General features: G+C 69.4%; 428 protein-coding genes, 7 tRNA genes, 2 pseudogenes and 1 riboswitch (2 of these 438 cut by a window edge). Of the genes and pseudogenes, 220 read left to right on the plus strand and 217 right to left on the minus strand.

Features of this window, described 5'->3' with window-relative positions; translation table 11 throughout:
- Both HMF7854_RS02310 and HMF7854_RS02315 read right to left on the minus strand, forming a co-directional pair.
- On the minus strand, nt 1-444 hold the 5' portion of the coding sequence (locus HMF7854_RS02310) for an SDR family oxidoreductase (RefSeq protein WP_126717627.1). The gene continues 219 nt to the left of window position 1, outside the view; 444 of the gene's 663 nt are visible here — the first part of the coding sequence; it begins with the start codon at nt 442-444; the stop codon falls past the left edge of the window.
- Nucleotides 445-476: 32 nt separating this feature from the next.
- On the minus strand, nt 477-1,412 hold the full coding sequence (locus tag HMF7854_RS02315) for a ribose-phosphate pyrophosphokinase (RefSeq protein WP_126717628.1): 936 nt from the start codon (nt 1,410-1,412) through the stop codon (nt 477-479).
- A 102-nt stretch (nt 1,413-1,514) separates the two neighbouring features.
- Between HMF7854_RS02315 and HMF7854_RS02320 the strand changes: the two genes are divergently transcribed.
- The 5 genes from HMF7854_RS02320 (at nt 1,515) to ribD (ending at nt 6,613) form a co-directional block, all read left to right on the plus strand.
- Nucleotides 1,515-3,173, plus strand: coding sequence for an NAD+ synthase (locus HMF7854_RS02320; RefSeq protein WP_126717629.1), 1,659 nt, complete (start codon nt 1,515-1,517; stop codon nt 3,171-3,173).
- A 1-nt stretch (nt 3,174) separates the two neighbouring features.
- Nucleotides 3,175-4,491 carry a glutamate--tRNA ligase gene (locus HMF7854_RS02325; RefSeq protein ID WP_126717630.1) on the plus strand — a complete coding sequence of 439 codons (1,317 nt, stop codon included), beginning with the start codon at nt 3,175-3,177 and terminating at the stop codon, nt 4,489-4,491.
- Nucleotides 4,492-4,574: 83 nt separating this feature from the next.
- A complete protein-coding gene (locus tag HMF7854_RS02330) occupies nt 4,575-5,258 on the plus strand; it encodes an energy transducer TonB (RefSeq protein ID WP_126717631.1) in 684 nt (227 codons plus the stop codon).
- A gap of 57 nt (nt 5,259-5,315) precedes the next feature.
- A complete protein-coding gene (locus HMF7854_RS02335) occupies nt 5,316-5,636 on the plus strand; it encodes a hypothetical protein (protein WP_126717632.1) in 321 nt (106 codons plus the stop codon).
- Between the two features lie 17 nt (nt 5,637-5,653).
- On the plus strand, nt 5,654-6,613 hold the full coding sequence (gene ribD, locus HMF7854_RS02340; RefSeq protein ID WP_126720016.1) for a bifunctional diaminohydroxyphosphoribosylaminopyrimidine deaminase/5-amino-6-(5-phosphoribosylamino)uracil reductase RibD: 960 nt from the start codon (nt 5,654-5,656) through the stop codon (nt 6,611-6,613).
- On the opposite strand, the gene HMF7854_RS02345 is transcribed toward ribD, so the two are convergent.
- From HMF7854_RS02345 to hemC, 4 genes are read right to left on the minus strand one after another with little or no spacing between them, the layout of a single operon-like run.
- Nucleotides 6,583-7,227, minus strand: a complete 645-nt coding sequence (locus tag HMF7854_RS02345; protein ID WP_126717633.1) for a prolyl hydroxylase family protein — start codon at nt 7,225-7,227, stop codon at nt 6,583-6,585. The two genes, ribD and HMF7854_RS02345, sit on opposite strands and share 31 nt — an antisense overlap.
- Before the next feature lie 5 nt (nt 7,228-7,232).
- Nucleotides 7,233-8,033, minus strand: coding sequence for a hypothetical protein (locus tag HMF7854_RS02350; RefSeq protein ID WP_126717634.1), 801 nt, complete (start codon nt 8,031-8,033; stop codon nt 7,233-7,235).
- A 2-nt stretch (nt 8,034-8,035) separates the two neighbouring features.
- Complete coding sequence (locus HMF7854_RS02355) at nt 8,036-8,698, minus strand: uroporphyrinogen-III synthase (protein ID WP_239016801.1); 663 nt, start codon at nt 8,696-8,698, stop codon at nt 8,036-8,038.
- Nucleotides 8,695-9,603, minus strand: coding sequence for a hydroxymethylbilane synthase (hemC, locus tag HMF7854_RS02360; RefSeq protein WP_126717635.1), 909 nt, complete (start codon nt 9,601-9,603; stop codon nt 8,695-8,697). Before hemC ends, HMF7854_RS02355 begins: the two co-directional genes overlap by 4 nt.
- Nucleotides 9,604-9,653: 50 nt before the next feature.
- Between hemC and tsaD the strand changes: the two genes are divergently transcribed.
- Nucleotides 9,654-10,685 (plus strand): tRNA (adenosine(37)-N6)-threonylcarbamoyltransferase complex transferase subunit TsaD, encoded by a 1,032-nt coding sequence (tsaD, locus tag HMF7854_RS02365; protein ID WP_126717636.1) that lies wholly within the window; start codon nt 9,654-9,656, stop codon nt 10,683-10,685.
- Nucleotides 10,682-11,671, plus strand: coding sequence for an NAD(P)H-dependent glycerol-3-phosphate dehydrogenase (locus HMF7854_RS02370; protein ID WP_126717637.1), 990 nt, complete (start codon nt 10,682-10,684; stop codon nt 11,669-11,671). The genes tsaD and HMF7854_RS02370 overlap by 4 nt, the downstream gene beginning before the upstream one ends.
- A gap of 65 nt (nt 11,672-11,736) precedes the next feature.
- Here HMF7854_RS02370 and HMF7854_RS02375 read toward each other — a convergent pair whose 3' ends face one another.
- A complete protein-coding gene (locus HMF7854_RS02375; RefSeq protein WP_126717638.1) occupies nt 11,737-11,901 on the minus strand; it encodes a DUF1674 domain-containing protein in 165 nt (54 codons plus the stop codon).
- A gap of 17 nt (nt 11,902-11,918) precedes the next feature.
- On the opposite strand from HMF7854_RS02375, the gene HMF7854_RS02380 reads away from it, so the two are divergent.
- From HMF7854_RS02380 to purH, 4 genes are read left to right on the plus strand one after another with little or no spacing between them, the layout of a single operon-like run.
- On the plus strand, nt 11,919-13,175 hold the full coding sequence (locus tag HMF7854_RS02380) for an RsmB/NOP family class I SAM-dependent RNA methyltransferase (protein WP_239016802.1): 1,257 nt from the start codon (nt 11,919-11,921) through the stop codon (nt 13,173-13,175).
- 15 nt (nt 13,176-13,190) lie between these two features.
- A complete protein-coding gene (gene rpe / locus HMF7854_RS02385) occupies nt 13,191-13,853 on the plus strand; it encodes a ribulose-phosphate 3-epimerase (protein ID WP_126717639.1) in 663 nt (220 codons plus the stop codon).
- A complete protein-coding gene (locus HMF7854_RS02390; protein ID WP_126717640.1) occupies nt 13,850-15,499 on the plus strand; it encodes a heparinase II/III family protein in 1,650 nt (549 codons plus the stop codon). Before rpe ends, HMF7854_RS02390 begins: the two co-directional genes overlap by 4 nt.
- Nucleotides 15,500-15,516: 17 nt before the next feature.
- Complete coding sequence (gene purH, locus HMF7854_RS02395; RefSeq protein WP_126717641.1) at nt 15,517-17,109, plus strand: bifunctional phosphoribosylaminoimidazolecarboxamide formyltransferase/IMP cyclohydrolase; 1,593 nt, start codon at nt 15,517-15,519, stop codon at nt 17,107-17,109.
- A 129-nt stretch (nt 17,110-17,238) separates the two neighbouring features.
- Here purH and HMF7854_RS02400 read toward each other — a convergent pair whose 3' ends face one another.
- Nucleotides 17,239-18,744, minus strand: coding sequence for a lipopolysaccharide biosynthesis protein (locus tag HMF7854_RS02400; RefSeq protein ID WP_126720019.1), 1,506 nt, complete (start codon nt 18,742-18,744; stop codon nt 17,239-17,241).
- Between the two features lie 50 nt (nt 18,745-18,794).
- The gene (polA, locus tag HMF7854_RS02405; RefSeq protein ID WP_239016803.1) at nt 18,795-21,626 is read right to left on the minus strand and encodes a DNA polymerase I; all 2,832 of its coding nucleotides are present in this window, start codon (nt 21,624-21,626) and stop codon (nt 18,795-18,797) included.
- Here polA and HMF7854_RS15645 point away from each other — a divergent pair.
- The gene (locus HMF7854_RS15645; protein WP_185829127.1) at nt 21,625-21,765 is read left to right on the plus strand and encodes a hypothetical protein; all 141 of its coding nucleotides are present in this window, start codon (nt 21,625-21,627) and stop codon (nt 21,763-21,765) included. The genes polA and HMF7854_RS15645 overlap by 2 nt on opposite strands.
- Before the next feature lie 42 nt (nt 21,766-21,807).
- Here the strand turns inward: HMF7854_RS15645 and HMF7854_RS02410 are convergent, their stop codons facing one another.
- Nucleotides 21,808-23,598, minus strand: a complete 1,791-nt coding sequence (locus HMF7854_RS02410; protein WP_126717642.1) for a hypothetical protein — start codon at nt 23,596-23,598, stop codon at nt 21,808-21,810.
- A gap of 94 nt (nt 23,599-23,692) precedes the next feature.
- Between HMF7854_RS02410 and HMF7854_RS02415 the strand changes: the two genes are divergently transcribed.
- Together HMF7854_RS02415 and HMF7854_RS02420 are read left to right on the plus strand one after the other, a co-directional pair.
- Nucleotides 23,693-23,872 carry a hypothetical protein gene (locus tag HMF7854_RS02415; RefSeq protein WP_126717643.1) on the plus strand — a complete coding sequence of 60 codons (180 nt, stop codon included), beginning with the start codon at nt 23,693-23,695 and terminating at the stop codon, nt 23,870-23,872.
- A gap of 92 nt (nt 23,873-23,964) precedes the next feature.
- Nucleotides 23,965-24,633, plus strand: coding sequence for a TMEM175 family protein (locus HMF7854_RS02420; RefSeq protein WP_126717644.1), 669 nt, complete (start codon nt 23,965-23,967; stop codon nt 24,631-24,633).
- Nucleotides 24,634-24,642: 9 nt separating this feature from the next.
- On the opposite strand, the gene nadB is transcribed toward HMF7854_RS02420, so the two are convergent.
- Nucleotides 24,643-26,223: an L-aspartate oxidase gene (gene nadB, locus HMF7854_RS02425; protein WP_126717645.1), complete on the minus strand. Its 1,581-nt coding sequence runs from the start codon at nt 26,221-26,223 to the stop codon at nt 24,643-24,645.
- Entirely contained in the window at nt 26,220-27,161 is a 942-nt protein-coding gene (locus tag HMF7854_RS02430; RefSeq protein ID WP_126717646.1) for an ABC transporter ATP-binding protein, read from the minus strand. The genes nadB and HMF7854_RS02430 overlap by 4 nt, the downstream gene beginning before the upstream one ends.
- Nucleotides 27,162-27,275: 114 nt before the next feature.
- On the opposite strand from HMF7854_RS02430, the gene HMF7854_RS02435 reads away from it, so the two are divergent.
- From HMF7854_RS02435 to HMF7854_RS02455, 5 genes are read left to right on the plus strand one after another with little or no spacing between them, the layout of a single operon-like run.
- Complete coding sequence (locus HMF7854_RS02435; RefSeq protein WP_126717647.1) at nt 27,276-27,791, plus strand: DUF4402 domain-containing protein; 516 nt, start codon at nt 27,276-27,278, stop codon at nt 27,789-27,791.
- Between the two features lie 45 nt (nt 27,792-27,836).
- Nucleotides 27,837-28,040: a zinc-finger domain-containing protein gene (locus HMF7854_RS02440; RefSeq protein WP_126717648.1), complete on the plus strand. Its 204-nt coding sequence runs from the start codon at nt 27,837-27,839 to the stop codon at nt 28,038-28,040.
- A complete protein-coding gene (gene tldD / locus HMF7854_RS02445; RefSeq protein ID WP_239016804.1) occupies nt 28,037-29,458 on the plus strand; it encodes a metalloprotease TldD in 1,422 nt (473 codons plus the stop codon). The genes HMF7854_RS02440 and tldD overlap by 4 nt, the downstream gene beginning before the upstream one ends.
- Complete coding sequence (locus HMF7854_RS02450) at nt 29,455-30,012, plus strand: DUF924 family protein (protein ID WP_185829128.1); 558 nt, start codon at nt 29,455-29,457, stop codon at nt 30,010-30,012. The genes tldD and HMF7854_RS02450 overlap by 4 nt, the downstream gene beginning before the upstream one ends.
- Nucleotides 30,012-30,233, plus strand: a complete 222-nt coding sequence (locus HMF7854_RS02455; RefSeq protein WP_126717650.1) for a putative signal transducing protein — start codon at nt 30,012-30,014, stop codon at nt 30,231-30,233. Before HMF7854_RS02450 ends, HMF7854_RS02455 begins: the two co-directional genes overlap by 1 nt.
- On the opposite strand, the gene HMF7854_RS02460 is transcribed toward HMF7854_RS02455, so the two are convergent.
- The 3 genes from HMF7854_RS02460 to recQ all read right to left on the minus strand — a co-directional run bounded on the left by HMF7854_RS02460 (nt 30,202) and on the right by recQ (nt 34,623).
- On the minus strand, nt 30,202-30,609 hold the full coding sequence (locus HMF7854_RS02460; RefSeq protein WP_126717651.1) for a TIGR01244 family sulfur transferase: 408 nt from the start codon (nt 30,607-30,609) through the stop codon (nt 30,202-30,204). The two genes, HMF7854_RS02455 and HMF7854_RS02460, sit on opposite strands and share 32 nt — an antisense overlap.
- A 6-nt stretch (nt 30,610-30,615) precedes the next feature.
- A complete protein-coding gene (locus HMF7854_RS02465; RefSeq protein WP_126717652.1) occupies nt 30,616-32,769 on the minus strand; it encodes a M3 family metallopeptidase in 2,154 nt (717 codons plus the stop codon).
- A gap of 90 nt (nt 32,770-32,859) precedes the next feature.
- Nucleotides 32,860-34,623, minus strand: a complete 1,764-nt coding sequence (gene recQ / locus HMF7854_RS02470) for a DNA helicase RecQ (protein WP_126717653.1) — start codon at nt 34,621-34,623, stop codon at nt 32,860-32,862.
- A 63-nt stretch (nt 34,624-34,686) separates the two neighbouring features.
- Between recQ and HMF7854_RS02475 the strand changes: the two genes are divergently transcribed.
- Both HMF7854_RS02475 and HMF7854_RS02480 read left to right on the plus strand, forming a co-directional pair.
- Nucleotides 34,687-36,135, plus strand: a complete 1,449-nt coding sequence (locus HMF7854_RS02475) for a helicase HerA domain-containing protein (protein ID WP_126717654.1) — start codon at nt 34,687-34,689, stop codon at nt 36,133-36,135.
- 151 nt (nt 36,136-36,286) lie between these two features.
- Nucleotides 36,287-37,069: a glycoside hydrolase family 75 protein gene (locus HMF7854_RS02480; protein WP_126717655.1), complete on the plus strand. Its 783-nt coding sequence runs from the start codon at nt 36,287-36,289 to the stop codon at nt 37,067-37,069.
- A 4-nt stretch (nt 37,070-37,073) separates the two neighbouring features.
- Here the strand turns inward: HMF7854_RS02480 and HMF7854_RS02485 are convergent, their stop codons facing one another.
- Nucleotides 37,074-38,885 carry an ABCB family ABC transporter ATP-binding protein/permease gene (locus HMF7854_RS02485; protein WP_126717656.1) on the minus strand — a complete coding sequence of 604 codons (1,812 nt, stop codon included), beginning with the start codon at nt 38,883-38,885 and terminating at the stop codon, nt 37,074-37,076.
- Between the two features lie 109 nt (nt 38,886-38,994).
- Here HMF7854_RS02485 and HMF7854_RS02490 point away from each other — a divergent pair, with 109 nt between their 5' ends.
- The 8 genes from HMF7854_RS02490 (at nt 38,995) to HMF7854_RS15650 (ending at nt 43,183) form a co-directional block, all read left to right on the plus strand.
- Nucleotides 38,995-39,252 carry a hypothetical protein gene (locus HMF7854_RS02490; RefSeq protein WP_126717657.1) on the plus strand — a complete coding sequence of 86 codons (258 nt, stop codon included), beginning with the start codon at nt 38,995-38,997 and terminating at the stop codon, nt 39,250-39,252.
- 11 nt (nt 39,253-39,263) lie between these two features.
- Nucleotides 39,264-40,127, plus strand: coding sequence for an SDR family oxidoreductase (locus HMF7854_RS02495; protein WP_126717658.1), 864 nt, complete (start codon nt 39,264-39,266; stop codon nt 40,125-40,127).
- 312 nt (nt 40,128-40,439) lie between these two features.
- Nucleotides 40,440-40,622: a PspC domain-containing protein gene (locus HMF7854_RS02500; RefSeq protein WP_126717659.1), complete on the plus strand. Its 183-nt coding sequence runs from the start codon at nt 40,440-40,442 to the stop codon at nt 40,620-40,622.
- Entirely contained in the window at nt 40,619-41,044 is a 426-nt protein-coding gene (locus HMF7854_RS02505) for a DUF1810 domain-containing protein (RefSeq protein ID WP_126717660.1), read from the plus strand. Before HMF7854_RS02500 ends, HMF7854_RS02505 begins: the two co-directional genes overlap by 4 nt.
- 113 nt (nt 41,045-41,157) lie before the next feature.
- Nucleotides 41,158-41,463 carry a hypothetical protein gene (locus tag HMF7854_RS02510; protein ID WP_239016805.1) on the plus strand — a complete coding sequence of 102 codons (306 nt, stop codon included), beginning with the start codon at nt 41,158-41,160 and terminating at the stop codon, nt 41,461-41,463.
- 237 nt (nt 41,464-41,700) lie between these two features.
- Nucleotides 41,701-42,372, plus strand: a complete 672-nt coding sequence (locus HMF7854_RS02515; protein ID WP_185829129.1) for a transglutaminase-like cysteine peptidase — start codon at nt 41,701-41,703, stop codon at nt 42,370-42,372.
- A 76-nt stretch (nt 42,373-42,448) separates the two neighbouring features.
- Nucleotides 42,449-42,973 carry a peroxiredoxin gene (locus tag HMF7854_RS02520; protein ID WP_126717662.1) on the plus strand — a complete coding sequence of 175 codons (525 nt, stop codon included), beginning with the start codon at nt 42,449-42,451 and terminating at the stop codon, nt 42,971-42,973.
- A 54-nt stretch (nt 42,974-43,027) separates the two neighbouring features.
- Entirely contained in the window at nt 43,028-43,183 is a 156-nt protein-coding gene (locus HMF7854_RS15650; RefSeq protein WP_185829130.1) for a hypothetical protein, read from the plus strand.
- A gap of 12 nt (nt 43,184-43,195) precedes the next feature.
- Here HMF7854_RS15650 and HMF7854_RS02525 read toward each other — a convergent pair whose 3' ends face one another.
- Entirely contained in the window at nt 43,196-43,831 is a 636-nt protein-coding gene (locus HMF7854_RS02525; protein WP_126717663.1) for a YbhB/YbcL family Raf kinase inhibitor-like protein, read from the minus strand.
- A 14-nt stretch (nt 43,832-43,845) separates the two neighbouring features.
- Complete coding sequence (locus HMF7854_RS02530) at nt 43,846-45,222, minus strand: NAD-dependent succinate-semialdehyde dehydrogenase (protein ID WP_126717664.1); 1,377 nt, start codon at nt 45,220-45,222, stop codon at nt 43,846-43,848.
- 278 nt (nt 45,223-45,500) lie between these two features.
- Between HMF7854_RS02530 and HMF7854_RS15655 the strand changes: the two genes are divergently transcribed.
- On the plus strand, nt 45,501-46,547 hold the full coding sequence (locus HMF7854_RS15655; RefSeq protein ID WP_185829131.1) for a hypothetical protein: 1,047 nt from the start codon (nt 45,501-45,503) through the stop codon (nt 46,545-46,547).
- Nucleotides 46,548-46,623: 76 nt separating this feature from the next.
- On the opposite strand, the gene HMF7854_RS15660 is transcribed toward HMF7854_RS15655, so the two are convergent.
- Complete coding sequence (locus HMF7854_RS15660; protein ID WP_185829132.1) at nt 46,624-47,064, minus strand: DUF3833 family protein; 441 nt, start codon at nt 47,062-47,064, stop codon at nt 46,624-46,626.
- Between the two features lie 199 nt (nt 47,065-47,263).
- On the opposite strand from HMF7854_RS15660, the gene HMF7854_RS15665 reads away from it, so the two are divergent.
- The 4 genes from HMF7854_RS15665 to HMF7854_RS02555 all read left to right on the plus strand — a co-directional run bounded on the left by HMF7854_RS15665 (nt 47,264) and on the right by HMF7854_RS02555 (nt 48,567).
- On the plus strand, nt 47,264-47,560 hold the full coding sequence (locus HMF7854_RS15665) for a hypothetical protein (protein WP_185829133.1): 297 nt from the start codon (nt 47,264-47,266) through the stop codon (nt 47,558-47,560).
- A gap of 52 nt (nt 47,561-47,612) precedes the next feature.
- A complete protein-coding gene (locus tag HMF7854_RS02545) occupies nt 47,613-47,948 on the plus strand; it encodes an Mpo1-like protein (protein ID WP_126717666.1) in 336 nt (111 codons plus the stop codon).
- 89 nt (nt 47,949-48,037) lie between these two features.
- The gene (locus tag HMF7854_RS02550) at nt 48,038-48,319 is read left to right on the plus strand and encodes a DUF427 domain-containing protein (RefSeq protein ID WP_126717667.1); all 282 of its coding nucleotides are present in this window, start codon (nt 48,038-48,040) and stop codon (nt 48,317-48,319) included.
- Complete coding sequence (locus tag HMF7854_RS02555) at nt 48,316-48,567, plus strand: DUF3253 domain-containing protein (RefSeq protein ID WP_338056326.1); 252 nt, start codon at nt 48,316-48,318, stop codon at nt 48,565-48,567. Before HMF7854_RS02550 ends, HMF7854_RS02555 begins: the two co-directional genes overlap by 4 nt.
- A 135-nt stretch (nt 48,568-48,702) precedes the next feature.
- Here HMF7854_RS02555 and thiC read toward each other — a convergent pair whose 3' ends face one another.
- From thiC to HMF7854_RS16155, 3 genes are all read right to left on the minus strand, one after another.
- Nucleotides 48,703-50,634: a phosphomethylpyrimidine synthase ThiC gene (gene thiC / locus HMF7854_RS02560; protein ID WP_126717668.1), complete on the minus strand. Its 1,932-nt coding sequence runs from the start codon at nt 50,632-50,634 to the stop codon at nt 48,703-48,705.
- 24 nt (nt 50,635-50,658) lie between these two features.
- A riboswitch (TPP riboswitch) is annotated at nt 50,659-50,796 on the minus strand.
- Between the two features lie 109 nt (nt 50,797-50,905).
- Entirely contained in the window at nt 50,906-51,397 is a 492-nt protein-coding gene (locus HMF7854_RS02565) for an EF-hand domain-containing protein (RefSeq protein WP_126717669.1), read from the minus strand.
- A 121-nt stretch (nt 51,398-51,518) separates the two neighbouring features.
- The gene (locus tag HMF7854_RS16155) at nt 51,519-52,373 is read right to left on the minus strand and encodes a cold-shock protein (protein WP_126717670.1); all 855 of its coding nucleotides are present in this window, start codon (nt 52,371-52,373) and stop codon (nt 51,519-51,521) included.
- A gap of 212 nt (nt 52,374-52,585) precedes the next feature.
- Between HMF7854_RS16155 and HMF7854_RS02575 the strand changes: the two genes are divergently transcribed.
- The 5 genes from HMF7854_RS02575 to rpoN are packed head-to-tail and all read left to right on the plus strand — an operon-like array spanning nt 52,586 to nt 56,743.
- Complete coding sequence (locus HMF7854_RS02575) at nt 52,586-53,206, plus strand: ribonuclease D (RefSeq protein ID WP_126717671.1); 621 nt, start codon at nt 52,586-52,588, stop codon at nt 53,204-53,206.
- A complete protein-coding gene (gene lptC / locus HMF7854_RS02580; protein ID WP_126717672.1) occupies nt 53,199-53,924 on the plus strand; it encodes an LPS export ABC transporter periplasmic protein LptC in 726 nt (241 codons plus the stop codon). The genes HMF7854_RS02575 and lptC overlap by 8 nt, the downstream gene beginning before the upstream one ends.
- A 5-nt stretch (nt 53,925-53,929) precedes the next feature.
- Nucleotides 53,930-54,487 carry an LptA/OstA family protein gene (locus HMF7854_RS02585; RefSeq protein ID WP_126717673.1) on the plus strand — a complete coding sequence of 186 codons (558 nt, stop codon included), beginning with the start codon at nt 53,930-53,932 and terminating at the stop codon, nt 54,485-54,487.
- Nucleotides 54,488-54,500: 13 nt separating this feature from the next.
- Nucleotides 54,501-55,277, plus strand: a complete 777-nt coding sequence (lptB, locus tag HMF7854_RS02590; protein WP_126717674.1) for an LPS export ABC transporter ATP-binding protein — start codon at nt 54,501-54,503, stop codon at nt 55,275-55,277.
- Nucleotides 55,278-55,291: 14 nt separating this feature from the next.
- On the plus strand, nt 55,292-56,743 hold the full coding sequence (gene rpoN, locus HMF7854_RS02595) for an RNA polymerase factor sigma-54 (protein ID WP_126717675.1): 1,452 nt from the start codon (nt 55,292-55,294) through the stop codon (nt 56,741-56,743).
- Nucleotides 56,744-56,762: 19 nt separating this feature from the next.
- Here the strand turns inward: rpoN and HMF7854_RS02600 are convergent, their stop codons facing one another.
- Genes HMF7854_RS02600 through HMF7854_RS02625 form a run of 6 tightly spaced genes read right to left on the minus strand, consistent with a single transcriptional unit; the run spans nt 56,763 to nt 60,691 of the window.
- Nucleotides 56,763-57,893 carry a GNAT family N-acetyltransferase gene (locus HMF7854_RS02600; RefSeq protein ID WP_126717676.1) on the minus strand — a complete coding sequence of 377 codons (1,131 nt, stop codon included), beginning with the start codon at nt 57,891-57,893 and terminating at the stop codon, nt 56,763-56,765.
- A complete protein-coding gene (locus tag HMF7854_RS02605; RefSeq protein ID WP_126717677.1) occupies nt 57,880-58,596 on the minus strand; it encodes a glycerophosphodiester phosphodiesterase family protein in 717 nt (238 codons plus the stop codon). The genes HMF7854_RS02600 and HMF7854_RS02605 overlap by 14 nt, the downstream gene beginning before the upstream one ends.
- Entirely contained in the window at nt 58,562-59,023 is a 462-nt protein-coding gene (locus HMF7854_RS02610) for a RidA family protein (protein WP_126717678.1), read from the minus strand. Before HMF7854_RS02610 ends, HMF7854_RS02605 begins: the two co-directional genes overlap by 35 nt.
- 50 nt (nt 59,024-59,073) lie before the next feature.
- Nucleotides 59,074-59,817: an SDR family NAD(P)-dependent oxidoreductase gene (locus tag HMF7854_RS02615; protein ID WP_126717679.1), complete on the minus strand. Its 744-nt coding sequence runs from the start codon at nt 59,815-59,817 to the stop codon at nt 59,074-59,076.
- Complete coding sequence (locus HMF7854_RS02620) at nt 59,814-60,431, minus strand: HAD family hydrolase (RefSeq protein WP_126717680.1); 618 nt, start codon at nt 60,429-60,431, stop codon at nt 59,814-59,816. Before HMF7854_RS02620 ends, HMF7854_RS02615 begins: the two co-directional genes overlap by 4 nt.
- On the minus strand, nt 60,428-60,691 hold the full coding sequence (locus HMF7854_RS02625; RefSeq protein WP_126717681.1) for a DUF3572 family protein: 264 nt from the start codon (nt 60,689-60,691) through the stop codon (nt 60,428-60,430). Before HMF7854_RS02625 ends, HMF7854_RS02620 begins: the two co-directional genes overlap by 4 nt.
- Before the next feature lie 56 nt (nt 60,692-60,747).
- Between HMF7854_RS02625 and HMF7854_RS02630 the strand changes: the two genes are divergently transcribed.
- Nucleotides 60,748-61,128 carry a response regulator gene (locus HMF7854_RS02630; RefSeq protein ID WP_126720024.1) on the plus strand — a complete coding sequence of 127 codons (381 nt, stop codon included), beginning with the start codon at nt 60,748-60,750 and terminating at the stop codon, nt 61,126-61,128.
- Nucleotides 61,129-61,228: 100 nt separating this feature from the next.
- Here HMF7854_RS02630 and rpmG read toward each other — a convergent pair whose 3' ends face one another.
- On the minus strand, nt 61,229-61,396 hold the full coding sequence (gene rpmG / locus HMF7854_RS02635; RefSeq protein ID WP_114227569.1) for a 50S ribosomal protein L33: 168 nt from the start codon (nt 61,394-61,396) through the stop codon (nt 61,229-61,231).
- A gap of 183 nt (nt 61,397-61,579) precedes the next feature.
- Here rpmG and HMF7854_RS02640 point away from each other — a divergent pair, with 183 nt between their 5' ends.
- The 12 genes from HMF7854_RS02640 (at nt 61,580) to HMF7854_RS02695 (ending at nt 76,243) form a co-directional block, all read left to right on the plus strand.
- Complete coding sequence (locus HMF7854_RS02640; RefSeq protein ID WP_126717682.1) at nt 61,580-61,885, plus strand: hypothetical protein; 306 nt, start codon at nt 61,580-61,582, stop codon at nt 61,883-61,885.
- Between the two features lie 43 nt (nt 61,886-61,928).
- A complete protein-coding gene (locus HMF7854_RS02645) occupies nt 61,929-63,524 on the plus strand; it encodes a cisplatin damage response ATP-dependent DNA ligase (protein WP_126717683.1) in 1,596 nt (531 codons plus the stop codon).
- A gap of 100 nt (nt 63,525-63,624) precedes the next feature.
- Nucleotides 63,625-64,911, plus strand: coding sequence for a metal-dependent hydrolase family protein (locus tag HMF7854_RS02650; protein ID WP_239017020.1), 1,287 nt, complete (start codon nt 63,625-63,627; stop codon nt 64,909-64,911).
- 8 nt (nt 64,912-64,919) lie between these two features.
- The gene (locus HMF7854_RS02655) at nt 64,920-66,488 is read left to right on the plus strand and encodes a S10 family peptidase (protein ID WP_126717685.1); all 1,569 of its coding nucleotides are present in this window, start codon (nt 64,920-64,922) and stop codon (nt 66,486-66,488) included.
- 33 nt (nt 66,489-66,521) lie between these two features.
- On the plus strand, nt 66,522-67,424 hold the full coding sequence (locus tag HMF7854_RS02660; RefSeq protein WP_126717686.1) for an isoaspartyl peptidase/L-asparaginase family protein: 903 nt from the start codon (nt 66,522-66,524) through the stop codon (nt 67,422-67,424).
- Between the two features lie 64 nt (nt 67,425-67,488).
- Nucleotides 67,489-68,382 carry an SPFH domain-containing protein gene (locus tag HMF7854_RS02665; protein ID WP_126717687.1) on the plus strand — a complete coding sequence of 298 codons (894 nt, stop codon included), beginning with the start codon at nt 67,489-67,491 and terminating at the stop codon, nt 68,380-68,382.
- Nucleotide 68,383: 1 nt separating this feature from the next.
- Complete coding sequence (locus tag HMF7854_RS02670; RefSeq protein ID WP_126717688.1) at nt 68,384-68,590, plus strand: type II toxin-antitoxin system antitoxin; 207 nt, start codon at nt 68,384-68,386, stop codon at nt 68,588-68,590.
- Entirely contained in the window at nt 68,583-68,831 is a 249-nt protein-coding gene (locus HMF7854_RS02675) for a hypothetical protein (protein ID WP_126717689.1), read from the plus strand. Before HMF7854_RS02670 ends, HMF7854_RS02675 begins: the two co-directional genes overlap by 8 nt.
- A gap of 49 nt (nt 68,832-68,880) precedes the next feature.
- Nucleotides 68,881-70,425 carry a tryptophan halogenase family protein gene (locus HMF7854_RS02680; protein WP_126717690.1) on the plus strand — a complete coding sequence of 515 codons (1,545 nt, stop codon included), beginning with the start codon at nt 68,881-68,883 and terminating at the stop codon, nt 70,423-70,425.
- A 190-nt stretch (nt 70,426-70,615) separates the two neighbouring features.
- Nucleotides 70,616-73,669, plus strand: coding sequence for a TonB-dependent receptor (locus HMF7854_RS02685; protein ID WP_126717691.1), 3,054 nt, complete (start codon nt 70,616-70,618; stop codon nt 73,667-73,669).
- Nucleotides 73,670-73,732: 63 nt separating this feature from the next.
- Nucleotides 73,733-74,416: a DUF6445 family protein gene (locus HMF7854_RS02690; RefSeq protein WP_126717692.1), complete on the plus strand. Its 684-nt coding sequence runs from the start codon at nt 73,733-73,735 to the stop codon at nt 74,414-74,416.
- Nucleotides 74,417-74,428: 12 nt separating this feature from the next.
- A complete protein-coding gene (locus HMF7854_RS02695) occupies nt 74,429-76,243 on the plus strand; it encodes a family 43 glycosylhydrolase (RefSeq protein ID WP_126717693.1) in 1,815 nt (604 codons plus the stop codon).
- Here HMF7854_RS02695 and HMF7854_RS02700 read toward each other — a convergent pair.
- Nucleotides 76,240-77,655, minus strand: coding sequence for a glucoamylase family protein (locus HMF7854_RS02700; RefSeq protein WP_126717694.1), 1,416 nt, complete (start codon nt 77,653-77,655; stop codon nt 76,240-76,242). The genes HMF7854_RS02695 and HMF7854_RS02700 overlap by 4 nt on opposite strands.
- The gene (locus HMF7854_RS02705; protein ID WP_126717695.1) at nt 77,652-78,635 is read right to left on the minus strand and encodes a LacI family DNA-binding transcriptional regulator; all 984 of its coding nucleotides are present in this window, start codon (nt 78,633-78,635) and stop codon (nt 77,652-77,654) included. The genes HMF7854_RS02700 and HMF7854_RS02705 overlap by 4 nt, the downstream gene beginning before the upstream one ends.
- Before the next feature lie 158 nt (nt 78,636-78,793).
- Here HMF7854_RS02705 and bglX point away from each other — a divergent pair, with 158 nt between their 5' ends.
- Nucleotides 78,794-81,082: a beta-glucosidase BglX gene (gene bglX, locus HMF7854_RS02710; RefSeq protein ID WP_126717696.1), complete on the plus strand. Its 2,289-nt coding sequence runs from the start codon at nt 78,794-78,796 to the stop codon at nt 81,080-81,082.
- Here the strand turns inward: bglX and HMF7854_RS02715 are convergent.
- The 4 genes from HMF7854_RS02715 to HMF7854_RS02730 form a co-directional block, all read right to left on the minus strand.
- Complete coding sequence (locus tag HMF7854_RS02715; protein WP_126717697.1) at nt 81,079-83,457, minus strand: glycoside hydrolase family 31 protein; 2,379 nt, start codon at nt 83,455-83,457, stop codon at nt 81,079-81,081. The genes bglX and HMF7854_RS02715 overlap by 4 nt on opposite strands.
- Before the next feature lie 21 nt (nt 83,458-83,478).
- Nucleotides 83,479-85,035: an MFS transporter gene (locus tag HMF7854_RS02720; protein WP_239016806.1), complete on the minus strand. Its 1,557-nt coding sequence runs from the start codon at nt 85,033-85,035 to the stop codon at nt 83,479-83,481.
- Nucleotides 85,036-85,044: 9 nt separating this feature from the next.
- Nucleotides 85,045-86,547, minus strand: a complete 1,503-nt coding sequence (locus HMF7854_RS02725) for an MFS transporter (RefSeq protein WP_185829134.1) — start codon at nt 86,545-86,547, stop codon at nt 85,045-85,047.
- 91 nt (nt 86,548-86,638) lie between these two features.
- Nucleotides 86,639-87,664: a LacI family DNA-binding transcriptional regulator gene (locus HMF7854_RS02730; protein ID WP_126717698.1), complete on the minus strand. Its 1,026-nt coding sequence runs from the start codon at nt 87,662-87,664 to the stop codon at nt 86,639-86,641.
- A 147-nt stretch (nt 87,665-87,811) separates the two neighbouring features.
- Here HMF7854_RS02730 and HMF7854_RS02735 point away from each other — a divergent pair, with 147 nt between their 5' ends.
- The 5 genes from HMF7854_RS02735 (at nt 87,812) to HMF7854_RS02755 (ending at nt 97,242) form a co-directional block, all read left to right on the plus strand.
- Entirely contained in the window at nt 87,812-90,685 is a 2,874-nt protein-coding gene (locus HMF7854_RS02735; protein ID WP_239016807.1) for a TonB-dependent receptor, read from the plus strand.
- 94 nt (nt 90,686-90,779) lie between these two features.
- The gene (locus HMF7854_RS02740; RefSeq protein ID WP_275401998.1) at nt 90,780-92,294 is read left to right on the plus strand and encodes a tryptophan halogenase family protein; all 1,515 of its coding nucleotides are present in this window, start codon (nt 90,780-90,782) and stop codon (nt 92,292-92,294) included.
- On the plus strand, nt 92,291-94,084 hold the full coding sequence (locus HMF7854_RS02745) for an alpha-amylase family glycosyl hydrolase (RefSeq protein ID WP_126717699.1): 1,794 nt from the start codon (nt 92,291-92,293) through the stop codon (nt 94,082-94,084). Before HMF7854_RS02740 ends, HMF7854_RS02745 begins: the two co-directional genes overlap by 4 nt.
- Complete coding sequence (locus tag HMF7854_RS02750) at nt 94,071-95,693, plus strand: alpha-amylase family glycosyl hydrolase (protein WP_126717700.1); 1,623 nt, start codon at nt 94,071-94,073, stop codon at nt 95,691-95,693. Before HMF7854_RS02745 ends, HMF7854_RS02750 begins: the two co-directional genes overlap by 14 nt.
- A gap of 19 nt (nt 95,694-95,712) precedes the next feature.
- Entirely contained in the window at nt 95,713-97,242 is a 1,530-nt protein-coding gene (locus HMF7854_RS02755) for a tryptophan halogenase family protein (RefSeq protein WP_275401999.1), read from the plus strand.
- On the opposite strand, the gene HMF7854_RS02760 is transcribed toward HMF7854_RS02755, so the two are convergent.
- From HMF7854_RS02760 to thiL, 12 genes are all read right to left on the minus strand, one after another.
- Nucleotides 97,239-98,657: an efflux transporter outer membrane subunit gene (locus HMF7854_RS02760; RefSeq protein WP_239016808.1), complete on the minus strand. Its 1,419-nt coding sequence runs from the start codon at nt 98,655-98,657 to the stop codon at nt 97,239-97,241. The genes HMF7854_RS02755 and HMF7854_RS02760 overlap by 4 nt on opposite strands.
- Nucleotides 98,654-101,866, minus strand: a complete 3,213-nt coding sequence (locus HMF7854_RS02765) for an efflux RND transporter permease subunit (protein WP_126717701.1) — start codon at nt 101,864-101,866, stop codon at nt 98,654-98,656. Before HMF7854_RS02765 ends, HMF7854_RS02760 begins: the two co-directional genes overlap by 4 nt.
- Nucleotides 101,863-103,095 (minus strand): efflux RND transporter periplasmic adaptor subunit, encoded by a 1,233-nt coding sequence (locus HMF7854_RS02770; RefSeq protein ID WP_126717702.1) that lies wholly within the window; start codon nt 103,093-103,095, stop codon nt 101,863-101,865. The genes HMF7854_RS02765 and HMF7854_RS02770 overlap by 4 nt, the downstream gene beginning before the upstream one ends.
- Before the next feature lie 200 nt (nt 103,096-103,295).
- Nucleotides 103,296-103,371 (minus strand) — tRNA-Phe (locus tag HMF7854_RS02775).
- A gap of 41 nt (nt 103,372-103,412) precedes the next feature.
- Nucleotides 103,413-103,601, minus strand: a complete 189-nt coding sequence (locus HMF7854_RS02780) for a DNA gyrase inhibitor YacG (RefSeq protein WP_126717703.1) — start codon at nt 103,599-103,601, stop codon at nt 103,413-103,415.
- A gap of 32 nt (nt 103,602-103,633) precedes the next feature.
- A complete protein-coding gene (locus HMF7854_RS02785) occupies nt 103,634-104,020 on the minus strand; it encodes a PAS domain-containing protein (protein ID WP_126717704.1) in 387 nt (128 codons plus the stop codon).
- Nucleotides 103,998-106,211, minus strand: a complete 2,214-nt coding sequence (locus HMF7854_RS02790; RefSeq protein ID WP_126717705.1) for a response regulator — start codon at nt 106,209-106,211, stop codon at nt 103,998-104,000. Before HMF7854_RS02790 ends, HMF7854_RS02785 begins: the two co-directional genes overlap by 23 nt.
- A gap of 76 nt (nt 106,212-106,287) precedes the next feature.
- The gene (locus HMF7854_RS02795; RefSeq protein WP_126717706.1) at nt 106,288-107,226 is read right to left on the minus strand and encodes a ribonuclease E/G; all 939 of its coding nucleotides are present in this window, start codon (nt 107,224-107,226) and stop codon (nt 106,288-106,290) included.
- Complete coding sequence (locus tag HMF7854_RS02800) at nt 107,219-107,791, minus strand: Maf family protein (protein WP_126717707.1); 573 nt, start codon at nt 107,789-107,791, stop codon at nt 107,219-107,221. Before HMF7854_RS02800 ends, HMF7854_RS02795 begins: the two co-directional genes overlap by 8 nt.
- Nucleotides 107,791-108,039 carry a translation initiation factor IF-1 gene (infA, locus tag HMF7854_RS02805; RefSeq protein WP_126717708.1) on the minus strand — a complete coding sequence of 83 codons (249 nt, stop codon included), beginning with the start codon at nt 108,037-108,039 and terminating at the stop codon, nt 107,791-107,793. Before infA ends, HMF7854_RS02800 begins: the two co-directional genes overlap by 1 nt.
- Nucleotides 108,040-108,248: 209 nt before the next feature.
- The gene (locus HMF7854_RS02810) at nt 108,249-110,384 is read right to left on the minus strand and encodes a sodium-translocating pyrophosphatase (protein WP_126717709.1); all 2,136 of its coding nucleotides are present in this window, start codon (nt 110,382-110,384) and stop codon (nt 108,249-108,251) included.
- Nucleotides 110,385-110,575: 191 nt separating this feature from the next.
- Nucleotides 110,576-111,511, minus strand: a complete 936-nt coding sequence (gene thiL, locus HMF7854_RS02815; protein ID WP_126717710.1) for a thiamine-phosphate kinase — start codon at nt 111,509-111,511, stop codon at nt 110,576-110,578.
- A 51-nt stretch (nt 111,512-111,562) separates the two neighbouring features.
- On the opposite strand from thiL, the gene HMF7854_RS02820 reads away from it, so the two are divergent.
- A complete protein-coding gene (locus tag HMF7854_RS02820) occupies nt 111,563-112,531 on the plus strand; it encodes an alpha/beta hydrolase (protein ID WP_126717711.1) in 969 nt (322 codons plus the stop codon).
- 21 nt (nt 112,532-112,552) lie between these two features.
- On the opposite strand, the gene nusB is transcribed toward HMF7854_RS02820, so the two are convergent.
- Genes nusB through HMF7854_RS02845 form a run of 5 tightly spaced genes read right to left on the minus strand, consistent with a single transcriptional unit; the run spans nt 112,553 to nt 115,814 of the window.
- Complete coding sequence (nusB, locus tag HMF7854_RS02825) at nt 112,553-113,005, minus strand: transcription antitermination factor NusB (protein WP_126717712.1); 453 nt, start codon at nt 113,003-113,005, stop codon at nt 112,553-112,555.
- Nucleotides 113,002-113,913 (minus strand): alpha/beta fold hydrolase, encoded by a 912-nt coding sequence (locus HMF7854_RS02830; protein WP_126717713.1) that lies wholly within the window; start codon nt 113,911-113,913, stop codon nt 113,002-113,004. The genes nusB and HMF7854_RS02830 overlap by 4 nt, the downstream gene beginning before the upstream one ends.
- Nucleotides 113,910-114,611: a glutathione S-transferase gene (locus HMF7854_RS02835; RefSeq protein WP_126717714.1), complete on the minus strand. Its 702-nt coding sequence runs from the start codon at nt 114,609-114,611 to the stop codon at nt 113,910-113,912. The genes HMF7854_RS02830 and HMF7854_RS02835 overlap by 4 nt, the downstream gene beginning before the upstream one ends.
- A 19-nt stretch (nt 114,612-114,630) precedes the next feature.
- Nucleotides 114,631-115,533 (minus strand): pirin family protein, encoded by a 903-nt coding sequence (locus tag HMF7854_RS02840; protein ID WP_126717715.1) that lies wholly within the window; start codon nt 115,531-115,533, stop codon nt 114,631-114,633.
- The gene (locus HMF7854_RS02845; protein WP_126720031.1) at nt 115,530-115,814 is read right to left on the minus strand and encodes a BolA family protein; all 285 of its coding nucleotides are present in this window, start codon (nt 115,812-115,814) and stop codon (nt 115,530-115,532) included. Before HMF7854_RS02845 ends, HMF7854_RS02840 begins: the two co-directional genes overlap by 4 nt.
- 36 nt (nt 115,815-115,850) lie before the next feature.
- On the opposite strand from HMF7854_RS02845, the gene HMF7854_RS02850 reads away from it, so the two are divergent.
- Nucleotides 115,851-116,363: a hypothetical protein gene (locus tag HMF7854_RS02850; RefSeq protein ID WP_126717716.1), complete on the plus strand. Its 513-nt coding sequence runs from the start codon at nt 115,851-115,853 to the stop codon at nt 116,361-116,363.
- Nucleotides 116,360-116,932: a J domain-containing protein gene (locus HMF7854_RS02855; RefSeq protein ID WP_239016809.1), complete on the plus strand. Its 573-nt coding sequence runs from the start codon at nt 116,360-116,362 to the stop codon at nt 116,930-116,932. The genes HMF7854_RS02850 and HMF7854_RS02855 overlap by 4 nt, the downstream gene beginning before the upstream one ends.
- Here the strand turns inward: HMF7854_RS02855 and HMF7854_RS02860 are convergent.
- From HMF7854_RS02860 to HMF7854_RS02890, 7 genes are read right to left on the minus strand one after another with little or no spacing between them, the layout of a single operon-like run.
- Complete coding sequence (locus tag HMF7854_RS02860) at nt 116,929-117,573, minus strand: glutathione S-transferase family protein (protein ID WP_126717718.1); 645 nt, start codon at nt 117,571-117,573, stop codon at nt 116,929-116,931. The two genes, HMF7854_RS02855 and HMF7854_RS02860, sit on opposite strands and share 4 nt — an antisense overlap.
- Entirely contained in the window at nt 117,570-118,292 is a 723-nt protein-coding gene (locus HMF7854_RS02865) for a dihydrofolate reductase family protein (RefSeq protein WP_126717719.1), read from the minus strand. The genes HMF7854_RS02860 and HMF7854_RS02865 overlap by 4 nt, the downstream gene beginning before the upstream one ends.
- A complete protein-coding gene (locus HMF7854_RS02870; protein ID WP_126717720.1) occupies nt 118,285-118,788 on the minus strand; it encodes a VOC family protein in 504 nt (167 codons plus the stop codon). The genes HMF7854_RS02865 and HMF7854_RS02870 overlap by 8 nt, the downstream gene beginning before the upstream one ends.
- A gap of 10 nt (nt 118,789-118,798) precedes the next feature.
- Nucleotides 118,799-119,584: a VOC family protein gene (locus HMF7854_RS02875; protein WP_126717721.1), complete on the minus strand. Its 786-nt coding sequence runs from the start codon at nt 119,582-119,584 to the stop codon at nt 118,799-118,801.
- On the minus strand, nt 119,577-119,939 hold the full coding sequence (locus tag HMF7854_RS02880) for a DUF1428 domain-containing protein (RefSeq protein WP_126717722.1): 363 nt from the start codon (nt 119,937-119,939) through the stop codon (nt 119,577-119,579). The genes HMF7854_RS02875 and HMF7854_RS02880 overlap by 8 nt, the downstream gene beginning before the upstream one ends.
- Nucleotides 119,936-120,604: a glutathione S-transferase family protein gene (locus tag HMF7854_RS02885; RefSeq protein WP_126717723.1), complete on the minus strand. Its 669-nt coding sequence runs from the start codon at nt 120,602-120,604 to the stop codon at nt 119,936-119,938. The genes HMF7854_RS02880 and HMF7854_RS02885 overlap by 4 nt, the downstream gene beginning before the upstream one ends.
- Nucleotides 120,605-120,607: 3 nt before the next feature.
- Nucleotides 120,608-121,045: a VOC family protein gene (locus HMF7854_RS02890; protein ID WP_126717724.1), complete on the minus strand. Its 438-nt coding sequence runs from the start codon at nt 121,043-121,045 to the stop codon at nt 120,608-120,610.
- A 62-nt stretch (nt 121,046-121,107) separates the two neighbouring features.
- Here HMF7854_RS02890 and HMF7854_RS02895 point away from each other — a divergent pair, with 62 nt between their 5' ends.
- A complete protein-coding gene (locus HMF7854_RS02895) occupies nt 121,108-121,785 on the plus strand; it encodes a winged helix-turn-helix transcriptional regulator (protein ID WP_126717725.1) in 678 nt (225 codons plus the stop codon).
- Between the two features lie 9 nt (nt 121,786-121,794).
- Nucleotides 121,795-122,799: a cobaltochelatase subunit CobS gene (cobS, locus tag HMF7854_RS02900; RefSeq protein WP_126717726.1), complete on the plus strand. Its 1,005-nt coding sequence runs from the start codon at nt 121,795-121,797 to the stop codon at nt 122,797-122,799.
- A 54-nt stretch (nt 122,800-122,853) separates the two neighbouring features.
- Here cobS and HMF7854_RS02905 read toward each other — a convergent pair whose 3' ends face one another.
- The gene (locus HMF7854_RS02905) at nt 122,854-124,458 is read right to left on the minus strand and encodes a M10 family metallopeptidase C-terminal domain-containing protein (RefSeq protein WP_126717727.1); all 1,605 of its coding nucleotides are present in this window, start codon (nt 124,456-124,458) and stop codon (nt 122,854-122,856) included.
- A 216-nt stretch (nt 124,459-124,674) separates the two neighbouring features.
- Here HMF7854_RS02905 and cobT point away from each other — a divergent pair, with 216 nt between their 5' ends.
- A complete protein-coding gene (gene cobT, locus HMF7854_RS02910; protein WP_126720032.1) occupies nt 124,675-126,492 on the plus strand; it encodes a cobaltochelatase subunit CobT in 1,818 nt (605 codons plus the stop codon).
- 172 nt (nt 126,493-126,664) lie between these two features.
- Nucleotides 126,665-127,606, plus strand: coding sequence for an esterase-like activity of phytase family protein (locus HMF7854_RS02915; RefSeq protein ID WP_126717728.1), 942 nt, complete (start codon nt 126,665-126,667; stop codon nt 127,604-127,606).
- 18 nt (nt 127,607-127,624) lie between these two features.
- Here the strand turns inward: HMF7854_RS02915 and rpmB are convergent, their stop codons facing one another.
- A complete protein-coding gene (gene rpmB, locus HMF7854_RS02920) occupies nt 127,625-127,909 on the minus strand; it encodes a 50S ribosomal protein L28 (RefSeq protein ID WP_126717729.1) in 285 nt (94 codons plus the stop codon).
- Nucleotides 127,910-128,061: 152 nt separating this feature from the next.
- Between rpmB and HMF7854_RS02925 the strand changes: the two genes are divergently transcribed.
- The 3 genes from HMF7854_RS02925 to HMF7854_RS02935 all read left to right on the plus strand — a co-directional run bounded on the left by HMF7854_RS02925 (nt 128,062) and on the right by HMF7854_RS02935 (nt 130,241).
- A complete protein-coding gene (locus tag HMF7854_RS02925; protein ID WP_126717730.1) occupies nt 128,062-128,367 on the plus strand; it encodes a hypothetical protein in 306 nt (101 codons plus the stop codon).
- 61 nt (nt 128,368-128,428) lie between these two features.
- Nucleotides 128,429-128,857, plus strand: a complete 429-nt coding sequence (locus tag HMF7854_RS02930; RefSeq protein WP_239016810.1) for a nucleoside deaminase — start codon at nt 128,429-128,431, stop codon at nt 128,855-128,857.
- 46 nt (nt 128,858-128,903) lie between these two features.
- Nucleotides 128,904-130,241, plus strand: a complete 1,338-nt coding sequence (locus HMF7854_RS02935) for a hemolysin family protein (protein WP_126717732.1) — start codon at nt 128,904-128,906, stop codon at nt 130,239-130,241.
- Between the two features lie 33 nt (nt 130,242-130,274).
- On the opposite strand, the gene HMF7854_RS02940 is transcribed toward HMF7854_RS02935, so the two are convergent.
- The 3 genes from HMF7854_RS02940 to purD form a co-directional block, all read right to left on the minus strand.
- Nucleotides 130,275-130,811 carry a hypothetical protein gene (locus HMF7854_RS02940; RefSeq protein ID WP_126717733.1) on the minus strand — a complete coding sequence of 179 codons (537 nt, stop codon included), beginning with the start codon at nt 130,809-130,811 and terminating at the stop codon, nt 130,275-130,277.
- 99 nt (nt 130,812-130,910) lie between these two features.
- Nucleotides 130,911-131,243 carry a hypothetical protein gene (locus HMF7854_RS02945; protein ID WP_126717734.1) on the minus strand — a complete coding sequence of 111 codons (333 nt, stop codon included), beginning with the start codon at nt 131,241-131,243 and terminating at the stop codon, nt 130,911-130,913.
- Nucleotides 131,240-132,502, minus strand: coding sequence for a phosphoribosylamine--glycine ligase (gene purD, locus HMF7854_RS02950; RefSeq protein ID WP_126717735.1), 1,263 nt, complete (start codon nt 132,500-132,502; stop codon nt 131,240-131,242). Before purD ends, HMF7854_RS02945 begins: the two co-directional genes overlap by 4 nt.
- Here purD and xseA point away from each other — a divergent pair.
- Nucleotides 132,501-133,907 carry an exodeoxyribonuclease VII large subunit gene (gene xseA / locus HMF7854_RS02955; protein ID WP_126717736.1) on the plus strand — a complete coding sequence of 469 codons (1,407 nt, stop codon included), beginning with the start codon at nt 132,501-132,503 and terminating at the stop codon, nt 133,905-133,907. The genes purD and xseA overlap by 2 nt on opposite strands.
- Before the next feature lie 4 nt (nt 133,908-133,911).
- Entirely contained in the window at nt 133,912-134,112 is a 201-nt protein-coding gene (locus HMF7854_RS02960) for a DUF2093 domain-containing protein (protein ID WP_126717737.1), read from the plus strand.
- Between the two features lie 10 nt (nt 134,113-134,122).
- Here the strand turns inward: HMF7854_RS02960 and HMF7854_RS02965 are convergent, their stop codons facing one another.
- Nucleotides 134,123-134,467, minus strand: a complete 345-nt coding sequence (locus HMF7854_RS02965) for a hypothetical protein (RefSeq protein ID WP_126717738.1) — start codon at nt 134,465-134,467, stop codon at nt 134,123-134,125.
- A 405-nt stretch (nt 134,468-134,872) separates the two neighbouring features.
- Here HMF7854_RS02965 and HMF7854_RS02970 point away from each other — a divergent pair, with 405 nt between their 5' ends.
- The 3 genes from HMF7854_RS02970 (at nt 134,873) to HMF7854_RS02980 (ending at nt 139,519) form a co-directional block, all read left to right on the plus strand.
- Nucleotides 134,873-137,956, plus strand: a complete 3,084-nt coding sequence (locus HMF7854_RS02970; protein ID WP_126717739.1) for a TonB-dependent receptor domain-containing protein — start codon at nt 134,873-134,875, stop codon at nt 137,954-137,956.
- A gap of 86 nt (nt 137,957-138,042) precedes the next feature.
- On the plus strand, nt 138,043-139,194 hold the full coding sequence (locus tag HMF7854_RS02975; RefSeq protein ID WP_126717740.1) for an aspartyl/asparaginyl beta-hydroxylase domain-containing protein: 1,152 nt from the start codon (nt 138,043-138,045) through the stop codon (nt 139,192-139,194).
- 58 nt (nt 139,195-139,252) lie between these two features.
- A complete protein-coding gene (locus tag HMF7854_RS02980) occupies nt 139,253-139,519 on the plus strand; it encodes a hypothetical protein (RefSeq protein ID WP_126717741.1) in 267 nt (88 codons plus the stop codon).
- Nucleotides 139,520-139,531: 12 nt separating this feature from the next.
- Here HMF7854_RS02980 and clpB read toward each other — a convergent pair whose 3' ends face one another.
- Entirely contained in the window at nt 139,532-142,138 is a 2,607-nt protein-coding gene (gene clpB / locus HMF7854_RS02985; protein WP_126717742.1) for an ATP-dependent chaperone ClpB, read from the minus strand.
- Between the two features lie 63 nt (nt 142,139-142,201).
- Nucleotides 142,202-142,969, minus strand: a complete 768-nt coding sequence (locus HMF7854_RS02990) for a D-Ala-D-Ala carboxypeptidase family metallohydrolase (protein ID WP_185829135.1) — start codon at nt 142,967-142,969, stop codon at nt 142,202-142,204.
- 63 nt (nt 142,970-143,032) lie between these two features.
- Between HMF7854_RS02990 and HMF7854_RS02995 the strand changes: the two genes are divergently transcribed.
- The 3 genes from HMF7854_RS02995 to HMF7854_RS03005 all read left to right on the plus strand — a co-directional run bounded on the left by HMF7854_RS02995 (nt 143,033) and on the right by HMF7854_RS03005 (nt 144,897).
- On the plus strand, nt 143,033-143,347 hold the full coding sequence (locus HMF7854_RS02995) for a polyhydroxyalkanoic acid system family protein (protein WP_126717744.1): 315 nt from the start codon (nt 143,033-143,035) through the stop codon (nt 143,345-143,347).
- Nucleotides 143,348-143,404: 57 nt separating this feature from the next.
- Nucleotides 143,405-144,718 carry an FAD-dependent oxidoreductase gene (locus HMF7854_RS03000; protein ID WP_126717745.1) on the plus strand — a complete coding sequence of 438 codons (1,314 nt, stop codon included), beginning with the start codon at nt 143,405-143,407 and terminating at the stop codon, nt 144,716-144,718.
- Between the two features lie 102 nt (nt 144,719-144,820).
- Nucleotides 144,821-144,897: transfer RNA gene (locus tag HMF7854_RS03005), tRNA-Pro, on the plus strand.
- Between the two features lie 33 nt (nt 144,898-144,930).
- Here the strand turns inward: HMF7854_RS03005 and HMF7854_RS03010 are convergent.
- Nucleotides 144,931-146,421, minus strand: coding sequence for an FGGY family carbohydrate kinase (locus HMF7854_RS03010; protein ID WP_126717746.1), 1,491 nt, complete (start codon nt 146,419-146,421; stop codon nt 144,931-144,933).
- A 43-nt stretch (nt 146,422-146,464) separates the two neighbouring features.
- Nucleotides 146,465-147,025, minus strand: coding sequence for an NADPH-dependent FMN reductase (locus tag HMF7854_RS03015; protein WP_126717747.1), 561 nt, complete (start codon nt 147,023-147,025; stop codon nt 146,465-146,467).
- A gap of 246 nt (nt 147,026-147,271) precedes the next feature.
- On the opposite strand from HMF7854_RS03015, the gene HMF7854_RS03020 reads away from it, so the two are divergent.
- The 3 genes from HMF7854_RS03020 (at nt 147,272) to HMF7854_RS03030 (ending at nt 149,414) form a co-directional block, all read left to right on the plus strand.
- A complete protein-coding gene (locus HMF7854_RS03020; protein ID WP_126717748.1) occupies nt 147,272-148,177 on the plus strand; it encodes an aldo/keto reductase in 906 nt (301 codons plus the stop codon).
- A 181-nt stretch (nt 148,178-148,358) separates the two neighbouring features.
- Complete coding sequence (locus HMF7854_RS03025) at nt 148,359-148,796, plus strand: glycine zipper 2TM domain-containing protein (protein WP_126717749.1); 438 nt, start codon at nt 148,359-148,361, stop codon at nt 148,794-148,796.
- Between the two features lie 135 nt (nt 148,797-148,931).
- Nucleotides 148,932-149,414 carry a hypothetical protein gene (locus HMF7854_RS03030; RefSeq protein WP_126717750.1) on the plus strand — a complete coding sequence of 161 codons (483 nt, stop codon included), beginning with the start codon at nt 148,932-148,934 and terminating at the stop codon, nt 149,412-149,414.
- Here HMF7854_RS03030 and HMF7854_RS03035 read toward each other — a convergent pair.
- From HMF7854_RS03035 to HMF7854_RS03055, 5 genes are all read right to left on the minus strand, one after another.
- Nucleotides 149,411-150,196: a class II aldolase/adducin family protein gene (locus tag HMF7854_RS03035; protein ID WP_126720033.1), complete on the minus strand. Its 786-nt coding sequence runs from the start codon at nt 150,194-150,196 to the stop codon at nt 149,411-149,413. The two genes, HMF7854_RS03030 and HMF7854_RS03035, sit on opposite strands and share 4 nt — an antisense overlap.
- Before the next feature lie 26 nt (nt 150,197-150,222).
- Nucleotides 150,223-150,879, minus strand: coding sequence for a maleylacetoacetate isomerase (gene maiA / locus HMF7854_RS03040; protein WP_126717751.1), 657 nt, complete (start codon nt 150,877-150,879; stop codon nt 150,223-150,225).
- Nucleotides 150,880-151,153: 274 nt separating this feature from the next.
- The gene (locus HMF7854_RS03045) at nt 151,154-151,552 is read right to left on the minus strand and encodes an acyl-CoA thioesterase (RefSeq protein ID WP_126717752.1); all 399 of its coding nucleotides are present in this window, start codon (nt 151,550-151,552) and stop codon (nt 151,154-151,156) included.
- Entirely contained in the window at nt 151,549-152,943 is a 1,395-nt protein-coding gene (locus HMF7854_RS03050; protein WP_126717753.1) for a hypothetical protein, read from the minus strand. Before HMF7854_RS03050 ends, HMF7854_RS03045 begins: the two co-directional genes overlap by 4 nt.
- Before the next feature lie 10 nt (nt 152,944-152,953).
- On the minus strand, nt 152,954-155,017 hold the full coding sequence (locus HMF7854_RS03055) for a S9 family peptidase (protein WP_126717754.1): 2,064 nt from the start codon (nt 155,015-155,017) through the stop codon (nt 152,954-152,956).
- Between the two features lie 64 nt (nt 155,018-155,081).
- On the opposite strand from HMF7854_RS03055, the gene HMF7854_RS03060 reads away from it, so the two are divergent.
- Nucleotides 155,082-156,836: a cation:proton antiporter domain-containing protein gene (locus HMF7854_RS03060; RefSeq protein ID WP_126720034.1), complete on the plus strand. Its 1,755-nt coding sequence runs from the start codon at nt 155,082-155,084 to the stop codon at nt 156,834-156,836.
- 46 nt (nt 156,837-156,882) lie between these two features.
- On the opposite strand, the gene HMF7854_RS03065 is transcribed toward HMF7854_RS03060, so the two are convergent.
- From HMF7854_RS03065 to HMF7854_RS03075, 3 genes are all read right to left on the minus strand, one after another.
- Entirely contained in the window at nt 156,883-157,299 is a 417-nt protein-coding gene (locus tag HMF7854_RS03065) for a UrcA family protein (protein WP_185829136.1), read from the minus strand.
- Between the two features lie 79 nt (nt 157,300-157,378).
- Nucleotides 157,379-157,765 (minus strand): UrcA family protein, encoded by a 387-nt coding sequence (locus HMF7854_RS03070; RefSeq protein WP_185829137.1) that lies wholly within the window; start codon nt 157,763-157,765, stop codon nt 157,379-157,381.
- A 37-nt stretch (nt 157,766-157,802) separates the two neighbouring features.
- A complete protein-coding gene (locus tag HMF7854_RS03075) occupies nt 157,803-158,519 on the minus strand; it encodes a LytTR family DNA-binding domain-containing protein (RefSeq protein ID WP_126717757.1) in 717 nt (238 codons plus the stop codon).
- Between the two features lie 205 nt (nt 158,520-158,724).
- Between HMF7854_RS03075 and HMF7854_RS03080 the strand changes: the two genes are divergently transcribed.
- A complete protein-coding gene (locus tag HMF7854_RS03080; protein WP_126717758.1) occupies nt 158,725-158,976 on the plus strand; it encodes a hypothetical protein in 252 nt (83 codons plus the stop codon).
- A 52-nt stretch (nt 158,977-159,028) separates the two neighbouring features.
- On the opposite strand, the gene HMF7854_RS03085 is transcribed toward HMF7854_RS03080, so the two are convergent.
- Together HMF7854_RS03085 and HMF7854_RS03090 are read right to left on the minus strand one after the other, a co-directional pair.
- A complete protein-coding gene (locus HMF7854_RS03085; RefSeq protein WP_239016812.1) occupies nt 159,029-159,349 on the minus strand; it encodes a winged helix-turn-helix domain-containing protein in 321 nt (106 codons plus the stop codon).
- The gene (locus HMF7854_RS03090; RefSeq protein WP_126717759.1) at nt 159,333-159,776 is read right to left on the minus strand and encodes a hypothetical protein; all 444 of its coding nucleotides are present in this window, start codon (nt 159,774-159,776) and stop codon (nt 159,333-159,335) included. Before HMF7854_RS03090 ends, HMF7854_RS03085 begins: the two co-directional genes overlap by 17 nt.
- A gap of 155 nt (nt 159,777-159,931) precedes the next feature.
- On the opposite strand from HMF7854_RS03090, the gene HMF7854_RS03095 reads away from it, so the two are divergent.
- Complete coding sequence (locus HMF7854_RS03095) at nt 159,932-161,725, plus strand: aminopeptidase P family protein (RefSeq protein WP_126717760.1); 1,794 nt, start codon at nt 159,932-159,934, stop codon at nt 161,723-161,725.
- Between the two features lie 104 nt (nt 161,726-161,829).
- On the plus strand, nt 161,830-163,968 hold the full coding sequence (locus HMF7854_RS03100) for a TonB-dependent receptor (RefSeq protein WP_126717761.1): 2,139 nt from the start codon (nt 161,830-161,832) through the stop codon (nt 163,966-163,968).
- Here HMF7854_RS03100 and HMF7854_RS03105 read toward each other — a convergent pair.
- Nucleotides 163,965-165,434 carry a UdgX family uracil-DNA binding protein gene (locus HMF7854_RS03105; protein WP_126717762.1) on the minus strand — a complete coding sequence of 490 codons (1,470 nt, stop codon included), beginning with the start codon at nt 165,432-165,434 and terminating at the stop codon, nt 163,965-163,967. The genes HMF7854_RS03100 and HMF7854_RS03105 overlap by 4 nt on opposite strands.
- Before the next feature lie 61 nt (nt 165,435-165,495).
- On the opposite strand from HMF7854_RS03105, the gene HMF7854_RS03110 reads away from it, so the two are divergent.
- Nucleotides 165,496-166,962, plus strand: a complete 1,467-nt coding sequence (locus HMF7854_RS03110; RefSeq protein ID WP_126717763.1) for a glycoside hydrolase 5 family protein — start codon at nt 165,496-165,498, stop codon at nt 166,960-166,962.
- On the opposite strand, the gene HMF7854_RS03115 is transcribed toward HMF7854_RS03110, so the two are convergent.
- Complete coding sequence (locus HMF7854_RS03115; RefSeq protein WP_126717764.1) at nt 166,959-168,203, minus strand: putative DNA modification/repair radical SAM protein; 1,245 nt, start codon at nt 168,201-168,203, stop codon at nt 166,959-166,961. The genes HMF7854_RS03110 and HMF7854_RS03115 overlap by 4 nt on opposite strands.
- A 96-nt stretch (nt 168,204-168,299) precedes the next feature.
- Between HMF7854_RS03115 and HMF7854_RS03120 the strand changes: the two genes are divergently transcribed.
- The gene (locus tag HMF7854_RS03120) at nt 168,300-170,213 is read left to right on the plus strand and encodes a CocE/NonD family hydrolase (RefSeq protein ID WP_126717765.1); all 1,914 of its coding nucleotides are present in this window, start codon (nt 168,300-168,302) and stop codon (nt 170,211-170,213) included.
- 4 nt (nt 170,214-170,217) lie between these two features.
- Here HMF7854_RS03120 and HMF7854_RS03125 read toward each other — a convergent pair whose 3' ends face one another.
- The 11 genes from HMF7854_RS03125 to HMF7854_RS03175 are packed head-to-tail and all read right to left on the minus strand — an operon-like array spanning nt 170,218 to nt 179,070.
- Nucleotides 170,218-171,051, minus strand: coding sequence for a DUF1206 domain-containing protein (locus HMF7854_RS03125; RefSeq protein WP_185829138.1), 834 nt, complete (start codon nt 171,049-171,051; stop codon nt 170,218-170,220).
- A gap of 41 nt (nt 171,052-171,092) precedes the next feature.
- Nucleotides 171,093-172,490: a peptide MFS transporter gene (locus HMF7854_RS03130; RefSeq protein WP_126717767.1), complete on the minus strand. Its 1,398-nt coding sequence runs from the start codon at nt 172,488-172,490 to the stop codon at nt 171,093-171,095.
- Nucleotides 172,491-172,534: 44 nt separating this feature from the next.
- A complete protein-coding gene (locus tag HMF7854_RS03135) occupies nt 172,535-172,969 on the minus strand; it encodes a hypothetical protein (RefSeq protein ID WP_126717768.1) in 435 nt (144 codons plus the stop codon).
- A gap of 50 nt (nt 172,970-173,019) precedes the next feature.
- On the minus strand, nt 173,020-173,577 hold the full coding sequence (locus HMF7854_RS03140) for a demethoxyubiquinone hydroxylase family protein (protein ID WP_126717769.1): 558 nt from the start codon (nt 173,575-173,577) through the stop codon (nt 173,020-173,022).
- On the minus strand, nt 173,547-174,056 hold the full coding sequence (locus HMF7854_RS03145) for a disulfide bond formation protein B (protein ID WP_126717770.1): 510 nt from the start codon (nt 174,054-174,056) through the stop codon (nt 173,547-173,549). The genes HMF7854_RS03140 and HMF7854_RS03145 overlap by 31 nt, the downstream gene beginning before the upstream one ends.
- A 9-nt stretch (nt 174,057-174,065) precedes the next feature.
- Complete coding sequence (locus tag HMF7854_RS03150) at nt 174,066-175,400, minus strand: S41 family peptidase (protein WP_126717771.1); 1,335 nt, start codon at nt 175,398-175,400, stop codon at nt 174,066-174,068.
- Between the two features lie 36 nt (nt 175,401-175,436).
- A complete protein-coding gene (locus HMF7854_RS03155) occupies nt 175,437-176,603 on the minus strand; it encodes a murein hydrolase activator EnvC family protein (RefSeq protein ID WP_126717772.1) in 1,167 nt (388 codons plus the stop codon).
- 4 nt (nt 176,604-176,607) lie between these two features.
- The gene (locus HMF7854_RS03160) at nt 176,608-177,030 is read right to left on the minus strand and encodes a 23S rRNA (pseudouridine(1915)-N(3))-methyltransferase RlmH (RefSeq protein ID WP_126717773.1); all 423 of its coding nucleotides are present in this window, start codon (nt 177,028-177,030) and stop codon (nt 176,608-176,610) included.
- The gene (locus HMF7854_RS03165) at nt 177,031-178,017 is read right to left on the minus strand and encodes a serine hydrolase (RefSeq protein ID WP_126717774.1); all 987 of its coding nucleotides are present in this window, start codon (nt 178,015-178,017) and stop codon (nt 177,031-177,033) included. It abuts the gene before it with no gap.
- Nucleotides 178,018-178,022: 5 nt separating this feature from the next.
- Nucleotides 178,023-178,430, minus strand: a complete 408-nt coding sequence (gene rsfS, locus HMF7854_RS03170) for a ribosome silencing factor (protein WP_239016813.1) — start codon at nt 178,428-178,430, stop codon at nt 178,023-178,025.
- A complete protein-coding gene (locus tag HMF7854_RS03175) occupies nt 178,411-179,070 on the minus strand; it encodes a nicotinate-nucleotide adenylyltransferase (protein ID WP_126717776.1) in 660 nt (219 codons plus the stop codon). The genes rsfS and HMF7854_RS03175 overlap by 20 nt, the downstream gene beginning before the upstream one ends.
- A gap of 63 nt (nt 179,071-179,133) precedes the next feature.
- Here HMF7854_RS03175 and HMF7854_RS03180 point away from each other — a divergent pair, with 63 nt between their 5' ends.
- Nucleotides 179,134-180,165, plus strand: a complete 1,032-nt coding sequence (locus tag HMF7854_RS03180) for a DUF3667 domain-containing protein (RefSeq protein ID WP_239016814.1) — start codon at nt 179,134-179,136, stop codon at nt 180,163-180,165.
- On the opposite strand, the gene pepN is transcribed toward HMF7854_RS03180, so the two are convergent.
- Nucleotides 180,162-182,750: an aminopeptidase N gene (gene pepN / locus HMF7854_RS03185; protein ID WP_126717777.1), complete on the minus strand. Its 2,589-nt coding sequence runs from the start codon at nt 182,748-182,750 to the stop codon at nt 180,162-180,164. The genes HMF7854_RS03180 and pepN overlap by 4 nt on opposite strands.
- Before the next feature lie 94 nt (nt 182,751-182,844).
- Here pepN and HMF7854_RS03190 point away from each other — a divergent pair, with 94 nt between their 5' ends.
- Nucleotides 182,845-184,104, plus strand: coding sequence for a M48 family metallopeptidase (locus HMF7854_RS03190; RefSeq protein WP_126717778.1), 1,260 nt, complete (start codon nt 182,845-182,847; stop codon nt 184,102-184,104).
- Here HMF7854_RS03190 and HMF7854_RS03195 read toward each other — a convergent pair.
- From HMF7854_RS03195 to HMF7854_RS03210, 4 genes are all read right to left on the minus strand, one after another.
- Nucleotides 184,101-185,030 carry a DMT family transporter gene (locus HMF7854_RS03195; protein ID WP_126717779.1) on the minus strand — a complete coding sequence of 310 codons (930 nt, stop codon included), beginning with the start codon at nt 185,028-185,030 and terminating at the stop codon, nt 184,101-184,103. The two genes, HMF7854_RS03190 and HMF7854_RS03195, sit on opposite strands and share 4 nt — an antisense overlap.
- Complete coding sequence (locus tag HMF7854_RS03200) at nt 185,027-186,028, minus strand: threonine aldolase family protein (protein ID WP_126717780.1); 1,002 nt, start codon at nt 186,026-186,028, stop codon at nt 185,027-185,029. Before HMF7854_RS03200 ends, HMF7854_RS03195 begins: the two co-directional genes overlap by 4 nt.
- A 45-nt stretch (nt 186,029-186,073) precedes the next feature.
- Nucleotides 186,074-186,238 carry a Flp family type IVb pilin gene (locus HMF7854_RS03205; protein ID WP_126717781.1) on the minus strand — a complete coding sequence of 55 codons (165 nt, stop codon included), beginning with the start codon at nt 186,236-186,238 and terminating at the stop codon, nt 186,074-186,076.
- 84 nt (nt 186,239-186,322) lie between these two features.
- Nucleotides 186,323-186,397 (minus strand) — tRNA-Thr (locus HMF7854_RS03210).
- A gap of 64 nt (nt 186,398-186,461) precedes the next feature.
- On the opposite strand from HMF7854_RS03210, the gene HMF7854_RS16160 reads away from it, so the two are divergent.
- Nucleotides 186,462-186,584: a hypothetical protein gene (locus HMF7854_RS16160; RefSeq protein ID WP_275402000.1), complete on the plus strand. Its 123-nt coding sequence runs from the start codon at nt 186,462-186,464 to the stop codon at nt 186,582-186,584.
- 3 nt (nt 186,585-186,587) lie between these two features.
- Here HMF7854_RS16160 and smc read toward each other — a convergent pair whose 3' ends face one another.
- The 3 genes from smc to HMF7854_RS03225 are packed head-to-tail and all read right to left on the minus strand — an operon-like array spanning nt 186,588 to nt 191,328.
- Nucleotides 186,588-190,004 carry a chromosome segregation protein SMC gene (smc, locus tag HMF7854_RS03215; RefSeq protein WP_126717782.1) on the minus strand — a complete coding sequence of 1,139 codons (3,417 nt, stop codon included), beginning with the start codon at nt 190,002-190,004 and terminating at the stop codon, nt 186,588-186,590.
- A gap of 23 nt (nt 190,005-190,027) precedes the next feature.
- The gene (locus tag HMF7854_RS03220; protein ID WP_126717783.1) at nt 190,028-190,768 is read right to left on the minus strand and encodes a thioredoxin domain-containing protein; all 741 of its coding nucleotides are present in this window, start codon (nt 190,766-190,768) and stop codon (nt 190,028-190,030) included.
- A complete protein-coding gene (locus HMF7854_RS03225; RefSeq protein ID WP_126717784.1) occupies nt 190,765-191,328 on the minus strand; it encodes a DUF721 domain-containing protein in 564 nt (187 codons plus the stop codon). The genes HMF7854_RS03220 and HMF7854_RS03225 overlap by 4 nt, the downstream gene beginning before the upstream one ends.
- A 28-nt stretch (nt 191,329-191,356) precedes the next feature.
- Between HMF7854_RS03225 and HMF7854_RS03230 the strand changes: the two genes are divergently transcribed.
- From HMF7854_RS03230 to HMF7854_RS03240, 3 genes are all read left to right on the plus strand, one after another.
- Entirely contained in the window at nt 191,357-192,361 is a 1,005-nt protein-coding gene (locus tag HMF7854_RS03230) for an A/G-specific adenine glycosylase (RefSeq protein WP_126717785.1), read from the plus strand.
- The gene (gene nudC, locus HMF7854_RS03235) at nt 192,351-193,205 is read left to right on the plus strand and encodes an NAD(+) diphosphatase (RefSeq protein WP_126717786.1); all 855 of its coding nucleotides are present in this window, start codon (nt 192,351-192,353) and stop codon (nt 193,203-193,205) included. Before HMF7854_RS03230 ends, nudC begins: the two co-directional genes overlap by 11 nt.
- Before the next feature lie 63 nt (nt 193,206-193,268).
- On the plus strand, nt 193,269-194,018 hold the full coding sequence (locus HMF7854_RS03240) for a c-type cytochrome (RefSeq protein ID WP_126717787.1): 750 nt from the start codon (nt 193,269-193,271) through the stop codon (nt 194,016-194,018).
- 40 nt (nt 194,019-194,058) lie between these two features.
- Here HMF7854_RS03240 and HMF7854_RS03245 read toward each other — a convergent pair whose 3' ends face one another.
- From HMF7854_RS03245 to sdhC, 6 genes are all read right to left on the minus strand, one after another.
- Nucleotides 194,059-194,946, minus strand: a complete 888-nt coding sequence (locus tag HMF7854_RS03245) for an LOG family protein (protein ID WP_126717788.1) — start codon at nt 194,944-194,946, stop codon at nt 194,059-194,061.
- Between the two features lie 40 nt (nt 194,947-194,986).
- Nucleotides 194,987-195,898: a prephenate/arogenate dehydrogenase family protein gene (locus tag HMF7854_RS03250; protein ID WP_126717789.1), complete on the minus strand. Its 912-nt coding sequence runs from the start codon at nt 195,896-195,898 to the stop codon at nt 194,987-194,989.
- A gap of 53 nt (nt 195,899-195,951) precedes the next feature.
- Complete coding sequence (creD, locus tag HMF7854_RS03255) at nt 195,952-197,295, minus strand: cell envelope integrity protein CreD (RefSeq protein ID WP_126717790.1); 1,344 nt, start codon at nt 197,293-197,295, stop codon at nt 195,952-195,954.
- An 87-nt stretch (nt 197,296-197,382) separates the two neighbouring features.
- A complete protein-coding gene (gene sdhA / locus HMF7854_RS03260; RefSeq protein WP_126717791.1) occupies nt 197,383-199,182 on the minus strand; it encodes a succinate dehydrogenase flavoprotein subunit in 1,800 nt (599 codons plus the stop codon).
- Nucleotides 199,179-199,616: a succinate dehydrogenase, hydrophobic membrane anchor protein gene (gene sdhD, locus HMF7854_RS03265; protein ID WP_126717792.1), complete on the minus strand. Its 438-nt coding sequence runs from the start codon at nt 199,614-199,616 to the stop codon at nt 199,179-199,181. The genes sdhA and sdhD overlap by 4 nt, the downstream gene beginning before the upstream one ends.
- Complete coding sequence (gene sdhC / locus HMF7854_RS03270) at nt 199,613-200,011, minus strand: succinate dehydrogenase, cytochrome b556 subunit (protein WP_126717793.1); 399 nt, start codon at nt 200,009-200,011, stop codon at nt 199,613-199,615. Before sdhC ends, sdhD begins: the two co-directional genes overlap by 4 nt.
- 162 nt (nt 200,012-200,173) lie before the next feature.
- On the opposite strand from sdhC, the gene HMF7854_RS03275 reads away from it, so the two are divergent.
- The 5 genes from HMF7854_RS03275 to HMF7854_RS03295 are packed head-to-tail and all read left to right on the plus strand — an operon-like array spanning nt 200,174 to nt 205,096.
- A complete protein-coding gene (locus tag HMF7854_RS03275; protein ID WP_126717794.1) occupies nt 200,174-201,517 on the plus strand; it encodes a methyl-accepting chemotaxis protein in 1,344 nt (447 codons plus the stop codon).
- Nucleotides 201,518-201,557: 40 nt separating this feature from the next.
- Nucleotides 201,558-202,262, plus strand: a complete 705-nt coding sequence (locus tag HMF7854_RS03280) for an SDR family NAD(P)-dependent oxidoreductase (protein ID WP_126717795.1) — start codon at nt 201,558-201,560, stop codon at nt 202,260-202,262.
- Nucleotides 202,252-203,163: a subclass B3 metallo-beta-lactamase gene (bla, locus tag HMF7854_RS03285; protein WP_126717796.1), complete on the plus strand. Its 912-nt coding sequence runs from the start codon at nt 202,252-202,254 to the stop codon at nt 203,161-203,163. Before HMF7854_RS03280 ends, bla begins: the two co-directional genes overlap by 11 nt.
- Nucleotides 203,160-204,065, plus strand: a complete 906-nt coding sequence (locus HMF7854_RS03290; RefSeq protein ID WP_126717797.1) for a 50S ribosomal protein L11 methyltransferase — start codon at nt 203,160-203,162, stop codon at nt 204,063-204,065. The genes bla and HMF7854_RS03290 overlap by 4 nt, the downstream gene beginning before the upstream one ends.
- A complete protein-coding gene (locus HMF7854_RS03295) occupies nt 204,017-205,096 on the plus strand; it encodes a hypothetical protein (protein WP_126717798.1) in 1,080 nt (359 codons plus the stop codon). Before HMF7854_RS03290 ends, HMF7854_RS03295 begins: the two co-directional genes overlap by 49 nt.
- A 6-nt stretch (nt 205,097-205,102) precedes the next feature.
- Here the strand turns inward: HMF7854_RS03295 and ligA are convergent, their stop codons facing one another.
- From ligA to HMF7854_RS03340, 9 genes are all read right to left on the minus strand, one after another.
- Nucleotides 205,103-207,097, minus strand: coding sequence for an NAD-dependent DNA ligase LigA (ligA, locus tag HMF7854_RS03300; RefSeq protein ID WP_221766463.1), 1,995 nt, complete (start codon nt 207,095-207,097; stop codon nt 205,103-205,105).
- 40 nt (nt 207,098-207,137) lie between these two features.
- Nucleotides 207,138-207,857 (minus strand): dienelactone hydrolase family protein, encoded by a 720-nt coding sequence (locus HMF7854_RS15915; RefSeq protein ID WP_126717800.1) that lies wholly within the window; start codon nt 207,855-207,857, stop codon nt 207,138-207,140.
- Nucleotides 207,854-208,369 (minus strand): DUF1697 domain-containing protein, encoded by a 516-nt coding sequence (locus HMF7854_RS03310; RefSeq protein ID WP_126717801.1) that lies wholly within the window; start codon nt 208,367-208,369, stop codon nt 207,854-207,856. The genes HMF7854_RS15915 and HMF7854_RS03310 overlap by 4 nt, the downstream gene beginning before the upstream one ends.
- A complete protein-coding gene (recN, locus tag HMF7854_RS03315) occupies nt 208,366-210,018 on the minus strand; it encodes a DNA repair protein RecN (protein ID WP_126717802.1) in 1,653 nt (550 codons plus the stop codon). The genes HMF7854_RS03310 and recN overlap by 4 nt, the downstream gene beginning before the upstream one ends.
- Before the next feature lie 22 nt (nt 210,019-210,040).
- Nucleotides 210,041-210,838, minus strand: coding sequence for an outer membrane protein assembly factor BamD (locus tag HMF7854_RS03320; protein ID WP_126720037.1), 798 nt, complete (start codon nt 210,836-210,838; stop codon nt 210,041-210,043).
- Between the two features lie 95 nt (nt 210,839-210,933).
- Nucleotides 210,934-211,893, minus strand: coding sequence for a protein translocase subunit SecF (gene secF, locus HMF7854_RS03325; protein ID WP_126717803.1), 960 nt, complete (start codon nt 211,891-211,893; stop codon nt 210,934-210,936).
- A gap of 12 nt (nt 211,894-211,905) precedes the next feature.
- Nucleotides 211,906-213,495 (minus strand): protein translocase subunit SecD, encoded by a 1,590-nt coding sequence (gene secD / locus HMF7854_RS03330; protein ID WP_126717804.1) that lies wholly within the window; start codon nt 213,493-213,495, stop codon nt 211,906-211,908.
- Nucleotides 213,495-213,839 carry a preprotein translocase subunit YajC gene (gene yajC / locus HMF7854_RS03335; RefSeq protein WP_126717805.1) on the minus strand — a complete coding sequence of 115 codons (345 nt, stop codon included), beginning with the start codon at nt 213,837-213,839 and terminating at the stop codon, nt 213,495-213,497. Before yajC ends, secD begins: the two co-directional genes overlap by 1 nt.
- Before the next feature lie 33 nt (nt 213,840-213,872).
- A tRNA-Pro gene (locus HMF7854_RS03340) sits at nt 213,873-213,949 on the minus strand.
- A 100-nt stretch (nt 213,950-214,049) separates the two neighbouring features.
- Between HMF7854_RS03340 and HMF7854_RS03345 the strand changes: the two genes are divergently transcribed.
- Together HMF7854_RS03345 and HMF7854_RS03350 are read left to right on the plus strand one after the other, a co-directional pair.
- Nucleotides 214,050-214,715: a TIGR02117 family protein gene (locus HMF7854_RS03345; protein WP_239016815.1), complete on the plus strand. Its 666-nt coding sequence runs from the start codon at nt 214,050-214,052 to the stop codon at nt 214,713-214,715.
- A gap of 38 nt (nt 214,716-214,753) precedes the next feature.
- Nucleotides 214,754-216,163, plus strand: a complete 1,410-nt coding sequence (locus tag HMF7854_RS03350; RefSeq protein ID WP_126717807.1) for a peptide MFS transporter — start codon at nt 214,754-214,756, stop codon at nt 216,161-216,163.
- A 27-nt stretch (nt 216,164-216,190) separates the two neighbouring features.
- Here the strand turns inward: HMF7854_RS03350 and HMF7854_RS03355 are convergent, their stop codons facing one another.
- The 7 genes from HMF7854_RS03355 to HMF7854_RS03385 form a co-directional block, all read right to left on the minus strand.
- Nucleotides 216,191-216,892, minus strand: a complete 702-nt coding sequence (locus HMF7854_RS03355; protein WP_126717808.1) for a hypothetical protein — start codon at nt 216,890-216,892, stop codon at nt 216,191-216,193.
- A gap of 96 nt (nt 216,893-216,988) precedes the next feature.
- Complete coding sequence (hslU, locus tag HMF7854_RS03360; protein WP_126717809.1) at nt 216,989-218,284, minus strand: ATP-dependent protease ATPase subunit HslU; 1,296 nt, start codon at nt 218,282-218,284, stop codon at nt 216,989-216,991.
- Nucleotides 218,285-218,304: 20 nt separating this feature from the next.
- Entirely contained in the window at nt 218,305-218,838 is a 534-nt protein-coding gene (gene hslV / locus HMF7854_RS03365; RefSeq protein ID WP_126717810.1) for an ATP-dependent protease subunit HslV, read from the minus strand.
- A gap of 57 nt (nt 218,839-218,895) precedes the next feature.
- Entirely contained in the window at nt 218,896-219,834 is a 939-nt protein-coding gene (locus tag HMF7854_RS03370) for an alpha/beta hydrolase (RefSeq protein WP_126717811.1), read from the minus strand.
- A 61-nt stretch (nt 219,835-219,895) separates the two neighbouring features.
- Nucleotides 219,896-220,780 carry an alpha/beta hydrolase gene (locus tag HMF7854_RS03375; protein WP_126717812.1) on the minus strand — a complete coding sequence of 295 codons (885 nt, stop codon included), beginning with the start codon at nt 220,778-220,780 and terminating at the stop codon, nt 219,896-219,898.
- A 185-nt stretch (nt 220,781-220,965) separates the two neighbouring features.
- Entirely contained in the window at nt 220,966-221,379 is a 414-nt protein-coding gene (locus HMF7854_RS03380; RefSeq protein ID WP_126717813.1) for a holin family protein, read from the minus strand.
- Between the two features lie 81 nt (nt 221,380-221,460).
- Nucleotides 221,461-222,021, minus strand: coding sequence for a glycoside hydrolase family 108 protein (locus tag HMF7854_RS03385; protein ID WP_126717814.1), 561 nt, complete (start codon nt 222,019-222,021; stop codon nt 221,461-221,463).
- 120 nt (nt 222,022-222,141) lie between these two features.
- On the opposite strand from HMF7854_RS03385, the gene HMF7854_RS03390 reads away from it, so the two are divergent.
- The 3 genes from HMF7854_RS03390 to HMF7854_RS03400 all read left to right on the plus strand — a co-directional run bounded on the left by HMF7854_RS03390 (nt 222,142) and on the right by HMF7854_RS03400 (nt 225,981).
- Complete coding sequence (locus HMF7854_RS03390; protein ID WP_126717815.1) at nt 222,142-223,443, plus strand: M20/M25/M40 family metallo-hydrolase; 1,302 nt, start codon at nt 222,142-222,144, stop codon at nt 223,441-223,443.
- Nucleotides 223,444-223,606: 163 nt separating this feature from the next.
- The gene (locus HMF7854_RS03395) at nt 223,607-225,418 is read left to right on the plus strand and encodes an autotransporter domain-containing protein (RefSeq protein ID WP_185829139.1); all 1,812 of its coding nucleotides are present in this window, start codon (nt 223,607-223,609) and stop codon (nt 225,416-225,418) included.
- 101 nt (nt 225,419-225,519) lie between these two features.
- Nucleotides 225,520-225,981 carry a hypothetical protein gene (locus HMF7854_RS03400; protein ID WP_239016816.1) on the plus strand — a complete coding sequence of 154 codons (462 nt, stop codon included), beginning with the start codon at nt 225,520-225,522 and terminating at the stop codon, nt 225,979-225,981.
- 114 nt (nt 225,982-226,095) lie between these two features.
- On the opposite strand, the gene uvrB is transcribed toward HMF7854_RS03400, so the two are convergent.
- A complete protein-coding gene (gene uvrB, locus HMF7854_RS03405; protein ID WP_126717817.1) occupies nt 226,096-228,300 on the minus strand; it encodes an excinuclease ABC subunit UvrB in 2,205 nt (734 codons plus the stop codon).
- 54 nt (nt 228,301-228,354) lie between these two features.
- Nucleotides 228,355-228,564: a PF20097 family protein gene (locus HMF7854_RS03410; RefSeq protein ID WP_126717818.1), complete on the minus strand. Its 210-nt coding sequence runs from the start codon at nt 228,562-228,564 to the stop codon at nt 228,355-228,357.
- A gap of 102 nt (nt 228,565-228,666) precedes the next feature.
- Between HMF7854_RS03410 and HMF7854_RS03415 the strand changes: the two genes are divergently transcribed.
- The 5 genes from HMF7854_RS03415 to ppk2 all read left to right on the plus strand — a co-directional run bounded on the left by HMF7854_RS03415 (nt 228,667) and on the right by ppk2 (nt 232,979).
- Complete coding sequence (locus tag HMF7854_RS03415) at nt 228,667-228,945, plus strand: HNH endonuclease (protein WP_126717819.1); 279 nt, start codon at nt 228,667-228,669, stop codon at nt 228,943-228,945.
- Nucleotides 228,946-229,096: 151 nt separating this feature from the next.
- A complete protein-coding gene (locus tag HMF7854_RS03420; RefSeq protein ID WP_239016817.1) occupies nt 229,097-230,740 on the plus strand; it encodes an N-acyl-D-amino-acid deacylase family protein in 1,644 nt (547 codons plus the stop codon).
- Nucleotides 230,741-230,753: 13 nt separating this feature from the next.
- Nucleotides 230,754-231,269 carry a DUF3617 domain-containing protein gene (locus tag HMF7854_RS03425; RefSeq protein WP_126717820.1) on the plus strand — a complete coding sequence of 172 codons (516 nt, stop codon included), beginning with the start codon at nt 230,754-230,756 and terminating at the stop codon, nt 231,267-231,269.
- A gap of 28 nt (nt 231,270-231,297) precedes the next feature.
- A complete protein-coding gene (locus HMF7854_RS03430; protein ID WP_221766405.1) occupies nt 231,298-232,203 on the plus strand; it encodes a diacylglycerol/lipid kinase family protein in 906 nt (301 codons plus the stop codon).
- Nucleotides 232,200-232,979: a polyphosphate kinase 2 gene (gene ppk2, locus HMF7854_RS03435; protein ID WP_126717821.1), complete on the plus strand. Its 780-nt coding sequence runs from the start codon at nt 232,200-232,202 to the stop codon at nt 232,977-232,979. The genes HMF7854_RS03430 and ppk2 overlap by 4 nt, the downstream gene beginning before the upstream one ends.
- Nucleotides 232,980-233,013: 34 nt before the next feature.
- Here the strand turns inward: ppk2 and HMF7854_RS03440 are convergent, their stop codons facing one another.
- Complete coding sequence (locus HMF7854_RS03440; protein WP_126717822.1) at nt 233,014-233,256, minus strand: excalibur calcium-binding domain-containing protein; 243 nt, start codon at nt 233,254-233,256, stop codon at nt 233,014-233,016.
- A 130-nt stretch (nt 233,257-233,386) separates the two neighbouring features.
- Here HMF7854_RS03440 and HMF7854_RS03445 point away from each other — a divergent pair, with 130 nt between their 5' ends.
- Nucleotides 233,387-233,647 (plus strand): hypothetical protein, encoded by a 261-nt coding sequence (locus HMF7854_RS03445; protein WP_126717823.1) that lies wholly within the window; start codon nt 233,387-233,389, stop codon nt 233,645-233,647.
- Between the two features lie 26 nt (nt 233,648-233,673).
- On the opposite strand, the gene HMF7854_RS03450 is transcribed toward HMF7854_RS03445, so the two are convergent.
- From HMF7854_RS03450 to HMF7854_RS03460, 3 genes are all read right to left on the minus strand, one after another.
- Nucleotides 233,674-234,249 carry a DUF1993 domain-containing protein gene (locus tag HMF7854_RS03450; protein ID WP_126717824.1) on the minus strand — a complete coding sequence of 192 codons (576 nt, stop codon included), beginning with the start codon at nt 234,247-234,249 and terminating at the stop codon, nt 233,674-233,676.
- Between the two features lie 92 nt (nt 234,250-234,341).
- The gene (locus tag HMF7854_RS03455; protein ID WP_126717825.1) at nt 234,342-235,481 is read right to left on the minus strand and encodes a hypothetical protein; all 1,140 of its coding nucleotides are present in this window, start codon (nt 235,479-235,481) and stop codon (nt 234,342-234,344) included.
- Nucleotides 235,482-235,586: 105 nt separating this feature from the next.
- Nucleotides 235,587-236,081 (minus strand): hypothetical protein, encoded by a 495-nt coding sequence (locus tag HMF7854_RS03460; RefSeq protein ID WP_126717826.1) that lies wholly within the window; start codon nt 236,079-236,081, stop codon nt 235,587-235,589.
- A gap of 120 nt (nt 236,082-236,201) precedes the next feature.
- Between HMF7854_RS03460 and HMF7854_RS03465 the strand changes: the two genes are divergently transcribed.
- On the plus strand, nt 236,202-236,648 hold the full coding sequence (locus HMF7854_RS03465; protein WP_126717827.1) for a GFA family protein: 447 nt from the start codon (nt 236,202-236,204) through the stop codon (nt 236,646-236,648).
- Here HMF7854_RS03465 and HMF7854_RS03470 read toward each other — a convergent pair.
- From HMF7854_RS03470 to HMF7854_RS03500, 6 genes are all read right to left on the minus strand, one after another.
- A complete protein-coding gene (locus HMF7854_RS03470) occupies nt 236,640-237,947 on the minus strand; it encodes an RNA-directed DNA polymerase (protein ID WP_126717828.1) in 1,308 nt (435 codons plus the stop codon). The genes HMF7854_RS03465 and HMF7854_RS03470 overlap by 9 nt on opposite strands.
- Nucleotides 237,948-238,458: 511 nt before the next feature.
- Nucleotides 238,459-239,532 (minus strand): ribonucleotide-diphosphate reductase subunit beta, encoded by a 1,074-nt coding sequence (locus HMF7854_RS03480; protein WP_126717830.1) that lies wholly within the window; start codon nt 239,530-239,532, stop codon nt 238,459-238,461.
- 3 nt (nt 239,533-239,535) lie between these two features.
- Nucleotides 239,536-239,892, minus strand: coding sequence for a hypothetical protein (locus tag HMF7854_RS03485; RefSeq protein WP_126717831.1), 357 nt, complete (start codon nt 239,890-239,892; stop codon nt 239,536-239,538).
- Nucleotides 239,889-240,119 carry a hypothetical protein gene (locus HMF7854_RS03490; protein WP_126717832.1) on the minus strand — a complete coding sequence of 77 codons (231 nt, stop codon included), beginning with the start codon at nt 240,117-240,119 and terminating at the stop codon, nt 239,889-239,891. The genes HMF7854_RS03485 and HMF7854_RS03490 overlap by 4 nt, the downstream gene beginning before the upstream one ends.
- A gap of 3 nt (nt 240,120-240,122) precedes the next feature.
- A complete protein-coding gene (locus HMF7854_RS03495) occupies nt 240,123-240,431 on the minus strand; it encodes a hypothetical protein (protein ID WP_126717833.1) in 309 nt (102 codons plus the stop codon).
- Nucleotides 240,428-240,907, minus strand: a complete 480-nt coding sequence (locus HMF7854_RS03500; protein WP_338056345.1) for a PepSY domain-containing protein — start codon at nt 240,905-240,907, stop codon at nt 240,428-240,430. The genes HMF7854_RS03495 and HMF7854_RS03500 overlap by 4 nt, the downstream gene beginning before the upstream one ends.
- A gap of 613 nt (nt 240,908-241,520) precedes the next feature.
- Here HMF7854_RS03500 and HMF7854_RS03505 point away from each other — a divergent pair.
- Nucleotides 241,521-243,095 carry a hypothetical protein gene (locus HMF7854_RS03505; RefSeq protein ID WP_126717835.1) on the plus strand — a complete coding sequence of 525 codons (1,575 nt, stop codon included), beginning with the start codon at nt 241,521-241,523 and terminating at the stop codon, nt 243,093-243,095.
- A 64-nt stretch (nt 243,096-243,159) separates the two neighbouring features.
- Nucleotides 243,160-243,459, plus strand: a complete 300-nt coding sequence (locus tag HMF7854_RS03510; RefSeq protein WP_126717836.1) for a hypothetical protein — start codon at nt 243,160-243,162, stop codon at nt 243,457-243,459.
- A gap of 4 nt (nt 243,460-243,463) precedes the next feature.
- Here HMF7854_RS03510 and HMF7854_RS03515 read toward each other — a convergent pair whose 3' ends face one another.
- The 3 genes from HMF7854_RS03515 to HMF7854_RS03525 all read right to left on the minus strand — a co-directional run bounded on the left by HMF7854_RS03515 (nt 243,464) and on the right by HMF7854_RS03525 (nt 248,472).
- The gene (locus HMF7854_RS03515) at nt 243,464-243,724 is read right to left on the minus strand and encodes a hypothetical protein (RefSeq protein WP_126717837.1); all 261 of its coding nucleotides are present in this window, start codon (nt 243,722-243,724) and stop codon (nt 243,464-243,466) included.
- A 403-nt stretch (nt 243,725-244,127) separates the two neighbouring features.
- A complete protein-coding gene (locus HMF7854_RS03520) occupies nt 244,128-246,431 on the minus strand; it encodes a putative bifunctional diguanylate cyclase/phosphodiesterase (protein ID WP_126717838.1) in 2,304 nt (767 codons plus the stop codon).
- Between the two features lie 130 nt (nt 246,432-246,561).
- Nucleotides 246,562-248,472, minus strand: a complete 1,911-nt coding sequence (locus tag HMF7854_RS03525) for a M1 family metallopeptidase (RefSeq protein ID WP_126717839.1) — start codon at nt 248,470-248,472, stop codon at nt 246,562-246,564.
- A gap of 215 nt (nt 248,473-248,687) precedes the next feature.
- Between HMF7854_RS03525 and HMF7854_RS03530 the strand changes: the two genes are divergently transcribed.
- The 4 genes from HMF7854_RS03530 to HMF7854_RS03545 all read left to right on the plus strand — a co-directional run bounded on the left by HMF7854_RS03530 (nt 248,688) and on the right by HMF7854_RS03545 (nt 253,364).
- A complete protein-coding gene (locus HMF7854_RS03530) occupies nt 248,688-249,860 on the plus strand; it encodes a sensor histidine kinase (RefSeq protein ID WP_126717840.1) in 1,173 nt (390 codons plus the stop codon).
- Between the two features lie 19 nt (nt 249,861-249,879).
- On the plus strand, nt 249,880-250,683 hold the full coding sequence (locus tag HMF7854_RS03535) for a LytR/AlgR family response regulator transcription factor (RefSeq protein ID WP_126717841.1): 804 nt from the start codon (nt 249,880-249,882) through the stop codon (nt 250,681-250,683).
- A gap of 61 nt (nt 250,684-250,744) precedes the next feature.
- On the plus strand, nt 250,745-252,625 hold the full coding sequence (locus HMF7854_RS03540) for a methyl-accepting chemotaxis protein (protein ID WP_126717842.1): 1,881 nt from the start codon (nt 250,745-250,747) through the stop codon (nt 252,623-252,625).
- Nucleotides 252,626-252,647: 22 nt separating this feature from the next.
- The gene (locus HMF7854_RS03545) at nt 252,648-253,364 is read left to right on the plus strand and encodes a TorF family putative porin (protein ID WP_126717843.1); all 717 of its coding nucleotides are present in this window, start codon (nt 252,648-252,650) and stop codon (nt 253,362-253,364) included.
- Here the strand turns inward: HMF7854_RS03545 and HMF7854_RS03550 are convergent.
- Together HMF7854_RS03550 and HMF7854_RS03555 are read right to left on the minus strand one after the other, a co-directional pair.
- Complete coding sequence (locus HMF7854_RS03550; protein WP_126717844.1) at nt 253,361-254,224, minus strand: aldose 1-epimerase; 864 nt, start codon at nt 254,222-254,224, stop codon at nt 253,361-253,363. The two genes, HMF7854_RS03545 and HMF7854_RS03550, sit on opposite strands and share 4 nt — an antisense overlap.
- Before the next feature lie 13 nt (nt 254,225-254,237).
- The gene (locus HMF7854_RS03555; protein ID WP_126717845.1) at nt 254,238-254,429 is read right to left on the minus strand and encodes a hypothetical protein; all 192 of its coding nucleotides are present in this window, start codon (nt 254,427-254,429) and stop codon (nt 254,238-254,240) included.
- Between the two features lie 171 nt (nt 254,430-254,600).
- Between HMF7854_RS03555 and HMF7854_RS03560 the strand changes: the two genes are divergently transcribed.
- The 3 genes and pseudogenes from HMF7854_RS03560 to HMF7854_RS03570 all read left to right on the plus strand — a co-directional run bounded on the left by HMF7854_RS03560 (nt 254,601) and on the right by HMF7854_RS03570 (nt 256,524).
- A complete protein-coding gene (locus HMF7854_RS03560) occupies nt 254,601-255,362 on the plus strand; it encodes a Crp/Fnr family transcriptional regulator (protein ID WP_185829140.1) in 762 nt (253 codons plus the stop codon).
- Between the two features lie 105 nt (nt 255,363-255,467).
- Nucleotides 255,468-256,049, plus strand: a pseudogene (locus HMF7854_RS16235) (PAS domain-containing protein); the annotation flags it as partial.
- Between the two features lie 46 nt (nt 256,050-256,095).
- Nucleotides 256,096-256,524 carry a sensor histidine kinase family protein gene (locus tag HMF7854_RS03570; RefSeq protein ID WP_126717846.1) on the plus strand — a complete coding sequence of 143 codons (429 nt, stop codon included), beginning with the start codon at nt 256,096-256,098 and terminating at the stop codon, nt 256,522-256,524.
- On the opposite strand, the gene HMF7854_RS03575 is transcribed toward HMF7854_RS03570, so the two are convergent.
- The gene (locus tag HMF7854_RS03575; protein WP_126717847.1) at nt 256,457-257,683 is read right to left on the minus strand and encodes an ABC transporter permease; all 1,227 of its coding nucleotides are present in this window, start codon (nt 257,681-257,683) and stop codon (nt 256,457-256,459) included. The two genes, HMF7854_RS03570 and HMF7854_RS03575, sit on opposite strands and share 68 nt — an antisense overlap.
- On the minus strand, nt 257,680-258,633 hold the full coding sequence (locus tag HMF7854_RS03580) for an ABC transporter ATP-binding protein (protein ID WP_126720042.1): 954 nt from the start codon (nt 258,631-258,633) through the stop codon (nt 257,680-257,682). Before HMF7854_RS03580 ends, HMF7854_RS03575 begins: the two co-directional genes overlap by 4 nt.
- A 62-nt stretch (nt 258,634-258,695) precedes the next feature.
- Here HMF7854_RS03580 and queG point away from each other — a divergent pair, with 62 nt between their 5' ends.
- Nucleotides 258,696-259,733, plus strand: coding sequence for a tRNA epoxyqueuosine(34) reductase QueG (gene queG, locus HMF7854_RS03585; protein ID WP_420822357.1), 1,038 nt, complete (start codon nt 258,696-258,698; stop codon nt 259,731-259,733).
- Here queG and HMF7854_RS03590 read toward each other — a convergent pair.
- The gene (locus HMF7854_RS03590; RefSeq protein ID WP_126717848.1) at nt 259,730-260,077 is read right to left on the minus strand and encodes a hypothetical protein; all 348 of its coding nucleotides are present in this window, start codon (nt 260,075-260,077) and stop codon (nt 259,730-259,732) included. The genes queG and HMF7854_RS03590 overlap by 4 nt on opposite strands.
- A 110-nt stretch (nt 260,078-260,187) precedes the next feature.
- On the opposite strand from HMF7854_RS03590, the gene HMF7854_RS03595 reads away from it, so the two are divergent.
- The gene (locus HMF7854_RS03595) at nt 260,188-261,180 is read left to right on the plus strand and encodes an adenosine kinase (protein ID WP_126717849.1); all 993 of its coding nucleotides are present in this window, start codon (nt 260,188-260,190) and stop codon (nt 261,178-261,180) included.
- A gap of 71 nt (nt 261,181-261,251) precedes the next feature.
- The gene (locus HMF7854_RS03600) at nt 261,252-263,999 is read left to right on the plus strand and encodes a PAS domain S-box protein (RefSeq protein WP_126717850.1); all 2,748 of its coding nucleotides are present in this window, start codon (nt 261,252-261,254) and stop codon (nt 263,997-263,999) included.
- Nucleotides 264,000-264,009: 10 nt separating this feature from the next.
- Here HMF7854_RS03600 and HMF7854_RS03605 read toward each other — a convergent pair whose 3' ends face one another.
- Together HMF7854_RS03605 and HMF7854_RS03610 are read right to left on the minus strand one after the other, a co-directional pair.
- Nucleotides 264,010-265,602 carry an amino acid permease gene (locus tag HMF7854_RS03605; RefSeq protein ID WP_126717851.1) on the minus strand — a complete coding sequence of 531 codons (1,593 nt, stop codon included), beginning with the start codon at nt 265,600-265,602 and terminating at the stop codon, nt 264,010-264,012.
- 71 nt (nt 265,603-265,673) lie between these two features.
- Nucleotides 265,674-266,051, minus strand: coding sequence for an HIT domain-containing protein (locus tag HMF7854_RS03610; RefSeq protein ID WP_126717852.1), 378 nt, complete (start codon nt 266,049-266,051; stop codon nt 265,674-265,676).
- 53 nt (nt 266,052-266,104) lie between these two features.
- Between HMF7854_RS03610 and HMF7854_RS03615 the strand changes: the two genes are divergently transcribed.
- The 5 genes from HMF7854_RS03615 (at nt 266,105) to HMF7854_RS03635 (ending at nt 269,608) form a co-directional block, all read left to right on the plus strand.
- A complete protein-coding gene (locus HMF7854_RS03615) occupies nt 266,105-266,587 on the plus strand; it encodes an SspB family protein (RefSeq protein WP_126717853.1) in 483 nt (160 codons plus the stop codon).
- Nucleotides 266,588-266,708: 121 nt separating this feature from the next.
- Nucleotides 266,709-268,103, plus strand: a complete 1,395-nt coding sequence (gene fumC, locus HMF7854_RS03620) for a class II fumarate hydratase (protein WP_126717854.1) — start codon at nt 266,709-266,711, stop codon at nt 268,101-268,103.
- Nucleotides 268,093-268,638, plus strand: a complete 546-nt coding sequence (locus HMF7854_RS03625; protein WP_126717855.1) for a DUF305 domain-containing protein — start codon at nt 268,093-268,095, stop codon at nt 268,636-268,638. The genes fumC and HMF7854_RS03625 overlap by 11 nt, the downstream gene beginning before the upstream one ends.
- A 132-nt stretch (nt 268,639-268,770) precedes the next feature.
- Nucleotides 268,771-269,130 (plus strand): ArsR/SmtB family transcription factor, encoded by a 360-nt coding sequence (locus HMF7854_RS03630; protein ID WP_126720044.1) that lies wholly within the window; start codon nt 268,771-268,773, stop codon nt 269,128-269,130.
- Complete coding sequence (locus HMF7854_RS03635) at nt 269,111-269,608, plus strand: SRPBCC family protein (RefSeq protein ID WP_126717856.1); 498 nt, start codon at nt 269,111-269,113, stop codon at nt 269,606-269,608. Before HMF7854_RS03630 ends, HMF7854_RS03635 begins: the two co-directional genes overlap by 20 nt.
- Nucleotides 269,609-269,753: 145 nt before the next feature.
- On the opposite strand, the gene HMF7854_RS03640 is transcribed toward HMF7854_RS03635, so the two are convergent.
- The 3 genes from HMF7854_RS03640 to HMF7854_RS03650 all read right to left on the minus strand — a co-directional run bounded on the left by HMF7854_RS03640 (nt 269,754) and on the right by HMF7854_RS03650 (nt 271,338).
- Nucleotides 269,754-270,116, minus strand: coding sequence for a helix-turn-helix domain-containing protein (locus tag HMF7854_RS03640; protein WP_126717857.1), 363 nt, complete (start codon nt 270,114-270,116; stop codon nt 269,754-269,756).
- Nucleotides 270,117-270,217: 101 nt separating this feature from the next.
- Nucleotides 270,218-270,727: an acyloxyacyl hydrolase gene (locus HMF7854_RS03645; RefSeq protein ID WP_126717858.1), complete on the minus strand. Its 510-nt coding sequence runs from the start codon at nt 270,725-270,727 to the stop codon at nt 270,218-270,220.
- Between the two features lie 32 nt (nt 270,728-270,759).
- Entirely contained in the window at nt 270,760-271,338 is a 579-nt protein-coding gene (locus HMF7854_RS03650; RefSeq protein ID WP_126717859.1) for a DUF2585 family protein, read from the minus strand.
- 86 nt (nt 271,339-271,424) lie between these two features.
- Between HMF7854_RS03650 and HMF7854_RS03655 the strand changes: the two genes are divergently transcribed.
- From HMF7854_RS03655 to HMF7854_RS03665, 3 genes are all read left to right on the plus strand, one after another.
- Nucleotides 271,425-272,408, plus strand: coding sequence for a magnesium transporter CorA family protein (locus HMF7854_RS03655; RefSeq protein WP_126717860.1), 984 nt, complete (start codon nt 271,425-271,427; stop codon nt 272,406-272,408).
- Between the two features lie 99 nt (nt 272,409-272,507).
- Complete coding sequence (gene acnA / locus HMF7854_RS03660; RefSeq protein WP_126717861.1) at nt 272,508-275,186, plus strand: aconitate hydratase AcnA; 2,679 nt, start codon at nt 272,508-272,510, stop codon at nt 275,184-275,186.
- A 276-nt stretch (nt 275,187-275,462) separates the two neighbouring features.
- Nucleotides 275,463-275,720 (plus strand): CBU_0592 family membrane protein, encoded by a 258-nt coding sequence (locus tag HMF7854_RS03665; protein ID WP_126717862.1) that lies wholly within the window; start codon nt 275,463-275,465, stop codon nt 275,718-275,720.
- On the opposite strand, the gene ygfZ is transcribed toward HMF7854_RS03665, so the two are convergent.
- A complete protein-coding gene (ygfZ, locus tag HMF7854_RS03670) occupies nt 275,683-276,399 on the minus strand; it encodes a CAF17-like 4Fe-4S cluster assembly/insertion protein YgfZ (RefSeq protein WP_126717863.1) in 717 nt (238 codons plus the stop codon). The genes HMF7854_RS03665 and ygfZ overlap by 38 nt on opposite strands.
- A 22-nt stretch (nt 276,400-276,421) precedes the next feature.
- Between ygfZ and pyrC the strand changes: the two genes are divergently transcribed.
- Complete coding sequence (gene pyrC / locus HMF7854_RS03675; protein WP_239016818.1) at nt 276,422-277,459, plus strand: dihydroorotase; 1,038 nt, start codon at nt 276,422-276,424, stop codon at nt 277,457-277,459.
- 3 nt (nt 277,460-277,462) lie between these two features.
- Here the strand turns inward: pyrC and HMF7854_RS03680 are convergent, their stop codons facing one another.
- Nucleotides 277,463-278,221: a Crp/Fnr family transcriptional regulator gene (locus HMF7854_RS03680; RefSeq protein ID WP_126717864.1), complete on the minus strand. Its 759-nt coding sequence runs from the start codon at nt 278,219-278,221 to the stop codon at nt 277,463-277,465.
- A gap of 447 nt (nt 278,222-278,668) precedes the next feature.
- Here HMF7854_RS03680 and HMF7854_RS03685 point away from each other — a divergent pair, with 447 nt between their 5' ends.
- Complete coding sequence (locus HMF7854_RS03685; protein WP_185829141.1) at nt 278,669-279,304, plus strand: type II secretion system protein GspD; 636 nt, start codon at nt 278,669-278,671, stop codon at nt 279,302-279,304.
- A gap of 41 nt (nt 279,305-279,345) precedes the next feature.
- Nucleotides 279,346-280,056, plus strand: a complete 711-nt coding sequence (locus HMF7854_RS03690; protein ID WP_126717866.1) for an energy transducer TonB — start codon at nt 279,346-279,348, stop codon at nt 280,054-280,056.
- A 16-nt stretch (nt 280,057-280,072) separates the two neighbouring features.
- Here HMF7854_RS03690 and HMF7854_RS03695 read toward each other — a convergent pair whose 3' ends face one another.
- The 6 genes from HMF7854_RS03695 to HMF7854_RS03720 all read right to left on the minus strand — a co-directional run bounded on the left by HMF7854_RS03695 (nt 280,073) and on the right by HMF7854_RS03720 (nt 288,652).
- Nucleotides 280,073-281,431 (minus strand): L,D-transpeptidase family protein, encoded by a 1,359-nt coding sequence (locus HMF7854_RS03695; RefSeq protein WP_126717867.1) that lies wholly within the window; start codon nt 281,429-281,431, stop codon nt 280,073-280,075.
- A 19-nt stretch (nt 281,432-281,450) separates the two neighbouring features.
- Nucleotides 281,451-282,041, minus strand: coding sequence for a glycine zipper domain-containing protein (locus HMF7854_RS03700; protein WP_126717868.1), 591 nt, complete (start codon nt 282,039-282,041; stop codon nt 281,451-281,453).
- A gap of 277 nt (nt 282,042-282,318) precedes the next feature.
- The gene (locus tag HMF7854_RS03705; protein ID WP_126717869.1) at nt 282,319-283,233 is read right to left on the minus strand and encodes a glycosyltransferase family 2 protein; all 915 of its coding nucleotides are present in this window, start codon (nt 283,231-283,233) and stop codon (nt 282,319-282,321) included.
- Nucleotides 283,234-283,927: 694 nt separating this feature from the next.
- Nucleotides 283,928-284,020, minus strand: a tRNA-Ser gene (locus HMF7854_RS03710).
- 348 nt (nt 284,021-284,368) lie between these two features.
- Nucleotides 284,369-286,957, minus strand: coding sequence for a TonB-dependent receptor (locus HMF7854_RS03715; RefSeq protein WP_126717870.1), 2,589 nt, complete (start codon nt 286,955-286,957; stop codon nt 284,369-284,371).
- 102 nt (nt 286,958-287,059) lie between these two features.
- A complete protein-coding gene (locus HMF7854_RS03720; RefSeq protein ID WP_185829142.1) occupies nt 287,060-288,652 on the minus strand; it encodes a tetratricopeptide repeat-containing sulfotransferase family protein in 1,593 nt (530 codons plus the stop codon).
- Nucleotides 288,653-289,232: 580 nt separating this feature from the next.
- On the opposite strand from HMF7854_RS03720, the gene HMF7854_RS03725 reads away from it, so the two are divergent.
- The 5 genes from HMF7854_RS03725 (at nt 289,233) to HMF7854_RS03745 (ending at nt 305,816) form a co-directional block, all read left to right on the plus strand.
- Entirely contained in the window at nt 289,233-299,771 is a 10,539-nt protein-coding gene (locus HMF7854_RS03725; RefSeq protein ID WP_126717871.1) for a DUF5801 repeats-in-toxin domain-containing protein, read from the plus strand.
- A 63-nt stretch (nt 299,772-299,834) separates the two neighbouring features.
- Nucleotides 299,835-301,250, plus strand: coding sequence for a TolC family protein (locus HMF7854_RS03730; protein WP_126717872.1), 1,416 nt, complete (start codon nt 299,835-299,837; stop codon nt 301,248-301,250).
- Nucleotides 301,251-301,286: 36 nt separating this feature from the next.
- Nucleotides 301,287-303,449: a type I secretion system permease/ATPase gene (locus HMF7854_RS03735; protein WP_126720047.1), complete on the plus strand. Its 2,163-nt coding sequence runs from the start codon at nt 301,287-301,289 to the stop codon at nt 303,447-303,449.
- Complete coding sequence (locus HMF7854_RS03740) at nt 303,446-304,522, plus strand: cell wall hydrolase (protein WP_239016819.1); 1,077 nt, start codon at nt 303,446-303,448, stop codon at nt 304,520-304,522. The genes HMF7854_RS03735 and HMF7854_RS03740 overlap by 4 nt, the downstream gene beginning before the upstream one ends.
- 10 nt (nt 304,523-304,532) lie before the next feature.
- The gene (locus tag HMF7854_RS03745; protein WP_126717873.1) at nt 304,533-305,816 is read left to right on the plus strand and encodes an HlyD family type I secretion periplasmic adaptor subunit; all 1,284 of its coding nucleotides are present in this window, start codon (nt 304,533-304,535) and stop codon (nt 305,814-305,816) included.
- 144 nt (nt 305,817-305,960) lie between these two features.
- Here the strand turns inward: HMF7854_RS03745 and HMF7854_RS03750 are convergent, their stop codons facing one another.
- Both HMF7854_RS03750 and HMF7854_RS03755 read right to left on the minus strand, forming a co-directional pair.
- The gene (locus tag HMF7854_RS03750) at nt 305,961-306,878 is read right to left on the minus strand and encodes a transglutaminase-like cysteine peptidase (RefSeq protein ID WP_221766406.1); all 918 of its coding nucleotides are present in this window, start codon (nt 306,876-306,878) and stop codon (nt 305,961-305,963) included.
- Between the two features lie 74 nt (nt 306,879-306,952).
- Entirely contained in the window at nt 306,953-307,795 is an 843-nt protein-coding gene (locus HMF7854_RS03755) for an alpha/beta fold hydrolase (RefSeq protein ID WP_126717874.1), read from the minus strand.
- On the opposite strand from HMF7854_RS03755, the gene HMF7854_RS03760 reads away from it, so the two are divergent.
- The 5 genes from HMF7854_RS03760 (at nt 307,785) to HMF7854_RS03780 (ending at nt 311,794) form a co-directional block, all read left to right on the plus strand.
- Entirely contained in the window at nt 307,785-308,318 is a 534-nt protein-coding gene (locus HMF7854_RS03760; protein WP_126717875.1) for a (2Fe-2S)-binding protein, read from the plus strand. The genes HMF7854_RS03755 and HMF7854_RS03760 overlap by 11 nt on opposite strands.
- 33 nt (nt 308,319-308,351) lie before the next feature.
- Nucleotides 308,352-309,332 (plus strand): RcnB family protein, encoded by a 981-nt coding sequence (locus HMF7854_RS03765; RefSeq protein ID WP_239016820.1) that lies wholly within the window; start codon nt 308,352-308,354, stop codon nt 309,330-309,332.
- 94 nt (nt 309,333-309,426) lie between these two features.
- Nucleotides 309,427-311,247, plus strand: coding sequence for a DUF885 domain-containing protein (locus tag HMF7854_RS03770; protein WP_126717876.1), 1,821 nt, complete (start codon nt 309,427-309,429; stop codon nt 311,245-311,247).
- Nucleotides 311,248-311,321: 74 nt separating this feature from the next.
- Entirely contained in the window at nt 311,322-311,555 is a 234-nt protein-coding gene (locus HMF7854_RS03775) for a KTSC domain-containing protein (protein WP_126717877.1), read from the plus strand.
- 29 nt (nt 311,556-311,584) lie between these two features.
- On the plus strand, nt 311,585-311,794 hold the full coding sequence (locus HMF7854_RS03780) for a hypothetical protein (RefSeq protein ID WP_126717878.1): 210 nt from the start codon (nt 311,585-311,587) through the stop codon (nt 311,792-311,794).
- Here HMF7854_RS03780 and HMF7854_RS03785 read toward each other — a convergent pair.
- Both HMF7854_RS03785 and HMF7854_RS03790 read right to left on the minus strand, forming a co-directional pair.
- Nucleotides 311,791-312,051, minus strand: coding sequence for a DUF2171 domain-containing protein (locus HMF7854_RS03785; protein WP_126717879.1), 261 nt, complete (start codon nt 312,049-312,051; stop codon nt 311,791-311,793). The two genes, HMF7854_RS03780 and HMF7854_RS03785, sit on opposite strands and share 4 nt — an antisense overlap.
- Nucleotides 312,052-312,092: 41 nt before the next feature.
- Nucleotides 312,093-312,749, minus strand: coding sequence for a hypothetical protein (locus HMF7854_RS03790; RefSeq protein ID WP_126717880.1), 657 nt, complete (start codon nt 312,747-312,749; stop codon nt 312,093-312,095).
- A gap of 93 nt (nt 312,750-312,842) precedes the next feature.
- Between HMF7854_RS03790 and HMF7854_RS03795 the strand changes: the two genes are divergently transcribed.
- From HMF7854_RS03795 to HMF7854_RS03805, 3 genes are all read left to right on the plus strand, one after another.
- On the plus strand, nt 312,843-313,049 hold the full coding sequence (locus HMF7854_RS03795) for a hypothetical protein (protein WP_126717881.1): 207 nt from the start codon (nt 312,843-312,845) through the stop codon (nt 313,047-313,049).
- Nucleotides 313,050-313,144: 95 nt separating this feature from the next.
- The gene (gene hmgA / locus HMF7854_RS03800; protein WP_126717882.1) at nt 313,145-314,437 is read left to right on the plus strand and encodes a homogentisate 1,2-dioxygenase; all 1,293 of its coding nucleotides are present in this window, start codon (nt 313,145-313,147) and stop codon (nt 314,435-314,437) included.
- Nucleotide 314,438: 1 nt separating this feature from the next.
- Nucleotides 314,439-315,446 carry a fumarylacetoacetate hydrolase family protein gene (locus HMF7854_RS03805; RefSeq protein ID WP_126717883.1) on the plus strand — a complete coding sequence of 336 codons (1,008 nt, stop codon included), beginning with the start codon at nt 314,439-314,441 and terminating at the stop codon, nt 315,444-315,446.
- Here HMF7854_RS03805 and HMF7854_RS03810 read toward each other — a convergent pair.
- On the minus strand, nt 315,443-316,357 hold the full coding sequence (locus tag HMF7854_RS03810) for a 2-dehydropantoate 2-reductase (RefSeq protein WP_126717884.1): 915 nt from the start codon (nt 316,355-316,357) through the stop codon (nt 315,443-315,445). The genes HMF7854_RS03805 and HMF7854_RS03810 overlap by 4 nt on opposite strands.
- A 10-nt stretch (nt 316,358-316,367) precedes the next feature.
- A complete protein-coding gene (locus HMF7854_RS03815; RefSeq protein WP_126717885.1) occupies nt 316,368-317,114 on the minus strand; it encodes a polysaccharide deacetylase family protein in 747 nt (248 codons plus the stop codon).
- Nucleotides 317,115-317,210: 96 nt separating this feature from the next.
- Between HMF7854_RS03815 and HMF7854_RS03820 the strand changes: the two genes are divergently transcribed.
- Together HMF7854_RS03820 and HMF7854_RS03825 are read left to right on the plus strand one after the other, a co-directional pair.
- A complete protein-coding gene (locus tag HMF7854_RS03820) occupies nt 317,211-318,395 on the plus strand; it encodes a glycosyltransferase (RefSeq protein ID WP_126717886.1) in 1,185 nt (394 codons plus the stop codon).
- A 78-nt stretch (nt 318,396-318,473) separates the two neighbouring features.
- Complete coding sequence (locus HMF7854_RS03825) at nt 318,474-319,148, plus strand: DUF4136 domain-containing protein (protein WP_126717887.1); 675 nt, start codon at nt 318,474-318,476, stop codon at nt 319,146-319,148.
- Nucleotides 319,149-319,154: 6 nt separating this feature from the next.
- Here HMF7854_RS03825 and moaA read toward each other — a convergent pair whose 3' ends face one another.
- On the minus strand, nt 319,155-320,147 hold the full coding sequence (gene moaA, locus HMF7854_RS03830; RefSeq protein ID WP_126717888.1) for a GTP 3',8-cyclase MoaA: 993 nt from the start codon (nt 320,145-320,147) through the stop codon (nt 319,155-319,157).
- A gap of 167 nt (nt 320,148-320,314) precedes the next feature.
- On the opposite strand from moaA, the gene HMF7854_RS03835 reads away from it, so the two are divergent.
- The 5 genes from HMF7854_RS03835 (at nt 320,315) to HMF7854_RS03855 (ending at nt 327,036) form a co-directional block, all read left to right on the plus strand.
- Nucleotides 320,315-320,554 (plus strand): GCG_CRPN prefix-to-repeats domain-containing protein, encoded by a 240-nt coding sequence (locus HMF7854_RS03835; protein WP_126717889.1) that lies wholly within the window; start codon nt 320,315-320,317, stop codon nt 320,552-320,554.
- Between the two features lie 178 nt (nt 320,555-320,732).
- A complete protein-coding gene (locus HMF7854_RS03840; RefSeq protein WP_126717890.1) occupies nt 320,733-323,837 on the plus strand; it encodes a DEAD/DEAH box helicase in 3,105 nt (1,034 codons plus the stop codon).
- 55 nt (nt 323,838-323,892) lie between these two features.
- The gene (locus tag HMF7854_RS03845) at nt 323,893-324,798 is read left to right on the plus strand and encodes an ATP-grasp fold amidoligase family protein (RefSeq protein ID WP_126717891.1); all 906 of its coding nucleotides are present in this window, start codon (nt 323,893-323,895) and stop codon (nt 324,796-324,798) included.
- A 137-nt stretch (nt 324,799-324,935) separates the two neighbouring features.
- Entirely contained in the window at nt 324,936-325,943 is a 1,008-nt protein-coding gene (locus HMF7854_RS03850; protein WP_126717892.1) for a GAF domain-containing protein, read from the plus strand.
- Nucleotides 325,846-327,036, plus strand: a complete 1,191-nt coding sequence (locus tag HMF7854_RS03855; protein ID WP_126717893.1) for a hypothetical protein — start codon at nt 325,846-325,848, stop codon at nt 327,034-327,036. Before HMF7854_RS03850 ends, HMF7854_RS03855 begins: the two co-directional genes overlap by 98 nt.
- Before the next feature lie 158 nt (nt 327,037-327,194).
- Here the strand turns inward: HMF7854_RS03855 and nagE are convergent, their stop codons facing one another.
- From nagE to HMF7854_RS03875, 4 genes are read right to left on the minus strand one after another with little or no spacing between them, the layout of a single operon-like run.
- Entirely contained in the window at nt 327,195-328,931 is a 1,737-nt protein-coding gene (gene nagE, locus HMF7854_RS03860) for an N-acetylglucosamine-specific PTS transporter subunit IIBC (protein ID WP_126717894.1), read from the minus strand.
- The gene (ptsP, locus tag HMF7854_RS03865; protein WP_126717895.1) at nt 328,928-331,366 is read right to left on the minus strand and encodes a phosphoenolpyruvate--protein phosphotransferase; all 2,439 of its coding nucleotides are present in this window, start codon (nt 331,364-331,366) and stop codon (nt 328,928-328,930) included. The genes nagE and ptsP (HMF7854_RS03865) overlap by 4 nt, the downstream gene beginning before the upstream one ends.
- Entirely contained in the window at nt 331,363-333,582 is a 2,220-nt protein-coding gene (locus HMF7854_RS03870; RefSeq protein ID WP_239016821.1) for a beta-N-acetylhexosaminidase, read from the minus strand. The genes ptsP (HMF7854_RS03865) and HMF7854_RS03870 overlap by 4 nt, the downstream gene beginning before the upstream one ends.
- 54 nt (nt 333,583-333,636) lie before the next feature.
- Nucleotides 333,637-336,333 (minus strand): TonB-dependent receptor, encoded by a 2,697-nt coding sequence (locus HMF7854_RS03875; RefSeq protein ID WP_126717896.1) that lies wholly within the window; start codon nt 336,331-336,333, stop codon nt 333,637-333,639.
- A gap of 188 nt (nt 336,334-336,521) precedes the next feature.
- Here HMF7854_RS03875 and HMF7854_RS03880 point away from each other — a divergent pair, with 188 nt between their 5' ends.
- From HMF7854_RS03880 to nagA, 3 genes are read left to right on the plus strand one after another with little or no spacing between them, the layout of a single operon-like run.
- Nucleotides 336,522-337,262, plus strand: a complete 741-nt coding sequence (locus HMF7854_RS03880) for a GntR family transcriptional regulator (protein WP_126717897.1) — start codon at nt 336,522-336,524, stop codon at nt 337,260-337,262.
- Nucleotides 337,263-337,266: 4 nt separating this feature from the next.
- Nucleotides 337,267-338,298 carry an SIS domain-containing protein gene (locus HMF7854_RS03885; RefSeq protein WP_239016822.1) on the plus strand — a complete coding sequence of 344 codons (1,032 nt, stop codon included), beginning with the start codon at nt 337,267-337,269 and terminating at the stop codon, nt 338,296-338,298.
- Nucleotides 338,298-339,458, plus strand: a complete 1,161-nt coding sequence (gene nagA, locus HMF7854_RS03890; RefSeq protein ID WP_126717898.1) for an N-acetylglucosamine-6-phosphate deacetylase — start codon at nt 338,298-338,300, stop codon at nt 339,456-339,458. Before HMF7854_RS03885 ends, nagA begins: the two co-directional genes overlap by 1 nt.
- Before the next feature lie 67 nt (nt 339,459-339,525).
- Here nagA and HMF7854_RS03895 read toward each other — a convergent pair whose 3' ends face one another.
- The 4 genes from HMF7854_RS03895 to HMF7854_RS15920 all read right to left on the minus strand — a co-directional run bounded on the left by HMF7854_RS03895 (nt 339,526) and on the right by HMF7854_RS15920 (nt 344,777).
- A complete protein-coding gene (locus HMF7854_RS03895) occupies nt 339,526-342,180 on the minus strand; it encodes a M1 family metallopeptidase (protein WP_185829143.1) in 2,655 nt (884 codons plus the stop codon).
- Between the two features lie 218 nt (nt 342,181-342,398).
- Nucleotides 342,399-343,424, minus strand: coding sequence for a nucleotidyltransferase family protein (locus HMF7854_RS03900; RefSeq protein WP_126717900.1), 1,026 nt, complete (start codon nt 343,422-343,424; stop codon nt 342,399-342,401).
- Nucleotides 343,421-344,518 (minus strand): hypothetical protein, encoded by a 1,098-nt coding sequence (locus tag HMF7854_RS03905; RefSeq protein ID WP_126717901.1) that lies wholly within the window; start codon nt 344,516-344,518, stop codon nt 343,421-343,423. The genes HMF7854_RS03900 and HMF7854_RS03905 overlap by 4 nt, the downstream gene beginning before the upstream one ends.
- Before the next feature lie 19 nt (nt 344,519-344,537).
- Nucleotides 344,538-344,777 (minus strand): hypothetical protein, encoded by a 240-nt coding sequence (locus tag HMF7854_RS15920; protein WP_126717902.1) that lies wholly within the window; start codon nt 344,775-344,777, stop codon nt 344,538-344,540.
- A 277-nt stretch (nt 344,778-345,054) separates the two neighbouring features.
- On the opposite strand from HMF7854_RS15920, the gene HMF7854_RS03915 reads away from it, so the two are divergent.
- Nucleotides 345,055-345,732, plus strand: coding sequence for a hypothetical protein (locus HMF7854_RS03915; RefSeq protein WP_126717903.1), 678 nt, complete (start codon nt 345,055-345,057; stop codon nt 345,730-345,732).
- 93 nt (nt 345,733-345,825) lie between these two features.
- Complete coding sequence (locus HMF7854_RS03920) at nt 345,826-346,671, plus strand: hypothetical protein (protein ID WP_239016824.1); 846 nt, start codon at nt 345,826-345,828, stop codon at nt 346,669-346,671.
- An 89-nt stretch (nt 346,672-346,760) separates the two neighbouring features.
- On the opposite strand, the gene HMF7854_RS03925 is transcribed toward HMF7854_RS03920, so the two are convergent.
- Nucleotides 346,761-346,836 (minus strand) — tRNA-Thr (locus tag HMF7854_RS03925).
- A gap of 132 nt (nt 346,837-346,968) precedes the next feature.
- On the opposite strand from HMF7854_RS03925, the gene HMF7854_RS03930 reads away from it, so the two are divergent.
- The 3 genes from HMF7854_RS03930 (at nt 346,969) to HMF7854_RS03940 (ending at nt 353,830) form a co-directional block, all read left to right on the plus strand.
- The gene (locus tag HMF7854_RS03930) at nt 346,969-348,189 is read left to right on the plus strand and encodes a PAS domain-containing protein (protein WP_126717904.1); all 1,221 of its coding nucleotides are present in this window, start codon (nt 346,969-346,971) and stop codon (nt 348,187-348,189) included.
- Nucleotides 348,190-348,302: 113 nt separating this feature from the next.
- Nucleotides 348,303-352,949: an NAD-glutamate dehydrogenase gene (locus tag HMF7854_RS03935; protein WP_126717905.1), complete on the plus strand. Its 4,647-nt coding sequence runs from the start codon at nt 348,303-348,305 to the stop codon at nt 352,947-352,949.
- A gap of 8 nt (nt 352,950-352,957) precedes the next feature.
- The gene (locus HMF7854_RS03940; RefSeq protein WP_126717906.1) at nt 352,958-353,830 is read left to right on the plus strand and encodes an ATP-grasp domain-containing protein; all 873 of its coding nucleotides are present in this window, start codon (nt 352,958-352,960) and stop codon (nt 353,828-353,830) included.
- On the opposite strand, the gene HMF7854_RS03945 is transcribed toward HMF7854_RS03940, so the two are convergent.
- The 5 genes from HMF7854_RS03945 to HMF7854_RS03965 are packed head-to-tail and all read right to left on the minus strand — an operon-like array spanning nt 353,792 to nt 359,613.
- On the minus strand, nt 353,792-354,031 hold the full coding sequence (locus tag HMF7854_RS03945) for a ribbon-helix-helix domain-containing protein (RefSeq protein WP_239016826.1): 240 nt from the start codon (nt 354,029-354,031) through the stop codon (nt 353,792-353,794). The two genes, HMF7854_RS03940 and HMF7854_RS03945, sit on opposite strands and share 39 nt — an antisense overlap.
- Nucleotides 354,032-354,033: 2 nt before the next feature.
- Nucleotides 354,034-354,756, minus strand: a complete 723-nt coding sequence (phbB, locus tag HMF7854_RS03950; RefSeq protein ID WP_126717907.1) for an acetoacetyl-CoA reductase — start codon at nt 354,754-354,756, stop codon at nt 354,034-354,036.
- 31 nt (nt 354,757-354,787) lie between these two features.
- Entirely contained in the window at nt 354,788-355,795 is a 1,008-nt protein-coding gene (gene hemH / locus HMF7854_RS03955) for a ferrochelatase (RefSeq protein ID WP_126717908.1), read from the minus strand.
- Nucleotides 355,796-355,801: 6 nt separating this feature from the next.
- Nucleotides 355,802-357,949, minus strand: a complete 2,148-nt coding sequence (locus HMF7854_RS03960) for a molybdopterin cofactor-binding domain-containing protein (protein WP_239016827.1) — start codon at nt 357,947-357,949, stop codon at nt 355,802-355,804.
- A complete protein-coding gene (locus HMF7854_RS03965) occupies nt 357,946-359,613 on the minus strand; it encodes a class I adenylate-forming enzyme family protein (RefSeq protein WP_126717909.1) in 1,668 nt (555 codons plus the stop codon). Before HMF7854_RS03965 ends, HMF7854_RS03960 begins: the two co-directional genes overlap by 4 nt.
- Before the next feature lie 72 nt (nt 359,614-359,685).
- Here HMF7854_RS03965 and lgt point away from each other — a divergent pair, with 72 nt between their 5' ends.
- The 4 genes from lgt to pgeF are packed head-to-tail and all read left to right on the plus strand — an operon-like array spanning nt 359,686 to nt 362,814.
- The gene (gene lgt, locus HMF7854_RS03970; protein WP_420822372.1) at nt 359,686-360,561 is read left to right on the plus strand and encodes a prolipoprotein diacylglyceryl transferase; all 876 of its coding nucleotides are present in this window, start codon (nt 359,686-359,688) and stop codon (nt 360,559-360,561) included.
- Nucleotides 360,456-361,538 carry a class I SAM-dependent methyltransferase gene (locus HMF7854_RS03975; RefSeq protein ID WP_338056327.1) on the plus strand — a complete coding sequence of 361 codons (1,083 nt, stop codon included), beginning with the start codon at nt 360,456-360,458 and terminating at the stop codon, nt 361,536-361,538. Before lgt ends, HMF7854_RS03975 begins: the two co-directional genes overlap by 106 nt.
- Nucleotides 361,538-362,053: a GNAT family N-acetyltransferase gene (locus HMF7854_RS03980; protein WP_126717911.1), complete on the plus strand. Its 516-nt coding sequence runs from the start codon at nt 361,538-361,540 to the stop codon at nt 362,051-362,053. Before HMF7854_RS03975 ends, HMF7854_RS03980 begins: the two co-directional genes overlap by 1 nt.
- Entirely contained in the window at nt 362,050-362,814 is a 765-nt protein-coding gene (gene pgeF, locus HMF7854_RS03985; RefSeq protein WP_126717912.1) for a peptidoglycan editing factor PgeF, read from the plus strand. Before HMF7854_RS03980 ends, pgeF begins: the two co-directional genes overlap by 4 nt.
- Nucleotides 362,815-362,826: 12 nt before the next feature.
- Here the strand turns inward: pgeF and HMF7854_RS03990 are convergent, their stop codons facing one another.
- Nucleotides 362,827-363,903, minus strand: a complete 1,077-nt coding sequence (locus HMF7854_RS03990) for an AI-2E family transporter (RefSeq protein ID WP_126717913.1) — start codon at nt 363,901-363,903, stop codon at nt 362,827-362,829.
- Between the two features lie 225 nt (nt 363,904-364,128).
- Between HMF7854_RS03990 and HMF7854_RS03995 the strand changes: the two genes are divergently transcribed.
- Both HMF7854_RS03995 and HMF7854_RS04000 read left to right on the plus strand, forming a co-directional pair.
- Nucleotides 364,129-365,382, plus strand: a complete 1,254-nt coding sequence (locus HMF7854_RS03995; RefSeq protein WP_185829145.1) for an MFS transporter — start codon at nt 364,129-364,131, stop codon at nt 365,380-365,382.
- A gap of 10 nt (nt 365,383-365,392) precedes the next feature.
- Nucleotides 365,393-366,700, plus strand: a complete 1,308-nt coding sequence (locus HMF7854_RS04000; RefSeq protein ID WP_126717914.1) for a cystathionine gamma-synthase family protein — start codon at nt 365,393-365,395, stop codon at nt 366,698-366,700.
- Here the strand turns inward: HMF7854_RS04000 and HMF7854_RS04005 are convergent.
- Genes HMF7854_RS04005 through HMF7854_RS04015 form a run of 3 tightly spaced genes read right to left on the minus strand, consistent with a single transcriptional unit; the run spans nt 366,697 to nt 368,842 of the window.
- A complete protein-coding gene (locus HMF7854_RS04005; RefSeq protein ID WP_126717915.1) occupies nt 366,697-367,365 on the minus strand; it encodes an HAD family hydrolase in 669 nt (222 codons plus the stop codon). The genes HMF7854_RS04000 and HMF7854_RS04005 overlap by 4 nt on opposite strands.
- On the minus strand, nt 367,362-368,126 hold the full coding sequence (locus HMF7854_RS04010) for an NTP transferase domain-containing protein (RefSeq protein WP_126717916.1): 765 nt from the start codon (nt 368,124-368,126) through the stop codon (nt 367,362-367,364). Before HMF7854_RS04010 ends, HMF7854_RS04005 begins: the two co-directional genes overlap by 4 nt.
- Nucleotides 368,123-368,842, minus strand: coding sequence for a hypothetical protein (locus HMF7854_RS04015; RefSeq protein ID WP_126717917.1), 720 nt, complete (start codon nt 368,840-368,842; stop codon nt 368,123-368,125). The genes HMF7854_RS04010 and HMF7854_RS04015 overlap by 4 nt, the downstream gene beginning before the upstream one ends.
- A 137-nt stretch (nt 368,843-368,979) precedes the next feature.
- Here HMF7854_RS04015 and HMF7854_RS04020 point away from each other — a divergent pair, with 137 nt between their 5' ends.
- From HMF7854_RS04020 to HMF7854_RS04035, 4 genes are read left to right on the plus strand one after another with little or no spacing between them, the layout of a single operon-like run.
- Nucleotides 368,980-370,071 carry an ABC transporter permease gene (locus HMF7854_RS04020; protein WP_126717918.1) on the plus strand — a complete coding sequence of 364 codons (1,092 nt, stop codon included), beginning with the start codon at nt 368,980-368,982 and terminating at the stop codon, nt 370,069-370,071.
- Complete coding sequence (locus HMF7854_RS04025; RefSeq protein WP_239016828.1) at nt 370,071-370,862, plus strand: ABC transporter ATP-binding protein; 792 nt, start codon at nt 370,071-370,073, stop codon at nt 370,860-370,862. The genes HMF7854_RS04020 and HMF7854_RS04025 overlap by 1 nt, the downstream gene beginning before the upstream one ends.
- Before the next feature lie 17 nt (nt 370,863-370,879).
- Entirely contained in the window at nt 370,880-371,830 is a 951-nt protein-coding gene (locus tag HMF7854_RS04030; RefSeq protein ID WP_126717920.1) for an MlaD family protein, read from the plus strand.
- Entirely contained in the window at nt 371,827-372,432 is a 606-nt protein-coding gene (locus tag HMF7854_RS04035) for an ABC-type transport auxiliary lipoprotein family protein (protein WP_126717921.1), read from the plus strand. The genes HMF7854_RS04030 and HMF7854_RS04035 overlap by 4 nt, the downstream gene beginning before the upstream one ends.
- Here HMF7854_RS04035 and HMF7854_RS04040 read toward each other — a convergent pair whose 3' ends face one another.
- The 4 genes from HMF7854_RS04040 to HMF7854_RS04055 form a co-directional block, all read right to left on the minus strand.
- Nucleotides 372,433-372,810, minus strand: a complete 378-nt coding sequence (locus HMF7854_RS04040; protein ID WP_126717922.1) for a hypothetical protein — start codon at nt 372,808-372,810, stop codon at nt 372,433-372,435. It abuts the gene before it with no gap.
- Between the two features lie 54 nt (nt 372,811-372,864).
- Nucleotides 372,865-373,227, minus strand: coding sequence for a hypothetical protein (locus HMF7854_RS04045; RefSeq protein WP_126717923.1), 363 nt, complete (start codon nt 373,225-373,227; stop codon nt 372,865-372,867).
- 94 nt (nt 373,228-373,321) lie between these two features.
- A complete protein-coding gene (ftsH, locus tag HMF7854_RS04050; RefSeq protein ID WP_126717924.1) occupies nt 373,322-375,268 on the minus strand; it encodes an ATP-dependent zinc metalloprotease FtsH in 1,947 nt (648 codons plus the stop codon).
- Between the two features lie 135 nt (nt 375,269-375,403).
- Nucleotides 375,404-375,805, minus strand: a complete 402-nt coding sequence (locus HMF7854_RS04055; RefSeq protein WP_126717925.1) for a DUF3597 family protein — start codon at nt 375,803-375,805, stop codon at nt 375,404-375,406.
- 153 nt (nt 375,806-375,958) lie between these two features.
- On the opposite strand from HMF7854_RS04055, the gene HMF7854_RS04060 reads away from it, so the two are divergent.
- From HMF7854_RS04060 to HMF7854_RS04090, 7 genes are all read left to right on the plus strand, one after another.
- On the plus strand, nt 375,959-376,321 hold the full coding sequence (locus HMF7854_RS04060) for a hypothetical protein (protein WP_126717926.1): 363 nt from the start codon (nt 375,959-375,961) through the stop codon (nt 376,319-376,321).
- A gap of 71 nt (nt 376,322-376,392) precedes the next feature.
- A complete protein-coding gene (locus HMF7854_RS04065) occupies nt 376,393-376,707 on the plus strand; it encodes a hypothetical protein (RefSeq protein ID WP_126717927.1) in 315 nt (104 codons plus the stop codon).
- Nucleotides 376,708-376,792: 85 nt separating this feature from the next.
- Nucleotides 376,793-377,773 (plus strand): complex I NDUFA9 subunit family protein, encoded by a 981-nt coding sequence (locus HMF7854_RS04070; RefSeq protein WP_239016829.1) that lies wholly within the window; start codon nt 376,793-376,795, stop codon nt 377,771-377,773.
- A 12-nt stretch (nt 377,774-377,785) separates the two neighbouring features.
- The gene (locus HMF7854_RS04075; RefSeq protein WP_126717928.1) at nt 377,786-378,586 is read left to right on the plus strand and encodes an undecaprenyl-diphosphate phosphatase; all 801 of its coding nucleotides are present in this window, start codon (nt 377,786-377,788) and stop codon (nt 378,584-378,586) included.
- 72 nt (nt 378,587-378,658) lie between these two features.
- Nucleotides 378,659-379,141: a hypothetical protein gene (locus HMF7854_RS04080; RefSeq protein WP_126717929.1), complete on the plus strand. Its 483-nt coding sequence runs from the start codon at nt 378,659-378,661 to the stop codon at nt 379,139-379,141.
- Nucleotides 379,142-379,189: 48 nt separating this feature from the next.
- Nucleotides 379,190-379,861: a glutathione S-transferase family protein gene (locus HMF7854_RS04085; RefSeq protein WP_126717930.1), complete on the plus strand. Its 672-nt coding sequence runs from the start codon at nt 379,190-379,192 to the stop codon at nt 379,859-379,861.
- A gap of 204 nt (nt 379,862-380,065) precedes the next feature.
- On the plus strand, nt 380,066-380,644 hold the full coding sequence (locus tag HMF7854_RS04090) for a hypothetical protein (RefSeq protein WP_126717931.1): 579 nt from the start codon (nt 380,066-380,068) through the stop codon (nt 380,642-380,644).
- Nucleotides 380,645-380,693: 49 nt separating this feature from the next.
- On the opposite strand, the gene ubiG is transcribed toward HMF7854_RS04090, so the two are convergent.
- On the minus strand, nt 380,694-381,419 hold the full coding sequence (gene ubiG, locus HMF7854_RS04095) for a bifunctional 2-polyprenyl-6-hydroxyphenol methylase/3-demethylubiquinol 3-O-methyltransferase UbiG (protein ID WP_126717932.1): 726 nt from the start codon (nt 381,417-381,419) through the stop codon (nt 380,694-380,696).
- Nucleotides 381,420-381,466: 47 nt separating this feature from the next.
- Here ubiG and HMF7854_RS04100 point away from each other — a divergent pair, with 47 nt between their 5' ends.
- Nucleotides 381,467-382,729, plus strand: a complete 1,263-nt coding sequence (locus HMF7854_RS04100) for an aspartate kinase (RefSeq protein WP_126720059.1) — start codon at nt 381,467-381,469, stop codon at nt 382,727-382,729.
- The gene (locus HMF7854_RS04105; RefSeq protein WP_126717933.1) at nt 382,726-383,784 is read left to right on the plus strand and encodes an NAD(P)H-dependent flavin oxidoreductase; all 1,059 of its coding nucleotides are present in this window, start codon (nt 382,726-382,728) and stop codon (nt 383,782-383,784) included. Before HMF7854_RS04100 ends, HMF7854_RS04105 begins: the two co-directional genes overlap by 4 nt.
- On the opposite strand, the gene HMF7854_RS04110 is transcribed toward HMF7854_RS04105, so the two are convergent.
- On the minus strand, nt 383,781-385,037 hold the full coding sequence (locus tag HMF7854_RS04110) for a glycoside hydrolase family 1 protein (protein WP_126717934.1): 1,257 nt from the start codon (nt 385,035-385,037) through the stop codon (nt 383,781-383,783). The two genes, HMF7854_RS04105 and HMF7854_RS04110, sit on opposite strands and share 4 nt — an antisense overlap.
- A 34-nt stretch (nt 385,038-385,071) precedes the next feature.
- Nucleotides 385,072-385,926: a serine hydrolase gene (locus HMF7854_RS04115; protein ID WP_126717935.1), complete on the minus strand. Its 855-nt coding sequence runs from the start codon at nt 385,924-385,926 to the stop codon at nt 385,072-385,074.
- Between the two features lie 229 nt (nt 385,927-386,155).
- Between HMF7854_RS04115 and ptsP (HMF7854_RS04120) the strand changes: the two genes are divergently transcribed.
- The 6 genes from ptsP (HMF7854_RS04120) to HMF7854_RS04145 all read left to right on the plus strand — a co-directional run bounded on the left by ptsP (HMF7854_RS04120) (nt 386,156) and on the right by HMF7854_RS04145 (nt 392,013).
- Nucleotides 386,156-388,423 (plus strand): phosphoenolpyruvate--protein phosphotransferase, encoded by a 2,268-nt coding sequence (gene ptsP, locus HMF7854_RS04120; protein ID WP_126717936.1) that lies wholly within the window; start codon nt 386,156-386,158, stop codon nt 388,421-388,423.
- Between the two features lie 73 nt (nt 388,424-388,496).
- The gene (locus tag HMF7854_RS04125) at nt 388,497-389,324 is read left to right on the plus strand and encodes a helix-turn-helix domain-containing protein (protein WP_126717937.1); all 828 of its coding nucleotides are present in this window, start codon (nt 388,497-388,499) and stop codon (nt 389,322-389,324) included.
- Nucleotides 389,325-389,404: 80 nt separating this feature from the next.
- Entirely contained in the window at nt 389,405-390,376 is a 972-nt protein-coding gene (locus tag HMF7854_RS04130; protein ID WP_185829146.1) for a tetratricopeptide repeat protein, read from the plus strand.
- Complete coding sequence (gene tilS, locus HMF7854_RS04135) at nt 390,373-391,389, plus strand: tRNA lysidine(34) synthetase TilS (protein ID WP_239016830.1); 1,017 nt, start codon at nt 390,373-390,375, stop codon at nt 391,387-391,389. The genes HMF7854_RS04130 and tilS overlap by 4 nt, the downstream gene beginning before the upstream one ends.
- A 51-nt stretch (nt 391,390-391,440) precedes the next feature.
- A tRNA-Leu gene (locus tag HMF7854_RS04140) sits at nt 391,441-391,527 on the plus strand.
- Between the two features lie 153 nt (nt 391,528-391,680).
- Nucleotides 391,681-392,013 (plus strand): hypothetical protein, encoded by a 333-nt coding sequence (locus HMF7854_RS04145; RefSeq protein WP_126717939.1) that lies wholly within the window; start codon nt 391,681-391,683, stop codon nt 392,011-392,013.
- An 81-nt stretch (nt 392,014-392,094) separates the two neighbouring features.
- Here HMF7854_RS04145 and HMF7854_RS16240 read toward each other — a convergent pair.
- From HMF7854_RS16240 to HMF7854_RS04180, 6 genes and pseudogenes are all read right to left on the minus strand, one after another.
- A pseudogene (locus tag HMF7854_RS16240) lies at nt 392,095-393,117 on the minus strand (recombinase family protein); the annotation flags it as partial.
- Complete coding sequence (locus tag HMF7854_RS04160) at nt 393,114-393,494, minus strand: hypothetical protein (RefSeq protein WP_126717940.1); 381 nt, start codon at nt 393,492-393,494, stop codon at nt 393,114-393,116. The pseudogene HMF7854_RS16240 and the gene HMF7854_RS04160, both read right to left, overlap by 4 nt.
- Nucleotides 393,495-393,872 (minus strand): recombinase family protein, encoded by a 378-nt coding sequence (locus HMF7854_RS04165; RefSeq protein ID WP_126717941.1) that lies wholly within the window; start codon nt 393,870-393,872, stop codon nt 393,495-393,497.
- Nucleotides 393,873-394,160: 288 nt separating this feature from the next.
- Nucleotides 394,161-394,598 (minus strand): hypothetical protein, encoded by a 438-nt coding sequence (locus tag HMF7854_RS04170; RefSeq protein ID WP_126717942.1) that lies wholly within the window; start codon nt 394,596-394,598, stop codon nt 394,161-394,163.
- Between the two features lie 76 nt (nt 394,599-394,674).
- Nucleotides 394,675-395,400 carry a ribonuclease H-like domain-containing protein gene (locus HMF7854_RS04175; RefSeq protein WP_126717943.1) on the minus strand — a complete coding sequence of 242 codons (726 nt, stop codon included), beginning with the start codon at nt 395,398-395,400 and terminating at the stop codon, nt 394,675-394,677.
- A gap of 84 nt (nt 395,401-395,484) precedes the next feature.
- Nucleotides 395,485-396,030, minus strand: coding sequence for a hypothetical protein (locus HMF7854_RS04180; protein ID WP_126717944.1), 546 nt, complete (start codon nt 396,028-396,030; stop codon nt 395,485-395,487).
- 411 nt (nt 396,031-396,441) lie between these two features.
- Here HMF7854_RS04180 and HMF7854_RS04185 point away from each other — a divergent pair, with 411 nt between their 5' ends.
- Nucleotides 396,442-397,512 (plus strand): YeiH family protein, encoded by a 1,071-nt coding sequence (locus HMF7854_RS04185; RefSeq protein ID WP_126717945.1) that lies wholly within the window; start codon nt 396,442-396,444, stop codon nt 397,510-397,512.
- On the opposite strand, the gene HMF7854_RS04190 is transcribed toward HMF7854_RS04185, so the two are convergent.
- Nucleotides 397,509-398,930 carry a YncE family protein gene (locus HMF7854_RS04190; RefSeq protein WP_239016832.1) on the minus strand — a complete coding sequence of 474 codons (1,422 nt, stop codon included), beginning with the start codon at nt 398,928-398,930 and terminating at the stop codon, nt 397,509-397,511. The two genes, HMF7854_RS04185 and HMF7854_RS04190, sit on opposite strands and share 4 nt — an antisense overlap.
- A 52-nt stretch (nt 398,931-398,982) precedes the next feature.
- On the minus strand, nt 398,983-399,303 hold the full coding sequence (copM, locus tag HMF7854_RS04195) for a CopM family metallochaperone (RefSeq protein WP_126717947.1): 321 nt from the start codon (nt 399,301-399,303) through the stop codon (nt 398,983-398,985).
- A gap of 202 nt (nt 399,304-399,505) precedes the next feature.
- Here copM and HMF7854_RS04200 point away from each other — a divergent pair, with 202 nt between their 5' ends.
- Entirely contained in the window at nt 399,506-399,715 is a 210-nt protein-coding gene (locus HMF7854_RS04200) for a hypothetical protein (protein ID WP_126717948.1), read from the plus strand.
- 84 nt (nt 399,716-399,799) lie between these two features.
- Here HMF7854_RS04200 and HMF7854_RS04205 read toward each other — a convergent pair whose 3' ends face one another.
- From HMF7854_RS04205 to HMF7854_RS04235, 5 genes are all read right to left on the minus strand, one after another.
- Complete coding sequence (locus HMF7854_RS04205; protein ID WP_126717949.1) at nt 399,800-400,231, minus strand: hypothetical protein; 432 nt, start codon at nt 400,229-400,231, stop codon at nt 399,800-399,802.
- A gap of 197 nt (nt 400,232-400,428) precedes the next feature.
- Entirely contained in the window at nt 400,429-401,910 is a 1,482-nt protein-coding gene (locus HMF7854_RS15995; RefSeq protein WP_239016833.1) for a hypothetical protein, read from the minus strand.
- Between the two features lie 74 nt (nt 401,911-401,984).
- Entirely contained in the window at nt 401,985-402,233 is a 249-nt protein-coding gene (locus HMF7854_RS04225; RefSeq protein WP_126717953.1) for a hypothetical protein, read from the minus strand.
- Nucleotides 402,234-402,236: 3 nt separating this feature from the next.
- Nucleotides 402,237-402,875, minus strand: coding sequence for a hypothetical protein (locus HMF7854_RS04230; RefSeq protein ID WP_126717954.1), 639 nt, complete (start codon nt 402,873-402,875; stop codon nt 402,237-402,239).
- Between the two features lie 179 nt (nt 402,876-403,054).
- Nucleotides 403,055-405,046, minus strand: a complete 1,992-nt coding sequence (locus HMF7854_RS04235; protein WP_126717955.1) for a MobA/MobL family protein — start codon at nt 405,044-405,046, stop codon at nt 403,055-403,057.
- A gap of 341 nt (nt 405,047-405,387) precedes the next feature.
- On the opposite strand from HMF7854_RS04235, the gene HMF7854_RS04240 reads away from it, so the two are divergent.
- Nucleotides 405,388-407,184 carry a hypothetical protein gene (locus tag HMF7854_RS04240; RefSeq protein ID WP_126717956.1) on the plus strand — a complete coding sequence of 599 codons (1,797 nt, stop codon included), beginning with the start codon at nt 405,388-405,390 and terminating at the stop codon, nt 407,182-407,184.
- Here the strand turns inward: HMF7854_RS04240 and HMF7854_RS15670 are convergent.
- The gene (locus tag HMF7854_RS15670; RefSeq protein WP_185829147.1) at nt 407,181-407,327 is read right to left on the minus strand and encodes a hypothetical protein; all 147 of its coding nucleotides are present in this window, start codon (nt 407,325-407,327) and stop codon (nt 407,181-407,183) included. The two genes, HMF7854_RS04240 and HMF7854_RS15670, sit on opposite strands and share 4 nt — an antisense overlap.
- Nucleotides 407,328-407,536: 209 nt before the next feature.
- On the opposite strand from HMF7854_RS15670, the gene HMF7854_RS04245 reads away from it, so the two are divergent.
- From HMF7854_RS04245 to HMF7854_RS04260, 4 genes are read left to right on the plus strand one after another with little or no spacing between them, the layout of a single operon-like run.
- Nucleotides 407,537-408,298: a hypothetical protein gene (locus HMF7854_RS04245; protein ID WP_126717957.1), complete on the plus strand. Its 762-nt coding sequence runs from the start codon at nt 407,537-407,539 to the stop codon at nt 408,296-408,298.
- A complete protein-coding gene (locus HMF7854_RS04250; RefSeq protein ID WP_126717958.1) occupies nt 408,288-409,337 on the plus strand; it encodes a hypothetical protein in 1,050 nt (349 codons plus the stop codon). The genes HMF7854_RS04245 and HMF7854_RS04250 overlap by 11 nt, the downstream gene beginning before the upstream one ends.
- On the plus strand, nt 409,334-410,734 hold the full coding sequence (locus HMF7854_RS04255; RefSeq protein ID WP_126717959.1) for a hypothetical protein: 1,401 nt from the start codon (nt 409,334-409,336) through the stop codon (nt 410,732-410,734). Before HMF7854_RS04250 ends, HMF7854_RS04255 begins: the two co-directional genes overlap by 4 nt.
- On the plus strand, nt 410,731-412,071 hold the full coding sequence (locus tag HMF7854_RS04260; RefSeq protein WP_185829148.1) for an AAA family ATPase: 1,341 nt from the start codon (nt 410,731-410,733) through the stop codon (nt 412,069-412,071). Before HMF7854_RS04255 ends, HMF7854_RS04260 begins: the two co-directional genes overlap by 4 nt.
- An 11-nt stretch (nt 412,072-412,082) precedes the next feature.
- On the opposite strand, the gene HMF7854_RS16245 is transcribed toward HMF7854_RS04260, so the two are convergent.
- The 16 genes from HMF7854_RS16245 to HMF7854_RS04340 all read right to left on the minus strand — a co-directional run bounded on the left by HMF7854_RS16245 (nt 412,083) and on the right by HMF7854_RS04340 (nt 421,304).
- Nucleotides 412,083-412,568, minus strand: a complete 486-nt coding sequence (locus HMF7854_RS16245) for a very short patch repair endonuclease (protein WP_420822358.1) — start codon at nt 412,566-412,568, stop codon at nt 412,083-412,085.
- Nucleotides 412,543-413,709 (minus strand): DNA cytosine methyltransferase, encoded by a 1,167-nt coding sequence (locus tag HMF7854_RS04270; RefSeq protein WP_126717962.1) that lies wholly within the window; start codon nt 413,707-413,709, stop codon nt 412,543-412,545. The genes HMF7854_RS16245 and HMF7854_RS04270 overlap by 26 nt, the downstream gene beginning before the upstream one ends.
- Before the next feature lie 101 nt (nt 413,710-413,810).
- Nucleotides 413,811-414,089: an ArsR/SmtB family transcription factor gene (locus HMF7854_RS04275; protein WP_185829149.1), complete on the minus strand. Its 279-nt coding sequence runs from the start codon at nt 414,087-414,089 to the stop codon at nt 413,811-413,813.
- Between the two features lie 134 nt (nt 414,090-414,223).
- The gene (locus HMF7854_RS04280; protein WP_239016834.1) at nt 414,224-415,870 is read right to left on the minus strand and encodes a recombinase family protein; all 1,647 of its coding nucleotides are present in this window, start codon (nt 415,868-415,870) and stop codon (nt 414,224-414,226) included.
- Between the two features lie 368 nt (nt 415,871-416,238).
- Complete coding sequence (locus HMF7854_RS04285) at nt 416,239-417,426, minus strand: hypothetical protein (protein WP_126717965.1); 1,188 nt, start codon at nt 417,424-417,426, stop codon at nt 416,239-416,241.
- Nucleotides 417,423-417,938, minus strand: coding sequence for a hypothetical protein (locus tag HMF7854_RS04290; protein WP_126717966.1), 516 nt, complete (start codon nt 417,936-417,938; stop codon nt 417,423-417,425). The genes HMF7854_RS04285 and HMF7854_RS04290 overlap by 4 nt, the downstream gene beginning before the upstream one ends.
- Nucleotides 417,935-418,153, minus strand: a complete 219-nt coding sequence (locus HMF7854_RS04295; RefSeq protein WP_126717967.1) for a hypothetical protein — start codon at nt 418,151-418,153, stop codon at nt 417,935-417,937. The genes HMF7854_RS04290 and HMF7854_RS04295 overlap by 4 nt, the downstream gene beginning before the upstream one ends.
- Nucleotides 418,150-418,446, minus strand: a complete 297-nt coding sequence (locus tag HMF7854_RS04300; RefSeq protein WP_126717968.1) for a hypothetical protein — start codon at nt 418,444-418,446, stop codon at nt 418,150-418,152. Before HMF7854_RS04300 ends, HMF7854_RS04295 begins: the two co-directional genes overlap by 4 nt.
- Complete coding sequence (locus tag HMF7854_RS04305) at nt 418,443-418,862, minus strand: helix-turn-helix domain-containing protein (RefSeq protein WP_126717969.1); 420 nt, start codon at nt 418,860-418,862, stop codon at nt 418,443-418,445. The genes HMF7854_RS04300 and HMF7854_RS04305 overlap by 4 nt, the downstream gene beginning before the upstream one ends.
- Complete coding sequence (locus HMF7854_RS04310; RefSeq protein ID WP_126717970.1) at nt 418,862-419,104, minus strand: DUF2312 domain-containing protein; 243 nt, start codon at nt 419,102-419,104, stop codon at nt 418,862-418,864. Before HMF7854_RS04310 ends, HMF7854_RS04305 begins: the two co-directional genes overlap by 1 nt.
- On the minus strand, nt 419,097-419,300 hold the full coding sequence (locus tag HMF7854_RS04315; protein WP_126717971.1) for a hypothetical protein: 204 nt from the start codon (nt 419,298-419,300) through the stop codon (nt 419,097-419,099). The genes HMF7854_RS04310 and HMF7854_RS04315 overlap by 8 nt, the downstream gene beginning before the upstream one ends.
- A gap of 25 nt (nt 419,301-419,325) precedes the next feature.
- On the minus strand, nt 419,326-419,610 hold the full coding sequence (locus HMF7854_RS04320; RefSeq protein WP_126717972.1) for a hypothetical protein: 285 nt from the start codon (nt 419,608-419,610) through the stop codon (nt 419,326-419,328).
- Nucleotides 419,607-420,005, minus strand: a complete 399-nt coding sequence (locus HMF7854_RS04325) for a hypothetical protein (protein WP_126717973.1) — start codon at nt 420,003-420,005, stop codon at nt 419,607-419,609. Before HMF7854_RS04325 ends, HMF7854_RS04320 begins: the two co-directional genes overlap by 4 nt.
- Before the next feature lie 92 nt (nt 420,006-420,097).
- On the minus strand, nt 420,098-420,319 hold the full coding sequence (locus HMF7854_RS04330; RefSeq protein ID WP_126717974.1) for a hypothetical protein: 222 nt from the start codon (nt 420,317-420,319) through the stop codon (nt 420,098-420,100).
- A 128-nt stretch (nt 420,320-420,447) separates the two neighbouring features.
- Nucleotides 420,448-420,981: a hypothetical protein gene (locus tag HMF7854_RS15675; RefSeq protein WP_185829150.1), complete on the minus strand. Its 534-nt coding sequence runs from the start codon at nt 420,979-420,981 to the stop codon at nt 420,448-420,450.
- Nucleotides 420,978-421,304, minus strand: a complete 327-nt coding sequence (locus tag HMF7854_RS04340; protein WP_126717975.1) for a transcriptional regulator — start codon at nt 421,302-421,304, stop codon at nt 420,978-420,980. Before HMF7854_RS04340 ends, HMF7854_RS15675 begins: the two co-directional genes overlap by 4 nt.
- 81 nt (nt 421,305-421,385) lie before the next feature.
- On the opposite strand from HMF7854_RS04340, the gene HMF7854_RS04345 reads away from it, so the two are divergent.
- The 29 genes from HMF7854_RS04345 to HMF7854_RS04485 all read left to right on the plus strand — a co-directional run.
- A complete protein-coding gene (locus HMF7854_RS04345; RefSeq protein ID WP_126717976.1) occupies nt 421,386-422,051 on the plus strand; it encodes an XRE family transcriptional regulator in 666 nt (221 codons plus the stop codon).
- Nucleotides 422,052-422,082: 31 nt separating this feature from the next.
- On the plus strand, nt 422,083-422,598 hold the full coding sequence (locus HMF7854_RS04350) for a 3'-5' exonuclease (protein ID WP_185829151.1): 516 nt from the start codon (nt 422,083-422,085) through the stop codon (nt 422,596-422,598).
- A 73-nt stretch (nt 422,599-422,671) separates the two neighbouring features.
- Nucleotides 422,672-423,196: a LexA family protein gene (locus HMF7854_RS04355; protein WP_185829152.1), complete on the plus strand. Its 525-nt coding sequence runs from the start codon at nt 422,672-422,674 to the stop codon at nt 423,194-423,196.
- Nucleotides 423,197-423,254: 58 nt separating this feature from the next.
- Nucleotides 423,255-423,809, plus strand: a complete 555-nt coding sequence (locus tag HMF7854_RS04360) for a hypothetical protein (RefSeq protein ID WP_126717979.1) — start codon at nt 423,255-423,257, stop codon at nt 423,807-423,809.
- Between the two features lie 261 nt (nt 423,810-424,070).
- Nucleotides 424,071-424,262 (plus strand): hypothetical protein, encoded by a 192-nt coding sequence (locus HMF7854_RS04365; protein WP_126717980.1) that lies wholly within the window; start codon nt 424,071-424,073, stop codon nt 424,260-424,262.
- 133 nt (nt 424,263-424,395) lie between these two features.
- On the plus strand, nt 424,396-425,064 hold the full coding sequence (locus HMF7854_RS04370) for a DUF3164 family protein (RefSeq protein ID WP_126717981.1): 669 nt from the start codon (nt 424,396-424,398) through the stop codon (nt 425,062-425,064).
- 108 nt (nt 425,065-425,172) lie between these two features.
- Nucleotides 425,173-425,391: an HNH endonuclease gene (locus HMF7854_RS04375; protein ID WP_126717982.1), complete on the plus strand. Its 219-nt coding sequence runs from the start codon at nt 425,173-425,175 to the stop codon at nt 425,389-425,391.
- 476 nt (nt 425,392-425,867) lie between these two features.
- Nucleotides 425,868-426,221, plus strand: coding sequence for a P27 family phage terminase small subunit (locus HMF7854_RS04380; protein WP_126717983.1), 354 nt, complete (start codon nt 425,868-425,870; stop codon nt 426,219-426,221).
- 276 nt (nt 426,222-426,497) lie between these two features.
- Nucleotides 426,498-428,258 (plus strand): terminase large subunit, encoded by a 1,761-nt coding sequence (locus HMF7854_RS04385; RefSeq protein WP_221766409.1) that lies wholly within the window; start codon nt 426,498-426,500, stop codon nt 428,256-428,258.
- Complete coding sequence (locus HMF7854_RS04390; protein WP_126717984.1) at nt 428,255-429,532, plus strand: phage portal protein; 1,278 nt, start codon at nt 428,255-428,257, stop codon at nt 429,530-429,532. Before HMF7854_RS04385 ends, HMF7854_RS04390 begins: the two co-directional genes overlap by 4 nt.
- Nucleotides 429,507-430,127 carry an HK97 family phage prohead protease gene (locus HMF7854_RS04395; RefSeq protein ID WP_126717985.1) on the plus strand — a complete coding sequence of 207 codons (621 nt, stop codon included), beginning with the start codon at nt 429,507-429,509 and terminating at the stop codon, nt 430,125-430,127. Before HMF7854_RS04390 ends, HMF7854_RS04395 begins: the two co-directional genes overlap by 26 nt.
- 70 nt (nt 430,128-430,197) lie before the next feature.
- Nucleotides 430,198-431,490, plus strand: coding sequence for a phage major capsid protein (locus HMF7854_RS04400; protein ID WP_126717986.1), 1,293 nt, complete (start codon nt 430,198-430,200; stop codon nt 431,488-431,490).
- A gap of 83 nt (nt 431,491-431,573) precedes the next feature.
- Nucleotides 431,574-432,119 (plus strand): hypothetical protein, encoded by a 546-nt coding sequence (locus HMF7854_RS04405; RefSeq protein ID WP_148104689.1) that lies wholly within the window; start codon nt 431,574-431,576, stop codon nt 432,117-432,119.
- A gap of 3 nt (nt 432,120-432,122) precedes the next feature.
- The gene (locus HMF7854_RS04410) at nt 432,123-432,530 is read left to right on the plus strand and encodes a hypothetical protein (protein WP_126717988.1); all 408 of its coding nucleotides are present in this window, start codon (nt 432,123-432,125) and stop codon (nt 432,528-432,530) included.
- Between the two features lie 15 nt (nt 432,531-432,545).
- Nucleotides 432,546-433,166, plus strand: a complete 621-nt coding sequence (locus HMF7854_RS04415; RefSeq protein WP_126717989.1) for a hypothetical protein — start codon at nt 432,546-432,548, stop codon at nt 433,164-433,166.
- Nucleotides 433,166-434,362: a hypothetical protein gene (locus tag HMF7854_RS04420; RefSeq protein ID WP_126717990.1), complete on the plus strand. Its 1,197-nt coding sequence runs from the start codon at nt 433,166-433,168 to the stop codon at nt 434,360-434,362. Before HMF7854_RS04415 ends, HMF7854_RS04420 begins: the two co-directional genes overlap by 1 nt.
- Complete coding sequence (locus HMF7854_RS04425) at nt 434,353-434,898, plus strand: head-tail connector protein (protein WP_126717991.1); 546 nt, start codon at nt 434,353-434,355, stop codon at nt 434,896-434,898. Before HMF7854_RS04420 ends, HMF7854_RS04425 begins: the two co-directional genes overlap by 10 nt.
- Before the next feature lie 6 nt (nt 434,899-434,904).
- Nucleotides 434,905-435,294 carry a phage head completion protein gene (locus HMF7854_RS04430; RefSeq protein WP_239016835.1) on the plus strand — a complete coding sequence of 130 codons (390 nt, stop codon included), beginning with the start codon at nt 434,905-434,907 and terminating at the stop codon, nt 435,292-435,294.
- Nucleotides 435,294-435,815: an HK97 gp10 family phage protein gene (locus tag HMF7854_RS04435; protein WP_239016836.1), complete on the plus strand. Its 522-nt coding sequence runs from the start codon at nt 435,294-435,296 to the stop codon at nt 435,813-435,815. Before HMF7854_RS04430 ends, HMF7854_RS04435 begins: the two co-directional genes overlap by 1 nt.
- The gene (locus tag HMF7854_RS04440; RefSeq protein ID WP_126717994.1) at nt 435,812-436,213 is read left to right on the plus strand and encodes a hypothetical protein; all 402 of its coding nucleotides are present in this window, start codon (nt 435,812-435,814) and stop codon (nt 436,211-436,213) included. The genes HMF7854_RS04435 and HMF7854_RS04440 overlap by 4 nt, the downstream gene beginning before the upstream one ends.
- An 11-nt stretch (nt 436,214-436,224) precedes the next feature.
- Nucleotides 436,225-436,437, plus strand: coding sequence for a hypothetical protein (locus HMF7854_RS04445; protein WP_126717995.1), 213 nt, complete (start codon nt 436,225-436,227; stop codon nt 436,435-436,437).
- Between the two features lie 26 nt (nt 436,438-436,463).
- The gene (locus tag HMF7854_RS04450; RefSeq protein WP_126717996.1) at nt 436,464-436,913 is read left to right on the plus strand and encodes a hypothetical protein; all 450 of its coding nucleotides are present in this window, start codon (nt 436,464-436,466) and stop codon (nt 436,911-436,913) included.
- A gap of 108 nt (nt 436,914-437,021) precedes the next feature.
- Entirely contained in the window at nt 437,022-437,429 is a 408-nt protein-coding gene (locus HMF7854_RS04455) for a hypothetical protein (RefSeq protein WP_126717997.1), read from the plus strand.
- A gap of 17 nt (nt 437,430-437,446) precedes the next feature.
- Nucleotides 437,447-437,857 carry a phage tail assembly chaperone gene (locus HMF7854_RS04460; protein WP_239016837.1) on the plus strand — a complete coding sequence of 137 codons (411 nt, stop codon included), beginning with the start codon at nt 437,447-437,449 and terminating at the stop codon, nt 437,855-437,857.
- A 48-nt stretch (nt 437,858-437,905) separates the two neighbouring features.
- Nucleotides 437,906-442,969, plus strand: coding sequence for a hypothetical protein (locus tag HMF7854_RS04465; RefSeq protein WP_126717999.1), 5,064 nt, complete (start codon nt 437,906-437,908; stop codon nt 442,967-442,969).
- Nucleotides 442,966-445,782, plus strand: a complete 2,817-nt coding sequence (locus HMF7854_RS04470; protein WP_126718000.1) for a hypothetical protein — start codon at nt 442,966-442,968, stop codon at nt 445,780-445,782. Before HMF7854_RS04465 ends, HMF7854_RS04470 begins: the two co-directional genes overlap by 4 nt.
- Entirely contained in the window at nt 445,779-446,282 is a 504-nt protein-coding gene (locus tag HMF7854_RS04475; protein ID WP_126718001.1) for a DUF4376 domain-containing protein, read from the plus strand. The genes HMF7854_RS04470 and HMF7854_RS04475 overlap by 4 nt, the downstream gene beginning before the upstream one ends.
- Nucleotides 446,279-446,683, plus strand: coding sequence for a DUF1353 domain-containing protein (locus HMF7854_RS04480; protein ID WP_126718002.1), 405 nt, complete (start codon nt 446,279-446,281; stop codon nt 446,681-446,683). The genes HMF7854_RS04475 and HMF7854_RS04480 overlap by 4 nt, the downstream gene beginning before the upstream one ends.
- 95 nt (nt 446,684-446,778) lie before the next feature.
- Nucleotides 446,779-447,337: the 5' end (the start) of an SGNH/GDSL hydrolase family protein gene (locus HMF7854_RS04485; protein ID WP_126718003.1), read on the plus strand. The gene runs 956 nt beyond the window's last position; the window shows 559 of its 1,515 coding nt (coding positions 1-559); it begins with the start codon at nt 446,779-446,781; the stop codon falls past the right edge of the window.

Here is a 447,337-nt window from a genome sequence, read left to right on the forward strand (position 1 = left end):
CGCGGTCTTTGACGAGCGATAGGCGAGGTAGCCGCCCGAGCTGTTGTCGGCGATCGACCCCATGCGGGTGCTGATCGCGATGAGCTTGCCGCGCGCCTCCGCGACCCGCGGCAGGACGGCGCGGGCAAGCAGATAGGGGGCGATGGTGTTGACGGTGAAGGTCCGGCCCCACTCGGCCGCGGCGTTCGCGTCGTCGACCGCGCCGGGTCCGTAGGTGCCGGCATTGGCCACCAGCAGGTCGAGCGGGCCGTCGAGCCGATCGCCGACCCGGGCGACCTGGTCGAGGTCGTTTAGATCGAGTTGCTCGACCCGGACGCCGAGCTGGCTCAGCTCCGGGCTCTCCTCGCGGGCGGTGACGATGACGGTCCAGCCGTCGGCGGCATATTGGCGCGCGAACTCGAGCCCGAGCCCGCGGTTCGCGCCTGTAATGAGGACAATAGGCATGCCGCATCAACGCGGGCGGCGCGACGGGTTCCCTAGTCGAACAGGCTCGACACGCTGCTTTCGTCGGCGATGCGGCGGATCGCCTCGGCGATCAGGGGAGCGATGGTCAGGCGGCGGACCTTGCAGTCCTTGGGGTCGGGTTCGCCGCTCCAGATCGAATCGGTGACGACCAGCTCGCTCAGCTCCGACCTGGCGACCCGGCTCACCGCCGCGCCGGACAGTACGCCGTGGGTCGAGTAGGCGACCACCTCGATCGCCCCCTGCTGCTTGAGCGCGGCGGCGGCGTTGCACAGCGTTCCGGCGGAATCGACGATGTCGTCGATCAGGATGCAGAAGCGATCCGTCACGTCGCCGATGATGTTCATGACCTCGGACTCGCCGGCCCGCTCGCGCCGCTTGTCGACGATCGCCAGCGGGGCGTTGCTGAGCCGCTTGGCGAGCCCGCGGGCGCGGACCACGCCGCCGACGTCGGGCGAGACGACGGTGATCGGCTGGGTGGCGAAGCGGGCCTGGATGTCCGCCGCCATCACCGGCGCGCCCCACAGATTGTCGGTCGGGATATCGAAGAAGCCCTGGATCTGCCCGGCGTGGAGGTCGACCGAGAGGACCCGGTCGGCGCCCGCGGTGGTGATGAGGTTGGCCACAAGCTTGGCGCTGATCGGGGTGCGCGGGCCGGGCTTGCGGTCCTGCCGGGCATAGCCGAAATAGGGGAGGACGGCGGTGATCCGCTTGGCCGAGGCGCGCTTCAGCGCGTCGATGCAGATCAGCAGCTCCATCAGATTGTCGTTGGCCGGGTAGCTCGACGACTGGATCACGAACACGTCCTCGCCGCGGACATTCTCGAGGATTTCGACGAAGATCTCCTCGTCGGCGAAGCGGCGGACGCTGGCCTGGGTCAGCGGCAGTTCGAGATAGTCGCTGATCGCCTTGGCGAGCGGCAGGTTGGAATTGCCGGCGAGCAGTTTCATGCGGTCCCCCGAGGTACGATCCTCGCCTTCCTCTAGCGGGCGCCGGGCCCGCGCGGAAGGCGGCTTTGCCCGCCCTAGCGACTCTCGCTACAGGCTCGGCCGATGACCGACCGGCTGACCATCGCCCTCGCCCAGATGAACCAGCGCGTCGGCGACCTCGCCGGCAACGCCGAGGCAATCCTCGAGGTGCGCCGCCGTGCCGGCGACGTCGACCTGGTGGTGGTGCCCGAGCTCCAGCTGACCGGCTATCCGCCCGAGGACCTGGTGCTCAAGCCGAGCTTCGTCCGGCGCACGATGGAGGAGGCGGCGCGGCTGGTCGCGCTGACCGCCGACGGCGGCCCCGCGCTGGCGTTCGGAACGATTGTCGAACAGGACGGCCGGCGCTTCAACGCGCTCGTCGTCGCCGAGGGCGGGCGCGAGCTGTTCGTCACGCTCAAGCGCGAGCTCCCCAACTACGGCACGTTCGACGAGAAGCGCATCTTCGACAGCGGCCCGCTGCCCGAGCTGTTCGCCTTCCGCGGCGCGAAGATCGGCTTCCCGATCTGTGAGGACATCTGGCTCGAGGATGTCTGCGAGCATCTCGCCGCGGCCGGCGCCGACTTCTTCCTCGTCCCCAACGGCAGCCCCTACGAGCTCGACAAGGACGAGCGCCGGCAGACGCTGGTGCGGAGCCGGGTCGCCACCACCGGATGTCCGATCGCCTATCTCAACCGGGTCGGCGGGCAGGACGAACTGGTGTTCGACGGCAGCAGCTTCGTGGTCGCGGCCGACGGCGAGCTGGTCGTCCAGATGCCCGACTGGGACGAGGCGCTGCTCGTCACCGAATGGGTGCGCGGCGCCGATGGCTGGTCCTGCGTGACCCGTGCCTCGCACGCGCTCGACGACCATCCGGCCGACATCTACCAGGCGATGATCGTCGGGCTGCGCGACTATGTCGGCCGCAACCGCTTCCCGGGCGTGGTGCTCGGCCTCTCGGGCGGGATCGACAGCGCGCTGTCGGCGGCGATCGCGGTGGACGCGCTCGGCCCGGACAAGGTGTGGGGGGTGATGCTTCCGTCGGGCTACACGAGCGGCGAGAGCGTGGCGGACGCCAGGGGTAGCGCCGACCTGTTGGGGATCCGCCATGACGTCATCTCGATCCGCCCCGGGGTCGAGGCGCTCGCCACCATGCTGGAGGATGCGTTCGCGGGCGAGCAGCCCGGGCTCGCCGAGGAGAATATCCAGTCGCGGCTGCGGATGGTGACGCTGATGGCGCTCAGCAACAAGTTCGGACACATGCTGCTCACCACCGGCAACAAGAGCGAGATGAGCGTCGGCTACGCCACGCTCTACGGCGACATGGCGGGCGGCTACAATGTGCTGAAGGACGCTTACAAGACGACGGTCTTCACGCTTTCGCGCTGGCGCAACGCGAATCGCCCGGAGGGCGCGCTCGGCCCGGCCGGGCCGGTGATGCCCGAGCGGGTGATCACCAAGCCGCCCTCGGCCGAGCTTCGCCCCGACCAGAAGGACGAGGACAGCTTGCCGCCCTACGAGCTGCTCGACGCCATCCTCGTCGGGCTGGTCGACGAGGAGCTGTCGGTCGCCGAGGTGTGCGGGCGGACCGGGGCCGAGCGCCCGCTCGTCGCCGAGATCGAGCGGCTGGTCCTGCTTGCCGAGTACAAGCGTCGCCAGGCCCCGCCGGGGGTCAAGATCGGCGGCCGCAACTTCGGGCGCGACCGCCGCTATCCGATCACCAACGGCTTCCGGACGGGCAACTGAGATGAGCATCGTCACCCGCTTCGCGCCCTCGCCGACCGGCCGGCTGCATGTCGGCAACATCCGGACCGCGCTTCACAACTTCCTGTTCGCCCGGCGCCACGGCGGCCGCTTCCTGCTGCGAATCGACGATACGGATGCGGAGCGTTCGACCGTCGGATTCGACCAGGCGATCCGCGACGATCTGACGTGGCTGGGGCTCGGTTGGGACAGGCTGGAGCGGCAGTCGGCGCGCACCGGCCGCTACGAGGAGGGGTTCGAGCGGCTGCGTGCGGCCGGGCGGGTCTATGCCTGCTACGAGACGCCGCAGGAGCTCGACCTCCGCCGCAAGATCCTGCTCGGGCGCGGGCTGCCGCCGGTCTACGAGCGGCCGGAGGGCGAGAATGCGCCGGTCGATGGACGCCGGCCGCACTGGCGCTTCCGTCTCGACCACCAGGCGCCGATCGGCTGGAGCGACCTCATCCGCGGCGAGCAGAGGTTCGATCCGTCGCTGCTGAGCGATCCCGTGGTCCGCCGCGAGGACGGCAGCTGGCTCTACCTCCTGCCGAGCGTGATCGACGACATCGACATGGGCGTGACGCATATCGTCCGCGGCGAGGATCATGTCTCGAACAGCGCGGTGCAAATCCAGATGTTCGCCGCGCTCGGCGCCGGCGTTCCCGCCTTCGCGCACGAGGCGTTGCTGGTCGCGGCCGAGGGGAAGCTGTCCAAGCGGCTCGGCGCGACCGGGGTCGACGCGCTTCGGGAAGCGGGGATCGAGCCGATGGCCCTGCTCTCGCTGCTGGCCCGGATCGGCACCTCGCAGCCGGTCGAGCCGATCGGCCGGCTCGAGACGCTCGCCGACGATTTCGACTTCGCCCATTTCGGCCGCGCCCCCGCGCACTTCGACCTGCACGAGGTGGAGCTGCTCAACAGCCGGCTGCTGCACCAGCTCGACTTCGCGGCGGTGAAGGCGCGGCTGCCGCAAGGGGTTGCCGAGGCGGACTGGGCGCTGCTGCGCGGCAATATCGCGCATCTGAGCGAGTTCGCCGACTGGCTGCCGGTGCTCGATGGCGAGATCGGACCGCCGGTGCTGGCCGCCGAGGACCGGGCCTTCCTCCGCGACGCCGCCGCGGCCGCCGACGCGCTCGACTGGGCGGCTGGCCCGTGGGCAGCGCTGACCCAGGCCCTGAAGGCGAGCAGCGGGCGCAAGGGCAAGCCGCTGTTCCTCCCGCTCCGACTCGCGCTGACCGGGCGCGAGAGTGGGCCGGAGATGGCGCCCCTCGTCGAACGGATCGGCCGCGAGCGCAGTCTCGATCGCCTCCGCGCCGCCTCAAGCTGACCACCGCCTTCCGGTCAAAGAGTCCCCTCTTGCGCTGCCTATGTGATGATGTAACATCCACTCACCAGTGAGAGGAGGTTGCCATGCTCGACTATGCTTCCGCCCGTCGTCCCGCTCACCAGCGCCACCCGGTGGCGCTCGGCCTGATCATCGCCGGACACGCCGCCGCGCTGTTCGCCGTGATCACCGCCAAGATGGAGGTCGGAACGCCCTGGCACCCGGTCATCACCCGGATCACCGAAGTCCCGCTGCCGCCCGACTCGCCGCCGTTGCCGCCGCCGCCCAAGGCCGACCCGCGCCCCACCCCCCATCCGCAGTCGATCAGCAGCATCGATCGGCCGGTCGAGAAGGTCGTCCTCCCCCTTCCTGGCGGCCCGGTCACCGTGCCCGGGCCGACCGCCGGTCCCGATCCCTTTCCGATCGGCCCGGTCGTCCAGCCCCCGCCGCCGCTCCCCCCGCCGTTGCCCAAGACCGATCCGGTTCGCCGCGACGCCGTGCTCGCCACCAGTGCCGACGAGCTCCGCCCGCCATATCCGGAAGCGATGCGCCGGCTCGAGAAGGAAGCCACGCTCCAGCTCCGGCTCAGCATTGACGAGCGCGGGCGGGTGACGGCGGTCGAGCCGATCGGCCCGGCCGAGCCCGCCTTCCTCGACAGCGCGCGACGGCAGATCCTGTCGCACTGGCGCTACCGGCCGGCCACCGAGGATGGGCGACCGGTCGCGACCAGCCTGGTGATCCGCCTCCGCTTCCAGCTCGACGAGGGCTGAGCCCGGTTCCGCGGCGGGGGCTGGCACCCGGCCCGCTCCCGCCCTATCTCTTTCCGCATGGGTTTCTTTCCCCGTCCCGCTTCGCCCCGCGACGCCATCGCCGACCTGCTGACCGTCATGCGCCGACGCAGCCGGACCCAGTGGCTCGGCGTTGCCTTCGCCCTGCTGGCGACCGCGATCGTGCTCATCCTCTTCTACGTCGACCCGCAGGTGAACACCGCGCCGCCGCGCACCATCACCTTCGTCGACAGCTGGCCCGCCAACCGCACCGACGCGCAGATCGAGGCCGACCAGAAGAAGGACCAGGCGGCGCGCGAGAAGGCGGCCAAGGCCAAGCAGGCCGAGTTCCAGAAGATCCAGAAGTCGTTCGGCATGTGAGCGACGACGGGGGGCATATGGCGGAGGCGGTGGCGCTCGGCGCCGCCATGCGCGGGCGGACCGCTCCCAATCCCAACGTCGGCTGCGTGATCGTCCGCGACGGGGTGGTCGCCGGCCGCGGCGCCACCCAGCCGGGTGGCCGGCCCCACGCCGAGGCGGTCGCGCTGGCCGAGGCCGGCGAGCGGGCGCGCGGGGCCACCCTTCACACCAGCCTCGAGCCCTGCGCGCACCGCAGTCACCGCGGCCCGACCTGCGCCGCGTTGATCGCGGGAGCGGGCGTGGCGCGGGTGGTCGCGGCGATCGAGGACCCGGACCCGCGGACCCGCGGCGAGGGCTTCGCCATGCTCCGCGCCGCGGGGGTGGAAGTCAGCGTCGGCGCGGGCGCCGAGGCGGCCCGGCGGAGCATGGAGGGCTTCCTAACCCGGCTCGCGCTGGGCCGCCCCTATGTCACGCTCAAGCTTGCGCTCTCGATCGACGGCAAGATCGCGCTTCCCTCCGGCGAGTCCAAGTGGATCACCGGCGGCGACGCGCGCGCGCACGTTCATCTCGCCCGTGCCCAGGCGGACATGATCCTGGTCGGGCGCGGCACCTTGCTCGCCGACCAGCCGCGCCTCGATGTCCGCCTCCCGGGGCTGGAGGACCGCTCGCCGCGCCGAGCGCTGCTCACCCGCGGCGAACCGGTCGCGGGGTGGGAAATCCTCCGCTCGCCAGAAGACATCTTCCGCCTCCATAACGTCAACGACCTGCTGGTCGAGGGCGGGTCGGGCGCCGCCACCGCCTTCCTCTCCGCCGACCTCGTCGACCGGATCCTCATCTACCGGGCGCCGATCATCATCGGCGAAGGGCGCTCGGCGCTCGGCTATATCGGGCTGGAGGCGATCGCCGACGCGCACGGGCGCTGGCGCTCGGCCGACGGGCGCTCGCTCGGGGTCGACCGGCTCGAGGTCTACGAACGGGTGCGCGAGCCGGCCGCATAGCCGATCTCGCGATACCATTTGGTCAGCACATATTTGACCCCGCGCCGCACCTTCATGCCTTGGTGCAGGGTCGCCGGGTTGGGGCTGCCGTCGGGAAGCAAATTATTCCAGGCGAGCAGCTTGCCCGCCTCCGGCTGGACCGTCTTGCCGATCGCCTTGAACCGCGTCGCGCCGCCGTCCTCGACGAGGTTGAGGTAGATCATCGCGGTCCAGCTGCGCTGTCCGGCCTCGGCGCAGTGGAGGAAATAGTCGGCGCGGCCCGGCTCGAACGTGTCGGTGTGCGGCTTGAACTCCTGCCCGGGGGCGTAGCGCTGCCCCTGCAGCGGCTCGCCGAGCGGTTCGCCCAGCCCGAGCAGCGCGTCGATCCGCCGCTCCACCGCCGCGACAGCGGGGTCGCCGCCGTCGAGATCACCGGTTTCGCTGGTCCGGAACTGCGTCTGGCCGAGATCGTCGGCGATGGTCGAGGGGCGGCGCACCCGGTCGATCCGCTCGATCATCGCCGCGCAGCTTGCCGGGTCGAGGAAGTCGCGGACGACGAACAGGTCGAGTGCGGCGTTCGGCACCCGCTGCACCCCCGGCGTGGACCGCAGCCGCTGGCCCGGGCCGTCGACCATGCGGACTAGCGGGCCGAGCCCGACAGCAGGGCCGCGCTCTCGATCTCGTCGAGCGCGCGGTGCACCCCGACATAGCGTCGCGCCCGCATCACCCAGCCGCCGGCGCCGTTCGCGCCGGGCAGGCGCATCGTCTCGGCCAGCGCCTGGTCCACCTGGCCCGAGGCGAGGCGGGCCTGCGCGCGGTCGAAGGTGGCGGCCGGCCGCGGGCTCGGCACGTCGGAGCGGCGGATCGAGACAAGCGAGCCGAGCTCGCGCCGGGTCGCCGTCCACCAGCTCTCGTTGGGGCCGCTGGTCCGCAGCGCCGGCCCGAGCGCCTCATATTCGTCCTCCAGCTGGTCGAGCCGGACGGGGTCGCGAGCCCCGGTGATCACGGTCGAGACCGCGTTTGGATGGGCGTTGCCGAAGCGGTCGACGAGCAGGCCCTCGAGATAGCCCAGCGGCACGCCCCGATCGACCGCGCGGCGCGCGGCAAAGGCGACCAGCAGCGCGTCGGCCCGGCCGGCCGAGCCTTCGGCCCGCTGGGTCGCGTTCTCGACCCGGGCGAGCCGTTCCTCGAGCATGGCGATCCGGGCCTCCGCCTCGGCGTCCGCGGCTGCCAGCGTGCCTGCAGCCGGGGCCGGCTGGGCCAGCGCGGCGACCGTTCGCGCCGGGCTGCCGGCGTCGGTGCCGGCGCGAAAGCCGAAGAATTGCGCGGCCTGGTCGTTGTGGGCGAGGCCGTAGACCGCGGCGGCGGCGCCGCCGGCCATCAGTAGCAGGACCAGCAGCAGCCAGCCCAGCAGTCCAAGACCTCTCTGTTGACCGCTCATGCTCATCCCGCGCCGCCGTCATGGCACAGCCGCGCCGCCAGCGGAAGCAGGACGGAATCGGCGGGCTCGGCGGCGGCTGCGACCCGCCTCCAGCCCGGGCCAGCGGCCGCGGCGGCGGCCGGGCTGATCGCCGCCACGCCGATCCGCCCGCGATCGAGCTGCTGCGCGTCCGCCAGCTCGGCCAGCCGCGCCCCGGCGCGGAGCGAATGGACCAGCGCGACCTGCCCTTCCAAGACCGCGAGCGGCGGGGCGGGAAGCATCGCCGAGCGATAGATGGGGATGGCGGTGACCGGCTGGCGCGCGGCGACCGCGATGCGGTCCTCGCCGCAGGGGTGGAGCAGGCGGAGGTGCGGGGGCAGATCCGAGAGCAGGGCCTGAACCCCGCCGGTGCCGCGGCTCGCCACCGCATAGCCCGCCGCCTCGGCCGCACGCGCAGTCGCCGCGCCCACCGCATGGACGGGCAGCTCGCGGCACCGCCCGTCCAGCATCCGGGCGGCATTGGCGCTGGTGAGGAGGAGCGCATCGAAGCCGCCCGCCGGCAGCACCGCCGCGAGCGGCTGGATCTCGAACAGGGGAACGGCGATGGCCTCAAGACCCATGCCCCGCGCCCGCGCCATCGTCCGGCTCGCGCCGGGCTCGGGGCGGAGCACGACCAGCCCGGTCACGCCGAGAACAGCATCCGCACCGCCGGCGGCGCGCGGTCGAGCAGCGCGCGGCCGAGCGCGGCGGAGGCGGCCACGTCGTCGGCCGCGAAGACGGTCTCGCCGCGCACCTGCTCGCCGCCGTCGCTGCTCAGCAGCTCGGCCTCCAGCCGGATTTCCTCGCCGCGGAGCGTCGCCAGCGCCGCGACGGGCGAGTGGCAGGTGCCGCCGACCGCCCGGGCGAAGGCGCGCTCGGCGGAGACGCAGGCGTGGGTCGCCGCGTGATTGATCGCCAGGAGCAGTGCGCGGACCTCTGCGTCGTCGGCGCGGCACTCGATCCCGACCGCGGCCTGGCTCGGGGCGGGCAGCATCTCCTCGATCCCGATCGGCGCACCGACCCCCGCCAGCCCGAGCCGGTCCAGCCCGGCGGCGGCGAGCAGGGTCGCGTCGAACTCGCCGATCTCGAGCCGGGCCATGCGGGTGCCGACGTTGCCGCGGATCGTCTCGACCCGCAGGTCGGGGCGCAGCCGGAGCAGCTGGGCCATCCGCCGCGGCGAGCTGGTCCCCACCTTGGCCCCTTCGTCCAGGCTCTCGATCGCGGGGGCGCCGAGCAGCCGGTCGCGGACATCGGCGCGGGGCAGCATCGCCGCGACGCACAGCGCGGGCGGCCGCTCGCTCTCGACGTCCTTCATCGAGTGGACGGACACGTCGGTCTCGCCGGCGAGCAGGGCGAGGTCGAGCTCCTTGGTCCACAGCGCCTTGCCGCCGACCTCGGCGAGCGGGCGATCCTGGATCCGGTCGCCGCTGGTCCGGACGGTGACGATCTCGACCGTGCAGCCGTGCGCGGTCCGCAGCGCGTCGGCGACCATGCCGGCCTGCGCCAGCGCGAGCGGCGAACCGCGGGTTCCGATCCTCAGGCGGCGATCCATCGGCCGCCCCCTAGCCGAGAGCGGCCGGGTGAGGCAAAGGCGGGGCGCGAATGACCCTCGTCCTCGGCCTCGAATCCTCCTGCGACGACAGCGCGGTGGCGCTCGTCACCGGCGACCGGCAGATCCTCGCCCAGGCGGTGGTCGGGCAAAACAGCGCGCACCAGCCGTTCGGCGGGGTGGTTCCGGAGATCGCCGCGCGGGCCCATGTGGCGGTGCTCCCCGGGCTGATCCGCCAGGTGCTGGACGAGGCGAGAGTCCGGATCGCCGCGGTGGACGCGGTCGCCGCCACCGCCGGACCGGGGCTGATCGGCGGCGTCATGGTGGCACTGCTGGCGGGCAAGGGGCTGGCGCTGTCCGCCGGCAAGCCGCTGGTCGCGGTCAACCATCTCGAAGGGCATGCCCTGTCGCCGCGGCTGGCCGACCCGGGGCTCGAGTTCCCCTATCTCCTGCTGCTGGCGAGCGGCGGCCACTGCCAACTGCTCGAGGTGCGCGGCGTCGACGACTATCGCCGGCTCGCCACCACCATCGACGATGCCGCGGGCGAGGCGTTCGACAAGGCCGCCAAGCTGCTCGGCCTGCCTTACCCCGGCGGCCCGGCGATCGAGGCGCTGGCGCGGGAAGGCGATCCGGCCGCGGTCCCGCTGCCGCGCCCGCTGCTCGGCTCGCGGGAGCCGCACTTCTCCTTCGCCGGCCTCAAGAGCGCGGTGCAGCGCGCGGTGGCGAGTGGCGCCCATCGGCCCGCCGACATCGCGTCGAGCTTCCAGCAGGCGGTGATCGACTGCCTCGTCGACCGCACCGCGCGGGCGCTCGCGGCCAGCGACGCCCCGACGCTCGTCGTCGCCGGCGGGGTGGCCGCCAACCAGGCGATCCGCGGCGCGCTCGCCGGGCTGGCGGAGCGCGAGGGTCGCGCCTTCTCGGTCCCGCCGGGCTGGCTGTGTACCGACAATGCCGCCATGATCGCCTGGGCCGGGGCGGAGCGGCTCGCGGCCGGGCGAACCGACCCGCTCGACACGCCGCCGCGGGCGCGCTGGCCGCTCGATCCGGTGGCGGAGACGGTGCGCGGGGCGGGGGTCAAGGCATGAGCATCGAACGGATCGGGGTTGTTGGCGGCGGTGCATGGGGCACGGCGCTGGCGCAGGTCGCCGCGGCGGGCGGGCGCGAGACGCTGCTGTGGGCGCGCGAGCCCGCGGTGGTCGAGAGCATCAACGCCGAGCGGCTCAACCGCCTGTTCCTCCCCGCGGTGCCGCTGTCGAGCGCGGTGCGCGCCACCGGTGAGCTCGCCGCGCTTGCCGACTGCGACGCCGTGCTGGTGGTGACCCCGGCGCAGCACATGCGCGCCGTGCTCGCGGCGCTGCCCGACACCACGGCGCCGCTCATCCTCTGCTCGAAGGGAATCGAGGAGGCGAGCGGACGGCTGCTCCACGACGTCGCGCACGAGGTCCGGCCGCAGGCGCCCGTCGCCGTCCTCTCCGGCCCGACCTTTGCGCACGAGGTGGCCGCCGGCCTCCCCACCGCGGTGACGCTGGCGGTCGCCGACCCGGCGCTCGGCGCGACGCTGCGCGACCGGCTCGCCGTGCCCGCTTTCCGGATCTATCTCAGCGACGACGTCGCCGGGGCGGAGATCGGCGGGGCGGTAAAGAATGTGCTGGCGATCGCCTGCGGCGTGGTCGAGGGGCGCGGCCTCGGCCAGAACGCGCGCGCCGCACTGATCGGGCGCGGCTTCGCGGAGATGACCCGCTTCGGCCTGGCGCTGGGGGCGCGGCCGGAGACGTTGACCGGCCTGTCCGGGCTCGGCGACCTCGTCCTGACCTGCTCCTCGACCAGCTCGCGCAACTACAGCCTGGGGGTCGGGCTCGGGCAAGGGCGGCCGGCCGCCGAGCTGATGGCCGACCGGCGCACGGTCGCCGAGGGCGCCTTCACCGCGCCGGTGCTGAAGCGGCTGGCGGAGGCGCACGGGATCGACATGCCGATCGTCGCCGCGGTCGAAGCGCTGCTGGCGGGCAGCGCCTCGGTCGACCAGGTCCTCGAAGCCCTGCTCAGCCGGCCGCCGCGATCGGAACACGCGTGACCGGCCGGCTTCGAACCGGTTCCGGTCGCGCCGGCTGGCAGCCGGGCCCTGGCCCGACCGCCCGGTCAGAAGTCGATCGCGATGCCCTTCTTTTCCCAGTCGCCGTAGCGGGTGGGATCGGGACGGCCTTCCTCCCCGGCGGGCGGCGGCGGGTCGACCGGCTCCGGCTCGGGGACGGGCGGGGACGGGCTCAGGTGAGCCGGCGGGTCGAGATGGCTCGGGCGCTTCATGCCGGGGAAGATGGGCGTTGAGGGAGCCGAAGCCAAGCACCGAAGGACTGGCGGAGCGCCGCGCCGCGCTGCGCATCCTCGACCGCGTGCTGCGAACCGGCCAGCCGATGGACAATGCGGCGCAGGGGATCGCTCCCGCCGACTTGCCGCTGGCGCTGGCGATCGCCGGCGAGACGCTGCGCCGGGTGCCCCAGCTGGATGCGCTGATCGACGGCGCCACCCGCCTGCCGCTCGCCGACGACGCCAAGGCCCGCATGGTGCTGCGGCTCGCGCTGGCGCAGAAGCTGGCGCTCAATGTCCCCGATCATGCGATCGTCGCGACTGCGCTGCCGCTGGTGGAGGGCGGGCCCCGCCGGCTGGTCCATGGCGTACTCGGAACGCTGCTCCGGCGCGGAGTCGGCGCCCGCGACGACACGCCGCTGCCGCCCGCGGTGGAGGAACGCTGGGGCGAGGCGTGGGGCACCGGCATGGTCGCCGCGGCGCGCCGCTCGATCCTCCGCCGGCCGCCGCTCGACCTCAGCTTCAAGGACGAGGACGCCGCGACAAGCTTCGCCGCCGCCAGCGGGGGCACGAGCCTCGCCCCCCGCCATGTCCGCCTCTCCTCCGCCACCCCGGTCACCGAGTTGCCCGGCTTCGCGGCGGGCGACTGGTGGGTGCAGGACCTCGCTTCCTCGCTCCCGGCACGGCTGGTCCCGACCGGGGCACAGACGGTGCTCGACGCCTGCGCAGCGCCGGGCGGCAAGACGCTCCAGCTCGCTGCCGCCGGTCACCGGGTCACCGCGCTCGACCGGAGCGGAAGTCGTCTGGCACGACTGCGCGAGAATTTCGGGCGGACCGGCCTCGCCGCCGAGATCGTCGCGGCCGACCTCCTCGACTGGGAAGCGCCGGAACCCTTCGACGCCGTCCTGCTCGACGCGCCCTGCTCGGCCACCGGTACCTTCCGCCGCCACCCCGAGGTGCTGCACCGGGTTCGTCCGTCCTACATCGAGGAAGCCGCCGCCCTGCAGCGCCGGCTGCTCGACCGCTCGGCGGGCCTGGTCCGGCCCGGCGGAACGCTCGTCTACGCGGTCTGCTCGCTCGAGCCGCAGGAGGGCGAAGCGGTGATCGCCGCCTTCCTCGCGGACCGCCCCGACTACCGCCTGACGCCGTCGCCGGTCGCGCTGCCGGTGCCTGTCGACGAGGGTGGCCGGATCCGCGTCCTGCCCGGCTTGCTCGAGGATGAGGGCGGGATCGACGGCTTCTTCACGGCACGCCTTGTCCGGGCCGCCGCTTAGCGTCTAATCGGGCCCATGGCCGGCCCCATCATCTCCCCCTCGATCCTGTCCGCCGACTTCGCCAGGCTCGGCGAGGAGGTACGGGCGATCGACGCGGCGGGCGCCGACTGGATCCATGTCGACGTGATGGACGGGCATTTCGTCCCCAATTTGACGATCGGCCCGGCGGTGGTGAAGGCGCTTCGCCCGCACTCGGCCAAGCCGTTCGACGTCCACCTGATGATCTCGCCGGTGGATCCCTTCCTCGACGCTTTCGCCGAGGCCGGCGCCGACATCATCACCGTCCACTCCGAGGCCGGGCCGCACCTCCACCGCACGATCCAGCGGATCAAGGCCCTGGGCAAGAAGGCGGGGGTCAGCCTCAATCCGGCGACCCCGGCCAAGCTGCTCGACTATGTGCTGGAGGAGGTCGACCTCGTCCTGGTGATGAGCGTCAACCCGGGCTTCGGCGGGCAGAAGTTCATCGCCTCGCAGCTCCGCAAGATCGAGGCGATCCGCAAGTCGATCGACAAGCTCGGCAAGGACATCGTGCTGGAGGTCGACGGCGGAGTGGACGCGGCCAACGCGTCGCAGGTGATCGCCGCCGGCGCGACCGCGCTGGTCGCCGGGACGGCCGCCTTCCGCGGCGGCGCGGCGGCCTATGCCGACAACATCATGGCCTTGCGGGGCCAGGGGTGAGCGAGGGCGCGGCCGACCACGCCGTCGTCCGCAAGCTGGCGCTCGGCTCGCCGCTGCAGCGGCTGTTCGGCCGCGGCCGCCATCCGCTCCGTCTCCTCGGCGTTCCGCGCGACCATGTCGGCGGCGACAAGGCGCGGGGCGAGGCGCTGCTCGCGGGCAAGTTCATCCGCGGCAGCGACGTGATCGATCTCGAGGAGCTCGACTTCGCCCGGGTCGGCCTGCGCGGCGCCCTTGCGGAGGAGCTGCAGAGCTTCTCCTGGCTGCGCGATCTCTCCGCCGCGGCCGCGCGCGAGCGGGGCGCCCGGTTTGCGGAGGGGATCGCCGGGCGCTGGCTGATCGCGCACGGGACCAAGATTGACGAGGCCTGGCGGCCCGACCTGTGGGGCATGCGGGTGCTCTACTGGACCGCCTACGCCCCCTACATCCTCTCCAGCAACGACAGCGGCTACCGCTCGGCGCTGCTCAACACGCTGGCGCGGGGGGCGCGGCACCTCGACGCCAACGCCGACAAGGCCGATCCCGGCCTGCCGCGGATCACCGCCTGGGCCGGGCTGGTCGCGGCCGGGTTGCTGCTCCAAGGCGGGCTGGCGCGGGTGGCTCGGGGCGAGGCGGGACTGGTCCGTGCGCTCGCTTCGGCGCAGAGCGAGGACGGCGGCCTGCTCAGCCGCTCGCCGACCGAGCAGCTCCAGCTGGTGGATCGGCTCGGCCTGCTGCGCGCCGCCTATTTCGCCGCCAAGCAGGCGCTTCCCGACACGCTGGAGAGCGCCGCCGCCGCGGCCCTGTCGGCGCTTCACGGGGTCATCATGGGCGATGGCGCGCTGTCCTCCTGGCAGGGCGGTAACCCGGGCAAGCCGGAGCGGATCAGCGGGCTGATCGAGGGCTGCGGGCTGCGCGCGCGGCCGCTCCGCAATGCCAAGGGCTGGGGCTATCAGCGGCTGTCGGCGCTTGGGACCGTGCTGGTGATGGATGCCGCGCCGCCGCCACCGCCGAAGATGGCGCGTGCCGGCTCCGCTTCGACCCTCGCCTTCGAGCTCAGCGACGGCCGGCAGCGGCTGGTCATCAACTGCGGCGGACCGGGCGACCAGCCGACGCTTCTCGCCCCCGAACTGGTGGCCGCACTGCGCACCACCGCCGCCCACAGCACGCTGACCCTCGCCGACAGCAATTCGACCGCCATCCTTCCCGACAACAGCCTCGGCAAGGGCGTCGAGGAGGTGCCGGTTTCCCGCAGCGACGACGACGACTGCAGCCGGATCGAGGCGAGCCACGACGGCTATGTCCGCGGCTATGGCCTTGGCCACGCCCGCGCGCTGTCGCTCGGCAACGACGGCAAGGAGCTGCGCGGGCTCGACCGGCTCCAGCCCAAGGGCCGCAAGAAGATCAAGGAGGCGGTGCCGCTGGCGGTCCGCTTCCACCTCGCCCCGGATGTCGAGGCGACCCCGACTGCCGACGGGATGGGCGCGATCCTCCGGTCCCCGCACGCCCCCGCCTGGAATTTCCGCTGCCGCGGCGCCCAGCTCGGGATCGAGGAGAGCGTGATGATCGACGGCGCCGGCCAGCTGGTCGGCACCACCCAGCTGGTGATCGTCGGCGAGACCAGCAGCCTCGGCTGCGAGGTCGGCTGGCAGTTCCGGCGTTCAAGCTGAAGCCAAGGAGCCTTTTCGTGACCGATCTCGTGCCCGTCCGCCGGGCCCTTATTTCCCTGTCCGACAAGGGCGGGCTCGCCGAGCTCGCCGCCGGCCTCGCGCGCCACGGGGTGGACATCGTCTCGACCGGCGGGACGGCGACCCAGCTGCGGCAGGGCGGAGCGGCGGTCCGCGACATTGCCGACCTGACCGGCTTTCCCGAGATGATGGACGGGCGGGTCAAGACGCTCCACCCCAAGGTCCATGGCGGGCTGCTCGGGGTGCGCGACAATCCCGAGCATGCAGCGGCGATGGCCGAGCACGACATCGCCCCGATCGATCTCGTCATCGTCAACCTCTACCCGTTCGAGGCGACCGTCGCGCGCGGGGCGAGCCGCGACGAGGTGATCGAGAACATCGATATCGGCGGCCCGTCGATGGTCCGCTCGGCGGCCAAGAACCACGCCCATGTCGCGATCGTCACCGATCCGGCCGACTATGCCGAGCTGCTCGCCGAGCTGGACCGGAACGACGGCATGACGTCGCTCGCCTTCCGCCGCCGGCTGGCCGCCAAGGCCTATGCGCTGACCGCCGCCTACGACAGCGCGATCGCCGGCTGGTTCGCGCGCGCCGACCAGGGCGAGGCGTTCCCGCAGACTCGGACCATGGCGAGCCGGCTGGTCATGCCGCTCCGCTACGGCGAGAACCCGCACCAGAAGGCGGCGCTGTACCGCTCGCTCGGACCGGCGGTGGCCGGTGTCGCCCAGGCCGAGCAGGTGCAGGGCAAGGAGCTCAGCTACAACAATCTCAATGACGCCAATGCCGCGCTGGAGCTGGTCGCCGAGTTCCGCGACGGGCTGCCGACAGTGGTGATCGTCAAGCATGCCAATCCGTGCGGCGTGGCGAGCGGCGCGACGCTGCTGGAGGCGTGGCAGGCGGCGCTCGCCTGCGACAGCGTCTCGGCGTTCGGCGGGATCGTCGCCTGCAATCGCCCGCTCGACGGGCCGACCGCCGAAGCGATCGCCCAGATCTTCACCGAGGTGGTAGTGGCTCCGGGCGCGGACGAGGCGGCGAAGGCGGCGTTCAGCCGCAAGAAGAACCTCCGGCTGCTGCTGACCGACGGGCTGCCTGACCCGACGCGCGGCGGCCAGACGGTGACGGTGATCGCCGGCGGGGTACTGATCCAGGACCGCGACAATGGGCGGCTGACCGATGCCATGTTGAAGGTAGTGACCCGGCGCGAGCCGAGCGAGCAGGAGCTGAAGGACTGCCTGTTCGCCTGGACCGTCGCCAAGCACGTCAAGTCGAACGCGATCGTCTACGCCAGGGACGGCAGCACCGCCGGGGTCGGGGCGGGGCAGATGAACCGCCGCGATTCGGCGCGGATCGCCGCGGCCAAGGCGCGCGAGGCGGCCGAGACCAACGGGTGGGCCGAGCCGCGCACCGTCGGCTCCGCGGTTGCGTCCGACGCCTTCTTCCCCTTCGCGGACGGGCTGCTGGCGACGGTCGAGGCAGGGGCGACGGCGGTGATCCAGCCCGGCGGCTCGATCCGCGACGACGAGGTGATCGCGGCGGCGGATGCGGCGGGACTGGCGATGGTCTTCACCGGGATGCGGCATTTCCGGCACTGATCCTCGTCCCCGCCCCTTCAGGGGCGGGGATGGAGCGACGCAGTCGCGGGAGGGGCGGGGGCGAAGCCCTGACTTCTCCACCGAAGACTCCCCCACCCCCGGCCCCTCCCTGAAGGGGAGGGGAGCCCGCTAGATCACGTCGTCGGCGATCTGCGCCTTGGCCTGGTTCTCCTGCAGTTCCTCGATGTCGCGCTTGCGCATCCGGAACAGCTCGCGGTCCTCGGGGCCGAAGCCCTTGGTCCACAGCACCGCGCCGAACGCCGCGAGGATCAGCGGGATGGCGATGAACAGCTGCAGCCACTCGTTTAGGAAAAGGCGGAGCGGTATGCCCACCGCGAGACCGGCGGCGGTCGCCCAGATGATGTCCCAGCGCCACCCCGACACGCGGTCGCCGAGCACCCGGTAGAGCAGCCGCGACTTGGCCACCGAGGCGAAGGCCAGCGCGAGGCACAGCCCGATCGCCGGCCCGGTCGCCTGGTAGGGCTCGGGCCGTCCGAGCTTGCGCATCAGGATGATGAGCCCCGCGCCGAGTGCCGCTTCGAGCGCCAGCATGACCAGGCTGATCAGCATGTTGCGGTGCCGCTCGACATAGATGAGTGCGGCCTCGGACACGACCGCGGTCGCCGCGATCACCTCGGCGGCGAGGAGGAAGCCGAGCGTCGCGGTGCCGCCGGTGAAGCCCGAGCCGACCAGCCCCATCACCGCCCGGCCGGGAATGGCGAGCGACAGCGCAATCCCGGCCTGCGCGGCGATGATCCAGTAGCTGACCTGGCGGACCTGCTTGGCGACCGCCTTGAGGTCGCCCTCCGCGATGTTGCGGGCGATGACCGGGCCAAGCACCGGCTCGAAGCTGGTCTTGAGCTTGGCCGGCAGGGTCGCGACCTGCTGGGCGACATAGTAGATGCCGACGAACGCCGGGCTCATGAACAGACCGAGCACCGCCAGGTCGACGCGCCGGCTGGCCCACTCGACGGCGTCCGCGGCAGCAAGCGGGGAGTTGCGCCGCGCGGTCGCCCAGGCGCCGGCAAGATCGGGCTTCCAGCCGCGCGGCAGCCCGTAGCTCTTCACCAGCGGGATGAGCGCGGCGATCAGCGCCGCGACCATCGAGAAGACATAGGCGATGATCAGCCCGTCACGGGTCGAGACATAGGCCCAGATGAAGGCGACGATGCTGATCGTCCACGGCTCGACGATCGAACGGGCGCGGACGGTGGCGCCGACGTCGTTGCGATAGGCGAGCGCGGCCAGCGCAATGTCGGTCCAGCTGATCGCCAGCACCGTCACCGGCAGCAGCCAGTCGAGCCCGTAGACCGGGCTGTTGGGGAACATCGCCTGCGGGAACAGCCCGAGCACCACCATGCAGACGACCGAGCCGAGCGCCGCCACCAGCAGCGAATCGGCGACCACGCAGGCATGGTCCTTCTCGCTGTTGGCGAGCAGCTGCGCGAGCCCGCGGCGGAGGCCCAGCGCGGACAGCTGTGCAGCGAACTCGACCGTCAGCACCGCATAGGCGAAGCGGCCTAGCGCCTCGGCGCCGTAGATCCGCCCGGCGATGAACAGGAACGGCAGGCGGGCGGCGAGGCGGAGGATGAAGCCGAAGGCGTTGAGCCGGCCGCCGCGGGCCAGCGCGGCCATGTCGGCGTCGGGAGCCTTGGCCTCGGCCGCGGCCGGGCGTGGAGAATCGCTCAATGCGCGGCGCCCCAGTGCGCGCCCCAGCCGACTTCGACATCGAGCGGCACGTCGAGCGTCACGGCGGGCTCGGCGGCGGTCGCCATGACCTGCCGGACCACGGCCGCCGCTTCCTCCTCGCGGCCCTGCGGAACCTCGAGGACGAGTTCGTCGTGGACCTGCAGCAGCATCCTGACGTCGGCGAGGCCGGCGGCGGCGAGCGCCCCGTCCATCCGCGCCATCGCCCGCTTGATGATGTCGGCGCTGGTGCCCTGGATCGGCGCGTTGATCGCCGCCCGCTCGGCCCCGGCGCGGTGGCTCGGGTTCGACGCGCGGATGTTGGCGAAGTGGGTCTTGCGCCCGAACAGGGTGCGGGTGAAGCCATGCTCGCGGACGAAGGCGAGCGTCTCGCCGATGTAGGTCTGGATACCCGGGAACCGCTCGAAATAGCGGTCGATGATGAACTTGCCCTCTTCCTTGCTGATCCCGAGCCGGCCGGCGAGCCCCCAGCTCGAAATGCCGTAGAGGATCGCGAAATTGACCGTCTTGGCCTTGTTGCGGGCGTCGCGGTCGGCCGTCCCGAACAGCTCCTCGGCGGTCATCGAGTGGATGTCCGCGCCGTTCGCGAAGGCGTCCTTGAGCTGCGGCACGTCGGCCATGTGCGCGGCGAGCCGGAGCTCGATCTGGCTGTAGTCCGCGCTCATCAGGACATGGCCGGGCTCGGCGACGAAGGCGTCGCGGATCTTGCGCCCGAGCTCGGTGCGGATCGGGATGTTCTGGAGGTTGGGGTCGTTGGACGACAGCCGCCCGGTCTGCGCGCCAGACAGCGAGAAGCTGGTGTGGACGCGCCCGGTCTCCGGGTTGATCTGCGCCTGCAACGCCTCGGTGTAGGTGTTCCTGAGCTTGGTCAGCTGGCGCCAGTCGAGCACCAGCCGGGCACAGCTGACGCCCTCCGCGGCGAGCCGCTCGAGCTCGTTGACGTCGGTCGAATAGGCGCCGCTCTTGCCCTTGCGGCCGCCCTTCAGGCCCAGCCGCTCGTAGAGCACCTGGCCCAGCTGCTGCGGCGAGCCGATGGTGAAGGGGCCGCAGGCCGCCTCGTAGACCTGCTCCTCGAGCGCGGCGATCTCGGTCGAGAAGGTGGCCGAGAGGTCGGCGAGATAGTCGCGGTCGACCTTGACGCCGCGCCGCTCCATCCGCGCGATGGTCGGGACGAGCGGCCGGTCGACCAGCTCGTAGACCCGGGTCACCCGCTCCGCCGCCAGCCGCGGCTTTAGGCGCTGCCATAGGCGGAACGTCACGTCGGCGTCCTCGCCGGCGTATTCGGTGGCGCGGTCCAGCGGCACCTGGTCGAAGGTGCACTGGTTGCGACCGCTGCCGCAGACCTCCTTGAAGCTCAGGCACTGATGCTCGAAGTGGAGCTTGGCGAGCTCGTCCAGCCCGTGCGGGTTGCGTCCGGCGTCGAGGTCGAAGCTCATCACCAGCGTGTCGTCGAGCGGCGCCACCTCGACCCCGGCCTTGGCGAACATCGTCCAGTCGAACTTGAAGTTGTGCCCGACCTTGAGCACCGCCGGATCCTCGAGGAGCGGCTTCAGACGCTCCATCACCAGCGCCATCGGCAGCTGCTGCGGCGCCTCGCTCAGCAGGTCGCCGCCGCCATGGCCGACGGGAATGTAGCAGGCCTGGCCCGGGGCGGTCGCGAGGCTCACCCCGACCAGCTTCGCCACCACGCAGTCGATGCAGTCGGTCTCGGTGTCGAGCGCGACCACGCCGTTCGCGCGGGCCTCGGCGATCCAGCGGTCGAGCGTCGCTTCGTCGGTCACCGTCTCGTAGCGCGAGCGATCAAACGTGGTCGGCTCGGGCGGCGGCGGGGCGCTCGCCACCACCGGGTTCAGAACCACTGCTCCGCTGCGCTGGGCGCCGCCGTTGGCGCCGTTCCCGACCATCCGGTTCAACAGCGTCTTGAAGCCCTGGTCCTCGAGAAAGGCACGCAGCGGATCGGGCGGGATGCCGTCGAGCACCAGCTCGTCGAGCGGCTGCGGCAGCGGATGGTCGCAAACCAGCCGGACCAGCTCGCGGCTCAGCCGGGCGTTGCCGGCATGGTCGATCAGCGACTGCTTGAGCTTGGGCTTCTTGATCTCCTCGGTCGAGGCGAGGACCGTCTCAAGGTCGCCGTACTGCTGGACGAGCTGGGTCGCGGTCTTGGGGCCGATCCCCGGCACGCCGGGGACATTGTCGACGCTGTCGCCCATCAGCGCCAGCACGTCGCCGACCTTCTCGGGCGGGACGCCGAACTTGTCGTGGACCTCGGCGATGCCGATCCGGCGGTCGTTCATCGTGTCGAGCATGTCGACCACGCCGTCCTCGATCAGCTGCATCAGGTCCTTGTCGGAACTGACGATGGTGACCTTCCATCCCGCCTTCTTCGCCGCGGTGACGTAGCAGGCGATGATGTCGTCCGCCTCCAGCCCATTCTCCTCGATGCACGGCAGCGAGAAGGCGCGGGTGGCGGTGCGGATCAGCGGAAATTGCGGGACGAGATCCTCGGGCGGCGGCGGCCGGTGCGCCTTGTACTGGTCGTACAGCTGGTTGCGGAAGGTCGACTCCGACGCATCGAGGATCACCGCCATGTGGGTCGGTCCCTCGGCCTTGGCCAGCCCGTCGGCCAGCTTCCACAGCATGGCGGTGTAACCGTAGACGGCGCCGGCCGGCTGGCCATGGCGGTTCGTCAGCGGCGGCAGCCGGTGGTAGGCGCGGAAGATGTAGCTCGACCCGTCGACGAGGTAGAGGTGGGGCTGGGCGTCAGGCATGAAGCGGCCGATGTAGCGATCCTTCGCCGCGCTTGCCAGCATGGAGGGATTCAGGGGGCTGGCGCACGCGTGCCCGGCCTTGATCGCCGGCCTCGGGCCCGCGGCGGTTCGGCTGCTGGTCCCTCCCGCGCTGAGCCTGTTCCGGGACAGAGTGGTCGCCAGCCGCTGGGCGCCGGTCTGACGGAAGCCGCACACTTGCCATGACCGGGCTCCGTCATTCGGATCAGCGACCGGCGGGTCGAGTGTCGATCAGGTACCATTTTGACGGCGGGAAGGCGCTCGATCGATAGACGACCCGCCACGCTCCCGACCGCACCTTCCCGACGATCAGCGCGTCGAGCCGGCGGTGCGGCAGGGGTCGACCCTGGTTGAAGATCCGCTCGTGCAGTTCCAGCACCGCGAGCTGCCGCTGGTAGAAGATGTACGGTGGCGGCGCGGAGATCAGTCCCTGCTCGATTTCGCGGATCTGGGTGGCCGTGGAGGTGTCGAAAAAGGTCTGGACGACGCCGTGCCACAGCGGGATCCGGCAGTAATAATTGGCGAAGGAATAGGGCAGCGAGAGCATCGCTTGCCCGGGCCGAACGGTCCGGCAGACTGGCTCGACCAGCTCCAGCACCGGCCGAGGCAAGTAATGCGGCCCATTCCGCGCATCGTTCGCCAGGACTTCGCTGGAGAGCAGGGGTGGGAGTTGGTAGGTTAGCCAGCTGAAGGGGTTGTCGACGCGGTAGCTTAACCCGCTCGCCGCCATCAGCGCCAGCAGCGCCGACCAGCCGGCCCCATAGGCGGGATCGGCCGGCCGCAGCGCCAGGGTCGCCGGAACCAGCGCCACCGCGAGAGGAAAGTAGAGCCCGTGGAAATCGCCGCCGGTGCTGAGCCCGCCGGTCAGGAACAGCAGCACGGCGTAGGACAGCAGCAGCAGCGCGGCGCCGGTAGGCCAGGACGGGCGGGGCCGCAGCGTCGCCGCCGCGAGCCCGGCCAGGAACCCCGCGAGGCACAGGAGAAATCCGCCGGCGAGCAGCGGGACGAACGGGTCGGGCGGATAGGCGATCAGCAGCACGAACCAGAACAGCCCGGCGACGAGCACCGCGACCTGCGCCGCGCGGCGCGAGCCCGCCCGGCGCACCGCCGCCCGCAGCAAGCCGCCGAGCAGGACACAGGCGAGCCCGCCGAGAAGCAGTGGCTTGAGCCGGTGCGGCAGGAGGAAGCGGGCGGCGCTGTCGAGCAGCCGCGGCGGAGTCAGCAGAAGCGAGCCGCCGCCCTTGGCCGAGGAAGCCTGGCGGATGGTCAGGTCGAACCAGGTCGCCGGGGTCTCGTCGACCAGCAGCAGGCACAGCAGAAGCACCCCGGCGAACCCGGCGAGTCCCAGCAGGACGGAGCGCAGCAGCCGCGTCGACCATCCCTGCCGAACCACCAGGATCACCGCGACCGCGCCGCCGACCGCCAGCCCCTCGTTGATCCGGGTGAGCAGCGCCAGCGCGGTAAGCGCCCCCTGCGCCAGCGCGAATCCGCGCTCGCCGATCTCGTCATGGAGGAAGCGCAGGGACAGCAGCAGCGACGCCAGCACCAGCGTCTCGGCCAGCGCATGATAGTCGTCGAAGCGCGACGCTTCGAAGTGGATGGCAGTGAAGAAGAGCGCGAGGGTGAGGATCGCCGCCTGCAGCGGGGAGCGGCTGACCCGGCGCGCGATCGCGGCGATCAGCCAGACTTCCGCCAGCAAAACGGCGACGAACGGCAGCTTCTGCCCGTACAGCCCCGCCGGAAGCCAGTTCGCCGCCGCCTCGGCGACCAGCGGGAACAGGGGCTGCTGGTGGAGCTCGAGGTCGGAGTAGATCCGCCGCCCCGCGGCCATCTGCTCGCCATAGAGCATCCAGGTGCCGTCTCCGGGACCCACCACGAGCAGCAGGCAGAGCAGGCCGAAGGCGACGCAGAGCAGCGGCGCGAGCCAGGCGAGCGTCGCCCACAGCCGCGACAAACCGCCTGTCCCGGTCGCCGCCGGCGCTTGTTCGACCCCCATGACGCCAACCTGTCCGACTTTCCGCGCCGGTGCAAACGCGCGCCGGCCGACGCTTTGCGCTTGCTCTCGCCGCGTAAAGGCCGTCAGTGGCGCCATGGCTGAGAAGTTCGAACGTCACAAACAGGCCTGGACGCCCGAGGAGCTGGACAAGCTCAGGCGGCTGGCGGCCAAGGGCATGGGGCTGAAGGCGATCGCCAAGGCGCTGACCCGAAGCGAGGAGTCGACCCAGGCGCGGGCCAAGCAGGACGGGATCAAGATCGCCAAGCTGCGCTGATCCCGGCGCCCCTGCGCCGCGCCGGCCGGACCGCCGGTCGCAACCAACGACCACCGGAGGCGCTTACCCCTTCAGGTGACGGCAGAGGGACCATGCTGGACGGCAGCGGCAGCGAACGAAAGACGGACCGGGCGGAGGCGTTCAGCGACGCGGTGTTGGCGATCGCCATCACCCTCCCCGTGCTCGACCTCCACCTGCCCGAGCCGTCCCGCGGCACGCTGAAGGACCAGTTCCTCGAGCTCGGCCCGCAGTTCCTGGCCTACGCGATGAGCTTCGTCGTGATCGGCGTCTACTGGGCCTATTCGCACTTCAGCGGCAAGCTGTGGCGCAAGACCGATCATTTCTTCAATCTGCTGACCCTGCTGTTCCTCGGCACGGTCAGCATCACGCCCTTCCCGGCGCGGCCGTTCATCGACCATCTCGGCGACCCGGCGAACGCGGCGACCGGGGCGATCGTCTACGCCTGGGTGCTGACCTTTCCCGCGCTGGTCTGGCTGGTCCGCTGGTTCTACGGCTCGACCCGCGGCCTGCTCGACCCCCGTCTCGACCACGGTTTCGTCCGGCGGACGAGCATCAAATACGGCCTGACCACGCTGTGCTGCCTGACCGGCGCGATCGTCGCCACCGTCGCCGAGTGGCGGGTCGGGATCGCGCTCGTCGCCGCCGCCACGCTCGTCTACCTGCTCCCGCCGATGGCCCCGACCTACAAGCCGGGCGAGGAGCCGGGCAGCGATATCGAGGAAGCGGACGAGCCGAACTGAGCGCCGCCGCTAGGGTACCAGCACCGTGTCGACGGCTTCGGGAAGCGTGCGGGGGTAGTCGAGAACGTAGTGGAGGCCGCGGCTCTCGTGGCGGCTGAGGGCCGAGCGGATGATGAGGTCGGCGACCTCGACCAGGTTGCGCAGCTCGATCAGGTCGGGCGTCACGCGGAAATGGGCGTAATAGTCGCGCACTTCCTGCCGCAGCATGTCGATGCGGTGCTTGGCCCGCTCGAGCCGCTTGGTGGTGCGGACGATCCCGACGAAGTTCCACATGAAGCGGCGGATCTCGCCCCAGCACTGCTGGATGACGACCTCCTCGTCGCTGTTGGTGACCCGGCTTTCGTCCCACTCGCGGATCGCCGGCACCGCCGGAAGCGAATCCCAGTGCGCGTCGATGTGCTGCGCGGCCGCCTCGCCGAAGACGAGGCACTCGAGCAGCGAGTTGGAGGCGAGCCGGTTGGCCCCGTGAAGCCCCGACTGGGTCACCTCGCCCGCGGCGTAGAGCCCGGGCGCGTCGGTGCAGCCGTGCGGGTCCACCAGCACCCCGCCGCAGGTATAGTGCTGGGCCGGGACGACGGGGATCGGCTGGCGGGTGATGTCGATGCCCAGCCCCATCAGCTTGTCGTAGATGTTGGGGAAGTGGCCGCGGACGAAGTCGGGCTCGCGGTGGCTGATGTCGAGGTGGACATAGTCGAGCCCGAGCCGCTTGATCTCGTGGTCGATGGCGCGGGCGACCACGTCGCGCGGGGCGAGCTCGGCCCGCTCGTCGAAGCGCGGCATGAAGCGCTCGCCGGTGGTCGGGAGCTTGAGCTGGCCGCCTTCGCCGCGGACCGCCTCGGTGATCAGGAAGTTCTTGACTGCAAGATTGTAGAGGCAGGTCGGATGGAACTGCATCATCTCCATGTTGGAGACCCGGCAGCCCGCCCGCCACGCCATGGCGATGCCGTCGCCGGTCGCCCCGCGCGGAGCGGTCGAATAGAGATAGGCGCGCCCCGCTCCGCCGCTGGCGAGGATCGTCGCGCGGGCGGTCAGCGTCTCCACCCGGCGGGTCTTGCGGTTGTAGGCGTAGAGGCCGTGCACCGCGCCGCTGGTCGAGAAGCTCGTCGCATGGCGCCCGGTGACGAGGTCGATCGCGACCATGTCGGGAACCAGCGTGATGTTCGGGTGGGCGACCGCCGCCTTTTCGAGCGCCTGCTGGACGGCATGGCCGGTGGCGTCGGCGACATGGACGATCCGGCGGTGGCTGTGCCCGCCCTCGCGGGTCAGGTGGAGCGCGCCGGCCTCCTCGGCGAAGGGAACGCCGAGCTCGATCAGCCGCTGGATCGCGGCCGGCGCCTCGCCGACCACCTGCTCGACCACGCCCAAGTTGTTGAGCCCGGCGCCGGCGATCATCGTGTCGCGGACGTGCGCCTCGAAACTGTCGCCTTCCTCGAGCACCGCGGCGATCCCGCCCTGCGCCCAGCCAGTCGCGCCCTCGCCGAGCGCGCCCTTGGCAATCACTCCGACGCGCCGGTTGGGGGCGAGGTTCAGGGCGGCGGTGAGGCCAGCCGCGCCGCTGCCGACGATGAGGACGTCGAAGTCGAGGCTCACGCCGCCTCGCCCCGCGTGAGCTCGAGGAACACGTCCTCGAGGTCGGGATCGCGGGTCGAGACGTCGACGATCTGCAGCCCGGCGCCGGTCAGCGCGGCGAGCACCTCGCCGGCGTTGACCCGGTCCTTGGCGTAGGTGATCGCCACCTGTCGCTCGCCGAGCAGCTCGATCTTGTCGAAGCAGCGGTTCTCGGGGACCTGCGTGAGATCGCGGTCGACCGTCACCACCACATTCTTGGACTGGGCGCGGCCGACCAGCTCGCGAGTCGGCTCGTTGGCGACGACCCGGCCGTGGTTGATGATGGCGATCCGGTCGCAGAGCTGCTCGGCTTCCTCGAGGTAGTGGGTGGTGAGGACAACCGTCACCCCCTCCTGGTTGAGCCGCTTCACATAGTCCCACAGCTGCTGGCGGAGCTCGATGTCGACCCCGGCGGTGGGCTCGTCGAGGACGAGGATCGGCGGGGAATGGACCATCGCCTTGGCCACCAGCAGCCGGCGTTTCATGCCGCCCGACAGGGTCCGGGCGTAGGCGTTGGCCTTGTCGGTGAGGTGCATCGCGGCAAGCAGCGCGTCGCTCTGCCGCTCGGCCTTGGGGACGCCGTAGAGCCCGGCCTGGATCTCCAGCGCCTCGCGCGGGGTGAAGAAGGGGTCAAAGAGGATTTCCTGCGGGACGATGCCGATCGACAGCTTGGCGTTGCGCGGGTGCTGGTCGATGTCGAAGCCCCAGATCGAGACCTTGCCCTCGGTCTTCATGACCAGCCCGGCCATGATGTTGATCATCGTCGACTTGCCCGCGCCGTTGGGGCCGAGCAGCCCGAAGATGCGTCCGCGCGGGATCTCCAGGTTGATGTCGTCGAGCGCGCGCTTCACCGGCGCGCCCTTGCTCGTGTAGGTCTTGCCGAGGCCCTCGATGCGGATGGCGGCGCTGTCGCTGGTCATGGGGCAAGCGCATAGCGAGCGCCGCCAGCGCGCGCAAAGGCGGAAGGCTTACCGCGGTGTTAACCCTGATCGGTAGGGTGGATTTGAGCTTAACCAGCTTAAGCAAAGCGCCGCATGCGTCTCTCCCTGCCTTTTGCGTTCGTCGCCGCCTCGCTGCTGTCCGCCGCGAGCCCCGCGACGGCGGCCCGGGTCGCCGCCAACCCGCCGGCGACCGCCAACGCGCTGCTGATCAAGCCGCTCACCTTCTTCAAGCTCGACGACATGGACTTCGCCATGCTCGCCGCGCCGGCGGCGGGGACCGCGGTCATCGACCCCAACAGCAACACGATGACGACGACCGGCGGGGTGGTCGCGGTCAGCGGGACTCCGCACGCGGCGCAGTTCCAGGGCGCGACCGTCTCCAGCTCGGTGGTCAACATCAAGGTTCCGGTCGGCTCGGTCACCCTCACCCGCCAGGGCGGGACCGAGACGATGACGGTCAGCAACTTCACCGTCGAGGGCACCAGCAAGCGCGTGCTGGCGGCGCGGCAGGTCTTCACCTTCCGGGTGGGGGGCACGCTCAACGTCGCCGCCAACCAGGTCGAGGGGCTCTACAGCGGGACGTTCGACGTCACCGTCCAATATCCCTGACGCGGCCGCGTTGAAGCGCGGGGCCCGAACCGCTACTTGAGCGGGATGGATATCCCGCCGCCCGAAACCATCATCGTCCGCACCAACGTCGTCGCCTGCGACGGCGCGGGGGAGATCAGCCCCGCGCTCGGCCACCCGCGGGTCTATCTCCGCATCGACGAGAAGGGTTTCGTCGAATGCGGCTATTGCGACCGCCGCTACGTGCTGGCGGGCGGGCCCGCCGACTCCGGCTCGGCCGAAGCCGCGTGAGCGCCGCCGACCCGCGCGGCTTCCTCTACCGCACGCTCGATCCCGCCGAGGCGCAGCGGCTCGCCGCCCGCCACCTCGAGCGGCACGACGACGGCGAGCTCTACCTCCAGTACCGCGTCAGCGAGGCCTTCGGGTTCGACGACGGCCGGCTGAAGACCGCCGACTACAACAGCGGCTCGGGGTTCGGGCTGCGCGGCGTGTCGGGCGAGACCACCGCCTTCTCCCACGCCAGCGAGATCAGCGCTGCGGCGATCGAGCGGGCGGCGGCAACGCTCCAGCTGCTCGACCCCGCCAAGGGCGCGGCCGCGCCGCCGCCGCCGCGGACCAACCAGGCGATGTACGGCGCCGCCGACCCGCTCTCGGCCATCCCGTTCGCCGACAAGGTTGCGCTGTGCCAGCAGATCGACGCCGCGGCCCGCGCCCGCGACCCGCGCGTGGCGCAGGTCAGCGTGACGCTCACCGGCAGCTGGAGCGTGGTCGAGATCGTCCGCGCCGACGGCTTCGTCGCCACCGACGTCCGCCCGCTGGTGCGGCTCAGCGTCTCGATCGTCGCCAAGCAGGGCGACCGGCGCGAGACCGGCTTCCACGGGCTCGGCGGGCGCTACCTCTACGACCAGCTGTTCGAGCCGGTGACCTGGAACCGGGCGATCGACGTCGCGCTGGCGCAGGCGCTGGTAAACCTCGAGAGCGTCGCCGCGCCGGCGGGCGAGATGACGGTCGTCTGCGGTCCCGGCTGGCCCGGGGTCCTGCTCCACGAGGCGGTCGGGCACGGGCTGGAGGGCGACTTCAACCGCAAGAAGACCAGCGCCTTCTCCGGCCGGCTCGGCGAGCGGGTCGCCGCGCCCGGCGTGACGGTGATCGACGAAGGCGCGATCCACGACCGCCGCGGCTCGCTGACCATCGACGACGAGGGCACGCCGACCGGGCGCACCGTGCTGATCGAGGACGGGATCCTCAAGGGCTATCTGCAGGACCGGCTGAATGCCCGGCTGATGGGCATGGCACCGACCGGGAACGGCCGCCGCGAGAGCTTCGCGCATGCGCCGATGCCGCGGATGACCAACACCTTCATGCTCGGCGGGAGCGACGATCCCGAGGAACTGGTCGCGCGCGTGCCGAACGGCATCTACGCCAAGAGCTTCGGCGGCGGCCAGGTCGACATCACCAGCGGCAAGTTCGTCTTCTCCTGCACCGAGGCCTACCGGATCCGCGGCGGCAAGCTCGCCGAGCCGGTCAAGGGCGCGACCCTGATCGGCGACGGACCGAGCGTGCTGACCCGGGTCAAGGGCATCGGCAACGACCTCGCGCTCGACGAGGGGGTCGGCATCTGCGGCAAGGGCGGCCAGTCGGTTCCCGCCGGGGTCGGCCAGCCGACCCTGCTGGTCGAGGGGCTGACGGTCGGCGGGACCGCCGCTTGATCCTTCCCGAGGGCGTTCCGCCGGACTGGGCGGAGCAGCTCCTGACCTTCTGGTTCGGCCTCTCGGACGAGCAGCACTGGAGCGGCGATCCCGAGCTCGACGCCGAGATCAGGGCGCGGTTCGAGGGTTGGTGGACGGCGCTTCGCCAGCAGCCGGCGGAGGAGTTCCTGGCCACGCCCGACCAGGCACTCGCCGGCGCGATCCTGTTCGACCAGCTGCCGCGCAACATGTTCCGCGGCCACGCCGAGCAGTTCTCGACCGACCTGCTGGCGCGGGCGATCGCCGCCGGCGCGGTCGACCACGGGCTGGACGAGCGGCTCGCGCCCGAGCGGCGGACCTTCCTCTACATGCCGTTCGAGCATAGCGAGAAGCGCGACGACCAGCGCCGTTCGCTGCTGCTGTTCGCCCGGCTCGGCGAACCGCGGCAGCTCGACTATGCCCGGCGCCACCGCGACATTGTCGAGCGGTTCGGCCGCTTCCCCCATCGCAATGTGATGCTTGGCCGCGTGCCGACCGAGGAGGAGCGGGCGGCGGGCAGCCCTGAGCCATTCTGATGGCACTGGTCGAGCTCGCCCGCTTTCCCTCGCAGATCGAGGCGGACCTCGCCCGGCTCGCGCTCGAGTCGGCGATGATCGACGTGGTGCTGTTCGACGAGGGAATGGCGGGGTTCTACGGGCCGGCGGGGCTGATCCCGGTGCGGCTGATGGTGCTGGACGAGGATCTCGACCTCGCCCGCTCCGTGCTCAGAGAAGGTGGCTTACCGGGGCCAGGCTGAAGCCGGCGCCCTCGGCGCAGCGCTCCAGCTCGTCGCGCGCCACCCCGTCTTCCGAGCGGGCGACCGCCCAGGCGAGGGTCGAGCGGTTGCCCGAGCGGCAGAAGGCGAGCAGCTTGCCCTCGCCCGCCGAATGGATCGCCTCGCGCATCTGCTCGACATCGGTCGGGCCCATGCCGCGGGCGATCGGAACGTGGCGATATTCCAGGCCCGCCGCCCGCGCCGCCTCCTCGAGGTCGGCGCTGAGCGGCTGGCCCGGGTCTTCGTTGTCCGGCCGGTTGTTGACGATCAGGGTCACTCCGAGTCGCTGGGCCTCGGCCATGTCGGCGGGCGCGATCTGCCCGCTGACCATCGTCTTCTCGTCGAGCTGCCGGAACATGACTCCTTATCGCGCGGCTGTGGTCGGTCCCGCAAGCCCCCGGAACTCGAGCATCGGCTGGAGGCTCGGGTCATGCCCGGCGAAGTCGCGGTACATGGTGACGAGGTCCATCGTGTTGCCGCGGCTCAGCACCATATCGCGGAAGCGCTGGCCGTTGGCGCGGGTCAGGCCGCCGTGCGCCTGGAACCAGGCGAAGGCGTCATGGTCGAGCATCTCGGTCCACGCATAGGCGTAGTAGCCGGCCGAATAGCCGTTGCTCCAGATGTGGAGGAAATAGGGCGAGCGGTAGCGCGGCGGGACGAGGTCGGTCGCGAAGCCGCTCCTGGCCAGCGCGTCGGCCTCGAACCGGTCGGCGTTCTGCAGCGGCGCGCTCGCCGGCAGCGAGTGCCAGGCCAGGTCCATCCGCGCCGCGGTCACCGCCTCGCCAAGCGCATAGCCCTGGTTGAAGGTGCGCGACTTCTTGATCTTGTCGATGAGGTCTTGCGGGAGCGCCTGCCCGGTCTGGTAGTGGACCGCATAGTGCGGCAGCACCTTGGGATCGAGCGCCCAGTTCTCGTTGAACTGCGAGGGGAACTCGACGAAGTCGCGGGCGACGTTGGTGCCCGACAGGGTCGGATAGGTCTGCGCCGCGAACAGGCCGTGCAGCGCATGGCCGAACTCGTGGAACATGGTCGTCACGTCGTCGAAGCTGATCAGCGCGGGCTTGCCCGGCGCCGGCTTGGTGAAGTTGGCGACATTGTAGATGACCGGCCGGGTCCCGCGCAGGTCGCTCTGCTGGACGAGGTTGGACATCCACGCCCCGCCCGACTTGTTATCGCGCTTCCAATAATCGAAGTACATGAGCCCGAGCGGCTTCCCGCTCTCCTCGAACACCTCGTAGACCATCATGTCCGGGTTCCAGGTCGGGATGTCGGTCCGCGCCTTGAAGGTCAGCCCGTAGAGCTGGTTGGCGGCGTAGAAGACGCCGTCGGTCAGCACCTTGTGGATCTCGAAATAGGGCTTCAGCGCCGAATCATCGAGCGCGTAGCGCTGCGCCCGGACCTTCTCGGCATAATAGTCCCAGTCCCACGGCTGGGCGGTAAAGTTGCCGCCCTCGGCCTTGATCATGGCGTCGAGGTCGGCGTGCTCGGCGCGTTCCTTGGCGGCGGTCGCCGGGGCGAGCCCCTCGACGAAGCCGATCGCCTTCTCGGGCGTCTTCGCCATCTGGTCGGTGAGCTTGTAGGCGGCCCAGCTCGGGAAGCCGAGCAGCGCCGCCTTCTGCGCGCGGAGCTGGGCGATCTGCGCGATCATCGCGCGGGTGTCGTTGGCATCGCCGTGCGATGCGCGGTCGATCGACGCCTTGTAGATCGCTTCGCGGGTCGCGCGATTGGTCAGCGAGGAGAGCAGCGGCTGCTGCGTCGTGTTCTGCAGCGGGATGACATAGCCCTGCATCCCGCGCGCCTTGGCCGCCTCGGCCGCGGCGGCGAGCTGGTCGTCGCCGAGCCCGGCCAGCGCGGCGCGGTCGGTGGTATGGTAGGCGCCCGCCTTGGCGGCGGCGAGCAGGGTCTGGGTATATTTGCTCTCGAGCGTGCCGAGGCGGAGGTTGAGCGCCTTCAGCTGCGCCTGCTTGGCGGGCGACAGCTTGGCGCCGGCCTGGATGAACTGGTCGTACTGGACCTGCAGCAGCCGCGCCTGCTCGGGGTTGAGCCCGAGGCTCGCCCGCCTGGCGTAGAGCGTCTGCACGCGCTGGAACAGCTTGGGGTTGAGATAGATGAAGTCGCGGTGCGCGGCGAGCAGCGGCGCGGTGTGGGTGTCGACCGCCTGCAGCGCGTCGTCGGTGTTGGCGCCCGACACGGCGGAGAAGGCGAGCTGGGTCCGCTCGAGCAGCGCGCCCGACCGCTCCATCGCCACCAGCGTGTTGGCAAAGGTCGGCGGTGCGGGGTTGTTGGCGATGGCGAGCACCTCGCGGCGCTGCTCGGCGATGCCCGCGCGGATCGCCGGCTCATAGTCGCCGTCCCTGATCTGGTCGAAGCGCGGCGCCTCGTAGGGAAGGCTGCTCGTCTTTGCGAAGGGATTGCTTGCGGGCAGGCCGGCCGAGCTGCCGGCGAGGGCGGGGACGACGGCTTGAGCGGGGGCGGCCAGCGCCACCAGCGCGGCACCGAGCAACAGGGTACGGGTCATGAACACTCCGACGATGACGAACGGTCGGACCTCTCCAACGCCCGCGCGGCTTACGCAAGCCTGAATGTTTTCCCGTGCGCGGACAGGGGCTTAGCCGGCCTCGGCAACGGTCTCCAGAATCGCCCGGCCGTAGCGGTCGAGCTTGGCCGCGCCTACGCCGCTGATCTGTCCGAGCGCGGCGAGGCTGGCCGGCCGGGCCGCCGCGATCTCGCGCAGCACGCTGTCGTGGAAGATCACATAGGGGGGTACCCCGGCCTCCGTCGCCAGGGCGCGACGCTTCTGCCGGAGCGCCTCGAACAGCGGGTCGCCGACGGGATTGGCCTCGCTCGAGCCGCGGCGGCGGCGCTGGCGCGGCGGCGGGACGGCGATCCGCACATCCTTCTCGCCCTTGAGGATCGCCTTGGCGCCCGGCCCGAAGCTCAGGCCGCCGTAAGCGTCCGCGCGCAGCGCATCGGCGGCGATCAGGTGGCGCGACACCGGCTTGAGCAGCGCCAGCTCGTCGGGCGAGCAGATGCCGAACACGCTCAGCCGGTCGTGCCCGAACCCGCGCACCTTCTCGTTGTCGTCGCCGCCGAGCACCGCGGTCAGATGGCCGACCCCGAACCGCATCTCGGTCCGGAACGCCGCCGACAGCAGCTTGCGCGCGACTTCGGTCACGTCGATCGTCTGCGGCGGCTCGAGGCAGTTGTCGCAGTTGCCGCACGTCTCGGGCGGAGTTTCGCCGAAGTGGCGGAGGAGGACGGCGCGGCGGCAGCCGGCGGTCTCGACCAGCGCCGCCAGTGCGTTCAGCCGCTCGCGCTCGCCGGCCTGGCGCTCGGCCGGGACCTCGGTCTCGATCCGCCGCCGGGCGTTGGCGAAGTCGCTCGCCGACCAGAACAGCACCGCCTCGGCTGGGTCGCCGTCGCGCCCGGCGCGGCCGGTCTCCTGATAATAGCTCTCGATCGACTTGGGGATGCCGGCATGCGCGACCAGCCGGACGTCGGGCTTGTCGATGCCCATCCCGAACGCGACCGTCGCCGCCATCACCATCTCTTCCGAGGCGACGAAATCGGCCTGGTTGCGCTGCCGGACCTGCGGCTCGAGCCCGGCGTGATAGGCGCGCGCCGGGCGGCCCGACCCGGCGATCCCTTCCGCGATCCGCTCCGCCTTGTCGCGGCTCGGCGCGTAGACGATCCCCGGCCCGGGCACGGTCGCCAGCAGGCCCTTGAGCTGCGCCCCAACCTGGTCGCGCGGGCGGATCGAGTAGCGGATGTTGGGCCGGTCGAAGCCGGCGACGATCAGCCCCTCGGCCGGGATCCCGAGCTGATCGAGGATATCCTCGCGAGTCCGCTGGTCGGCGGTCGCGGTCAGCGCCAGGCGGGGCACGTCGCGAAAACGGTCCAAGAGGCCGCGAAGCTGGCGATAGTCGGGGCGGAAGTCGTGCCCCCATTCGCTGACGCAATGCGCCTCGTCGATCGCGATCAGCGCCAGCCGCGCGCCGCTGACCAGCCGCTGGAAGCCGGGCGTGTTGGCCCGCTCCGGCGCGACGTAGAGGAGGTCGAGTTCGCCCGCGCGGAACCGCCGCTCGACCTCGGCGCGATCGCTGTCGGCGCTGGTCAGCGAGGCGGCGCGGATCCCCAGCGCCTCGGCCGAGCGGATCTGGTCGTGCATCAGCGCGATGAGCGGCGAGACGACCAGCGCCGTGCCTGCGCGGGCGAGCGCCGGAAGCTGGTAGCAGAGCGACTTGCCCGCGCCGGTCGGCATGACGGCGAGGGTGTGCTCGCCCGCCAGCACGCGCCCGACCACCTCGGCCTGAACGCCGCGAAAGTCGTTGAAGCCGAAGACGTTGCGGAGGATCTGATGCGGGTCGGTCACTAAGACGGCTCTTTGTGGTCATGGGCCTTGCGGTGCAAGGCCGCGAACGCCAAACCGAGCCCGATGACCGTACGCGTGGACATGGGAGCGGGTCCAGGGGGGCAGGCCGTCTCGATCGACCTTGAGGAACTGCTGGCGACCCGCCTGCTGGTGCAGGGCAATTCGGGGTCCGGCAAGTCGCACCTGCTGCGCCGGCTGCTCGAGAAGAGCGCCGGGCAGGTGCAGCAGATCGTGATCGATCCGGAGGGCGACTTCGTCACGCTGGCCGACCGCTACGGCCATGTCGCCGTCGAGGCGGCGGACCATGGCGTCGGCGAGATCCAGCGGCTCGCCGCGCGGGTCCGCGAGCATCGCGCCAGCCTGGTCCTCAGCCTCGAGGGGCTGGAGGCCGAAGGGCAGATGCGCTGCGCCGCGGCATTCCTGGCCGCGCTGTTCGACGCCCCGCGCGACCATTGGTACCCGGCGCTGGTGGTGGTCGACGAGGCGCAGCTGTTTGCGCCGTCGGGCGGCGGCGAGGTGGCCGAGGACGTCCGCCGCGCCTCGCTCGGCGCCATGACCAACCTCATGTGCCGCGGCCGCAAGCGCGGGCTGGCCGGGATCGTCGCCACCCAGCGGCTTGCCAAGCTCGCCAAGAATGTCGCGGCGGAGGCGTCCAACTTCCTCATGGGGCGGACCTTCCTCGACATCGACATGGCCCGCGCCGCCGACCTGCTCGGCATGGAGCGGCGCCAGGCCGAGGCGATCCGCGACCTGCCGCGCGGCACCTTCCTCGCGCTTGGGCCGGCCATCTCGCGCCGCCCGCTCGAAGTCGCGATCGGCCCGGTCGAGACGCTCGCGCGGTCGGTCAGCCCCAAGCTGCTGCCGCTTCCCAGCGCGCCGGCCGAGGACCTCCAGGGGCTGCTGTTCGCCGGCGGCGACGAGCCACCCCCCGCGCCCGAGCCGGTCCGCGCGCCGCCGGCGCCGCTGCCCTCGGAGCAGCTGCTCGCCGCCATGGCGTCACGCGCCGCCGCGCCTGCCTCGGCCATGCCGGCGCGCTCGGACGAGGAAAGCGCGGCGATCGTCGCCGAGGTTCTGCGCGCCATCGTCGCCGACGCCGACAGCGCGGGCCGCTCGGCGTCCGTCCTCTACCAGGACTTCACCATCCGCTGCCGGATGGGCGGGCTCGGCCAGCCGCCGCTCGACCTGCCCGGCTTCACCCGCCGCCTGTCGATGGCCCGCGCCGGCCTCTATTCGGTCGACGACGCGGACTGGGACGGCGCGCTCGAGACCGCGCGCCTCCTTCCCGACGACATGCTCGGCCCCTTCCTGCTGCTGGCGAAGGCCGCGCGCGAAGGCGCCCCGACCCCGAGCGACGAGGCGATCGCCCAGAGCTACGGCACTGCCAGCCTCGGCCGCGCCCGTCGCCTGTTGCAGTATATCGAAAGCCGCGAGCTGATCGTCAGCCGCGTCGACCTCGCCGGCAAGCGCAGCATCGCCATTCCGCGCCTGGGGTGGAGCACGGCGGCGGCGTAGGCAGTCTTCCTGATGAAGGGTCGGGGAGCGCTTTGCCGGCCGCAGCCAACCCTGACGGGAAGCTGACCTCGACCGGCGGAATTTGGCCGGACGCGAGGCCGATCCGCCGGTGTGGCGTTGACCGGTTTTCATCGGCAACTGGATGGGTGACATGACGAGGCTTGCGGCCCTGCTCGCGATCGTGCTTGCTGGCGCGACCCCTGCGGCATTCCAGGCGCCGGAACGACCGTGGCCGCGCGGGGTGGCCTTGCCGGCGGGCGAGCCGGTCAGCGAGGATTACCGCCACCAGTTCGACCTGTGCGACCAGGGCGGCACCTTCCTCGGCGCCGAGTCCCGCTACACCCGCGGCTGCCGGGGCGATCCCAACCGGGTGACCGCTCTGCGGCGGCTGCCGGGCGGCGCGGTCGGCTATGTCTCCAAGTTGGCGGTCGACCTCGACGGCTCGGCCTTCGCCTGCGGCCCCAACCATGGGCGGATGGACCAGTGCGGGACGACGCTGATGCTGCGCGACCCCGCCGGGCGCGAGGTGCCGGTCGATGCCGACGCGGTGCCCTATGCGGTCATCCCCGATTTCGGGCCGGGCGAGGCGGACGGCCAGTTCTCACGGCTGACCGGAGTCCATGTCGGCGACTTCGGCGTGGTAATTGCCCGCGGCCGGACCGTGCCGGTGATCGTCGCCGACACCGGGCCGGCCGCCAAGCTGGGCGAGGGCTCGCTGGCGCTCCACCGCGCGCTCGGCAACGAGCAGTGCGTGACCAAGGATTCGAAAGGCGTCTGCAGCCGCGTCGACAACGAGGGCGACGGGATCGACGCCGACGTCACCACGATCCTGTTCCCTGGGAGCGCGAGGTCCGACCTGACGCCCGGCTCGATCGCCGCGGTGACCCGCCGGGAGGGGCTGCGGCTCTGGTCGCAGCTCGCCCGCAAGGGCTGAACGCCTATTCCGCGGCCTGCTCCAGCTCGCGCTCGGCCGCCTGTCGCACCCACAGCTCGGCATAGAGGCCGCCGCGCCGGAGCAGCTCGGCGTGGGTGCCGCGTTCGGCGACCCGGCCGCCGTCGAGCACCACGATCTGGTCCGCGCCGACGATGGTCGAGAGCCGATGCGCGATGGTGATGGTGGTGCGGCTGGTCGCGATCCGGTCGAGCGTGTCCTGGATCGCCTCCTCGGTCCGGCTGTCGAGCGCGCTCGTTGCCTCGTCGAGGATCAGCACCGGCGGGTTCTTGAGGAGGGTGCGGGCGATCGCCACCCGCTGCTTCTCGCCGCCCGAGAGCTTGAGCCCGCGCTCGCCGACCATCGCCTCGTAGCGGTCGGGCAGGGCGGCGATGAAGACGTCGATCGCCGCGCCCTCGGCAGCGCGCTCGACCTCGGCCTGGCCGGCGCCCTCGCGGCCGTAGCCGATGTTGTAGCCGATCGTATCGTTGAACAGCACCGTATCCTGCGGGACGATCCCGATCGCGGCGCGCAGGCTGTTCTGCTGGACCGCGGCGATGTCCTGCCCGTCGATGGTGATGCGCCCCGACTGCGGGTCGTAGAAGCGGTAGAGCAGCCGTGCGAGGGTCGACTTGCCCGCGCCGGACGGGCCGACCACGGCGCAGCTGGTGCCCGCCGGAACGTCGATCGTCACGCCCTTGAGGATCTGCCGCTCGGGCTCGTAGCCGAACACCACGTCGTCGAAGCGGACATGGCCGCGCGACACCGCCAGCGTCGGCGCGCCGGGCACGTCGACCACCTCGGCCGGCGTGTCGAGCAGGTCGAACATCGCCTCCATGTCGATCAGCCCCTGGCGGATCGAGCGGTAGACCCAGCCGAGCATGTCGAGCGGGCGGAAGAGCTGCAGCAGCAGGCTGTTGACCAGCACCACGTCGCCCGCGGTGAAGCGGCCGCGGCTCCAGCCCCACACGGTCAGCCCCATCGCCCCGGCCATCATCGCGTTGGTGATGAGGCTCTGCCCGATGTTCAGCCAGGCGAGGCTGACCTCGTTGCGGACCGAGGCGCGGGTGAAGCTGCCGATCGCCTCGTCGTAGCGCCGGGCCTCGCGCTCCTCGGCCCCAAAATATTTCACCGTCTCGTAGTTGAGCAGGCTGTCGACGGCGCGGCCGATCGCCTTGTTGTCGACGTCGTTCATGTCGCGCTGGAGCTTGCTCCGCCATTCCGACACGCGGCGGGTGAAGACGATGTAGACGGCGACCGTGACCAGCGTCGCCGCGACCAGCCCGAAGCCGAACTTGACGTAGAAGATGACGCTGGTGGCAACGAGCTCGATGATCGTCGGGGCGATGTTGAAGAGGAGGAAGTAGAGCATCATGTCGATGCTCTTGGTCCCGCGCTCGACGATCTTGGTCAGGCTGCCGGTGCGCCGCTCGAGGTGGAAGCGGAGCGACAGCGAGTGGACGTGGCGGAATACCCGCGCGCTGAGCAGCCGAGCGGCGTTCTGCCCGACCTTCTCGAAGGTGGCGTTGCGCAGATTGTCGCTGAGCACCCCGCCGAAGCGGGCGAGCGTGTAGGCGGCGACCAGCCCGAACACGATCCCGACCGCCGCGTGCGGCCCGCTCATCCGGTCGATGATGCCCTTGTAGGCGAAGGGCATGGCGAACAGCACGCCGCGCCCGGCGAGGACCAGGACCAACGCCACCGCGACCCGGATCTTGAGCTCGGTCGCGCCGCGCGGCCACAGCATTGGCAGGAAGCGCCACAGCACCCTGAACCCGCCGTTCTTCCCCGAGACCGTCTCACCCGCCGCTGCTGCCATCGCCGCAAGGTAGGAAGTGCGCGACAAGCCCGCAATCGCCTGATGCGAAACGATTGGAACCGCCCGTTAATTTGCCGGTTATCAAGGCAAGTTCTTCGGGGAGGTCAGTATGGGTCCCGCCGCTTTCGTCATTGCCATTCTCGGCTGCTCCGACGGCCAGTCTGCCTGCCAGCAGGTCAGCACGCTCCCCACCCAGTACGAGAGCCAGGCGAGCTGCCTCGCCGCGACGCAGGACGCACTGTCCAACTCGACCGACCTCGACTTCCCGACGATCGTCGCGGAATGCCGTCGCTCCGGCCAGCCGCTGAGCCCGGCGGCGGAACACAAGGCACCCAAGGCGCGTCCCCTCGTCATCGCCAGCCGCTGAGGACGGGAAGCATGAGCCAGGAAGCCGAAACGATCATTCCGCGCATCCAGGAAGGGAGCGAGCCCGGGATCGAGGCCCAGCTCGACCCCAAGCCGCAGTGGGAGCCGCGCTTCGCCGGGTCCGGCCGGCTGCAGAACAAGGTGGCGATCGTCACCGGCGCCGACAGCGGGATCGGCCGGGCGGTCGCCTCCCTGTTCGCGCGCGAAGGCGCCGATGTCGTAATCGTCTACCTCAACGAGCATGAGGACGCGGACAAGACCCGCGACATCGTCACCGCCGAGGGCCGGCGGGCGATCACCATCGCCGGGGATCTCGGCGACAAGCAGTTCTGCGAGCGCGTGGTTCAGCAGACGATCGACGCGTTCGGCAAGCTCGACGTGCTGGTCAACAACGCCGGCGAGCAGCACCCCGACAAGAACCTCGAGGACATCGACGAGCAGCAGCTCAAGCGGACCTTCCAGACCAACATCTTCTCGATGTTCTTCCTGACCCAGGCCGCGCTGCCGCACCTCAAGGAGGGGGCGGCGATCGTCAACTGCACCTCCGAGACGATGTATGCGGGCGCACCGATGCTGCTCGACTACAGCTCGACCAAGGGCGCGATCACGGCCTTCACCCGCAGTCTTGCGCTGAACCTGGTCGAGAAGAAGATCCGCGTGAACGCGGTGGCGCCCGGCCCCATTTGGACTCCGCTCAACCCGGCCGGCGGGAGCCCGCCGGAGAAGGTCGCCAAGTTCGGGCAGAACACGCCGATGAAGCGGCCGGGCCAGCCGAACGAGGTCGCGCCCGCCTTCCTGTTCCTGGCCTGCGAGGATTCCAGCTACATGACCGCCCAGGTGCTCCACCCCGACGGGGGCAACACCACGTCGAGCTGAGCAAGGGCTTGGGATTTTTCACTAAGGAGTGGCGGGTCTTCCCGCCACTTTTTGCATCTGGCGCTCGGAAAAGCTGAGAACACTCGCTTTTTTCCAATTGGCACGTTCCCTGCAAAGTAGGGTCGTGGCCCGGATGGTCCGGCGCCACGGACAGGGAGAAGTCAAAATGTTCGTCACCGCCGCCAATGGTCGTCAGCTCGCCGTCAGCCTAGCCGGCGCCTTCATCACCGCCATGCTGTTCGTCAGCGCCGCGGTCGGCCCGCTGCCGCTCGTCGCCTGACCGGCCCCGACCCTTCAGAGAAAGCCAAGAACATGAACGGTAAGTTCCTCCTCAACCGCCGCGACGCCAAGATCATGGGCGTCGGCGCCGGGATCGCCGACTGGATGGGCGTCGACGCGCTCTTCGTCCGCCTCGGCCTGGTCGTCGCGGCGCTGGTCTTCCCGGTGACGATCCTCCTCTACATCCTGACCGGCTGGCTGGCGTCGGACCGGTGACGGATGACCCGCACCGGCTCGAGCGGTTCGTCGAGGCGCAGCGCGAAATCTACCCGCGCGCCCTCGACGAACTCGCCGCCGGCGCCAAGCGCAGCCACTGGATGTGGTTCATCTTTCCGCAGCTCGCCGGCCTGGGCCGAAGCCCGACCGCGCAGGCCTATGCGGTCGCCTCGCTCGACGAGGCCCGCGCCTATCTCGGCCACCCGCTGCTCGGGCCGCGACTCTACGAGTGCGTCGAAGCCCTGCTCGCCCTGCCCCGCGACCGCGAGATCGAGCGGGTGCTCGGGCCCATCGACGCGACCAAGCTCCGCTCCAGCCTGACCTTGTTCGAGGCGGCCGACGGCGGCGCTCCGCTGCGGCGCGCACTCGACCGCTTCTTCGCCGGAGAGCGCGATCCGCTCACCCTCGTTCGTCTCAAATAAGCAACAATTCATGGAACCGAGCCGCGGGCTTGTGCGATGATACGCCCACGGAACAGTTGTGGCGCGATTCGCGCGCCGCGGGCTGCCGACCAACGAGGGGAAGGGATTCCACTATGAAGTACACCGCCAAGCTCGCTGTCGCTGCCGGCCTCATCGCTCTCGCCGCTTGCAACAAGAGCCCGCAGGAGCAGAAGGCCGACAACATCGAGGCGAACACCGAGAACGTCGCCGACAACATCGAGGCGAATGCGTCAAACGCCGCTTCGAACCTCAACGACAATGCGCAGAACGCCGCCGACGTCGTCCGCAACCAGGGCGAGATGAAGGCTGATGCGGTCCGCAACGGCGCCGACATGGACGGCAACAGCGCGACCAGCACGACTCACACGACGACGACGACCACCACCAACAAGATGTAACCAAGGGTCCGCCGCTCCATCAGCACGCACGGCGGATCTCGACGGAAGGGCGCTCGCGCGATCGTCGCGAGCGCCCTTTTCTTTGCCTGAAAGAGGGTTGCTGACGCAGATCAAGTCGCTCGCTCGGCTCGGCGTGTGAACGGTTCGCTTGGGCGATGATCGTTACGTTGCCGTTAATACCCGGCTTCTCCGCGCCCTGAGAACATGTCCTTCTCCGCCCGGACGAGGGGAGGGGAGATGGCAGGATCGCTGTGGCAGGCGGCCGCGCTGCTGGCGCTGGCCGGCAACGCGATACCGGCGAGCGCGGCTGAGTCTCCGTCCGAGGAGGCGCCACTCGTCGTTCGCGGGACCCCGGCGGCGCGCGCGCCCGAGGTGTTCGGGACGGTCGGCCTGCCGGTCCGCGCCGAGCGCTACGCCGAGCTGTGGAACCATGTTCTCGCGGGGCGGATCGACGCGCCCGCCTTGCAGCATTTCGTCGCCCCAGCCCGCCGGCTCGAACCGGCGGCCCAGCTCGCCTTCGTGCAGCGGGCAGCGGGGCAGCTGCGCTGGCGGTCCGACGCGACGGTGTGGGGCCAGCACGAATATTGGGCGACCGCGGCGGAGACCCTGCAGGCCGGCTATGCCGACGACGATTGCCTCGCCGTGCTGAAGATGCAGGCGCTGCAGGCGCTGGGCTGGTCGCCCCGCAACCTCTACCTGACGATCGGCCACGACCAGGTGGCGGGAGCGACCACGGTATTGCTGGTCCGCACCGGCGAGGGTTTCCAGCTCCTCGACGACCGGTCCGAGCGTCCGCTGCCGGCCGCCGAGCGGAGCGGGTTCGTGCCCCAGCTGAGCTTCAGCAGCGCCGGTCACTGGCTGCACGGCCGGCTCGCCCGCACCGGCGGCGCGACGCTCGCCGCGCGTTGACGCGCTCGCCCGTTACGGCGCTGGCCAGCCCGCTTCTTCGCACCTAGAGAAGGGAGGTTCGAGGAGGAGACGGGTAATGCGCAACTGGCTGGTAGCTCTGGCGATGATCGGAACCGCGACCGCGGCGGAAGCGGCCCTGCCGGTCGGGGCCAAGGCGCCCGACTTCGTGACCACGGGGGCGCTCGGCGGCAAACCCTTCCGCCTCCACCTCGCCGACCAGCTCCGCAAGGGACCGGTCGTCCTCTACTTCTACCCCAAGGCCTTCACGTCCGGCTGCACCATGGAAGCGCACGCCTTTTCGGAAGCGAGCGACGACTTCCGCAAGGCCGGCGCGACGGTGCTGGGCATGAGCGCCGACGACGCCGAGACGCTCAAGCGCTTCTCGGTCGAGCATTGCCGCGGCAAGTTCCCGGTGGCGACCGCGAGCTCGGCGACCATCCGCGATTATGACGTCAAGCTGCCGGTCGTCAGCATGACCAACCGCACCACCTATGTGATCGCGCCCGACGGGCGGGTGGCGATGTCATATTCCGCGCTCGACTGGAAAGAGCATGTCAGCCGCGCCCTCGCGGCGGTGAAGGCGCTCCAGAAGAAGGGCTGATCCGCGGCCCGAACCGGCGTATGGTGCTCCCCTCACCCGAGAAGGAGCCTCGTCATGGACAGGGCCAAGGAGACGGACCGCCACTACTCGCCCGAGCAGGTGCGCGGCGGCAGTGAGGAAAATGTCGTCCGCTGGGTGCTGGCGATCAGCTTCGTCCTCATCGTCCTCGCGATGTCGGCGGTGTGGATCGTCGGCGCGGTGACCCGCTGACCCGCTGACGGATCAGGCCAGCGCGCCGCCCGGCACGTCGTCGGCGGCGCCGAGCGGACCGATGTCGGCCGGCTCGCCGCGCGAATAGATGCCGGTCAGCAGCCCCGCCGCGAGGATCGGGCGCTCGCGCAGCGCGTCGACGACGTCGCCGCGGTCGGGCGTCGGCTCGAGCGGGGCCCCGGCGCCGAGCGCGAGCAGCTGGAAGACATAATGGTGGGCGCCATGGCCGTTGGGCGGATCGGGCGGCAGCCAGCCTTCGCGCCGGAAGCTGTTGCGACCGGTGTCGCCGCCCGCGTCGCCGTCGCCGTCGGGGGCGATCCCGCCCTCGGCGATCCCGCCTGCCTCGGGCGGCAGCCCGGCGACGATCGCATGCACCAGCGGCCGGGCGGCGGGTGCGTCCGGGTCCTCGACGATCAGCAGCAGCGTCTCCGTTCCGGCGGGCGGCGGGCCCCAGCTGAGCGGCGGCGACACGCCCTCGCCGTCGGCGGTGAAGCGGTCGGGGATCCGCCCGCCGTCCGCGAAGGCGGTGCTGCTCAGCGACAGGGTCGCCGCGTCCGACGGGACCAGCCGGGCGATCGTCAGCTTGTCGGCGCCGGCGCGAAGCCCGGACAGGGCCGAGCCGAGCCAATGCGGCAGATGTTCGAGCATCAGATGGTCTCCTTCTAGTCGGTGCCGGGCGCGCTCTGGCTCGCCCGCAGCACCGTCTTGACGTTCATGAACTCGCGCGCGCCCCACGGGCCGAGCTCGCGGCCGTGGCCGCTGTGCTTGATTCCGCCGAACGGCGCCTCGGGGATCGAGGAGAACAGCTGATTGACCGCCAGCATTCCGCTCTCGACGTCGGCGACGAAGCGCGCCTGCTCGCCGGCATCATTGGTGAAGACGGCGCCGCCCAGGCCATAGGGTGTGGCGTTGGCGATCTCGATCGCCTCGTCGATGTCGTGCGCCCGGAACAGCATGGCGACCGGCCCGAAGATCTCCTCCTGCATGAGGTGGCTGTCGACCGGCACGTCGGTCAGCACCCCCGCGCTCATCCAGGCTCCCGGCCGGTCCAGCCTGGTTCCGCCGGTCAAAGTCGCGCCGGACGACTTCGCCTCGTCGAGCTGGTCGAGCACCGTGTTGCGCTGCTCCTCGCTCGACAGCGGACCCATGACGATCGAATCCTCGGTGGGGTCGCCGATCGGCAGCTCGAGCATTGCCTTGGTGAAGCGCTCGGCGAAGTCATCGTAGATATCGGCGTGGACGATCATCCGCTTGCCGCAGACGCAGCTCTGGCCCGCGTTCTGCACCCGCGCCGTGACGGCGGTCGCCACCGCCTTGTCGAGGTGGGCCGAGGGCATGACGATGAACGGGTCGGACCCGCCCAGCTCGAGCACGACCTTCTTGAGCGCCTTGCCGGCCTCGATCGCAACCGACCGCCCAGCCGCCTCGCTGCCTGTCAGGGTCACCGCCGCGATCCGGTCGTCGGCGATCAGCCCGGCGACCGAGCCGCTGCGGATGGCGAGGTTCTGGAACAGGCCGGCGGGGGCGCCGGCGGCGGTGACCGCTTCCTCCAGCAGCCCGGCGCAGCCCTGGACGATGCTAGCGTGCTTGAGCAGGCCGACGTTGCCGGCGAGGATCGTCACTGACAGGAAGCGGACCGCCTGCCAGTAGGGGAAGTTCCAGGGCATCACGGCCAGGATCGGACCCAAGGGGCGATAGTGAAGCTCGCCCGACCCGCCGGGAAGCGGCTGCGGCGCGATCCACTTCGCGCCTTCCTGCGCCGCGTGGCGGAACCCCGCCGCGCACTTCTCGACCTCGGCACGGGCGCCGGCGAGCGTCTTTCCCATCTCGTCCGTCGCCATCCGCGCCAGCCGCTCGCGATCGGAGTCGAACCGTTCGGCGATCCGCTCGAGCAGGGCGGTCCGCTCCTCGACGGCGCTGTTCCGCCATTGCCGGTAGCAGGCAGCCGCGCGGGCGACCTTCGTCTCGACCTCGGCGGCGGTCAGTTCGGGATAGGTGGCGATTTCGGCCCCGGTCGCGGGGTTGGTCGAGCGGAACATGATGTCTCCGGGAAGCACGGGGCATGGGGCGAACGCGAGGGCCGCCGGGACCGTTCCGCATGAGCGATCGTTAAACTGCGATTGAGCTAAGTCGTTGTTTTTGGCCGGGGAGTGCAGTCCGTCCGGGTAACGGCTCGGCCCATCCTTAACTGGCGAACCGGCCTGCGCCCCCGCGCGTAAGTGACGTCATGATGCACCGTCATCCCCGCCTGAACCCCGGGCTGACCGCGATCGCCGCGGTCTTGGCCCTCTCTTCCACCCCCGTGGCCGCGCAGGCCGTGGATCCCAGTCCGGCACCCCCTGCCAGCGAGGCCGCGCCCGTTCGCCTGTCGCCGCCGCCGCCGACCAGCGGATCCTCGACTCCGGCCGCCAGCGATCCGCTCGCGCCGGCGGCGGACAGCAGCCCGGCCGAGCCGGCGGACAGCTCCACCGCCGCGACGACCAGCGAGGCCGCTCCCGCCGCGACGACTCACCGCAGCACCCGTGCGACCCGGACCACGCGGACCGTGACCCGCACGGCGGCGACGGCTCCGGCGCCTGCGAGCCGCTCGGCGCGGACCGCGGCCGAGACCGGCACGGCCGCGCCGTCGGCGCCCGCCGAGGCGAGTGCGCCCGCGCAACCGCCGCTGGCCGCCGCGCCGCCCGCGCCCGAGCCGGCCGCGGTGTCCGAGACGCCCGCCGCTCCGCCCGCTCAGTCGACCAGCGGCGGCACGGATGCGGGAACGGCGGCCGAGGTCGCCGGGGCCGGGCTGCTCGCCGCGCTGCTGATCGGCGGCGGGGCGCTGGCCCTGCGTCGCCGCCGCCGCCGCGCCGAGGATCTCGCCTATGCCGACGAGGAGCCGGTCGCGGCGGAGCCGGTGTGGCAGGAGCCGGTCGCCGAGCCGCGGCTCGCCCGGTCCGAGCCGCAGATCGAGGAGCGTCCGGCAATGGCCTGGTCGCGCCAGCCTGCCGAAGCTGCGGCAGCACAAGCCCTGCCCGAGAGCGCCGGTGCCGATCATGACAGCCTGCCCGAGGGTTTCGACCTGTCGCGCTTCGGGCCGCACGTGCAGCGGGCTTATCGTGGGCCGACGCCGGACAATCCCTCGCTGTCGCTCAAGAACCGGCTGCGCAAGGCCGCGGCGATGGACAAGCGGGCGCGGGACAATGGCGAACTCGACCGTTCGCGCGAGGTCGCGCAGGCCCCGACGGCCCCGGCTGATCGGCCCGCCGTTCCGCTCGGCCGACCGGCGTCCACCCCGGCGGCGCGAGCACCGCAGTCTTCGATGCTGGCCGGCGGCTTCGGCAGCTACCAGGGCTGGCAGATGAAGCCGTCGACCCAGCACTAGGGGCTTGTCGGGGGTGGGGCGGGATCCGGTGGGTCCCGCCCCTGACCATCTGTGGAGAGAAGCGAAGCCGGCCGCGCTAGAGCTTGCGCACGACCCCGTCGGAAGTGGCGACGGTCAAACCGAAGCGCTTGACCTTGACCGTGTTGGTGGCGGACCGCCCGCCCGGCAGCGGGGTCATCAGCTGCTCGGCGCTGAGATTGCCCTGCATCGTGAAGCGGAACCGGTAGCGGTCGCCGACCTTGTCGATGTCCACCGGCCCGACCGCCTCCGACATCGCCGCGCTGTAGCGGTCCACGCCGATCTGGCGGACCCGCCAGCGGCGCTCCTGCACCGGCTTGCCCTCGTCCTCGACCCGCTGAATGAGGGTCAGGCTTCCGTCGGGCTCGATCCGCCCCACGCCGATGCTGTGCGTGCGATACGGTTTGTGGAACATGACCTTGACCATGCCCTGGGTCTCGGTCCGGCCCTCGAAGAAGCGTAGCGGATCGAGCTGCGGCTGGACGGTGGCGGACGACAACGGGGCCGCGAAAAGCGCGAGCGGGACAGCAAGAAAGGCGTGACGCAAGACGGGCATATGCCGGTCTTTAACGAGGGGATGTGGGCTTTGTTGCGGGAAATGCACTCGCCCCGCGCCCACGCGCCCCGGAGTGATGCGGGCGAGCCACAGCCGATCGTCCCGGCTTGTCGAATCGTTCCTGTTCTGTTCTTCATTGCGGATGGGCGCCAACACTCGGCTCGACAGCCTGTCCGACCTCGTCCGCCGCAAGGCGAACCTGAGGGTCGAATGCCATACCTGCGACAAGGTCAGCGTCATCGACGCGGCCCGCTTCAACCGCTTCTGTCTGGTGCGGCAGTGGAGCACGCAGCTCGGGCAGCTCGGGACCCGGCTCCGCTGCGCGCGTTGCGGCGCCCGCCCGGGTCGGCTCGGCGCGACGCCGGAGAAGCCGGAGCCGGACCTGTTTCCCCAAGGCGAGCGGGCGTGGAAGGCGCTCTACCGGCGGATGCGGGGATAGCGGCGCCGCCAAGCCGCTTGCCAGCGCCCGCCGGCGGGGGCAGCCTGGCGGGATGACCGGACGCATCCGCAGCTTCGCCGACTTCTGGCCCTTCTACCTGCGCGAGCATGCCTCGCCGCGGACCCGGGCGCTCCATTATGCCGGGACCAGCCTGGTGGTGGCGATCACCCTCGCGGCGCTGGCGACGGGACGCACGGGGCTGCTGATCGCGCTGCCGGTCGCGGGCTACGGCTTCGCCTGGGCGGCGCACTTCCTGGTCGAGAAGAACCGCCCGGCGACCTTCACCCACCCGCTCTGGTCGCTCGCCGCGGATTTCCGGATGTGGGGACTGTGGCTGACGCGCCGGCTCGGGCCCGAGCTGGAGCGCGCGGGGGTGACGCGCCGCTAGCGTTCCGCCTCGCCGCCCTGCCGCTGACCGGGAACGATGCCCCGCCGGGCCGGTTGCCAACAGCGGCACTGGAGCGAAGGAGGTGGCGCATGGCCGAGGCATGGTGGAACGACACGCTGATCGCCAAGAGCGATGATATCGTGACCGTCGAGGGGAATGCCTATTTCCCGATCGAGGCGGTGACCCCCGGAGTCCTCACCGACAGCGCGACCACGAGCGTCTGCCCGTGGAAGGGGACGGCCTATTACTACACGCTGGCCGCGGGCGGCGCCGAGAACAAGGACGCCGTCTGGTACTACCCCGAACCGAAGGACGCGGCGAAGCAGATCGAGGGCCGGGTGGCGTTCTGGAAGGGGGTGGAGGTGCGGTGAGTGACGCCGCGGTCAGGGCGGTGATGGCCCTGCTCGCCGATCGGGCGGCGGACGCCACCATCTGTCCCAGCGAAGCCGCGCGGGCGCTTGCCACCGCGCGTGGCGAGGCGGACTGGCGACCGCACATGGCCGAGGTGCATGACGCGGTCGACCGGCTGGTCGCAGACGCCCGGGTGCGGCTGAGCTGGAAGGGCACAGCGATGGCAACGCGAAACGGTCCGTACCGCATCGGTCGGCAAGGGCGATGAGCGACAGCCATGCCGTCATGCCATGGGCTACACCCGGCTCAATTCACCCGGGCCGCGAGGGCTCGGTGTTGTTCGCGGCTTCCCTCTCAGCGGCGCCGGACCCGCGAACCGGGCGCCGAACGCGGTCGGAGATGCTCAGTCGTGCTCCCGGCCGCCCGCGCCGATGTAGAGTTCGTTGCCGCCGTCGCGGTAGCGCTGGCTCATCTCGGCCATGCCGGCGTCGGCGTCTTCCGGCGTGGGGGCGGGGGTGTCGGCCCCTTCACCACTCGGCGGCGCCGAGCGGTCCACCTCCCCTGAAGCAAGTTCAGGGGAGGAGTTGAGGAGGCCGTCCTGCTGCTTGGCGGCGAAGTCGCGGACTTCCTGGGTGATCTTCATCGAGCAGAACTTGGGGCCGCACATCGAGCAGAAGTGGGCGGTCTTGGCGCCCTCCGCCGGCAGGGTCTGGTCGTGGTACTGCTCGGCGGTGTCGGGGTCGAGCGACAGGTTGAACTGGTCGCGCCAGCGGAACTCGAAGCGGGCGCGGCTCAGCGCGTCGTCGCGCAGCTTGGCGGCCGGGTGGCCCTTGGCGAGGTCCCCGGCATGGGCGGCGAGCTTGTAGGTGACGACGCCGACCTTGACGTCGTCGCGGTCGGGTAGCCCGAGATGCTCCTTGGGGGTGACGTAGCAGAGCATCGCGGTGCCGAACCAGCCGATCATCGCCGCGCCGATCCCGCTGGTGATATGGTCGTAGCCTGGCGCGATGTCGGTGGTGAGCGGCCCCAAAGTGTAGAAGGGCGCCTCGCCGCAGCTCTCCAGCTGCTTGTCCATATTCTCCTTGATCTTGTGCATCGGCACATGGCCGGGGCCCTCGATCATCACCTGACAGTCGTGCTCCCACGCCTTCTTGGTCAGTTCGCCCAGCGTGTAGAGCTCGGCGAACTGCGCCTCGTCGTTGGCGTCGGCGATCGAACCGGGACGGAGGCCGTCGCCGAGGCTGAAGGCGATGTCGTAGGCCTTCATGATCTCGCAGATCTCGTCGAACCGCTCGTAGAGGAAGCTCTCGCGGTGATGGGCGAGGCACCACTTGGCCATGATCGAGCCGCCGCGGCTGACGATCCCGGTGACTCGCCTAGCGGTGAGCGGGACGTAGGGGAGGCGGACCCCGGCGTGGATGGTGAAATAGTCGACGCCCTGCTCGGCCTGCTCGATCAGCGTGTCGCGGAAGATGTCCCACGACAAGTCCTCGGCGATGCCGCCGACCTTTTCCAGCGCCTGGTAGATGGGAACGGTGCCGATCGGCACAGGCGAGTTGCGGAGGATCCACTCGCGGGTGTCGTGGATGTTGCGGCCGGTGGAGAGGTCCATCACCGTGTCGGCGCCCCAGCGGATCGCCCACACCATCTTGTCGACCTCGGACGCGACGTCGCTGGCGACCGCGCTGTTGCCGATATTGGCGTTGATCTTGATGAGGAAGTTGCGGCCGATCGCCATCGGCTCGGATTCGGGATGGTTGATGTTGTTGGGGATGATCGCGCGGCCGCGGGCGATCTCGTCGCGGACGAACTCCGGCGTCACGAAATCGGGGATGGCGGCGCCGAAGCTCTCGCCGTCGCGACGGGTGCCGAGCGCGGCTTCGCGGCCGAGATTCTCCCGGTGCGCGACATATTCCATCTCGGGCGTGATGATGCCGCGGCGGGCATAGTGCATCTGGGTGACATTATGGCCGGGCCGGGCGCGAAGGACGCGCTTGCGGACGTTGGGGAAGGGCTGGACCCCGCCCGAGCGGTCGGGGCCGAGCTGGCCATTGTCCTCGGGGCGGACCTCGCGCTGGGTGACGTCCTCGACGTCGCCACGCTCGCGGATCCAGCGGGCGCGGAGCTCCGGGAGGCCGGCCATGATGTCGATGCGGGCCTCGGGATCGGTGTAGGGGCCGCTGGTGTCGTAGAGGGTGACCGGCGGCTCCCCGCAAGACGGCTCGAGATCGACCTGCCGCATCGCGACTCGCCGGGGACCGAGATGGACCTTGCGGCTGCCGCGGATCGGGCCGGTGGTCACCTTGAGCTCGGTGCGGGCGGGGATGTCGGCCATTTCGTCTCTCCTCACAGGGGAGAAAGCGGGCCACCGCTCCCTCCCTACGCCCGCGTGAACGGGATCAGGTTCAGCGGGTCGGACGGGGCCAGCCGTCCCTCTCAGCTCATTGTTTCCCGCCGTGGTCCTGCGCGGCGGGGGCGAGCTCCCCGGGGAAGCTTCGCCTTAGGCGCTTGCGCGGGGCGGCGAAAGGCCGGAACCGGCGGCGCGCACGAAAAAGGGGAGCGGCGGTGCCGCTCCCCTCGAGAACATCGGGCCAGTCGGGAACCGCCTAGCGGCCGCCCTGCTCCGCCTGCGCCGCGGCCTGCGCCTCGGCCGGCGAGATCACGCCGTCCTTGTTGGTGTCGGCGGCGTCGAACTGCCGGAGCTGGGGAGCGCGGAACTCCTCGCGGCTGATCTTGCCGTCCTTGTTGGTGTCGAGCTGCGAGATGGCGGTCGTCGCCGGCGGCACCGGGGGCAGGTTGATCGGGTTGCCGGCGTTGAACTCGGCGCGGCTGATCTGCCCGTCCTTGTTGGTGTCGAACTGGTTGAACACCTCGGTCCGGCGCTGCTCGAGCGCGGTGCGCAGCTGCGCGGCCTGGCGGGTCTGCCCGGCGGTGATCTCGGCAGCGGTGATCTGCCCGTCCTTGTTGGTGTCGAACTCGGCGAAATTCTCGTCCAGCCGGCTCGTGTAGGCGGCGCGGGTGATCGGCTGCTGTGCCGGCTGCGCACCCTGCGCGGCGGCGGCCTGGAGGGCGAACAGCAGGGGAAGGGTCAGGGTCACGTCGGTAAATCTCCTCGCACGACTGGGTGCGGCGGGATTGCTGAACAATCCCGACTGACACGAACATGAACGACGGTCCGGCCCGCCATGCGGGAAGGCCGAACCGCCGATAATTCGCGGGTTAGAGCGACTGCAGGTTAACCGCGGCGGTCTTGCCGCGACGGTCGACCTCGAGCTCGAAGCTCAACCGGTCACCCTCGTTGAGGCTCGACATGCCGGCGCGCTCGACCGCCGAGATGTGGACGAAGGCGTCGGGCTGCCCGTCGTCGCGCTGGATGAAGCCGAAGCCCTTCATGGCGTTGAAGAACTTGACCGTGCCCTGCGCCTTCTCGCCGGTCAGCTGGCGCTGCGGGCCACGCTCGCCGCCCGGTCCGCCGGCGCCGGGGGCACCGCCCCCGCTGCGCTCGACCGGCATCGGCTCGCCGTCGATCTTGAGGTTGGTCGCCGAGATCCGGCCGCCACGGTCGACGAGCGTGAACTCGAGCGGCTGCCCGTCCGCGAGGTCGCTGAGGCCCGCCTGCTCGACCGCGGAGATGTGGACGAACACGTCCTCACCGCCATCGTCGCGCACGATAAAGCCAAACCCCTTCTGCGGGTTGAAGAACTTGACGACGCCCTTGCCCTCGCCGACAACCTGGGGGGGCATTCCGCCGCCACCGCCACCGCCGAAGCGGCCGCCACCGCCGCCGCCGCCGCCGAAGCGACCACCGCCGCCACCGCCGCCGCCGAAGCGATCACCGCCACCGCCGAAACGGCCACCGCCGCCACCGCCGCCGAACCGGTCGCCACCGCCGCCGAAGCCGCCGCCGCCACCACCGCCGAAGCGATCACCACCGCCACCAAAGCCGCCGCCGCCGAAGCGATCACCACCGCCAAAGCCGCCGCTACTGCTGAACGCATCATCACCGCCGAAACCATCGCGCTTGTCGCGGCCGCGCCCGCCGCGCTCACCCTTGCGCCCTCGATCGAAACCCATCTGTACTTCCCTGGCCCCAATAATCTTAAACCAACGCGCTGGGCTCTTCGGCGCAACCGGTCGCCGGCGGGTCTCAAGACACACCGATTTGTTTACTTACAGCAAAAAAGCAGCTGGCTCCAGCGATTCTCTGGAAAATTGGCCTGCCGGGCTGGCAAGCGCCCGTTCACCCGCACTAGAGGAGGGCTCGTCCAGCAGAAAAAGGAACCGGAATGGCCGTATATTTCCACGAGGAAGACCTGCCGAGGCAGGATCTTTTCGCGGACGGTCCGATCGCCATCGACACCGAGGCGATGGGGCTGTTTCCCGGCCGCGACCGGCTGTGCCTGGTCCAGCTTTCCGACGGCCGGGGCGACGAGCACCTCGTCCGCTTCAATCCCGGCAGCGACTATGCCGCGCCGAACCTCAAGGCCCTGCTCGCCGATTCGAGCCGGCTGAAAATCTATCATTTCGCGCGCTTCGACATCGCCATCATGAAGCACTATCTGGGCGTGATGGCGGCGCCGCTGTTCTGCACCCGAACGGCATCCCGACTCGTTCGCACCTACACGGATCGGCACGGACTGAAGGAACTGGTGAAGGAGATGCTGGGTCAGGACATCTCGAAGCAGCAGCAGTCGAGCGACTGGGGCGGCCCCGACATCAGCGAGGCCCAGCGCGACTATGCGGCGAGCGACGTCCGCTTCCTCCATCAGCTGATGGCCGAGTTCGAGGTCCGCCTGGCGCGCGAGCAGCGCACCCAGCTGGCGCAGGCCTGCTTCGACTTCCTGCCCGCCCGGGCCGAGCTCGACCTCGCCGGGTGGGACGAGCAGGACATCTTCGCGCATGTCTGAACAGGCCGACCGGACGCGCGCCGTCAAGCGGGGCTGGGCCGAGCCCGGCAGCCGCCACGACGCGCTCGTCCGGCTGCTCAAGGTCGGGCTGCCGAGCATCGTCGGCGTGCTGCTCGCCGTGCTCGTGCTGGCGCCGCTCGGCAAGCGCGGCGACGTCAGCTTCATCCTCGACAAGAAGCAGGCCGAGCGGGCGCCCGAGCGGATGCGGGTCGAATCGGCCCAGTACACCGGCGCCGACAACAAGGGGCAGCCGTTCAACATCAACGCCAGCCGGGCGCTGCAGCGCTCGTCCAACGTGCCCGTCGTCGACGTCAACGGCATCTTCGCGCGGATGGGGCTGGAGCGTGGCCCGGTCGAGATCCGCGCCGGCAACGGCCGCTACAACCTCGACCGGCAGCAGCTGGCGCTGGTCGGGCCGGTCAAGGTGGCCGGGAACGAGGGCGAGCTGCTCAACACCAGCAACGTGCTGGTCGATTTCAACACCCGGACGCTCAGCAACACGACTCCGGTCAGCGGCCAGATGCCGGTCGGCAGCTTCAGCGGCACGACGCTCCACGGCGATCTCGACCGCAAGCAGGTCAATGTCGGCGGCGGGGTGAACGGTCAGGTCAAGCTCGGCACCTTCAGCGCCAACCAGATGAAGGCCGACCTCGACAATCGCACGGTGACGCTCGAAGGGGGCGCTCGCTTGAAAATCACACAGCGCGCGGTCAGATGAGGGCCATGGGGAAATCGATCGTCTGGACGGCGGCGCTCGCACTGGCGGCCGCCGGGCTTGCCACCGGGAACGCCGCGCTCGGCCAGAGCGCCGGGAGCGGCTCGGCGCTCAAGGGCCACAACAGCAATGCGCCGGTCGACGTCAGCGCCGATCGCATCGAGGTGCAGGACCGCGCCGACCGCGCGCTGCTGGTCGGCAACGTCCATGTGAAGCAGGAGGAGCTGACCCTCGACGCACCGCGGATCACCGTCGCCTACGCCTCGGGCGGGCAGGGGGTGACAGGCGGCAACGTCAAGATCCAGCGGCTCGACGCGGCGGGCGGGGTGACGATGCGCTCGCCGACCGAGACCGCCCGGGGCGACTTCGGCGTGTACGATCTCAACCGCAAGCTGATCACCCTGGTCGGCGGCGTGCAGCTGCTTCGGCAGGGCAACCGGGTCGACGGGCAGCGGCTGGTCGTCGATCTCAACTCCGGCCGAGCGGTGATCGACGGCGGCGGCCCGGTCGGCGGCGGAGGCCGGGTCACCGGCCATTTCACCGTCCCCCAACGCACCGCGCAGTAGGCGAGCAGCAGGCGTGAACGAGACCTTCGCCATCGAACGGCCCGCCGCCGACGGGCAGATCGCGCCCGTTCGCGGGCTGGAGGTCCGCTCGATCGCCAAGGCCTACGACGACCGCGCGGTGCTGCATGACGTCAGCCTGTCGGTGTCGCGCGGCGAGGTCGTCGGCCTGCTCGGCCCCAACGGCGCGGGCAAGACGACCTGCTTCTACTCGGTGATGGGGCTGGTGAAGCCGGATGCCGGGCGGATCCTGCTCGACCAGCGCGACATCACCGGTCTGCCGATGTACCGGCGGGCGATCCTGGGGCTCGGCTACCTGCCGCAGGAAACCAGCATCTTCCGCGGCATGACGGTCGAGCAGAACATCGTCTCGGTGCTCGAGGTGGCGGAGCCCAACCGGCGCGCCCGGGCGGAGCGGCTCGAACAGCTGCTCGACGAGTTCGGCCTGACCCGCCTCCGCAACTCGCCGGCGATGGCGCTGTCGGGCGGCGAGCGGCGGCGCTGCGAGATCGCCCGGAGCCTCGCCGCCAATCCCTCGATCATGCTGCTCGACGAGCCGTTCGCAGGCATCGATCCGATCTCGATCGCCGACATCCGCGACCTGGTGAAGGACCTCAAGAGCCGCGACATCGGGGTCCTGATCACCGACCACAATGTCCGCGAGACGCTCGACATCGTCGACCGCGCCTGCATCATCTATGATGGCCAGGTGCTCTTCCAGGGCACCCCCGAGGCGCTGGTCGCGGACCAGGACGTCCGCCGCCTCTACCTCGGCGAGAGCTTCGCGCTCTAGCGCCGGGGGGAAGCATGGGACTGGGGCCCCGGATCGACATCAGGACCAGCCAGCAGCTGGTCATGACCCCGCAGCTGCAGCAGGCGATCAAGCTGCTCCAGCTGACCAACCTGGAAATCGAGGCGTTCGTCGCCGAGGAGCTCGCCAAGAACCCGCTGCTCGAGATGCGGCCGGGCGAGGGCGGCGGCGAAGGCGTGGTGGTCACGCCGGACCGCGAGACCGGCGACGAGGCGGCCGAGCCGCGCGGCGCGGACGAGCTGGCCGGCGGGGGCGAGGAGGCGCTCGACTCCGACTGGCGCGAGTCCGCGCTCGACAATGACGGGTGGAGCGATGTCGGCGGCGGCGGCGAGCCCGACGAGGCGTTCGACTTCGACCGGCTGGCGAGCTGCGAGACGGGCCTGTGCGAGCATCTGATGGGCCAGCTCCACGGCGCCAGCGGGCCGCCGGCGGAAGCCGCCACCGCGATCATTCGCGAGCTGGAGGAAACGGGTTACCTCACCGTGCCGCTGGCCGAGCTGGCGCCGGCCGCCGGGCTCGACCTCAGGACGATGGAGCAGGGACTGGCTCTGGTCCAGTCGCTCGACCCGGCCGGGGTCGGCGCCCGCAGCCTCGCCGAGTGCCTCGCGCTGCAGGCCCGGGCGGCCGACCGGCACGACCCGGCGATGGCGCGGCTGATCGACAATCTCGACCTGCTCGCGCGCGGGCAGACCGCGGCGCTCAAACGGATTTGCGGGGTCGACGACGAGGACCTGGCCGACATGATCCGCGAGCTGCGGGCCTATGATCCCAAGCCGGGCTGCCGGTTTGCTAGCCAGCCGGTCGAGCAGCGCGAGCCCGATGTCATCATCCGCGCCGCCAAGGACGGCTGGACGATCGAGCTCAACAGCGCGACCCTGCCGCGGGTGCTGGTCAACCGCCGCTACCATGCCGAGCTGAAGCGAGGGCCGCAGTCGAAGGAAGGCCGCGCCTGGCTCAGCGACTGCCTGGCCGAGGCGAACTGGCTGGTGCGCGCGCTCGACCAACGGGCGCGGACCATCGTCCGGGTCGCCAGCGAGATCGTCAGGCAGCAGGACGGCTTCTTCCGCAACGGGGTCAGCGCGATGAAGCCGCTGACCCTGCGCACGGTCGCTGAGGCGATCGAAATGCACGAATCGACCGTCAGCCGGGTCGCCGCGGGCAAGACCCTGCTGTGCGAGCGCGGCGTGTTCGAGCTGCGCTACTTTTTCTCGAGCGGGGTGGCGAGTGAGGGCGGCGAGGGGGCCAGCGCGGAGGCGGTCAAGGCCGCCATCGGCAAGCTGATCGCGGCCGAGGCGGAGATCCTCAGCGACGACACGCTGGTCGACCTGCTGAAGAAGCAGGGCTTCGACCTCGCCCGCCGGACCGTCGCCAAGTACCGCGAGGCGATGGGCATCGGCAGCTCGATCCAGCGGCGCCGCGCACGGGCGATCGCCGGCAAGGCCGCCTGACCGCCTTCCCGGACGAGGCTCAACCCTGCTTGAATGGTAGTTCGGCGCGGAGCAGCGCGATTTCGTGCTCGATCGCAACCCGTTCGCTGACGAGGAAGCGCTCGACGGCCTGGCGGAAGCCCTTGTTGGGGATGAAGTGGGCGGAGCGGGTGATCACCGGCTCGTAGCCGCGTGCCAGCTTGTGCTCGCCCTGGGCGCCGGCCTGCACCGACGACAGGCCCTGCGCGATGGCCCACTCGATCGCCTGATAGTAGCAGAGTTCGAAGTGAAGGAAAGGCACCTCCTCGGTGCAGCCCCAGTAACGGCCGTAGAGCGTGTCGGCACCGACCAGGTTGAGCGCGCCCGCGATCGGCCGCCCGTCGCGCAGCGCCAGGAACAGCAGCAGCTGGTCGCCCATCGTCGCGCCGATCCGGTCGAAGAAGGCGCGGGTGAGATAGGGCCGGCCCCACTTCCGGCTGCCGGTGTCCTGGTAGAAGGTCCAGAAGGCGTCCCAGTGCGCCGCTTCGATGTCCGGTCCGCGCAGCTGGAGGAAGCTCAGCCCCTCGCGCGCCTGCGCCCGTTCCTTGCGCAGCGTCTTGCGCTTGCGGCTGGCAAGCGCGTCGAGGAACGCGTCGAAACTGCCGTAGCCGCGATTGAACCAGTGATACTGGAGGCCGGTGCGGATCAGCCAGCGGCGTGCCTCGAACTCGGCCACCTCGTCGTCGGCGATGAAGGTCGCATGGGCGGAGCTCAGCCCGTTCTGCGTGGTCACCGCCTCCGCCGCGGCGAGCAGCGCCTGCGGCTGGCTGCCGAGCAGCCGGCGTCCGGGAACGGGGGTGAAGGGCACCGCGATCTGGAGCTTGGGATAATAATCGCCCCCCGCCCGCTGCCAGGCGTCCGCCCAGCCATGGTCGAACACATATTCGCCCTGGCTGTGGCTCTTGAGGTAGGCCGGCGCGGCGGCGACGCCTGCGCCTTCCTCCTCGACGATCAGCGGCAGCGGGGTCCAGCCGGTGAACTCGCCGACGCTCTCGCTCGCTTCCAGCGCGGAAAGGAAGGCGTGGGAGAGGAAGGGGTCGTCGGCGCCGGCGAGCGCAGTCCACTCGGCGGCAGGGATTTCCTCGACGCCGCCCGCGATCCGGGCGACGACCTCACGCTCACGGTCTGCCATCGCCTTCCCAGATGGGGGCGTCGGCGTGAACCGCAACTTGCTGGCGCTGTTTCCGGGTCCGCACGGTCCAGCTGTAGACCGGCATCCGGCGCCGGGCGCGGGCGACCCAGCCCTGCTCGATCGCGGCGACGTCGACCGCGAGGAAGTCGGGCGACGCGAGCGCCAGCGCCAGTCGGCGGCGCCAGCCCGGGAGCTCGGCCGCGACGACCAGCCCGGTGCGCGCGCGCGGCAGGTTGATCCGCGCCAGCCGAACCAGCCGCGGGTCGAAGCTCATCACTCCGAACGGCCCCTTGTAGCGGCCGAGCAGCGGCTTCAGCGCCAGCATCCAGCGCATCAGGTCCTGTTCGACCTTGACCTCGAGCAGCAGCGGGACGCGCCCGGCGACCTGCTGGAGGAGGTCGAGGAGGGTCGGGATGGGCTGGCCGCCGACGCGCAGGTGGTCGAGCTCGGCGGCGTTCCGCTCGCCGATCACCAGCGCGCTTCCGCACAGGCGGACAGCGTCGCGGTCGTGGAAGACGAGCACCTGGCCGTCGCGGGTCAGGCGGAGGTCGCACTCGATCCCGCAGCGCCGCTCGAGGGCGGCGCCGAAGGCCCGAAAGCTGTTCTCGGGCGCATCGGGCCCGTGCAGCCCGCGATGCGCGAAGCCGCCGGGCCCGGGCGCCAGCGGGTCAGGCGCGGACGGCGACGACCGCGTCCACTTCAACCGCGACCCCGAGCGGGAGCACGGAGACGCCGACGGCCGAGCGGGCGTGCTTGCCGGCGTCGCCGAACACGTCCTGCATCAGCTCCGAGGCGCCGTTGGCGACCTTGGGCTGGTCGGTGAAATGGCCGGCGGAGTTCACGAACACGCCGAGCTTGACGATCCGCTCGACCCGGTCGAGCGAGCCGAGCGCCGCCTTCATCTGGGCGATCAGCATGATCCCGCAGCGGCGGGCGGCGGCCTGGCCGGCTTCGAGGTCGACATCCTCGCCGAGGCGGCCGGTGATCAGGCTGCCGTCCTCGGCGAAGCTGATCTGGCCGGAGATGTGGAGCAGCCCGTTGGCCTCGACCGCCGGCACATAGGCGGCGACGGGAGCGGCGGGCTGGGGGAGGGCGATGCCGAGCTCGGCGAGGCGGGAGTCGATGGTCATGGCGCGCCCTTAATCGCACCGTCGGCGGTTTGCCAGCGCGCGGGGGAGGCCTAGTCCCGGTGGATCGCGAAGCCGGCCCAGCTCTGGTTCACCGGCATGATCTCGAGCGCGTTGATGTTGAGGTGGGGCGGCAGGTTGGCGAGCCACCAGAACTGCTCGGCGAGGTCCTCGGCGGTGATCGGGTTGCTGCCCTGATAGAGCGCGTCGCTGGCGGCCTGGTCGCCGCCGTTGCGGACGAGGGTGAACTCGGTCTCGACCATCCCCGGCTCGATCGAGGTGACCCGAACGCCGCTCCCGGCGAGGTCGCAGCGAAGGTCGAACCCGAACTGGCGGACGAACGCCTTGGTCCCGCCATAGACCGCGCCGCCGCGATAGGCCGAGGTCGCCGCCACCGAGGAAAGGTTGATGATCAGCCCGCGGCTGGCCTTGAGCTTGGGCAGCGCGGCCTGGGTCAGCGCGACGAGACCGGTGATGTTGGTGGCGATCGCCGCCTCGAGCCGCGACCAGTCCTGGTCGCCGAGCGGGTCGGCGCTGGGGGCAAAGCCGGCGTTGTTGAGGAGCAGGTCGATTCCGCCCCACTCGCCGTCCAGCTCGGCGAGCTTGAGGACCGCTCCGACGTCCTGCATGTCCACTTCGAGCGGCAGGAAGGCGTCGCCGAACTCCTCCTGCAGCGCGCGCAGCCGGTCGCCGCGGCGGCCGGTGCCGATCACCTTCCAGCCGCCGGCGACGAAGCGCCGCGCGCTCGCCTCGCCGATGCCGGCCGTCGTCCCGGTGATGAGGGCGGTCTTGGTCATGCGGCGTCCTTCAGGCGTTCGAGAATCCAGGGGGTGGCGGTCGCCCAGTCGTCGATGCGGGCGTGAGCGTGCTCCGCCTTGGGAACAATGGCGGCGATCTTGGGCTCGGCGATCATGTGCAGCCGCTGCGTCTCGGGGCTGTGCTCGGCGACGCTGGCGTGATGCATGGCGAGGTCGTCGACGAACACGCTCCGCCCCGCGCCGTGGCGCTCGACGAGCCGGCGCAGCGGTGCGCCCTTGCCGCCCTGGTTGCAGACCACCTCGTGGTGGATGCCGTGCGCGGCGAGCTGGTCGACGCGCCAGCCATGGGCATGGTCGCCGAGGTTGGTGAGGACGATAATGTCGGCCACCTCGCCGATCCGGCCGAGCGCCTCGACCGCGCCCGGGACGAGCGTCTGGCGGTGCATCTCGCTCTGGAAAAACTGGTTGAGCAGCGGCCAGACCTCCTCGGCCTTGAGCGGCTCGCCGCCGGCGCGGCTCAGCGCCCGGCCCCAGTCGAGATTGTCGAGGTCGAAGCGGACCTGGTGTTCCTCGTCCAGCCAGCCGGCGAAGTGGGTGACCATGTGGAGCAGGACTTCGTCGCAGTCGGTGACGAACAGGGGGCGGGAACTCATGCGTCGAGAAGCCTCCGCGCGGCCACCAGTTCCTCGGGTCGCCGCCCGATCTCCGCGGCGACCGCAAGAAGGTCGGGCTCGTGCGATTCGAGGAAGGCGAGCGTGGCCGAGAGCAGGGCCGGGTCGGCGGCCCGCTCGCGCAGCTCGTCGGCGGTCAGCCCGGTGAGATCGAGCAGGCGCCGGGCCCGCGAATCCTGTCCCAAAGTGGCAACCAGCGCCTGGAGGGCAACCGTTAGGGGGTCGAGGTCGTTTGTGCTCACTGGCGCCCTCCTATAATGTGATGGGGCAAAATCGGGAGCGTCGATTTTTGGCTCGGATCTTGGTCGTCGAGGACAATGCGCTGAACATCAAGCTGTTCTGCGACCTGCTCGCGGCGCATGGGCATGAGCCGCGGGCGGTGACCGACAGCCGCGAGGCGCTGGCGACCGCGCGCGAGTTCCGCCCGGACCTCATCATCACCGACATCCAGCTGCCGCACATCAGCGGGCTGGAGCTCATTCAGCTGTTCAACTCGGAAGAGGTGCTGAAGGACGTTCCGGTGATGGCGGTGACCGCCTACGCGGCGGCGGGCGACGACGAGCGGATCCGCGCCGCGGGGGCGACGTCCTACGTCTCCAAGCCGATCTCGGTGGCGCGGTTCGTCGAGGAAGTGGAAGCGCTGCTCAACAAGCCGGCGCTGGAGACGAACGGGGCGTAAGGCCACTACCCGTCATGCCGAACTCGGTTCAGCCACGGACGGCCGTCGGCAAAGAAGCCGCGAGGGCGATCCCCGGGGCGGGATCGCCTCGCCAGCGAGATTACTTGATCTTCGCTTCCTTGAAGTCGACGTGCTTGCGCGCGACCGGGTCGTACTTGCGGAAGCTCATCTTCTCGGTCTGGTTGCGCGGGTTCTTCTTGGTCACGTAGAAGAAGCCCGTGTCGGCGGTGCTGACGAGCTTGATCTTGACGGTTGCCGGCTTGGCCATCGCGAAAAGTCCTGAAGTGCAAACGAAAAGAGCGGCGCAATCGGCCGCTCGGGTCAGGGGCGCGCTTAGGCGGAGGCGGGCGATTCTGTCAAGCTCGGCGCCGTCATCGAACCGACGGCGCTTCGCAACGCGGCCTTAACCCTTATGGGCGACCCTGGCGGGGTCAGCAAGAGGTGAACGCCGATGGACGAGTCGCTCAAGGATGTCCGCCGCCAGCTCGGCAGCCGCCTCGCCGACCTGCGGGCCCGCGCCGAGCGGCTGAGCCCGCTCGACGTCCACCAGCGGATGGACGCGATCCGCGACATGGCCGCGCATCACGGGATGGCGGCGATGGAAGGCCTCGCCAACTTCTCCGCGCAGCACGCGCTGCTCCCCGGGCACCGGGTGGCGACGCTCGCCTGCCTCGAACATGCGCAGGAAGCGCTGGAGAGCCACAGCCCCGCCGACACCCAGGCGATCCTCGCCGCGCTGGCCGTCCGGCTGCACTGAACCGCCTGCGCAACGGACCATGGCTCTCGCGCATTGAGCGGGGATGCGCGACTTCTCGCAGCTTCTCGACGCCCTTACCTACACCCGCTCGCGCAATGCCAAGCTCAAGCTGGTCGGCGACTATCTCAAGCGCACCCCCGACCCCGACCGCGGGATCGCGCTCGCCGCGCTAACCGGCACGCTCGACATCAAGGCGGTAAAGCCGGCGCAGATCCGCGCACTGGCGGAGGAGCGGATCGACCCCGTCCTGCTGAGGATGAGCCGCGACTATGTCGGCGACTCGGCCGAGACGGTCAGCCTGCTGTGGCCGGTGCCGGAGGGCGAGCCCGAGCTCGACGACGGCACGGTGACCATCGCCGAGGCGGTCGGCCGGCTGATAAACGCGAGCCGGATGGATGCGCCGAAGGAGGTGGCGCGGATGCTCGACCATCTGGACGCGTCGGGCCGTTATGCGCTGCTCAAGCTGGCAACCGGCGAGCTTCGCGTCGGCCTCTCGGCGCGGCTCGCCAAGCAGGCGCTGGCCGACGCCTTCGGGCTCGACGTCGAGGGCGTGGAGGAAGTGTGGCACGCCATGGCGCCGCCCTTCACCGAGCTGTTCGACTGGGCCGAGGGACGCGGACCCCAGCCCACCGCCGAGGACGTGCCCGTCTTCCGCCCCTTCATGCTCGCCCACCCGCTGGAGGAGGGCAGCGTCGACCTCGCCGACTATGCCGCCGAGTGGAAATGGGACGGGATCCGGGTCCAGCTGGTCCACGCCGGCGAGCAGACCCGCCTCTACAGCCGGACCGGGGACGACATCACCGGCAGCTTTCCCGAGGTCGCGGAGAGTTTTCGAACCGTGGGCGTGCTCGACGGCGAGCTGCTGGTTCGCGGGACCGGGCAGGGAGCCGACGAGCATGGCGGCGCGGCGGCGAGCTTCAACGCGCTGCAGCAGCGGCTCGGGCGCAAGAACGTCAGCGCCAAGGTGCAGAGCGACTATCCGGTGTTCGTCCGGCTCTACGACATCCTGTTCGACGGCAAGGAGGACCTGCGCGCGCTCGGCTGGGCGGAGCGGCGAACCCGCCTCGAGGCGTTCATGCCGCGGCTCGACTCCGACCGGTTCGACCTGTCGCAGCTGATCGAGGCTGACAGTTTCGAGGCGCTCGGCGAGATCCGCTCGGCGGCGCGCGACGCGAGCATCGAGGGCATGATGCTCAAGCGCCGCGACAGCGCCTATGTCGGCGGCCGGCGCGCCGGGCTGTGGTACAAGTGGAAGCGCGATCCGCTGACCGCCGACTGCGTGGTGATGTACGCCCAGCGCGGGTCGGGGAAGCGGTCGAGCTTCTATTCCGACTACACGTTCGGCTGCTGGACGGAGGGCGGCGAGCTGCTGCCGGTGGGCAAGGCCTATATGGGGTTCACCGACGAGGAGCTGAAATGGCTCGACCGCTGGGTCCGCAACCACACGGTCCAGCGCTTCGGCCCGGTTCGCGAGGTGGACAAGAGCCTGGTGTTCGAGGTCGCGTTCGACTCGATCCATGCCTCGCGGCGCCACAAGTCGGGCCTGGCGATGCGCTTTCCCCGGATCAGCCGGATCCGCACCGACAAGCCGGCCGACGAGGCGGACCGCATCGCCACCCTCGAGGCGATGGCGACCTGAACCCACCAACGACCCTGTCCGTTCGACGAACGGCATCTTGCCCGGGCCCCGCCGGGCGCTAGGCTCCGCCGCGTTCGTTGGGGAGAACCTCTTGCACAAGATGCTGCTTGCCGCCGCGGCCCTGCTCGCCGCCGGAACCGCCCACGCCGAAACCTACGCGATCCAGGCCGGCCGGGTCGTGGTCGATGCGGCAAAGCCCGCGCTGGGACCATCGACGATCCTCGTCGAGAACGGGCGCATCGCGCGGATCCTGCCGGGCGCCGCCGCGCCGGCGGGGGCGATCGTCGTCGACGAGCGGAGCCGAACGGTGATGCCAGGGATGACCGACGTCCATGTCCACCTGACGGGCGACAGCGGGCAGCCCTGGTACACCTCGCTGACCCAGAAATATTCCGCCGCCTACGGCGTCACCCGCGGGCTGGTCCACGCCAAGGAAATGGCGCGGGCCGGATTCACCACCGTCCGCGACCTCGGCGGCGACACCAGCGCGGTGATCGCGGTGCGCGATGCCGTGCGCGACGGCGCCTTCCCGGGCCCGCGCGTGTTCGTCTCGGGCGCGCCGCTGTCGATCATCGGCGGCCATGCCGACCCGGCGACCGGCCTCCCGCCAGAGATCGCCAACGTCATCGAGGAGCATGGCGACAACTACACGGTCTGCACTGGCGTGCTGCAGTGCCAGACCGCGGTCCGCAAGCTCGCCGCGGCCGGGGTGGACGTCATCAAGTTCATGGCGACCGGCGGCGTGCTCGATCCCGGCGCGATGGGGCTCGAGCAGCATTTCACGGACGAGGAGATGAAGGCGATCTGCGACATGTCGCACGCCATGCATCTCAAGTGCGCCGCGCATGCGCACGGGCCAGTCGGCATCCGCGCCGCGATCCGGGCGGGAGTCGACTCGATCGAGCACGGCACCTTCATCGACGATGAAGGGATCGCCGAGATGAAGAAGCACGGCACCTATTATTCGGCGACCCTGATGGCCTTCACCGGGGTCCAGACCGGGCTGGAGAAGCATCTCTTCACCCCGGCGATCGAGGCCAAGGGGCGCTCGACGCTCGGGGTCTGGGGGCACGGCCTCAACAAGGCCTATCGCGCCGGCGTCCACATCGCGCTCGGCACCGACAGCGCGGTGGCGCCGCACAGCCTTGCCGCGCGCGAGGTCGGGCTGATGGTCTCCAAGGGCGGCATGACCCCGCGCGACGCGCTGATCGCCGCGACCAAGGGCGGCCCCGACCTGCTCGGGGTCGGGCAGGAGACCGGCACGCTTGATCCCGGCAAGTCGGCCGACCTCATCGCCGTCGACGGCGACCCCTTGAGCGACCCCGCCGCGGTGACCCGCGTCGGCTATGTGATGGTGATGGGCAAGCCCATCCCGATGAAGGACTGACCCCACCCATGAACTCTCTCCGTATCGCTTCCCTGCTGCTCCTTCTTGGTTCCAGCGCGGCTCTCGCGCAGTCCGCCTCCAACGCCGGCGACGCGCCGCCCCCGGGGACGCACCAGGATGCCGCGAACAAGGAGAAGGGCCGGGGCGAGGGCGACAGCGACGAGAATGCCAAGGCGAGCGCGGTCGAGACCGAGCAGCCGGTCAAGCGCTCGATCACCCTCCGCGGCGGGCGGCTCGCCTACACGGTCACCACGGGCACGCTGACGATCCGCAACGACGACGGCGAGGCGACCGCCTCGATGTTCTACACGGCTTACACCATGCCGTCGCGCGACGGGCGGCCGCGGCCGGTGACCTTTCTCTTCAACGGCGGCCCCGGCAGCTCGACCATGTGGCTGCACATGGGCTCGGTCGGCCCGATGAAGGTCGATGCCTCGATTCCTGAGACGATCGCGGGGCCGCCGTTCCGCGTCTCGCCCAATCCGGACACGCTGCTCGACCGCAGCGACCTTGTCTTCCTCGACGCCGTCACCACCGGGCTCTCCCGCCCGGTCGGCAAGGCCAAGCCGGAGGACTTCTTTGGGGTCGACAAGGATCTCGACGCGTTCAGCCGCGGCATCCAGCGCTACCTGACCAAGTACGGCCGCTGGAACAGCCCCAAGTTCATCATCGGCGAGAGCTATGGCACGCTGCGCGCGGCCGGCCTCTCCTCGCGGCTGGCGGACAAGGGCGTCCAGCTCAATGGGATCGTGCTGGTCTCGACGGTCCTCAACTTCGCCGATTTCGCGGGCGACCAGCAGTACATCAACTTCATGCCGACCTATGCCGCGGACGCCTGGTACCATGGCAAGGTGGCACACGAGGGCGACCTCGACGGCTTCGCGGCCCGCGCCCGCGCCTTCGCGATGGGCCCCTATGCCGCCGCCCTGCAGAAGGGCGGGGCGATCAGCGATGCCGAGAAGCAGTCGGTCGCGCAGCAGATGGCGGCGCTGACCGGCCTCTCGGCCGACTATGTCCTGCGCACCAACCTCAGGGTCGATCCCGAGCGGTTCCGCCGCGAGCTGCTGCGCGACCGGCGTCAGATCATCGGCCGGATCGACAGCCGCTACCTCGGCACCGAGGCCGAGCAGGTCGGCTCCGACCCGACCTACGATCCGCAGTCGAGCGCGATCACCGGCGGCTTCTCGGGCGCGATCAACGACTATTTGTTCCGCGATCTCGGGTTCAAGACGCCGCTCAGCTATCGGATCAACAATTATGCCGGGATCGGCGGCAAGTGGGAGTTCACCCACCGTTCCTCGCAGGGCGAGCAATCGGTGGCCGACACCAGCGTCGACCTCGCCGACACGATGCGCCAGAATCCGCGGATGAAGCTGCTGTCGGTCAACGGCTATTACGACCTGGCGACGCCCTTCTACGGCGCGGACTACGAGATCGGGCACATGGCGCTCGAGCCGCGCATCGCCGCCAACGTCCGCTACGTCTACTATCCGTCCGGGCACATGGTCTACATCGACCCGGTCTCCGCGCGTCGCCTCAAGGCGGACCTGGCGAGCTTCTACGACAGCGCGATGTAGCCTTGGCAGCGGCCGCGCTGCTAGGGCGCGGCCATGACGAACTGGCAGTTGGTAATTCACGGCGGATGCGGCGCCATGCGCCTCTCCGCCCAGGAGGAGGCCGCCGGCCTCGCCGGGCTCAACGACGCGCTCGATGCGGGCGAGCGGATCCTTGCAGCGGGGGGCCGCGCGCTCGATGCGGTGGAGGTTGCCGCCAGGGCACTCGAGGACGACCCCGCCTTCAACGCCGGCCGCGGGGCGGTGCTGACCGCAACGGGCGAGATCGAGCTGGACGCCGCGATCATGGACGGGGCCACCCGCGCCGCCGGCGCGGTCGCCGGGGTCAAGAAGGTGCGCTGCCCCGTCGCGCTGGCGCGGGCCGTCATGGAGAAGAGCCCGCACGTCCTGCTGAGCTACGAGGGCGCCGAGGCGTTCGCCCGTGAGCAGGGCGTCGAATTCGTTGCGCCGGGCTTCTTCGAGACGGCGGAGCGCCGCGCCCAGCTGGAGCGGGTGCTGGCGAGCGGGGGCGCGTTCGACGCCGACGTCAAGTTCGGGACGATCGGGGCGGTCGCGGTCGACATGCATGGCCATGTCGCCGCCGCCACGTCGACCGGGGGGCTCACCGCCAAGCGCTGGGGGCGGATCGGCGACTCCCCGCTGATCGGCTCCGGCACCTATGCCGACGACCGCGCGGCGGCGGTGAGCGCGACGGGATCGGGGGAGTTCTTCATCCGCGCCGCCGCCGCGCACGAGCTCACCGCGCGCATCCGGCTCGGCGGGGAAGGGTTGCAGCAGGCGCTCGACGCCGTGCTTGCCGACATTGAAGCGCTTGGCGGCAAGGGCGGGCTGATCGCGGTCGCGCCCGACGGCACCGCGGCATGGGGCTTCACCACCGCCGGCATGTATCGCGGGCGCTGCTCCGCGGAAGGGCGCGCGGTGGCCGTCCACGGCGACTAGAGACCGGTCTTGAACTTTCCCTGATCCCGATATAAATATGATATCAGATAATGGGAGCAGTGGAATGGACAGGGGCACATTCAACGCAACGCAGGAGCGGTCGGCAGTCACGTCGAGCGGCTATCTCATGCTGCTGGTGTTGCTGGTCGCGGTGGCGCTCGACGCCTTCGGCATTATCCGGCTGGCGAACGATCATCAGGGATTGATCGAGGGGATTGCGGTGGGCGGCGGCACCCTGCTCTTCCTGCTGGTCGTGCCCGGCTTCTACATGCTCCAGCCCAACCAGGCGGCGGCGATCACCCTGTTTGGCGAGTACAAGGGCACCGACCGGACGACCGGGCTGCGCTGGACCTGGCCGTGGATGGGCAAGCGCAAGGTCTCGCTCCGGGCGAACAACGTCATTTCCGAGCGGATCAAGGTCAACGACCTGCGCGGCAACCCGATCGAGATGGCGGCGCAGCTGGTATGGCGGGTGACCGACACCGCGCAGGCGCTGTTCGACGTCGACGATTACCGGGCCTTCGTGATGGTCCAGGTCGAGGCCGCGGTGCGGACGATCGGCTCGCGCTACCCCTATGACGATTTCGAGCATCTCGAGGTCACCCTGCGGGGCAATCACGACCAGGTCGGCGCCGAGCTCCGGACCGAGCTGATCGCGCGCCTGTCGGTCGCCGGGATCACGGTCGACGAATGCGGCTTCACCCACCTCGCCTATGCGCAGGAGATCGCCGGCGCCATGCTCCGCCGGCAGCAGGCGCAGGCGGTGGTGGCCGCCCGCCAGACGCTCGTCGAGGGCGCGGTCGGGATGGTCGAGATGGCGCTCAACGCGCTGTCGGCCAAGCAGGTGGTCGAGCTGGACGACGAACGGCGCGCCGCGATGGTCTCGAACCTGATGGTCGTGCTGTGCAGCGAGCGTGACACCCAGCCGGTGGTCAACACGGGCTCCCTGTACCAGTAAGATGGCGGAGCAGCGGAAGGCCTATGCGCTTCGGCTCGATCCGGCCCTGTGGGCCGCGGTCGAGCGCTGCGCGACGGCCAGCCTGCGCTCCGCCAATGCCGAGATCGAATGCCTGCTTCGCGAGGCGCTCGAACGGCGCGGCGTCAAGCTCGCGCCGCCCCAGGCCCGCAAGCGCGGCCGCCCGCCCAAGGAGACGAACGATGAGTGACGGTCCCGAGTGGTTTGCCCCGAAGCGCTTTGGCTATGGCGCCGGACTGCCGATCGCCTGGCAGGGGTGGGTGCTGTTTCTCGGCTACCTGGCGGTCGTGACGCTCGCCGGGTTCCTCCTGGCGCCGCAGAGCCTGACCGCCTACCTCGTGCTGGTGCTGACCCTGACCGCCATGTTCATGTGGGTGACGGCGAAGACGACGCGCGGCGGCTGGCGCTGGCGCTCGGGCGGCGAGGACTGATCCACAGCGCGGTTCCGTCGGCCGCGGCTCCGCGCTAAGCCTCGGCGCCATGCAACCCGTCCGCACCGTAACCATCGTCGGCGGCGGCACCGCTGGCTGGATGACCGCTGCCGCGCTGTCGCAATGGCTGACCAAGGTCGAGATCCGGCTCATCGAGTCCGAGGAGATCGGGACGATCGGCGTCGGCGAGGCGACCATCCCGCACATCCGCAATTTTCTCCCGCTGGCCGGGATCGATCCGCTGGCGATGATCGCGCGGACTAAGGCCAGCTTCAAGCTCGGCATCCAGTTCGTGGGCTGGGGCGCCGAGGGCGAGTCCTACGTCCACGGGTTCGGCAAGATCGGTCGCGACATGCTGTGGCTGCACACGCACCAGCTCTGGCTCGCCGCGCGCGAACGCGGCCTGCCGCTCCGGTCCTTCGACCATTATGCGCTGAACTGCGCGGCGGCCCTGCGGAACCGCTTCTGCTTTCCCGACGCGCGCAACCCGCAGTCGCCGCTGGCCGATCTCGACTATGCCTATCACTTCGACGCGTCGCTGTTCGCCCGCTTCCTGCGCAAGGAAAGCGAGCAGCGCGGCGTACGGCGGATCGAGGGGCGGATCGTCGCGGTCGACGTGAACGGGGAGTGGGGCGAGGTCGAGCGGGTCCGGCTGGCGGACGGGCGCGAGCTCGACGGGGACCTATGGGTCGACTGCTCGGGCATGCGCGCGCTGCTGATCGGCGAGGCGCTCGGGGTCGGCTACGAGGACTGGAGCCACTGGCTGCCGTGCGACCGGGCGCAGGCGGTCCCGTGCGAGAGCGTGTCGCCCTTGACGCCCTACACGAGGGCGACGGCGCGCGCGGCCGGCTGGCAGTGGCGCATTCCGCTCCAGCACCGGATCGGCAACGGGATCGTCTATTCGTCCGCGCTGATGAGCGACGAGCAGGCTGCCGAAACGCTGCTCGGCAGCCTCGACGGCGCCCCGCTGGGCGACCCTCGGCCGGTCCGCTTCGCGCCCGGCCGGCGGCTGGAGGCGTGGCGGCGGAACGTGGTCGCGATCGGCCTCTCGTCCGGCTTCCTCGAGCCGCTCGAGTCGACCAGCATCCACCTCATCCAGACCGGCATCCAGCGCCTGCTGGCGATGTTCCCGGCCAACGGCATGGCCGAGCCCGACATCGCCGAGTTCAATCGCCAGGCGCGGTTCGAGATGGAGGACGTGCGCGACTTCATCATCGCCCATTATGCGGTCACCCGGCGGACCGGGGAGCCGTTCTGGGATCATGTCCGGACCATGGCGGTGCCCGACAGCCTGGCCGAGCGCCTCGCGCTGTTCGCCTCTTCCGGCCGCTTCTTCAAGCACGGCGCGGCGGAGCTCTTCGCCGAGGAAAGCTGGGTGCAGGTGCTGCTCGGGCAGGGGTTCGCGGCGAGGGCCGATCCGGTCACCCGATTCGTCGACGACCGCGCGCTGGGCGGGTTCCTCGGCGAGGTCGAAGAGGTGATCGCGGACGTGGCCGGCCGAATGCCCGACCATGGGGCGTTTGTCGCGGGGTTGCCCGAGCGGTCGCCCCGGTCCTCGGCCCCGGCGGTCAGCTTCGGCCCCGTCGTGCGCTGAGGGGCGCGCGCCTCAGCGGACACTGTGTTCGTGAGAACACAGCGAGCCGTCAGAACGTGTCCCCGGAGTTGACTCTAACTCCGCTTCGGGTTCTTTGAAGTCGCAAACAACGGCACAGGCTCACATGTAACCGGTTACACCGGTCAGCGTGCAAGCGAACTGTAACCGGTTACAGGAGAGGGCAGGGAACATGAGCAGAATCCATCGCAAGGGTCGTTTGTCGGCCGGCATCTCTGCCGTCACGCTGGCAACCAGCCTCGTCCTCGCCACGCCGGCATTCGCCCAGTCGGAAGTGTCGAACATCCAGGGCCATGTCGAAGGCGCCCGGGTTGGTGCGACGGTGGTCGCGACCGACACCAACACCGGTCAGCGCTCGACGGGCACGATCGACGCCTCGGGCAACTACTCCATCTTCGGGCTGCGCCCGTCGACCTACAGCGTCGCCGTCGAAGGCCAGCCGGCGCAGCAGACGACGCTGCTGGTCGGCCAGACCGCCACGCTCGACTTCGTGCCGGCGACCTCGACCGCGGCGATTCCGGGGCAGGGCGGCTCGATCGTCGTCCGCGGCCGCCGCATCGCCCAGCCGGTGCAGGCGCAGACGGTCGCCACCAACGTGACCTCGGCGCAGATCGAGAACCTGCCGCAGAACCAGCGCAACTTCCTGAGCTTCGCCGCACTCGCGCCGGGCGTGAACGTGCCCCCGGGCGGCACCGCGCAGATCCAGGCGGGTGCGACCAGCGCCTCCAACGTCAACGTCCTGCTCGACGGGCTGAGCTTCAAGAACCCGATCAATCACGGCGGCGTGTTCGGCCAGAACTTCGGCCTCGGAAATCCCTTCCCGCAGCTCGCCGTCCAGGAATATCAGGTCCAGACGCAGAACTTCGGCGCCGAGACCGGCCAGGCCGGCTCGGCCGTGGTGACCGCGATCACCAAGACCGGCGGTAACAAGTTCCACGGCTCGGCCTTCATCGACTGGCAGCCCAAGAGCTTCATCGGCCAGCCCTATTTCGACAAGAAGGCCGGCGTCAAAAAACCCAACTACGACCGCAAGCAGTTCGGCGGCGAGCTGGGCGGCCCGATCATCCCGGGCAAGCTGACCTTCTACGTCGCGGGCGAGGGCACGATCGAGAAGCTTCCGGCGACCTTCGGCACCCTGCCGGTCAACAATAACCTGCCGACGTCGATCACCTCGCAGATCCTGACCTCGCGCAACTTCGACTTCAAGCAGGGCCTCTATTTCGGCAAGCTGACCTTCTTCGCGACCGACGCCGACACGATCAACCTGTCGGCGTTCGTCCGGCGCGAGAACAACCTCAGCGACATCGACGCGAACGCCTCGGCGAGCCACGGCCGAACGATCCTCACCCACCAGAACCGCTACCAGCTGCAGTGGCGGCACACCGCGGGCAACTTCACCAACCTGCTCAATGCTTCCTACGACAAGGGCACGCAGCAGACCCCGAGCGTCGGCACCGGACCGGAATATGTCGTCTCGAATGCGTTCGCCAACGCCGCGACCTGCAACGGCCTCTTCACCGGCGCAAACCTGACCTCCTGTCAGACCACGGCCGGCGGCGCGCCGTTCGACGCGCTGGCGCAGCTCGGCGCCCACTTCTTCACGCAGGGCGATTCCGAGAAGATCTGGACGGTTCGCGACGACGCGACCTGGCGGCACGGCGCGCACACGATCCGCGCCGGCGCCCAGCTCGCGCTGCTCGACCTGTCGCGCTCGGTCAGCGACCATTTCAACGGCAGCTACTATTTCTACAATCCCGGCCCGAACGGCACGCTCGACCAGTCGAGCCCCTATGGCGCCCGGATCAACATCGCGCCGACGCCCGACGTCAGCGCGAAGGACACGCAGATCGGCGTCTATCTGCAGGACGAGTGGAAACCCGACCAGCACTGGACCGTCAACGCGGGCCTGCGCTGGGACTTCGAGAGCAACGCCAACAACAACAAATATGTGACCCCGGCGGCGATTGCCGCTGCGCTCCGCGCCTACCCGGGCTGGGCCGCGCGCGGCATCAATCCCGAGGACTATATCTCGACCGGTGACAACCGAAAGCCGCAGTATAACGAGTTCCAGCCGCGCCTGGGCGTGAGCTACGACGTCAAGGGCGACCGCGACCTGGTCCTGTTCGGCGGTGCCGGCCGTTACTACGACCGCAGCCTCTTCATCGAGGGCGTGATCGAGACCCTGACCAACAGCAACAACGTGGTCACCTACAACTTCAACGGCGCCTGCGCCGGGGCCGCCAAGCCGGCCTATTGCACCGATCCGAACGCCCTTCGCACCTTCCTCCAGGGACAGGGCACCGGCGGCAGCGTGTTCGTCCTGAACAACAAGACGAAGATGCCCTACTCGGATCAGTTCGACGTCGGCTTGCGCAAGCGGTTCGGCGAGATCACCACCTCGCTGACCTTCAGCCACATCCGCTCGCACAACATCTTCCAATACGTCCGTTCGAACTTCTATTCGAACGGCTGGTACACCCGGAATTTGATCCGCGACGCGAACGGCAATGTCACCGGCTGCACCGACGGCGGCGACACCTGGATCATCGACCTGACCCCGGGCACCAACTATGCGGCCTGCCCCGCCACCAACGGGCAGCTGACCGGCTACTCGGGCAAGCTCGACCGTGGCTCCAACCGCGGCAAGGCCAGCTACAACGCCCTCTATCTCACCGCCGAGAAGCCGTTCACCGATCGCTCGACCTGGGGCTTCACCACCGCGCTGACGATCCAGCGCGCCCGCACCAACGTCGCGCAGGAGCTGAACAGCGACGAATTCTACAACGGCCCGGCGGTTGACGTGTACGGGACGGACTATGTCAACGGCGTCGAGAAGTGGCGACTGGTGACCGCCGGCAACTATCGCGCGCCGTGGGGCATCGTCCTGTCGGGCCAGCTGACCCTCTCGTCGGGCCCGTCCTTCGGCAACATCATCTTCGGCAACGCGCCCGACGGGGCCTGCTGCTACGCGAACATGGGCGGCGTCTTCTTCCCCCACAAGACGTTCGGCTACAAGCGCCTCGACCTGCGGGTCGGCAAGGTGTTCAAGCTGCCGTGGGGTCATGAGCTCGAGGCCAATTTCCAGGCGTTCAACGTCTTCAACTGGCTCAACCGCACCTACTCGTCGTGGGGCGCCGGCTCCGGAGCGAACCCGCCGCTGGTCGAGAACGGCCAGGTCGGAAACGATGCTCGCAGTTTCCAGGCCGGTCTGCGATATCGCTTCTGACCTGCATGGAGCGGGGAGGAAGGAACGCCCCCTCCAGTTCCTTCCTTCCCGCATGGAAATGTCGTGACCCCTCGTCTGCTTCGGATCGGTGCCAGCGCCACACCTGTCGTCGTGATCGACGACTTCACCGGCGACGCCGAAGCGGTCGCCCGACTGGCGGAGGGATTGGCACCGTTCCCGGCGGCGACGAGCAGCTACTACCCGGGGGTTCGCCGGGTGCTCGAGGAGTCCGACGGCGCAGCGTTCGACTATGCGCTTCGCTGCTGCCGGGACGCGGCGCAGTTCATCGCCGGGGCGTTCGGAGTCGACCGCTTCAACCTCGCCCAGGCGAGCTTCTCGATGGTCAGCACCCAGCCGGCGCAGCTCAATCCCTGGCAGCGGGCGCCGCACTTCGACAGCCCCGACCCGCTCCACCTCGCCATGCTCCACTACCTGCGGGTTCCGGTCGAGAGCGGGACCGCCTTCTACCGGCAGCGGGAGACGGGCATAGAGCGGGTGGACCAGGGAAATGAAGCCACCTTCGTCCGCGCCGCGACCGCCGCCGCTGCCCGCCAGAGCGCGGACGCGGGATACATCTACGGCTCGGACCCGGATTATGAGCTGCTCGAATCGGTGGACGCGGTGCCGGATCGCCTGCTGATCTATCAGGGCGGGCTGCTGCACAGCGGGGTCATCCCCGCCGGCATGCCGCTCAGCGCCGATCCGAAGGTCGGCCGGCTGACCGCCAACTTCTTCCTCCAGGGCTGACGGGCGGCACGGATGCGCTGGTCCCGGCTCGCCCTGATCACGCTCGTGGCCACCGCCCCGCTCGGCGCCGCGCAGCGGACGACCATCAACCCGGTCGACCTCGACTACCGCTACAATTTCGAGCAGATCAACGACGGCGCGAGCTATCGAACGGGCGCCGACCCGGCGATCGTCAACCATCGCGGCACCTATTATCTCTTCCAGACGCTGGCGGACGGCTACTGGCGCTCGACCGACCTCCGGCAGTGGCGCTTCGTCACACCGAGCCGGTGGCCGATGCACTCGATCGTCGCCCCGGCGCTGTGGTCCGACGGCGAGAAGATCGTCATCCAGCCCTCGATGATGGAGCCGGGCTCGGTGCTGATGTCGAGCGATCCCGACCATGGCCGGATCGACTTTCTCGCGCGCGAGATGCCGCCGCTGCCGGGCTCGGTGAACAAGGATCCCAAGGACATGAAGCCCGGCGAAGTGCCGCCCGGCCCGTGGGACCCGGCGCTGTTCAAGGACGACGACGGCCAGTGGTACCTCTACTGGGGTTCGTCCAACATCTTCCCGATGTACGGCCAGAAGATCGGCTTCGCGGACGGGCGGATGAGCTACCAGACTCGCGCCGAGCCGATGCTGTCGCTGCACCCGGACGTCCATGGCTGGGAGCGGTTCGGCCAGGACCATTGCGCCTGCTGGAGCCCCGGCCGGCCCAGCCCTTCCTACATGGAGGGCGCATGGATGACCAAGGTCGGTGGCACCTACTATCTCCAGTACGGGGCGCCCGGGACCGAGTTCAACGCCTATGCCAACGGCGTCTACACCGCGTCCTCGCCGCTTGGGCCCTTCACCTATGCGCCCTACAACCCGGTGGCCTACCGGCCGGGCGGCTATGCGGAAGGGGCGGGGCACGGCTCGACCTTCCGCGACAACCACGGCAACTGGTGGAACTCGGGGACGAGCTGGATCGGCTACAACTGGGGGATGGAGCGACGGGTCGTCATCCACCCGGTGCGCTTCTACCCCGACGGCCAGATGAGCGCCTCGACCCGCTTCGGCGACTGGCCGCGGCTGGTCCCGGCGGGCAAGGTCGACGACCCCGACCGGCTGTTCCCCGGCTGGATGCTGCTCTCCTACCGCAAGCGGGTGACCGCCTCGTCGACGCTGGCCGGGTTCGGCACGGCGGCGGTCAGCGACGAGGACCCGCGCAGCTTCTGGGTCGCGGCGCGCAATCGCCCGGGCGAGACGCTGACGATGGACCTCGGCCAGGTCGCCACGCTCCGCGCGGTCCAGGTGAACTTCGCCGACTACAAGTCCGGGCGCTTCGCCGATGCGCCGGACATCTACACCGAGTTCCGGCTCGACAGCTCGCCCGACGGGCGGCGCTGGACCCCGCTGGCGCGGACCGAGGCGCCGCGCCGCGACCGGCCGAACGCCTATTTTGAGCTGCCGCGGCCGGTTCGGGCACGGTTCGTCCGCTACGTGCACGGCCATGTCGGGGGGAAGAACCTGGCGATCGCCGAGCTGCGCCTGTTCGGAGCCGCGCCGGGCCGGGCGCCGTCGGCACCGTCAAATGTTGCGGCCGAGCGCCATGCCGACGACCGCGACGCGACCATCCGCTGGCCGCGGGTGGCGGGGGCAACCGGCTACAACATCCGCTTCGGCATCCGCCCGGACCGGCTGACCCTGACCCACCAGCTGTGGGCGGACGAGCTGGGCGCCGGCGCGAGCCTCGCCAAGGAGCTGCGTTCGCTCAACCACGGCGTGCCCTACTACGCGGCGGTCGAGGCGTTCAACGAGACCGGCGTCGGGCCGCTCAGCGCGGTGGTGCCGGTCCGCTAGCCGAGCCACCCGCCGCGGAAGCCCGCGCGCTGCAGCCCGAGCCGGATCGCCGGCACCTTGCGCATCGTCCGCCACACGAACTCGCTCCGGTGGTTCGCCGCCTGCAGCAGGATCGGCCCCTGGTCGATTCCCAGCCAGTCGGTGGCGATCCAGCCCCGGCGCGGGTCGACGCTGCCGGTCTCGACCTTGGCAGCGGTGTCGGTGAAGCTCGGGTTGAAGCTGTCGCGGTAGCCGTAGCGGCCGTACAGCCCCGGCCGCTTCAGCATGGCGGCAGCGCAGGGAATCACGATCTCGGGGGCGAAGGGCAGCGACCCCAGCGCGGCGGTCGGCGCGATGGTGCCGTCGTCGCGGCCGTCGGGCATCGACACCGGTCCGCGCGCGGAATAGCCGTAGAAGGTGGCGGGGTGGCCGCGGTAGGGCAGGGTGACGCTCGCCGGGCCGTCGCAGGCGGTGAGTCCCCAGGTGTCGCGCGAATAGCCGGCCCAGCCCATCGGGTTGGCGATGCACCAGGCGCGGTTGGCGTAGGTGGCGCGCCGGCTGTTCTCGAAATAGTCGAACCCCGCCTCGCGCATCACCCCGTCGCGGATCCCGCGGAAGTCGATCCAGACATGGCTGTACTGGTGGCCGAACAGGGGCGCGAAGGCGATATGGCGGGTCGGCCCGCTGCCGCGCCAGTCCTTGTCATAGGGAGCGGTCCACGACGACCAGAGGTCGCTCGGCCCGGCATGGACCGGGGCGCCGAGCGCGAGGATGTTGACCATCATCCCCTCGTTGTAACCGGTCCAGTCGCGATCGATCAGGCCCTGCTCCGGATGCCAGCCCATCGACAGCGCGCGGCGGCCGTCGCTGCGGAAGAAGTTCCAGTCGGCGCGGGCGTAGATGGCCGCGGCGAGGCGCCTGATCTCGCGCTCGGCGGGATGGTCGCCGTCCCACCAGGCCCCGGCGAACAGGACCCCCAGGAACAGGAGGGTGGAATCGACGCTCGACAGTTCGTTGGTCCGGAACCGAAGCCCGGTCTCCATGTCGAGGAAGTGGTAGAAGAAGCCGGCGTGGCCGCTGGTGCCGCTCGGCTGCGGTCCCTGCGGCGCCGACCAGAAGAAGCGCAGCGTGGTGAGCGTAAGGTCGCGCGCCTCGGAGCGGTGAACCCAGCCGCGCTCGACGCCGAGCGGGTAGGCAGTGAGCGCGAAGCCGACCGCGGCGATGCTCGAGAAGCTCGGGGTAGGCCAGCGGTCGGGGACGAGGCCGTTGCGGCGGTTCGCCCGTTCCCAGAAGAAGTCGAAGGTCCGCTTCTCGACATCCGCATAGAAGCCGGGAAGCGAATGGCCCGTCGGGGCAGCAAGCGCCGGCAGACTTTGGCCCGCGAGCAGCAGCGGCGAGGACGCGAGCAGGGTTCGACGGTCGAGCGTGATCATGAGGGTTCTTCCGTAGTGCGGCGGACCACCAGCTCCGGCTGGTGCAACTGTTCCTCGCTCGGCCGCTCTCCGCCGAGCTCCGCGAGCAGGCGAACGATGGCTTCGGCGCCGAGATCGGCGATGCGCACCCGAACGGTGGTGAGATCGAGGTGGCGCGCCAGCGGAACGTCGTCGAACCCGGTCACCGCCACCGTTCGGGGCACCTCCACCCCGGCCTGGCGCAGCGCGGTCAGCGCGCCGATGGCCATCATGTCGTTGGCCGCGATCACCGCGTCGAAGCGGGTCCCGTCCGCCACCAGCTGGCGGATCGCGGCATGGCCGCCGCTCTCCTCGAAGTTGCCCGGCATGAAGATCGGCCGCAGGCCGGCGGCGTCCAGCGCGTCGGTGATCGCGTCGGCCCGCTCCTGCGCGTCCAGGTTGCCCGCGGGGCCACGCAGGTGGACGAAGTGCCGCTTCCCCTGCGCGAGCAGGTGGGCGACGACCGCGCGCATTCCGGCCGCATTGTCGAGGCGGATGCTGGTCCGGCCGACGCTGCTGCGGGTATTGATGAGGACGGCCGGCAGGTTGGCGGGCAGCGCGCCGCGCAGCTCTTCCGGCGCGATGTGGGGCGCCATCAGCAGCAGTCCGTCGACCCGCCCGCGCATCGCCCGGAGCGCGGTGGTCGCCTGCCGGCCGCCGCCATGCATGGGCGAGAGCAGCAGCAGATAGTCGTTGGCGCTCGCCTCGCGGTCCATGCCGCGCACGATCTCGGAGAAGAATTCACCATGGAGATCGGGGAGGACGACCCCGATCGCGTGGGTCCGGCCATGGCTGAGGCTGCGGGCGCCCGCGTGGGGGATGTAGCCGAGTTCGCTGACGGCGCGCGCGATGCGCTCCTTCGTCTCGGCGCTGACGTTGGCCGCTCCGCTCAGCGCGCGCGATACCGACGCGACCGACACCTCCGCCTTCCTTGCCACGTCCCGGATGGTTGCCTCGGCCATACGCTCCTTCGCTCACGCGTCCTCGCTTGCAGTCTTAGCCGATATTATCGGATTGCCAGCCTAGGCCGTTCGGTCCATGTAACCGGTTACAAGGATCGTCAAGCGCTCCACGATGGTTCAGGAGCGGTGCGACCGTCTGTATCGAGGAAGGGGAGTACATGCTGGAGACGCGCATTTCGCGCCGTGCCGCGCTGATGGGCGCCGGAACCATTGCCGCCTGGATGGCAAGCCCGGCCCGAGCGCTGCTGCAGGCCGCGGCGCGGCTCAGCGTTCCCGCCTCGGTCGACCGGCTGCTCGCCCAGATGACGATCGAGGAGAAGGCGGGACAGCTCAGCCTGATGGCCTCGGCCTGGGGCGGCGGGGCGGCGGCGCAGCTCAACCCTCCGGGCGCCAACAGCGACTTTCCCCGCCAGGTCGAGGAAGCCCGCCGGGGTCAGCTCACCGGCGTGTTCAACGGCAACGGCGCGCGCATGGCGCGGATCATGCAGACCGCGGCCGTCCGCGAGTCCCGGCTCAAGATCCCGCTGATCTTCGCCGCCGACGTCATTCACGGCCATCGCACCATCTTCCCGGTGCCGGTCGCCGAGGTCGCCAGCTTCGAGCCCGAGCTCGCGCGGCGGACGGCCGAGGCCGCCGCGTTCGAGGCGGCGGGGTCGGGGATCGACTGGACCTTCGCGCCGATGGTCGATGTCGCGCGCGACCAGCGCTGGGGCCGCGGGATGGAGGGCGGCGGCGAGGACCCGATGCTCGGCAGCCTGTTCGCGGCCGCCCGCGTCCGCGGCTTTCAGGGGCCCGACCTCCGCTCGAGCGAGCATCTGCTCGCCTGCTTCAAGCATTTCGCCGCCTACGGCGCGGCCGAGGCGGGGCTCGACTACAGCACGGTCGACATGAGCGAGCATGTCCTGCGCGAGGTCTATCTGCCGCCCTACAAGGCGGCGGTCGACGCCGGCGCGCTGAGCGGCATGGCCTCGTTCAACGAGATCAGCGGCGTGCCCTCGACCGGCAATCGCTGGCTCCAGACCGACCTGCTGCGCGGCGAGTGGGGCTTCACCGGCTTCATGGTCTCCGACTACACCGGGGACGAGGAGATGATCGCCCACGGCTACGCCAGGGACGGGCGCGACGCGGCGCGGATCGCCATCCTCGCGGGCGTCGACATGAGCATGCAGTCCGGGCTCTACCGCCAGCATCTGCCCGATCTCGTCCGCACCGGCGAGGTGCCGCAGGCGGTGGTCGACCAGTCGGTCCGCCGGGTGCTGGCGATGAAGGCCATGCTGGGCCTGTTCGACGACCCCTTCCGCCGCATCGACGAGAAGCGCGAAGCGGCGCGCTCGCTGCTTCCCAGGAACCGGGCGCTCGCGCGCGAAGCCGGACGCAAGTCGATCGTCCTCCTCAAGAATGAGGGCGAGCTGCTGCCGCTGCCGAAATCGGGCAAGCGGATCGCGCTGATCGGGCCGTTCGCCAGCGGGCAGCACGACCTGGTCGGGCCCTGGGTCGTCTATGGCGACGATGCCAAGGCGGTGGACCTCGCCACCGGCGTCCGCGCCCAGCTGCGCGACCCGGCGAGCCTCGTCGTGGTCGAAGGCTCGAAGGCGGAGCAGGCAATCCCCGGCGGCATCGAGCAGGCGGTCGCGGCCGCGCGCGCCGCGGACGTCGTGCTGCTGGCGATCGGCGAGGCGCAGAACATGTCGGGCGAGGCGCAGTCGCGCGCGCTGATCACCGTGCCCGAACCGCAGCAGCGGCTGGCCGAGGCGGTCGCCGCGACCGGAAAGCCGGTGATCGTCGTCCTCAAGAACGGCCGCGCGCTCGCGCTAGAGGGCGCGGTGGCCGACGCTCCCGCCATCCTCGTCACCTGGTTCCTCGGCACCGAGACGGGGCATTCCATCGCCGACGTCTTGTTCGGCGCCTACTCGCCCGCCGGCCGGCTCCCGCTGAGTTTCCCCCGCTCGCCGGGACAGGAGCCCTATTATTACGCGCACAAAGCGACCGGGCGGCCCAACCCGCCGGGCCCGCTCGCCGAGTACAAGGCGCACTACCGCGGCATTCCCAACAGCGCGCTCTATCCCTTTGGGCACGGCCTGACCTATGGGCGGATCGACTATTCGGGGCTGGCGCTCGGCGCTCCGGCGATGGGGATGGGCGGCAGCATCGAGGTCGCCGCCCGGGTCACCAACCGCGGCAGCCGCGCCGCCGAGGAGGTGGTTCAGCTCTACATCCACGACCGGGTGGCGAGCGTGACCCGGCCGGTTCGCGAGCTCAAGGCGTTCCGCAAGCTGGCGCTCGCCCCGGGCCAGTCGGAACTGGTCCGCTTCACCCTGCGCGCCGCCGACCTCGCCTTCGTCGGTCTCGATAACAAGCTGCGGGTCGAGCCCGGCACCTTCGACGTGTGGATCGCCCCGTCGGCCGAGGCCGACGGAGTGATGGGCAGCTTCGAACTGACCGCCTAGCGGCGGGCGATCTCGACCCGGCTCGCCCGGGCCGAGGCCGGCAGCGAGAAACGGAGCGTCTGCGCCGCGGCGTCGACGCTTGCCGTCCGCCCGCGCACGCTGGCGCCGCCGGTCCAGCCGTGCACGGCCACGTCGACCGCGGTCCACCACGGCCGATAGCCGCCGCTGCGCTTGCCGAGGTCGAGCGTCAGCCCGGCCGGGGTCACGGCGCAGCGGAAGCTCTGGCGCAGGCTGGCGCCGTTGGTGGTGAGCCCGTCGTCCAAGTAGAGCTCGCCGCGGCAATCCTCGCCCGGGTAGACGTCGAGCTGGAGCGCGCCGCTCGGCCGCTCCATGGTGCTCTGCACCAGCGGCTGGCGCGGCACGATGGCGCCGGCGCGGACATAGACCGGCAGCCGCTCGAGATCGGGCACGAAGGTCAGCTTGTTCCCGGTCACCGGCAGGCCGCTCCAATAGTCGAACCAGCGCCCCTGCGGCAGGCAGACGTCGAACAGCTGCGGCGACTCCGGGTGCGCCGGGCCCGCGACCAGCAGGTCGCGCCCGACGGTGAAGCTCATCTGCGTGTCGCAGCTCGTCTTCAGCATGTCGGGATAGTCGTAGAACAGTGGCCGCATGATCGGATCGCCGGTGCGGGCGTTCTCCTCGGCGACCGTGTAGAAGTAGGGCATCAGCCGGTAACGCTCCTCGACGAAGCGCTTGCGGATGGCGAGGTGTCGAGGACCGTCGAGCCACGGCTCGACACGCGGCGTGTTGACCGCGCTGTGGTCACGGAAGATCGGCATGAAGGTGGCGAACTCGAACCAGCGGGTGAGCAGGTCCGGGCTGGGGCCGCCGGCGAAGCCGCCCACGTCCGCGCCGCTGTAGCCGAAGCCCGACAGGCCGAGGCTGATCTGCTGCTGCACCGCGAGCCGCAGATGATCCCAGGTCGAGCTGTTGTCGCCGGTCCAGGTCACCGCGTAGCGCTGCCCGCCGGCGTAGCTGGCGCGGGTCATCACGAACGGCCGCTCGTTCGGACGGAGCTTCTTCAGCCCGTCGAACGTCCCGCGGGTGTTCTGCATCCCGAACACGTTGTGGATCTCGGTGTGGAGCGCATCGCGGGGCGCGAAATCGTCGCTCTCGATCCGGTGGACATTGTCGAGCGGCATGGTCTTGGTCGGCGTCTCGAACACCGCCGGCTCGTTCATGTCGTTCCAGAACCCGGCGAAGCCGTAGCCGGCGAACTGGCGGTAGAGCGTCCCCCACCAGTCGCGGCTCGCCTTGCGGGTGAAGTCGGGGAAAACCGACGGGCCGGGCCAGACCGGCGCGACATAGGTTTTGCCGGTGGCGTCGTGGACGAAGTTGTTGCCCGCCGCGCCGCTGTCGTAGGGCGCATAGCCCTGGTTCGGCAGGTGGGCGATGTGGAGGTCGGTGATCGCGACCAGGCGGATGCCGTCGCGGTTCATGTCGGCGTTCAGCTTCGCCATGTCCGGGAAGGTCGTGCGATTGACCGTGAACGGCCGGTTGCGATCCTGGTAGTCGATGTCGAGCCAGATGAGGTCGAGCGGAAAGCGCTCCTGCTTGAAACGGGCGGCGATCTGCCGGACCTCGGCGTCGCTCATGTAGCTGTAGCGGCTCTGCTGGTAGCCGAGCGACCAGAGCGGCGCGAGCGGCGCCTTGCCGGTGAGGTCGGTGTAGCGGCGGACGACGTCGCGCACGGTCGGGCCGGCGATGAGATAATAGTCGGCCGGCCCGTCGGGGGCGCTGATCTCGATCTCGTTCTCGCGCTTGTGGCCGAAGTCGAACGCGGTCCGGAACGTGTTGTCGAGGAACAGGCCATAGGCGCCGCCGGTGCCCCCGTCGGCGATGTAGAAGGGGATCGACTTGTAGATGGGATCCTGGCCCGGGGAGAAGCCGAAAGCGTCGGTGTTCCAGTTGACGAAGGTGCCGCCGCGGCGGTCGAGCGAGCCGGTCTTGTCGCCCATGCCCCAGATATGCTCGCCGATCGGCATCGCCTTGCGCAGGGTGAAGCTGGCCCCGTCGAAGCGCGCGCCCTGGCCGAGATCCTGGCTGATCAGCCGTCCCTGCCGGTCGAACAGCGTGAGGCCGAGCGTCTGCGGGTCGATGCGGACGGTGACCGTGCCGGTGGAGAAGCCGTCGGCGGTGGGGGTGACCGCGACCTTGCGTGCGCGGACGTCGGCCGGGACTGCCCAGCTCGCGTCCTCGCTCCACCGCCCGTCGCGGGCGAAGCGGACTCGGAGGATCTCGTCGCTGAGCGCGGTGACCCGCACCCGCGCCGGGCCCTGGTCGGCCTCGGCTCCGTTGGGGAGGGCGCGAATGGCCGCGCTGGCGCTCGAGGCGAGCAGCAGCAGCGTGGTTCCGAGGATCAGGCCAGTTTTCATCTACACACTCCGAGCGAAAGGTCAGGCCGCGGCAAGGCCGGGCGAATCATGCAGCTCGCGCCCCCGGGTCTCGCGCCCGAAGCGCGCGAGCAGGAGGACGGCGAACAGGGTTGGCAGCGTCACCGCCAGCGAGACGAGCCCCAGCGCGGGCACCAGCGCGAGGATGGCGAGCAGCTGCGCGAACAGGCCGCCGGCCTTGCTGCAGGCCGCGACGACCCCGGTCGTGCGCCCGCGGATCGCGAGCGGAAAGCTTTCCGCCGTGTAGGGGAGGAGCATCGCGATCAGCGCGTTGGTGCCGACGATCAGCAGCGCGACCGGCAGCACGGGGCTGCGCCGCGGGTCGGCCTCCAACCAGAACAGTCCCGCGAGCCCGAGCAGGGTCACCCCGAGCGAGGCCGCGACCGACCATTTGGCGCTCCAGCGGCTGTAGAAGAAGGCGGCGGCGAAGATGGTCGGAAAGGCGATCAGCGCGCTTTCGGCGAGCAGTCGGCTGGTGAGGGCGACGCTCGCCCCGCGGCGGACCAGCTCGGCCGGGAGCCACAGCAGCAGCCCGAAGTTGATGAGCCCGTAGCAGATCGCCGCAAGGCTGAGCGCGAGGAGCTTGCCGGTGAAGGCGCCGCCCCGCAGCGGCTGCAGCCGCTCGGGCTGGTCGGACGGCGGGCGGGGCACGGCGCGGCGGACGGCGGCGCCGAACCGCGCCATCACGGCACGCGCCTCGTCCTGGCGGCCGTGCGCGAGCAGGAAGCGGGCGCTTTCCGGGATCAGCGCGCCGAGGCTGACCAGCAGCAGCCCGGTCGGCAGGTTGAGCAGCCACAGGATGCGCCAGCCGAACAGCGGCTGGAGCAGGGCGGAGAGGCCGCTCGCCGCGAGATAGCCGCCGACCGAGCCGAGGCCGCCGACCAGCACCAGGCTCCAGCCCCGGTGCCGGCTCGGCATCATCTCGGCGAGCAGGGCATAGGTGACGGGAAGCATGCCGCCGGCCGCGGCGCCCATCATGAAGCACATGCCGGCGTTCCAGGCGAAGGAGGGCATGGCGCCGCAGATGGAGGTCCCGACGAACATCACCGCGGAGAGGAGGATCGTCGCCTTGCGCCCGTAGCGGTCGGCGATGGCGCCCCACAGGATCGAGCCGACGACGGTTCCGGTCAGCGCGAAGAAGGGAACGATGGAGGCGGTCGGGCCGCCGATCCCATATTCCTTCTTCATGCCGGGGATGGTGAAGCCGAGGCTGGCCGGCTTCATGACGTCGATGACGAGCGCGATGACCAGCACCGCCATCAGCGCCCAGTGCGCGCGGCTCAGCGGCGCCTCGTCGGGAGGCACGACCGCGATGTCGCTGTCCTCGCCCGTCGGCGCGCTGGGGAGCAGCCCGTAGGCGGCGACCGCCACTCCGCCGACGATCAGCGCCATCCCGGCGAGCATCGGCGTGTCCATCGCCATTCCGGCGAGCTGCCAGTGGCTGGCGCGGCCCATCAGGAACATCGGCAGGTGAAGGAGGACCCCGACGACGACCCCTAGGACGCCCCCGACAAACACCCCCCGCCCGCGCCGGCCTTCGAAGCTGAGCTTGCCGGTCACTGGCGCCGCTCAGTCAACATGTTCGCGAACGGCGAGGGTGGCCAGCGCGGCGCCAGCCATCACCAGTGCGGCGAAGGCCATGGTGTAGATCGGCTGCCCGGGGAAGAAGGCCTTCATGATCGAGCCCATGACCGTCGCTACCAGCAGCTGCGGAATGACGACGAAGATGTTGAACAACCCCATGTAGATGCCGAGCTTGGCCTGCGGCAGGTTGGAGGCGAGAATCGCGTAGGGCATGGCGAGGATCGACGCCCAGGCGATGCCAATCCCAACCTCGCTCAGCACCAGCCACTGCGGGTCGCGGATCAGGAAGAAGCTGGCGTAGCCGGCCGCGCCGAGCAGCAGGCAGATCATGTGCGTACGCGCCTTGCCGAGCTGCCGGGCGAGCAGCGGGAGGATGGTCAGCGCGGCGATCGCGGCGACGCCATTGTACACGGCGAACAGCACGCCCACCCAGTTTCCGCCTTCCTGGTAGGCGGCGCTCGCGGCGTCGGTGGTGCCGTAGAAGCGCTGCGCCACCACTGGCGTGGTGTTGATCCACATGATGAACAGCGCCGACCAGCTGAAGAACTGGACTAGCGCCAGTCGCTTCATGATCGGCGGCATTCCGGAGAAGTCGCCGACGATATGGCCCAGCATAGAGCTTTGTCCGCGCTTGGCCGAGCCGATCGCCACGATGCTCGCAAGGCCGTAGGCGACGAGCAGGCCGCCGAGCAGATAGACTTCCTTCTCGAGGCCCGTCTCCGCCACCGCCAGAATGATCAGGGCGCCGGCAGCGATCCAGGCAAGCGGGACACCGAGGCCGCGAGCCGCAAGCAGGTTCGTCCCCGCGGGAGCCTCGTGGACGCCTACCTCGCCGAACTGCTGCTGCTCCTCCGGCGAATATTCGCGGGTGGTCAGCACGGTCCAGAGCACCGCGACGAAGAGCGCGGCGCCGCCGACCCAAAAGCTGAAGCGGACCGTGTCCGGAATGCCGCCCGGACCGGCGATGTTGCTGATGCCCAGATGATCGAGGAGCCAGGGGAAGATCGAGCCGACCACCGCCCCTGCGCCGATGAAGGCGGTCTGCACCGCGTAGCCTGCGGTATGCTGGTCCTTGCGCAGCATGTCGCCGACGAAGGCCCGGAACGGCTCCATCGATATGTTGAGGCTGGCGTCGAGCGTCCACAACAGGATCGCCGCCATCAGCAGTGCCGACGACAGCGGCATCAGCAGCAACGACAGGCTCGCGAGCAGCGCGCCTGCCAGGAAGTATGGACGCCGCCGACCCAGCCGGCCAAGCCAGGTCCGGTCGGACAGATAGCCAACGATCGGCTGCACGAGCAGCCCGGTCAACGGGGCGGCGATCCATAGCACCGGCAGATCGTCAACGCTTGACCCGAGCGACTGGAAGATCCGGCTCATGTTCGCGTTCTGCAGCGCGAAGCCGATCTGAATCCCGAAAAAGCCGAAGCTGATGTTCCACAGCCCGGCAAGTGACTGGCGCGGCTTTTCGCTCGATCGTTCCAGCATTTGATCCTCTCTCTCCCGGCCGACGCTGGCAGAGCGGGCGGTCCGCAGCAATCACGCAGCAGCGAACGACGCCGCATGCATACGTATGAGGTCAGGCGACCACGCTGGACCCGCGCACCTTCAGGCTAACCGGAAGCAGCCGCGTCGCCGCGCTGCCCTGCTCGACCGCCTCGATCAACGCCTCGACCAGCGCCTCGCCAGCCTTGCGCGCATCCTGTGCGACCGTGGTCAGCGACGGATGCGACAGTTTGGCTGCGGCGACATCGTCGAAGCCGACCACTGCTACGTCGTCCGGGACCTTGCGACCAAGCTCCTGCAGCGCCTGCATCGCGCCGATCGCGGCGAAGTCGCTGGTCGCGAAGATGGCGTCGAACTCGGCATCGTTGCGAAGCAGCTTGCGCACCGCGGCTGCGCCGGCTTCCTCGGTCGGGAGCGCATCGGCAGCGAGCTCGGGATCCGGCTCCAGTCCAAGCGCCCGGAGCGCCCGCGCATAGCCGTTGTATCGATCCAGAAACTCGGGCGCGGCGAGGCTGGCCGTGCCGATGAAGGCAATCCTCCGCCGGCCCTCGTCCAGAAGGTGGCGCGTCGCGTCATAGCCGCCCTGGTCATTGTTCGACCCAATTGTCACGCCGAGCTCGCCCTGGCGCGGGCTGCCCCAGCGAACGAAATGGGTGCCCTGCTCGACCAATCGCTCGAGCCGCGGCTTGTACTCGAGATAGTCGCCATAGCCGAGCAGGATGATCCCGTCGGCCTTGCGGCTGTCCTCATAGTCGACGTGCCAGTCGCCGGAGAGCTGCTGGAAGCTGATCAGTAGGTCGTAACCGCGCGTCGCGCAGCGTCGGACCATCGATCCCAGCATCGACAGGTAAAAAGGGTTGATCAGCGTGTCGTCCGGAGTCGGGTCTTCGAAGAAGAGCAGCGCGAGCGTGCGGCTATGCTGCCGGCGCAGTCCGGAGGCGTTCTTGTCCACCGTGTAGTTGAGCTGGCGGGCCGCTTCGAACACGCGCGCGCGAGTTTCGGCGCTGACCGATGGATTCCCCGACAGCGCGCGCGAGACGGTGGGTTGCGACACGCCCGCAAGCGCCGCGATGTCGAACGACGTTGGCTTCCTCCCCATGCGCGCAGCATAGGCAGGCTGAATACGTATGTATAGCGACCGGCCCGGTTCCCCAGCCGAAAAGCCTTGATAATCATGCACGTGAGAAGCGCGGGTTCGCCGTGCCAATGGCTCGTGGCCGATGCGGCCAGGGAGAGGGGATCAAGAATGCTGACGAACAAGACGCGTATCGGCCTGGCGCTGGCCGTGAGCCCGATGGCGCTGATGGCGGCGACTCCGGCAGTGGCGCAGAGCACCACCGCGCCCGCCACGCCGCAGCCGACCGGGCCGCAGACCGGCGAGACTCCGGACCAGACTCCGTCGCCGAGTGCGGCGCCCAAGGGTGCCGACAACACCGCCGAGAACAGCCCGGCGGACAATGCGATCGTCGTCACCGGCATCCGCGCGTCGCTCGCCGCGTCCGAGCGGATCAAGAAGAACAATCCGGTCATCGTCGAGGCGATCTCGGCCGAGGACATCGGCAAGCTTCCCGACGTGTCGATCGCCGACTCGCTGGCTCGCCTGCCCGGCGTGACCGCGCAGCGTCTCGAGGGCCGCGACCAGCGTCTCTCCATCCGCGGCCTCGGTCCGGACTTCGGCGTGACCCTCCTCAACGGTCGCGAGCAGGTCACCGTCGGCGACAACCGCGGCGTCGAATACGACCAGTATCCGTCGGAGTTCTTCCGCAACGTCGTCGTCTACAAGTCGGCCAACGCTTCGGTCGTGCCGTCGGGCATTGCCGGCACGGTCGATCTCCGCACCCTTCGGCCGCTCAATGAGAAGCCGACCCTGGCCGTGCAGCTGCGCGGGCAGATGAACAGCCATAAGAGCCTCAACCCGGAGGTGAAGCGGACCGGCTATCGCGCGTCGGGCACTTATGTCGACCGCTTCGCGCACGACACGATCGGCGTTGCGATCGGCGTCTCGACCATGACCCAGCCGACGCAGAACGAGCGCTACAACGCTTGGGGCTTCCCGAACTCGACCGCGACCGGCGGCAACCTGCTGCTCGGCGGTGCCAAGCCCTATGTCGAGTCGAGCAAGCTGCAGCGGACCGGCGTGGTCGGCACGCTCGAGTTCAAGCCGAGCGATCGCTGGCACACCACGCTCGACGTGCTCTACTCCAAGTTCAAGGAGACCCAGTACCTGCGCGGGATCGAGTTCCCGATCGCGCCGGACTGGGGTTCGAACGCCACCATCACCAACTACACTGCGTCGAACGGCCTGGTGACCGATGCGACGGTGAGTGGTGTGGTTGGGGTGGTCCGCAACGACTATAATCGCCGCAACGCCAATAATTTCTCTATCGGCTTCAACAACGTCGTGTCGCTGACCGACCGCGTCCGCTTCACCCTCGACGAGAGCTGGAGCCGCGCCAAGCGCACCGACTTCCTGCTCGAGAACTATACCGGCACCGGCTACAACCAGAGCGGCGCCAAGGACACGATCCACATCAGCCAGAACAGCGACGGCACGTTCGACATCGTCCCGACGCTCAACTACGGCAACGCGTCCAACCTCGTCATCACCGACCCGCGCGGCTGGGGCTACAACGGCACCGAGGCGGTGGTCCAGGCGGGCTTCCTCAACCGGCCGTCGTTCAAGGACGACCTGAAGTCGATCCGCGCCAGCCTCGACGGCGATCTCGACGGCTTCTTCAACAAGTGGGAAGTCGGCGCGGTCTACTCGCGGCGTTCGAAGACGTCGTCCTATTCGTCGGCGTTCCTCTGCCCGAAGGACGGCAACCCGAGCTGCACCGTGTCGAGCGGCACCGCGCTGTCCGCCCCGATCCCGCAGGACGCAATCGTCGGGACCGTTCCGCTCGCCTACCTTGGCGTGCCGAGCATGATCGCGCTCAACCCGCTCTACCTCTACAACAACGTCTATGACGCGGCGCCGGACAACCGGCCCGACAGCCTGGCGCGCGACTACAACGTCACCGAGAAGGTGCTGACCGGCTACGCGCAGATCAACATCGACTCGCGTCTCGGCGCGATCCCGGTGACCGGCGCGATCGGCGCCCAGGTCGTCCATTCCGACCAGGGCTCGAGCGGCTTCACCTCGAGCTTCTCGGCCGGCCCGCCGCCGGTCGTCACCGTCGCGACCATCGACGGCGGCTCGAAGTATACCGACTTCCTGCCGAGCGCGGCGCTGGCCTTCCAGGTCGTTCCATCGGGCTTCCTGAAGCTCGGCGTCAGCAAGACGATGATCCGGCCGCGGCTCGACCAGGAGCGGGTGACCTCGGTGGTGAGCTTCAACGCTGCCAACATCGGTCGCTACGACCCGTCGCTGTTCCCCGTGTTCAGCGCCTACGGCGGCAACGCTCAGCTGAAGCCCTACAAGTCGCTCAACTTCGACGGCTCGGCGGAATATTATTTCCGCAAGGGCGGCTATGTCTCGCTGAGCGCCTACTACAAGCGGCTGACCAACTACGTCGATCCTAACCGCAGCTTCGCGTTCGACTTCGCGCCCTATGCGGCGCTGCTGGATCCGGCGACCCGCGCGCTGGTCCAGGGCAAGACGGTCGGGCTCGTTTCCGGACCGGCGAACGACGGCAAGGGCCACATCCTCGGCCAGGAGCTGACGGTCTCGCTGCCCTTCTCGAACTTCGTCCCGGCGCTCGACGGCTTCGGCTTCTTCGGCTCGATCGCGCATGTCTCGAGCAAGGTGCGCTATGCCAGCCAGCCGACGCCGATCGATATCCCGGGTCTGTCGAAGTATGTCGGCACCGCCGAGGGCTATTTCGAGAAGCACGGGTTCCAGGCGCGGGTGAGCTATCGCTATCGCAGCAAGTTCATCGGCGAGGTTGCCGGCCTTTCCGCGACGCCGACCTTCCGTACCGCCAAGCCCGAGGGCATCCTCGATGCGCAGGTCGGCTACGAGTTCCAGGGCGGCTTCATGCACGGGCTGTCGATCACGGCGCAGGCCAAGAACCTGACCAACCGACCGTTCGTCACTTACGAGAACGACGATACGCGCCGGGTCATCGACTATCAGAAGTATGGCCGGGACTATTATCTGACCCTCGCCTACAAGTTCTGATGCGTAGCGGCGGTCGCCCTCGCGGGCGGCCGCCGTCCAGCTTCGGACGGCTCATGCCCGGCCATCCACCTCGGCCGTCGGCAGGAGATTGGACGTGAACCCCAACCCGACCCAGACCAGGATCGCGATAATCGGCGGCGGGACCGCCGGCTGGATGTCGGCGGCATTGCTGTCGAACTTCGTCGCGGGCGGGGACTTCCGGATCGAGCTGGTCGAGAGCGAGGCCATCGGGACGGTTGGCGTCGGCGAAGCCACGATTCCGCAGATCAACCTCTACAACCAGGCGCTCGGGATCGACGAGGACGAGTTCCTCGCGGCGACCCAGGGCAGCTACAAGCTGGGCATCGAGTTCGTCGACTGGAGCCGGCGCGGCCACCGCTACATGCACGCGTTCGGCGAGGTCGGGCGCGACATCGGAGTCGTTCCCTTCCACCATTATTGGCATCGCGCTCGCGAGCTCGGGCTGGCCGGCGAGCTTGCCGCCTATTCGCTCAACGAGACGGCGGCGCGGGCGGGGCGGATGCAGCGCGGGCCGCTCAAGACCACCAACGTCGTCCCGCCGATGCCCTACGCCTTCCACTTCGACGCGTCGCTGTACGCGGCCTACCTGCGCCGTCTCGCGGAGCAGCGCGGCGTCGTTCGCCGCGAGGGACGGATCGTCTCGGTCGAGCGCGACGGCGAGAGCGGCGACGTCACCGAGGTCCGGCTCGAGAGCGGAGAGGCGATCGCCGCCGATCTCTTCCTCGACTGCTCGGGCTTCCGCGGACTGCTGATCGAGGAAACACTGTCGACCGGCTTTCATGACTGGTCGAACTGGCTGCCGTGCGACCGCGCCCTCGCGGTTCCCTGCGCAGCGGCGGCGGAGCTGACGCCCTACACCCGCTCGACCGCGCTCGAAGCGGGCTGGCAGTGGCGCATCCCGCTCCAGCACCGGACCGGCAACGGGCATGTCTACTGTTCCGGCTTCACCAGCGACGAGGCGGCGGCCGAGCTCCTGCTCGCGGGACTGGACGGGGAGGCGCTCGCCGAGCCGCGGCCGCTGCGCTTCACCGCCGGGATGCGGCGCAAGGCTTGGAACCACAATGTCATCGCGGTCGGTCTCGCTTCGGGCTTTCTCGAGCCGCTCGAGTCCACCTCGATCCACCTCGTCCAGTCGGCCTTGTCGCGGCTGGTGAAGATGCTTCCGCGCGGCAAGGGGGACGCGGCGGTCGCGGCAGAGTTCAACCGCCAGGCCGCGGAGGAATATGAGTCCATCCGCGACTTCATCATCCTCCACTACAAGGCCACCGAGCGCGACGACAGCGCCTTCTGGCGGCACTGCGCGGCGATGCCGATCCCCGACAGCCTTGCCGAGCGGATCTCGCTGTTCCGCGAGGCCGGCCACATCTTCCGCCGCGGCGAGGAGCTGTTCACGGTGGTCGGCTGGCTCCAGGTCCTCGTCGGGCAGGGCGTCCTTCCCGCGTCGCACCATCCGCTCGCCGACCATGTCGAGCCGGCCGACCTCGAATCCTACATGCAAACCTTCGAGGCGCTGATGCGGCGGGAGGCGGCGCAGATGCCGCGTCACGCCGACTTCATCGCCCGCCATGGAGCCGCTCAAGCCGCATGATGTCCCTGCTCGCCTTTGCCGCGGCCAGTCTCGCTTCGCCGCCGGCGCCCGACTATCGCGCCCGTCTGCCGCAGGACGAGGTCATCTACTTCCTCCTGCCCGACCGGTTCGAGAACGGCGACCCGCGCAACGATCGGGGCGGCTACAAGGGCGGGCGGCTACAGACCGGGTTCGATCCGGCGGCGCGCGGGTTCTATCATGGCGGCGACCTCAAAGGCCTGACCCGCCGGCTCGACTATATCCAGGGGTTGGGCGTCACCGCGATCTGGGTCGGGCCGATCTTCGTCAACAAGCCGGTGCAGGGTCCTCCGGGGCAGGAGAGCGCAGGCTATCACGGCTACTGGATCACCGACTTCACGCGGGTGGATCCGCATCTCGGCACCAACGAGGACTTCGCCCGCCTGGTCGAGGCGGCGCACGCGCGCGGGATGAAGGTCTACATGGACATCATCGCCAACCACACCGCCGACGTGATCAAGTATCGCGAATGCGAAGCGGCGCGGAGCTGCCCGTTCCGCTCGGTCGCCGACTACCCCTACCAGCGCCGCGGCGGCATCGCGGGAGCGCCGATCAACCCGGGGTTCGCCGGCGAACAGGAGCTGAGCGCGGCCAACTTCGGGCGGCTCACCAAACCTAGCTACGCCTATGACGTGTTCGTCCCCAAGGGCGAGGAGCACGTCAAGAAGCCGGACTGGCTGAACGACCCGCTTTTCTACCACAACCGCGGCGATTCGACCTTCGAGGGCGAGAGCGTCACCACCGGCGATTTCAGCGGGCTCGACGACCTGTTCACCGAGAACCCGCGGGTGGTCGCCGGCATGATCGACATCTACGGCAACTGGATCGACCGGTTCGGGATCGACGGTTTCCGGGTCGATACCGCGCAGCATGTGAACCCGCAGTTCTGGGCCGCCTTCGTGCCGGCGATGACCGAACGCGCGAGGGTGCGGGGCATCCCCAACTTCACGGTGTTCGGGGAAGCCTTCACCCAGGAGATGGACCCGGCGCACACCGCCGTCCACACGCGGGTCGACCGCTTCCCCGCCATGCTCGACTTCCCGTTCGCCGTGGCGGTGATCGACACGGTGGCGCGCAACAAGGGGACCAGCGAGCTCGCCCGCCTGTTCCGCGCCGACCCCATCTACGACGGCGGGGCGAAGGGAGCGCAGCAGCTGCCGACCTTCCTCGGCAACCACGACGCGGGCCGCTTCGCCATGTTCGTCCGCCAGGCCAACCCGCAGGCGAGCGACGCCGAGCAGCTGGCGCGCGTCGAGCTGGGCTATGCGATGCTGCTGACCCTGCGCGGCGTGCCGACCATTTACTCGGGCGACGAGCAGGGCTTCGCCGGCACCGGCGGCGACCAGTCGGCGCGCCAGGACATGTTCGCGAGCAAGGTGGCGGAGTACAACAGCGACAGGCTGGTCGGGACGACCGCGACCACCGCTCGCGCCAACTTCGACACCCGCCACCCGCTGTACCGCGCGATCGCGGCGCTGGCGAAGATCCGCAGCGCCAGTCAGGCGCTGCGGCGCGGACTGCAGACGATCCGCTTCGCCGCCGACAAGCCGGGGTTGTTCGCGGTATCGCGGTTCGATCCCGACGACGGCCGCGAGACGCTGCTGCTGTTCAACACCTCGGGCCAGCCGCTCACCCAGAACGTGACCGTGGAGACCCGCTCCGCCGCGTTCTCCGCCGCGGTCGGCCCCTGTCCCGCCCGCGCGCAAGCCCCGGGCAGCGTTCGCGTCACCCTGCCGGCGTTCGGTTATGCGGTCTGCCATGCAGCACGCTGACGTCGCGCGCTCGCGGCTCGCCGCCACGGCGCCGGAGCCCTGGTGGAAGGGCGCCGCCATCTACCAGATCTATCCGCGCAGCTTTGCCGACAGCAACGGCGACGGCATCGGCGACCTGCCGGGGATCACGGCGCATCTCGGCCATGTCGCCAGCCTCGGCGTGGACGCGATCTGGATCTCGCCCTTCTTCACCTCGCCCCAGAAGGATTTCGGCTACGACGTCGCCGACTATCGCAGCGTCGACCCGATCTTCGGCAGCAACGGCGACTTCGACCGGCTGATCGCCCGCGCGCACGCGCTGGGATTGAAGGTCATGGTCGACCTCGTCTTCTCGCATACGTCCGACGAGCATGGCTGGTTCAAGGAGAGCCGGGCGAGCCGCGACGGCGACAAGGCCGACTGGTACGTCTGGGCGGACGCAAAGGACGACGGCTCGCCTCCGACCAACTGGCAATCGGTGTTCGGCGGTCCGAGCTGGACGTGGGACGCGCGGCGCGGCCAATATTATCTGCACAATTTCCTGCGCGAGCAGCCGCAGCTGAACGGGCACAACCCGGAGGTGCAGAACGCGCTGCTCGACGTCGTTCGCTACTGGCTGGAGAAGGGCGTCGACGGCTTCCGCTTCGACGCGATCAACTTCGCGATGCACGACCCCGAGCTGCGCGACAATCCGCCGGCCGCGCCGGGGGGCAAGCGGACCAGGCCGTTCGATTTCCAGGAGCAGATTTACAACCAGTCGCATCCCGACATCGTCCGCTTCATCGAGCGGCTTCGCTCGCTGATCGACGCCTATGACGGCCGCTTCGCCATGGCGGAGGTCGGCGGCAAGCGGGCGATCGAGGAGATGCACCAGTTCACGCGCGGGGGCACGCGGCTGAACAGCGCCTACGGCTTCGACTTCCTCTATGCCGAGCAGCTAACCCCGGCGCTGGTCGCGGCCTCGGCGGCGGCTTGGCCGGACGCTCCCGAGACCGGCTGGCCAAGCTGGGCCTTCGAGAACCACGATGCCCCGCGCGCCGTCTCGCGGTGGGTCGCGGCGGATCAGCGCGACAGGTTCGCGCGAACCAAGATGCTGCTGCTGGCGTCGCTCCGGGGCTCGATCATCATCTACCAGGGCGAGGAACTGGGGCTGACGCAGGTCGATGTTCCGTTCGAACAGCTGCAGGATCCGGAAGCGATCGCCAACTGGCCGCAGACGCTGAGCCGCGACGGCGCGCGCACGCCGATGCCGTGGAGTGCCGACGCTCCCCACGGCGGCTTCACCGAAGGTCGGCCCTGGCTTCCGCTCGGTCCCGATCACCGCGATCTCGCGGTCGACCGGCAGGAGAAGGCGCCGGGCTCGATGCTCGCGGCGACCCGGAGGGCGCTTGCGCTGCGGCGGCGCCATGCCGCGCTGCGCACTGGCACGCTGACCATCCTTGAAGCCGGCGAGCAGCTGCTGCGTTTCGAGCGCGAGGAAGGCGACCAGCGGCTCCGCTGCACCTTCAACCTCAGCGATCGGGACGCCCCACGCAGAACCGCGTCGGGAACCGTGATCGCCAGCGCCGGGGAAGTCGGGACCGACCGGCTTGGCGCCTATTCGGCGGTGATCGAGGACGTGTCCCGGTGAGCAGGGGCGTGCCGCTCAGGTGAGCGGGGGCGCGCCGCCCAGCATCTGCATCCTCGGCGGGGGAACCGCGGGATGGATGGCGGCCTGCCTGCTCCAGCAGCGCTGGGGCAGCCGGGGCACCCGGATCACGTTAATCGAGAGCAGCGCCATTCCCATCATCGGGGTTGGCGAAGGCTCGACTCCCCAGCTGAAGGCCTTCTTCGATGCACTGGGAATCGCCGAGCGCGAGTGGATGCCGCGCTGCCATGCCACCTACAAGACGGGCATCCAATTCCGCGGCTGGTCCGACCGGCCCGGCTTCGACCAGTATTTCCACCCGTTCCCGACCGCGCTGGATGTCCACACCGCGGGCGACTTCTTCCATCATTGCCGGCTTCGGCGGCTCGGCGTCGATGTTCCGGCGCACCCGGACCTGTTCTTCCTCCCGGCCCGCCTCGCCGCCGCCGCGAAGGCGCCGCTCCCGGCCGCCGATTTCCCGTTCGACACGAGCTACGGCTACCATTTCGACGCCGCCTTGATGGGCAGTTTCCTGCGGGAGGTGGCGACCTCGCGCGGGGTCGTCCATGCCGATGCTCGAATCGTCGAGACCGTTCTGGCGCCCGATGGCGATGTGGAAGCGCTGCTGGGGGACGATGGGCGCCGGTTCGAGGCCGACCTGTTCGTCGACGCCAGCGGCTTTCGCGCACTGATCCTCGAAGGCGCCCTTGGCGAGCCGCACCGGAGCTTCGCGGAGAACCTGTTCAACGACCGCGCGGTGGTCGCTCCGACACCACTTCCCGCGGAGGGTCCGGGGGTATGCACCCGCAGCACGGCCCTGTCGGCGGGCTGGGCCTGGCACATTCCGCTCACGAGCCGCATCGGCAACGGTTACGTCTATTCGTCGCGCCACTGTTCCGACGAAGCGGCGGCGAGCGAGTTCCGGAGCCATGTCGGGCTGGCTGCCGACGCGGAGGTCCGCCATCTCGAGATGAAGGTCGGCCGGCTGGAGCGCAGCTGGGTCCGCAACGCGCTGGCGGTGGGGCTGGCGCAGGGCTTCGTCGAACCGCTCGAGGCGACCGCGCTGCACGTTGTTCTTGCGACAGTTGAGGATTTCATCGCCGCGTTCGAGCAGGAGGGAGCCACTGACCGGACACGGGCCGACTTCAATCGCGGCTGCGCGTCCCGCATCGAGGGTATCCGCGACTATATCGTCGCCCACTACCGGGCCGCGCCCCGCGGCGACACCCGCTACTGGCAGGAGGCGACCGGCCATGACCAGCTGTCGGACAGCCTGAAAGCGCTCTTCACCTGCTGGTTCACCGGCCGGGACATGGTCGAGGAAATCGACCGGCAGGGCATTGCTGCTTACTATCCGGCGATCAGCTGGCACTGCCTGTTCGGCGGCTATGGCAATTTCCCGTCCGTGCTGAGCCCGGTCCCGGACAACGTCCGGGCCGCCGACATGGCCAGGGTCGAGCATTTCCTGACCGCGTGCGCGGGTCACTATCCCGCTCACTCCGCGGCGCTGGAAAGGCTCGATCGAGCCGAGCGGGTTGGTTCGCCTGGCTAGCGGCCCGGTTCGATCGGGATGAGCTCAAGCGAGCTGTCGGCGCCGAGCGCACGGTAGAGGTCGACCGTGTTGGTGGCGGCGGCCAGCTGGACGGCCACTTGCGACCGCTGTGCCGTGTAGTAGCTGCGCTGTGCGTCGAGCACGTTGAGGAACGGGTCGATGCCGCCGCGGTAGCGCGCCTGGACCAGCCGCAACGTCTCGGCGCTTGCTCCCACATTGGCGCGGCTGGCGCGCTGCCGCTCGCCGATCGTGCCCTGCGTGGCGAGCGCGTCGGCCACCTCGCGGAAGGCGGACTGGATCGCCTGCTCGTAGCTGGAGAGGAGGGCCTGGCGTTGCGCCTCCGTCTGCCGCACCCGGGCGCGCGTCGCCCCCGCGTTGAAGATGGGATAGGTGATCCCTGCCCCCGCGGAGGCGCTGAACGCGCTGCCGCTGAACAGGCCGGTGAGCGCAGTGCTGGCGAGCCCCAGCAGGCCGGTGAGCGAAATGTCGGGGAACAGCGCGGCCCGCGCGGCGCCGATCTGAGCGTTGGCGGCGCGCAGATTATACTCCGCCTGGAGCACGTCGGGCCGGCGCAGCAGGACGCGGCTGTCGAGCCCGGCGGGGAGCGGGACCAGGGTCCGGTTGGCATCGGCGATCGAGTTCTGCAGCAGCCGCACATCGATCGGCGCGCCGACCAGAAGCTGCAGCAGATTGATGTCCTGCGCACGGTTGGTCCGCTGCAGCGCGGCGTCGGCGCGGGCGGTTTCGAGCACCTGCTGGGCCTGGAGCAGGTCGGTCCGCGGCGCGATCCCGCCGCGCAGCCGCAGGTTGGTAATGCGGACGCTATCCTGCGCGATGGCGACGGTTTGCTCGGAAATGGCGAGCAGCGTCGAGTCCGCGGCATATTCGGCCCACGCCTGAGCGATTTGCCCGACCAGCGCGAGGCGCGTGGCGCGAGCGGCGGCGGCCGTCGCGAACAGCCGGTCCTGATCGGATCGGGTCAGCGAGCGAAGCCGTCCGAACAGGTCGAGGTCGTAGGAGACGCCGACGTTGGCGCCGAAGCTGCTCTGGAAGCCGCCGCCGCTCGCCCGCGAACCGCCATTGAAGCTCTCGCGCGCGGACCCGCTGGACGTCACCTCCGGCAACTGGTTGGCGCGGGTGATCCGCACCTGCGCCCGCGCCGCTTCCACGTTGTACAGTGCCGTGCGCAGGTCGCGGCTGTTGCGAAGTCCCTGCGCGATCAGGGTTTGCAAACCCGGATCGACGAACAGCTGCGCATAGGTGACGGCCGGAAGCGTGGCCTCGCTCGAACGCAGATAGGGGTCGCCGACCGGCCAGCTGGCCGGGACCGGCAGCGCCGGCTGGTTCAGCGTCGGCTCGAGGGTCGCGCAGCCGGCGGCGGCCAGCATGACGAACGGCGCCAGCCTCCTCATCATGCCGTGGCCTCCTGCGCCGGCGGTCGGCGACGAAAATGCTCGCGGACATATTTCAGCCCGTCGCGAACGCCGCGGCGGACCACCACGAAGAAGAGCGGGATGTAGAAGATTGCGAGCAGGGTCGCGGTCAGCATGCCGCCGATCACCGAGGTACCGATCGCGATCCGGCTGTTGGCGCCCGCGCCCGTCGACAGGGCGAGCGGCATCACGCCGAAGATGAAGGCGAAGCTGGTCATCAGGATCGGGCGGAGCCGAATCCGTGCCGCCTCCCGCGCGGCATCGATGACGCGCTTGCCCTGCTTCTCCGCCTGCTCGGCAAACTCGATCATGAGGATGGCGTTCTTGGCCGCCAGGCCCATCGTCGTGAGCAGACCGATCTGCAGATAGACGTCGTTCTGCAGCCCGCGCAGAGTCACTGCGAAGACCGCGCCGACCAGCCCAAGCGGGATCACCAGCAGCACCGCGACCGGGATGGTCCAGCTCTCGTAGAGCGCGGCGAGGCAGAGAAAGACGACGAGCAGCGACAGGCCGTAGAGCAGCGGCGCCTGACCCGAGGAGAGCCGTTCCTGGTAGGAGACGCCGGCCCAGGCGATCGAGGTGCCGGGAAGCGCGCCGGCGAGCTTGGCGATCTCGTCCATCGCCTCGCCCGAGCTCACGCCCGGCGCGGGCTGGCCCTGGAATTCGAAGGCACTGACCCCCTCGAAGCGGGAAATGCTGCTCGGCGCAACGCTCCAGCCGGTGCGGGCGAAGGCGGAGAAGGGTGCCATCTGCCCGTCCGAGCCGCGGACGTACCATTGGCCGAGCGCGGCCGGATCGGAGCGGTAGGGAGCGTCGCCCTGCACATAGACACGCTTGACCCGCCCCTGGTCGACGAAGTCGTTGACGTAGCGACCACCCCACGCGGTCGAGAGGGTCGTGTTGACGTCCCCCTGGTTGAGCCCGAGCGAGGTCAGCCGGTTCTCGTTGACGTCGATCTTGAGCGTCGCGACGTCGGGAAGGTCGCTGAGGCGGACCCCCGTCAGCTTGGGATTGGCATTGGCCTGGGCGAGCAGCTGGTCGCGCAGGGCGACGAATCGGTCGCGCGGCATGCCGCTGCTGTTCTGCAGCTCCATGGTGAAGCCGTTCGACTGGCCCAAGCCGCGGACCGCGGCGGGAACCGTGGCGAACACCTGTGCATCGCGGATGCCGCGGAAGGCGCTCGACATGCGCTGGACGATCGCGTCGGCGGTATTGTCCTTGCCGGGGCGATTGTCCCAGTTGACGAAGTTGAGGAAGCCCTGCCCGGTGTTCTGACCGACGGCTCCACCGCCACCACCGCCGCCGGCGACGAGGAAGGTGGTCTGGACATTCTTCGCTTCATGCTTGCGGAGATAGTCGGAAATCTGGTCGCGCACCGCGAGCGTGCGGTCAAGGGTCGCGCCCGGCGGGAGCCGGAACTGGATCTGCGCCGCACCCTGGTCCTCCGTCGGCAGGAAGCCGGTGGGCAGCCGGAAGAAGAGCAGCGCGAGAATCGCGCACAGGACAGCGTAGATGATCAGGAACAGCCACTTGCGGTCGATCACCCGGACCACGCCATTCTCGTAGCGATCGATGGTGCGGTCGAAGGTCCGGTTGAACCAGTTCTGGCCGCGATGGACGAAGCGGCCGATCGCCGGCGCACGGCGGTCAAGCCAGCCGTAGCTCGGCTGCTCGCCTTTCGGTGTCGGCGCCTTGAGCAGCGTCGCGGTCAGCGCCGGGCTGAGCACCAGCGCCACCAGCACCGAGAGGATCATCGCCGAGATGATCGTCAGCGAGAACTGCTTGTAGATGACGCCGGTGGAGCCGCCGAAGAAGGCCATTGGCAGGAATACGGCCGACAGCACGAGCGCGATGGCGACGAGTGCGACGGTGATCTCCTGCATCGACTGGAGCGTGGCATCGCGCGCCGACATCCCGGGATTTTCTTCCATCAGCCGCTCGACATTCTCGACCACCACGATCGCGTCGTCGACCAGGAGGCCGATGGCGAGCACCAGCCCGAACAGGGTCAGCGTGTTGATGGTGAAGCCGGCCAGGTAGAAGATGGCGAAGGTCCCGAGCAGGACGACCGGGACGGCGATCGCCGGGACCAGCGTGGCGCGCCAGCTCTGGAGGAAGACGAACATGACGATCACGACGAGGACAATCGCCTCGATCAGCGTCTTCACGACCTCGCGGACCGACAGCTTGATGAAATCGGTGGTGTCGTTGGCGTAGGCGTATCTCAACCCTTCGGGGAAACCGCCCGACAGCCGCTGGACCTCGGCCTTGACCAGTTCCGCGGTCTTCAGCGCGTCGGCGCCCGGCGCGAGCGACAGCGCCATGCCCGAGCCCGGGTGGCCGTTGATCTTGATGATGGTGCTGTAGTTTTCCGAGCCAAGCTCGACCCGGCCCACGTCGCCGAGGCGGACCACGCCGCCATTGTTGTCCGCCTTGACGACGATCGCCTTGAACTGCTCGGGCGTCTGCAGACGCGACTGGGCGGTGACGGTCGCGTCGAGCATCTGCCCGCGCGGGGACGGCGTGCCGCCCACCTCGCCCGCCGCGACCTCGGTGTTCTGCGCGGTGATGGCGTTGATCACGTCGCTCGGCATCAGCGAGAAGGCGGCGAGGCGGGACGGGTTCAGCCAGATCCGCATCGCGTGCGGCGCGCCGAACACGTTGACGTCGCCAACCCCGGTCACTCGCGACAGCGGATCCTGGATGTTGGACGCGAGATAGTCGGACACGTCCATGTTGGTGCGCTGGTCGGTCTCGTCATACACGCCGACGAGCAGGAGGAAGTCGGGGTTCGACTTGGTGACCGTGACGCCCTGCTGCTGGACCTGCGTGGGCAGCCGGGTGATCGCCTGCTGGACCTTGTTCTGGACCTGAACCTGCGCGATGTCCGCGTTGGTGCCCTTGCTGAAGGTCGCGGTGATGCTGACCGACCCGCGCGAGCTCGACTGCGAGCTGAAGTAGAGCAGCCCGTCGATTCCCGTGAGCTGCTGCTCGATGATCTGGGTGACGCTGCTTTCAAGCGCGCTCGCCGAGGCGCCGGGATAGGTCGCGCGGATGTTGATCGTGGTCGGTGCGATGTCCGGATATTGTTCGATCGGAAGGCCGCGGATCGCGCCGATGCCCGCGAGCATGACGATGATGGCGAGCACCCAGGCGAGGATCGGGCGATCGATGAAGATGCGCGAGATCAACCCGCCGACCCTCCGCCACCGCCCTGTCCGGCGCCACCGCCACCGCCAGCGCCCCCGCCGCGGCCTCCCTTGCCACCCGCGCCCGGCGCGCGCGGGATCAGCCGTTCGGGCGTGCTGGCCGGCACGGCACGAACCGCCATCCCGTTCTTGAGCCCGTTGGTGCCCTGCGTGATGACCTTGTCGCCTTTGTTCAGGCCACCCTTGACCACCCAGTAGCTCTGGTAGGTGCGGGTCGCGTCGACGACCCTGCGGACGGCCTTGCCGCCCGGCCCCACGACGAACACGGCCGCCTTGCCACCGAGATCGCGGACGATGGCCTGCTGCGGGACAAGGAAGACATTGTTGTCGATGGCCTGGGTGAAGATCGCCGAGGCGAACATGCCGGGCATCAGCAGACCCTTGGGATTGGGGAAGCGCGCGCGGAGCGTGACCGTCCCGGTCGTCTGGTCGACGGTGACCTCGTTGAACTGGACCGTGCCGGTATAGCCATAGTCGCTGCCGTCATCGAGCTTGAGCCGCACCTGGGTGCTGCCCGGCGAGACGCCGCCGACCATCAGCTCACGGCGCAGCGTCAGCATGTCCGCGCTGGACTGCTGGATGTCGACGTAGATGGGGTCGGTGTTCTGGATCACCGCGAGCGGGCTGGCCTGGCTGGCGGTGACGAGCGCGCCGACCGTGAACAGGGAGCGGCCGATATGGCCGCTGATCGGCGCCGGGATGCTGGTGTAGCGGAGGTTGATGCGCGCCGTGCGCAGCGCCGCGGCATTCTGCGAGACCTGCGCCTGCGCCTGGCGGGCCTGCGCAGCGGCGTCGGTATAGTCCTGCTGCGAGATGGCCTGCATCTGCGCCAGCGGGCGATAGCGCGCGGCGCGGGTCTGTGCCGCCGAGGCGGTCGCCTGCGCGGCCGAGAGGTTGGCGGAGGCTTGGTCGGCCGCCGCCTCATAGATGCTGGGATCGATCTGGTAAAGCGGCTGGCCGGCGCGGACGTAGCCGCCCTCGGTGAACAGCCGCTTGCGGACGATTCCGTTGACCTGCGGCCGGACTTCGCTGGTCTGGAAGGCGCTGGTGCGTCCGTCGAGCTGGGTCAGCAGGGGGACGCTGGTCGGGCTGACGACCACGAAGCCCACCTGGGTCGGGCCACGCTGGCGGCTGCTGGATTCCTTCGACGCGCCGGAACAGCCGGCGGCAACGCCAGCGAGCAGGAAGATGGTGAGGGTGCGACTCAGCATGGTGCGCGACTTAGGGGAGCCGGAAGGAGGCAGACAGATGAGACGCTCCACCACTGGTCGAAAGGTTGACGCTGTTCGTCCGCATTCAAAACTGGCGGTCGAGCACGCCAAACGCGGCCTGCTTCACCCGCGTTCCGACCAAAGCGGCGGTTTCGTCAGGCGGATGTAATCTGAGAGACCGGGCCAGCCGGGCTAAGCTGTGGTGCCCAGGGACGGGGTCGAACCGCCGACACTGCGATTTTCAGTCGCATGCTCTACCAACTGAGCTACCTGGGCCCACCGTCGCGCAAGCCTGGGCCGCGCCGGGAAGCGCTCCCCTAATCGTGCTCAGGGCCGCTGTCCAGCCCGGGATCAGCCGGCGGGCCCGGAATCCGGTATCCCTCGCCAAGCCATTGCAAGAGGTCGCGGTCCTTGCACCCGCGGCTGCAGAACGGCGCATGCGCGGGTTCGGCGGGCTGTCCGCACAGCGGGCAGGGCTTGGACTGGGTGGAGGGCGAACGGCTCATCGGCCGCTAGATGGTCGGGCAGGGCGGCGAACTCAATGCTCGCGCTGCATGAACAGCCAGTATCCGCCCGCCGCGGCCGGCTGGACCCGGACCCGCAACTCGCGGTCGCGGTCCGAGAAATCGCCGACGAAGCCGAACTCGATGTCGAGATCGCCGCGCTTCCGGGCGGCCTCGATGCGGCCGACGAAGCGGTCGTTGTTCATGCAGGGTGCGACGTCGAGGAAGAAGCGGCGGCCGAGCGCGGGACGCGAGCCGTAGCCGGAGAGTTTCGCCTCGCTCCGGCTGAACAGCTGGACGACGCCCTCGTCGTCGAGGCGGATGACCCCGAACGGCAGTTCGTCGATCACGTCGGTGCCGAGCTGCTCGACCTTTTTCGCCAGATCCGGATCGTCGAAATCAGGGGGAATCGTTGTCGACATGGCGGGCGCCCTCCGATGGCTCGGTGAACAGAATCACGCCGACAAGATGCGATACCCGAATGCTGTCCGCCGCGAAGGGGAGGACCAGGCGGTCGATGCGGATTGATTCGCCGCCCATGCGGAAGCGCGCCCAGTCATATTCCGGGGCGAGCGTGGCCTGGCAGCGGCGGTAAGCGCCGCTCATCGAGCCGAACAGATCCTCATCGCCGATCGCGAGCGGCAATCCGTCCAGCGGACGGCCGAGCCGGCGCTCCAGTGCTTCGCCGAGCCGGTCGACGCGCACCTTCGCCTCGGGCGTGCCCGGTTCGACCGTGCAGAACATCATCTCGTCCAGCGCCAGCCCGTCGACATCAAAGTCGTCGAGGGACGGAAGACGACGCGTCCCGCGGATTGCCGCCCAGCGCTCATAGGCGAGCCGCAGCCGGTCGTCGCGCAGATGGCGGACCAGTCGCGGCGGCTCGAGCGGGCCACCCGACAACCGCTTCGCCGACCCCGCCGGCAGCCGGCCGAGCGCCTCGAGCACGTGGAGCGAGAGCTCCTCCGGGGTGAACGGCTTGACCAGCATCAGCCCGGCGGCCGGGTCCAATGCCTCGGCCAGCGCGCTGGCGAACAATACCGGCAGGTCCTCGCGATCATGGCGGAGATGGCGCGCGAGATCCGGGCCTTCCATTCCGGGCATCGCGATGTCGGTCAGCAGCAGGTCGATCGGATTGAGCGCGGCGTAGGCGAGCGCTGCCGGCCCGTTGCGCGCCTCCCGGACCTGATAACCCTGGTCGCGCAGCAGCTCCGCCGTGATCGCGCGCACCTGATCGTCATCGTCGACCAGGAGGATGGTGGCATTGCCCTGCAGCTCCGAGGGGACCGCGACGCGCGTAACGTCGGTCAGCTCGACCGCGCTGGGCGGCAGCAGGATCGACACGGTTGTCCCCTGCGCGAGCGTGCTTCGCATCTCCACCAGGCCGCCTGCCGTGGCGGCAAAGCTGTGGACCTGCGCCAGGCCGAGCCCAGTGCCCGCGCTCCCCTTGGTGGTGAAGAAGGGCTCGCGGGCCCGCTCCAGCACATGCTCGCTCATCCCGATGCCGCTGTCGGTTACACTGATCCGGACCCGGCCGTCGCGATCATTGGCAGCACGGATCGCGAGCACGCCGGGCGTCGGCATGGCGTCGCGGGCGTTGATCGCCAGGTTGAGCAGGGCGACGTCGAGCTGATGCGGGTCGGCGAGCACCGGCTGGCAGTCCTCGGCGACCATCAGCGAACAGCGATGGCGGCGGCCGATCGCGTGGCAGAGCATCGTTTCCAGCGGGGGGAGGACGTCCTGCAGGCGCAGCACCCGCGGTCGGACCGGCTCGTGCCGGGCGAAGGACAGCATCTGCCGGACGATCGCGCCGGCACGGTCGCCCGCGCGGTGGCCCTGCTCGATGACGAAGCGTAGCTGCTCGTCGCCGACCCGCTTGCCGAGAATGGCGAAGGCACCCTGCACGGCCGCAAGGACATTGTTGATGTCGTGGGCGACCCCGCTCACGACCTGGCCGAGCGCCTCCATCTTCTGCGCCTGGAGCAGCAGGTCCTGCGCGGCCTCGCGGCTTGCGGTCTCCTCGGTGAGCTCCTGGGCGATCAACTGGAGGGAACGGGTGCGCTGCTCCGACTCCGCCTCGCGGCTGGCGCGCGAGCGGCGCAGCTCCAGTTCGGTCATCACCTGGCGGGCAAGCAGTTCCAGAAGCCGCGCCTGGCGCGGGAGAAGCCCGGTCGGGCGCGGTTCCCGGTCGGCGACGCAGAGCGTGCCGAGCGCATAGCCGTCATCCGTCTCGAGGCACACGCAGGCGTAGAAGCGAAGGCCGTGACCGGTCACCAGCGGGTGCCGGGAGAAGCGCTCGTCACCGTTGAGGTCGGGGACGGCGAAGGATCCTGCCGCCTGAACCGCGTGGGCGCAGATGGAGGGGGCGAACGGCCAATGGTCGCGGCCGAGACCGACTTCGGCCTTGATCCACTCGCGCCCGTCGCCGACCAGATTAAAGGCCGCAATCGGGGTGTCGCAGAAGTCGGCGGCGAGTTCGACGATGCGGTCGAACACCGGTTCGCGAGGCGTGTCGACGAGGAAGTAGCGCTCCAGCGCCGAAAGCCGGGCCTGCTTGTCCCGGCCCGGCGCTTCCGTACGCTCATACCGATGGGAAACCGTTGCGGTCTCGCTCATCGCCTCTTGTCCCTCGCCGAAGCAGATAGCGCCGCTTTGAGCTAAGTTCCAGCCGATAACGTCAGTGTAACGAGGCCTAGGCCAGTTCCGCCCGGCCGATCTTGAGCTCGGGCGCGGCGACCAGCTGCACGGCTCCGCCGCGCTGCCGGGCGAGGAGCGCCAGGAGGTCGGGTCGGGTCTCCAGCCAGTGCACGATGCCCGGATAGGCGCGGATGGTGAGGACGCCCGAGCCCTGCACCGCTCGACGGAGCAGCGCCCGTGCCTCGAATCCGGAGCGGTCGGCGGCATGCTCGAGGAGCGAGGCACGGCGACGCGGGCGGACCAGCTGGAGGAAGCCGAAGCCGTTCACCGCGGTTCGCTCGAACGGCTTCGGCAGCGCGTCGTCGAGGGCGGCGGCGACCAGCTGGCGTTCGGCCTTGCCCGTCACCGTCGGAAAATCGATCCCGATCGAGCCGCCGATCCCGAGCCGGCGAATGGCCCTGGCTGCGGCGGTCGCGGCTTCCTTGGCCAGCGAGAGCGGAGGCAGCGTTCCGTCGACGTCGATCAGGGTCATCGCCGGCGTGAGATGGAGGCGCAGCTCCCCGCCGGGAAAGCGGACGATCCCGCTCCGCGCCTCCTCCAGCAGATCCGACCAGCCGAGTCCTTCGAGTTCGTCGGTCGGCGCGGGAAACACGAGGGTGCGTGCGGGCGACGGCGGCTCTTCGGTCGGTCCGCCGGCGTCAGCAAGGGCTGCGAGCGGGCGCTTCCAGGCTTCCGGTCCGGGGATGGTCTCCCGGGTCACCTCGATCGTGCAGGCCGCGCCTTCGCTGAGCACCCCGGCGCCGCGCGGCAGGAGATATTCGGCGGCACCGGCTTGGGCGAGCGCGGGAACGCCGCACCTCCGCAAGCGGGCTGGGAGGAGCGTTCCGGCGCGCACCACGCCGGGAAGGTCGATCCGCGCCTCGATGATGGTACCGCGTTCGACGAGCACGGCCCGGTCCTCGCCCAGGCCATGCTCGACCAGCCACTCAGGCAAGGGAGTGTCCCGCGGCCTTGAGCAGGTGGCGCGTCTCGGCGAGCGGCAGGCCGACGACGTTGGAATAGCTACCGCTCATGTGGCGGACATAGACCTCGCCATAGCCCTGCAGCGCGTAGCCACCGGCCTTGCCGCGCCACTCGCCATGCCCGGCATAATGGTCGATCTCCTCGGCGGACAGGCGCTTCATGGTGATGATCGTCTCGACGACGCGGGTCCGCAGCGTCTGGCCTGAAGCGGCCAGCGCGACCCCGGTCATGACCCGATGGCGGCGTCCGGAGAGGAGCGCCATGCAGGCGCGCAGGGTCTCTTCGTCCTCGACCTTGGGCAGGATCCGCCGGCCGACGGCGACCACTGTGTCGGCAGCCAGTACCAGCGCCTCGGGCTCGCGAGCGGCGACGACCGCCGCCTTCTCGGCGGCGAGGCGCAGCGCATGGTCTCGTGGGAGCTCGCCGGCAGGCACGCTCTCGTCGATGTCGGCGGGAAGGACGGCGTCGGGAACGACGCCGATCCGGGCCAGCAGATCGAGCCGGCGCGGGCTGGCCGACGCGAGGACCAGCCGCATCAGCCTTGCGGGCCGGGGCCCCCGCGACCGGGCATGAAGCGATAGGTGATCCGGCCCTTGGTCAGGTCGTAGGGCGTGAGTTCGACCAGTACCTCGTCCCCGGTGAGAACGCGAATGCGGTTCTTGCGCATCTTGCCGGCGGTGTGGCCGAGGATTTCATGACCATTCTCGAGCTCGACGCGGAACATGGCGTTGGGCAGCAGTTCGACCACCCGGCCGCGCATCTCGAGAAGTTCTTCCTTGGCCATGAAATTCCTTTGCGTGAGAAAAGCCGCGCTCCCTTAGCGACACGGGACCGTTATGGAAAGCGTCGTGCGCTGGATGCGCGAAGAGAGCCGCGCACAGGCGGCTCGTCGTGCTGTGTATCTGGGATGTGCGATCCGGCGGTACAAGGGCAAAGAAAGGCCCCGCCGCGGACGTGCCGGGCGGGGCCAGACTGGTCCGGATCTGAAGAGGATCAGCCGGTGACGATCGAGCCCCCACCCGCCAGCGCCGCGAGCAGCAGCAGCGCGACGATGTTGGTGATCTTGATCATCGGGTTGACGGCGGGGCCGGCGGTGTCCTTGTAAGGGTCGCCGACGGTGTCGCCGGTGACCGCCGCCTTGTGCGCCTCCGAGCCCTTGCCGCCGAAGTTGCCGTCCTCGATGTACTTCTTGGCATTGTCCCAGGCGCCGCCGCCCGAGGTCATCGAAATGGCGACGAACAGGCCCGAGACGATCACCCCGAGCAGCAGCGCGCCGAGCGCGGCGAGGCCGTTGTCGCGGCCGCCGACCAGTCCGATCACGAAGTAGACGACGATCGGCGCCAGCACCGGCAGCAGCGAGGGGATGATCATTTCCTTGATCGCGGCGCGGGTGACGAGGTCGACCGTGCGGGCGTAATCGGGCCGCGACGACCCGTCCATGATCCCGGGATTGTCGCGGAACTGGCCGCGGACCTCCTCGACGACGGCGCCGCCGGCCCGGCCCACCGCGGTCATCCCCATCGCCCCGAACAGATAGGGCAGCAGGGCGCCGAGCAGCAGCCCGACGATGACGTACGGATTGGACAGGCTGAACAAAGTGTCGAGGTTGGCCGACACGCCGATCTGCGCCCCGAACTCGCGCAGGTCGGCGGTGTAGGCGCCGAACAGGACGAGCGCGGCGAGCCCGGCCGAACCGATCGCATAGCCCTTGGTGACCGCCTTGGTGGTGTTGCCGACGGCGTCGAGGGCGTCGGTGCGGTGGCGCACCTCTTCCTCCAGCCCCGCCATCTCGGCGATGCCGCCGGCATTGTCGGTGACCGGGCCATAGGCGTCGAGCGCGACCACCATGCCGGCGAGCGCGAGCATCGCCGAGGCGGCGTAGGCGACTCCGAGGAAGCCGGCGAGCTGGAAGGAGACGATCAGCCCGACGACGATCACGATGGTCGGGAGCGCGGTGGATTCGAGGCTGATCGCGAGCCCCTGGATGACGTTGGTGCCGTGGCCGGTCTGGCTGGCGGCGGCGATCGACTTGACCGGACGGAAGTTGGTCCCGGTGTAATATTCGGTGATCCAGACGATGAGCGCGGTAACGGCGAGGCCGACCATGCTCGCCCAGACGAGGTTCATGACCGGGAAGCTGGTTCCGGCCGCGGTGCTGACGGTCTGGCCGAGGTTGCCGTCGAAGGCGTACCAGGCGGCCCCGAAGATGGCGACCGCGCCGAGCAGCGTGGTCGTCCAGAAGCCCTTGTAGAGGGCGCCCATGATCGATTCCTTGGCGCCGAGCTTGACCATGTAGGTGCCGATGATCGAGGTGATGATGCAGACGCCGCCGATCAGTAGCGGCAGCGTCATTACCGGCAGCAGCAGCGGCGAGCCCTTCAGCGCCAGTGCGACCGAAACCATGGTGATGCCGACGGTGACGACATAGGTTTCGAACAGGTCCGCGGCCATGCCGGCGCAGTCGCCGACATTGTCGCCGACGTTGTCCGCGATCACGGCCGGGTTGCGGGGGTCGTCTTCGGGAATTCCGGCCTCGACCTTGCCGACGAGGTCGGCGCCGACGTCCGCGGCCTTGGTGAAGATGCCCCCGCCGAGCCGCGCGAAGATGGAGACGAGGCTGGCGCCGAGCGCCAGCGCGGTCAGCGCGGTGACGACCGGACGCGCGTCGGGCGCATAGCCGAGCGGGACGACCAGCACGTAGAAGAGGACGGCGATGGCGAGCAGCGCCAGCCCGGCGACGAGCATGCCGGTGACGGCGCCCGAGCGGAAGGCGACGGTGAGACCCTTCTGGAGGCCGCTGCGCGCCGCTTCCGCGGTGCGGACGTTGGCGCGGACGGAGATGTTCATGCCGATGAAGCCGGCGGCGCCCGACAGCACCGCGCCGGTGACGAAGGCGATGGCAGAGAGGCCGCCGAGGAACAGGAAGACGAGCGCGGCGACGATCACGCCGACGATCAGGATGGTGGTATATTGGCGACGGAGATAGGCCGCGGCGCCTTCCTGGATCGCGGTCGCGACCTCGATCATGCGCGCGTTGCCGGCGGGTGCACGCAGCACCTGCTGGCTGGTGACGATGCCATAGAGCACGGCGATGACGCCGCACACGATGGCGATGAGTACGAGATTCATCGGTGAACAACCCCCTCCCAGACGGTGGAGCCGTTCATCCGCGACCGGTGAACGGCCTTACGAAACGGGGGGAGCCTAGCGGCGAAACGGCCGCTGTCCAGCGCCTTGGGTGAAGGTTGGATTAATGGACGGCAAGCGCCGTCAGCATGCCGCACACCAGACCGGCGGCGGCGAAGGCGAACTGGCGAAGGCTAAGCGAAATGCTCATGACCGAGACGCTCCGGCAGGGGCACCGGCTCGCCGTCGTCGGTCAGGTGAATGCCCATCCCGTCGGTCAGCGATCCGACTGCGGCCATTCTCGTCCCTTCGGGTAAACAAAGCGTTGCGTTCGGGTCCACGCCGGCGGGGAGCGCGCAGAGCAGCGCATAATCGTCGCCCCCGGTCGCCGCGAACAGCCGGGCGTCGAGGCCGGCCCCGCGCTCCGCGACGAAGCTGGTGCTGAGCGGGAGCGTGTCGAGCGCGATGTCGGCGCCGCAGCCGCTGGCATCGGCGAGGCGCGCGGCGTCGAGCAGCAGGCCGTCGGACACGTCCATCATCGCGTTGGCCACCCCCGCCAGCGCCCGGCCGGCGGCGAGCTGCGGGATCGGGCGGCGGTAGACGTCGACGAGCGGTCCTTCCGCCTTGGTGTCGCGGCGCAGGCAGTCGAGCCCCGCGGCGCTGTCGCCGAGCACGCCGGCGACCCACAGCCGATCGCCCGGCCGCCCCCCGCCGCGCGAGGGGGTGCGCGCGCCCGCCCGGCCGAGCACCGTCAGCCCGAGCACGCGCGGCGCCCCGTCGGGAAGCGCGATCGTGTCGCCGCCGAGCAGCGGCAGGCCGTAGCTCTCGCAGGCGGCGTGGAAGCCGCGCAGGAACCGTTCCTCCCATTCGCTGTCGCCGCGCAGGGTCAGCGACAGGAGCGCGCCGGCCGGGGCCGCGCCCTTGGCGGCGAGATCGGACAGGTTCACCGCGGCGAGCTTCCAGCCGACGCTGTCGGGCGGATCGTCGGGCAGGTAGTGGACCCCCTCGGCGATCGTGTCGTGGCTCAGCACCAGCCCGTCGAGCAGCGCGGCGTCGTCGAGCAGCCCGCGTGCCGCCGGGTCGGTCGCCAGCGGGCGAAGCGCCGCGAGGATCTGCTGTTCGCCGCTCATGCGGCGGGTAAGGGGCTGCGGATGGTCACCGAGGCCTTATAGACCCAAGCCATGACCCGCTTGAAAGCCCTGTTCGCCCTGCTCCTCTCGATCGTCGCCGGTCCGGCGCTGGCGACGACGGACGACCCCTCCGCGATGGTACCGGCGGTGAGCGAGGGGCGGGTGGTGACCTGGCCGTCGCTCGACGGGGGCGCAGCGGGCCGGATGACGGTCTGGGTCTGGCTCCCGCCCGGCTACGACGCCCGCCGGGGCGCGCGCTACCCGGTGCTCTACATGCACGACGGCCAGAACCTGTTCGACCGCCGGCTGACCAAGTTCGACCAGGTCTGGGGGCTCGACCAGGCGATCCCGCGGATGGTCCGGCAGGGGGACCTCCGCGCCTGGATCGTAGTCGGGGTGCAGAGCCCGCGCTCGCGCTACGACAGCCTGTTCCCGGCCAAGCTGTTTCCCCTGCTCTCGCCGGGGTTCCGCAAGCGGGTGAGCGAGCTCGACAGTGGTGATCCCAAGGGGCCGCTCGCCGGCGACGACTATCTCCGCTTCCTGGTCGGCCAGGTGAAGCGGCGGGTCGACCGCGAGTTCCGGACCTTGCCCGGGCGCGAGGACACGGCGGTGATGGGCTCGTCAATGGGCGGGCTGATGAGCTTCTATGCGTTGGCGGAATATCCGGAGGTGTTCGGCCAGGCCGCCTGCCTGTCGATGCACGTCGCGCTCGCCAGCCCGACCGAGAAGGGGGTGGACCATGCTTCGGCGGCGGTCGAGGTGGCCGACGTGTTCCGGCGCTACCTGCGGCAGAGCCGGATGCGGCCGGGCATCAACCGGCTCTACATCGACCATGGCAGCAAGACGCTCGACGGGAGCTACGGGCCCTATACCGACCGGCTCGTACCGGTGCTGGAGGCGGCCGGATGGCGCGCCCCGAACTTCATGTTCCGCACCTTCAGCGGAGCCGAGCACAACGAGACGGCGTGGCGCGAGCGGGTCGACATCCCACTCGCCTTCCTCGATCGCCGCGATCCTTAGAGCCGCCGCGGTCGCGCGCGGTCAGTCGCCGCGGACCGTCTTGGCGATGCTGTCGAGAAGGCCGTTCACGAACGCCGCTTCCTTCTTGTCGTAGAAGGCGTGGGCGACGTCGAGATATTCGCTGATGACGGTGCCGACCGGAACGTCGCGGCGGGCCATCAGCTCGTAGGCGCCGGCGCGCAGGATGGCGCGCATCGGGCGGTCGAGCCGCTCGAGCTTCCAGCCTTCGGCGAGGCGACCCGCGATGGCGCCGTCGATCTCCTCGCGGCGGGCGAGCGCGCCGCGGACGATGTCGTCGAAGAAGTCGACCTCGGCGTCGTGATACTCGGCGCCCTCGATCGTCGCGCCGAGCCGGTGGTGGTGGAATTCGTGGAGGAGCTGGGGCGTGGCGGTGCCCTCCATCTCCTGCTGGTAGAGCGCCTGCACCGCGGCGAGGCGCGCCGCCGAGCGGGTCTTGGATCGAGTCATGGTCATGGCGCGCCGCCTAGCCCCGCATCATGGCCAAGGAAAGGCGCGAGGACCGCGGCGACCCGCACGCCCGCCTCCCATGGGGCGAAGTGGCCGACACCGTCGAGGCGGGCGATGGCGAGCTCGTCGACCAGCGTGTCGAGGCCGTCGAGCTGGACCGGGAGCAGCGCCTTGTCGCGCATCCCCCAGACGACCAGCACCGGGACGTGGATCCGCGGGAAGGCGCGGAGGAGGAAATCGGGGAGGGGCACGGTGAGCCCGGGCGGCGGGACCATCACCGCGCTTGCCCGGTACCAGTTGAGCATGGCGGTGAGCCCGCCCGGCTGGGACCATTCGGCGATGTACTGCGCGCGTTCGGCGGCGGGGATGATGGCGAGGTCGACATGGCCGGCGAAGCTCTTGTCGAAGAAAGTATCGAACCCCATCCGCTCGACCGCCTGCTCGAACCCGGGGGTGCGGAAGGCGGTGATGTATTGCGAGGCGGCGCGCTGCGCCTCGTCCTCGACGAGGCTCTTCTGGAAGACGACCGGGTGCGGCGCGTTGACGACGGCGAGGCGGGTGAGCCGCGGGTCGCCCTTGATCGCCGCCGCCCAGGCGATCGCCCCGCCCCAGTCGTGCCCGACCAGCGCGAAGCGGTCGATCGAGAGCGCGTCGGCGAGCGCGAAGATGTCGGCGACCAAGGTCTCGGCCTTGTAGGCCTCGACCTCCTGCGGGCGGTCGGACCCGGCGAAGCCGCGCTGGTCGGGCATGACGAGCCGGAAGCGGTCGCGCAGCAGCGGCGCGACGACCCGCCAGGTGCGGTGGCTCTCGGGGAAGCCGTGGAGGAGGATGACCGGCGGCGCGTCGGCCGGGCCGTCGAGCGCGACGTTGAGGGTCACGCCGGTGGACAGGGGCAGGCGGCGGAACTCGGTCATTCGGCGTCGAGCTCGGGATAGTGGCGGAAGATGCCGTTCTCGTTGAAGGGGAGGCGGCGGTCGCTGTGGAGATAGTCCTGCAGCTCGGGCAGGGCGGCGACCCGGTCGCGCAGCGCGACGACGCCGGGCACGTCCTTCTCGACCGCGCCCATGCGGCGGGGGAAAGCGTAGCGGAGGCCCTCGACCAGCTGGAACAGCGAGAGATCGGCGAAGCTCCACTTCGACCCCGCGAACCACTCGCGGCCGGCGAGGGAGCGCTCGAAATAGCCGAGGAACTTGGGGATGCGGTCGCGCCGGAAGCCCTCCGCCGCGCGCGCCGCCTCCGCCTTCTGCTTCTCGTAGGTCTCCATCAGCGCGACGGGATGGTGGATGTTGTGCACCTCCGCCACGGCGTCGGCGATCGTCAGCTGGAGCTGGATCAGCCACAGGTCGGTCGGCAGGTCGCCGGCGCCGAGCCCGTGGCGGTCGCCGAGCCAGGCACAGATGTGCGGCGCCTGCGCGATGCAGAAGTCGCCGTCGACGAGGTAGGGCGGAGCGAAGGGCTCGCGCTCGCCACGGCTCGCCAGGTCCTTCATCAGCGCTTCGGCACCCTCCTCGCGGGCGCGATCGCGGTAGGGGATGCCGCCCGCCTCGAGCACCAGCCGGACGAACTCGCCGCGGCCGGGGATGGTCGGCCAGTACCACAGGTCATAGGTCATCGGCGGCGCCTTTCGTCGGTCAGGGATAGCTGACGGTCAACGGCACTTCGGGCAGCGGTATCCATTCGTCGTCGTCGGACGGCGGCAGCGCGAACTCGCCGGCGCGCCATGCCCGCTTCGCCTCGTTCAGCCGCTCGCGGCGGGAGGAGACGAAGTTCCACCAGACGATCCGCTCCCCGTCCATCGGCGCGCCGCCGCACAGCATCAGCCGCGCGCCGCCGAGCGAGCGGAGCACCGGCCGGGTGCCGGGGGCGAGCAGCGCCAGCTCCATGACGCCGAGCTCGAAGCCGTCGACATTGGCGTCGCCGCTCATGAGGTAGACCGCGCGCTCGTCGGCCTCGCGGTCCAGCTCGAGCGAGGCGCCCGGGGCAAGGTCGATCGCGGCGTAGAGGGTCGCCGAATGCTGGGTGACAGGCGAGCGGGCGCCATGGGCCTCGCCCATGATCAGGCGGAGCGACACGCCCTCGCCCTCGAGGTGGGGGAGGTCGCCGGCGGCGACATGCTCGAAGGCCGGGGCGAGCTCCTCCTTGTCCTGCGGCAGCGCGAGCCAGGTCTGGATCCCGTCGAGCGCGGGTCCGGCGGCGCGCTGGTCGGCGGGCGACCGCTCGCTGTGGGTGATCCCGCGACCGGCCGTCATCAGGTTGACGGCGCCGGGCTCGATCCGCTGCAGCGTGCCGAGGCTGTCACGATGGTCGATCGCGCCGTCGAACAGGTAGGTGACCGTCGCCAGGTTGATGTGCGGGTGCGGCCGGACGTCGATCCCCTCGCCGGCCCCGAGCCGCGCCGGACCCATCTGGTCGAAGAAGATGAAGGGCCCGACCATCGTCCGCTCCCGGTGCGGGAGCGTCCGGTGAACCTTGAAGCCGCCGAGGTCATGCGTGACGGGCTTTAGCACCTGCAGGAGAGGATTGTCGTTGATCATTCGCCCGGCGCCTTCGCCTGGATTGCCAGCGCGTGAACGCGTTCGTGCATCAATTCGGCCAGGGCTCGATAGACGAGGCGCTGGCGTTCGACGCGGTTCTTGCCGGCGAAGGCGAGGCTTTCGATGGCGAGGGTGAAGTGGGATTCGCCGCGCGAATCGTGGCCGGCGTGGCCGCGATGGAGCTCGCTGTCGTCGCGCAGCGACAGGATGGTGGGGGCGAGCGCCGCTTCGAGGCGGCGACGTATCTCGGTGGCGACCGGGCCGGTGGATTCGCTGTCCATGCCGCCCATATAGGCCGGCTGGCACGACGAGGAAGAATGGACATCAGGATCACCAAGGGCGAGCGGAGCGATCGGCTGGACGCGGTGCGGCCGGACGGCTCGCGCCTGTCGTTCGAGTTCCCGAAGAAAGGCCCGGTGCCGCACGACGCGGTGCACCTGCTGGTCGAGCGCGCGTTCGGGTTCGGACAGGGCTTCTGGGGGCTGGTGGCGGCGGGCCGCTCGCCCGGCGCAGTCGGAGAGATGGCCAAGGCCGGCGGGCATGCCAGCGCCAAGCGGGCGGCGGAGCCCGACCCGGCGATCGTCCCGGTGGTGCAGGCCGAGCGGATCGTCGAGGCGTTCGAGGCGGACCTGTGGTCGGGGAGCAGCGGCGACGTTGCCGGAATCGCCGCCATGGCGCGCAGCGGCTGCGAGGCCTCGCTGGTCCCGGTGCCGCTGCTCCCGCTCGACACGCTCGAGCAGGTCCGGCGCGAGCTGGCCGGGTTCCAGCAGGCATGGGCGGCGTTGCCGACCGGGGAAGGAGTCGACCTCCGCTGGGAGACGCCGGCGTGAAGCGGCCGCATTTCCACGGCCGGGTCGAGGGCGCCGCGGAGCGCTGCGCGGTGCCGGGATGCGAGGAGCCGGGCGAGTTCAAGGCGCCCCTCACCGCGTCCAGCTTCAATGGCCCCGGGCAATGGCGCTGGCTCTGCCTCGCGCATGTCCGCGAGCATAACCAGACCTACAATTACTTCGCCGGGATGAGCCCGGAGGAGATCCAGGAAGCGCAGTCGCCGACCGCCGGCTGGGACCGGTCGACCCGCGTCTTCGCCTATGGGCCCGGCGGCGATCCCGGGCCGGCGTGGGGCGACTTCAAGGACCCGCTCGACGCCATTTCGGCGCGGTTCCGGCCGGCCGGTCCGCCGCCGCGCCGCTCGCGCTTCAGCGGCGAGGAGATGCATGCGCTGGACGTGCTCGGCCTCGACGAGGAGAGCGATCTGCACGCGGTGCGCAAGCGCTACTCGGAGCTGGTCCGGCGCTACCATCCGGATCGCAACGGCGGCGACCGGCGGCATGAGAAGCAGCTGCGCGAAGTGATCGACGCCTGGCAGCGGCTGCGCCAGGCGCGGGCGTTCGCGGCCTAGTCGCGGTCGGGCGCGCCGAGCGGGAAATAGGAACGGTAGGGGCGGGCCTGCTCGACCGCCCGCGCGACCGCGGGATGGGCGAGCAGCCGCCGGCGGTAGCCGAGCAGCCGCGGGCGCCGGTCGCCGATCGGCTCGACCCAGTCGGCGTAGAAGAGCGCCGGGGCAGCGGCACAGTCGGCCATCGTGAAGGTCTCGCCGACTGCCCAGCCATCTGAGGGCAGCTCGCCTTCCAGCCAGTCATAGGCCGCGCGCAATCTGGCGAGCGCCTGCTCGACGCCGTAGGGGTCGCGCCGATCTTCCGGCCGCAGCGCATTGCCGACCGGCACCGTCGCCCGGTCCATCACCCGCTGGTCGAACACCCGGTCGAGGAACCGGACTCGGAGGCCGGCGTCGCCGTCCGGGATCCATCGGTTGGGACCCGGATGGCGGCGCTGAAGATGCTCGATGATGATCGAGCTTTCGGCGACGACCTGGCCCTCGTCGACGAGGAGCGGGAACTGACCGAACGGCGCCAGGGCGGCGAACTCGGGGCCATGCTGCTCGACCGAGCGAAACTCGAAGTCGGTGCCGTCCGCCCACAGGGGGATCAAAGCCTTCCAGGTGTAGCTGCTGAACGGGTGGCCGTAGAGGACGAGGCTCACCAGCGGTCCTCCGCCATCCGCTGCTGGCGCGCGACCTCGCGATTGCTGGTGGTCTCGGGGCCGGCCCAGCCCTGTTCGACCGCGCCCCCGGGCTCGTAGGTGGCGATCACCGCGCCGGAACGGGTCACCTGATGATCGACGAGCTTGAGCGCCTCGGCGGGGGTGCCGTCTCCGAACAGGCGCTTGCCCCGGCCGAGGACGACGGGGAAGGTCATCACGGTCAGCCGGTCGAGCAGCCCGGCCTCGAGCAGCGGCGGGTAGAGGGTCGAGCTGCCCTGGATGAGGAGGTCGGGACCCTCGCCAGCGCGCACGGCGCGGAGCTCGTCGAGGCTGGCGAGACGGTGGCTGTTGGACCAGCCGAGGTCGGGCGAGCCGCGGGTCAGGACATATTTGTCGGCGCGGGTGAAATCCTCGCCCATCTGGATCGCGGCGAGCTCGCCATCGTCCTTCCCCATGCGGTCGAACACCTCGCCGAATCCGCTGGTCTCGCCGCCGACATAGGGCCAGTAGGCGGCGAAGATCTCGTAGGTGCGGCGGCCGAGCAGGAGGGCATAGTCGCGGTCGAAGAAGTGGCCGATCGCCTGCCCGACCTCCTCGTCGAAGAACTGCGCGAGCCAGCCGCCATGGGCGAAGCCGCCGGTCGGGTCCTCGGTCGGGCCGCCGGGGGCCTGCATGACCCCGTCGAGCGACAGGAAGACGCTGGCGAGGATGTTACGCATCGGCGGGCTGCTCGCCGCGCGCGGCGGCTTCGATCGTGGCGACGTCGATCTTCCGCATCCGGTTCATGGCGTCGAACACCCGCCGGGCGACCGCCGGGTCGGGATTGGCATTGCCCTCGAGCAGGACGCGCGGGGTGATCTGCCAGGAGAAGCCCCAGCGGTCCTTGCACCAGCCGCATTCGCTCTCCGCGCCGCCGTTGCCGACGATGGCGTCCCAGTAGCGATCGGTTTCGGCCTGGTCCTCGGTGACCACCATCATGCTGACCGCCTCGTTGGGCTTGAAATAGGGGCCGCCGTTCAGCCCGGCGAAGGCGCGGCCGAAGACGGTGAACTCGACGAGCAGCTCGTCGCCCTTTGCGCCGGAGGGATAGTCGCCGGGCGCGGCCATGGCCGAGCCGACCCTGCTGTCGGGGAAGGTGCGGGCGTAGAACTCCGCCGCCTTCCGCGCCTCGCCCTTGTCGAACCACAGGACGGTGACGAGCTTGCTGTCGGTCATCCGCTTGCTCCTACTTGCCGCCGACGAGCGCGAACTCGGCGCCCTGCGGGTCGCGTCCGAGCAGGATCCAGCTGCCGCCGGGGACCTCGTGCGGACCCATCGTCGGTGTGCCGCCCTGCGCTTCGACCGCCGCCTTGGCGCGCTCGATGCTGTCGACGCCGATGTAGTAGCGCCACGCCGGCGGCTGCCCGCCCATGGTGCCGCAGGTGGCGCCGAAGCGCAGGTCGTGATGGTCGAGGAAATGGTAGCCGCCGAGCTCGCCCATCGGCATCGTGTCGTGGTTCACCCAGCCGAGCAGCGGACCGTAGAAGTCGAGCGCCGCCTGAGGATCCGAGGTCGAAAGCTCGTTCCAGTTCACCCGGCCCTTGGCGTCGACCGAGAAGACGTCGCTGGTCGCGTCGGGATCGCCGCCGGGCGGGGTCGGCTTCATCACGTACAGGACGGCGCCCTGCGGGTCGGCGATCAACGCCATTCGGCCGATCCCCTCGACCGACCAGGGCGGCATGATCGTGTGCGCGCCCCTGGCGGTCGCCGCCTCGACGAACTTGTCCACGTCGTCGACCCCGACATAGCCGAGCCAGGTCGGCTTCGCGCCTTGGTCCTGCATCGCCTGATCGAGCTTGAGGATGCCGCCGGCGTTGCCGCCGTCGCCGCGCCGGATCATCCGGTAGTCGAGCTCGCCGGCCGGCTTCGGCTCGATGTCCCAACCAACGACCGCGTCGTAGAAGGTCTTCGCGCCCTCGGGATCGGGGCTCATCAGCTCATACCAGATGAAGCTTCCGTGCGGGTTACCCATTGCTCTTCTCCAGCACTACCAGGGGTGTGAAGCCCCCGAAGATCATCCGCTTGCCGTCGAACGGCACCGCGATCGCCATCAGCTCGGGGCTCTCCATCATCTTGGCGAACGCCTTGTCGCGGGTCGCCTTGTCGGGCCACTCGATCCACGAGAAGCAGACCGTCTCGCCCTCCTGGCGGTCGACCGAGCGATAGAAGTCCGTCTGCTTGCCCTCGGGTACGTCCTCGGCCCAGCATTCGACGATGCGCAGCGCGCCCTCGTCGATCAGCAGCTGATCGGCCTTCCGGGCATGGTCGATGAAGGCCTGCTTGTCGCTGGTCTTCACCGGGATCACGAAACCGTCGACATAGCTCATGCGGCTACCTCCTGGTCGTTGTACAAGGCGAGCTGGTCGGCCAGCGCGCGCTGAAAGGCGGGGCGCTCGCTGCCCCGGGCGCGGTAGGAGTCGAGCGCGGGATAGTCGGCCAGCAGCCCGCCCTCGCCGCCGAGGATGCGCAGCACGGTCACCATCAGCAGGTCGCCGACGGTGAAGCGCTCGCCCTCCAGCCACATGGAGTCGCCGAGCCAGTCGGAGAGACGCTGGAGCTTGCCGCGAAGGAACTGCTCAGCGCCGGGCTTGCGCAGCCTCGCCCATTCCTCGCCGGGGTAGAAGGTGTCGAGCGTCGCGAAGTTCATCAACGCGGGTTCGACGCTGTTCAGGGCGGCGTAGCACCACTGGATCGCGCGCGCCCGGGCGGTGGGATCGCGGGGCAGGAGGCGCTCGTCCTTCTCGCCGAGATACTGGACGATGGCGCCGCTCTCGAACAGCTGCACTTCGCCCTCGCGCAGGCAGGGCACCTGGCAGAAGGGCTGGTCGCGCTCATAGCCTTGCGGCGGCGGCCCGATCAGCCTGAGGCTGTAGTCGAGCCCCAGTTCCTCGAGCGCCCAGCGGACCCGAAGGTCGCGGACCTGCCCGCGGGCGAAGGGAGGAACCCATCCGAAGGTGGTGAGCTCGATGGGAGCATCCGGTGAGATCGGCATGGCTCAGGCGGCCTCGGTCTGGTGAGCGCCCTTGGCGGCGAAATCCGGGTCCATCCACATCGGCTCCCACTGGTGCCCGTCGGGATCCTCGAACAATCGCCCGTACATCGGCGCGCCTTCCCGCTGGCCCTGCGTCGCCGGATCGACCGTGCCGCCCGTCCGACCCGCGGCCTCGGTGATGCGGTCGACCTCATCCGGGCTGTCGCAGGAGATGCACAGCAGCATCTGGCTGGTGGTGCGCGGCTCGGCGATCGGGCGGCTGGTGAAATTGGAGTAGAAGCCGTGGCTCAGGAGCATGACGGAAATGGTGTCGCTCAGCACCATCATGGCCGCCTGATCGTTGCTGAACTTGGGCTCCTTCCGGAGCCCCAGCGCCTCGTAGAAGCGGACCGATCGCTCAAGGTCCGTCACCGGCAGGTTCACGAAAATCATCCGGGGCATTTTTGTCTCCCACTCGACTCGACGCCCTTGAAGCATGGCTGCGGCAGTTATACTTTGCAACCGTGAAGTCAGAAAAACTAACCAAGAGGATCTACGACGACGCCTGTGGGACCGCCCATGGGCTGGAGCTGATCGGAGAACGCTGGTCGCTGCTGATCCTGCGCGAGCTGCTGCTGGGGCCCCGCCGCTTCACCGGGCTGAAGCGCGACCTGCCGGGGATCAGCGCCAACGTGCTGACCCAGCGGCTCGCGGAGCTGGAGGGCAAGGGGCTGGTTCGTCGCTCGAAATTGCCGCCGCCCGCATCGATCCAGGTCTATGCGGCGACCGAGTGGGGGCTGGAGGCGGAGCCGGTGATCGCCGAACTGGGCCGATGGGCGGCGCGAAGCCCGCGCCACGATCCCACTTTGCCGCTGTCCCCCGTGGCGATCATGATCAGCTTCCGCGCGATGATGGACCGCGGCGAGGCGGCCGCGCTTGCCGGCACGATCGGGTTCCGCTTCGGCGACACCGCCTACGTCGGGCGGCTCGACAGGGGTGCCTTCCCGGTGCGCCGCGACGATCCGGCCGGGGCGGACGCCGTTGTCACGGCGAGCCCGGAACAGCTCGCCGCGGCGGCCTATGGCGGGGCTCCGCTGCCGGACGGAGCGGTCGAGGGAGACAAGGCGCTGGTCGAGCGTTTCCTGTCGCTCTTCTCGCTTCCTCCCAAAGCCGTGGTTGAGGCGGAAAGCGCTTCTCCCTAAGGCGAATTCATGACCGACCTTCCCAACGCCAGTCCCGAAAGCCGCGCCGAAACCCTGCTCGCCAGCCCCGACAAGCTGGTGAAGGTCAGGGATGCGTTCGGCATCGACAGCGACATGGAAGTGCCGGCTTTCTCCGAGGCCGACGAGCGGGTGCCGGACCTCGATCCCGCCTATGTGTTCGATCCCGACACGACGATGGCGATCTGCGCCGGCTTTGCTCGCAACCGCCGGGTGATGGTCCAGGGCTATCACGGCACCGGCAAGTCGACCCATATCGAGCAGGTCGCGGCCCGGCTGAACTGGCCGTGCATCCGGATCAATCTCGACGCCCACATCAGCCGCATCGACCTCGTCGGGCGCGACGCGATCGTACTGCGCGACGGTCAGCAGGTGACCGAGTTCCGCGAGGGGCTGCTGCCGTGGGCGCTGCAGCACCCGGTCGCGCTGGTGTTCGACGAATATGACGCCGGCCGGCCGGATGTGATGTTCGTCATCCAGCGCGTGCTGGAGGTCGAGGGCAAGCTGACCCTGCTCGACCAGAACCGGGTGATCCGGCCCAATCCCTTCTTCCGGCTGTTCGCGACGACCAACACGATCGGGTTGGGCGACACGACCGGGCTCTACCATGGCACCCAGGCGATCAACCAGGGCCAGATGGACCGCTGGAACATCGTCACCACGCTGAACTACCTGCCCGCGCAGGTCGAAGCGCAGATCGTGCTCGCCAAGTCGGGCGAGTATGACAAGGCGGACGGGCGACAGACGGTCGAGAAGATGATCAAGGTCGCCGACCTGTCGCGCCAGGCCTTCATCAACGGCGACATTTCGACCGTGATGAGCCCGCGGACGGTGATCAGCTGGGCGCAGAACGCGCTGATCTTCGGGGACGTCGGATTCGCCTTCCGGGTCAGCTTCCTCAACAAGTGCGACGAGGCGGAGCGGCCGCTGATCGCCGAGATGTACCAGAGGGTGTTCGCAAGCGACCTGCCCGAGAGCATCGCCGCCCGCGCCTGACACGAAAAATCCCGCCGGCGCCCGGGGCCGGCGGGATCCTTCTTCAGCGGCTCGTCAGATGTGCAGCACGAGTTGGTCGGGCTGCAGCGACGGCGCGCCCTGAAGCACGACCGCGAAGTCGGCGACGGAGTCGCCGTTAAGGTCGGCCGACAGCGTGCCGTTGATGTAGTTGACCTCGCCGGCATGCCCGGTGAAGCCCGACGAGGCGATGTAGTGCAGGTTGTTGCCGAGGCCGCTGAGGTCGATCCGGTCGTCCTGCGTCAGGTCGGTGATGAGATCGCCGATCTCCGCCTTGTCGAACAGGAAGGTGTCGTGACCGGCGCCGCCCGTTAGCGTGTCCTTGCCCAGTCCGCCGACCAGCAGGTCGTCCCCGCCGAAGCCGCGGAGGACGTCATCGCCCGCCATGCCGTAAAGCCGGTTGGCATCGTCGTTGCCGAAGATGAGATCGCGCGCGGAGCCGCCGATCGCGTCCTCGATGTGGGTGCCGTACGCAATCGCGAAGTTCTGGTACTCGGTCGTCTTGATCCCCGTGACGCCGGTGTCGGCCGCGATGCTGTTGGCGTTGGCGTTCATGAAGGAAGCGCCGGTGGCATTGACCTGGGCCTGGCTGACCGGCGCGAAGGTCTCGCCCGACAGGGTGGTGAGTTCGGCCCGGGTGGCGTTGATCGCCGCCAAGGTCGGGATGGCCCCGCCGATCGAGCTGAACGAGCCCGGATGCAGGTCGATGAACTGCGAGACGGTGAAGCCCGACAGGTCGATCGTGTCATGCCCGGCCGCGTCGTAGACGGCGAGATACGGGAAGGGGTTGTGGGTAAAGTCGAATACGTCGTTGCCCGCGTTGGCGTGGAACCCGTAGATGGTGTCGCCCGCGCGGGTGGTCGGATCCGCGCCGTATTTCGACTGGATCGTCAGGATGTCGTGGACCAGCGGCGTCTGCGGATAATCGTTGAGGAACGACGACCAATTGATCGTCCGGGCCCCGGTGTTGTTCGACCCCCAGTAGGACATGATCGTGTACTGCATGCTGTCCTGCGCGTACTCGGCGTAGTTGGCATAGGTCAGGTCCAGGTTCGGATCGTAATTGTAGGCACCAGGGTGCGAGAGGCCGAGCGTGTGTCCGAGCTCGTGGACCAGCGTGGTGGTGCCGTAGCCGCCGTAGCTGAACCATTTGTTCGTCCAGTTGCCGGCCGCCGCATTGTTGGGGTCGGCGGTGAACACGTCGCTCTGAAACTTCCAGCCCTGGTGACCCGGATAATAGGCATAGGCCTGAGCCGGATCGAGCGAGTTGGCGAAGACGATGTCGGCGCCGAGGCCGTTCACCTCCTTGAAGCTCTGCGGGATCAGATCGTCCCACAGCTGCACCGAGGCGCGCGCCGCATCCTGCTGCGCGGACGAGTAGGACGACAGACCGAAGCCGGCGGTGAAGCCGAAGTTCTTGTTGTTGTACATGCCGACGAGATGATCGAGCGTCAGGAAGGTGTAGGTGATCACCCCGTTGGACGCCTTGAGCTCCGGCCCGGCATCGATGTGATCGATGACCTGGTTGAGCGTCGCCACCGGCTTGCCGCGGTACGTGGCGCCGGGGAACTGGTCGAGATTGAAGTCATGGGTCGATGTCAGACTGTCATCGATCCCCATCATCGGACGCTTGGGCAACATCGCGCAAATCCTCCCTCAGGATTATTGGTCAGTAGGTCCTTCGGTAATGGTCCGCCGAGCCGAACCGGAAGGGTGGCGGTACCGGAAGGATCCCACACCCCTCCGAGACACAGGAACAAGGCTGCAACCGCCGGCGGCATTTGTCAAAAGATGGTTATGGCGAGAAGTTAGCAGGGACCTTTGCGCGGCGTCGGCGTTCTCCGTAAGAGCCTGATGATGAGCAAGCCGGAGCCTCTCGACGCCTTCCGCCGGGTGCTGACCGGCGCCGCCCGCGCGATCGCGCGGGATGCCGAGGTCGAGGTGGTGTTCGCCTCCGAGACTGCGCCCGCGTCGGGGAAGACGGCGCGAGTCGCGTCACCCGGGCCGGGGCTGCAGCCGCGGCTGGTAGCGGAGGCGCGCGGTGCGGCGGACGCGACGGCGCTCCGCCTTCGGCATCACGACGCGGCGGTGCACCGCCGAGGCGCGCCCGCCGACCCCGAGGCCCGGGCGGTGTTCGATGCGCTCGAAACGGCGCGGGTCGAAGCGCTCGGGGCACGGTCGATGGGCGGGGTTCGCGCCAATCTCGCGCAGCTCGCCGAGGCGCGGGTGCGCGGCGACGCGATCACGCGGGCCCGAAGCGCGGAGGAAGTGCCGCTGGCGACCGCGATCGGGCTCATCGCGCGCGAGCGGCTGACCGGCGACTCGGCACCCGAGGCGGCCAGCGCCGGTCTGGCGCACGTCCGGCCATGGATCGAGGAGCGCGCCGGCACCGACCTGGACGCGCTGGCGCTGACGCTCGACGACCAGTCGGCCTTCGCCCAGCTCTCGCGCCAGCTGTTGCAGGACCTCGAACTGGTCGACGCCGACGAGCCGGCCGAGGAGACGCCCGAGCAGGGCGGCGAGGAAGACCAGCAGGACGAGGGGCAGGACGAGCAGGCGCAGGACGAGAGCGACGACAGCGCGTCCTCGGCGCAGCCCGAGATCCGCGGCGAGCCCGAGCGCGGCGAGAGCGAGGAGCAGCTCGACTATGAGGCGGAGGAGCTCGACGGCGACGACAGCGAGATGGGCGAGGACGGCGACGAGAGCGCCGCCCCACGCTCCAATCGCCGCTCGCACGAGCCCGAGCTGACCGGCGACTATCGCGCCTGGACGACCCGCTTCGACGAGGTGGTCGAGGCCGAGGACCTGTGCGACGAGGACGAGCTGGCGCGCCTCCGGACCTATCTCGACCAGCAGATGGCGAGCTTGCAGGGCGTGGTGACGCGGCTCGCCAATCGGCTGCAGCGGCGGCTGATGGCCAAGCAGGCGCGCAGCTGGGACTTCGACCAGGAGGAAGGGCTGCTCGACGCCGCGCGGCTGGCCCGGGTGGTGGTCTCCCCGGGGCACTCGCTGAGCTACAAGGTCGAGCGCGACACCGAGTTCCGCGACACGGTCGTCACCCTGCTGATCGACAATTCCGGATCGATGCGCGGGCGCCCGATCTCGATCGCGGCGATCAGCGCCGACATCCTCGCCCGGACGCTCGAGCGTTGCGGGGTGGCGACCGAGATCCTCGGCTTCACCACCCGGGCGTGGAAGGGCGGGCAGAGCCGCGAGGCATGGCTGAGCGAGGGCCGGCCGCCCAATCCAGGGCGCCTCAATGACCTTCGCCATATCGTCTACAAGCGTGCCGACGAGCCCTATCGCCATGCCCGGCGCAATCTCGGGCTGATGATGCGCGAGGGGCTGCTCAAGGAAAATATCGATGGCGAGGCGCTGCTGTGGGCGGCGCAGCGGCTGCTCGCCCGTTCGGAAGACCGGCGCATCCTGATGATCATCTCGGACGGCGCGCCGGTCGACGATTCGACGGCGAGCGCCAACGGCGGCTCCTACCTCGAGAAGCATCTGCGCGAGGTGATCGGCTGGATCGAGAACCGCACCCCGATCGAGCTCAGCGCGATCGGCATCGGCCACGACGTGACGCGCTACTACAATCGTGCGGTCACGATCATGGACGCCGAGGCGCTAGGGGGAACCCTGATCGGGCAGCTCGCCGGGCTGTTCGAAGCGCAGTGAGGCCGAACCGGCGGCCCAGAAAACAGTGGGCCCGGCACTGTTACCGGTGCCGGGCCCCCCTCGTTACGCGACGCGAGGGTTTCTGAGTGGACGGGCGACAGGGGAAAGCCCGTCCGACAAACCGGGTATGACCGATTCGTCATTGACCCCACCTGAACGCAAGTCGCGGAATTTGTTAAGGAAATTCTTTGCTACCGTCGCTGGCGCGGCCGTTCTCGGCTTCTACTGGCTGGCGGTCGCCGACCCGGTCGCGGATCCGCGCGGCCCCGATCATGCCGCGGCGGTGCGGTTCCGCGCGGTCCATCTGACCGCCGACCGCGGGAACGAGGTGGCGCTGCTCGGCGCCTGGTCGGTGAAGGTGGACGATCGGCGCTGGGGCGGCGAATCGGCGCTCGTGCTCGACGGCGGACGCCTGCTGGCGCAGTCGGACTTCGGGGTCCTCACCAGCCTTCCCCGGCCGGGTCAGACGGGCCCGGCCGTCGTCCACTCGCTGGATCTGGTCGACGGCGATCCGGCGGCCAAGCGCGACCGCGACAGCGAGGCGCTGGTCCGCGACCCGGACGGCCGTGGCTGGTGGGTCGGGTTCGAGAACCGCCACGCGGTCGCGTTCTACGACCGGAATTGGACGCAGCGCTGGCGGTTGCGACTGCTGAAAACCGGGTGGTCCAAGAACCGCGGGATCGAGGCGCTGCTCGCCGAGCCCGGACGGCTGACCGCGATCAGCGAGGACGCGACCGAAGTGCTGACGATCGTGGGCTCGAAGGTGACGCGCGCGCGGTTGCAAGGCAGCGGCGGCTATCTGATCTCGGATTCGACCCGGCTGCCCGATGGCCGAATCGTGGTGATCCTCCGGCGCCTGACCCCACGGGGCTTCGACAATGCGCTGGGCTGGCTGGTCCCGGACGGGGCGGGGTGGCGAGTGCGGCGGTTTGCCGTGCTGCCGGGAGGCCCGTTCGACAATTATGAGGGAATCGCAGCAGAGCCGCTGCCGCAGGGGGCGGCGCGGCTCTGGCTGATCAGCGACAATGACGCCTTCCGCTGGCGGCGGACGCTGCTGATCGCGCTCCGGCTCGCGCCGGCACCGGAAGTCCGGCCGCGGCCAACCCGCCGGTGAACTGCCCCGGCGGCTCGCTTAAGCGGCGGTCTTCTTGACGATCTCGCGCTTCAGGCGGCGCACGCGTAGCGACAGCTTCTCGTCGCTGGTCTTAAGCAGCCAATTGTCGAGGCCGCCGACATGCTCGACCGAACGCAGGCCGTGGGTCGAAACGCGCAGCTTGACGCCTTCGCCCAGCGTGTCGCTGATCAGCGTGACGTTCTGCAGGTTGGGCAGGAAGGTCCGCTTGGTCTTGTTGTTGGCGTGGGAAACATTGTTACCCACCTGCCGGCCCTTGCCGGTCAGCTCGCAAACGCGCGGCATCGCTTCAATCCTGGTTTCGGTTGAGGGCGCATGCGCCCGGAAAGCGCCGGCCCCTAGCCGGGCCCGCTCCGAAGGTCAACCGGGGAGCCGTGCAACCGGCCCGAAAACGGCGCGTTGGCTTGGGAAACGAGAACCATAGAGGAGCAGCGTTCGTGCGCGCCATCCTGTTTATCCTGATCCTGGCCATCCTGATCCTGATCGGCCTGTTCGCGACGGGGCTTCTGCACCTCCAGCAGACCCGCCCCGCCCAGCTTCCGTCGGTCAGTTCGAACGGCACGTCGGTGACAACCCGCGGCGGTCAGACCCCGGCGTTCGACGTCGAGACCGGCAAGGTGGTGATCGGCAGCAAGCCGGCGACGGTGAAGGTGCCGGCCCTAACGGTCGAGCGTGGCGGCCAGCCGGCCGGCAACGGCGCGACCACGTCGACGACCACCACCACGACCACCAACGCGCAGTGATTCGCCACGGCGGCCGCCTTGTTCTAGGCGGCTCGCCATGGCTTTTCCGCTTCCTGGACCGATGCGCCGCGCGCTCGCGCTGGCGGACGAGGCAGCGGATTGCGGCGAAGTGCCGGTCGGCGCGGTGATCACCCGCGGCGGCGAGATGATCGCGGAAGCCCGAAACGCCATGCGCGAGGGCAGCGACCCGACCGCCCATGCGGAGATCGTCGCGCTTCGCCGAGCCGCAGCGACGCTGGGCACGTCGCGGCTCGACGACTGCACATTGTGGGTGACGCTCGAGCCCTGTGCGATGTGCGCGGCGGCGATCGGGCTGGCGCGGGTCGAGGCGCTTCGCTTCGCCGCCGAGGACCCCAAGGGCGGCGCCGTGCTGCACGGGCCACGGCTCTACGCGCAGCCGACCTGCCATCATCGGCCCGACGTGCTGTCGGGCATCGGCGAGGAGGAAGCGGCCGCGCAGCTGCGCGCCTTCTTCGCCGCGCGCCGCTGAACTTGCGGCAAGGCACAAGACAGGCCAAAGAGCATCGATCACGCCCATGAGCGCGCACCTCCTCCCATTTCCCTGGCTCGACCTCGCGCTGATCGTCGCGCTCGTCGCGCTTAACGGCGTGCTGTCGATGAGCGAGTTGGCGATCGTCTCCGCGCGCGAGGCGCGGCTGAAGGCGATGGCCAACAATGGGAGCACCGGCGCCGCCTGCGCGATCACGCTTGCGTCCGATCCCGGTCGGTTCCTCTCGACCGTGCAGACCGGGATCACGCTGATCGGGATTCTCGCCGGCGCCTATTCCGGCTCGACGCTCGGCGAGCCGGTGTCGCAGCGGCTCCAGCTGCTCGGGATCGACACCGAGCTGGCGCACAAGCTGGGGTTCGGGCTGGTGATCGTGGTCACCACCTACCTCAGTCTCGTCGTCGGCGAGCTGGTGCCCAAGCAGTTCGCGCTGCGCAGCCCAGAGCCGATCGCGGCGGTGATGGCCCGCCCCATGCTGTGGCTGTCGAAGATCACCGCGCCGTTCGTCTGGGTGCTCGACCGGACCAGCGGGCTGGTGTTCCGGCTGCTCGGGCTCAACCGCGAATCGCAGAACCAGGTCACCGCCGAGGAGCTTCACCTGGTGGTCGCCGAAGCGCAGAGCGCGGGCGTGCTCGAGGAAAGCGAGCGGGCGATCATCTCCGGCATCGTCCGGCTGGCCGACCGCCCGGTGCGGGAGGTCATGACCCCGCGCACCGACGTCGACTGGGTGGACGTCGATGCTTCCGCCGATGACGTCCGCGCGGCGATCGCCGACACGCCGCACAGCCGGTTGCCGGTGGCCGAAGGCTCGGTCGACAAGATCGTCGGGGTAGTCCAGCTGCGCGACCTGCTGCTCGCCGAGTTCGAAGGGCGCGAGATCAACCTGCGGGCGCTGGCGCGCTCGGCGCCGGTCATTCCCGACCTGATGGACGCCATGGATGCGCTCGCTGTGCTGCGCCAGGCCGAGGTGCCGCTGGCCCTGGTCCATGACGAGTATGGCCATCTCGACGGGATCGTCACGCCGGGGTCGATCCTGGCGGCGCTCGCGGGCGCCTTCGCCAGCGACGTCGAGGACGAGGACCCGCCGCTCGTCGAGCGCGAGGACGGCAGCTATCTCGTTTCCGGCGCCGCCAACGCCGACCTGCTCCGCGACCGGCTCGGTATCCGCATGGACGAGGACCGCGACTTCACCACCGTTGCCGGCTTCGCCCTGTCGGTCCTGAAGCGCATCCCCGAGACGGGCGAGCGCTTCGCCCACGACGGGTGGAGCTTCGAGATCGTCGACATGGATGGGCGCAAGATCGACAAGCTGATCGCGGCGCCGGTGCGTCGCCGCGCGGTGGAGCAGGAACCGGCGGAAGCCTAGGCCGGGTCGCGGCGCCGGCCAAGGACTGCCGCCTTAAAGTTTGCCGAAGCGGGCCTCGAAGCCGTCCTGGTCGCCGCGCGAGAGATAGTCGGCCTGCTGCGGAATCTGGTCGCGGGTGAGCCGGCCGCGGAACGCGCCCAGCTCGGCATCGAGGTTTTCCAGCTGGTCCGGCGTCAGCGCGGCGATCTGCGCGAAGCGGGTCAGACCCTTGTCATTGAGCATGGCGGCGAGCTTGGGGCCGACACCCTTCATCCGCTGCAGATCGTCTGGCGGGCCGTCGGCGTTGGGCAGGTTGTCGTGGACCCGCGCGCCGACGAAGTCGCCGGCGATGTCGCTCGTCGCCGCCGCCATCTCGTCGGCGATGCCACGGCCTTCGTGAGCGGTCCGGGTCATGGTCGGTGCCGCGGGTGGCGGCGTCTCGCGGGCGACCTGCTGCATGTGCGGGCGCGTCGGCGCGCTGTCGGTCAGCTCAACCTTCTGGCGGGGCCGGAAGGCGATCATTCCCACGATCACGCCGATCGCGACGCAGATCAGGATGATCGGCCAGTAGGTCGACAGCAGTTCGCTCATTCTTCGGTTCCTCGATAATCGTACGTGCGGCGGTGATAGGCAGCGAGCCAGGCGATGAACAGGCCGGCGCCGTAGCCGACCAGCCCGAGCCCGCAGGCTTCAACGAACAGCGGCATCGGTGCGACCCTCCTCGACGGGAACAGAGCGGGGATCCCAGCTCGTGGCGGCGACGCCGGGGATCAGGTTCATGATCCGGACCAGCTCGCCACGCTGGAAGTCGTCGGCCGGGCCGGACAGCACCAGTTCGCGCCGCAGCGGCGAGCGGCGGATTCCCGCGTGAACCACCGGCATCTCGTTCGCCTTGAGCTCGGCGGCGGCGCGGGCCTCGAGGTCGTGCGCGACCCGTTCGCCGCCGATCGCCAGATGATAGAGGAGGGTCACCGCCACGGTCCCGGCGGCGCCGAGCCAGAGGGTGCGCGAGCGGTGCGTCATGCCTCGGCCCTCGCCAGCTCGCGCCAGCCGATGTCGCGGCGGCAGAAGCCATCCGGAAAGTCGATCTGGTCGATCGCCCGATAGGCGCGGGCCTTGGCATTGGCGAGCGTGTCCGCGCGGGCGGTCACCGCCAGTACCCGGCCCCCGGCAGACAGCAGCGCGCCGGAGCCGTGGCGGGCGGTGCCGGCGTGGAACACCGTCACGCCGGGTACCTGCTCGGCCGTGTCGATGCCGTCGATGGGACTGCCCCTGCGGGGCGTGCCGGGATAGCCGTCCGCCGCCATCACCACCGTCATCGTCACCTCGTCGCTCAGGGTGACCGGCTGCGCGTCCGCGAGACGTCCGGTCGCCACCGCGAGCAGCAGTTCGGCGACGTCGCCCTCCAGCCGCGGCATGATCGCCTCACATTCCGGATCGCCGAACCGGACGTTGTATTCGATCAGCTTGGGGCCGCCAGCGGTCAGCATCAGACCTGCGTAAAGCACGCCGCTGAACGGCGTTCCCGCGGCGGCCATGGCGCGTACGGTCGGTTCGACGATTTCCTGCATCGCGCGGACCTCCAGCTCGGGCGAGAGGACCGGCGCGGGGGAGTAGGCGCCCATGCCACCCGTGTTGGGCCCGGTGTCGCCCTCGCCGACCCGCTTGTGATCCTGCGCGCTGGCGAGCGCCACGACGGTTTCGCCGTCGCACAGCGCAAACAGGCTCGCCTCCTCGCCGTCGAGGAACTCCTCGATCACCAGAGGTCCGCCCTCGGCCTCGCGCACCGCCTGCTCGGCTTCGGCGCGGGTCGCGGCGACCGTGACACCCTTGCCCGCGGCGAGACCATCGGCCTTGATCACGACGGGGAGTGAGAAGCGGTGGAGCGCGTGGAGCGCTTCGTCCACTCCTTCGACGCGGACATAGTCGGCGGTCGGAATCGCCTCGCGCCGGCAGAGGTCCTTGGTGAAGCCCTTGCTGCCCTCGAGCGCGGCGGCCGCGGCTGACGGACCGAAGACCGGGATGCCGGCGGTGCGGCAGGCATCGGCCACCCCGGCCACCAGCGGCGCCTCGGGACCGACCACGACCAGGCCGATCTCGTGCGCCCTCGCCAGCGCCACGACGGCCTCGCGGTCGGTCGGATCGATGGCGACGCAATCGGCCCAGCGTGCTATGCCGGGATTGCCGGGCGCGGCGAGCAGCGTCTCGCAACTCGGCGATTGTCTCAGCCGCCACGCCAGCGCATCCTCGCGCCCGCCCGACCCCAAGAGCAGGATATTCATGGCCTTCCCCGACAGTGACAGCGCCGGCCTGTTAGCCGAGGCGCGGCAGGGCGACAACGCGCCCTCGCTCAGCGTCTCCGAGCTGGCTGGCGCGCTCAAGCGGTCGGTCGAGAGCGCGTTCAGCCATGTTCGGGTGCGTGGCGAGATCTCCGGCTTCAAGCGGCACAGCTCGGGCCACTGCTATTTCACGCTGAAGGACGACAATGCCTGTCTCGACGCGGTGATCTGGCGGTCGGGCGCGGGGGCGCTGGCGTTCCGCCCGGAAGACGGGGCGGAGGTGATCGCAACCGGCAAGCTCACCACCTATCCCGGCCGATCCAAGTACCAGATCGTCGTCGAGCGCATGGAGCTGGCCGGAGAGGGGGCGCTGATGGCGCTGCTCGAACGGCGGCGCAAGGCGCTGGCAGCGGAGGGGCTGTTCGACGCCGGACGCAAGCGCCCGCTGCCGTTCCTGCCGAAGGTAATCGGCGTGGTGACCAGCCCGACCGGCGCGGTCATCCGCGACATCCTGCACCGGCTGGCCGACCGCTGCCCGACGCGGGTGATCCTGTGGCCGGTGCCGGTGCAGGGGGAGGGATCGGCTGCGAAGGTAGCTGCCGCCATCCGCGGCTTCCCGGCGCTGGAGCCTCGTCCCGACCTGTTGATCGTCGCGCGCGGCGGCGGATCGATCGAAGATCTCTGGGCCTTCAACGAGGAGGAAGTGGTGCGCGCCGCGGCAGAGTGCCCAATCCCGCTGATCAGCGCGGTGGGACACGAGACCGATACCACCCTGATCGACTTCGCCTCGGACCTGCGCGCGCCGACGCCGACAGCCGCCGCTGAGCACGCCGTTCCTGTCCGGGCCGACCTCCTTGCGCACCTCGACGAACTGGCCGCGCGCAAGAAGCGCTGTCTGACCCGCCGGTCGGAGCTGGCGCGCGAGCGGCTGGCGCTCACCGCCTGCCGCTTTCCCGAGCCTGCGGCCCTGCTGGCGTCCCCTCGCCAGCAGTTCGACGAGCTTGGCGACCGGCTGCCGCGGGCGCTTGGCGCACGCGCGGGGCATGCGCGGGCGGACATGAACCTGGTCGCTGGCCGGCTTCGCCGCGAGCTGGTCGACAACAAGCTGGCGCGCCTGTCGGACCGCCTCGCCGCCACCTGGAAGATGGCGGGCCTGGTGCATCCCGAGCGGCCGCTGTCGCGCGGGTTCGTCCGCGTCACCGACCGCGACGGCCGGACCCTGACCCAGGCCGAAGACGCGCGGGCGGCCGGCGCGCTTGCGCTGCGGTTCGGCGACGGCTTGGTCGAGGCGACGGTCGACGGTTCGGCCGAAGCAGCCTCAGCGCCGCCGCCGCGACGGGTTGAGCGGAAGCGGGGCGCCACCTATGTCCAGCCCCAGCCCGGACTGTTCGACGGCGGAGACGAGTGAGACGATGTTGATGAGCGGGCGTGGCCGCGAGGCCAAGATCCACTATCTGCCGGGCACCTTCCGGCTGCTGTCCGACGGCGACCATGTGCGCTGCGCCATCACGGGCGCGGTCATCCCGCTGGAGCAGCTGCGCTACTGGAGTGTCGCCCGCCAGGAAGCATACGCCGACGCCGCCGCGAGCCAGGAAGCCGAACGGCGGGGCTGATCGTCCACCATCAGCGGGTACGGAGGAACTTCACTCCCGGCTGCCCGGCCACGCTGACGTAGTAGCTTCCGAGCGCCCCGCGCTTGATCACCACCTTGTCTCCCCGACGCGGGCTCATCACGATGCTGTTGTTGGCATCGTTCTGGCTCCAGGTGGCGCCGTCCTCCAGCAGCAGCACATAGCCGCCGTCGCGGTTGGACGAGACCGCCGCGACCTTGCCGTCGATCTGCTTGACGTCTTCCCCGCCGAAGAAGGGCAGGTTGAGCCCGGCGAAGCCGAACCCTTTCCGGTTGACCTCGCGGATGCCCTCGCGGTCGATCACCACGACGTCCTTCTTGGCTACGGCCGCGGACATCGCCGAAGTTTCGGTGTCATAGCATGCGAGGCGAGCCGCCGTGTCGGTAACCGAGCGGCAGGCGAGCAGCCGGGCCAGCGCCGCGGGGGGACGATCCGGATCATTCCGCGATCGCGCCGTCGCCGAACCGGCGAGCAACAGGGTTCCCGCAACCGCAGCCAATATCCCGTTCCGCATTCCCCGCCTCCAGCCTTCCCAGTCACCGCTTGATGGCGCTCCCCTTGATCGCGGGCAAGAAGATTGCTGTTGCAAATAGGTGACATCGCTGCAGCAAGATGGTGCGATCGGGGGGAGACGCGTTGCCAGCCGCTTCACCCTTCTTCTATTCAGCGCCCCTGTACAGCAAGTCCCATTGCTGCGCGACGGCTGGGCCACGCAGTCCGGTCACTTAAGGGGAAGACATTTATGAAGCCAAGTTTCCGCCAGTGGCTGCTCTCGACCACGCTGGTCGTTGGCACCAGCCTGACGGCGTCGGCTGCCTATGCGCAGACCGCGCCGACCACGCCGACCCAGAATCCGCCGGACAGCGCTGGCGTTCCCACCGCCCCCGAAACCACCGCGCCGCAGGAAGGTCAGACGACCGTCCCGTCGACCAATGCGCAGGGTCGCCCGGTCGCTGAGAACCAGGACATCGTCGTCACCGGCTCGCGCATTCCGCAGCCGAACCTGACGTCGGCCAGCCCGGTCACCGTGGTCACCGCGCAGGAAGTCAAGCTCCAGGGCACGACCCGCGTCGAGGATCTCGTCAACTCGCTGCCGCAGTCGTTCGCGGCGCAGGGTTCGAACGTCTCGAACGGCTCGACCGGTACGGCGACCGTCAACCTCCGTGGTCTCGGCTCGAGCCGCACGCTGGTGCTGGTCAACGGCCGTCGCCTGATGCCGGGTGATCCGCGTTCGCCGGTCGCCGACATCAACTTCATCCCGTCGGCGCTGATCAAGCGCGTCGACGTCCTCACCGGCGGTGCCTCGTCGGTCTATGGTGCGGACGCCGTCGCCGGCGTCGTCAACTTCATCATGGACACGACCTTCACCGGCATCCGCGTCGAGGGCCAGGTCAGCACGTTCAACCACGACAACCGTGCCGGCAACAACATCATCGGCGCCCTGACCGCCCGCAACTTCGCTTATCCGAAGGGCATGACGACCGATGGCCTCGCGCAGGACATCTCGGTCGCCATGGGTGCGTCGTTCGACGACAACCGCGGCCATGTCACCGGCTACTTCACCTATCGCAAGCAGGACGCCATCCTGCAGGCGGACCGCGACTACTCGGCGTGCGGCCTTTCGGCCAACACCGATGCGCAGGTGACCTCGCTGGGCCGCCTCTACAGCTGCGGTGGTTCCGGCACCTCGGCGAACGGCACCTTCCAGCTGTTCAGCCCGACCTTCGCCTCGCGCGGCGTGTTCCAGGTCGGCCCGAACCGGACCTTCATCGCGGGCTCGACCCCGTTCAACTTCGCGCCGTACAACTACTACCAGCGGCCGGACGAGCGGTACACGGCTGGCGTGTTCGCTGATTACGAGATCAGCCCCGCCTTCAAGCCGTACATGGAAGCCATGTTCATGGACGACCAGTCCATCGCCCAGATCGCCCCGTCGGGTGACTTCGGCAACACCAGCTTCCTGAACTGCGACAACCCGCTCCTGTCGGCACAGCAGCGCTCCGTCGTCTGCGCCCCGGGCCTGACCTACACCAACGCCAACGGCGTCGTGGGTTCGAACGTCGTCATCCTTCGCCGTAACGTCGAGGGCGGCGGCCGTCAGGACGACCTGGAGCATACGGACTACCGGATCGTCGGCGGCATGCGCGGCGACATCACCCGCGGCCTGTCGTACGACGCGTCCTACCAGTTCGGTAAGACGATCCTGGCCGAGACCTACCTCAACGACTTCTCGATCACGCGCCTCGGCCGTGCTCTCGACGTGGTCGCCAACCCGGCCGGCGGCGCTCCCGTCTGTCGCTCGGTCCTGAACGGTCTCGACCCGAATTGCGTCCCCTACGACATCTTCGGCACCGGAAGCGTTACGCCGGCGGCGCTGAACTATCTCCAGACCCCGGGCTTCCAGCGTGGCAACACGCAGGAGCAGGTTGCCAACATCAACTTCACCGGCGAGCTCGGTGAGTATGGCATCAAGAGCCCCTGGTCGGAGCGTGGCCTCGGCCTCAACGTCGGTGCCGAGTACCGCAAGGAGAAGCTGGTCCTGAACACGGACCAGGCGTTCACCACCGGCGACCTTGCCGGTCAGGGTGGCGCGACCATCGGCGTCAGCGGCCAGTTCCACGTCCGCGACCTCTTCGCCGAGGTCCAGGTTCCGATCGTCAGCAACTCGTTCTTCTACGACCTGAACGTGAGCGGCGGTTACCGGAACTCGAAGTACTATGTCGCCGGGAATTCCTTTTCGACCGACACCTACAAGCTCGCGGCCGAGTTCGCTCCGGTCCGTGATGTCCGGTTCCGCGGCAGCTACAACCGTGCGGTCCGCGCACCGAACATCGTCGAGCTCTTCTCGGCTCAGTCCGTCGGCCTCGCCGGCGTGACCGATCCGTGCGCGGGTGCGGCAGTCGGCGGCCTGGTCAACGGCTTCACCGCTGCGCAGTGCGCCCTTACCGGCGTGACGGCGGCCCAGTTCGGCAACGTCCCGGAGAACCCGGCGTCGCAGTACAACGGCTTCACCGGCGGTAACCCGAACGTCTCGCCGGAGAAGGCGGATTCCTACACGCTCGGCGTGATCCTCCAGCCGCGGTTCATCCCCGGCCTGGCGGTCACCGTTGATGGGTTCGACATTCGCGTGAAGAACCTGATCGGCACCATCGGTGTCGACACGATCCTCTCGCAGTGCCTGACCACCGCGGATCCGTTCTTCTGCAGCCGCATCCACCGCGACCAGTTCGGCTCGCTGTACCTGACGCCGAACGGCTACACGGTCGACACCAACACCAACGTTGGTGGCCTCAAGACCCGCGGCATCGACGTCAACGGCAGCTATGCGCGTCGAATCGGCGGCCTCGGCAACCTCAACCTGAGCTTCGTCGGGACCTACCTCGACAAGCTCGAGGTGAACCCGCTGGCGGACATCCGCTACGACTGCGCCGGCTTCTTCGGCGTCCAGTGCGGCACGCCGAATCCGAAGTGGCGGCACAAGTTCCGGGTCGGCTTCACCCTGCCGAGCGGCATCGGTCTGTCGGGTCAGTGGCGCTACTTCAGCCGCGTTCGCAATGACGCGCTCAGCAGCGACACGGATCTGGCCGGCAGCAGCCGTCAGGGCAACAACAAGCTGAAGGCCCAGAGCTACTTCGACCTGGCGCTCCAGGCGAAGATCCAGGATCACTTCAACTTCCGCATCGGCGCGAACAACATCCTCGATAAGGCCCCGCCGGTTGCGGGCAGCCAGATCGTCGGTGCGCCGTTCGGTAACGGCAACACCTACCCGCAGGTGTACGACTCGCTGGGTCGCTACCTGTTCGCCGGTGTCACCGTCGAATTCTAAGCTAAGACTCTACGACAAGAAGGCGGCGGATCTCCCTCGGGAGGTCCGCCGTTTTCTTTTGTGGTCGGCTTGTGCATTCTGCGCGGATGCAGGCATCCGAATCGGTGGAAGTGCTGGCCGATCGCGCGGCCGCGGAAGGGCGGTTTCCGGAGGCAGTCGCGCAATTGGAACGGCTGTCGGCAGAGCGGCCGGACGATCAGGGCGTTTGGCTGAAACTGTCGGCCATGCTCCGTGCGACCGGGCAGCTCGAGGCAGCGTTGTCCGCGATCGACCGGTCGCTGGCCTTGTCGCCGCTCGACTTCTCGGCGCTGCTCGCTCGTGCCTTCCTGCTCGAGAAAATGGGGCAAGTCGGGGCGGATCAGGCGTTTACCTTCGCGATCGCGCAGGCGCCGGACGAGGAACAGCTGTCGCCAGCCATCCGCAAGGCGCTAGCGCACGCCAGGAGCCGGGCGTCGACCTACTGGCTGGAAATGCAGCAGAAGTTATGTCGGCTGCTTCCCCCCGACCTCGACGGGGCCGGGGCACGCCGCGCAGAGCGGCTCATCGGCAATGTTACCCGCCAGACCAAGCCGTTCGTCCAGCAGCCTACCCACTTCAGTTATCCCGAGCTCCCGACGATCGAAGTGCACGATCGGGAGCGCTTCCATGGACTGGAGGCGATCGAGGCAGCGACCGCCGACATTCAGCGCGAATTCGATGCGCTGGTCGCAAGCCGCGGCGCTGAGCTCGTCCCTTACATCCAGTACCCTGACCAGGTGCCGCTCCGGCAGTGGGAGGCGCTCAACCGCAATAAGGCGTGGTCGGCGCTTCACCTGCTGAAGAATGGTGAGCGGGTCGGAGCCAACGCGGACCTCTGCCCGCGGACCATGGAGCTGCTCGCCTCGCTGGACCAGCCCGACGTTCCGGGCGCCTCCCCCAACGCTCTCTTCTCGCTGCTGGCGCCACGGACGCGCATTCCGCCACATACCGGCGTGGCGAACACGCGGCTCGTGTGTCATCTGCCGCTGATCGTTCCGCCGCGCTGCGGGTTTCGGGTGGGAGCGACCGAGCTCGAGTGGGAAGTCGGGCGGTGTTTCGTCTTCGACGACACGATCGAGCATGAAGCCTGGAACGACAGCGACGCACTTCGGGTCGTGCTCATCTTCGATCTCTGGGTCCCGGACCTGACGAGTGCCGATCGCGCCGTCGCGCGGGCGGTGATTGTCGGATCGGGGGGCATGGGAACCGAGGCGCTGTGATCCGGCCTGTCGGGCCGGTCCACCTTGGCTTAAGTCGCGTTGGTAAGGGAGAACGACGATGAAGCTTGTTCAGTTGGTCACTGCGCTGGCAGTTGCGGCAGCCGTGCCGTCGGGCGCCCAGACGGTCGATGCTCCCAAGCCCAAGCCGCAGCGAGACCCCAATCGCATGATCTGCGAGCGGATCGAGGAGCTGGGTTCGCGACTGGCGGCGCGGAAGGTCTGCATGACCGCTGCGCAATGGGCCGAACAGCGCCGCCAGGATCGCGATGTCGTCGACCGACTTCAGCAGTCGCACTGCTCGGGGACGGGCGGCGAGGTCTGCTAAGCCAGGGGCGGCTCAGGCTGCTTGGGCCTGGGCCGCCGTCGACGCCGGTTCGATCCGAAGTCGTCCATCGCCTTCGTCGACATGGACGACGTCGCCATCCCGCACCTTGCCCGCAAGGATGGCGTCGGCGAGCGGGTCCTGCAGATATTTCTGCACCGCGCGCTTGAGGGGGCGGGCGCCGTAGACGGGATCATAGCCGACTCGACCCAGCCACGCCCGCGCCGCGGCGCTGAGATCGAGGCGGATTTTGCGGTCCTCGAGCAGGCGTCCAAGCCGCGCGACCTGAATCTCGACGATCGGCCCCATGTGTCCGGCCGACAGGCGGTGGAAGAGGATGATCTCGTCCAACCGGTTGAGGAACTCGGGCCGGAAGTGGGCGCGGACCACCTCCATCACCTGCGGCTCGGCCTTGTCGACCGGCTCGTCCTCGCCGAGGCTCGCCAGATACTGGCTGCCGAGGTTCGAGGTCAGGATGATGATGGTGTTGGTGAAGTCGACGGTGCGGCCCTGGCCGTCGGTCAGCCGGCCGTCGTCGAGCACCTGGAGGAGGACGTTGAACACGTCACCGTGCGCCTTCTCGACCTCGTCGAACAGCACGACCTGGTAGGGCCGGCGGCGGACCGCCTCGGTCAGCACCCCGCCTTCCTCGTAGCCGACATAGCCCGGCGGCGCGCCGATCAGCCGCGACACCGCGTGCTTTTCCATGAACTCGCTCATGTCGATGCGGACCATCGCGGTCGGGTCGTCGAACAGGAATTCGGCGAGCGCCTTGGTCAGTTCGGTCTTGCCGACGCCGGTCGGCCCGAGGAAGAGGAAGGAGCCGAGCGGGCGGTTGGGGTCTTGGAGCCCGGCGCGGGCGCGGCGGACCGCGGCGGAGACGGCCTTCACCGCATCCTCCTGGCCGATCACTTTGGCGCCGATCGCGCTTTCCATGGCGAGCAGCTTCTCGCGCTCACCCTCCATCATCCGCTCGACCGGGACGCCGGTCCAGCGACTGACGACCGCAGCGATGTCCTGGTCGGTGACCTCCTCGCGGAGCATCGCACCCTGGCTGGCGGCCTGCGCCTCGGAGAGCTGCTTCTCGAGCCCCGGAATGCGCCCGTAGGCGAGCTCCCCCGCCTTGGCGAGGTCGCCCGAGCGCTGCGCCTGCTCGAGCTCGATCCGCGCGGTATCGAGCTGTTCCTTGATCCTGGCCTCGCCGGCGATCTTGTCCTTCTCCGCCTGCCAGCGGGCGGTCAGCTCGGCCGACTGCTGCTCGAGGTTGGCGAGGTCGCCTTCAAGGCGCGACAGCCGGTCCCTTGACGCGGCGTCCTGCTCCTTCTTGAGCGCCTCGCGCTCGATCTTGAGCTGGATGATCCGCCGGTCGAGATTTTCAATCTCCTCGGGCTTGGACTCGACCTCCATCCGCAGCCGCGAGGCGGCCTCGTCCATCAGGTCGATCGCCTTGTCCGGAAGGAAGCGATCGGAAATGTAGCGATTCGACAGCGTCGCCGCCGCGACCAGCGCCGCGTCGGTGATCCGCACGCCGTGATGGAGCTCGTACTTCTCCTTGAGCCCCCGCAGGATCGAGATGGTGTCGGGGACGGTCGGCTCGCCGACGAACACCGGCTGGAAGCGACGTTCCAGCGCGGCATCCTTCTCGACATGCTTGCGATATTCGTCGAGCGTCGTCGCGCCGATGCAATGGAGCTCGCCGCGCGCCAGAGCCGGCTTCAGCAGGTTGGACGCGTCCATCGCGCCCTCGCCCTTGCCGGCGCCGACCAGCGTGTGCATCTCGTCGATGAAGAGGATGATGTCGCCAGCGGCGCCCTTCACCTCGTCGAGCACGCCCTTGAGCCGCTCCTCGAACTCGCCGCGATATTTCGCCCCGGCGATCAGCGCGCCCATGTCGAGCGACATCAGCGTCTTGTCCTTGAGGCCGTCCGGAACGTCGCCGTTGGCGATGCGCAGCGCCAGCCCTTCGGCGATCGCGGTCTTGCCGACGCCGGGCTCGCCGATCAGCACCGGATTGTTCTTGGTCCGGCGCGCGAGCACCTGGATGGTGCGGCGGATCTCCTCGTCGCGGCCGATGACCGGGTCGAGCTTGCCGTCGTGGGCGGCCCGGGTGAGGTCGCGGGCGAAGCGCTTCAGCGCGTCATAGCGGTCCTCGGCGCTCTGCGTATCGGCGGTGCGACCGCCGCGCAGCTTGTCGATCGCGGCATTCAGATTCTGCGGGGTCACACCCGCGCGCTGAAGCGCGTTGCCGACGTCGCTGCCCTTGGCGAGCGTCATGGCGAGCAGGATGCGCTCGACCGTGACGAATGCGTCGCCGCTCTTCTTGGCGACTTCCTGCGCCTGGTCGAGGATCCGAATGGTGTCGCCGTCGAGCGCCGGCGCGCTGCTCGCGCCCGAGCCGGTGACGGCGGGGATCCTGGCCGTCAGCGCATCGACCTCGCGCCGCGCTGCCTGGGCGTCGCCGCCAGCCGCGTTGATCAGCCCGGCCGCCATGCCCTGCTCGTCGTCAAGCAGCGCCTTCAGCAGATGCGCCGGGGCGATCCGCTGGTGATGCTCGCGCACCGCAATGGTCTGGGCCGCCTGAAGAAATCCGCGGGCGCGTTCGGTAAGCTTGTCGAAGTCCATGTCAGCCCCTCTCTTGGGGTGAGATGTAGTGTTGCCCATGAGCAACACAAGTGGGAGCAACCCCTATTTGGACGGGCTGCCTCCACCGCTTCCCGGAAGCGGCGCGAGCGGGTCACCCGGCACGGGCGCCGTCAGGGGGGCGGCGCCCGGCAGCACGGCCAGCGCGGGCGGCGCGACGTCGTTGGCGTGCGCCAGCTCCCAGCTCCGCGCGCAGGCCGTCGTGCCCTCGTCGTTGCGGCCCCAGGTGCGGAACTTGGTGCTGTCCACATGGAAGCGCATCTTGGTGTAGAAGCCCAGGCCAACGCCGTAGCGCTGTCCCGCGACCGCGTGGCTTGCGCACAGACGCTGCATCATCGCGCCGCGATTGATCGCCGCGAGCGGCACCAGGTCGACCGCCGAGAAGTGGAGGTGAGCGCTTTCCTTCGCCCCCAGCGCGCAGCGGTTGAGCGTCGCGTTGCGGTAGGCGGACACCGCCTCGACCTGCCCGACCGCGGGGACCACGTCGTCGCGGACGTAACGCAGGGTCTGCACGATGTTCGGCCATTCGCCGGTGGGCGGAACCTCGAACGGCTGCGCGCCGCACTTGGTCCAGTCGGTGGCGGTCCGCAACAGCTGCCAGGTCGGCACGACATAGGCGACGCCAGCGCTGGTCAGATAGTTGTGGAAGGCCGTCACCGCCGGCATCCGGGTCGGGTCGGCGAAGACCCACGAGCGATAGCCGTTCGCGTCCTGCCCCGGCGTGATATAGTCGGCCGCCGGGTCCCACGCCGCCGGGGCGGGCAGGATCGGCGAGGCCTGAATCATCAGCAGCAGGGCGGCAACGGCACTCATCCGGCGGAGTCTACTCCATATCCGGCGCTTGAAAAGGCGCCGCGGCCTTCCCAAACCAACAGCATGTCTCAACCGATCCATGTCGACCTGCCCCACACGCTGGGGCGCGAGGAAGCCAAGCGGCGCATCGCCGCCAACCTGCACAAGCTGCAGAACCACATCCCTGGCGGCGCGGAGGTCAGCAGCGACTGGGCCGGCGACCGGCTCGACATGACCATCGCGGCGATGGGCCAGGCGGTCGACGCGCAACTCGGGGTGGAAGATCGGTTCGTCCGGGTGAACATCGTCCTCCCCGGTCTGCTCGGCATGTTCGCCAAGCCGATCGAGGCGGCACTGCGCGCCAAGGGGAGCGATCTTCTGCTGGAGGACAAGCGCTGAGCTTGCACTTGCGCTGATCGGGACTAGCCTCTCGGCTCGACCAAGAAGGAGAGGCCGATGCGGCACGTCGCGGTGATCGGTTCGGGACCGGCGGGCTTCTATACCGCCGAGGCGCTCGTGAAGGCCTATGGCGCGGGCGCGCGGATCGACATTCTGGACCGGCTGCCGGTCCCCTACGGGCTGATCCGCTTCGGGGTCGCGCCAGACCACCAGTCGATCAAGGCCGTAGCCAAGCGCTACGAGAAGGTCGCGCTGGAGAAGAGCGTGCGCTTCCTCGGCAACGTCCATCTGGGGGCCGACGTGTCGGTCGAGGAGCTGCTCCACTTCTACGATGCGGTGGTGCTGGCGACCGGCGCGCCCCATGACCGCCGCCTTGGTATCCCCGGCGACGACCTGCCGGGCGTGATCGGCTCGGCCGCCTTCGTCGGCTGGTACAACGGGCATCCGGACCACGCCGAGCTCAAGCCGCGGCTCGACGGGACCCATGCAGTGGTCGTCGGGAACGGCAATGTCGCGCTGGATGTCGCCAGGATCCTCGCCAAGACGGAAGCGGAATTCGCCGGCTCCGACATCGTCGACCATGCGCTCGCCGCGCTGCGCAGGTCCTCGATCCGCAGAATCACCATTCTTGGTCGTCGCGGTCCCCACCAGATCGCGATGACCCCGAAGGAGCTGGGCGAGCTCGGCCATCTTGGCGAAGCGGTGCCGCTGGTGGAGCCGGGCGACCTGCCGCTGCCCGACAGCGATGGCCCGCTCGAGCCGGGCCAGCGCAAGTCGGTCGCCCTGCTTCGCGAATTCGCCGCGAACCCGCCGGACGGTTCCAAGCCGAAGACCATCGCCTTCGACTTCTTCGCCAAGCCGCTGGCGATCGAGGGGATTGGTCGGGCCGAACGGGTCCGGGTGGAGCGAACCGCGCTGAGCGCGGACGGGCAGGCCAACGGCACCGGCGAGACCTATGAGCTGGCCGCCGACCTTGTCGTCAGTTGCATCGGCTACCAGAGCCCGGCGATCCCGGGCGTCCCCTACGACGACCGGCTTGGGCGCTTCCCCAACGACCATGGCCTGGTTGCCGAGCGGCTGTGGAGCGTCGGCTGGGCCCGCCGCGGCCCCACGGGCACGATCGGGACCAATCGCCCCGATGGGCAGGAGGTCGCCGAACAGATCGCCGCCGCCTTCCCGCCGGGTGGCGCTGCCAGCGGCCGCGAGGGCGGTGCGTCGCTGGATCGGCTGCTCGCCAGCCGCGGCTGCGACCCGCTGGTGTTCGCCGACTGGCAGAAGATCGAAGCGGCGGAAGCCGCCGCGGCGCGTTCGGGCAGCCCGCGCGAGAAGCTGGTCAGGGTCGAGGAGCTGCTCCGCGCCGGCGGCCGCTGAGCTCGCGAAAAGCGCTTCAGGACAGGGTTGCGCTCCGCCGCGCCCCCGCCTAAAGACCGCCCCGCCTTGGCTCTCGCGGCGCACGCCGCCGCGGGTTCCGGTCGGGGAGTAGCTCAGCCTGGTAGAGCACTGTCTTCGGGAGGCAGGGGCCGGAGGTTCGAATCCTCTCTCCCCGACCATTTTCTTGAGCGCGTCACGCTCCGCGCGGCGGCCTAGCCGGCCGGCGGGTGCTTTTGCCCTTCCGACATTTTCAAGACCGCCTGCCATGCCGCGAGGCGTGTCGCTCGGGCCTGATCGTCGGGGCGGGGATCGAAGCGGCGGGTTGGCGGGAGCATGGCGCGGGCTTCGTCGAGCGAGGTGTAGAGGCCGGCGCCGACCGCTGCGAGCATCGCGGCACCGCGAGCGGTGGTTTCCACGTCGTCGGGTCGGGTTGCGGGAAGGTTCAGCATCGCGGCGAGGTCCTCGGCGAGCCAGTTGTTGGCGCTCATGCCGCCGTCGAGCCGGATCTCATCCCATGCCGCGCCGGTCCTGGCGAAGGCGTCGGCGAGGTCGACGCACTGGTGCGTGATGGCCTCCAGCGCGGCTCGAACCAAATGGGCGCGGGTCGAGGCGAAGGTTAGTCCGGCGAAGACGGCGGTCGCCGCGGGGCGCCAGTAGGGCGCGCCAAGACCGGCGAGCGCCGGCAGCAGGGTAACGCCGCCGCTGTCCTCGACCGACCGCGCCAGGGCTTCGCTTTCGCCAGCGGTACCGAGCAGGCCAAGATTGTCGCGCAGCCACTTGATCAGGCTTCCCGCGACGAAGATCGATCCTTCCAGCGCGAAGCGGCGGTCGCCGCCGATGTCGGTCAGGATCGTGCCGAGCAGCCTGCCGGGATCGGTGGGCCGCGAAGAGCCCAGGCTGGTGAGCGCGAAGGCGCCGGTTCCGAGCGTCAGCTTGGTCTGCCCGGGCGCGTTGCAGCCCTGGCCGACGGTGGCGGACTGCTGGTCGCCGATCATCGCGGTGATCGGGATGGCCTGCCCGAACCAGCGCCTGTCGGTGAGGCCGATGTGCTCGGTGTTGCCGACGATGGCCGGGAGCGATGCGCGCGGAACGGCGAGGAGGTCGCACAGCGCATCGTCCCAGTCTCGCCCGTCGAGGTCGAGCAGCATGGTCCGGCTGGCGTTGCTGGCATCGCTGACATGGGTGCCGCCGGTCAGCTTCCAGGCGAGCCAGCTGTCGACCGTTCCGAGCGCCAGCCACTCCCCGGCCGCGGCGACGTCCGGTCGAGCGGCGAGCCAGGCCATCTTGGTGCCGGAGAAATAGGGATCGAGTAGCAAGCCGGTGCGCGCCTGCACCCAAGGCTCGTGACCGGCCTCCCTGAGAGCGGCGCAACGGTCGGCGGTGCGGCGATCCTGCCAGACGATCGCGCGGTGCAACGGGCGACCGGTCCGGCGATCCCAGGCAACGACCGTCTCGCGCTGGTTGGTGATGCCGATCGCGGCAATGCCGCCCGCGCCGCCGGCCTGCTCGACCATCGCCCGGCCGCAGGCAAGCGTGGCTTGCCAGATCTCCTCGGCGTCATGCTCGACGAGGCCGGGCGCCGGGTAGTGCTGGCTGATCGGGAGCGCGCGCGAGCCGAGCACCGCGCCGTCGAGCCGATAGAGGATGGCCCGGGTCGAGCTGGTGCCCTCGTCGAGCACGAGGATCAGCGGATCGTCGCTCATGGCGCGAGGCCGCGCTTCCGCCATCGCCGGTCGCGGAGGGCGTTCACAACCGCCCGGCGACCCGGGCGACCTGGCGGCCGACCAAGTCCAGCTGGTCGAGCACCGCCGGATCGAGGCAGCCGCCGCCAGCGGTGAACGTGTCGGGTCCGACCTTGAGCGCGGCGCCGAACGGCGTCGGCCAGCCCCGCAGGGCATGCGCGATGGTGCGTAGCGTCGTCATCCCGCTGTTCGCCGCCTGGTGCCCGAAAGCGGTGACGATCAGGCCGACGGGGCGCCCGTGAAGATAGGGGCGGCGATCGGCCGCGAGCTCCTCGAGATAGTCGATCGCGTTCTTGACGAGGCCGGAAACGGTGCCGTGATAGCCGGGGCTGGCGAGCAGCACGCCGTCGGCGTCGCGGATCGCGGCGATCAGCTCGGCGCCGTCGCTGGCCGACCAGTGCGGCCCCCGATAGTGGGGGAGCGCCGCCATGTAGGCGCCATCGAACGTGCTCACCTCGGCGCCCTCGTCGCGCGCGGCGGCGGCGGCGGCGGCGAGCGCGAGTTCGGTGCTGCTGCCGGGCCGGATCGTTCCGCCGATGGCCACGATCCTGGGTGCCTTGCTCATCCTTCGCTTATCTCCACTCGCATCTTGGGCCGCCGCGTCGCGCCGAACCCGCCTGCCGGAATCGGCCGAGCGGACGGGCACGCTGCTGTCCTTGCTCAATCGGGCGCTCGTTTCCAGTCCGCCGGGCCTGTCGCCGGCCGTTGCGGACGGATCGTCGCTTGCGCTTCGCAGGACGCAGCGGCAGGCACCGCGGCTCTTGCCCGGGCCAAGCGCGCCTCGCGAGCCGGCCTGCCTCGAGGAGATGTGATGAGCGACCTGCCCTTTCCGCCAGCCACCCTGCCGCTCGGACCGGGCGGGCCGCCGGTCTCGCCCCTGGCGTGGGGCATGTGGCGCCTGGCGGGCTCGCGCGAGGAAGCGGCGGTGCTGGTCCATGCCGCGCTCGATGCCGGGCTGACCTTGCTCGACACCGCCGACATCTACGGCTTCGACGGACGGGACGGCTTCGGCAACGCGGAGGTGCTGCTCGGCGAGGTGCTCGCCGCCGATCCCGGGCTGCGGACGCGCATGGTGCTCGCGACCAAGGGCGGCATCCGGCCGCCGCTGCCCTACGACCAGAGCGGCGCCTACCTCGCCAGGGCGATAGACGCGTCGCTCCGGCGCCTGCGGGTCGAGCGCATCGATCTCTACCAGATCCACCGTCCCGACATCCTGGCGCACCCGCAGGAGGTCGCCCGTACGCTGGAGGAGGCGGTCGCGGCGGGGAAGATCGACCGACTCGGCGTCTCGAACTTCACGCCGGCGCAGATCGAGACGCTGAAGCACTTCCTCACGGTCCCGCTCGCCACGACCCAGCCGGAGATCTCGCCGCTGCGCATCGATTGTTTCGAAAATGGCGAGTTGGATCAGGCGCTCCGGCTCGGGCTTCGGCCGCTGGCCTGGTCGCCGCTTGGCGGCGGGCGGCTGATCGATCCCGAGGACGAGCGCGACCGCGCGGTGGCCGCTGCGTTGGACGAGGTCGCGCAGGCGCACGGCGTCGCCCGCAGCGTGGCGGCGCTCAGCTGGCTGATGGCACATCCGGCCGGAATCATCCCCATCGTCGGATCTCAGAAAGCCGAGCGGATCCGCGAAGCGGCGGAGGCGCTGCGCGTGCGCTGGACTCGCGAGCAATGGTACGCGGTGCTGGTCGCAGCGCGCGGAGAGAAGCTGCCGTAGCGGCGGCCGGGTGCGGGCGCTGTGCGTGACAAGTCAGCCACTTTCGGAACCGGAACGACTATCCGGCGGTTTGATCGGGCGAGCCGCTGCCGCTTTGCGACGGGCTCGAACGACCATCGAAGGGCGTCGAGAAGGGCTGACGCGACAGCTTCTTGAACGCTCACCCTTGAGGAGGGCTGTCATGAAGAAACTTGCGCTGCTTGCCATCTCCGCCGCCGCGGCCGCCGTCAGCGGTTGCGCCTACGACACGTACGGGCCGAACGACGGCGGCTGGGGCTACTATGATCGTGGCTACTACACGCAGTACGGAAGCTACGACTATGATCGTCCCGATCCGCGCTACAACGGCTATTACGCTGACCGTTACTACCGCGAGGATCCCCGCTACCGCGAGCGTCAGCTGAGCTACGACGACCGCGTCTATGTCGGCAACGACGGCCGCTACTACTGCCGCCGCTCTGACGGCACGACCGGGCTGATCGTCGGCGGGATCGCCGGCGGTGCGCTGGGCTCGATCATCGCGCCGGGCGGTGCGAAGCCGCTGGGCGCGGTGCTCGGCGCGATCGCCGGCGGCGCCGTCGGCACCTCGGCCGACCGCAACCGCGTGACCTGCCGCTAACCGGCTGGGCGCCGCTCCCGGGAGCGGCGCCCGACTGGCCACCATTGCTGTGGCCGAATTGCAGCGCCCCGCGAAATTGATCGGTGGTTATTAACTGCAATTGAATCTTAGGTTTTTCCCGCTCAACTTGCGCGGGTGAACCCTGTTTCCGAGCATGAAACCAAGCTGGTCGCCGCCCTCGCCTGGCGGGCGACCTGCCTTCGCCTGTTCGTCGAGCTGGAGCAGCTCGTCGACGAGGCGCTGAACGCGCTGACCCCGGCTCGCCAGCGCCGGCGCCGGCTCGGCAACCGCGAGCTGCGCGCGCGCTTCGCGCTGCTCCAGGAGCGGGTCGCCACGCGCCCGTTGACCGTCTACGTCCGCTCCGCCCGCAACGCGCTCGCCGCGCTCGAGCCGCTGCTCGACTGGCGCGGGCAGCTTCTCTACGGCGAGGCGTCGGTCTGGCACGGCCGCAAGGGCCAGTGGCTGATCACCATTCACATCGAGGCCGCGAACGACGGCAGTCCGGTACGCTGGCACGCCATCCCCTTTGACGAGGCCGAGCGGCTCGAGGCCGAACTCGGCGACGGGGTCGAGCGGCTGCGCCGACGCCTCGCCTCGCTCGACGAGCTCGCCGCCTAGCTCGCGAACGCGGGGTCGAGCCGGTACGCCTTGCGCAGCAGCGCGGGCCAGGCGAGATAGTTGGCGGCGACCTTGAGGCCGGTCGCGCCCTGCTGCGCGGTGATCTCCGGCGAGCCCTGCGGGGGGCGGTTGAGCCGGTCGCCGGCGGACAGCGCCAGCACCTGCGCCTCGCAGGCCCGCTCGAGGAAATAGATCTTGATGAAGGCTTCGCCGATCGTCTCGCCGACGCTGAGCGTGCCATGGTTGCGCAGCAGCATGACGCCATGACTGCCGAGATCGGCGACCAGCCGCTCGCGCTCGTCGAGGTCGACCGCCACGCCCTCATAGTCATGGAAGGCGAGATCGCCGCCGACCAGCATCGCGGTCTGGGTCAGCGGCAACAGCCCCTCTTCGTGCGCGGCGACCGCCTGGCCGTGCGGCGTGTGGAGGTGGATGACCGCCTGCGCATCCTCGCGCGCCATGTGGATCGCGGAGTGGATGGTGAAGCCGGCGGGATTGGTGATGAAGGGCGTCGGATCGACCGGATTGCCGTTGGTGTCGACCTTGACCAGCGAGCTGGCAGTCACTTCCTCGAACATGAGGTTGTAGGGGTTGAGCAGGAAGTGGTGCTCGGGCCCGGGGATGCGCACCGACATGTGGGTGAAGATGAGATCGTCCCAGCCGTAGTGGGCGATCAGCCGGTAGGCGGCGGCGAGATCGACGCGGAGCTTCCACTCCTCCTCGCCGACCTTCCCCTCCAGGCTCGGGATCTCGACCTCGCCGGGCGTGGCGAGGCGCTCCATCCCGCGGTTGATGTTGTCGACACGGTTCATGCCATCTTCTCCTTGGCCCCAATCTCTCGGGCAACGTCGGGGTGGGCGGCGGCGACGGCGGGCAGGGCGAGGCAGCTCGCCTCGACCCGCGCCAGCGTCGGATAGGGAGCGAGCGGCACGTCGAAGCGCCGCGCATTGTAGAGCTGGGGCACGAGGCAGATGTCGGCGAAGCCGATCTCGTCGCCGGCGAGGAAGCGGCCGGCACCCGGCGCCGCCATCGCTTCCAGCGCGGCGAGCCCTTCGCGCACCCAGTGGCGATACCATTCGTCGGCGGCTTCCTGCGACTGGCCCAGCTCCCCCTTGAGATGCCGCAGCACGCGCAGATTGTTGAGCGGGTGGATGTCGCAAGCGACCACCAGCGCCATCGCCAGCACATGGCTGCGCGCCGCCGGGTCCTTGGGGACGAACGGCGGCTGCTCGTGGCGGGCGTCGAGATAGTCCATGATCGCCAGGCTTTGGACGAGGCGGTGGCCGTCGATCTCGAGCATCGGGACGAGGCCCTGCGGGTTCTCGGCGCGCCACGCCTCCGATCGCTGGTCGCCGGCGGCGAGGTCGACGACATGGGTGTCGAAGTCGACGCCCTTGAGGTGCAGGGCGATGCGGACGCGATAGCAGGCGGAGGAGCGCCAGTAATCGTGGAGCAGCGGTTTCATCGCGCGCGAACGGTCCGAAGAGTCACAGGGTCGAGCCGCGTCGCCAGGTTCGGTGCGGCACGAAAGGTCCCAATGGTCACAGTGTCGCGCTTCTTCACGGGAGACGAGACGGGCCGCTGGGACCGGCGCGCTGCCTGCGGATCTTCCTGCCGGTGCGCAGTTGTGGCCCGGTGCCACTGCCAAGAGGCGGCAGGACTCGTCTGGGATGCGCTCGGTTCGCTCGTCGCCATGCCCGCGTGAATGCCACAGGTGGGGCGCGGTAGGACAGGCCAAATCAGCCGAGGAAGGGGGCGATCACCGCCTCGGGCACGCGCAGCGGGCGGCCGCTCGCCCGGTCGAGGATCGCCCATACCGTCAGCGCGCGGACCCGCGGTTTCCCATCCGCGCCGGTGAACTCCATGTGGCGGTCGAAGCGGGCGCCGCGCGGAGCCTCGCCGACCCAGGTCCGCGCGGTCAGCACGTCGCCGGGCAGCGCGGCGCGCAGATAGTCGATCTCGTGGCGGACCACGACCCAGATATAGGCAGCGTCGTGCGCCGGGTCGGCGACGCTCCGCCAGTGGGCGACCGCGACGTCCTGGATCCACTGCACCCAGACCGCATTGTTGACGTGGCCGAGCTCGTCGATGTGGTCGGGGGTGGCGGTGATGGTGGCGGTGAAGACGGGGCGGGTCATGTGGCAGGTGTCGCGAAGGCCGGGCCGATACCGGTCGCGGCGATGAACCCGTCGAGGGCGGCCTTGCCGTCGGGATGCCCCTTGTCGAGCAGGTCGGCGATGGCGGCGGTGTCGCCGCGCGGCGCCCCCAGTTCCTCGACCAGTGCCAGCCATTCGCGCCGGTTTACCGTCTTCTGCGCGCCATGGCGGGCGATCAGGGTGCGGACGAAGCGGCCGAAGTCGCCGCCGGCCGCCTTCTCCGCAACCAGGGCGAGGATCACGCCACAGGCATAATAGGCGCGGAAGTCGTCGGTCCGCTGGTAGGCGGCCTCGATCCCGCCATGGGCGAGATAGGGAACGCATTCGTCGCGCGCCTCGCGAAGCCGGGCATGGATGTCGTAGTGGGGGTCGGCGGCGGCGGTCGCGCGGAAGGCGAGCAGTTCGGCGCCGCCCTCGGTGATCCAGCTCTCCTCCGGGCGGCTGTAGGCGATCGCCTGACCGAGCCAGAAATGCGCGGACTCGTGCGCGGCGAACCAGCGCGCCTGGCTGCTGAGCTGGGCGCTGGGCTTGACCACGCCAATGCCTTCGAGACGCATGACCACCATGCCGGACAGGACGCTGCCGCCCATGCTGATGAGGTGCGGGGTGGGGCCGGCCCAGGAGACGAGCAGCGTCGGGCGCCCGACCGGGGCCGGTCCGAGCGCGCGCTGGTAGGACTGGAGGATGGCCGGGATCTCGGTGCGGAGGAAGGTGGCGAGCCAGGCCGGGAGGGCGGGATCGATGACGGTGGTCAGCGCCGGGCCAACCAGCGGGGTCGCCTTGCCGAACAGGAGATAGGCATCGCCGTCGTCGGTCGTGACCCGGTCGACACGGCGGCCCTGGTAAAGGATCGGGCTGCCGCCATCGCGGAACGTCATCCGGGTGGGGCGGGCCACTCCGGGCAGGAGGTCGCTGTCGCGCGGGGCCTTCGCGGCGACCGCGGCCGAGGGCAGGGGAAGAACTCGGAACGCGTCGGCATAGAGGGCGACCGCGCCATCGGTGAACAGCAGCGCCGGGTCGTAGCTGCCTTCGAGATTGGCCGAGACGGGCGTGAACGCCAGCCGGACTCGCGCGGGAACGGCTCCGCCGTCCGCCACCAGCGCGTCATAGTCGCCGATGCGCTCGAGCCGGACGCCCGGCGTGAGCACCCGGACGCTCGGGACGCGCCACGAGACGGGACCCTTCAGGGGTGGATGGGACTTGGCGAAGACCCAGACGGGCGCGGCGATGGCCAGGCGATAGTCGGCCGACCAGCGGTTCCCCGAGCGGGCGACCACGACACTGGCGACGGGCGCGTCAGGGCTTGCGGAGGTGGCGGCGGGTGCTGCCCCGGATGCCGCCAGGCTCGCGAGAAACAGCAGCGGTCGCTTCATCCCACCCCCGTCAGGATTCCCCGAGCTGCCATAGCACGAAGGCGTAGGCCTCGGCGACCTCGTGGAGCGAGTCCCAGCGGCCGCTCTTGCCGCCGTGGCCGGCGCCCATGTTGATCTTGAGCAAAAGGAGATTGTCGTCGGTCTTGAGCTCGCGGAGCTTCGCGGCCCACTTGGCCGGCTCCCAATAGGTCACGCGGGGATCGTTGAGGCCGCCGGTGATCAGCATCGGCGGATAGGCTTGGGCCTTGACCTGGTCGTAGGGCGAATAGCTGCGGATGAGGTCGAAGGCGGCCTTGTCCTCGATCGGGTTGCCCCACTCGGGCCACTCGCCGGGGGTGAGCGGCAGGCTGGCGTCGAGCATGGTGTTGAGCACGTCGACGAAGGGGACGTCGGCGACCACCGCGCCCCACAGCTCGGGATCGGAATTGGCGACCGCGCCCATCAGCTCGCCGCCCGCCGAGCCGCCCTGGATCGCGATCCGGCCGGGCCGGGTGAAGCCGGCGTCGACCAGGCCCTTCGCGGCGTCGACGAAGTCGTTGAAGGTGCTGGTCCGCCTGGTGAGCTTCCCGTCGAGGAACCACTGGTAGCCGAGGTCGTCGCCGCCGCGGATGTGGGCGATGGCGTAGGCGAAGCCGCGGTCGAGCAGGCTGAGGCGCGAGCTGGAGAAGCTCGGCGGGATGGCAAAGCCGTAGGCACCATAGGCATAGAGGAAGAGCTTGCCGTCGCCGTCCTTGCGGAAGTCGTCGCGGTAGACGACCGAGACGGGGATGGCGGCGCCGTCGCGGCCGGGGACCATCAGCCGCTCGGTGCGGTATTGCGAGGCGTCGTAGCCGGACGGGATCTCGGTGACCTTGCGGACCTCGAGGCGATCGTCCTCGGGATGATAGTCGTAGACGGTGCCGGGCGTGACCATCGAGGAATAGCCGACGCGGTAGGCGGCGGGGGCGAACTCGGGGTTGGAGCCAAACGCGGCGGAGTAGCTCGCCTCCGCGAAGGGGATCCGGCGGGTCTCGCCGGTGGCGTAATCGCGTAGCAGGAGCTGGTCGAGGCCGTCGACCCGGGCGGTCAGCGCGAGATGGTCGCGGAAGGCGGTGATCCCGCGGAGGTAGGTGCGATCGCTGCCCTCGACCAGCGTGTTCCACTCGCCCGGGGCGGCGAACTCGGCGGTGGCGACGCGGAAATTGACGTGGTTGTCGTTGGTGAGGATCCACAGCCGGCCGTGCGCGGCGTCGCAGCTATATTCGCGGCCGGTGCGGCGCGGGCTGATCATCACCGGCTCGGCGGCCGCGTCGTCCGCGGGGACGAAGCGGACCTCGCTGGTGGTGTTGTCGCCGGTGGCGATGAAGATGGTCGAGCGGTCCTGCGATTCGCCGACCCCGACCGAGAAGCCGAGCTCCTCGGTTTCCTCGTAGACGAGCTTGGCCCGGGCCGGGTCCTCGCCGAGGCGATGGTAGAGGGCGCGGTAGCTGCGCCAATTGTCGTTGACCTCGGTGTAGACGAGGCCGGCGCTGTCGGCAGTCCAGACCGGCGAGCCGATGCCGACCGTGGTCACCGTCTCGAGCTCGCGCCCGCTGTCGACCTCGCGGACGCTGAGGGTGAAGCGCTCCGAGCCGCTGTCGTCGATCATCGTCGCCATCAGCCGGCCGTCGGGGCTGACCGCGATCGCGCCGAGGCGGAAATAATCCTTGCCCGCGGCCGCGGCCGGTTCGGCGAAGATGAGCTGGTCGGCGCCGCCGGCGACCGGCCGCCGGTACCAGTCGCGATACTGGGCGCCGGGCTTGAACGCCCACCAGTAGAGCCAGTCGCCGTCCTTCTGCGGAACCGAGCTGTCGTCTTCCTTGATTCGCCCCTTCATCTCCTGGAACAGCGTGTCGACCAGCCCGGCATGCGGCTTCATCGCCGCCTCGAACCAGGCGTTCTCGGCCTTGAGGTAAGCGAGCACGTCGGCGTCGTTGACCTCGGGATAGGCCGGGTCGCGCAGCCAGGCGTAAGGGTCGTCGATGGTGACGCCATGGTGGCTGAAGCTGTGCGGGCGCTTGTCGGCGCGGGGCGGGCGCGGGGGCTGGTCGGTCATGAGCGCCCACCTAGGTCGTCGGGGCTGGCTTCACCAGCCCGGCTCTGCCAAGCCGTTGGGCGAGATGCACGAAGCGACCGTCCAGACCCACCTACTGCGCGACGCGGTGATCCTGCTCGGCTTCGCGCTGGGCTTCGTCATCCTGTTCCGCCGGCTCGGTCTGGGCGCGACACTGGGCTATCTGCTCGCGGGCGCGGTGGTGGGTCCGAGCGTGCTCGGGCTGGTCGGCGGGGCGGCGGAGAAGATCGACGTCGCCGAACTCGGGATCACCTTCCTGCTGTTCATCGTCGGCTTGGAGCTCAACCCGGCGCGGCTGTGGCGGATGAAGCGGGAAATCTTCGGGCTGGGGCTGCTGCAGGTGGCGAGCTGCGGGCTGCTGCTGGCCGGCTTCACCTGGGTGGTGACGAAGAACGACCTCGCCGCGGCGATCGCGCTCGGGCTGCCGCTCGGCCTCTCCTCGACCGCGCAGGTGCTGCCGCTGCTGCAGTCCTCGGGCCGGCTGCGCACCCCGTTCGGCGAGCGCGCCTTCGCGATCCTGCTGTTCCAGGACCTGTCGATCATCCCGCTGATCACCATCGTCACGCTGATGAGCCGCAACCCGGCCGACGCCAACGCGCCGCCCGGCTGGCTGCTGGCGCTCTATACGGTGGGCGCGATCGCCGGGCTGATCGCGCTCGGCCGGTTCGCGATCCGCCCGCTGTTCCGGCTGATCGGCAATCTCGGCGAGCGCGAGATGTTCGTGGTCGCCGCGCTGTTCACGATCATCGCCGCGGCGGCGCTGATGGAGCTGCTTGGCCTGTCGACCGCGCTCGGCGCCTTCGTCGCGGGCGTGATGCTGGCGGACTCGCCCTACCGCCACGAGCTGGAGGCCGACGTCGAGCCGTTCCGTTCGATCCTGCTCGGGCTGTTCTTCCTCTCGGTCGGAATGCTGCTCGACCTCGGGGCGATCGCCAAGGAGCCGCTGTTCGTGCTCGGCATGGCGGCGGCGCTGATCGCGGTGAAGACAGCGGTGATCGCCGGAATTGGGCTGGCCTTCCGGATGAGCTGGCGGAGCGCGCTCGGCCTCGGGATCCTGCTCAGCCAGGGCGGCGAGTTCGGCTTCGTGCTGTTCAGCCAGGCGCAGGGCGCGCAGCTGATCGACGCCGAGACGACCAGCCTGTTCAGCGCGATCGTGACCCTCTCGATGGTCACCACGCCGTTCCTGATGAAGGCGACGCGCAAGCTGCGCGAGGCGCCGGTCGAGCGGCAGGAGAAGCGGGAGGAGCCGCAGAACGATGGCGCCAATGCGCTGATCGTCGGCTACGGCCGGTTCGGGCAGACCGTCGCGCAGATGCTGATCGCCAGCGAGGTGCCGGTGACGCTGATCGACACCGACGTCGAGATGATCGACGTCGCCGGGGAGTTTGGCGCCAAGGTCTATTTCGGTGACGGCACGCGGGTCGACCTGCTGCGGCAGGCGGGCGCGGAAGAGGCCGAGCTGATCCTCTTCTGCATCGACGGCGACCAGCTCACCCCCGACATCATCGAGGGCGTGCACGAGGCGTTCCCCAAGGCGGCGCTGTACGCGCGGGCGTTCGACCGCCGCTCGGTGATCAAGCTCAAGGATTCGCCGGTCCGCTACGTGGTTCGCGAAGTGCTCGAGAGCGCGGTCCGGATGGCGCGGATGGCGCTGGAGGAAATCGGCGTCGGTGGCGAGCAGATTGACCGCTCCGAGGCGATGTACCGCGGGCGCGACCGCGAACGGCTGCATCGACAGTTCGAGACCGGCGACCTCAAGACCGCGCGCGAAAAGATCATCACCCAGGACGAACGGCGCTAGCCGGACCCGGCCCGCGCCCTGGGGCAGGGCGCGGGCCGGACGGCCATCACCGGGTCGGCAGGCTGATGGTGATGGCCGTGACGGCGAGCGCCGGAGCGGCCGACGCGGCGACCGCGCGGGCGCGGGCGAGCGCCTCCTCCATCTGCGGCCGCGACTGGCTCCACGCCGCGCGCGAGCAATCCTGCCAGCGAACAGTGTCGACGAGCGAGATGCCGGCGGCGCCCACGGCCTCGTTGCAGAGGTCGCGCACCGCGCCGGTTACCCTCCGGGCGAGCGCCCGCTCGCCGCGGCTCGTCGCGAGGTCGAGGCTTGCGAGTGGGATGTGGACGGTGAGCCGATCGGGCTCGGGGGCGGTGACGACAACCGGCCGGGCAAGCGCCGGAACGGCCGCAACCAGGAACAGGGCAGCGGCCGGAAGCATGGATGACGGGGCCATCGCATTCTCCTGCCTGATGGCGGCCATGCACCCCGGTGCGGCCGACCCCGCAAGACCGGTCGCCGACGGCTGCCGCCATGGCCAGCAGCGGCCGCTTGTCCGGCGATCAGTGTCCGAGGCTGATGACGATCGCCGAGGCGGCGATGGTCGAGGTCCCGGTGCTCGCGATCTCGCGGGCGCGCTGGATGGCGGCGGCGATCTGCGGATCGGCCTGCTCCCAGGCATCCCGCGAGCAATCTTTGCGCCCGAGGATCGAGTTGAGATCGGTCGTGCCGCCGGGCACGATCTCGTCGCAGAGACCGCGAATGCCTCCGCGCACGCGGGCCTGAAGCACGCGCTCGCCTGCCGGCACGGCGAGGTTGAGGTCGGCGTAGCTGATGTGGCGCACCACCCGGTCGGGTTCGGCGGTCACCACGACCGGGCCGCGCGCGAGCGACGGGCTGGCGGCCAGGGCCGTCAAGATGGCGGCGGAAATCATGAACGTCCTGCTCATTCTACCCTCCTGTCTTGAGGGCTTCAGGAATGAGCTTTCAGGAGGCGAGTCGCACGGGCTCTTCGGCAGGACGGAGCGCCGCATCGCCCGACGAACCGCCGCGTCGATGAACGTCGTTCCCGGATCGACGATCGGCGTCGAAGGCGGCCAGCGTGTCGCGCAGGTGGGTGCGCGAGATCAGCAGGCAGCTGCCGTCGCGACAGCAGACCTGCCAGCGACGGCCGCGACGGACGAGCTGCTCGATCGTGTCGCGGCGGACCAGGGTCGAGCGATGGATGCGGATGAAGCGTTCCCCCGGCAGCCGCTCGGCGAGCGCCTGGAGGGTGCTGTGGAGCAGCCAGGTGGCGCCCTCGGCATGGATCCGGACATAGTCGCGCTCGGCCGTGACCCGCTCGATCGCCGCGAGCAGCAGGCGCCGGTAGCCGCCGGCGACGGGGACCAGGAGGTCGGCGCTGGCGGCCTCGTCGGCAGGCTCGTGGTGACGGCAGATGATGCTGACGTCGATGTCGACGGCATCCCCGTCGAGCTCCTCGCGGGTGCGGTTCAGCCATTCGTCGAGCGCGGCGGGGCTCTCGAACGCCATTTCCGCGGCGAAATCGAACCGGCCGGTGAGGTCGAAGCCGCTGCAGCAGGCCGGCGATTCGACCAGCCCGCGGCGGAGCGCCGCGATGCGATTCGGCGCGAGCTCGGCCTGGAAGGCGATGCAAAGAAGGACCCGTAAGTCGTCGGGAACAGAGGATCTGATTGCGCCCATGACTCGGCTCCCGTGCGCTTACCGCCCGTCCCAGCCGACCGCCCCAAGCGCCTTTCTTACCATAGGCTAGGACCGATTTCCGACTCGTGGCCGATTTCGGCGTGGTCCGATCGCGGGCTATGCTGGCCGGAGCGCCGCCCGAGTCGGCGAGCGCGGGTGCGTCCTTCCGAGCCGATTTCCATCATCTCGAAGCAGGGAGCAGACCATGATGACACGCAAAGCCATGCTGACCTTCGCCGCGCTGGCGGCCGCCACCCCGGCGCTGGCCGGGGAAGTGACGGGCACCGGAAGCCCGACGCCGATCGATTCCTTCCGCGCTCACTCGCTGTGCGCTTTTTCCGGGCTGAACGACGACGGGCTCGGGCCGAGCAGCCTAGTCCAGGCCTATGGCATGTTCATCAAGGTCGGAGGGCCGGGATCGGCGCTGAGCCCGAGCATCGGCTGCCGCGGCAACTAGTTTCCGATTGTGAGCGCCGCCCCGGCCCCGGCTCGGTCCGGGGCGGCACCTCCTACTCCGCGCCGCCGGCGACGATCCGCTGCAACGCGGCGACGTGCTGGTCGAAGCGCTTGCGTCCATCCCGGCTGAGGCTGGCCCAGGTCCGCTGGCGCCCCTCGCTGCTGGCCTTGCGCAACTTGATCAGCCCGGCATCCGCCAGCGCGGAGAGATGCTTGGACATGACCGAGTCGCTCGCGCCGGTGATCGCCTTGAGGCGCGCGAACTCCGCCTCGTCGACGTTGGCGAGCACCGCGGCGACCTGCAGCCGGGCCGGCGCCTGCAGCAGCGGCTCGAACCCGGCGATCGGGTCGAACGGTTCAGGCGCCGAGTTCACGGACGAACACCCGCTGCCAGATCACGCTGCCCTGATAGGCGACGACAAACGCCAGCCCGGCCAGCGCGACGCTGGCGAGCGGCAGCCCGCGCGAGAGGCCGAGATAGACGCTGAGACCATAGATGCCGAGCAGCAGCAGCAGCAGCGGCAGCGCCACCATCCGGGTGCGGCCGCGCCGGTAGCCGTTGATGAAGACGCCGAGCCGACGCCGGTCGGAGCGGACGATGAAGCCCATGCCGAACAGAACGGCGAGCAGGATCACGAAGCGAAGGACGAGCGGCACGGCGGGCGAGACGACGAGCCCGGCCTCGAGCCCGGCGAAGGCGGCGTGACGCCAGGGCGGGCACATCGCCATATCGGCGAGCTGCCGCTCGGCCCCCTGCTTGGCGGTAAGCGCTTCCAGCGCCTCGGCATGAATGTCGGTCATCGGCGAATCCCTTGTTTCCAGTGTGGAAAGTCATGCACTCTGCTTTCCAATCTGGCAAGTGACAATTTTCCAACTCGGAAAGTTGAACCTCGTGCCGGCGCGTAGGCGGGTGCTTTGTCTTGTTGCCGCTGGCCCGGAGTCCTACACCGCGGCTCATGTCCAGCCATGCCGACCGCCTCGCCGCCCTTCGCCAGCAGCTCCAAAGCGACCAGCTCGACGGCTTCGTCGTCCCGCTGACCGACGAGCATATGAGCGAATATGTCGGCAGCTATGCGCAGCGGCTGGCCTGGCTGACCGGGTTCGAGGGTTCGGCGGGCACCGCGGTGGTGCTGCCGGCCGAGGCGGCGATCTTCACCGACGGGCGCTACACGCTGCAGGTCAGGAGCCAGGTCGACGGCGAGCACTGGAGCTACGAGTCGGTGCCCGAGACCAGCGTCGCCGACTGGCTCAAGGGACATGTGCCGGACGGCGGGCGGATCGGCTATGATCCCTGGCTGCACAGCCGCGACTGGGTAGCGCGGGCGAGCGAGGCGCTCGGCGCGAAGGGGGCGACCCTGGTGCAGGTGCAGCGCAACCCGATCGACGCGGTGTGGGCCGACCGGCCCGAAGCGTCCAAGGCGCGGCTGACGGTCCAGCCGGAGCAGTTCACCGGCCGGTCGTCGGCGGACAAGCGGCAGGTGATCGCCGACTGGCTGGGTGAGCAGGGGGCCGACGCGGCGGTGCTGGCCGCGCTCGACTCGATCGCCTGGACCTTCAACGTGCGCGGCACCGACGTCAGCCATACGCCGGTCGCGCTGGCCTTCGCGCTGGTCCGCGCCGACGGCACCGCCGACCTGTTCGTCGAAGAGGAGAAGATCGACGGCGAGGTCCGCCAGCATCTCGGCAACGGCGTCCGGATCCATCCGCGCGCGAGCTTCGAGGCGTTCCTCGCCGGGCTGAGGGACCAGACGGTGGCGGTCGACCCCGAGCGGTCGGTCGCGGCGATCTTCGAGGCGCTCGACCGCGCCGGCGCGACGATCATCAAGCTCCGCGACCCGACGGTGCTGCCGCGAGCGATCAAGAACGAGGCGGAGCTGGCCGGGCACCGCTCGGCGCAGACCCGCGATGGAGCGGCGATTGCGCGCTTCCTGCGCTGGGTCGAGACGGAGGCGCCCGGGGGAATGCTCGACGAGCTGACCGCCTCGGACCGGCTGGAGGCGCTGCGCAAGGAGACGGGCGAGCTTCGCGACCTCAGCTTCGACACCATCTCGGGGGCGGGGCCGAACGGAGCGATCGTCCATTACCGGGCGAGCGAAGCGACCAACCGCAAGCTGGAGACGGGCTCGCTCTACCTCGTCGACAGCGGCGGCCAATATGCCGACGGGACGACCGACATCACCCGCACGGTCGCGGTGGGCGAGCCGACCGACGAAATGCGCGACCGCTTCACGCGGGTGCTGAAGGGCCATATCGCGCTCTCGACGGCACGCTTCCCCAAGGGGGTGCGCGGGTCGCAGCTCGACAGTTTCGCGCGGCGGCCGCTGTGGGAGGCAGGGCTCGATTATGCGCACGGCACCGGCCACGGGGTCGGCAGCTTTCTCTCGGTCCACGAGGGGCCGCAGCGCATCTCGCCGGTCGGCAGCGCGCAGAGTGGCGGGGACGAGCCGCTGCAGGCGGGCATGATCCTCTCCAACGAGCCCGGCTACTACAAGGCGGGCGAGTACGGCATCCGAATCGAGAACCTGGTGCTGGTCATCCCGGTCGAGGTGGACGGGGCGGAGAAGGAACTGCTCGGGTTCGAGACGCTGACCTTCGCGCCGATCGACCGGCGGCTGATCGTCAGGGAAATGCTGAGCGGCGAGGAGCTCGGCTGGCTCAACGCCTATCACGCCGAGGTGGTGAAGCGGATCGGACCGGGGCTGACGGGGGACGATCTCGCCTGGCTCAAGGAGGCCTGCGCGCCGCTCTAATCCTGCGCCAAACCAAGGAGACAGCGTTCGATCCGGCGGATCATAGATCTGCTATTGCGAGTCACTCTCATTATCGTTAGTTCGCGCCTCGAAGGGAATTGACGATGCGCCGCTGCCTCCTCCTGCTCACGCCCATGCTGCTGCCCGCGACCGCGCAGGCCGCGGAGGAAACGGCCGAGCAGCCGATCATCGTCACCGGCGAGCGGATCAACTACGACGTCCGCCACAGCAGCACCGCGACCAAGACGGACACCGACCTCAAGGACGTGCCGCAGGCGGTGAGCGTGATCAGCGCCGAGCAGATCGGCGACCAGGCGATGCGCTCGATCGGCGACGTCCTCCGCTACGTTCCGGGCGTGGCGCTGAACGGGGGCGAGGGGCACCGCGACCAGATCGCGATCCGCGGCAATGCGACGACCGCGGACTTCTTCCTTGATGGGCTGCGCGACGACGTCCAATTTTACCGTCCGCTCTACAATCTCGAGCGGGTCGAGGTGCTGAAGGGGCCGAACGCGATGATCTTCGGCCGCGGCGGCGGTGGCGGGATCGTCAACCGGGTGACCAAGCGGGCCGAATGGCGCCCCTTCGCGGCCGGCAGCCTGTCGCTCGACAGCCATGGCGCCGGCGATGTCGAGCTCGACCTCGACGCGCCGCTGTCCGCGACGCTGGCCGGGCGGCTCAACGCGCTGGCCGAGCGGGTCGACAACCGCCGCAACGCGACGGGCCGCCGCGAGGCGATCAATCCGACGCTCGGCTGGCGGCCGAGCGAGCGGACCCGGATCGACCTCGGGTTCGAGGCGGTGCACGACCGCCGGCTGATCGACCGCGGCGTGCCGTCGGACGCGCGGGGCCGCGGGCTGCCCTCGATCAGCGACCCGGCGCGCCCGCTGACCGGGTTCGGCGAGACGCTGTTCGGCGACCGCAACGTGAACCGGACACGCTTCGACAGCCAGGTCTCGACCCTGTTCGTCGAGCATCGCTTCAGCGAGGCGGTGCGGATGAACGCCAAGGCGCTCTACGGCCATTACGACAAATTCTACCGCAACGAGATGGCGGCGAGCCCGGCGGACGAGTTCACCAGCGGCGGCGTGACCAGCACCCGGGTCGGGATTGAGGCCTATCAGTCGCGGACCAAGCGGCGGAACCTCCAGCTGCAGGACGACCTGATCGCCGAGGTGAGCACCGGTCCGGTTCGCCACACGCTGGTCGCGGGCGTCGACTACAGCCGGCAGCGGACCTTCGCCGATCGCCAGCAGGGCTTCTTCGCATCGTCGCCCTTCACCGCGTCGAGCAACCGCCGCTACTATGCGCTGCTCCAGCCGACGCTCGACCTGCCGGCGGTGACCTTCACCTGTGTCGTCGGGCTGGGCTGCAACGATGCGACCAGCCACGCCGAGGCGCTGGGCGCCTATGTCCAGGACCAGGCGCGGATCGGCGAGCATGTCGAGATCCTCGCCGGGCTTCGCCGCGACCATTTCAAGCTGCGGGTCGAGGACCGGGTGGCCGGCCGCACCCTCCGCCGCAGTGACGATCTCTGGTCGCCGCGGCTCGGCCTGGTGCTGAAGCCAAGCGAGGCCCTGTCCATCTACGGCAGCTACAGCCGAAGCTTCCTGCCGCAGTCGGGCGACCAGTTCTCCAGCCTCGACCCGACCACCGCGGCGCTCAAGCCCGAGAAGTTCGTCAACCGCGAGGTCGGCGCCAAGTGGCGCGCGCTGCCGAACCTCGACCTGACGCTCGCCGCCTATGTGCTGGACCGCGCCAATACCCGCGCCGCCGACCCGGTGAGCGGGCTGACCGTGCTGACCGGCGCGCAGCGGAGCAAGGGTGTCGAGCTCGGCGTCCAGGGGCGGGTCGGCCGCCTGTCGCTGAGCGGCGGCGCGGCGCTGCAGGACGCGGAGATCCGCCGCACCACCACCGCCGCGCCGGCCGGGCGCAAGGTCGCGCTGGTGCCGCGTTTCCAGGCCTCGCTGTGGGGCCGCTATGACGTCACCCGCGCGCTGGGGCTGGGGGCGGGCGTCTACCACCAGTCGAAGAGCTTCGCCTCGATCAGCAATGCGGTGGTGCTGCCCGCCTTCACCCGGGTCGACGGGGCGGCGTTCGTCAAGCTGACGAGCCGGGTCGAGGCGCAGCTCAACGTCGAGAACCTGCTCGGCAACCGCTACACGGCGCTGGCGGGCAATGACAATAATCTCACGCCGGGCAACCCGCGGACGGTTCGGGCGACGCTGCGCTTCGGCTTCTAGCCGGCCAGCTCCGCGGCCCGCTCGCGGATCCGGGTGAGGTCGCGGACGAACAGGGCCCGCTCCTCTCGGCGGCGGTCCTCCTCGGGGATGCGGAGGAGGAAGCTGGGGTGGACGGTGATCCAGCATTCCCCGCCGTCGGGGAGTGTCAGCGGCGTCTCGCGGGCGCGGGTGATGGTCACCGTCTTGCCGGTCAGCGAGCGGGCGGCGGTGGCGCCAAGCGCGACGGTCAGCGGCGGCTTGATCAGCTGCCGCTCCTGGTCGATCCACCAGCGGCAGGCCTCGATCTCGCCGGCATCGGGCTTTGCGTGGATGCGCTTCTTGCCGCGGGCGACGAACTTGAAGTGCTTGACCGCATTGGTGACGTAGGTCTGCGTGCGGTCGATGCCGGCTCGCTCGAGCGCCTCGTCGAACAGCTGGCCGGCGGGTCCGACGAAGGGGCGGCCGGCGAGATCTTCCTGGTCGCCGGGCTGCTCCCCGACGAACAGGATGGTCGGGTCGAGCGGGCCTTCGCCGAACACGGTCTGGGTGGCGTGGCAGTGGAGGTCGCAGCGGGTACAGGCGCGCGCCTCGGCCATCAGCGCTTCCCATGCGGCGCGCAGGTTGCCGCCGGGCTCGAGCCGCCGCTCGGCTACCACCGCCTGTTCCATCCCGGTCTTCGCCGCCGCGCGGTCGATCATCTCCAGCTCCCTGCCTCGCGCCCCGGCGATCAGCGGGGCAACGAGCGAGGTCTCGGGCATGTTGCGCCAGTATTTCTTGGGCATTTCCTTGAGCATCGCCCCGATCTTGAGGCGCGCGGGGTTGAAGATGTTGGCGTAGTAGGTTTTCCAGGTTTCCTCGAGAGGGTCGCCGTCGGGGGCCTCGGCCTTGGTCGCGCCGGGGCTTTCGCTCAGCGTCGCGCGGTCCCAGTGGATCGACAGTTCGGGCGTCAGGATCGACCAGCGCATGTTGGCGAAGCGGCGCATGAAGAAGCCCGCCTCGCGCCGGACGATGTGGTGCTCGGGCTCGAACCAGGCGACGAAGCGCGGCTCCCCGTCCGGGTCCGCCACCTCGCGGAAGCGGACGAAGGCGTGCATCTTGTGCGCGTCGCGGCGGACTTCCTTGGCGAGCTTCTCGAGCCGGCCGACCAGCGGGTCGGCGCGGTCCTCCATCGCCTTTCGCTCGGTCCGGAGCCGCCACAGCAGCGCGTAGAGGAGGGCGAAGCGCTCGGGGTCGGAGTGGGCGATCACCGCGCGGGCGAGATCGACGAACCCGCGCGGCACGCTGAAGCTCGCCGCCGCGGCCGGACGGGGGGTGTCGCCGCCGAACAGGTCGCCCTCGCCGCCGGCGACCGTCCACACCACCTGCTCGGGCGGGACGCCGGACTCGGCGAGGTCGCGCGCGGCGTCGCGCCAGCCCTCGAAGTCGTCCTCGGCGGCAAGCTGGATGCGGACCGGCGCGGCGGCGGTCCGACCGGCCGGGGCGCTCATGCGGCCAGTTCCAGGCGTGGCCGCAACCGCCGCTGGCCGGGCGGGTTCAGCGAGAGGTCCCATGTTGCTCGATCCCGGCGTCATCGTCCCCAGCCCCGCCACTGCGCCGTTCGCCGCCGACAGGGCGCCGGGCTGGATCGGGGTCGCGCCGGGCGCGCCCTATTTCGTCGACGAGGCGGGCGCGCCCTGGACCCCGATCGGGCAGAACGACGCGATCAGCTGGCCCGAGCTTGCGCCGCTGTATCGCCGGCGCGATCCGGAGGCGGTCGAGCGCCACCTGCGCGGGCTCAAGGCGCAAGGGGTGACCTGCCTCCGCCTGATGCTGGAATATGCGCAGGGCCGTCATCGCTACCTGGAACGGCCCACGGGCCGCTTCGTGCCCGCGATGGTGCAGCTGTGGGACGACCTCTTCGCACTGTGCGAGCGGACTGGCCTGCGGATCCTGCTGACGCCGGTCGACACCTACTGGACCTGGGTCCGCTTCCGCCATCATCCGTGGAACGTCGGCAACGGCGGCCCGCTCGCCAACATGCGCGATGCACTGCTGCGCGGGGTGACCCGGGCGGCGATCAAGGCCCGGCTGGAGTTCGCGGTGCGGCGCTGGGGCGGGTCGGGCGCGCTGTTCGCCTGGGACCTGTGGAACGAGATCCATCCCGCGCAGAGCCGCGACAGCACCGACGGCTGGGACGATTTCATTCACGACCTGTCGGGCCATGTGCGCGGGCTGGAGCAGCGGCTCTACGGGCGCTCGCACCCGCAGACCGTCTCGCTGTTCGGGCCCGAGTTGATCCTCAAGCCCCACCTCGCGCCGGCAATGCGCGAGGCGGTGTTCCGCCACCCCGACGTCGATTTCGCCAGCCTCCACATCTACGCCAAGGGCAGCATCGACAATCCGCGCGATACGGTCGCGCCGGCGCTGGCGATGGCGGCGATCGTCGCCGAGAGCATCGGCGAGATCCGCGACGGGCGGCCGTTCCTCGACACCGAGCATGGCCCGATCCACGCCTTCAAGGACCGCCACCGCACGCTCCCCGAGCCGTTCGACGACGAGATGTTCCGCCATTGCAGCTGGGCGCATCTCGCCGCCGGAGGCGCGGGCGGAGGGATGCGCTGGCCCAACCGCCACCCGCACGTGCTGACCGCCGGCATGCGCCGCGCGCAGCAAGCGATGGTCGGCTTCCTGCCGGAGATCGACTGGCCGCGGTTCCGCCGCCGGCCGTTCGGCGCCGGCCTCCGCGCCCGCCACGTCCACGCGGTCGGCTGCGGCGATGAGCGGCAGGCGCTGATCTGGCTGGTCCGCCGCGACGGGCTGGGCAGCGACGGGCGGCTGCGGGAGGGCTTGGTGCCGGTGCGGACGAGCGTCGCGGTGCCGGGCCTTGCCGACGGCCGCTACCGGGTGCGCGGCTGGGACACGCTGCGGGGCGAGGCGGCCGAGACGATGGCGGCCGAGGCGGCGGGCGGGATGCTTCACTTCACCACCGCCGAGCTGACGAGCGACCGCGCCTTCGCCATCGCCCCCGCCGCCTAGGCGGCGAACAGCTCGAGCTGCTCCGTCCTGGGCGCGACCAGGGTGCGCAGGTCGGCGCGGTCGGTGAGCAGGGTCGGGCGCCAGTCGGTGGTGACGATGAAAGGTCGGACCTTGGCGACGCTGACCGTCACCCGCGCGACGTCGTCGAGCGACAGCTTGCGCCAGCGCCGCGACTGGACGATCCGGTCGACCGCCTTGGTGCCGAGCCCGGGAATGCGCAGCAGCAGCTCCTTGGGCGCGCGGTTGACGTCGACCGGGAAGCTGTCGCGAAACTTCAGTGCCCAGGCGAGCTTGGGATCGATGTCGAGCGGGAGCATGCCGGCCGGATCGGCCGCCTGCTCCACCTCTGCCGGCTTGAAGCCGTAGAAGCGCATCAGCCAGTCGGACTGGTAGAGCCGGTGCTCGCGCATCAGCGGCGGCCGCTTCAGGGGGAGCACCGCGCTGGCGTCGGGAATCGGCGAGAAGGCGGAATAATAGACCCGGCGGAGGCCGAAGCGATCGTAGAGCCCGCTGGCGCGGCGGACGATGTCGCGGTCGGTCGCGGCATCGGCGCCGACGATCATCTGCGTCGACTGGCCGGCGGGCGCGAAGCTGGGCGCAGACTTGAAGCGCTTCTTGTTGTCCTTGCCCTCCTCGATCGCGCCCTTCATGTCGCTCATCGCGCCCTCGATCTGCGGCGCGCTTTTCTCGGGCGCGAGATCGGTGAGGCCGGCGACGGTCGGCAACTCGACGTTGATCGACACGCGGTCGGCGTGGAGCCCAGCCTGGCGGACCAGCTCGGGGTCGGCGTCGGGGATGGTCTTCAAGTGGATGTAGCCGCGGAAGTCGTGGTCCTCCCGCAGGCTCCGAGCGACCTCGACCAGCTGCTCCATCGTGTAGTTGGACGAGCGGATGATCCCGGAGGAGAGGAACAGCCCCTCGATATAGTTGCGCTTGTAGAAGGCGAGGGTGAGCTGGACGACCTCCTGCGCGGTGAAGCGGGCGCGGCGGACGTTCGAGCTCTTGCGGTTGATGCAGTAGGCGCAATCGAAGATGCAGCTGTTGGTCAGCAGGATTTTCAGAAGGCTGATGCAGCGGCCGTCGGGCGCATAGGCGTGGCAGATGCCCATACCCTCCGACGAGCCGACGCCCTTGCCGCCGCGGCTGTCGCGCTTGGACGTGCCCGAGGAGGCGCAGCTCGCGTCATACTTGGCCGCATCGGCAAGGATCGCGAGCTTTTGACGGGTATCCAACTGCGCCATGCGTTCGGTATATGTTCTGACGCAACCAGTTGCAAGTCAGCGACTTATCGCCGGGCGGCTTGCGAGACGGACCGTTCGACGCCTAGGCTCGATCCCATGAAGCATCTCGCCCTCCGCGCCGCCGCCTCGCTCCTCGTCCTCGCCGCGCTGGCCGGCGCGGCGCCGCCGACGACCGTCACGCCGATGACTCCCGACGTGGTGGCGAAGTACGACCCGGTGCTGCCCGCCGCCGACTTTGTCCGGCGCGAGGCGATGGTGCCGATGCGCGACGGGACGAAGCTCTACACGGTGATCGTCATGCGCAAGGGGACGCGCGGCGGGCCGATCCTCCTGTCGCGGACGCCCTATGACGCGCACGGCAGCGTGACCCGCAACACCAGCCTGAGGATCGAGGACATTCTTCCGGCGATGGACGCGCCGTTCGTCAACGACGGATATATCCGGGTGTACCAGGACATTCGCGGGCTGCACCGCTCGGAAGGCGAGTTCGTGATGAACCGGCCGATTGTCGGGCCACTGAACAGGACCGGCATCGACGAGAGCACCGACGCCTACGACACGATCGACTGGCTGGTGAAGAACGTGCCGGAATCGAACGGCAAGGTCGGCGTGATCGGTTCCTCCTATCTCGGCTTCACCACGCTGGCGGCGGAGATCAACCCGCACCCGGCGCTCAAGGCGGCGGTGCCCGAGAGCCCGATGGTCGACGGCTGGCGCGGCGACGACTGGTTCCACAACGGGGCGTTCCGGGTCAGCGGGATCGACTATGCGGTGGGGCAGAGCACCGGCAAGGCCGACGCCGGCGCGGTGCTGCCGCGGAGCGGGGGCGACGACTACACCCGCTATCTCGAGGCCGGGTCGATCGGTGACTTCGCGAGCTCGCTCAACGTCGACCAGGTCCCATTCAACCAGAAGCTGTTTCAGAACCCGGCCTACACCAGCTTCTGGTCGGAGCAGGCGGTGGACAAGTGGATGGCGGCGCGGCCGCTGACCGTTCCGACCATGCTGGAGGTCGGGCAATGGGACCAGGAGGACAGCTATGGCGCCCCCGCGGTCTACCAGGCGCTCAAGGCCAAATATGAGGGGAGCGGGCTGCTCCACCTGGTGATCGGGCCGTGGCGGCATTCGGGGGCCAACCATTATGGCTATGAGCTGGGCGCGCTGACCTTCGCCGGCGACACTGCCAAGCAGTGGCGGGAGCGTTGGATGAAGCCGTTCCTCGACCATTATCTGAAGGGCACGCCCGACCCGCAGACGCCGCCGGTGCTGACCTATGCGACGGGCATCGACCAGTGGGAGCCGAGCCCGCGCTGGCCGATGGGGACGCCGACCGCGCTCTACCTGACCAGCGGCAACGGGGTGCGGTTCGGCTCGGCCGGCGCGGCGGGGCATGCGGACTATGTCTCGGATCCGATGAAGCCGGTGCCGTTCCTGCCGCGGCCGATCCAGCTCGGCGACGAGGACCAGTGGCACAGCTGGCTGGTGCGCGACCAGCGCTTCGTCGACGGGCGGACCGACGTCGCCAGCTTCGGCGGCGCGCCGCTCGACCGGCCGGTGCACATCATGGGGGCGCCGATGGTCGACCTCTATGCCTCGACCAGCGGGACCGACAGCGACTGGGTGGTCAAGCTGATCGACGTCTATCCGAGCGACCTGCCGGAAGGCGCGGGGCAGGGGAGCAAGCCGAGCATGGCGGGCTACCAGCTGCCGATCGGGATCGAGATTTTCCGCGGCCGCTACGTCGACAGCTTCGCCCGGCCGCGCGCGCTCAAGGCCAACCGGGTCGAGCATTACCGCTTCGCGCTGCCCAACGTCGATCATGTCGTGCTGCCGGGGCACCGGCTGATGGTGCAGGTCCAGTCGAGCCTGTTCCCGCTCTACGACCGCAACCCGCAGCGCTTCGTGCCCAACATCTTCAATGCCCGGGCCGCGGACTATCAGCCGGCGACGCAGAAGGTCTATTTCGGCGGAGCGACGCCGAGCGCGGTGATGCTGCCGGTGGTGCCGTAGGGGTTCAGGCGACCGTCTCGCGGAGTTTATCGCGGGCCTTGTCGACCGCCTTGTCGACCGGCGGCTCGTGGATCATCCGGTAGCGCGCCTCGATGAGGCTGAAGAGGCCGAAGAAGATGAGCCCGGCGGCGACGACATAGTCGGTCGGGTGGTTGAACCAGCGCAGCACCTTGTCGACCCCGCCGGCCTGGTCGGGCGCGTTGAGGCGGGCAGCCTGGGCGAGGAAGAAGGCGCTGGTCAGGAACACCGCGCCGCGCGCGCCATAGCCGAGCCGGCCGATCCAGCGCACCCACGGCGCCTCGCGGACGGCGAAGTGGAGGTCCTTGCAGAAGGAGCAGCGGAACGCCTTGACGAACTGCCAGGCGCCCGCGCCGGCGAGCAGCAGCGCGGCGATCCAGATCATTGCGGTGCCGCCGGGCAGCTGGGTTGCCGCCTGCGCCCCGGTCTGCGCGCCGCCGCCGCCCTCGGCGACATGGTGCGCGCCCATCAGCAGCCGCAACGCCTGGACCGCGAAATAGCCGTAGATGAGCCCGCTTCCCGCCGCCGCGAGCCGGCCCGGCCAGCCGCCGTTCTTCTTGCCGTCGGAATGGCCCTCGAGGTCGATCGCGGCGTCGGTCAGCCGCCACACCGCATAGGCGGCGAAGCCGACGACCAGCGCGCCGAGCGCGACCCGGCCCCAGCCCTCGCCCAGATAGTCGAGCGCGCCCTGGAGGTCCTCAGCGCGGCCCGTCCCGATCAGCAGCGCGCCGATCAGGACGTAGAGGAGCCCGCGCCCGGCAAAGCCGACGCGGGTCAGCAGCTCGAACTTGCCGCGCGGATCGAAGACCTGGCTGTTCATGACAGCCGTGTTACGGTCGATCAGCGAGCTTTGTTCCCGACCTAGGTCGCCGCGGCGGCGGCGGCGCTGCCGTGGCTCATCCGGTTCGAGACCAGCCATTTGAACAGGACGAAGGCGACCAGCCCGATGGCGGCGCTGGCGACGTGGAGCAGCCAGAACTGCGGCGTCGGCATCGACGAATACCAGCCGCCGACCACGCCCACGACCTTGTTCGCGGCGAAGAACGCCAGATAGTAGAGGCCGATGACCGTCGCGTTGATCGCACGCGGGGCGAGCTTGGAGAAGAGCGCCAGGCTGACCGGCAGGATGTGCGCGAAGCCGATGCTGTTGAAGAAATGGAAGGCGAGCGGAAGCGCGAGCCCGATCTTGCCCGAGCCCTGGGTCAGCGCGGCGGCATAGAGGCAGAGCCCGCCGATGATGCTGAAGACGCTGCCGATGATCATCTTGCCCAGTTCGTCGGGCTCGCGGCCGGTGGTGGCGGCGCGCCACTTCCAGAAGGCGGCGACGGCGACCAGCATCGAGAAGCTCAAGGTCGCGTCGATCGTCACCATCCAGCTGGTCGGCATCTCCCAGCCCATCAGGCGCAGCTGGAAATGCTGATCGGCCCAGACGAGATAGGCGTTGAAGATCTCCTGGTTGGTGAGCAGCGCGACGGCCAGCGCCGGGATCAGCAGCAGCAGCGCGCCGAGCCGCGACCAGTCCCCCTCGCCCATCTTCTCCCGCTCCCCCGGCGCGGTGCGGTCGGGGCGGTTGTCGGCCGGAAGCCACGGCCTGGCCCTCAGGTAGAGGATGAGCCCGAGGACCATCACCACGCCGGCGCAGCCGAACCCCCAGTGCCAGCCGACCTTCTCGCCCAGCGTGCCCGCGACGAGCGGCGCGGCGATCACGCTGACGTTGATCGCGATGTAGAAGATCTGGAACGCCATGGCGCGGCGGAGGTCGGTCTCGGAATAGAGCGCGCCGACCTGGCTGGCGATATTGCCCTTGAACAGGCCGACCCCGACGATGAGCGCGACGAGCGCGAGGAGGAAGGTCGCCTGGAACGCCATGAGGAAATGGCCGAGCGCCATGACAAGGCCGCCGAGGATCAGCGCGAAGCGGCGGCCGGTCAGCCGGTCGGCGAGGATGCCGCCGGCGATCGGGGTCAGATAGACGAGCGAGGTGTAGTCGCCGAAGATGGCCGAGGCGAGCGGCTGCCCGTCGAGACCGGCATAGTGCCAGCCGCGCAGCCAAGCGAGGCCGGCGACCGAGCCGACATGCTCGGGCTTGAGCAGGTAATTGACCATGTAGAGCACGAGCAGCGTCTGCATGGAGTAGTAGCTGAAGCGCTCGCACGCCTCGACGAAGCTCAGGTAGCCGAGCCCCTTGGGATGGCCGAGAAAAGCGCGGTCGCCGGCGGGCAGCCGCTCGAGGTCGGGCTGGAGGTCGGGCGTGGTCATGCGGTCAGCCTAGAGCGCGCCGGCTGAACCACAACCAACCGGCCTTACTGCTGGGGCGGCGTGTCCGCCTCTTGATCTTCGCGGCGGGCGCGGCGCGCTTCCTGGATCTGCTGCTGGAGGCAGCCGGTGAAGCCGCCGGGACCGACCGCCGAGCAGCTGTTGATCCCGGTCGCGCCGAGCGAGTTCACCTGCTGCGCGCGATTGGCCCAGCTGCTGCGCTGCTGGCGGTTGCCGCTGAGGCGCTGGTTGGGGGCGAGGCGGTAGCGTTCGCTCTCCGGGCGACGATAGCAGACCACCGCCGAATCGTCGGTCGAGCGCGGGCAGGGGTCGTTGCCGTAAACGACGATCTCGGCGATCGCCCGGCCGGTCGCGTCCTGGGTCGTGGTGGGCGCGGTCGGGGCGGTCTGCGCCGCGGCGGGCTGGACCCCGCTGACCAGGCCGGCCGTGAGGGCGGCGGCGAGCAGGCTGGCTTTGAACATCGTCACTTCCTTTCAACGTCCAAGCGGTCGAGGGGCGGAGCCGGTTCCGATCACACCCGCTTCGACACGGCGATGGCGGCCTTACAGGCCGTGCGGATGACCGCGGTGAGCAGCGGATAGGCGACGGCGCTTTCCGAGCCATGCTCGCGCGCGGTGTCGCGATGCTCGAGCTCCTCGGCCTGGAACTCGAGAATGTCGGTGCTGAGCTCGGGATCGCTGTCGCCGAGCTCGACCAGCTGCTCGGCATAATGTTTGTCGATCTCGGTCTCGACCGCGTCGGTGCAGGCCATGGCGGCCTGCGGCGAGATGAGCGCGGTGGCGGCGCCAAGCGCGAAGCCGGCGACGTGCCAGAAGGGCTGGAGCAGGGTCGGACGGACCCGCCGCTCGGCCATCAGCTGGTTGAAGCGCTTGAGATGCCGCTCCTCCTGGCTCGCCATGCGGGCGATGACGTGGGCGGCAGGCATCGACTTGCCGAGCACCGCGAGCTGGCCGGCGTAGATGCGGGTCGCGCCATATTCGCCGGCCTGGTCGACGCGGACCATCGCGGCGCGGTCGGCCGGACGCTCGCCTGGGCGGGTCAGGCGCGGGCGGGGCGGAGCGTCAGCCATGCGATTCCCAGGGCGGCGGTGAGCGAGATGATCGCGTTCCAGCCGGCCATCGAGATGCCGAGGAACTCGAACTGAATTTGGTCGCAGCGGATCATCGGCGAGAGAAGGATGTCCTGCAGGCTGCGGGCACCGGTTGCGGTGCAGGTGGTGAAGCCTTCCCACCACTTGCGCTCGACCCCGGCGTGGAACAGCCCGATCGCGCCCGAGACGCCGATCGCCAGCGCGGCGGCGAGCGTCAGCACTCGCTGGGTGCGGCTGCCGAGCGCGACGAGGAAGGCCCCGAGCGCGAAGGGCAACGCGGCGAAATGGGCGTAGCGCTGCCACCAGCACATCTCGCACGGGAACAGGCCGCCGAAGAGCTGCGACCCGTAGGCGCCGGCGAGCAGCGCCACCGGGATTAGCGCCGCCAGCAGCCGGCCGAGCGCGACCGGCGCGAACCGGTCGGACCGGGCTGCGGGGAGACCTGCCGCGCTCGCCATCGCCGGACCCTAGCGGCTCGCCGCCTTGCCGCCGGTGCCGCCGGCGACCGAGGGCTGCAGCCGCTTGAGCATGTTCAGCGCATAGTCGAGCTGGAAGTCCTTGACCCCGCGCTTCTCGAGCTCGGCGGCGGTGACGTTGAAGCGCGGATCGACCTTGTCGTCCTGCTCGAGCAGCTTGTCGTCGACCTTGGCCTGGCTCAGCAGGTGGCGGCGCAAATCGCTCTCGCGAAGCACCTTGCGGTCCTTGTAGTCGGCGTCGCTGAGCTGCGGGACGCTGATGTCGGGATCGATCCCGCCCGCCTGCACCGAGCGGCCCGACGGCGTGTAGTAGCGCGCCGTGGTCAGCCGCAGCGCGGTCGAGTTGGTGAGCGGCATGACGGTCTGGACCGAGCCCTTGCCGAAGCTCCGCTCCCCGATGACGATCGCGCGATGCTGGTCCTGCAGCGCGCCGGCGACGATCTCCGCCGCGCTGGCGGTGCCGGCGTCGACCAGCACCACCACCGGCAGGCCATGGGCGAGGTCACCCGGCTTGGCGTAGAAGCGGTCGATGTCGTCCTTGGCACGGCCGCGTTCGGAGACGATCTCGCCGCGGTCGAGGAAGGCATCGCTGACCTCCACCGCCTGGTCGAGCAGCCCGCCCGGGTTGGAGCGGAGGTCGACAACATAGCCGATCGGCTTGCCGCCGGTCGCCTTGTCGATCGCGGTCAGCGCGGCCTCGGTCGCGGCGCCGGTTTGCGCCGAGAAGCCGTTGATGTTGAGGTAGCCGATGCCGTCCTTGACCTCCCACTTGACCGGCTTCAGCTCGATCCGCTCGCGGACCATGCTGACGTCGAACGGCTTGTCGCGGCCGGGGCGGACGATGGTCAGCTTGATCGGCGAGCCGGGCGGCCCGCGCATCTTGTCGACCGCCTCGTCGAGTTCGAGCCCGTAAAGCAGCTCGCCGTTGATGTGGGTGATGTAGTCGCCCGCCTTGAGGCCGGCGCGGAAGGCGGGGGTGTCCTCGGTCGGGGTGATGACCTTGACCGTCCCGTCCTCCATCGTGACCGAGAGGCCGAGACCGCCGTAGTTGCCGTCGGTCGTGGTCTTCATGGACTCGAAGTCGGTGCCCTCCATGTAGCTGGAGTGCGGGTCGAGCGCCGCGAGCATGCCGTCGATCGCGCCCTTGACCAGGACATGGTCGTCGACCTTGTCGACATAGTTGGCACGGACGCGTTCGAACACGCCCATGAAGGTCTCCAGCTCCTTGTAGGTATCGACGTCGGCGGCGGCGAGCGAGCTGGTCGTCACCGGGACCAGCGCCAGCGCACCGACCAGCGCGAGGGGAGGGAGAAGCTTGCGAATCATGCGGACACGGCCTTTCGGCAGGACGGAAGCTCCGGTCTAGCCGGATTTGCTCCCCTTTGACAGCAGCGAGGATGAACCTGCGATGAGGGCAGCGGGCTGCGGTTCGCCCCGGTGGGTGAGCTCGAGCCCGACCGCGCCAAGCGAGCGTCCGAGCGGCTCGCCGCGGCTGACCGCGGTGCCGACGGCGAGCGGGGTGGCGGCGTTGGTCAGCATCGTCATCCAGCCGCCGCCATGGTCGATGATCACCACCCCCGCGTAGCGGCGGAACGGGCCGGCGAAGGCGATCCGGCCGTCGGCGGGGACGCTCAGCGCGACTCCGCGGCCGTTGCGGAAAGCGAGCCCGCGCGAGCGCACGCCATTGGGCGAGACCTCCCCCAGCCCGGCGGTGAGCGGCGCCGCGAGCGGCAGGCTATAGGCGAGTGGGGGCGGGATCGCGGGATCCGGCCGGCCCGGACGAGGCGGCGCCTCGGCCAGGGGAGCGAGCGCCGCCGCGAGCGCCCAGGCGCTTCTCTGGGCTGCGGCCGATCCGGCGAGCAGCCCGGCCTCCTCCCCGCTGGCGAGCGCGACGTCGCCGGCGCCGAGCGCGGCCGCCCCGAGCCGGGCAGAGCGGGCGGTCGCCTGCCGCTCGAGCCCGGCGAGCCGCTGCTGCTGGGCGCGGAGGGCCTGCTGCCCGGCGGCAAGCTCGGCGCGGGCGGCGTCGGCGCCCCGGCGGAGGCGGCGCACGGCGTCGAGCTCGGCGCGCAGGCCGGCGGTGCGGGCGCGGATCACCGGGAGCGTCGTTCCGAGCAGCGCGCGGACCCGGACATAGTCGTCGACGCTGCCGCGGTCGGCGAGCGCGAGCAGCGGGGGCCTCCGGCTCATCTGCGCCAGTCCGGCGAGGAGGGCGGAGGCGGGGCGCTGCTGCTCGGCGAGCGCGCGGGTGCGGGCCTCGATCGCCGCGGAGAGCGTCCGGGCGCGCAGGTCGGCGGCGCTGATCCGCGCCTCGGCCGCGGCGATCTCGGCCGCCGCCGCCTGCTGCTCGCCGCGCAGCCGGGCGGCCTCGTCGCCGGCGCGGTCGGCCTCGGCCTCGAGCCGGCGCGCCTCGGCCGCGGCCTCGGCCGCCTCGCGCAGCGCGCCCGCGACCGGGTCGGCGCCCGCCACCGGCGCGCTCGCAGCCGCGGCGAGCGCGGGGGCAAGGACCAGCAGGGAAGCGAGCAGCCGCACCCGCTCAACCTTCCCGATGATAGGGGTGGTTGGCAAGGATGGCGGTGGCGCGGAACAGCTGCTCGGCGAGCATGGCGCGGACGAGCAGGTGCGGCCAGGTCGCGGCGCCGAAGCCCAGCAGCAGGTCGGCACCGGCGCGGCCGTCGTCACCCAGCCCGTCGTGCGCGCCGATCAGGAAACGCGCCTCGCGCTTGCCGCCGTCGCGCCACGCCTCGAGCTTGCGGGCGAGCGCGGTGGAGGCGAGCGACGGGCCGCGTTCGTCGAGCGCGATAGTGACGCTGCCGGGGGCCAGCGGCGGGATGGTGCCGCCCCGTTCCGGAAGCTCGGTGAGCTTCACCGGCCAGGCGATCCGCTTCAGGTAGCGGTTGACCAGCTCGGCTTCCGGCGAGCGGCCGATCTTTCCGCGCGCGACGATGTGGAGGAGCATCTACCAGCCCGGCGCGGCAGCGATCGCGCGGGCGGCGGCGGCGATCAGCGCGGCGCGCGCCTTGCCGTCGGACGCCGGCCCGCTGGCCAGCACCGCGATGGCGATCCGCCGGCCCCCGGGCAGGGTCGCGATCCCGACGTCGTCGGTAACTCCGCGAAGCGAACCGGTCTTGTGCGCGAGCCGGGCTCCGGCGGGGAGCCCGGCGGCGATCCGGTCGGGTCCTGTGCGGGTGCGGCCGAGCACGTCGAGCAGCCAGGCGCGGCTGGCGGGCCGGAGCAGCTCGCCGCGGTCGATCCGCGCGAGCAGCCGGGCCATGCCGAGCGCGCTGCCCTGGTCGCGAGGGTCGGCGGCGAAGCGCGCGGCGGCCGAGTCCATCTGTGCAGGGGCGAGCGCGGGCAACGCGTCGGCGGCGACCAGCGCCTCGGCGTCGCTCCGCCCGGCGAGGCGGGGAAGGCCGATGTTGTCGAGCAGGATGCCGCCGATGTCGCGGTCGACGCGAACTCCGGCGACGCCGTGCGCGGTCGCCCAGCGCTGCACCGCCGCCGGCCCGCCGACCGCCGCGAACATCTGGTCGGCGGCGCTGTTGTCGCTCTGGGTGAGCATCGCCTCGATCCAGTTGGCGGCGGACAGGGTGACGCCGGGATGGGCGAGGACGGTCATCAGCCCGTCATGGTGCCGCCAGCGCTCGTCGAAGGGGATCGGCTCGGCGAGCGAGCGCCGGCCCTGGTCCACCGCGTCGAGGTAGGTGGCGGCAACCAGCAGCTTGACGGTGCTGGCGAGCGGAAAGGGGCGGTCGCCGTCGACGCTGATCTCGCGGCCGGTCGCGAGGTCGATCGCGGCGATCCCGGCGCCGCCCGGCTGGGCGACCGCGAGAGCCCGCAGCTGGGCCTGGAGATCGGCGGGGGTCGCGACCGGCGCCGGCGACTGCGCCGCGACCGGAGGAGCGACGAGGCCCGCGGCGGCGAGCGCGAGCAGGAACCGGCGCATCGCGCTCAGGCGACCGGCGCCGCCGTCTTGGGCTGCTCGTCCCCGAACGCCCACATGCGCTCGAGATTGTAGAAGGTGCGGACCTCGGGGCGGAACAGGTGGACGATCACGTCGTCCGCGTCGAGCAGCACCCAGTCGGCGGTCGGCAGGCCCTCGATCCGCACCGGGCGGCCGAAGTCCTGCTTGATCCGCTCGGCGAGCTTGGTCGCCATCGAGGCGACCTGGCGGGTCGAGCGACCCGAGGCGATCACCATATGGTCGGCGATGGTCGACTTGCCCGCGAGCGGGATCGACACGACGTCCTGCGCCTGATCGTCATCAAGGGAACGCAGCACCAGCGCATGAAGCGCGTCGACGTCGACGGGTGAAGACGACTGCTGATGGTCGGCAGCGTCAGGGCGTTCGTCGGGCAAGTTTTCTCCTGGTCGCAGGGGCAAGTGGCGATTCATCCCGCCGATGTGGGGAGAGGAAGCGTCGGTGCCAGTGGGGGTCGGCCTCGCGGAGGCGCGTCGCGGACATCGGGTCGGGTGGCAGGCGAAGAAAGAAAATCGCCGGTGCGCTCCAACGCGTCCAGTTCCGTGCCTGGCTGCCGGGCCGGACGAAGCGCCGGAGCCAGCCCATCGCGCGGGCCGCGCGGGCATCGTCATCATAACCGGGGCGCGAAACGACCGCAATCGGCAGCATGTTCGCGATCCGCCGCCAGTCCTTCCAGCGGTGGAATTGTGGCAGGATGTCCTCACCCATCAGCCACACGAAGCGGGTGCGGGGATGGCGGGCGAGCAGCTTGCGGAGCGTGTCGACGGTGTAGCGGGTGCCGAGCCGCGCCTCGATGTCGCTGACCCGAATGGGCGCGCGCCGCGCCATCGCCCGGGCCGAGGCGAGCCGCGCGGCGAACGGCGCCATGTCGCGCGCGCCATCCTTGAGCGGGTTGCCCGGCGAGACCAGCCACCAGACCTCGTCCAGCCCGAGCGCGCGAATGGCGTTGAGGCTCAGGCGGCGGTGCGCGCGGTGCGCGGGGTTGAAGGATCCGCCGAGAAGTCCGACCCGCTTCATCGGCCGGCCGCTAGCATGGCCGCTCCCCCGCGCCTAATGTGCGCTGCAAAGGGGAGCGTAAACATGGGCAATGCGGAGGCTATCGCGGACGCGATGACGGGCGGCGTGCTGGCGGGCGCGGTGGAGCCGGCGGCGGGAAGCGACGGGCATACGCACGAGCAGGCCTGCCTCAACTGCGGAACGACGCTGATCGGCAGCCATTGCCATCGCTGCGGCCAGGCGGCGCATGTCCACCGCACCCTCTCGGCCTTCTTCCACGATCTGCTGCACGGGGTGTTCCACTTCGAGGGCAAGATCTGGCGCACCATCCCGCTGCTGGCATGGAAGCCAGGCGAGCTCACCCGCCGCTACATCGACGGGCAGCGCGCCAGCTTCGTCTCGCCGATCGCGCTGTTCCTCTTCTTCGTCTTCCTGATGTTCGCGACGGTGAGCTCGCTGGCCCACTTCAGCACGACGGATCAGGTCAAGCGCGGGATGCTCGAGGATGCCGCGAAGACCGAGCGGCAGATCGCCGACACGCAGAAGGAGCGGGCGGCGGCCATCGCGGCGCACCGCCCGACCGCGGCGATCGACGCCCGGATCAAGGAGCTGGAGGGCGACGCCCGGCTTAGCCGGTCGATCGGCGAGAAGGGCGTGGTGGCCGGGGCGGCGACGCGGGCGGCGGACGACGTGCCCGAGTTCCTCCGCGAGCCGCTCGCCAAGGTGTCGGACAACCCGGCGCTGTTCTTCTACAAGCTCAAGTCGAGCGCCTATAAATATAGCTGGGCGCTGATCCCCATCTCGGTCCCGTTCCTGTGGCTGCTGTTCCCGTTCAGCCGCCGCTTCCGGCTCTACGATCACACGGTCTTCGTCACCTACTCGCTCTGCTTCATGAGCCTGCTGGCGACCCTCGCGACGCTGTGGAACGCGAGCGGGATCGGCGGCGCGGGGCTGCTGGTCTTCGCTCCGCCGGTCCACATGTACCGGCAGCTGCGCGGCGCCTATTCGCTCGGCTGGTTCGGCGCGCTGTGGCGGACGGCGGTGCTGACCGTCGTCGCCGGCATGGCGATGGTGCTGTTCGTCGTCGCGCTCGTCGGCCTCGGCCTGTTCGACTAGGCGAGGCTCTTCGACACCTGCTCGAGCACGTCCTTGCTGAGGGACGGCTCGGCCATGATCCGCTCCAGCGCCGCGCGCATCTTCTCCGAGCGCACCGGCTCGTAGCGCTTCCAGCGACCGAGCGGGGCGACGAACCGGGCGGCGGTCTGCGGGTTCACCCGGTCCACCGCGACGATCATCCGCGCCAGCCAGTCGTAGCCGCGTCCGTCGGCGCGGTGGAAGGCGAACGGGCTCATTGCGTAGGCGCCGGCCAGCGAGCGCACCCGGTTGGGGTTGGCGAGGTTGAAGTCGGGATGCTTCTCGAGCGCCTCGACCGCGTCGAGGGTTTCCGCCCGCGGCGCGCTCGCCTGCAGCGAGAACCATTTGTCGATGACCAGCGGGTCGCCCGCGAAGCGGCGGTAGAAGGCGTCGAGCGCCTCGTCCCACGCGTCGCCGCCGACGGTGCCGAGCGCCATCATCGCCGCCTGGCGATCGCTCATGGTGCGCGCCTCGGCGAACTGGCGGCGGGCCAGCTCGGTCCCGCGCTCCGGGTTGCCCGCGGCGATCAGGCCGAGGGTCGCCGCGCGCAGGCGACGCTGCCCCTTGGCAAGCGAGTCGAGGCTGTCGGGATCGGCTGCCGCGCCGGCGTAGGCCGCCTCCAGATCGTCGGCCAGCGCCTCGCCGATGGCGACCCGGAACGCCTCGCGCGCGGCGTGGATCGCGGCGGGATCGACCGGATCGACCTTCTCCGCCAGCTCGGCCTCGGTCGGGAGCGAGATGGCGAGCGCCTTGAAGGCGGGATCGAGCGCGTTGCTGGCGAGCGTCGAGCGGATCGCGGCGACGGTGGCGCCGGTCTCGACCGCGCCGCCATAAATCGCGGCGAGCAGGTCGCGGCTCATCAGCTCCTGCATCGCCTCGAATCGCGCGAACGGGTCCTGGTCACTGACGGCCAGCGCCTCGATCTCGCCCGCGCGGCGCTCAGCGGTGACGATGACCGGCGCGGAAAAGCCGCGGTTGATGGAGAGGAAGGCGGGCTCGCCGACGTCGTCGAAGCGCACCGAGGACTGTTCGCCGTCGAGCAGGATGAGCCGCTCGGTCGCGAGCTCTGCACCGCTCCGCTCGCCGATCAGCGCGACCCGCAGCGGGATCAGCATCGGCTTCTTGTCGGTCTGCCCGGGGGTCGCCGGAACCGTCTGGGCGAGATGCAGGGTCGCGCCGGCGCCATCCTGCTCGAGCCGGGCAAGGACCCGGGGCGTGCCGGCCTGCGAGTACCACAGGCGGAACTGCCGAAGGTCGGCGCCGCTCGCGTCCTCCATCGCCCGGACGAAATCCTCGCAGGTCACCGCCTGCCCGTCGTGCCGCTCGAAATAGAGATCGGACCCGGCGCGGAACGCCTCGGGCCCGAGGATGGTGTGCATCATCCGGATCAGCTCGGCGCCCTTGTTGTAGACGGTCGCCGTGTAGAAGTTGCTGATCTCGATGTAGCTGTCGGGGCGCACCGGGTGGGCGAGCGGGCCGGCGTCCTCGGGGAACTGGCCGGCGCGGAGTGACTTCACCTGCTCGATCCGCTCGACCGCGGCGGAGCCGATGGCGGCGGAGAAGCCCTGGTCGCGGAAGACGGTGAAGCCTTCCTTGAGGCTCAATTGGAACCAGTCGCGGCAGGTAACCCGGTCGCCCGACCAGTTGTGGAAATATTCGTGCGCGACGACCGTCGCGATCGCGTCATAATCGGCATCGCTCGCCGTCTCGGGCGCGGCGAGGATGTAGCGCGAGTTGAAGATGTTGAGGCCCTTGTTCTCCATCGCTCCGAAGTTGAAGTCATCGACCGCGACGATGTTGAAGCGGTCGAGGTCATATTCGCGGCCGTAGGTCTCCTCGTCCCACCGCATCGACTGCTTGAGCGATTCCATCGCATGGTCGGTGCGCGGCAGGTCGCCCTCGCGAACCCAGATGCCGAGCTCGACGCTGCGTCCGCTCATGGTGGTGAAGGGGTCGCTGTTGACCGCGAGGTCGCCGGCGACCAGCGCGAAGAGGTAGCTCGGCTTGGGGAAGGGATCCTCCCATACCGCCCAGTGCGAGCCGTCCTCGCCGTCGCCGGTCTCGACCGGGTTGCCGTTGGCGAGCAGCACCGGGAAGCGCGCCTTGTCGGCGCTCATCCGCACCCGGTAGCGCGACAGCACGTCCGGGCGGTCGGGAAAGAAGGTGATGCGGCGGAAGCCCTCCGCCTCGCACTGGGTGCAGAGCAGCCCGCCCGAGGCGTAGAGCCCCATCAGCTTGCTGTTCCGGTCGGGCGCGAGCGCGACGCGGGTCTCGACGACGGCGGCGTTCTCGGAAAGTTCGACCACCAGGGTCGCGCCGTCCATGGTCCAGCGCGCCTCGGCGCCGTCGACCAGCACCGCCAGCGGGACGATCTCGTCGCCGTCGAGCCGGAGCGGCCGGTCGTGCTCGCCATTCCGCTCGACGCTGAGCCGGGCGGTGACCAGCGTCTTCTCCGCCGCGAGGTCGAAGTCGAGCTCGATGGCGGGCACCAGCCAGTCGGGCGCGCGATAATCCTCCCGGCGGATCTCCTGGGGGACGACGGGCGGCGCGGTACGGGCATCGAGCATGGGCACGGACTTAGGGAGCCGCCCGCGGGGGCGCAACCGAGCCGCTTGCGCGCTCCGGTCCTCGTCGCGATACAGCCAGCGGGGAGGATCGAGCATGACCCTGTGGAGCCTGGCCGCCGCCGCCGCCGCGCAGCCGTTCGACGTCGAGACGGCGACCCGCCTCTACCTCGAGACGCTGCAAGGCCCGGCCCGGGCGCGGAGCGACGCCTATTTCGAGGGCGGCTACTGGCTGATCCTGTGGAACGGCCTGGTCGGGGCGCTGGTCAATTATCTGCTGCTGCGGACCCGCTGGTCGGCGGCTTGGGCGCGATGGGCGGAGCGGCGGACCCGGCGCCGGGCGCTGCAGACGATGCTCTATGCGATCCCGTTCGTGCTGGTCACTGCGCTGCTCAGCCTGCCCTGGACCATCTACGTCGACTATGTTCGCGAGGCTAAATACGGGCTGATGAACCAGAGCTTCGCCGGCTGGGGCGGGGAGCAGGCGATCGCCCTGCTGGTCAGCCTGGTGACGACCGCATTGATCCTCGCGGCGGTGATGGCCGTGATCCGCCGCGCGCCGCGGACCTGGTGGCTGTGGGGCAGCGCGGTGATGATGGGGTTCGCGGCGGTCGGGCTGCTGGTCACGCCCGTGTTCGTCGCGCCGCTGTTCAACCATTATACGCCAATGGCCGAGGGGCCGCTCCGCGAGCAGATCCTCGCGATGGCGCATGCCAACCGGATCCCGGCCGACAACGTCTATGTGGTCGACGCCTCGCGCCAGTCGAAGCGGATCAGCGCGAACGTGTCGGGGATCGGCCCGACGATCCGGATCAGCCTCAACGACAACCTCCTCAACCGGACGCCGCCGCAGGATGTGAAGGCGGTGATGGGACATGAGATGGGCCATTATGTGCTCGGCCACATCCCGGTGCTGATCCTCGAGTTCGGGGCGGGGACGCTCGTCCTGCTGTTCATCCTGTCGCGGGCGGTGCCGCGCATCCTCGCGCGAAGCGGCGCGCGGTGGGGGATCGAGGGCCCGGCGGACGTCGCGGCGGTTCCGCTCTACGCGGCGCTGGTTGCGCTGCTGATCATCCCGGCGACCCCGCTGCTCAACAGCATGACTCGGATCGAGGAAGCGCAGGCCGACCGCTTCGGGCTCGATGCGGCCCGCGAGCCGGACGGCTTCGCCGACGTGGCGATGCGCCTGTCCGAATATCGCAAGATCGCGCCGACCCCGCTGGAGGAGCTGCTGTTCTTCGACCACCCGTCCGGGCGGACCCGGGTCCGCGGCGCGATGGCGTGGAAGGCGCGGCACCTCGCCGAGCTTCCGCCCGGGCAGCGGACGATGGTCCGCCCCGCGCCGGTCACGCCCTAATCGGCGGGCGGCTCCGGCACCCGGGGGCGGCGTGCCGACAGGGCGGCGAGGATCCCGCCGATCGCGAGCACCGCGCCGGCGATCGACAGGCCGGTCCAGCGATAGCCCTCGAGCAGGGTGGACAGGGCCATGGCGATGATCGGGACTAGCGCCGAGCTGTACGCCGCCTTGCCTGGGCCGATCTTGCGGACCACCGGAAAGTAGAGGCTGAAGGCGAGCACCGAGGCGGCGAGCGCGAGGTAGACCAGCCCGGCCCAGTAGCCGGGGCGGGGATCGAAGCGGGGCGGCCCGGCGACCGCAAGCGCGATCGCCCCGTCGACCAGCGCGCCGAGCGCCATCATCCAGGCGAGCAGGGTGTGGATCGGGATGTGGCGGATCCGGTCGGTGGCCTGGACGACGTTGGACAGGGCCGCGCCGAGGATGCCGACGACGGTCAGGCCGAGGCCGATCAGCACCGCGCTCGTCCCGGCGGTGCTCCGCTCCAGCTCCTGCAGCGAGAGCAGCCCGATCCCGACCAGCGCGACCGCCGAGCAGGCGAGGAAGCGGCCCTGCGGGCGCTGCCCGAGGATGGCCCAGGCGAGCAGGCTGTTGGGCACCAGCAGCATGGCGAAGACGGTCGCGACCAGCCCCGAGGTGATGAAATGCTCGGCAATGTAGACCGCGTTGAAATTGACGCTGAACTGGGCGACCCCGATGAGCGCGACGGTCGGCAGGTCGGACCGGGCGATCCCGAGCGGAAGCCCCTTCAGCCGGACCAGCGCGAACATCGCGGCGGTGGCGATCAGGAAGCGGTAGGTCACCGACCATTGCGGCGGGACGCTCCCGATCTGGTCGCGGATGACGATCCAGGTCGAGCCCCAGATCAGCGTGTAGACGGTGAAGGGGAGGAGGACCTCGCGGAGGGTGCCCCGCCCCGTTTCGCTCACAGCTCGCGGATGGCGGCGGCGAGCCGGTCCACGTCGCCGAGATCCTGGTTCCAGCTGGTCACCAGCCGGGCCTCGCCGACGCCCCAGTCGTAGAAGTCGAACCCCTGCGCGCGGAGGCTGGCGGCTTCCTCGGCGGTGAGACGGACGAACACCTCGTTGGCCTCGACCGGGTGGACGAGCCGGCCCGGCGCGGCCTCGGCGAGGCGGCGGGCGGCGTCGTTGGCGTGGCGCGCATTGTCGAGCCAGACGTCATCCTCGACCATCGCCAGCAGCTGGGCGGCGAGATAGCGGCCCTTGGAGAGGAGGTGGCCCGACCGCTTGCGAAGCCGCTCGGCAGCGCTCGCCAGCTCGGGCTTGAATAGGATCAGCGCCTCGGCGGAGAAGCCGCCGTTCTTGACGAAGCCGAAGCTCAGCGCGTCGACCCCGGCCTTCCAGGTCAGCTCGGAGACCGGCACGTCGAGGCTCGCCACCGCGTTTGCGAAGCGCGCGCCGTCGAGGTGGAAGCCGAGGCCGTGGCTGCGGGCGAACTCGCCGACCGCGGCGGTCTCCTCGGGCGAGTAGGTGAGGCCATATTCGGTCGCATTGGTGATCGAGACCGCGGAGGGCTGGACCTGGTGGACGTCGGCGCGGATCCGGCCACGCGCCTCGGCGAGGATCTCGGGCGTGACCTTCGCGCCCGGGCCGTCGACCAGCAGCAGCTTGGCCCCGCCGGTGAAGAATTCGGGGGCGCCCGCCTCGTCGACGTTGATGTGGGCCTCGCGGTGGCAGAGCACGCCGCCGTAGGGCGGGACCATCGCGGCAAGCGCGATGCAGTTGGCAGCCGTCCCGCTGGTCACCCAGAGAGCGCGGACGTCCGTCCCGAACAGGCCGGAGAAGACGCCGTCGAGCCGGCGGCTCCAAGCGTCGCCGTCATAGGCGGTATCGAGGCGATTGGCCTCGGCGAAGGCCTCGAGGACGGCCGGGTGGGCAGCCGCCGCATTATCGGAGAAGAAGCGCACGCCGGGCGCATGAAGCGTCCGGCATGGCGAAGTCAACGACTAGTGTCAGCCCGGGAGGCTGTTCGAGACCGAGTTGAAGTTGGTGCCGAGCTTGCCGCCGAGCACCTGCATCCCGCCGATGGCGGCGACGGCGATCAGCCCGGCGATCAGACCATATTCGATCGCCGTGGCGCCGCGCCGGTCGGTCCCGAGCTTGAGAAGGTTGCGCATGGTCGATTCCTTTTCCGCGTGACGCTCACTTGCGGAAGGAATGGCCCGAGGATCGTTAAAGAAGAGTGAAACCAGACCCGGAGATGGTGCTGCCGGTGAGGATTGAACTCACGACCTCAGCCTTACCAAGGATGCGCTCTACCACTGAGCTACGGCAGCATCTCGGGTGTCGGGAGACGGCGCGCCTATGGCCGCGCGGGCTCCGACCTGTCAAGGGACAGACATGACCGACAAGGAAAAAGCCGAACGGCTGGCCGCGGCGCTGCGCGAGAATCTGCGGCGGCGGAAGGCGCAGGCGCGCGAACTGGAGCCGCGATCGGCGCCGGACAAGGGCGACGAGGACTGACGCCTATTCCGCGGCGAGCAGAGTCTCGGCACCGCCGAGATCGACCGAGACCAGGCGGCTGACGCCCTTCTCGATCATGGTCACGCCGTAGAGCCGGTGCATACGGCTCATTGTCACCGCATTGTGGGTGACGATGAGGTAGCGCGTCTGGGTCTCGCGGGTCATCCGCTGGAGGAGGTCGCAGAAGCGCTCGACATTGGCGTCGTCCAGCGGCGCGTCGACCTCGTCGAGGACGCAGATCGGCGCCGGGTTGGTGAGGAACAGCGCGAAGATCAGCGCGACCGCGGTCAGCGCCTGCTCGCCGCCCGAAAGGAGGGTGAGGGTCGACAGGCGCTTGCCGGGCGGCTGGGCCATGATCTCGAGCCCGGCCTCGAGCGGGTCGTCGCTCTCGACGAGCTCGAGGTGCGCCTGGCCGCCGTTGAACAGGGTGGTGAAGAGGCTGCGGAAATGCTGGTCGACCGTGCCGAACGCCTCGAGCAGCCGGACGCGGCCTTCGCGGTTGAGGCTGCCGATTGAGCCGCGCAGCCGGCTGACCGCCTGCGACAGTTCGTCGCGCTCGGCGGCGCCCTGCTGGCGCGAGCTGTCGAGTTCGGCCAGCTCCTGCTCGGCGACGAGGTTGACCGGCCCGAGCCGCTCGCGCTCGGCAGTCAGCTGTTCCCACTGGCGGGCGAGCGTCTCGCCGTCGCCGAGCGCGGCCGGGTCAAAGCCGAGCCGTTCGGGCAGCAGCGGGGGCGGGCATTCGAACCGCTCGCCGCAGTTGCGGGCGAACTCCTGCCGCCGCGCGACCTGCGCCTCGCAACGGGCATCGGCGCCCGCGCGGCGCTCGCGGGCGGAGGCGAGCGCTTCGTTGGCGTCGGACATGGCGCGCCCGAGACCGGCCAGCGCCTCCTCGGCCTCGCGCTCGGCGCTCGCGGCGGCGGCGATCAGCGCCTCGGTGGCGGAGGCCTGCTGCTCGAGCGAGCGGACGGTGGTGCGGAGCCGATCGGGCTCGTCGAGCAAAGAATCATGCTCCTCGCCGACGGCGACCCGGCGTGCCTCGGTCTCGAGCAGCCGCTTGTCGGCGTCGCTCGAACGGGCCCGCCAGGCGCCCTCCTCGCGCAGGGTGGTGGCGCTGCGCTCGCGGTCGGCGGCGACCAGCCGGGCGCGGGTCGCGGCCTCGGCCCGCTTGTCGGCAACCGCGGTGCCGGCGAGCCGCGCCGAATCCCGCGCGGCGGCGACGTCGCCCGAGAGGAGCGCCGGGTCGGGCAGCGCGGCGAGCGCCTGGCGCGCCGCGGCGAGGCTGTCGCGGGCGGCGGTCTCGACCGGCTCGAGATCGGCCAGCCGGTCCTCGAGCGCCGACTGCTGCGCCGCCAGCCGCTCCAGCCCGGCATGGGCCTGGTCGCGTGCGCGCTCAGCCTCGCGCAGCTGGCGCTGGGCGGTGGTCAGCGCGGTCCGGGCAGCCTCGGCCTCGCGGCGGAGCGCGTCCAGTGCGGCGGCCGCCTGCTCGCGGGCCGCGGACAGCGCGGCGAGGCGCTCCTCATGGGCGGGGATGGCGTGGTCGAGCTCGGCGAGCCGGTTGGCGCGGATCAGCCGATCGGCCGCGGCCGCCCCGGCGCCCTCGACCACCAGCCCGTCCCACCGGCGCATGCGGCCGCCGCGCGTGACCAGCCGCTGGCCGAGGCCGAGCGGGGCGCCGTCGTCTTCGTCGGCGACGATCACCTGCGCGAGACGGCGGGCGAGCTCGGGCGGCGCGCTGACCAGTGAGGCCAGGGTCGTGCGCTCCGCACCGGACGCGGGATCGCCGGCGGGATCGGCGCCGCCCCAGTAGCGCGGCCCCGCGGCGGCAACCGGGGCGTCGAGATCGTCGCCCAGCGCCGCGGCGAGCGCGCGCTCGAAGCCGGGGCGGACGCGGATGGCGGCGAGCACGCCCTTAGCGCTGCCCTTGGCCAGCGCCTGCTGGAGCGCACGCTGCTCGGACTGGAGCGCGGAGAGGAGGGCGCGGGCGCTGCCGAGCTCGGCTTCGGCGCGGTCGCGGTCGTCGACCAGCTGTTGGCGCCGGTCCTCGGCACCGCCGATGAGCGTCTCGGCCTCGGCAATCGCGCTCTCGGCCAGGACGGCTGTGGCGGCGGATTCGCGGACCTGGGCCTCGAGCGCGTCGCTGCTGCCCAGCGCGGCGAGCTGCGCGGCGACCCGCTGCCGATCCGCGGCGAGCCTGCTTGACTGCGCTTCGGCCGAGCGAAGCGCGGCATCGGCGACCTGACGCTCGGCGCGCATCGCCGCTTCCCGCGCCAGCACCGCGGCGAGCGCCGCCTCCGCGTCGCGCTGCGCCGCCTCGAGCCCGGTCAGCTGTTGCGCGATCGTGGCCGCGTCCTGCTCGGCGGCCGCGATCCGCTCGTCGAGTTCGGCGCGCTCGGCCTCGAGCGCGAGGATGGCGGCCGCCGCGTCGGCGCGAAGCGTGCGCTCGCGCTCGGTCTCCTTGTCGATCGAGGACTGAAGCTTCTCCAGCTCGGCGATCCGGCGCACGGTGGAGTCGAGCCGGGCGCGGGCGGTGGCGAGCGCGTGGGCGCCGTTGCGACCCTCCTCGCGGACCGAGACGGCGGCGGTGCGCCGCTCGGCGACGAGGCGCGAGGCGGCCGCCTGCGCCTCGCTCGCTTCGGTGAGCTTCGCGCCGAGCCGGGCGACCTCGCCCTGTGTCGTCCTGGTCTCGGTTGCGGCGGCCTCGGCCAGCCGGTCGGCCTCGCGCCAGCGGGCGAACAGGAGCTGCGCCTCGGCGACCCGGATCCGGTCGGACAGGAGACGGTAGCGTTCGGCGGCGCGGGCCTGGCGGCGGAGCGCGGCGGCGCGATTATCCTGATCGGAGAGCAGCTCGTCGAGGCGCTGGAGATTGGCCTCGGTCGCGCGCAGCTTCTGCTCGGCGTCCTTGCGGCGGACGTGGAGCCCGGAGATGCCCGCCGCCTCCTCGAGCATCTGGCGCCGCTCGGTCGGCTTGGCGGCGATGATCGCGCCGATCCGCCCCTGGCTGACGAGCGCGGGCGAGTGGGCGCCGGTCGCGGCATCGGCGAAGAGGAGCGAGACGTCCTTGGCGCGGACGTCCTTGCCGTCGAGCCGGTAGGCCGAGCCGGCGCCGCGCTCGATCCGCCGGGTCACCTCGCTTTCGCCGCCGGGCTGGTTGTCCGAGGGCGCCCGCTCGACCAACATCGAGACTTCGGCGAAGTCGCGCGGCGCCCGCGTCGCGGTGCCGGCGAAGATCACGTCCTCCATGCCGCCGCCGCGTAGCGACTTGGGGCTGGCCTCGCCCATGACCCAGCGGATCGCCTCGAGGAGGTTGGACTTGCCGCAGCCGTTCGGGCCGACCACGCCGGTCAGCCCGGGCTCGATCCGAAGCTCCGCCGGCTCGACGAAGCTCTTGAAGCCGCTGAGTTTCAGCCGCCGGATCTGCAAGTGTCAGCCCCCCGCGAGCATGATCAGCCGCCGACCGCCTTCTTCAGCTTCGGCTCGAGCGCCTCCCAGGTCGCCGATTCCTGCACCAGCACATTGTTGATGAGGAAGGCCGGGGTCCCGGGAATGTTGTACTGGGCGACCGCGTCGGGGTTCATCTGCGCCAGCTTGTCGATATCGCGCTGGTTGCCGAGGCAGGCATTGACCTTGGCCGAGGGCAGGCCGTGCATCGCCGCCCAGGTGGTGAGGCCGCTGTTCTGCGCATAGAAGGCGAACTGCTGCGCCGGCTGCATCGCGGCGACCTGCTGCTGCTGCGCCTCCGAGACCTTCTGGATCGCGTCGAAGAACTTCGGCTGGTCGGTGTACATGTCCTTCGACAGCTTGAAGAAGGCCTGCGGACCGGCGCAGCGCGCCACCAGCGAGAGCGTCATGTCGAGCGGGTCGCGGACGAAGTTGCGGAACTCCCAGCTGACGCGGCCCGACTTGACGTAATTGTCGATCAGCGGCTGCTCGCCCGTCTTGGCGAACTCGGCGCAATGCGGGCAGGTCAGCGAGCCATATTCGACCAGCTTCACGGCGGCGTTAGGGTTGCCCATCCGGACCCCGCCCTCCGGGGTCATGGCGGTGACCTGCGACCAGTCGCCGTTGGGCGCCTTGACCGCGGCAACCGGCTGGTTGGGGGCCTTGATCTCGTCGCCGCCCTTCTTGTTGCAGGCGCTGGAGGCGAGGATCGCCGTGGCGGCGAGCATCAGGGGTACGAACTTCATGGGGTCTCCGTGCTGTTGACCGGATTGGGCAGGGGCTGGCCGCCGCCGATTCGCGGCAGGCCGGTAGAGCGACTGATCCCGACGGCGAGCGCCTCGAGGCAGGCGCGCAGCTCGGGATCGGCGATGGTGCGGAGATTCTCGCCGACATCGGCCGGGACCGGCACCGGCTTCAGCTCCGCAGCGGCGGCGCGCGGGCGCGGCCGGGCGGCGGCGCGGCCCTGGCGGAAGGACAGCCTTGCCACCGCGGGATAGCCGAAGAAGCGATTGACCCGCTCGATGATCATCGGGGTCATGTGCTGCATCAGCGGCGCGTGCGCGCCCTCGACGCTGAGGGTCAGGGTGCCGCCCGACTTCTTGCCGGCGGGAAAGCGGATCGATTCGGGGGTCGAGACCCGGGCGTAGCGGTCGCCGACGATCTCCTTCCAGCGGCTGACCACGGCGCCCTGGACGAAGCCGAAGCGCTTGAACGCGACCCCGCCGATCTCGCCGACCATCTCGCCGGCGGGCCTGGCGCGGTTCTGCCGCGGCCGGTCCTGGTCTGTCTGTTTACGCGTCGCCATCCCCGCGCCGTCATGCCATAGCGCGGCCATGCGCGCTACCGTCGCCGACGATCTCCTTGGTCATTATCGAACCACGGCCCGCCGGCTGCCCTGGCGGGCGCCCCCCGGCGCGCCGCGGCAGGACCCGTACAAAGTGTGGCTGAGCGAGGTCATGCTCCAGCAGACCACGGTCGCGACCGTCACCCCGCGCTTCGAGCGCTTCGTCGAGCGCTGGCCGACGGTGGAGGCGCTAGCCGCGGCGCCCGACGAGGACATCCTGCAGGAATGGGCCGGGCTCGGCTACTATGCCCGGGCGCGCAACCTCATCGCCTGCGCCCGCGCGGTCGCCGCCCGCGGCGGGTTCCCGCGCACCGAGGCCGAGCTGCGGGCGCTGCCGGGACTGGGCCTCTACACCGCCGCGGCGATCGCGGCGATCGCGTTCGGCGAGCGGGCGGTGGTGGTGGACACCAATGTGGCGCGGGTGGTCGCGCGGCTGTTCGCGCTGCCCGGACCAGCCGAGGGGATCCGCGAAAAGGCGGCGGCGATCACGCCCGACGCCGAGCGTGCCGGCGATTTCGCGCAGGCGATGATGGACCTGGGCGCGACCATCTGCCGGCCGCGGGCGCCGCGCTGCGGCGAATGCCCGGTCAGCGCGCATTGCGTCGCGTTCGCGCTCGGAACGCCGGAGGAGTTCCCCGCCCGAAAGGCCAAGGCGGCGCGCCCTCATCGGCATGGAATCGCCTGGTGGAGCGAGCGCGACGGCGCGCTATGGCTCGTCCGGCGGCCGCCGACCGGACTGCTCGGTGGCATGGCCGCACTGCCGACCGGCGAATGGACCGACGCGGTGCCGGATGAGGCGCGGCGGGCGATTGCGGTGGTTCGCCACGGCTTCACCCATTTCTCGCTCGACCTCCACCTGGTCGAGGCGGACGCGCCGGTCGGGGACGGCTGGTGGCAGCCGCTCGAGCGGATTGACGAGGCGGGCCTGCCGACCCTGTTCGCCGCCTGCGTCGCGGCCGTGCGCTCGGCGGGAGGACTGCTGCGTGCCGCCTGAAGCCTTCTTCTCCGGACCGGGGCTCGACCGCGCCGACCAGCTCCGCGGGCAGCCCGAGGCAATCGCCGACCTCGCGCGCCGGCCCAACGCGCGAGCGCTGCTGTGGGACAATGGTGCGCCGGTCGTCGCTCCCGACGGGAAACTCGCCTGGCAGCCGATCGCCGGGGAGACCCCGCTGTTCCTCGGGTTTGAGGGAGAGGCGCCGCGCTTCTCCGCGCTGCCCGACGGCGGCGTGCCGGTGAACGCCCGCGCGCACTGGGGCCTGCTGGCGCAGCTCGACGAGGCCGAGGCGCCGCTGTTCGCCGCGGCGCTCAGCCTCGCCAACTGGCACCGGCGGCACGGCCATTGCTCGGTATGCGGGACCCGCACCGATCCTAACCGTGGCGGCTGGTCGCGGGCCTGCCCGACCTGCCAGGCCGAACATTACCCGCGCAGCGACCCGGTGGTGATCATGCTGGCGGAGGACGGCGATCGGCTCCTGCTCGGCCGCCAGCCGACCTATCCGCCCGGCCGATACTCGGCGCTGGCCGGCTTCGTCGAGCCGGGCGAGACGATCGAGGCGGCGGTGACCCGCGAGATCGGCGAGGAAGCCGGGATCCGGGTGGCCGACGTCCGCTACGTGGCGAGCCAGCCGTGGCCGTTCCCGTCGTCGCTGATGATCGGCTGTACCTCGACCGCTCTGGACACCGAGATCCGCATCGATACGACGGAACTGGATGACGCGCGCTGGTTCACCCGCGACGAGGTCCGCGCGGCGATGGAGGGGCGCCCGGGTGCGCCGTTCGAGGCGCCGCCGCGCTTCGCGATCGCCTTCACCCTGCTGAACCATTGGCTGGATGCTTGATGGAGCGCGCGCGCCCCACTAAGAAGCCGCCCAAATCCATCTTGAGCTTTTCTCGGGGCATCGATGAACGACCGTAACAACACCATCGCGGGCTGGGTCCTGTTCGCGGGAATCGTCGCGCTCGGCGGCTCGATCGCCACCGGGGAATATTTCAACCACGAGCGGCCCGAGAAGATGGGCTATCCGATCGAGGGCGTGGTCGAGGAAGGCGCCGGCGCCGCCGCGGCGGAGAAGCCGATCGCCTTCTACCTGGCGAGCGCGACGGCCGACAAGGGCATGGCCGTGTTCAAGAAGTGCCAGGCCTGCCACAACGCCGACAAGGGCGGCGCCAACGCGCTCGGTCCCAATCTGTGGGGCGTGCTCGGCGAGCCGGTCGGGCAGGGCAAGGGCTTCGCATTCAGCGACGCGCTGGCCAAGAAGGGCGGCAACTGGAACTTCGACCTGCTGTCGACCTGGCTGACCAACCCCAAGGCGTTCGCGCCGGGAACCAAGATGACCTTCGCCGGCCTGTCCAACCCCGAGGACCGCGCCAACGTCATCGCTTACCTCAACGCTCAGAGCGATCACCCGCAGCCGATGCCGGCGGTCCCCGCCGACACCGCCGCGGCGGCCCCGGCCGGCACCGGCAACGGCGCCAACCCGCCGAGCGACGCCAAGGCCGCGGCCGAGGTCAAGAACGGCGGCGACGCGCAGAAGGCCAAGGACCAGCCGGTGCTGACCGAGCAGCAGGCCGCGTCGGGCCCGAACAAGAGCATCGCCGGCGAAGCCGCACCCGCGGTCAGCGGCGCCTCGGACCAGCAGAAGAAGAAGTAGGGCTTTCGCCCCTGCGCCGGTCGCAGGGGCGAACCCGGGCTCAGGCGGCGGCGTCCTTCCGGCGCCGCTCGATCTCCTCATAGTGGCTGCGGACGATGTCCCACGCCTCGTCCGAGCTCTCGCACCAGTGGAACAGGTCGAGGTCGCGCTCGGACACCACGCCCTCCTCGACCAGCGCGTCGAAGTCGACCACCCGGTTCCAGAACTTCTTGCCGAACAGCAGGATGGGCAGCGGCCGGACCTTGCCGGTCTGGATCAGCGTCAGCAGCTCGAAGAACTCGTCGAACGTGCCGAACCCGCCCGGGAAGACCGCGACGGCGCGGGCGCGGAGCAGGAAGTGCATCTTGCGCAGCGCGAAATAGTGGAACTGAAAGCTCAGGCGCGGGGTGACGTACCGGTTGGGGAGCTGCTCGTGCGGGAGCACGATGTTGAGCCCGATCGATTCCTGACCCTCGTCGGTGGCACCGCGATTGGCGGCCTCCATGATCGACGGACCGCCGCCCGAGCAGACGACGAAGTGGCGCTTGCCGTCTTCCTCGATGCCGCTGGCGCTGACCAGCCGGGCGAGGTCGCGCGCGACGTCGTAATAGTGCGCCTTGGCCTTGAGCCGCTCGGCGATGACGCGCTGCTTGTCGGTCTGGGCGGCGGCGATCAGCGCGTCGGCCTTGCCCGGCTCCGGGATCCGGGCCGAGCCGTAGAAGACGAAGGTGGAGGCGATCCTGGCCTCGTCGAGCAGCAGCTCGGGCTTGAGCAGCTCGAGCTGGAAGCGGACGGGGCGGAGGTCCTCGCGCAGCAGGAACTCGGCGTCCTGGAAGGCGAGGCGGTAGGCGGGATCCTCGGTCTGCGGCGAGGAGGGGATGTGGCGGGCGGCTTCGGCGTCGACCTTGGACGACGGGAAAATACGCTTGGGAGGACGGGCTTCAGTCATAAGGGATGAGCCGTCTAACGGCTTTCCTGCGAAGGTCCAGTCAGCCCTGCTCGTGAGTCCGGCCGAAGTCCGCCGCCGCCGTGTCCTGGCCCATCTCGACGATCCCGCGGCGGATCGCGCTAGTCCGGGTGAAGAGGTCGAGCAGAGTCTCTCCGTCGTCGTTGCGGATCGCCCGCTGGAGCAGGCTGAGGTCCTCGCCGAAGCGCTGCAGCGTGTCGAGCACCGCGTCCTTGTTGGCGAGGAAGATGTCGCGCCACATGACCGGGCTGGACGCGGCGATGCGGGTGAAGTCGCGGAAGCCGCCGGCCGAATATTTGATCACCTCGCCCTCGGTCACTGCCTCGAGATCGGAGGCGGTGCCGACGATGGTGTAGGCGATGAGGTGCGGGACATGGCTGGTGACGGCGAGGACCAGATCGTGGTGGTGGGCGTCCATCACCTCGACCCGGGCACCCAGCGCCTGCCAGAAGGCGCGCAGCGCGAGGAGGGCGGGGCCGTCGCTGGTCTCGCCGGGGGTGAGAATGCACCAGCGGCCGCGGAAGAGGCTGGCGAAGCCGGCGTCGGGGCCGCTCTGCTCGGTCCCGGCGACGGGGTGCGCGGGGACGACCCTGGCCACGGACAGCACCCGCTCGAGCTCGGCGGCGACGCTGGCCTTGGACGAGCCGACGTCGCTGACGATCGCGCCGGGGCGGAGATGGGGCGCGATGCTCTCGGCCGCCGCGGTCATCGCGCCGACGGGCACGCAGAGGATCACGAGGTTGGCATCCCGGACCGCATCGGCGGCGCTGTCGACCACCGCGACGAGCCCGAGCTCGGCGGCGCGGCGGCGCACCGCCTCGTCGCTGTCGAATCCGGTCAGCGACGAGCCCGGCAGCGCGGCTCCCGCCGCCCGGGCGATCGAGGAGCCGATCAGCCCCAGCCCGATGATCGCGACTGTATTCAGCTCATCCATGCGCTCGCCCCGATTGGATCCCGTTCCCCGCCAAGACGATCCGGCGACCGAAATCAACTCTCCGCGGGACGGGTGCCGCTCCAGTCGAGGCGACGGGTCACGTACATGGTCCCGGCGAGCGCGGCGAGCATCAGCAGCGCGCCGACCAGCAGCGCATAGGCCTCGAGGCTCAGGAGCACGTAGATGACCGCGTAGAGGCCGGCGAGGATCAGCCCGACCAGCGCGCCGCGCCGCCAGCTCTTGAGCACCGCGGCGGAATAGGCGGTGTTGAGCCCGGTAATCGCCGCGGCGGCGAGGAGATAGGCGGGGGTGAAGCCGATCACCTCGGCGAAGGCGAGCAGGAGCACGAAGAAGAGCACCAGCGCCGCCCCAGCGAGCAGATATTCGCCCGGCGCCACCCGCACCCCGCCGACCAGGTCGAACAGGACGTAGGCGAGGAAGGTGAAGCCGATGAACAGAAAGCCGTACTTGGTCGCGCGGTTGACCTGCGAATAGAGATCGATCGGCTCGATGAGGCCGATCGTCGCCTGGCCGGTTGCCTCGGCGCCAGGCTGCGTCTCAGGTGACTTGCTCTCGTCGCCCTCGATGAACAGCAGCGACTTGCCGAGCGCGAGATTGCCGATGCGGTAGGCGGCCTGGAAGCCGTTCGGGCCGATCGTCCGCTCGTCGGGAAGGAAGCCGCCGGTAAAGCTAGGGCTGGGCCAGGGCGAAGCGAACTTCCACGCGGTGTCGCCCGCGCGCGGGGCGATCCCGATCGAGCCGTTGCCGCGCACCGCGTAGCGGAAGTCGACGGCGAGCCGGCTGGTGTCGCGCCCGGTGAGATCGAGCGGGGCGTAGAAGCCGGCCCCGACCAAGCTGGTACCGGGCCCGGGGCCGAGCGACAGCGGCCGGCCGTCGAGGCGGATGTCGGGATTGGCGCTCAGCCCGCGCGGGTCGGATACGCCGAAGCGGAGCTCGGCCCGGCCGAGCTCGAGCGCTCCGGCCGGAACCCCGACCTGCCCGAGGTCGGCCGGCAGGCGGAACTCGGCGCGGCCGCGGGTCAACGCGCGGTAGACAACGACGTCGTAGATGGAGCGGGTGCGGCGCTCGGGCTGCACGTCGGTCCTCGCGTCGACCCCGCTCGGCGCGACCACCAGGTGGCGCTCGACGGTGGTCGCCTGCACGACCGGCTGCCCGTTGGCGGCGGTCGCCTGGGCGGTGACCTTGAAGGGGATGACCAGCTCGGGCCCGCCGAGTATCTGCGGGCCGCCCCAGCCCTGCGCGATCGAGGAACGCGCCTGTTCCGACTGCGACTGGCGATCATAGACCATCAGCCAGGTGGCGAAGATGCCCCCGGCAAGCAGGATGGCGATCAGCAGGGCCCGGACGAACTTCGCGCTTGGACTGGGCTCAGACACGCCGACTCTCCTGCAACGAAACTCGGTTCGTCTACAGAATAGAACGTTCTGTCGTCAAGTGAGCGGCGAAACGCGTGCTCCGCGACCTCAGTATACCCGCGCCTTGGGCTTGATATAGTCGATGTCGTCGGTGAGCGTGTACTCGTGGACCGGACGGTAATCGATCTTGACGTCGAGGTCCTTGCCACCCCAGCCCGGCATCCAGGCGATGGTGTGCTTCATCCAGTTGGCGTCGTCGCGCTTGGGATAGTCCTCGTGCATGTGCGCGCCGCGGCTTTCCTTGCGGTTGGCGGCGCAATGCATGGTGACCACCGCCTGGCCGAGCATGTTGTCGAGCTCGAGCGTCTCGACAAGGTCGCTGTTCCAGATGAGGCTGCGGTCGCTGACCTTCACGTCCTGCATGCGGGCGTAGATGCGATCGATCTTCTCGATGCCCTCGTCGAGCGTCCGCTCGGTCCGGAACACCGCGCAGTCGGCCTGCATGGTGCGCTGCATCTCGTTGCGGATCTCGGACGTCGGGCTGGCGCCGTCGGCGTTGCGGAAGCGGTCGAGGCGCCCGAGCGCGAGCTCGGCGCTGTCCTTGGCCAGCTCCTTCTGCTTGGCGTCGGGCTTGCAAACTTCGGCCAGCCGGTGCCCGGCGGCACGGCCGAACACCACGAGATCAATCAGGCTGTTGGAGCCAAGCCGGTTGGCGCCGTGGACCGAAACGCAGGCCGCCTCGCCGACCGCGAACAGGCCGGGGACGACGCTGTCGGGCTCGCCGTCCTTCAGGGTGACCACCTCGCCATGATAGTTGGTCGGGATGCCACCCATGTTGTAGTGGACGGTCGGCACCACCGGGATCGGCTGGCGGGTGAGGTCGACGCCGGCGAAGATCTTTGCCGTCTCGGTGATCCCCGGCAGCCGCTCGGCCAGGATCTTCGGGTCGATATGGTCGAGGTGAAGGAAGATGTGGTCCTTGTGCTCGCCCACGCCGCGGCCCTCGCGGATCTCCATCGCCATCGAGCGCGAGACGACGTCGCGGCTGGCGAGGTCCTTGGCGCTCGGCGCGTAGCGCTCCATGAAGCGCTCGCCTTCCGAGTTGGTGAGGTAGCCGCCCTCGCCGCGCGCGCCCTCGGTGATCAGCACGCCCGCGCCGTAGATGCCGGTCGGGTGGAACTGGACGAACTCCATGTCCTGGAGCGGCAGCCCGGCGCGGAGCACCATCGCGTTGCCGTCGCCGGTGCAGGTGTGCGCCGAGGTGGCGGAGAAGTAGCAGCGCCCGTAGCCGCCGGTCGCCAGCACCACCGCCTGGGAGCGGAAGCGATGGATCGAGCCGTCGTCCATGTTGAGCGCGATGACGCCGCGGCAGGCGCCATCCTCCATGATGAGGTCGAGAGCGAAATATTCGATGAAGAAGTCGGACGAGTAGCGCAGGCTCTGCTGGTAGAGCGTGTGCAGCATCGCATGGCCGGTGCGGTCGGCGGCGGCGCAGGTCCGCTGCGCGGCCGGGCCTTCGCCCATGTTCTGGGTCATGCCGCCGAACGCGCGCTGGTAGATCTTGCCCTCGTCGGTGCGGCTGAACGGCATGCCCGCATGCTCGAGCTCGATGACCGCGGCAGGCGCCTCGCGGCAGAGATACTCGATCGCGTCCTGGTCGCCGAGCCAGTCGGAGCCCTTGACGGTGTCGTACATGTGCCAGGTCCAGTGGTCCGGGCCCATGTTGCCGAGGCTGGCGGCGATCCCGCCCTGCGCGGCGACGGTGTGACTGCGGGTCGGGAAAACCTTGGTGATGCAGGCGGTCTTCAACCCTTTCTCGGCCGCGCCCATGGTCGCTCGGAGGCCGGCGCCGCCGGCGCCGACGACCACGACGTCGTAGCTGTGGTCGATGATCTGGTAGGCGCTCACTGGGCGGCTCCGAAAACGATCCGGGCGAGGGCGAACAGCGCGGTGGCGCCCAGCGCGACATGGAAGAAGAGGCTGATGACGGTCCAGAACATCCGGCCGCCCTCGTCGCCCTGGTAGTCGTCGATGACGACCTTGAGGCCCTCGTAGCTATGCTCGAACGCTACGTAGACGAACAGCGCCATCGGCACCGCCACCCACGGGCTGCGCAGCCAGTCGACGAAGGTCGCCTGGTCGTAGGCGGGCAGCATCAGCAGCGAAGCGATCAGCCAGAAGCCGAGCAGCAGCAGCGCGATCGAGGAGACCCGCTCCTTGATCCAGTGCTCGCCGCCGGCGTGCGCCGAGCCGCGCCCGCGCACCGCGCCGAGCGGGCTCTTTCCGTTCGGGACGACGTTGCGGTCGCGCTGGCCGAGATCCTTGGGGCCGCTGCTGCTCATGCGCCCGCTCCGAGCAGGAGATAGCCCCACAGCGCGACGGTCATCAGCGCCGACACGACCAGCGTCGCCATCGCCATCGCCTTGTTGACCCCGAGCTCGAACCCGGCGCCGGTGTCCATGATGAGGTGGCGGATGCCCGACAGCGTGTGCTGGAAGAAGGACCAGGTCAGGCCGATCAGCACCAGCTTGCCCACCGGATGCGCGGCGGCGAACGCGAAGGTGCCGTAGGCATCGCTGCCGGTGGCCAGCGCCAGCAGCCACCAGGTGAGGAGGATGAGCCCGCCGATCGACAGCGCGACACCGGTCGCGCGATGGAGGATGGAGACCAGCATGTGCGGTCCCCAGCGCCAGATCGTCAGGTGCGGCGACAAGGGCCGCGCGGTATTGCGTGCCATCGGGTGCTCCGACGTGATGGTTTGGCGAGCCGCTTACGGGGGGAGCGACCCAGTGGCAAGTTCTGGACCCGCCGACATTTTCGCGCACCCGCCTAACCGGCTCTTAACCACTCCCGGACTAGCGAGGGATCGGGTTCAAAGCGGAACGGGTTGGGAGTGAACATGACGAAGGGCTCGAGCGCCAAGGCAAGCCAGTACGACCTGCCCCGGGCTCTGCGGCTGTACGACGAGAAGGGCGATCTTGCCGCCCGCTCGGCGGAGGTCTGGACATTGCTCGCGCCGTCCGAACTCGAGATCGCGCGCGCCTTCTGGCTCTGCTACCGCCGCTCGGAGGAGCTCAGCGTCGTCCCGACCGACGCCGAGGTGGAGCAGTTCTCGGCCGGCATCGTGCCTTATCTGCGCGACAAGTTCGGGCGGATCACCGAATCGAGCTGGGTCCTCAAGGCCCGCAGCTATGTCGAGAAGGCGCTCGCCAACAACATCTCGCTGTCGACCCTGCTGTGCGGCCTCGCCGGCGAACTGGACGCGGCGCGCTACGTGATCGAGCGACTCGACCTCAGCCCCGAGCAGCGGGTCGGCTATCACCGGACCCTGTCCGACATCCAGGCGATCGAGACCGACGCCTTCGTCTTCCATGCGATCGCGATCACCCGCGCCGAGCTGGACGGCAAGCAGGCGGCGCAGGCCGGCGAGTTCAACCGGCGGGTCGCCGGGGTCGTCGCGCAATGCGCCTCCGAGAGCGACCAGCTGCGCCATCAGGCGACCAACAGCTCCGCCGCTGCGCGCGGCATGCTGGGCAAGACCAGCGAGGTCGCCGCCGCCGCCGAACAGTCCGCCGTCGCGATGCGCGAGGCGGCGCAGACCGCTGCCGGCCTGATCCGCGCTATCGAGGACGCCCGCACCGAGGTCGAGGTCGCCGCCGACGTGGCAGTCCGCGCCGGCACCCAGGCCGAGCAGGCGGTTCAGGTCAGCCAGGCGCTGTCGGCGCACGTCGAGGCGATCGAATCGATCCTCGGGCTCATCCGCGACATCGCCGGCCAGACCAATCTGCTGGCGCTCAACGCCACGATCGAGGCGGCCCGTGCCGGCGATGCCGGCCGCGGCTTCGCGGTGGTCGCGCAGGAGGTGAAGAGCCTCGCCTCGCAGACCGCGCGGGCGACCGACGACATCACCGCCAAGATCACCGCCATCCAGCAGGCGACCCGCCAGACGGTCGATGCCAACGGCTCGATCCAGGTCACGGTTACCGAGGTCCAGACCTCGGCCGACCGGATCCGCGAGGCGATGGAGATGCAGGCGCAGACAGTGACGATGATCACCGCCGCAGTCGACGAGACGGCGCTCGCCGCCGACTCGATGAGCTCGACCATCGCCGCGATCCGCCACGAGACGGAGAGCGTCGCGCGCGACATCGACCAGGTCGAGCAGGGCTTCGGCCGCTTCACGTCGCAGATCAGCGACTTCCGCGCGGCGACCAGCGATTTCGTCGCCAAGTTCGCCGCCTGAGCCTTCCCCGCTGCCCGGCCGGGCGCTAGGCAGCGGGCCCATGAACATCCTCCTGACCGGCGCCAGCCGGGGCATCGGCGCCGCCGCCTACGACCTGCTGCGCACCCGCGGTCACCAGGTCGCCGGGCACAGCAGCCGGGGCGGCGACGGGCTGGTCGCCGCCGACCTCACCGACCCGTCCGCTCCGCGAAAGCTGTTCGAGGCGGCGCTGGAGCAGCTCGGCGGGCGCATCGACGTCCTCGTCAACAACGCCGGCATCTTCGAAGGCTTCGACCTCGACGGCGACGACGAGCAGTGGCACGCCGACTGGGCGCGGACGATGACCGTCAACCTCCAGGCCTCGGCCGATCTCTGCCGCCTGGCGATCCGACACTTCCGCGAGCGCGGGCAGGGCGGGCGGATCGTCAACGTCGCGAGCCGCGCCGCCTATCGCGGCGATTCTCCGGCGCACTGGCACTATGCCGCGTCGAAGGGCGCGATGGTGGCGATGACCAAGTCGATCGCGCGCGGCTTCGCCCGCGAGGAGATCCTCGCCTTCGCGGTGACCCCCGGCTTCACCATGACCGGCATGGCCGAGGATTATCTCTCCAGCCGCGGCGGCGAGCAGCTGCTCGCCGACATCCCGCTCGGCCGGGTCGCCAGCACCGACGAGGTCGCGGAGACGATCCGCTGGCTCGCCACCGAGGCGCCGCCGAGCGCGACCGGGGCAGTGGTCGACGTCAACGGAGCAAGCTTTGTTCGCTAGTCTTCTCGCGCTGCTGCTGGCGATGCAGCAGATCACCGTCCCGCTCGGCAAGGTGCCGCCGCATCCCGAGCTCCCGCGCGCGCCGATCGAGCAGGCCGGTCCCGCCTGGGCCGCGGAATGCGGGACCTCGACCGACTGGGAGAAGCCGGCGCCGCCGGTCCGGCTTCACGCCAACACCTATTATGTCGGGACCTGCGGCATCGCCTCGATCCTGATCGTCGGCGCGCAGGGCAATGTGCTGATCGACGGCGGCACCGAGGCCGACGCCGACCTTATCGCCGACAACATCCGCGAGCTGGGCTTCCGCCTGCGCGACATCCGCTACATCCTCGTCAGCCACGAGCATGCCGACCATGTCGGCGGCGTCGCCCGCCTGCAGAAGCTGAGCGGCGCCGCGGTGGTCGCCTCCGCCGCCGCGGCGCGAGTGCTCGAGACCGGCCAGCCGGCGCGCGACGATCCGCAGTTTGGGACCATCAAGCCCTTCCCGCCGGTCCGCGTCGAGCGAGTGGTCCGCGACGGCGACTCCCTCGTCCTCGACAATCTCCGCATCGACGCGATCGCCACGCCGGGACACACGGCGGGGGCGACCAGCTGGCGGTGGGAGGCATGCGACGGCGCGGTGTGCCGGACGATGGTCTATGCCGACAGCCTCTCGCCGGTGAGCGGCAAGGATTACCGCTTCAGCGACCATCCCGCCTATGTCGCGGCCTTCCGCGCCTCGCTGGCCAAGCTGGCGGCGTCGCGCTGCGAGATCCTGCTGACCCCGCACCCCGACGCCAGCCAGTTCCGGGAGCGGATCGCCGCCGGCAAGCCGCTGCTCGACGAGGGCGGATGCAAGGCCTACGCGGCGAAGCGCGGGCGCGACCTCGACGAGCGCCTCGCGAGGGAAGCGGTCAAATGACGAGCTGGCGCGCGACCCTGGCCTGCAGCCGGGCGCAGGCGGAAGCGCTGCCCGAGGGCGAGGAGCTGTTCGCCGACCAGGCGAGCGCGCCGGTGCTGGTCGCCGACGAACCGGATCCGCATCGTCCTGACGAGTGGCTTCTCCACGCCTATTTCGACCATGCGCCGAGCGCCGAGGAGCAGGCCCTCCTGGCCGGGCTGGGGCAGGGCGCGGTGACGGTCGAGGAACTGGTCGAGAGCGACTGGGTGACGTTGAGCCAGGCGGGGCTCGAGCCCATCCGCGCGGGCCGCTTCTTCGTCCATACGCCGACCCACCGCGACGACCGTCCGGCGGGAGCGACCAGCTTCGAGATCGACGCCGGACTCGCCTTCGGCACGGGCCAGCATGCGACGACCGCGGGATGCCTCGCCGCGCTCGACAGGCTCGAGCGCGCGGGCAAGACGTTCCGCAACATCGCCGACATCGGCACCGGCACCGGGCTGCTCGCCTTCGCCGCGCTGGCGCTCTGGCCCGAGGCAAAGGGCGTCGCGACCGACATCGATCCTGTCTCGATCGACGTCACCGAGGAGAATGCCGCGATCAACGAGGTCCGGGCCGGCCATGGCACGGGCGAGCTGCTGTTGGCGGTCGCCGACGGCATGGACCACCCGCTGCTCGCGGCGCGGGCGCCGTTCGACCTGCTCATCGCCAACATCCTCGCGGGGCCGCTGATCGAGCTTGCGCCGGCGTTCGTGGAGTCGGTCGCGCCGGGTGGAACCATCTTGCTCGCCGGGCTCTTGGACTCCCAAGCCGACGCGGTAGCAGAAGCTTACAAACGGCTGAATTGCGCGCTTGTTGACGGCGGAAAGGGAGAATGGCGCGTCCTGGTGCTGGAGACGGCGACACACGCCTCCGACGCGTAGACGCGTCCGACGGGCGGCTGTTCTTCGCCCGCGAGCGCCGGCCCGGACCCATCCTCCACGTCGGGGTTCACAAGACCGCCACCAGCTGGTTCCAGGATGAATTCTACCCGGCGTTGTCAGGGCGCCGCTACCTCGACCGGCGGCTGGTCCGCTCGACCCTGCTGGCGGGCTCGCCGCTCGGTTTCGACCCCGCCGCGGCGCGTCTCTCGCTGGGGCTGGACGAGGCCGAGCCGGCGATCATCTGCGAGGAGGATCTCTCCGGCATCCTCCACAATGGCGGGCTGCTGAGCTGCTATGTCGCGAAGGAACTGGCGAGCGAGCTTCACGCGGTGGCACCAGACGGAGAGGTCGTCATCTTCGTGCGCGAGCAGGCCGCGCTCGCCGCGTCCCACTACCACCAGTATCTGCGCGAGGGTGGCACCACGAGCGCGAGTCGTTATCTTTTCCCCGCCGACTACCGGCACCTCGGCCACCAGCGGCCGCTCAAGGTGCCGCGGTTCGACTTCGCGGCATTCGAGTTCGACCGGCTGGTCGCGCACTACGACCGGCTGTTCGGGCGCGACCGCGTCCATGTCTTCGCATTTGAGCAGTTCCGCCGCGACCGCGCCGGCTTCCTCGTGCGCTTCTGCGCCGAACTGGGGCTGGAGCCGCCGAGCGAGACCTCGCTGCGCGGGGTCAACGGGGCGTACCGCACCGGGCTGATCCCGGTGGTGCGGGGCGCCAACCTGTTCACCCGACGCGCGGTCGCCGACAAGACCGTGCTGTTCCACCTTCCCTATTGGTACACCGCGCGCAAATGGCTGCTGGAACGGCTGAACCGAAGCCCGGTGTTCGGCGCGGTGCCGAGCACGGAGCGGCTGCTGGGCGACGAGACCTGCGCCTGGATTCGCGAGCGCTTCTGGCGCAGCAACGCGGCGCTGGCGGAGCGGATGGGCGTCGTTCTCGGGGCGCTCGGCTATGCGACCGCACCGCTCCTGGCACCGGCGCGCCGGCCGATCCGGAGGCCCTGGCTGCAATGGACCAAGAACTAGGCGGCGTCAGGCCTCCGCCACGATCTTCGCCCATTCCGCCTCGTCGACCACCCGGACGCCGAGTTCGGCCGCCTTCTTGAGCTTGGATCCGGCGCCCGGGCCAGCGACAACCAGGTCGGTCTTGGCGCTGACGCTGCCCGCGGCGCGCGCACCGAGGCGTTCGGCCTGCGCCTTGGCCTCGTCGCGGCTCATCGTCTCGAGGCTGCCGGTGAAGACGATCGTCTTGCCGCTCCACGCCGTGTCGCGCGCCTGGCTGACGAAGGCGGCGGGCCGGGCGAGCGCGAGCAGGTCGGCGAGCGCTTCGCGGTTGTGGGGTTCGTGGAAGAAGTCGCAGATCGCCTCGGCGACGACCGGGCCGACGCCCTCGACCGCGGAGAGCTCGGCCTGGCCATTCTCGTTCACGGCCGCGCCTTCGAGCGCCTCGACCGTGCCGAAGCACTTCATCAGGTCACGCGCGGTGACGATCCCGACGTGGCGGATGCCGAGCCCGAACAGCAGCCGCGCCGGGTCGAAGCCGCGCTTGGCGTCGATCGCGGCGAGAAGGTTGTCGACGCTCTTCTCCTTCCAGCCCTCGCGGCCGATGAGATCGGCGCGATGCTCGGCGAGGCGGAAGATGTCGGCGGGGCCGTGCAGCCAGCCCAATTCGACGAACTCGAGGATCGACTTCTCGCCCAGTCCCTCGATGTCCATCGCGCCGCGGCTGACGAAATGCTTGAGCCGCTCGATGCGCTGGGCGGGGCAGATGAGACCGCCGGTGCAGCGGACGTCGACCTCGCCCTCTTCCGCGACGGCTTCGGAGCCGCATTCGGGGCAATGGTCGGGAAAGACATAAGGCGCGCGCTGCTCGTCGCGGCTGAGGTTCTCGACCACTTGCGGGATGACGTCGCCGGCACGCTGGATGCGGACCCGGTCGCCTTCGCGCAGGCCGAGGCGGGCGATCTCGTCGCGGTTGTGGAGCGTGACGTTGGCGACGATCACCCCGCCGACGCCGACCGGGGTGAGGCGGCCGACCGGCGTCAGCTTGCCGGTGCGGCCGACCTGAATGGTGATCCGCTCGAGCGTCGTCTCCGCCTTCTCGGCGGGGAACTTGTGGGCGAGGCCCCAGCGCGGCGCGCGGCCGACGAAGCCGAGCCGCTCCTGCCAGTCGATCCGGTCGACCTTGTAGACGACCCCGTCGATGTCGAACGGGAGGTCGGCGCGGCGCTGTTCGATCAGGCGGTAGTGGGCGAGCGCGTCCTCGACAGTCTCGCAGCGCACGAACAGGTCGCTGACCGGGAAGCCGAGGGCTTCGAGGCGCTGCATCGCGGCGAACTGGGTCGGGCCGAGCGGCTCCGACAGCTCGCCCCAGCCGTGGGCAAGGAAGCGCAGCGGGCGGGCCGCGGTGATCCCCGCATCCTTCTGGCGGAGCGAACCGGCCGCGGCGTTGCGCGGGTTGGCGAAGACCTTGCCGCCGCTCTCTTCCTGGCGACCGTTCAGCGCCGCGAAGTCGGACTTGGCCATGTAGATTTCGCCGCGCACTTCCATCGTCGCGGCCGCGCCGTCAAGCACCTGCGGGATGTCGCCGATTGTGCGGACGTTGGGGGTGACATCCTCGCCGATGGCGCCGTCGCCGCGGGTGGCGGCGAGGACCAGCCCGCCGCCCTCGTAGCGGAGCGAGCAGGACAGGCCGTCGATCTTGGGCTCGGCGGTGAGCGCGACCGGCTCGTCGGCGGGAAGGCTGAGGAAGCGGCGGACCCGCGCGACGAACTCGCGCACGTCCTCGTCGCTGAAGCCATTCTCCAGGCTCAGCATCGGCCGAGCGTGGGTGACCTTGGCGAGCGCGGAGGTGGGCGCCGCGCCGACCTGCCGCGATGGCGAGTCGGCGCGCACGAGGTGCGGGAAGGCGGCCTCGAGCGCCGCATTCTCCCGCACCAGCGCGTCATAGTCGGCATCGCTGATCGCCGGCGCGTCCTGGTCGTGGTAGAGCCGGTTGTGCCGCGCGATCTCGCGCGCCAGCCGCATCAGCCGGTTCGCGGCCTCCGCCTCCCCGAGGGTCGCCGGGTCACTCGCCAAAGAGTTCTCCGAGGAACAGCTCGAGATTAGCCCAGCTGCGCTTGGCGGCGAGCTCGTTGTACTGCACCCCGGGGATGCCGATCTCGCTCGACGCGTTGGGATTGGTGAAGCCGTGGCCGACATGGCCATAGGCGTGGATCTGCCAGTCGGCGCCGGCGTCGGTCAGCTCCCTGGCGAGCGCCTCGACCGCGTCCGGCTTGACCATCGGGTCGTCCCAGCCGTGGAAAGCGATGACCTTGGGCTTGATCTTTTCCGGCGGCAGGCCGGGCGGGTCGAACAAGCCGTGGAAGCTCGCCACGCCGTCCAGCTGGGTGCCCGAGCGGGCGAGGTCGAGCGCGCAAAGGCCGCCGAAGCAGAAGCCGATCGCGGCGGTGCGCTGCGATTCGCTGCCATCCTGCGCCTGCATCGTCTCGAACAAGTGGATGACGCGGCGGCGGAGCGCGGCGCGGTCGCCCTTGAGGCGGTTGAGCTCGCCGAACATCGTATCGCGCGGCGCGCCGTGAAACTTCTTCCCGAACAGGTCGCCGACCAGCGCGCTGTAGCCCTTGGCGTTGAGCTTCGCGCCGAACCCGAGCTCGAGATCGGTCACGCCCATGACGGTGGGGAAGATGAGCACCGAGGGCGCGCTCTGCACCCCGGGCACCGGGAGCCAGGCGCTCTCCAGGCTTTCGCCCTCGAACTCGGTCGGGATCGGCTTGTAGTCGGTCATCGAAGCTCCTCTGCCATCGCCGCGAGCCGGGCGACACTGTTCATGTTGCGGGCGGTGCCGGTCGCTGCCGCCGGGATGCGCAGCCGGGACCGGCCCATGCCCGGACCATAGGCGACATAGATTTCGCGCGGGCCGAGCGCCAGCCGCTCAACGCCTTGTCCGCTGACCCGGTCGAGGTCGACGGCGGATGGCGGGCGGTCGAGGAAGATGGCGACGGTGGTGTTGCCCGGCGCATCGGCGAAGGGGTTCCGCCCAACGATCGCGCGCAGCTCGGCGGCGGTGCGGAGGTGGACCGCGGTGGACAGACCGAAGCGGTCGCGGAGCGCCTGATCGAGCAGCGCGCGCAGCTCGTCCGCGTCGCGTCCGTCGGCGAACACCAGATTGCCGCTGGCGATGAAAGTGCGGGCGGCGGACAGGCCGAGCTCGTCGGCCAGCGCCTTGAGCTCGGCCATCGGCAGCTTGCCCGTGCCGCCGACGTTGACGGCGCGGAGCAGCGCCGCCCAGCCGGTCACGCCGCCTCGAGCAGCCGGGCGGCCTGGGCGCGCGCCTCGTCGGTGATCGCCGCGCCCGACAGCATCCGGGCGATCTCCTCGCGGCGTTCGGCGTCGGACAGGCGGACGACCGTGGTCCGGGTGCCGTCCGGACCGTGCGCCTTCTCGATCCGGAAGTGATGCGCGGCGCGGGCGGCGACCTGCGGCGAATGGGTGACGACGAGGAGCTGGGCGCGGCCGGCGAGGCGGGCCAGCCGCTCGCCGATCGCCGACGCGACGGCGCCGCCGACCCCGCGGTCGATCTCGTCGAAGATCATTGTCGAGGCGCCGCCGGCCTCTGCCAGCGCGACCTTCAGGGCGAGGATGAAGCGCGACAGCTCACCGCCCGAGGCGATGCGGGTCAGCGGACCGAACGGTGCGCCGGGGTTGGTCGAGACTTCGAACTCGACCCGGTCGGTGCCGCTCGGGCCCGGCTCGGCGGAAGCGATCGCGGTGCGGAAGCGGGCGGCGTCGAGCTTCAGGGGCGCGAGCTCGGCGGCGACGGCGTCGTCGAGCCGGGCGCCGGCGGCACGGCGCTGGTCGGAAAGGGCGGCGGCGGCGGTGTCGAACGCGGCGCGGGCGTGGGTCAGCTCGGTCTCGAGCATGGCGATCCGCTCGCCGCCGGCCTCGATTGCCTGAAGCCGCGCCTGCATCTCCTCGCCGAGCGCGGCGAGCGCATCGGGCTCGACCCGGTGCTTGCGGGCGAGCGCGCGAATGTCGAACAGGCGGCTCTCGACCGTTTCCAGCCGGCGCGGGTCGAAGGCGAGCCCCTCGGCGGCGCGGGCGATCCGGTCCTCGGCCTCGCTCGCCTCGATGACCGCGCGGTCGAGGCTGGCGAGCGCTTCGGCGAGGAGCTCGTGTTCGGCCGCCCCGCGCTCGATCCTGCGGGCGGCCGAGCGGAGCTGCGCGAGCGCGCCGTCGGAGCCGCCGAGCAGCTCGTCGAGGCCGGTCAGCGTCTCGCCGGCCTTGGCGCCGGCCTGCATCGCGGCGCGCTCCTCGGCGAGGCTGGTCTCCTCGCCGAGCTCGGGCGCCAGCGCGGCGATCTCGGCGGCGGCATGCTGGAGATAGTCGCGATCGCGCTCCGCGCTGTCGGCGGTCGCCCGAGCCTCGGCGAGGTCGCGCTCGAGCTGCGCTACGCGGCTCCATGCCTGCGCCACGCCGCGGGTGTCGAGCTTGCCGAACGTGTCGAGCAGGGCGCGATGGCCCTTGGGGTTGAGCAGCCCGCGATCGTCGTGCTGGCCGTGGATCTCCACCAAGGTCGAGCCCAGCTCGCGCAGAGTCCCGGCCGGCGCCGGGCTGCCGCCGACGAAGCCGCGGCTGCCGCCATCCGCCTTGACGGTCCGACGCAGCAGCAGCGGCTCGCCCGGCTCGGAGTCCATGCCCAGTTCGTCGAGCAGCGCGGCGGACGGGTGGTCAGCCGGCACGTCGAACGCCGCGGAGACGGCGGCGCCGTCCTGGCCGCTGCGGACCAGCCCGGCATCGGCGCGCGCGCCAAGCGCCAGGCCGAGGCTGTCGAGCAGGATCGACTTGCCGGCACCGGTCTCCCCGGTCAGCACGCCGAGGCCGGCACCGAACTCGAGCTCGAGCCGCTCGATCAGCACCACGTCGCGGATGACGAGCTGCCTCAGCATCGAGCGGGGGCGCGGCTCCTCTCTACTTGGCCGACGCCGTTTGCGCCGCCTGGCGCGGCATCTTGGTCTGGATCAGCGTGAAGGCGCGCTTGTACCAGACGCTGCCCGGATAATTCTTGCCGAGCACCGCCGCCGACTTCTCCGCCTCGTCCGGCAAGCCGAGCGCGAGGTAAGATTCGGTCAGCCGCTCGAGCGCCTCGGGCGCGTGGCTGGTGGTCTGGTACTTGTCGACCACGCTGCGGAAGCGGGTGACCGAGGCCAGCCACTGGCCCGAGCGCTGGTAGAAGCGGCCGACCTCCATCTCCTTGCCGGCGAGATGGTCGTTGATGAGGTCGAGCTTGAGCCGCGCGTCGGAGGCGTAGCGGCTGTCGGGATAGCGGCGGATCAGCTCGCCGAAGCTGTCGCTGGCCTGCTGGGTGATCTTCTGGTCGCGGGTCACGTCTGCGATCTGATTGTAGTAGCTCATCGCGATCAGATAGCTGGCGTAGGGCGCGTCCTTGTTGCCGGGGTGGATCGACAGGAATCGGTTCCCCGAGCTCACCGCGTCGGTGTACTGCTTCGCCATGTAGTAGCTGAACGCGCTCATGAGCTGCGCCCGGCGGGCCCAGACCGAATAGGGGTGCTGCCGCTCGACCTCGTCGAACAGCTTGGCCGCATCGGCATAGTTCTGCTGGTCGAGGTTCTTCTTGGCGAGCGCGTAGAGCGTGTTGACGTCGCGGGCCACATAGTTGGTGTCGCCCTTGGCCTTCTTGCCGGCGCAGCCGGACACGGCGGGCAGCAGCACGGCACAGGCGATCAGGGCCGGCGCGAAACGGGTCATCTTCGACATGGGTCGCCTTCTAGCGTGGGGTCTGGGGGGAGCCAAGCGCTGCTTGGCGCGGCCAAGCTGAACCCCGCCTTGCGCATCCGCCCGGGTCAGACCCGCTGCGGCTCGGCCTTGGCGGTCGGATCCGGCTCCTCGTTCTTGACGAAGCTCGACGGGTTGATGCCGAGCCAGACGAGAACCGGGGCCGAGATGTAGATCGACGAATAGGTGCCGATGAACACGCCGAGGAAGATGGCGATGGCGAGGCCGAACACGACTTCGGGACCGATCGCCATCAGGATCCCGAGTGCGATCAACACGGTCAGCGAGGTGACGACGGTGCGCGCCAGAGTCTCGTTGAGCGAGAGGTTGAGCAGCGGCAGGATCGCCATCTTGCGGTACTTGCGGAGGTTCTCGCGGATGCGGTCGTAGATGACGACCGTGTCGTTGAGCGAATAGCCGATGATGGTGAGGATCGCGGCGACGACGTTGAGGTCGACCGGCAACCGGGTGAAGCTGAAGAAGCCGAGCGTCATGGCGACGTCGTGGCCAAGCGTCAGCAGCGCGCCGACCCCGAACTGCCATTCAAAGCGGAACCAGATATAGATGGCGATGCCGAGCATGGCGAGGGCGATCGCGATCGCGCCGTTCTGCGCCAGCTCCTCCGAGACCTTGCCCGAGACGGTGTCGACCGAGTCGATCCGCGAGCCGGGATAGTCGGCGGCGAGCATCGACTTGACCCGCTCGGCGGCAAGGTTGGCGGCGTTGGCACCGCCGCCCGGCCGCGGCAGCCGGATCTGGTAGGTGGTCGGTCCGCCGAACTCCTGAATGTTCGCCTCGCCGAGGTGCAGCCCCTCGACCCGGCCGCGCAGCTGCTCGACGTCGATCGGCCGGGCGAAGGTGGTGCGGATCATCTGGCCGCCGACGAAGTCGACGCCGAAGTTCAGCCCCTGGACGGCGGTGAAGCCGATCGCCAGCACGGTGACGATCAGCGAGATCACCAGCGCCACGTTGCGGTAGCGCATGAAGTCGAGATTGGTGTTCTCGGGAACAAGCTTGAGCAGCTTCATCGCTGGCAGCCCCTAGATATGCAGTTCGCGCGGACGCGAGCGCCGTGCCCACAGCGCGACCAGCATGCGGGTGAAGAAGACGGCGGTGAAGAAGGAGGTGACGACGCCGATCAGCAGGACCACCGCGAAGCCGCGGACCGGGCCCGAGCCGAAGTAGACCATCAGCATCGCCGCGATGACGTGGGTGAGGTTGGCGTCGAAGATCGCGCGCCGCGCCTCGTGGTAGCCGGTCTCGATCGCGTCGAGCACCCGCCGACCGCGACGCAGTTCCTCGCGGATGCGCTCGTTGATCAGCACGTTCGCATCGACCGCGGCACCGATCGTCAGGATGAAGCCGGCGATCCCGGGCAGGGTCAGCGTGGCGTTGAACATCGCCATGATGCCGAGGATCAGGAAGGCGTTCACGATCAGCGCGGCGGTCGCATAGACCCCGAAGCGGCCATAGGTCAGCAGCATGAACACGATCACCGCGAGCACCGCGACGATCGAGGCGATCGCGCCCTTGTGGATCGAGTCCTTGCCGAGGTCGGGCCCGACGCTGCGCTCCTCGACCACGTTCAGCTTCACCGGCAGCTTGCCCGAGGCGAGGCTGATCGCGAGGTCGTTGGCGCTCTGGACGGTGAAGTTGCCGCTGATCTGCGCCGAGCCGCCGAGGATCGGCTCGTTGATGTTGGGCGCCGACAGCACCTTGTCGTCGAGGATGATCGCGAAGGGCTTGCCGGTATTTTCCTGGGTGACCCGGGCGAAGCGCTTGGCGCCCGCCGTGTTGAACTTGAGCGTGACCACCGGGCGGCCGTCCTGGTCGAAGCTCTGGCGCGCATCGGTAACCTGGTCGCCGGACACGATCACCCGGCGCTTGACCGCGATGGCGCCGCCGCCGCTGGCCATCGGCAGGACCTGGCTGCCGGCCGGCGCGTGACCCGCCGCGACTTCCTGCGGGTTGGCCTGGAGGTCGACCAGCTTGAACTCGAGACGGGCGGTCTGGCCGATCAGCTTCTTCAGCGCCTCGGGGTTCTCGACGCCCGGGACCTGGACGAGAATGCGGTTGTCGCCCTCGTTGATGACGGTGACTTCCTTGGTGCCGCTCGGATCGATGCGGCGGCGCACGACGTCGCGGGCGACGGTCATCGCTTGTTTCAGCGCATTGGCCGAGCCCGTCGCGGTCGGCGTGAGAACGATGCGGGTTTGGTCGACCACCGCCACGTCCCAATCGCGCGCGCCGGTCAGCGCGACCGGGCGGGTCAGAGTCCGAATCCGCTCGACCGCGGCATCGAGCTGGGTCGGGTCGCGGACCATGAAGCTCAGGCGGCTGTTGGCGGTCGACACGTCGCCGATCTCGATCCGTGGATCGCGGCGGAGTTCGGTCGAAACCTCGTCCTCCATCGCCGCGACGCGCTGCTTGGCGGCGTCGACGGCATCGGCCTCGAGCAGGAGGTGCGAGCCGCCGGCGAGATCGAGTCCGAGGCTGATCTGCTCCTTGGGCGCCCACGACGGCCAGGTCTCGACCTGTGACTTGGGGAACAGGCTGGGCACCGCCAGCACGATCCCGACCGCGATCACGAGGAAGATCGTCCAGACCTTCCACTTGGGGAAATCGAGCATCAGTCGTTCGCCGGCTTGGTCGAGGCGGCGGTCACCACCTGGGTGAAGGTCGACTTGACCACCCGGACGCGGACGGTCGGGGCGATCTCCACCTCGGCCTCGTCGTCGCCGACCAGTTTGGTCACCCTGCCGCGGATGCCGCCGCCGAGGATCACCTCGTCACCCTTCTTGACCGCGGCGATCGCGGCGCGATGGGTCTTCACCTGCTGCGCCTGCGGCCGCCACACCAGCAGCCAGAAGATCAGGAGCATCAGCCCCATCGGGATCAGGAAGGAGAGGCCGGCGGCGGCGCCGCCCGGGGCGCCCGCGGCTGCAGCCGTGCTCAGGAGGAAATGGGATGACATCCGCTTCGATGACACTCGCTCAAAGGGGCAAGATGGTCGGGGCGACAGGATTCGAACCTGCGACCTCCACACCCCCAGTGTGATGCGCTACCAGGCTGCGCTACGCCCCGACTATCAAGGCGCGGCATCTAGTGGGGCCAGCCGGGCAAGGCAAGGGAGGGGTGGCAAATGGCGCGACGGCGCCGGCGTCGAAGCGCGGGAAAACGCCTGTTGCTGGCCATTCTGGCGTTGCCCGCGCTGTATCTCGCGGCGGCGTTGGCAGGATCGCTGATCCCGGCCAATGGCGCCTGGCGCGAGCCCGCGCAGGGCGTCACCGTCTATCTCGCATCCAACGGGATCCACACCGATCTCGTTCTCCCGGCTCGCGCCGAGGGGCTCGACTGGAGGCCGTTGCTGCCGACGCGGGACTTCGCCGATCCCGATCCCGGCGCGCGCTGGGTGGCGTTCGGGATGGGCGAGAAAAGGGTCTATCTCGACACGCCGCGCTGGCGCGACCTACGCCCACGGACGCTCTGGTCGGCGCTCGCGGGCGGCGAGCGGGTGATGCACGTCGAGTGGGTGAGCGACCCGGCGTGGCACGCCCGGACGATCCGGCTGCGCCCCGAGGAATATCGCCGGCTGTGGGCGGCGATCCGCGCCGGCTTCGCGCTGGACCCGCGGGGGCGCCCGCGGCGGATCGACCATTCGGGCTACGGGCCGGCAGATGCCTTTTACCGTGGGACCGGCCGGGCCAACGCGCTCGCCACCTGCAATGCCTGGACCGCGGACCGGCTGCGGCTGGCAGGCGTCAGGACCAGCCTGTGGCCGCCCTTCGCGCAGGGACTGACGTGGCGCTATCGCGAACCATCGACCGAGACTTTGCCCGCGGGCTCCTGATGTGACAGGCTGGCCAACCAACGGTCGCGGGAGCGTGAATGACCTCGGACGGAGCGGCGGCGCGGGACGAGGCGATGCTGGGTCACCCGCGCGGACTGTGGGTGCTCGCCGGGACCGAGCTGTGGGACCGCATCAGCTTCCACGGCATGCAGGCGATCCTCACGCTCTATCTCGCGGGGGAGCTGCTGACGCCAGGCCATGCCGAGCGGGTGGTCGCGCTCGGGCCGTTCCGCCGAGCAATCGAGGCGGTGACCGGCCCGCTCACCATTGAGGCGCTCGCGACCCAAACGTTCGGCATCTACGTCGCGCTGGTCTACGCCACCCCGATCCTCGGCGGATGGATCGGTGACCGTTTCCTCAGCCGGCGGCTGACCGTCACGCTCGGCGCGCTGCTGATGACGATCGGCCATTTCAGCCTTGCCTTCGACGCAAGCTTCCTGTTCGGCATGCTGTTCGTGGCGGTCGGCGCCGGGCTGCTGCGCGGCAACCTTATGCCGCAGCTCAAGCTGCTCTACCCCGCCGGCGACCGGCGCCAGGCCGACGCCTTCCAGCTCTACTATCTCGGGATCAACGTCGGCGCGTTCATCGCCCCGATTGCGACCGGCGCATTGGCCGCCTTCTGGGGCTGGCACGTCGGGTTCGGCTTTGCCGGGCTGGGGATGCTGGCGGGGCTGCTGCTCTACGTCTGGGGGCAGCGCTATCTCGCCCCCGAGCCGCCGCGCGCGGCGCCGGCCGAGCGCGTCCCGCTATCGCAGGAGGAGCGGCGGCGGGTTGGGTTGCTGCTCGCCGTCTGGCCGCTGCTGAGCGGGTTCTGGATCGCGCAGACCCAGGTCTGGAACACCTACAACCTGTGGGTGCGCGACCAGGTCGACATGGTCGTGCTCGGCTTCCCGGTGCCGGTGCCTTGGCTCCAATCGCTCGACGGGATCAGCCCGGTGCTGTTCCTGCCGCTCGCGCTGCTGTTCTGGCGGCGGCAGGCGGAACGCGGACGCGAGCCGTCGATGCCGGCCAAGATGGGGATCGGCTGCCTGATCTTCGCCGCTGGGGTGCTGATCCTGGCCGCGGCGTCGCAGCCGCGCGGAAGCCCGGAGCGCGTCCCCCTGGTGCTGCCGGTGCTGTTCCACCTGGTCTCGAACAGCGGCTGGCTGTTCTTCGCGCCGGTCACCAACGCCTTTTTCCTGACCCGAGCGCCGGAGCGGACCCGCGGCGCGATGCTCGGGCTGGTCATGCTGGCGGTGACGACCGGAAGCCTGGTCAGCGGCCGGCTCGGCGGGCTCTACGGGAGCTGGCCCGCGCGTTCCTTCTGGCTGCTCCACGCCGAGATCGTCGGCGGCGCGGGACTCTGCTTCCTGCTGCTGGCTGGCACGCTGACCCGCCGCCTGCCCGAGGCAGACGACGGGTCCGTGCTGCCCGAAGTGCAACCCGACGCGGTACCCCAGCCGGGCTGACCGGCCGGGTCGCGCGCGGGCAAGCCGCTACTTCTTCTTCGACCGGGTGGTCGTCTTGGTCGATGCAGCCGGGGCCGCCTTGGCCGACGCCGCCTCGAGCTCGGCCTTGGTCATGCTCATGACGAGGCCCTTGTCGTTCTTGCCGAAGCTGGTGGTCGGGATCTCGGCGCGGGCCTTGCCCGTGGCGACCACCACGCCGCTGGCGCTGACCTTCTCGACCTTGCCGACGACGCCGCCCTGGGCGTCGAACACCGGAACGCCGGCCTTGATGTCGGCGGCGGTCGCGGCGGTCACCGTCGCACCGGTCTTGTCGGTCGCGGGTTCGGTGGTCGTGGTCGTGGTCGACGTGGCCGACGTCCCGCTGGCGTCAGGAGCCGTGGTCGTCGTCGAGGTGGTGCGCTGGGTCGCGCTCGGCGAGGCGGGCGTGGCCGGGGTCGCCGGAGTGGCGGGCGTGCCCGCCCCGTTCGGGGTGGCCGAGGTGGCGGGGGTCGCCGGCTGCGTGGTCGTCGTCGCGGTCGTGTCGGTCGTCCGCTGCGTGCCCATCATCGTGCCGGTGGAATCCGGAACCGGCGTCGTCGCGGTCGTGCTGTTCGTCGTTGTCGTCCGGGTCTGGGCCGGCGTCGTCGGCTTCACCACCGGGGCGGTGGTGGTCGCCGTCTGGGCATGGACCAGCGCCGGCGAGCAGGCCGTCAGCAGCGCGGCGCTCAGCAATTTGGCTCGGATACTCATCAAAACCTCCGTTTTTCTGCCGTTTCCAACGGCCCTGCGCGCACGGAGGTTCAGCCTTTACGGCGAAGCGAGTGATTCGGGAGGATGACCGCAAGCTTACAGGACGTAGCGCGACAGGTCGGCGTTGCGGGCGATTGAGGAGAGCTGGCGATCGACGAACCCGGCGTTGACGGTGAGCGTCTCGCCCCGCCGATCCTCGGCTTCGAAGCTGATATCCTCGAGCAGCTTCTCCATCACGGTCTGGAGCCGGCGCGCGCCGATGTTCTCGACCGCCTCGTTGACCTCGGCGGCGATGCGCGCGAGCGCGGCGATCCCGTCGTCGGTGAAGCCAACGGACACCTCCTCGGTGGCGAGCAGCGCCTTGTACTGGTCGGTGAGGCTGGCGCGGGTCGCGGAGAGGATCCGGACGAAGTCTTCCTGGCTGAGCGCGCTCAGCTCGACCCGGATCGGCAATCGTCCCTGGAGCTCGGGAAGAAGGTCGGCGGGCTTGGCGACGTGGAAGGCGCCCGAGGCGATGAACAGGATATGGTCGGTCTTGAGCGGCCCGTACTTGGTCGACACCGTGGTGCCCTCGATCAGGGGCAGAAGGTCGCGCTGGACGCCCTCGCGGCTGACCGACCCGCCGCGCACGTCGCTCACCGCGATCTTATCGATCTCGTCGAGAAAGACGATCCCGTTGGCCTCGGCGTCGGCCAGCGCGACGCGGGCGACATCGTCCTGATCGAGCCGCTTGTCGGCCTCTTCCTCGACCAGCCGCGTGAATGCGTCGGGAACCTTCAATTTGCGCCGCTTCTTGGGCGCGCCGCCCATCGCCTTGGACATCATCTCTGAGAGGTTGATCATGCCGATGCCGTTGCCCGGCATCTCAAACGGCATGGCGGGCGCCTCGCTGACCTCGATCTCGACCTCGGCGTTGTCCAGCGCCTTGTCGCGGAAGCGCTGGCGAAAGCTCTCGCGGGTCGCCTCCGACGAGCCCTTGCCAGTGAGCGCGTCGAGCAGCCGGTCCATCGCCGCGCCCTCCGCGGCATCCTTGACCTTCAGGCGGCGCCGCTCGCGCTCGAGCCGGACCGCCTCCTCGACCAGGTCGCGGGCGATCTGCTCGACGTCGCGGCCGACGTAGCCGACCTCGGTGAACTTGGTCGCCTCGACCTTGACGAAGGGTGCGTCGGCGAGCTTCGCCAGCCGCCGGCTGATCTCGGTCTTGCCGCAGCCTGTCGGGCCGATCATCAAAATGTTCTTGGGCGTGACCTCGTCGCGCAAATCGGCGCCGAGCCGCTGCCGCCGCCAGCGGTTGCGCAGCGCCACCGCGACCGCGCGCTTGGCCTCGGTCTGGCCGACGATATGCTCGTCCAATGCAGCAACGATCGCCTTAGGAGTGAGATTGTCGTTCATGTTGTTCCTTGTGCGACGGCCTAGACCGTCTCGACTGTCAGCCGGTCGTTGGTGAAGACGCAGACTTCGGCGGCGATTGCCATGGCGCGGCGGGCGAGCTTCTCGGCGTCGGGCTCATAGTCGGCGAGTGCGCGGGCCGCGGCCAGCGCATAGTTGCCGCCCGAGCCGATCGCCGCGATCCCCGCCTCGGGCTCGAGCACGTCGCCGTTGCCGGTGAGGATCAGCATCGTCTCCTCGTCGGCGACGATCATCATCGCCTCAAGGTTGCGCAGATATTTGTCGGTGCGCCAGTCCTTGGCGAGCTCAACCGCGGCGCGCATCAGCTGGCCGCGATACTGTTCGAGCTTCTTCTCCAGCCGCTCGAACAGGGTGAAGGCGTCGGCGGTCGCGCCGGCGAACCCGGCGATCACCTTGCCTTCGGCGCCGAGCCGGCGGACCTTCTTCGCGTTGGGCTTCATCACCGTGTTGCCCATCGATACCTGACCGTCGCCGGCGATGACGGTCCTGCCGTCGCGCCGAACGCCCAGGATCGTCGTCCCGTGCCATTGTTCCATGCTTCGTACCCGCTCCTTGAGCGGCGATGTGGGAAGCGCGCCGAGGCGCTGCAAGCGTCAGCTGTGATCGAGCAGGAAGCGGGTCACGTCGGCCAGCGCGGGCGAGCGGCCGCGGAAGGTGCGGGAGAAGCTCAGCATCAGGTCGATGTGCCCGACGCCGCGATAGCTGCGGAATTCGGCCGGCGCGCCGAGCTCCGCCAGCCGCTGCGCGAGGTGTCGGCTATTGCGCGGGTAGACCAGCTTGTCGTTGCTGCCGGTGGCCAGCAGCAGCGGCGGCGCGCTGCGCCGGGCGAAGCTGATCGGCTGGGTCTCCTCAGGCCGCTTCCAATGGCCGAAGGCATTGCGGCCGCGATACTCGGTGAAAGGCGCGAAGTCGTATGGCCCGGCGAGCAGCGCGCCGGCGCGGACGATCCTGGGATCGACCCCGATCCGCCGCAGCCAGCGCCGGTCGAGGCTGAGCATGGCGCCGATGTAGGCGCCGGCGCTGTGCCCGCAGACGCTGATCCGCTCCGGATCGCCGCCGAACAGGTGGGCATGGTCGCGAACCCAGCGGATCGCCTCGGCGCCGTCCTCGATCATGGCCGGGAAGCGGCCCTCGGGAACGAGCCGGTAGTCGGGGACGACCACCACGAAGCCCTCACCCGACAGCGCCGCGCCGGCGAAGGCATAGTGCGACCGCTCACCCCGGTGCCAGCCGCCGCCATAGAAGAAGACGACCACCGGCAGCGGCTGACCGCGGTGGCGGCGGGCGGACGGAGTCCAGACGTCGAGGCGCTGACGCGGGTGGAGACCGTAGGCGACGCCCTGCGCGGCGAGGTTGGCGCCGCTGCGGGTCGGCAAATAGCGGTCGATGGTGTTGAGGAGGTCGACCGGCTGCCAGCCCAGGCGGCGGGCGAAGGTCGCGCCCCAAGTCTTGAGGTTGCGCGCCTTGCGGCGGCGCGGGCGCAGCGTTGCCGGGGGCGTGATGTCGGGCGGCAATTCGCTGCGGGTCGCCACGGTTGGTCGGAGTCCTTCTCTCCCCGTAACAACCCGTGGCGGGCGATGCGAGTTCCGGCCGCTACGGCCGGTCGTGCAGGGCGAGGAAGCGAGCCGAGTCGGCCAGCGCGGGATTGGACCGCCGGAACAGCGGCGACAGCGCCTTGGCGAGGTCGATGTGGCTCTGCCCGGGGTAGATCCTCAGTTCGACCGTCGCCCCGGCGCGGCGCAGGGCGTCGGCCAGCGCGATGCTGTTGCGCGGCTCGACCACCTCGTCGGCGCTGCCGTGAAGCAGCAGCAGTGGCGGCGCGTCGCGGCGGACGAAGTGGACCGGCTGCGTCTCGAGCGGGCGCGGCCAGGCGCCGAGCGCATCCCGCCCGCGCTGCTCGGTGAAGGGATAGAAGTCGTACGGCCCCGACAGGAGCGCCGCCGCCTTGATCGTGCGCGGCGGCAGCCCGGCGTCGGCCAGAAAATGCGGGTCGAGCGCGAGCATGGCGGCATTGTAGGCGCCGGCGCTGTGGCCGCTGAGCGCGATACGGTTCGGGTCGCCGCCGAAGCGGGCGATATTGTCGTGGACCCAGCGCACCGCCGCCGCCCCGTCCTGGAGGAAGGTCGGAAAGCGGACCTCGGGTACGAGGCGATAGTCCGGAACCACGGCGATGAACCCGCGCGCGGCGAGAGCCCGGCCGGCGAACCCATAGTCGCCCCGGTTCCCCGCCACCCAGCCGCCGCCGTAGAAGAAGACGACCACCGGGAGCGGCCCCGCCGGACGCCGGTCGGGCACCCAGACGTCGAGCTTCAGCCGGGGGTCGGGGCCGAACGGCTTCCCGGCGGCGGCCCGGTGGGCGCGGTCGGCCCCGGCGAGGCTGCTGGCGCCGTTGAGCAGGCCGGCGGGGCTGCAGGCGGCGAGGGCAAGGGTGGCAAAAGCCCCGGCGACAAGGGCGCGGCGGGTAAGTCGGGCGGTCATTAGAGGGCGAACGTTTGGGTGGTGGGGATGGGTCCTGTGCCCCTCTCCCCGCCGGGAAGAGGGGGGCGCCGCGTCAGCACTGGAAGGGTGAGGGGCGACCACGCCGCGGTTGCGCGGCGCCGAAGCGCGGCCCCCCTCATCCGGCCCTTCGGGTCACTCTCTGCTAGCCGGGAAGAAGGACATTGTTACCGCTCCACCCCCTTGATCTTCCCCCAGGTCCGTGCCGCGGTGTAGCCGAGGTAGCCGGTGCCGAAGAGGGTGTAGAGTTCCTCCGGGATGCCGCGGAGATAGGTGGTCATGCCGGCGGCGATGCCCTGCGCCATCTGCGGCTGGACCGCGGCGATGAGGCCCATCGGGATCGACCAAAGGATGAGCGCATACATCATGTAGAGGAAGCTGGGGCGGGCCCGGCTGGTCCAGGGATCGGCCGAGTTGGCCTCGGCGACAATCGCCTGGAGCTGGGCGCTTACCGCGGCGAGGTCCTGCTCGCCCTGCAGCTTCAGCAGCGCGAGCTTGGCCTCGTCGCGCTGGCGGGGGTCGGGGATGATCTTGTCGAGAAGGTTGGCGATGGGGCCGATGACGGCGTCGAGAATGGCCATGGATTTGCTCCCTGTGTGGGTGGGTCGATCGCGCGAATGGTCCGAAAGGTCACAGCGTCGGGCGAAGAGTGCCGGGCTTGGTCAGCTGACGTTGCCGAGCCGGTTGGCGAGCCACCCGTAGAGGAAGGTCTCGTTGGCCGGGCGGCGTTCGGCGAGGCGGAGGTAGCGCTCGCCCTGCAGCGCCTCGAGCGCGCGGAGCAGCACCGTCTCGCCGCCGCCGAGCCCGCGGCGCGCGAAATAGCCGTCGAGCGCGGCGAGCGTGCGCGGGCCGACCCGGCCGTCGGGGGCGAGGTCGGGATAGTCCTTGGCGTTGCGGTTGAGCGCGGTCAGCGCGCGCTGCAGGAAGGTGACGGCGACCGCCGGCCCCATGTTCACGCCGGTGTCGAACAGTTCCTCGGCGATGCGCGTGCTGCGCTCGGCGATCGCATCGAGCCTTGGTCGGAACCAGTAGAGGCGCTTGTAGATCGCCACCGCCTCGTCGCGCGGAAGCGCGTCCATCGGCCCCGAATAGCCGTGTGCGCGGGCCACCGCCTCGGTGATCCCGTAGCGGGTCGGTCCGCCGCGGTCCGCCGAGTTGCTGACGTAGCCGCCTTCCCGTTCGATCAGCGCCTCGACGAGGGAGGATGCGAGATTTTCGTTCATGTCCCATTCCCTGCTGGTAAACCGAGTCGGATACATGTAACCAAATCGGTTTCAAGTAGGACAGTGGATTGTGCCCGATCCATGCCTTGCGAGGGCGCCTCCAGCCGCTAGTGTCGAGCCATGCTGCGCTTCCTGATGCCGGCGGCCCTGCTCGCCGCTGCCGTTCCCGCCCATGCCGCCCTGACCGCGCCGGAGCGGCGCATGGTCCAGACCGTCGATGCCGAGCGCGAGCGGCACATCGCGCTGCTCCAGAAGCTGGTCGACCAGAACAGCGGGAGCCACAATCTCGCCGGGGTCGAGGCGGTCGGGCGGATGGTTCGCGCCGAGCTCGAGCCGCTCGGTTTTCAGGTCCGCTGGATTCCGCTGCGCGAGACCGGCCGCGCGGGCCACCTCGTCGCCACTCATCCGGGGCGGCGCGGCGGCAAGCGGCTGCTGCTGATCGGGCATCTCGACACGGTGTTCGAGCCGGACTCGCCGTTCCAGAAGTTCGTTCGCGAAGGCGACCGGGCGCGCGGGCCGGGGATCGAGGACGACAAGGGCGGCGACGTGGTGATGATCGCTGCGCTCCGGGCGATGCAGGCGGCGGGAACGCTGAAGGCCGCCAACATCGAGATCGTGCTCACCGGCGACGAGGAGGACACGGGCAAGCCGGTGGCGCTCGCCCGCCGCGACCTGATCGCCGCCGGCAAGCGCGCCGACGTGGCGCTCGATTTCGAGGGGCTGGCGCAGGAGAATGGCCAGGACATGGGCTCGGTCGCGCGGCGTAGCGCGGGTGGCTGGACGCTGACCGTCTCGGCCCGGCCGGCGCATTCGAGCGGCGTGTTCGCGCCCGGCGTCGGGTCCGGCGCCATTTACGAGTTGGCGCGGATCGTCGACACCTTCCGCCGCGAACTGCGCGAGGACAAGCTGACCTACAATGTCGGGCTGGTCGGCGGCGGCCAGACCGCGGCGCTCGACGAGGGTCAGATCCGGCTCGCCGCGAGCGGCAAGACCAACATCACCGGGGCCACGGCGGTCGCGCGCGGCGACCTGCGCGCGATCAGCCAGGACCAGATCGACCGCACGCGGGCGAAGATGCAGGCGATCGTCGCGCAAAACCTGCCGGGAACGCGGGCGGTGCTGAGCTTCGACGACGATACCTACCCGCCGATGCCGCCGACCGCCGGCAACCTCGCGCTGCTCGACCGGCTCAACCGCGTCAACGGCGACATGGGGCTGCCAGCAATGGGCGCGCTCGATCCGCTAAAGCGCGGGGCGGGGGACATCAGCTGGGTGGCAAAGGACGTCGACGGGCTGGTCGGGCTGGGCGCGGCGAGCACCGGCGCGCACACCGACCAGGAGACGATCGACCTGCCCTCGATCAGCCGGCAGGCGAAGCGTGCCGCCATCCTGATGAGCCGGCTCGCCGCCGAACGCCGCTGACGCGAGCGCTTGCCGTAGCGTCAACTGTTGCATCGGAAGCACCGGACGCGGCGGAAATGCACCGCCCGCGTGCGCGGCGCTTGTCTGACGCCCGGACGAACGGCAGTTTGCCGCCATTGAACAAGGACCTCGGCTCCAGAAGGTCCGGGAGGGGATGCACCAGATGAAGAAGCTCGTCACCGCCGCCTGCGCCCTGCTCGGCGCGACCGCGCTCGCCACCCCGGCCGAGGCGCAGCGCGTCACCCGCATCGTCGCGTTCGGCGACAGCTTCGCCGACACTGGGAACGCGTTCCGGCTCGGGCTTCCGCCGCAGGCCGTCTACCCGGCCAACCGGTTCACCAACGGCTACAACTACATCGACACCCTCTCGACTCTGACCGGCGCGCCGCAGGCCAATTTCGCGATCGGCGGGGCGCTGACCAGCAACGCCAACACCATCCCCGGGCTGCCCGGCTTCACCTATGAATATACCCGCTTCCTGGCGGGCGGCGGAACGCCCTTCCCGAGCGTGAGCCCGACCTTCGGCGCCAACGACCTTCTGGCCCTGTCGATCGGCGGCAACGACGCGCGCATCTACCAGTCGGGCGGCGGCACGATCGCCGGCGCGCCGACCGCGGCAGGGACCGCGGTGGCGAGCGTCAAGACCGGGCTCGACGCGCTGGTCAACGCGGGTGCGCGCAACATCAGCTATGTCGCGGTCAACACCGCGCTCGCGCCGGAGATCGCCGGCAACGCGAACGGTATCGCCGTCCGCAACGCCTATGCGACCAGCTTCAACACCGGGCTGCAGGGCCTCTTCGCGGGCTATGCCTCGCGCGGGGTCATCGTGAACTATCTCGACCTTGCCACCCTGGGCCAGGAGATCACCGCCAATCCCGCCGCCTACGGCCTGACCAGCGCCGGCGCCTGCCCGGTCGCCTCGGGCGCGGCGTGCGTCGGGCCGCTCGGCAACCAGTATCTCTTCTACGTCGACCAGCTGCACCTCAGCCAGCAGGGCTTCGCGATCGTCGCCCAGTATATCGACGCGCAGCTGCGCGCGCCGCTGACGCTGCAGGCGCCGCGCGAGGTCGGGCTGGCGACCGGGCGGCAGTTCGGGCGGACGCTGCTGGCGCAGCTCGACGCCGCCGCCCCGCGCGACGGGGAGACGGCCGACGGCGTCCGCTTCTTCGTCACCGGCGACGGCTTCACTACCAAGCGCCGGGCAACCGACCGCAACGACCAGTTCAACGTCAACGGCGCCGGGGCGACCGCGGGCGTCGAGTTCGGGATGGGCAACTCGGTGGTCGGGATCGCCGGCAACTATTCGCGGCCCAAGACCGACTTCGGCAACGACAGCGCGACCATTCACAGCCGCAGCTGGCAGGTCGGCGCCTATGCCGGCACGGCGATCGGCCCGATCTTCGGCGAGGGCTATGCGGGCTATGGCTGGGACAAGCACCGGGTCGATCGCAACGGGCCGGTCTACGACCTCGCCGCCCGGCCGAGCGGCAAGCATTACGAGGCGGGCGGCAAGCTCGGCTACCTTGGCGGTTTCATGGGGCTGCGGGCCGGCCCGGTGCTCGCGCTCGACTATGCCCACGCCCGAGTCGACGGCTACACCGAGACGGGCGATCCCGCGCTCAACCTCGCCGTGTCGCGGACCCGCGGCAGCAATCTGACCGGCGGCGCCGGGCTCGAGGTGCGCGGCGTGATCGGCGACGCGGCGGCGGCCTTCCACCCCTTCGCCCAGGTGATGGCCGAGAAGCGGCTGTCGGGCAGCGCGGGCGGCGTGACCTACGCGCAGACCGCCTCGCCGACGATCGTCAACAGCTATGGCTTCGCCAACGCCAGCAAGAAGGTCTATGCGCGCGGTACGCTCGGGGCGGACGTCAACCTGTTCGCCAACACCGCGCTCCATGCCGTCGTCAGCAACACCTTCGGGCGCAAGGACGGCAGCGACCTGTCGGGGCAGGTCGGCTTCAAGCTGGGCTTCTGACGAGGAGCGGTACCGCGCCGGCTTGACTTGACCTTCAACAGGTCCAGTCTTCCGCCGGCGCGGGCCCTTCGAAGGCGCGCGCGCTCGAAGGGGGTTCGACCATGACTGACATGATTGCCGATCACGAAGTGCGTCTGGCCTCGCGCACGCCGCTGCACCTGTGGATCGTGGGCGTGCTCTCGCTGTTGTGGAACAGCATCGGCTGCGTCGACTATACGATGAGCCGGCTGCACAACGCCGCCTACCTCGCCAACATGCCGGCCGAGCAGCTGGCCTATTTCGACAGCTTCCCGGCCTGGGCGATCGCGCTGTGGGCCTTCGGCGTGTGGGGCGCTCTGGCGGGATCGGTCCTGCTCCTCCTGCGCAAGCGCTGGGCAGTGACGGCCTTCGCCATCTCGCTGGCGGGCCTGGTGCTGATGACCGTGTACCAGCTCGGCCTGTCGAACGCCCCCGCGATGATGCACACGGCGAGCAACTACGGCTTTACCGCGCTGCTCTGGCTGATCGCCATCGCCCTGCTGTTGTATGCGCGGCGGCAGGCGGCCAACGGCGTGCTGCGGTAGACGAGAACCCCTCCCCCGACGGGGAAGGGAGGTCGCGCCGCGGTGAGAGGGTGAAGCCGGAACTCTCTCCTGCCGCCCTCACCCAACCCTCTCCCAAGGGGAGGGGGCCTCGGTTCAAGCCCGCTTCCGCTTGTTCATGCGCATCTGCTGCTGCTTGCCGAAGCGGGTCTTGCGGGTGCCGGGCTTGCCCTCGGTCGAGTGGCCGAGCGGGCTTTGGGCGACTCGGTCGGGCTCGGGAATGCCGAGCTCGTCCTCCTCCAGCCGGCGGATCTGGTCGCGCAGCCGGCCCGCCTCCTCGAACTCGAGGTCGGCGGCGGCCTTGCGCATTCGCTGCTCGAGATCGTTGATGTAGGCGCGCAGATTGTGCCCGACGAGATTGTTGCGATCCTCGTCGCCGGTCTCGACCACCACCCCGTCGCGGGTCGACACGTGCGCGATGATGTCGCTGATCTGGCGCTTGATGGTCGCCGGGGTGATCCCGTGCTCGCGGTTGTACTCCTCCTGCTTCTCGCGGCGGCGGCTGGTTTCCGCCAGCGCGCGCTCCATCGAGCCGGTGACCGTGTCGGCGTAGAGGATGACGCGCCCGTCGACGTTGCGCGCGGCGCGGCCGATGGTCTGGATCAGCGAGGTTTCGGAGCGGAGGAAGCCTTCCTTGTCGGCGTCGAGGATCGCGACCAGCCCGCACTCGGGAATGTCGAGCCCTTCGCGCAGCAGGTTGATCCCGACCAGCACGTCGTAGACTCCGAGCCGGAGGTCGCGGATCAGCTCGATGCGCTCCAGGGTCTCGACATCGGAGTGCATGTAGCGGACCTTCAGCCCGGCCTCGTGGAGGAACTCGGTGAGGTCCTCGGCCATGCGCTTGGTGAGCGTGGTGACCAGCGTCCGATAGCCGTTGCGCGCCGTTTCCTTCGCCTCGTGGATGAGGTCGTCGACCTGATCCTCGACCGGCTTGATGGTGACCGGCGGGTCGATCAGCCCGGTCGGGCGGATGACCTGTTCGGAGAAGACACCGCCGGTCTCGGTCATCTCCCACGGGCCGGGAGTCGCCGAGACGAACACCGACTGCGGGCGCATCGCGTCCCACTCGTTGAAGCGCAGCGGCCGGTTGTCGATGCAGCTCGGCAGGCGGAAGCCATATTCGGCGAGCGTGATCTTCCGCCGGTGGTCGCCGCGCGCCATCGCGCCGATCTGCGGCACCGTCTGATGGCTCTCGTCGACGAACAATAGCGCGTTGTCGGGAAGATATTCGAACAAGGTCGGCGGCGGCTCGCCCGGAAGCCGGCCGGTGAGGAAGCGGGAGTAGTTCTCGATCCCGGCGCAGCTGCCGGTGGCCTGGATCATCTCGAGGTCGAAATTGGTCCGCTGCTCGAGCCGCTGCGCTTCGAGCAGCTTGCCCTCGGCGACCAGTTCCTTGAGCCGCTCGGCGAGCTCGTGCTTGATCGCCTCCATCGCCTGTTTGAGCGTCGGCCCGGGCGTTACATAGTGCGAGTTGGCGTAGACCTTGATGCTGTCGAGCGAGGCGATCTTCTTGCCGGTCAAGGGATCGAACTCGACGATGTCCTCGATCTCGTCGCCGAAAAAGCTGATCCGCCAGGCGGTGTCCTCATAGTGCGAGGGAAAGATCTCGAGGCTGTCGCCGCGGACGCGGAAGTTGCCGCGGACGAAGGCGGCGTCGTTGCGCTTGTACTGGAGCGCGACGAGCTTGCGGATGATCTCACGCTGGTCCTCCTGCCCGCCCTTCTTCATGCTGAAGACCATCGCCGAATAGGTCTCGACCGAGCCGATGCCGTAGAGGCAGGAGACCGAGGCGACGATGATCACGTCGTCGCGTTCGAGCAGCGAGCGGGTGGCCGAGTGGCGCATCCGGTCGATCGCCTCGTTCACGCTCGACTCCTTCTCGATGTAGGTGTCGGTACGCGGGACGTAGGCTTCGGGCTGGTAATAGTCATAGTAGCTGACGAAATATTCGACCGCGTTGTCGGGGAAGAAGCTCTTGAACTCGCCGTAGAGCTGGGCGGCGAGGATCTTGTTGGGGGCAAGGACGAGCGCGGGGCGCTGCGTCGCCTGGATCACCTGCGCCATGGTGTAGGTCTTGCCCGAGCCGGTGACGCCGAGCAGCACCTGGCTTGTCTCGCCGTTCTCGGCGATTCCCTCGACCAGTTCCCTGATCGCGGTCGGCTGGTCGCCGGCCGGGCTGTAGTCCGACGTCAGGTTGAAGCTGCGGCCGCCCTCGGCCTTGTCGGGGCGGGCGGGGCGATGCGGGACGAAGCTCTCGCCGGTCTCGGGCTCGGCGAGCGAGGTGCGGATCTGGATGGCCATTGCGGACGAATATGGGGGCGCGCAAGCGGTGCGGCAATTGCCCGCCGCGCGGGTTCAGCCCTTGGCGTAGTTCTCGAGGAAGCCGCAGCGCTGGCAGCGCAGGCTGACGACCGGCAGGTTGCGCACGCCCCTGATCTTCGTCCCCGTCCAGATGCTGGATACCGGGGTTCCCGCGTACCAGCGGCTCGGGGTCCGGGTGCCGTAGCCGACGTCGAGGATGAAGCCTTCCTCCATCCGGCCCTGGCACTTGGGACATTCGCTCATGATCCGCCGCTCCGTGGTTGCCCGGCGCATCATGCGGGGCGGGCGGCGCGGTGACAATGGCGCCCGGGTGGCGGGCAGCGCCGGCGCTCCTATATCCGGCAGGTGAGCGTCGATCCGGAGTCCTGCTGGCTGTGCGCCCGCCCGCTCGGCCGGCGGGTCGAGCAGCACCATCCGGTGCCCAAGAGCCGCGGCGGCCGGTTGACGGTGCCCGTCCATCCGATCTGCCACCGAACGCTCCACGCCCGCTTCACCAACGTCGAGCTGGCGAAGACCGACGGCGAGCGGGACGCGCTGGCCGCCGACCCGGAGCTTGCGCGCTTCCTCGCCTGGATCGGGGGCAAGCCGCCCGATTTCCACGCGCCGACGCGGCGGCGGCGCTGAGCCTTGTGCGCGGGCGCGGCTCGGATATGCTGCGCCGGTCCTGGCGGCGAGGAATGTTCATGGCGATGATGCGACACGAACAGCCTCTCCGCCGCCGAACGGCCCGGCGCTGAACCCGCGTCGCCTGCTAGCCGCCGCGACGGCGCTGCTGTTGCTCGGCGCCGCGTCGCCGCCGTCCTACGACCTCATGGTGCGCGGCGGGACGATCGTCGACGGCAGCGGCGGCGCGCCCTTCACCGGCGATGTCGCGGTGCGCGGCGGGCGGATCGTCGCCGTCGCGCCGCATCTCGCCGGGCGCGCGGCGCGGACCATCGACGCGCTCGGACTGGCGGTCGCGCCAGGCTTCATCAACATGCTGAGCTGGGCCGACGAGCCGCTGATCGCGGATGGCGCGGCCGAGAGCGACATCCGCCAGGGCGTGACGCTCGAGGTGTTCGGCGAGGGCTGGTCCAACGCCCCGATCAACCAGCGCGGCGCGGACTACCTCCGGAAGAACCAGGGCGACATCCGCTATCCCGTCACTTGGCGCAGCCTCGACCAATATTTCGCGGCGATGGAGAAGCGCGGGATCGCGCCCAACATCGCCAGCTTCGTCGGCGCGACGACAGTCCGGATCGACGTGCTCGGGCAGGACGACGTGCAGCCCGCGCCGGCGCAGCTCGCGGCGATGCAGCGGCTGGTTCGCGAGGGGATGAACCAGGGCGCGATGGGCCTCGGCAGCTCGCTCATCTACGCGCCCGCCAGCTATGCCGGGACGCCCGAGCTGGTGGCGCTGGCGACCGCCTCCGCGCGCTGCGGCGGCATGTACATCAGCCACCTGCGCAACGAGAGCGACCGCCTGCTGGAAGCGGTCGACGAGCTCGTCACCATCGCCCGGGAGAGCGGCGGCCCGGCGGAGATCTACCATCTCAAGCAGGCCGGGCGCGGCAACTGGAACAAGCTCGACGCGGTCATCGCGCGGGTCGAGGCGGCGCGGGCGGCGGGGGTGCGGATCACCGCCGACATGTACAACTATACCGCCGGCGCGACCGGGCTCGACGCGGCGATGCCGACCTGGGTGCAGGCGGGCGGCTACGACAAGTGGCGGGCGCGGCTGCTCGACCCGGCGATCCGGGCGCGGGTGCTGAAGGAGATGCGCGGCAAGCCCGATGGATGGGAAAGCCTGCTCTACCAGGCGGGCAGCCCGGACAAGGTGCTGCTGCTCGGGTTCAAGAACCCCAAGCTCAAGCCGCTCACCGGCAAGACGCTGGCCGAGGTGGCGAGGATCCGCGGCAAGAGCGCGGAAGAAACCGCGATCGACCTCGTCGTCGAGGACGGGAGCCGGGTCGGCACCGCCTATTTCCTGATGGACGAGAAGAATGTCGCTCGGCAAACCGCGCTGCCTTGGGTCAGCTTCGGGAGCGACGCCGGGGCGCTCGCGCCGCGCGGCGTGTTCCTCCTGTCGAGCACCCATCCGCGCGCCTACGGCAATGTCGCCCGGCTGCTTGGCCGTTACGTCCGCGACGAGAAGACGACCACGCTGGCGGACGCGGTCCGGCGGCTCTCGGCCTTTCCCGCGGCCAATCTCGGGATTCGCGACCGCGGGATGGTCCGCGCCGGGATGCGCGCCGATCTCGCCATCTTCGATCCGGCGACGATCGCCGACCATGCGACCTATGAAAAGCCGCAGCAGTTTGCCACGGGCATGCGCTATGTCGCGGTCAACGGCCGGCTGGTGCTCGACGACGGGCGGATGACCGCCGCCCGGCCGGGTCGCGCGGTGCGCGGGCCGGGATGGAAGAAGTGCAAGGTCTGACAAGGGGAAGAGGATGACGCGTTTTCTGTTCTGTGCCGCCGCGCTGGCGCTGCTGTCCGCGTGCGGCGACGACACGCCCGCCAACAACACCGCCGCGGCGACCGCCAAGGGTCTGGAGAAGGGCGAGTATGAGATCGTTACCACGGTGAAGAGCCTCGCCTCTACCGACAAGACGACTCCGGCGACCGACTGGAAGGCGGGCTCGACCGCCACCGCGCGGGTCTGCTTCGCCGGCGGCGACAAGCCTACCGCCGACTTCTTCACCGCCAAGGGCGACAGCTGCGAGGACATCTCCAGCTTTGTCACGTCGGGCGGGATGCTGAGCATGCAGGTGCGCTGCACGCGGCCGAAGAACCCGGGCTTCGTGATGATCAGCGCTGACGGCCAGCTCAAGCCCGGCGGCTTCGAGACGACCGGCACGGTCAACACCAGCTTCAGCGGGTCCGGCGACTACACCGCTCAGATCGCGCAGAAGGCGACGCGGGTCGGTGACTGCTCGGCGGCGGCGACCACGCCCAAGAAGGCCTGACCCTGACTCGCTCGTCATGGAGCCGAATGTGCCAGCGAGCCGTTCGGCGGCCATGAAGGCGATCGTCATCGTCAACAAGGGCGGCGGAAGTGCGGACGGCGATGCGCCGCAACGGCTCGAGGCGGCGCTGGCGGACGCCGGCGTCGAGGCCGAGATCGTGCTGGTCGAGGGCGCGCGCTGCGCCGAGCGGGCGGCCGAGGCGTTGAAGCAGGGCCGGACGCCGATCTGCGCGGCGGGCGGGGACGGCACGATCAGCGCCGTCGCCGGCGCGCTGGCCGGGGCCGACGAGCCGCTCGGCGTGCTTCCGCTCGGCACGCTCAATCATTTCGCCAAGGACATCGGCATGCCCGCCGACCTCGCCGAAGCGGCGAAGGTGATCGCCGCGGGCAAGACCCGCTTGGTCGACGTGGCCGAGCTCAACGGCCGGATCTTCATCAACAACAGCGCGATCGGGCTCTACCCGCTGATGGTGCTCGACCGCGACAACCAGCGCGAGAAGCTCGGGCGCTCCAAGCGGCTGGCGATGCTGGTCGCGGGCGTGCGCACCCTCGTCCGCTTCCGCCACCACCGGCTGAGCCTGACGATCAACGAGGAACAGCGCGCGACGCTCGACACGCCGCTGCTGTTCGTCGGCAACAACGACTATGAGCTGAGCCTGCCGCAGGCAGGGCAGCGCCAGACGCTCGACGACGGCAAGCTGTGCGTGATGATCCTGCGATCCAAGAGCCGCGCCGGGCTGATGGCGGCCACGCTCCGGGCGCTGGCTGGGCGGGTGCGGAGCGACGACATGATCCGCCTCGACGACGTCACCCGGCTGCGGGTCGCCAGCCGCCGCAGCCACCTGACGGTGGCGATCGACGGCGAAACCGAGATGATGCGCGGCCCGCTCGACTACCGCATCCGCCCGGCGTCCCTTAAGGTGATCTGCCCATGAAGCGCAAGAAATATGAGGCGCGGCTGAAGCCGATGCAGGCCGAGTTGGTGGCGTTGGCGCGCTGGGCGCAGGCGACCGGGCAGCGCATCCTGATCCTTTTCGAGGGGCGTGACACGGCCGGCAAGGGCGGCGCGATCGCCGCTATCGCGGCCCGGCTCAACCCGCGCCAGTGCCGGGTCGTGGCGCTGTCCAAGCCGAGCGAGGCGGAAACCGGCCAATGGTATTTCCAGCGCTACGTGCCGCACCTGCCCTGCAAGGGTCAGATCGTGTTGTTCGACCGCAGCTGGTACAACCGCGCCGGGGTCGAGAAGGTGATGGGCTTCGCCACCGCGACCGAGGTCGAGGCCTTCCTCGAGGCGGTGCCGACCTTCGAGAAGATGCTGGTCGACGACGGCATCCTCCTGTTCAAATACTGGCTCGGCTGCGACCAGGAGCAGCAGGAGGAACGGTTCGCCGAGCGGGCCAAGGATCCGCTCAAGCGGTGGAAGCTGTCGCCGATCGACCAGGCCGCACGCGACCATTACGCCGACTATGGCGCGGCGCGCGACGCGATGCTGAAGGCGACTCACCACAGGAAGACGCCGTGGACGCTGGTCGACTTCAACGACCAGCGGCGCGGACGGCTGACGCTCATCCGCGACCTGCTCGACCGGCTGCCCGACTGCACGGTCCCGGAGGAGGCGACCGACTGGCCGCCGCTCGGCCATGCACCGCTCGACGAGGATTACCGCGTGCTGGAGCCGATCCCGAGCTTCGGGCACGAGCACAAGGATTGAGGCGGGCGGCGCGACCCGGCGCCGGCGGCGAGGATCAGCGGATCGGCTCGCAGGCGAGGCCGTCGCCGTCCATGTCCGAGCGGTAGCCGGGCTCGCCGGCCCGGAGCGGCGCCTTGCCTTGCGAGCGCAGCTCGTCGCAGCCGCCGTAGCTCGCGCTGGCCTCGATCGCGGCGCGCTGCTGCGGCGACTGGAACAGCGAGGACGGCAGCTGGCACCACAGGACCGTGCCGAGCATGCCGGTCATGGCGGCCTTGGGGAAGAGATCGCGCGTGGGCATCGAGCGCAAGCTTGCCGGACGATGGTTGACGACCGGTGAACGCGGCCCGCGGGCGCTGACGCGGCGATGACCGGAAAGGGTCCGTTCCGGCGCTAACCCTCTGTCAACCCGGACCGGCTAGGCTCGCGCCATGGCCACTCCGCTCGGCACCGGGAAGAAGACCGTCGACCTCGCCACCAATGGGCCGCGGCGCCGGGTGCAGATCCGGCGCGACCCGCCGCCGGTCCCGGCCAAGCCGCCGAGCGCGCAGGACATCCGCGAACGCGAGACCCGCGAGCTGGTGGTCGGGGTCGTCGTCTTCGCGGTCGCGCTGGTCGCCCTCTTCATCCTCGTCGAGCGCGCGCTCGGCTGGACGCAAAGCCCGCCAGCGACGATCGTCCTGGTGCTCTGACCGACTTGCGTTCGCCGCGGCGCTGCTCAGGCGGCGCCGGGCATCGTCCCCGGGCGGACGTAGGCGAACATGTGCGGGACATAGTCGATCTTGCCGATCGGAACGCCCGCTTGGCGCAGCAGCGCATAGGCCATGGCGACGTGGAAGCCGACCTGCGGGATCGCCCAGTCGCGCACGAAGCTGTCGCCGGTCATGTCGAACACCATTCCCATCGGCAGCGGGTGGGCGAGCGGCGCGTCGGCGCCAGCGTCGAACTCCGCCGGCCCGACCGCGCGGAGGAGCGCGAGGGTCTCCGCCACCAGCGCCCTGGCCTCGGCCCAGGTGCCGGGCCGCTCGCCGCCGTCGCGGCCGGCCTGGCGGATCGCGTCCACCGCCGCGGGCACCGGCTCCCCGCGGAGGCGGTGGAGGCTCTCCTGCGACTGGAAGGCGGCGAGCCGGACCTGGCTGGCGAGCGGCCACATGTCGGGCGCGAGGCGCAGCGCGAGCAGCGCGTCGGGGCTCTCCCCGCGCGCGGCGGCGAACGCCTCCCCCTTGTCGAGCCAGCCGGCAAGCGCGGCGAGCGGGTTGACGAGGCTGGGGACGAGGAGGGCGGTGAGGTGCATGGGCTTCCCGGCAGGCGGTGGAGGACCAGGCCCTCCTAGCCGGCGCGGGCGGCGGTTAGAAGCCGGCGCTCAGCCCCCGGCCGGGCCGCCGGTCAGCGTCGCCGCGGCGGCCGCCGAACGTCGTCCGGCTCGTCGCCAAGAGTCCGAAAGGTCACACGGCTGGCGATGGTCTCGGGATCGGCGAGCGCGGCGGCGGTCGCGGCGGCGATGGCGCGGACGCTGGCGGCATCGAGCCAGGCCGAGCCGGTCGAGTCCGGACGGTCCGAGCCGTCCGAAGAGTCCGAAGAGTCCGAACGGTCATGGTGCCGGGGCGTGGCGGCGGGGACGGAGACGGCGGCGGGCGCGGAGGGCGCGCTCGCAGCGGCCGGGCGCGGCGAGGCGGTCGCCGGGGCGGGTCGCGGACCGGCGCTCGGGGCGGACGCGGCGACCGGCGCGGGAGGCGGCGGCGGCGGCGGCGGCGCGGGAGGCGCGGGGGTGGCGGTGCTCGCCGGGGCCGGGGCGGCGGGCTGGGGAACGGGCGCGGGCTGCGGCTGCGGCTGGGGCGCGGGCGGGGTTTCGGCGGCGGGCGGCGGGGGCATTCGGACGAGATCGTCGCCGACGTCGACCAGCGCGTCGAGCAGCGCGGGGAGCGCGGCGAGCGCCTCGGCCTGCGGGTCCGGCGCCTGGTCGGCGCCGCGCCGCTCCCACGGCAAGGCGAAGCGGTGCGGGTCGAGGCGGACGAGGAGCCACATCAGCAGCTTGTCGCTCGGCACGCGCTTCTCGCCGACCAGCTCGCCGTCCTTCCAGATCTGCTCGATCCGGCCGTTGATCGCGCGGTCGAGCGCGACGCTGACCAGCCGCCCGGCGGCGAGCGGCAGCGCCGCGGCCCAAGCCTGGGCGAAGGGCAGCGAGCGGACCCGCAGCCGGTAGGCCGAGCGGGCGGAGATGCCCGCGGCCTCGGCGGCGGAATGGACCGAGCCGGTCTGGGCGAGCGCGTCGATGAACATGCGCTGGCGGAGGCCGCACCAGCCGTTGACGCGGCGCCGGCTCGGCTCGGGGACGAAGTCGATCGCGCTGACCTCGCCGGGGACGAGCTCGTCGTCGGGGGCGCAGGCGAAGGGGACGGTGGCGGGGGCGGGGACGAAGCTGACCCGCGGCCCGCCCTCCTCCCGGGCCGCGTCCTGCGCCCGTTCGGCATCGTCGCTGGCGCGCATCCAGGCGCCGAACTCTTCCATCGTCATGTCCTTGCCCATGTCGGTCCTTTCGCTGCGGATAAACGGCGAGAGAGTAACCAAACGGGTTCGTGTAGGAAAGAGTTGGTGGTTCGCGCTGAGACGCGGAGGCGCGGAGTGGCGCGGTTAGAGGCTGGCGGTCAGGTTCGCGAGGCGATCGCACAGGCTGCGGCCGCTCCCCGACAGCGTCTTGAGCAGCTCACGCGCATCGGCCTGGTCGATCGCGCCGGTTTCAACCGAATGGCGCGTCGCCGCCGAGCGGAAACGATAGCGCCACAGCCAGCGACCCTTCTGATCGAACCAGATCGATCCGGTCGAATGAACGATGGCGTTGCGGAGCTTAAGCGGTGCGCGAAGGTCGAGCAGCGCGGCCAGGCATTTCTTGGCGACGGCGGACGGATGGTCCGCCAGAGCTTCCTCCAGCGCCGCCAGCCGAGCCCCGAAGGTCGCCGGATTATGCGTCTGGAGGTTCTTGGCGACCATCGCCTCCATGACCTCGAAGCTCGCCTGCTCCACCCGGGCGAACCAGTCGAGGCAATGGCCGCGCCAGCAATTGATCTCGTCCGTGGCCTGCCGGTGCTGCTCCTGCGGCATGATGCTGATGCGCTGAAGCTCGGTCATCGCCGGCGTCGTAACGGCAAGGACTTGCAAAGCGGTTAGCGCGCGCCTCTGCGTCTCTGCGCGAGGATATGCGTGCTATTGTCGCTGCCGGGAAACAGTCGCAGCAGGAGGAGCGCGAGGATGGAGCGGGTGACGCGGGGCGGGTGCCTGTGCGGGGCGGTGCGGGTGGAGGCGCGGGGCGAGCCCAAGCGGGTGGGGCTGTGCCACTGCCTCGACTGCCGCAAACATCATGGCGCGCTGTTCTTCGCCGCGGCGATCTTCGCCGCCGAGGCGGTGAGCGTCAGCGGTGAGACGCGGGCGTGGAGCAAGCCGGCCGCGGACCCGGAGGCGCCGCACGCCTCCGGCGCGCGACACTTCTGCCCCACCTGCGGCTCGTCGCTGTTCGGGCGGTGGGGGGAGGAGGTGGACCTCCACCTCGGCACCCTCGACGCGCCCGACCAGTTCCGGCCGAGCTACGAGCTGTGGACGGTGCGGCGGGAGGAATGGCTGCCGGATTTCGGGCTGGAGGGGTTCGAGGGGGATCGGCCTTGCATGAACGAACAATCACCCCGCCCCGGGTCAAGCTAGCGATGGCATGAACGCGACCCCGTTATTGCTTAGAACCTTGAATATCCCGGTCTCGTCCGCAACAGTCTTAAGATAACCGCAACGATAAAGCTCGTAAGTTAACATCCAATATCGGTGACGATCATGGATGTCTGGCGCACCTATTATGCGCCGAGCAAAGGGCAAGATTGCCTTTCTCTGACCAGTGTCCGAAAACCGAAAAGCTGTCAAAATCGCGAGGCAGTCAAGACTTTCAACGCATTTGCGCACTGTTTCGTCCGGCAGTGAGCCGCCGATCAAGTCAATATAATACATAGCCCAGCAGGCAAGATCCGTGCGATCACGTGAAACACTGTCCTCGAGGATCGAGAGTAGTTTCTCTTGAAGTATCAATCGACCTGACCGATTTGCTGCGTTTAGCATAAACGGGAGTAGGGCCGGAACGATCGAAGGAAACCTCGATACAAGTAATAAGCCATACTCAACCACAACGCTATCTGTCCAATAGTGCCTATCCTTACTTGCGAGTGCGCGATAGGCATACTTCAAGCCGTTCGGATCACCTGAGATCTCGAATAGAAGCAGTGCGAAGTCAATAAAGTCGACGGCTGCTCCCGGCCTTACCGGCTCATCTAAAACCCGTATTTTCCGTCGTATCTGCAGGACCCAGTCAGGGGACACAGAATGCGGTAGGTCGGAAAAGCGCGTTTTGGAGTGATTTAAAGTCAGTTTGAATTTAGCAAGCGCGCGTTCTAAATCGCGAACAAACCGACGCGCCTCCTCGATAGTTGTGCAGAATGCCGTGTAGTCGTCTATATAACGATGAAAGAGGTAGCCCTTTAGATCTTCGTCCACTTTCTCCAAAACAATCTCGGCGAATATGTTGGACGTTCCCGGTCCAACGGCTATTCCATTAGTTTCACGTCTTTTGCAGAATTGAAGCGCGTTATCTAGGTCGTTGTACCATAGCGGCTGCTTTATAGTCGACTTGGCAGTCTTTATTCCTACAAGTGCCCACGGTATCGAATGTGTGTACAAGCTACCAAAAAAGTTCGCGATGTCTGCCTTAACTAAGACTTTTGCGCCGAAGCTCTCACGGATATGTCCTAGTGTTCTAGTCTGCCATTCTCCGTAGTTCATCACCACAATTCGGCCGTCCGGGTGGCGCCGTGGTCTGATCCGGCTCTTGGTATTGTGACAGATGTGCTCCAGGCCGGCCCAATGGGCGTGGATCAGATCAACGAGTCGCCCATATGCTGATGGATGCGGAATTGACGTAATGCGAAGCTGTCCGTCGGCGCGAGTTTGGCCAAGCTCCACGGAGTCATAGCCTGGCTTCGGGTTTGAGTTTGGCGCACCTGCGAATTGACCTACGATTGTAAGAGTCAAATCTTGCGACGTGAGCAGTGGGGGCAACTCATCCGCGCTTTTACGTTGCCTCGGAAGGTAGTTCGCCTGCAGTAGCGAGGTTGCAGCGGCTTGAGCGGTAAGCAGAAAGACTCCTATCTGGAACTCGGCCTAAAGCAAAAACCAAGTGCGGCCTGCACCTTTCTTTCTAAGCTTTCCCTCCATTTGTAACTGCTGGCCAGCCCACCTCATCGCATACTGCCAAGTGTAAAAGAGGTTCCCGGAAGAACGAAGTTCCGCTTCGTGATTGTCCCAGATGTGCTTTGCAATCTGCGGTACCGTGGCTGGGCCGCTGCTCTGAAGTGCATCGACGACCCACACTTTCAGGTCGGAACTTGTTGCCATTGAGTTCTCCAATTAGACAGAGCGGGGGGGGGGGGCGGCGGAACTTACTTTAGCTCCTTAAGGGGTCGTGGCAGAGTAGTCACTCCGCCGCCACCCCGGCGGCCGAGAACATGTCCCCGTCGCTCGCGCCGTCTCCGGACGCCGCTTCCGCCGCGTCGTTGGCAACGCCGGCCTTGGCCTTCTGGCGGCGGTCGAAATTGTCCCAGACCTGGTTCCAGTTCCCGCGCGTGGCGGCCTTGCTGTACTCGGTCGCGCGGGTCTCGAAGAAGTTGGCGTGCTCGACGCCGTTCAAGAGCGGGGCGAGCCAGGGGAGCGGGTGCTCGTCGACCATGTAGATCGGCTTCAGGCCGAGCTGGCCGAGGCGCCAGTCGGCGATGTAGCGGATATACTTCTTGATCGCCTTGGGGGTCATTCCCTCGACCGGACCCATCTCGAACGCGAGGTCGATGAAATTGTCCTCGAGCCGGACGGTCTTCTGGCAGGCGTCGATGATGTCGTCCTGGACCGAGCGGGTGAGGCAGTCGCGCTCCTTGACGAAGGCGTGGAAGAGGCGGGTGATGCCCTCGCAGTGGAGGCTCTCGTCGCGGACCGACCAGCTGACGATCTGCCCCATGCCCTTCATCTTGTTGAAGCGCGGGAAGTTCATCAGCATCGCGAAGCTGGCGAACAGCTGCAGCCCCTCGGTGAAGCCGCCGAACATGGCGAGCGTCTTGGCGATGTCCTCGTCGGTGTCGACGCCGAAGGTCGAGAGATAGTCGTGCTTGTCCTTCATCTCCTTGTACTGGAGGAAGGCGCTGTATTCGCTCTCGGGCATGCCGATCGTGTCGAGGAGGTGCGAGTAGGCGGCGATGTGCACCGTCTCCATGTTGGAGAAGGCGGTCAGCATCATCTTGATTTCGGTCGGCTTGAACACGCGGCCGTACTTGTCGTGGTAGCAGTCCTGCACCTCGACGTCGGCCTGGGTGAAGAAGCGGAAGATCTGGGTGAGGAGGTTGCGCTCGTGCGGGGAGAGCTTCTGCGCCCAGTCGCGGCAGTCCTCGCCCAAGGGCACTTCCTCGGGCATCCAGTGGATCTGCTGCTGGCGCTTCCAGTACTCGAACGCCCAGGGATATTCGAACGGCTTGTAGGTCTTGGAGGCTTGGAGGAGGGGCATGGATTAGGCTCCTTTGAGCGAGATGAAGGCGGCGGCGGTAAGGACGGCGGCGACGACGAGGGTGGTGAGCGCGATGGCCTTGCGGTTTTTCGCGCGCTGCTCCTCGGTATCGAGGCGGGGCAGCTCCTCGCGGCGGGAATAGACCAGGAGCTGGCCGATCAGCATCGGAAAGACGCCCGGCGCCTTGCGGAAGGCGGCGAAGGCGGGGAGCCCGGCCGCGCCGGCGAGCTGGGCGAGGAACAGCGCGACGCCGACGACGAACAGCGCGACTCCGGTCCACTGGACCCAGTTGAACGGGCGCAGCGGCTTGCCCTGAACGGTCGCGGCAAGCGGATCGTAGCTGGACTGGCGGTAGGTCACCGCACCTCCCCCGTGCTGTTGAAGTCGTAGGGCTTGGTCGTGGCGTAGGCGATCGCGAAGCCGGCGAGGATGAGGCCGAAGGCGGCGGCCATGGTGCCGGCGATGAGCAGGGCTTCGCCGCGCTTCTCGTCGGTCTTGCGCGCGGCGATGCCGAGGCCGAGCGCGGCGAGCCCGCCGAGCAGCATCAGCGCGCCGAACACGACGAACAGGATGTTGGCGCCGCTCACCGCTCACCGCTCGCGGACCCGGACGATGCGATCGCGGGTCACGACATGGCCCTTGCGCGCGCCAACCCCGAACACGACGATGCCGAGGAAATAGCCGAAGTCGTACCAGCCGCCGTCGTTGGGAACGGCGTAGATGGCGGCGCGAGGGTCGAACAGGCTGATCACCCAGGCGACCGGGAAGATGAAGCCGTGCCACAGGCCGAGCAGGAAGCCCGGCGCGCCCGGCGCGACCGCGCTCGCCGCCTCGCGTGCGCAGGCGGCGAGGAGGAGCGCGGGGGCCAAGAGGGCGAGCGGGGCGGCGCGGCGGCTCATCGCCAGAAGAAGCGCTCCCGCGCGGTCGGGTTGGGGAGCCGCTTCAGCCGGCCGGTGTAGAGCTGGACATACATCCACATGCCCGACACCGAGAAGAAGACCAGCGCGGCGCCGGAGAGGAGGGAGAGGACCATCCCGACGATCCCGAACTGCTCGCCCGAGTGAAGCTCGGTCACGAAGTGGATGACCTGGCGCAGCCGACTCTGCGGCGGACGCTGGCCGGCGGCGGCGGGCGGCGGGCCCTCGCGCTCCCGAACCTGCGGCGCGCCGGGCGCGGCGGGCGCGGCGGCGGGACGCGGCTGGCCCTGGGCGTAGATGCGCCCGCCCTGGACGACGACCCCGGTGACGGCGATCCACAGCATGAACAGGCCGAAGAGAACGGATGTCCAGCGGTGCCACTTACGCATGCAATGCTCCTTGTTGCGAATGGTTCGCAACAGGAGAAAGCCGAACCGGCGCCGGGATGCAAGGGGCAGGAGTCAGCCGCGCGTAAGCCACGGAGGCACCGAGCGGCGTCCGCATCCTGCTCCAGCGCTGTCCCGTATCTGCCCGCATGGCCCTTCCGCTTATCCCCCGACTCAGCCCGTCGCTCACTGTAACCGCGAACCGGCATCGCTCTAGGCGGAATCTGCTCGGGCAGCACAAAGTTGGGGATATTTCGTCACCATATATAGGGGATATGTGAGCAGATTGCCACGACATGTGCCGTTAGTCTCGGTGAGGCGAAACGATCGCCAGACCGGGTCATCTTACGCGATGTTCCTGATATGTTCTCGTAGCGGATCGCCATGGCCGGCGCCAAGACCGACGGCCGGACGAACCGCTGCCGTGAATGATTGGCAAATATCCTGACGGAGACGAACCGACGGGAGCCTTGGCGAGGGTCGAACCGTTTCCATCGGGTGCGACATCGCTGCGGGCCGAGGTTCAGCAGAGACCTTCAACCGATAAAGCGAACAATTACAATTATTTAACAAGCACTGTTCGTCCCGAGTCTGAGGCAACTCCCCGTGTTTGGCGGTGGTTGCCCTTGCCGGGACGGGACAGGCCGGGCAGCGCGCGCGCCCTGCGATCATAGGAGAAACCATTTTGGATATGGCCCGGGGCCAGGTGGCCCCCGTCGGCATCGACTATCGGGTCGGGACCCACTGGTGGGAGAAGCGCAGCTTCGCGCTGCTGCTGATGGTGCTGGCCGCGGTGCCGCTGCTCTATCCAACCGTTCCCCCGCTGCTCGACCTCCCGTCGCACATGGCGCGCTACCGGGTCGAGCTCGACGGCGCGCAGTCAGCGCTCCTCTCGCGCTACTACACGTTCCACTGGACGCTGATCGGCAATCTTGGGGTCGACCTGCTGGTCTGGCCGCTCGGCAAGCTGCTCGGGCTCGAGCCGGCGGTGAAGCTGATCACCCTGTCGATCCCGCTGCTCACCGCCGCGGGGCTGTTGTGGATCGCGCGCGAGATCCACGGGCGGCTGCCGCCGACCGCCGCGCTGGCGCTGCCCTTCGCCTACGGCCAGCCCTTCCTCTACGGCTTCGTCAACTATGCGCTGGGCATGGGGCTGGCGTTCCTCGCCTTTGCGCTGTGGCTGCGGCTGGAGCGGCTCGGCCGGCAGCGGCTGCGGGCGGCGCTGTTCGTCCCGATCAGCCTCGCGATCTGGGTCTGCCACATGTACGGCTGGGGCCTGCTCGGGCTGATGGTGTTCGGGTCGCAGGCGGTCCGCCGCCACGACCAGGAGCGGCCGTGGTGGCAGGCGCTGTGGCGCGCCGGGCTCGACTGCCTGCCGCTCGCCGCGCCGCTGCTGCCGATGCTGCTGTGGCGCGAGAACGGGCTCGGCAAGACCGAGAACTGGGGCGCCTATCTCAAGGCGATCTACATCGGCCAGGCGCTCCACGACCGTTCGCGGCTGATCGACATGGGCTCGATGGCGCTGCTGATCGTGGCGAGCGGCGCGCTGCTCGCGTGGCGCGGCGGGCTCGCCCTCTCGCGCACGCTGGCGGCGAGCGCGGTGCTGCTGCTGGTCGCCTTCATCGCTCTCCCGCAGAAGGTGTTCGGCTCGGACTTCGCCGACGAGCGGATCGTCCCGGCGCTGTGCGCGATCGCGTTGCTCTGCCTGCGCCCGCGGGCGGGCAGCAGCGCGCGGGCGATGAACCTGGTGGCGATCGGCTCGCTCGCCTTCTACCTGTTCCGGATCGGGGTGGTCACCACCAGCCTCGCGGTCACCGCGCAGGCCCAGAACGCCGACCTTCGCGCGCTCGACCGGGTGCCGGAGGGGTCGCGCGTGCTGTCCTTCGTCTACAATTATTGCGGGCACGAGGGTTTCCCGCTGCCGCGCAACAACCACCTCAACTCGATGACGGTGGTGCGACGGAGCGGCTTCGCCAACGACATCTGGGACATGCCAGGGGCCAAGCTGCTGACGATCAAGCCGATGGAGGCCGAGCCCAACCGCGCCGATCCCTCGCAAGTGACGCTGGCGCCGGGCTGCCAGAAGGACTGGCCGGCGACCGCCAAGGAGGTGGTCCCGCGGTTCCGGACCGCGCGGTTCGACGCCTTCGACTATCTCTGGCTGATCGACTTCCCCTCGCTCGACCCGCGGCTGCTGCCGCCCGGCGCGACCCCGGTCTACCGCTCGCCCGGCGCGATCCTCTACCGCCTGCATCGCTGAGCGGACCCGAAGCGGGCCGTCCGGCGTTGCTTCGGGCAAGTCGGGGGTGGGTGAGGAGAGTCAGATGCTTGCCTTGCTGCTTGCCGCCGGAATGGTCGCCGCTCCGCCCGTGGGCGCGACCCCGCAGCCGGTGTCGGTCAACCCCTACGCAAACGAGCTGTTCGACCGCGATCCCGCGCTGAAGAACTGGGCGACCCAGGTCTACGATACCGGCCACAAAGGCTGGCTGACGACCTTCGAGGCGCAGCGCGCGCTGGCCGCCTTCAAGGAGATCGCCGACGGCGACCATGACGGGCGGGTCACGGTCGCCGAATATGAGGAAGCGAAGCGGTTCATCGCCGCGCGCTGGGCGCTCGGCAACTAGCCGCTCAGACCGCGGCGCCGGCCTCGGTCGGGCGCATGTCGATCCGGCCCATGATCTCGTCCATGCTCTCCAGCTCGCCGAGCAGGGGCATGTAGTGGAACGGGTCGGACGGGCCGCCGAGATTGAGGTGCAGCGTCGAGGCATGCCGCGCGAAGGTCGGGATGACCCGGATCGAGCGGATGTAGCAGCCGTGACGGCCGACGCAGTCGAGGATCTGCGGGACGGTCTGTTCGCCGGGCTGGAAGTCGATGGTCAGGCTGGCCATGGGTCTTGCTCCTTCGTTCGCGCTGGTCGTGGGCAATAAAAAACCCGCTTCGGGCTGGCCGGAGCGGGTGGTGAGCTCTTCTTCCTGGCTGGATCAGCTAGTCAGAGGCGGCTCCCGCTCCGTCGACGAGACGTACGCGTACGCCCGCCGCCGCAAGGAGCGCGGTCGCGGACATGATGGTCGGGCGACGATCGGTCATCGACATGGGACAAGCGCTCCTTTCACCGGCGGTTGTGCGCAATCCGGCGCGGGCCTGTCCAGCGCGAAGCCGGTCACAAGTTGACGGGGCAGGCCGCTTTTGCCGCGGCCCCTGCGCCGCGCCGCCACCGTCCAGGGACGGAGACGGACGACCCCGCGCGAGAGCGGGGCAGGCGGTAAAATTTTGACTCGCGGAGGCGGCCGGTCAGCCGGCCATGCGCTTGGAGGCGAGCCCCGTCACCATCTGGTTGGCGCGGTCGAACGACAGCGGGCGGCCGAACAGATAGCCCTGGATCGTGTCGACCCCGAGATCGCGCATCCGCTCGAAATCCTCGGCCGTCTCGACCCCTTCCGCGGTGACGTTCATCCGGAAGCTCTTGGCGAGCTGGACGATCGACTGGATGATCGCGACATTCTCGGGCCTCGTGCCGGCCTCGCGGACGAAGCTGCCGTCGATCTTCAGCTTGTGGAAGACGGCCTTGTTCAGATAGCCGATCGACGAATAGCCGGTGCCGAAGTCGTCCAGCGCGATGCCGACGCCGAGCGCGCGAAGGCGGCTGAGGACGTCGAGCGTCTGGTTGTTGTCGCCAAGGAAGACGCCCTCGGTGACCTCCAGCTCGATCCGGTTGCCCGGGATCTTGTAGCGGCCGAGCGCCTGGCTGACCGTGTTGGGCAGCGAGGGCAGGATGATCTGCTTGGGGCTGATGTTGAGCGCGACGGTGATCGGCTCGGGCCATTGCGCGGCGGCGCGGCAGGCCTCGTCGACCACGAACTCGCCGAGCGGGCCCATCAGGCCGCATTCCTCCGCGACCGGGATGAACACGTTGGGGGGCACGAAGCCGCGCTTGGGGTGGTTCCAGCGAATGAGCGCCTCGAACCCGACCAGCTTCTGGGTCTTGGCGCTGACCAGCGGCTGGAAGGCGAGGTGGAACTGGCGGCTGTCGATCGCGGCGCGGATGTCGCCCTCGAGCCGGACCCGGTCGTCCTGCTCCGACTGGAGCTCGGAGGAGAAATAGCGGGCGACCCCGCGGCCGGCATCCTTCGCCTGGTAGAGCGCGAGGTCGGCCTTGAGGATGAGGTCGTCGACCGTCGCCCCGTCGATTGGGCCGAAGGCACAGCCGACCGAGACGCCGATGCGGATCTCGGTCTGGTCGATCATATAGGGTTCGCGGATCGAGACGATGATCCGGTCGGCGAGCTGCTCGACCTTCTTGCGGCTCTGCCCGTCGGGAATGACGATGGCGAACTCGTCGCCGCCCATGCGGCCGACGGTGCCCTCCGGACCGACCTCGTCGCACAGCCGTTTGGCGACCGCCTGAAGGACGGCGTCGCCCTTGGGATGGCCGAACGTGTCGTTGACCGGCTTGAACCCGTCGAGATCGAGGAACATGATCGCGCAGGGGACATTGCTGACCGTCGCCTGGCGGAGCGCCTCGCCGAGCAGCTGGCGGACCCGGCCGCGGTTGGGCAGGCCCGACAGCACGTCCATGTTGGCGAGGTGGGTCAGCCGCTCCTGCGTCTGGCGGATGTCGGTGATGTCGCTGCCGACCCCGCGGAAGCCCTCGAAGCGGCCGGCGGTGTCGATGATCGGGTCGCCCGCCATCGAAATCCAGCGGGTCCCGCGCGGGGTCTTCAATTCCATCTCGAGCGCGTTGAACGGCTGCTTGCCGAGCAGCACCCGGCCGAGCTCGGCATGACCGCCGAGCAGCGCGGGGAGCGAGTGGCCGAGCAGGGCGTTGGCCGGACGGCCGAGCAGCGCGGTCATGCGCGAGCTGATGTAGGTGACGCGGTTGTCGCCATCGACCTGCCACAGCCAGCCCACGCCGCGCTGCTCATATTCCTGGAGCAGGAGCGAGGCGCTCTCGCTGGCCGAGCCCATGTCGGCGTTGGTCTTGAGCTGGTGCAGCGCCCAGCGGGCGACCGTCAGCACCCCGAACACCGCCACACCCATGGTGAAGATGATCGACAGCATGTGCTGGAAGGGCACGCTGGCCCGGCCGACGAAGAGGACGGTGCAGAGGCCGGCGGTGAAGGCGCTGACCCAGGCCAGCGCGCAGGAGGGGACGACGATGAGGCCGAGCGCGGCGACTCCGAGCCCGGCGAGAATCGAGGCGGCGATCAGCTGCGCGCCGGGATCGAGATTGGCGAACTGCCACAGCGGCAGGCTCATCCAGACGAACGCGCGGGCGAGCACGTCGGCGAGCATCATCCATTGCGGGACCGGCCGGCCGGAGCGGCCGACGCAGGTCACCGCCTGGTTGCGCGCCCAGTGCATGAGGAGGAAGTTGAGGCCGCCCACCGCGGCCATCCAGCCGAGCAGGTAGCCGGGCTTGACCGACCCCCACAGCCCGCCGACGGCGAGCAGCGCGGCGACCATGTTGGCGGCGGCGAAGAAGGGAGCGAGCTGGCCGCGGGCGATCAGCTGGGCGTCGCGGAACGGCGAGGCGCCGTCCTCCACGCCCTGCGCGAGCGCAGCCGATTCGCCGTCCGGAAGCCGGGCGGCAATCATTCTTTTATAGCGATCTGGAGCCTCGTACACTGAGCCGTCCGCCTTTCTGGTCGGATCGGCGGTAGCGAAAGAGGGTTGAGGCGCAGTTAAAGGCGGCGCCTGGGTACGCCGACAATCTTGGCAAGCTTGATTAAGAAAGCTTCAGCTTGTCGAGGTCGCGCGTGACCAGCGGGTGATAGCCCGGCCGCGCCCTGGCGTAGAGGCGGCGGGCGATCGGCAGGCCCCACTCGGGGTCTTTTGCAAGCGCGGTGAACAGCGGCTTCACGAACTTGCCGCGACCCTGCCCGGTGAGGAACTGCTCGAGGCTGGGCAGCGCCGGGTCGAAGCGGTTGGCGACGGCGAGGCTGAGCCAGGCGAAGCGCACCTCGCTGTTGCCGATGCGATCGAGCCCGAAGCCCTGGTCGAGCGCGGCGAGACGGGCGGCGGGGAGCTTGCGCGGGAGCCGGTTGAGGAAGCGCAGCCGCTCGTCGGTGTCCCACCCGCGCCAGGCGGCGAGGTCGGGCTGGCCGCCGCGGGCATAGGCGGCGACCGCGCGGTCGACCGTGGCGAACGCCTGCGGGTCGGCGGGAACGGCGTTGGCGGGGATCCCGGGCTGGTAGACCCAGCGGTCGAGTTGGAGCCTGTTCTCAAGCGCGGCATCGCCCTTGACGAGGTGCTGGCGGAGGTCGGCGAGGAATATCGCCGAGGTCACCGGCTGGAAGGCGTGGCGGTCGAACCAGCCCTTGAGGAAGGCGTCGAAAGCGGGGCGGCCGACCGCCTTCTCGAGCATCCGCATGAAGGCGGCGCCCTTCTCGTAGGCGATGTCGGTCAGCCCGTCGTCGGGGTTGCGGCCCTTGAGGTCGAGGTGGAGGCGGGTGTCGGCGCCGGTCGGACCACCGGCGTCCTTCACCGCCTGGTTGAGGGCGTCGATCCCGAGCGCGACCTGCTGCGCGGCGACCTTCGGGCCGTAGAGCGTCTCGACGATCCGCCGCTCGGCATAGGTGGTCAGCCCCTCGTTGAGCCAGAAGTCGTTCCACGTCGCGTTGGTGGCGAGATTGCCCGACCAGCTGTGGGCGAGCTCGTGGGCGACGAGGCTGACGAGGCTGCGGTCCCCGGCGAGGAAGGTCGGGGTGAGGAAAGTGAGGGTCGGGTTCTCCATCCCGCCAAAGGGGAAGGCGGGGGGCAGGATGATCATGTCGTAGCGGCCCCAGCGATACGGGCCGTAGAGCTGCTCGGCGGCGTCGATCATCTTCTCGGTATCGCCGAGCTCGCGCGCGGCGGCGGGGAGGGTGGCGGGCTCGGCCCACACCCCCGAGCGCGGCCCGAGCGACCGGAAGGCGAGGTCGCCGACCGCGATCGCGATCATGTAGGGCGCGACCGAGTGGGGCATTCGGTAGGAAAAGACGCTCTCGCCGCCCTGGGTGATCGGCTCGGCGGCGCGCGGCGCGCTCATCACCGCGGTCATCCCGGCGGGAACGTGGATGGTCGCGTCCCAGCTCTGGCGGATGCTTGGGGAATCCTGGGTCGGGATCCAGCTGCGGGTTTCGATCGCCTCGCCCTGGCTGAACAGGAAGGGCTGCTGGCGGCCCGCGGTCTGCTGCGGGGTCAGCCACTGCAGCGCGGCGGCGTCGGGCGCGCTGTGATAGCGGATCGCCAGCCGCCGGGTGTCGGGCCGGAGCGCGATGGCGAGCGGGCTGCCGAGGTTGGGATCGCGGGCGCCGAGCCGATAGTCGAGCGGCCGGCCGCGCTGGTCGGCAACCGCCTCGATCGCCAGCCCCTTGCTGTCGAGCAGGATCTCGCGGGCGTCGGGGCGGCGCTGGAGGTCGAGCGTGGCGGTGCCGCCGATGGTGCGCGCGTCGAAGTCGACCGCGAGGTCGAGCGAGACATGGGTGACCCGAGCCACCTCGGGGCGGGCGAGGCTGTGGCTGTCGACCGCGTCGGCGCCGCGCAGCAGCGGGGCGGCGGCGGGCTCGGCCGGACCGGTCGCGCGCGGCTCCGGGTCCTGCCGGCAGGCGGCGACCGCCAGGAGGAGGAGGGCGGCGGCGCGGCGGGTCGGGGTCATGGGGCTCCGGTCGGGAAATGGCGGGAATGCGGGGTCGAAGACCCGCCTATCCGGCCTTTTGCGCCGCTTGTCATCTCCCGCCGGCGGCCACGGCGGACGGGCTGCGAGGCGCGCGACGGACGTTCGTCGAAAGTCGCCGCCGCCGGCGATCGGCTGTTGGACCCTGCGGCCGAGCACGCCTATATGGACGCGATGCCCAGCGAGAGACGGCAGGGATGGCGACCAGCGTAGCTCCGGCGGCGGTCCCCGCGCACGCCCAGCAGCCGCACCCCAAGGTGCGCTCGCCGGCGCGCCCGATCCTCAAGGGCGTGGGGCTCGACGCCCCCTTTTTCCAGGACAAGAACCGCGCCTTCTGGACGCTCCAGTCGATCGGCTGGAGCGGCTATTTCATCCTCCGCCTGCTGAGCGGCTTCGCCAACAACATGGGGGCGATGTTCGTCGTCCACACGCTGCTGCTGACGGCGACCGGCTATTCGCTGACGCTGCTGATGGGGTCGCTGTTCCGCCGCCTCATCACCATGCGCGCGGCGCTGACCGTCATCCTCTCGCTGATCGCGGTAATGGTCGCGGCGCTGTCCTTCTCGATCATCGAGACGTGGAGCTACGCCACCTTCCTCAAGCCCGGGGCCAAGCCGGTCGGGGTCGCCTATCTCGGCGCCATCCTCCTCAACTTCGCGCTGCTCGCGGCCTGGTCGGCGCTCTACTACGGGATCAACTACTACCTCCTGCTCGAGGAGGAGATCGACCAGCGCACGGCGCTCGAGCTGCAGGCGTCGAGCGCGCAGCTGGCGATGCTTCGCTACCAGCTCAACCCGCACTTCCTGTTCAATACGCTGAACAGCATCTCGACGCTGGTGCTGCTGAAGCAGACCGAGCGGGCCAACGCGATGCTGGCGCGGCTGTCGAGCTTCCTCCGCTACACGCTGGTCAACGAACCGACTGCCCAGGTGACCCTGGCGCAGGAGGTGGAGACGCTGAAGCTCTATCTCGAGATCGAGAAGATGCGGTTCGAGGACCGGCTCCGCCCGCACTTCAAGATCGACCCGGCGACGATCGGCGCGCGGCTGCCCTCGCTGCTGCTCCAGCCGCTGATCGAGAATGCGATCAAATATGCGGTGACTCCGAGCGAGACCGGGGCGGACATCTGGCTCCGCGCGACGCGCGAGGGGGCGGGGGTGCGGATCGAGGTGACGGACACCGGCTGCGAGGGATGCGACGGGCTCTCCGCCACCCAGTCGACCGGAGTCGGCCTGGCGAACATCAGGGACCGTCTGGCGCAAGCCTATGGTGCGGCCCAGAGCTTCACGACACGAGCGAACGAAGACGGGGGATTCAGCGTTATCATCGACATTCCGCTCGACGCGCGGCCACTCGACAGCCGCCCATGAGCGCTAGCAAGGACAAGGCATGACGATCCGAACCATTCTCGTGGACGACGAAACGCTGGCGACCCAGGGTCTCCGGCTGCGGCTCGAGGCCCATGACGACGTCGAGATCGTCGCCACCGCCGCCAACGGCCGCGAGGCGATCCGGCAGATCAAGACCCACAAGCCCGACCTCGTCTTCCTCGACATCCAGATGCCCGGGTTCGACGGCTTCTCGGTGATCCAGGGGCTGATGGAGGTCGAGCCGCCGCTGTTCGTCTTCGTCACCGCGTTCGGCGAGCATGCGGTCCGCGCCTTCGACGCGCAGGCGACCGATTACCTGGTCAAGCCGGTCGACGAGGACCGGCTGGCGGCGACGATGGACCGGGTCCGCCAGCGGCTCGCCGAGAAGCGCGGGGTGACCGAGGTCGAGCGGCTGAAGGAAGCGCTTGCCGAACATGCCCCGGAAGCGGCCGGCGAGCTTGCCGACGCGGCGCCCGACGCCCCCGCCGCGGGCCGGTTCGAGAAGATGATCAACATCAAGGACCAGGGGCAGATCTTCCGCGTCGACGTCGACACGATCGAGCGGATCGACGCCGCCGGCGACTATATGTGCATCCAGACCGGCGACAACACGCTGATCCTGCGCGAGACGATGAAGGACCTGGAAAAGCGGCTCGACCCGCGGCGCTTCCAGCGGGTCCACCGGTCGACCATCGTCAACCTCGACCTTGTCCGCCAGGTCAAGCCGCACACCAACGGCGAATGTTTCCTGGTGCTCGATTCGGGCGCGCAGGTGAAGGTCAGCCGCAGCTACCGCGACGTGGTCGCGCGCTTCGTCCACTGATCCGCTGACTCTTTCCGGCGCCGCCGCCGGGCGGGGGCGGCGTCCGTCCTAAAATGGCTCCGTGCTCGAGGCGTGGAAGCAACCCACGGACTGGCGACGGGATTTCCTGTTCCACTTCCTGATGCCGCTGGCGGTGATCGTCGGCGGCCTCGGCCTCGCGCTGCTCGCGGCCGTGCTGTGGATGACCCGGGCGCAGGACCGCGCCGAGCTCGGGCGCGAGAAGCAGCTGATCGAGACCGCGATCGCGGCGCGGCAGGAGATGATTCGCCGCAATCTCGGCGACTATGGGGTGTGGGACGACGCGGTCGAGCGGCTGGTGCTGCGCTTCGACCCCGAGTTCGTCCGCGCCAACTACGCGCCCTATCTCTACTCGGTCCAGGGCTATGAGCATGTGTTCGTGGTCGACGGGCGCGACCGCATCCTGCTGTCCAGCGACCGCGACCGGCTGACCCGCGACGACCCGGCGGCGCTGCTCGGCGCGCCCTATGCCAGCGCGCTGCGCGAGCTGCGGCGGCGGCCGGTCGGGACCGACCAGCGGCTGACCGGGCTGACCCGGGTGCGGGGGATGCCGGCACTGTTCGGGATCGCCGCGGTGGTCCCGAGCGACACGGCCCGGCTGCCGCCCGGCCCCGCCACCTACATCGTGTTCGTCAAGCTGGTCGACCCGCGGCTGCTGGGCGAGCTCGGCCGCAACTACGACATCCGCGGGCTCCAGCTGGCCTCCGCCGCGAGCGCGCCGATCGTGCTTCGCGACCCGGCCGGGCGGTCGGTCGGCGGGCTCGCCTGGGACGAGGGTCGGCCCGGCACCGAGCTGCGCGCGCGGGTGCTTCCGCTGGTGCTGCTGGTGTTCCTGCTGATCGGCGTGCTGTGCCACCTGCTGGTGCTGCAGAGCCGCTCCAACGTGCGGCGGATGATCGCGGCGCAGCGCCAGGCCTCGGCCGACGCGACAACCGCCTGCACCGCGCTGGACGAGCTGCACGACGCCAAGGAGCGGCTGGTCGCGCAGCAGGAGGCCGGGCAGGAGGAACTGCGCCGGACCATCGCCGCGGTCCGGCAGGAGAATGAACGGCTGAACGCGGCGATGGCCGAGCAGCGGGTGACGCTGGTCGCCGAGCTGGCGGAGGCGTTCGAGCAGACGGTGGGCGACGTCGCCGACTCGCTGCTCGGCGCGGCGCGGCAGCTGGGCGGGTCGGCGAGCCAGCTCGACCGGCTCACCCGCGACACCAGGGCGATCGTCACCGAGGCCTCGATCCGCGCCGACGACGCCAGCGGCGCGGCGGGCGAGGTGGCGACCGCGACCCAGGAGCTGCTCGCCTCGATCGTCGCCATCGCCACCGAGGTGAAAAGCCAGGCCGACCTGTCCCGCACCGTGGTCCGCTCCAGCGCGCACGGCGACCAGGTGGTCCGCTCGCTCGCCGACGGCGCCGCCGACATCGGCACGATCGTCGGCTCGATCGAGGAGCTGGCGACCCAGACCGACCTCCTCGCGCTCAACGCCAGCATCGAGGCGGTCCGCGCCGGGCCGGCGGGGGCGGGGTTCAGCATCGTCGCGTCGGAGGTGAAGGGGCTCGCCGGGATGACCGCTCAGGCGACCTCGACGATCGCCGCGCTGGTGCTGGCGGTGCAGGAGAAGGTCGGGGACGCGGTGGCGACCTTCGGCCATGTCTCGGGCCAGGTCGGGTCGATGTCGGCGATCAGCACCACCATCGCCTCGGCGGTCGAGGAGCAGCGCAGCGCGACCGACCAGATCGACCGCCATGCCGCCGCGGTCGCGACCAGCGCCCGGGAGATCAAGAGCCGCTTCGCGCGGGTCGCGCAGACCATCGGCAGCGCGGGCGAGCTGTCGGCCGAGGTGGCGCGCGCGTCGAGCGAACTGGCGGGCCGGGCCGAGCAGCTGCGCGCGGCCTCGGCCCAGTTCATCGAGCGGCTTCGCGCCGCCTGACTTCCATGGAGGAGGAGCGACCATGCGCCTGAACCTGATCGCGGCGGGGATGCTGCTCGCACCGGCGGCGACGACGGCGGCGGCGGCGTCCGAGCTGCCGACCGAGCGGCCCGCGGCGGCGCCGGTGCCGGCCCTCGCGCTCGACTACCGGCTGTCGACGGTGAGCGACTATCGCAACCGCGGAATCACCGTGACCCGCCGCCGCGCGGCCCTCCAGCAGGAGCTGCGGCTCGGCTATGAAGGGGGCGCCTACGGGACGCTGTGGACCTCGACCATCGCCGGCAACGGGCGCAACAACTGGGAGATCGACGCGATCGCCGGTTGGACGCACCCGCTCGGCGGGGCCGAGCTCGACCTCAGCGCGGTCTATTATGTCTTCCCCGGCATCGGGCGGAGCGACTATGGCGAGCTCAACGCGCGGATCGCCCGCTCGCTCGGCGGACCCGAGGTCGGGCTGCTGGTCAGCTACGCGCCGCGCCAGCGCGCGCTCGGCGGCCGCGACAATGTCTATGTCCAGGCGACGGGGAGCCTGCCGCTGCCGCGCACGCCGCTGACCCTGCAGGTTAGCTTCGGGGTCGAGCAGGGGGCGTTCGGCAACGCCAAGCGCGACTGGACGCTCGGGGTTTCGGTCGAGCGCGCGGGCTTCACCTGGACCGCGACCTATGTCGACACGGCGCACAGCGGCGGCGACCCGCTCGGCCGGGCGGGGCTGGTGCTGGGGCTGGGCCGGGGCTTCTAGCCCTGGGCAACCTCGAAGCGGACCGAGATGCTGCGCTCGTCGCCCGGCGCGAGCATGACGATGCCGAGCTCCGCCCAGCGCTCCTCGGGCTCGTTGAGCGCGGCATTGGCGTGCTGCACCGGCTCGGCGACGACGATCCCGCCGGTCGCGGGCGAATAGACCTGGAAATAGCGCGCGTCGGACGAGCGGATGGTGCAGCTCAGCCCGTCGGACCAGCGGAGCAGCGCCTGGCCGTTCCAGCCGTCGAACCCGTTGTCGAGGTTCTGCCCGCAGATGCGGCGCTGGCGGAGGTCGAAGCGGCCCTCGGCGGGGACGCGCTCGACCGGCAGGACCTTGTCGTCGATCGTCCAGGCGGCGGTCACCCCGGTATCAAGCAAAGTCTCGCCGTCGCAGGGAAAATAGGGGTGGATGCCGAGGCCGCACGGCATCGGCGTGTCCGACAGGTTGCGGCAGGTCAGCAGCACGAACAGGCCGGTGGGATCGAGCATGAAGCGCTGCACCGCGTCGTAGCGCCACGGCCATTCGCCCGGTTCGTGGCGGTAGGCGAGCACCGCGCTCTCGTCGTCGGCCTCGACCACCGTCCACTCGCTGAGCCAGCCCTGGCCGTGCAGCGGGCTGGGATCGTTCGCCATGTTGGGGGCGAGTTCGACCGTCACGCCGCCGCAGCGGAAGCGGCCGTCGCGGATGCGGTTGACGAACGGGACCAGCGGGAAGCTGGCCATCTCGAGCACCGCCTCGGTGGCGTCGGGCGCCGGCCGCATTACCGGGCGGCCGCCATGGTCGAACCGGGCGATCGCTCCCCCGTGCTGGGGGGCGAGATCGAGGGTCAGGGGACCGGCGCTGAGGTGAAGTCGGGACATCCGCCCCGACTAATCATTCCCCGATCGCGATGGCAACCTTGTCGGCCAGGTCGGACCCGCCGAGCGCGTCGCGCACGCTGCGACGCAGGTGCATCGCGGCAAGGTCGACATGGGCCCGGACCGCCGCTGGAAGCCGCGCCTCCCGCGCGCGGTCCAGCTCCGCCTGGGCCCTTCGGAAGTGGTACACATGCTCCTCGTCGTACATGGTTTCATTCTCCCGCTCTTGCGCCCAGACTGTGCCGGAAACGGGGGCGAGTCGCATTTACAAAGGTGAATTTCCGCCATTTCGCGCAAATCGACCATGGAGCCCGCGGGACCGGCGGCGGCCCTAACATAGGTAAGCGGCACCCGGGCTTCCTTCGCCTAGTCAGACAAGATGGGGGCGATCAGTGACGGCGTGGCAAACGCTTTAATCCGACGGCTCGAAGCCTATGTCCGACTGTCCGCCGACGATCGGAAGGCGCTGCTGCTCGCCGCCGGCGAGGGCATCCGGACCTTCGATGCCCGGCGCGACCTGATGCGCGAGGGCGACGAGCCGCGCGTCGTCAACCTCATCCTCTCGGGCTGGGCCTGCCGCTACAAGACGCTGCCCGACGGGCGGCGGCAGATCGTCGCGCTGTTCGTCCCGGGCGACCTGTGCGACCCGCACATCTACATCCTCAAGCGGATGGACCATAATGTCGGGGCGATCACCCCGGTCACCGCCGCCCAGGTCGGCCGCGACAGTTTCGAGCGGCTGATCAGCGAGCGGCCGCGGATCGTCCAGGCGCTGTGGTGGCACGAGCTGGTGGTGACCGCGATCCAGCGCGAGTGGACGCTCAACATCGGCCAGCGCACCGCCTACGAGCGGATGGCGCACCTGATGGTCGAGATGTTCCTCCGCCTGCAGACGGTCGGCATGGCCGAGGGCAACAGCATCGAGTGGCCGCTGACCCAGCTCGACCTCGCCGACGCGACCGGGCTGACCCCGGTCCATGTCAACCGGACGCTGCAGGCGATGCGGCGCGACGGGCTGATCGAGCTGGCCGGGCGGCGCCTCACCATCCTCGACATGGCCGCGCTCAAGTCGACCGCCATGTTCAACCCGGAATATCTGCACCTCGAGCATGAGGGGGCGCACCTCGACGCCAATGAATAGGGCTGGAGCGGTCCCCTGTGCGCCATTTGCCGCAGTCGAGGGCGGCAATCGCCCGGCCGCGACGGGCTGCGGCACCCCGCAACCCGGTCTGCGTTGAGGGGAACCATGGTTCTGAGTGGCCTGCTTCGCCGGTGGCTGGGGTCCGGGACGTCCGTGTCCGGGGGCGGTTCGGGCGAGGTGCGCTGGCACCTGCTGCTCGCCGGGCTGGCGCAGGCCTGCTGGGAGAGCGACGCGCAGGGACAGGGGCTGGGGCGGAGCCGGAGCTGGTCCGACTTCACCGGGCAGACGCTGGCCGAGGCCAAGGGCTGGGGCTGGCTCGACGCGATCCATCCCGACGACCGCCCCGCCACCCGCGCCGCGTGGGAAGCGGCGGTCGCCGCCGGCGACGGGTTCGACGCCGAATACCGGATCCATCGCGCCGGGAGCGGCGGCTGGTGCTGGACCAACGGCCGGGCGGTTCCGGTCCGCGACCGGGCCGGCCGGCTGACCGGCTGGCTCGGGTTCAACCTCGACATCGACGGGCGCAAGCAGGCCGCGGCGGAGGAGCAACGGGTCCTCCTCGCCGAGCCGCTGCACCGGGTCCGCAACACGCTGGCGGTGATCCGCTCGATCGTCCGCCGGACCGCGAGCAACAGCGGCAGCGTCGAGGAGTTCGACCAGAACCTTCAGGGCCGGCTGGGAGCGTTCAGCCGGGTCCAAGGCGATTCTCGCGCGCGATCCCCGGCGCGGGATCGTGCTGCGCGAGCTGGTCGAGGACGAGCTGCTGGTCCATGCGGTCCAGGAGGGCGGCCAGGTGACGATCGACGGGCCCGAGGTGGCGCTCGATTCGCGCCGCGCGGAGAGCGTCAGCCTGGCGATGCACGAGCTGGCCAGCAACGCGGTCCGCTACGGGGTGCTCGGCGACGGGCAGGGCCGGCTGTCGGTCCGCTGGTCGGTGGTCGGGCCGACGCTCCAATTCCTGTGGCGCGAGACGGGGCGTCCGGCCGGCGGGCCGCCCGGGCCCCCGGGATTCGGCAGCGAGCTGCTGCTGCAGAGCCTGCCCTACGACCTCAAGGCGGAAACCCGGCTCGAGCTGAAGCCCGACGGGGTGAGCTTCACGCTCGCGATGCCGCTTCCCGACGCCCCCACCAGCGCCGTGCCGGCCGCTGCGCCCCGGACTTGAGCACCGAGCGGCGGAACAGCCGGGCGACGAAGAGGAGGATGAGGGCGACCCACAGCGCCTGCCAGGCGAGCGCCACGAGGTGCGGCCAGAGCACCCCGCTCTCTGCCGCCCGCGCCACCATCGTCAGCGGCGACGACAGGGGGAAGAGCGCGGCGGCGAGGCCGATCGGCCGGTCATACTGGCCGACCGCGGCCGAGGCGAGCGCGAACAGGGCGAGCTGCGACATGGTGACCGGCATCGACATGGTCTGGACTTCGCGCGCGGTCGAGGCATGCGCGCCGATCCCGAGGAAGGCGGCGCCGAGCAGCAGGTAGCTCATCACGAAGTAGAGCGCGCCCATGACGAGGAACAGCGGCCAGCCGACCGCCGGGACCGGGATGCGCGGGGCGAGGTCGGGAGCGAAGGCGAAGATCGCGGCGACCACCGTCGAGACCCAGATGACGATCCCGACCAGCGAGACGCACAGCATCCCGAACAGCTTGCCGACGAACATCGCCTCGACCGGGACCGCCGCGGCGACGATCTCGATCACCTTGTTGGACTTCTCCTCGATCAGCTGGCTGAGCAGCATGCCGGCGAGCAGCAAGGTGAAGAAGAAGAGCACGACCTGGCCGGCGCGCGCGGTCTTCTCGCGCTCGGCGGCGGGGGGCGGGGCGCCCGGGCCGGCGCGGACCACCGCAAGCGGCGCGAGCGGCGCGGCGGCGGGCTGGCGGGCGGCGGCGACGATCCACCGCATCTGCCGCGCGGGATCGCTGTCGCTGCCGAGGCTGCCGGTGAGGAGCGGTCGCTCCAGCCCGCCGCTCAGCACCGCCAGCGGCGGGTCGGGCGCGGTGAGCAGGGCCTGGACCTGGCGCCCGGGTCGGCCGGCGGGCGCGACTGGTCGGAGCTCGGGCAGCTGGTCGCCGGGGATCGCCTCGGCGAGCTGGGCACGCGCCGCCTGAAGCCGGCCGACCTCGGCCGGGGAAGCCAGCACCGCGATGTGCGGCGCGGCACTGTCGGCGGCGGTCTTGCCGGCGATGGTGCCGAACAGCCCGCCGAACAGGACGGGGAAGAAGGGCCCGACCAGGAACAGGATGAAGGTCTTGGAGAAGATGGTCGCGGTGAAGTCGCGGCGACCGATGACGAAGGCGGCCTCGATCATTCGGCGAAAGCGGGTCATGGCTGCGGCTCCGTGCCGGCGGTGCCCATGGCACGGGCGGCGGCGTCGCCGGCGATGGCGACGAAGGCGTCGTGTAGGCCGGGGCGCTCGATCGACAGGGTCTCGATCCCGGCATCGCCGTCGAGCAGCGCGCGGAGCAGCGGCTCGGGGCCGCCCGCCGGAAGCTCGAAGGTGAAGTCGCGGCCGGCGACCTGCGCGGTGGCCGGGATCGCCGAGCGCCACGGACCGTCGGCGGCGCGGGTGCGCAGGCGGACGATCGGCTGCAATCGGTCGCGCGCCTCGGCGACCGCGCCCTCGAACGCGACCTTGCCCCCGGCGATGATCGCGATCCGCTCGCACAGCCGCTCGGCGTGGGCGATGACATGGGTCGAGAAGAGGATGGTGGCGCCCTCCGCGGCCTTGCTCCGGATCAGCTGCTCGAGCTTGCCCTGGTTGATCGCGTCGAGCCCCGAGAAGGGCTCGTCGAGGACGATCAGCCGCGGCTCGTGGACCAGGGTGCCGAGCAGCTGGACGGTCTGCGCCATGCCCTTGGACAGGGTGCGGATCGGCTTTCGCGCCCAGTCCTGAAGCGCGTAGTCGGCGAGCAGCCGGTCGGCGCGGCGGCGGCCTTCGCGCAATGGGAGCCCGCGCAGCGCGCCCATGAAGGCGATCGCCTCGCGCGCCGGCATGGCGGGGTAGAGGCCGCGCTCCTCGGGGAGGTAGCCGACCTCGCGCGCCATCTCGAGCGGGCGCTCGCTCCCGAGCAGTCGGCGGATCCCGCTCGACGGGTCGATGATCCCGAGCAGCATGCGCAGCGTGGTGGTCTTGCCCGCGCCGTTGGGGCCGAGGATGCCGTAGATGCTCCCGGCGGGGACGCTGAGGCTGACGCCGTCGACCGCGCGCTTGTCGGCGAAGTCCTTGACGAGGTCGATCGCCTCGATCGCCGGAGCCTGGAGGGAGGAGTGTTGCAGCACGGTTCACCTGGCACGAGCAAGGACCTGACGAGCGGCCCGTCAGCGAGTAGTGAGACGGCGTGAGTGCCTGCGCAAGTCTGAAGGAAAGGATAAGGGCGGAAGCCGGGCGGCTCGGCTTCGCCGAATGCGGCTTCGCGCGCGCCGACGCGGTGCCGGAAGCGGGCGAGCGGCTGCGCGAGTGGCTGGCGGCCGGGCGCCACGGGACGATGCGCTGGATGGCGGAGCGCAGCGAGCAGCGCGCGCACCCGCAGGCGCTGTGGCCGGAGGCGCGGAGCGTGATCGCGCTGGGGATGAGCTATACGCCGGCGGAGGACCCGCTGCGGCTGGCCGGCGAGCGCGGGGTCGGGCGGATCAGCGCCTATGCGCAGGGCGCCGACTATCACAAGACGGTCAAGAAGGCGCTGAAGGCGCTCGCCCGTTTCATCGTTGCCGAAGTGCCGAGCGAACTGAAGGTGTTCGTCGACACCGCGCCGGTGATGGAGAAGCCGCTGAGCGCCGCGGCGGGGATCGGCTGGCAGGGCAAGCATACCAACCTCCTGAGCCGCGAGCATGGCAACTGGCTGTTCCTCGGCGTGATCTTCACCAGCCTCGAGCTGGAGCCGGACGCGCCGGCGCGGGTCAATTGCGGGAGCTGCACCCGCTGCCTCGAGGCATGCCCGACCAACGCGTTCGACGGGCCGGGGCGGCTCGATGCACGGCGCTGCATCTCCTACCTCACCATCGAGCATGAAGGGCCGATCCCGGCCGAGCACCGGGCGGCGCTGGGCAACCGGATCTACGGCTGCGACGACTGCCTGGCGGTGTGCCCGTGGAACCGCTTCGCCGAGGCGGCGGGGGCGAACCGCGCCTTTCTGCCGCGCGCCGAGCTGGTCGCACCGCGGCTGGCCGACCTGCTCGACCTCGACGACGCCGCCTTCCGCGAGCTGTTCGCGGGCTCGCCGATCAAGCGGATCGGGGTCGCGCGGATGATCCGCAACTGTCTGATCGCGGCGGGCAACAGCGGCGATCCGGCGCTCCGCCCGGCGGTCGAGCGGCACGCGGCGAGCGACGACCCGGTGATCGCCGAGGCTGCGGCGTGGGCGCTGGACCGGCTCTAGCGGGCGAGGCTGGTCGCGCAGCCGGCCTGGTCGGTGTCGCGGCCGTCGGGGCGGCGGGCATCGACATGGGTGACCTGCTCGCTCCCGCCGCTCGCCGGGGCGTAGAGATAGGCGTCGAGCACGCAGGCGGCGCCGGCCCATTGCAGCTTGAGCCCCGGCCCCTCGCGGACCTGGAAGGCGGGGGCGCCGAAGCGGGCGGTGATCTGCTGCAGCGAGAGGCCGACCAGCTGGCCGCTCGGCTGGGGAGCGGGGATCGGCGCGGCGACCTCGGGCGCGGGCGCCGGGGTCGAGGCGCAGGCGGCGGCGAGCAGGGCGGCGGCGGGGGCGAGACGGCGGAGACGCATGGTCCTTAGTGTAGCGCGGCCAGCCGCGACGTCACCCCCGACGGTGGTTGAAGGCCAACGCGCGGGCGGCTAACCGGCGCGGCAATCCCCCCGTTCAGCCAGGAAATCCCATGACCGACCGACCGCTCGACGTTCTCTGCATCGGCAACGCCATCGTCGACGTGATCAGCGACTCCAGCGACGAGTTCATCACTGCGCAGGGGCTGGAGAAATCCTCGATGCGGCTGATCGACGAGGAGGAGGCGGTGCGGCTCTACGGGCTGATGGGCCCGGGGCGCGAGGTGAGCGGCGGCTCGGCCGGCAACACCGCGGCGGGGATCGCCGCGCTCGGCGGGGCGGCGGGGTTCATCGGCCAGGTCGCCGACGACGCGCTGGGCGACATCTACCGCCACGACATCCGCGCCGCCGGGGTCCGCTTCGACACGCCGGCGCGCGGCGACGTCGGGGCCAGCGCGCGCTGCCTGATCCTGGTCACCCCCGACGCGCACCGGACGATGAACACCTTCCTCGGCGCGGCGCAGAAGCTCGAGCGGTCGAGCATCGACGCGGCCGAGATCGCGGGCGCCAAGATCCTCTACCTCGAGGGCTATTTGTGGGATCCAGAGGCGCCGCGGGCGGCGATGAAGGAGGCGATCGAGGCGGCGCGGGCGGCGGGAACCAAGGTCGCCTTCACCCTGTCCGACAGCTTCTGCATCAGCCGCCACCGCGACGACTTCCTGGCGCTGGTCAACGAGGGCAAGCTCGACATCCTGTTCGCCAACGAGGCCGAGATCGGCGAGCTGGCCGGGGTCGGCGACTTCGACATGGCGCTGGCGGCGGTCGGCGCTCGGGTCCCGCTGCTGGTCGTCACCCGCTCCGAGAAGGGCGCGGTCGCGGTGCGTGGGGAGGAGAAGGCGAGCGTCGCCGCCGAACCCATCGAGAAGCTGGTCGACACGACCGGGGCGGGCGACCTGTTCGCCGCCGGCTTCCTGCTCGGCGAGGCGCGCGGGCTGGACCTCGAGCAGTCCTTGAAGCTCGGCGCGATCGCCGCGGCCGAGGTGATCCAGCACTATGGCGCGCGGCCCGAGGCCGACCTCAAGACGCTCGCCGCGGGCCTACTCTAGGCCCGGCGGGCGGACGGTCGCGGCGCCGCAAAGGCCGTGACCTTGCCCGGCAAAGCTGTCATGCTCCCGGCATGGGGGCGCGTGACCCTTCGTGGCCGGCCGGCGGCGGGATGGCGGAGCGGATCGCCCGGTTCGACTGGGCGTCGGGTCCGCTGGGAGCCGTCCCGGGCTGGGCGCCCGAACTGCGCGCCGTCGTCGACCTGATGCTCGCCTCGCTGCCGATCGCCTCGGTGGTGGTCGGGGCGGAGCGGGTCCTCCTCTACAACGACGCGGCCGCCGCGCTCTACGGCGCCTTCCACCCGGACGCGCTCGGACAGCCGATCGGCGCGACGTTCGGTCCGGAATATGCGCGGGTCGCGCCCGCTTACGACCGGGTGTTCGCGGGCGAGAGCGTGCACCTGCCGGCGCAGAGCCTCGACACCGCTCGGCGCGGCGTCGAGGAGGTGTTCGACGCTTACCTGACCCCGATCCGCGACGGCTCGGGGCGGGTGATCGCCGCGCACATGCTGGGGTTCGAGGTCGGGACCAAGCTGCGCGCCGAGCAGGCGCTGCGCGAGAGCGAGGACCGCACCGCCTTTCTGCTCGCGCTGAGCGACGCGCTGCGCCCGCTGCGGAGCGCAGCGGAGATCGAGGAGACGGCGGCACGGCTGCTCGGGCAGAAGCTGCGGGTGGCGCGGGTCAACTATGGCCGGATCGAGCGCAGCGAGGTGGTGATCGAGCGCGGCTACCACGCCAACGGCTCGCCGGTCGGGCGGCGGATCCCGCTCCGGCTGTTCGGCCGGCGCCTGTCCGAGCAGCTGTCCGCGGGCCGGGTCGACGTGGTCGACGACACGCTGGCCGAACCGGCGCTCGATCCCGAGCAGCGCGACGCCTACCGGGCGTTCGAGGCGCGCGCGCACGTCGGGGTGCCGCTGGTCAAGGGCGGCCGGCTGGTCGCGACCCTATGCGCGATCGACGACCGGCCGCGCGACTGGACCCCGGCCGAGGTGCTGCTGATCGAGCAGGTCGCCGAGCGGACCTGGGGAGCGATCGGGCAGATCCGCGCCGAGGCAGCGCTGCGCGAGAGCATGGGTCGCTACGAGCGGCTGTTCGAGCATGCCAGCGACGCGATCTGGGTGGCCGAGCAGAGCGGCCGCTTCCTCGAGGTCAACCCGGCGGCGCTGCGGCTGCTCGGTTACTCGCCCGAGGAGCATCGCCAGCGGTTCGCCTGCGACCTCGTCCGCCCCGAGCAGCGGCCGCGGCTCTTCTCGCTGCTCGGCGAGCTGGCCGACGGGCAGCAGGTCACCGAGACGTTCGACGTGCTGCGCTCGGACGGGAGCTGGATCCCGCTGGAGATCAGCAGCAGCTTCACCTCCGAGGGGCTGTGGCAGGCGATCGGCCGCGACGTCACCGAGCGGACCCGCGCCGAGCAGGCGCTGCGAGCCAGCGAGGAGCGGTTCCGCCAGTTCGGCGAGGCCTCGTCCAACGTGCTGTGGATTCGCGATGCCGCCAGTCTCGAGATGGAATATGTCAGCCCTGCCTTCGAGCAGGTCTATCGCCGCCCCTGCCACGAAGTGATGGGCGACGTCCGGCGCTGGGCGGCGCTGGTGGTGCCGGAGGACCGCGCGCCGGCGCTCGAGCGGCTCGAGCAGGTCCGCCGCGGCCAGCCGGTGGTCTACGACTTCCGGGTCCGCCGCGCCGACGGGGCGTTCCGCTGGATCAGCCATGCCGACTTCCCGCTGTTCGACGCGAAGGGACGGGTCGAGCGGATCGGCGGGATCGCCACCGACGTGACCGACGCCCGGCAGCTCGCCCAGCACCAGTCGATCCTGCTCGCCGAGCTTCAGCACCGCGTCCGCAACATCCTCGCGATGGTCGCCTCGCTGACCGCCCGGACCGCCGAGTCGGCACGCAGCGTCGACCATTATGCCGAGCTGATCGCCGGGCGGCTGATGGCGCTGTCGCGGACCCAGACGCTGCTGACCCGCTCCCCCGGGAGCGGGGTGGCGGTGCGCGCGCTGGTCGAGGAGGAGGTCGCCGCGCAGGCCCATTCGCCCGACCAGTACCGGCTCGACGGGCCCGACCTCACGGTCCCGCCGAAATCTGGCGAGGTGCTCGCGCTGGCGGTCCACGAGCTCGCCACCAACGCGCTCAAGCATGGCGCGCTGGCGGTGCCGGAAGGCCGGCTGCGGGTCGCGTGGACGGTCGAGGAGGACGCGGCGGGGCCGCGGTTCCGGCTGCGCTGGAACGAGACGCGGCCCGCGCTGGCGGACTGGACTCCGCCGGCGCGGCGCGGGTTCGGGACCGAGCTGATCGAGCGGCGCGTGCTCTATGAACTGGGCGGCGAGGGGCGGCTGACGATCGGCGAGCATGGCGCCGAGGCGGTCATCAGCTTTCCGCTGACCGCCCGCCCCAGCCTGCTCGAGACCGGTGCGCCCAACCCGCCGGCGGTCAGCGGGGGCTCGCTCGACACGAGCGGCGAGCCGGACCTCGCGGGGACGCCGGTGCTGGTGGTGGCGGACGACCGGCTGCTCGCCAGCGATCTCGCCCATGCGCTGGCGGATGCCGGGGCGGCGGTGCTCGGCCCGTTCGGAGCGGCGGAGGAGGCGAGCGCGGCGATCGCGGCGCGCGTGCCCGGCGCGGCCGTGCTGGCGCCGCGGGCCGGGGCGAGCCCGTGCCCGGCGCTGGCGGCGCGGCTCCGCTCGGCGGGGATCGTGCCGCTGCTGGTCGGGGCGGAGGAGCCGCGCGCGGTGGTCCGGGCGGTCGCACTGACGCTGGCGGCGCAAGCCCCGAACGAAAACGGGGAGGCCGAAGCCTCCCCGTCGAACGTCGCGGTCTGAGCCCTAGACGTCAGGCGTCGCGATAGCCCGGAGTCGGCGCGCCCGGCATCGGCGGGACCGGCTGCGGCGGCGCGTCGCTGTCCGCCTCGGGGACGTCGAGGATCCCGCGCCCGACATGGCTGCGGCTGCGCGAATAGCCGAAGTAGACGAGCAGGCCGGCGGCGCCCCACACCACCAGCACCATCTTCGCGATGAACGGCAGGTTGAGGTAGAGGCCGATGCAGCCGATGATCGCCAGCGGCGAGATGATCGCCACCGCCGGGGTGCGGAACGGGCGGTGCCGCGACGGGTCCTGCCGGCGCAGCACGAACACCGCCAGCGCCACCATGGCGAAGGCGAACAGCGTGCCCGAGTTGGAATAGTCGGCGAGCTGGCCGACCGGCAGGAAGGCCGCCGCGAGCGTGACGACGATGCCGGTGAAGGCAGTCACCACGTGCGGGGTCTTGTACTTGGGATGGACCGCGGCGAGCCGCTCGGGGAGCAGGCCGTCGCGCGCCATGACGAAGAAGATGCGGGTCTGGCCGAACATCATCATCAGCACCACCGAGGGCAGCGCGATGAAGGCGGCGACGCCCATCAGGTCGCCGAGCCGCTGGTAGCCGATCGAGCGGAGGACGTGGGCCAGCGCCTCGCGGCTGCAGACCAGCGGCTCGGTCGCGCCGGAGGCGACGATCGACTGGCACTGCTGGGTGAGCTCGGCCGAGCCCGGGGCGAGCACCGCGCCGGCGGCGTTGCGGACCGGGTCGGCGCCGAGCGCGCCGATCGCGCCCGCCGCGACCAGCAGGTAGAAGACGGTGCAGAAGAGCAGCGAGCCGATCAGCCCGATCGGGACGTTGCGCTGCGGGTTGACCGTCTCCTCCGCCGCGGTCGAGACGGCGTCGAACCCGACATAGGCGAAGAAGATCGAAGCGGCGGCGCCGACCACGCCGTAGGTCCCCCAGCCGTTGGGGATGAAGGGGGTGAAGTGCGACCCGTTGAGCACCGGCAGGGTGAGGATGATGAAGGCGGTCAGCGCGACCACCTTGACCAGCACCAGCGCCGAGGTGAAGCGCGCGCTCTCCTTGGTGCCGAGGATGAGCAGGCCGGTGATCAGCAGCGAGATGACCACCGCGGGGAGGTTGATGAGCCCGCCGCCGGACGGCCCAACCGCAAGCGCCTCGGGGACGATCACCCCCCAGCTCTTGAGGAGGCCGACGAAATAGCCCGACCAGCCGACCGCCACCGCGGAGGCGCCGACGGCATATTCGAGGATCAGCGCCCAGCCGACCATCCACGCCAGCACCTCGCCCATCACGGCGTAGGTGTAGGTGTAGGCGGAGCCCGAGACCGGGACCATCGAGGCCAGCTCGGAATAGCAGAGCGCGGCGACGGCGCAGACGAAGCCGGCGATCACAAAGCTGATCATCATCGCCGGGCCGGCCTTCTGCGCGGCCTCGGAGGTGAGCACGAAGATCCCGGTGCCGATGACGGCGCCGATCCCGAGCATGGTCAGCTGGAAGGCGCCCAGCGTCCGGTGAAGCGATTTCTTTTCGGCCGTGGCCAGAATGGCGTCGAGCGGCTTGACCCGTCCGAGCAATCCTCCGCGTGGTGCGGCAGTCGCCATGAAATTCCCCTTGGTAAACTCTCTCTCGTGGGCGCGGAGCCTAGCGGGGAATGGGGAGGAAACAAGCTTCGTTAGCGCGCGAGCATGGGCCCGAGCGGCTGGCCGCCGAAGATATGGACGTGGAGGTGGGGGATTTCCTGGTGCGCACGCTTGCCGGTGTTGGCGAGCACCCGGTAGCCCTGCGCGCTCGCCCCGACCTGCCGCGCCGCCTCGCCGATCGCGCGGGTGAAGTCGGCGATCTCGGCGTCCGAGGCGCGCGCGGAGAAATCGTCCCAGCTGACGTAGGCGCCCTTGGGCATGACCAGCACGTGGATCGGCGCCTGCGGGTTGATGTCGTGGATGGCGAGGCTGTGCTCGGTCTCCAGCACCGGCTTGGACGGCAGCTCGCCGCGCAGCACGCGGGCGAGGATGTTGGTGTCGTCATAGGCTTTGGTGTGATCGACCGGCATTTGCGCTTCGTCCCTGCTTGACCCTCGATTCCGCCGCGCTACCACGGACCGCGATGAGCGACGAGACGCCCGAGAGCCTGATTCCCTACGACGAGATCGTGCAGGAGGCGCTGCGCGCGGTCGTCGGCCGGGTGCTGCACGAGGTGGAGCAGACCGGGACCCTGCCGGGCGGCCACCATTTCTACATCACCTTCAAGACCAAGCTGCCGGGGGTGTCGATCCCCAAGCACCTGCAGGAGCGGTTCCCGGACGAGATGACGATCGTCATCCAGCACCGCTTCTGGGACCTCAAGGTGGCGGACGACCATTTCTCGGTCGGCCTGTCGTTCGGCGGGGTGCCGGCGACTCTCCGCGTACCGTTCGCGGCGGTGACCGACTTCGTCGACCCGGCGGTCGACTTCAGCCTCAAGTTCCAGGCCAACGGCGCGCCCGACGGCCACGAGGAACATGACGAGCCGGAGAACGACGGGCCGGCGATCCCCCCGGTCGAGGACGGCTCCAACGTCGTCAGCGTGGACTTCACGCGCAAGAAATAAGCCGCCGTCCGGCCCGGCATCGCGTCACCCTGAACTTGTTTCGGGGCCCCTTTCCCCGCTAGGCGCGACCTCGACCCATGGGTGCTGAACCCGGTTCAGCATGACGGAAAAGAGGATCAGCATGCCCACCCAGACCCGCACCGAGACCGACAGCTTCGGACCGATCGAGGTTCCCGCCGACTGCTACTGGGGCGCCCAGACCGAGCGGTCGATCGAGAATTTCCCGTTCGGGCCGCGCGAGCAGATGCCGGCCGAGATCGTCCATGCGCTGGGCTTCGTGAAGCAGGCCGCGGCGCGGGTGAACGCCCGGATCGGCGGGCTCGACCCGGAGATCGCCGAGGCGATCCAGCAAGCCGCGGAGGAAGTCGCGCGCGGCGACCTCGACAGCCAGTTCCCGCTGGTCATCTGGCAGACCGGCTCGGGCACCCAGTCCAACATGAACGCCAACGAGGTGATCGCCGGCCGCGCCAACGAGCGGATGGGCGGCAAGCGCGGCGGCAAGTCGCCGGTCCACCCCAACGACCATGTCAACAAGGGCCAGTCGTCCAACGACAGCTTCCCGACCGCGATGCACATCGCCGCCGGGCGCGCGGTCAGCGAGAAGCTGCTGCCCGCGCTGCGGACGATCCACGCCCGGCTCGCCGACCAGGCCAGGCGCTGGGACCATATCGTCAAGATCGGGCGGACCCACCTGCAGGACGCGACCCCGCTGACGCTGGGCCAGGAATTCTCCGGCTATGCGGCGATGATCGAAGACGACATCGCGCGGGTCGAGAGCGTGCTGCCGCGGGTGATGCGGCTGGCGCAGGGCGGGACCGCGGTCGGCACCGGGCTGAACGCGCCCAATGGGTTCGCCGAAGCCTTCGCCGCCGAGGTCGCCAAGCTGACCCGGCTGCCCTTCACCTCGGCCCCCAACAAGTTCGCCGAGCTCGCCGCGCACGACACGCTGGTCGAGCTCCACGGGGTGCTGAACACGATCGCGGTTTCGCTGTCCAAGATCGCCAACGACGTGCGGCTGCTGGGCTCGGGGCCGCGCTGCGGGCTGGGCGAACTCAAGCTGCCGGAGAACGAGCCGGGCAGCTCGATCATGCCGGGCAAGGTCAACCCGACCCAGGCCGAGATGCTGACGATGGTCGCCGCGCAGGTAATGGGCAACCAGGTCGCGGTCACTATCGGTGGGCTCCAGGGTCACATGGAGCTGAACGTGTTCAAGCCGCTGATCGGTGCCAACGTGGTGCGCTCGATCAACCTGCTGAGCGTCGGGATGGAGAGCTTCACGACACGGATGCTCGACGGCACCGAGCCCGACGAGAAGCGGATCAGCGAGCTGATGAATCGCTCGCTGATGCTGGTCACCGCGCTGGCGCCGGAGATCGGCTACGACAATGCCGCCAACATCGCCAAGCACGCCCACAAGAAGGGGCTGACGCTGAAGGAGGCGGGGCTCGAGCTGGGGCTGGTCGACGAGGCGACCTTCGACCGGGTGGTCAAGCCCGAGGCGATGCTTGGGCGGTAGGACCCGGCTGGCGGCGCTTGGCGCGGGACTGGCGCTGGTCGCCGGCTGCGCCGCCGAGCGCCCGGTTGGGCCGGGAGCGGCCGCGACATCGCTGCGGTCGGGCCCGCGTGGCGCCGCCGCGGAAGAAGCGCCGGTCGCCACGCCCGCCGCCTATGTCGCGCGGGCCGCGTCCTACAACCTGCTGGTGATCCGGGCGTCCGAGCTGCTGCCGGCGCCCGCCGCCAACCTGGCGCACAACCTCGCCGCGCTGGACCTAGCGCGGGATCATCGCGGGCTAGCGGCACAGCTGTCGTTCGCCGGGCGGCGGCTCGACCTGCTGCCGGGCGCGGGGCTGCTTCCCAACCACCAGCGCTGGCTCGACGAGTTCGCCGCCGCTCCGACCGAGGCGGCCTACCTTCGGCTGATGCGGCGGGTGCACCAGAACAGCCATGCGCTGCATGCGGCCTTCGCGGCGCGGGGGACCAGCCCGACGCTGCGCGCGGTCGCGGCGAACGCGGCGGCGGTGGAGCGGCGGCACTGGGGACTGCTGCAGTAGGGAGCCGGCGCCCTGTCTTCTCGCGGCGGGTAGCGCTTCACGATGGGTGCTGAACCAGGTTCAGCATGACGGTCGGTGAAGGGGTGCTTGGCGCGTTGCGTCCGGCCCGCCGAGCTGATAATAGTGAACCACATGGTTCAGTATGCGCTGCCCTCGCTCGATCTCTCCTTCGCCGCGCTGGCGGACGCGACCCGGCGCGGGGTGATCGAGCAGCTCGGCCGCGCCGACGCCTCGATCAGCAGCCTCGCCGACCGGTTCCAGATGACCCTGACGGGCATGAAGAAGCATATCGCCGTGCTCGAGCGGGCGGGCCTCGTCGTCACCGAGAAGGTCGGGCGCGTGCGGACCTGCCGGCTGGAGCGTGGCGCGCTCGCGGCGGAAGCGGACTGGATCGCGGCGCACCGCCGGCTGTTCGAGGCGCGGTTCGACGCGCTCGACCGGATCATTCTCGAACTCAAGCAGGAGGAAGACGATGGACCAGCAAGCGACTAGCCACCCGTTCGCGCCGAACCGCACCGAGGTCGAGCGCACGTCCGACCGCGAGCTGGTCGTCACCCGCCTGTTCGACGCCCCGCCGAGGCTCGTGTTCCGGGCGTGGAGCGACCCCGAGCTGTTCCGCCGCTGGTGGGTGCCGCAGGGCATCGGGCTCCAGCTGCTGGCCTGCGAGCTCGATGTTCGCACCGGCGGCGGATACCGGCTGGTGTTCGCCATGGGCGAGGACAGCATGGCGTTCCACGGCAAATATCTGTCGGTGGCGCCCGACGAGCGGATCGTCTGGACCAACGAGGAGGAGGAAGACGGCGCGGTCACCACCGTCACCTTCGAGGACCGGGGCGGCCAAACGCTGCTGACCTTCCACGAAATCTATCCGACCAGCGAAGGGCTCGAGGAAGCGATGAAGGGGTCGGCCGCCGGCCTGCCGACGCAGCTGGACCAGCTGGCCGAGCTGCTGCCGACGATCGCGGGCTGAACCCGGGGCGGAGCCGGTCCGGAGGGAGGGATCAGGGGAGCGGCGGCGCTCGCGCGCAGCCGCGAACCCCCTCACCCTCCCACCGCTGAGCGGCGGGCTCCTCCCTCTCCCCGCCGGGGAGAGGGAAGGCAGGCGGTCCGGCCGCCTAATGGCGGATGACGATGTCGACCTGCTCGGGGGCGACGTCGAAGAGGTCGGCGATTTCGCGGCGATAGCGGTCGAGCCGTTCGCGGCGGCTGGGTTCGGGTTGGCCGGGCGCGGGAGCGTCAGCCGCGAAAGGGGCCGAGACATTGTCGTCGCTGCGCGCGCTCATCAGCTGCATCCAGTCGACCTCGAGCACCTTCTCGAGGCGGAGGACGACCTCCATCCGCGGCATCACGCCCTGGTCTTCCCAGTTGTTGACCGCGGTCGGGCTGACCCCGACCCGCCGCGCCAGCTCCGACTTGCTGAGACCCGCCAGCTCGCGGAACCGCTTGATGCGGGCGCCGACCCGCTCTGCCCTGTTCATGGTCCTTCCTTCCCGCGCAACGTTGAAGGGAAGGTTTAAACTAAAGTTTGTGTTTAAACAATGGTGGAAACAGGGCTGCCGTTTCAAGGGCGCTCTGTGCGCTACAACCGGAAGGTCAGCCGTGCGCCGATGTTGTCGATGCCGGGGTTCTCGCGGCTGAACAGCTGGGCGTGGCTCAGGTGGACCCAGCTCGCCTCGAGGCTGACGCGGTCGCCGAGGTCGGTGCCGATGCCGAGCTCGGGCTCGAACAGGATCCGGCTGCCGAAGGCGATCCGGTCGGAGCGGTAGTAGCGGCCGGCCGAGCCGTTGTGGATGGCGAGGCCGAGCCCCGGGCGGACGAAGATGCGGCGGCCGAACCTGGCCGAGAGGCCGGCAGCGGCATAGTCGGTGTCGCCGTTGCTGTTGAGCGCGCCGAAGGCGTAGGGCTGGAGCTTCCACAGGACCGGACGGCCGCGGAGGCCGAGCTGCAGGTCGACCCCATGCTCGAGCCCGCCGCCGAGCGAGAGCGGCGTGTCGACCGCATGCTTGTAGAGCCCGCCGAACAGCTCGCCGGCCTGGGCAGGCGCCGCGGCGAACCCGGCGAGGCCGATGAGAAGAATTTTCCGCATCATCCTCAACGGTTTGCGAAAAAGGGGCGGGGGCGTCAACCGCCGGCTTGCCAGGCCCGGATCGCCGCCGAGGGGTGGAGCAGCATGAGGATGTTCAGGCTGAGGTTGTCGCGGATCTCGTAAAGCGGGACGAGTTCGAGCGCGACCACCGCGGCGATGCTCGCCCACAGCGGGAGGCGGCGGGCGAGGAAGAAGCCGACCGCCATCATCACGATGTCGGAGACGCTGTTGACGATGCTGTCGCCGGTATAGCCGATCGCCGCGGTGACCGAGCGGTAGCGGTGGATGACGAGCGGGCTGTTCTCGACCAGCTCCCAGAAGCTCTCGACCGAGACGGCGAGCGCGAAGCGATGCTCGGGGCTCCAGCGGCGGAGCAGCAGCCACAGCGCGCCGTAGAAGAGGAAGCCGTGGACGATGTGGCTGAGGCTGTACCAGTCGGCGAGCATCTGGCTGGTCCGCGGCGAGCTGGCGCTGCCGACCCACAGGTCGATCCGCCCGCAGGTGCAGATCGGCGGCCGGTTCATCAGGTAGAGGACCGCCGCGGTCAGCGCGACGATCGCGACGCTGAACGGGGTGAGGGCGAGACTGATCCTGCCCGAGCCACCCTTTGCCATGCCTTACTCCCCCTGACGCCCCGGACGCCTCGCTAGCGGACTGCGACGGCCCTTGCCAAGCCGGTTGCGGGAAGGGACAAGCGGCGATGCTTCGCTCCTATGGACCCGGCTGCGACGGCGGCGTCATCAAGGCCGAACAGGGGGTGCATATCCCCGACCATGCGACCTGGATCGACCTCGAGGAGCCGACCCGCGAGGAGGAGCAGCTGGTCGAGCGCTGCGTCGGGGTCGAGGTGCCGACCCGCGACGAGATGGCCGAGATCGAGCCGTCGAGCCGTCTCTACGAGAAGAAGGGCGCGCTTTACCTCACCCTCTCCACCCTGTTCGGGGTCGACGAGGGGCATCCGACCGCCGAGCCGATCACCTTCGTCCTGACCAGGGACCGGCTGGTGACGGTCCGCTACGCCACCCCCAAGCCGATCCGCAGCTTTTCCGACCATGTCTTCCGCGAGCCCGAGCTGGCCCGGACCGCGCTCGGCACGCTGACCAACCTGCTCGACGTGATCATCGAGCGGCTGGCCGACGAGATCGAGAATGTCGGCGGCGAATATGAGACCATTTCCGACCGCATCTTCCGCTCCGACGTGGCGACCAGCCGGCGCATCCCGACCGACAAGCTGCAGGTGCTGATCCTGCGGGTCGGGCGGGCCCAGTCGCTGCTGGCGCGGATCCGCGAGACGGCGGTCAGCACCGCCCGGCTGCTGTCCTTCCTCGGCGCCAGCGCGCGACTCCACGAGAAGGGGGAGGAGGGCGCGCTCGACCATGTCCGCAGCCTCGCCGCCGACGTCTCCAGCCTTGTCGACCATTCGACCTTCCTGTCGGGCAACATCACCTTCCTGCTCGACGCCGCGCTGGGGCTGATCGGGATCGAGCAGAACGCGGCGATGAAGCTGTTCAGCTGGGCCGCGGTGGTGTTCCTCCCGCCGACGCTGATCGCCGGCATCTACGGGATGAACTTCGAGCACATCCCCGAGCTCAAGTGGCTCTACGGCTATCCCTGGGCGCTCGGGCTGATGCTGCTGAGCGGGATCGGCCCCTATTTCTATTTCCGCCGCCGCGGCTGGATCTGAGCGGCCGGCCTCCGACTTATGGCCGGGGGCCTTTGCGGCGCGCCGAACCACTTGCTAAGGGCGCCCGCAACCCCCTCAGGACAAAGCAGGACGCGCCCGATGATCCCGACCGGCCAGGACAGCCTCAAGACCCGCTCGACCCTCGACGTTAACGGCAAGTCCTATGCCTATTATTCGCTCGAGAAGGCCGCCGCCGCGCTCGGCGACGTGTCGCGCCTGCCCTTCTCGATGAAGGTGCTGCTGGAGAACCTCCTCCGCTTCGAGGACGGCGCCACCGTCACCCGCGACGATCTCCAGGCGATGGCCGACTGGCAGAAGGAGCGGAAGATCAGCCGCGAGATCCAGTACCGCCCGGCGCGCGTGCTGATGCAGGACTTCACCGGCGTTCCCGCGGTGGTCGACCTCGCCGCGATGCGCGACGCGATGGCCAAGCTCGGCGGCGACGCGCAGAAGATCAACCCGCTGGTCCCGGTCCACCTCGTCATCGACCATAGCGTCATGGTCGACGAGTTCGGAACCCCCAAGGCGTTCGCCGACAATGTCGCGCTCGAATATGCCCGCAACGCCGAGCGCTACCAGTTCCTCAAGTGGGGCAGCCAGAGCTTCGACAATTTCAAGGTGGTCCCGCCGGGCACCGGCATCTGCCACCAGGTCAACCTCGAGCATATCGCGCAGACGGTGTGGACCAGCGAGGACCAGTCGGGCGAGACGATCGCCTATCCCGACACGCTGGTCGGGACCGACAGCCACACGACGATGGTCAACGGCCTGGGCGTGCTTGGCTGGGGCGTCGGCGGGATCGAGGCGGAGGCGGCGATGCTCGGCCAGCCGGTCTCGATGCTCATCCCCGAGGTGGTCGGCTTCCGGCTCGACGGCGCGCTGCGCGAGGGGATCACCGCGACCGACCTGGTGCTGACCGTCACCCAGATGCTGCGCGCCAAGGGCGTCGTCGGCCGCTTCGTCGAATTCTACGGGCCGGGGCTCGACGCGCTGACCCTCGCCGACCGCGCGACGATCGCCAACATGGCGCCCGAATATGGCGCGACCTGCGGCTTCTTCCCGGTCGACGAGCGGACGATCGACTATCTCAAGCTGTCGGGCCGCGACGACGAGCGGATCGCGCTGGTCCGCGCCTATGCGCAGGCGCAGGGCATGTGGCGCGACGCCTCGACCCCCCAGCCGCTGTTCACCGACACGCTCGAGCTCGACATGGCGAGCGTCCAGCCCTCGCTCGCCGGGCCCAAGCGGCCGCAGGACCGGGTCCTGCTGAGCGAGGTCGACGAGCTGTTCAACGGCGACCTCGAGGCGACCTACAAGAAGGTCGGCCAGCCGCGCGTGGCCGTCGAGGGCGAGGAATATCAGCTCGGCAACGGCGACGTGGTGATCGCCGCCATCACCAGTTGCACCAACACCTCCAACCCGTCGGTGCTGATCGCCGCCGGGCTGGTCGCCCGCAAGGCGCGCGAGAAGGGGCTGACCCGCAAGCCGTGGGTCAAGACCAGCCTCGCCCCGGGCAGCCAGGTGGTCACCGAATATCTCGACAAGAGCGGACTGAGCGAGGACCTGAACGCGATCGGGTTCAACCTCGTCGGCTATGGCTGCACCACCTGCATCGGCAATTCGGGGCCGCTCGCCGAGCCGATCAGCGCGGCGATCAACGAGAACGACCTGGTCGCGGTCAGCGTCCTGTCGGGCAACCGCAACTTCGAAGGGCGGGTGTCGCCCGACTGCCGCGCCAACTATCTCGCCTCGCCGCCGCTGGTGGTCGCCTATGCGCTGAAGGGTACCGTCACCAGCGACATGGTGAACTCGCCGGTCGGCCATGGCTCGGACGGGGAGCCGGTGTTCCTCAAGGACATCTGGCCGTCGAACGACGAGGTGCGCGCGCTGATCGACGCGCATGTCCATTCCGACCTGTTCCGCTCGCGCTACGCCGACGTTTTCCACGGCGACGACAAGTGGCGCGCGATCAACGTCACCGGGGGCGACACCTACAAGTGGCCGGCCGGGTCGACCTACATCGCCAATCCCCCCTATTTCGAGGGGATGAGCATGACCGCACGGCCGATCGAGGACATCGAGCAGGCGCGTGCGCTGGCGGTATTCGGGGACTCGATCACCACCGACCACATCTCGCCCGCCGGCTCGATCAAGGCGGACAGCCCGGCGGGCGAATATCTGCTCGAGCATCAGGTCAGCCGGGCTGAGTTCAACAGCTATGGCGCGCGCCGCGGCAACCATGACGTGATGATGCGCGGCACCTTCGCCAACATCCGCATCCGCAACCGCATGCTCGACGGGGTCGAGGGCGGGATGACCCGCTATGCGCCGACCGGCGAGGTGATGCCGATCTACGACGCGGCGATGAAGTACAAGGCGGACGGCACCCCGCTCGTCGTGCTCGCCGGCAAGGAATATGGGACCGGCTCGTCGCGCGACTGGGCGGCCAAGGGCACGGTGCTGCTGGGCGTCCGGGCGGTGATCGCCGAGAGCTTCGAGCGGATCCACCGCTCCAACCTCGTCGGGATGGGCGTGCTCCCGCTCCAGTTCAAGGACGGCGAGACGGCGCAGAGCCTCGGGCTTACCGGCGCGGAGAGCTTCACCATCACGGGGGTGGCGGGGATCAAGCCGCGGCAGGACGTGACGGTGTCGGTGCGGACCGCGGCGGGCGAGGAGAAGAGTTTCACCGCGCGGTGCCGGATCGATACCTACAACGAGCTGGAATATTTCCACGCCGGCGGGATCCTGCCCTACGTGCTGCGCAAGCTGGCGGCTTAGGGTCCGGGCTTCCTTCCTGGCCGTCACCCCCGCGGAAGCGGGGGTCCTGCCTTTCGGTGGTGGGACGAAGCTGGATCCCCGCTTTCGCGGGGATGACGGCAAGAGGTTGGCGGAGGGACGACGCGCGGGGGTTCGGGGCCGACGGGAACGGGTTACCGGCCCTACTTTCGTCACCCCCGCGAAGGCGGGGGTCCCGCTGCCTTCGGGTGGCGGGACGGGAAGCTGGATCCCCGCTTTCGCGGGGATGACGGCGGGGTGCTTGTGGGGATGGCGGCAATGGCGCTGGGAATCGACCTGATCGGCTGGGCGGCGGCGGGGTTGATCCTGGCCGCCTATGCGCTGCTGACCGCCGGCCGGCTGTCGGGCGACAGCGCGGCCTACCAGTGGCTGAACGTCGCCGGCGCGGCGGGGTTCGTGCTCAACTCGGGCTGGCACGGCGCGGTGCCCTCGGCGGTGCTCAACGTGGTCTGGGCGGGGATCGGGATCGTCGCGCTGGTCAGGCTTCGCTCGAGGGGGCGGCGAGCGCCGCGCTGAGCCAGGCGGGGAGGATCGCGCTGGCAGGGAGCATTTCGACCCTGGCGTGGACCACCGCGAGGCCGAGCTCGGGGTAGGCGACGCGGGTGCGCTCGCCTCCGGCACCCTCGACGACGACCAGCCGCCGGTTGACCTTCTGCCGCCAGTTCATCCGGGCGGTATTCTCCTGCCCGACGTAGCAGCCCTTGGTGAAGCTGACGCCGTGCAGCTCGGCCGCGTTGCATTCCAGCCAGAGGAGGTCGGCGCACTCGGCGCGGCCCTCGCAGACGCCGAGGCGGAGGCGATGCTCGCGCCAGCCGACGGCGGGGTCGCCGGGAGGAGCGAGCCAGCGCCGGCCGAGCGCCGGCAGGCGCGGATCAGGGACGCCCTCGTCGCCATCGTTCGACCAGTGGACCGCGAGCGCCGGCTCACGGGCAACGACGATCGGCCGGCGCAGGCGATAGAGCGTGAAGCGGCGGGTGAGATCGTCGGCCGCCGCCGCCTCGCAGTCGAGCAGCAGGTCGTCGCCGTCGGCCCAGACGAGAAAATCGAACAGGCACTTGCCCTGTGCGGAGAGGAGCGCGGTCCACACCGGCAGCGGCCCGGCGACGTCGCTGGTAACCAGCCCCTGGAGGAAGTCGCGGACGCCGGCGCCCGAGAGGCGGAGGACGGCGCGGTCGGCGAGGGTGGTCGCGGGCATGGCGCTTAGCTAGGGAGGCGGGGTGACAATTCAAACGCTGACGATCCGCCGCCCCGACGACTGGCACGTCCACCTGCGCGACGGCGACATGCTGCGCGCGGTGGCGCCCTTCACCGCGCGGCAGTTCGAGCGCGCGATCGTCATGCCCAACCTGTCGCCGCCGGTGACCACGGTCGCGGCGGCGAGCGCCTACCGGGAGCGGATCATCGATGCCGCGGGGCCGGGCTTCACCCCGCTGATGACCTGCTACCTGACCGACGAGGCCGACCCCGACGAGCTGGCCCGCGGTCATGGCGAGGGGGTGTGGGTCGCGGCCAAGCTCTACCCGGCCAACGCGACCACCAACAGCGCGCATGGCGTGACCGACATCCGCAAGCTGTGGCCGGCGCTCGAGCGGATGCAGGCGATCGGCATGCCGCTGCTGGTCCATGGCGAGGTGACCGACGCGCAAGTCGACGTGTTCGACCGCGAGGCGGTGTTCATCGAGCGTACGCTGGCGCCGCTGGTCCGCGACTTTCCCGCGCTCAAGGTCGTGCTCGAGCATATCACCACGCGGCAGGCGGCCGAGTTCGTGCGCGATGCGCGCGAGGGGGTTGGGGCGACGATCACCCCGCAGCACGTCCAGCTCAACCGCAACGCGCTGTTCGCCGGGGGTTTGAGGCCCCATGCCTACTGCCTGCCGGTGCTCAAGCGCGAGGAGCACCGGCTGGCGGTGCGCGCGGCGGCGGTATCGGGCAGCCCGCGCTTCTTCCTTGGCACCGACAGCGCGCCGCACGTCATCGGCCGCAAGGAGCAGGACTGCGGCTGCGCGGGGATCTTCAACGCGCCGTACGCGCTCGAAAGCTATGCCGCGGTGTTCGAGGCGGAGGGCGCGCTCGACCGGCTCGAGGGGTTCGCCAGCGAGCATGGGCCGCGCTTCTACGGGCTGCCGCTCAACGCGGCGCAGGTGACGCTCGAGCGGGGCGAGACCGAGGTGCTGCCGCTGATCGAGGCGGAGGGGCAGGCGCTGGTCCCGTTCCATGCCGGGGAGCGGCTGGGGTGGCGGCTCCGCGCCGCCTGAGGGTCAGGCGTCCTCGCCCTCGCCGGTCTCGCCGATCACCGCGGCGAAATGATCCTCCACCGCCGAATAGCATTCGCAGGCGGCGTTGAGCAGGCCGGGCCGGTCGCTGATCTCGATCGCGCCGCGGCGATAGGCGATGAGGCCCTTCTCCTGCAGCTCGCGGGCGACCGCGTTGACCGTGGTGCGCTGCGCGCCGAGCAGGCTGGCGAGCGACTCCTGGGTCAGCGCGAGCCGGTCGCCGGCGCGGTCGTGCGCGGTCAGCAGCCAGCGCGCGGCGCGCTCCTCGATCGAGTGGAAGGCGTTGCAGGCGACCGACTGCATCACCTGCGCGAGAAGATAGTCGGAGAAGCGGCAGAAGAGATGCTCGAGGAAAGGCGAGGCGCGCTTGGCGGCCTCGAGGACCGGGAGCGGGATGGCGAGCGCGGGGCCGGCGATCTGAACATGGGCGCGGGTGAAGGCGGGGGCCGAGCCGCAGCTGACGATCCCGCCGACCGCGCCTTCCTTGCCGATCGAGGCGACCTCGACCGAGCGGCCACCGGCAAGGTCGACGATCAGCGAGACCATCGCCGAATCGAACGGGAACAGAGTGCGGGTGACGAGTTCGCCGGCGCGCATGACCGGTTGCCCGACGCCGAGCTGGACGAAGGTCGCGTGGGGCTGGAGCTGGTCGCGAATATCTTCGGGAAGCGTCGCCAGGAGCCGGTTTCCGGCAAAGGCCGTGTCGAACCTGTCGGGCTCCCGACCCGCCGTTATCACATCCATTTGCCCGCCCCGGAACCGCTTTGCCCTCCAGCTCTCGACGAGCCGGTTTCCAGTGGCATTACGCGATCGTTCCGACCGGGAGCAATAGCTTAGATTAGAAGGACTTACGGGTGGTTTTGTGTCGGCTGGACGACAGTCCGGAAGTCGACGCTTGTGAACGTTCGCAGCGGAAACTGCGGGAGAGCGCGACTACCCGGATGCATCGCGGACGACCGCTGGGGGCTCCCCACGGCGCTTCGATGCGGGATCTTACCGGTCTGTCATGTTCACTTGCCGGCCGGAAGCGGAAGGTTCCGGAGTGAAGATTATCTTTGCTTAAGGTGCTTAATTCCGGGGCAAAATTGGAGTTTACCAAGTTGAGTTTTCCGTCCGGCGGGGCAGCATTCGCCCATCCCGTTCCCGCCTGGGAACGCGGTTGGGGAGAAACGCACAAATGACGAAACGGGATTGGGCGCTGGTCGCTCTGATGACGCTTGTCGCGGCGGGTGCCGGCGGCGCTGGGTCGGCGGCAGCCATCTGTCGAGCGCGCAGCTGCAGGCCGCCATCTACGCCCAGATCAGCAAGGGCAACGGGCGGATCGTCTCCAAGCCGCGGATCAGCGCGCAGAGCGGGTCGACCGCCAAGATCATCACCGGCGACGCGCTGCCGATCCTTACCGCCATCACCCTGTCGGGGGTCAACGGGGTCAGTCAGCAGGTCCAGTACGTCAACGTCGGCGTGACCCTGCAGATCGCGCCGCGGGTGTCGAGCGACGGGTTCGTCTCCAGCCATATCTTCTGCGTCGTCTCGTCGGTGTCGGGCTACAGCCAGGGCTTTCCGACGATCAGCCAGCGCGAGGCCGAGACCAGCGCGACGGTGCGCAACGGCGACAGCTTCGTGATCGGCGGGCTGACCCAGGAGGACGTCATCAACACCAAGACCAAGGTGCCGTTGCTGGGCGACATCCCGCTGGTCGGACAGGCCTTCCGCACCGACCGCAGCACCCGCGCCAAGACCGAGCTCTACATCATCGTCACCCCGCACGTGATCCGCCGCTCGGCGACGGCAGCGGCCGTCTCGGCTCCGATTCCGCCGGGATTCTGATCATTCAAACCGAACGGCCCGCCGGGCGTTATCGCGGGAGAATGTACGCAAGCCGGCCGACCCTGCAGGAAAAGCACGAGCGCCTGACGGCGGGATTGGCGGTGCTGGCCGTGCACATCCTGCTGATGGCCGCGCTGATCGCCGGGCTGGCGTTCCAGCGGCCGCGGCCGGACAACCGCCGGCTGGTCGCCTTCAACCTGCTGAGCGACGTTCCGCCGCCTCCGCCGCCGGCGGTCCGCGCCGTCACTCCGGCCGAGCGCAACCCCGGTGCCGCCGCGCCCGCCGCCGAGCCGTCGGAAGAAGTGGCGCCGCGCCCGGTGGTGGCGCTGCCCCGCCGCCGCGCCGCTCCGGCGATCGCCGGTGAAGGCGCCGCGGCGACGTCGGGCGCGGCGGAGGCGGGGAGCGGAACTGGCGCGGGCGGCAGCGGCACGGGCGCGGGCGGCGGCGGCACCGGCGAGGGGCTGGCACTAGGGGCGGAGGCGCAGCTCATCACCGGCGGGCTCAACCGCCGCGACTATCGCAGCCTCGGCTTCGGCGGCGCCCCCAACGGCAGCGCGCGGGTCGCGCTCACGGTCGGGACGGAGGGACGGCTGATCGCCTGCCAGGTCGCCAACACCAGCGGCGACCCGCAGGTCGACGCGACGATCTGCACGCTGCTTACCCAGCGGATGGTGTGGAACCCGGCCCGCGACCGCGCCGGCAAGCCGATGCCGGTGCGCGTCTTCTACGTCGCGACCTGGCAGCGCAATTGACGCCGCCGGCGCGGCGCTAGCGGCTGGCGAGCCGCGCGGCGCCGCCGTCGCGATGATAGACGTCGTCGCGGAACACCAGCGTCCCGTCCTGCGCCGTCGCGGTCAGATAGGTCATGTAGACCGGGATCGGCGCGGGCAGCTCGACCTTCTGCTCGGGCGCCTGGCCCTTGGGCGTGGGCCGCTTGCCGAACAGGAACCTGGCCAGTCGCGGCGCCGCCTCAAGCCGGACGCAGCCGCCCGAGAAATTGCGCGCGGCCTCGTCGAACTTGCCGGGATCGTTGGTGTCGTGGAGATAGATGCCGAGATCGTTGGGAAGCGTGAACTTCATCCGGCCCATCGCATTGTCCGGACCCGGCAGCTGCCGCACCCGGACCTGCGCGCGGCCGTCTCGGACCGCGGCCCAGTCGATCGTCCTGGCGTCGAGCAGCCGCGGGCTGTCGCCCCAGTCGCTCAGCACCTGGTAGCGCTTGGAGGTGAAATACTTCATCCCCTCGCCGACCACCCGAGGCGCGATGCGCTCGGCGGTGAGGTCGTCGGGGACGTTCCAGTAGGGGTTGAGCACCACGTTGCGGATCGCCGAGGCGAGCAGCGGAGTGGGCTGGGTCGGCTTGCCGACCACCACCTTCATCGAGTCCACCGGGCGGCCGCCCTCGAACATGTAGAGCCGGGCGGCGGCGGTATCGACGACCACATATTTCTGTCCGCGGTCGACCGGGAGGACCCGGGCCCGCTGGAGGTTGCGCGCGACGAGGTCGGCGGCGCCGCGGTCGGCGAGGACGTTCTGCTGCAGCGCGGTCTGGCGCAGCTGCCCGTAGAGCGGGTTCATCCAGCCCATCGTCTGGACATAGCCGGCGATGTCGGGCGCGCGCGCGGCCTCTTCCAGGATCGCGCGGGGGGTGGCGGGCAGCGGGCGCACCGCCGGGTCGCCGTACACGATCCCCGACTGGCTGGTGTCGCGCAGCTGGCGAACATAGTTGACAAAGGCCTGGCTGAGCAGGCTGTCGGCCTTGGCGACGGCGCGCGGGTTGCCGCTGTCGGCGGAGCGGACCGCCCGCTCGAGCGAGCCGGGCTTGAACTTGTCGGGATCGAGCCCGTCGAGGCGCGACGAGGCGAGCAGCGCGATCAGCTGCTCGGCGGCCCCGGGGCCCTGCGCCAGCCACAGCGGGCGGCGCTCGCGCGCATTGTAGAAGGCGGCGACCGTCTGGTCGCTGCCGAGCGCGGCGCTGCTGCTGCCGGCGGTGCCGGCGAGATAGGCGGCGCTGCTGAAGGGCTCGGCGGCGTGCCCGACCGCCGGGGCGGCCGCCAGCGTCACCGCCAGCAAGCCGCTCCGGAAGAGGGCGCGCGCGGGCCGAAGCCCGGCGCGCTGGTTACGCATACTCGCCACGGCGCGAGGCTCAGCCGCGCTCGCCACGACCCATCGGGGCCGGCGGGGGCGGCGGGGGCGCCGAATAGCCGGCCGGCGGGGCCGAATAGCCCGCGGGGGCGCCGGCATAATATTGGCCGTTCTGAATGTAGCCGTCGACCTGGCCGTCGTTGTTCTGGTCGGCCCAGACCGCGCCGGCGATGCCGCCGATCGCCGCCCCGACCACCGCGCCGGTGAGGACGCTGACGCCCGGGATCACCGCGCCGGCGACCGCGCCCGCGGCGGCGCCGATGCCGGCCCCGGTGACGACCCGACCCGCGGTCGAATCCCAGCCGGACGGCTGGCCTTCATAATATTGGCCGTTCTGGACGTAGCCATCGACCTGGCCGTCGTTGTTGCGATCGGCCCAGACCGCGCCGGCGATGCCGCCGATCGCCGCGCCGACCGCCGCACCGGCGATCGTGCTGACGCCCGGGACGACCGCGCCGACCGCCGCGCCGCCGGCCGCGCCGACCGCAGCACCCGTCGCCGCGTCGGCGAGCGTGTCATTCTGCCCAGTTGTCGAGCAAGCACCCAGCGACAGCGCGCCGGCACCGAGCAATGCCACAGCAAATTTCTTCATGTTGTCTCTCTCCCGTCAGGGTTCAGTGGCGTCCGAGTGCCCCCCGGCCGAACCTTCTCACTTGAGACGACGCACGCCGCTGTAACGAGACGGGCGGTAAGCGGTTCCGACCGCGCAACGGTCGGACCTTGCCGGCCGATGGTCGCCGTCTCTCAACACGGTCATGCATCGCGCCAACGGGCTGAACCCGCGCTGAAGCCGGGCGCGGGTTGCGGGCTTCGCTCAGGCCTGGGTTCGACGGCCACGCGGTGAGGTCAGGATGCGTGCCGCGAGCCGATCAAGGGGGAGCGGAGCCGGCGCCTCCGGACCGTCGGCGCGCCGAGACCATCGTCCGCAGCAGATAGGCCGCCGTGCGCCAGCTTGGCAGGGAGGCCGGCGCGGCCAGCAGCGCGGCCCGGATCAGCCTGGCAGCGAGCAGCAGTTCGCCCCGGTCCACCGCAACCGCCGCCACCCCCTGCAACGCCGCGGCCCTCTGCCGGGCAAGCCGCGGCCCGAACAGGTCGCGGTGCTTCGCGAAATAAGCCGCCCAGCCGCGGGCCATGAAGGCGGGATCCGCCGAAGCGGCCTGGCTCGACCTGCGATAGTTCACCAGGCGACGCTCGACGATGCTGACGGGGTAACGCTGGGCCAGCCGAACGAACAGGTCGCGATCCTCGATCGGCAGACGTTCGTCCCATCCGCCCACCGCCTCGAGCGCCTCCCGGCGATAGCAGCAGCCGACGAAATTGTGCGGGTTTTTCCCGTCCAGCAGGTCGTCGAGCACCCGGCCGCCGCGGAAGTCGTCCGACCGGATCGGTGCCCGCTCGCCGCTGTCCTCGAAGAACAGATAACCGTCGCACGCGAACCAGCCCGCCTGCGGGTCGGCAGCCGCCTGCCGCCGCATCGCCGCGACATAGCCCGGCTCGTACCAGTCGTCGGTCGACAGAGGCGCGACCAGCGCGCCGGCGGAGCGCGCCAGCAGGAGGTTCAGATTGGCCGCGATCCCCTTCGGCTCAGCATTGCAGAGGATGGTGGCGGTGAGGCCGTGGCGGTCGAACAGCGCCTTCGCCTGGTCCACGGAGCCGTCGCTCGAGCCATTATCGAGAAACAGCAGTTCGACGCCGTCCCGGTCCTGCGCGGCGAGGGCGGCGATACATTGCTCGAGATAGGCGCTGTGGTTCCAGCAGAGGAGCAGGATCGAGACGGTGGTCATCAACGGTGAACCCGGGTGTCCATGAAAGGCTTCGACCGATGCGAATGGCTTCTTAGCTTTCCTCACTTCGAGGAAGCACCTGCGTCGTTCCTTCCACGACCCTGCCGATCAATGCGTTGATCTCGCTTGTACGGCTCGATCAGACAAAGCTCTAGGGGAGGTCTCCGGCTGACCGCTGGCGTGCCGCTTGCCGAGGAACATGGTGGTGCCCCACCGAAACGGCTCATCCTGCCTCTCACATCGCTGCGGTTTTTCGCGGCGATGCTGGTGATGGCGCATCAATAACTCGGGTTCAGGGCCAGCTATGCGGGCGTATCCTTCTTCGTCCTGTCCGGCTACGTCCTGGCCCGAACGGACGCCGAGAAGGTCGGGTCGCCCGCCTAACGCCACGACTTCTGGCTCAAACGCATCGCCAAGATCGTCCCGCTGCACCGGCCGATCCCCTCGCTGGCGATTTCGCTGGCACTCGCGGCTGTGCTGCACCGCGTTTTCGAGGTTCCGGCGCAGCGCCTCATCCTGTTCGCTGGAAGGCGAAAGGTAGCGGCCACCGTAGCGGTTCGGGCCTAAGGGCCTTCGGCGTCATAAGTGCAAGGTCCGGCGCACCATATGCGTCCCGGTTTCAGCGGGTCGCGCTGCAAGGCGCTGCGGAAGCGGGCGCGCTGATCGGTCGGTGGAGATGCCGGCTAAAACTTGATGGCGGAGACGGAGGGATTCGAACCCTCGGTACGGGAATCCCCCGTACGGCGGTTTAGCAAACCGCTGGTTTCAGCCACTCACCCACGTCTCCGGCTTGCGGCTGGCCGGCCTGTAGCGGAGCGGCGGCGCCGGGGTCAACCGTCGGCGCGCGGTGGCTGGGGCTCGGGCTGTCGGGGTTGCGCATCCGGAGGGCACTTCGCGTCGTCGGGGCTGCACGAGCGGGGGTGATTTCGCGCCGTTCGGGTTGCACGGCCGGTGGTCATTCCTCACGCGAGAGAGGACGATCGGGCTTGGGGCGGGCGCAAGCTGGCCTGCTCGCTCCCTCCCGTGCCGCAACTCCTCCGCGCTGCCGCATCTCCGCGCCTCCGTGCCGCCGCGCATCCGTGTCGCCGCGCCGCCGCTCCCCAGCCGGCCGCTCCTCCAAGCCGGCGTCCCGCCGTCAGAACTTGATCCCGGCGCGGATGCCGATGGTGCGGGGGCGGCCGGGGACGACGAGCACCCGCTCGCAGCTCGAGCAGGCGACCGTGCGGCTCAGCTCCTCGCGCTTGTCGAACAGGTTGGTGACGAAGCCCTCGAGCGAGAGCCGGTCCCAGTCGACCCCAGCGAAGGCGTCGAACACGGTCGCGGCGCGGATCCGGCCCATGTAGCTGTTTGGATCGACGATCTCGCCCGTTCCGACGAGCTGGATCGCGGTCCGCAGGTTCGCCGCGGCCGAGCTCTTGTAGGACACCGAGCCCTGGACGTGCGCCTTGGCGGCCGGCCCGACGTTCCAGGCGTAGCGCGCGGTGGCGGTCGCCTTGACCTTGGGAGTGACCGGCAGGCGGGTGCCCTTGGGGGCGGCGATGAAGTCGGCCGCGAGCCCGTTGCACAACGCATTGTCGCCGTCGATCGAGCAGATGTTCTGCCGGGTCTTGGCGTCGGTGTAGGCGGCCGAGCCCGACAGGCTGAGCCCGCCGAAGACATAGTTGAGGTCGGTCTCGACCCCGTTGATCCGGGCGTCGGAGCCGTTGTGGATCTCGGTGAAGCTGTTGGCGCCGAGGAAGGCGTACTGGAACTTGCGCCAGATCTGGTGATAGACCGCGCCGTTCCAGCGCAGCCGCCCGCCGAGCAGGGTCGCCTTCCACCCCAGTTCCCAGTTGTTGAGATAGTCGGGGTCGTAAGGGGCGATGGTGGCGCGGCGATTGATCCCGCCCGGGCGGAAGCCGCGCGACCAGGTGGCGTAGAACATCAGCCCCTGGTGCGGCTTCCACTGCGCGTTGAGGCGGTGGGTGAAGCCGTGCCCCTTGGCGCGCTTGGGGACGAGCCGGCCGTCGACAAAGTCGGCGAGGTTGGTGCAGGGCGTGCCGGCGATGACGTTGGCGAGCAGCAGACTGGTGTCGGTGCCGTTAAGCTGCGAGTCCCGCAGCGTGTCGCCACTGGTGGTGTAGCAGCCGGCGACCCCGGTCCGGCTGCTGCCGGCGGCGTTGGGCGGGGGATTGTCGTCGGCGCCCTGGAAATAGGCCGGGTTGCGGCCAAAGCCGAAGAAGCCGAACAGCGAATTGTCGTAGCGGAACAGCCGCCCGCCCGCGGTCAGGGTCACCGTCGGCACCACGTCGAGGCTGGCCTCGCCGAACAGCGCATAATCCTTGTCGACCCGCTTCTGCTTGGTCAGCCACAGCGTCCCCGGCATGCCGTTGACCGACAGGTCGGGCGCGAGGTTCCTGACCATGTAGTTCTGGAAGATGTCGTTGGACTGGCGCTGGTAGAAGGCCCCGGCGATGACCCGGAACGGGTTGTCGACCGGCGAGGCGATCCGGAACTCCTGGCTCATCTTCCTGAAATGGTCGGTGCCGAGGATGGTCTGGCGCGGGTCGATCGTGTCGCCCGCGGCGTCCTGAAAGTAGAAGTAGTTGGCGAGCCCGCCAGCGGCCGAATAGAGCTGGTCGTAGGCGTCGCTGTAGTCGGTGTAGTCGGAGAAGCTCTCGTCCTTGCGGTCGAGATAGGCGCCGGCATAGGTCACGTCGAAATTGGCGAGCTTGCCCTGAATGGTGAGCGCGGCCTGGGTGAACCGGTCCTTGCGATACTCGTCGAAGAAGCGGTCGACCTTGAGGTCGCCGAGCTTCGGGTCGAAGCTGAAGTTGCCGTCGGCGTGAAGCGTCTGGTGGAGGATGGTCGGGGTGACCGTCCAGTTGTCGTCGAGGTCGATCTTGAGCGCGGCGCGCCCGCCATAGACCTCCTGCTTGTTGATGTTCTTGCGCACCAGCCCGGCGTTGTTGAAGCTGATCCCGTCGAGCAGGCAGCCGTCGGCAGTGGCGGTGCCGCAATATTGGCGCTGGCCCAGCACATTGTCGATGAAGCCGGCGTCACGCTCGTAGAAGCCGACCAGCCGCAGCGCCGCCATCTTGGCGAGGGGGACGTTGACCATCCCCTCGGCCTTGCCGCCGAGCCCGCCGTGCGCGACCGCATTGCCCTCAAGGTCGAGGCGGCCGGAGAAGCGGTTGAGCTCGGGCTTGTTGGTGATGATTCGGATGGTGCCCGCCTCGGACGAGGCGCCGTAGAGCGTGCCCTGCGGCCCGGCGAGGCTCTCGATCCGGGCGATGTCGTAGATGTGGACGTCGAGCGTTCCGCCGATCGTCGTGACCGGCTGCTCGTCGAGATAGGTGCCGACCGAGGGGAGCGGGCCCGAGTGGTTGCCGTCGCCGCCCGAGGCGACGCCGCGCATGTAGACGACGGTGACTCCCGGCTGCGCGGTCTGGAACGAAACCGACGGGAGCTGGCGGGTGTACTGCTCGAAGTTGGAGATGTTGAGCTGGTCGAGCCGGCGGGTGCCGATCGCCTGGATCGACACCGGCACGTTCTGGATATTCTCCTCGCGCTTCTGCGCGGTGACCACGATCTCCGTCTGGTCGGGGACCTGCCCGTCCTGCCGCACCTGCGCCGCGGGCGGCGGCGGCGTGTCGTTCGGACCGGACTGCGCGACCGCCGGGGTGGCGAGTGCGGTGGACGCCAACAGGCTGAACGCGAGCGCACGAAACGGACGATCGGTCATGATGAGCCCCAACTTGTTTCCCGCGGGAGATTGCGCGCCAAACGGCCCGCTTTGTCAATCGAACCGCTCGCGTCACGACAGCGAAGGTGAAACTTTTGCGCGTCAGCGTTGCAGCGGTGCGTCGGGATAGGAGTCGAGCACCGGGCCGAGCGCCGCCCGCAGCGACCCGAGATGCGCGTCGTAGTGGCGCCACTCATCGGTGGCCTGGCGATAGATCGGCTGGCGGACCTGCTCCGAGCTCGGCGTGCGGACCGCGCGCTCGGTGCGGTGGAAGGCGAGGCAGGCGTCCTCGAACGGCAGCCCGCAATGGGCGAGCAGGGCGCGGACCTCGGCCTCGGTGTCGTCGACCATTCGCTCGTAGATGACCCGGTGCACCCGCCCCGGCAGGACCGCGTCGACATGCGCCATCAGCCGCACATATTCGGCATAATAGCGCCCCATGCCGGCGAGGTCGTAGCTGAACGCCTGGCCGCGCGCGAAATGCTGGCGGTAGTTGCTGACGCAGCAGCCGAGCGGGTGGCGGCGGGCGTCGATGATCTTGGCGTTGGGCAGGACCAGCGCGATGAAGGGAACGAACAGCCAGTTGTTGGGCAGCTTGTCGATGAAGAAGGGGCGGGCGGTCCTGCGCTGGACCGCGGCGCGCCGGAGATAGTCGGCACCGGCGGCGCGGCGCTCGGCGGCGGAGAGGGCGAGCGCGCTCTCGGGATAGCCGCGCCGCTCGCGCGCGACAGCGGGCAGGTCGGGCAGCTCGCTGGTCCCCTCGACCTGGCTGTGGCTGGCGAGGATCTGCTCGACGAGGGTCGAGCCGGCGCGCGGCATGCCGACGACGAAGATCGGGTCGGGCGCCTCGCAGCCCCCCGCCCGTTCGGCGAAGGCGGCCGCGGTGAAGGCGGCGATGCTGCGGTCGACCAGCCGCGCGGTCTCCTCCGGGCGGTAGGGCAGCGAGCGGCGGCGCAGCGCGTTGGCGGCCTCGTAATGGGCGAAGGCGGGTTCATGCTCGCCGCGGTCGTGGAACGCCTTGCCGAGCGCGAAGTCGAGGTGAAACCGGTCCTCCTCGCGCAGGTCCCGTTCCGCCAGCGCGGCCCGCATCGCGGCGATGTCGGCCTCGTCGAAGCGGATCGTCTTGAGGTTGGCGAGGCTCCACCACGCCTCCCCCAGCGCCGGCTGGAGCCGGATCGCGCGGCGGTAGGCGGCGACACCGTCGGCGAGCCGGCCGACCGTCTTCAGCATGTGCCCGTAGCTCAGCCACACCCGCGGCTGGTCGGGCGCCTGCTCGAGCACCCGCTCGTAGAGCGCGATCGCCTGCTCGAAGTCGCCGAGCCGGCCGAGCGTCGCGGCCTTGAGGTTGAAGTGGCCGAGGTCCTCCGGCTCGGCGGCGAACACCCCGTCGAGCAGCGCGAGCGCCTCGGCCGGGCGGCCGCTGCGGCCGAGCACCAGCGCGAGGTTGGCGCGCGCGGCGGTGAAGGCGGGGGCAAGCTCGAGCGCCCGGCGGAGCAGGGTCTCGGCATCCGCCAGCCGCCCGATCCGCGCCGCCAGCTCGGCCAGCATCCGCATCGCCGCGACGTCGAACGGGTCCTCCCTCAGCTGGGCGCGGAGCAGCGGCTCGGCGCGCTCGAGCCGGTTGGCATTGAGCGCAAGCGCGGCCTCGAGGAGGCGCGGCGGCCAGGCCAGGGTCGCGGTCGGCGTCGGGTCCACGCCCGCGACGATAGGCCGGGCAGCCGGCCGTCGCCAAGCGCTTCCGAGTCGCGCGGGTCGTAACGTCGGAATCGGCGGTTTTGTCCCGTTCCGAGACCCGGTCGGACAAATATTCCGTGGGGCGGCCGGTCAAGTTTTCGCCAATCGAACCGGCTGGCCAAACCGATACGGTTCCGAACTTAAACTTTATGCAATTTAACTTTTGGCGTTTTTAGCTTCAAAGAGGCTCGAAATTCGCGAAGATCTTCGCGAGTAAATCTTGCCAATAGCTTTGGATCAGTCAGTAACGGCTGAGTGGCGACCATCCGAAATCTGCTAGAGGCGAGAAGCGCACCAATCACACCTAGACGGTGTTAACCATTCTATCCTTTGCTGATCCGCGGAGAGAAGAGTTAACGCGCGAAGCGGTTCGGGCCGCCGTCTTGCCAAGCGGCGGAGCCCTGTGCTTGTTTAATCAGCGTTAAGCCGAATCCGGCGGGGGCCGTTAAGTTTTTCCGTTAAACGGAGCCGCGAGTCTGGGATCGCTTGGGACAGGGGCAGCGCCGGTGGGGACCGGGGCTGCCAAGCGAAGGGTTGGGACATGACTTACGAAGACGCCAGCAAGGCTCCGGTTGCCCACGACGATGTCGATGCGATCCCGGCGCGCAGCCACACGCTGGCGACCGGCAACGCGATCACCGGCGCGGGCACCGTCTCGGGCGCGGCGGGCGCCGACCTGGTCGGCCCGGGCGGTCACATCGTCATGGTCCAGGGCGCGGGCGGCGAGAACGGCGATCTCGCCGGCGGCCGGCTCCACGTCGCTGGTGCCTACGGGGCGCTCGCGATCGCGCCCAACGGCCAGTACAGCTACACGCCCAACCGCGGCGCTCCGGACGGGGTCGCCGACCGCTTCATCTACACGCTGGCCGATGCCGGCGGGGCGACCGACAAGGCGACGCTGACGATCAACCTCGGCCGCGAGCCGGAGGTCGTCCGGGCCGACGCCCGGCAAGTCGTGCCGGGGCCGAACGGCGTCGTCGTGCTGCCCGCGGGCGTGACTCTCAACGACGTCCACGTCCATGGCGCGGACCTCGTCATCGACCTGCCCGACGGCACGCAGATGATCATCCCGAACGGCGCGGTGTTCGTCCCGCAGCTGGTGATCGACGACGTCGAGGTGCCCTCGACCAACCTTGCCGCGCTGCTGATCGACCAGGAGCCGAAGCCCGCGTCGGGCACGCCGCAGTCGTCGGGCGGCAATTTCGAGGTGCCGGTGCCGCCGCTCGACCCGGGCGTCCCGCTCGGCGACCTGCTGCCGCCGACCGAGCTCACCTACACGCCGCCCGAGTTCCGCGACGTCGGCCAGTTCATCGACCGCGAGCCGAGCGTGGTGATCGACACGCCCGACCAGCCGGCCGGCGCCGTCGAGGCGACCGCCACCGTCAACGAGGCCGGGCTGCCGGCGCGGACGATCGGCGGCAAGGCCGAGCCCGCGGGCTCCAACGCCGCGGCGAACAGCGAGACGACCAGCGGCACCATCGTGTTCGATTCCGGCGACGCGCCGGCGACGCTGACCGTCAACGGGGTCGCGATCACCGCGGTCGGGCAGGTCCTCCACGGCCAGTACGGCGACATGACCGTCACCAGCATCGGCGCGGGCACCGTCGGCTACAGCTACACGCTGGCCGACAATAGCGCCGGCGACGCGACCAAGGACGTGTTCACCGTCGTCGTCACTGACCGCGACGGCGACAGTGCCACCGCGCACCTTACCGTGAGCATCGTCGACGACGTGCCGACCGCGCGCGCCGACGTCGATAGCCTCGCCGCGGGCAGCTACGGCCCGGAGACCGGCAACGTCATCATCGGCGCGGGGACCGCCGGCGGCGCCGGCGGCGCGGGCGCGGACACGCTTGGGGCCGACGGCGCCGCGCTGACCGCGGTCACCGGCTTCGCCGGCTCGAGCGACAGCAGCTTCGACGCCGCCGGCAACCTCGTCGTCAACGGCCAGCATGGCGTGCTGACGATCAAGGCCGACGGCAGCTACAGCTATGCCCGCAATCCCGGCACCGCCGGCGGGGTCAGCGACAGCTTCACCTACACGCTGACCGACGGCGACGGCGACACGTCGAGCGCGACGCTGACCATCAACATCGGCGACGCCAGGCCGCTCGCCGGCCCGAACGCGCCGGTCCAGCTCGACGACGACGCGCTCGCCGGGGGCAACCCGGGCGGCGTCGGCGACGTCAGCCCCGACAGCGCCAACCTGAGCGGCACGCTGGCCGCCTCGGGCGGCGACGGCCCGCTTGCCTATGCGCTGACGCTGGGCGGCGCCCCGGCCGGCTTCACCTACGTCGCCGGCGCGAACGGCGCGCTGCTCGTGCAGCAGAACGGCACCACCGTCCTGACGGTCACGCTGAACGCCGCGACCGGCGCCTACAGCGTCACCCAGAACGCGCCGATCCTCCACGCCGCGGGCGGGGACGAGAACAATGCCAGCTTCACCATCGGCTATTCGGCGACCGACAAGGACGGCGACGCAGCGACCGGCGCGCTGACGATCAACGTCAACGACGACACGCCGACGATCGGCCGCGCCGACCTTGCGGCGCCGGTGCTCAGCGTCGACGAGACCAACCTCGCCGCCAACGCCAGCGCCGGCTTCGCCGCGCTGTTCGTGCCGCACCTCGGCGCCGACGGGGCGGGCAGCACCAGCTACGCGCTGAGCGTCGTTGCCGGCGCCGACAGCGGGCTGATCGACGTCGCCACCGGGCAGAAGATCGTCCTCACCAGCAACAATGGCGTGGTCGAGGGCCATGTCGGATCGGCCGCCGGGGCGATCGCCTTCACCGTCAGCGTCAACGCCGCCACCGGCACGGTCACGCTCGACCAGGTGCGGGCGCTGAGCCACCCCGACGCGACCAACCCGGACGACGCGGTCAGCCCGGCGGCGGGCAGCATCGCGCTGGTCGCGACGGTCACCGACAAGGACGGCGACGCCGCCAGCCTCTCGCTCAACATCGGTTCAAGCCTCGTCTTCCACGACGACGGCCCGTCGATCGTCGGAAGCGATGCGACGCCGCCCGCGCTGGCGGTCGACGAAAGCACGCTCGGCGCCGACGCCAGCGCCAGCTTCGCCAACCTGTTCGCCGCCAATTTCGGGGCGGACGGCGCCGGGCCCACCGTCTACGGCCTCCATGTCGTCGACGGCAGCGACAGCGGTCTCATCGACGTCGCGACCGGCGAGCATATCTTCCTGTTCAACCTCGACGGAGCCGTGGTCGGCCTGGTCGGCGGATCGTTCGAGGGAGAGCCGGCGGTCGCCTTCACCCTCAGCCTCGACCCGGCGACAGGGATTGCGACGCTAAACCAGTCGCGCGCCCTGGCGCACCCGAACGCGGGCGATCCGAACGACGCGGTAAGCCCGGCGGCGGAGCTGATCCAGATCACCGCGACCATCACCGACCGCGACGGCGACAGCGCAACGGCCAGCCACGACATCGGCTCGGCGCTGCTGTTCCTCGACGACGGTCCGTCGTTCGCACGGACCGATGCCCTTCCCGAGACTCTGATGGTCGACGAGACCAGCCTTGCGACCGACGCGCATGGCAATGTGGCCTTTCTGTTCGATGGATTTTACGGCGCCGACGGCGCGGGCTCGATCCATTATTCGCTGGTCGCTACCAACGGCTCGGACAGCGGCCTCGTCGATGTTGCGACCGGACAGCACATCTTCCTGTTCGTTAACGGCGGCGGGGTCGAGGGCCATGTCGGCAATTCGGCCGGTGGCGTGCTCGCCTTCACCGTCTCGCTTGACTCCGACAGCGGCGACGTCACGCTCGACCAGATCCGCGCGCTGAGCCACCCCGACGCGGCCGACTCGGACGACGCGGTCAGCCCGCTGGTTGGGACGATCGGCGTCACGGCGACGATTACCGACGGCGACGGCGACAGCGTCGCGACCAGCGTGGACCTGAGCGGCGCGCTGGTCTTCCACGACGACGGTCCGCGCGCGGCCGCCGACGTCAACAGCGTCAGCGAGGGCGGGAGCGTCAGCACCACGGTGCTGACCGGCGTGCTCGCCAACGACACGGCGGGCGCCGACGGGCTGAAGGCGGGCGGCGCGGTGGTCTCCGCGGCGGCGGGGGGCGGCAGCGCCATCAGCGTCGGCGGTTCCGGTGGCACGGTTATCGCGGGCCAGTACGGCACGCTGACCATCTTCGCCGACGGCCACTATGCCTACCAGTCGAACCCCAACTCGGTCAGCGCGACCGTGGTCGACCATTTCACCTACACGATGCGGGACGGCGACGGGGATCCGTCGACCGCCACCCTCGACATCACCGTCGACCCGGTCGACCTGCCCGCGCCGGCCGCGCGGGGCACGGTGTTCGAGGCGGCGCTCGACCTCCTGAAGGACGGCAGCGACCTCGCCGCCGGGACGGTCACCGGGTCGAACCCCGGCTCGACCGGGGAGACGGTCGGCGGCACGCTGTTGAACCCGGCGGCCGACCATTATGCCGCCTTCACCCAGACCACCCCCTACGGCGTGTTCAGCATCGACGCGGCGGGGCACTGGACCTTCACCCTGACCAGCCCGGTGCTCGGGCCGCAGGCGAACGACGGGGCGAACCCGCAGATCCCGGTCCAGCACTTCAGCTACACGGTGTTCGACGCCAACGGGAACTCGGCGACCGGCTCGATCGACGTCACCATCGTCGACGACGTGCCGCAGGTCACCAACGTCACCGCCGCCAATGGTGTGACGCTCGACGAGACCGCAGGCGCGGTGGCCGGCGCGGCGGGCGGGATGACCGCGATCAGCGCGACCAGCGCGGGCGCCGTCATCACCGCCACCCAGCTGTTCGGAGCCGACGGCCCGGCGGCGAGCGGCGCGGTCGCCTATGGCGTCGCGCTCGCCAACGGGCTCGGCAGCGAGGCGACCGGGCTCAAGACCGCGGTCGGCGACTTCGCGATCACGCTGGTGCAGGTCGACGCGACCCACATCGCCGGCACTTACAACGGCGCCAGCGTCGCCTTCACCCTGGCGATCAACGCCGACGGGTCGATCACGGTCGTCCAGAACGTCGCGCTCGAGCATTCGGAGACCAGCGACCCGAACGACGCGCTGAGCCTCGCCGGGCTGGTCGACGCGACCATCACGATCAAGGACGGCGACGGTGACATCGCCAGCGGCGCGGCCGGGATCGGCCAGCTCGTCACCTTCCGCGACGACGGACCGGCGGTCAGCGTCACCGCCGGCGCCGACGCGGGCGTCACCCTCACCACCCACGACGCGCTGACGATCGGCGCGGCGAGCGACAGCGTGTCGAGCAGCGCCAGCTTCGGCGGCTTGTTCGGGGCAACCAGCACGGGCGGCGCGGACGGCGCGGCGGGCCCGGCGTGGAGCTTCGCGCTCGGCGTCACCACCGGCGCCTCGGGCCTCACCAGCCATGGCGCGGCGATCAACCTCTACCTCGTCAACGGGGTGGTGCTCGGCTCGACCGCCGGGACCGCGCCGGCCGGCGCCGGCGACCCGTCGGTGGTGTTCAGCGTCGCGGTCAGCGGCGCGGGCGTGGTGACGCTCACCCAATACAGCCAGATCGACCATTCGCTCCCGGGCGCGACGGGCTCGTTCGACAGCCAGATCGCGGCGATCCTCAACGATCATGCGATCACCCTGACCGGCACCGCGACGGTGACCGACGGCGACGGCGACCAGGCGACTGGAAGCAAGACGATCGACATCGCGAACAACCTCCACTTCGCCGATGCCGGCCCGAGCATCACCGCCGGCTATTTTCTCCAGCAGGGGATCGTCGCCGACGAGAGCGGCCCCAGCACGGCGCAGGCGATCGCGCTGAGCGGCGAGATCACCGCGGGCAACGATCCCGACGTGGCGGGCAGCGGGGCGATCGGCCACGCGACCGGCAGCGTCCCGTTCGTTGCCGCCTTCCCCGACTTCGGGGCGGACGGCCCGGCGGCCAGCGGCAGCCTCGTATATGGCTTCACCATCCTCAATGACGGGGCCTCCGGGCTTACCACCAGCGAGGGAACCCCGATCCTGCTCCAGCTGCTCGCCAACGGCGTGGTGGCGGGCGTGGTCCAGGGGACCAGCACCGCGGCCTTCGCCATCGCGATCGACCCGGCGACCGGGCTGGTCAGCCTCGAGCAGTATCTCAGCATCGCGCATTCCGATCCGACCAACGGCAACGATGTGACTCGCCTGGTGAACGGCTCGCTCGGGGTGACCGCGACGGCGACCGACTTCGACGGCGACCATGCCTCGGCGACGCTCGACGTCTCGCTCTACCTGCAGTTCCGCGACGATGCGCCGCAGGGAGCCGCCGACAGCAACAGCGTCAGCGAGGGCGGGACCGTCGCCACCACGGCGGCGACCGGCGTTCTGGTCAACGACGCGTCGGGGGCGGACGGCTACCGGGCGGCGGGCGCGGTGGTCCTCGCCGGCACCGCGGCGGGCGGCAGCGTCACCGCGGTCAGCGGCGGCGGGACGGCGATCGCGGGTCTCTACGGCACGCTCACCATCTACGCCGACGGCCACTACAGCTACCAGTCCAACCCCAACGCGGTCAGCGGCACCCAGGTCGACCATTTCGTCTACACGATCGAGGACCGCGACGGCGATCGCTCCACCACCACCCTCGACATCACCATCAACGATGTCAGCAACCCGGCGCAGAACCAGTCGGGGACGGTGTTCGAGGCGGCGCTCGACTTCGCCAAGGACGGGGCGGATCTCGCGGTGGGGACCGCGACCGGCTCCAACCCGGGCTCGACCGGCGAGACGGTGAGCGGCACGCTCGCCAACGCCTTCGCGGCGCCGGGCGGCTACGTCGCGCAGCACATCGTCACCGCCAACTACGTCTTCGACCTCGACGTGAACGGCCACTGGACCTTCACGCTGACCAGCCCGCTGCACAGCGGGACGGCGGCCGACGGGGCGAACGTCGAGGCGAGCTTCAGCTTCAGCTATGCGGTGGCCGACGCGCTCGGCAACGTCTCCAACGGCAGCATCGCGGTGTCGGTGGTCGACGACGTGCCGACCGCGCGCGGCGACACCGACGCGCTGGCGGCCGGCAGCTACGGACCGGAAGCGGGTAACGTGATCACCGGAACCGGCACCCTCGAGGGCACCGGCGGCGCGGGCACCGACACCCGCGGCGCGGACGGCGCGGCGGTCAGTTCGCTGACCGGCACCGGCGCGGCCGACACCAGCTTCGATGCAAGCGGCAACCTCTCGGTCGCGGGCCTCTACGGCACGCTGACGATGAAGGCCGACGGGAGCTACGCCTACACCCGCAACCCCGGCACGCCGGGCGGCGTGGACGACGTGTTTCACTATACGCTGACCGACGGCGACGGCGACGTGTCGAGCGCGACTCTGACCATCCACGTCGGCGACGCGGCTCCGGTGACTGCGGCGAACGCGGCGGTCCAGCTCGACGACGACGCGCTCGCCGGCGGCAACCCGGGCGGGACCGGCGACGTCAACCCGGACGCCGCCAACCTGACGGGCACGTTGGCGGCGTCGGGCGGCGACGGGCCGCTCAGCTGGGCGCTCTCGCTGAGCGGCGCGCCCGCCGGCTTCGCCTATGTCGCGGGTCCGGGCGGCTCGCTGCTGATCCAGCAGGGCGGGGTTACGGTGATCACCGTCACCGTCAACGCCACGACCGGCGGCTACACGGTGACTCAGAACGCGCCGATCAGCCATCCGGCCGGCGGCACCGAGAACAATGTCAGCTTCACCATCGGCTATACCGCGACCGACCAGGACTCGGACTCGGCGAACGGCACTCTGATAATCAACGTCAACGACGACACGCCGACCGTGGTGGTCACCGCCGACGTCGACACTGGGGTGGTGCTGACCACCCACGACGCGGCGACGATCGGCGCGGCGAGTGACACGGCATCGAGCAGCGCCAACTTCGGCGGTATCTTCCACCTCGCCTTCTCGGCGGGCGCGGACGGCACCGCCGCGGCACCGACGCTCGGCTTCACGCTCCACGCGACGGCGCTGGCGAGCGGGCTTACCCAGGGCGGCGCGGCGATCAACCTGTTCGAGATCGGCGGCAAGGTCGTCGGCTCGACCGCGGCGACGATCGGCGCGGTGACCGCGGCCAACACGGTGTTCGACGTCGGCGTCGGCTCGACCGGCATGGTGACGCTCACCCAGTACAGCCAGGTCGACCACCCGCTCCCCGGCGCGACTAGCGGCTATGCGGCGCAGGAAGTGTCGCTCGCCGACGGGCTGATCACGCTGACCGGCGCGGCGAGCATCACCGACAAGGACGGCGACACCGCCACCCAGTCGCAGACGGTCGCGATCGGCAGCAACCTCCACTTCGCCGACGACGGCCCGGCGATCAGCGCGACCCTGACCGGCACCCAGATCGTGATCGACGAGACCGACGGGGTCGCCGCGGCGGGCGGCGAGGTCGATGTCGCGGGCGGCAACCTCGGCACCGTCACCATGGCGGCGGCGAGCCTGTTCACGGTTACCCAGGGCCATGTCAGCGCCGACGGCCAGAGCCTCGGCTACGCGCTGGCCCTGAGCAGCAACGGCGTGAACTCGGGCCTGCTCCAGTCGGCCGCCAACCAGCCCATCTTCCTTTATTCGATGGGCGGGACCGTGGTCGGCTCGACCTCGGCGACCGCGGGCGGAGTGACCTCGGGCAACACCGTCTTCACCGTCGCCATCAACGCCGCGACCGGGGCGGTGACGCTGACCCAGTTCCAGGCAATCGAGCATGGCAACACTGGGTCGGTCAACGAGGCGAGCGCGGCGATCCTCGCCGGGCTGCTGAACGTGGTGGTGACCGCGACCGATGGCGACGGCGACACCGCCACCGCGGCGGTCGACCTCGGCAGCCGGATCGTCTTCCTCGACGACGGCCCGACGCTCGGCACCATCCAGAACGGGACCGCCAACAACAACCCCGCCTCGGCGGTGTCGGTCGGCACGCTCCACTTCGCTGCGGGCTCGGATGCGCCCGCGGTGGTGACCGCGATCAGCGTCGACACGCATGGCGCGACCTCGGGCGGCCACGCGATCGTGAGCAGCTTCGCGGGCGGGGTGCTCACCGGCTATTCCGACGTCGACAACAGTGGCACCGTCTCCGCGGGCGACACGGCGGTGTTCACGCTGACGGTCAACCCGGCCGCGGGCAGCAGCGGGCAATATGTGTTCGACCTGCTGGCGCCGCTCGACCCGACGGTGACCGACGTGCCGATCGGCGGCTCCTCCTCGTTCGGGGCGGGGCCGACCCAGTCGCAGACGCTGACCGACGGCGGCAGCGCCAACTTGAGCGTGGTCAGCGGCTATCTCGCCGGGGCCGGATTTAACGAGGCGAGCTGGATGTCGACCGGAGTCGCAAGCGGGCTGACGTTGAGCAGCGTCAATGGCTCGACCGCGGGCTGGGGCGTCGCCAACAATAATTTCGAGGGCACCGCCGAGTTCTTCAACTGGGACTTCGGGTCGGGAGCGCTCGACACGCAGGGCGGGGTGTTCACGCCGCCTGCCGGGGTCACCCTGCCGCCGATCACCTATGCGGTGTTCGACTTCGTCAACTATTCGGGCGGCGACGACATCAAATATGTCGTTCACTACACCGACGGCAGCTTCGTTTCGGGAACCGTGCCGTCGGCCAACCTGATCGGCAGCGGGCCCAACTGGACCTTCACCGCGGCCGCCGGCAAGTTCATCGCCGACATCGAGATGTTCACCAGCGGCACCGCACCGGGCAAGGTCGACCTCGTCTCGGTCGGCGTGACCAGCACGTCGCTCAACAAGAGCTTCGATTTTTCGCTCACCTTGAAAGATGCCGACGGCGACCCGGTCAGCGGCGCGTTCACGATGAACATCGCCAACGGTAACACGCCGTCCGCGCCGGTGGCGCCGGTCGTGCTCGACCTCGGCGGCGACGGGGTCCACTTCGTCTCGCGGGCCGCAGGCGTGACCTACGACTATGCTGGCGACGGGCACCCGGTGGCGACCGCCTGGGCGGCGCCAGAGGACGGCATCCTGGTCCGCGACGCGAACGGCAACGGCACGGTCGACGGCGCCGCGGAGTTCGCCTTCGCCCATGACGGGCTGAGCGACCTCCAGGCGCTCGCGGCGCAGTATGGCCCGACGCTCGACGCGGCGGACGCCGACTTCGCCCGCTTCGGGGTGTGGCAGGACGCCAACCTCGACGGCCGGGTCGACGCTGGCGAATATCATTCGCTCGCCGCGCTCGGGATCAGCAGCGTCTCGCTGGTCAGCGACGGGATCAGCTATGTCGCCGCCAACGGCGAGGTCGAGGTGGCGGGGACGGGCAGCTTCGTCCGCAACGGCGCCAGCTTCGCGCTGGCCGACGCGGCCTTCCTGACCGGCTCGCGCGAACTGGCGCAGCTCGACAAGGCGGCGGCGGCGAACACGGCCGGCACCACCGTCATCGCCGCGGTTGCGGCGGCGGCAATGGCGCAGCTTCCGGCGGCCACGGCGGCGCCCGGCCATGCGCCGGACACCGCCCACGCGGTCGCGGCGCTCGCGTCGGCGACCCCCGTTGCGCCGGCGCCGGAGCCGGCCACGACGGTCCGCGCAATGCTGTCGAACGAGAGCCATGCCCCGGCGGCGGACAAGCCGGAGCCAGTGGCATCGGCCAGCCATGGGCGGGGCGGGGCGGAGCCTGAAGGGGTTGCCGACGCGGTCTCAGCCCATGCCGAGCCGGCGGCGTCGCCGAGCGCGCTCGACGCGGGCAGCGCGATGCCGGCGGTGCACGGCAGCCCGATCGTCCTCGCCGCCGCGCAGCTGCCGATGATCTCGGCCGAGTCGCTCCAGGCGCTCGCCGGGCTGGGCGCCGAGGGCAAGACGACCATGGTGGTCGGCAAGGTCATCGTCGACGCGCTGCACGGAGGCGGCGGCGCGCCGAGCATCGACGCGATGCTCCAGGCGGTCGGCGCTAACCATGATGCGGGCGCAAATCCGGCGCTGGCGGCGCTGGCAAGCCCGGCGGCGGCCGCTGTTCCGGGGTGGGACGCGGGCCATTTCGCCGGATTGTCGACGCATCTGCCCAGCATCATGGAAGCTGCGGGGCTTCATCAGGACGCGATTCAGCCGGCCGCTCACGCGGCCTGAGGAACTACCCGGCGAGTCCCAGGGGACAAGGGGCTCGCCGGTCACGACCAGAAGGGGGGAACAATGAAGATCAATGCATCGTGGCTCGTGCCCGGCGCTGTGCTGCTCGCGGCGCAGCCGGCCTGGGGCATCGACCTCAAGGACGCCGTCCAGCAGGCGCTCAACACCAATCCGCAGGTGCGCCAGGCGATCGCCAACAAGCTCGCCACCCAGGAGGAGCGCCGCCAGGCGCAAGGCCTGTGGTATCCGCGGGTCGACGTCCGCGCCTCGGCCGGTGTGCGCGAGCTGCGCAACCCGACGCGCCGCGCGATCGGGCTCGCGGGCGAAACCCTGACCCCGGTCGAGGGCGCGCTGACGCTCGACCAGCTGCTGCTCGATGCGGGCGGCCGCCAGGCCGAGATCCGCCGCCACGCCGCGCGCACCGACGCCGCCGCCTCGCGCATCAGCGAGCGGTCGGAATATGTCGCGCTGAACGTCAGCCGCGCCTACATCGACTATCTGCTGCAGCAGCGCCTCGTCGCCATCGCGCAGGACAATGTCGCCTTCCACGAGAAGCTCGCCGGCGATCTGCGCGAAGGCGTGCAGAAGGGCTCGATCTCGATCGCCGACCAGCAGCAGGCCGAGGAGCGGCTGCAGTCCGCGCGGGCCCGGGTGACCGAGGCGACCGAGGATCTCAACACCGCCGCGATCGAGTTCCAGAACCTGGCCGGCGTGCCGATCGACAGTGCGACCCTGCCGCCCGATCTCGCCGCCGCGCTGCCGCCGACGCTGGCCGAGGCGGAGAGCCAGGCGCGCGAGCGCAACCCGCTGGTGCAGGAGGCGCTCGCCGACTTCGCCGCGACCCGCGAGCTGGTCCGCTCCGCGCGCAGCGACGCCGGGCCGCGCCTCAACCTCGAAGGCCAGGCCCGGGTCGGCAACGACATCGACGGGTTCGCCGGCAACACCCGCGACCTCCAGGCCAATGTCGTCATGCGCTGGAACCTCACCAACGGCGGGATCAAGGAAGCCAATATCCGCGAGCAGCAGCGCCGCGCCGACGAGGCGCAGGGCCGGCTATTCGAACAGACCCGCCGCGCCGAGCAGGACGCCCGCTCGGCGTGGAACCGGCTGGAGAACCAGAACCGGCTGGTCGGCGAGCTGGAGACTCAGGGCAAGGTCACCGACGACCTGCTGTTGAGCTACCGCGAGCAGTTCAATGTCGGCCGCCGCTCGCTGCTCGACGTGCTCGATGCGCAGAACACCCGCTACAATGTGCAGGCCCAGGCCGAGAGTGCGCGGATGGCGCGGCTCTATGCGCAGTACCGGGTGCTCGCCGCCGACAACCGGCTGGCCGACGCGCTGGGCGTGCAGAAGCCGCGCGAGGCCTTCTCCAACGAGCGCGAGCGGTTCCGCGTCCACGAGGTGCCGGCCGCCTACCGGGTCGAGACCGGCGCGCCGCCGGTGGTGGTGGGACCGCCGGCGCCGACCGGCGGCCGCTAAGCTGCAGAGCAGTGAAGGGGACGGGCGTTGAGTTTCATGAACTGGCTGGATTCCGGGTCACCGCGTGAACTCGACCCTGTCCTCGACTGCCTGAGCTTCATCGCCCGGCGGTCGGACCGGCCCTCCTCGCCCGTCCTGCTGCGCGCCGGGCTGGCGCTGTCCGACCGCGGGACGCTGCCGTTCCACCAGATCGAGCCGGCGCTCGACCAAGTCGGGATGCGCAGCTTCCCGCTCACCCGCAACCTCCGCCGCTGGCCGGCCGCCAAGCTTCCCGCCATCCTTGAGCTGGAGGACGAGCGCGCGGCGGTGCTGCTCGAGCTGAACGGGGGCGACGCGCTGGTCTATGCGCCGGGCGCGCCCGAGCCGATGTGGGTGGCGATCGACGAGCTCGCCGGCGCCTTCACCGGCGAGGCGGTGTTCGTCGAGGCCGATCCGACCCGCGAGCGGATGAGCGAGCGGCCGTGGGACCACGCCAGGCGCCATCACTGGTTCTGGGCGGAGGTGTGGAAGGTTCGCCGCGAGCTGTCGCCGGTGCTGCTGGCGGCGCTGGTGGTCAACCTGCTCGCCTTCGCCATGCCGCTGTTCACCATGCACGTCTACGACCGGGTCATCCCCAACAAGGCGATCCCGACCCTGTGGGTGCTGGCACTGGGCGTGGTGCTGGCGCTGGCGCTCGACTTCACGCTTCGGCTCGCCCGCTCGCAGCTGATCGACGAGGTCGGCCGCAAGCTCGACGGCAAGCTCAGCCAGAAGCTGTTCGAGAAGGTGATGAACCTGCCGCTGGCGCAGCGCCAGGGCTCGACCGGCGCGATCGCCCGGCGGGTCAGCGAATATGAAATGGTGCGCGACTTCTTCGCCTCGACGACGGTGGTGCTGCTGGTCGACATCAGCTTCCTGCTGCTGTTCCTCGGGCTGATCACCATCCTCGCCGGCTGGCTGGTGCTGGTGCCGGTGGTCGGGATCGTGCTGATGGTCGCGGCCGGCATGACGCTGCGCCGGGCGATGGGCCGGACTGCGCTCGACGCGCAGGCCGACAGCTCGCTCCAGCACAGCGTGCTGGTGGAATCGATCGGCGGGCTGGAGACGCTCAAGGCCGCGCGTGCCGAGGGGCAGATGCTCGGCCGGTGGAAGCGCTACTCGTCCAACTCGGCGGCGACGCAGGAGAAGATGCGGCGGCTGACCGCGGTGGCGGTCAACCTTGCCAGCGTGTCGCAGCAGCTGATCTCGATCGGGCTGCTGATCGGCGGCTTCTACATGTTCAACGAGGGCCACATGACGATGGGCGCGATCATCGCCATCGTCATGATCGCGGGCCGCGCGCTGGCCCCTGTCGGGCAGTTCGCCTTCCTCGTCACGCGCGCCCGCCAGGCGTTCGCGACGCTCGATTCGCTGCAGCGAATGATGGACAGCGAGGACGAGCGGCACGCCGCGACGCGCAGCATCGTGCCGGAGATCCGTTCGGGCACGATCGTCCTCGACCATGTCCAGTTCCGTTACCCCAACGCGGCGCGCGACAGCCTGGCCGACGTCAGCCTGACGATCCGCCCGGGCGAGCGGATCGGGATCATCGGCCGGGTCGCCTCGGGCAAGTCGACGCTCGGCCGGCTGCTGTGCGGCCTCTACGCGCCGAGCGAAGGGGTGCTCACCGTCGACGGGCTCGACAGCCGGCAATACCACCCGCACCAGCTGCGCGAGGCGTTCCGCTTCGTCGGGCAGGATGCCGAGCTGTTCAGCGGGACGGTGCGCGACAACCTCATGCTGGGCGCGGCGCAGGCGAGCGACGAGCAGCTGATCGAGGCGGTGGTGAAGTCGGGCGCCGACATCTTCCTGTCGCGCGACGCCGCGGGGTTCGACCTGCCGGTCGGCGAGCGCGGCGGGCATCTGTCGGGCGGGCAACGCTCGCTGCTGGTGCTGGCGCGAGCGCTGGTCAGCCCGTCCAAGCTGCTGTTCCTCGACGAGCCGACCGGCGCGATGGACACGCAGACCGAAGCCTATTTCATCGACCATCTGAAGACGGCGGTGGCGCCCGACCAGACCCTGGTCGTGTCGACCCACCGCCACCAGATGCTGAGCATCGTCGACCGGCTGATCGTGATCGACGGCGGGCGGATCCTCGCCGACGGGCCGCGCGACAAGGTGATGCAGCAGCTGAGCGCCGCGGCGCAGGCGGCCGCGGCGCCCAAGGCGGCGGCCCGGTGAGCGCGCTCGTGCTGGTCCGCCGGCGGCTGGGGATCGGCCTCGCCGCGCTCCGCTGGGACGTGGCGGCGCTGGGCGCGGTGCTGGTGGCGGCGCTGCTCGCCGGGGGGCTTGGCCTGACCGCGGGTGCCGCGCCGGTGGCGGGGAGCGAGCGGTCGGTGGCGGTTCCGCTCGCTCCGGTGCAGCAGGCGCGGCTGGTCGCGGCGACCAGCGGCGAGCAGGCCAGCGTCGGCCAAGCGACCGGCAGCCAGGCGGAGCGGATCAATGCCGCGCTGCCGTTCAGCGCCGCGCCGATCCAGTCGGCCCGCGCCTTCGCGCTCAGCGGCAGCGCGACCGACCACGACCGGGCACTGACCTGCCTGACCCAGGCGGTCTATTACGAGGCTGCCACCGAGCCGCTCGCCGGGCGCCGCGCGGTGGCGCAGGTGGTGCTCAACCGGATGCGCCATCCCGCCTTCCCGAAGAGCGTCTGCGGGGTCGTCTACCAGGGCGCGAGCCGGCCGGGCTGCCAGTTCAGCTTTGTCTGCGACGGGTCGCTGTGGCGGGCGCCGGCGCCGGCCGCCTGGGCCGCGGCGCAGTCCGTCGCCGCCGCGGCGCTCGCCGGCTATGTCGAGGCGAGCGTCGGGCAGGCGACCCACTACCACGCCGACTATGTCGCGCCGCGCTGGGCGCCGCTGCTGGCCAAGATCAGCAAGATCGGCGCGCACATCTTCTATCGCTGGCCGGGCGCGTGGGGCACCGCCGCCGCCTTCACCGGCCGCTATGCCGGCGAGCCCGCCGACCCGGCGAGCCTGCGCCCGGCGCTTCGCCCGGGGGTGGGCGCCGGACCGCAGGCGCCGCTGGTGCTCGCGGCGGCCGAGGCGGCCAAGGGCCCGCCGGTCGCGCGGGCCGAGCAGGACGTCGGCGGGCTGCTCGACACCAGCAAGGGCTGGACCCTGAACATCCCGCTTCCGGCGGAGAGCGGATCGGCCGCGGCGCGTATCGCGGCGCTGCAGGACCGCCCGGCGCCGACCCAGACCCCGGCCGCGGCGATCGCCGTTGCCAGCGCCGCCCCGCTGTCGGGCGGCGGCAATTAGGACGCGTAGCATGGCTTCCATCCCCCTGACCGACCGCCGCCCCGCTACCCGCCGTCGCGGCTACCGGCCCTTGACCGGCGCCCGGCTGATCATCCTCGCCTCGGCGGTCGGCTTCGCGCTGTTCCTGCTGTGGTCCTCGCTGGCGCAGGTCGACGAGGTGACGAAGGGACAGGGCAAGGTCATCCCGACCAGCAAGCTGCAGCTCATCCAGGCGGCCGAGCCGGCGACCATCCGCGAACTGCTGGTCCGCTCGGGCGAGCGGGTCCACAAGGGGCAGCTGCTGGTGAGGCTCGACGATACCGAGAGCACGTCGCAGCTCGGCCAGATCGAGGCGGAGACGCGCAGCCTGCAGCAGCGCTCGGCGCGGCTCGAGGCGGAGGGCACGGGCGCCGGCGGCAGCGTCGGCGGGGACGAGAATGCGCTGCTCCAGGCGCGCCGCTCGGCGCTGTCGAGCAAGGTCGCCGCGCTTCGTGCGACCGCCGAGCAGCGCCGGCGCGAGTCGGCCGAGGCGGCGGCGACAATCGGCTCGCTGTCGCGCAGCCTGGTACTGGCGCAGGACAATGTGAACCGGCTGGCGCCGCTCGCCGCCAAGAACATCGTTCCGCAGACCGACCTCGCCACCGCGCAGCGCGAGGTGGTCGATCTGCAGGGCCGGATCGCCGCCGCGCGCGAGCAGCAGGGGCGGGCGCAGGCCGCGATCCAGCAGGCGCTGAGCGAGGCGAGCGAGGCGCAGTTCAGCTTCCGCCAGGACGCGCTCAACGAGCGCAGCCAGGTAAACGCCAAGATCGCGGTCAACCAGCAGTCGCTGCGCGGCGCGCAGGGGCGGGTCAGCAAGACCGAGATCCGCTCGCCGGTCGACGGGGTGGTCAACGACGTCCAGGTCACCACCATCGGCGGCTTCGTCCAGGCCGGACAGAAGATCATGGAAGTCGTGCCGCTGGGCGACAAGCTGCTGGTCGAGACGCGGGTGAAGCCGAGCGACATCGCCTTCATCAAGGTCGGCGACAAGGCACTGGTGAAGGTCACCGCCTACGACTTCTCGATCTACGGCGGACTCGACGGCAAGGTCGTGCAGGTGTCGGCGGACTCGATCTACGACGAGGCGACCAAGGAAGCCTATTTCAACGTCATCGTCGAGACCGACAAGGCGTGGCTGATGAGCGTGGGTCGGCAGCTGCCGATCACGCCGGGGATGATGACCGACACGCAGATCATCACCGGGCGCAAGAGCATCCTCACCTATCTGCTGAAGCCGGTGCTCAAGGCGCGGAGCGACGCGCTTCGGGAACGGTAGGCGCGCGCTTCCTGCTTTCGGCCGGGAGCGTTGACCGGCAGAGAGCATGACTTTCGGGCCGTATGGTGCCGTGCCCAGCAGGCGCGGGATTAGCCCCCGATCATCCCCCGCTCCCGACGCCGGGTCGGGGCAGGGGCGCGGAGCCTAGTGCGCGAAGGCGGCGCTGCTGCCGAACACCCAGCCGAGTGAGGCGGTCCGGACCGGAGCCGGCTGGGCGGGCGCGGCGGCGACGGTCAGCGCGGGGGCGATCCGGTAGCCATGGGTCCAGACCCGGCCGCCCGAGAAGCTCAGCACCGGGCGATAGTCCTGCATGTCCTCGGCGTCGGTCACCGCCTCGGTGCCGTTGTCGAGCAGCCAGAAGCGGTCGTCGGCGCGAGCCACCAGCACCGCGTGGTCGGAGCGGCGGACGAGGTCCTTGACCACCACCAGGTAGAGGTCGTGCTCGGGAACGCCGGCGGCGCGGAGCAGCGCGAACTTGGCGATCGCATAATCTTCGCAGTCGCCGAGCCCGCTGCGCAGCGTCTGCGCGGCACCGGTCCAGACGTCGGCGCGACCCCAGCGGCGGCTGTCGTCGACGAAGCGGAGGCGGCGGTTGACGTAGCGGTTGACCGCCTCGAGCCGGGTGCGGGGCGGGAGCGCGCGCAGGCCGGCGGCGAACTCGGCGACGGTGCCGCCGACCTGTCCCGGCTCGACCCGGCGCCAGCGCGCGTCGAGCGGGCTGTGGCCGATCGCCAGCGCGACGCTGCCGAACACGTCGGGACGGTCGCTAGCGACCGCGGCGCGGAGCGGCGGGGCGAGCCCGACCGGGGCGGGCTGGAGCGGCTGCACCGCCGGCGCGAGCGCCACGGGCCGCGGCGCCGAGGCGGGCGCGAGAAGGGCGGCGCGGTTCTGCTGCGCGACGATCGCGGCGAGCGCGCTGGGGCCGCCGAGGATCGCCATGCTCTTGGCGCCCGAGGCGCTGGCGGAGAGGCTGGCGACGGCCTGCGCCTGGGCCGGCGTGGCGAGGGCGAGAAGGGCCGCCGAAGCAGCGGCGGCGAGCGACGGAAAGGGGGACTTTTCCATGCCCCGCGATGTCGCAGAACAAGGCGAAGGCGAGCTTAAAGTGGATGGTTAAAACGCTGCTAACCTTGACCTTTTCAGTCCAGGCCGGAGAGGAAAGTCTCCACCACGCGGTTGAAGATGGCGGGCTGCTCGAGGTTGGCGAGGTGGCCTGCGCCGGCGATCTCGACCAGCGCGGCTTGGGGCAGCCGGTCCTTCAGGTCCTCGCTCAGCGCGGGCGGGGTGATGCGGTCGGCGCTGCCGACCAGGATCAGAGAGGGGACCGCGATCGCCGCGACCCGCGCGCGCTGGTCGGCGAGCCACACCGCGGCGGCGCCCTGCGCATAGGCGGCGGGGTCGATCCCGGCCATGGTCTCGACCACTTCCGAGCGGACCGACGGCAGCGCGGCGGGGGCGAGCAGAGCGTCGACCCGCGCCTCGGCCAGCCCGCGCATCCCCAGCTCCGCGGCGGCGGCGAGCGAGCGATCGTGGATCGCCTGGCCGTCGGGGTGGACCGCGAAAGTGTCGGCGAGGATCAGCGAGGCGCAGCGCTCGGGCGCGGCGGCGTGCATGGCGATGGCGACCACCCCGCCAAGCGACAGGCCGCAGACATGCGCCCGGCCGATCCCCAGCGCGTCGAGCAGCGCCAGCGCGGCGGCGGCGTAGGAATCGTGGCCGGCGCCGGCGACGAACCCGCTCTCGCCATAGCCGGGGTAGTCCATCGCCAGGCAGCGGCGGGTGCGGCCGAGCGCGGCCAGCTGCGGGTGCCACACGCTCTTGTCCGAGCCGACGCCGTGGAGGAACAGCAGCGGGGTGCCGTCGCCACCGCCGGCCTCCGCAACGCCGATCCGCCCCACGCTCGTGTCGATGCTCGCCATGCGCCCGCTCAACCCGTTGGCGCGGCGCTTGGCAAGCGCTAGTCGCCGGACGATGACCAGCATGACGGTGAACGGCCAGGCGATCCGCTACCAGCTCGATCCCGCGACCCCGCTGCTGTGGGCGCTGCGCGACGCGTCCAACCTGACCGGCACCAAGCATGGCTGCGGCACCGGCCGGTGCGGCGCCTGCACGGTGATCGTCGACGGCCGGACGGTGACCAGCTGCACTGTCGCGATCGGGACGCTTGAGGGTGCCGAGGTGACCACCATCGAGGGGCTGTCGGCGAACCGCGGCCATCCGGTCCAGCAGGCGTGGGCGGCCGAGCAGGTCAGCCAGTGCGGCTTCTGCGAACCGGGCTTCATCATGGCGATCGCCGCGCTGCTCCGCGCGAGCCCGCGGCCGACGCCCGAGCAAGTCGCGGCGCTGCCCAACCTGTGCGCGTGCGGCGCGCAGCCGCGCATCGCCCGGGCGATCGCCCGCGCCGCCGCCGCGATGGGCGCGGTTGCCGGGGCCGAACCTGTCGGGAACGTTTCACCGCCGTTAAGCGCCGGCTCATCGACGAAAGTTGAAAAGCCGACCCCATAGGGAGACTCCCGTCTCCCCGAGGGAAGCACGACGATGCGTAAGATTTTCCTTCTTGCCCTGCTCGCGGGGACCGCCGCCTCGCCGGCGCTGGCGCAGCATTGGAACCATGACGGCGGCGGCGACCGCGGCGGCCGCGCCGAGCGTTCGGCGGGAGGCTCGAGTGAGGCCGCCCCGCAGGAGCGCGGCAATCATTTCGGCCGGTTCGACGGCGGCGAGCGCCCGGGCGGGTTCGGCCGCAGCGGCGCCGGGGTCGAGCGGCCGCAGGGCGTCGCGCCGATGCAGTTCCAGCAGCGCTTCGAGCGGGCCGAGCAGCTGCCGCAGCAGGCGGCCCCGCCGGCGCAGGCTGAGGCCGGGCGACGGATGGGCTGGGGCGACCGCAGCCGTGGCGGCGAGCCGCGGGCGAACTGGGGCGAGCGCAACGGCGCCGGCGAACGGCCGATGAACTGGGGCGACCGCACCCGCAGCGCCGACCAGCGGCCCGAGTTCCGCCGGCCCGGCAACACCCGTTTCGAGGGCGACTGGGGCCAGGGCGAGCGGTCGCGCTGGGGCGGCCGGGTCGGTGACGAGACCGGCGCCTTCCGCGGCCCGCGGGTGGTCACGCCGCAGGACATGACCGCCGACCGCAGCGCGCAGACCTTCCGCCGCGATCGCGACGGCCGCGACTGGCGCCGCGACGGCTCGCGCTGGTCGGGCGGGCAGATCGACGGTCGCTGGCGGCAGGAGTGGCGGCAGGACCATCGCTACGACTGGCGCAGCTACCGCGACCGCAACCGCAGCATCTTCCGCATCGGGCTCTATTCCGACCCGTTCGGGTGGGGCTACCAGCGGTTCGGGATCGGCTACCAGCTCTACCCGGGCTATTACCAGCGGAGCTTCTGGCTGAGCGACCCGTGGCAGTATCGCCTGCCGCCGGCCGACGGTCCGTATCGCTGGGTGCGCTACTATGACGACGCGCTGCTGGTCGACATCTACAGCGGCGAAGTGGTCGACGTGATCTACAATTTCTTCTGGTAGACGCCGGAGGAATGTTGGTCGAAAGGGGCGTTGCGGCTCGCTCGCAGCGCCCTTTTCACGTCCGTTGCCCCTCCTCCAGCAGCAAGGCTCGCCCATGACCGTCAAGCTCCGCGCGCTTCTTCTCGCTTCGGCCCTCTCGCTCGGCACCGCGGCGGCGGCCGCGCCGGCGGCGGCACCGCGATCCGCCGCCACCGCGGCGAGCGCGCATGCGCAGCTGTTCGCGCTGTTCCAGCGCAGCGACGAGGCGCAGCTCCGCCGCAATCCCATCCAGGCGATCTACCGCGGCGACCTGCGCTACGCCGACCGGCTCGGCGACAGCATCACCGACGCCTATTACGCGGGCGAGAAGACGGCCAACCAGTCGGATCTCGCGGCGCTCCACCGGATCCCGCGCACGCGGCTGAACGCGACCGATCAGCTCGCCTACGACGTGTTCGAATATCAGCTGAAGGACGCGCTTCGGGGGTACAGCCCGGACCTGCTGTTCCTGCAGGAAGTGCGGCCGATGAATCACTTCTACGGTCTGCACAAGGACTATGCGACCTTCGCCAGCGGGCAGGGCGCGGCGCCGTTCAAGACGCTCGCCGACTATGAGAACAACCTCAAGCGGCACCGCGACTTCACCACCTACATCGACCGCGCGATCGGGCGCTGGAAGCAGGGCGAGGCCGCGGGGGTGGTCGACACCAAGCTGACCGTCCGCAACATGATCGAGCAGCTCGACAACCAGCTCAAGATCGCGCCGGAGGAGTCGAGCTTCTACCAGCCGGTCAAGACCTTCCCGGCGGGGATCGGCGCGGCCGACCGCACGCGGCTGGCCGGCGAATACCGGGCGGCGATCACCGGTGAACTCTATCCCGCGCTGACCCGGATGCGCGACTTCCTGCGCGACGACTATCTGTCGCACGCCCGCGAGGGTGTCGGGCTGATGTACATGAAGGGCGGTCCGGCGCTGTACCGCTACCTCGTCCAGTCGACCACCACGCTGCCGCTGCAGCCGGAGGAGGTCCACCAGCTCGGGCTCAAGGAAGTGGCGCGGATCACCGCCGAGTTCGACAAGGTCCGGCAGGAGGTCGGGTTCAAGGGCACGCTTCCGCAGTTCTTCGATTATATGCGCACCGCGCCGCAGTTCCAGCCGAAGAGCCGCGACGGGATCCGCGACGATTATTTCGCGCTCAAGACCAAGGTCGAGGCGCAGGTGCCGCGCTTTTTCTCGACCGTGCCGAGGTCGCCTCTGCAGATCCGCGCCTACGAGCCGTTCCGCGAGAAGTTCGAGGCGGGCGGAAGCTACGAGCAGGGGACGCCCGACGGGAGCCGGCCGGGCACCTTCTACTACAACGCCTACGACCTTCCCTCGCGCAGCACCTGGGAGGAGACGACGCTGTTCCTCCACGAGGGCGAGCCGGGGCATCATTTCCAGATCAGCCTGGCGCAGGAGAACGACCAGCTCCCGCCGTTCATGCGGTTCGGCGGGAACACCGCCTATGTCGAGGGTTGGGCGCTCTATTCCGAGACGCTCGGCTACGACATGGGGTTCTACAAGGATCCCTACCAGCGGTTCGGAACGCTCAACGACGAGATGCTGCGGGCGATGCGGCTGGTGGTCGACACCGGCATCCATTCCAAGGGTTGGACCCGCGACCAGTCGATCGCCTACATGCTGTCGCACTCGGGCATGGGAAAGAGCGACGCGACCGCCGAGGTCGAGCGCTACATCGCCATCCCCAGCCAGGCGCTGGCCTACAAGATCGGCGCGCTGACCATCCAGCGGCTGCGCGACAAGGCGAAGGCGGCGCTGGGCCCGAAGTTCGACATCCGCGAGTTCCACGCGCAGGTGCTGATGACCGGCGCGCTTCCGCTGCAGATCCTCGAGCAGAAGATCGACCGCTGGATCGCGGAGCGGAAGGCGGCCTGAACGGTTCGACTCGCCCCCGAGTCGGTTCGGCGCAGGGGGCGGGTCCGGGACGACCCGCCGGCGATTGTGGCTGCATGTCCGCGTCGAGCCTGATCACCGGTGCGCAATACTGGCCGGACGAGCGCGCGCTCGAGCTCTCGTTTGTCAGCGGGCGGCGCTACATCTATCTCGGGGTGCCGCCGCTGATCGCGGACGGGTTCGCCGCGGCGAACAGCAAGGGCGTCTTCTTCAATCGCCGGATCAAGGGCCGCTTCACCTGCCACGAGCTGGCGCCCGAGCGGCGGCGGCGGCAGGTCGCCAACGATTGATTCACGGACGGGTGGCTAGGATGGCCGCCATGATCCCGGTCAAGCACAGCAACATCTTCCGCAGCCGCTGGTGGGCGCTGATCTGGGCCGCGGGGATCATCTGGTTCGCCTGCGACGTCGCCGGCGGGGCGCCGCAGTCGGACGGCAACAATGCCGCGGCCAACGCCGCGGACGCGAGCGGCGACCTGGCCGACCGCAACACGGTCGACCAGGCCGCCGGGATCATCGCGAACCTCTAGCCGATCGGCTCGCCGCTCTCTTCCGTCTCGAACAGGTCGGCGGCGACGTCGGCATTGGCGGAGAGGCGGACCGTGTCACCCTCGATCCCGGCGACGAGCCCGCCCGGGATGTAGTGGTGATGATCCTGATGGGCGACTCCGCTGTCGCCCTTGGTCAGCTTGATGCGGTCGCCATCGACCTTGTCGACGGTACCGAGCGGCGCGCCATCGGCGCCGATGATCTTCATATGCTCCTGAACCTGGCTGAGATCGGCCATGTCTGGTCTCCTTGCTGGGGGTTGGTACGCTGAACGCCGGCTCAGGCGGCCGGTTGCAGGTTGATCTGCCTGATGTGCCAACGCCGCTGCGCCGGGGTGGAGCCGTCGACGTCGTTGACCCGGCTCACGATCACGTCGGCCCGTCGCCGGACCGTCTTCCCCTCGCGCGTGCCGTAGAGCTGGACCGGGACGGTGCAGTAGATGGAGCCGGGGGCGCCCTCGGTTTCGCCGGGCTTGCCGATCTGCATGTGGAGCTCGGACCAGCTGCGCACGTCGGCGAGGCCGGTCTGCTGCGCCTGTCCGGGGAACAGCGTGGCCGCGTCGGCGAACCGCTTGCTTTCAACCAGCGCGGCGTAGTGCTGGACGAGCTGCCCGGCGGCCTCCGCGCTGCGCGGGTCGATCGGGCCCTTCGGCTCGGCGAGCGGGGTGCGGTCGTCCGGAAGCCCGTTGGGCGTGCCCGGCTCGACCGGAGTGGGCGGCGGCGGCGGTGCAGGCGCGGCCGGAGCACCGCCGGGAGGCGCGGGGATCGGCACCGGGCGGGAAGCGGGACCGGGCACCGGCTGCGACGGCGCGGGCAGGCTCGCGGCGGCGTTGGCGGGGGCGGCGGGCGCCGCGCCATTCTCGACTTGGTTGACGGTGGCGGGCTGCTGGCAGGCGGAGGCGAGCAGCGCGGCGAGCGGGAGCAGGCGTTTCCTCATTCGTCCCGAACCGATCCAGCGAGCAGCCGGTTCCGGAACCGAGCGGCACGCCGAGGGTTCGTTACGCTGCGTTAAAGACAGGGAGGAATGAACATGGCCGATGATAGTGAGGATCGGGTCGAGCGGACGACCGTGGTGACGGACAGCGGTGGTGGCGGCGGTGGTGTGATCGCCGTCGTGGTGCTGATCGTCGTCGTCCTTCTGCTGCTGTTCCTGTTCCGCGGCCAGCTTGGCCTCGGCGGCAACACGACCGAGGTGAAGGTTCCCGACAAGATCGACGTGAACGTCAACCACAGCTGACGTTCGTCCCGGTTCGAGGGAGAGAGCCCGGTCGGCATCGCGGTGCCGGCCGGGCTTTTCTTTGCGCGCGGCGCCGGGCGCGCTAGAGCAGCGCGATGCTGTCGAATTCCTCTCCCGCCTACCTTAGCGGCTTCGGCGGGCATGTCGCCACCGAGGCCGTCCCCGGCGCGCTGCCGAAGGGCCGCAACAGCCCGCAGCGACCCGCCTACGGGCTCTACACCGAGCAGCTGAGCGGCACCGCCTTCACCGCCCCGCGGCACGAGAACCGGCGCAGCTGGCTGTACCGGATGCGGCCGACTGCGGACCATCCGCCCTACCGTCGCTACGAAGGCGCCAGGCTGTTGGCGCCGGGCACGGTCAAGGATCCGGTCGCGCCGAACCGGCTGCGGTGGGACCCGCCCGCGGACCTGCCGACGGGGTGCGACTTCGTCGACGGGCTGGTGACGATGATGGCCAACCGCGACCCAGCCGACCTCACCGGAGTCGCGATCCATCTCTATCGCGCCGATCGGTCGATGGAGCGGCGGGTGTTCCTCGATGCCGACGGCGAGCTGCTGATCATCCCGCAGGCGGGGGCGATCAGCGTCGAGACCGAGCTCGGCCGGTTGGAGCTGGAGCCGGGCTGGATCGGCGTCGTCCCGCGCGGCGTGCGGTTCCGGGTGATGGTCGATGAGCGCGGCGCGCGCGGCTATGTCGCGGAGAACCACGGCGCGCTGTTCCGCCTGCCCGACCTGGGACCGATCGGCAGCAACGGGCTCGCCAACCCGCGCGACTTCGAGACCCCGGTCGCGCGGTTCGAGGACGTCGACGGCGAGGTCGAGTGCATCCAGAAATATCTCGGCAGCCTGTGGACGACCACGCTCGACCACAGCCCGCTCGACGTGGTCGCCTGGCACGGCAACCTGGCGCCCTATCGCTACGAGCTGGCGCGCTTCAACACGATCGGGACGGTCAGCTTCGACCATCCCGACCCGTCGATCTTCACCGTGCTGACCTCGCCCAGCGAGACGCCCGGCCGCGCCAACGCCGACTTCGTCATCTTCCCGCCGCGCTGGATGGTGGGCGAAAACACGTTCCGCCCGCCCTGGTTCCACCGCAACGTGATGAGCGAGGCGATGGGGCTGATCAGCGGCGAGTATGACGCCAAGGCGGACGGCTTCCGGCCCGGCGGCCTGTCGTTGCACAACTTGATGAGCGGCCACGGCCCCGATGTCGACAGCTGGCTCAAGGCGAGCGAAGCCGAGCTGCGCCCGGTCAAGATCGAGGGCACGATGGCCTTCATGGTCGAGAGCTGCTGGCCCTATATCCCGACCCGCTTCGCGCTCGACCGCGCGCAGCCCGACTATGACCAGGCCTGGGCCGATTTCCCGAAAGCGAAACTCCCATAAGATGAAACTTGGATCGTTGAAGAATGGCCGCGACGGGCGGCTGATCGTCGTCTCGGACGACCTCGCCTGGTTTGCCGACGCGGGCCATATCGTCCCGACCCTGCAGGGCGCGCTGGACGAGTGGGAGCGGGTCGAGCCGCTGCTGAAGAATCTCCACACCGACCTCGAGCATGGCGCGATCCCGCGGATGCGCTTCCACGAGCGCGACGCCGCGGCGCCGCTCCCGCGCGCCTACCAGTGGGCGGACGGTTCGGCCTATGTGAACCATGTCGCGCTGGTCCGGCAGGCCCGCGGGGCGGAGCTGCCGGAGAGCTTCTGGCACGATCCCTTGATGTACCAGGGCGGGTCCGACGGTTTCCTCGGGCCGCGCGATCCCATTCCGCTCAGGGACGAGGCGTGGGGCTGCGACCTCGAGGCCGAGGTGGTGGTTGTGACCGGCGACGTGCCGCTCGGCGCGACTCGCGAGCAGGCGCTCGACGCGGTGCGGCTGGTCGGGCTGACCAACGACGTCAGCTTGCGCAACCTCATCCCGGGCGAGCTCGCCAAGGGGTTCGGCTTCTTCCAGTCCAAGCCGGCGAGCGCCTTCTCGCCGGTGTTCGTCACCCCCGACGCGCTCGGCGAGCGGTGGCAGGATGGCAAGCTCCACGGCTGCCTCGAGGTCGAACTGAACGGCCAGCCGTTCGGCCGCGCCGACGCCGGCGAGGACATGACGTTCGACTTCGGCACGCTGATCGCCCATGCGGCGAAGACGCGGGCGCTGGGGGCGGGAACGATCATCGGCTCGGGCACCGTGTCCAACCGCGACACCGACGGCGGTCCGGGCAAGCCGGTTGCCGACGGCGGGCTCGGCTACAGCTGCATCGCCGAGGTGCGGATGGTCGAGACGATCCAGGGCGGAACGGCGGTCACGCCGTTCCTGCGCGGCGGCGACCGGGTGGCGATCACCATGCACGACGAGCGCCACCACCCGATCTTCGGGACCATCGAGCAGGAGGTCGTCGCGGGCTAGAGCAGCCCGCGCGTCTCGGCCATCAGCCGGGTCGTGGCGTAGAGCTGGTCGAGAGTCGGGGTGGCGATCCGGGCGCGGTGGGCGATCTCGCGCGGGGCGCCGAGCAGCGCCTCGAGCTCGATCGGGCGGCCCGCCTCGACGTCCTGCAGCATCGAGGTCTTGAATGCGCCGAGGCGGGCGGTGACCGCCATTCGTTCTTCGCCGCTCTCGTCGATCGGGCAGCCGATCGCCGCGCCGACCGCCGCCAGCTCGGCCATGGCGGCGAGGATGACGGGCCTGAGCTCGGGCGCGGCGAGGATCCGGTCGGCGGTGGCCCCCGTCAGCGCCGACAGCGGGTTCATCGTCGCGTTGCCCCACAGCTTGTACCAGATGGCGCGGCGGATGTCGGTCGCGCGCTCGACGCGGATGCCGGCCTGCTCGAACAGGGCGGCGAACGGTTCGGGCGGCGGGCCGCCGGCCGGTGCGCCGAGGATCAGCCGGTCGGCATGGACCAGTCGGACCGACCCGTTCGCCTCGCGCCGGGCCGAGGCGTGGACCACCGAGCCGAGCAGCGGGACGGTCGCGAAGCCAGTCGCGGTTGCGCCATCCGGATCGATCGAGCGGAGCGGCGCGTCGGTGAACCACCAGGGCACGCCGTTGAGCATCGGCAGCAGGGTCGAGCCGGGGCCGAGCAGCGCCCGGGTCGGCGGAACGGCCGCGGCGAGCGCGGTCGCCTTGACGGCGAGGATGACGAGGTCGGCGGGCCCGTCAAAGCGGGCGAAGCGCGCCGCCTCGCTGCGGTCGCCGCTCGCCAGCCGGAGCCCGTCCAGCGGGCCGCCGCTGGTCAGCGCCATGACCTCCCCTCCCGCCAGCGCCAGCCGCGCGGCGATCCAGCCGCCGATCGCGCCAGCCCCGACAACCGCAATCCTCATCCCTGCTCCCTCAGCCCGCGAGCAGCTCCGCATAGCGGCTCGGGCGGTGAGTGGAAGCGAGACGGGCGACGGTCTTCGCGATGCTCGCGCGGAGGTTGGCGTGGCGGGTGTCGCCGGGGTGAACGGCGAGCCGCATCAGCTGGGGCATCGGCAGGCTCCGCGCGCCCGCCGCGACCAGCAGCGAGGAGGCGCGGCGCGGCCAGCTTCGGCTGGCCCAGGTGATGACCGGCGAGCGGGCCAGCTCGCGGCTGCCGCGGTCGGGCGCCCACACCCGCCAATGATCCTCGGCGAGCGGCATCCGCGCCTGCTCGAGCGCGGCGCGGGCCCCGTCGCCGTAGAGCCAGGCGGGCGCGACGAAGCCGGCCACCGGGCTGCCGATGATGTCCTCCAGGAGAGCGCGGCCGCGAGCGATGCGGCGACCCGCCTCGACACTGGAGAGGCCGAGGAACTCGCCTTCGCCGGCGGTCATGTGCCGGGCCTTGAAGCGGGCGCCGGCGCCGCTGTGGCTGCTGTCGTCGCGGTGCGACCAGCCGTGGAGAAAGATCTCGAACCCGCGATCGGCCCAGCCGCGCAGGCGGGTGGCGAAGGGCGTGCCCGCGGCGATCGGCGCCTCGTTCCAGAAATCGGGGACGACGAGCAGGGCGAGGCGGTCGCGGGCGTGGGGTTCGAGCAGGCCGAGCAGCGCGTCGACCTCGCGCTCGTGGCGCGGCGAGACGTCGTGAATGGAGAGGAGCAGACGGCGCTCGGCGGCAGGCATCCGCGCGCCTTACCCGCGCGGCGCGCGCGGGACCCGTGAACGATTTGACATGAGTATGACAAAGGCCGGTGCGGCTCGCCCGGCCAAGGTTCCCCCATGAGGATAGTCGATGTCTGCGCCTTCTACTCGCCCCAGGGCGGCGGCGTGCGCACCTATGTGGAACGGAAATGGGCAGCGATGACGGCGCTCGGGCACGAGATGATCGTGCTTGCGCCGGGCGAGCGGGACGAGGTGGTCGAGCGAGCGCCGGGCGCCATCCTGGCGACGATCGCCGCGCCCAAGCTCGTGCTCGACCGGCGCTACCGCTATTTCTCCGACGAGGCGGCGCTGCACCGGGCGCTCGACCGCTGGCAGCCCGATTTTGTCGAGGCGAGCTCGCCGTGGAGCAGCGCGTCGATGGTCAACCGCTGGCAGGGCGCGGCGCCGCGCAGCCTGGTGATGCACGCCGACCCGCTCGCCTCCTACGCCTATCGCTGGTTCGGGCGGGTCGCCAAGCGCGACACGATCGACCGCGGATTCAGCTGGTTCTGGCGGCACCTGCGCCAGCTCGACCAGGGTACCAACCTGGTGGTGAGCGCCAGCGCGGGGCTGTCGCGGCGGCTGAGCGCGGGCGGGCTGGCGAAGATCGCGACCATCCCGATGGGGGTCGAGCCGGGAGTCTTCTCGCCCTTGCGGCGTGACTCGGCGCTGCGGGCCGAGCTGCTCGCCGGCTGCGGGCTGGACGAGCGCGCGATGCTGCTGGTCGGCGCGGGCCGGCTCGCCAGCGAGAAGCGCTGGCCGATGGTCATCCGCGCGGTGGCGGAGGCAAGCCAGGACCGGCCGATCGGGCTGGTGATCGCCGGCGGCGGGCGCGAGGAGACGCGGGTCCGCCGCGCCACGCGCGGGCTGCCCAACGTCCGGCTGCTCGGCCGGCTCGAGGGGCGCGGCGAGTTCGCCCGGCTGCTCGCGAGCGGCGACGCGCTGGTCCATGGCTGCGAGAGCGAGACCTTCTGCATGGCCGCGGCCGAGGCGCGCGCGAGCGGGCTGCCGCTGATCGTTCCCGACGCCGGCGGCGCCTACGACCAGCTCCTCCCCGGCGCCGGGCGCGCTTATCGCGCCGGGGACATGCGCTCGCTGGCCTGGGCGATCCGCCGCTTCGCCGACCACGGCTTCGTCCGCCAGCACGCGGTCGCCACCGAGGGCGCCCGGGTGCGCACCATGGACGAGCATTTCGCCGAGCTGTCGCGCCGCTACGAGGCGCTCGCCGGGGTGGCCGAGCGCCCGTTCCTGCAGGCGGCGTGACGCCCGCCGTTCAGGACAGCGTAAGCGCCGGCGCCTAGGGCTGGAGATGGACCCAGGCCGGCTGAAGGAATGACTGGCATGCGCAAGACGATGCTGATGCTGACCGCCGCGCTCGTGCTGGCGGCGCCCGCGGCCGCCCGCCCGGGCTACTGGGGGACGCCCGGCTGGGGCCAGTCGCTCGGGCTTGGGATCAACATCGGCGGCGGGCATGCCCGCGACAGTCGCGAGGGACGGGTCAGCGTGGCCCGCTTCATCGCCGCGGACGTCGACCCCGCCGCGCTTCGCCACGGCGCCATCGCGGTGGTGGCGGCCGACAATGCGCTCCTCGGGGCCGGGCCGCAGGACCCGTTCCAGGCCGCGGTCTACGCGCGGCTGGTGCAGGCCGGCTATGTCGGCGGGGTCGCGCCCGCGGCCGCCGGGCAGGTCGCCGAGGTGCGGATCGTGCGCAGCCTCGTCCGTCCCGAGGGACCGCGTCCGCGTCCCGTCAGCGGCGAGGCGGCGGTCGGCGGCGGCACCTACGGCGGCTATGGCGCGCTCGGCATCAACGTCGACCTGAGCGGCCCCGACAAGGCGCTCGTCGCGACCCGGCTCGAGACCGCGATCCGCGATCGCGCCAGCGGCAAGCTGCTGTGGGAGGGCCATGCCGAGATCGTCACCCGCGAGGGCGACGGCAAGTGGACCAGCGAGCGGGTCGCCGACCGGCTGGCAGGCGAGCTGTTCAAGGATTTCCCCGCGCGCGCCCAGCGCAGCTGACCCGGCTCAGCCGCCCGTCACGCTCATGTGGCGGGCGACCGCCGGCTGCGGCGCGGCGACGTCGAAGGCGTGGCGCTGCGGCTTGCCGGCGACCAGCCGGTCGAGCGCGGCGGCGACCGCGTCCGCCCCGCCGCTGCGCAGAAGCTCGCGCAGCTCCACCTTCTGGTCGTGGCCGAGGCAGCCGTAGACGGTACCTGTCGCGGTGATCCGGATGCGGTTGCAGCCCGCGCAGAAATTGCTGGTGAGCGGGGTGATGAAGCCGAGCCGGACGCCCAGCTCGGCGACGTCGACGTAGCGCGCCGGACCGCCAGTGCGGCTGAGATTGGGAACGAGGGTGAACCGCTCCTCCAGCCGCTGGCGGACCGCGTCGAGCGGCAGGTAGTGGTCGGTGCGGTCGTCCTCCACCTCGCCGAGCGGCATCGTCTCGATCAGGGTCAGCGCATGGCCTTCCGCCGCGCACCAGCGCAGCATCGGCTCGATCTCCTCCTCGTTGAGGCCCTTGAGCGCGACCATGTTGATCTTGACCTCGAGCCCGGCGGCCTTCGCCGCGGCGATCCCCGCGAGCACCCGGTCGAGCTGCCCACGGCGGGTGATGTGGGCGAACAGCTGCGGGTCGCGGCTGTCGAGGCTGACGTTGATCCGCCGCACTCCCGCCGCCGCCAGCCGCGGCGCGGCGCCGGCAAGCTGGGTCCCGTTGGTGGTGAGCGTCAGCTCGTCGAGCCCGTGGCCGAGCCGCGTGCCGAGCCGGTCGACGAGATCGAGCACCCCGCGCCGCACCAGCGGCTCGCCGCCGGTCAGCCGCAGCCGGTTGACTCCCCGCGCGATCAGCACGTCGGCGAGCTGCTCGATCTCCTCGAACCGCAGCAGCTCGTCCCGCGGCAGAAATTGCATCGTCTCGGCCATGCAATAGCGGCAGCGCAGGTCGCAGCGGTCGGTCACCGACAGCCGGACATAGCTGATCCGCCGGCCAAAGCCGTCGATGAGAGTGGAGGGAGTCACCCCGGCACAACGCGCGAGTGGCCTCCGGGAGTCAACCGCTCTTGAAATCCTCCGCCATTCATCGCTTCGTGGCGCCGATTTAACCCTGACGGGCGGAACGACCCGCCCCCGCCCCCCGTTTCTTCATCGGCCGAGACAAAGTCCGGCATGAAGTAAGGAGAGAGAGGTTGCGTATCATTTCGACCCTCACCATCGCCGCGACCCTGGCGGTCGGCATGGCGGTCCCTGCGCAGGCGCGCGAGGGCTGCGGCCCCGGCGGCCATCGTGGTCCCTATGGGCATTGTCGCCCAAACCGCGGCCAGCAGGCCTGGATCGTCGGCCATTATTATCCGAGCCGCGGCTACTGGGACGGCCAGCGCTGGTACCAGCATCGCTATCGCTACCACAACGACTGGCGCTACCGCTAAGCGTCAGCCCAGGACCAACCCGCCCGCGACCGACCGTCGCGGGCGGTTTGCTGTCGGGCATCCCGCGCCGCCGTGCCGGAACACCGGCGGGCAAGGGGCGTAGTGGGAAGTCCGGGTCGTTACGCCCCGGCGTGCAGGTCCTTCGCCGCACGACGTTCTCGATGAGGTTCCCGCTGCCATGAGTCTGGCACTGGCCGATGGCCTGCTCGCAATCGCGTCCCGCGCCGCCGACGGCCCGCTACTCTACATCGCCGCGACCGAGCAGCGCGCCGAGCGGCTCGCCCGGCTCGCCCGCGCCGCGCTGCCCGACCGGACCATCCTCTACTGCCCGGCGACCGACGCCATCCCCGGCGAGGCCTCGCCGCCCTCGCCGGCCAATGCGGGAGAGCGCGTCGCCGCGCTCCACGCGCTGGCCGCCGAGGCGGGGGGATCGGCGATCCTCATCGCCTCGGCCGAGGCGAGCGTCTACCGCTACGCCCCGCCAAGCGCCTTCGTCGCCAACCCGCCGGAAGTGGTCAGCGGCGAGAAGGTCGACCTCGAGGCATTGCAGCAGGAGCTGCTCGGAATTGGCTATCGCACCGACGAGCGGATCGACGAGCCGGGCGAAGTCGGGGCGCCGGGAACGGTGCTCGACGTCTTCCCGGTCGATGCCGAGTGGCCGGTGCGGATCGAGGTGGAGGAGGGCGTCATCCGCTCGCTTCGCTCTTATGACCCCGTCTCGCAGCGCAGCCACGAGGAGCGCGAGCGGCTGTCGCTCGGCCGCGCCGCCGAGCCCGAGCTGGGCGACCAGGGCGTGTCGCTGCTCGCCCACCATCCCGAGGCGACCGTGCTGATGGAGCCGGACGCCGCCGGGCGGCGGCAGCGAACGGTCGACCTCATCGCCAGCCTGGAAGGCCGCAAGCGGCGGCTCGACCCGGCGCGCTACGTCGACGCGGCGACCTGGCAGAAGGAGCTGGACGGGCGCAGCGTCGAGGCCCCGGCCGAGCATCCGGCCGCCCCGCGCTTCATCACCGAGCGGCGCCCGGCGCGCGCGGTTGCCCGTTTTCTCGAGGAGCAGGCGGCGGCCAAGAGCCCGGTGCTGGTCGCCGGAAGCGAGCGCGACACCCGCTATCTCGCCCGCCGCTTCGCCCGCGACGCCAAGCAGGAGGGGCCGCTCCATCGCGACCTCGCCCAGGCGCTGGCAGGCGACGAGCCGCTGGCCTTCGTCACCGTCCCGCTCGACGCCGGGATCGTCGCCGACGATCGCGCAATCCTCGCCGCCGCCGACCTGATGGGCGGCCGCGCCGACCGCGACGACCAGCTCTCCGCCAGCATCGGCGCCGACCTTTTGTCGATCGAGCTCCGGGTCGGCGACGCGGTGGTCCACGAGGACCATGGCGTCGCCATCCTCAAGGGGCTGAAGCCGCTCGACGGTCCGGCCGGGAGCGGCGAGACGATCGAGCTGGAATATGCCAAGGACGGGATCCGCCAGGTCCCGCTCGGCGACGCGGGCAAGCTGTGGCGCTACGGCGGCGAGCCCGATGCCGTGCGCCTCGACACGCTCGACGGCAAGAGCTGGGCCAAGCGCCGTCCGGCGATCGATGCTTCGATCGCGGAAACGGCGCGGGCGATCCGGGCGCTCGCCCGCGAGAAGGCGAAGGCCGACGCGCCGGTACTCGAGGCACCGTTCGCCGAACTCGAAAGGTTCGCGCAAGGCTTTCCCTATCAGGAGACCGCCGACCAGTGGAAGGCGATCGAGGCGGTCCGCGCCGACCTCCTGTCGGGCAAACCGATGGACCGGCTGATCGTCGGCGACGTCGGCTTCGGCAAGACCGAGGTCGCGCTCCGGGCGGCGGCGCAGGCAATGCTGGCGGGCCAGCAGGTCGCGCTGATCGCCCCGACCACGCTCCTCGCGCGCCAGCATTTCGAGCTGTTCAGCCGCCGCTTCAAGCCGCTCGGGATCGCGGTCGCGATGCTCAGCCGATTGGCGGCGGGCGAAGCGAAGAAGACCAAGGCGGCGCTTGCCGACGGCAGCCTGCGGATGGTCGTCGGCACCTCCGCGCTCGCCAGCGAGAGCGTCAGGTACAAGGATCTGGCGCTGGTCATCATTGACGAGGAGCAGCGGTTCGGCGGCGCGCAGAAGGACAAGCTGGCGCGGATGGGGGCGGGCCATGTCCTGCGGCTGTCCGCGACGCCCATCCCGCGCACGCTGCAGACCGCGCTGGTCGGGCTCAACGACCTCTCGATCATCGCCACCCCGCCGGCCCGCCGGGTGCCGGTGCGGACCACGCTGGGCGAGATCGACGAGCCGACCATCCGCGCCGCGCTGCTGCGCGAGCACGGCCGCGCCGGCCAGTCGTTCGTGGTCGTGCCCCGGATCGAGGACGTGCCGGCGACCGAGGCACTGCTGGCCAAGCTGGTGCCCGACCTCACGGTCATCACCGTCCACGGCAAGATGAAGGGCGAGGAGGCGGAGGCAGCGCTGGTCTCCTTCGCCGACGGGGAAGGCGACGTGCTGCTCGCCACCAGCATCATCGAGACGGGACTGGACGTGCCGCGCGCCAACACGATGATCGTGCTCGACGCGCAGCGGTTCGGGATCGGCCAGCTTCACCAGCTGCGCGGACGGGTCGGCCGCTCCAGCCGCCGCGCCGCGGTTCTGTTGATGACCCCCGCGGGCAAGCCGCTGCCCGACCGCACGCGGACCCGGCTGATGCACCTGACCGCTCAGGATTCGCTGGGCGCCGGCTTCGCGGTCAGCGCGCACGACCTCGACATGCGCGGCGCGGGCGATCTCGTCAGCGACGAGCAGTCGGGGCACATGAAGCTGGTCGGGATCGAGCTTTACCAGCATCTCCTCACCAATGTCCTGAAGGAGCTTGCCGGCGAGCCCGCGCCGCCGCCACTGCCGGCGATCGAGGGCGGGGAGGGCGGCCATCTTCCGGCCGACTGGATCGTCGAGCCCGATGCCCGCATCGCCGCCTACATCCGCCTCGCGCGGGCGACCTCGGGCGATGATCTCGACCAGCTCGCGGACGAGCTGGAGGACCGCTACGGCGCGGTGCCGCCGGCCGCGGCGCAGCTGCTCGACGATCGCCGGCTCGCGCTCGGTGCGCGCGCGCTGGGCTTGAAGCGGGTGCAGATCGGGCCGAGCGGGATCGCGCTCACCCCGGCGAGCGGGACCAAGCTGCCGAAGGATGCTCCGGTCGAGGTCAAGGGCGATCGCTGGCTGCTGAAGTTCCCGCCCGTCACCGATGCGGAAGCGCGCGCCAAGGCGGCGGCGCTGCTCGACGAGCTCGCCTAGTCCCATTGCGGGAGGGGTCGGAACCCGCCCGCCTGCCCGGGCATTGGCCCGGTGGATGCATCGTTCGCTTCGTCACCTTGTTCGCCGTGGCGAAGACCGCGTCCGCCGGCTGCGCGTCCTGCTGATCTTCGCCTGGCGCCACCGCCGCCTCGCCGACCTCGCGAGCCCCACCACGCTGACCGAGCAAGTGCAGCGCCGCAAGCTCGAGGACCGCAACCCCTGGCTTCACCAGCTTGCCGACAAGCTGGCGGTCAAGGACCATGTCGCCGCGCTGCTCGGCACGCGCTGGGTGACCCCGACGCTGTGGCGCGGGACTGAGCTGCCCGCGGAGTCGGCCTGGCCGCTGCCGTTCGTGGTCAAGTCCCGCCACGGCTGCGGCCATGTCCGGGTCGTCCGCGACGAGCGCGACTATCGCCGCGCCCGCCGCTCGGCGCGGCGCTGGATGCGGCAGCGCTACGGCGCCTGGCTCGATGAATGGGGTTATCGCGACATCCCGCGCGGGCTGCTGGTCGAGCCCTATATCGGTGAGGACGAGCGGCTGCCGGTCGACTTCAAGCTGTTCGTGTTCGGCGGCCGGGTGCGCTTCGTCCAGGTCCATCTCGACCGCGCCGGCGACCATCGCTGGATCGTGTTCGACACCGGCTGGCGGCGAGTGTCGCCGGCCAGCGCCGATCCCGATCCGGCCCCGCCGCGGACGCTCGGGCAGATGATCGAGGCCGCCGAGCGGCTGGGCGCCGGGTTCGACTTCGTTCGGGTCGATCTCTACGAGGTCGCCGGACGCCCGCTGTTCGGCGAGCTCACCTTCTATCCCGGGTCCGGGCTGGAGCCGGTCCGGCCGGCGACACTCGACGCCGAGATGGGACGGCTGTGGGCGGAGGCACGCCTTCTGCCGGCGAACGGGGGTGGAGAGGCCGGCGCGCTGCCGCCGCCGGCCGAGGCGAGTGGGGGCTCGCTCATTTAGTCATCAAAGAGGGGGAGTGTTGCCCTGCGAGCGAACCAGGATGAGGATCCGGGACGCTGAACCGTTAACGGGTTTGGAACCGCGCGCCAGTCGAGTGAGTCAGGCTTAGCAACGGCCCAACCCGCGGTGAGTTGTCGATGAACGAAAGCAGCAAGCCGATCTGCGCCAGCGATGTCGTCATTACCGCCGATCTTGATCGTCGACCCTCGCGTGCGCCGGACTACCAGGCGGAGAACGACACGCTGCGGATCTTGGCCGCGGCGCTGGCGAGCAGGCCGGACGAGGTGCTGCAATGCCTGGTCGAGCGGACGATGGCGCTGACCGGAGCGGAATCCGTCGGGGTCAGCCTGCTGGAGCCGGGCGGCCAGAACGGCATGTTCCGCTGGGTCGCGGCAACCGGCGCATGGGCGCCTTACCGAAACGGCACCATGCCGCGCGAGGCGAGCCCGTGCGGAGAAGTGATCAGCCGCAATGCCCTGGTGCTGATCAAGGAGCCCGAGCGCGCCTTTCCCGCCCTGCGGCAAGCCAGTCCGCCCGTGCACGAGGGGCTGCTCGCCCCCTTTCACGTCGATGGCGAGCCGATCGGCACGGTATGGGTGATCAAGCACCGCGCCGACGGCTGCTTCGACCGAGAGGACGCGCGTCTCCTGCAAAGCCTGACAAGCTTCGCAACGGCGGCCTATCAGATGTCGGCTGCGCTGAAGGGCGAGCAGGCCGGTCGCTTCGCCAGCGAGGAGAACTACCGGACGCTCTTCGACTCGATCGACGAGGGTTTCGCCGAGATCGACCTGATCACCGACGAACAGGGTCGTGTCGTCGACTGGCGCTGCCTCAAGCTCAATCCGGCCCTCACGCGCCTGACCGGAATGGCGGACGTGACCGGCCAGCGGATCAGCGAGATCCTGCCCGACCTCGAGCCGATCTGGGCGGAGCGGTACACGCAATTGCTCAGGACCGGCGAGCCGATACGCTTCGGAATATGCCGGGTCGATCGACTCGTCGCTCGACGTCTATGCCGCGCTCGTCGGCGAAGTCGGCAGCCGCCGGGTGGTTCTCGTCTACAACAACATCACCGCGCGCAAGCGAGCCGAGGCAGCCCTGCGGGCGAGCGAGGAGCGGCTGGCGATCCTGCTGAACCTCACTGACGCCTTGCGGCCGCTGAAGGACCCGCTCGAGATCCTCGATCAATCGACCCGCATCCTCGGCGAATATATGCAGGCCGACCGGACCTTCATCGCGATGATGGAGCCGGACGGCGTCAATCGGGACGTCTACCACGAATACCTCCGCCCGGGCGCGTCGTCGGTCCTCGGTCATCACAATTTCGACCAGTTCGGCGCCTTCGTCAGCCCGCTCCTGAGGGAAGGGCACATCATGGCGGTCGAGGACGTCGCGACGCTCTCGCTGACCGAGGCCGAGCTGAGCGCCCAGGCCCATCACGAGGAGCAATATTCGCTCGACGGGCCGGATCTCGTGCTCGCGCCCAAGGCCGCCGAGGTGCTGACCCTCACAGTCCATGAACTGACGACCAACGCTGTCAAATATGGCGCCCTCTCGACCCCGCACGGCCGGGTGAGCGTGCGCTGGGCGACGTTCGAGCGGCGCGGTGCCTCGTGGTTCGGCTTCGACTGGAGCGAGGAAGGTGCGCCGGCGGACGCCCTGGCCGAGGCCGCCTCGCGCAAGCCGGGCTTCGGCAGCGAGTTGATCGAGGGACGGCTTCCCTACGAACTCGGCGGACGCGGCAAATTGACGATCGAACCGGGCGGCGCGCGATGCCGCCTCGAATTTCCGATGAAGCACGGGGCGAGCATGTTGGAAACGACTGCGCCGCGGCGTGCGACAGTGTTTGGAGGAGCGCTCGACATGAGTGCAGAAGCGGGTCTGACCGGTCATCGGGTGCTGGTGCTCGAGGATGATTTCTATCTCGCGAGCGACACTCGCCGGGCGCTCGAGGGTGCGGGCGCCGAGGTGCTCGGCCCTTGTGCAAGCGAGGGAGCGGCGATGGACGAGATGGACGACAACCCCACCGCGGCGGTGGTGGACGTCAACCTGGGTCGGGGCCCCTCGTTCGAGCTCGCGCGCAGCTTGAAGGACCGCGGCACTCCGTTCGTGTTCATCACCGGCTACGACGAGGAGATCATCCCGTCCGAGTTCGATGGGATCGCGCGCCTGCAGAAGCCGGTCGAGTTGAAGGACGTCGTCCGCTCGCTGTCGTCAGCGCTGGGCCTGGCCAGCTGACGCGCGGGGACGCGCTCCGGGTCGGGCGCCATGAGCGAGCGTTCTGGGCTGTCGCACGTGATGGGGAGTTGTCGCGCCACCAGCGATGGCCAGTAGGCATTTGCCAGTGACCGCTATGACCGCAGCCGCACCGGCCTTTCGATCGATACGCCCCGATCTCACTTCGATGGCGGGCCGGCGCTCGCAGGATCGACGGGACGGAGCAGCATGCCGGCGGGGAGGGTGAGGAAGACGTGGAGGTCCTCGCCGACGCGCGCGACCGCCCTGACTTCGGCGCATTGCTGGAGCCGGTGGTCGAGGTGATCCGCGGCCTGTGGGATCACGAGGCGGCGTCCGGCCTGGTCGACCGCCGACCTGTCCAACCCGGCAAGGAGGCGGTTCAGGTCGTTCTGGTCGTCGCTGCCGGGGCTGATCCCACGGGTGGCGTTCGCGGCCGTGTTTCCCGCTTCGGGTCGCCGCGTGACCGCCCGCAGCGCGGACGCGAGCTGGTCGGCCTCGGGTCCAACGACGACCTGGACCGAGCCGCCTCCCAGATCGAGAACCCCGCGGGCGCCGAGCGCCGCCAGGGCCGGGCGGTCGATCCGTCCCGGGTCGTCGACGTGCAGCCGCAGCCTGGTGGTGCAGGCATCGATCGAGGCGAGATTATCCGGTCCTCCCAGCGCCGCGGCGAAGGCCTCGGCGCGGTCGCCGCCGCCGGCCGACGTGGCCGGAAGGATTGCGGCCGCGTCGGCGTCGCGCCCCGGCAGCTTGAGATCGAAGCGCCGGATCGCCCAGCTGAACACGCCATAATAGACGAGCGCGTAGACGGCGCCGACCGGCAGCAGCAGCAGCGGTCGGGTAGCGAGCCCGTAGTTCAGCACATAGTCGAACAGGCCCGCCGAGAATCCGAACCCCAGCTTCGCGCCGAGCAGGTCCATCGTCACCATCGCCAGCCCGGTCAGAACGGCGTGGACCGCGAACAGCAGTGGGGCGAGGAAGAGGAAGGTAAACTCGATCGGTTCGGTCACGCCGGTCAGCAGCGACGTCAGCGCGAGGCTGAGATAGAGGCCCGCGACTTCCTTGCGCCGGGTCGGGAGCGCGGCCCGGTACATGGCGAGGCAGGCGGCGGGGAGGCCGAACATCATGACCGGGAAGAAGCCCGACATGAAGGCGCCGGCGGTGGGATCGCCGGCGAAGAAGCGCTTGAGGTCGCCGGTCGCGCCGTGGAAGTCGCCGACCAGGAACCAGGCGAGATTGTTGAGGATGTGATGGAGGCCGGTGACCAGCAGCAGCCGGTTGAGCAGCCCGTAAAGGAAGAGGCCGACGGGACCGGCGGCGATGATCCAGTGGCTGAGCTGGTCGACCCCCGCCTCGAACAGAGGGAAGCCGCCGCCGAACGCGAGCGCCAGCCCGACGCCGGCCACGCCGGCGACGATGGGCACGAAGCGGCGCCCGGCGAAAAAGCCGAGATAGGAGGGCAGCGTGATGGCCGAGTAGCGGTTGTAGAGCGCGCCGGCGATCAGACCCGACAGGATGCCGGCGGGGACGCTGAGCTTGGCGATCTGCTTGGCCTTCCACGCGCCGACGAACAGGTCGCGGGTCGTGTCGGTGGCGCCGACAAGCGCGTCGGGCGGGACCGCCAGCAAGGGTTTCGCGCCCTCGGTCGCGACGAGGTAGCAGACGATCCCGGCGAGCGCCGCCGCGCCATGGTTCTCGCGCGCCAGCCCGACCGCGACACCGGCGGCGAAGAGCAGGCCGAGATGATCGAAGATCGCCTGCCCGGCGGCGGCGATGAAGGGGATGGCGAGAACATCGTCCTGCCCGAGCCGGAGCAGAAGCGCGGCGACTGGAAGCACCGCGATCGGCAGCATCAGCGCGCGCCCGAGCGGCTGGAAGCGGTCGAGCCAGGACCTCATCGCGGATCCTCGAGCAGGGCCCTGACCTCGGCCGTCGACGTCGCTTCCCGCGCGCGGTCGGCGAGGGCCTTGGCGTCGGTCGTCCGGATGGTCCGAACCACGGCCTTCACCGCGGGAACCGCGGCAGGCGTCGCCGACAGCTCGGTGACGCCCAGCCCGACCAGGAGCGCGGCGGCCCCGGGTTCCGAAGCAAGGCCGCCGCACAGCCCGAGCGGGCGGCGGTGCCGGGCGGCTCCCTCGGCGGCGTGCGCGATGAGGCGGAGGACGGCGGGATGGAGCGGGTCGACGAGCCCGGCGACCGCTGCGTTCCCGCGATCCGCGGCGAGCGTGTACTGGGTGAGGTCGTTGGTCCCGATCGACATGAAGTCGGCCTCGGCCGCCAGCGGTTCCGCGAGCAGCGCCGCCGCCGGGGTCTCGATCATCACGCCGACCTGAACCGGCGAGGTCCGGCGGACCTCAGCCATCGCCGCGGCGATCGCGGCCCGGGCGCGGCGCAGCTCGGCGAGTTCGCTGACCATCGGCAGGAGGATGCGGCACTGCTCGCCGGGAACGGCGGCAAGAATGGCGCGCAGCTGCACAGCGAACAGCTCGGGCCGAGCCAGCGAGAGGCGCAGTCCGCGCTGCCCGAGCGCCGGGTTCTCCTCGGACGGGAAGGGGAGGTAGGGCACCGGCTTGTCGCCGCCGATGTCCATCGTGCGGACGATCAACGGGCGACCGCCGAGCCGTTCGGCGATGCCGGCGTAGAGCGAGCGTTGTTCGGCCTCGTCCGGCGCGCTCGCCCGGTCGAGGAAGAGGAACTCGGTGCGCAACAGGCCGCACCCTTCCGCACCGGCCTGGACGGCAGCGTCGGCGTCTTCGAGCGAGCCGAGATTGGCGAACACCTCGATGCGGGTGCCATCCGCGGTCGTGGCCGGCGCCATCGCGGCACGCGCCTCGGCGGCGCGTCGCTCGCGCTGCTGCGCTTGGCGGGACCTGGCCGCATCGAGCTGGTCCCGGTCCGGGTCGGTGACGAGCGTTCCTCCCGCGCCGTCGAGCACCGCGACCGTTCCGTCGGCCACCGCGAGCACGTCGGGCCCGGCGTTGACCACCATCGGGACGCCGGCGGCCGCGGCGAGCAGCACGACATGCGCGGTCGCTCCGCCGCGCGCGGTGCAGATGCCGGCGAGCCGGCCGCGGTCGAGCGCGAGGAACTGGGACGGGAGCAGCTCCTCGGCGATCAGGATCGTGTCGGGGCCGAGCGCCGGCAGGGAAGCGACGCTGCCGCCGAGCGCGACCAGCATCTGCCGTTCGATGTCACGCAGGTCGGCGACCCGCTCGACCAGCCGCGCGTCGCCCGTCGCGCCGAGCGCCGCGGCGGCCGCGCCGATCGCGTGCGACCAGGCCCAGCCCGCACTCTTGCCCTCGCCGATGGCGGCTTGGGCGGCCGCCAGCAGGTCGGGGTCGGCGAGGATCGCGCGATGCGCCTCCCGGATGTCGCCCGCCAGCCCGTCAGCAGCGGCGGGACCCGCCGCCACCGCCAGCGCCTCGGCTAATGCGCGGCTCTCGTGGGCGATGCCGCGGCCTTCCTCGGGTACCGTGACGGGGGCGGGGCGAAACTGCCGGACGGGGCCGATCGCCAGTCCCGGTGCCGCCCCGATGCCGCCGCTGGGTGGCGCCGGAGCGAGCGGTGGCGGCTCGCCGGCGGGATCGCCGAACCGCTCCGCCGAGAAGGTCGCCAGCGCCTCGAGTGCCGCTGCCGCGTCGGGCCCCCGGGCCTCGACCAGCAGCTGGTCGCCGGCCCGGGCGCCGAGCGCCAGCAGCGCGGTCGTGCTGCGCCCGTTGGCGCGCCGTTCGCCCGCGATCACCTCGATCGTCGCGTCATAGGGCTTGAGCAGCGCCACCATCCGCGCGGCGGGGCGCGCATGGAGCCCGAGCGGCGCGGTGACCGGGATCGTCCGGCGAACCGCATCCCCCGTACCCGGCGGTCCAGCCTCCACCGCGAGCAAAGTAACCCGGGCGATCTCGTCGCCCGCCGCGACCATCCGGCCGGGCTCCAGGAGGGCAAGGCTCGCGCCGTCGCCAGGGAGGACCAGCGGGGTGACGAGGTCGCGCGCGACCCTGGCGATCGCCGCGAGGTCGAACCGGATCAGCGGATCGCCCGCCGCCACCCGGTCGCCGGGGCGAACGCGCGCCTCGAACCCGCGGCCGCCGAGCATCACCGTGTCGAGCCCGATGTGAAGCAGCAGCTCGGCGCCATTGGCGAGGCGCAAGGTGACCGCGTGCGCGCTGTCGGCGACGCTTACCACCTCGGCGTCGGCCGGCGCGCGAAGCAGCCCCTCGATCGGGTCGATCGCCAGCCCGTCGCCTATCATCCGCTCGGCGAAGACCGGGTCGGCGACCTCGTCGAGCGCGGACAGCCAGCCGGCGAACGGCGCGACCAGCAGCACCTCGCTCATGACAGCAGCTCGACCCGTTCGATCGCCCAGAGCGGGTCGACCCCGCGCGCGGTGTAGGTGATGCAGAGATCGCTGCCCTCGGCCCGCGGCGGCAGCGCGGCGACGAGGCGGGTCACGCCCGGGTTGGCGGCAGCGCGTTGGAGGGGGAGGGTCGCCAGTACCGCGCCATCGCACCCGGCGCGCACCTCGAACTCGCCGTCCCGAGTGGCGGGCGGGCGGAAGCGGATCTTGTCCCGGTCCGCGCCGACCTCGAAGTTGAAGGGAAGCTGGCCGACGCTGATCGCGATGGAGCGAACGCCGGCGAGCGGCGCCTTGTCCCACCGCCAGCAGGGATTGAAGACGTCGAGCACGAAGCGCGCGCGCGGACCGCTGGCGGGGAAGTCGTCCTCGAGGTCGAGCGCGACGGCATTGGAGCAGAGCGTGAGCTCGCGGCTGGTGCGAGTCATCGCGGCGCGCATCGAGGCGGTGGCGTCGACCACGCCCGGGAGGGCCCGCGCACCGAGGAAGGTCGCGGCGCGCAGCCGGGTGCCGGCGGGGACCAGCAGCGGCTCTCGGTAGGCAGGGCTGGCGGCGGTCGGGGCGCTGCCGTCGAGCGTGTAGCGGATCGGCAGGCCGCTCTGCCCGGCGAGCATGGCGGCGATCGCCGGGCCGCGCCGGTCCCATCGGGCGTCGACCGCCCAGGCGCTGTAGGCCCCGGCCATGCCGAGCGAGCGGAGCCGCTCCGCCTGGTCGAGCAGCGGTCCGGTGAAGGCGGGCAGGCTCCGCGGGCGCGCGCCGCTCCAGCCGATCTCGGCAATGGCGAGCGCGCGCGGAAACATCATCCACGCCGCGCGCTCGTCGGTGCGGACATGCTCGGTCCACAGATTGGCCTGGAGCCCGAGGATGTGGCGGCGCTGGGCGGGCGTCAGCCCCGCCGGCTGCGGGTCGAACGCGAGCAGGTCAGCAAGCGTGCTCTGTTGCACCCGGCCCGGCGGTTCGGACGGTCCGGCGCCCTGGAGATGGTCGAGGTAGAGCAGCGGGGCGGGGCTGAGGATCGCGTCGTGCCCGGCCCGCGCCGCCCGGACCGCGCCGTCGGTCCCCCGCCACGAGGTGATCGCAGCATCGGCCGGCACGCCCCCGTCGAGGATCTCGTCCCAGCCGACCAGGCGTCGGCCGTGCGCCGCGAGGAAGCGGCCGATCCGGGACATGAACCAGCCTTGCAGCGCGTCCTCGTCCTTGAGACCGAGCTTCCTGATCCGGGCCTGCATCGCCGGCGAGGCTCGCCACTGGTCCTTCACCGCCTCGTCGCCGCCGACATGGATGTCGCGCCCGGGAAAGAGCCGCATCGTCTCGCGAAGCACGTCTTGGAGGAAGCGGAAGGTGGCGTCATCGGTGTTGTAGAGCCACGGAAACACGCCCCAGTGGCTCTCCATGCCGGGCGGGATGGGCACGCCCATGCCGAGCGCGGGGTAGGCGCGGATCGCCGACAGCGCGTGGCCGGGCATCTCGATCTCGGGAACGATGGTGATCCCGCGCGCCGCGGCATAGGCGACGATTTCGCGGATCTCTGCGCTGCTGTAAGTGCCGCCGACCGCCGGCAACGCTGGCGCGCCGGGCGCGGTCGCCGGGTGACGCCAGGCCGAGACATCGGTCAGTCGCGGCCAGCCGGGGATCGGGATCCGCCAGCCCTGGTCGTCGACGAGATGCCAGTGAAGCCGGTTGAGCTTGGACGCCATCATCGCGTCGAGCAGCCGGTGAATGAAGGCGACGGACTGCATGTGCCGGGCGCTGTCGAGCATGAGTCCGCGCCATGGATAGCGCGGCGCATCGTCGATCCGAGTGGCGGCGATCCGCAGCTTGCCGCCGCGTCGCTCGGCGAGCTGCCACAGGGTCACCGCGCCATGAAGCAGACCGGCGTCGTCGCTGGCGCTGATGGTCGCGCCCGCCGGCGTGACGGTGAGGCGATAGGCTTCGGCGGCAAGGCCGGGCACTCGGCGGAAGCGGATGGGTCCGGACGTCCCGACGCGGGCGTCGCTGCCCGTCGTCCGCGCCAGCAGCTCGCCCAGTCGCAGCGCGGCGTTGCGGCTGCCCGCGTCCGGGGCGACGAGCACGGGTCGCTCTCCCAGCACCAGCTCCCCGCGCTCCGCCACCACCCGCGTCGGGGTCGGAAGGAGCGCGGGCTGGGCGGCGGCCGGCAGTGCGGCCGCCGCGAGCGCCAAAGCGGGAAGGATGGGCACGATCCCCGTTGTGGCCGAGAACGCTGACAGGGCCAAGGCCGCGCTCCAATCCGCCTAGAACCGGACCCGGGCGCCCACGTAGAACTGACGCCCGTTGTCGTAGATCGCGCGGGGTCGGACCTCGCTGCCCGAATATTGGATGATCTTCTCGTTGGTGAGGTTCACGCCGTCGGCGGTCAGCGCGATGTGCGGCGTGACGTTGACGCTGAGCGCCGCGTCGAGCGATTGCAGCGAGTGCTGGTTGAGCGGCGCGTTGCGGTCGATGTCGATGAAGAACTTCGACCGGTAGGTGTAGGACAGGCGAGCCGACAGCAGCCGGTTCTCGAAGTAGCCGGTGGCGCTGACCGTGTGCTTGCTGTTGCCCGGGATCGGGTCGCCGGTGTTCGCCTTGGCGTCCGAGAAGGTGTAGCTGGCAATCACGCCGAACCCGCCCCACAGCGGCTTCGAGATCTGCGCCTCGAAGCCCTGGTTGCGCCCGCCGCCGCCGTTGGCGCGCCGGTTGATCTGGTAGGGGCAATTGAACAGGTTGGTGCTGCCCGCGATGGCGGTGCAGACCGCCGGCTGGGTTCCCACCACGTCGAACTGGGTCGGGAAAACCTCGGTCGTGGTCTGGTTGACGATGTAGGACAGGATGTCCTTGTAGAACCCGGCCAGCGAGATGAGCGTGTCGCGCTGCGGATACCATTCGAGCGACACGTCATACTGGTTGGCGCGGAACGGCTTGATGAAGCTGTTGCCGCCGGACCCGGTCAGGGTCGTGCCGTTGAGGTTCACCCCGGGCGCGAGATCGGCGAAGTCGGGACGCGCGACGGTCCGGCCGGCAGCGACGCGCAGCACGAGCCTGGGATTGATGTCGAACGACAGGTTCGCGCTCGGCAGCACGTCGGTATAGGACCGCTTGGTGGTGATCGGCGTATAGTTGCCGAATGGGCTGGTGCCCGTCGGGTTGGGCGCGCCGAGCAGATTGCCGTTGGCCGTCTGGTCGGTCCGGACGACACGCACGCCCATGTTCCCGCGCCAGCGGTCGCCGCCGAACTTGGCCATCGCGTAGCCGCCATAGGCCTTTTCGTTGATCGAGAAGGTCGCGCTGGCGACCAGGAAGCGTTGCGCGTTGTTGGCCGGCTGGGCGGCGTAGATGCTGTGCAGCTTGTCCGGATCGACGGTCCAGTAGTTGGTCAGCGTGCCCGGCGAGGCAATGTTGTCGAGGAAGTCGCCGGGAGTCCCGCCGCCGGTCGCGAAATCGGCCGCGGTGCACGGCCGGCCCGAGCAGACCAGTCCGGGCACGAACACGCCGCCGTTGGTGCTGAGCCACAGCGCGGCGCGGTCGTGGTCGGTATATTTGGCGCCAATCCGGATCGCGTTCAGCGGTCCCCAGTCGAGCGTCTGCTCGACGTCGGCATAGGCATATTTCTCCTCGTCCGACGAGCGCACGGTCGGCCGGCGACCGAAGTCGATGCTCATCCCCGCCGGCGAGGTGGCGCTGGGGCTGATCACCTTGCCGGACGGACCGTCGGTGGTCAGGTCCAAGCTGATCGTGCCGGGGGCCGCGGTCTCGAGGAAATCCTCGTTGACGGTGTTGCCCCGAGCCTTGGTCCAGCCCGCCTTCAGGTGGACCAGCGTCGCTTCGCCCGGGTGGAAGTTGACGTCGGCGTCGAGCGACTTGGTGTCGGCGAACGCCTGGCGCCGGATGGCGTCGAACACCACCGCCCGGCTGGTTGGTAGCGAGGTGACGGTGCCGGCGACCAGCGTCCCGTCGACGATCCGCGGCCCGGTGACCGTGCCGCCGTCGCCCAGCGCGCGTCCGGGCCAGAGCAGATAATTCTGGTTGAAGTTGTTGGCGTCGAACCGCGAGTAGAGGCCGGTGAGATTGATCTCCAGCTGCTCCGACGGGCGGAACTGGACCCCGACGTTCCCGCCGAAGCGCTTGCGTTCCTGCTGGAAAAGGGCCGAGCCGATCAGCGACGGCACCGCGACCGACTGGCCGGCGACGGTGCGCGTGTCGTAGCCGAGGATCTCGATCCCGTCGCGACGGATGCGGCGCTTCTGGTACACGCCGCTGACCAGCACGCCGAAGGTGCCCGCGGCGTTGTGCCAGCTGGCGAGTCCCGACAGCTGCGGGTCGATCTTGTCGGCCCGCTCGCTGTAGACGCCCTGGACATTGCCGGTCAGCCGGAAGGCCGGGAGCTCGAGCGGGTTGAGGGTACGGACGTTGATCGTGCCGCCGACGCCGCCTTCCTCGACGTCCGCCTGCGGGCTCTTGTAGACCTCGAGCCGGCCAACGATGTCCGACGGCAGGATCAGATAGTTGAAGCTTCGAGTCGCGGCGAGCTGATCGAGAATGAACCAGTCGGCGGTGGCGACCGAATGTCCGTTGAGCAACGTCTTGGTGAGGTTCGGCGCGGTTCCGCGGAGCGACACGCGCTCGCCTTCGCCAAATTCGCGGTTGATGACCACGCCCGGCACCCGCTGCAGCGATTCGGCGACGTTCTTGTCGGGAAACTTGCCGATGTCCTCGGCGGAAATGACGTCGGAGATGACGTCGGCGCGGCGCTTGGTGTCGATCGCGTCGCGCTGCGACCGGCGGATGCCGGTGACGACGATCTCGCCGGCATCGGTCGGGTCGCCCGGCTGGCTGGCCTGGGGACCCGGAGACGGATCGACCGGCGGGACCGTCGTCTGTGCGAGCGCCCCGCTCGACACCAACAGCGCCAGCAGGCTGGCGGATCCGGTGAGTATCACTCGTGTGGTCATGGCTGCTCCCCTGTCCCTGACACTGCGCCCGCGCTGCTCTGGCGGACCACTATAATACCAATAGCAGTACCATCTGCGTGTCTTGTTCGCTCGTCAAGCGTGATTCTGGCAGGCGCTAGAGAGATAAGGAGGAATTATCTGTTGCGATTGGTCCTATATTGGTTATCTAAGTTGTCGAGAGGGGAACCATGAACGACCTTGCCGCCCACATCGGACCGCTCGACGCAGCTGGACGCGGATCGCTGCACCAGCGGCTCGCCCGGGGCATGCGCGACGCGATCGAGCGCGGGATCGTCCGCCCCGAGGAAGCGCTCCCCGCCGAACGGGACCTCGCGACCGAGTTCTCGGTCTCGCGCATCACCGTCCGCAAGGCGCTCGACGCCCTGGTGGCGGACGGGCTGCTGGTGCGGCGGCAGGGGGCGGGGACCTTCGTCGCCGGGCGGGTTGAAAAGCAATTCGCCAAGCTTTCCTCCTTCACCGAGGACATGGCGGCGCGCGGCCGGTCGGTGACCAGCCAATGGCTGATGCAGCTCGAGGGGGCGGTCACGCCCGACGAGTCGCTGATGCTCGGGCTGAGCCCCGGGGCGCCGGTCTATCGTTTCCGCCGGATCCGCTTCGCCGACGAGCTGCCGATGGCGATCGAGCATAGCGCGGTGCCGGGGTTCGCCCTGCCGGGCGCGGACGCGGTGGGCGAGTCGCTCTACCAGGCGCTGGAAGAGGCTGGGCACCGGCCCACTCGGGCGTTGCAACGGCTGCGCGCGGTTCTGTTCGACACGGAGCAGGCGGCCTTGCTGGGGGTCGAGCCGGGCGCGCCCGGCCTGTTCATCGAGCGTCGGGGTTTCCTCGAGGACGGCCGCGCGATCGAGGCGACCAAGAGCTGGTATCGCGGTGACGCCTACGACTTCGTCGCCGAACTCAGCGCCCGGTGATGCGGTGATCGCGCCCGAGGCGACCCGCATGTTCGCCGAGGCCGCCGATGCGGCCGCCGCGGTTGCACGCCAGCTCGCCGCCAACCGCGCGATCGTGCAGGTCCTGGCCGAACGGCTGCGCGCGGAACCGCCGCCGGTCGTGCTGACTTGCGCGCGCGGCAGTTCGGACCATGCCGCGACCTACCTCAAGCACCTGGTCGAGACTCGCGTCGAGATCCCCGTCGCGTCGGTCTCCCCGTCGGTGACGTCGATCTACGGCGCGGCGCCCGCGGCTCGCGGCATGCTGGCGCTGGCGCTGTCGCAGTCGGGGCGCAGTCCGGACTTGGTCAGCAGCATGGGCCGGGCCGCCGAGGCCGGCGCGCTCACGGTGGCGATGGTCAACGATGCCGATTCGCCGCTTGCCGCCCGATGCGAGCAGCTGCTGCCGCTGCACGCCGGGCCGGAGACCAGTGTGGCGGCGACCAAATCCTATATCGCGCAGCTCGCCGCGTCGCTCGCGCTCGTCGCGGCATGGAGCGGCGATACCGAACTGGGGCGGACGCTGGCGGCCTTGCCGGATCGGCTCGCGGCCGCCTGGAAATGTGACTGGTCGAGCCTGGTCGATCTGCTCGAGGACGCGCGCGGGCTCTACGTGATCGGCCGCGGACCGGGCTTCGGGATCGCCCAGGAGGCTGCGCTCAAGTTCAAGGAGACCTGCGGGCTCCATGCCGAGGCGTTCAGCGCGGCGGAGCTCCGCCACGGCCCAATGGCGCTGGTCGGCGCCGACTTCCCCGTGCTGGTGGTGCGCCAGCCCGACCAGTCGGCGGACGCGACGAACGCGCTGGTCGAGGATCTGGTCGCGCGGCGCGTGCGCGTGCTGGTCACCGGTCCGCCGATCGCGGGCGCGCTCGCGCTGCCGCTGCCCGCCGCCTGCGCGGTGACCACGCCGATCCTCGCCATCCAGGCCTTCTATCGCGCCGCCAATGCGCTATCGGTCCGCCGCGGCCACGATCCCGATCGTCCGCCGCTCCTCCGGAAAGTGACCGAGACCGTCTGATGTTCGCGCTGTGCAACGCCCAAGTCCTGATCGACGGTGCCTTCGTGGAAGGACGGGCGGTGGTCGTCGAGGGTGAACGCATCGGGGCCGTGGTCCCTGCCGCCGGGCTCGATCCGGCGATCGAGCGCCGCGACCTCGCCGGTTGCCGGCTCGTCCCCGGCTTCATCGACGTGCAGGTCAACGGCGGCGGCGACGCGCTGTTCAACGCCGACCCGAGCGTGGCCACCATCCGGCGGATCGGCGAGGCGCATCGACGCGCGGGGACGACGGGCTTTCTGCCCACCCTGATCAGCGACGATCTCGCGGTGATCCGGTCGGGGATTGCGGCGGTCGATGCCGCGATCGAGCAGAAGGTGCCGGGAGTCCTCGGGATCCACATCGAGGGGCCCTTCATCAACGTCGAGCGCAAGGGCATCCACGCCGCGCAGAAGATCCGCACCCTCGACGAAGAGGGGTTCGCGGTCCTGACCTCGCTGAAGGGCGGCTCCACGCTGGTCACGCTCGCTCCGGAACTGGCGGGACCGGCGATGGTCGAGCGGCTGGCGGCGGCGGGCGTGATCGTCGCGGCCGGCCACACCGCGGCGAGCTTCGACGAAGTCAGCGCGGCGGTCGCGGCCGGGCTGCGCGGCGTTACCCACCTGTTCAACGCCATGTCGCCGCTCGGCAGCCGCGATCCGGGCGCCGTGGGCGCCGCGCTCTACCATGATGCGCTATGGTGCTCGCTGATCGTGGACGGGCACCATGTCGACCCGGTGACGCTGAAGCTCGCGCTGCGCTGCAAGCCTGGCAATCGGGTATTGCTGGTCACCGACGCGATGCCTCCGACCGGCGGCGGCCGCGCCGACTTCGTTCTCAACGGAAGACCGATCACGAGGCGGGACGGGCGGCTGGTCGATGCGGATGGGGTGCTCGCGGGCGCCGACCTCACCATGTGGGACGCGGTCCGCCGGACAGCGACCATGCTGGACGTGCCGTTGCCCAGAGCGCTGGCGATGGCGTCGGAATATCCCGCCGCCTTTCTGCGACGCTCGGACCTCGGTGCGATCGCGCCGGGAAAGCGCGCCAGCCTGCTGGCCATCGCCGACGACGGGACGATCCGCGAAACATGGATCGATGCCCAGCCGATGAGCCATGGCAAGCCAGAACACGCCAGCAGCTGACCGGATCGACCCAGGACACGTCCCGGCGACAACCGACAGGGCCGCGTCGGCGCTGGTCCGGGCGCTCTTACGCGGGGTGAGCGTTCAGCCAGGCGAGGCTCGCCGTCTTGAGCCGGGCCGTCTCGCCGAGCCGAGTGCGGATGCGGGTGATCACCTGCTCGATGGGCTTGCGATCGCTCGCCGCGACATGGGCGGTGGCGTAGGCGTCGAGCTTGGCGATGGTCGCCGGCTGGTCGCTGCCCGAACCCAGTTGCGCAAGGTAGCGCGACCAGCCCGAGCTATCGACCAGGGCGCGAACCTGGGCGAGGTGCGCGAGGGCGAAGTCGAGCGCCAGTTCCGGATGCTCGCGGGCGACGGCCGAGATCATCCCCGAGCTGATGGTGGCGCCCGGTTCGGGGGTCAGCGCGAGCGCCAGGGCACGCCGGGCGAGCGCCTCGTCCTTCGTGCTTCCAAGCAGCTGGTAGTAAGTGGTTCGCTCGACCGAGCCGGTGGTCGATTGCGCGAACTGGTGGAGCTTGTCCCAGGTCGCCGCGTCGGCGCCGTACGCGATGACTCCGAGCCAGGCCGAGCGGAGCGCGCCGGGGATCGTCCCGGGCGAGGCGAACAGCCGGCGGCTCTCGGCCAGCACGGCGGGGTCGCCGACCTGCCCGAGCGCGCTGATCAGGCTGGGCCGCATCGTCGCGTCGAGGATCGGCTCGCCCGCGCGCGGTGCCATGCCAATCTGGTCGAGCAAGGGCTTGAACCGGCGCTCGATCTGGGCGGCAACCAGGCGCCGGGCGGCCGGCTGGTCGGAGAAGAGGTCGTAGAGCCCGAGCCACTTGCCGAGCGCGCTGGCGGTGACCTTGCGCTGGGCGTCGACCGGCACCGCCGCGAGCAGATCGAGCGAAGGCGCCACCGGCTGATAGCCCGAGCGGGACAGCGCGCTGTTGTCATTGAGCAGGCCATATTGGTCGGCCGGGCTCAGGCTGGTGAAAGCGCGGGTCAGGGCGGCGAGTTGCTGCGGCTGGTAGAGGGTGCGGAAGTAGCCGGTCTGGCCGGCGTTGACGAGCAAGGGCCCGCAGCCGGCGGCGGAGAGCTGCGTGACCGGGCCCACGGTGACCAGGGTCGTCGGCGTTGTCCCGGCGGTCATGGCGCGGACCGGCACATGCCAGAGCAGCGGCTTGAGCCGGCCGCGGCGGTCTTCACTGTACTGGTCCTGGGTCAGCGTGACGCGGGTCACGCCGCCGCTGCAGCTGGCCGGCCCGACGCGGAGCAGCGGCACCCCCGGCTGGAGGGTGAAATCATGGGCGATGCGGGTCAGGCCCTTGGCGCCCGCCCCCTCGACCGCCGACCACAGGTCGTCGCTGCGGGTGTTCCCGTACTGGTGCCTGGCGATGTAGGCCTGGATGCCACGCTGCCACACGTCCGCGCCGGCGAAGCCCTCGAGCATGGCGATCACCGATTCACCCTTCTCGTAGGTGATGGTGTCGAACGCCTGGTTGGCCTGCTCGACCGTGCGGACCTGCTGCACGATCGGGTGGGTGGTCGAGAGCGCGTCGATCCCTAGGGCGGCTTCGCGAGAGGCGACATGCTCGACGTCGCCGCCCCACTCGGGATGGAAATGCTGCTCGGTCTTGTTCGCCATCCAGCTGGCGAAACCCTCATTCAGCCACAGGTCGTCCCACCACGCCATGGTGACGAGGTCGCCGAACCACTGGTGCGCCATTTCGTGCGCCTGGACGCCGAAGATCTCCTGGCGCTCGGCGTCGGTGGTGATGGCGGGATCGTCGAGCAGGATGCGCTCGAAGGTGAAGATCGCGCCCCAATTCTCCATCGCGCCGAAGAACTGCGACTGCCCCGGACCGGCGACGTTCTCGAGCTTGGGCAGCGGATAGCGGGTGCCGAAATAGCGGTTGTAGTAGGTCAGCACCTCGCCTTCGGCGTCGAGCGCGGTGCGCGCCTTGGCCTCGTTGCCGCGGCTCATGGTGACCGCGACCTCGGTGTTGTCGACGCGCTTGGCGATCCGGCCGAAGTCGCCGGTGGCGAAGAACAGCAGGTAGCTCGACATCAGGGGCGTGGTGGCGAAGGTCACCCGCTTGGTCCCGTTCGGCAGCGTCTGGGTGCTGGCCGCCGGCATGTTGCCGATCGCCATCTGCGCGGCGGGAACGATCGCCGACAGGTCCCACCGGGTCTTGTAGTCGGGCTCGTCCCAGCTGGGCACGAAGGCGCGCGCGTCGGCGGCCTCGAACTGGGTGTAGAGCGAGCGGCGCGGGGTGCCATCCGGCGCCTTGCTGTCGAGAGCGAACAGGCCCGTCGCCTGCTGGTTGATCGTGCCGGTGTAGTTGATGGTCAGGCGGTAGCGGCCGGGCGCCAGCGTGCCGGGGAAGGCGAGGGTGGCGGTTTCGGTCGCCGGATCGACCGTGGCGCGGCCCGGACGGCTCGCGCCGCCGGTGCTGGGCTGGATCGCTGCCGACTGGAAGCGGAGTTCCTTGGCATTGAGGGTGAGGCTGGCCGTCGCCTTCACCACGTCGAGGTCGATCACGACCGTGCCGGTGAAGCGGAGATTGGCAGCGTCGGGGGTGACCTCCACCCGATAGTGACGCGGGATGGCCGTACGGGGCAGCTGGGTGACGCTGGACTCGATCCGGTCCTCGCTCGTCGCGGCTGGCTGGCCGATCGCGGCTGCCGGACAGACGAGTGCGGAACCCAGCATCAGCAGCGGCAGCAACGAACGTGAACGCATGACAGACCTTCTCGCAGAAGAGACGTGACGGTGTGGCCGCCCGCGCGGCGACATGCAAACAAGTTACGGTCGGCGAGCGTGGGCGACGCTTCGACGGACGGCGGCGCGCGTCCGCGACTAATGAGCGCTTCGAACGCGACGATCAGCGGCTGGTCAAATGCGCGGTCGTGCGGCGGCCGGCTGCCGCTTGCACCAGGGCTATGCTGCGATGGTCCCGATCAGATCCGCGATCCGGCTGCCGGTGCGAACCGGCGGCGGACCTGCCGGACCAGCGCCGGCGAGCCCTGCCACGAATATCCGCAGATCAGCGCCAGCGAGTGGGAGAGCCTTCCAGCGGACCTGATGACCGCGCCGACCGGGCCCGGCATCGTTGCCAGGAGTTGCCGCCGGTAGGTCAGCTTCGCCGCTGCCGGCACCGTGGCGGCAAGCTCCTGGGGTATCGGCACGCCGAAAAGATCCTCGAGCGCCACGATCTGCACCATCAGCGCATGACGACCGACCCTGTCCGACAGGAGCCGCGCGAGCCTCGGCCAGTCGACGCGGGAGGAGCCATCGACCTGAAGGCGGTAAAGATCGTGCAGGTGGCGCAGGTCGAGCCGGTAGGTCCACAGATCGCCTTCCTTGATCATGTCGTGGACGATCAGGTGAAGCGCGCGCGCCGTCGGCTCGGGCACGCGGAGCTGAACCCCGTGTCGAGCCGTCGGCGGCGACCAGGAATGAAGGTCATCCCGAAGGTAGGGAGCAGCGCGAGCGCTCGGTCGCGCGTGCAGCTCGATCGTCGCCGCATCCTCGACCCTCGCCCACTCGCGTCCGCGGTGGTCAGGAACATAGCCCAGCTCCCGAAGCGCCTCGCTGGCCCGCTCCGCTTCCGCCGGACGGATCGACAGATCGATGTCGCTCAGCATGCGGGCGCCAAGATCCTCGTCGCGCGCCAGGAAGAGGTGATTGGCTCCCTTGAGCAGGACAGGTTCGACGCCCGCCGCCCCGAGTGCCGCGGCGGCCTCGACCAGCTGCCGGCGCAGGCGCCGGTTGCGCTCGAGGTTCCGCGCATGGAGCAGCTCGAGATAGTGGGCCGCCGCGTTGTCGAGGGCGCCAAGCTTCGCATGCCGCGAAAGCGCCAGGTACAACGCAGGCGCAAGCCAGCCGCGGCTCGCCACGGTGACGATGCTGCGCCAGTCCGCGCCGGCCGGCACTTGGCCCCGCAGCGCGGCCCCGAGAAGCCGTAGGGGGTGCCGCGCGTTCATAGCCGGGCAGCCCCGAGGCAGTCCGCCGCCTGCTCGAAATCACTATAGCTCAGCCGCCAGCAGGAGGCTTGGTTCAACGCCTTGACGAGCGTCTCGAACGCCGTTGCGGGCAACCGCTCGTCGCGCGTGGCGCCCTCCGACAGCAGCATCGCCAGGGTGGACAGCCGGTCTGCGCTGGTCAGTCGCGCCGGGCCGGCTTCGCGACGATCGATCAGGACGATCGCGCGAATCCGATGGCGAGCATCGGCAGGAAGGCCGGGTGGCTGGAGATAGCGAACACGGAGACCGTCGGGACGACGATGGGACATCTGGTCGCCGATCTGCGGATAGTAGCGGCTGAGCAAAGGCCAGGCGGACGCCTTGGCCGTGAACGGGAGGGTGACGCCGCGGATCTCGCCCGAGGCGCGGAGCAGCGTTACGTCATCGGCAAGCAGGACCCAGTCGGAATGCGCCAGGGCGACTGCGAGCGTCGTCTTGCCGGCACCGGGGCTTCCCACCAGCAGGATCGCCTCTCCGCCCCGGGCCAATGCGGCTGCATGGAAAGCCACTTCATAGGTCGCCGATCGAAGGACCTCCGCGATCAGCATCGCCTTCAGCGTCGGCACGAGTTCCGCCGTCGCGCAGCTTGTCGCCTCCCCAAGAGAGGTCGTCAGCGAGAGGATGGAGCGGCGACGTTCGACCGCCAGCCAGGCTGCGGCGGGTTGATTGCGACCTCGGACCAGGCTCCTGAACGGAGTGACGATCGCGTCGCGAAGCGAGGCGGGAAAATGGATGTCGATCGCCACGCCGCCGAGTTCGATGGGCAAGGCTAGAGCATTCGCCGGACGCGCGCGGGAGACAGGTCCCGACGGTCCCGCCCGCGGATCCTGCGCCCGGGCCGGCGCGAACTGCCGAAGCGCCTCCGTCAACCGCTCCGCGGCGGGCTCGACCGTTCGAACGTTCGCGCGCTGCACTTCGAAGACGGCCTGGTGCGCTTCGCTGAACACCAGGCAATGATCGTCAACCCAGCCGATCACCGGGGGCGCGCTGCCCTTCCCGTACAGGACGTCGCCGGTGCCTTCATCCGCGTGCGTCCTGATGACTGCTTCGCCCATCGGTGACCGGTTCGGGCGTTCAGTGATGGTGTTTCGAATGCGCCTTGAGATTGGTTCGCCCGGGCGGTCCGGAATGGGTGTGGTTCTTGTCGCCCCAGCCATGCCCCGGCTTGCCACTCGATGCGGCGATGGCCTTCGAGCTCATCGACGTCGACAGTAGGAAAGTGACGGCCGGCGGAGTGACCAGCGCGAACGTCCCGCATTTCTTGAGAAAGTCGCGGCGATCGTCTTCGTCTGGGCGCGGATCATCGTTGTTCATGATGCTACTCCCATTGCAGCCTGGCGGTTTTGCTGCCGGCAAGGCCAGCCGGTCAAACGCTCCGAGGTTCTACAACCTCTTGGTCATCCCCTATCGCACGAAGGTCCCGGAGGGGTTGTGATTTAGAGGAGAGGCGGCGCCGGGGGGGGGTGGGCGCCCTGGCGCGTGTCTCACTCATTTCGACCGTCGGGGTGCATCGATGGGACTTCGGCCGTTCGGCCCATCCTCAAGCGGCCCGTTGTTGCGCCGTCTGACGAGTTGGATCATCATCCGAAAGATGGACTTCATGAAGTGGCTCAACTCGCTGGGCGAGCTGCTTTACGAAGTGATGAGCTGGCTCATCTTCTATCCTATCACCTTGTGGCGATCCGTCACCCATCCGCTGCGCATGATGGCCTATGCCGACAGCGAGCTGCACGACCGGCAGACAGAGCAGTTCACGGACACGCTGAACCCGCCCCTGTTTCTCATCCTGTCGCTGCTGCTGACGCAGGAGATCGACGAGGCGCTGGGCGGCGGCGTCAACCCGATCGTCGCCAAGCAGACCGGGCTTGCCGCCCTCATCACCGACAGCACGACGCTGCTGGCGCTGCGACTGGTCCTCTTCTCGCTGTTCCCGCTGATGATGTCGGCGCGCCTCCTGCGCGCCCAGGGCACCAGCCTCACGCGCCAGTGCCTCAAGCCGCCTTTCTATGCCCAGTGCTACGCCTGCGCGCCGTTCGCCCTCGTTCTCGGGATCGGGGTTTCGCTGGGCCATGTTTCCGTTCCGCATGCCGGTCTCGCGAGCGGCTTGCTGTCGATCCTGTCGGTGACCGGCTATCTCGCCGCCGAGACGCTGTGGTTCTCCCGCCGGCTCAACCAGCCGGTTGGCAGGGGGCTGCTGCATGCGCTCCGCGCCTTCTTCACCGCGGCGGTGCTGGCAATCGCCATCGGCGCGCTGTTCGTGGTGCGCTGACCCTTCCCGCAGCGAACTGGACCGGCCCGAAGCATGGGATTAGGCTCGCCACCGTTCGCCTGAAGCCGACTCGCTTGCTCGTGGGAGGTTCGGATGCGTGGCCTGTCTGTCGTCTGCTTGATCGCCGTCACCGCCGCCGGCGGGATTGCTCTTCCCCAACATGCGCTCGCGCAATCGACCGGCCTGGAAGACATGGTCGGTGCGCGCGCCGGGCAGGCCGAGCTCGAGCTGCAGCGACGCGGCTACCGCAACACGGGGGGCGAGCAGGGCGACGATCGGTCCTATACCTTCTGGTGGAACGCTGATCGGCGCCAGTGCGTGACGATTGCCACGATGGACGGCCGCTACGCCTCGATCACCGCCTCTCCGCCGCCCGACTGTCGCCAGTCTGCGGACAATCGCCCCGCGTCCCGACCGCGCCCCGGCTATGCGCCGGACCCCGCCTTCGGCCGGCCGGCCCAGCCGCCCTATCCGAAACTCGGTGACGATGTCTCCGGCGGTGAGCCTTCAATAGGGGGGCGTCCGGTCGATCTTGCGCTCGTCTGCTTCGGCGGCGGGTCGCGCAATGGGGTGGGCACTGATTCGGCCTGGGTCTGGAACCCGGCTCGCGAGCGGTACGAGAACCGCAGCTATCCGCAGACGACGATCGAGGAATTCGACGCGACGCTGATGGTCCAGATCGGCGCGGGCGGCGGGCGCATCCGGCTGCCGAGGTCGCTCGTGCCGCCGATCAACTCGCGCGGGGACCGGGGCTGGTGGGACCTGTACGACGTGTCGGTCGGCCCGGCCCTGATCCGCGCCAGCTACCGCCTGAACGGCCTCAACAAGCCACGCGTCCTCATCGATCGCAGGACAGGCCGCATCAGCGTGCAAGGCACCGCCGGCTACGCCTTCCAGGGCTCGTGCGACCTGATCGGCGACAGGCCCCGGCGGTTCTGACGGATTTCGCCTGGCGGACGAGAGGCTCATTCGAGCTTGCGAAACCGAGGTGCGGAATTTTGGGGCTTTCCGAGGCACATGAACAGCGATGGTGCCGCTTACAGGACTCGAACCTGTGACCCCCTCATTACGAATGAGGTGCTCTACCAACTGAGCTAAAGCGGCGTGCCGTCGGGCGACGCGCCCTAACAAGGTGCGGGCGGGGGAGCAAGGGCCGGGGCCGCCGGCCCATGGTTTACGCTTTGGTAACCGCAACCGTTCATCTTGCTCCAGTTCGGATCGACTACGGAAAAGGGCATGGACGGCTACAGTCAGCACGGCGAATTCGACAGCGACGCGCTGGACCTGGCGCCGGCCGCGCCCGTGTCGCCCGTCGGGGACGACGAGCGGCGGATGCACGTCCGCGCCTACAACCACTGGGTCTCGCTGCTCGGCGGCCGCGACTTTCCCTCGATCGAGGATCTCGACCCCGGCAACATTGAGGATTTCGCCAGCCACAGCGTGCTGCTCGACTTCACCTCGGGCGGGGAGGACCCGGAAACCGCCTACATCGGTCAGGCGATCCGCGAGGAAGGCGGGCTCGGCCCGACCGTCCGCACCATCGCCGACGTGCCCAGCCGCTCTCTCCTGTCGCGGCTGACCGACCATTATCTCCAGATCATCGCCAACCGCGCGCCGATCGGCTTCGAGGCCGAGTTCGACAACCAGCGCGGCGACACCATCTTCTACCGCGGCATCCTGATGCCGTTCTCGTCGGACGGCGACACGATCGACTTCATCTACGGGGTCATCAACTGGAAGACCGGGGGCGAGCAGCGAGCCGCGCTCGCCGCCCGACCGCTCGCCGCGCCAGCGCTCGAGCTGACCGACCTTCACGCGGCTCCCGGCCGGGAGGAGGAGGAGCTGCTCGAGCTCGAGCAGCCGCTGCTCGACGAGGACGCCGGGCTCGCCGACCGCCTTCATGCCGCGCGCGAAACCGCCGAGACGCTGAAGGCGCTCGACGGGCGCAGCCGGGTCGCGCTCTACCGCGCGCTGGCCATGGCGTGGGACTTCACCGTCGCCGCGCGGCGGGTGCCCGATGAATATGCCTCGATCCTCGAGGACGCGGGGGTCAAGGCGCAAGCCCGCGCCCCGATGACGCCGATCGTCAAGCTCGTGTTCGGCGCCGACTATGACAAGACGCGGCTGACCGAGTTCGCCGCCGCGCTCAGCCATGCCGAACGTTGCGCGGTCGATTTCGGCGGGTTCCAGGCGTTCGTCGAGGCCTGTCCCGGGGGACTGAAGGGGCTGGTCGCGGCGGAGCGGCAGGCGCGGCGTCCCGCGGCCCGGGGCGACGATCGCGGCGAGCAGGCCCGCGCCGCGCTGCGCGAGGCGGCTCCGATCGCGCTGGAGACGGCGCTCGGCGACCGCGAGTTCGCGCTGGTGCTGCTGCGCCGGGGCGAGGATGGGGCGGTCGCGGCGGTCGCCGCGCTGGCCGACGAGGCCATGCTGGAGAAGGCGCTGCGCAAGGTGGTCTGAGCGCCCGCAGCCGCCGCCAACTCGTCTATAAAGGAGGTTGGCGGCCTTCCCCTGCCGCCGGGTCGAGCCTATAGGCCCGGGTCGTCCCCTCAATGGCAAGGTGAAGTATTGGCATGACGGCCCAGCAGCGCGTGGCGAGGTCCCTCCCTGAAGTGCTGAAGGACGCACTGCTGTGCAATGCCCTGCCCGGCGAGCTGGACGGGTTCGGCCCCGACGAGCAGCAGGAAGCGGCGGAGTTCGTGGCCCGCTGCGTCGAGCAGCGCCAGCCCGGCGAGGCGATCGTCTGCGTCGAATCCGCGGGGACGCCGCTGACCCGCCGCCGGATGCGGGTGTGCATCGCCAACGATGACATGCCGTTCCTGGTCGACAGCGTCGCCAACGCGATTGCCGGGCACGACCTGGTCGTCCATCGCCTGCTCCATCCGATCGTCAGCGCCGACCGCGACCCGGCGGGCAAGCTGCGCTTCGCCGAATGCGACCGTGGCGGCGGCGGGCTTCGCGAATCCATCATGTACATCGAATGCGACCGCGCCGACGCGCGGCTCCGCGCGGCCCTCCGCGGCGAGCTCGAGCAAGTGCTCGCCGACGTCCGCGCCGCGGTCGCCGACTGGAGCGCAATGCAGGCGCAGATGCGCGCCGATGCGGAGGCGGCGACCGCCGAGCATCCTGAGGGCGCCGCGCTGATGCAGTGGTTCGCCGACGGGGCGATGACCCTGCTCGGCTACGAGGTCGAGCGTTCGGGCCGCGAGGGCGAGGGCGGGCTCGGCCTGTTCCGCTTCCCCGGGGAGCCGACCGACGAGGGCGGCTGCGACGAGGCGATCCGCTATTTCGAGAATGGCGGGCAGGTCCCGCTGATGGCCAAGGCCGATCGCAAGTCGTCGATCCACCGGCGAGTCCCGCTCGACCTGGTCGCGGTCCCGATCCGCGAGAGCGGCAAGGTGACCGCGGTCGGGGTGCATGTCGGGCTGTGGACCAGCGAGGCGTTGAGCGCGCCGGTCGAGGACACGCCGCTGCTGCGCGACCGGCTCCGTCAGCTCGAGGAGCAGTTCGGGTTCGAGCCGACCAGCCACAGCGGCAAGGCGCTCCGCCACGCGCTGTCCTCGCTTCCGCACGACCTGCTGCTCAACCTCGACACCGACAGCGTGCGCCGGCTGGTGGTCGCCGCGATGCTGCTCGCCGACCGCCCGCAGCCGACGCTGGTGCTCGTCCGCTCGATCCTCAAGGGCCATCTGTTCGCCTGGGTGTGGCTGCCGCGCGAGGAACTCTCGACGCGGCGCCGGCTGGCGATCGGGACGATGCTCGAGGAAGCGAGCGGCGGCCGCCAGACCGCCTGGTCGGTCGACCTGGGCGACGGCGACCTCGCGCTCATCCGCTACACCTTCGCGGTCACCGCCGACATGCCCACCCCGGAAGAGGCGCTGCTCGACCGCCGGCTCTACGAGATGGTCCGTGGCTGGGTCCCGGCGCTCGAGGAGCGGCTGGTGATCGGTGCCGGCGCCAACCGCGCCCGCCGCCTGACGCTCGCCTTCGGCAACGCCTTTCCCGAGGCCTATCGCAGCCGCTATCCCGCCGCCGATGCCGCCGAGGACGTGCTCCGCCTGGAGGCGCTGGCCGACGAGAGCCGCCGTTCGGTGCGGCTCTACCGGCTGCCGTTCGATCCCCGTACGCAGCTCCGGCTCAAGCTCTACCGCCGCGGCGAGCTGGTGCCGCTGTCCGACGTCGTCCCGGTGCTCGAATTCTTCGGTTTCACCGTGCTCAAGGAGACTCCGACCCGACTCGAGGGCATCAGCGCCAACATCCACGAGTTCGCGCTCGACCTCGCCGACGGCGGCGACGCGGAGGCGCTGCTCGCCCGTGCCGAGGTGATCGAGGCGGCGATCGCCGCGGTGCTCGAGGGCAAGACCGAGAACGACAATTTCAACCAGCTGATCATCGCCGGGGTCGAGCCGCAGGCGGTGGTGTGGCTGCGCGCCTGGTTCCGCTACCTGCGTCAGACCGGCGCCAACTTCGGGCTCGCCACCGTCGCCGACGCGCTCCGCCGCGCGCCCGAGGCGACCGCAGCGCTGGTCGCCGGCTTCGTCGCCGCGCACGATCCGGCGCTCGAGGGCGACCGCGCGCAGGCGATGCGCGACCAGGGCGGGCGGCTCGACGAGGCGCTGTCGCGGGTCCAGGGCATCGACGACGATCGCATCCTGCGGCTCTACCGCTCGGTCACCGCGGCGATCATCCGCACCAACGCCTTCGCGCTCAAGCCCGACGAGGCGCTCGCCTTCAAGCTCAACAGCGCGCTGATCCCCGGGCTGCCGCGGCCGGTGCCGTGGCGCGAGATCTGGGTGTTCAGCCCGCGGGTCGAGGGCATCCACCTGCGCGGCGGGCCGGTCGCCCGCGGCGGGTTGCGCTGGTCCGACCGCCGCGACGACTTCCGCACCGAGATCCTCGGCCTGATGAAGGCGCAGATGGTCAAGAACGCGGTGATCGTTCCGACCGGCGCCAAGGGCGGTTTCTTCCCCAAGCAGCTGCCCTCGCCGGCGAACCGCGAGGCGTGGCTGGCGGAAGGGACCGAGGCCTACCGGATCTTCATCCGCTCGCTCCTCTCGGTCACCGACAACATCGTCGAGGACCAGGTCGTCCACCCGCCCGAGGTGGTCGTCCACGACGGCGACGACCCCTATTTCGTGGTCGCCGCCGACAAGGGCACCGCGACCTTCTCCGACGTCGCCAACGCGCTGGCGCTGGAGCGCAACTTCTGGCTCGGCGACGCCTTCGCCAGCGGCGGCTCCAACGGCTACGATCACAAGGCGATGGGGATCACCGCCAAGGGCGCGTGGATCAGCGTCCAGCGCCACTTCCGCGAGATGGGCATCGACATCCAGTCGGAGCCGGTGACGGTCGCCGGCTGCGGCGACATGTCGGGCGACGTGTTCGGCAACGGCATGCTGCTGTCGAAGTCGATCAAGCTGGTCGCCGCCTTTGACCATCGCCACATCTTCCTCGATCCCAACCCGGACCCGGCCGCCAGCTGGGCCGAGCGCGAGCGGATGTTCAACCTGCCGCGCTCGAGCTGGGAAGATTACGACCATTCGCTGATCAGCGCCGGCGGCGGCATCTTCCCGCGCACCCAGAAGCAGATCCCGCTCTCGCCCGAGGTTCGCGCGCTGCTCGAGGTCGAAGTGGAGACGATCGACCCGACCAGCCTCATCAACGCCATCCTGAAGGCGCCGGTCGGGCTGCTCTGGTTCGGCGGGATCGGCACCTATGTGAAGGCGTCGGGGCAGGCCAACTCGGTTGTCGGCGACCCCGCCAACGACGTCCTTCGGGTCAACGGCAGCGAGCTTCGCTGCAAGGTGATCGGGGAGGGCGCCAACCTTGCCACCACCCAGGCCGGGCGGATCGAGTTCGCCGAGCACGGCGGCCGCATCAACACCGACTTCATCGACAACAGCGCCGGCGTCGATTGCTCGGACAACGAGGTCAACATCAAGATCGCGCTCAACCGCGACGTGCGGGACGGGCGGACCAGCCTCGACGAGCGCAATGCGCTGCTGGTGCGGATGACCGACGACGTGTCGGACCTGGTGCTCGAGGACAACCGGTTGCAGACGCTGGCGCTGTCGATCGCCGAGGCGGGCGGCGCCCGCGCGCTGCCGGGCACGGTGCGGACGATCGAGATCCTCGAGGCGAGCGGCCGGCTCGACCGCACCGTCGAGGGACTGGAGCAGAGCGACGCGCTGCTGCGGCGGGCGCAGGACGGGCGCGGGCTGACCCGGCCCGAGCTGGCGGTCGTGCTCTCCATGTCCAAGCTGGCGATGCAGCAGGCGGCCGAGGACCTGCGCCTCGCCGACGACCCGCTGCTGGTCCCGCAGCTGTTCGCCGCCTTCCCGGCGGAGATGCAGCAGCGGCACGAGGAAGCGATCCGGACGCACCGGCTGCGCCACGAGATTCTCGCCACCAAGGTCGCCAACCGCATCGTCAACCGCCTCGGGCCGAGCATGGCGCTCGACATCACCGAGGAGGAGGGGGCTTCGGTCGCGCAGGTGATCACCGCCTTCCTCGCGGTCGAGCAGCTGCTCCAGCTCGACAAGCTGTGGGGCCGGATCGAGCGCGCCGAGGTCAGCGAGCAGGTCCGGATCGAGCTGTTCGACCAGGCCGCGCGGAGCGTCCGCGGGCATCTCAGCGACATGCTCCGGCTGATGCCCCCGCACGCCCGTGCGGGCGAGCTGGTCACCCGGCTCCAGCCCGGTCTCGACAAAGTCAACGCCGCGGCGCGCCGGCTCATCCGGGCCGAGGTTCGGCAGGAGGCCGAGGCGCGCCGGCAGCGGCTTCAGGCGCTCGGCGCGCCGGACGAGATCGTCCGCGGGCTGGTCAAGCTCTACGAGCTCGACGGAGTGTTCGGGATCGCCGCGCTCGGTGCCCAGCGCCATCTCGACGAGCTCGCGCTGACCCGCGCCTATGTCCGGCTCGGCGAGGCGCTCGGGCTCGACTGGGCGCAGGGCCAGCTGACCCGCTTCGCGCCCGCCGACAGCTGGGAACGGCTGCTTGCCGCCGGCCTGTCGCGCGACTTCGAGGCGCTCCGGATCGAATGGCTCGGGCGCGCCCCGGGCGAGGACCCCGAGGCGGCGGTCGAGCAGTGGGTGAAGGACCAGGGCGAGCGGATCGACCAGTTCCGCCGCCTCGTCTCGCGCGCCCGCTCGACCGGCAGCGTCAGCGTCTCCATGCTCGCGCAGATCGCCAGCCAGGCGCGGATCCTGCTCGCCCGATAAGGTCTTCGATGCGCATCCTGTTTCTGACGCCGGCACCGGATTACCCGGAGGCCTTCGACTGGGCGTACCGCCGGCAGGGAGCGGCGCTGGTCGAGGCGGGGGCGACGCTTGAGACGCGGCCGTGGACCGCGGCTGGCGACCTCGCGGAGTTCGACCTCGTGCTGCCGATCCTCGCCTGGGGGTACAACCGCCGCTACGCCGAGTGGCTGGCGTTTCTCGACCGCGCCGAGGCCGATCGCGCCCCGCTGCTGAACGCGCCGCGGCTGCTGCGCTGGAACAGCGACAAGATCTACCTCGCCGAGCTCGGCCGGCGCGGCATCCCCTCGGTCGCCACGATCGCGGTGGACACGCTCGGCGACGCGGACCTGGCGGCGGCGCGGGCGCAGTTCGGGACCGAGGCGCTGGTGGTCAAGCCGCCGGTCTCGGCCGGGGCGGACGGGACGTTCCGGATCCGCGCGGGCGAGACGACCCCGGCGGCGGTCGCGGGGCAGCGGATGCTGGTCCAGCCCTATCTCAAGGCGATCACCAGCAGCGGCGAGGTCTCGCTCTTCTACTTCGGCGGCGAGTTCAGCCACGCCATCGTCAAGCTCCCGCGCGAGGGCGACTTCCGAGTCCAGCCGACCTGGGGCGGGCACGAGCGCACCATCGCGCCGCCGCCGGCCGCCGAGGCGCTGGCGGTGCAGGCGCTGGCCGCCTGCCCCGACCAGCCGCTTTACGCCCGGGTCGACATGGTCGACGTCGGCGCGGGCGAGTGGCGGATCATGGAGCTCGAGCTGATCGAGCCGGCGCTGTTCCTCGACCATGCGGCCGACCTCGGGCGCGGCTTCGCCCAGGCCGTGCTGTCAGCCGCCGAGCGCGCGTCCGAACAGCCACTGGCGTAGCGCCGAGGTCAGGTTCGGCGGGTTCGGCGACTGCATCCGCGCCTCGTCGATCTCGGCGACGAGGGCGTTCACCGGCCGCCCGGAATCGCGCGCGGCGATCTCCAGCGCGCGCCAGAACAGCGGCTCCAGGCTGATGGAAGTCGAATGGCCGGCAATCAGGATCGAACGCTTGACCGGTGGGCTGTAGGTAAGGGTCTCCACCCTCAGTACATGTGCTGCCCGCCGTTGATGGACAAGGTCGATCCCGTCACGAAGCCGGCGTTCTCGTCGGTCAGGAACGCCACTCCCCGCGCGATCTCGTCGGCTCGTCCCAGCCGCCCGACCGGGATCCTGGCGACGATCTTGCCGAGCACGTCCTCGGGCACCGCCGCGACCATGTCGGTGTCGATGTAGCCCGGCGCGATCGCGTTGACGGTGATCCCGGTGCGGGCTCCTTCCTGCGCCAGCGCTTTGGTGAAGCCGTGAATGCCCGACTTCGCCGCGGCGTAGTTGACCTGGCCATATTGGCCGGCCTGGCCGTTGATCGAGCCGATGTTGACGATCCGCCCATATTTGCGGCCGGTCATGTCGTCCCACACCGCTTTGGCCATGTTGAAGCAGCCGCCGAGGTTGGTGTCCATCACCTCCTGCCACTTGGCATGGTCCATCCGCTTCATCGTCGTGTCGCGGGTAATGCCGGCGTTGTTGACGAGGATGTCGACCGGGCCGAGCTCCTCCGACACCTGGCGGACACCCGCCATGCAGGCGTCATAGTCGGACACGTCCCACTTGTAGGCCTTGATGCCGGTCCGGTCGGTGAAGGCCTTCGCCCGCTCGTCGTTGCCGGCATAGTTGGCGGCGACGGTCACGCCCGCGTCCTTGAGGGCGACGCTGATCGCCTCGCCGATGCCCCGCGTTCCGCCCGTGACGATCGCTACCCGTGCCATCTGCATCCTCCATTATGACTTTGGTTAATCTCTACGGTCGGTTCCACCACCCGGCAAGCTCGCGGGACAGCAGCCCGTCCAGCATGGCCATGCCCTCGTCGCTGTCGTTGAGGCAGTCGAGCGCGGCGAACTGCTCGCCCCCCGCCGCGAGGAAGGACTCGCGCCCGCGCAGGCCCAGTTCCTCGATCGTCTCGAGGCAGTCGGCGGAGAAGCCGGGGGCGGCGATGGCGATCCTTTTCACCCCTTGTGGGGGATAGGCCTCGAGCGTGGCGTCGGTCGCCGGCTCCAGCCACCTGGCGCGGCCGAAGCGGGACTGGAAGGCGACGTCGACCGGGACGCTCATCCGTTCGGAGACGAGCCGCGCGGTCTTGCGGCACTGGCAGTGATAGGGATCGCCGAGCCGGAGCGTCCGCTCGGGCATGCCGTGGAAGCTCAGCAGCAGCCGCTCGGGCTCGAAGTCGAGCGCGGCGATCTGCCGCTCGAGGCTGGCGACCAGCGCATCGATGTAGAGCGGATCGTCGTGGTAGGCAGGGAGGGTGCGGAGTGCGGGCTGCCAGCGCAGCGCGGCCATCCCCGCGAACAGCGCGTCGTGCGCCGAGGCGGTCGTCGCCCCGCTGTACTGGGGATAGAGGGGGGCGGCGAGGATCCGCTCGGCTCCCGCCTTCTTGAGCCGCTGCACCGCCGCCGCGATTCCGGGATTGCCGTAGCGCATCGCCCAGTCGACCAGCACCGTGTCGCCCCATCGCCCGGCGAGCGCGCGGGCCTGCCGCGCGGTAATCGCAGCTAGCGGCGAGCCCTCTTCGGTCCACACCTGGCGATAGGCGTGCGCCGACTTGCTCGGCCGGGTGCGCAGGACGATGCCGTGGAGGATCGGCTTCCACGCGATCCGCGGAATCTCGACCACGCGCGGGTCGGAGAGGAACTCCGCGAGGTAGCGGCGGACCGCGGCGGCGTCGGGCGCGTCGGGGGTCCCGAGGTTGATCAGCAGCACCCCGACCCGCGGGGTCGGGACGATCGGGTGGTCGGCGGGCGGTTGCATGGGGCGCTAGATCAGCGCGAACGGCAGCTTGCGCAAGCGCCGTCCCTGCGCCGCCAGCGCATTCGCCACCGCCGGGGCGAGCGGGAGCAGGCCGAGACCGCTCACCCCGCCCGGCGCGGCGTCGCTCGGCACCAGCTCGATCTCGATCCGCGGCAGCCGGTCGAGGCGCAGCCCGCCCGGGTCCGCGGCGACCGGCATGCCGGCGACGAGGCGGGGGGTTGGGCGCGTCGCCTGCTGCAGCGCGCTGACGAGCCCGCCCTCGATCTGCTGGCGGACCAGGCCGGGGTTGATTACCCGCCCGCAGTCGACCGCGGCGACCAGCCGGTCGACCCGCACCGTCCGGTCCTCGCCGATCGTCGCGCTCGCCAGCAGCCCGATGTGCGAGCCGTATGCGCTGACCGCGGCCAGCCCCATCGTGCTGCCGGCGCCGCCCCCGTCCCACCCGCCGATCCGCGCCGCCGCGAGCAGCGCCTCGGCGAGCCGGAGGTTGGTCCCGAGCATGGCGACCCGGTAGGAGAGGGGCTCGGCCCCGCCGGCGCGGGCCATCTCGTCGACGAAGCTCTCGGTGGCGAAGGCCGCGGCGGCGAGCTGCTCGCCGCGCACACTGCCGGTGCGGAGCGGCAGGTCGGCGCGCCCGGCCGCGATCCGCAGCGCCGGGATGGCATAGGGCGGGATCGCCGTCGCGAGCGCGTCTTCCCCGAGGGTCCCGAACTTCCTGCCGAGCAGTGCGGCGAGCTCGTCGGCCAGCCCGTCGGCGGTGGCGATCGTCGCACTCCACGCGGCGATGCGGCTCCCGCCGGGCTGCGGGAGCGCGGCCATGCGCGCGCGCAGCGGCGCGGCGAGGGGTCGATGGTTGACCGTCTCGGCCCATGGCGGGGTGAGCTGGACCGGGGCCTTGAGCCGGCCGGCGAGCGCGATCGCGAGCGGGGCGGCGAGGCTCTCGACCGCGCCGCCGCCAACCCCGCCGACCGCCAGTGGATAGAGGACGACCTCCCGCTGGCCGAGCCCGGCCGCCGCCGCTGCCGCCGCGCGGGCCAGCGCCGGCGCCTGCGTCGCGACCCACAGCTCGAGCCCGTCGGCGCTGAAGCGCGCGGTGGCGCTGTCCGGCTCAAGCCGCTCCGGCGACCGCGCGGCGACCTCATAGGTGGCGGCGAGCGGGCGCGATCCGGCCACCGCCTGGTCATAGTCGCCGCTCACGTGGAACGGCGTGGCGGCGCCGAGCGCGGCGTCGAGCGCGCGGCCGACTGCGGTCTCGTCACCGTCGCGGCGTCCCGAGAAACGCGGGTTCGCCGCGGCGAGCGCCTGTTCGGCCACCCACCACTGGTCGGCCACCGCCGCCAACCAGCCATTGGTGGCGACCAGGGCGCGCAGTCCGGGAACGCGCCTCGCCGCGGCCGCGTCGTGGCCGAGCAGCCGGCAGCCGGGGGGCGCCAGCCGGGCGGAAGCCTGCAGCAGCCCGGGCAGGCGGACGTCGGCAGCCAGCCGGAAGCTGCCGTCAGACTTGGCGGGAAGATCGAGGCGGGGGAGCGGCTGGCCGGCGAGGCGGCGGGTCGAGGGAGCGCGCAGCGGCGGCTCGTCCGGCACTCGCTCGCGCGCCGCGGCGTCGGCGAGCGCGGCGAACGCCAGGCGCTTCCCCTCGTGACGGACGAACCCGCCGGCGCTGTCGCATTCGTCCGCGGCGACCTTCCAGCGGCGCGCGGCGGCGGCGCAGAGCATCGCGCGGGCGGTCGCACCGGCGTGGCGGAGCGGCGCCTCGAAGGCGCGGACCGAGGTCGACCCGGCGGTCAGCCGCAGCCGCGGGTCGCCGGGATCGAATCCGCCGAGCCGGCCGGCGAGCGGATTGGGATAGTCGCCGGCGAGCGGGGCCGGCTCGACCGCGACGCTGGCCCAGTCGGCGCCGAGCTCGTCGGCGAGGATCTGCGGCAGCGCGGTCCAGCTGCCCTGGCCCATCTCGACCTGCGGCACCGCGACCGTGACCCGCCCGTCGGTGCCGACCTTGAGGAAGGAGCCGAACAGCCGGTCCGGGTCCCGCCCGGCCTGGAGCGCGCTGCCCCGCGATCGCGGCCACAGCGAGAAGGCGAGGACCAGCCCTGCCCCGGCCCCCGCGCCGACCAGCAGCGTGCGCCGGCTGACCGGCGCCAGGCGAGGACTCAAGCGCGGTAGCGCTGCTTGAGCGCGACCCGGTCGATCTTGCCGGTGCCGAGCCGGGGCAGCGGCTCGTCGACGAACACCAGCCGCGCCGGCACCTTGAACGCGGCCAGCCGGCCGGTCAGGAACTCGCGCAGGCCGGCCTCTTCCAGCGTGCTGTCCTCCTGCCGGTAGAGGATCGCCACCGGTACCTCGCCGAGCCGCTCGTCGGGAACCCCGAACACCGCCGCCTCGGCGATCGCCGGACAGGCGTAGCAGGCGGCCTCGACCTCGGCCGCGCTGATGTTCTCGCCGCCGCGAATGATGATGTCCTTCTTGCGGTCGACGATGAAGAGGTAGCCGTCCTCGTCGAGGTAGCCGATGTCGCCGGTGCGCAAATATCCATCCGCGGTGAAGGCCGCGGCGGTCGCCGCCGGATTGTCCCAGTAGCCGTCGATGTTGGCGGCGGTCCGGATGCCGACCTCGCCGCGCTCGCCAGGCGGAAGCTGGGCGTCGCCGGCACCGAGGATCGCCACCGTCACAAGCGGCTTCTGCGCGCGGCCGGTCGAGGCCGGCTTCTCGGCATAGTTGGACCAGAAGTTGCTGCAGCCGGTGGCATTGGTCTCGGTGAGGCCATAGCCGAGCGCCGGCTGGGCGGCGGTGAAGTTCTGCTGGAGCCGCTCGACGTGCGCGACCGGCCGCGGCGCCCCGCCCGCGGTAATGTCGGTCAGGCTGGCAAGGTCATAGCGGTCCTTGTCGGGATGGTTCATCAGCTCGAGACTCATCGTCGGCACCCCGACGAAATAGGTGACCTTCTCGCGCTCGATCAGCCGCAGCGCCTCGCCCGCGTCCCACTTGGGCATCAGCACCATGCCGCGCCCGATGACGAAGCTGTTGAGCATGACCGGCACCTCGCCGGTGACATGGAACAGCGGCACGGTGACCAATGTCCGGGGCGGGTTCTTGGGCGGCTCGCCCCGGCTCTCGAGGATGCCGAGGAGGACGATCAGCCCGCTCGCATAGGCATAGACCGCGGTGGTGACCGCGCGGTGGCTGGAGAGGGCGCCCTTGGAATCGCCGGTCGAACCCGAGGTGAAGAGGATGGTGGCGGGGTCCTCGGGCGCGATCGCCGGCAGTTCCGCGTCGCACTCCTCGTCGCCGAGCAACGGGGCGAGCGCCTCGGCGATCGGCCGCTCGATCGGCAGGGTAATGATGCGCTCGGCGCCCGCGACGGCGCAGCGCTGGGCGCGCGGCGCGTCGGCAAGGACCAGCGCCGGGCGGGTCAGGCCGATCGCATGGGCGAGCTCGGCCGACTGCCACCAGCCATTGACGAGCGTGGCGATGGCGCCGGCCTTGATCGCCGCCATGTAGGTGACGATCCAGCTCGGGCAGTTGCGCATCGCGATGGCGACCCGGTCGCCCTTGCGCACCCCGTGGCGGCCGACCAGCGCGCGCGCCAGGCGCGAGCTGATCTCGTGAAGTTCGGCGAAGCTCAGCCGCTCCTCGCCCGCGACCACCGCCTCCACCGCGCCGTTCAACTGGCAGAAGGCGTCGAAGAAGCCGGGCAGCGTGTCGGGAAAGTTGGTGACGATCGGCCGGCCGCGCTCGTCCTCGCCGATAACCAGCCGCCCGCCCGGGCCGGTGACCGCCGCCAGCACCTCGTCGAACCGTTGGTCCAGCGCGCTCGGCATCCTCGCTCCTTTGCCTTTGTTGTGCGTCGTCTTATGAGCGGCCAATCAACCAGGGGGAAGTCCTTGTCGAGCATGCTCATCGCCGCCGCGAACGCCATCGCGTGGACCGACCTCCACCTCGACCCGGTGGCGCTGCAGATCGGGGCGTTCCAGCTCCGCTGGTACAGCCTCGCCTATCTCGCCGGCATCTTCCTCGGCTACTGGTACCTGCTCAAGCTGATCGCCCAGCCGGGCGCGCCGATGGCGCGGCGGCACGCTGACGACCTCGTCTTCTACGCCTCGCTCGGGATCATCTTCGGCGGGCGGCTCGGCTACGTGCTCTTCTACAACCTGCCCTATTATCTCCAGCACCCGGTCGACATCCTGAAGCTGTGGGACGGGGGCATGAGCTTTCATGGCGGCGTCGTCGGGACCAGCCTCGGCATCCTCTATCTCGCCCGCAAGGAGAAGCTGAACTGGCTGCGGCTGCACGACTATGTCGCCTGCTGCGTGCCGTTCGGGCTGTTCTTCGGGCGCCTCGCCAATTTCGTGAACCATGAGCTGTGGGGCGCGCCGACCAACCTGCCGTGGGCGATCCGCTTCCCCGAGACGATCGGGACGATGACCGTACTCGGACCGCCGCGCCACCCGAGCCAGCTCTACGAGGCGGCGATGGAGGGCATCCTCCTGTTCCTCATCCTCGCGGTGATGTTCTGGCGGAGCCAGGCGCGCTACTATCCCGGACGGCTGGTCGGCGCCTTCCTCCTCTTCTACGGCCTGTTCCGCTTCCTCGTCGAGTTCGTCCGCGAGCCGGACAGCCAGCTGGTCGCCTTCGCCCAGGCGACCGGGCTGCACATGGGGCAGTGGCTGTGCGTGCCGATGATCCTCGGCGGCGCCTTCCTGATGGCGACGAGCGGCAAGCGCCGGCAGCGGGTCGAGCCGACCTTCGGCACGGAGAGCGTCGCCTGACCCCGCTCGAAAGCGCCATCGTCGAGCGGATCAAGGCCGAGGGGCCGCTGACCGTCGAGGCCTATATGGAGGCCTGCAACGCTTACTATTACGCGACGCGCGACCCACTGGGCGCGCGCGGCGACTTCACCACCGCGCCGGAGATCAGCCAGATGTTCGGCGAGCTGGTCGGCGCCGCGCTGGCCGACGCTTGGCAGCGCGCGGGCAAGCCCTGGCCGGTCCGCTTCGTCGAGCTCGGCCCGGGCCGCGGGACGCTCGCCGCCGACGCGCTGCGGGTGATGCGCTCGGCCCGGCTCGACCCGCCGATCCACTTCGTCGAGACCAGCCCGACGCTGCGCGCCGCGCAGGCGCTCCAGCATCCCGGCGCGCACTGGCACGACCGGATCGACGAGCTGCCCGACGACGGCCCGCTGCTGCTGGTCGCCAACGAGTTCCTCGACGCGCTGCCGGTGCGCCAGCATGTCGGCGGGCAGGAACGGCGGATCGAGTTCATCGGGGGGCATCTCGCCTTCGATCGCGACGGCGAGATCGTCGAGACCGCGCCGGCGCGCGACGAGGCGGTGGCGGCGATCGCCAGCCGGCTGGTCGCGCAGGGCGGGGCGGCGCTGGTGATCGACTATGGCCATCCGGAAAGCGCTCCGGGCGACACGCTGCAGGCGCTCCACGCGCACCGCTTCGCGCGGGTGCTCGACCGGCCCGGCGAGCAGGACCTGACGGCGCATGTCGACTTCGCCGCAGTGGCCCGGGCCGCGCGTGCCGCCGGGGCCGAGGTGACTCTGCTGGCCGAGCAGGGCCCGTGGCTCGAGCGGCTCGGGATCATCGCCCGCGCCGCCGCGCTCGCCGCCACCGCGCCCGAGCGCGCCGGCGAGATCGAGGAGGCCCGCGCCCGGCTCTGCCGCCCGGACCGGATGGGCAGCCTGTTCAAGCTGCTGGCGATCCACGCGCCCGGCTGGCCGGCTCCCGCGGGGCTCGGCTGATGGCCGCCGCGCCGACCTACCGCGGCGCCACCGCCGCCGACGCCGACGCGATCCACCGCCTGTTCGTCGCCAGCTTCACCGACACGTTCGGCCATCTCTACCGGCCCGAGGACCTCACCGCGTTCGTCGCCGGCTTCACCCGCGACGGGTGGGAGCGCGAGCTGCGCGACCCGGCGATGCGCTTCCGCCTCGCCGAGGCGGACGGGCGGCTGCTCGGCTACGCCAAGATCGGCCCGCAGACGCTGCCGTTCGAGCCGCGCGGCCCGGCGCTCGAGCTCCGCCAGCTCTATCTCGACCGCGACTGGCACGGGCAGGGCGTCGCGCAGCAGCTGATGCGCTGGGTGCTCGACGAGGCGATGCGGATGCGCGCGGAGGAGGTGTTCCTCTCGGTCTACATCGACAATGAGCGGGCCAAGCGCTTCTACGCCCGCTACGGATTCGAGCGGGTGGGCCGCTACGACTTCATGGTCGGGCAGCATGCCGACGAGGACATCATCATGCGGCTGGCGCTGTGAGCGCGGTCGAGGTGCTGCGCTCGGCGCGGATCGCGGTGCCGCACGGCTTCCTCGGCCGCCGCGGCGGGACCAGCAGCGGCCCGATGTGGGGCCTCAACACCGGCCTGGGCAGCGGCGACGATCCCGCGGTCGTCGCGGAGAACCGGCGGCGCGCGGCGGCGGCGGTGCTGCCCGGCGCGCGGCTGGTCGGGGTCTACCAGGTCCATGGCGCCGACGCGGTGGTCGCGGGCGGCTGGTCGGACGCGGAGCGGCCGCACGCCGACGCGCTGGTCACCGACCGGCCCGGCGTGCTGCTGTCGATCCTCACTGCCGACTGCGCGCCGGTGCTGTTTGCCGATGCCGAGGCGGGGGTGGTCGGCGCCGCCCATGCCGGGTGGAAGGGCGCGCTCGGCAGGGTGGTCGAGGCGACGGTCGCGCGGATGGAGGCGCTCGGCGCCCGGCGCGAGCGGATCGCGGCGGCGGTCGGGCCCTGCATCGCCGCGCCCAGCTACGAGGTCGACGAGGCGTTCCGCGCCCGCTTCCGCGCCGCCGACGAGGGCTTTGACCGCTTCTTCTCGCCCGGGCCCGCGGGCAAGCCGCACTTCGACCTGCCCGGCTTCGTCGCCGCCCGCGCTGCCGCGGCCGGGCTCGGCGCCGTCGAGGCGCTCGGCGAGGACACCTATGCGCAGGAGAAGCGCTTCTACAGCTTTCGCCGGGCCACCCACCGCGCGGAGCCGAGCTACGGCCGGCAGCTCAGCCTGATCGGCCTCGCCGCGGACTGACCGGGCGCCGGCTCAGTCGGGCGCGCGGATTGCCTTGGGGCGCTCGCCCGGGTTCTTGCGGATGTTGGGCTCGCCGTCGTTCGACAGCAGCGCCGAGACCCAGGTGGTCGCCTCGAACTGGCCGAACACCATCATCAGCATCAGCGTCATCGGCACCGCGAGGAAGGCGCCGGGCAGCCCCCACAGCACGCTCCAGAAGGACAGCGAGAGCAGGGTCGCGACAGGATCGATGTTCTGGGTTTCCGCCTGCATTCGCGGGTAGATGAGGTTGCCGACGATCGTCGCGACGACCTGGATCACCGCGAAGATCACCACCGACTGCCAGATGGTCGGGAACTGGACCAGCGCGAACAGACTGGGGAAGACCGAGCCGACCGTCACCCCGATGTTGGGGATGAAGGTCAGGAGGAAGAAGACCACGCCCCAGAACAGGACATTGTGGAGCCCCACTGCCGCCATCACGATCACCGCCGCCGCGGTCAGGATCGCGCCGGTGATGGTCTGGACCCAGACATAGGTCTCGATGTCGGCGACGATCTTCTCGATGGTGTTCTCGACCATCCGCGCCCGCTCGGACGAGCCGGCCGCCTTGTGGACCTTGTCGCCGAGCCGCTTCCGCCCGGCGAGGATGAAGCCGAAGTAGACGATCACCAGCAGCAGCCCGGAGCCGAAGCCCTGCAGCTCCGAGAGAATCGCGCCCGCCAGCCGCGGAATGCTGATCTCGCCGATCACCGCGGTGAGGTGGAGCGGCCGCTCGAGATGGAAGGCCTGGCCCGCGCTCATCGCCAGCGCGTCAAGCCGGGCGAGCACGGCCGGCCCCTGCGCGACCATCTGCGCCATTCCCTGCGCGATCGCGAAGATCCCGCCCGAGGCGATGCTGATGACGATGATTCCGGCGATCGCCGACACCGCCCAGCTCGGCGGCCTGGGCGAGAGGCGGTGGATGAAGCGGACCAGCGCATTGACCAGCACCGCCAGCACGAACGCCACCACCAGCGGGATCATGATGTTGCGCAGATAATAGAGCAGCGCGATGGCCGCGGCGATTCCGGTGATGATCTGCGCCGTGGCGACGCTGCGCGACTGCATGGGCCCGTCCTGCGCCGCGCGGCGCGCCGGCGCAAGCGGGCGGGTTGACGGGCCGTCCGGCTTTCCTACCCGCCGCCTTTCTGCTTCAACCTCGCCGGTGCCGTCCCGCCCGTATTTCCCGTCCGCTCACGATCGCGTCGTGACCGTCTCGCAGGCTCACCACCGTGACCATTGGGACCTTTCGAGGTGCCCCGCCTCGCTCGGCCAAAGAAGCGGCCGCGGCGCATGATCCGCTTCGAGCATCGCGCGATCCCGATCGTCATGGCGGCGGTGACCATCGACGTGATCGGGTTCGGGATCGTCATGCCGGTGCTGCCCAGCCTCATCACCCGGCTCGGCCACATGGACCTGCCGGCGGCGACGCGCATCTCGGGCTGGATGCTCGCGGTGTTCGCGATCGCGCAGTTCTTCGCCGGGCCGGTGATGGGCAACATCGGCGACCGCTTCGGCCGTCGCCCGGTGCTGATCGCGGCGATGGTGGCGTTCGGGCTCGACTATCTGCTGATGGCGGCGGCGCCGACGCTCGCCTGGCTGTTCGTCGGGCGCGCGGTCGCCGGGGTGGCGGGAGCGACGATGGGCCCGGCCGGCGCGGTGATCGCCGACGTGACCCCGCCGGAGAAGCGCGCCGCCAGCTACGGCCTGCTCGGCGCCGCCTTCGGGATCGGCTTCATCATCGGCCCGGCGCTCGGCGGGTTGGTCGCGCACTGGGGCGTGCGGGCGCCGTTCATCGTCGCCTCCGTGCTCGCCTTCCTCAACGCGGCGGCGATGATCCTCCTCCTGCCCGAGACGCTCGACGCGGCGCACCGTCGCCCGTTCCGGCTGCGCGAGGCGACGGTGGTCGGCGCGTTCCGCCCGCTGTTCCATGCCGGCAACGCCACCCCGCTGCTGGTTGCCTGGTTCCTGTGGCAGCTGGGCGGGATCGTCTATCCCGCGGTCTGGTCCTTCTGGTCGACGATCCGGCTCGGCTGGAACGCGGCGCAGATCGGCTGGAGCCTGGCGTGGGTCGGCTTCCTCCAGCTCGTCGTCCAGATCTGGGTGACGCCGCGGCTGATGCCCCGGCTGCACGAGCGCGGCGCCGCCATCGTCGGCCTCTCCGCCGCCGCGCTGACCCTTTTCGCCTACGCCTTCGTGACCCAGGGCTGGCAGGTCTACGCCTTCTTCCTGTTCGGAGCGCTCGGCGCGCTGGCGTGGCCGGCGATGAACGGGATCCTCTCGCAGATGGTCGACTCGACCCGCCAGGGCGCGCTGCAGGGCGGGCTCGGGGCGATGAACAGCGTCGCCGCCATCTTCGGCCCGCTGATCGCCGCGCAGAGCCTCGCCTGGGGCAGCCGCCGCGGCTTCGACGGCGCCGCCTTCCTCATCTCGGCCGGGCTGATCGGCGCCTCCGCCCTGATCATCGCGCTCGGCACGCCGCGCCGCGCCGCCGCTCCGGCGAGCGCGGACGGTCCCGGGTTTGAAGCTGGCGGCGGCAACGGCTAGAGGGCCGCGCATGACCGACGAGAATGACCTGTCCGGCGCGCCCGCCAAGCGCGCGCCCAAGCCGTCGCCGACCAGCATCGGCAACCACCAGCTGTCCGCCCAGACCCTGATGATGGGCTTTGGCTTCGACCCCTCGCTGTCGGAAGGGTCGCTCAAGCCGCCGATCTTTCTGACCTCGACCTTCGTGTTCGAGAGCGCGGCGCACGGGAAGCGCTTCTTCGAGGGGATCACCGGCAAGCGGCCGGGCGGCGCCGAGGGGCTGGTCTATTCCCGCTTCAACGGCCCCAACCAGGAGATCCTCGAAGGCCGTCTGCGGCTGTGGGAAGAGGCGGAGGAGGCGCTGACCTTCTCGTCGGGCATGTCGGCGATCGCCACCCTGCTGCTGACCTACTGCAAGCCGGGAGACGTCATCGTCCACTCGGGCCCGCTCTACGCCGCGACTGAAACCCTGATCGCCAAGATCCTCGGGAAGTTCGGCGTGTCCTGGTTCGACTTCCCGTCGGGCGCGACGCGCGAGGAGATCGACGCGGTCGTCGCCAAGGCCAAGGAGAAGGGTCGGGTCGCGCTCATCTACCTGGAGAGCCCGGCCAACCCGACCAACGCGCTGGTCGACGTCGAGGCGGTCGCCGCCGCCCGCGACGCGGCCTTCAGCGGCGGCGACAAGCCGCCGATCGCGATCGACAATACCTTCCTCGGCCCGCTCTGGGCGCGGCCGCTCGCGCAGGGCGCCGACATCAGCGTCTACAGCCTCACCAAGTACGCGGGCGGGCACAGCGATCTCGTCGCCGGCGGGCTGGTCGGCTCGAAGAAGTGGCTCGACCCCATCCGCATGATGCGCAACACGATCGGCACCATCTGCGACCCCAACACCGCCTGGATGCTGCTGCGCAGCCTCGAGACGCTGGAACTCCGGATGACCCGCGCCGGCGAGAATGCGGTCAAGGTGTGCGAGTATCTGCGCGGCCACGACAAGGTGGAGAGCGTCGGCTATCTCGGCTTCCTCGAGCCGGGGTCGCGCCAGGCCGACATCTACAATCGCCACTGTAGCGGCGCGGGGTCGACCTTCTCGCTCTACCTCAAGGGCGGCGAGAGGGAGGCGTTCGCCTTCCTCGACGCGCTGACGATCGCGCATCTGGCCGTGAGCCTCGGCGGGACCGAGACGCTGGCTAGCGCGCCGGCGGCGATGACCCATTTGTCGGTGCCCGACGAGCGCAAGCAGGCGCTCGGCATCACCGACAATCTCGTCCGCATCTCGATCGGCGTGGAGAATGCCGACGACCTGATCGCCGACTTCGAGAATGCGCTGAACGCCGTCTAGCGGCGCCAGTCCTCCACCCGCCACCCGCGCTCCGCCGCCAGTCGGCGCAGCGCGGCGTGGGGGTTCACCGCGACGGGCTCGTCGGCCCATTCGAACATCGGCGCGTCGCTCGCATGGTCCGAATAGAAGCGGACCTTGCCGGGCGCGACCTGCTTGCGCGCCAGCCAGCGGTCGACCAGCGTCTTCTTGGACGGGCCGTAGCAATTCTCGCCGTCGATCCGCGCCAGCACCCGCCCGTCGGGCGCCAGCCTGAGCGCCGTCCCGATCGTGTCGTCGAACCCCAGCCGCCGGGCGATCGCGCCGGCGTAGACCTCGTAGCTGGCGGTGGCGAGCACCAGCCGCTGGCCTTCCGCCTTGTCCCGCTCGATCTGCCGGCGCGCGCCGGGATTGATGTTGGTCGCCAGCGTATGCTCGGCGAAGGCCTCGACCAGCCGGTTGAACTGCTCGGGCTCGCTCCGGGCGCCGAGCAGCAGCCGCTGGTTGAGTTCCTTGAGCGCTGGGCGGCTGATAATCCGGGCGGCGTAGAAGAGCATCGCCGTCGCCGCGACCGGGACCAGCGCGAGCCGCCACGGCGCATTGGTCCGCGCGCCCATCAGCAGGAAGGGCGTGTAGGTCGGAACCCGGGTGACGGTCTTGTCGAGGTCGTAAATGGCGAGGTCGGTCATGAGTCTCCGGCAATCAGGCGCTCGGCGAGCTGGAGGTCGGCCTCCTTGTCCACGTCGACCGCGGCGAGCGGGTCGGCCATCCGCACCGCGCGGACGGCGATGCCGAGCCGCCGCCCGAGCGCGGCAAGCGTCTGGTCGAGCGTGCGCAGCTTGAGCACCGCGCCGAGCAGCACCGCGGGCCCGAAGGCGAACAGCAGCCGCCAGCCCTTCTTGCGGTCCTGCTCGACCGAGCGCCACAGCCGCACCGCGCAGATCACGTCGCGGCTGCCGAGCCAGAAGAGGTTGGCGCCAGAGTAGCGGCCGCCGCGAAACCCGATCCAGGTCCGCCGGCTGCCGGGCAGGCGAGCGAGGAGGTCCACCTCGGCGACCAGTCCGATGGCAAGGTCGGCGCTGCTCGCGTCGGCGGCGAACTGCTCGATCATGGCGCTGGTCAGCAGCGCATGGTCGGCGGTGGTGACGAGCAGCGGGAAGCGGGTCTGCGGGTCGGCGCACAGCGCCTCGATCGTCGCGGCGATGCTCTCCCGGCTCGGCGCGAAGGCGATGCGCGGGTCGTCCGGCAGCACGGCGGCGATCCGCTCCGGCGCCTGGCTCAGCACCAGCAGCCGGTCGGTGCCCTCGCACGCCAGCAGCGCGCGCGCCGGCCGCGCCACCATCGGCGCGCCGGCGGCCGGGATCAGCGGCTTCAGGTCCGTCCCGTGCGCCGAGGCGAACGGATCGGTGCCGGGACGGCTCCCGGCGAGCAGCAGCGCGGTCCAGCTCATGCGCGCCAGGCGATGATCTTGCGGCCGCGGTCGGCGCGGGCATTGGCCTGGGCAAAGCGGAGCCCATGGACGATCAGGCTGACCAGCGACCAGAAGGCGACCAGCTCGAAGCCGAGGTCCGGCCGCCCCGCGGCGAGCGCGACGAAAAGGATCAGCAGGTCGATGTTGCGCCCGGCGGCGATCAGCCGGAAGCGGCTGTCGAGCGGGCGCCAGGCGTCGATGCCGACGCCGTGCCGGCCGCGGAACAGCAGTTCGACCAGCCGGTCCATGCCATAGGCCGCGACGGTGACCCAGAAGAGGCAGGCGAGCAGCACCGGCTCGACCGGCGTCGCGCTGCCGGCGAGGCCATGGGCCCAGCCCCACCACCACAGCGGCAGGTGAACGACTTCGAGCAGCCAGGGCGCGACGCGGTCGGGCTCGCCGCTGCGCAGCGTCATCGCGCGACCGAGCCGCTCGAGCAGGGCGAAGAGGAAGGCGGCGATCAGCCCGAACCAGAAGATGCCTGCCCAGAACAGCCCGGCGGCGAGCAGCGCCAGCAGCGTCGCCGCCGCGGTCACCGCGCCGGGGCCGACCCCGAGCTCGGCCGCATCCTCCGCCAGCCACGCCGCGGGCCGGGCGAGGACATAGCGGGACAGGGCGTCGGTGAGGTCGGCCTCGTCCGGCGGCTTGCGCAGTCGGCGGAGCCGTCCAGCGAGGGGCGGATCGCCTGCAATCACCGGGACAAGGAAGCCGAACCAGCCATGCGGTGCTCATTAACTTTGGGAAAGACGCTTCGCCAGCGCCCCCGGATAACAATCGGACGCCCTGTCGCCCTTGCCCAGTCGCGACTTTTCGAGCAAGTCTCGCGGCGCTTATGGCCGGAAACGCGACCGACGATCAGCTGAATCGCTACGCGTGCTCCGGCACGCTGACGATCACGCGCGCCGCGTCGACTGCCCGCGAGCTCGACGCCATGCAGGATCCGATGACGATCGACCTCAGCGGGGTCGAGCGGATGGACACGGTCGGCGCCTATCTGATCCACCGCGCGATGCGCGACCGCAACGCCAAGGTGACCGGTGCCTCGCCCGAGATCACCAAGTTGCTCGGTCAGGTCGCCGACGCCGACCATCCGACCCAGGTTCGTCCCGACGAGCGGCCCGGCCTCATCCGCGTGCTGGAAGAGCTCGGGCTGTGGGTGACGGAGAGCGGCCGGACACTGGTCGGGCTGGTGGGCTTTCTCGGCGCGACGCTGATCGGCTTCTTCAACGTGGCCCGTCGGCCCAAGCGCTTCCGCTTCAACGCGGTCATCCAGCGGTTCGACGTGGTCGGCGTCCGGGCGCTCGGAATCATCGGGCTGATGAGCTTCCTGATCGGCATCGTGATCGGGCAGCAGGGCGCGGTGCAGCTCCAGCAGTTCGGGGCCGAGGTCTACACGATCAACCTCATCGGCCGCCTGTCGGCGCGCGAGCTGGGCACGCTGATGACCGCGATCATGGTCGCCGGTCGCTCGGGCAGCGCCTTCGCCGCGCAGATCGGGACCATGAAGATCACCGAGGAAGTCGATGCGATGCGGACCATCGGCGTCTCGCCGGTCGAGGCGCTGGTCATCCCGCGGATGATCGCTGCGGTGGTGATGATGCCGCTGCTCTGCTTCTACGCGATCGTCATGTCGCTCCTCGGCGGCGGCATCTTCTGCTGGGTCTCGCTCGGCATTCCGCCGCTCACCTTCACCCAGCGGCTGCAGGAGGTCATCCCGATCACCGACCTGTGGGTCGGGCTGATCAAGGCGCCGGTGTTCGGCTTCATCATCGCGCTCGCCGGCTGCTTTCAGGGCATGCTGGTCAAGGGCAACGCCGAGGAGGTCGGGTCCAAGACCACCGCGGCGGTCGTCCAGTCGATCTTCATGGTCATTGTTCTCGATGCGGTGTTCGCGGTGTTCTTTTCGACCGTAGGATGGGGCTGATGGGCACGTCCCCGATCCTCGACAATGGCGAGACCCCGATCATCAGTGTTCGCGGCCTAAAAAACAGCTTCGGCGACCAGGTCATCCACGAGGGGCTCGACCTCGACGTTCGGCGCGGCGAGATCCTCGGCGTTGTCGGCGGCTCGGGAACCGGCAAGTCGGTGCTGATGCGCTCGGTCATCGGGCTGCAGAAGCCGACCACGGGCGAAATCGACGTCCTTGGCGAGAACATGATCGATCGCACCGAGGACGAGGCGAAGAACATTCGGCGCCGCTGGGGCATCCTATTCCAAAACGGCGCGCTGTTCTCGACGCTGACGGTGGCGGAGAATGTCGAGGTGCCGATCCGGGAATATTTCCCGTTCATCCGCCCGCCGCTGCTCGACGAGATCGCCAGCTACAAGATTGCGATGACCGGTCTGCCGACCAACGCCGGCCCGAAATATCCGAGCGAATTGTCCGGCGGCATGATCAAACGCGCGGGGCTCGCCCGGGCCTTGGCGCTCGATCCCGAACTGCTATTCCTCGACGAGCCGACGGCGGGGCTCGACCCGATCGCGGCGCAGGGCTTCGACGAGCTCATCCTCGGGCTCAAGGAACGGCTCGGGCTTACGGTCTTCCTGATCACTCACGACCTCGACACTCTCTACGCGATCTGCGACCGCGTCGCCGTGATCGCGGACCAGAAGGTCATCGCGGTCGGAACGATTGAGGAATTGCTCGCTTTGGACCATCCTTGGATCCAGGAATATTTCAACGGGCCGCGCGGTCGCGCTGCCAAGGCGGCTTAAGGGGGTAGCGGCAGCCAATGGAAACCCGGTCGAACCATGTCCTGGTCGGCAGTGTCGTGCTCGCCCTGCTGGTCGGCCTGGGCTTGTTCGTGGTCTGGCTGTCGGGCCTGAACACCGAGAAGCGCAACTGCTTCGACATCTATTTCCCAGCGGTCGGTGGGCTCAACAAGGGCTCGACGGTGAGCTTCTCGGGCGTACCCGTAGGGCAGATCAAGAAGATCAACCTGCTTCCCGATCGCCCCGAGTTCGTGTGGGTGCGGATCGACGTCGACGCGTCGACCCCGGTTCTCCAGGGCACCACCGCGCAGATCAAGAGCGTCAGCCTGGCCGGTGCCAACGAGATCCAGCTCGAGGGCGCGGTGCGCGGCGCCAAGCCGCTGACCCAGCTCGGTCCGCAGGGCTGCCCGGTAATCCCGGCGAGCTCGGGCGGGCTCGGCGCACTGCTCAACTCGGCGCCGGAGCTGCTCGACCGCATCCAGCGGCTGACTGAGCGACTGACCGAACTGCTCAGCGACAAGAACCAGAACGCGATTGCCGACATCCTCGAGAATGTCGACAAGACCAGCCGCGTGCTGGCCGACCGTGCCCCGCAGCTCGGCGACGCGCTGAAGGACGCGCAGGTCGCGGCCCGTAACGCCGGGATCGCGGCGCAGAAGGTTGGCATCCTGACCGACACCACGACCCGCCTCGTCAACGAGCAGGGGCGGCCTGCTGCCGAGGACCTGCGGAAGGCGATCGGGTCGGTGCAGAAGGCCGCCGACAATCTCGATTCGGTGATGGCGGATGCGCGGCCGGGGCTGCAAAGCTTCAGCAAGCAGACGATCCCCGAGGCGAACCGACTAGTCCATGACCTGCGCGACCTCTCGCAATCGCTGCAGGGCTTCAGCCAGCGGCTCGACCAGGAAGGCATTGGCGGTTCGCTGGGGCCGCAGAAGCTGCCCGACTACAAGCCAGGAAAGTCACGATGAGCCGAACCCTCCGCTGGACCTTTGCCGCCGGCGCCGCGCTTGCCCTGTCCGCGTGCGGCGGGCTGCTCGGCGGCGGGAAGCCGCCGGCGCACCTCTACACACTGAGCCCGGAGGCGACCGCGCCGACCGACGTGCAGCGCTCTGCCAGTGCGGGCGAGGCGATCACCGTCAACGTGCCGGTCACCGGGCGCGAGCTGCGTTCCAACCGGGTGCCGGTGCAGGAGGGGCCGACGTCGATCGCCTATGTGGCCAACATGACGCTGATCGACAGCCCCGACCGGCTGCTCCAGGACCTCATCTCCGAAACTCTGCGGCGGACGACCGGGCGGGTGGTGATGAACCCGCGGCAGGCGACGTTCGACCCCGGCCTGACGGTCAGCGGCGAGCTCCGCCGGTTCGGCTATGACGCCACTGCGCGGCAGGTCATGGTGACCTATGACGCGGCGCTGTCGACCCAGGGCGGCACGCGGGTGGAAACCCGCCGCTTCGAGGCGAGCGCGCCGGCCGATGGCACGGTGACCACGGTCGCCCCTGCGCTCAACCGCGCGGCCAACCAGGTCGCATCGGACGTCGCGCGCTGGGTGGCCGGCCCGGCCCGCTGATCAGCAACAGGGATAGTTCCTGACCAGGATGGCGTGCATCGCCTGCTTGATGTCGAGCCGCCCGAGCTCGGCCGGCGAGATCGCGTGCAGCCCATCGATCAGCTCGCGCGGCGCGAGCAGCTTGCGGTTGGCCGGCGGGCAATACTCGAGCGGCCCGTGCTCGCGCACCCGCGCCACGTGCTCGGCATGGAGCTGGTCGCCGGCATTTTCGGCCTCCGCCTGCAGCAGCTTGAGATCCCGGGACAGAAGCGCCAGCGGGCCTCGCGCGCGCAGCGCGTCCGCTTTCTGCAGGAAGGTGACGGCGGGCATCCACGCCGCCGCGGCCGGCGCGGCGACCGGGAGCAGGAGGAACGCGAGGACCAGTCTCGAAAAGTGCATGTCGATCCTTTCGGAGCGACGCTGCCAGCGCTCCGCGGACCGGCTCAAGTGAACTTAGCTACAGGGATATTTGCCCGCAAAGACTCGGGTCATGGCCTCGGTCATGTCGATGTGGGCGCGCTCGCCCGGCGGGATCTGCCCGAAGCGGCTGAGGAATTCCTTCTGGCCGAGCGCCAGGTTCTGGCCCGCGGGCGGGCAGAAGCGCGGCTTGCCGCCCGAGCGGACCGCCGCCAGCCGCAAATTGTTCGACTTGATCCCCGCCGCCTTGGCCTCCGCCGTCAGCTTGTTGATCTCGCCCATCGAGAAGAGCGCCATCGCACCCTTCTTCATCAGCGCCTGAATGCGCTGGTTGTAGACCTCGGCGTTCATCGACTGAGCCATGGCCGGCCCGGCGACCGTCAGTGCGACAGCGAACATTAGAGATTTTCGCACGAAGACAGCTCCCACCCTTTTTTGTCTTGCTGGAATGAAAAGGGCCTCTCCGCCGCGGTGGTGGAGAGGCCCGATGCGATCAGGCTCCGGCCGGGGCCGCCCCGCCGAACGCGGGGCTCGGCCGCTTGGCCTTGGGAATCGAGGAACCCGCCGCCGGCAGTACCGGCTTGTGGCCCGACCCGCGGTCGATGGTCCCGCCATCGAGGATCGTCCTGATCTCCTCGCCGGACAGGGTCTCATATTCGAGCAGCGCTTGGGCCAGCGTCTCAAGCTCGCCGCGATGCTCCTCGAGGAGATGCTTGGCGCGGTCGTAGCCGCTGTCGACGATCCGCCGGACTTCCTTGTCGATCAGCTGCGCCGTCTCGTTGGACATCTGCCGTCCGCGATTCATCGAGTAGCCGAGGAACACCTCCTCCTCCGGCTCCGAGTATTGCAGTGGGCCGAGCGCGTCCGACATGCCCCAGCGGGTGACCATGTCGCGGGCGAGGCCGGTCGCATACTGGATGTCCGACGAGGCGCCCGAGCTGACCTTGTCGTACCCGAAGATGACTTCCTCGGCGACCCGACCGCCCATCGATACCGCGAGGTTCGCGTACATCTTGTCGCGGTGATAGCTGTAGCTGTCGCGCTCGGGCAGCCGCATGACCATGCCGAGGGCGCGGCCGCGCGGGATGATCGTCGCCTTGTGGATCGGGTCCGACGCGGGCTCGTGAAGCGCGACGACCGCATGTCCTGCCTCGTGGTAGGCGGTCATCTTCTTCTCGTCCTCGGTCATAACCATGGACTTGCGCTCGGTGCCCATAAGCACCTTGTCCTTAGCCTCCTCAAACTCGAGCATGGCAACTAGCCGCTTGCCCTTGCGAGCGGCGAGCAGCGCGGCCTCGTTGACGAGGTTGGCGAGGTCGGCGCCCGAGAAGCCGGGCGTTCCGCGGGCGATGACCCGGGCATCGACGTCGGGCGCCAGCGGCACCTTCTTCATGTGGACCGAGAGGATCTGCTCGCGGCCGTCGATATCCGGGCGAGGGACGACAACCTGGCGGTCGAAGCGGCCCGGACGCAGCAGCGCGGGGTCCAGCACGTCCGGCCGGTTGGTCGCGGCGATGATGATGATGCCTTCGTTGGCCTCGAAGCCGTCCATCTCGACCAGCAGCTGGTTGAGTGTCTGCTCGCGCTCGTCGTTGCCGTTGCCGAGCCCGGCGCCGCGGTGGCGACCGACGGCGTCGATCTCGTCGATGAAAACGATGCACGGCGCGGACTTCTTGGCTTGGTCGAACATGTCGCGGACACGACTGGCACCGACGCCGACGAACATTTCGACAAAGTCGGAACCCGAGATGGTGAAAAAGGGAACGCCCGCTTCACCCGCGATGGCGCGGGCGAGCAGCGTCTTGCCGGTGCCCGGAGGACCGACCAGCAGCGCGCCCTTGGGAATTTTGCCGCCCAGCCGAGCAAACTTGCCCGGATCCTTCAGATATTCGACGATCTCCTGAAGTTCCTCGCGAGCCTCGTCGATGCCGGCGACGTCGGCGAAGGTCACGCGGCCTTCCTTCTGGGTCAGCATCCGGGCGCGGCTCTTGCCGAAGCCCATCGCGCCCGAGCCGGCGTTCTTCTGCATCTGGCGCATGACGAAGAAGCTGATGCCGAGGATCAGCAGGAAGGGGAGGGACTGGTAGAGGAGGATGAGCCAGAAGCTCGACTGCTCCTCGCCCTTGACGGCAACTGCCACGCCCTTGGTGATCAGCTTGTCGCTGACCTGCGCGTCGGACGGCGCGATGGTGCGGAAGGTGTCGCCATTGCCGAGCCGGCCGCTGATGACCGAGCTGCCGGTACCGCTGCTGGCGATGGTGACGCCGCGGACATTGCCATTGTCGACCTCGCGGATGAAGTCGGAATAGGCGATCGTCTGGCCCGCCGCAGCGCGTGAGCCGCCGCCGATCACCTGCACGAACAGGACCAGCGCGAAGATCACGCCGACCCAGATGAGGAGGTTCTTGGTCCAGCCGTTGCCGGGCTTCTTCTCGTTCATTCTTCTCGTCTCGCTAGAGGCGTCCGCCTGCCGCGCCAATGTAGGCTCTTGCGGACATTAAACAATGCGCGGGCTTGAGAAGGGATGAACGGGGCCGGGAGCGCCGCAGGGCGTCTCCCGGCCGCTCGCCGATGCTTAGTTGCGAAGCGATTCCGGCACCTTGCCGCCATTCTGGGCGAGCTTCTCCATCACCGCCCGATGGAGCGCGATATTCTCCTCGGCCGTCCCGTCGCCAGCGACATGGACGTTGAGCTCGTTGGCGAGCTCCTTGCGCGCGTCGAGGCTGGAATCGAGGTCGAGCAGCTTAAGAAGGTCGACGATCGACGACTGGTAATTGCCGCCGCCGCCCTTTTGGGCCGCCATCTGCTCGAGCACCGCACCAACGTCGACCGGAGCCTGCTGGATCGGCTGCTGCTGCTGCTGCTGTTGCGGCGGGGCGACCGCGGGGCGCTGCTGCTGCTGCTGCTGCGGGGCGCCGCCGCCCTGCGGGTTTCCGTGATGGAAGATCTTGTTCATGATGTTGGAAAAGATGCTCACGCCTACTCTCCTGACCTGGTGAATGATGCCCGCTTGAACGCACCCGGAACGGCATCTTTCCCCCTCGCCGCTCCGCGATCGGCCCAAGCCATGCGATGCTGCGGCGAGCCGTCGCGCTTCACAGAAGAGCCACCGGCTCCTAGGTGAGGAGCGATGGCGTCCGCGTCTCTCCTCCGTCCCTTGAAGGGGCTGTTCGCCACCTGGCTGCTGCTGGCATGGACGCTGGCGGCCGCCCCGAGCGCCGCAGAGGCGCCGACCGGCCAGGTGGCGACCAGCGCAGCGGTGGTCGCGGCACCGGCCCACCAGGATCCCCACGCCCGCAAGCTCGAGCCACCCGCGACCGAGCGAGCCGCCGCCGCGCACGGCGACGGGCCGCCGCTGCCGCTTTCCGGACCGGGCGGAAGCGCCGGTAGCGCGCTCGCGCTCAGCCCGGCGACGGCGGATTCAAAACCGCAGGCCGCGCTCAAGTCGCTGAACCTCGCTTCCTACGCTGCGCGAGCACCGCCGACCGCCTGATCTCCCGCCAGCAAACCACGATCACGCGCGCCGGCGAGCCCTGCGCGCGGCTGCAGGAAATCGGAACCAAAATGACCTACAACAGCAAGCCGCGGAGCCTCGCGGTGGACACGGCCGGGCTCGCCCGCGCCGAGACACTCCTTCTCGCCTATCCCGACGTCAGCGACGGGGAGCGGGACGAGATCGCCCAGTTTCTCCGCACCGGGCACCCGATGGACGTCGGGCTGCTCTCCTCCAACAGTCAGGCCTGGGCCAAGGCGGAAGCCTTCCGCCATGTCGAGCGCCACTATTTCGCCCACGGGCCGCGCTTCTACCTGGCGTGGCTCGCCGCGCTGGTGGCGCTGGTCGCCGGGCTGGTGCTGATCAAGGATCTCGGCATCGAGTAGCGGCGCTGGCGGGCGGCGACGGATGACCAACTCGTCACCGTCGCCACCTTGCGGTTTGCGCGATCCATTGGCATGGCGCTGCGCCATGACCGCATCCATGCTCGACCCGCGCACCCAGATCGTGACCGTGATCGGCGGGGGCGGCTTCCTCGGGCGCTACGTCTGCGAGCGGCTGTTCAAGGCGGGCGTCCGGGTGCGGGTCGCGCAGCGCCATCCGCGCGCGGCCTGGTTTCTCCAGCCGCTCGCCGCGGTCGGGCAGCTCGCGCTGGTCAAGGCCGATGTCGGCCGGCCGGCAACGCTCGAGCGGGCGATCGACGGCGCCAGCAGCGTCATCTACCTGCCCGGCCTTCTCAAGGGCGACATGGAGCGGGTGCATGTGGACGGCCCGCGCGCCGCCGCGGAGTTCGCGGCCAAGAACGGTGCCAAGAGCTTCGTCCACGTGTCGGCGATCGGCGCCAGCAAGGACAGCCCGTCGCGCTACGGGCAGAGCAAGGCGCGCGGCGAGGCGGCGGTCAAGGCAGCCTTTCCCGGGGCGACGATCATCCGCCCAAGCCTGGTGTTCGGCCCCGAGGACCAGCTGACCAACCGCTTCGCGGCGATGGCGCAGCTGCCCGTCCTGCCAATCATCGCCCCTAACACCAAGTTCCAGCCGATCTACAGCCGCGACGCCGGCCCGGCGATTGCGCTCGCCGCGCTCGAGCCGGAGCGCTACGCCGGCGAGACGATCGAGTTGGGCGGCCCCGAAATCATGACCATGCGCGAGCTGGTCACCACCGTCGCCCGGCTGTCCGGGTCGGAGCGGCAGGTGAGCGACCTGCCGGACATGGCCGCCGACCTCCTGTCGCGCTTCGGCTTCCTGCCGGGCGCGCCGCTCAACCGGGACCAGTGGGCGATGCTGCAGCAGGACAATGTCGCCAGCGCCGACGGCGGCCTCGCGGCGTTCGGAATCATCCCCACCCCGCTCGAGGCGGTCGGCCGCCAGTGGCTGTCACGGTTCAAGGAAGGCGGTCGCTTCCGCGGCCTCCACCAGCCGACCGAGGCCAACGTAACCCGCCCCGCCGGTTAGTTCGGAGCAGCAGTGCCTCTATTTCTCGTCGCGATCATCCTCGGCATCGTCGAGGGCGTTACCGAATTCCTGCCCGTCAGCTCGACCGGCCACCTGATCCTCGCCAATGCGCTGCTGGGCTTCGACCCGGAGACCTGGAAGGTCTTCAACGTGGTCATCCAGCTCGGCGCGATGCTGGCGGTGGTGGTGCTCTACTGGCGGACCTTCCTCGCCGTCATCACTGGGCTGGCGAGCCGGCAGCCGGGCGCGTGGCGGTTCGTGCGCAACCTGCTGGTCGCCTTCCTGCCTGCCGCGATCATCGGGCTCGTCCTCCACAAGCAGGTGGAGGCGCTGCTCGGCTCGGCGCATGTGGTCGCCTGGGCGCTGATCGTCGGCGGCATCGCCATTCTCGTCGTCGAGCGCAACGCCGGTGAGCAGTCGATCGCGGGGGTCGCGGAGATCCCGCTCACCAAGGCGGTCAGCATCGGTTTCATCCAGTGCCTGGCGATGATCCCGGGGGTCAGCCGCTCGGGCGCGACGATCCTGGGGGCGGTGAGTCTCGGGGTCGAGCGGCGGACGGCGGCGGAGTTCAGCTTCTTCCTGGCCCTTCCGACCATGCTCGGGGCGACGGTGCTCGAGCTCTACAAGAATCGCCACGACATGGGCCCGATCGGGCTCGACCTCATCGGCATCGGCTTCGTGGTGAGCTTCATTGTCGCGACCGTCGTCATCAAGGCGTTCCTGGCGATCGTCACCAAGCGCGGCTTTGGCCCGTTCGCCTGGTACCGGATCGTCGCCGGCATCGCCGCGCTGGCATGGCTCGGCATTCGCTGATTACCGCCGTTCATTCGCTGGCAAGTGATTGTGATATAAGGATCCCCACTGCCTGATTCGCGGGAGGATGAGATGCGTTCGATGTTGCTTGCCGCGCCGCTGCTGCTCGTTGCCGTACCCGCCGCCGCGCAATATGCTCCGCCTCATCCGCCGCCCTACGGCTACGACGTGCCACCGCCTTATGGCTATACGCCGCCGCCGCCCGGACCGGGCAGCCAGCTGGGCGCGGTGCTCGACGATCCGCATCTTGCCGATCGCGTTACCGATCTCATGCACGGGCTGACCGACGCGGTGCTCGACCTGCCGGTGGGCGACCTCCAGGCAGCAGTCGAGGGTCGGCCGCCGACCCGCCGCGACCATGACCGCACGCTCGGCTCGGGGCAGACGCGCCGCGATATTCACCGCCAGATCGCGGAGAGCCGCGGCACGATCCGGGCGGGGCAGCAGGCGATGCAGCGCTCGCTGCCCTTGATCGCCAACGCGGTCGGCCAGGCCAGCGAGCAGATCAGCCGCGCACTCGATAACCTGCCCAGCCCGGCCTATCCGCACTACTGACGCCGAGGTCACTGGACGGCGGCCTAGGCTACGTTAAAGCGGCTGCCCATGTGGCAGCTGTTCCAATTTCCCCTATGCCCCTTTTCCCGCAAGGTCCGGCTGATCCTCGCCGAGAAAGGCGTCGCGCACGAACTGGTGCGGGAAAATCCGTGGGACCGGCGTGACGAGTTCATGGACCTCAATCCGGCCGGCGAGACGCCGGTGCTTGTCGAGACGGAGCAGGGCATAACGCTGATCGGCAGTCAGCCGATTGCCGAATATTTCGACGAGACCGTCGACAAGATGCCGATGATCCACGGCAATGCGGTGATGCGCGCCGAGATCCGCCGGCTGGTGGAATGGTTCGACGAGAAGCTGTTCCGCGAAGTCGTCGAGCCGATGATGGTCGAGCGGATGCGCAAGCGACTGGTCAGCCACGAGAGTCCCGACACGCGCATCCTGCGCGAGGCGATGCGGGTCGCCAACAATCACCTCGACTATGTCGACTATCTGCTCGACCACCGCCGCTGGATGGCGGGACCGGGCCTCAGCCTCGCCGATTTCACCGCGGCGGCGCACATCAGCGTAATCGACTATCTCGGCGCGCTGGACTGGCGCGGGCACAAGCCGACGAAGGACTGGTACGCGGTCATGAAGTCGCGGCCCGCGTTCCGCCCGTTGCTCGGCGAGCGGATGGAGGTGATCGTCCCGCCCAACCACTACGACAAGGTGGATTTCTAGGGACACCGCCTCATCGAGGTGGTTCGAAGAGCCGCAGCGTCGATAGCGATCGTCGCTTGACCTGATGCCAGATGACGCGAAGCTTTCCGAGCTGCGGCATCTTTGGCCTGTCCAATGCCATGTTCATCGGAGCGCAAGGCGGCTCCGCCGAGTTCCGCATCCATGCCGGGTGGTCAGCCGGCGGAAGATGGTACGGAGATCGACATGGTACTCGCCTTGCTCCTGGCGTCAGCGCAGGCGGTCGCGGCGAACCCGCCTGCCGATCTTCCCGAATATAGCGAGCGGGCAGCTTATGGACCGGCCGCGCCGAAGGCCACCGCCAGACCGCGGCGAGCATCCCTGGCCGACCCGTGTCAGGCGCGCACTCCCGAGCCGGGAGTGATCCTTGTTTGCGGCAGGCCCGACACCTACCGCATCGATCCCGACCTGTTGCTGGCGAAGCGCCTCGTCCATAACCAGGTTCAACAGCCCCGGCCACCCGAACGCCTGGAGGACAGGAGCTGTCAGGTCGTCGGCACGATGGGCTGCATCAACACCCCGACGATCAACGTGTTTCAGGCGGTGATGACGGCTGCGACCATGGTGAAGACGGCGGCAACCGGCGGGAACGTGGGCAAGATGTTCGTCACCGGTCACGAACTCAGCGAATATGAACTCTACAAGCGGGCTCGCGAGCGCCGGATCCATTGCCCATGGTCTTCGATGCGCAACGGCTCGGCCACCGGCGCAGCCTGTTTGGTCGACGATCCAGATGACAGCGCTGAAGGAAAGGCTGGCCATTGAAGACACTTCACGGCTGGATGCCATCGGTCTTCAGTCATGTGCAGGCCGCTCAACCCTGCACAGCTGCAACGAGATAGTTCAGGCGCAGATCCTCGCTGAGATGGAGGCCGCGGGCGGGAGTGAAGGCGATACCTTCGATATCCTCGCACCGGAGCCCCGCGGCGGCGACCAGGGTCTGCATCCGCTCGGGCGGGATGAAGCTGTCATAGTCGTGCGTGCCGCGCGGGATCCGGCCGACCCCCTCCGCCAGCGTGATGGTTAGCAGCTTCGACCAGGCGGTGCGATTGGGGGTGGAGAGGATGAGCAGGCCGCCGAGGGCCAGCCGGGCGGCGAGGGAGCGGAGGAAGACGGCGGGCTCGGCGACATGCTCGATCACCTCCATCGCGGTGACGAGGTCATAATCGCCGTCGAGCCGCTCGACCGGGACCGCGCGATAGTCGATGGCGAGGCCGCTCGCCGCCGCATGGGCGCGGGCCGTCGTGATTAATTCACCCGCCGCGTCGATCCCGGTGACCTCGGCGCCCAGCCGGGCGAGCGGCTCGCACAGCAGGCCGGCGCCGCAGCCGACGTCGAGGGCGCGCTTGCCCGCCAGCGGCTTCAGGTCCCGCTCGTCCTTCTGCCAGTGCTGATCGACCCGGTCGCGGACATAGGCGAGGCGGACCGGATTGAGCTTGTGGAGCATGGCGGACGAGCCGTCCGGGTCCCACCAGTCGCCGGCCATTTTCCCAAAATGCTCGGCCTCGCGGGCGACCACGCTGCTGCTTGTCTCGACCATGGCCTGCCCTTAACAGGGCGCCGCGCAAGCCCCAAGGAGCAATGACCCTGGCCCGGATCGTGATGAAATTCGGCGGCACGTCGATGGCCGGTATCGAGCGGATCCGCCACGTCGCCGAGCGGGTCAAGCGCGAGGCCGCGGCGGGCAACCAGGTCGCGGTGGTGGTCTCGGCCATGGCCGGCGAGACCGACCGGCTGGTCCAGCTCTGCCGCGAGGCGGCGCCGCTGTACGACACCCGCGAATATGACGTGGTCGTCGCCAGCGGCGAGCAGGTGACCAGCGGGCTGCTCGCGATCACTCTCCAGGGCATGGGCGTCCGGGCCTCGAGCTACATGGGCTGGCAGCTGCCGATCCGCGCCTCGCACCATACCTCGGGCCTCATCGAGGAAATCGATGTCGAGGTACTGGAAAAGGTGTTCGGCGACGGTCGGATCGCGATCATTCCCGGCTTCCAGGGCGTGACCGCGGCTGGCGACGTCGCGACGCTCGGGCGGGGCGGATCGGACACCAGCGCGGTGGCGCTGGCCGTGGCGATGAAGGCCGACCGTTGCGACATCTACACCGACGTCGATGGCGTCTACACGACCGACCCGCGGATCGCGCCGCGAGCGAAGAAGCTCGACTATGTCACCTACGAGGAGATGCTTGAGCTCGCCTCGGTCGGCGCGAAGGTGCTGCAGACCCGCTCGGTCAGCCTCGCCATGCGCTTCAACATGCCGCTGCAGGTGCTGTCCTCGTTCGAGGACCGGCCGGGCACCCTCATCGCCAGCGAGGAGCAGCTGGCCACGATCGAAGGACCGAAGATGGAACGCAATGTCGTCACCGGCATCGCCCACGATTTGAATGAAGCCCAAGTGACCCTGGTCGGCCTGCCCGATCAGCCGGGGATCGTCGCGGGCATCTTCGGGCCGCTCGCGGACGCCAACGTCAACGTCGACATGATCGTCCAGTCCGTAACCGCGGCGGGACACCTGTCAGATCTGACCTTCACCGTCCCACGCGCCGCGCTGGCGCACAGCCTGGCCGAGCTGGAGAAGGTGCGCTCGACGGTCGGTTTCACCGAGATCATCACCGACACCAACATCGCCAAGGTCTCGGCGGTCGGGGCCGGAATGCGGTCGAACGCGGGCATCGCGGCGCGGATGTTCCGCACGCTCGCCGACCGCGGGATCAACATCCTCGCCATTACCACCTCGGAGATCAAGGTGAGCGTGCTGATCGCGGAGGAATATACCGAGCTGGCGGTCCGGGTGCTGCACACCGCCTTCGGGCTCGACGCGGCGCAGGATCAGGCGGGAGCGGCGGCATGAGTGGCGAGGGGCTGATCGCCGACCCGCGCCCGGTCCACGCCAGCCTAGGGCACGAGCGATTGGCCGAGCTGTGGCAGCGCGGGCGTGATTTCCTTGGCGCCGATCTGGCGATACTCGGTGGCGCGATGAGCTGGGTCTCGGAACGCAACCTCGTCGCCGCGATCAGCAATGCCGGCGGTTTCGGGGTGATCGCCTGCGGGGCGATGACACCCGAGCTGCTCGACACCGAAATTGACGAGACGAAGAAGCGGACCGCGCGGCCGTTCGGGGTCAATCTCATCACCATGCACCCGCAACTGTCCGAGCTGATCGAGGTCTGCGCCAAGCATGGCGTCGGCCATGTCGTGCTGGCCGGCGGCCTGCCGCCGGGCGGAGCGATCGAGAAGATCAAGGGGACGGGGGCGAAGCTGATCGCCTTCGCCCCGGCGCTGAGCCTGGCGAAGAAGCTGGTCCGCTCGGGCGCCGACGCGATCGTAATCGAGGGGATGGAGGCCGGCGGCCACATCGGCCCGGTCTCGACCTCGGTGCTGGCGCAGGAGATCCTGCCGGTGATCGCCGGGGACGTGCCGGTGTTCGTCGCCGGCGGGATCGGGCGCGGGGAAGCGATCGCCGCCTATCTCGAGATGGGCGCGGCGGGCGTGCAGCTCGGCACCCGCTTCGTCTGCGCGACCGAGAGCATCGCCCATCCGAACTTCAAGAAGGCGTTCATCCGCGCCTCGGCGCGTGACGCGGTGCCGAGCGTGCAGATCGACCCGCGGCTACCGGTGATCCCGGTCCGCGCGCTCAAGAACAAGGAAACCGAGCGGTTTGCCGCCAAGCAGCGCGAAATTGCGGAGCATCTCGACGGCCAGCGGCTGGAGATGGCCGAGGCGCAGCTGCAGATCGAGCATTACTGGGCGGGCGCGCTGCGCCGCGCGGTGATCGATGGCGACGTCGAGACCGGCAGCGTGATGGCCGGACAATCGGTCGGGATGGTCACGAAGGAGCAGCCGCTCGGCGAGATCATGGCCGAGCTGGTCGACCAGGCCGCGGCGGCGCTGGAAGCGCGGGCCTAGTACCAGTCGGGGTCGGGACGCGGTTTCCACTCTCTCGCCGCCTCGACAATGTCCTGCAGCTCGACCGGGGTGTCGAGCGGATCCTCGTCGAGGCTCTCGACCCGCTTCAGCTTGCGCTGCCAGCGGCGGAGCTCCTGAACGTAGGCAACGCAGGGCTTGCGCATCAGCGTTCCCGACGGGAGTTCTTCCAGGTCGGCGATGCCGTTGTGCAGCCAGCCGCCCTCGCTCCAGCTCGGCATGTCGACCCCCGGGAAGAGGCAGATGCCGTGAAGGTCGACCCCGCTGTTCACCGCCGCCATGCACTCGAGCAGCAGGTCGCGGAACCAGTCGTCGCGGCCGCCCTTCAAACCGCTGGTCTCGGCGATGATGATCGGGCGACCGTAGCGGCGATAGCCGCGAAGGATGAGGTCGAATACCGGCACGATCCGGTCGTCGTCGGGCTTGAGCGCGGGGTAGGGCCCGCCCTCCGGCTTATATTCCTGCTGACCAAACGCATAATTGTTGAAGCCGACGATATCGAGCAGTTCGGGGCTGCCGCCCCATTCAGGATGGGTCCGCCCGGCGATCGCATCGAGCGCCTCGTAGGGCTCGACGCATTCGGCACGGTGGGCGGCTTCGGCAAGGTCGGGGCGGTCGCGCGGCGGAACGACGTGGAGCAGCGGCTCGATGTGGATGAGCCGCGCTTCGGGGATTACGGCGCGGATCGCCTTGGCGGCGAAGATGTCAGCCTTGGCCAGCGCCATGCCCAGGCGGCGGCGGTCCCCCGCGCTCTTGCGGAACGGCGCGCACCAGCCCCACGCCCCGCCCATCAGTGCGAAGTGGCTGATCTCGTTGATCGGGGTGAAAAACCAGGGGCCGTGCGGCTGCTGCTCGAGCACCCAGCGGGCGGCGGCGGCGGCATAGGCGGCGAAACGGTTGGCGAACTGGTCGTCGAACGGATCGCAGCTGTCGGGCACGCCATAGTGGCAGAGATCCCAGATGGGGGTCACCTTCCAGCGCTTCTGCGCGGCGGCGAATGACTCGACGGGCGAGAAGTCGTAGGTCCCGGCGCCGCGCTCGACCAGCGGCCATGGGATGCCCTCGCGTGCGACCCCGAGGCCGAGACTGGCGAGAAAACGATAGTCCTCGTCGGCGTGGCTGCGGTGCTGCGTCTCCTCGACGAGGTCGCGGCGGCCCTGGTCCTTCCAGTCGAAGGTTGAGCATTCAAAGCCCGACAGGAAGAAGGTCGGGAAAATCATTGGTTTCTGAGTCATGCCAGCGGCAACGCGCCGCCCGGCGAACGGTTCGCTACTGGGCGGTGGCCGCGACCGGAGCGGCGATCGACGCGGCCGACAGCCCGCCGAACGGCTGGCTGACGATCGACCGGAAGCCCTCGTAGATGGCGAGCGCGGTCGCGGCGATGGTGCGCGGCCGGTTGTTGCCGTTGCGGGCAAAGATGGCGAGCGCCACCCGGCGCCCGTCGGGCATGGTGATGAAGCCGACGTCGCCGGTCAGCCCGTTGAGCGTGCCCGTCTTGTGCTCGACCTTGGTGCCGTACGGAAGGAAGGCCTTCATCCGGTTCTTGCCGGTCTCGCAGCGGCTCATCACGCCGAGCAGATAGGCTCGGCTGGAGGGCGAGATGAAATCGCCGCTGTCGAGCCGCCGGAGAAACTGGACCATCGCTTCCGGGGTGGTGCTGTCGCGCACGTCCCACAGGTCCCGACGCGCGGCGAGCAGGGCGGCGATCGTCCGGTCCATCCGCATGCCCTTAACCTGGTGCTGGTTGAGCCAGGCCTGGATCGCGGACGGGCCGCCGAGATTTCTGAGCAGCATGTCGGTCGCAACATTGTTGCTGTGGATGAGCATGGCATCCATCAGCCGCGCCGCCGATTGGCCGCCAATCATGTCGTTGAGCGAACGCCGGCCATGCTCGACCTGACTGAGATAGTTGGCGGCGATCGCCACCTTGACCGTGCTCGCCATCGGGAAGCGCTGGTCGCCGCGAACGCTGACCATCTCCCCGGTCTTAAGGTCGATGGCGGCAACACCGACGTCATTGCTGCTGCCAACGACATAGCCGATCTGCTGCTCCAGCGAGCGCATCGATGGCGAGGACGCGGCGACAGCCGCCTGCGGCGCGGCTAGCAACAGGGCCGCGGCCATGACGACGCCTTTGCCCCACCCGCGCGGACCCGACGTCTTCACCTCCGAGGAGAATGGCAGCAGCGACAATTCGTTAATCCCCCGAACCGGAACTGGACAGCAAAGCTGAGCACTAAGTTCATCTTGGTGAACGAAACCTTATCATGGCGGCCCGAACAAGCATGAGTGACACGTAGATGCGGCGACCTGAGTCTTTTCAGCGGTCCGGCGAGTTGATAGCCCGGAACCCATGCCCTTGAGCGCCGCCTCCTCCGCCCGCGAGATTCTCACCGGTCTCCACGAGATCATGGCCGCTCGCGGCACCCCGCAATCCAAGCTGGACCGGGTCGTCGACCTGATTGCGACCGCGCTTCGAAGCGAGGTCTGTTCGATCTACCTGCTTCGCGACCATGTCCTCGAGTTGTGGGCTACCCACGGCCTGCGCAAGGAGGCGGTGCACGTCACCCGGCTGGAGATGGGCCAGGGTCTGGTCGGGGTGATCGCCGAGGAGGGCCGCGTGCTCAACCTCGCTGAGGCGGCCGAGCATCCGCAGTTCGTGTACCGGCCGGAAACGGGCGAGGAGCGCTACCACAGCTTCGCCGGGGTCCCGATCATTCGCCGTGAGAGCACCATCGGCACGCTCGCGGTCCAGCATGCCGAACCGCGCCGTTATGCCGACGTTGAGATCGAGGCGCTGCAGACAGTGGCAATGGTGCTGGCCGAGCTGATCGCCGCGGCCCGGCTGACCGACGGGGTAGGGCGGCGACGGGCGCGCTCGAGCGGGATGGTCCGGCTGGCGGGGCTCAAGCTGGTCTCCGGCATGGCGCGCGGGGTCGCCGTGTTCCACCAGCCGCGGGTGGTGGTCGAGCATACGGTCGCGGAGGACACCGAGGCGGAGCGGGCACGCGTCTATGCCGCCTTCCGCCGCATGCGCGAGCAGATCGAGAACATGACCCGCGATGCCGAGTTCGGCACCGCCGGCGAACATCGCGAGATCCTCGAGACCTACAAGATGTTCGCTTACGACGAGGGCTGGGCGCGCCGGATCAACGAGGCGATCGACAGCGGCCTCACCGCGGAGGCGGCGATTGAGCGGGTGCAGCAGCGCACCCGCGCCCGAATGCAGGAAATCGACGATCCGCTGCTGAAGGAGCGGATGCACGACCTCGAGGATCTCGCCAACCGGCTCCTGCGGATCGTCTCGGGGCGGATGGGGACGGCGGCGCAGACCGGCCTCGCCAAGGACGCGATCCTGATCGCCCGCAATCTCGGGCCAGCCGAGCTGCTGGAATATGATCGGCGGCGGCTCAAGGGCGTGGTGCTCGAAGAGGGCTCGCTGACCTCGCACATGGTGATCGTTGCGCGGGCCCTCGGGATTCCGGTGCTCGGCCGGGTGCAGGACATCCGTCACCTCGCCGACGAGGGCGACGTCATCCTGCTCGACGGCGACCAGGGCAGCCTCGCGGTGCGGCCGACGGGGCACATGATCTCGACTTTCGAGCAGCGCATGACGATGAGTCAGCGCCGCCGGGCCGAGTATGCGGCGATCCGCGGCAAGCCGGCGACGACCAAGGACGGGCTCGCCTGCCAACTGATGGTCAACGCCGGGCTGGCGGAGGACACGGCGCAGCTCGAGAACAGCGGTGCCGACGGAATTGGCCTGTTCCGCACCGAGTTCCAGTTCCTCGTCGCCGCCACCCTGCCCGGGCGCGAGAGCCAGTATCGGCTCTACCGGCAGGTGCTCGACGCTGCGGGCGACAAGCCGGTCGTCTTTCGTACTGTCGACATCGGCGGGGACAAGGCGCTGCCCTACCTGCAGGACGAGAAAGACGAGAGCGAGAACCCGGCGATGGGCTGGCGCGCGCTCCGCCTCAGCCTCGAGCGAAGCGCCCTGATGAAGGCGCAGGCGCGAGCGCTGATCGAGGCGGCGGGCGGGCGGACGCTGCGGGTTATGTTCCCGATGGTCTCGGAACCGTGGGAGTTCGACGAGGCCAAGCAGCTGTTCGAGAAGCAGATCGAATGGGCGGTGCAGGCGAAGCGGCCGACCCCGGCGAAGATCGAGTATGGCTGCATGCTGGAAGTGCCGAGCCTCGCCGAGGTTCTCGACCTCCTGCTGCCCAAGCTCGACTTCCTGTCGATCGGCACCAACGATCTGACCCAGTTCCTGTTCGCAGCGGACCGCGCGGATCCGCGGCTGGCCCAGCGCTACGACTGGCTGAGCCCGGCCATCCTCCGTTTCCTTCGCCGGGTCATCCGCCAGTGCCGCGAGGCCGGCGTGCCGGTGCGGATCTGCGGCGAGATGGGTGGCCGCCCGCTCGAGGCGCTTGCGCTGGTCGGGATCGGGATGGAGAGTTTCTCGATCACTCCGGCGGCGGTCGGGGCGATCAAGGCGATGATCCGTTCGCTCGACGCCGGGGCGGCGCGCGCCCGGCTCGAGCAGATGCTCGCCCGCCCGCCGCGCGACTTCCGCCGCGCGCTGCTGGAGTGGGCACGCAAGCAGGAAGTGGTGCTCGGCTGAGCCAACGGTTGACAGGCCGGGAGCCCACCGTGAAGGTGCCGGCCGGTTCGCAGCAATCACGGACGGGCGGGGTATGGTCGAAACGGACGGGATGGACGGCGGCACGGTCGGCGAGCGGCTGCGGTCGGCGCGGCAGGCGCAGCAGCTGACGCTCGAGGACGTCGCCGCGCGGACGCGGATCCCGGTCCGCCATCTCGAGAGCATCGAAGGCGGCGACTGGGACCGGCTGCCCGCCCCGACCTATTCGATGGGGTTCGCCAAGAGCTATGCCTCGGCGCTTGGGCTAGACCGGACCGAGATCGGCGAGCAGCTTCGGGCGGAGATGGGCGGCAGCACCTATCGCGCGCCCCACGCCGCGCCCGAGGTGTTCGAGCCCGCCGATCCCAAGCGAGTCCCGCCGCGGACGCTGGTGGTGGTCGCGCTGCTGGCGATCGTCGCGATCGTCGCTGTCCTCCTTTATCTGCGCAGCGCCTCGCTTGAAGGCGGCCCCGATGCCGCGCCGGGTGCGGCCAACCCGGCGCGGCCGACCGCTTCGGCGCCCGCCACTCCGGCAGCGGCTCCGGCACCGAGCGGACCGGTGGTGATCACCGCCAACGACGCGGTCTGGCTGCAGGTCAGCGAGAAGGGAGGCGCGACGCTCTTCTCCGGGCAGCTGGCGCAGGGTCAGGCCTACACCGTGCCGACCACCGCCAAGGCGCCCGTGCTCAAGACCGGCAAGCCCGAGGCAATCCGCATCTCGGTCGGCACCGCCGACGCGCCGCCCGTCGGCCAGCCCGCAACCACCGTCCGCGACGTCAGCCTGCTCCCGGCCGACCTGCTGCGGCAAGGCGCCTCGGCGGCGTCGCCGAACGCCGCGACGGGAGCCACTTCCCCTAGTGCAACGGCAGCGCCGCCGCGCTAGGATTCAGCCGGGGGACAGCTTGCCCGGGCGAGAGCAGCCGCGGGATTGATGGCGGGGATCAATTGGCTATGCGTTTGAGAATGATGCTTTTGCTCGCGGGCGTCGCGGGCAGTCTTTCGACTGCGGGACTGACCCGCGATCCGCCCACCGCGGAACAGCGGCTCGACCGGCTCGAGCGCCAGGTCCGGCAGGTGCAGGGCAAGCTGTTCCCCAAGGGACAGCCAGCCGACACCGCCGGCGTTTCGGACGATCCGGCGGCGACCCAGTCGACCGTGACCGATCTCGCGACGCGCATCGACGCGCTCGAGAAGTCGCTGGCGGAGATCACCCGCGCGTCGGAGGAGAACGGCAACCGCCTGAGCACAATGGAGGCCGACGTCGCGCGCATGCGGGCGGACAGCGACAATCGCTTCAAGGCGCTGGAAAATGCCGGGCCGCCGCCCGCGGCCGCGGGGAGTGCGGCCGTCGCGCCGACATCGCCCCAGGCCGACGCGAGCGAGCCGCCGGCACCGACTCCGGCGCCCGAGCCGCGCCCCGCGCCGCGCAAGGTGGTCCGCGAAGGACCGCCGCCCGCGCCCAAGCCGAAGTTCGAGACAGGCGAAGCGGACAGCACGCCCGCCCGCCCGGCAGTCGCCACCAAATTGGCGAGCGGCGCGGCCGGGCTCGATGCCGAGGCCGCCTATGACGCCGGCTACCAACACTGGATGAAAAAGGACTTTGACGGCGCGGTCACCGCGCTGAAGGGCTTCTCGGCCAAGTATCCGGGCAACCGCCGGGTAAGCTGGGCGAACAATCTCTCCGGCCGTGCGCTGCTCGACAGCGGCCAGCCGCGCGCCGCGGCCGAAGTGCTGCTCGCCAACTACCGCAAGGATCCCAAAGGGGAGCGGGCGCCCGACAGCCTTTTCTATCTCGGCCAGGCGCTGATGCGGCTCAACCAGTCGACCCAGGCGTGCAAGGCCTACGCCGAGCTGCAGGACGTGTACGGCTCTTCGATGCGCCCCGACCTTCGCAAGCTGCTCACCCCCGCGAAGGCCGAGGCCGGCTGCAAGTGAGTTCGGCGGGCGCGGTGTGGGGCGAGGGTCCCGCCGCCTTGCTCGCTTCCGATGCCGTCCGGCGCTTCGAAGCCGATCTCAACGCCTTGCTACCGCTTGGCGCGGCGTTCGGGCTCGCCGTCTCGGGCGGGCCGGACAGCGTCGCACTTCTCCTCCTCGCGGCGGCGGCTCGCCCAGAGGGCTGCCTTGTCGCGACCGTCGATCACGATCTTCGACCCGAAAGCGCGGTGGAAGCGCTGCTGGTGGAACGGCTGTGCGCGGCGCTGGAGCTGCCCCACGAGACGCTCAAGCTGCGCTGGGCCGAACCGCCGCTCAGCGCACTGCAGGAGCAGGCGCGGGCCGCGCGCTACGCGGCGCTGGGGGATTGGGCCGTGGCGAATGGGCTCGGCGCGGTCCTGACCGGCCATCACCGTGACGATCAGGCCGAAACAATGCTGATGCGTCTGTCGCGCGGGTCGGGTGTACGAGGTCTTGCGGCGATGCGTGCCGACGCTCCGCTTCCCGGCGGCTCGGGCATTCGCCTGATCCGGCCGCTGCTTGACTGGAGCCGGGCCGAGCTGGGCGAGATCTGCGCGGTGGCGGGCGTGGAGCCCTGCCACGACCCCGGCAATGACAATGCCCAGTTCGAGCGCGTCCGCTTCCGGCAGGCGCTGGCGATGCTGGACCTCGATCCGGCGGCGCTGGCGCGCAGCGCCCGTGCGCTGGAGGACGCCGATCGTGCGCTGGAGTGGGTCGCAGACGAGCTCTGGGTGGCCCGCGTGCGACCCGACGAGCACGGCGGGCTCGTGCTGAAGGTTGCCGACTTGCCGGCCGAACTTCGCCGCCGGCTGGTCACGCGGGCCGTGGCCGAGCTCGATCCCGCCGGAGTGCCGCTGCGCGGGCGGGAATGCGACGAACTTCTCGATCGGTTGGCAGCGGGAACGTCGGCGTCAGTCCGCTCGCTGATCGCACGCGGCGGCCCCCAATGGGCTTTTCTGCCCGCTCCCCCGCGCCAGCCGCGAAAGCCAGGTTGACAGGCCCCGCCTAACCCCCCTATCCGCCGCGGCCTGCCAAGCATCATCTGTGCCCAGGTGGCGGAATTGGTAGACGCACCAGCTTCAGGTGCTGGCGCTCGCAAGGGCGTGGAGGTTCGAGTCCTCTCCTGGGCACCACTCCCGGTCAAAGATGGGCACCGGCTCGCGAGCGGGATCGCCTACTTTGACGAGGGTCCGCTCAAGCGCTGCCTTACTCCCCCTGATGACAATCTCCTCGGGTGTAACGGTGACCTGGTCCACAAACAGTCGCACGTAGGCGGAGCGGAACTGATGATCGCCCTCCCGGAGGGCCGTTTTCATCCGTTTGCCGAAAGTATCGATCATTTCCTTGGTGATGCGCACCTTCGCCTTGGCAAGCTGAGCTTCCAGCGCCTTCACGTCCGCTTCGAGCATGCTTTTGCGAGCCCGGTTGTGAGCCATGCGCTCAGCGAACTCTGGCTCATCAAGGCGAGAGACGTCGCGCTCGACCAAGATCATGAGGTTCGTGATCGCCTTGGACACGCTGGTCAGTTCAGTCCGCGCCAGCGCCAGATCCCTGCGTCTCCGCTTGTCAGCATCCGCAGAGCGATCCAGCAGATGGGAAAGAAGCACCGGAAGCCTTGAAGGGGCGAAGAGCCGTTCCTGCAGGGCGCCTATCACTGCGCCTTCAAGTTCATCCCGCTGGGTCGAGGGGAGATTGCAGGCGGCAGCTCCTTCGTTCACGCGCGCGCTGCAGCAATAGTAGTGATAGGCGCCGCTCTTGCCGGTGCGCACCGTCAACCCGGCGCCGCAGCCTGGCTGGCCACACTTGGCGATCGTGGCAGGCAGCAAGGTCGTGCCGTTCGTCACCCGAGGCGGCGTGACCCTAGGCGACCGCTTCGCGCGAAGGGCAGCGACTTCGAGGAACTCTTCTTCGCTGATGATCGACGGGCACGGCACCGTGATCCACTGGTCCTCGGGCAAGGGCTCCTTGAACTCGTTCTTCTTCCCGTCGAGGTAGTAGCCGACATAATGTGTGCGGTTGAGGATACCGGCCACGTTCGAGTTCTTGAAACGGGCGCCACGCAGCGTGTAGCCCCTCGAGTTGAGCCACTGGGCAATGCCCCTGGCTCCCAGAGGACCCTTCCCGTCACCGTAGCGAGCAAGGCGGAACATCTGGCGGACGACCGCGGCCTCATCCTCCCGAATGGCGAGCTTCTTCTTCTCCTTGTCCTTCCGCCGCTCGACCGTGATCGACTGGTAGCCGAAGGGGATAGGGCCTCCGTTCCAGAAGCCCTGCGCAGCATTCTCATTCATGGTCCTGATCGTGTTGACCGACGACTGGTCAGACACGTGCTGATTGAAGGCGCCGACCATCGAGCGCATCAGGTTGCCATTAGGGCCTTTGCCGAATGTCTCGGTCACGGAGGCCAGACCCACGCCCACTGCCTGCAGCTGCTCGTATGAGTTCGACTGCAGGGAGAGTTTGCGGGCGAATCGGCTGAGAGCGAACACGACGATCACGTCGAATGGGCGCAGGGCGCTCTGCGCGAGGCTCATCATCTTGCGGAAGACTGGCCGGCCCTCGTCCTTGCCCGACATGCCGGGCTCCTGCAGGACGTCGACTAGCTCCCAACCCCGAGCCGCGCAGAACTCCTCAATCTTCGAGATCTGACTGGGAAGGCTGATTCCGTGCTGTGCCTGGTCGTCAGTGCTGACCCGCACGTAGCCGCATGCCCGAAGCCTCACCGCTTCTTTCCTCCGACCAGAACATCATGCTTCGGCTGAGAACGATCCGAGATGGCCACGAGGGTTAAGCCAGCCCCTAGGAGCATGGCTTCCATCCGTTCGAGCGCGGGTCCAGCCTGCGTGACATGCGACCACCAAGGAACGACCAAGAGATCGTACGGGCGCTCGGGCCGGCAGGCGGCGGTGACCAGCTCCGCCAGCCGACCATAGTGCTGCTGCCCATCGTACGCCGTCTCGACGACCGTGATCACATGCGCAAAGCCGCGTTGGCGGCAATAGGCTTGGATGCTGGCGATCTGTTCGGGCACGATGGACCGGGCGAACTGCAGTTCCAGCGGCGGATGCACGTAGCCTGCGACCTTGAGGGGAGCCTTCACTCAAGCCCCCTTACCAAGGAGGTTGGCGGCGCTGGTGTCGACCGCGATCAGCAGCACGCCGCCAGCGCTCAGCCGGTCAGCGTAGGTTGCGAATTCGCCAGGGCGGCGCGCGACGCGGGAAGTCGAAGCGACCACGATGGCATCGAAGGGGCGATCCGCGGAGCAGGCGCGATCAACCAACTCCTCGAAGTCACGCTGGTCGTCACCCGCCCCGACTGCGATCTTTGCGCCCTCGATGGCGGAGGACACGATCGTCATCTTGTTTGCGGCACAGTATCCGCGAATACGGGCCAGCTGCCGCAGTTCTTCGGTGAGGCGATGCGGCGCGTCGGTGCTGGAACGGGCGTAGGCGGCAACGCGAAGTCCATGGTACTTCATCTTTAATCCTTTCTTTCTTGTGAGATGTCGCTCGCGCCGCCTGCGGACCCAAGAAGGTCAGAGACGACATCACCCAGCCACGCTAGGAGCAGGTCGACTTCTTCGGGCGACACGGGGAGCTCCCTGGGCAGGTCGCAGCGGATGCGCCTGGAACCGGCGTTTCGGCTTCCTGCTCTCTGAACATGGATGGGCGAATGAAACGACATGCCCGTTCCATGTCATGCTGGCGCCAGGTCCTTTGCGACCAGGTTGCTTGCTACTTTCGAGGTTAGGCTGTCGCCGCTCTGGCTAGGGTTCGCGCCTTTCTCGGTCGGCTTTCTTGCTGCGCCACGCCGCCTCGGCCGCCGCTGCCCGGAAGCCCCGTAGGATGAAGGCGTTCAAGAGGTCGATGTCTCGCACGGCTAGAACGTCGAACAGCGTGGGCGGGGATGGCTGCTGCGCCAGCCAGGCATCGAGCTTGGCGAAGATCTCGTCATCAGCCTTGTTGCGCTCGGTGAGAAGGTAACGGCTGTTGAGCGTTTCGATGATCTCCCCGTCGATCATGGCCTCGGTCGGGCTGACGACGAGCGACGTGGTGATGTAGGCGCCCTCTCTGAAGCGCTGCTTGCGATCACCGGACACCTTGCCGGCGAGAAAATGCCGGCCATCCGACAACTCGCAGATGATCCAGTTGCTGAGCGTCGCATCGTGAGAACCTGAGTCCATTATTTTTCCTCCGGGCATCATTGCCGAAAGGTCAGTTCCTCCAAGTGGGTCTCACCCCGTGAGGGCGGAGGCACCGCGCCGATGCCGCCCCCGTTCGTCAGAAGTCGAAGTCGTCCAGGCCTCGAGTAGGGTAGCTCTGACGAGGCGGCTCCGGGACGGTGGCGAATGCTGCAACGCTTGGGTATTCGCTGGCGCGCTCGACTGCCCATGAGGCGAACTCACGCCAAGCTGTCCGGGCCGCGCCCGGCTCATGGACCTTGTTCCAGAAGAGGCTGGCGAGCCAGCAGCCCACCACGTCGGTCTCGCAATAGCGCTCAAGAGCGGCCCAGTCCTCTCGAGTCACGAGTGCGGATACGGTGCTTGCAGGCTCTTGCTTCACCGGAATGCCGAAGGGCGCACAGATCTGGGCGAGGCTCGTCGGAGCCGCAGCTCGCTTCAGCTGGTCGAACAGGTCGAGGTGTTTCCCGACCATCGAGCGGTTGTGCATGTCCATTAGCCTGGGGACATGAAGCTCGTGGAGAGCGGCCCGAGCCAGCAACACGGGCAGGTCGAATTGGTAGCCGTTGAACGTCAGGAGGACATCGGCATCGTCGACTGCTGTCTCGAGGGACATGATGATCCCGCGCTCAGACACTAAACCTCGCGAGAAGCTCTCGAGAGCGTAGAAGCGCTGTCCGTCTGCCTTGCTGAGGACGGCCAGAGCGCTGGCGCAGACGACCTGGTGCAGCGGAAACGGAGCGAACTCATCTGATGGGACGTAGCCGCAGCGAGCAGCAGCCTCCTCGTCGAGGGCGGTTTCGATATCGATGGTAACGGTCTTCACTTGGTATTCCTTGGAATTAGGCGCGTGTGCGGTGTCTCCACCGCCGGAGGACGACGGTGGATGGTCACGGTTGGTTGGGACGGGTCAGGCGTTCCGGTCGGGCCAAGCAGCCCATTCGGCAGCAAGGGTGACCTTTGGCGAGCCCTTGAGCAGGGGCGTGAACCCGAGGAAGTTGCTGTCGTGGAGCTCACGGGCGAAGATCAGCATGTGGACGTGCGGCTTGCCTTCCGCATAGCCGCTGAGCCCGGGCTGATGTTGGACCAGAACCACAGGCAGCCGCCGCTCCACGCAGAGCTTGGCCCATGCGAACGAACGGGCAGCCTCGAACTGGGCGTGGAAGGTGCCACCCAGCCTGAACCTCACCGTAAATAGGATCATCAGGTCCCGCGTTTCGGGCAGACGCTGATCCTCGAAGCGTCGCAGGATCGCACTCAAATCCCGCAACATGTCTGTTGCGTGCGGCGGAATGAGTAGTTCCTCACGCTGGCACGTCGAGTTCCCATCATGGAGAGTGATGCGGCGACCGACTACCTCGTCGGTGCGGTTGAGCTTGCCGTTGAACTCGCCCGGGATGATGCCTCCGGCGACGTCTACTGAAACCTTGCTGCGGTCGGCCTTGTAGTCGGCCATGGCTTAGGCCTTCTCGCCGGAGAGGTTGGCAGCAACGGGCTGATCATCGAATGCCTGCGAAAACTTAGAAATCTCTTTGATAGACAAGGGCGTATCCTCTTTGGATGGATCGCTCCTCAACCCGAACTTCTTTTCATCCGCTCGGGCGGAGCAAACTCCTGCCCCTTCTTCATTGATCCTCTTCTTCCCTTGTCACCGGACGTCTGCACTTGGCCGTAAGGAGACTGTCCACTTTTCGGCGACAAGGCGGCATTCTAGACAATCGTCCAGTCACGCGGGGATAACTGCTATTGATCCAAAGCCATGGCTCGGCTGTGCACCTCCCAGCGTTGTCCCCTTTGAGCTGTCGCAAGCTGCAATTGTAAGCTGACAACTCGCGTCAGAAAGACGCGAATGAGCTAGAGAGCGCCCATGTTTGCCCGCTTCGCCCTCCCATTCGGTCCGAGATCGATCGTCCCCGGCCTCTTGCTATGTCTTGCCGTTACCGGGGCGGCATACGCCCTCCAAGCCGGCGAAATCGCGCTGCTTGGCAAGGCGTGGATCGAGGCATTGGTAATGGCGATTCTGGCGGGAGCGGTGGTTCGCTCGCTGTGGACGCCCGGCGAGCGGTGGCACGAAGGAATCCAGTTCAGCGTCAAGACCTTGCTGGAAATCGCCGTTGTGCTGCTCGGCGCTTCGGTCAGCGCGGCTACGATCCTGGCTGCCGGCTGGGCCCTTCTGTTCGGAATCGTCATAGTAGTGACGATTGCCATCGTCGCGAGCTTCGCCATCGGGCGGATGCTGGGATTGCCGACGCGGATGGCACTGCTGGTGGCGTGCGGCAATTCGATCTGCGGCAACTCGGCCATCGCGGCGGTTGCGCCGGTGATCGGCGCTGACGGAGACGACGTCGCGGCGTCGATCGCTTTTACCGCAGTGCTGGGGGTCATCGTGGTGTTGGCGCTGCCGTTCATCGGCATGGCGCTCGGGCTGCGCAGTCATGGCTATGGAGCGTTCGCTGGCCTCACCGTCTATGCCGTGCCACAGGTGATTGCCGCCGCCGCGCCAATGGGCGCAGTAGCGGTGCAAATGGGAACGCTGGTCAAGCTGGTGCGGGTGCTAATGCTAGGACCGGTGTGCGTGATTCTGGCCCTCCTCGCGCCGCGCCTCGCGCCTCAGTCCGAGCCGGCCGACGCAGTAATTGCCGGCGAGGCTCCCACTAGAAAAATTCCACCGCTGAGCAAGCTGGCGCCGTGGTTCATCCTCGGTTTCCTGGCGATGGTTGCGCTCCGCTCGCTGGGGCTGATCCCTGTGGCCATCCTGGCGCCGCTCGCCACCCTGGCGACCTTTCTTACGATCGTCTCAATGGCCGCGCTCGGCTTGGGTGTCGATGTCCGCACCGTCGCCAAGGCCGGAGGGCCGGTGACCGCGACGGTCGTCCTGTCGCTCGTGCTGCTCGGCGCAATCAGCTTTGCGTTGCTATTCGCGATCGGCCTCGCCTAGCGCTGCACCTGCACCGGAGCGCCCGGTGCATCGGGCGTCCCATTAGCAACGACGAGGTAACGCCGATCGTCACTGGCCTCGTCGGTCACGACCTGACGGATCGGGCCAATCGCGTTGACGATGGCGCTGCCTGCCGGGTTTGTCGTGAACTTGGCCAGCGGCTGCAGCTTGCCTCGCCCGTCCGGCCGGTCCGCAAGGGCAAGGATGAAGTCGGTCTTGGGCGGCAGGCCCGCGACCGCCGCCTGCAGGATCTGGACTTGGCCCTGGTCGAACAGCGTGACCTGACTTCGCCCGGTCCCGGACAACTCCAGCTGGGTCTTTGCCAGCGCCTTGGCCAGCGGCATCAAATTCGACCGTCCGTCACCGGCGGTGACCGCACCCGGCACATAAGCGACGCCTTGCGGCCCTTGGCCGATGGGCACGTTGGCGATAACCTTGTTTGCGGCGGTATCGATCACCGCCACCATGTCGGCATTTTCCAGACCGACGTACATCCGGCTTCCGTCGCCCGACGGCCAAAGACCATGGGGTAGCGCACCGACCGGAACTGACGCCACCTGGGCGAAATCGCTGGTCCGGAAAACCTTTACGACGTTCTCGGTGCCGACCGTGACATAGGCGAACTGCCCCTTCGCGGTGCGCGCGATGTTGACGTGATTGGTGATCGGGCCAGTATCGATCGTCTTGAGAATATTGAACGGCGGGCGAGCGTCGAACACCATGACCTTTCCGACGTCCTTCAATGTTAGCCACACCTGCTTACCGTCCGGCGTGGCGGCAAGGTCGGGGCAGAAAGGGCTGGCCTGCTTGACCCGCCCGGCGACCTTTTTCGTCCGTGTGTCGATCGCCACGGTTTCCGGCGAGAAGCTGGAGCAGACGAAGCCATAGCGCCCGTCTGGCGAAAAGATGGTCATACCTGGTCCGGTAGGGACCGTGATCCGCCCTGTTTCGCGGAACGTCTTGCCGTCGAGCACGGCGACGTAATCCTCGCCCCGGATGCTGACCCATACCTCGCGGCCATCGGGGCGAAAAAAGGCCTCGTGCGGGGAGCGTCCGACGTAGGCGGTATGCTTCACCGTGTTGGTCTCGGTGTCGATGAAGCTGACCGAATTCGACCCGATCGATACCACCGCCAGCGTCTTCCCGTCGGGCGAGAAGCCCATGCCGTGAACCAGCAGCTGGCCCTTATAGAGCGGACTGAGATTGCCCGGCGTCTGGTCGCCAAGCTTGATGACCCCAAGCAATTGGTTGCTCGATGGGTCGATGACTGAAACCGTGTTCGAGAACTGATCAGACGTGTAGAACCGATCACGCGCGCTGACCGGTACGTCGTATTTGCCGTTCGGAACCTGCTGCGCCTTGGCGGGCGCGATTGCCAGCAGGCCGGCCGCAATTGCGGCCACTGAACGGTGGGTCACAGGCGTATCTCCTTGAAAACTTGCGAGCCTAACGCGGCCTCCCGCGATACGTTCAATGACTGGCTTTATGCTCATCCAGAATGCGTTTCATCGTCGCGATTTCCTGCTGCTGTTCGACGATAATCCCCTGCGCCAAGCGGCGAAGTTGTTCGTTCTTTCCGTACTGGAGCTGGATTTTCGCCATATCGATCGCACCCTCGTGATGGACAATCATCATCTCGGCGAAATCGCGGTCTGGATCGCCGCTCGCAGGCCGCATCATGCCGTGATGCATGCGCTCCATCGCGGTCGTCATGTCCGCCAAGAACGTGTTTCCAGGCGGCGACGCTGCAGCCGTGAGGACTAAAAGAACGAGCGGGGTAGCAAATTTCATGTCGTTTTCCCTCGAAGGAAGCCGAGTTATGGTCAGGCTGCGGTGCGATGAACGTGCCACCTCAACACGGGTCGCATGATGGCCGATAGGGGACTGTCCAAACTTCGTTGCGAGGTCACGAAAGCGGCCGCTGGTTCATCGGCGGGGAGAGTGTCTGTTTCCGACCCATTGCGGACATTGCGACGATCTCTAGTGTGAGGGAATGGATCGCGTCGAACGCAGTATGGTGGTGGCGTGCTTCACCGTCGTTGGAGCCCTCCTCCTCTATTTCGTCGGCGTTCCCCTGCTCGGATATTTCGTCGGGGACTGGGGCAGGTTTTTATTAGCCGTTTGCATCAGCCTTGCGGTCTTCTCGGCGTGCGTAGGCGGCGGCATTGCGTGGGCAGCACGCGGCGCGGATGCAGATCGCTGAGGTCCGCTTTCCACCCATTCCAGACATTGGGTCGGTGGACCTGGCGCGATCTCGTGAATGTCCGCGATGGGTGGAAAACGGACATTAGGTTTGAGGCAACAACTCCAAGACCGCGCTTGCTGCCGCACTCAGATTGGGGAGTGTCTGCCGGTCGGTGAGGACAGGCTCGAAGCCTTCCTTAGCGCCTAGGTTGCGGTTCGGCGTAACTACCACCGCACCGGCTTCCTCATCGACGTGCAGCGACTGCGCCGTCGCCATGAACGCCGTGAGGCTGCGGACGCCCGCTGCCTTCAAGAAGGGGTCAAACGAACCCTTCCACTCATGTTGCGACGGATGCGGGACGATGCGACCAGATTGAGCAAGGGCGGACCTAAGCGCGGCCTCGACGGCTTCCCGTTCCGGGGAAGCGCCAAGTGTGCATGGGTCAACTTCCAAGCCAAGGCCGCTTGTGGTGCGAACCATCGGAGCGACGACCACTGTTCCATTCACGCGATAGACCGCCACGGATTTGTCCATGAGGTAACGATAGCTCGGACGCTAATGTCTGCAATGGGTCGGAAGAAGACATTCGTTGCTCGCTGAACGAACGACCGCTTCCTGTGACCCGAATGGGCGCATAGCTGACGCAGCTCGATCACATACGCGCAGACGTTGAGGATGAGCCTGAGACCAGATGAAGGCCGCTGAGCAGCGGCCTTCATCTGACGCTGGCTTCACCGGGGTGCGCTGAATCGGACCCGCGGGCGCCCATCATATGACCATCCGAACGGCGAGAGGAAGCGCCAGTCGGAGGGCTGCCGACGCAGCTCCCGCCAGCACCGATCGAAGATTTCGTGGCCACGCTGGCGCTCCGCCTCGCTCAACTCCAAGGCGGGCAGCGCACGCTTGTCCCGAGGCTGCTTCTTTTCTGCCTTTGACCAATGCTCCCCGTCCCGCAGGAACTCGATCCGCAGGACATGGTAGAGTTGTCGCATGCGCTGCTTCTCCGGTGCATCTCGCTTGTCTTTCTGCGGACGAAGAATGCCGGGCAGGTGGGCGTTGAGCATCGCACGGAGATCATCGCTGGTCTTGGCGTGCCGCGCCAGCTCCGCCAGGTGGCAGGTGCGAGCAACGACGACGGCTAGGCGATCAACGCAGGAAATCCGCGCAAACAGAGCATCGGCATGCTTGCCGGCCCTGCTCTTTCCGCCGGGACTCTTCAGATCGGCTCGATAGCAGCACTGGTAGAAGTCAGCTGCGACTGCCCTTTCTTTCAGTTCCTCAACAAGACAGGCGGCCCGACCGGCGCCGAAGGCTGCGAACATCTCCTTCTCGCTCTTGCGATTGATGAAGCCGAGGCCGACCTCTTTCAGCCGTCGTTCGATACTGTTGATGGTGCGCTTGTCGGTCACTTCGCAGGTCCCGCTTGCAACGTTGGCCTCGTATAGGTCCTTCATCTCGGAAGCGAACTCGTGTTGCTTCAACCGCGGCCGGAAGAGCTGACCGATGGTCACCGGCTTGTCACTGGCCAGGTCCCATACTCCGTCAAGCGGCCTGTGCTTCTGGCGCCAGCCGTAGCAAGCTTGGCGCTGGCCTTCGAAGCCGCTCCAGCAGACGTACGTCCAGGCCGCTGCTTGAACCAAAGCGAGCTCTTCCTCGCGTCCAGCGTCGGCCTCGTCGATGAGGTCAGGGACATCGTCGAGGTCGCCGTGGAAGAGTGCATCGACGATTTCGGCGTGGTCCGCGCTCAGATGGAACAAGTCGTCTGCCAGCGTCTCGGGATCAAACTCTCCGTGCGGCGCCACCTGTCCTACCATGATGTCGATCGCTTCGATGGAGCGGTCGAATAAATCGGCATCCGTTCGCAGCGATCCTGCGTGCCACATCCAGTTGATCCGCTCGGCCATGGCGGGAGCGTTCTTCGGTACGGTAAGGAACCGCACGCGGGGGCACCACAGGTGGACGTTGCTCACATCGCAGAAGTCGGTGGATCCAAGCAGCACCTGTCCGCTCTGCTCAGCTTCGGGAAGCCCCAACAAGGCGTTCAGGTAGTCCTGGCACAACAGCGCTCGCGTCACACTGAGCAAGCTGGTGCCTGCCATCAGCGGCTCGCTGGCGGCGGTCGTGGGTGTCGCAACAACCGCAGCAACACCAAGGGTCTCGCCAGCGCAGGCATTCTGCACGGCTTCAAAGGCGTCGAGATTATACTGGAACACTGGGATACTCCTCTAAACGGTTCTCGAATGAACCTGCTGAGGAGTTCCAAGACGGCTAGAAAGTCGGATGCCGATCACGCTTTGTCAAGCGTTTCGCGATGTTCGAAAAATACGGTGATGATTTCGGACAGCGCCACGAGCTTACCGCTGACTTCCTCGTAATCTCGTCGTACTTGCTCGAGGAAGTCTGCGCGGGACGGGCTGGAGCCGTCCGCAGTTCGCAGCGCGTCGACCTGGGCACTCATGCTCGCCTGCAGCCGTTGCACCTCGCCCAGTAGGTCGAGTGCGGCCAGCGCCTCCGAGAGAAAATCGTGGAGGTTCATGGCTCAGGCCTCCCAGAAGTTGGCAGGCGCGGGCGGCTCGACGAGGAAGCGCGGATTGCCGCCATGGTGGGCAATGAAGTTAAACGCCTCGCCCCGCGTGGCCAGCCTCGGATTCGCGACCCCGAGGATCCGGACGATCTCACCAACCATGTAGTGCTGAGCTTTGGTGATCGACCTTTTGCGCCACCCCGGGCGGTCGAATGCGTCCGACTTCCGAAAGTCGATGATCTCCTTGCGGTAGACCACTTCCAGGCGCTTCCACTGCAGCCACACGCCCTTGGCTCGAGCCCACCCGAGCACGGCCGGTTGGGAGAGCGCATAGCGGAGAGCGTCGATCAAGCGATCGCTGCCCTCTGCGGGCTCATCGGATTCCACCAGGATGGTAGCGAAGGCCTCAAGTGGAATTGAGAGTAGGCCAGTCAGACCAAGGCTGTCGACGTCGAGAGCTTCGTTCACTGCGAAGGCAAAGCCAAGATAGTAGATGAGGTTGTCGCGGCTCGCTTCCTTGTCGCAGCGGCGCTCGCCATATTGATGAATCTCACGCTTCAGCTCGGCAAGCGGCGTGATCGCCGCCTCCTCGTCGAATCCGAACCGGGAGAGCACTGACTTGATCCGGGGATCTGGCTGGAAAGGGACGAACATTCTTCCTCCGAAGCTGTGGAGGAAGTTCAGCTAGAGCATGCCGCGCGCTCGGTTTGCGACCAGGTTGCTTGCTACTTTAAAGTCTTGCCGGGAACGCTGTCGTTGGACCGGCAGGCAGCCGCAGGCCATTTCCAGATCAAGACATTCAATCTAGTCGGTGATCTCGGCCATCGACACTTCTACCCTTTACCCAAGTTCTTCCCAGGGAGCTTGACCAATCCCTGCCGAACAGCGTCGAACAGCTGGTTCTCGGCGCCATCGTCGACGGCCGGGCTCGAAGGCGCTGGAGGTGGCAAGGACGCGCCCAGATCTAATCGCGATGCTACTTCGTCGGGGACACGCTTGGTTGTAGCAGCCGCTGAGCGCCTCTGCAGCTCCAGCGCCGCGATATGGCAGTCAACCATGGCCTTCCGGACGCCATCGAGCGCCATTACGTGCTTGGGAAAGCGGTCCCGGAACTCGGGTAGGACATTCGCTTCGCTATCGAAGAGCGACACTGGCGCGCCTCTAAGCCACGTCAACATTTCCTTTCGTATGCGCTCCTTGTCGCGTCGGACCCGCCGCTTCCAATCGCGTTCTGCCACCATCCGCCGATGGGCTTCACGCAGGGCCTCATCCACGATGTCGGGCAGCGCCGGAGCCTGGCGGAGTGCTTGATACTCCAAGCGCTTCTCAACGGCGAGTTCGGGCTGGCCGCCGTTGTCGCGCACCAGCTCCCAATTTCCTCGCCGAAGCTCAACCGCTAGATTGTACGCCGGCCCGAACCAATCGTCGCTGGCGTGGTCGGCCGGCGTGAATGCGACAAAGTCGAGGACCGATAGGCCCTCAAGCTTGAGCGGGTCCGGGTATTTCTTGCGCAATCCCGCCAGGGCAGGAGAGATGGCTGGCTGCGGCTCGCTCACCACTGGCGGGTGCAAGATCTGCTGTATCTCGGTCCCCAGGGACGTCTGCCGGTTCATGACCGCGGCGACGTGCGCTGCGAGCTGGGCGGTGAGGCGCTTTCGTTCGGCCTCGTCTGCCTCCTGTTGCCGCTTGCGGGCGGTCTTCGCCGGGCCGTCGTGAGCCTCACCCGTGGACGGCACCCCTCGCTTCGCCTGAGCGATCCCGGTGTAGCGAAGCGCCCTGCCTTCCTTTTCCAGGGCATGGTTGAAGGCCGCCGCCGCTTGTTGGCGCAGCCAATCGTATCCAGCGCGAGAATTCAGTTCGGTCGCCTTGCCGGCCTCGAAGCTCCAGGCGAACGGTCCTTCGACGGCGAATGGCCGCGGCGACATGATGATGTGAGCGTGGAAGTTTCGGACGTCCCCTTTGGGATCAGGCCTATGCAGGCTGGCGACATATGGAAGATGAAGAGCATCAAGTCGGAAGCAGAGATCCTCGAGTGCTTGAGCCCGCCCATTGGGGCTTAGCTCGTGCGGCATAGCCACGATCAGATGGCTGTAGACGTTGCCGTCCGCATCGGCCTCGGCCTCAAAGGCTTCGAGTGCGTTCCAGAAGGCGACGATTTGTGCACAGCGGCGATCGTCCACAGAGAATGCGTCTGTTTGGTACAGAGCGTTGGGACCGTCGAACTCCAGAATGTTGCTGAAGCGATTGACGCTCCCGGTCTCCAGAGCCTGATCCCTCAGGATGTACCTGGCCAGGTCAGCCGCCTCACCATGCTCGTAGGCACGGGTCCCTCGTTCCTTGCGGCCGTATCCGCGTGGGATCTTTCGCAGCACGATGTTCTTGAAGCCGTCGACCGCAACGCGGGAGCGCGTCGCGAGCGCGGCCTTCGTCCGCTCCGTCAGCTCGGGCGCCATTCTTGTATATAGGTTGCGTGGGCAGATGGCCGTGACCTTCGGCTGGGCGCTGCTCTTCCAACTCACCCGTACCCGGAGCATCGCTTCCGCCTCCCGCTGGCTCCGGCGGCTTAGATAGCCGATCCGCGCCAGCAAGCGGTCGAGCTCGCGCGCTTCCCGTTCGTCCGCCCGCCTCTTTTTTGCGGTGGCGGTGGCGAGCGCCTTGGCTTCCCGCTCCTCTTGAGTGAGGGCCCGATGGCGCCGCTTCCGCTCAGCCGCCGCCTTCTTCGGGCGACGATCGCTGAGCCAAGCCGCCGAGGCCTTGCTCACCGTAGACTGGACCTGCTCCGGGGTGACCGACCGGTCGCCAATGGTCATCAAGGGGCGTTTCATGCCCTTACGCTCCAACTACACGGAAGAAAGAGGGGTGGTCGAAAAGGATAAAAAGCGCCCTAACGGGCAGGGCGGTTTTTGTCCTTAATTGCGCACCACCCCCCCCTCCTATCCCTTCTTCCCACCACTACAGCTGACTAGCGTCCTTTGCCGCTTCTCAGACCGCCCTCCGCTCGTGATGATCGCTGGTGGATAGCCAAACGGACAGTCGCTAGAGCTTCGCCGCATCGGCGTGATCATAGAAGATCTCGCGGCCTGCGGTTTGTGGAGGAATTTGCTTGTCTGTGACCGGCAGGAAGATGGCGGCGAAAGTCGGGGCGGGGATGACTCTTCGGGATGGGATGCGTGCCATCTTCCCCCGGGGCTACGTCGACCACAAGATCTATCGTGAGCGGCTGAAGGCTGCAGCCGAGGGTCGTGAACAACCGGTGAGGCTGCATGAGTCATGGCGCAATCCGCCCTGCTCGGCTGTTGACCTATTTGCGCTTGCTGGGTCGCTGCTCATGCGCAGCGGCGCCTACCATCATGTCAGCCCGGAGGTTCCTCCGCTCACGCCACGGTCGCTGACGGTTGCCGCTGCAGATCGTGACACCTGGGTACGAGCCGGTGCAGAATGGCGCGGAACTGGAGAGGAGGAACTACCACCGCCGCCCGAGGCGCTGCTGGCCGCGTGGCGCATTCTTCAACGGCACCTCGACGAGCCACTGTTCGTGCCGATCGGACCGGATACGAAGTACCCTTCCTGGTGGCGGGCTGCGCTCTCCCTCTTCTGCATCGCTGACGAAGCGGCGATGGACATAGGCTTCGAAGTCGCCGGGAAGAAATCGGCCCAAGCCGTTTATGTTGAGTTTCCTATCAGGCGCGCGATTGCGAGAGAGCGGATGGCGCCGCGCGGCGCTATTACCTTCTCGCGCGCCGACGCTGACCAGATTTGCATCCTGCCCAAGAGCCGTACGCCGAAGGTCGGCTGCACCATCCGGTCCTTGTCGCACCACCTTGCGCTGCTACCGGGCCGTGGAATGGCGCGAGCCTATTGGCGTTTGGCCCCGTCGCGGAGCGATCAGCAGGAGCCTGCCGCCGAGCGGCCGTTCAACGTCATGGTGGTGCCAACTCCTTATTGCATCCGCGCATCGGCTTTCAGCGGTCACCCGGCCGCGGATGCGAGCTGGGGTTGGTTCGATGTCGAACCCCATTGGTGCGCCAAGAGCGACTACGGGCAGCCGCTGGACGGATTCGGAACGTTCTTGGAGTTCATCGAGGCGCTGCTCGCTAGGGCCGAGGTGGACGTCGGCATTGTACATGCGCTTGTTCTTCCTGAGGTGGCGCTCGGCTCACAGGTTTTCCGGTTGCTGTGCGAGGCGCTGCAGAACAGGCCAGGTCTCGAGTTGCTGGTCTCAGGACTTTTCGACCAGACGGTAGCAGGCAAAGCTGTGCGGAAGGGCAACTTCACCGGTATGGCGCGCTTCTTGCGCTCGCCTTCGGGAACACCAAGCTTCGACGTCTCCATTCGCGAAAAGCATCACCGTTGGCGCATCGAGAAGTCGCAGATCACTAACTATGCTCTGGGTTCGGCGCTCGACGTGAACCGTGGTTGGTGGGAGCGCATCGATATCTTATCGCGCAGCCTTGACGTCATGGTCCTGCGCGGCGGCGCAACGGTGACCACCCTTATCTGCGAAGATCTGGCGCGGAGTGATCCGTGCCAAGAACTCGTGCGCGGGATTGGACCCAATTTCGTAATCTCACTCCTGATGGACGGCCCCCAGATCGCATCACGTTGGCCAGCTCGCTATGCAACCGTGCTCGCCGAGGATCCAGGGTCATCGGTCCTGACCCTGTCCTCGCTTGGCCTGATCCAGCGGAGCAACGACACGGGCCGTTTCCTGCCGTCGCGGCAGATCGGCCTCTTCCAGGACGACACCGGCACGTTGACGGAGATCAACCTTGCCCCAGGCGCGCAGGCAATGTGCCTCACGCTCCAGCCAAGCCGGGTGCGGGAGCGAACGCTCGACGGGCGCCATGATGAGCACGGTGCAGAGTCGTGGAAATTGAGCGGCGTGGTCCCCGTAGGGATCGAGCATCCGAACGAGGACATCATGGCGGGTCGGTGGCCGATCCCGCCGCGATCGGGGGGCTAGTCCTCCTGGACCTCGCCCTCAAGGGCCACTTCATCGTCAGCCATGCGCTCGGCAAGCGCGATGGCAGCAGCCGACATCACGTCGCGCATGTCCTCAAGCGCCACATCGTTCTGCTCGAAGAAGCCGCTACCATATTCGAACATCGTTCACCTCTGACACCCCGATAGCACGGACGGGCTTAACCGCGAGTGGAGAAAATCGTTTCCGAGGCCAATATAGGCTGTCGAACCGCTCTCCTAAAGCAGGGAGCTGCAATAATTCTTCGTTGCGATACCAAGGCCTTACGGGCAACGCTCAACAAGTCCGATAAAATGCGATAGACAAGTCCTATAAGCTCCTATAGCTATAGGACATGGACATCGCTCACGATCTCGACCGGCTCAGGGATGAAGAAGCAGAGCTGGAATTACAGCTGGCGGCTCTCAGGGCCAAGCGGGTCGCGCTGGAGAAGCGGGTCCGGCCAGCTCGGCAGGAATCGACCCGTCCGATCCGCGATTTGGTAGCCGACATGCTCGACGAGGCCGCCACCCCACTCAACTCGCTCATGCTGGCTGGCATCATTCGACCGCTCCACGGCCGGACCGTACCCGCGACCCGGTTCGGAACGCTTTCCAACGATGAGGCCAAATCCTACGATTCCTCCCGGGTTCGTCCCGTCTACCTCTGCCATTGTCTGACGCACGACCAAGGGCGAGCAGTGAAGCGTTTCTGGGCCCGGTCCGACTGGCCGCTTGCGGATCGCATCGTGGGTCCGATGAGTGGCCGGATCCTTTTCCTCCGGGGTGCGGCTTGGGCGATCGATCTCGCGCGACGGGTGGAAGCCGGAGAACTTATTGCGGAACAGCCGGAAGTTCTGCAGTACGTAGCCGCTGACCAGGCGCGCGATGCCGGCCTTTCGGTACGGCGCGGCGAGTTTCCGTACGACGAGTGGCTTAAAGCCATCTCCGGTGCACTCGACCGCCACTCGGATCACGATCGCGTCCTGCGCGAAAAGGCGGCTCTTGAGCTCGCCGCCCGCCTCAATGACCGAGAACTCCTGTTTGGGTCACGCAACGGCCTCGTGTCTCTGCCGGGGTCTTCGCCCTCCTGGAGGAGTGCGATCGATGAGCGTTAAGGGAAGCACGGCACTGGTTCGCCTCGCGGGTAACCCTGAGTGCGAAATCCTCGGCGCGATGGTGCTGCAGGAAGGTTCGGAGAAGCGCTTCTACGAACGGGTCGTAGGCCAGCCCTACGACCGCGAATTTGGCGAGCGTCAGTCGTCAAAGCGGCGTGGTGCCCAGTTCGAGCGCAACGCCTTCGCTGGAGATGCCCGCCTGCTCCGCGAGGCTTTCGCAAACCAGGTGGGTACCACCGCCGACCGGGTGATGGTGCGCAACCTGATGGATGATCATCCGGGCTCGAAAGACGACGCCCGGATCGCGCGGCTGCGCATCACCCGTGATATCCTCGCCGATCGGCTGGCCGGTCGGACGGCACCTGACATCATCGTCCAGCCGCAATTGCTCCTCCCCACTCGGCCGGGTCCAAAGCCCTATTTCTTCATCGCACCCGACCTCCTCGTCTGGACGCCGGAGAGTGGCACCTATCTCCCGGGCGACCTCAAATCGTTCATCGTGCGAGAGAACGAGGTTTCGGCCGGCGACCTCGCTCGGGTCCGCCTGCAGCTCGGAGCCCAGAACCTAGCGCTGCGCCACGAATATCACCGTCTTGACGAGACGGTGATCGTTGCGCCGCTGGGCATGCTCGTCTTCTCCAAACCGAACGGACTCGCTCCTCATGCTCCCCGGGTTGAGGACATCGGCGGCGCCATTGAGGCCGTCCAGATCGGTATTCGGGCGTTCCTGCGCCATCGGCAGCGGGTCGACGAGCTCCGGGCAGGGGCCGAGCCCTACACTGTTGTCGGCGACCTCCAGCCCAGTTTCAAAGATTCGTGCCTGGCTAGCTGCGTCATGGCTCAGTGGTGCCGCCAGCGCGTCGCCGGCACCGCGGCCGACATGGGCGACGTCGCCGGCAGGATGCTGGGCGGAGCCACGATTGATCACCTGCTAGCCCTCATGACGGGCGCGGCGGCACCCATCGACGAACAGCAGCGCATCATCGCCACCGAGCTCCGCGCACTAGGCGGTCGCGATGCAATCGGGAGGGCAGCATGAACGGGTTCGAAGATAGTCTCCACCGGGTGCTGGCACGCAGCCGACGTCAGGCGATTTCGGCCCGGACGTCCAGCCGGCTCTCGCCCGATCCTGACGTCACCATCGGTGTCGCGACAATCAAAATTGTCACTGAGGAGCACATCCAGGCCCTTGCGTTCGGTTCCCTGGACCAGGAGCCAACCATCGTCGTCCGCCTGGATCCGATTGGTCGAGACGTCAGCGATCTGCTGCCTTTCGCGCGCTTCCTTGACGAAAACGTCACCCGAGCGATGAGCGCCGGGGCGCCGCTGCGGGTCTGGATCCCGCATGCTATCACGCTTGAGGCACTTGACGTGCTTGGGCACCGCTACTGGCGCAACAGGACCGCTCAGCACGAGATCGTGCGAATGGGTGAACTGTGCCGTGTGATCGCGCATGAGGCGACCATTCCGGGCCAGCAATTGGTCGCGGACGCAACCGCCCTGCTGCAAGACCACGTGGTCACCGGAATGTCTCCAATTGAGGAGGGGCACCTCGATGCGATCCTTGCCTGGTTCGATCCTTCCGTGCCGGATCCCCTAGTGGAGTCGCGCGAGCGAGTAAGGCTGCCCGCGTCAGGCATCCTACCCAACACGCCCGATCATCCAGAGGACGATCGAATCGATCGACTGCGCAAGGAAGCGAAAGCGGCGAGGGGATCGCGTCGAGCCCGCCTTGAGGCGCAGATCGCCGCCATCCTCAGGCATTGGGTGCGTCGCGAGTGGCAATTACTGGTCGAGGGCCGACAAGCTTTCCTCGGCCTAGGGTTGCCCTCCTCCGGATTAGATGAATTGGTCGCGGACTCGAGCAAGCGGGTCGGCGATGCGCTGGCCAATGGCTTTTATCCGGCTCGCCAGCCGCACCGCTTGGCGGCCGAGCTGGGAACGATGGAGGCTGGTGAAGAGAAGGCTACGTTCGCGGCACTCGAGAACGATCCGATGCTTCGGCAACAGGCGATTCGGGCAGGCGGTGTAGTCGCCGGAGAGGTCGGTGCGGTTCGCCAGCCGCGGCCTGGTTACAACCCATGCTCGATCGATATCCACTCACAGCAGGGTGTGAACCGGCTCCGCCAGGACGACAAAGTCCGCATCCTCGGCACCAATGTCACCGGCGTGGTCCGGGGGCTGTCCTCGATTCCAGGAGGGGTTAGGATCGACCTCGAGATCAAGACCGGAGTGAGGACTCGTCACGTCCTCACAACCGGCGCACCAGTGGAACTCGTCCGTGCCCCGTTCGCGTTCGTAAATTACCGCGCACTGAGCGCGGTCGCAGCGCAGCAGCCATGGGTCTTTTACAGTTCGGCGCCGCCGGTCCTTTCCGCCCGGACACCTCCAGTTATTTCAGCACTTGCCGCCGCGCAGGCCATGAGGCGCCCGTGACCGTCGCACTCCAGCAAGCTCTCGACCAGGCCGACCGGGTCATCGACGAAGCCGTCAGGGAAGCCCTGTTCGGCACCGCGCCCTTGTCGATCACGAAATCGCCACCGGGCGCGGGCAAGACCTTCCTGGTCGAATGTGCCGGGGCAGTGGCCGTCGGTGCTCCTTCGATGCGCGTGGTAGTGGTCACGCCGGGTGTAAGCCAGCTCTACGACATCGCACGACGCTTCATCGAGTACCAGCTTCCCCGCCTCCAGCTTGCTCATGCCACGCACCGAGTTCTGCCAGCGGACCTCGTCGGCCAGATCAACGCGTTCAATGGGTGGGACACGGCGCTTAACCTCGGGCCCGGGATCGTGCTTACGAATGCCCATCTCCTCGCGTCCCATCTCCATCGTTTAGGACCCGGCAGCTTCGACCTAATGATTGTGGACGAGGCCTATCAGCTGTCGGCGTCAGATTTCCTGCCGATCGCCCATCTTGCGACACGGGTGCTGATGGTCGGTGATCCTGGCCAACTCGAGCCGGTCAGCTCGGCCGACACGACCAATCTTGAGGCGGGCGAGCATAAAATTCATTGGTCGGCGCCCGCTTACATCCTCGATCGCTTCCCAAACACGCCGGTGCACGGCCTGCCGGTCACCCGCCGCCTGCTTCCCGACACCGCAGCATTGGTCCAAGCTTCCTTCTATCCGGACCTACCTTTCGAATCGGTTGTGGATCGGGGCGATCGAACCCTCCGGTTCGGCGTTCCTGGCCTGGAACGGGGCATCGACGACGCGCTCGACGCTATCGCCGAGGGGCAGAGCCTGGTCGCGATAACGCTTCCGGGCGCGCCGCCACCCCACGAAGAGGCAGACCGAGAGGTAGCGCGCGTCATGGCCCGGTTGGCCGATCGCATCCTGACACGGCAAGCTGAATGGGTCGGGCGCGGCATTCTGGCCGAAGAGGACATCGGGTGCATCGATCCCCATGTGATCGCTGGCGGCGCCATTAGCGACGAACTGCGGCAACGCGGACGCGGCGGCATCCGGGTCGATACGGTAGAGCGCTGGCAGGGGTTGCAGTTGCCAATTGCAATAGTCCGACACCCCCTCTCAAGGGTCGGAACGCCCACCGCTTTCGATCTTCAGGCGGGGCGTTGGTGTGTTTCCCTGTCACGTCATCAGATCGGGTGCATCGTAGTCGGGCGAGAATCGGTGACGGGCGTCGTCGATGAGTATGTGCACGGCTGCGATACGGTTGCGGCCGGAGCGCGTGACAGCACCTGGGCGGGGTTCGAAGCCCACCGCACCATTTGGAACGCGCTCCTGGCAATGGGTCGCGTCTACCGAATCTGACCCGTCTTTCCTTAAGTGGCTTGGCCGGTGTCGGGTCGTATGGTGGCTAAGTGCTGCGGGGTCGAAGTTGCGCGCACCACTTGCTCGATCCGGTCAGCGGCGTCGCCAAGATCGTCGTGTTCCCATACACGCACAACCAACCAGCCGGCGGCCGCGAGCCTTGCATCGGTGTCACGGTCCCGAGCGACGTTGGCATCGATCTTCTCCCGCCACCAAGCGGCATTGTTCCGAGGCTTCGTACCGTGGACGGGGCAGCCGTGCCAGAAACACCCGTCCAGGAACACGGCAATTCTGCGCCGTGGAAAGGCGATGTCCGCAGTGCGTCGCGACCCCTCAAGAAGGCGTTGATGGACGCGATATCGCAGACCCCGACGATGGAGCTCGGAGCGGAGGGCGAGTTCTCGTGCGTTGTCCCGTTGCCGAGTCCGGGCCATTCGGCGACTGGTACTCGGATCTACCGCTTCCATTTGGTCAGGGCCGACCGAAGGCGTTAACATGGTCTTGCAAGTCGGAGCGGAACTTCGGATCGTAGCGGAGCGAACTAGCAACCAGGCGTGACAAGAAACCCGCGGCGGCTTTGCGCGAGAGAAGGGTGGGCCGCTGTCGTAGGAAGGACGCGAGGTGCTGGCGTGGCCGGCTCACTGGCCACTCCGAAGCGAGAGAACGCCCCCTCCTTCCGCCATGCCCCCAACCGGCCCCCGGCCAACTCCCTTCACTCGGGAGATCGCCGGCGTCCTGCTCTACGAAGTGGCTCCGTTCGGCCGTGAGCCGGGTTGCAATCCATTCGGCCATCGGAACGCTCACCGCATTGCCCACCATCCGCCATCGTCTACGGGCTGCGCGCGGATCGAAGTCCATGAGATCGGTCCAACCCGGCTCGAAGCCCTGCAGGCGTTCGGCGTCCTCAATGGAGGGCGTGGCAATTGTACCTGTTCGGGGGAACCAGATAGCGGGCGGCGAAGGGATGTGGAGTGCCGACCCGCCCTTCAGGGGCGGCACGGCGTCTATGGCCCACCCCAGACCGGTGTTTCCCTCGGTCCAGTAGAACCCGCACGCGTGGTTTCCGCGTTTGAAGGGCGCAGGAGGTCCTTCATCGACTCCTAGGAGCACGGGTCGTGGATCGTGCGCTTTCGACGCAAGCACAACTACGCGGCGTCGGCGCTGCGGCAGCCCGAAAGATCGTGCGTCGATCGTTCGATACGCCCAAGAGAGCCCCATCGATTCAAACTCCTGTGCAAGCAAACGAATTGCTCGCCCTCGATCGAGGCTCAGCATGAAAGGTACGTTCTCGAGCACGATCCACTGCGGAGTGACTGCTTTCTTGCGCAGCAGATCGAAGACCGAGCCGATGAGTCCTGAATTGGGGCCGGAGATTCCGACGCGGCGTCCGACCTGGCTAAGATCCTGGCAGGGGAAGCCCGCTGTCAGGACGTCGCAATCGGGCAGAGCGCTGAGGGCACGCACGTCTTCGGAGATCTCAGCGTCTGCGAAGCGCCGAGAAAGGACATGCCTTGCTGCGGGATCGAATTCGCACAGCATCGAACTGGAATGCCCTGCTCGGCGAAAACCCTCCTCAAGACCCCCGACCCCGGCGAACATGCCGGCGACTCGAAAACCGCAAGTCGTTGACGCCGGCATGGGATCGCGCCGATCCACTCTTAGCGGCTTACTGTCGATGACTTTGAGCGAGGGACGGGGTGCAATCACTGTCTGAAGTTGATGCGGGCTCTGAAGCGGAGTCACGTTGCCATCTCCGGATCCCTCTTCAAGCTACGATAGCTGGTGAGCCACACGTCGACCTCACGAAATGGATCCGGCCGAAGCGCGTAAAATCGACGCTGACCCTCAGGTCGAACCGTGACAAAGCCTGAGTCATGCAAAAGCCGAAGATGGCGTGACACGCCTGATTGATGGACACCGGCCACTCTGACGATGTCGCCGACCTGCTTTTCGCCGTTCCGCAGCGCTGCGACGATACGTCGCCTCGTCGGATCGGCAAGAGCTTCAAAGGCATCCATATACACGTCACTGTATATACATAGACATGCATATTGGTCAGTCAATCTCTAGTTGTGCCGACATAGCTGGGATCGGTTATTGCGCGGGTAGGCCCAACCAAATCCCTGCCGTTAAGCCAGCAAGGTTGGTGGTTTCAGGATCGCGACACTGAAATTGTCCAATGATTTGAGTGCCCGCTTCTGTCGTCTGTGGGGCACCAACGCTGACATACATCGACTGAGTTAACCGCCCTCCCGGCGGCAAGGTCGAGGAGCGCCGTGAGGCGACCCTCTATCGTGATCACCGTTCCCGTTCGGCCTTCGGCCGGCGCAACGGTGACATGATCGATGAGGGCGCGGACTTGCTGGGCAGCGGCGCGGCTAGCGTCCTCCGGCCCGGTCAGCAGCTCTCGCAGGTTAGTAATTCGCCGCCGGTAATCGTCGGCCACTCCTGGATGCAGAGCGATGACCGCGCCGGCGCCGACGTCGGCGATCGCCAGCTCGGCCGCGGCCAGGTCCGCCCGGCTCTTCTCCAGCGCCGAGCGAATCTCGCCGAACTCGGCTCCTCCGTCCGTCACAGCTCGAATAAGGCGGTCGACGTCGCGCTTCGCCTTGTCGCGCCGCCGCTCGGCCCGGGCGCGCTCCTTCGCTTCGGTGCCGGCCCGCTCCTGGGCCGCGCGGCGATATTCCCGAACAACCTCGGCCACGAGATCGGGATCGAGCAGCTGCTCCTGGAGGCCGGCGAGAACGCGCGCCTCGAGGAGATGGGTCTGGATCGTCCGCCCGTTGCCGCAGTCGCCGCGTTCACGCCGGTTGCCGCAGCCCCACTTCTCGGCACCGATGACCACGTAGCGGCCTCCGCAGCTTGCGCAGCGAACCAGGCCGGAGAGCAGGCGCTTCGGCCGGCGCTGCTGCTCTGCTCGCGTCCCGTCGAACCGGGCACGCCTCGCGCTCACGGCCTCCCACAGCTCATCACTGACGATCTGCAGCTCGGGCGCTGGGCGCACCGTCCATTCTTCGGGCGGTCGCGGCCGGATGCGCTTCTTGCGCGTGTCCGGATCCTGAAAGCGCCGGGTGCGATTGAACACCAGGACGCCGCGATAGATGTCGTTCTGCAGGATCCCGTTCCCGCGGACCCGGTCACCGTTGATGCTGGCAGCTGACCATTTGCCGCCAGCTGGCGCCGCCACCCCTTCGCCGTTCAGGCGGCGGGCGATCTCCCGCGGCGAGCGGCCATCGACGAACTCGGCGTATATACGCCGCACGATCGCCGCCTCGTCCGGATCAATCTCGCGCAAGCCATGGATCGGCTCGCCCCGCTCATCGAACCGCGCGACCCTCTGGTACCCGTAGGCTCGCCCGCCAGGGTTGAAGCCGGCGAGGACCCGGCCCGTTTGACCGCGCCGTGTCTTGTCGGCGAGGTCCTTGCGGAACAGCGCCGACATCGTGCCCTTGAGCCCGACGTGCAGCTCACCAACCCAGCCCTCGGAAAGTGTGAAGATCCGGGCGCCGGCGAAGGCCACGCGCTTGAAGATCGCGGCGATGTCTTCCTGGTCGCGCGAGAGCCGGTCGATCGACTCAGCCAAGATCACCGTGCCGGCACCGCGCCCGACCGCTTCGAGAAGGCCGTTAAGCCCAGGGCGGTCCCGCACGCCCCCGCTGATCGCGTAGTCGGTGTGGATGCCGGTGACGGCCCAGCCCTCGCGCTCGGCTGCTTCGCGGCAGATGCGGACCTGGTCCTCGATCGATGCCTCTCGCTGGAGGGTCGTCGAATACCGGGCATAGATCAGGACCTGGTCCATATTAGCGGCGGTCTTCCGCCGTCGGGCGGCTTGTGGTTGGGGCATGCTCGACTCCATGGTTGGACCGAGCAAAGTCACGGGCTTCCATGACCCGGGCAAGGGAGCGCGCGAGCGCGAGCAGTTCGGGCGAGGTCATGGGCGACGCCGCTTCCATTCCTCGAAAGCCACGGCATGGGCGTGGCACAGGTCCTTGCCCGGGCCCGGCGACGTCGTGCAGCGACTGCACAGCGGAGCGTCACAGGTGCCGCTCCGCCGTTCAGGGACCTTCCAGTCACACTCGAGCGTCGCGCGGCGCCCGCACCGGCACCGTCGCCGAGCCCCGCAGACGATTGCCGCACCGCCGCCTGGCAGGCGCATGCTAGAGCAGTTCACAGCGCACCTGTTGCGACACCGCCGAAAGTCCATTCAGGCATGACGGGCGCGAGCCGCACCACTTTGCTGACCTTCGCGCCCGCCTTGATCTGAAGGTGGATTCGTTCTTCGAAGGGCAGGGCGGCGACATGTGCCGCCCAGTCGGCCTTGACCTGGCGAACAGCGTCCTCGTGCGTGCGGCCCGCCCGGATCAGGACACGGTACCGGTCAATGCCCCATCGTTTGCCGGGCAGCGCGGGCGCCACGATTAGCGCTTGCGACTGCAGTCGCTTGCCGCGCCATGGCTTCCGCTGCAATTCCTCGCCCCGAGCGGCGAGCTCCGCCTTCAGCTCATGGAAAACCCGGTACGCTCGACAGCTGCCAACGACGGCTTGCCGCGCCGCACGGCTGACGGGTTCCCCAGCCAGCAGAAGCTCACGGAGCCGGCGAAGGTTATCAGTCGGGATCGCGCGCGCGTGATCTCGGACGACAATCCGGCGACCATCCGCGTCGCAACCGGGAAGCGCCTCCCCTTTCCGGCCAAGCCGGCGAACGAGCTTCTCGCGAATCCGAAGAACGTGCGTTCGAGAGACACCGGTCCTGTCGCTGATCTTCCCGGCGCCAAAGCCCTCAAGGTAGAGCTGCTCGACAGCCTTCCGGTCCGCAGACGAAATCTTTGCACCTGAGTATCGCTCACCACCGCCCGCGGGCGGCAAGGGTGCCAGGCGACGATCGCGCAGCTCCTGCTCATAGAGCCGACGCTCCCGGGTGATCGAGGATGCGGCCAAGCCGAGGCGGACTTGGATGTCTCGGTGCTTGAAGCCCTTTCGGAGCATAAGCCGGAGGCGCTCGCGTCCTGCCGCCAGGATCTTCCTGTTGTGATCCCGTTCGATCGGCCGATGCCCCGCCTCGAGGCATTCCGCGACGAGGACCGCATTGGTCGCGGTCGCCTCGCACATGCCTAGCTGGCGGCTGATTGCCGAGTAGGAGAACCCTTGGCGACGAAGCCTTAGCGCCTCAGCGGCGGAGCTGCGCATTTTACCACGCGGACATGGCCGATGCTCCGTGCGGAGGCCCATCCTGCTCGCCATGATGTAGATCGAGCGCTCAGCTCGGGCAGGTAGCTCAATCGCCGCAGCCTTGAGGCCCCGCTGCACATAAACCGTGCGGAGCACCTGCAGCTCGGCTTCTGACCAGCGGGTCATGAGCCGGCCTTCAATGAATCTGATTGCTGTTGGCGGATTGTTTCGGCTTCCCGGACCCTTGCATTGTGCTTTCTGCCCGTCGACATCGAACGGCCATCCAGCATCTGCAGCACTTCGGGGCCGTGCTCGACGTGAGGAACGCCCTGCTCGTCCACTGTGAGTACGTGAATGTAAGAGGTCAGCCGGGCTTTCATTGCCTCACGCAGAGTTTCGGCCAACCGCGACACGGGCCACGGTCCTTTGCGGTTAGGGACGCAACCGGGTTCTTGGAAAACGAGCCAGAAGCGATGTGCCTCCTCCACCGGAGAGACTTCATCACCGGTCGGGGATGATGGAGGGCGGGTGGCTTCCGCGGCTTGCCAGATGGCAACAAGCAGGGCCTTCAATTTGATCGTGGTGGCGGCGCTCTCTTTCGGCCATGGCCGCGCATCAGGCCCTGCAATCTCCTGCATCGCGTCGGCCATGGCTTCGATCATCGCCTCGCTCGGCAGCGTCTCGTGCTTCTGTGTCATGCGGCTAACCTTCGCGGCTCACGCGCGAGCAGCCGATCCAGATCAGCAAGCTGCCGCTCCGTGGCGGCCAGCTGACGCTGGAGATGAGCAAGCGAGTAGTAGACGCCGGCCAAAGCGAGGTTGATCGCCTCCTCCGCTCGGTCGGCCGAGCGGAAGACAGCGATCTGTGCGGCGTCTCCAGCGCGCTCGGCTGCTTCGGGTGTAATGGCGCTCATTGCAGCGCTCTCCCTTGCGGCCAGCCTCGCCGCGCGCGCAGCGCCGGCAGGACGGCGACCCGACCGCCGACGATCTCGCCGGCGGGGATCACGGTGACGACGCGGATCCGCTCGCGGCCGCGACAAATCAGGCGGGCGCCGCTGGCTAGGCGCACCACATACGCGCCGATCGCGGCGGACGCCTCGATTCCCCTGGCAGCCGCTTCCATCGCAGCTTGTGCCTCGAGGCGGCTCACCGGGGCGACGCGCTCGAGATAGCGATCGATCGCATGATGCGTGACGACGACGGTCATGCCGGCACCGCGGCGGAGGCGAGCGGTGCCGGCGGCAGCCAGTCGAAGAGCGGGCCGTCGAGGAAGGTCAGCTGGACCTCGTCCGGCCACTCCCAAGGCTCACACAGCTGCATCTCGAGCCGGCGGCAGCGTCGATCGAAGTCGAGGTCCTGGTGGCGGCGCTCGGCTATGCGGGTGCGGGCATGAACAACGGTCGAGTGATCGCGGGCGCCGAGCAGGCGACCGATCACCGCGTTGCTGTGATGGGTGTGCCGGTAGGCGAGTGCCATCGCGAGCTGGCGCGCCAGGCAGACCGCCTTGTCTCCGCGGCTGCCCTGCAGCTGGCGGACGCTAAGCCCGAACTCCGTGGCCACAACGGAGCGGATCCGCTCGATTGAGACCGGTGCCGGGCTGGAAAGGAGGACCGTCTTGCGCATCAGTGAAGCCCCAGCGCAGTGCGGTAGGTCTCCAGCAGGGCGTCGGCTTCCTGGCGCGCATGCGCCTCTTGCCTGCGAAGCGCGACGATCTTGCGCATCGTCTTGACGTCGTAGCCGTTCGACTTCGCCTCGGCGTAGACATCCTTGATGTCGTCGCTGATGCCCTTCTTCTCTTCCTCGAGGCGCTCAATGCGCTCGATGAAGAGGCGCAGCTGCTCGGCCGCGACGCTCTCTTCAGCCATCACGATTCTCCTTGCGGTCCAGCGAGCGGCAGACGCGCTCGCCCAGAGTTGTCAGCTCGGCATGGGGCTGGCGGCCGACGATCAGTCCGCGGCGGCGCAGCGCGGCGAGGGTGGTGCCCGGCCCGAAGATGCTGGGCGGCCCAACCAGGCTGAGCTGTCGGCGCGCCAAGGCGCGGCGCTGGGCGGGGCTCAGCACCCCCCCCCCCCCAGTTTTTGGGGGGTTAGCCATGGGCAACGGTCCCAACCTGCTCGTGTGCGTCGCTCGCGCGCTGCATCAGCGCGAGGTCCTGCTCGGCGATGTCGCCCACTTTGGCGAACATCGGGGCGAGTTCGGGGTACCGCCGGCGGTAAGCCTCGGCGCGGCCGGCAAGGCGGACGAATACGGCCAGGATGGCCGCGTTCTGCAGGCGGGCCGGCAGCACGGCGACCTTGATCGAGATCGATCGCATCGCCTCATTGGCCGCAGCAATCGCGATCTCGGTGGCCAGACGGTCATCGGCGTTCATGAGGGTTGCCCCACCAACGCCGCCCGGATTGCGCCGAGCTCGACGATCAGCTCATGCAGCGCTGCCGGATCGAGCAGGAACTGCACGACTTCGTCACGGCCTGGAGGTGGGTTGGCACCAGCGCGGATCTGGATGGCCGCTATGCCGAGTGCGACCTCGTGGCCGATGCGACACCCTCGATGGCGCGACGGCGCGGGGCCGGCGGGCTGGGTCGCGATCGCCCGAGCGCCGCTGGTGCGAGCCTTGGGCGCAGCATGCTGGCAGTCGGGGCAGTAGGCGGTCGAGCCCCGCGCCGGATGGTTCACGCGGATCCAATCTTCCGGCAGCTGGTCGCCAACCAGGAAGACACTGGTCTCGCATCGCTCGCATTGCGCCAGCTTCGCAGGCGGCGCCATGGGCTCGAGCTCGAGAGGGAACGCGACAGCGCCGCGGGCGACAGTCCGGCCGCGCGGGCGAGCGGGACGGGCGGCGTGAGTACCCCAGACCATCAGTGCGCCAGCCCGAACGCGACGAGGACCTGAGGCAGGTACCAGGCGAGCATTCCGTAGAAGCCGATGATGGCAGCCACGAAGACGATCGCGTGAACGCGCAGCCATCGGCGGTCGCGCTCGACGCGGGCAAGGCGGCGCACCGGCGAGGCGCAATTGGTGCAGTCGCACCAGGCCGAGTGGAGCTTCTCGGCGGCGGGATCGATGGGTCCCTGGAACATCAGGATCCTTTCAGGCAGCAGAAAGGCGTCCCCGCAGGCAGGGTGCTCGCGGCGGCGCTGGTTGGTCAGCAGTGCGGTTGGAGGTCTGGCGCCGGCCTAGGGCGGCCCGGTCGAGGCGGGACGGCGGCTCACTGGAGCTGCAGCCCGGCGGCGGTCAGGCTGGCGTCGAGGTCGAGCAGCTGCTCGCCCTGGTGGGTCGCATCGCGCTTGGCGCGCAGCGCCTGCAGAGAGGCAGTGAGGGAGGCGATCGCCTCCTCGATCTCGCGCTCGGCGCCGGCGATCGTCGCCAAGCTCGCGAGCGGGTGGGCGGCGCCCAGCAAGGCGGCAACAGCCTCGCCGCCTTCCTTTGCGCTGGCCGAGGCGCAGGCGAGCAGCACTTCCCGGGTCGGGCATGCAGCCTGCACCGCCGCTTCGACCTGCGTCGCGTAGCAGATGAGGAAAGGCGCGCCGTCCGGCTCGTCTGCCGCCGCGGCGGCGCGATACGCGACGTCGAGATCGCGAGCTTGGGCGAGCGTCACGCAACTGGTGACGTCCGGATCGGACATTGCGCGGACGGTGCGCTCGGCGCGATTGCAGATCCGCGCGACTGCCGACCAGCCAATCCGGCCAGCGACCTTCGTCAGCGCGTTCTCAAAGGTGAGGGCGGCGCGGCGCTTGGTCACGCGACATCCCCCTTCGGCTGCAAAACTGGCCGCCGATCGTCGGCGACGAGATCGCCGCTATCGGATACGAGATCCGCGGGCACAAAGGGGACGCCGTCCTGGAGACCACGGGGGTAAATGTCGGGACGGAGATCGTGGCGCAACACGCCGGTCGCAGCCTCGACTTTGAGCACGTACTCCGCCGGCAAATCCCGCTTTGCTTGTAGGAGCTGATTGATGTTGCCCGGTGTACAGCCGCAAATTCGTGCCAAGGCGCTCTGCCCCCCAGCTCGGGTGACCGCGAGGTCAAAAGCCTCAAACGATGTGAGATGCTCAGCTTCCACGAGTCGGCAAGTTATAGCCGTCTATAAGAGCTGTCAACGAACTATTATAGAAGCCTCACAGGCGCTCGCTATCATGACCTCATGGCTGGGGGCGACGATCTGATAGCGCAGCGCGTTCGTGAAGCGATGTCCGGAGCGGATCTGGACCAGTCCGCTTTGGCACGTCGCCTTGGCGTGACGCCGGGAGCGATCAACCAGATCGTGTCCGGCCGGACACGCCAGTCTCGGCTGCTCCCCGACATCGCCCGCGAGCTCAACGTCAGCTTGGAATGGCTGAAGGGGCGTTCAGCTACCCCACAAATAGAGTTCTCCGCGGGCGATATTGCGGACCAACTCGATGCGGTCCTGATCCCCGAAGTGCAGGTCGGCCTATCGATGGGCGGCGGGTCTGCAGTCGAAGACTGGCCTTTGGTGCAGATGGTGCCCTTCAGCCGCAGCTGGCTCCAGACCTTGACCCGAAGCGCACCGGACCAGTTGATGGTCGCACGCGGCGAGGGTGACTCCATGATGCCGACGATCCTCGATGGCGACTTGGCGATCATCGATCGCGCGCAGAACACGCCGCGGCAGCAAGATCGAATCTGGGCGCTCACCTACGGGGGCTGGGGCATGATCAAACGCCTACGCGCGCTGCCCGACGGCAATCTGCAGATCAACAGCGACAACCAGGCCGTGTCGCCGATCACCGCCTATGAAGGCGAAGCGCAGATCATCGGCCGAGTGGTGGGCTTGGTGCGGCGAATTTGACGAAGTGTCCCGCTGCGCGCCTCTCCCGCCCGTGTTTGTGGTCCTGGACCTGGAAACTACAGGGCTGCGCTGCTCCCACCATGAGATCATCGAAATGGCGGCGATAAAGGTCGAGGTTGGCAAGGACCGCCATGCCGCATTTCATTCGCTGGTCGTGCCGAGCAAGCGAGTGTCCGCTCGCATAACGCAGCTAACCGGGCTCAACCGGGACATGCTGGTTCGCGACGGAAAGGCCTTGGCCGCCGTCGTCCCATCGTTCCTCTCGTTCTGCGAGAAGCTTCCACTGGTCGCCTTCAATGCGCCCTTCGACAGGATGTTCATCGAAGCAGCGTGCGAACGGCTCGGTCACACGGCCCCATCGGCCAGCCGGTGGAAGTGCGCCCTTCAACTAGCTCGGCGGGCGTGGCCTTATCGCAAGAGCCACAAGCTGACCTCGCTTGCCGCCGACGCAGGCTTAAGCATCGCGGGTGCGCACCGCGCCCTGGTCGACTGCCAGAACACCGCGCATATCTTCGCTCTGGCCACGAGGGTGCTGACCGGCGCATAGAGCTGCCGTGGGGCCGCGAAGCGTGATGTTCACGCTATATTCCAGTTCATTTCTCCTGTGTTACTGTCGTGTCATGGCAGTACGCGTCCGGGAGAACATTGAGCCGCAGCGGCTGTCGCCGACGATGTCGAGCCGCAAGTTGCAGGCGCTCGACTGGATCAAGCGCTACTTCGCTCGCTGGGGCCATTCGCCAACGCAGGGCGAGCTCGCGGCGGCGCTTGGCATCAGCGGCAAGCGCGCCAATGACCTAGTGCATGCCCTCGCTCGCGACAAGATGATCGAGCATGTCGCCGGCGCCGCGCGCGGCATCCGCCTTATAGAGCGAGGCGAGGAGCTCAGCGAGGCTGACGTCTTGATCCGCCTGGCTGCCATGGGATGGACGATCGGCGCCGGCGGCACGCTGATCCAGGCAGCGGGCGTGATGCAGCCAGACCCAGGGCCGGTGGCGTCAATGCTCGAGCGTTTAGCGGCGCTGGATGCACCGGCCTTAACGGAAAAGGGACTGTCGGACCTGCCCCTGCTCGATCATGACCCTCTCGGCGATCGGGACGAGGAACAGGATGGCACGACAGCGAAAGCGAGCAGCGGCAGCTGCTGACCAACCCACGGCACGAGCCATCGAGCTTCATCAGCGCTGGGCTCGTCGCCACCCTGAGATGGCGGCTGCGCAGCGCGCGCTGCGAAAGGGCCGAGTTGAAACGGTCGCCCGCTGGAAGCACAAGAACGAGGGCACGCCGGAGACGCACGAGCACGCCAGCCATCGCCGACAGGGTGCACTTGCTCGGCTGTTTCAGAGCGGCGGCATCGATGCGGAGCAGCTCGGCAGTGCGATGGAGATCGCCGCAGTGGCCGAGCGCATCGGCGGCGAGGTTGCCGTGAAGACCGCAAGTCTAGAGACACGCGTCGACGTCACGCACATGGGCGATGGCGCGTTCTACGAGCGGCTCGGGCAGGTGCGGCGCGAGATGGCGTACACGCGCTGGCGGGGCGCGCTGCAGCGCTCCGGGTGCCAGGTGGCCGCAGTCCTCGACATGATCATCGGGGAGCCGCTCGGGATCACTGCGGCAGCCAAGCGATACCGGATCCATCATCGTACCGCTCGGACGATGCTGATTACGGCGCTCGACCTGTGGCCGATCATGCTTCGGGAAATCTGCCGCGAGGTTGACCAGCGCGAGCTGACGCGGGCGCACCAGCGGCTCGCCGGCTAGGCGGCCCTCCCCGGAATCCGTTAAGGTAACAAGTTCGGGGCTGCCAATTGGGCCACGTAGATGGGCAAAACGACCCCGCCACAGCTGCGCCCACTCGCAGCGACAGAGGCCCCGCCGACCCCACGCGGCGGGGCCTCTTGATTCCGGAGCCCCTCAGCGATGCTGTCCACGCCAGCGCTCCGGAATGGCCGCACCGCCGCCGCTACCCTCGTCCGGTCCAGCGAGCGGCGGTGCTTGCCTACTTCCCCGGCCGCCGATCGCTTGGAGCAGCTCAGCCACCGGCTCGACGAGCTGATCCGCGAAATCCGCTTGGCGCCACCATCTCAACAGCGCCACGACAGCCATGTCGCCCAGGCCGAGGCAATCGCCGGCGAAATCAGGACGGTCTTTCGCGGCGCTGCACCGACAGTCAACACGCCACTGCGCCAAGACGGAAACCGAGCCTGGTGGTGAACCTCGAAGCGTTGCGAGCCACGATCGCCGCCGCGCCGCCGACAGGCGCAGCCACGGCCGTGACACGTAGCTGGTTGGAGGCCGTAGAACGCGACCTCGCCGAGCTGGCTGTACGCCGGCGTCAGGAGCCCCGATGAGCGAGCCGACGAATGACGGCGATGGCCAGAGCGCGCCAGCACACCCCGCGCAAATTCTCGTCGGTGGCGTCCCCTACCTGCGGGATGCCAAAGGTAGCCTCGTTCCAGTGGAGGCGATCAAGCCCGCCGACCTGCTGATGGATGAAACCGTTCGCGGAATTCTCGACCAGGCCAAGCAGGTCTCGGCGCAAATCGCGGAGTTCAAGGGCGAGACCTTCGACCGGGTCAGTGAGCTGCAGGCGATGTTCGCTCAGCACTATGGCGCCACCGTCGGTGGCAAGAAGGGCAATGTCACCCTGGTCTCTTTCGATGGGTGCCAGAAGGTGCAGGTTCAGGTGGCCGACCTCTTGGAGTTCGGCCCTGAGCTACAGTCAGCCAAGGGCTTGATTGATGAGTGCCTGACCGAGTGGGCAGTCGGGAGCGCCGTCGAACTACGAGCGCTCGTGAACCGCGTTTTCCAGGTCGACAAGGAAGGCCACATCAACCGCGCCGAGCTGTTCATGCTCTTGCGGGTAGAAATCCAAGACGAGCGCTGGGTGCGAGCCATGGATGCGATCCGCGACTCGATGCGGATTATCGGCTCTCGGACCTACGTACGTTTCTATGATCGAGCGGCCCCAGCCGACCCTTGGAAGGCGGTTACGATCGACATGGCGTCCGCCTGAGCACCTGTGCCGACCCAGCCCCCTCGGTTCGGTCGCCCGGCACGCACGGTTAAGCCTTGGGCTCGACCTACCAACGAGCCTGATCGCCGGAAACGCGGCCGGGCTGGCATGCGTGAGCGAGCCGAGGTCCTGCAGGACGAGCCATTCTGTCGGCATTGCGCGGCTCGCAGCCTCGCGGTGCGCGCCGTGGTGGTCGACCATATCAAGCCGCTCAGCGAGGGCGGCAGCGATGACCGCGGCAACAAGCAGAGCCTCTGCAAGCCGTGCCACGACGCCAAGTCGAAGGCCGAACGGGCGGCCGCCGCACGGCGACGAGCAGGTCGATAGGGGGGAGGGTCAGCCTCTCCGACCGTCCGAAGCGGACACCGGTACCGTAACCGCATTTTTACGCGGGCGAATTCAAAGGGGAAAAAGTGGCCGGATCGATCGCCATCCCCCGCCGAGGCTCCGTGCACTACTCGGATCGGCTTTACGACCCTGTGCTGGTCCGGATCGCTAGGCGGATCGAGGTTCTCCTCGACGGCCACCCAGTCCCGCGGGTGATTGCATTCGACTGCGAGCGCGGGTGGGTGAGGGCGCTGGAACCGCGGGAAGCTCGACACCGGCAAAGGCCTGACGGCAAGGTCGGCGAGCGTATTCTCCGCGGCCGGGTTCACGTTCGCTGGCGCTGAGGCGTGTCTAGGGGCGGCCCACGGCCGGGCGCCGGACGCCGGCGCAAGGCGCCCGAGCTGAAGGAGCTATCCGGCACGGCACGCAAGGACCGCGCGCTGGCGCCGGTGCCTGCGGCGAGCGGGCCTGGTCCGATGATCGCGCCCATCCACCTGTCGGATCTGGCGCAGCTCATTTTTGCTGACCTTGCAACGATGCTCGAGCAGGAGTTGCGGTCCAATCCGCACTACGCGCAGCACGTCGCGTTGCTCGCTCAGCGACTTGAGCAGGTCCAGCGCTACCAGGCTGTCCTCGAGGTCGAGGGCGATACCTACGAGACCTTCACGAAAACCGGACGGATGATCCGGGCCCGGCCCGAGGTGGCCATGCTCTCGGACGCCATGCGCCAAGCTCAGTCGCTGATCGGAGAGCTGATGCTCAATCCGTCGGCAGCACTTCGAATTGCCAGCGGCCACAAGGCGGAAGCCGGGGCCTTCGACGATTTCTAGGGGACGAGAATGGGAATGAGCTTCTTCCACCGCGTGGCGTTTGCCGTTCTGGCCTGCACGGCACCAATTGCCCCATGGGCGTTGCCGCAGCCCTTCGTGCTGGAGGCCGGCCCAGAGGTTCGCTTAGTACCACGCAAGAAAAAGCCGGCTTTGGCAACGGTACCGGCTCGGTATCGTCGTGGGAAGCGGGCTCAGGCCAAACCAGCTCGGCGACCGAACCGCCTCCACATCAGCAAGCGGGTGCGCCGCAAGCATCGTCGCGCAGCCTAGGCTGATGTGTCCGCGATCGAGGCGCGCCCCTATGCGGCGATCGCGGAGCAGTACGCCCGCGACGTAACCAAGGGCAAGATTCCCGCCGGCAAGTCCATCCGGCTCCAAGCGCAGCGCTTCCTCGACGAGCTGAAGCTTCAGCGCCGCAAAGACTTCCCCTTCCGCTTCGACATCGACAAAGCCGCTCGGGTCTGCCGCTTCATCGAAAAGCTGCCCCACTCCAAGGGCAAATGGGCGCGGGCGAAGGAGACAATCCGCCTCGAGCCGTGGCAGGTTTGGATCCTCTGCTGCACGTTTGGATGGCTGAGAAAGGCTTCGGGCCTCCGGCGGTTTCGCAAGCTCTTCGTGGTTGTGCCGCGCAAGAACGGCAAGTCGGCGATCGCCGCCGGCATCGCGCTGTACATGTTCTGCGCCGACGGGGAGTTCGGCGCGGAAGTCTACTCCGGTGCGACGAACGAGAAGCAGGCCTGGGAGGTGTTCCGCCCCGCCCAGCTGATGGCCAAGCGGACGCCGGCGCTGCTCGCCAAGTTCGGCATCGAGGTCAATGCCAAGTCGCTGGTGCGGGTCGACGACGCCAGCAAGATGGAGACAATCGTCGGTGATCCCGGCGACGGGCAAAGCCCCAGCTGCTCCATCCACGACGAATATCACGAGCATGCCGACGACGGCCAGGTCGACACGATGGAAACGGGCATGGGTGCCCGCGACCAGCCTCTGCAGGTGCTCATCACCACGGCAGGGGACAACCTTGCCGGGCCTTGTTACGCGGCGATCGGCGAGGAGCGCGAGAAGCTCGCCGGGATCGGCCACAACGGTGGACCGCCACTCGACGACGAATGCTTCTTCGCCGAGTACACCATCGACGAAGGCGATGACTGGAAGAGCGAGGCGGCGCTTCGCAAGGCCAACCCCAATTTCGACGTGTCGGTGTCTGGCGACTTCCTCCGGGCTCGCCAGCGGGACGCCATCAACACGCCGCGCAAGGCCGGCGTTTTCAAGACCAAGCACCTCAACCTCTGGGTAGCGGCGAAGGCTGCCTACTTCGACATCGAGAAGTGGCGGATCTGCCGTCGGTCGGACCTGCCGATGCATGCCGGGGAGTGCCTCGGGCTAGATTGGCTGAAAGGCCGGCGCTGCATCGCGGCGCTGGATCTCGCCTCCAAGATCGACATCGCCGCCCTCGAGCTGCTGTTCCTGCCGCTCGGAGCCAAGGCGACCAGGGAAGATCCGTACATCCGGGTCGGGTTCTACTTTCTGCCCTCAGAGACCGTGCTGAACGTACCTGCCTACCAGGCTTGGGACGCGCTTGGACTTCTCTCCGTCACCGACGGCAACATCATCGATTACGACGAGATATTGGAGGTGCTGCGCGATATCCGCAGCACATTCCAGCTCGAGCAGGTGGCCTACGATCCGCACCAGGCGACCATGATGGTCACCACGATGGTGAAGGAGGGGTTTCCGGTCATCGAGTATCGGCCAATCGTCCTGAACTTCTCGGAGCCCATGAAGGAGCTCGACGCTCTCACGAAGGCCGGCACGATCGCCCACGGCGGCTGTCCGGTCATGGAATGGGAGATCAACAACGTCGTCGCTCAGCCAGACGCCAAGGACAACGTCTACCCGCGCAAGCCGCGCGAAGAGGCGAAGATCGACAATCCGGTAGCGCTGATCAGCGCCTTGGGGGTGGCCATGCAAGGTGACGAGCAGGCCGATGCAGCATCGCCGTTCGATGACCCGGATTTTGTACTGGAAGGGGCAGAATGAAACTCTGGCCCTTCGGCCGCAGTGATCGCGAGGAGCGATCATTCGAGCGGCAGGACACGATCAGCTCATCGGCGAGCTGGGAGGAGTGGTCAGCCTTCCTGGGCGTTGCGAACGGCCAAGCCGAGCTGCCCCACGTCACGATCGAGACGGCGCTCGAGGTGCCCGCGGTATTCGCAGCAGCCAACTTCCTTCCTCGCATGATGGCGACGCTGCCGCTCCATGCGTTTCGCAGCGCCGCGGGCGACGCCGAGCGGGTCGACGGCGATCTGCAAATGCTGCTGAACGAGGCTCCGAACCCGGAATGGACCAGCGCCAATTGGCGCCGGTACATGTGGCAGGGTGTCTTCACCGGCGGCCGCGGCGTTAGCTGGATAGAGCGCAACGGCGTCCGACCAGTGGCGATCTGGCCGATGGACCCGGCCCAGACCACCGTCTTTCGTCGAAACGGTCGGCGCTTCTACCGTTGCGGCGGCAACGAATATCCGGCGACCGACGTGATTGACGTCGCGTTCGCACTCCGTAGCGACCAGCTCGGCGCCTACGGCCCGATCTACATGGGCCGGAAGGCGATCGGTCTTGCGATCGCCATGAACAACTTCGCCGCTGGGTTCTTCGCCGGCGGAGGCATCCCGCCCATGGCGCTCGAGGGACCGCTGCCGCAGGGGCCCGACGGCTTCAAACGAGCGGCGGAGCAGATCCAGCGTGCGATAGAACTGGCCCGCAAAGCTGGACGAGCCTTTTTCGGAATGCCGCCCGGACATGCGCTCAAGCCGGTCGGCATCGACCCCGACAAAGGGCAGATGACTGAGGCGCGGCTGTTCCAGATCCAGGAGATCGCCCGACTATACGGCTTGCCGCCGGTCTTCCTGCAGGATCTGTCGAAGGGCACGTTCACCAACACCGAGCAGCAGGATCTGCAGTTGGTGAAGCACCTGGCCATTCACTGGGCGGTGATCTTCGAGCAGGAGCTCAATCTCAAGCTTTTCGGCCAGCGCCGGCGGGCTCGTGAGGTCAAGCACAACCTCGACGGCCTGCAGCGCGCCGACTTCAAGAGCCGGATCGAGGGACTGGCGCGAGGCATCCAGACGGGTCAGCTCACGCCGAACGAGGCGCGCGGCCTCGAAGATCGGCCGCCGATGGACCAGGGCGACCAGCTCTACATCCAGGGCGCGACTGTGCCGCTCGGAACGGTTCTCGCCAATCCCAAGGGCACCGCAAGCCCGCAGGTTAACGATAATGGGGACCAGAATGACGGCACCAGCCAAGCAGCCTGAGGGGCGGGAGCAGCGCGCGGTCTCGACCTCGCTCGAGCTTCGCGCAGCCGCCGCACAGGGCGAGGGGCGCACCGCCACGGGGTACGCCTGCCTGTTCGGCAACAAGACCGCCATCGGCAGCTACTGGACCGAGGAGATCCGCCAAGGCGCCTTCAGCAAGTCGCTCGCCGAGAACGACGTCATCGCAGTCGTTGCTCACGACACTGGCCGCGTGGTCGGACGGACTGGGGCCGGCACGCTATCGTTGCGCGAAGACGCCAAGGGCCTCGCGTTTGAAAACCAGCTGCCCGACACAACCGACGGCCGTGACCTGGTCGTGCTCCTCGAGCGGCAGGACATTCCCGGGATGAGCTTCGGCTTCATCACCCGCAAGCAGGAGTGGGATGAGACCGTGGATCCGCCCCACCGGACCATCATCGAGGCTGATCTCTATGAGATCACCTACACGCCCTGCCCCGCCTACCCCGATACCGAAGTCGGCCTGCGCGACCTTGAGCACGCTCGCACCGAGCGGCGGCAGCACAATCGTGCCGGTGCCGAGGCCCGTATGGCGGCGCGCCGCGCCCGCCAGGCGCAGGCGGAACGCCAGCTCTAACCCGATTACCGGCCATCGGCCGAGGCGCTCGCCGGCGCTCGCAACCGGCGCAATCAATTTGGAGAACATCATGGCTCGTTTGATCCAGCTGCACGAGCAGCGTGGGCGCCTGGTGACGCAGGCCCGCGAAGCGCTCGACGCCATCACCAACAACACCGACGATGCGCGCACGGCCGAGCTCGAGGGCCGCCACGACACGATCATGGGCGAACTCGACAAGCTCGACGCCCAGATCAAGCGCGAGGCGCGTCAGGCGCAGCTCGAGACCGAGGAGGACGAGCGCCGCTCGCGCCAGCGTCCGACCGGTCCCGATGCCGAAACCCGTGCTCGCGACGGCAACGAGGACGATCGGCCGACCAACGAGGAGGCCGAGCGCGCTCAGACCGAGTACCGTGACGCCTTCTTCGCAATGCTGGCCGAGGGCGGCGACGTTTCGACCCTGTCGGCCGAGCAGCGGACCCTGCTCCGCCGCGGCTACGTCGAGAACCGCACCCAGACTGTCGGCACGCCGGCGGCCGGCGGCTACACCGTGCCGCGCACCCTCGCCAATCGCATCATCGAGGTGATGAAGGACTGGGGCCCGATGTACGATCCGGGCATCACCGACGAGATGACCACCAGTGGTGGCAACCCGTACGACCTTCCCACCAACGATGACACCGGCAACAGCGCCGGCGATCTGGCGGAAGCGGCCGACCTGACCGACGACGGTTCGGGCGACCTGATCTTCGGGCAGGCGACGATCAGCGCCTACGTCTCGGCGACCCCGTGGCTGAAAATCAGCTTCGAGCTGCTCCAGGACTCGCAGTTCAATGTCGAGCAGTTCATCGCCCGCAAGCTGGGCGAGCGACTCGGCCGGCGTGCCAACGCCAAGCTGACCGTGGGTACCGGTGTCAGCCAGCCCCAAGGCATCGTGGTCGGCTCGGCGCAGGGCAAGATCGCGGCTGCGGTCGCGGCGATCGCCGCGGACGAGCTCATCGAGCTGCAGCACTCGGTCAATCAGGCCTATCGCCGCAGCCCGAGCTGCCGCTGGATGTTCGCCGACACCACGCTCGCGGCGATCCGCAAGCTCAAGGATGGCCAGGGCAATTATCTGTGGCAGATGGGCGATGTCCGCGCGAATGCCCCCGACGTGATCCTCGGCAAGCGCTACGAGGTCAACGACGACGTTCCAGTTATGGCCACCGGCAACCGCTCGGTGCTGTTCGGTGACTTCAGCCGCTACACCGTCCGCAAGGTCGGTTCGCCGCTGATCGGCACCGTGCGCGAGCGTTTCTGGCCGAAGGTCGGCATGGCGGGGCTTGCCCGATACGACGGCCGCCTGCTCGACGCGAATGCCGTCAAGCACCTCAAGCAGGCCTAACGAGAGCAGAGCGCCCCGCTGCACGCGGGGCGCTCTCTCTTCAATGCGGCCGCCACCGGCGACCGCGCTGAAGGGAGAGCATGATGAGCGAATTCAGCGACCTCAAGGCCGAGCACCTGAAGCTTGCCGGCAAGAGCCCGAAGCCGATGAGCCTCGACGCCCTTCGAAGCCGGGTTGCCGAGCTGCGAACGAACGCTGCGCAATCCGCGGCTGCGGCGTCCGCGCCTGCCGGCGGCCGGGAGCAGGGGCTCATGGGCAGCCCGAGGCTGCCCGCCAGTGTGCGGATAGCCGGCGAGGAGCGCCAGCTCGGCGACGCGGTGCGAATGGCTTTCGAGAAGTCCGGCTTGTCGGCCGAGGATTGGAACGCGCTGAGCGAAGATGACCGTGATGCGCGGATCTCGACGGTGATCGATGTCGTCCCCGACGCGCCCACCACGCCTGCCGCGCCGTCGCTGAGCGCGGACTTGGCTGAACTCGACCTCGTCCTCGGCGAAGACGGCCGGGTGTTGATTGAGATGCTCACCGGGCTCAGTGGTCCCGAGCTGAGCCTCAGCCCCGGCGACCCTCACCGCGCCGAGCCGGCGGAAGCTGTCCGCCTGGTCCGCGCCCAATTCGCGAAGAAGGGCTGAGCCATGCAAAAGTCCATTGCCGTCCGGAACGCCCAGAACGACGCGATCGAGAGCGCGATCGGCGCTTCGGCCGTGCTGAAGATCCGCTCGGGCGCCGCGCCGGCGAGCTGCGCGGCGGCCGATACAGGAACCGTCGTGGCGACCATGCTGCTGCCCGCCGACTGGATGGCCAACTCGGCCGGGGGCGTGAAGGGCCTCCAGGGCACTTGGCAGGACAGCGCGGCCGATGCCGCCAATGCTGGCGGCGCATGCCACTGGCGCATCTACGCCAGCGACGGGGTCACCTGTCATCTGCAGGGCACCGTGTCGGTGAACGGTGGAGGCGGCGAGCTCCAGCTCGACAACCTCAACATCGCCGCCGGACAGCAGGTGACGGTCGGCAGCTTCAACATCACGGCGTCCGGCGCCTGATCGGCGCCCGCATCGATGGCGGACAACACGACCCTGAACAGCGGCGCCGGCGGAGACGTCATCGCCACTGACGATATCGGCGGGATCAAGCACCAGCGGGTCAAGGTTGAGTTCGGGGTCGATGGGCAAGCCAGCGATGTCGCCAACAGCAACCCACTCCCAACCTTCGATCGGCACGATGGCCGGACTTTGGTCCAGTTCTACGCCACCGGCGTGGCGGCCGGGGCAACGGGAGCTGAAACAGCCGTACCGCTAACGAAGGCCGGCACCTTGGGTGCCGCCCCGCCGGCGGCCGCAGCCTCTCTCGTACCGCCGAGCGGCAAGCGCTTCAGGATCACTTCGCTGACCTTCGCAACGCGCGGCAATGCCACCGCCACCGCTCAGGTGACCACGTTCAATATCCGGGTGAACGCCGGTGGAGTGGTGGCCACCACCAGTCCCGGGATCCTCCTTCAGGTGCGCCTGGCTACGCCGGCAACCGCCCTTGCTTGGGATCGACTTACGATCAGCTTTGAAGACGATGGACCGGAGCTGGTCGGCGACGCGGCGCTGCAGTGGGGGATCACGGCCAATGCAGTGTTTGTCACCAACGCGCCGACCTGGGACGTGCTGATCACCGGGTATGAGTTCACCTGATGCTGCTCATGTTCCTGAACCTGGCAGCGGCGGCCGCGGCCATCGGGGCGACCGCGAACATCTCGGATGCCGCGGATGCGGCGCTCGGCAATGCTGCTGCGCCGGCCTTCGCATCGGGGAACAGCGCTGAGGCGGCTGAAACGTTCGCTGCCGCTGGCTCGGCTGGGCTCGCGGGCACGGGATATTGCCTGGATGGAGCTGAGGCGCTTAGCGGCTCGGGCGCGGCCCGGGCGAGCAGCGCCGGTAGCATCGTCGACAATCCAGACCCCATCGCTGCCGCGGGCACCAATCTTGCTTCAGCGGGCGGCGCGATATCGGAGGGCGCCGACACCAGCGTCGCGATCGCGGCCGCTCTCCTTGCCGGGTTCGGAAGCGCGTCGGAGAGCTCGGACGGCGTCGTTGCCGCCGGCATGTCTGTGTCTACCGGCTCTGCGCTCGTGTCCGATGGGGCCGATGCCGCCGCTGCCGCCGGCACGGTGCAAGCCCAGGCAGCCGGTCAGGTTGTGGACCAACCGGAAACCGCCACCGTCACCGGCGCGGCGACGATCGCCGCGCGGGTAGCGGTCTCCGACGGCGCCGATGTCGCTTCCGGGCAGTTCGCCGCACTCGCTTCAGGCGCGGGACTGCTCCTCGAAGACGGGGACACGGCCGGCGGTGGGGGTGTCGCCCGGATCGCGGCCTCCGGAACGACTAGCGAGGGCACCGACAGCGCTGCGGCGACGGCAAGTGCCGCCGCCGCTGGCGCCAAGGCGGCCATCGTGGACAGCGACGACTACCTTCAAGCGATCGGCTCGACCGTCCTCCACGGCGCCGGCAGCGTCGCAGACGTACCAGAGGGGCAGGAAGCGACGGCCTCGGCCGACGTCGTCGCGACCGCGCAGCTCAGCGATCACGAGATCGCTGCTGGCACGGGTCGAGCCGAGGCCGGTGGTACCATGGTCATCGCCGATGACCCTGACACCCCCGGAGCGCTCGTCCTTAGCCTTGTGGTGGGAACCATGAGCGCGGTCGAAGCGGGCGACCTGGTCGCCGCGGCCGGCGTCGTGCGTGCTCCACTACCGGGTCGAGACACTGCCATCCCGGCCCGCTCGGAGAGCGCCAGTCGCGGCGCTTCTACCAGCGGCAGCGGGTCGCGCTGGGGTGGCGCGGTATCCAAGCGCCTTGCGCAGACCTCGGGAGGGCGGCGATGGGCCTGAAGCGAGTGGTTCAGCCGGCTCCGGCTATCTCGCTGGAAGACGCGAAGCGGCAGTGCCGACTTGCGCCGAGCGAGACGACGGACGAGCTGCTCATCGTCGACTACGTTGCGGCCGCTACCGACGTGCTCGAGCTCTATTTGGGCCGGTCGATCATGCCGCAGACCTGGGAGCTGACGCTCGACGCCTTCAGCGACACAATCCTGCTTCCGCGGGGTCCGGTCCAGTCGATCGAGTCTGTCTCATATTTCGATCCCGACGGCGTGAAGCAGACCCTTGCAGCCGAAGCCTACCAGCTCGACTCCACCAGCGATCCTGCCTGGCTGGTGCTGGCCGGCGGGGCGGCGTGGCCGGAACTGAGTATCGGCGTTAACAATGTCGTGATCCGGTTCGTGGCCGGGTGTGCCACGGTCCCGCCAAGCCTGTTGCTCGTGATCAGGTCGCTTGTTGCCCAGATGTACGACGAGCCGACCCTGGTCCCCGAGATCGACGAGCGGCTCGCCGGGTTCCTGGTCAACCAACGCTCCTACGCCGAGTAGACCATAGTGAAGAGGGCGCTCACAGGCCGGCTCCGCGACCTGATCCGGATCGAACAACCTGTCGCCGCTGACGGCTTCGATTCCGCAGGCAAAGGAACCTGGACGCCAGTCGCCGAGGTATGGGCGGAGGTGGAAGACACATTGCCGCGGCGCGGCGAGCAGGTGACCGACGGCATCGACCTCGTGACCCGGGCCGCTCGGGTGACGATCCGCTACCGCGAGGACATCATGGCCTCGATGCGGGTAACGGTTGGGCGGTACGTGCGCGAGGGTGACGGACAGATCTGGCAGGCCCGTCGCACTGCCCAAATCGTCAGCGCCCCCGCGATACTCGGAAGGCGGGAGGCGCTCGTCTTCATGATCGAGGATTACAGCTCAGCCGGAAACGCTGCCTGATGCCGACAGTGCGCGGCCGGGGTGAGGTTGACGCTTACTTTGCCAAGCTTCCGATCGACCTGACCAAGGTTCTTCGCGGCGCCGCTCGCGCTGCTGCGACAGTGGTCGCCGACGAAGCAAAGGCACGCTCCCGTTCAACCGAGGTCGCCGAGGCGGTCAAAGTTGCGACCAAGCAGGAGGATGACCGGGTCATCGCCAAGGTCCAGGTGAAGGGCAAGGGCGCCTACATCGCCCCTTGGCTTGAGTACGGGACCTCGCCTCACTTCATCAGCGTCGACGAGAGCCAGCGGATGGGGATGAGCATCGGCCGCATCAACCAGATGCACAAGGCCGGTTCCCTGGTGATCAACGGTCAGTTCGTCGGCGCGACTGTCCACCATCCGGGCGCCACGCCGCACCCGTTCCTTCGGCCGGCACTCGACACGAAGGAGGCCGAGGCGGTCGCCCAGGCTCAGCGCTACATCAACAGCCGCATCGCACGCGGCCGGGTCACAGCAGCGCCGGAGGTCGATGAGCAATGACCGGCGCCGACATCATCGGAGCGCTCCTGGTCGCTGACGAGACGGTTACGACGATGGTCCCCGCCGAGAGGATCAAGGCCGGCTTGCTGCCGCCCAACATCTTGCTGCCTTCGCTGCTGGTGCGGCTAGTCAGCTCGCTGGAACGGCAAACCTTGGTCCGCGGCGCCTCCGTCCGGATGGTAGATCGGATTTCCGTGACCGTGCGTGCGAGCACCTATCGTGACCAAGTTGAGATGATCCGTCTGGTCCGCGCCGCCTGTGCAGGGTGGCTTGGCGACATGGCTCCCGCGTCGAAGATCTCCGTCCTGTCCGCCGGCGTCGGTCCCGACGTCCCCGGACCGGGCAACAGCTTTGAGCAGACAATCGATTTCCGGGTCTCGTTCAACGTGCCCGCATGAGGAGCAAGAGCATGGCTGAGAAGACCACCAAGACGAAGGCCCTCGTCCTTCGTGATTTCACCGATGCCGGCACCGGCGAGAACTTCACCAAGGACGCCACGCCTTCGATCGAGAGCGGCGTCTTCGCCAACTACGAGGCCGCCGGCCTCGTGGGGAGGTGCGACACGAAGGCCGCCACCGCCTCACCTGCTTCGTCCGCCAAGGATGAAAACCCGCCGGCTTAGCCGGCCCGCCACCAAGGAGATTGATCATGGGTTCCCAGACTGCGGCGGGCTCGACGCTCGCCATTTCGGCGGCCGCGCCCGCCACCCCCGATGCCGCCGGCTACGCCGCGCTGGCGTTCACCGACATCGGCCAGGTCGAAAAGCTGGGCGGCCTCGGTGCCAGCTATGCCAAGGTCGAATTCCAGCCCCTCAAGGGCGCCAAGCAGAAGTACAAGGGCTCGGCCGACTACGGCACGCTCCAGCCCTCGTTGGCGATCGACTCCACCGACGCTGGGCAGACCCTGCTGCAGACTGCCAGCGACAACGAGACGAACGCTCTCTACAGCTTCAAGGTCACCTACCCGGATGGCGCGAAGCGCTACTTCCAGGGTCGTGTCTTCGGGATGCCGGAGACCACGGATGGCGCCGACACCATGCTGATGGCCAATCCCAGCATCGAGATCTGCACCAAGATCGTGAAGGTAGCCGCCGCCTAACCCCGACAACCCTTTCCGGCACCTAGCCGGACTAACAGGCATCGACCCGCCTCGCGCTCTCGCGGGCGGGGCGGGTCGGTGCACCACCGCGAGAAGGAATAGAAGACCATGGACGCATCGAAGCTCAAGGCGGCCGCGACTTCCGCCATCCACGTCAAGAACGCCGCTGGCGAGCCACTGTACGACGGCGAGGCCCCGGTCCGCATCATCGTCCACGGTCCCGGCAGTCGCGCCTACGGCGAAATCGACACCCGCCAGACTGCCCGCGCGCTGAAGCGCATGAACGACAACGACGGCAAGATGACGGCCGCCACGGCCGAGGAGCGTCGGCAGGAAGCGGCCGAGGATCTCGCCGCTGTGACCATCAGCTTCGAGCACCTAACCTACGGCGACCTGACGGGCACCGAGCTGTTCGAGGCCGTCTACGGCGATCCGCAGCTGGGCTTCATCGTCAAGCAGGTGTCGAAGCACCTGGCTGACTGGGGAAACTTCAAACCCGCCTCGCTCGAGGCCTGAAGCTCTACGTTCGGCAGATGGCGTGGCTCAACGCCACGCCCAAGCTGCCGGAAGGATCCAAGCGGGCGCAGAGAGGCGGATCCTCCTGCCTCAGCCGGATCGAAGAGCTGAAGAAGGACAAGATCTCGCCCCCCATGCCGCCGAACCCGGCGCCGCATCTGATCAATCGCCTGATCGAGATCGGCATCGCCGAGACGGGCGGCATGGGTCCGTCGACGCTTAGCTGGCGCGAGATCGGCGAGTGGCAGCGGCTTACCGGCGTTGAGCTTGAACCATGGGAAGCTCGGCTCATCCGGGATCTCTCGGCCGCGTACATCGCCGAGGGACGCCTAGCTGAGGACCACAACTGCCCGCCACCGTGGCGCGCAGCCATTACGCAGCAAGCGCGCGACGCCGACGAGGCGCGGCTCAGATCCGTCCTCGGATAGCTTGAGACGGCCGTTACGCTCGCAGCCTTGATGAGGAAGGAGGGAACCATGGACGACGGGTTGCCCTCGCTCGAAGTAGGCTTCGCGATCGACACTGCCGGGTCTTTTGAGCAGCTTAGCCGCCTTCAGCAGGTCATGACCTCGACAGAGGCGAAGGTCATTGCCGATGCTTCGAAGATCGAGCGCGCCACCGCGGGCATGGTCAAGCTCGGCGGAGCCTCGGCCGAGATTACCAGCTTCGCCAACGCGTCCACTCAGGCGGCTGCCACCGCTGCAGCAGCCATGGCTCGCGCGACCAAGGCGGGCGAGGCCTTGTCCCGCCAGATGGAGCGGCAGATCACCACCTTCGGCATGAGCCGGGCCGCGGCAGCGGCACTCGCGGCCGAGCAGACTGGCAATGCCGAATTGGCCGAGCGCCTCCGGAGCCAGGAGGCGGCTCTATCGGGCATGCGCGAGAAGGCTGCCGCGGCAACGAACGCCGAGGCGCAAGCGGTGCGTGACGCCGCGGGTGCCTACCGGATGTTCGAAGCGGTGGCGCAGCAGCGCATGGCAGCGTACCGGGAAGAGCAGGCGGCCGAGGCTGCCACCGCCAGGCAGGCAGAAGCCGCACGCACCCGGGCGGCGGCCGAGCAGGCGGTGAACGCCCAGCTGCTCGAGCGGGGCCGCCTGCAGGTGCTGCTTGAACAAAACACCGGGGCTGGCCGAATGTCGGCGACCGACGGCGGCGCTACGTTCAGCGCTCTGGCGGCAAAGGCGGCTCAGGACGAAGCGCGCGCCCAGGCCGATGCCGCCGCCACGGCACAGCGGCTTGCCGCTGCCCATGCGGAACTCGCCGCGAAGGTGCAGGGGTCGTATGCGGCCCAAGAGGCGGACGCGGCGGCGGCGGAGCGCCTGCGGCTCACTACCGACCCCCTCTACGCGGCAACGAAGCGGCTCAACGCGGAGATCGCCGAGAGCACGCGGCTCTACTACTCTGGAGCGACCGCCCCTGCCGAATACGCCCGGCAGCAGGAGGTGCTCCGCGGCCGCCTCGCTGCGGCGGCCAGTGAGCATGAACAGCTCGCAACGTCTGCGGGTCGCAGCGGCTTTGCGATGCGGCAATTTGCCATCCAGCTGCCCGACATCGCCCAAGGCTTGCTTACCGGGCAGAAGCCCATGCAGGTGTTTCTCCAGCAGGGCGGCCAGATCGCGCAGATCGGCATGTTGGCCGAGGGCGGGCTCAAGGGCTTCGCCCTGCAGCTCGGCGGGTTGGTCGCCGCCTTCACGCCGCTCATCGCTGCCGCCGCGCTTGGCGGCGCAGCATTGCTCGGCGTCAAGCAGGCAGCGGCGAGCGATGCCGAGATGAAGAAGTATGCCGAGAGCCTCGGCCTGACCCACGCTGAAATGAAGAAGCTCAAGGACCAGACGGTCACCTGGGGCGACGTCACCAAGGCCACCTTCCAAGTAATCGCCGAGCACGCCGGCTTCACTGCCGGCGGGATCTCGAGCTTCTTCAGCAACGCCTTCCAAAAGATTGGCGAGTTCGGGAAGTTCTCGGTCCAGATCATCCTTGCCGCGTTCGCCAGCGCCGTGAAGGGCATCTACAGCCTGTTTGCGAACCTGCCGGGCATCATCGGCAACGCTGCGGTCGGTGCGGCCAACCTCGCGATCGCCGCCTTCGAGAAAATGGTGAACCTTGGCGTCGCGGCGCTGAACAAGATCGGCAGCACGATAAACGCGGTGTTCAAGACCAACATCGCGCCCGTCGCCGACGTGGCGCTTGGGCGCATCCAGACCAGCTTCAAGGGCACCCTGGGGAATGTCGGCAAAGACATCGGGGCTCAATTCAAGGGCACCTTCGCGGACATCGACCGCGGGTTCGACAAGATCTCTGCCCGCGCGACCCAGAATGCTCGCGAGCGGCTGAAGAACAAGGCAGCGGAGATCATCGCCGACCGCACGCCCAAGAAGCCGCCGAAGCCGAAGGAAGATCACCACGCTGAGCAGCTCGCTCGCGAGGCCGAGGCGACCGAGGCGCAGATCCGCAACCTCTACGCGCTGGCCGATGCCTACCGCGTCTCCGGCGCCGCGGCGCTGATTGCCGAGGCGCGCGTTAAGGCCGAGTCCGACGCGATCAAGAAGCGCGCCGACATCGAGGAGCTGGTCGACCGCCAGATCCGCCTCTCGATCGCCCAGCGGGTCTCCGATGCCGCAAAGGCGACGGCCGGCATGCGGGACCAGGCTTCTGCTCAGGACAAGGTCAACGCGATGGTGGCTGCCGGGACAGTCCCCGCCGAGCGCGCGGCCGAGCTGGTCAAGGGTCAGATTGCCGACCTGCCGCTGCTCGCAGCGGTGGAGGCAGCCCAGCAACGCGGCCTGGTGACCGAAGCAGGCCGGGCAACTGCCGCGCTTGCCGATCAGCGCGCCGAGCGCGAGCGCCTGGCGGCTGTTGAGCGGAAGGCGCAGTATCTCGCAGCTGCCGACCAGGGCGACAAGCAGCTTGCGCAGCTTCGGGAAGAGCTGCGCCTGGTCGGCGCCACCGACGCAGTGCGCGTGCATGCTCTGGCGGTGGTGCGTGCCACCCAGGACGCCGAGAAGTTCAACCCCGAGGACAGGGCCGCCTACATCGCACAGCAGGTCGCGATCGCCGACCAGACCCAGGCGCTGGCAACGGCACAGGACAGCTACAACAATGCTCTGAGCTACACGGCGACGCTGCTCGGGACCGTCAACGGGCAGGCGCAGGAGATGGCGGACAGCCTCTCGGCAGCGTTCGGCAACGTGGGCAGCGGCGTCGGGCAGGCACTTACTGCTCTCACCAGCTATGCCGCCGTCCAGGCCAAGCTCGACGAGGACCATCGCGCGGCCCTGAAGGCGGCCGGATCCGACGCGGCGCGCGCCGCCCGGGCGGATGTACTCTACGCCAAGCAGTCCGGGACGGCACGGCAGCAGGCCACGATGCAGGCGATCGGGGGCCTGAAGTCGCTCTTCAAGGAGCACTCGACCGGCTACAAGGTCATGTCCGACATCGAAAAGGCCTACGCAGCCTTCCAGGCGGCGCAGACCATCGCCTCGATCGCCCGCGACGTCGCCAAGACGGCCTCCAGCCTCGCCAACTCGGCCGCCCGTACCACCGCCAACACGGCCGAGGGCGGTTCGAAGATCTTCGCCGAGCTGGGCCCGTGGGCCTTCCCGGTGGTCGCCGCCATGGTCGCGGTCATCGCGGCGCTGGGCTTCCGCGGCGGCGGTGGCGGTCGGTCGACCGCGCCGATGTCGGCCGACGACCTCCAGAAGAAGGCAGGCACCGGCACCGTGTTCGGCGCTCCGGACGAGAAGAGCGCCAGCATCGCGCACAGCCTCGAGCTGGTCGCGGCCAACACCGACGGCGCGCTCCAGTCCTCGAACGAGATGCTCAAGAGCCTGCGCTCGATCGACACCTCGATCACCGCCATGGCCGGCGCCGTCGCCCAGCAGATCAACGTCGCTGGTTCGCTGTTCGACACGTCCAAGCTCAACCTCGGCTCGAGCGGCAGCGGTGGGTTCCTCGGGATCGGCGCCAAGAACACCACGCGAACCCTCTACGACGCCGGGATCACGCTTGCGGCCACCACCGTCGGCAACATCGTCGCCAACGGTATCAGCGGCAGCACCTATCAGACGGTCGAGCAGATCAAGAAGAAGAGCGGCTTCCTCGGGATCGGCGGCAGCACAAAGACGAGCTACCAGACCTCGAACAGCGGCCTCGACGGGTCCATCACCAGCGCCGTCCAGAGCGTCATCGTCAACCTGCGCAACGGCCTGGTCACCGCGGCCGGCGCCATCGGCATCGATGGTGCCAAGGCGATGCTCGACAGCTTCCAGGTGAACATCGGGAAGGTCTCCTTCAAGGACATGTCCGGCGCCGAGATCAAGGACCAACTCAACGCCATCTTCTCCTCGGTCGGCGACCAGATGGCATCGTCCATCTTCCCCATGGTCACCCAGTTCCAGAAGGTCGGCGAGGGCGCGTTCGAGACGCTGGTGCGGGTCGCCTCGACCTTCCAGGCGGTCGGAGACTCGCTCAAGATGCTCGGCACCAGCGCCGCCAACCTCGGCATCGCTGCGCGCATGGGCCTTGCCGACCAGTTCGAGACGATCGGCGACCTGACCAGCACGGTGAACGCCTACTTCAAGACTTACTACTCTGAGGCCGAGCAGAGCGCAGCCAAGACGGCGCAGCTCGCCACCGTGTTCGCCAGCCTCGGCCTGTCGATGCCGGGCACCCTCGCCGGCTTCCGCCAGCTGGTCGAGGCACAGGACCTGACCACCAGCGCCGGGCAGGAGGTATATGCGACCCTGCTGAAGATCGCGCCGGCCTTCGCCGACCTGCAATCCTCGCTGGAGGGCGCGAAGAGCGCGGCCGACGTCCTGAGCGAGCGCCAGAACCTCCAGCGGCAGCTGCTTGAGCTGCAGGGCAACACGGCCGAGCTCCGCCGCCTCGACCTCCTGAAGCTCGACGAGAGCAATCGGGCGCTGCAGCTGCAAATCTGGGCAATTCAGGACGGGCAGGACGCTGCGAAGGCGGCCGACGATCTGCGCAAGGCGTGGACCTCGGTCGGCGACAGCATCATGGACGAGGTCAAGCGCATTCGCGGACTGTCGGACGGGACCGGCGCCGGCACCTTTGCCTCGCTGCTCGGCCAGTTCAACGTCGCGACCGCCTCGGCCCGCATCGGCGACCAGGATGCCGCCAAGTCGCTGCCGCAGCTGTCGCAGGCGCTGCTCACCGCTGCGGCGAATGCCGCAACGAGCCGGCAGGAGCTGGACCGTATCCAGACGGAGACGGCCAACAGCCTGCAGGCGACCTATGGCCTGATCAGCAATTTCGGCGACGCTGCCTCGGCCAGCTCGAACGCCGCGCTGCTCAATGCCGCGGCGGCCACTCAGGCCGCGGCGCCGGCGACGAACGACAATGGCAGCGCGTCGCTCGTCGACGAGGTCCGGCAGCTGCGCGAGGAGGTCGCCCAGCTGCGCGCCGACAACAATGCCGGCCACGCCGCCACCGCCAGCAACACCGGCAAGGTCGCGCGTATCCTCGACACCGTCACCGCCGATAGCGGCGGCAACGCTGTAGCGACGGTGATCGCGGCGTGAGGGCAGAACGGCCGCGCGGGCCGCGGACCAGCCTGCTGCTGGCCGGCGATCAGGCCGGCGGGAACCTCCTACTTGGTGGCGACCAAAGCAGCGGTGTGGCCGTCATCGATCTTGGCGAGCTTGAAGTCTCGCCGACGATCGGCATCACCGATTATAGCCGCAGGGTAACCGACGACTTCGGGGTGACCACGGTCGCCAAGCGGGGCTTCTCGCGAACGATGTCGGTCCGCTTGGCGCTTCCCTCCAGCCATGTTGACGCTGTCCAGCGCTCGCTCGCGAGTGTCCGCTCTACGGAGGTTCGGTGGGTTGCCGATGACCGCTACGACTGGCTGAGCGTCAACGGCTTCTATAAGGACTTCAGCCTCGACCTGGCCGTGCCGCCGACTAGCTTCTGCACGCTCACCATCGAGGGCTTGGCCGAGACCGAGACAACCGCCGACGACGGTTCCGATCCGGCGCCTGACAGCCCCTCTACCCTCAAGCTGCTTGAGCCCATGGCCGTAGTAGGGGCGGCGCTGGCGTCCAGCACGGTGCCGGAGAACGACTTTCCAGCTTGGGCCAACCAGACCGGCTATGCGCAGGGCAGCCGGGTCATCAGCACGGCTACCCACCGCATCTACGAGTGCTCCGTACCAGTCAGCCTCAACCGTGATCCGACGACCACGCCGGACGATTGGACGGACGTCGGGCCGACGAACCGCTGGGCGATGTTCGATCAGGCGCTAGGCACCGCAACCAGCGGCGCGCGCTCGATGCAGGTAGAGATCAACGCCAGCGGCGTTGACGCCGTGGCTCTCCTCAACGTGGTCGGATCCTCTGTTCGGGTCCAGGCGCCCGGCTATGACCGAATGACTGCCGTTTCCGCGGGGACGATCGGGTTCCTTGATCTCCCGCAGACCACTGGCAGGGTCACTGTCACTATCACCGGTGCGGGCACGGTGTCCGTTGGCACGCTGATTCTTGGCACTGTCCGGACCCTCGGCATCACCGAAGCCTCACCCACAGCGGGGATCAACGACTACAGCAAGAAGACCATCGACGAGTTCGGCTCGGCCACCGTTGTGGCGCGCTCCTGGGCCAAGAAGATGAACGTCCGGGCGCTGATCCGGACGGAGGCACTCGACCTCGTCGCCAACCGGATCGCCTCGGTGCGTGCCACGCCCTCGCTATGGATCGGCGACGAAGGCACCGACAGTCTGACCATCTACGGCTTCTTCAAGGATTTCTCGATCGAGGTCGGCGATACAGTCAGCACGCTTGCGCTGTCGGTGGAGGGCCTGTCCGAGGCGGCGCCGCTGGCCGGCACGCTGTCCGATCTGATCGACTCGCTGCTGCCAAAAGTACAATGGTCCTCGGACGGGCTGGGAGGCGCCGGCGCTTCCGCCTGGCACGAGACCTATGTCGATCGGCAGGACTTCTTCCAGCGTCAGTCGACCGACAACGGGATCACATGGGGACCTGCCATCCGGGTCGTAGCATCGGACCGCAATGCCGATGGCGGCGGGAACATGCTGGCCACGCCCGATGATCCCTCGAGCTGGATCCTGAGGGCCGGTGCGGTCACCAGCGATGCCCTGCACTTCGCTACGCCCTTTGTCGCTCTGCAGCATGATCTGGACTCGGTGGTCTGGAGCGCGCCCTTCTCGGTGATCGGGGGCGAGACCCTGTTCTTCACTCATAGTGTCGTCGCGGACCAGGCTGTCCCGCAAGGCCTCGATACGAGCGCCGGCCTCAACCTGTTCGCGGCCGACGGGACGGCTCTCGAGCCCGTGAACGTGCTCTCGGCCGCGGTCACCACCGCCGAGGCGGTCACGGGCAAGTTCAGGCGCACCGGCTCGATCGCGGTGCCGCAGGAGCGGGCTCCAATTGGCGGCGGCGCCCTCAAGGTGGTGGCGCAGGCGGCCTTCTACTCGATTCGCGAGGGCGGCGCTGCCGGCGGTACCTTCTATGTTGGTGAGCCCTTCGTCTCTCGCTTCCAGCCCGGCGACGTCACCAGCGTGGTCGACGGGCCCGGGTCGGTGACGTTCAAGTTTGCGTCCGACGGCACGCCGGAGGGCGGCGAGTTCCCGCGCGACCTCTACTATTCGGTGACCTCTGCGGCCGGAGCCGTGACGCCCGACCGGTGGGATTACGTCGTCTTGGAAGGGGCGGTGAACAACATCTCAGCTGGTCCGACGGTCACTCTGCTCGACGCTCCTGGCGTGCTGCACATTGCCTCGATGCAGAGCGACAGCGCGACGATCGTCGTGCGGGCCATCAAGAACGGCGCGACGCTTCAGCACACCCTGGTCCTCAACCGCCTAACGGCGCCGCCACCGGCACCGGGCACCACCACGACAGCTCCGGCACCCTCCGGCGGTGGTGCTCCCGCGACCAGCACAGCTGGCAGCTCACAGTCGAGCGGCTTTGCGGCGTACAGCAGCACTAGCCCTGCAGCGGTCAGCGCTGCGCTTGGGATCAACGTCACGGGCTCTTCGGCGACAATCTCCGTCAACCTGTACGGCTCGCCGCAGCGGGCCGGCGGCGCGGACGACTGGACCAACTGGATGAAGGTCCAGCACGAGACCGCTCCCGGCTCGGGCGTCTGGGTCGACGTGGGGGGAGAGGAGGGGCCTACCTCTAGCGCCGTCACCGTCGACTATCAGGACACGGTGCCCCCTCGGCAGGTCACCTATGCAGACCCCGCCCACTTCGAGTTCAGCCGGCAGGCAACAGGCCTGGCTGCCGGCAACCACAACTTCCGGGTGGTCGCGCGGTGCAGCGCGGCTAAGCTTCACTACGTGACCGGCTCGGTGTCCACGGCTACGCCATGACTCTCCTTTCCTTCCGCAACTCGATCACCGGCGAGATCCACGTCTCCGGGAGCCCGGAGGGCTATGCCGGAGAGGAATGGGAACTGGTCGCAGAAGGCGCCGACCGGCCCGATCCGGCGGCCGAGATCGTTGAAGGTGCCTGGCAGGTGCCTGTCGCGGTCCTGCAGCAGCGTCAGTGGGCGCGTGTCAAGGCGATCCGCGGCGAGCGCGAGCTGCTTGCAAGCACGCCGTTTGGAGTGGTGCAGAGCGACCAGGCGTCCAAGCTCAACATCAACGGCCTAGTGATGATGGCGCAACTGCAGGGTGCCAGCTTCTCGGAGGAGTTCACCCTTGCCGACAACACGATCGCAGGGCCGCTGAGCGGGCAGCAGATGGTGCAGCTGGGCATGGCGGTCGGGCAGCATGTCAGCGCTGTCTATGCACGAGCGCGGGCGCTGCGGGATGAGATCGAGCAGTCGAGCGATCCCGCCTCGGTCGACATTGAGTCAGGCTGGCCGTGAGCAGCTTCACTGCCCCGCTATTACTCGAGGCAATGCCCGAGGAGCGCAATGGCGAGGGGTTGTTCCGAGTGGCCGAGGCCTTCGGCTATGAGATCGGCAGCAGGGGCTCGGGCGACTGGGTCTGGGTGCCGGTCGGCTTCATGACCGACCTTTGCACGGTGCCGTGGTTCGCCCGGCCCTTCATTCCGCTGTCGGGAAAGGTGGCCAAGCCGGCGCTTTTGCACGACTGGCTGCTGACCAACGGAGATCCGCGCGCGATCGCGGTCTTTGCGGAGGCTCTGAAGGTCGCCCAGGTCCGTCGAGGTCGGCGAGGGGTGTTGCTCGCTGCCGTGAAGTTGTGGGCATGCTGGAGGCGGGTACGCGCGACGGTGATCGGCCGACCCGCAACACAGGGCGCGTAGGCGGGGCCGTCAAACGGAAGAACAAAGGTGCACGATGCTTTGCCTGGGGAGGGGTCTCCTCGGCGCAGGATCATGCCCGTCGGAGTGCTTGAGGCATGAACGAAATCAACGTGAGCGATCGCCTTCTTAGCGATCTGCCTCCAGCCGCCCCCCTGGTCGGCACCGAGACTGTGTACATCGAGCAGAACGGCAACAGCCGAAAAGTGCCGATGAGTGAGATCGCGATCTTAGCGCTCCACAGCGTGCTCACGTCCCAGTTGCAAGCCCTTGTCGATTCCGCGCAGATGTATGCTCAACAGGCGCAGGATGCTGCCGATAGAGCGCAAGGCAACTTGGGTTCTCTTGCCCTTACCGGGAACCAGCTTGCAGTTGGCGTCGCTGCCAATGGCACCATCACGGGAGCGACCGACGGATCGATTATTTCGATCGCGAACGCGCCCTCCGGTTTCACCGTCAATTCGGCGGCGCGCACCTGGGCGTTCACTGGGAACGCGGCTGAAGGCTCAGGCAACCTGACGCTCACGGAAACCTTGGCAGGCAAGAGCCCCAAGAATACTTCTGTCGCGTACCGGGTGCGTCCCGCCCCCTCGGCGATGTCTCTCGGCGACAGCACCATCGCCGTCTACAACACATACGGCAGCGTCCTCCGCAGCT

It is taken from the genome of Sphingomonas ginkgonis (assembly GCF_003970925.1).
GTDB lineage: Bacteria > Pseudomonadota > Alphaproteobacteria > Sphingomonadales > Sphingomonadaceae > Sphingomicrobium > Sphingomicrobium ginkgonis.

Bases quoted from the DNA above. Each gene is read 5' to 3' on its own strand.
- HMF7854_RS03480 (WP_126717830.1), bottom strand. From the start codon at position 239,532: ATGCCCCTCCTCCAAGCCTCCAAGACCTACAAGCCGTTCGAATATCCC.
- HMF7854_RS04255 (WP_126717959.1), top strand. From the start codon at position 409,334: ATGAACGGGTTCGAAGATAGTCTCCACCGGGTGCTGGCACGCAGCCGA.
- HMF7854_RS03355 (WP_126717808.1), bottom strand. From the start codon at position 216,892: ATGAGTATCCGAGCCAAATTGCTGAGCGCCGCGCTGCTGACGGCCTGC.
- HMF7854_RS04115 (WP_126717935.1), bottom strand. From the start codon at position 385,926: ATGGCCGCGGCCCTGTTGCTAGCCGCGCCGCAGGCGGCTGTCGCCGCG.
- ubiG (WP_126717932.1), bottom strand. From the start codon at position 381,419: ATGGTCGAGACAAGCAGCAGCGTGGTCGCCCGCGAGGCCGAGCATTTT.
- HMF7854_RS03045 (WP_126717752.1), bottom strand. From the start codon at position 151,552: ATGACCCGCCCCGTCTTCACCGCCACCATCACCGCCACCCCCGACCAC.
- HMF7854_RS04435 (WP_239016836.1), top strand. From the start codon at position 435,294: ATGCCGACAGTGCGCGGCCGGGGTGAGGTTGACGCTTACTTTGCCAAG.
- HMF7854_RS02960 (WP_126717737.1), top strand. From the start codon at position 133,912: ATGTTGATGAGCGGGCGTGGCCGCGAGGCCAAGATCCACTATCTGCCG.
- HMF7854_RS02880 (WP_126717722.1), bottom strand. From the start codon at position 119,939: ATGAGCTATGTCGACGGTTTCGTGATCCCGGTGAAGACCAGCGACAAG.
- HMF7854_RS03780 (WP_126717878.1), top strand. From the start codon at position 311,585: ATGATCCCGGTCAAGCACAGCAACATCTTCCGCAGCCGCTGGTGGGCG.
- HMF7854_RS03425 (WP_126717820.1), top strand. From the start codon at position 230,754: ATGACGCGTTTTCTGTTCTGTGCCGCCGCGCTGGCGCTGCTGTCCGCG.
- HMF7854_RS03120 (WP_126717765.1), top strand. From the start codon at position 168,300: ATGAAGCATCTCGCCCTCCGCGCCGCCGCCTCGCTCCTCGTCCTCGCC.
- ribD (WP_126720016.1), top strand. From the start codon at position 5,654: ATGGCGGAGGCGGTGGCGCTCGGCGCCGCCATGCGCGGGCGGACCGCT.
- HMF7854_RS04110 (WP_126717934.1), bottom strand. From the start codon at position 385,037: ATGACTCAGAAACCAATGATTTTCCCGACCTTCTTCCTGTCGGGCTTT.
- HMF7854_RS04235 (WP_126717955.1), bottom strand. From the start codon at position 405,046: ATGAAACGCCCCTTGATGACCATTGGCGACCGGTCGGTCACCCCGGAG.
- HMF7854_RS03400 (WP_239016816.1), top strand. From the start codon at position 225,520: ATGACTGACATGATTGCCGATCACGAAGTGCGTCTGGCCTCGCGCACG.
- HMF7854_RS03450 (WP_126717824.1), bottom strand. From the start codon at position 234,249: ATGCACCTCACCGCCCTCCTCGTCCCCAGCCTCGTCAACCCGCTCGCC.
- HMF7854_RS04185 (WP_126717945.1), top strand. From the start codon at position 396,442: ATGTTTGCCCGCTTCGCCCTCCCATTCGGTCCGAGATCGATCGTCCCC.
- HMF7854_RS03750 (WP_221766406.1), bottom strand. From the start codon at position 306,878: ATGGAAAAGTCCCCCTTTCCGTCGCTCGCCGCCGCTGCTTCGGCGGCC.
- HMF7854_RS03545 (WP_126717843.1), top strand. From the start codon at position 252,648: ATGCGCCTGAACCTGATCGCGGCGGGGATGCTGCTCGCACCGGCGGCG.
- acnA (WP_126717861.1), top strand. From the start codon at position 272,508: ATGATCCCGACCGGCCAGGACAGCCTCAAGACCCGCTCGACCCTCGAC.
- HMF7854_RS03730 (WP_126717872.1), top strand. From the start codon at position 299,835: ATGAAGATCAATGCATCGTGGCTCGTGCCCGGCGCTGTGCTGCTCGCG.
- HMF7854_RS02870 (WP_126717720.1), bottom strand. From the start codon at position 118,788: ATGACCGACAGCAAGCTCGTCACCGTCCTGTGGTTCGACAAGGGCGAG.
- HMF7854_RS03805 (WP_126717883.1), top strand. From the start codon at position 314,439: ATGAAACTTGGATCGTTGAAGAATGGCCGCGACGGGCGGCTGATCGTC.
- HMF7854_RS03375 (WP_126717812.1), bottom strand. From the start codon at position 220,780: ATGACCGCCCGACTTACCCGCCGCGCCCTTGTCGCCGGGGCTTTTGCC.
- HMF7854_RS03015 (WP_126717747.1), bottom strand. From the start codon at position 147,025: ATGAGCAAGGCACCCAGGATCGTGGCCATCGGCGGAACGATCCGGCCC.
- HMF7854_RS04130 (WP_185829146.1), top strand. From the start codon at position 389,405: ATGATGCTTTTGCTCGCGGGCGTCGCGGGCAGTCTTTCGACTGCGGGA.
- HMF7854_RS02715 (WP_126717697.1), bottom strand. From the start codon at position 83,457: ATGAAAACTGGCCTGATCCTCGGAACCACGCTGCTGCTGCTCGCCTCG.
- HMF7854_RS16245 (WP_420822358.1), bottom strand. From the start codon at position 412,568: ATGTTAACGCCTTCGGTCGGCCCTGACCAAATGGAAGCGGTAGATCCG.
- HMF7854_RS04440 (WP_126717994.1), top strand. From the start codon at position 435,812: ATGACCGGCGCCGACATCATCGGAGCGCTCCTGGTCGCTGACGAGACG.
- nusB (WP_126717712.1), bottom strand. From the start codon at position 113,005: ATGACCATGACTCGATCCAAGACCCGCTCGGCGGCGCGCCTCGCCGCG.
- HMF7854_RS04285 (WP_126717965.1), bottom strand. From the start codon at position 417,426: ATGACCCGCTGGTCAGAAGCCGAGCTGCAGGTGCTCCGCACGGTTTAT.
- HMF7854_RS04105 (WP_126717933.1), top strand. From the start codon at position 382,726: ATGAGTGGCGAGGGGCTGATCGCCGACCCGCGCCCGGTCCACGCCAGC.
- HMF7854_RS02460 (WP_126717651.1), bottom strand. From the start codon at position 30,609: ATGTTCCGGCAGCTCGACGAGAAGACGATGGTCAGCGGGCAGATCGCG.
- HMF7854_RS02475 (WP_126717654.1), top strand. From the start codon at position 34,687: ATGACCGTACGCGTGGACATGGGAGCGGGTCCAGGGGGGCAGGCCGTC.
- HMF7854_RS04325 (WP_126717973.1), bottom strand. From the start codon at position 420,005: ATGGCGCCGCCTGCGAAGCTGGCGCAATGCGAGCGATGCGAGACCAGT.
- HMF7854_RS04005 (WP_126717915.1), bottom strand. From the start codon at position 367,365: ATGACCGACCTCGCCATTTACGACCTCGACAAGACCGTCACCCGGGTT.
- HMF7854_RS03380 (WP_126717813.1), bottom strand. From the start codon at position 221,379: ATGGCCATTCTCGACGCCGTCATCGGCCCCATCGCCAACCTTCTCGAC.
- HMF7854_RS03980 (WP_126717911.1), top strand. From the start codon at position 361,538: ATGGCCGCCGCGCCGACCTACCGCGGCGCCACCGCCGCCGACGCCGAC.
- HMF7854_RS03820 (WP_126717886.1), top strand. From the start codon at position 317,211: ATGAGGATAGTCGATGTCTGCGCCTTCTACTCGCCCCAGGGCGGCGGC.
- HMF7854_RS04270 (WP_126717962.1), bottom strand. From the start codon at position 413,709: ATGCCGGCGTCAACGACTTGCGGTTTTCGAGTCGCCGGCATGTTCGCC.
- HMF7854_RS02770 (WP_126717702.1), bottom strand. From the start codon at position 103,095: ATGCTGAGTCGCACCCTCACCATCTTCCTGCTCGCTGGCGTTGCCGCC.
- HMF7854_RS03990 (WP_126717913.1), bottom strand. From the start codon at position 363,903: ATGCAGTCGCGCAGCGTCGCCACGGCGCAGATCATCACCGGAATCGCC.
- HMF7854_RS03180 (WP_239016814.1), top strand. From the start codon at position 179,134: ATGGGCAATGCGGAGGCTATCGCGGACGCGATGACGGGCGGCGTGCTG.
- HMF7854_RS03700 (WP_126717868.1), bottom strand. From the start codon at position 282,041: ATGAAGAAATTTGCTGTGGCATTGCTCGGTGCCGGCGCGCTGTCGCTG.
- HMF7854_RS03520 (WP_126717838.1), bottom strand. From the start codon at position 246,431: ATGATTGCCGCCCGGCTTCCGGACGGCGAATCGGCTGCGCTCGCGCAG.
- HMF7854_RS04025 (WP_239016828.1), top strand. From the start codon at position 370,071: ATGGGCACGTCCCCGATCCTCGACAATGGCGAGACCCCGATCATCAGT.
- HMF7854_RS03000 (WP_126717745.1), top strand. From the start codon at position 143,405: ATGCGGCACGTCGCGGTGATCGGTTCGGGACCGGCGGGCTTCTATACC.
- HMF7854_RS04205 (WP_126717949.1), bottom strand. From the start codon at position 400,231: ATGGACAAATCCGTGGCGGTCTATCGCGTGAATGGAACAGTGGTCGTC.
- HMF7854_RS03745 (WP_126717873.1), top strand. From the start codon at position 304,533: ATGGCTTCCATCCCCCTGACCGACCGCCGCCCCGCTACCCGCCGTCGC.
- HMF7854_RS02705 (WP_126717695.1), bottom strand. From the start codon at position 78,635: ATGGCCGAGGCAACCATCCGGGACGTGGCAAGGAAGGCGGAGGTGTCG.
- HMF7854_RS03495 (WP_126717833.1), bottom strand. From the start codon at position 240,431: ATGAGCCGCCGCGCCGCCCCGCTCGCCCTCTTGGCCCCCGCGCTCCTC.
- HMF7854_RS04330 (WP_126717974.1), bottom strand. From the start codon at position 420,319: ATGTTCCAGGGACCCATCGATCCCGCCGCCGAGAAGCTCCACTCGGCC.
- HMF7854_RS04290 (WP_126717966.1), bottom strand. From the start codon at position 417,938: ATGACACAGAAGCACGAGACGCTGCCGAGCGAGGCGATGATCGAAGCC.
- HMF7854_RS02670 (WP_126717688.1), top strand. From the start codon at position 68,384: ATGGCGGAGCAGCGGAAGGCCTATGCGCTTCGGCTCGATCCGGCCCTG.
- HMF7854_RS03080 (WP_126717758.1), top strand. From the start codon at position 158,725: ATGATGACACGCAAAGCCATGCTGACCTTCGCCGCGCTGGCGGCCGCC.
- HMF7854_RS16155 (WP_126717670.1), bottom strand. From the start codon at position 52,373: ATGGGTTTCGATCGAGGGCGCAAGGGTGAGCGCGGCGGGCGCGGCCGC.
- HMF7854_RS02810 (WP_126717709.1), bottom strand. From the start codon at position 110,384: ATGAATCTCGTACTCATCGCCATCGTGTGCGGCGTCATCGCCGTGCTC.
- pepN (WP_126717777.1), bottom strand. From the start codon at position 182,750: ATGCTCGATGCCCGTACCGCGCCGCCCGTCGTCCCCCAGGAGATCCGC.
- HMF7854_RS03595 (WP_126717849.1), top strand. From the start codon at position 260,188: ATGACCGACCGACCGCTCGACGTTCTCTGCATCGGCAACGCCATCGTC.
- HMF7854_RS03075 (WP_126717757.1), bottom strand. From the start codon at position 158,519: ATGGGCGCAATCAGATCCTCTGTTCCCGACGACTTACGGGTCCTTCTT.
- maiA (WP_126717751.1), bottom strand. From the start codon at position 150,879: ATGAAACCGCTGCTCCACGATTACTGGCGCTCCTCCGCCTGCTATCGC.
- HMF7854_RS03295 (WP_126717798.1), top strand. From the start codon at position 204,017: ATGGCGCGTCCTGGTGCTGGAGACGGCGACACACGCCTCCGACGCGTA.
- HMF7854_RS04035 (WP_126717921.1), top strand. From the start codon at position 371,827: ATGAGCCGAACCCTCCGCTGGACCTTTGCCGCCGGCGCCGCGCTTGCC.
- HMF7854_RS02800 (WP_126717707.1), bottom strand. From the start codon at position 107,791: ATGCGGCTGGTCCTCGCGTCGGCCAGCCCGCGCCGGCTCGATCTGCTG.
- HMF7854_RS03390 (WP_126717815.1), top strand. From the start codon at position 222,142: ATGCTGCGCTTCCTGATGCCGGCGGCCCTGCTCGCCGCTGCCGTTCCC.
- HMF7854_RS02515 (WP_185829129.1), top strand. From the start codon at position 41,701: ATGGCAGGATCGCTGTGGCAGGCGGCCGCGCTGCTGGCGCTGGCCGGC.
- HMF7854_RS04010 (WP_126717916.1), bottom strand. From the start codon at position 368,126: ATGAGCTGGACCGCGCTGCTGCTCGCCGGGAGCCGTCCCGGCACCGAT.
- HMF7854_RS02510 (WP_239016805.1), top strand. From the start codon at position 41,158: ATGAAGTACACCGCCAAGCTCGCTGTCGCTGCCGGCCTCATCGCTCTC.
- HMF7854_RS02970 (WP_126717739.1), top strand. From the start codon at position 134,873: ATGAAGCCAAGTTTCCGCCAGTGGCTGCTCTCGACCACGCTGGTCGTT.
- HMF7854_RS03615 (WP_126717853.1), top strand. From the start codon at position 266,105: ATGAGCGACGAGACGCCCGAGAGCCTGATTCCCTACGACGAGATCGTG.
- HMF7854_RS02945 (WP_126717734.1), bottom strand. From the start codon at position 131,243: ATGACGCACCGCTCGCGCACCCTCTGGCTCGGCGCCGCCGGGACCGTG.
- rpe (WP_126717639.1), top strand. From the start codon at position 13,191: ATGGCCGGCCCCATCATCTCCCCCTCGATCCTGTCCGCCGACTTCGCC.
- hmgA (WP_126717882.1), top strand. From the start codon at position 313,145: ATGCTGTCGAATTCCTCTCCCGCCTACCTTAGCGGCTTCGGCGGGCAT.
- HMF7854_RS02930 (WP_239016810.1), top strand. From the start codon at position 128,429: ATGCGCCGCGCGCTCGCGCTGGCGGACGAGGCAGCGGATTGCGGCGAA.
- HMF7854_RS03895 (WP_185829143.1), bottom strand. From the start codon at position 342,180: ATGCGTTCACGTTCGTTGCTGCCGCTGCTGATGCTGGGTTCCGCACTC.
- HMF7854_RS02875 (WP_126717721.1), bottom strand. From the start codon at position 119,584: ATGGGTAACCCGCACGGAAGCTTCATCTGGTATGAGCTGATGAGCCCC.
- sdhC (WP_126717793.1), bottom strand. From the start codon at position 200,011: ATGGCACGCAATACCGCGCGGCCCTTGTCGCCGCACCTGACGATCTGG.
- HMF7854_RS04080 (WP_126717929.1), top strand. From the start codon at position 378,659: ATGCGTTCGATGTTGCTTGCCGCGCCGCTGCTGCTCGTTGCCGTACCC.
- HMF7854_RS02845 (WP_126720031.1), bottom strand. From the start codon at position 115,814: ATGGACAGCGAATCCACCGGCCCGGTCGCCACCGAGATACGTCGCCGC.
- HMF7854_RS03065 (WP_185829136.1), bottom strand. From the start codon at position 157,299: ATGGCCGCCATCAGGCAGGAGAATGCGATGGCCCCGTCATCCATGCTT.
- HMF7854_RS02315 (WP_126717628.1), bottom strand. From the start codon at position 1,412: ATGAAACTGCTCGCCGGCAATTCCAACCTGCCGCTCGCCAAGGCGATC.
- HMF7854_RS04170 (WP_126717942.1), bottom strand. From the start codon at position 394,598: ATGATGCCCGGAGGAAAAATAATGGACTCAGGTTCTCACGATGCGACG.
- HMF7854_RS04375 (WP_126717982.1), top strand. From the start codon at position 425,173: ATGCGTGAGCGAGCCGAGGTCCTGCAGGACGAGCCATTCTGTCGGCAT.
- HMF7854_RS03190 (WP_126717778.1), top strand. From the start codon at position 182,845: ATGACCCTGTGGAGCCTGGCCGCCGCCGCCGCCGCGCAGCCGTTCGAC.
- HMF7854_RS04040 (WP_126717922.1), bottom strand. From the start codon at position 372,810: ATGCACTTTTCGAGACTGGTCCTCGCGTTCCTCCTGCTCCCGGTCGCC.
- HMF7854_RS03725 (WP_126717871.1), top strand. From the start codon at position 289,233: ATGACTTACGAAGACGCCAGCAAGGCTCCGGTTGCCCACGACGATGTC.
- HMF7854_RS04370 (WP_126717981.1), top strand. From the start codon at position 424,396: ATGAGCGAGCCGACGAATGACGGCGATGGCCAGAGCGCGCCAGCACAC.
- HMF7854_RS03225 (WP_126717784.1), bottom strand. From the start codon at position 191,328: ATGGCGACGCGTAAACAGACAGACCAGGACCGGCCGCGGCAGAACCGC.
- HMF7854_RS03440 (WP_126717822.1), bottom strand. From the start codon at position 233,256: ATGCCCACGCGCGATCTCTTCCCCAAGGCCGCCATGACCGGCATGCTC.
- HMF7854_RS03605 (WP_126717851.1), bottom strand. From the start codon at position 265,602: ATGGCGACTGCCGCACCACGCGGAGGATTGCTCGGACGGGTCAAGCCG.
- HMF7854_RS03610 (WP_126717852.1), bottom strand. From the start codon at position 266,051: ATGCCGGTCGATCACACCAAAGCCTATGACGACACCAACATCCTCGCC.
- HMF7854_RS04405 (WP_148104689.1), top strand. From the start codon at position 431,574: ATGAGCGAATTCAGCGACCTCAAGGCCGAGCACCTGAAGCTTGCCGGC.
- HMF7854_RS02965 (WP_126717738.1), bottom strand. From the start codon at position 134,467: ATGTCCGCGGCCGTAGCCAAGAAGGACGTCGTGGTGATCGACCGCGAG.
- clpB (WP_126717742.1), bottom strand. From the start codon at position 142,138: ATGGACTTCGACAAGCTTACCGAACGCGCCCGCGGATTTCTTCAGGCG.
- HMF7854_RS04455 (WP_126717997.1), top strand. From the start codon at position 437,022: ATGGACGCATCGAAGCTCAAGGCGGCCGCGACTTCCGCCATCCACGTC.
- HMF7854_RS02330 (WP_126717631.1), top strand. From the start codon at position 4,575: ATGCTCGACTATGCTTCCGCCCGTCGTCCCGCTCACCAGCGCCACCCG.
- HMF7854_RS03765 (WP_239016820.1), top strand. From the start codon at position 308,352: ATGCGTAAGATTTTCCTTCTTGCCCTGCTCGCGGGGACCGCCGCCTCG.
- HMF7854_RS02995 (WP_126717744.1), top strand. From the start codon at position 143,033: ATGTCTCAACCGATCCATGTCGACCTGCCCCACACGCTGGGGCGCGAG.
- HMF7854_RS03465 (WP_126717827.1), top strand. From the start codon at position 236,202: ATGGAGCGGGTGACGCGGGGCGGGTGCCTGTGCGGGGCGGTGCGGGTG.
- HMF7854_RS03875 (WP_126717896.1), bottom strand. From the start codon at position 336,333: ATGACCACACGAGTGATACTCACCGGATCCGCCAGCCTGCTGGCGCTG.
- HMF7854_RS03320 (WP_126720037.1), bottom strand. From the start codon at position 210,838: ATGACCCGTTTCGCGCCGGCCCTGATCGCCTGTGCCGTGCTGCTGCCC.
- HMF7854_RS03550 (WP_126717844.1), bottom strand. From the start codon at position 254,224: ATGTCCCGACTTCACCTCAGCGCCGGTCCCCTGACCCTCGATCTCGCC.
- HMF7854_RS02835 (WP_126717714.1), bottom strand. From the start codon at position 114,611: ATGACCTATGACCTGTGGTACTGGCCGACCATCCCCGGCCGCGGCGAG.
- HMF7854_RS15645 (WP_185829127.1), top strand. From the start codon at position 21,625: ATGGAGGGATTCAGGGGGCTGGCGCACGCGTGCCCGGCCTTGATCGCC.
- HMF7854_RS03995 (WP_185829145.1), top strand. From the start codon at position 364,129: ATGATCCGCTTCGAGCATCGCGCGATCCCGATCGTCATGGCGGCGGTG.
- infA (WP_126717708.1), bottom strand. From the start codon at position 108,039: ATGGCCAAGGAAGAACTTCTCGAGATGCGCGGCCGGGTGGTCGAACTG.
- HMF7854_RS03230 (WP_126717785.1), top strand. From the start codon at position 191,357: ATGCGCGCTACCGTCGCCGACGATCTCCTTGGTCATTATCGAACCACG.
- HMF7854_RS02725 (WP_185829134.1), bottom strand. From the start codon at position 86,547: ATGCTGGAACGATCGAGCGAAAAGCCGCGCCAGTCACTTGCCGGGCTG.
- HMF7854_RS04245 (WP_126717957.1), top strand. From the start codon at position 407,537: ATGGACATCGCTCACGATCTCGACCGGCTCAGGGATGAAGAAGCAGAG.
- HMF7854_RS03055 (WP_126717754.1), bottom strand. From the start codon at position 155,017: ATGACCGACCAGCCCCCGCGCCCGCCCCGCGCCGACAAGCGCCCGCAC.
- HMF7854_RS03680 (WP_126717864.1), bottom strand. From the start codon at position 278,221: ATGGATGTGATAACGGCGGGTCGGGAGCCCGACAGGTTCGACACGGCC.
- HMF7854_RS04425 (WP_126717991.1), top strand. From the start codon at position 434,353: ATGGGCCTGAAGCGAGTGGTTCAGCCGGCTCCGGCTATCTCGCTGGAA.
- fumC (WP_126717854.1), top strand. From the start codon at position 266,709: ATGCCCACCCAGACCCGCACCGAGACCGACAGCTTCGGACCGATCGAG.
- secD (WP_126717804.1), bottom strand. From the start codon at position 213,495: ATGCTCGATTTCCCCAAGTGGAAGGTCTGGACGATCTTCCTCGTGATC.
- thiL (WP_126717710.1), bottom strand. From the start codon at position 111,511: ATGAGCGGCGAACAGCAGATCCTCGCGGCGCTTCGCCCGCTGGCGACC.
- HMF7854_RS02850 (WP_126717716.1), top strand. From the start codon at position 115,851: ATGGACATCAGGATCACCAAGGGCGAGCGGAGCGATCGGCTGGACGCG.
- HMF7854_RS02780 (WP_126717703.1), bottom strand. From the start codon at position 103,601: ATGAGCCGTTCGCCCTCCACCCAGTCCAAGCCCTGCCCGCTGTGCGGA.
- HMF7854_RS03025 (WP_126717749.1), top strand. From the start codon at position 148,359: ATGAAGAAACTTGCGCTGCTTGCCATCTCCGCCGCCGCGGCCGCCGTC.
- HMF7854_RS03665 (WP_126717862.1), top strand. From the start codon at position 275,463: ATGGCGCTGGGAATCGACCTGATCGGCTGGGCGGCGGCGGGGTTGATC.
- rpmG (WP_114227569.1), bottom strand. From the start codon at position 61,396: ATGGCCAAGCCGGCAACCGTCAAGATCAAGCTCGTCAGCACCGCCGAC.
- HMF7854_RS04020 (WP_126717918.1), top strand. From the start codon at position 368,980: ATGGCCGGAAACGCGACCGACGATCAGCTGAATCGCTACGCGTGCTCC.
- HMF7854_RS04400 (WP_126717986.1), top strand. From the start codon at position 430,198: ATGGCTCGTTTGATCCAGCTGCACGAGCAGCGTGGGCGCCTGGTGACG.
- HMF7854_RS02650 (WP_239017020.1), top strand. From the start codon at position 63,625: ATGCTGCTTGCCGCCGCGGCCCTGCTCGCCGCCGGAACCGCCCACGCC.
- HMF7854_RS02890 (WP_126717724.1), bottom strand. From the start codon at position 121,045: ATGCCCCGGATGATTTTCGTGAACCTGCCGGTGACGGACCTTGAGCGA.
- HMF7854_RS04395 (WP_126717985.1), top strand. From the start codon at position 429,507: ATGACGGCACCAGCCAAGCAGCCTGAGGGGCGGGAGCAGCGCGCGGTC.
- HMF7854_RS03690 (WP_126717866.1), top strand. From the start codon at position 279,346: ATGTACGCAAGCCGGCCGACCCTGCAGGAAAAGCACGAGCGCCTGACG.
- HMF7854_RS02435 (WP_126717647.1), top strand. From the start codon at position 27,276: ATGCGTCTCTCCCTGCCTTTTGCGTTCGTCGCCGCCTCGCTGCTGTCC.
- HMF7854_RS03655 (WP_126717860.1), top strand. From the start codon at position 271,425: ATGCTTCGCTCCTATGGACCCGGCTGCGACGGCGGCGTCATCAAGGCC.
- hemH (WP_126717908.1), bottom strand. From the start codon at position 355,795: ATGCAACCGCCCGCCGACCACCCGATCGTCCCGACCCCGCGGGTCGGG.
- purD (WP_126717735.1), bottom strand. From the start codon at position 132,502: ATGAATATCCTGCTCTTGGGGTCGGGCGGGCGCGAGGATGCGCTGGCG.
- HMF7854_RS03900 (WP_126717900.1), bottom strand. From the start codon at position 343,424: ATGAACGCGCGGCACCCCCTACGGCTTCTCGGGGCCGCGCTGCGGGGC.
- HMF7854_RS03850 (WP_126717892.1), top strand. From the start codon at position 324,936: ATGAACGAAAGCAGCAAGCCGATCTGCGCCAGCGATGTCGTCATTACC.
- HMF7854_RS03920 (WP_239016824.1), top strand. From the start codon at position 345,826: ATGCGTGGCCTGTCTGTCGTCTGCTTGATCGCCGTCACCGCCGCCGGC.
- HMF7854_RS02420 (WP_126717644.1), top strand. From the start codon at position 23,965: ATGCTGGACGGCAGCGGCAGCGAACGAAAGACGGACCGGGCGGAGGCG.
- HMF7854_RS03125 (WP_185829138.1), bottom strand. From the start codon at position 171,051: ATGAACAGCCAGGTCTTCGATCCGCGCGGCAAGTTCGAGCTGCTGACC.
- HMF7854_RS04475 (WP_126718001.1), top strand. From the start codon at position 445,779: ATGACTCTCCTTTCCTTCCGCAACTCGATCACCGGCGAGATCCACGTC.
- HMF7854_RS03845 (WP_126717891.1), top strand. From the start codon at position 323,893: ATGCATCGTTCGCTTCGTCACCTTGTTCGCCGTGGCGAAGACCGCGTC.
- HMF7854_RS03250 (WP_126717789.1), bottom strand. From the start codon at position 195,898: ATGGATGAGCTGAATACAGTCGCGATCATCGGGCTGGGGCTGATCGGC.
- HMF7854_RS04060 (WP_126717926.1), top strand. From the start codon at position 375,959: ATGGCGTCCGCGTCTCTCCTCCGTCCCTTGAAGGGGCTGTTCGCCACC.
- HMF7854_RS04320 (WP_126717972.1), bottom strand. From the start codon at position 419,610: ATGAACGCCGATGACCGTCTGGCCACCGAGATCGCGATTGCTGCGGCC.
- HMF7854_RS04345 (WP_126717976.1), top strand. From the start codon at position 421,386: ATGGCTGGGGGCGACGATCTGATAGCGCAGCGCGTTCGTGAAGCGATG.
- copM (WP_126717947.1), bottom strand. From the start codon at position 399,303: ATGAAATTTGCTACCCCGCTCGTTCTTTTAGTCCTCACGGCTGCAGCG.
- HMF7854_RS04280 (WP_239016834.1), bottom strand. From the start codon at position 415,870: ATGGACCAGGTCCTGATCTATGCCCGGTATTCGACGACCCTCCAGCGA.
- HMF7854_RS02465 (WP_126717652.1), bottom strand. From the start codon at position 32,769: ATGACCCGTACCCTGTTGCTCGGTGCCGCGCTGGTGGCGCTGGCCGCC.
- HMF7854_RS03460 (WP_126717826.1), bottom strand. From the start codon at position 236,081: ATGACCGAGCTTCAGCGCATCAGCATCATGCCGCAGGAGCAGCACCGG.
- HMF7854_RS03940 (WP_126717906.1), top strand. From the start codon at position 352,958: ATGCGCATCCTGTTTCTGACGCCGGCACCGGATTACCCGGAGGCCTTC.
- HMF7854_RS04240 (WP_126717956.1), top strand. From the start codon at position 405,388: ATGCGTGCCATCTTCCCCCGGGGCTACGTCGACCACAAGATCTATCGT.
- HMF7854_RS02320 (WP_126717629.1), top strand. From the start codon at position 1,515: ATGACCGACCGGCTGACCATCGCCCTCGCCCAGATGAACCAGCGCGTC.
- HMF7854_RS02455 (WP_126717650.1), top strand. From the start codon at position 30,012: ATGGCACTGGTCGAGCTCGCCCGCTTTCCCTCGCAGATCGAGGCGGAC.
- HMF7854_RS04415 (WP_126717989.1), top strand. From the start codon at position 432,546: ATGGCGGACAACACGACCCTGAACAGCGGCGCCGGCGGAGACGTCATC.
- HMF7854_RS15670 (WP_185829147.1), bottom strand. From the start codon at position 407,327: ATGTTCGAATATGGTAGCGGCTTCTTCGAGCAGAACGATGTGGCGCTT.
- HMF7854_RS03650 (WP_126717859.1), bottom strand. From the start codon at position 271,338: ATGGCAAAGGGTGGCTCGGGCAGGATCAGTCTCGCCCTCACCCCGTTC.
- HMF7854_RS02885 (WP_126717723.1), bottom strand. From the start codon at position 120,604: ATGCCGATCTCACCGGATGCTCCCATCGAGCTCACCACCTTCGGATGG.
- HMF7854_RS04465 (WP_126717999.1), top strand. From the start codon at position 437,906: ATGGACGACGGGTTGCCCTCGCTCGAAGTAGGCTTCGCGATCGACACT.
- HMF7854_RS03775 (WP_126717877.1), top strand. From the start codon at position 311,322: ATGTCCGCGTCGAGCCTGATCACCGGTGCGCAATACTGGCCGGACGAG.
- HMF7854_RS03445 (WP_126717823.1), top strand. From the start codon at position 233,387: ATGGCCACTCCGCTCGGCACCGGGAAGAAGACCGTCGACCTCGCCACC.
- HMF7854_RS03130 (WP_126717767.1), bottom strand. From the start codon at position 172,490: ATGACCACGCCCGACCTCCAGCCCGACCTCGAGCGGCTGCCCGCCGGC.
- HMF7854_RS03105 (WP_126717762.1), bottom strand. From the start codon at position 165,434: ATGAGCGCCCCGGCCGGTCGGACCGCCGCCGCGCCGGTCCGCATCCAG.
- HMF7854_RS03760 (WP_126717875.1), top strand. From the start codon at position 307,785: ATGACCAGCATGACGGTGAACGGCCAGGCGATCCGCTACCAGCTCGAT.
- rpoN (WP_126717675.1), top strand. From the start codon at position 55,292: ATGGGACTGGGGCCCCGGATCGACATCAGGACCAGCCAGCAGCTGGTC.
- HMF7854_RS02660 (WP_126717686.1), top strand. From the start codon at position 66,522: ATGACGAACTGGCAGTTGGTAATTCACGGCGGATGCGGCGCCATGCGC.
- HMF7854_RS02975 (WP_126717740.1), top strand. From the start codon at position 138,043: ATGCAGGCATCCGAATCGGTGGAAGTGCTGGCCGATCGCGCGGCCGCG.
- HMF7854_RS02735 (WP_239016807.1), top strand. From the start codon at position 87,812: ATGCTGACGAACAAGACGCGTATCGGCCTGGCGCTGGCCGTGAGCCCG.
- hslU (WP_126717809.1), bottom strand. From the start codon at position 218,284: ATGAACGACAATCTCACTCCTAAGGCGATCGTTGCTGCATTGGACGAG.
- HMF7854_RS15920 (WP_126717902.1), bottom strand. From the start codon at position 344,777: ATGAACAACGATGATCCGCGCCCAGACGAAGACGATCGCCGCGACTTT.
- HMF7854_RS04070 (WP_239016829.1), top strand. From the start codon at position 376,793: ATGACCGCATCCATGCTCGACCCGCGCACCCAGATCGTGACCGTGATC.
- HMF7854_RS03455 (WP_126717825.1), bottom strand. From the start codon at position 235,481: ATGGGCAAGGACATGACGATGGAAGAGTTCGGCGCCTGGATGCGCGCC.
- HMF7854_RS02585 (WP_126717673.1), top strand. From the start codon at position 53,930: ATGGGGAAATCGATCGTCTGGACGGCGGCGCTCGCACTGGCGGCCGCC.
- HMF7854_RS03560 (WP_185829140.1), top strand. From the start codon at position 254,601: ATGGGGGCGATCAGTGACGGCGTGGCAAACGCTTTAATCCGACGGCTC.
- HMF7854_RS04045 (WP_126717923.1), bottom strand. From the start codon at position 373,227: ATGTTCGCTGTCGCACTGACGGTCGCCGGGCCGGCCATGGCTCAGTCG.
- lptC (WP_126717672.1), top strand. From the start codon at position 53,199: ATGTCTGAACAGGCCGACCGGACGCGCGCCGTCAAGCGGGGCTGGGCC.
- HMF7854_RS03090 (WP_126717759.1), bottom strand. From the start codon at position 159,776: ATGACCGACATTCATGCCGAGGCGCTGGAAGCGCTTACCGCCAAGCAG.
- ftsH (WP_126717924.1), bottom strand. From the start codon at position 375,268: ATGAACGAGAAGAAGCCCGGCAACGGCTGGACCAAGAACCTCCTCATC.
- cobS (WP_126717726.1), top strand. From the start codon at position 121,795: ATGACCGACCTTCCCAACGCCAGTCCCGAAAGCCGCGCCGAAACCCTG.
- HMF7854_RS02345 (WP_126717633.1), bottom strand. From the start codon at position 7,227: ATGGTCGACGGCCCGGGCCAGCGGCTGCGGTCCACGCCGGGGGTGCAG.
- secF (WP_126717803.1), bottom strand. From the start codon at position 211,893: ATGAAGCTGCTCAAGCTTGTTCCCGAGAACACCAATCTCGACTTCATG.
- HMF7854_RS02600 (WP_126717676.1), bottom strand. From the start codon at position 57,893: ATGGCAGACCGTGAGCGTGAGGTCGTCGCCCGGATCGCGGGCGGCGTC.
- HMF7854_RS04410 (WP_126717988.1), top strand. From the start codon at position 432,123: ATGCAAAAGTCCATTGCCGTCCGGAACGCCCAGAACGACGCGATCGAG.
- HMF7854_RS03635 (WP_126717856.1), top strand. From the start codon at position 269,111: ATGGACCAGCAAGCGACTAGCCACCCGTTCGCGCCGAACCGCACCGAG.
- HMF7854_RS03100 (WP_126717761.1), top strand. From the start codon at position 161,830: ATGCGCCGCTGCCTCCTCCTGCTCACGCCCATGCTGCTGCCCGCGACC.
- HMF7854_RS02335 (WP_126717632.1), top strand. From the start codon at position 5,316: ATGGGTTTCTTTCCCCGTCCCGCTTCGCCCCGCGACGCCATCGCCGAC.
- HMF7854_RS02545 (WP_126717666.1), top strand. From the start codon at position 47,613: ATGACCGGACGCATCCGCAGCTTCGCCGACTTCTGGCCCTTCTACCTG.
- HMF7854_RS02785 (WP_126717704.1), bottom strand. From the start codon at position 104,020: ATGTCGACAACGATTCCCCCTGATTTCGACGATCCGGATCTGGCGAAA.
- HMF7854_RS03905 (WP_126717901.1), bottom strand. From the start codon at position 344,518: ATGGGCGAAGCAGTCATCAGGACGCACGCGGATGAAGGCACCGGCGAC.
- HMF7854_RS03965 (WP_126717909.1), bottom strand. From the start codon at position 359,613: ATGCCGAGCGCGCTGGACCAACGGTTCGACGAGGTGCTGGCGGCGGTC.
- HMF7854_RS04230 (WP_126717954.1), bottom strand. From the start codon at position 402,875: ATGTTCGTCCCTTTCCAGCCAGATCCCCGGATCAAGTCAGTGCTCTCC.
- HMF7854_RS03035 (WP_126720033.1), bottom strand. From the start codon at position 150,196: ATGGAGCGCCTCGCCACGCCCGGCGAGGTCGAGATCCCGAGCCTGGAG.
- HMF7854_RS03510 (WP_126717836.1), top strand. From the start codon at position 243,160: ATGCTTGCCTTGCTGCTTGCCGCCGGAATGGTCGCCGCTCCGCCCGTG.
- HMF7854_RS04000 (WP_126717914.1), top strand. From the start codon at position 365,393: ATGACCGACGAGAATGACCTGTCCGGCGCGCCCGCCAAGCGCGCGCCC.
- HMF7854_RS03640 (WP_126717857.1), bottom strand. From the start codon at position 270,116: ATGAACAGGGCAGAGCGGGTCGGCGCCCGCATCAAGCGGTTCCGCGAG.
- HMF7854_RS03735 (WP_126720047.1), top strand. From the start codon at position 301,287: ATGAACTGGCTGGATTCCGGGTCACCGCGTGAACTCGACCCTGTCCTC.
- HMF7854_RS03555 (WP_126717845.1), bottom strand. From the start codon at position 254,429: ATGTACGACGAGGAGCATGTGTACCACTTCCGAAGGGCCCAGGCGGAG.
- HMF7854_RS02410 (WP_126717642.1), bottom strand. From the start codon at position 23,598: ATGGGGGTCGAACAAGCGCCGGCGGCGACCGGGACAGGCGGTTTGTCG.
- sdhD (WP_126717792.1), bottom strand. From the start codon at position 199,616: ATGAGCAGCAGCGGCCCCAAGGATCTCGGCCAGCGCGACCGCAACGTC.
- HMF7854_RS03815 (WP_126717885.1), bottom strand. From the start codon at position 317,114: ATGCCTGCCGCCGAGCGCCGTCTGCTCCTCTCCATTCACGACGTCTCG.
- HMF7854_RS03150 (WP_126717771.1), bottom strand. From the start codon at position 175,400: ATGATTCGCAAGCTTCTCCCTCCCCTCGCGCTGGTCGGTGCGCTGGCG.
- HMF7854_RS02760 (WP_239016808.1), bottom strand. From the start codon at position 98,657: ATGATGAGGAGGCTGGCGCCGTTCGTCATGCTGGCCGCCGCCGGCTGC.
- thiC (WP_126717668.1), bottom strand. From the start codon at position 50,634: ATGGCCGACATCCCCGCCCGCACCGAGCTCAAGGTGACCACCGGCCCG.
- HMF7854_RS03060 (WP_126720034.1), top strand. From the start codon at position 155,082: ATGCACGAAGCGACCGTCCAGACCCACCTACTGCGCGACGCGGTGATC.
- HMF7854_RS03515 (WP_126717837.1), bottom strand. From the start codon at position 243,724: ATGGCCAGCCTGACCATCGACTTCCAGCCCGGCGAACAGACCGTCCCG.
- HMF7854_RS03395 (WP_185829139.1), top strand. From the start codon at position 223,607: ATGAAGAAGCTCGTCACCGCCGCCTGCGCCCTGCTCGGCGCGACCGCG.
- HMF7854_RS02640 (WP_126717682.1), top strand. From the start codon at position 61,580: ATGGACGAGTCGCTCAAGGATGTCCGCCGCCAGCTCGGCAGCCGCCTC.
- HMF7854_RS02490 (WP_126717657.1), top strand. From the start codon at position 38,995: ATGGGTCCCGCCGCTTTCGTCATTGCCATTCTCGGCTGCTCCGACGGC.
- HMF7854_RS04420 (WP_126717990.1), top strand. From the start codon at position 433,166: ATGCTGCTCATGTTCCTGAACCTGGCAGCGGCGGCCGCGGCCATCGGG.
- HMF7854_RS15915 (WP_126717800.1), bottom strand. From the start codon at position 207,857: ATGACCGACTACAAGCCGATCCCGACCGAGTTCGAGGGCGAAAGCCTG.
- HMF7854_RS04460 (WP_239016837.1), top strand. From the start codon at position 437,447: ATGGCGTGGCTCAACGCCACGCCCAAGCTGCCGGAAGGATCCAAGCGG.
- HMF7854_RS03795 (WP_126717881.1), top strand. From the start codon at position 312,843: ATGGCCGATGATAGTGAGGATCGGGTCGAGCGGACGACCGTGGTGACG.
- HMF7854_RS04180 (WP_126717944.1), bottom strand. From the start codon at position 396,030: ATGGCCGACTACAAGGCCGACCGCAGCAAGGTTTCAGTAGACGTCGCC.
- HMF7854_RS04300 (WP_126717968.1), bottom strand. From the start codon at position 418,446: ATGACCGTCGTCGTCACGCATCATGCGATCGATCGCTATCTCGAGCGC.
- HMF7854_RS03275 (WP_126717794.1), top strand. From the start codon at position 200,174: ATGACGAAGGGCTCGAGCGCCAAGGCAAGCCAGTACGACCTGCCCCGG.
- HMF7854_RS03880 (WP_126717897.1), top strand. From the start codon at position 336,522: ATGAACGACCTTGCCGCCCACATCGGACCGCTCGACGCAGCTGGACGC.
- xseA (WP_126717736.1), top strand. From the start codon at position 132,501: ATGGCCTTCCCCGACAGTGACAGCGCCGGCCTGTTAGCCGAGGCGCGG.
- HMF7854_RS03755 (WP_126717874.1), bottom strand. From the start codon at position 307,795: ATGCTGGTCATCGTCCGGCGACTAGCGCTTGCCAAGCGCCGCGCCAAC.
- HMF7854_RS02525 (WP_126717663.1), bottom strand. From the start codon at position 43,831: ATGCTCGAACATCTGCCGCATTGGCTCGGCTCGGCCCTGTCCGGGCTT.
- HMF7854_RS03160 (WP_126717773.1), bottom strand. From the start codon at position 177,030: ATGCTCCTCCACATCGTCGCGCGCGGAAAGATCGGCCGCTCGCCGGAA.
- HMF7854_RS02700 (WP_126717694.1), bottom strand. From the start codon at position 77,655: ATGATCACGCTCGACCGTCGAACCCTGCTCGCGTCCTCGCCGCTGCTG.
- HMF7854_RS03220 (WP_126717783.1), bottom strand. From the start codon at position 190,768: ATGAAGTTCGTACCCCTGATGCTCGCCGCCACGGCGATCCTCGCCTCC.
- HMF7854_RS02680 (WP_126717690.1), top strand. From the start codon at position 68,881: ATGCAACCCGTCCGCACCGTAACCATCGTCGGCGGCGGCACCGCTGGC.
- HMF7854_RS03165 (WP_126717774.1), bottom strand. From the start codon at position 178,017: ATGCGCCGGTTCCTGCTCGCGCTCGCCGCCGCGGGCCTCGTCGCTCCT.
- HMF7854_RS02480 (WP_126717655.1), top strand. From the start codon at position 36,287: ATGACGAGGCTTGCGGCCCTGCTCGCGATCGTGCTTGCTGGCGCGACC.
- tsaD (WP_126717636.1), top strand. From the start codon at position 9,654: ATGACCCTCGTCCTCGGCCTCGAATCCTCCTGCGACGACAGCGCGGTG.
- HMF7854_RS02620 (WP_126717680.1), bottom strand. From the start codon at position 60,431: ATGAGTTCCCGCCCCCTGTTCGTCACCGACTGCGACGAAGTCCTGCTC.
- HMF7854_RS03695 (WP_126717867.1), bottom strand. From the start codon at position 281,431: ATGCGTAACCAGCGCGCCGGGCTTCGGCCCGCGCGCGCCCTCTTCCGG.
- HMF7854_RS03350 (WP_126717807.1), top strand. From the start codon at position 214,754: ATGACCTCGGACGGAGCGGCGGCGCGGGACGAGGCGATGCTGGGTCAC.
- HMF7854_RS02325 (WP_126717630.1), top strand. From the start codon at position 3,175: ATGAGCATCGTCACCCGCTTCGCGCCCTCGCCGACCGGCCGGCTGCAT.
- HMF7854_RS02485 (WP_126717656.1), bottom strand. From the start codon at position 38,885: ATGGCAGCAGCGGCGGGTGAGACGGTCTCGGGGAAGAACGGCGGGTTC.
- HMF7854_RS02695 (WP_126717693.1), top strand. From the start codon at position 74,429: ATGCGCTGGTCCCGGCTCGCCCTGATCACGCTCGTGGCCACCGCCCCG.
- HMF7854_RS02645 (WP_126717683.1), top strand. From the start codon at position 61,929: ATGCGCGACTTCTCGCAGCTTCTCGACGCCCTTACCTACACCCGCTCG.
- HMF7854_RS04275 (WP_185829149.1), bottom strand. From the start codon at position 414,089: ATGGATGCCTTTGAAGCTCTTGCCGATCCGACGAGGCGACGTATCGTC.
- HMF7854_RS04380 (WP_126717983.1), top strand. From the start codon at position 425,868: ATGATCGCGCCCATCCACCTGTCGGATCTGGCGCAGCTCATTTTTGCT.
- HMF7854_RS02840 (WP_126717715.1), bottom strand. From the start codon at position 115,533: ATGATCAACGACAATCCTCTCCTGCAGGTGCTAAAGCCCGTCACGCAT.
- ygfZ (WP_126717863.1), bottom strand. From the start codon at position 276,399: ATGCCCGCGACCACCCTCGCCGACCGCGCCGTCCTCCGCCTCTCGGGC.
- HMF7854_RS02500 (WP_126717659.1), top strand. From the start codon at position 40,440: ATGAACGGTAAGTTCCTCCTCAACCGCCGCGACGCCAAGATCATGGGC.
- HMF7854_RS02745 (WP_126717699.1), top strand. From the start codon at position 92,291: ATGATGTCCCTGCTCGCCTTTGCCGCGGCCAGTCTCGCTTCGCCGCCG.
- HMF7854_RS03410 (WP_126717818.1), bottom strand. From the start codon at position 228,564: ATGAGCGAATGTCCCAAGTGCCAGGGCCGGATGGAGGAAGGCTTCATC.
- ptsP (WP_126717895.1), bottom strand. From the start codon at position 331,366: ATGAGCGAGGTGCTGCTGGTCGCGCCGTTCGCCGGCTGGCTGTCCGCG.
- HMF7854_RS02440 (WP_126717648.1), top strand. From the start codon at position 27,837: ATGGATATCCCGCCGCCCGAAACCATCATCGTCCGCACCAACGTCGTC.
- HMF7854_RS02685 (WP_126717691.1), top strand. From the start codon at position 70,616: ATGAGCAGAATCCATCGCAAGGGTCGTTTGTCGGCCGGCATCTCTGCC.
- HMF7854_RS04085 (WP_126717930.1), top strand. From the start codon at position 379,190: ATGTGGCAGCTGTTCCAATTTCCCCTATGCCCCTTTTCCCGCAAGGTC.
- HMF7854_RS03935 (WP_126717905.1), top strand. From the start codon at position 348,303: ATGACGGCCCAGCAGCGCGTGGCGAGGTCCCTCCCTGAAGTGCTGAAG.
- recN (WP_126717802.1), bottom strand. From the start codon at position 210,018: ATGCTGAGGCAGCTCGTCATCCGCGACGTGGTGCTGATCGAGCGGCTC.
- HMF7854_RS02575 (WP_126717671.1), top strand. From the start codon at position 52,586: ATGGCCGTATATTTCCACGAGGAAGACCTGCCGAGGCAGGATCTTTTC.
- HMF7854_RS04310 (WP_126717970.1), bottom strand. From the start codon at position 419,104: ATGGCTGAAGAGAGCGTCGCGGCCGAGCAGCTGCGCCTCTTCATCGAG.
- HMF7854_RS02990 (WP_185829135.1), bottom strand. From the start codon at position 142,969: ATGAGTGCCGTTGCCGCCCTGCTGCTGATGATTCAGGCCTCGCCGATC.
- HMF7854_RS03825 (WP_126717887.1), top strand. From the start codon at position 318,474: ATGCGCAAGACGATGCTGATGCTGACCGCCGCGCTCGTGCTGGCGGCG.
- HMF7854_RS03785 (WP_126717879.1), bottom strand. From the start codon at position 312,051: ATGGCCGATCTCAGCCAGGTTCAGGAGCATATGAAGATCATCGGCGCC.
- HMF7854_RS03385 (WP_126717814.1), bottom strand. From the start codon at position 222,021: ATGAACGAAAATCTCGCATCCTCCCTCGTCGAGGCGCTGATCGAACGG.
- HMF7854_RS02495 (WP_126717658.1), top strand. From the start codon at position 39,264: ATGAGCCAGGAAGCCGAAACGATCATTCCGCGCATCCAGGAAGGGAGC.
- HMF7854_RS04450 (WP_126717996.1), top strand. From the start codon at position 436,464: ATGGGTTCCCAGACTGCGGCGGGCTCGACGCTCGCCATTTCGGCGGCC.
- HMF7854_RS03135 (WP_126717768.1), bottom strand. From the start codon at position 172,969: ATGTTCAAAGCCAGCCTGCTCGCCGCCGCCCTCACGGCCGGCCTGGTC.
- HMF7854_RS04200 (WP_126717948.1), top strand. From the start codon at position 399,506: ATGGATCGCGTCGAACGCAGTATGGTGGTGGCGTGCTTCACCGTCGTT.
- HMF7854_RS03240 (WP_126717787.1), top strand. From the start codon at position 193,269: ATGAACGACCGTAACAACACCATCGCGGGCTGGGTCCTGTTCGCGGGA.
- HMF7854_RS03115 (WP_126717764.1), bottom strand. From the start codon at position 168,203: ATGGCGCAGTTGGATACCCGTCAAAAGCTCGCGATCCTTGCCGATGCG.
- HMF7854_RS02430 (WP_126717646.1), bottom strand. From the start codon at position 27,161: ATGACCAGCGACAGCGCCGCCATCCGCATCGAGGGCCTCGGCAAGACC.
- HMF7854_RS04065 (WP_126717927.1), top strand. From the start codon at position 376,393: ATGACCTACAACAGCAAGCCGCGGAGCCTCGCGGTGGACACGGCCGGG.
- hslV (WP_126717810.1), bottom strand. From the start codon at position 218,838: ATGGAACAATGGCACGGGACGACGATCCTGGGCGTTCGGCGCGACGGC.
- HMF7854_RS03915 (WP_126717903.1), top strand. From the start codon at position 345,055: ATGGACTTCATGAAGTGGCTCAACTCGCTGGGCGAGCTGCTTTACGAA.
- HMF7854_RS02980 (WP_126717741.1), top strand. From the start codon at position 139,253: ATGAAGCTTGTTCAGTTGGTCACTGCGCTGGCAGTTGCGGCAGCCGTG.
- phbB (WP_126717907.1), bottom strand. From the start codon at position 354,756: ATGGCACGGGTAGCGATCGTCACGGGCGGAACGCGGGGCATCGGCGAG.
- HMF7854_RS02415 (WP_126717643.1), top strand. From the start codon at position 23,693: ATGGCTGAGAAGTTCGAACGTCACAAACAGGCCTGGACGCCCGAGGAG.
- HMF7854_RS03590 (WP_126717848.1), bottom strand. From the start codon at position 260,077: ATGCGTCTCCGCCGTCTCGCCCCCGCCGCCGCCCTGCTCGCCGCCGCC.
- rpmB (WP_126717729.1), bottom strand. From the start codon at position 127,909: ATGCCGCGCGTTTGCGAGCTGACCGGCAAGGGCCGGCAGGTGGGTAAC.
- HMF7854_RS02615 (WP_126717679.1), bottom strand. From the start codon at position 59,817: ATGACCAAGACCGCCCTCATCACCGGGACGACGGCCGGCATCGGCGAG.
- HMF7854_RS03145 (WP_126717770.1), bottom strand. From the start codon at position 174,056: ATGGCGAGCGCGGCAGGTCTCCCCGCAGCCCGGTCCGACCGGTTCGCG.
- HMF7854_RS03600 (WP_126717850.1), top strand. From the start codon at position 261,252: ATGGGGGCGCGTGACCCTTCGTGGCCGGCCGGCGGCGGGATGGCGGAG.
- HMF7854_RS02520 (WP_126717662.1), top strand. From the start codon at position 42,449: ATGCGCAACTGGCTGGTAGCTCTGGCGATGATCGGAACCGCGACCGCG.
- HMF7854_RS02370 (WP_126717637.1), top strand. From the start codon at position 10,682: ATGAGCATCGAACGGATCGGGGTTGTTGGCGGCGGTGCATGGGGCACG.
- HMF7854_RS04445 (WP_126717995.1), top strand. From the start codon at position 436,225: ATGGCTGAGAAGACCACCAAGACGAAGGCCCTCGTCCTTCGTGATTTC.
- HMF7854_RS03630 (WP_126720044.1), top strand. From the start codon at position 268,771: ATGGTTCAGTATGCGCTGCCCTCGCTCGATCTCTCCTTCGCCGCGCTG.
- HMF7854_RS03525 (WP_126717839.1), bottom strand. From the start codon at position 248,472: ATGACCCCGACCCGCCGCGCCGCCGCCCTCCTCCTCCTGGCGGTCGCC.
- HMF7854_RS03840 (WP_126717890.1), top strand. From the start codon at position 320,733: ATGAGTCTGGCACTGGCCGATGGCCTGCTCGCAATCGCGTCCCGCGCC.
- HMF7854_RS02610 (WP_126717678.1), bottom strand. From the start codon at position 59,023: ATGACCATCGACTCCCGCCTCGCCGAGCTCGGCATCGCCCTCCCCCAG.
- HMF7854_RS03070 (WP_185829137.1), bottom strand. From the start codon at position 157,765: ATGAGCAGGACGTTCATGATTTCCGCCGCCATCTTGACGGCCCTGGCC.
- HMF7854_RS15650 (WP_185829130.1), top strand. From the start codon at position 43,028: ATGGACAGGGCCAAGGAGACGGACCGCCACTACTCGCCCGAGCAGGTG.
- HMF7854_RS03245 (WP_126717788.1), bottom strand. From the start codon at position 194,946: ATGACTGAAGCCCGTCCTCCCAAGCGTATTTTCCCGTCGTCCAAGGTC.
- HMF7854_RS04250 (WP_126717958.1), top strand. From the start codon at position 408,288: ATGAGCGTTAAGGGAAGCACGGCACTGGTTCGCCTCGCGGGTAACCCT.
- bglX (WP_126717696.1), top strand. From the start codon at position 78,794: ATGCTGGAGACGCGCATTTCGCGCCGTGCCGCGCTGATGGGCGCCGGA.
- HMF7854_RS03530 (WP_126717840.1), top strand. From the start codon at position 248,688: ATGGCGACCAGCGTAGCTCCGGCGGCGGTCCCCGCGCACGCCCAGCAG.
- cobT (WP_126720032.1), top strand. From the start codon at position 124,675: ATGAGCAAGCCGGAGCCTCTCGACGCCTTCCGCCGGGTGCTGACCGGC.
- HMF7854_RS03010 (WP_126717746.1), bottom strand. From the start codon at position 146,421: ATGAGCGACGATCCGCTGATCCTCGTGCTCGACGAGGGCACCAGCTCG.
- HMF7854_RS04360 (WP_126717979.1), top strand. From the start codon at position 423,255: ATGGCGGCTGCGCAGCGCGCGCTGCGAAAGGGCCGAGTTGAAACGGTC.
- HMF7854_RS02375 (WP_126717638.1), bottom strand. From the start codon at position 11,901: ATGAAGCGCCCGAGCCATCTCGACCCGCCGGCTCACCTGAGCCCGTCC.
- HMF7854_RS02665 (WP_126717687.1), top strand. From the start codon at position 67,489: ATGGACAGGGGCACATTCAACGCAACGCAGGAGCGGTCGGCAGTCACG.
- HMF7854_RS02550 (WP_126717667.1), top strand. From the start codon at position 48,038: ATGGCCGAGGCATGGTGGAACGACACGCTGATCGCCAAGAGCGATGAT.
- uvrB (WP_126717817.1), bottom strand. From the start codon at position 228,300: ATGGCCATCCAGATCCGCACCTCGCTCGCCGAGCCCGAGACCGGCGAG.
- HMF7854_RS02820 (WP_126717711.1), top strand. From the start codon at position 111,563: ATGACCCGCTTGAAAGCCCTGTTCGCCCTGCTCCTCTCGATCGTCGCC.
- HMF7854_RS02790 (WP_126717705.1), bottom strand. From the start codon at position 106,211: ATGAGCGAGACCGCAACGGTTTCCCATCGGTATGAGCGTACGGAAGCG.
- HMF7854_RS03095 (WP_126717760.1), top strand. From the start codon at position 159,932: ATGTCCAGCCATGCCGACCGCCTCGCCGCCCTTCGCCAGCAGCTCCAA.
- HMF7854_RS03205 (WP_126717781.1), bottom strand. From the start codon at position 186,238: ATGCGCAACCTTCTCAAGCTCGGGACCGACCGGCGCGGCGCCACGGCG.
- HMF7854_RS02935 (WP_126717732.1), top strand. From the start codon at position 128,904: ATGAGCGCGCACCTCCTCCCATTTCCCTGGCTCGACCTCGCGCTGATC.
- HMF7854_RS03770 (WP_126717876.1), top strand. From the start codon at position 309,427: ATGACCGTCAAGCTCCGCGCGCTTCTTCTCGCTTCGGCCCTCTCGCTC.
- HMF7854_RS03715 (WP_126717870.1), bottom strand. From the start codon at position 286,957: ATGACCGATCGTCCGTTTCGTGCGCTCGCGTTCAGCCTGTTGGCGTCC.
- HMF7854_RS03020 (WP_126717748.1), top strand. From the start codon at position 147,272: ATGAGCGACCTGCCCTTTCCGCCAGCCACCCTGCCGCTCGGACCGGGC.
- HMF7854_RS03575 (WP_126717847.1), bottom strand. From the start codon at position 257,683: ATGACCCGCTTTCGCCGAATGATCGAGGCCGCCTTCGTCATCGGTCGC.
- HMF7854_RS04165 (WP_126717941.1), bottom strand. From the start codon at position 393,872: ATGAAGTACCATGGACTTCGCGTTGCCGCCTACGCCCGTTCCAGCACC.
- HMF7854_RS03280 (WP_126717795.1), top strand. From the start codon at position 201,558: ATGAACATCCTCCTGACCGGCGCCAGCCGGGGCATCGGCGCCGCCGCC.
- HMF7854_RS02400 (WP_126720019.1), bottom strand. From the start codon at position 18,744: ATGGCCGCGCTGGCCCGCGGCGGCCGGCTCAACGCCTTCGGCTTCATC.
- yajC (WP_126717805.1), bottom strand. From the start codon at position 213,839: ATGTCATCCCATTTCCTCCTGAGCACGGCTGCAGCCGCGGGCGCCCCG.
- polA (WP_239016803.1), bottom strand. From the start codon at position 21,626: ATGCTGGCAAGCGCGGCGAAGGATCGCTACATCGGCCGCTTCATGCCT.
- HMF7854_RS04030 (WP_126717920.1), top strand. From the start codon at position 370,880: ATGGAAACCCGGTCGAACCATGTCCTGGTCGGCAGTGTCGTGCTCGCC.
- HMF7854_RS03290 (WP_126717797.1), top strand. From the start codon at position 203,160: ATGACGAGCTGGCGCGCGACCCTGGCCTGCAGCCGGGCGCAGGCGGAA.
- HMF7854_RS04390 (WP_126717984.1), top strand. From the start codon at position 428,255: ATGAAACTCTGGCCCTTCGGCCGCAGTGATCGCGAGGAGCGATCATTC.
- HMF7854_RS02905 (WP_126717727.1), bottom strand. From the start codon at position 124,458: ATGTTGCCCAAGCGTCCGATGATGGGGATCGATGACAGTCTGACATCG.
- HMF7854_RS02530 (WP_126717664.1), bottom strand. From the start codon at position 45,222: ATGTTCCGCTCGACCAACCCCGCGACCGGGGCCGAAATCGCCACCTAT.
- HMF7854_RS03810 (WP_126717884.1), bottom strand. From the start codon at position 316,357: ATGAGGATTGCGGTTGTCGGGGCTGGCGCGATCGGCGGCTGGATCGCC.
- HMF7854_RS16160 (WP_275402000.1), top strand. From the start codon at position 186,462: ATGACCGACAAGGAAAAAGCCGAACGGCTGGCCGCGGCGCTGCGCGAG.
- HMF7854_RS03705 (WP_126717869.1), bottom strand. From the start codon at position 283,233: ATGACCACCGTCTCGATCCTGCTCCTCTGCTGGAACCACAGCGCCTAT.
- nagE (WP_126717894.1), bottom strand. From the start codon at position 328,931: ATGAGGTCCTGGCTCGACCGCTTCCAGCCGCTCGGGCGCGCGCTGATG.
- HMF7854_RS03140 (WP_126717769.1), bottom strand. From the start codon at position 173,577: ATGGCTGACGCTCCGCCCCGCCCGCGCCTGACCCGCCCAGGCGAGCGT.
- HMF7854_RS03175 (WP_126717776.1), bottom strand. From the start codon at position 179,070: ATGAAGCGGGTCGGACTTCTCGGCGGATCCTTCAACCCCGCGCACCGC.
- HMF7854_RS03110 (WP_126717763.1), top strand. From the start codon at position 165,496: ATGTTGCTCGATCCCGGCGTCATCGTCCCCAGCCCCGCCACTGCGCCG.
- HMF7854_RS04295 (WP_126717967.1), bottom strand. From the start codon at position 418,153: ATGAGCGCCATTACACCCGAAGCAGCCGAGCGCGCTGGAGACGCCGCA.
- HMF7854_RS15665 (WP_185829133.1), top strand. From the start codon at position 47,264: ATGGGCGCCAACACTCGGCTCGACAGCCTGTCCGACCTCGTCCGCCGC.
- HMF7854_RS04225 (WP_126717953.1), bottom strand. From the start codon at position 402,233: ATGAACCTCCACGATTTTCTCTCGGAGGCGCTGGCCGCACTCGACCTA.
- HMF7854_RS03050 (WP_126717753.1), bottom strand. From the start codon at position 152,943: ATGAAGCGACCGCTGCTGTTTCTCGCGAGCCTGGCGGCATCCGGGGCA.
- HMF7854_RS04355 (WP_185829152.1), top strand. From the start codon at position 422,672: ATGGCAGTACGCGTCCGGGAGAACATTGAGCCGCAGCGGCTGTCGCCG.
- HMF7854_RS02940 (WP_126717733.1), bottom strand. From the start codon at position 130,811: ATGAGCGAACTGCTGTCGACCTACTGGCCGATCATCCTGATCTGCGTC.
- HMF7854_RS02350 (WP_126717634.1), bottom strand. From the start codon at position 8,033: ATGAGCGGTCAACAGAGAGGTCTTGGACTGCTGGGCTGGCTGCTGCTG.
- HMF7854_RS04305 (WP_126717969.1), bottom strand. From the start codon at position 418,862: ATGCGCAAGACGGTCCTCCTTTCCAGCCCGGCACCGGTCTCAATCGAG.
- ligA (WP_221766463.1), bottom strand. From the start codon at position 207,097: ATGCGGCTGGCGCGCGAGATCGCGCGGCACAACCGGCTCTACCACGAC.
- HMF7854_RS02750 (WP_126717700.1), top strand. From the start codon at position 94,071: ATGCAGCACGCTGACGTCGCGCGCTCGCGGCTCGCCGCCACGGCGCCG.
- HMF7854_RS02675 (WP_126717689.1), top strand. From the start codon at position 68,583: ATGAGTGACGGTCCCGAGTGGTTTGCCCCGAAGCGCTTTGGCTATGGC.
- lgt (WP_420822372.1), top strand. From the start codon at position 359,686: ATGCTCATCGCCGCCGCGAACGCCATCGCGTGGACCGACCTCCACCTC.
- hemC (WP_126717635.1), bottom strand. From the start codon at position 9,603: ATGGATCGCCGCCTGAGGATCGGAACCCGCGGTTCGCCGCTCGCGCTG.
- HMF7854_RS02730 (WP_126717698.1), bottom strand. From the start codon at position 87,664: ATGGGGAGGAAGCCAACGTCGTTCGACATCGCGGCGCTTGCGGGCGTG.
- HMF7854_RS02865 (WP_126717719.1), bottom strand. From the start codon at position 118,292: ATGCGTAACATCCTCGCCAGCGTCTTCCTGTCGCTCGACGGGGTCATG.
- ptsP (WP_126717936.1), top strand. From the start codon at position 386,156: ATGCCCTTGAGCGCCGCCTCCTCCGCCCGCGAGATTCTCACCGGTCTC.
- HMF7854_RS04145 (WP_126717939.1), top strand. From the start codon at position 391,681: ATGATCGCCCTCCCGGAGGGCCGTTTTCATCCGTTTGCCGAAAGTATC.
- HMF7854_RS03645 (WP_126717858.1), bottom strand. From the start codon at position 270,727: ATGATGCGGAAAATTCTTCTCATCGGCCTCGCCGGGTTCGCCGCGGCG.
- HMF7854_RS03930 (WP_126717904.1), top strand. From the start codon at position 346,969: ATGGACGGCTACAGTCAGCACGGCGAATTCGACAGCGACGCGCTGGAC.
- HMF7854_RS04125 (WP_126717937.1), top strand. From the start codon at position 388,497: ATGGTCGAAACGGACGGGATGGACGGCGGCACGGTCGGCGAGCGGCTG.
- HMF7854_RS04090 (WP_126717931.1), top strand. From the start codon at position 380,066: ATGGTACTCGCCTTGCTCCTGGCGTCAGCGCAGGCGGTCGCGGCGAAC.
- HMF7854_RS02655 (WP_126717685.1), top strand. From the start codon at position 64,920: ATGAACTCTCTCCGTATCGCTTCCCTGCTGCTCCTTCTTGGTTCCAGC.
- HMF7854_RS03790 (WP_126717880.1), bottom strand. From the start codon at position 312,749: ATGAGGAAACGCCTGCTCCCGCTCGCCGCGCTGCTCGCCTCCGCCTGC.
- nagA (WP_126717898.1), top strand. From the start codon at position 338,298: ATGTTCGCGCTGTGCAACGCCCAAGTCCTGATCGACGGTGCCTTCGTG.
- HMF7854_RS02830 (WP_126717713.1), bottom strand. From the start codon at position 113,913: ATGACCGAGTTCCGCCGCCTGCCCCTGTCCACCGGCGTGACCCTCAAC.
- HMF7854_RS03535 (WP_126717841.1), top strand. From the start codon at position 249,880: ATGACGATCCGAACCATTCTCGTGGACGACGAAACGCTGGCGACCCAG.
- ppk2 (WP_126717821.1), top strand. From the start codon at position 232,200: ATGAAGCGCAAGAAATATGAGGCGCGGCTGAAGCCGATGCAGGCCGAG.